This window comes from Micromonospora sp. H33, assembly GCF_052068455.1.
Taxonomy (GTDB): Bacteria; Actinomycetota; Actinomycetes; order Mycobacteriales; family Micromonosporaceae; genus Micromonospora.
The window spans coordinates 114,689-565,644 of the sequence record NZ_JBQHDE010000001.1 but is presented as its reverse complement, the minus strand read 5'-3'; the positions used below and the strand labels follow the sequence as shown (position 1 = coordinate 565,644).

Annotated in this window: 421 protein-coding genes, 4 tRNA genes, 3 pseudogenes and 1 riboswitch (1 of these 429 cut by a window edge); of the genes and pseudogenes, 243 read left to right on the top strand and 185 right to left on the bottom strand. The window is 72.8% G+C overall.

Annotated features, from left to right (window positions below):
• The 5 genes from ACTMS0_RS02675 to ACTMS0_RS02655 form a co-directional block, all read left to right on the top strand.
• Positions 1 to 2,155, top strand: the 3' portion of a protein-coding gene (locus ACTMS0_RS02675; RefSeq protein ID WP_441153463.1) for a sodium-translocating pyrophosphatase. The gene continues 200 nt to the left of window position 1, outside the view; the window shows 2,155 of its 2,355 coding nt (coding positions 201-2,355); its start codon lies beyond the left edge, outside the window; it ends in the stop codon at positions 2,153 to 2,155.
• Between the two features lie 133 nt (positions 2,156 to 2,288).
• Positions 2,289 to 2,831 carry a hypothetical protein gene (locus ACTMS0_RS02670; protein WP_441153462.1) on the top strand — a complete coding sequence of 181 codons (543 nt, stop codon included), beginning with the start codon at positions 2,289 to 2,291 and terminating at the stop codon, positions 2,829 to 2,831.
• Entirely contained in the window at positions 2,822 to 3,646 is an 825-nt protein-coding gene (locus ACTMS0_RS02665) for a hypothetical protein (protein ID WP_441153461.1), read from the top strand. Before ACTMS0_RS02670 ends, ACTMS0_RS02665 begins: the two co-directional genes overlap by 10 nt.
• 348 nt (positions 3,647 to 3,994) lie before the next feature.
• A complete protein-coding gene (topA, locus tag ACTMS0_RS02660) occupies positions 3,995 to 6,817 on the top strand; it encodes a type I DNA topoisomerase (RefSeq protein ID WP_441153460.1) in 2,823 nt (940 codons plus the stop codon).
• Between the two features lie 86 nt (positions 6,818 to 6,903).
• The gene (locus tag ACTMS0_RS02655; RefSeq protein WP_441153459.1) at positions 6,904 to 8,121 is read left to right on the top strand and encodes a CapA family protein; all 1,218 of its coding nucleotides are present in this window, start codon (positions 6,904 to 6,906) and stop codon (positions 8,119 to 8,121) included.
• Here the strand turns inward: ACTMS0_RS02655 and ACTMS0_RS02650 are convergent.
• The gene (locus ACTMS0_RS02650) at positions 8,097 to 9,431 is read right to left on the bottom strand and encodes a D-arabinono-1,4-lactone oxidase (RefSeq protein ID WP_441153458.1); all 1,335 of its coding nucleotides are present in this window, start codon (positions 9,429 to 9,431) and stop codon (positions 8,097 to 8,099) included. The two genes, ACTMS0_RS02655 and ACTMS0_RS02650, sit on opposite strands and share 25 nt — an antisense overlap.
• A 225-nt stretch (positions 9,432 to 9,656) precedes the next feature.
• Between ACTMS0_RS02650 and ACTMS0_RS02645 the strand changes: the two genes are divergently transcribed.
• Complete coding sequence (locus ACTMS0_RS02645) at positions 9,657 to 10,250, top strand: TetR family transcriptional regulator (RefSeq protein WP_441153987.1); 594 nt, start codon at positions 9,657 to 9,659, stop codon at positions 10,248 to 10,250.
• A gap of 82 nt (positions 10,251 to 10,332) precedes the next feature.
• On the opposite strand, the gene ACTMS0_RS02640 is transcribed toward ACTMS0_RS02645, so the two are convergent.
• Complete coding sequence (locus ACTMS0_RS02640; protein WP_441153457.1) at positions 10,333 to 11,559, bottom strand: alanine racemase; 1,227 nt, start codon at positions 11,557 to 11,559, stop codon at positions 10,333 to 10,335.
• A gap of 312 nt (positions 11,560 to 11,871) precedes the next feature.
• Here ACTMS0_RS02640 and tmk point away from each other — a divergent pair, with 312 nt between their 5' ends.
• The 6 genes from tmk (at position 11,872) to ACTMS0_RS02610 (ending at position 17,832) form a co-directional block, all read left to right on the top strand.
• Complete coding sequence (gene tmk, locus ACTMS0_RS02635; RefSeq protein ID WP_441153986.1) at positions 11,872 to 13,971, top strand: dTMP kinase; 2,100 nt, start codon at positions 11,872 to 11,874, stop codon at positions 13,969 to 13,971.
• A complete protein-coding gene (locus ACTMS0_RS02630; RefSeq protein WP_441153456.1) occupies positions 13,971 to 15,242 on the top strand; it encodes a DNA polymerase III subunit delta' in 1,272 nt (423 codons plus the stop codon). The genes tmk and ACTMS0_RS02630 overlap by 1 nt, the downstream gene beginning before the upstream one ends.
• A 129-nt stretch (positions 15,243 to 15,371) precedes the next feature.
• Entirely contained in the window at positions 15,372 to 15,701 is a 330-nt protein-coding gene (locus ACTMS0_RS02625; protein WP_441153455.1) for a YbaB/EbfC family nucleoid-associated protein, read from the top strand.
• Between the two features lies 1 nt (position 15,702).
• Entirely contained in the window at positions 15,703 to 16,008 is a 306-nt protein-coding gene (locus ACTMS0_RS02620; protein WP_441153454.1) for a hypothetical protein, read from the top strand.
• Positions 16,008 to 16,685 carry a hypothetical protein gene (locus ACTMS0_RS02615; RefSeq protein WP_441153453.1) on the top strand — a complete coding sequence of 226 codons (678 nt, stop codon included), beginning with the start codon at positions 16,008 to 16,010 and terminating at the stop codon, positions 16,683 to 16,685. The genes ACTMS0_RS02620 and ACTMS0_RS02615 overlap by 1 nt, the downstream gene beginning before the upstream one ends.
• Before the next feature lie 310 nt (positions 16,686 to 16,995).
• Positions 16,996 to 17,832: a PSP1 domain-containing protein gene (locus tag ACTMS0_RS02610; RefSeq protein WP_441153452.1), complete on the top strand. Its 837-nt coding sequence runs from the start codon at positions 16,996 to 16,998 to the stop codon at positions 17,830 to 17,832.
• Positions 17,833 to 17,927: 95 nt separating this feature from the next.
• Here the strand turns inward: ACTMS0_RS02610 and ACTMS0_RS02605 are convergent, their stop codons facing one another.
• On the bottom strand, positions 17,928 to 19,712 hold the full coding sequence (locus ACTMS0_RS02605) for a metallophosphoesterase family protein (protein ID WP_441153451.1): 1,785 nt from the start codon (positions 19,710 to 19,712) through the stop codon (positions 17,928 to 17,930).
• 134 nt (positions 19,713 to 19,846) lie between these two features.
• Here ACTMS0_RS02605 and ACTMS0_RS02600 point away from each other — a divergent pair.
• A tRNA-Thr gene (locus tag ACTMS0_RS02600) sits at positions 19,847 to 19,920 on the top strand.
• 412 nt (positions 19,921 to 20,332) lie between these two features.
• On the opposite strand, the gene ACTMS0_RS02595 is transcribed toward ACTMS0_RS02600, so the two are convergent.
• Together ACTMS0_RS02595 and ACTMS0_RS02590 are read right to left on the bottom strand one after the other, a co-directional pair.
• A complete protein-coding gene (locus ACTMS0_RS02595) occupies positions 20,333 to 20,968 on the bottom strand; it encodes a hypothetical protein (protein WP_441153450.1) in 636 nt (211 codons plus the stop codon).
• Positions 20,969 to 21,176: 208 nt separating this feature from the next.
• The gene (locus ACTMS0_RS02590) at positions 21,177 to 21,584 is read right to left on the bottom strand and encodes a hypothetical protein (protein WP_441153449.1); all 408 of its coding nucleotides are present in this window, start codon (positions 21,582 to 21,584) and stop codon (positions 21,177 to 21,179) included.
• A 487-nt stretch (positions 21,585 to 22,071) separates the two neighbouring features.
• On the opposite strand from ACTMS0_RS02590, the gene ACTMS0_RS02585 reads away from it, so the two are divergent.
• Positions 22,072 to 22,401 (top strand): hypothetical protein, encoded by a 330-nt coding sequence (locus ACTMS0_RS02585; protein ID WP_441153448.1) that lies wholly within the window; start codon positions 22,072 to 22,074, stop codon positions 22,399 to 22,401.
• A gap of 276 nt (positions 22,402 to 22,677) precedes the next feature.
• On the opposite strand, the gene ACTMS0_RS02580 is transcribed toward ACTMS0_RS02585, so the two are convergent.
• Positions 22,678 to 23,652 (bottom strand): helix-turn-helix transcriptional regulator, encoded by a 975-nt coding sequence (locus ACTMS0_RS02580; protein ID WP_441153447.1) that lies wholly within the window; start codon positions 23,650 to 23,652, stop codon positions 22,678 to 22,680.
• Between the two features lie 61 nt (positions 23,653 to 23,713).
• Here ACTMS0_RS02580 and ACTMS0_RS02575 point away from each other — a divergent pair, with 61 nt between their 5' ends.
• Complete coding sequence (locus tag ACTMS0_RS02575) at positions 23,714 to 24,298, top strand: DinB family protein (protein WP_441153446.1); 585 nt, start codon at positions 23,714 to 23,716, stop codon at positions 24,296 to 24,298.
• Between the two features lies 1 nt (position 24,299).
• Positions 24,300 to 24,737 (top strand): VOC family protein, encoded by a 438-nt coding sequence (locus ACTMS0_RS02570; protein ID WP_441153445.1) that lies wholly within the window; start codon positions 24,300 to 24,302, stop codon positions 24,735 to 24,737.
• Positions 24,738 to 24,807: 70 nt separating this feature from the next.
• Here ACTMS0_RS02570 and ACTMS0_RS02565 read toward each other — a convergent pair whose 3' ends face one another.
• Both ACTMS0_RS02565 and ACTMS0_RS02560 read right to left on the bottom strand, forming a co-directional pair.
• Entirely contained in the window at positions 24,808 to 25,461 is a 654-nt protein-coding gene (locus tag ACTMS0_RS02565; protein WP_441153444.1) for a class I SAM-dependent DNA methyltransferase, read from the bottom strand.
• A complete protein-coding gene (locus ACTMS0_RS02560) occupies positions 25,454 to 28,003 on the bottom strand; it encodes a tetratricopeptide repeat protein (protein WP_441153443.1) in 2,550 nt (849 codons plus the stop codon). Before ACTMS0_RS02560 ends, ACTMS0_RS02565 begins: the two co-directional genes overlap by 8 nt.
• 159 nt (positions 28,004 to 28,162) lie before the next feature.
• Between ACTMS0_RS02560 and ACTMS0_RS02555 the strand changes: the two genes are divergently transcribed.
• From ACTMS0_RS02555 to ACTMS0_RS02545, 3 genes are all read left to right on the top strand, one after another.
• On the top strand, positions 28,163 to 28,762 hold the full coding sequence (locus ACTMS0_RS02555) for a TetR/AcrR family transcriptional regulator (RefSeq protein WP_441153442.1): 600 nt from the start codon (positions 28,163 to 28,165) through the stop codon (positions 28,760 to 28,762).
• Positions 28,759 to 30,387, top strand: coding sequence for an isovaleryl-CoA dehydrogenase (locus ACTMS0_RS02550; RefSeq protein WP_441153441.1), 1,629 nt, complete (start codon positions 28,759 to 28,761; stop codon positions 30,385 to 30,387). Before ACTMS0_RS02555 ends, ACTMS0_RS02550 begins: the two co-directional genes overlap by 4 nt.
• A 102-nt stretch (positions 30,388 to 30,489) precedes the next feature.
• Positions 30,490 to 30,900, top strand: coding sequence for a VOC family protein (locus ACTMS0_RS02545; RefSeq protein ID WP_441153440.1), 411 nt, complete (start codon positions 30,490 to 30,492; stop codon positions 30,898 to 30,900).
• A 318-nt stretch (positions 30,901 to 31,218) separates the two neighbouring features.
• On the opposite strand, the pseudogene ACTMS0_RS02540 reads toward ACTMS0_RS02545, so the two are convergent.
• Both ACTMS0_RS02540 and ACTMS0_RS02535 read right to left on the bottom strand, forming a co-directional pair.
• Positions 31,219 to 31,668 (bottom strand): annotated as a pseudogene (locus ACTMS0_RS02540) (SRPBCC family protein); the annotation flags it as partial.
• Positions 31,669 to 31,952: 284 nt separating this feature from the next.
• Positions 31,953 to 32,570 carry a pyridoxamine 5'-phosphate oxidase family protein gene (locus ACTMS0_RS02535; RefSeq protein WP_441153439.1) on the bottom strand — a complete coding sequence of 206 codons (618 nt, stop codon included), beginning with the start codon at positions 32,568 to 32,570 and terminating at the stop codon, positions 31,953 to 31,955.
• 144 nt (positions 32,571 to 32,714) lie between these two features.
• Here ACTMS0_RS02535 and ACTMS0_RS02530 point away from each other — a divergent pair, with 144 nt between their 5' ends.
• From ACTMS0_RS02530 to ACTMS0_RS02520, 3 genes are all read left to right on the top strand, one after another.
• Positions 32,715 to 33,218: a DUF2231 domain-containing protein gene (locus ACTMS0_RS02530; protein ID WP_441153438.1), complete on the top strand. Its 504-nt coding sequence runs from the start codon at positions 32,715 to 32,717 to the stop codon at positions 33,216 to 33,218.
• A gap of 154 nt (positions 33,219 to 33,372) precedes the next feature.
• Positions 33,373 to 33,915 carry an Hsp20/alpha crystallin family protein gene (locus ACTMS0_RS02525; RefSeq protein ID WP_441153437.1) on the top strand — a complete coding sequence of 181 codons (543 nt, stop codon included), beginning with the start codon at positions 33,373 to 33,375 and terminating at the stop codon, positions 33,913 to 33,915.
• Between the two features lie 6 nt (positions 33,916 to 33,921).
• Positions 33,922 to 35,028, top strand: coding sequence for a glycosyltransferase family 9 protein (locus ACTMS0_RS02520; RefSeq protein ID WP_441153436.1), 1,107 nt, complete (start codon positions 33,922 to 33,924; stop codon positions 35,026 to 35,028).
• A 56-nt stretch (positions 35,029 to 35,084) separates the two neighbouring features.
• Here ACTMS0_RS02520 and ACTMS0_RS02515 read toward each other — a convergent pair whose 3' ends face one another.
• The 3 genes from ACTMS0_RS02515 to ACTMS0_RS02505 all read right to left on the bottom strand — a co-directional run bounded on the left by ACTMS0_RS02515 (position 35,085) and on the right by ACTMS0_RS02505 (position 39,147).
• Positions 35,085 to 35,963, bottom strand: a complete 879-nt coding sequence (locus tag ACTMS0_RS02515) for a glycosyltransferase (RefSeq protein ID WP_441153435.1) — start codon at positions 35,961 to 35,963, stop codon at positions 35,085 to 35,087.
• Positions 35,960 to 37,723, bottom strand: a complete 1,764-nt coding sequence (gene rfaE2, locus ACTMS0_RS02510; protein WP_441153434.1) for a D-glycero-beta-D-manno-heptose 1-phosphate adenylyltransferase — start codon at positions 37,721 to 37,723, stop codon at positions 35,960 to 35,962. Before rfaE2 ends, ACTMS0_RS02515 begins: the two co-directional genes overlap by 4 nt.
• 128 nt (positions 37,724 to 37,851) lie before the next feature.
• A complete protein-coding gene (locus tag ACTMS0_RS02505) occupies positions 37,852 to 39,147 on the bottom strand; it encodes an MFS transporter (RefSeq protein ID WP_441153433.1) in 1,296 nt (431 codons plus the stop codon).
• Positions 39,148 to 39,250: 103 nt separating this feature from the next.
• Here ACTMS0_RS02505 and ACTMS0_RS02500 point away from each other — a divergent pair, with 103 nt between their 5' ends.
• A complete protein-coding gene (locus ACTMS0_RS02500; RefSeq protein WP_441153432.1) occupies positions 39,251 to 40,918 on the top strand; it encodes an MDR family MFS transporter in 1,668 nt (555 codons plus the stop codon).
• 176 nt (positions 40,919 to 41,094) lie between these two features.
• Positions 41,095 to 42,798, top strand: a complete 1,704-nt coding sequence (locus ACTMS0_RS02495; protein ID WP_441153431.1) for a hypothetical protein — start codon at positions 41,095 to 41,097, stop codon at positions 42,796 to 42,798.
• Between the two features lie 52 nt (positions 42,799 to 42,850).
• On the opposite strand, the gene ACTMS0_RS02490 is transcribed toward ACTMS0_RS02495, so the two are convergent.
• On the bottom strand, positions 42,851 to 43,342 hold the full coding sequence (locus tag ACTMS0_RS02490) for an NUDIX domain-containing protein (protein ID WP_441153430.1): 492 nt from the start codon (positions 43,340 to 43,342) through the stop codon (positions 42,851 to 42,853).
• 98 nt (positions 43,343 to 43,440) lie between these two features.
• Between ACTMS0_RS02490 and ACTMS0_RS02485 the strand changes: the two genes are divergently transcribed.
• Entirely contained in the window at positions 43,441 to 45,075 is a 1,635-nt protein-coding gene (locus ACTMS0_RS02485; RefSeq protein WP_441153985.1) for a fatty acid--CoA ligase, read from the top strand.
• Between the two features lie 187 nt (positions 45,076 to 45,262).
• Here ACTMS0_RS02485 and ACTMS0_RS02480 read toward each other — a convergent pair whose 3' ends face one another.
• Positions 45,263 to 46,279 carry an NADPH:quinone reductase gene (locus ACTMS0_RS02480; RefSeq protein ID WP_441153429.1) on the bottom strand — a complete coding sequence of 339 codons (1,017 nt, stop codon included), beginning with the start codon at positions 46,277 to 46,279 and terminating at the stop codon, positions 45,263 to 45,265.
• A gap of 445 nt (positions 46,280 to 46,724) precedes the next feature.
• Between ACTMS0_RS02480 and ACTMS0_RS02475 the strand changes: the two genes are divergently transcribed.
• Positions 46,725 to 47,246 (top strand): SAM-dependent methyltransferase, encoded by a 522-nt coding sequence (locus ACTMS0_RS02475; RefSeq protein ID WP_441153428.1) that lies wholly within the window; start codon positions 46,725 to 46,727, stop codon positions 47,244 to 47,246.
• An 8-nt stretch (positions 47,247 to 47,254) separates the two neighbouring features.
• On the opposite strand, the gene ACTMS0_RS02470 is transcribed toward ACTMS0_RS02475, so the two are convergent.
• From ACTMS0_RS02470 to ACTMS0_RS02460, 3 genes are all read right to left on the bottom strand, one after another.
• Positions 47,255 to 47,908 carry an HAD family hydrolase gene (locus ACTMS0_RS02470; protein WP_441153427.1) on the bottom strand — a complete coding sequence of 218 codons (654 nt, stop codon included), beginning with the start codon at positions 47,906 to 47,908 and terminating at the stop codon, positions 47,255 to 47,257.
• A gap of 31 nt (positions 47,909 to 47,939) precedes the next feature.
• The gene (locus ACTMS0_RS02465; protein WP_441153426.1) at positions 47,940 to 48,797 is read right to left on the bottom strand and encodes an SCO6745 family protein; all 858 of its coding nucleotides are present in this window, start codon (positions 48,795 to 48,797) and stop codon (positions 47,940 to 47,942) included.
• Positions 48,798 to 48,940: 143 nt separating this feature from the next.
• Positions 48,941 to 49,582, bottom strand: coding sequence for an FKBP-type peptidyl-prolyl cis-trans isomerase (locus tag ACTMS0_RS02460; RefSeq protein ID WP_441153425.1), 642 nt, complete (start codon positions 49,580 to 49,582; stop codon positions 48,941 to 48,943).
• Positions 49,583 to 49,735: 153 nt separating this feature from the next.
• Between ACTMS0_RS02460 and ACTMS0_RS02455 the strand changes: the two genes are divergently transcribed.
• Positions 49,736 to 50,128, top strand: a complete 393-nt coding sequence (locus ACTMS0_RS02455; RefSeq protein WP_441153424.1) for a PPOX class F420-dependent oxidoreductase — start codon at positions 49,736 to 49,738, stop codon at positions 50,126 to 50,128.
• Positions 50,129 to 50,141: 13 nt separating this feature from the next.
• On the opposite strand, the gene ku is transcribed toward ACTMS0_RS02455, so the two are convergent.
• Positions 50,142 to 51,155, bottom strand: coding sequence for a non-homologous end joining protein Ku (ku, locus tag ACTMS0_RS02450; RefSeq protein ID WP_441153423.1), 1,014 nt, complete (start codon positions 51,153 to 51,155; stop codon positions 50,142 to 50,144).
• Positions 51,156 to 51,240: 85 nt separating this feature from the next.
• On the opposite strand from ku, the gene ligD (ACTMS0_RS02445) reads away from it, so the two are divergent.
• The 4 genes from ligD (ACTMS0_RS02445) (at position 51,241) to ACTMS0_RS02430 (ending at position 55,179) form a co-directional block, all read left to right on the top strand.
• Entirely contained in the window at positions 51,241 to 52,182 is a 942-nt protein-coding gene (gene ligD, locus ACTMS0_RS02445; protein WP_441153422.1) for a non-homologous end-joining DNA ligase, read from the top strand.
• A complete protein-coding gene (ligD, locus tag ACTMS0_RS02440; protein ID WP_441153421.1) occupies positions 52,172 to 53,083 on the top strand; it encodes a non-homologous end-joining DNA ligase in 912 nt (303 codons plus the stop codon). Before ligD (ACTMS0_RS02445) ends, ligD (ACTMS0_RS02440) begins: the two co-directional genes overlap by 11 nt.
• Positions 53,084 to 53,254: 171 nt before the next feature.
• The gene (locus ACTMS0_RS02435) at positions 53,255 to 54,370 is read left to right on the top strand and encodes a hypothetical protein (RefSeq protein WP_441153420.1); all 1,116 of its coding nucleotides are present in this window, start codon (positions 53,255 to 53,257) and stop codon (positions 54,368 to 54,370) included.
• Between the two features lie 50 nt (positions 54,371 to 54,420).
• Complete coding sequence (locus ACTMS0_RS02430; RefSeq protein ID WP_441153419.1) at positions 54,421 to 55,179, top strand: TIGR03089 family protein; 759 nt, start codon at positions 54,421 to 54,423, stop codon at positions 55,177 to 55,179.
• A gap of 87 nt (positions 55,180 to 55,266) precedes the next feature.
• Here the strand turns inward: ACTMS0_RS02430 and ACTMS0_RS02425 are convergent, their stop codons facing one another.
• Positions 55,267 to 55,392, bottom strand: coding sequence for a hypothetical protein (locus tag ACTMS0_RS02425; protein WP_441153418.1), 126 nt, complete (start codon positions 55,390 to 55,392; stop codon positions 55,267 to 55,269).
• A gap of 255 nt (positions 55,393 to 55,647) precedes the next feature.
• Between ACTMS0_RS02425 and ACTMS0_RS02420 the strand changes: the two genes are divergently transcribed.
• Positions 55,648 to 56,613 carry a zinc metalloprotease gene (locus ACTMS0_RS02420; RefSeq protein ID WP_441153417.1) on the top strand — a complete coding sequence of 322 codons (966 nt, stop codon included), beginning with the start codon at positions 55,648 to 55,650 and terminating at the stop codon, positions 56,611 to 56,613.
• A gap of 76 nt (positions 56,614 to 56,689) precedes the next feature.
• Here ACTMS0_RS02420 and ACTMS0_RS02415 read toward each other — a convergent pair whose 3' ends face one another.
• Together ACTMS0_RS02415 and ACTMS0_RS02410 are read right to left on the bottom strand one after the other, a co-directional pair.
• On the bottom strand, positions 56,690 to 56,956 hold the full coding sequence (locus ACTMS0_RS02415) for a hypothetical protein (protein ID WP_441153416.1): 267 nt from the start codon (positions 56,954 to 56,956) through the stop codon (positions 56,690 to 56,692).
• A complete protein-coding gene (locus ACTMS0_RS02410) occupies positions 56,953 to 57,228 on the bottom strand; it encodes a DivIVA domain-containing protein (protein ID WP_441153984.1) in 276 nt (91 codons plus the stop codon). The genes ACTMS0_RS02415 and ACTMS0_RS02410 overlap by 4 nt, the downstream gene beginning before the upstream one ends.
• Before the next feature lie 370 nt (positions 57,229 to 57,598).
• On the opposite strand from ACTMS0_RS02410, the gene ACTMS0_RS02405 reads away from it, so the two are divergent.
• On the top strand, positions 57,599 to 57,835 hold the full coding sequence (locus ACTMS0_RS02405) for a winged helix-turn-helix domain-containing protein (RefSeq protein ID WP_441153415.1): 237 nt from the start codon (positions 57,599 to 57,601) through the stop codon (positions 57,833 to 57,835).
• Between the two features lie 48 nt (positions 57,836 to 57,883).
• On the top strand, positions 57,884 to 58,159 hold the full coding sequence (locus ACTMS0_RS02400) for a DUF6966 domain-containing protein (RefSeq protein WP_441153414.1): 276 nt from the start codon (positions 57,884 to 57,886) through the stop codon (positions 58,157 to 58,159).
• A 52-nt stretch (positions 58,160 to 58,211) separates the two neighbouring features.
• Here the strand turns inward: ACTMS0_RS02400 and ACTMS0_RS02395 are convergent, their stop codons facing one another.
• Positions 58,212 to 58,394, bottom strand: coding sequence for a hypothetical protein (locus tag ACTMS0_RS02395; RefSeq protein ID WP_441153413.1), 183 nt, complete (start codon positions 58,392 to 58,394; stop codon positions 58,212 to 58,214).
• A gap of 126 nt (positions 58,395 to 58,520) precedes the next feature.
• Between ACTMS0_RS02395 and ACTMS0_RS02390 the strand changes: the two genes are divergently transcribed.
• From ACTMS0_RS02390 to ACTMS0_RS02380, 3 genes are read left to right on the top strand one after another with little or no spacing between them, the layout of a single operon-like run.
• On the top strand, positions 58,521 to 58,766 hold the full coding sequence (locus tag ACTMS0_RS02390; RefSeq protein WP_441153412.1) for a toxin HicA: 246 nt from the start codon (positions 58,521 to 58,523) through the stop codon (positions 58,764 to 58,766).
• Positions 58,766 to 59,107, top strand: coding sequence for a type II toxin-antitoxin system HicB family antitoxin (locus ACTMS0_RS02385; protein WP_441153411.1), 342 nt, complete (start codon positions 58,766 to 58,768; stop codon positions 59,105 to 59,107). The genes ACTMS0_RS02390 and ACTMS0_RS02385 overlap by 1 nt, the downstream gene beginning before the upstream one ends.
• Before the next feature lie 36 nt (positions 59,108 to 59,143).
• Complete coding sequence (locus ACTMS0_RS02380) at positions 59,144 to 59,509, top strand: hypothetical protein (RefSeq protein ID WP_441153410.1); 366 nt, start codon at positions 59,144 to 59,146, stop codon at positions 59,507 to 59,509.
• Between the two features lie 73 nt (positions 59,510 to 59,582).
• On the opposite strand, the gene ACTMS0_RS02375 is transcribed toward ACTMS0_RS02380, so the two are convergent.
• Positions 59,583 to 61,262 carry a DNA repair helicase XPB gene (locus tag ACTMS0_RS02375; protein ID WP_441153409.1) on the bottom strand — a complete coding sequence of 560 codons (1,680 nt, stop codon included), beginning with the start codon at positions 61,260 to 61,262 and terminating at the stop codon, positions 59,583 to 59,585.
• 177 nt (positions 61,263 to 61,439) lie between these two features.
• Here ACTMS0_RS02375 and ACTMS0_RS02370 point away from each other — a divergent pair, with 177 nt between their 5' ends.
• Positions 61,440 to 62,318, top strand: coding sequence for a L,D-transpeptidase family protein (locus ACTMS0_RS02370; RefSeq protein WP_441153408.1), 879 nt, complete (start codon positions 61,440 to 61,442; stop codon positions 62,316 to 62,318).
• A 43-nt stretch (positions 62,319 to 62,361) separates the two neighbouring features.
• Positions 62,362 to 62,598 (top strand): hypothetical protein, encoded by a 237-nt coding sequence (locus ACTMS0_RS02365; RefSeq protein ID WP_441153407.1) that lies wholly within the window; start codon positions 62,362 to 62,364, stop codon positions 62,596 to 62,598.
• Positions 62,599 to 62,628: 30 nt separating this feature from the next.
• Here ACTMS0_RS02365 and ACTMS0_RS02360 read toward each other — a convergent pair whose 3' ends face one another.
• Entirely contained in the window at positions 62,629 to 65,103 is a 2,475-nt protein-coding gene (locus ACTMS0_RS02360; protein WP_441153406.1) for a helicase-associated domain-containing protein, read from the bottom strand.
• Between the two features lie 84 nt (positions 65,104 to 65,187).
• Between ACTMS0_RS02360 and ACTMS0_RS02355 the strand changes: the two genes are divergently transcribed.
• Both ACTMS0_RS02355 and ACTMS0_RS02350 read left to right on the top strand, forming a co-directional pair.
• Positions 65,188 to 65,814: an HAD family hydrolase gene (locus ACTMS0_RS02355; protein ID WP_441153405.1), complete on the top strand. Its 627-nt coding sequence runs from the start codon at positions 65,188 to 65,190 to the stop codon at positions 65,812 to 65,814.
• A gap of 28 nt (positions 65,815 to 65,842) precedes the next feature.
• Positions 65,843 to 66,229, top strand: a complete 387-nt coding sequence (locus tag ACTMS0_RS02350) for a cold-shock protein (protein WP_441153404.1) — start codon at positions 65,843 to 65,845, stop codon at positions 66,227 to 66,229.
• Here the strand turns inward: ACTMS0_RS02350 and ACTMS0_RS02345 are convergent.
• Entirely contained in the window at positions 66,190 to 67,104 is a 915-nt protein-coding gene (locus ACTMS0_RS02345) for a 1,4-dihydroxy-6-naphthoate synthase (RefSeq protein ID WP_441153402.1), read from the bottom strand. The two genes, ACTMS0_RS02350 and ACTMS0_RS02345, sit on opposite strands and share 40 nt — an antisense overlap.
• Positions 67,105 to 67,769: 665 nt before the next feature.
• On the opposite strand from ACTMS0_RS02345, the gene ACTMS0_RS02340 reads away from it, so the two are divergent.
• Entirely contained in the window at positions 67,770 to 68,798 is a 1,029-nt protein-coding gene (locus tag ACTMS0_RS02340; protein WP_441153401.1) for a helix-turn-helix domain-containing protein, read from the top strand.
• Here ACTMS0_RS02340 and ACTMS0_RS02335 read toward each other — a convergent pair.
• Positions 68,755 to 69,558, bottom strand: a complete 804-nt coding sequence (locus ACTMS0_RS02335) for a futalosine hydrolase (protein WP_441153400.1) — start codon at positions 69,556 to 69,558, stop codon at positions 68,755 to 68,757. The two genes, ACTMS0_RS02340 and ACTMS0_RS02335, sit on opposite strands and share 44 nt — an antisense overlap.
• Positions 69,555 to 71,171 carry an MFS transporter gene (locus ACTMS0_RS02330; protein ID WP_441153399.1) on the bottom strand — a complete coding sequence of 539 codons (1,617 nt, stop codon included), beginning with the start codon at positions 71,169 to 71,171 and terminating at the stop codon, positions 69,555 to 69,557. Before ACTMS0_RS02330 ends, ACTMS0_RS02335 begins: the two co-directional genes overlap by 4 nt.
• Positions 71,172 to 71,257: 86 nt before the next feature.
• Between ACTMS0_RS02330 and ACTMS0_RS02325 the strand changes: the two genes are divergently transcribed.
• Positions 71,258 to 72,097 (top strand): DUF3027 domain-containing protein, encoded by an 840-nt coding sequence (locus ACTMS0_RS02325; protein ID WP_441153398.1) that lies wholly within the window; start codon positions 71,258 to 71,260, stop codon positions 72,095 to 72,097.
• Positions 72,098 to 72,116: 19 nt separating this feature from the next.
• Here ACTMS0_RS02325 and ACTMS0_RS02320 read toward each other — a convergent pair whose 3' ends face one another.
• Entirely contained in the window at positions 72,117 to 72,362 is a 246-nt protein-coding gene (locus ACTMS0_RS02320) for a DUF2530 domain-containing protein (protein WP_441153397.1), read from the bottom strand.
• A gap of 88 nt (positions 72,363 to 72,450) precedes the next feature.
• On the opposite strand from ACTMS0_RS02320, the gene ACTMS0_RS02315 reads away from it, so the two are divergent.
• The 5 genes from ACTMS0_RS02315 (at position 72,451) to thpR (ending at position 76,996) form a co-directional block, all read left to right on the top strand.
• Positions 72,451 to 73,923, top strand: a complete 1,473-nt coding sequence (locus ACTMS0_RS02315) for an NCS2 family permease (RefSeq protein WP_441153983.1) — start codon at positions 72,451 to 72,453, stop codon at positions 73,921 to 73,923.
• Positions 73,924 to 74,041: 118 nt separating this feature from the next.
• Positions 74,042 to 74,491, top strand: a complete 450-nt coding sequence (locus ACTMS0_RS02310) for a MarR family winged helix-turn-helix transcriptional regulator (RefSeq protein ID WP_441153396.1) — start codon at positions 74,042 to 74,044, stop codon at positions 74,489 to 74,491.
• Positions 74,492 to 74,560: 69 nt separating this feature from the next.
• A complete protein-coding gene (locus tag ACTMS0_RS02305) occupies positions 74,561 to 75,841 on the top strand; it encodes an MFS transporter (RefSeq protein WP_441153395.1) in 1,281 nt (426 codons plus the stop codon).
• A gap of 57 nt (positions 75,842 to 75,898) precedes the next feature.
• Positions 75,899 to 76,408: a hypothetical protein gene (locus ACTMS0_RS02300; protein WP_441153394.1), complete on the top strand. Its 510-nt coding sequence runs from the start codon at positions 75,899 to 75,901 to the stop codon at positions 76,406 to 76,408.
• 9 nt (positions 76,409 to 76,417) lie between these two features.
• Complete coding sequence (gene thpR / locus ACTMS0_RS02295) at positions 76,418 to 76,996, top strand: RNA 2',3'-cyclic phosphodiesterase (protein ID WP_441153393.1); 579 nt, start codon at positions 76,418 to 76,420, stop codon at positions 76,994 to 76,996.
• A 107-nt stretch (positions 76,997 to 77,103) separates the two neighbouring features.
• Here thpR and ACTMS0_RS02290 read toward each other — a convergent pair whose 3' ends face one another.
• The 4 genes from ACTMS0_RS02290 to ACTMS0_RS02275 form a co-directional block, all read right to left on the bottom strand.
• Positions 77,104 to 78,090, bottom strand: coding sequence for an aldo/keto reductase (locus ACTMS0_RS02290; RefSeq protein WP_441153392.1), 987 nt, complete (start codon positions 78,088 to 78,090; stop codon positions 77,104 to 77,106).
• Positions 78,091 to 78,333: 243 nt separating this feature from the next.
• The gene (gene sepH, locus ACTMS0_RS02285; protein ID WP_441153391.1) at positions 78,334 to 79,416 is read right to left on the bottom strand and encodes a septation protein SepH; all 1,083 of its coding nucleotides are present in this window, start codon (positions 79,414 to 79,416) and stop codon (positions 78,334 to 78,336) included.
• A 176-nt stretch (positions 79,417 to 79,592) separates the two neighbouring features.
• Positions 79,593 to 80,720: a phosphoserine transaminase gene (gene serC / locus ACTMS0_RS02280; RefSeq protein WP_441153390.1), complete on the bottom strand. Its 1,128-nt coding sequence runs from the start codon at positions 80,718 to 80,720 to the stop codon at positions 79,593 to 79,595.
• Positions 80,721 to 81,030: 310 nt separating this feature from the next.
• Positions 81,031 to 82,137 (bottom strand): citrate synthase 2, encoded by a 1,107-nt coding sequence (locus ACTMS0_RS02275; RefSeq protein ID WP_441153389.1) that lies wholly within the window; start codon positions 82,135 to 82,137, stop codon positions 81,031 to 81,033.
• Between the two features lie 285 nt (positions 82,138 to 82,422).
• On the opposite strand from ACTMS0_RS02275, the gene pdxH reads away from it, so the two are divergent.
• The 7 genes from pdxH (at position 82,423) to ACTMS0_RS02240 (ending at position 88,474) form a co-directional block, all read left to right on the top strand.
• The gene (pdxH, locus tag ACTMS0_RS02270) at positions 82,423 to 83,049 is read left to right on the top strand and encodes a pyridoxamine 5'-phosphate oxidase (RefSeq protein WP_441153982.1); all 627 of its coding nucleotides are present in this window, start codon (positions 82,423 to 82,425) and stop codon (positions 83,047 to 83,049) included.
• Positions 83,046 to 84,341 carry an MFS transporter gene (locus ACTMS0_RS02265; protein WP_441153388.1) on the top strand — a complete coding sequence of 432 codons (1,296 nt, stop codon included), beginning with the start codon at positions 83,046 to 83,048 and terminating at the stop codon, positions 84,339 to 84,341. Before pdxH ends, ACTMS0_RS02265 begins: the two co-directional genes overlap by 4 nt.
• 17 nt (positions 84,342 to 84,358) lie before the next feature.
• A complete protein-coding gene (locus tag ACTMS0_RS02260) occupies positions 84,359 to 85,288 on the top strand; it encodes an aldose 1-epimerase family protein (RefSeq protein WP_441153387.1) in 930 nt (309 codons plus the stop codon).
• Between the two features lie 11 nt (positions 85,289 to 85,299).
• Positions 85,300 to 85,929 (top strand): nitroreductase family protein, encoded by a 630-nt coding sequence (locus ACTMS0_RS02255; RefSeq protein WP_441153386.1) that lies wholly within the window; start codon positions 85,300 to 85,302, stop codon positions 85,927 to 85,929.
• 161 nt (positions 85,930 to 86,090) lie between these two features.
• Positions 86,091 to 86,396, top strand: coding sequence for a type II toxin-antitoxin system VapB family antitoxin (locus tag ACTMS0_RS02250; RefSeq protein ID WP_091593012.1), 306 nt, complete (start codon positions 86,091 to 86,093; stop codon positions 86,394 to 86,396).
• A gap of 36 nt (positions 86,397 to 86,432) precedes the next feature.
• Complete coding sequence (locus ACTMS0_RS02245; RefSeq protein WP_441153385.1) at positions 86,433 to 87,593, top strand: acyl-CoA dehydrogenase family protein; 1,161 nt, start codon at positions 86,433 to 86,435, stop codon at positions 87,591 to 87,593.
• 122 nt (positions 87,594 to 87,715) lie between these two features.
• Positions 87,716 to 88,474, top strand: coding sequence for a DUF4230 domain-containing protein (locus tag ACTMS0_RS02240; protein WP_441153384.1), 759 nt, complete (start codon positions 87,716 to 87,718; stop codon positions 88,472 to 88,474).
• A 139-nt stretch (positions 88,475 to 88,613) separates the two neighbouring features.
• Here the strand turns inward: ACTMS0_RS02240 and ACTMS0_RS02235 are convergent, their stop codons facing one another.
• Complete coding sequence (locus ACTMS0_RS02235; protein WP_441153383.1) at positions 88,614 to 88,820, bottom strand: PspC domain-containing protein; 207 nt, start codon at positions 88,818 to 88,820, stop codon at positions 88,614 to 88,616.
• Positions 88,821 to 89,125: 305 nt separating this feature from the next.
• On the opposite strand from ACTMS0_RS02235, the gene ACTMS0_RS02230 reads away from it, so the two are divergent.
• The 10 genes from ACTMS0_RS02230 to ACTMS0_RS02185 all read left to right on the top strand — a co-directional run bounded on the left by ACTMS0_RS02230 (position 89,126) and on the right by ACTMS0_RS02185 (position 102,199).
• Positions 89,126 to 90,532 carry an L-serine ammonia-lyase gene (locus tag ACTMS0_RS02230; RefSeq protein WP_441153382.1) on the top strand — a complete coding sequence of 469 codons (1,407 nt, stop codon included), beginning with the start codon at positions 89,126 to 89,128 and terminating at the stop codon, positions 90,530 to 90,532.
• Positions 90,533 to 90,572: 40 nt separating this feature from the next.
• Complete coding sequence (locus tag ACTMS0_RS02225) at positions 90,573 to 91,400, top strand: ABC transporter permease (RefSeq protein ID WP_441153381.1); 828 nt, start codon at positions 90,573 to 90,575, stop codon at positions 91,398 to 91,400.
• Entirely contained in the window at positions 91,401 to 92,150 is a 750-nt protein-coding gene (locus ACTMS0_RS02220; RefSeq protein WP_441153380.1) for an ABC transporter ATP-binding protein, read from the top strand.
• Positions 92,147 to 94,126, top strand: a complete 1,980-nt coding sequence (locus ACTMS0_RS02215; RefSeq protein WP_441153379.1) for a DUF5941 domain-containing protein — start codon at positions 92,147 to 92,149, stop codon at positions 94,124 to 94,126. The genes ACTMS0_RS02220 and ACTMS0_RS02215 overlap by 4 nt, the downstream gene beginning before the upstream one ends.
• Before the next feature lie 9 nt (positions 94,127 to 94,135).
• Positions 94,136 to 96,334: a bifunctional glycosyltransferase/CDP-glycerol:glycerophosphate glycerophosphotransferase gene (locus ACTMS0_RS02210; RefSeq protein WP_441153378.1), complete on the top strand. Its 2,199-nt coding sequence runs from the start codon at positions 94,136 to 94,138 to the stop codon at positions 96,332 to 96,334.
• A 176-nt stretch (positions 96,335 to 96,510) separates the two neighbouring features.
• Positions 96,511 to 97,824: an ABC transporter ATP-binding protein gene (locus ACTMS0_RS02205; RefSeq protein WP_441153377.1), complete on the top strand. Its 1,314-nt coding sequence runs from the start codon at positions 96,511 to 96,513 to the stop codon at positions 97,822 to 97,824.
• Positions 97,825 to 97,880: 56 nt separating this feature from the next.
• Positions 97,881 to 98,345, top strand: a complete 465-nt coding sequence (locus tag ACTMS0_RS02200) for a DUF4442 domain-containing protein (RefSeq protein WP_441153376.1) — start codon at positions 97,881 to 97,883, stop codon at positions 98,343 to 98,345.
• A 74-nt stretch (positions 98,346 to 98,419) separates the two neighbouring features.
• A complete protein-coding gene (locus ACTMS0_RS02195) occupies positions 98,420 to 98,854 on the top strand; it encodes a VOC family protein (protein ID WP_441153375.1) in 435 nt (144 codons plus the stop codon).
• A gap of 142 nt (positions 98,855 to 98,996) precedes the next feature.
• Positions 98,997 to 99,827 (top strand): beta-phosphoglucomutase family hydrolase, encoded by an 831-nt coding sequence (locus ACTMS0_RS02190; RefSeq protein WP_441153374.1) that lies wholly within the window; start codon positions 98,997 to 98,999, stop codon positions 99,825 to 99,827.
• Positions 99,824 to 102,199: a glycoside hydrolase family 65 protein gene (locus ACTMS0_RS02185; RefSeq protein ID WP_441153373.1), complete on the top strand. Its 2,376-nt coding sequence runs from the start codon at positions 99,824 to 99,826 to the stop codon at positions 102,197 to 102,199. Before ACTMS0_RS02190 ends, ACTMS0_RS02185 begins: the two co-directional genes overlap by 4 nt.
• Before the next feature lie 70 nt (positions 102,200 to 102,269).
• Here the strand turns inward: ACTMS0_RS02185 and ACTMS0_RS02180 are convergent, their stop codons facing one another.
• Entirely contained in the window at positions 102,270 to 102,449 is a 180-nt protein-coding gene (locus ACTMS0_RS02180) for a hypothetical protein (RefSeq protein ID WP_441153981.1), read from the bottom strand.
• Positions 102,450 to 102,675: 226 nt separating this feature from the next.
• Between ACTMS0_RS02180 and ACTMS0_RS02175 the strand changes: the two genes are divergently transcribed.
• Entirely contained in the window at positions 102,676 to 103,326 is a 651-nt protein-coding gene (locus ACTMS0_RS02175; RefSeq protein WP_441153372.1) for a dienelactone hydrolase family protein, read from the top strand.
• On the opposite strand, the gene ACTMS0_RS02170 is transcribed toward ACTMS0_RS02175, so the two are convergent.
• Positions 103,318 to 104,415 carry an AI-2E family transporter gene (locus ACTMS0_RS02170; protein ID WP_441153371.1) on the bottom strand — a complete coding sequence of 366 codons (1,098 nt, stop codon included), beginning with the start codon at positions 104,413 to 104,415 and terminating at the stop codon, positions 103,318 to 103,320. The genes ACTMS0_RS02175 and ACTMS0_RS02170 overlap by 9 nt on opposite strands.
• Positions 104,416 to 104,569: 154 nt before the next feature.
• Between ACTMS0_RS02170 and ACTMS0_RS02165 the strand changes: the two genes are divergently transcribed.
• Positions 104,570 to 104,752 carry an antitoxin gene (locus ACTMS0_RS02165; protein ID WP_441153370.1) on the top strand — a complete coding sequence of 61 codons (183 nt, stop codon included), beginning with the start codon at positions 104,570 to 104,572 and terminating at the stop codon, positions 104,750 to 104,752.
• A gap of 55 nt (positions 104,753 to 104,807) precedes the next feature.
• Here the strand turns inward: ACTMS0_RS02165 and ACTMS0_RS02160 are convergent, their stop codons facing one another.
• From ACTMS0_RS02160 to ACTMS0_RS02150, 3 genes are all read right to left on the bottom strand, one after another.
• Complete coding sequence (locus ACTMS0_RS02160; protein ID WP_441153369.1) at positions 104,808 to 105,410, bottom strand: hemerythrin domain-containing protein; 603 nt, start codon at positions 105,408 to 105,410, stop codon at positions 104,808 to 104,810.
• Between the two features lie 367 nt (positions 105,411 to 105,777).
• Positions 105,778 to 106,455 (bottom strand): C39 family peptidase, encoded by a 678-nt coding sequence (locus ACTMS0_RS02155; protein WP_441153368.1) that lies wholly within the window; start codon positions 106,453 to 106,455, stop codon positions 105,778 to 105,780.
• A gap of 451 nt (positions 106,456 to 106,906) precedes the next feature.
• The gene (locus tag ACTMS0_RS02150) at positions 106,907 to 107,302 is read right to left on the bottom strand and encodes a pyridoxamine 5'-phosphate oxidase family protein (protein WP_441153367.1); all 396 of its coding nucleotides are present in this window, start codon (positions 107,300 to 107,302) and stop codon (positions 106,907 to 106,909) included.
• Positions 107,303 to 107,466: 164 nt separating this feature from the next.
• Between ACTMS0_RS02150 and ACTMS0_RS02145 the strand changes: the two genes are divergently transcribed.
• Entirely contained in the window at positions 107,467 to 107,802 is a 336-nt protein-coding gene (locus ACTMS0_RS02145; RefSeq protein ID WP_441153366.1) for a hypothetical protein, read from the top strand.
• A gap of 185 nt (positions 107,803 to 107,987) precedes the next feature.
• On the opposite strand, the gene ACTMS0_RS02140 is transcribed toward ACTMS0_RS02145, so the two are convergent.
• The 5 genes from ACTMS0_RS02140 to eccB all read right to left on the bottom strand — a co-directional run bounded on the left by ACTMS0_RS02140 (position 107,988) and on the right by eccB (position 113,024).
• On the bottom strand, positions 107,988 to 108,797 hold the full coding sequence (locus ACTMS0_RS02140) for a hypothetical protein (RefSeq protein WP_441153365.1): 810 nt from the start codon (positions 108,795 to 108,797) through the stop codon (positions 107,988 to 107,990).
• A 168-nt stretch (positions 108,798 to 108,965) separates the two neighbouring features.
• Positions 108,966 to 109,571 carry a hypothetical protein gene (locus ACTMS0_RS02135; RefSeq protein ID WP_441153364.1) on the bottom strand — a complete coding sequence of 202 codons (606 nt, stop codon included), beginning with the start codon at positions 109,569 to 109,571 and terminating at the stop codon, positions 108,966 to 108,968.
• Between the two features lie 265 nt (positions 109,572 to 109,836).
• Positions 109,837 to 111,108 (bottom strand): WXG100 family type VII secretion target, encoded by a 1,272-nt coding sequence (locus ACTMS0_RS02130; RefSeq protein ID WP_441153363.1) that lies wholly within the window; start codon positions 111,106 to 111,108, stop codon positions 109,837 to 109,839.
• Positions 111,101 to 111,469 (bottom strand): hypothetical protein, encoded by a 369-nt coding sequence (locus ACTMS0_RS02125; protein ID WP_441153362.1) that lies wholly within the window; start codon positions 111,467 to 111,469, stop codon positions 111,101 to 111,103. Before ACTMS0_RS02125 ends, ACTMS0_RS02130 begins: the two co-directional genes overlap by 8 nt.
• Positions 111,470 to 111,566: 97 nt before the next feature.
• Positions 111,567 to 113,024 (bottom strand): type VII secretion protein EccB, encoded by a 1,458-nt coding sequence (eccB, locus tag ACTMS0_RS02120; RefSeq protein ID WP_441153361.1) that lies wholly within the window; start codon positions 113,022 to 113,024, stop codon positions 111,567 to 111,569.
• Between the two features lie 152 nt (positions 113,025 to 113,176).
• Here eccB and ACTMS0_RS02115 point away from each other — a divergent pair, with 152 nt between their 5' ends.
• Entirely contained in the window at positions 113,177 to 114,361 is a 1,185-nt protein-coding gene (locus ACTMS0_RS02115; RefSeq protein ID WP_441153360.1) for a type VII secretion protein EccE, read from the top strand.
• 790 nt (positions 114,362 to 115,151) lie between these two features.
• On the opposite strand, the gene eccD is transcribed toward ACTMS0_RS02115, so the two are convergent.
• A complete protein-coding gene (gene eccD / locus ACTMS0_RS02110) occupies positions 115,152 to 116,549 on the bottom strand; it encodes a type VII secretion integral membrane protein EccD (protein ID WP_441153359.1) in 1,398 nt (465 codons plus the stop codon).
• 151 nt (positions 116,550 to 116,700) lie between these two features.
• Between eccD and eccCa the strand changes: the two genes are divergently transcribed.
• The 6 genes from eccCa to ACTMS0_RS02080 all read left to right on the top strand — a co-directional run bounded on the left by eccCa (position 116,701) and on the right by ACTMS0_RS02080 (position 125,078).
• The gene (eccCa, locus tag ACTMS0_RS02105) at positions 116,701 to 120,663 is read left to right on the top strand and encodes a type VII secretion protein EccCa (RefSeq protein ID WP_441153358.1); all 3,963 of its coding nucleotides are present in this window, start codon (positions 116,701 to 116,703) and stop codon (positions 120,661 to 120,663) included.
• A 219-nt stretch (positions 120,664 to 120,882) separates the two neighbouring features.
• Positions 120,883 to 121,191, top strand: a complete 309-nt coding sequence (locus ACTMS0_RS02100; RefSeq protein ID WP_441153357.1) for a WXG100 family type VII secretion target — start codon at positions 120,883 to 120,885, stop codon at positions 121,189 to 121,191.
• Between the two features lie 28 nt (positions 121,192 to 121,219).
• Complete coding sequence (locus ACTMS0_RS02095) at positions 121,220 to 121,498, top strand: WXG100 family type VII secretion target (RefSeq protein ID WP_441153356.1); 279 nt, start codon at positions 121,220 to 121,222, stop codon at positions 121,496 to 121,498.
• An 82-nt stretch (positions 121,499 to 121,580) separates the two neighbouring features.
• Positions 121,581 to 123,128 carry a S8 family serine peptidase gene (locus ACTMS0_RS02090; RefSeq protein ID WP_441153355.1) on the top strand — a complete coding sequence of 516 codons (1,548 nt, stop codon included), beginning with the start codon at positions 121,581 to 121,583 and terminating at the stop codon, positions 123,126 to 123,128.
• A 32-nt stretch (positions 123,129 to 123,160) separates the two neighbouring features.
• Positions 123,161 to 123,721: a hypothetical protein gene (locus ACTMS0_RS02085; RefSeq protein ID WP_441153354.1), complete on the top strand. Its 561-nt coding sequence runs from the start codon at positions 123,161 to 123,163 to the stop codon at positions 123,719 to 123,721.
• Between the two features lie 16 nt (positions 123,722 to 123,737).
• On the top strand, positions 123,738 to 125,078 hold the full coding sequence (locus tag ACTMS0_RS02080; RefSeq protein WP_441153353.1) for a WXG100 family type VII secretion target: 1,341 nt from the start codon (positions 123,738 to 123,740) through the stop codon (positions 125,076 to 125,078).
• 218 nt (positions 125,079 to 125,296) lie between these two features.
• Here the strand turns inward: ACTMS0_RS02080 and mycP are convergent, their stop codons facing one another.
• Together mycP and ACTMS0_RS02070 are read right to left on the bottom strand one after the other, a co-directional pair.
• Positions 125,297 to 126,532, bottom strand: coding sequence for a type VII secretion-associated serine protease mycosin (gene mycP, locus ACTMS0_RS02075; RefSeq protein WP_441153352.1), 1,236 nt, complete (start codon positions 126,530 to 126,532; stop codon positions 125,297 to 125,299).
• Positions 126,533 to 126,541: 9 nt separating this feature from the next.
• Positions 126,542 to 126,904: a helix-turn-helix transcriptional regulator gene (locus tag ACTMS0_RS02070; protein ID WP_441153351.1), complete on the bottom strand. Its 363-nt coding sequence runs from the start codon at positions 126,902 to 126,904 to the stop codon at positions 126,542 to 126,544.
• Positions 126,905 to 127,100: 196 nt separating this feature from the next.
• On the opposite strand from ACTMS0_RS02070, the gene ACTMS0_RS02065 reads away from it, so the two are divergent.
• Positions 127,101 to 127,811 carry a carbonic anhydrase gene (locus tag ACTMS0_RS02065; RefSeq protein WP_441153350.1) on the top strand — a complete coding sequence of 237 codons (711 nt, stop codon included), beginning with the start codon at positions 127,101 to 127,103 and terminating at the stop codon, positions 127,809 to 127,811.
• Between the two features lie 143 nt (positions 127,812 to 127,954).
• On the opposite strand, the gene ACTMS0_RS02060 is transcribed toward ACTMS0_RS02065, so the two are convergent.
• The 3 genes from ACTMS0_RS02060 to ACTMS0_RS02050 form a co-directional block, all read right to left on the bottom strand.
• Entirely contained in the window at positions 127,955 to 128,971 is a 1,017-nt protein-coding gene (locus ACTMS0_RS02060; RefSeq protein ID WP_441153349.1) for a coiled-coil domain-containing protein, read from the bottom strand.
• 4 nt (positions 128,972 to 128,975) lie between these two features.
• Positions 128,976 to 129,106: riboswitch (cyclic di-AMP (ydaO/yuaA leader) on the bottom strand.
• Between the two features lie 166 nt (positions 129,107 to 129,272).
• Complete coding sequence (locus ACTMS0_RS02055; protein WP_441153348.1) at positions 129,273 to 130,619, bottom strand: YibE/F family protein; 1,347 nt, start codon at positions 130,617 to 130,619, stop codon at positions 129,273 to 129,275.
• Positions 130,620 to 130,692: 73 nt separating this feature from the next.
• The gene (locus ACTMS0_RS02050; RefSeq protein WP_441153347.1) at positions 130,693 to 130,833 is read right to left on the bottom strand and encodes a hypothetical protein; all 141 of its coding nucleotides are present in this window, start codon (positions 130,831 to 130,833) and stop codon (positions 130,693 to 130,695) included.
• A gap of 112 nt (positions 130,834 to 130,945) precedes the next feature.
• On the opposite strand from ACTMS0_RS02050, the gene ACTMS0_RS02045 reads away from it, so the two are divergent.
• Positions 130,946 to 133,030, top strand: coding sequence for a heavy metal translocating P-type ATPase (locus ACTMS0_RS02045; protein ID WP_441153346.1), 2,085 nt, complete (start codon positions 130,946 to 130,948; stop codon positions 133,028 to 133,030).
• Positions 133,031 to 133,124: 94 nt separating this feature from the next.
• On the opposite strand, the gene ACTMS0_RS02040 is transcribed toward ACTMS0_RS02045, so the two are convergent.
• The gene (locus tag ACTMS0_RS02040; protein ID WP_441153345.1) at positions 133,125 to 133,427 is read right to left on the bottom strand and encodes a metal-sensitive transcriptional regulator; all 303 of its coding nucleotides are present in this window, start codon (positions 133,425 to 133,427) and stop codon (positions 133,125 to 133,127) included.
• 93 nt (positions 133,428 to 133,520) lie between these two features.
• On the opposite strand from ACTMS0_RS02040, the gene ACTMS0_RS02035 reads away from it, so the two are divergent.
• From ACTMS0_RS02035 to ACTMS0_RS02015, 5 genes are all read left to right on the top strand, one after another.
• A complete protein-coding gene (locus ACTMS0_RS02035; RefSeq protein ID WP_441153344.1) occupies positions 133,521 to 133,730 on the top strand; it encodes a heavy-metal-associated domain-containing protein in 210 nt (69 codons plus the stop codon).
• Positions 133,731 to 133,757: 27 nt separating this feature from the next.
• Complete coding sequence (locus ACTMS0_RS02030) at positions 133,758 to 134,753, top strand: hypothetical protein (protein ID WP_441153343.1); 996 nt, start codon at positions 133,758 to 133,760, stop codon at positions 134,751 to 134,753.
• Positions 134,754 to 134,764: 11 nt separating this feature from the next.
• A complete protein-coding gene (locus ACTMS0_RS02025; RefSeq protein ID WP_441153342.1) occupies positions 134,765 to 137,023 on the top strand; it encodes a heavy metal translocating P-type ATPase in 2,259 nt (752 codons plus the stop codon).
• 66 nt (positions 137,024 to 137,089) lie between these two features.
• Entirely contained in the window at positions 137,090 to 137,263 is a 174-nt protein-coding gene (locus tag ACTMS0_RS02020) for a CsbD family protein (RefSeq protein WP_441153341.1), read from the top strand.
• Between the two features lie 152 nt (positions 137,264 to 137,415).
• Positions 137,416 to 137,556 (top strand): hypothetical protein, encoded by a 141-nt coding sequence (locus tag ACTMS0_RS02015; protein WP_441154022.1) that lies wholly within the window; start codon positions 137,416 to 137,418, stop codon positions 137,554 to 137,556.
• A gap of 72 nt (positions 137,557 to 137,628) precedes the next feature.
• Here the strand turns inward: ACTMS0_RS02015 and ACTMS0_RS02010 are convergent, their stop codons facing one another.
• The 4 genes from ACTMS0_RS02010 to ACTMS0_RS01995 all read right to left on the bottom strand — a co-directional run bounded on the left by ACTMS0_RS02010 (position 137,629) and on the right by ACTMS0_RS01995 (position 140,279).
• Entirely contained in the window at positions 137,629 to 138,132 is a 504-nt protein-coding gene (locus ACTMS0_RS02010; RefSeq protein WP_441153340.1) for an N-acetyltransferase family protein, read from the bottom strand.
• Complete coding sequence (locus ACTMS0_RS02005) at positions 138,129 to 138,320, bottom strand: hypothetical protein (protein ID WP_441153339.1); 192 nt, start codon at positions 138,318 to 138,320, stop codon at positions 138,129 to 138,131. The genes ACTMS0_RS02010 and ACTMS0_RS02005 overlap by 4 nt, the downstream gene beginning before the upstream one ends.
• A 61-nt stretch (positions 138,321 to 138,381) precedes the next feature.
• Positions 138,382 to 139,017 carry a dihydrofolate reductase family protein gene (locus tag ACTMS0_RS02000; protein WP_441153338.1) on the bottom strand — a complete coding sequence of 212 codons (636 nt, stop codon included), beginning with the start codon at positions 139,015 to 139,017 and terminating at the stop codon, positions 138,382 to 138,384.
• 29 nt (positions 139,018 to 139,046) lie between these two features.
• Positions 139,047 to 140,279: a DUF2786 domain-containing protein gene (locus ACTMS0_RS01995; RefSeq protein ID WP_441153337.1), complete on the bottom strand. Its 1,233-nt coding sequence runs from the start codon at positions 140,277 to 140,279 to the stop codon at positions 139,047 to 139,049.
• 204 nt (positions 140,280 to 140,483) lie between these two features.
• Between ACTMS0_RS01995 and hflX the strand changes: the two genes are divergently transcribed.
• The gene (hflX, locus tag ACTMS0_RS01990) at positions 140,484 to 141,635 is read left to right on the top strand and encodes a GTPase HflX (RefSeq protein WP_441153336.1); all 1,152 of its coding nucleotides are present in this window, start codon (positions 140,484 to 140,486) and stop codon (positions 141,633 to 141,635) included.
• 100 nt (positions 141,636 to 141,735) lie between these two features.
• Here the strand turns inward: hflX and ACTMS0_RS01985 are convergent, their stop codons facing one another.
• The 7 genes and pseudogenes from ACTMS0_RS01985 to ileS form a co-directional block, all read right to left on the bottom strand.
• The gene (locus tag ACTMS0_RS01985) at positions 141,736 to 142,245 is read right to left on the bottom strand and encodes a hypothetical protein (RefSeq protein WP_441153335.1); all 510 of its coding nucleotides are present in this window, start codon (positions 142,243 to 142,245) and stop codon (positions 141,736 to 141,738) included.
• A 258-nt stretch (positions 142,246 to 142,503) separates the two neighbouring features.
• The gene (locus ACTMS0_RS01980; RefSeq protein WP_441153334.1) at positions 142,504 to 143,013 is read right to left on the bottom strand and encodes an ATP-binding protein; all 510 of its coding nucleotides are present in this window, start codon (positions 143,011 to 143,013) and stop codon (positions 142,504 to 142,506) included.
• A gap of 74 nt (positions 143,014 to 143,087) precedes the next feature.
• Positions 143,088 to 143,378 (bottom strand): annotated as a pseudogene (locus ACTMS0_RS01975) (MEDS domain-containing protein); the annotation flags it as partial.
• An 83-nt stretch (positions 143,379 to 143,461) separates the two neighbouring features.
• On the bottom strand, positions 143,462 to 143,632 hold the full coding sequence (locus tag ACTMS0_RS01970) for a hypothetical protein (protein ID WP_441153333.1): 171 nt from the start codon (positions 143,630 to 143,632) through the stop codon (positions 143,462 to 143,464).
• A 62-nt stretch (positions 143,633 to 143,694) separates the two neighbouring features.
• Positions 143,695 to 144,123 carry an ATP-binding protein gene (locus ACTMS0_RS01965; RefSeq protein ID WP_441153332.1) on the bottom strand — a complete coding sequence of 143 codons (429 nt, stop codon included), beginning with the start codon at positions 144,121 to 144,123 and terminating at the stop codon, positions 143,695 to 143,697.
• Between the two features lie 156 nt (positions 144,124 to 144,279).
• Complete coding sequence (locus tag ACTMS0_RS01960) at positions 144,280 to 145,323, bottom strand: sodium:calcium antiporter (protein ID WP_441153331.1); 1,044 nt, start codon at positions 145,321 to 145,323, stop codon at positions 144,280 to 144,282.
• Between the two features lie 66 nt (positions 145,324 to 145,389).
• Positions 145,390 to 148,512 (bottom strand): isoleucine--tRNA ligase, encoded by a 3,123-nt coding sequence (gene ileS, locus ACTMS0_RS01955; protein WP_441153330.1) that lies wholly within the window; start codon positions 148,510 to 148,512, stop codon positions 145,390 to 145,392.
• 159 nt (positions 148,513 to 148,671) lie between these two features.
• Between ileS and ACTMS0_RS01950 the strand changes: the two genes are divergently transcribed.
• Positions 148,672 to 151,800 carry a BTAD domain-containing putative transcriptional regulator gene (locus tag ACTMS0_RS01950; RefSeq protein ID WP_441153329.1) on the top strand — a complete coding sequence of 1,043 codons (3,129 nt, stop codon included), beginning with the start codon at positions 148,672 to 148,674 and terminating at the stop codon, positions 151,798 to 151,800.
• On the opposite strand, the gene ACTMS0_RS01945 is transcribed toward ACTMS0_RS01950, so the two are convergent.
• The gene (locus ACTMS0_RS01945; RefSeq protein ID WP_441153328.1) at positions 151,772 to 152,320 is read right to left on the bottom strand and encodes a dihydrofolate reductase family protein; all 549 of its coding nucleotides are present in this window, start codon (positions 152,318 to 152,320) and stop codon (positions 151,772 to 151,774) included. The genes ACTMS0_RS01950 and ACTMS0_RS01945 overlap by 29 nt on opposite strands.
• 210 nt (positions 152,321 to 152,530) lie before the next feature.
• Between ACTMS0_RS01945 and ACTMS0_RS01940 the strand changes: the two genes are divergently transcribed.
• The 3 genes from ACTMS0_RS01940 (at position 152,531) to ACTMS0_RS01930 (ending at position 157,130) form a co-directional block, all read left to right on the top strand.
• On the top strand, positions 152,531 to 154,600 hold the full coding sequence (locus ACTMS0_RS01940; RefSeq protein WP_441153327.1) for an amino acid transporter: 2,070 nt from the start codon (positions 152,531 to 152,533) through the stop codon (positions 154,598 to 154,600).
• A 71-nt stretch (positions 154,601 to 154,671) separates the two neighbouring features.
• Positions 154,672 to 155,883, top strand: a complete 1,212-nt coding sequence (locus tag ACTMS0_RS01935) for an FUSC family protein (RefSeq protein WP_441153326.1) — start codon at positions 154,672 to 154,674, stop codon at positions 155,881 to 155,883.
• A gap of 140 nt (positions 155,884 to 156,023) precedes the next feature.
• The gene (locus tag ACTMS0_RS01930) at positions 156,024 to 157,130 is read left to right on the top strand and encodes a magnesium and cobalt transport protein CorA (protein WP_441153325.1); all 1,107 of its coding nucleotides are present in this window, start codon (positions 156,024 to 156,026) and stop codon (positions 157,128 to 157,130) included.
• Between the two features lie 65 nt (positions 157,131 to 157,195).
• Here ACTMS0_RS01930 and ACTMS0_RS01925 read toward each other — a convergent pair whose 3' ends face one another.
• Positions 157,196 to 158,278 (bottom strand): glycoside hydrolase family 19 protein, encoded by a 1,083-nt coding sequence (locus tag ACTMS0_RS01925; RefSeq protein ID WP_441153324.1) that lies wholly within the window; start codon positions 158,276 to 158,278, stop codon positions 157,196 to 157,198.
• 302 nt (positions 158,279 to 158,580) lie between these two features.
• Between ACTMS0_RS01925 and ACTMS0_RS01920 the strand changes: the two genes are divergently transcribed.
• From ACTMS0_RS01920 to ACTMS0_RS01895, 6 genes are all read left to right on the top strand, one after another.
• On the top strand, positions 158,581 to 159,606 hold the full coding sequence (locus ACTMS0_RS01920) for a LacI family DNA-binding transcriptional regulator (protein ID WP_441153323.1): 1,026 nt from the start codon (positions 158,581 to 158,583) through the stop codon (positions 159,604 to 159,606).
• 502 nt (positions 159,607 to 160,108) lie between these two features.
• Entirely contained in the window at positions 160,109 to 161,488 is a 1,380-nt protein-coding gene (locus ACTMS0_RS01915; RefSeq protein ID WP_441153322.1) for an ABC transporter substrate-binding protein, read from the top strand.
• An 81-nt stretch (positions 161,489 to 161,569) separates the two neighbouring features.
• On the top strand, positions 161,570 to 162,526 hold the full coding sequence (locus ACTMS0_RS01910) for a carbohydrate ABC transporter permease (protein WP_441153321.1): 957 nt from the start codon (positions 161,570 to 161,572) through the stop codon (positions 162,524 to 162,526).
• Positions 162,527 to 162,539: 13 nt separating this feature from the next.
• Entirely contained in the window at positions 162,540 to 163,427 is an 888-nt protein-coding gene (locus ACTMS0_RS01905; RefSeq protein WP_441153320.1) for a carbohydrate ABC transporter permease, read from the top strand.
• A 42-nt stretch (positions 163,428 to 163,469) separates the two neighbouring features.
• Positions 163,470 to 165,113, top strand: coding sequence for a glycoside hydrolase family 13 protein (locus ACTMS0_RS01900; RefSeq protein ID WP_441153319.1), 1,644 nt, complete (start codon positions 163,470 to 163,472; stop codon positions 165,111 to 165,113).
• A 165-nt stretch (positions 165,114 to 165,278) separates the two neighbouring features.
• Positions 165,279 to 169,565: a discoidin domain-containing protein gene (locus ACTMS0_RS01895; RefSeq protein ID WP_441153318.1), complete on the top strand. Its 4,287-nt coding sequence runs from the start codon at positions 165,279 to 165,281 to the stop codon at positions 169,563 to 169,565.
• A gap of 77 nt (positions 169,566 to 169,642) precedes the next feature.
• Here the strand turns inward: ACTMS0_RS01895 and ACTMS0_RS01890 are convergent, their stop codons facing one another.
• From ACTMS0_RS01890 to ACTMS0_RS01880, 3 genes are all read right to left on the bottom strand, one after another.
• Complete coding sequence (locus ACTMS0_RS01890; protein WP_441153317.1) at positions 169,643 to 170,899, bottom strand: NAD(P)/FAD-dependent oxidoreductase; 1,257 nt, start codon at positions 170,897 to 170,899, stop codon at positions 169,643 to 169,645.
• A gap of 32 nt (positions 170,900 to 170,931) precedes the next feature.
• Positions 170,932 to 171,570: a GTP cyclohydrolase I FolE gene (folE, locus tag ACTMS0_RS01885; protein ID WP_441153316.1), complete on the bottom strand. Its 639-nt coding sequence runs from the start codon at positions 171,568 to 171,570 to the stop codon at positions 170,932 to 170,934.
• Between the two features lie 74 nt (positions 171,571 to 171,644).
• Entirely contained in the window at positions 171,645 to 172,088 is a 444-nt protein-coding gene (locus ACTMS0_RS01880) for a hypothetical protein (RefSeq protein ID WP_441153315.1), read from the bottom strand.
• A gap of 111 nt (positions 172,089 to 172,199) precedes the next feature.
• Here ACTMS0_RS01880 and ACTMS0_RS01875 point away from each other — a divergent pair, with 111 nt between their 5' ends.
• The 7 genes from ACTMS0_RS01875 to ACTMS0_RS01845 all read left to right on the top strand — a co-directional run bounded on the left by ACTMS0_RS01875 (position 172,200) and on the right by ACTMS0_RS01845 (position 178,902).
• Positions 172,200 to 172,883: a helix-turn-helix transcriptional regulator gene (locus tag ACTMS0_RS01875; RefSeq protein ID WP_441153314.1), complete on the top strand. Its 684-nt coding sequence runs from the start codon at positions 172,200 to 172,202 to the stop codon at positions 172,881 to 172,883.
• 716 nt (positions 172,884 to 173,599) lie between these two features.
• Positions 173,600 to 173,929 (top strand): DUF4193 domain-containing protein, encoded by a 330-nt coding sequence (locus ACTMS0_RS01870; RefSeq protein ID WP_441153313.1) that lies wholly within the window; start codon positions 173,600 to 173,602, stop codon positions 173,927 to 173,929.
• Positions 173,930 to 174,892: 963 nt separating this feature from the next.
• Positions 174,893 to 176,320, top strand: a complete 1,428-nt coding sequence (locus ACTMS0_RS01865) for a DEAD/DEAH box helicase (RefSeq protein WP_441153312.1) — start codon at positions 174,893 to 174,895, stop codon at positions 176,318 to 176,320.
• Between the two features lie 195 nt (positions 176,321 to 176,515).
• Positions 176,516 to 176,719: a cold-shock protein gene (locus tag ACTMS0_RS01860; protein ID WP_210908447.1), complete on the top strand. Its 204-nt coding sequence runs from the start codon at positions 176,516 to 176,518 to the stop codon at positions 176,717 to 176,719.
• 150 nt (positions 176,720 to 176,869) lie between these two features.
• Positions 176,870 to 176,945, top strand: a tRNA-Arg gene (locus ACTMS0_RS01855).
• Positions 176,946 to 177,186: 241 nt separating this feature from the next.
• On the top strand, positions 177,187 to 177,795 hold the full coding sequence (locus tag ACTMS0_RS01850; RefSeq protein WP_441153311.1) for a hypothetical protein: 609 nt from the start codon (positions 177,187 to 177,189) through the stop codon (positions 177,793 to 177,795).
• A gap of 129 nt (positions 177,796 to 177,924) precedes the next feature.
• Positions 177,925 to 178,902: a zinc-binding dehydrogenase gene (locus ACTMS0_RS01845; RefSeq protein WP_441153310.1), complete on the top strand. Its 978-nt coding sequence runs from the start codon at positions 177,925 to 177,927 to the stop codon at positions 178,900 to 178,902.
• 105 nt (positions 178,903 to 179,007) lie between these two features.
• On the opposite strand, the gene ACTMS0_RS01840 is transcribed toward ACTMS0_RS01845, so the two are convergent.
• Complete coding sequence (locus tag ACTMS0_RS01840; protein WP_441153309.1) at positions 179,008 to 179,856, bottom strand: SDR family oxidoreductase; 849 nt, start codon at positions 179,854 to 179,856, stop codon at positions 179,008 to 179,010.
• Between the two features lie 125 nt (positions 179,857 to 179,981).
• On the opposite strand from ACTMS0_RS01840, the gene ACTMS0_RS01835 reads away from it, so the two are divergent.
• Complete coding sequence (locus ACTMS0_RS01835) at positions 179,982 to 180,335, top strand: winged helix-turn-helix transcriptional regulator (RefSeq protein ID WP_441153980.1); 354 nt, start codon at positions 179,982 to 179,984, stop codon at positions 180,333 to 180,335.
• Positions 180,336 to 180,671: 336 nt separating this feature from the next.
• On the opposite strand, the gene ACTMS0_RS01830 is transcribed toward ACTMS0_RS01835, so the two are convergent.
• Together ACTMS0_RS01830 and ACTMS0_RS01825 are read right to left on the bottom strand one after the other, a co-directional pair.
• Positions 180,672 to 181,259, bottom strand: coding sequence for a ClpP family protease (locus ACTMS0_RS01830; protein WP_441153308.1), 588 nt, complete (start codon positions 181,257 to 181,259; stop codon positions 180,672 to 180,674).
• 188 nt (positions 181,260 to 181,447) lie between these two features.
• Positions 181,448 to 182,065, bottom strand: a complete 618-nt coding sequence (locus tag ACTMS0_RS01825; RefSeq protein ID WP_441153307.1) for a helix-turn-helix domain-containing protein — start codon at positions 182,063 to 182,065, stop codon at positions 181,448 to 181,450.
• Positions 182,066 to 182,219: 154 nt separating this feature from the next.
• On the opposite strand from ACTMS0_RS01825, the gene ACTMS0_RS01820 reads away from it, so the two are divergent.
• On the top strand, positions 182,220 to 183,236 hold the full coding sequence (locus ACTMS0_RS01820; RefSeq protein ID WP_441153306.1) for a potassium channel family protein: 1,017 nt from the start codon (positions 182,220 to 182,222) through the stop codon (positions 183,234 to 183,236).
• 12 nt (positions 183,237 to 183,248) lie between these two features.
• On the opposite strand, the gene ACTMS0_RS01815 is transcribed toward ACTMS0_RS01820, so the two are convergent.
• Positions 183,249 to 183,740: a MarR family winged helix-turn-helix transcriptional regulator gene (locus ACTMS0_RS01815; RefSeq protein WP_441153305.1), complete on the bottom strand. Its 492-nt coding sequence runs from the start codon at positions 183,738 to 183,740 to the stop codon at positions 183,249 to 183,251.
• Between the two features lie 83 nt (positions 183,741 to 183,823).
• On the opposite strand from ACTMS0_RS01815, the gene ACTMS0_RS01810 reads away from it, so the two are divergent.
• Entirely contained in the window at positions 183,824 to 184,471 is a 648-nt protein-coding gene (locus tag ACTMS0_RS01810) for an FMN-dependent NADH-azoreductase (protein ID WP_441153304.1), read from the top strand.
• 124 nt (positions 184,472 to 184,595) lie between these two features.
• Here ACTMS0_RS01810 and ACTMS0_RS01805 read toward each other — a convergent pair whose 3' ends face one another.
• Together ACTMS0_RS01805 and ACTMS0_RS01800 are read right to left on the bottom strand one after the other, a co-directional pair.
• Positions 184,596 to 185,630: a 2-oxoacid:ferredoxin oxidoreductase subunit beta gene (locus ACTMS0_RS01805; RefSeq protein ID WP_441153303.1), complete on the bottom strand. Its 1,035-nt coding sequence runs from the start codon at positions 185,628 to 185,630 to the stop codon at positions 184,596 to 184,598.
• The gene (locus ACTMS0_RS01800; RefSeq protein ID WP_441153302.1) at positions 185,623 to 187,470 is read right to left on the bottom strand and encodes a 2-oxoacid:acceptor oxidoreductase subunit alpha; all 1,848 of its coding nucleotides are present in this window, start codon (positions 187,468 to 187,470) and stop codon (positions 185,623 to 185,625) included. The genes ACTMS0_RS01805 and ACTMS0_RS01800 overlap by 8 nt, the downstream gene beginning before the upstream one ends.
• A 677-nt stretch (positions 187,471 to 188,147) precedes the next feature.
• Here ACTMS0_RS01800 and ACTMS0_RS01795 point away from each other — a divergent pair.
• On the top strand, positions 188,148 to 188,801 hold the full coding sequence (locus ACTMS0_RS01795) for a C39 family peptidase (RefSeq protein WP_441153301.1): 654 nt from the start codon (positions 188,148 to 188,150) through the stop codon (positions 188,799 to 188,801).
• A 65-nt stretch (positions 188,802 to 188,866) separates the two neighbouring features.
• Here ACTMS0_RS01795 and ACTMS0_RS01790 read toward each other — a convergent pair whose 3' ends face one another.
• On the bottom strand, positions 188,867 to 190,279 hold the full coding sequence (locus tag ACTMS0_RS01790; protein WP_441153300.1) for a hypothetical protein: 1,413 nt from the start codon (positions 190,277 to 190,279) through the stop codon (positions 188,867 to 188,869).
• A 132-nt stretch (positions 190,280 to 190,411) separates the two neighbouring features.
• Between ACTMS0_RS01790 and ndhC the strand changes: the two genes are divergently transcribed.
• Positions 190,412 to 190,789 (top strand): NADH-quinone oxidoreductase subunit A, encoded by a 378-nt coding sequence (gene ndhC, locus ACTMS0_RS01785; protein ID WP_366602550.1) that lies wholly within the window; start codon positions 190,412 to 190,414, stop codon positions 190,787 to 190,789.
• Positions 190,790 to 190,841: 52 nt separating this feature from the next.
• Here ndhC and folP read toward each other — a convergent pair whose 3' ends face one another.
• Entirely contained in the window at positions 190,842 to 191,711 is an 870-nt protein-coding gene (gene folP / locus ACTMS0_RS01780; RefSeq protein ID WP_441153299.1) for a dihydropteroate synthase, read from the bottom strand.
• 156 nt (positions 191,712 to 191,867) lie between these two features.
• On the opposite strand from folP, the gene ACTMS0_RS01775 reads away from it, so the two are divergent.
• Both ACTMS0_RS01775 and ACTMS0_RS01770 read left to right on the top strand, forming a co-directional pair.
• Positions 191,868 to 192,554, top strand: a complete 687-nt coding sequence (locus ACTMS0_RS01775; protein WP_441153298.1) for a DivIVA domain-containing protein — start codon at positions 191,868 to 191,870, stop codon at positions 192,552 to 192,554.
• Positions 192,551 to 193,048 (top strand): SRPBCC family protein, encoded by a 498-nt coding sequence (locus ACTMS0_RS01770; RefSeq protein ID WP_441153297.1) that lies wholly within the window; start codon positions 192,551 to 192,553, stop codon positions 193,046 to 193,048. Before ACTMS0_RS01775 ends, ACTMS0_RS01770 begins: the two co-directional genes overlap by 4 nt.
• 60 nt (positions 193,049 to 193,108) lie before the next feature.
• Here the strand turns inward: ACTMS0_RS01770 and ACTMS0_RS01765 are convergent, their stop codons facing one another.
• Positions 193,109 to 194,026 carry a sterol desaturase family protein gene (locus tag ACTMS0_RS01765; RefSeq protein ID WP_441153296.1) on the bottom strand — a complete coding sequence of 306 codons (918 nt, stop codon included), beginning with the start codon at positions 194,024 to 194,026 and terminating at the stop codon, positions 193,109 to 193,111.
• Between the two features lie 84 nt (positions 194,027 to 194,110).
• Between ACTMS0_RS01765 and ACTMS0_RS01760 the strand changes: the two genes are divergently transcribed.
• Positions 194,111 to 194,692: a DNA-3-methyladenine glycosylase I gene (locus tag ACTMS0_RS01760; RefSeq protein ID WP_441153295.1), complete on the top strand. Its 582-nt coding sequence runs from the start codon at positions 194,111 to 194,113 to the stop codon at positions 194,690 to 194,692.
• Positions 194,693 to 194,705: 13 nt separating this feature from the next.
• Positions 194,706 to 195,329: a hypothetical protein gene (locus ACTMS0_RS01755; RefSeq protein ID WP_441153294.1), complete on the top strand. Its 624-nt coding sequence runs from the start codon at positions 194,706 to 194,708 to the stop codon at positions 195,327 to 195,329.
• Between the two features lie 43 nt (positions 195,330 to 195,372).
• On the opposite strand, the gene ACTMS0_RS01750 is transcribed toward ACTMS0_RS01755, so the two are convergent.
• Positions 195,373 to 196,164, bottom strand: coding sequence for an enoyl-CoA hydratase-related protein (locus ACTMS0_RS01750; protein WP_441153293.1), 792 nt, complete (start codon positions 196,162 to 196,164; stop codon positions 195,373 to 195,375).
• 4 nt (positions 196,165 to 196,168) lie between these two features.
• On the bottom strand, positions 196,169 to 196,987 hold the full coding sequence (locus tag ACTMS0_RS01745) for a PaaX family transcriptional regulator (protein ID WP_441153292.1): 819 nt from the start codon (positions 196,985 to 196,987) through the stop codon (positions 196,169 to 196,171).
• A 190-nt stretch (positions 196,988 to 197,177) separates the two neighbouring features.
• On the opposite strand from ACTMS0_RS01745, the gene ACTMS0_RS01740 reads away from it, so the two are divergent.
• Positions 197,178 to 197,345: a DUF3117 domain-containing protein gene (locus tag ACTMS0_RS01740; RefSeq protein WP_007455245.1), complete on the top strand. Its 168-nt coding sequence runs from the start codon at positions 197,178 to 197,180 to the stop codon at positions 197,343 to 197,345.
• A 128-nt stretch (positions 197,346 to 197,473) separates the two neighbouring features.
• Entirely contained in the window at positions 197,474 to 198,940 is a 1,467-nt protein-coding gene (locus tag ACTMS0_RS01735) for a leucyl aminopeptidase family protein (protein WP_441153291.1), read from the top strand.
• A 64-nt stretch (positions 198,941 to 199,004) separates the two neighbouring features.
• Here the strand turns inward: ACTMS0_RS01735 and ACTMS0_RS01730 are convergent, their stop codons facing one another.
• Positions 199,005 to 199,592, bottom strand: coding sequence for an O-methyltransferase (locus ACTMS0_RS01730; protein ID WP_168003919.1), 588 nt, complete (start codon positions 199,590 to 199,592; stop codon positions 199,005 to 199,007).
• Between the two features lie 288 nt (positions 199,593 to 199,880).
• Here ACTMS0_RS01730 and ACTMS0_RS01725 point away from each other — a divergent pair, with 288 nt between their 5' ends.
• Together ACTMS0_RS01725 and ACTMS0_RS01720 are read left to right on the top strand one after the other, a co-directional pair.
• The gene (locus tag ACTMS0_RS01725) at positions 199,881 to 201,194 is read left to right on the top strand and encodes a S1C family serine protease (RefSeq protein ID WP_441153290.1); all 1,314 of its coding nucleotides are present in this window, start codon (positions 199,881 to 199,883) and stop codon (positions 201,192 to 201,194) included.
• A 72-nt stretch (positions 201,195 to 201,266) separates the two neighbouring features.
• Positions 201,267 to 201,692, top strand: coding sequence for a preprotein translocase subunit TatB (locus tag ACTMS0_RS01720; RefSeq protein WP_441153289.1), 426 nt, complete (start codon positions 201,267 to 201,269; stop codon positions 201,690 to 201,692).
• Between the two features lie 170 nt (positions 201,693 to 201,862).
• On the opposite strand, the gene ACTMS0_RS01715 is transcribed toward ACTMS0_RS01720, so the two are convergent.
• From ACTMS0_RS01715 to ACTMS0_RS01705, 3 genes are all read right to left on the bottom strand, one after another.
• The gene (locus ACTMS0_RS01715; protein WP_441153288.1) at positions 201,863 to 203,011 is read right to left on the bottom strand and encodes an Mrp/NBP35 family ATP-binding protein; all 1,149 of its coding nucleotides are present in this window, start codon (positions 203,009 to 203,011) and stop codon (positions 201,863 to 201,865) included.
• 234 nt (positions 203,012 to 203,245) lie between these two features.
• The gene (locus ACTMS0_RS01710; protein ID WP_441153287.1) at positions 203,246 to 203,851 is read right to left on the bottom strand and encodes a DUF1003 domain-containing protein; all 606 of its coding nucleotides are present in this window, start codon (positions 203,849 to 203,851) and stop codon (positions 203,246 to 203,248) included.
• Positions 203,844 to 205,133 carry a magnesium transporter MgtE N-terminal domain-containing protein gene (locus ACTMS0_RS01705; protein WP_441153286.1) on the bottom strand — a complete coding sequence of 430 codons (1,290 nt, stop codon included), beginning with the start codon at positions 205,131 to 205,133 and terminating at the stop codon, positions 203,844 to 203,846. Before ACTMS0_RS01705 ends, ACTMS0_RS01710 begins: the two co-directional genes overlap by 8 nt.
• A gap of 198 nt (positions 205,134 to 205,331) precedes the next feature.
• Between ACTMS0_RS01705 and ACTMS0_RS01700 the strand changes: the two genes are divergently transcribed.
• Positions 205,332 to 206,201, top strand: a complete 870-nt coding sequence (locus ACTMS0_RS01700) for a PhzF family phenazine biosynthesis protein (protein ID WP_441153285.1) — start codon at positions 205,332 to 205,334, stop codon at positions 206,199 to 206,201.
• Positions 206,202 to 206,304: 103 nt separating this feature from the next.
• On the top strand, positions 206,305 to 206,814 hold the full coding sequence (locus tag ACTMS0_RS01695; RefSeq protein ID WP_441153284.1) for a hypothetical protein: 510 nt from the start codon (positions 206,305 to 206,307) through the stop codon (positions 206,812 to 206,814).
• 93 nt (positions 206,815 to 206,907) lie between these two features.
• Here the strand turns inward: ACTMS0_RS01695 and ACTMS0_RS01690 are convergent, their stop codons facing one another.
• Entirely contained in the window at positions 206,908 to 207,621 is a 714-nt protein-coding gene (locus ACTMS0_RS01690; RefSeq protein ID WP_441153283.1) for an HAD family hydrolase, read from the bottom strand.
• Between the two features lie 109 nt (positions 207,622 to 207,730).
• Between ACTMS0_RS01690 and ACTMS0_RS01685 the strand changes: the two genes are divergently transcribed.
• Positions 207,731 to 208,696, top strand: coding sequence for a DMT family transporter (locus tag ACTMS0_RS01685; protein WP_441153282.1), 966 nt, complete (start codon positions 207,731 to 207,733; stop codon positions 208,694 to 208,696).
• A gap of 82 nt (positions 208,697 to 208,778) precedes the next feature.
• The gene (locus ACTMS0_RS01680) at positions 208,779 to 210,971 is read left to right on the top strand and encodes an APC family permease (protein WP_441153281.1); all 2,193 of its coding nucleotides are present in this window, start codon (positions 208,779 to 208,781) and stop codon (positions 210,969 to 210,971) included.
• 2 nt (positions 210,972 to 210,973) lie between these two features.
• Here ACTMS0_RS01680 and ACTMS0_RS01675 read toward each other — a convergent pair whose 3' ends face one another.
• Complete coding sequence (locus ACTMS0_RS01675) at positions 210,974 to 211,363, bottom strand: hypothetical protein (protein WP_441153280.1); 390 nt, start codon at positions 211,361 to 211,363, stop codon at positions 210,974 to 210,976.
• A 22-nt stretch (positions 211,364 to 211,385) separates the two neighbouring features.
• Complete coding sequence (locus ACTMS0_RS01670; protein ID WP_441153279.1) at positions 211,386 to 212,210, bottom strand: SDR family NAD(P)-dependent oxidoreductase; 825 nt, start codon at positions 212,208 to 212,210, stop codon at positions 211,386 to 211,388.
• 130 nt (positions 212,211 to 212,340) lie between these two features.
• On the opposite strand from ACTMS0_RS01670, the gene ACTMS0_RS01665 reads away from it, so the two are divergent.
• Positions 212,341 to 213,297 carry an HpcH/HpaI aldolase/citrate lyase family protein gene (locus ACTMS0_RS01665; RefSeq protein WP_441153278.1) on the top strand — a complete coding sequence of 319 codons (957 nt, stop codon included), beginning with the start codon at positions 212,341 to 212,343 and terminating at the stop codon, positions 213,295 to 213,297.
• 63 nt (positions 213,298 to 213,360) lie between these two features.
• On the opposite strand, the gene ACTMS0_RS01660 is transcribed toward ACTMS0_RS01665, so the two are convergent.
• Positions 213,361 to 213,903: a DUF4190 domain-containing protein gene (locus ACTMS0_RS01660; protein WP_441153277.1), complete on the bottom strand. Its 543-nt coding sequence runs from the start codon at positions 213,901 to 213,903 to the stop codon at positions 213,361 to 213,363.
• Positions 213,904 to 214,021: 118 nt separating this feature from the next.
• On the opposite strand from ACTMS0_RS01660, the gene ACTMS0_RS01655 reads away from it, so the two are divergent.
• The gene (locus ACTMS0_RS01655; RefSeq protein WP_441153276.1) at positions 214,022 to 214,897 is read left to right on the top strand and encodes an SDR family NAD(P)-dependent oxidoreductase; all 876 of its coding nucleotides are present in this window, start codon (positions 214,022 to 214,024) and stop codon (positions 214,895 to 214,897) included.
• 32 nt (positions 214,898 to 214,929) lie between these two features.
• On the opposite strand, the gene ACTMS0_RS01650 is transcribed toward ACTMS0_RS01655, so the two are convergent.
• On the bottom strand, positions 214,930 to 215,463 hold the full coding sequence (locus tag ACTMS0_RS01650) for a DUF4190 domain-containing protein (protein ID WP_441153275.1): 534 nt from the start codon (positions 215,461 to 215,463) through the stop codon (positions 214,930 to 214,932).
• Between the two features lie 171 nt (positions 215,464 to 215,634).
• On the opposite strand from ACTMS0_RS01650, the gene ACTMS0_RS01645 reads away from it, so the two are divergent.
• Positions 215,635 to 216,831 carry an acyl-CoA dehydrogenase family protein gene (locus tag ACTMS0_RS01645; RefSeq protein ID WP_441153274.1) on the top strand — a complete coding sequence of 399 codons (1,197 nt, stop codon included), beginning with the start codon at positions 215,635 to 215,637 and terminating at the stop codon, positions 216,829 to 216,831.
• A 52-nt stretch (positions 216,832 to 216,883) separates the two neighbouring features.
• Here the strand turns inward: ACTMS0_RS01645 and ACTMS0_RS01640 are convergent, their stop codons facing one another.
• The gene (locus ACTMS0_RS01640) at positions 216,884 to 217,618 is read right to left on the bottom strand and encodes a hypothetical protein (protein ID WP_441153273.1); all 735 of its coding nucleotides are present in this window, start codon (positions 217,616 to 217,618) and stop codon (positions 216,884 to 216,886) included.
• 368 nt (positions 217,619 to 217,986) lie between these two features.
• Here ACTMS0_RS01640 and ACTMS0_RS01635 point away from each other — a divergent pair, with 368 nt between their 5' ends.
• Positions 217,987 to 218,367 (top strand): hypothetical protein, encoded by a 381-nt coding sequence (locus tag ACTMS0_RS01635; protein WP_441153272.1) that lies wholly within the window; start codon positions 217,987 to 217,989, stop codon positions 218,365 to 218,367.
• Between the two features lie 19 nt (positions 218,368 to 218,386).
• On the opposite strand, the gene ACTMS0_RS01630 is transcribed toward ACTMS0_RS01635, so the two are convergent.
• The 8 genes from ACTMS0_RS01630 to ACTMS0_RS01595 are packed head-to-tail and all read right to left on the bottom strand — an operon-like array spanning position 218,387 to position 228,324.
• Positions 218,387 to 218,794 carry a CoA-binding protein gene (locus ACTMS0_RS01630; RefSeq protein ID WP_441153271.1) on the bottom strand — a complete coding sequence of 136 codons (408 nt, stop codon included), beginning with the start codon at positions 218,792 to 218,794 and terminating at the stop codon, positions 218,387 to 218,389.
• A gap of 22 nt (positions 218,795 to 218,816) precedes the next feature.
• On the bottom strand, positions 218,817 to 219,542 hold the full coding sequence (locus ACTMS0_RS01625; protein WP_441153270.1) for a hypothetical protein: 726 nt from the start codon (positions 219,540 to 219,542) through the stop codon (positions 218,817 to 218,819).
• 23 nt (positions 219,543 to 219,565) lie between these two features.
• Complete coding sequence (locus tag ACTMS0_RS01620; protein ID WP_441153269.1) at positions 219,566 to 221,434, bottom strand: intein-containing Rv2578c family radical SAM protein; 1,869 nt, start codon at positions 221,432 to 221,434, stop codon at positions 219,566 to 219,568.
• Positions 221,435 to 221,481: 47 nt separating this feature from the next.
• Positions 221,482 to 222,204, bottom strand: a complete 723-nt coding sequence (locus ACTMS0_RS01615) for a cellulose binding domain-containing protein (protein WP_441153268.1) — start codon at positions 222,202 to 222,204, stop codon at positions 221,482 to 221,484.
• A gap of 58 nt (positions 222,205 to 222,262) precedes the next feature.
• The gene (locus ACTMS0_RS01610) at positions 222,263 to 222,640 is read right to left on the bottom strand and encodes a DUF742 domain-containing protein (RefSeq protein ID WP_441153267.1); all 378 of its coding nucleotides are present in this window, start codon (positions 222,638 to 222,640) and stop codon (positions 222,263 to 222,265) included.
• Positions 222,618 to 224,510 (bottom strand): nitrate- and nitrite sensing domain-containing protein, encoded by a 1,893-nt coding sequence (locus ACTMS0_RS01605; protein WP_441153266.1) that lies wholly within the window; start codon positions 224,508 to 224,510, stop codon positions 222,618 to 222,620. The genes ACTMS0_RS01610 and ACTMS0_RS01605 overlap by 23 nt, the downstream gene beginning before the upstream one ends.
• Complete coding sequence (locus tag ACTMS0_RS01600) at positions 224,507 to 227,050, bottom strand: LuxR C-terminal-related transcriptional regulator (protein ID WP_441153265.1); 2,544 nt, start codon at positions 227,048 to 227,050, stop codon at positions 224,507 to 224,509. The genes ACTMS0_RS01605 and ACTMS0_RS01600 overlap by 4 nt, the downstream gene beginning before the upstream one ends.
• A gap of 11 nt (positions 227,051 to 227,061) precedes the next feature.
• Positions 227,062 to 228,324, bottom strand: coding sequence for an Hsp70 family protein (locus tag ACTMS0_RS01595; protein ID WP_441153264.1), 1,263 nt, complete (start codon positions 228,322 to 228,324; stop codon positions 227,062 to 227,064).
• Between the two features lie 294 nt (positions 228,325 to 228,618).
• Here ACTMS0_RS01595 and ACTMS0_RS01590 point away from each other — a divergent pair, with 294 nt between their 5' ends.
• The 3 genes from ACTMS0_RS01590 (at position 228,619) to ACTMS0_RS01580 (ending at position 232,955) form a co-directional block, all read left to right on the top strand.
• Positions 228,619 to 229,518, top strand: coding sequence for an IniB N-terminal domain-containing protein (locus tag ACTMS0_RS01590; protein WP_441153263.1), 900 nt, complete (start codon positions 228,619 to 228,621; stop codon positions 229,516 to 229,518).
• A 114-nt stretch (positions 229,519 to 229,632) separates the two neighbouring features.
• Positions 229,633 to 231,489: a dynamin family protein gene (locus ACTMS0_RS01585; protein WP_441153262.1), complete on the top strand. Its 1,857-nt coding sequence runs from the start codon at positions 229,633 to 229,635 to the stop codon at positions 231,487 to 231,489.
• Positions 231,486 to 232,955 carry a hypothetical protein gene (locus tag ACTMS0_RS01580; RefSeq protein WP_441153261.1) on the top strand — a complete coding sequence of 490 codons (1,470 nt, stop codon included), beginning with the start codon at positions 231,486 to 231,488 and terminating at the stop codon, positions 232,953 to 232,955. Before ACTMS0_RS01585 ends, ACTMS0_RS01580 begins: the two co-directional genes overlap by 4 nt.
• Before the next feature lie 82 nt (positions 232,956 to 233,037).
• On the opposite strand, the gene trxA is transcribed toward ACTMS0_RS01580, so the two are convergent.
• A complete protein-coding gene (trxA, locus tag ACTMS0_RS01575) occupies positions 233,038 to 233,400 on the bottom strand; it encodes a thioredoxin (protein ID WP_441153260.1) in 363 nt (120 codons plus the stop codon).
• Between the two features lie 550 nt (positions 233,401 to 233,950).
• On the opposite strand from trxA, the gene ACTMS0_RS01570 reads away from it, so the two are divergent.
• From ACTMS0_RS01570 to ACTMS0_RS01520, 11 genes are all read left to right on the top strand, one after another.
• A complete protein-coding gene (locus ACTMS0_RS01570) occupies positions 233,951 to 234,466 on the top strand; it encodes a MaoC family dehydratase (RefSeq protein WP_155329015.1) in 516 nt (171 codons plus the stop codon).
• A 127-nt stretch (positions 234,467 to 234,593) separates the two neighbouring features.
• Positions 234,594 to 235,148: a hypothetical protein gene (locus ACTMS0_RS01565; RefSeq protein ID WP_441153259.1), complete on the top strand. Its 555-nt coding sequence runs from the start codon at positions 234,594 to 234,596 to the stop codon at positions 235,146 to 235,148.
• 35 nt (positions 235,149 to 235,183) lie between these two features.
• Positions 235,184 to 235,807 carry a TrmH family RNA methyltransferase gene (locus ACTMS0_RS01560; protein ID WP_441153258.1) on the top strand — a complete coding sequence of 208 codons (624 nt, stop codon included), beginning with the start codon at positions 235,184 to 235,186 and terminating at the stop codon, positions 235,805 to 235,807.
• 85 nt (positions 235,808 to 235,892) lie between these two features.
• Entirely contained in the window at positions 235,893 to 236,579 is a 687-nt protein-coding gene (locus ACTMS0_RS01555; RefSeq protein WP_441153979.1) for a DUF6758 family protein, read from the top strand.
• 115 nt (positions 236,580 to 236,694) lie between these two features.
• Positions 236,695 to 236,853: a hypothetical protein gene (locus ACTMS0_RS01550; protein ID WP_168004014.1), complete on the top strand. Its 159-nt coding sequence runs from the start codon at positions 236,695 to 236,697 to the stop codon at positions 236,851 to 236,853.
• Between the two features lie 6 nt (positions 236,854 to 236,859).
• Positions 236,860 to 237,735: a PH domain-containing protein gene (locus tag ACTMS0_RS01545; protein WP_441153257.1), complete on the top strand. Its 876-nt coding sequence runs from the start codon at positions 236,860 to 236,862 to the stop codon at positions 237,733 to 237,735.
• An 82-nt stretch (positions 237,736 to 237,817) separates the two neighbouring features.
• Positions 237,818 to 238,618, top strand: coding sequence for a SigE family RNA polymerase sigma factor (locus tag ACTMS0_RS01540; RefSeq protein WP_441153256.1), 801 nt, complete (start codon positions 237,818 to 237,820; stop codon positions 238,616 to 238,618).
• Positions 238,619 to 238,671: 53 nt separating this feature from the next.
• On the top strand, positions 238,672 to 239,865 hold the full coding sequence (locus tag ACTMS0_RS01535) for a hypothetical protein (protein WP_441153255.1): 1,194 nt from the start codon (positions 238,672 to 238,674) through the stop codon (positions 239,863 to 239,865).
• Positions 239,866 to 239,913: 48 nt separating this feature from the next.
• Entirely contained in the window at positions 239,914 to 240,768 is an 855-nt protein-coding gene (locus tag ACTMS0_RS01530; protein ID WP_441153254.1) for a PHP domain-containing protein, read from the top strand.
• Positions 240,769 to 240,808: 40 nt separating this feature from the next.
• Entirely contained in the window at positions 240,809 to 241,423 is a 615-nt protein-coding gene (locus tag ACTMS0_RS01525; protein WP_441153253.1) for a MarC family protein, read from the top strand.
• Between the two features lie 31 nt (positions 241,424 to 241,454).
• The gene (locus ACTMS0_RS01520; RefSeq protein WP_441153252.1) at positions 241,455 to 242,360 is read left to right on the top strand and encodes a RecB family exonuclease; all 906 of its coding nucleotides are present in this window, start codon (positions 241,455 to 241,457) and stop codon (positions 242,358 to 242,360) included.
• Positions 242,361 to 242,383: 23 nt separating this feature from the next.
• On the opposite strand, the gene ACTMS0_RS01515 is transcribed toward ACTMS0_RS01520, so the two are convergent.
• A complete protein-coding gene (locus tag ACTMS0_RS01515) occupies positions 242,384 to 243,247 on the bottom strand; it encodes an oxygenase MpaB family protein (protein ID WP_441153251.1) in 864 nt (287 codons plus the stop codon).
• Positions 243,248 to 243,290: 43 nt separating this feature from the next.
• Entirely contained in the window at positions 243,291 to 243,719 is a 429-nt protein-coding gene (locus ACTMS0_RS01510) for a Fur family transcriptional regulator (RefSeq protein WP_441153250.1), read from the bottom strand.
• A 197-nt stretch (positions 243,720 to 243,916) separates the two neighbouring features.
• Here ACTMS0_RS01510 and ACTMS0_RS01505 point away from each other — a divergent pair, with 197 nt between their 5' ends.
• Positions 243,917 to 244,399, top strand: coding sequence for a DUF2231 domain-containing protein (locus ACTMS0_RS01505; RefSeq protein ID WP_441153249.1), 483 nt, complete (start codon positions 243,917 to 243,919; stop codon positions 244,397 to 244,399).
• A 61-nt stretch (positions 244,400 to 244,460) separates the two neighbouring features.
• On the opposite strand, the gene ACTMS0_RS01500 is transcribed toward ACTMS0_RS01505, so the two are convergent.
• Positions 244,461 to 244,793, bottom strand: a complete 333-nt coding sequence (locus ACTMS0_RS01500) for a hypothetical protein (RefSeq protein WP_441153248.1) — start codon at positions 244,791 to 244,793, stop codon at positions 244,461 to 244,463.
• A gap of 107 nt (positions 244,794 to 244,900) precedes the next feature.
• Between ACTMS0_RS01500 and ACTMS0_RS01495 the strand changes: the two genes are divergently transcribed.
• Positions 244,901 to 245,077 carry a hypothetical protein gene (locus tag ACTMS0_RS01495; protein WP_441153247.1) on the top strand — a complete coding sequence of 59 codons (177 nt, stop codon included), beginning with the start codon at positions 244,901 to 244,903 and terminating at the stop codon, positions 245,075 to 245,077.
• A gap of 66 nt (positions 245,078 to 245,143) precedes the next feature.
• Here ACTMS0_RS01495 and ACTMS0_RS01490 read toward each other — a convergent pair whose 3' ends face one another.
• Both ACTMS0_RS01490 and ACTMS0_RS01485 read right to left on the bottom strand, forming a co-directional pair.
• The gene (locus tag ACTMS0_RS01490) at positions 245,144 to 245,488 is read right to left on the bottom strand and encodes an FmdB family zinc ribbon protein (RefSeq protein ID WP_441153246.1); all 345 of its coding nucleotides are present in this window, start codon (positions 245,486 to 245,488) and stop codon (positions 245,144 to 245,146) included.
• A gap of 120 nt (positions 245,489 to 245,608) precedes the next feature.
• A complete protein-coding gene (locus ACTMS0_RS01485; RefSeq protein ID WP_441153245.1) occupies positions 245,609 to 246,211 on the bottom strand; it encodes a 5-formyltetrahydrofolate cyclo-ligase in 603 nt (200 codons plus the stop codon).
• A 112-nt stretch (positions 246,212 to 246,323) separates the two neighbouring features.
• Here ACTMS0_RS01485 and ACTMS0_RS01480 point away from each other — a divergent pair, with 112 nt between their 5' ends.
• The 7 genes from ACTMS0_RS01480 to ACTMS0_RS01450 all read left to right on the top strand — a co-directional run bounded on the left by ACTMS0_RS01480 (position 246,324) and on the right by ACTMS0_RS01450 (position 253,515).
• Entirely contained in the window at positions 246,324 to 248,531 is a 2,208-nt protein-coding gene (locus ACTMS0_RS01480) for a diguanylate cyclase (protein WP_441153244.1), read from the top strand.
• A 9-nt stretch (positions 248,532 to 248,540) separates the two neighbouring features.
• Positions 248,541 to 249,497 carry a UTP--glucose-1-phosphate uridylyltransferase gene (locus ACTMS0_RS01475; RefSeq protein ID WP_441153243.1) on the top strand — a complete coding sequence of 319 codons (957 nt, stop codon included), beginning with the start codon at positions 248,541 to 248,543 and terminating at the stop codon, positions 249,495 to 249,497.
• The gene (locus tag ACTMS0_RS01470; protein ID WP_441153242.1) at positions 249,494 to 250,807 is read left to right on the top strand and encodes a molybdopterin molybdotransferase MoeA; all 1,314 of its coding nucleotides are present in this window, start codon (positions 249,494 to 249,496) and stop codon (positions 250,805 to 250,807) included. Before ACTMS0_RS01475 ends, ACTMS0_RS01470 begins: the two co-directional genes overlap by 4 nt.
• 43 nt (positions 250,808 to 250,850) lie before the next feature.
• Complete coding sequence (locus tag ACTMS0_RS01465; protein ID WP_441153241.1) at positions 250,851 to 251,498, top strand: GNAT family N-acetyltransferase; 648 nt, start codon at positions 250,851 to 250,853, stop codon at positions 251,496 to 251,498.
• A gap of 178 nt (positions 251,499 to 251,676) precedes the next feature.
• Positions 251,677 to 252,480: a divisome protein SepX/GlpR gene (sepX, locus tag ACTMS0_RS01460; protein ID WP_441153978.1), complete on the top strand. Its 804-nt coding sequence runs from the start codon at positions 251,677 to 251,679 to the stop codon at positions 252,478 to 252,480.
• A 245-nt stretch (positions 252,481 to 252,725) separates the two neighbouring features.
• Positions 252,726 to 252,799, top strand: a tRNA-Ala gene (locus ACTMS0_RS01455).
• Positions 252,800 to 252,930: 131 nt separating this feature from the next.
• Positions 252,931 to 253,515: a DUF4304 domain-containing protein gene (locus ACTMS0_RS01450; RefSeq protein WP_441153240.1), complete on the top strand. Its 585-nt coding sequence runs from the start codon at positions 252,931 to 252,933 to the stop codon at positions 253,513 to 253,515.
• A 29-nt stretch (positions 253,516 to 253,544) separates the two neighbouring features.
• Here ACTMS0_RS01450 and ACTMS0_RS01445 read toward each other — a convergent pair whose 3' ends face one another.
• From ACTMS0_RS01445 to ACTMS0_RS01430, 4 genes are all read right to left on the bottom strand, one after another.
• Positions 253,545 to 254,765 carry a tyrosine-type recombinase/integrase gene (locus ACTMS0_RS01445; protein ID WP_441153239.1) on the bottom strand — a complete coding sequence of 407 codons (1,221 nt, stop codon included), beginning with the start codon at positions 254,763 to 254,765 and terminating at the stop codon, positions 253,545 to 253,547.
• Positions 254,765 to 254,962, bottom strand: coding sequence for a helix-turn-helix domain-containing protein (locus tag ACTMS0_RS01440; RefSeq protein ID WP_441153238.1), 198 nt, complete (start codon positions 254,960 to 254,962; stop codon positions 254,765 to 254,767). The genes ACTMS0_RS01445 and ACTMS0_RS01440 overlap by 1 nt, the downstream gene beginning before the upstream one ends.
• Positions 254,959 to 256,527 (bottom strand): replication initiator, encoded by a 1,569-nt coding sequence (locus ACTMS0_RS01435; RefSeq protein WP_441153237.1) that lies wholly within the window; start codon positions 256,525 to 256,527, stop codon positions 254,959 to 254,961. Before ACTMS0_RS01435 ends, ACTMS0_RS01440 begins: the two co-directional genes overlap by 4 nt.
• A gap of 982 nt (positions 256,528 to 257,509) precedes the next feature.
• The gene (locus ACTMS0_RS01430) at positions 257,510 to 258,301 is read right to left on the bottom strand and encodes a hypothetical protein (RefSeq protein ID WP_441153236.1); all 792 of its coding nucleotides are present in this window, start codon (positions 258,299 to 258,301) and stop codon (positions 257,510 to 257,512) included.
• A gap of 321 nt (positions 258,302 to 258,622) precedes the next feature.
• Between ACTMS0_RS01430 and ACTMS0_RS01425 the strand changes: the two genes are divergently transcribed.
• The 3 genes from ACTMS0_RS01425 (at position 258,623) to ACTMS0_RS01415 (ending at position 261,155) form a co-directional block, all read left to right on the top strand.
• The gene (locus ACTMS0_RS01425; protein WP_441153235.1) at positions 258,623 to 259,159 is read left to right on the top strand and encodes a hypothetical protein; all 537 of its coding nucleotides are present in this window, start codon (positions 258,623 to 258,625) and stop codon (positions 259,157 to 259,159) included.
• Positions 259,160 to 259,376: 217 nt separating this feature from the next.
• On the top strand, positions 259,377 to 260,075 hold the full coding sequence (locus tag ACTMS0_RS01420; RefSeq protein WP_441153234.1) for a hypothetical protein: 699 nt from the start codon (positions 259,377 to 259,379) through the stop codon (positions 260,073 to 260,075).
• A gap of 591 nt (positions 260,076 to 260,666) precedes the next feature.
• Positions 260,667 to 261,155 carry a hypothetical protein gene (locus tag ACTMS0_RS01415; protein WP_441153233.1) on the top strand — a complete coding sequence of 163 codons (489 nt, stop codon included), beginning with the start codon at positions 260,667 to 260,669 and terminating at the stop codon, positions 261,153 to 261,155.
• A 1,365-nt stretch (positions 261,156 to 262,520) separates the two neighbouring features.
• Here the strand turns inward: ACTMS0_RS01415 and ACTMS0_RS01410 are convergent.
• The 3 genes from ACTMS0_RS01410 to ACTMS0_RS01400 form a co-directional block, all read right to left on the bottom strand.
• Positions 262,521 to 263,483: a DUF6602 domain-containing protein gene (locus ACTMS0_RS01410; protein WP_441153232.1), complete on the bottom strand. Its 963-nt coding sequence runs from the start codon at positions 263,481 to 263,483 to the stop codon at positions 262,521 to 262,523.
• A 272-nt stretch (positions 263,484 to 263,755) separates the two neighbouring features.
• Complete coding sequence (locus tag ACTMS0_RS01405; protein WP_441153231.1) at positions 263,756 to 264,061, bottom strand: DUF7710 domain-containing protein; 306 nt, start codon at positions 264,059 to 264,061, stop codon at positions 263,756 to 263,758.
• A 223-nt stretch (positions 264,062 to 264,284) separates the two neighbouring features.
• Complete coding sequence (locus tag ACTMS0_RS01400) at positions 264,285 to 264,686, bottom strand: GntR family transcriptional regulator (RefSeq protein WP_441153230.1); 402 nt, start codon at positions 264,684 to 264,686, stop codon at positions 264,285 to 264,287.
• A gap of 57 nt (positions 264,687 to 264,743) precedes the next feature.
• On the opposite strand from ACTMS0_RS01400, the gene ACTMS0_RS01395 reads away from it, so the two are divergent.
• Entirely contained in the window at positions 264,744 to 265,193 is a 450-nt protein-coding gene (locus ACTMS0_RS01395; protein ID WP_441153229.1) for a hypothetical protein, read from the top strand.
• Positions 265,190 to 265,498, top strand: a complete 309-nt coding sequence (locus tag ACTMS0_RS01390; RefSeq protein ID WP_441153228.1) for a hypothetical protein — start codon at positions 265,190 to 265,192, stop codon at positions 265,496 to 265,498. Before ACTMS0_RS01395 ends, ACTMS0_RS01390 begins: the two co-directional genes overlap by 4 nt.
• Before the next feature lie 170 nt (positions 265,499 to 265,668).
• Here the strand turns inward: ACTMS0_RS01390 and ACTMS0_RS01385 are convergent, their stop codons facing one another.
• From ACTMS0_RS01385 to ACTMS0_RS01360, 6 genes are all read right to left on the bottom strand, one after another.
• Positions 265,669 to 266,283, bottom strand: a complete 615-nt coding sequence (locus ACTMS0_RS01385; RefSeq protein ID WP_441153227.1) for a DUF6461 domain-containing protein — start codon at positions 266,281 to 266,283, stop codon at positions 265,669 to 265,671.
• A 103-nt stretch (positions 266,284 to 266,386) separates the two neighbouring features.
• Positions 266,387 to 266,617, bottom strand: a complete 231-nt coding sequence (locus tag ACTMS0_RS01380; protein WP_441153226.1) for a DUF2188 domain-containing protein — start codon at positions 266,615 to 266,617, stop codon at positions 266,387 to 266,389.
• Positions 266,618 to 266,714: 97 nt separating this feature from the next.
• Entirely contained in the window at positions 266,715 to 266,843 is a 129-nt protein-coding gene (locus ACTMS0_RS01375) for a hypothetical protein (RefSeq protein ID WP_441153225.1), read from the bottom strand.
• A 73-nt stretch (positions 266,844 to 266,916) separates the two neighbouring features.
• Complete coding sequence (locus ACTMS0_RS01370; RefSeq protein WP_441153224.1) at positions 266,917 to 267,108, bottom strand: general stress protein CsbD; 192 nt, start codon at positions 267,106 to 267,108, stop codon at positions 266,917 to 266,919.
• 89 nt (positions 267,109 to 267,197) lie between these two features.
• A complete protein-coding gene (locus ACTMS0_RS01365; protein WP_441153223.1) occupies positions 267,198 to 267,800 on the bottom strand; it encodes a dihydrofolate reductase family protein in 603 nt (200 codons plus the stop codon).
• 98 nt (positions 267,801 to 267,898) lie between these two features.
• Entirely contained in the window at positions 267,899 to 269,086 is a 1,188-nt protein-coding gene (locus tag ACTMS0_RS01360) for a hypothetical protein (protein WP_441153222.1), read from the bottom strand.
• A gap of 126 nt (positions 269,087 to 269,212) precedes the next feature.
• Between ACTMS0_RS01360 and ACTMS0_RS01355 the strand changes: the two genes are divergently transcribed.
• Positions 269,213 to 269,686: a molybdenum cofactor biosysynthesis protein gene (locus ACTMS0_RS01355; RefSeq protein ID WP_441153221.1), complete on the top strand. Its 474-nt coding sequence runs from the start codon at positions 269,213 to 269,215 to the stop codon at positions 269,684 to 269,686.
• Positions 269,687 to 269,726: 40 nt separating this feature from the next.
• On the opposite strand, the gene ACTMS0_RS01350 is transcribed toward ACTMS0_RS01355, so the two are convergent.
• Together ACTMS0_RS01350 and ACTMS0_RS01345 are read right to left on the bottom strand one after the other, a co-directional pair.
• A complete protein-coding gene (locus ACTMS0_RS01350) occupies positions 269,727 to 271,346 on the bottom strand; it encodes a hypothetical protein (RefSeq protein ID WP_441153220.1) in 1,620 nt (539 codons plus the stop codon).
• Positions 271,347 to 271,413: 67 nt separating this feature from the next.
• Entirely contained in the window at positions 271,414 to 272,070 is a 657-nt protein-coding gene (locus ACTMS0_RS01345; RefSeq protein ID WP_441153219.1) for a 4'-phosphopantetheinyl transferase family protein, read from the bottom strand.
• A gap of 224 nt (positions 272,071 to 272,294) precedes the next feature.
• On the opposite strand from ACTMS0_RS01345, the gene ACTMS0_RS01340 reads away from it, so the two are divergent.
• Positions 272,295 to 272,564 carry a hypothetical protein gene (locus ACTMS0_RS01340; protein ID WP_441153218.1) on the top strand — a complete coding sequence of 90 codons (270 nt, stop codon included), beginning with the start codon at positions 272,295 to 272,297 and terminating at the stop codon, positions 272,562 to 272,564.
• 193 nt (positions 272,565 to 272,757) lie between these two features.
• Here the strand turns inward: ACTMS0_RS01340 and ACTMS0_RS01335 are convergent, their stop codons facing one another.
• A complete protein-coding gene (locus ACTMS0_RS01335) occupies positions 272,758 to 273,411 on the bottom strand; it encodes an HNH endonuclease family protein (RefSeq protein WP_441153217.1) in 654 nt (217 codons plus the stop codon).
• 423 nt (positions 273,412 to 273,834) lie between these two features.
• The gene (locus ACTMS0_RS01330; protein ID WP_441153216.1) at positions 273,835 to 275,523 is read right to left on the bottom strand and encodes a dolichyl-phosphate-mannose--protein mannosyltransferase; all 1,689 of its coding nucleotides are present in this window, start codon (positions 275,521 to 275,523) and stop codon (positions 273,835 to 273,837) included.
• Between the two features lie 66 nt (positions 275,524 to 275,589).
• On the opposite strand from ACTMS0_RS01330, the gene rsmI reads away from it, so the two are divergent.
• Complete coding sequence (gene rsmI / locus ACTMS0_RS01325; protein WP_441153215.1) at positions 275,590 to 276,456, top strand: 16S rRNA (cytidine(1402)-2'-O)-methyltransferase; 867 nt, start codon at positions 275,590 to 275,592, stop codon at positions 276,454 to 276,456.
• A 54-nt stretch (positions 276,457 to 276,510) separates the two neighbouring features.
• Here rsmI and ACTMS0_RS01320 read toward each other — a convergent pair whose 3' ends face one another.
• The gene (locus ACTMS0_RS01320) at positions 276,511 to 277,398 is read right to left on the bottom strand and encodes a hypothetical protein (protein ID WP_441153214.1); all 888 of its coding nucleotides are present in this window, start codon (positions 277,396 to 277,398) and stop codon (positions 276,511 to 276,513) included.
• Positions 277,399 to 277,592: 194 nt separating this feature from the next.
• Here ACTMS0_RS01320 and metG point away from each other — a divergent pair, with 194 nt between their 5' ends.
• The gene (gene metG, locus ACTMS0_RS01315; protein ID WP_441153213.1) at positions 277,593 to 279,395 is read left to right on the top strand and encodes a methionine--tRNA ligase; all 1,803 of its coding nucleotides are present in this window, start codon (positions 277,593 to 277,595) and stop codon (positions 279,393 to 279,395) included.
• Between the two features lie 106 nt (positions 279,396 to 279,501).
• On the opposite strand, the gene ACTMS0_RS01310 is transcribed toward metG, so the two are convergent.
• Positions 279,502 to 280,353, bottom strand: coding sequence for an alpha/beta fold hydrolase (locus ACTMS0_RS01310; RefSeq protein WP_441153212.1), 852 nt, complete (start codon positions 280,351 to 280,353; stop codon positions 279,502 to 279,504).
• Between the two features lie 88 nt (positions 280,354 to 280,441).
• Complete coding sequence (locus tag ACTMS0_RS01305) at positions 280,442 to 281,689, bottom strand: hypothetical protein (protein ID WP_441153211.1); 1,248 nt, start codon at positions 281,687 to 281,689, stop codon at positions 280,442 to 280,444.
• 199 nt (positions 281,690 to 281,888) lie between these two features.
• Here ACTMS0_RS01305 and ACTMS0_RS01300 point away from each other — a divergent pair, with 199 nt between their 5' ends.
• From ACTMS0_RS01300 to ACTMS0_RS01275, 6 genes are all read left to right on the top strand, one after another.
• On the top strand, positions 281,889 to 282,797 hold the full coding sequence (locus ACTMS0_RS01300) for a TatD family hydrolase (RefSeq protein WP_441153210.1): 909 nt from the start codon (positions 281,889 to 281,891) through the stop codon (positions 282,795 to 282,797).
• 82 nt (positions 282,798 to 282,879) lie between these two features.
• The gene (rsmA, locus tag ACTMS0_RS01295) at positions 282,880 to 283,749 is read left to right on the top strand and encodes a 16S rRNA (adenine(1518)-N(6)/adenine(1519)-N(6))-dimethyltransferase RsmA (RefSeq protein ID WP_441153209.1); all 870 of its coding nucleotides are present in this window, start codon (positions 282,880 to 282,882) and stop codon (positions 283,747 to 283,749) included.
• A gap of 121 nt (positions 283,750 to 283,870) precedes the next feature.
• The gene (locus ACTMS0_RS01290) at positions 283,871 to 284,818 is read left to right on the top strand and encodes a 4-(cytidine 5'-diphospho)-2-C-methyl-D-erythritol kinase (RefSeq protein WP_441153208.1); all 948 of its coding nucleotides are present in this window, start codon (positions 283,871 to 283,873) and stop codon (positions 284,816 to 284,818) included.
• Positions 284,819 to 285,079: 261 nt separating this feature from the next.
• Complete coding sequence (locus tag ACTMS0_RS01285; protein WP_441153207.1) at positions 285,080 to 286,882, top strand: ABC-F family ATP-binding cassette domain-containing protein; 1,803 nt, start codon at positions 285,080 to 285,082, stop codon at positions 286,880 to 286,882.
• A gap of 103 nt (positions 286,883 to 286,985) precedes the next feature.
• The gene (locus ACTMS0_RS01280) at positions 286,986 to 287,441 is read left to right on the top strand and encodes a DUF4383 domain-containing protein (protein ID WP_441153206.1); all 456 of its coding nucleotides are present in this window, start codon (positions 286,986 to 286,988) and stop codon (positions 287,439 to 287,441) included.
• Between the two features lie 343 nt (positions 287,442 to 287,784).
• Positions 287,785 to 288,261, top strand: coding sequence for a DUF4383 domain-containing protein (locus tag ACTMS0_RS01275; RefSeq protein ID WP_441153205.1), 477 nt, complete (start codon positions 287,785 to 287,787; stop codon positions 288,259 to 288,261).
• 1 nt (position 288,262) lies between these two features.
• On the opposite strand, the gene ACTMS0_RS01270 is transcribed toward ACTMS0_RS01275, so the two are convergent.
• Positions 288,263 to 288,946, bottom strand: a complete 684-nt coding sequence (locus tag ACTMS0_RS01270) for a TetR family transcriptional regulator (protein WP_441153204.1) — start codon at positions 288,944 to 288,946, stop codon at positions 288,263 to 288,265.
• A gap of 94 nt (positions 288,947 to 289,040) precedes the next feature.
• Positions 289,041 to 289,997: an acyl-CoA desaturase gene (locus ACTMS0_RS01265; RefSeq protein ID WP_441153203.1), complete on the bottom strand. Its 957-nt coding sequence runs from the start codon at positions 289,995 to 289,997 to the stop codon at positions 289,041 to 289,043.
• 283 nt (positions 289,998 to 290,280) lie between these two features.
• Here ACTMS0_RS01265 and ACTMS0_RS01260 point away from each other — a divergent pair, with 283 nt between their 5' ends.
• The 9 genes from ACTMS0_RS01260 to ACTMS0_RS01220 all read left to right on the top strand — a co-directional run bounded on the left by ACTMS0_RS01260 (position 290,281) and on the right by ACTMS0_RS01220 (position 298,307).
• Positions 290,281 to 290,595 (top strand): hypothetical protein, encoded by a 315-nt coding sequence (locus ACTMS0_RS01260; protein WP_441153202.1) that lies wholly within the window; start codon positions 290,281 to 290,283, stop codon positions 290,593 to 290,595.
• 46 nt (positions 290,596 to 290,641) lie between these two features.
• Positions 290,642 to 290,712: transfer RNA gene (locus ACTMS0_RS01255), tRNA-Gln, on the top strand.
• 72 nt (positions 290,713 to 290,784) lie between these two features.
• Positions 290,785 to 292,323 (top strand): bifunctional UDP-N-acetylglucosamine diphosphorylase/glucosamine-1-phosphate N-acetyltransferase GlmU, encoded by a 1,539-nt coding sequence (gene glmU / locus ACTMS0_RS01250; RefSeq protein ID WP_441153977.1) that lies wholly within the window; start codon positions 290,785 to 290,787, stop codon positions 292,321 to 292,323.
• A 56-nt stretch (positions 292,324 to 292,379) separates the two neighbouring features.
• A complete protein-coding gene (locus ACTMS0_RS01245; RefSeq protein ID WP_441153201.1) occupies positions 292,380 to 293,360 on the top strand; it encodes a ribose-phosphate diphosphokinase in 981 nt (326 codons plus the stop codon).
• Positions 293,361 to 293,619: 259 nt separating this feature from the next.
• Positions 293,620 to 294,321, top strand: coding sequence for a 50S ribosomal protein L25/general stress protein Ctc (locus ACTMS0_RS01240; protein WP_441153200.1), 702 nt, complete (start codon positions 293,620 to 293,622; stop codon positions 294,319 to 294,321).
• Between the two features lie 121 nt (positions 294,322 to 294,442).
• Positions 294,443 to 295,033, top strand: a complete 591-nt coding sequence (gene pth / locus ACTMS0_RS01235; RefSeq protein ID WP_441153199.1) for an aminoacyl-tRNA hydrolase — start codon at positions 294,443 to 294,445, stop codon at positions 295,031 to 295,033.
• Between the two features lie 151 nt (positions 295,034 to 295,184).
• On the top strand, positions 295,185 to 296,024 hold the full coding sequence (locus ACTMS0_RS01230; RefSeq protein WP_441153198.1) for an inositol monophosphatase family protein: 840 nt from the start codon (positions 295,185 to 295,187) through the stop codon (positions 296,022 to 296,024).
• A gap of 64 nt (positions 296,025 to 296,088) precedes the next feature.
• Positions 296,089 to 297,000, top strand: coding sequence for a sulfate adenylyltransferase subunit CysD (gene cysD, locus ACTMS0_RS01225; RefSeq protein WP_441153197.1), 912 nt, complete (start codon positions 296,089 to 296,091; stop codon positions 296,998 to 297,000).
• On the top strand, positions 297,000 to 298,307 hold the full coding sequence (locus ACTMS0_RS01220) for a sulfate adenylyltransferase subunit 1 (protein ID WP_441153196.1): 1,308 nt from the start codon (positions 297,000 to 297,002) through the stop codon (positions 298,305 to 298,307). The genes cysD and ACTMS0_RS01220 overlap by 1 nt, the downstream gene beginning before the upstream one ends.
• Positions 298,308 to 298,482: 175 nt before the next feature.
• Here ACTMS0_RS01220 and galK read toward each other — a convergent pair whose 3' ends face one another.
• Complete coding sequence (gene galK, locus ACTMS0_RS01215) at positions 298,483 to 299,664, bottom strand: galactokinase (protein ID WP_441153976.1); 1,182 nt, start codon at positions 299,662 to 299,664, stop codon at positions 298,483 to 298,485.
• 5 nt (positions 299,665 to 299,669) lie between these two features.
• The gene (gene galE, locus ACTMS0_RS01210) at positions 299,670 to 300,653 is read right to left on the bottom strand and encodes a UDP-glucose 4-epimerase GalE (RefSeq protein WP_441153195.1); all 984 of its coding nucleotides are present in this window, start codon (positions 300,651 to 300,653) and stop codon (positions 299,670 to 299,672) included.
• 175 nt (positions 300,654 to 300,828) lie between these two features.
• Between galE and ACTMS0_RS01205 the strand changes: the two genes are divergently transcribed.
• The 7 genes from ACTMS0_RS01205 (at position 300,829) to ACTMS0_RS01175 (ending at position 306,225) form a co-directional block, all read left to right on the top strand.
• Positions 300,829 to 301,851 (top strand): hemolysin family protein, encoded by a 1,023-nt coding sequence (locus ACTMS0_RS01205; protein WP_441153194.1) that lies wholly within the window; start codon positions 300,829 to 300,831, stop codon positions 301,849 to 301,851.
• Positions 301,852 to 301,884: 33 nt separating this feature from the next.
• On the top strand, positions 301,885 to 302,910 hold the full coding sequence (gene trpS / locus ACTMS0_RS01200) for a tryptophan--tRNA ligase (protein WP_441153193.1): 1,026 nt from the start codon (positions 301,885 to 301,887) through the stop codon (positions 302,908 to 302,910).
• 28 nt (positions 302,911 to 302,938) lie between these two features.
• Entirely contained in the window at positions 302,939 to 303,517 is a 579-nt protein-coding gene (locus tag ACTMS0_RS01195) for a 2'-5' RNA ligase family protein (RefSeq protein ID WP_441153192.1), read from the top strand.
• Between the two features lie 53 nt (positions 303,518 to 303,570).
• Positions 303,571 to 304,494 carry a YhjD/YihY/BrkB family envelope integrity protein gene (locus tag ACTMS0_RS01190; protein ID WP_441153191.1) on the top strand — a complete coding sequence of 308 codons (924 nt, stop codon included), beginning with the start codon at positions 303,571 to 303,573 and terminating at the stop codon, positions 304,492 to 304,494.
• Positions 304,495 to 304,514: 20 nt separating this feature from the next.
• Positions 304,515 to 304,880 carry a GntR family transcriptional regulator gene (locus ACTMS0_RS01185; protein WP_441153190.1) on the top strand — a complete coding sequence of 122 codons (366 nt, stop codon included), beginning with the start codon at positions 304,515 to 304,517 and terminating at the stop codon, positions 304,878 to 304,880.
• 30 nt (positions 304,881 to 304,910) lie between these two features.
• A complete protein-coding gene (locus ACTMS0_RS01180; RefSeq protein ID WP_441153189.1) occupies positions 304,911 to 305,564 on the top strand; it encodes an SRPBCC family protein in 654 nt (217 codons plus the stop codon).
• Between the two features lie 217 nt (positions 305,565 to 305,781).
• Positions 305,782 to 306,225 carry a hypothetical protein gene (locus ACTMS0_RS01175; protein WP_441153188.1) on the top strand — a complete coding sequence of 148 codons (444 nt, stop codon included), beginning with the start codon at positions 305,782 to 305,784 and terminating at the stop codon, positions 306,223 to 306,225.
• A gap of 218 nt (positions 306,226 to 306,443) precedes the next feature.
• On the opposite strand, the gene ACTMS0_RS01170 is transcribed toward ACTMS0_RS01175, so the two are convergent.
• Complete coding sequence (locus tag ACTMS0_RS01170; protein ID WP_441153187.1) at positions 306,444 to 308,078, bottom strand: glycoside hydrolase family 13 protein; 1,635 nt, start codon at positions 308,076 to 308,078, stop codon at positions 306,444 to 306,446.
• Positions 308,079 to 308,303: 225 nt separating this feature from the next.
• A complete protein-coding gene (locus ACTMS0_RS01165) occupies positions 308,304 to 309,383 on the bottom strand; it encodes a LacI family DNA-binding transcriptional regulator (RefSeq protein ID WP_441153186.1) in 1,080 nt (359 codons plus the stop codon).
• A 348-nt stretch (positions 309,384 to 309,731) separates the two neighbouring features.
• On the opposite strand from ACTMS0_RS01165, the gene ACTMS0_RS01160 reads away from it, so the two are divergent.
• The 11 genes from ACTMS0_RS01160 to ACTMS0_RS01110 all read left to right on the top strand — a co-directional run bounded on the left by ACTMS0_RS01160 (position 309,732) and on the right by ACTMS0_RS01110 (position 322,190).
• Positions 309,732 to 311,033, top strand: a complete 1,302-nt coding sequence (locus ACTMS0_RS01160) for an extracellular solute-binding protein (RefSeq protein ID WP_441153185.1) — start codon at positions 309,732 to 309,734, stop codon at positions 311,031 to 311,033.
• Positions 311,034 to 311,142: 109 nt separating this feature from the next.
• Complete coding sequence (locus ACTMS0_RS01155) at positions 311,143 to 312,162, top strand: carbohydrate ABC transporter permease (RefSeq protein ID WP_441153184.1); 1,020 nt, start codon at positions 311,143 to 311,145, stop codon at positions 312,160 to 312,162.
• A 1-nt stretch (position 312,163) separates the two neighbouring features.
• Positions 312,164 to 313,078: a sugar ABC transporter permease gene (locus ACTMS0_RS01150; protein ID WP_441153183.1), complete on the top strand. Its 915-nt coding sequence runs from the start codon at positions 312,164 to 312,166 to the stop codon at positions 313,076 to 313,078.
• Positions 313,079 to 313,245: 167 nt separating this feature from the next.
• A complete protein-coding gene (locus ACTMS0_RS01145; protein ID WP_441153182.1) occupies positions 313,246 to 313,587 on the top strand; it encodes a hypothetical protein in 342 nt (113 codons plus the stop codon).
• Between the two features lie 277 nt (positions 313,588 to 313,864).
• Positions 313,865 to 314,929, top strand: a complete 1,065-nt coding sequence (locus tag ACTMS0_RS01140; RefSeq protein WP_441153975.1) for a BMP family lipoprotein — start codon at positions 313,865 to 313,867, stop codon at positions 314,927 to 314,929.
• Positions 314,930 to 315,090: 161 nt separating this feature from the next.
• Complete coding sequence (locus tag ACTMS0_RS01135; protein WP_441153974.1) at positions 315,091 to 316,737, top strand: ABC transporter ATP-binding protein; 1,647 nt, start codon at positions 315,091 to 315,093, stop codon at positions 316,735 to 316,737.
• Positions 316,734 to 318,065, top strand: coding sequence for an ABC transporter permease (locus ACTMS0_RS01130; protein ID WP_441153181.1), 1,332 nt, complete (start codon positions 316,734 to 316,736; stop codon positions 318,063 to 318,065). The genes ACTMS0_RS01135 and ACTMS0_RS01130 overlap by 4 nt, the downstream gene beginning before the upstream one ends.
• A gap of 3 nt (positions 318,066 to 318,068) precedes the next feature.
• Positions 318,069 to 319,349, top strand: coding sequence for an ABC transporter permease (locus ACTMS0_RS01125; protein ID WP_441153180.1), 1,281 nt, complete (start codon positions 318,069 to 318,071; stop codon positions 319,347 to 319,349).
• A 14-nt stretch (positions 319,350 to 319,363) separates the two neighbouring features.
• Positions 319,364 to 320,068, top strand: coding sequence for a cytidine deaminase (locus ACTMS0_RS01120; RefSeq protein ID WP_441153179.1), 705 nt, complete (start codon positions 319,364 to 319,366; stop codon positions 320,066 to 320,068).
• A 58-nt stretch (positions 320,069 to 320,126) separates the two neighbouring features.
• On the top strand, positions 320,127 to 321,407 hold the full coding sequence (locus ACTMS0_RS01115) for a thymidine phosphorylase (protein WP_441153178.1): 1,281 nt from the start codon (positions 320,127 to 320,129) through the stop codon (positions 321,405 to 321,407).
• Between the two features lie 102 nt (positions 321,408 to 321,509).
• The gene (locus ACTMS0_RS01110) at positions 321,510 to 322,190 is read left to right on the top strand and encodes a DUF4272 domain-containing protein (RefSeq protein WP_441153177.1); all 681 of its coding nucleotides are present in this window, start codon (positions 321,510 to 321,512) and stop codon (positions 322,188 to 322,190) included.
• A 12-nt stretch (positions 322,191 to 322,202) separates the two neighbouring features.
• On the opposite strand, the gene ACTMS0_RS01105 is transcribed toward ACTMS0_RS01110, so the two are convergent.
• Together ACTMS0_RS01105 and ACTMS0_RS01100 are read right to left on the bottom strand one after the other, a co-directional pair.
• Positions 322,203 to 323,051, bottom strand: coding sequence for a putative RNA methyltransferase (locus ACTMS0_RS01105; protein ID WP_441153176.1), 849 nt, complete (start codon positions 323,049 to 323,051; stop codon positions 322,203 to 322,205).
• Position 323,052: 1 nt separating this feature from the next.
• Positions 323,053 to 323,523 (bottom strand): MarR family winged helix-turn-helix transcriptional regulator, encoded by a 471-nt coding sequence (locus ACTMS0_RS01100; protein ID WP_441153175.1) that lies wholly within the window; start codon positions 323,521 to 323,523, stop codon positions 323,053 to 323,055.
• Between the two features lie 58 nt (positions 323,524 to 323,581).
• Here ACTMS0_RS01100 and ACTMS0_RS01095 point away from each other — a divergent pair, with 58 nt between their 5' ends.
• On the top strand, positions 323,582 to 324,004 hold the full coding sequence (locus tag ACTMS0_RS01095; protein ID WP_441153174.1) for a PPOX class F420-dependent oxidoreductase: 423 nt from the start codon (positions 323,582 to 323,584) through the stop codon (positions 324,002 to 324,004).
• Between the two features lie 143 nt (positions 324,005 to 324,147).
• The gene (locus ACTMS0_RS01090; protein ID WP_441153173.1) at positions 324,148 to 325,227 is read left to right on the top strand and encodes an adenosine deaminase; all 1,080 of its coding nucleotides are present in this window, start codon (positions 324,148 to 324,150) and stop codon (positions 325,225 to 325,227) included.
• 35 nt (positions 325,228 to 325,262) lie between these two features.
• On the opposite strand, the gene ACTMS0_RS01085 is transcribed toward ACTMS0_RS01090, so the two are convergent.
• On the bottom strand, positions 325,263 to 325,601 hold the full coding sequence (locus ACTMS0_RS01085) for a hypothetical protein (protein ID WP_441153172.1): 339 nt from the start codon (positions 325,599 to 325,601) through the stop codon (positions 325,263 to 325,265).
• A gap of 460 nt (positions 325,602 to 326,061) precedes the next feature.
• Here ACTMS0_RS01085 and ACTMS0_RS01080 point away from each other — a divergent pair, with 460 nt between their 5' ends.
• From ACTMS0_RS01080 to ACTMS0_RS01065, 4 genes are all read left to right on the top strand, one after another.
• Complete coding sequence (locus tag ACTMS0_RS01080; RefSeq protein WP_441153171.1) at positions 326,062 to 329,580, top strand: nitrate- and nitrite sensing domain-containing protein; 3,519 nt, start codon at positions 326,062 to 326,064, stop codon at positions 329,578 to 329,580.
• Positions 329,577 to 329,981, top strand: coding sequence for a roadblock/LC7 domain-containing protein (locus tag ACTMS0_RS01075; RefSeq protein ID WP_155328939.1), 405 nt, complete (start codon positions 329,577 to 329,579; stop codon positions 329,979 to 329,981). Before ACTMS0_RS01080 ends, ACTMS0_RS01075 begins: the two co-directional genes overlap by 4 nt.
• 95 nt (positions 329,982 to 330,076) lie before the next feature.
• On the top strand, positions 330,077 to 330,454 hold the full coding sequence (locus ACTMS0_RS01070; protein WP_130321596.1) for a DUF742 domain-containing protein: 378 nt from the start codon (positions 330,077 to 330,079) through the stop codon (positions 330,452 to 330,454).
• 1 nt (position 330,455) lies between these two features.
• Positions 330,456 to 331,046: a GTP-binding protein gene (locus ACTMS0_RS01065; RefSeq protein WP_441153170.1), complete on the top strand. Its 591-nt coding sequence runs from the start codon at positions 330,456 to 330,458 to the stop codon at positions 331,044 to 331,046.
• A gap of 255 nt (positions 331,047 to 331,301) precedes the next feature.
• Here the strand turns inward: ACTMS0_RS01065 and ACTMS0_RS01060 are convergent, their stop codons facing one another.
• Both ACTMS0_RS01060 and ACTMS0_RS01055 read right to left on the bottom strand, forming a co-directional pair.
• Positions 331,302 to 333,635: a transposase gene (locus ACTMS0_RS01060; protein ID WP_441153169.1), complete on the bottom strand. Its 2,334-nt coding sequence runs from the start codon at positions 333,633 to 333,635 to the stop codon at positions 331,302 to 331,304.
• Between the two features lie 40 nt (positions 333,636 to 333,675).
• Positions 333,676 to 334,608, bottom strand: coding sequence for a DNA primase (locus tag ACTMS0_RS01055; protein ID WP_441153168.1), 933 nt, complete (start codon positions 334,606 to 334,608; stop codon positions 333,676 to 333,678).
• 115 nt (positions 334,609 to 334,723) lie between these two features.
• On the opposite strand from ACTMS0_RS01055, the gene ACTMS0_RS01050 reads away from it, so the two are divergent.
• Positions 334,724 to 335,065: a PadR family transcriptional regulator gene (locus ACTMS0_RS01050; protein ID WP_441153167.1), complete on the top strand. Its 342-nt coding sequence runs from the start codon at positions 334,724 to 334,726 to the stop codon at positions 335,063 to 335,065.
• Positions 335,066 to 335,148: 83 nt separating this feature from the next.
• Here the strand turns inward: ACTMS0_RS01050 and ACTMS0_RS01045 are convergent, their stop codons facing one another.
• The 10 genes and pseudogenes from ACTMS0_RS01045 to deoC form a co-directional block, all read right to left on the bottom strand.
• Positions 335,149 to 335,805, bottom strand: coding sequence for a permease prefix domain 1-containing protein (locus ACTMS0_RS01045; protein WP_441153166.1), 657 nt, complete (start codon positions 335,803 to 335,805; stop codon positions 335,149 to 335,151).
• 81 nt (positions 335,806 to 335,886) lie between these two features.
• Positions 335,887 to 337,644, bottom strand: a pseudogene (gene cydC, locus ACTMS0_RS01040) (thiol reductant ABC exporter subunit CydC); the annotation flags it as partial.
• Complete coding sequence (gene cydD / locus ACTMS0_RS01035; RefSeq protein WP_441153165.1) at positions 337,641 to 339,317, bottom strand: thiol reductant ABC exporter subunit CydD; 1,677 nt, start codon at positions 339,315 to 339,317, stop codon at positions 337,641 to 337,643. The gene cydD and the pseudogene cydC, both read right to left, overlap by 4 nt.
• Positions 339,314 to 340,321, bottom strand: a complete 1,008-nt coding sequence (locus tag ACTMS0_RS01030) for a cytochrome d ubiquinol oxidase subunit II (RefSeq protein WP_441153164.1) — start codon at positions 340,319 to 340,321, stop codon at positions 339,314 to 339,316. Before ACTMS0_RS01030 ends, cydD begins: the two co-directional genes overlap by 4 nt.
• Positions 340,322 to 340,332: 11 nt before the next feature.
• On the bottom strand, positions 340,333 to 341,583 hold the full coding sequence (locus ACTMS0_RS01025; protein ID WP_441153163.1) for a cytochrome ubiquinol oxidase subunit I: 1,251 nt from the start codon (positions 341,581 to 341,583) through the stop codon (positions 340,333 to 340,335).
• A gap of 161 nt (positions 341,584 to 341,744) precedes the next feature.
• The gene (locus tag ACTMS0_RS01020) at positions 341,745 to 342,650 is read right to left on the bottom strand and encodes a M56 family metallopeptidase (protein ID WP_441153162.1); all 906 of its coding nucleotides are present in this window, start codon (positions 342,648 to 342,650) and stop codon (positions 341,745 to 341,747) included.
• Positions 342,651 to 342,660: 10 nt separating this feature from the next.
• Positions 342,661 to 343,155 carry a BlaI/MecI/CopY family transcriptional regulator gene (locus ACTMS0_RS01015; protein WP_441153161.1) on the bottom strand — a complete coding sequence of 165 codons (495 nt, stop codon included), beginning with the start codon at positions 343,153 to 343,155 and terminating at the stop codon, positions 342,661 to 342,663.
• A gap of 160 nt (positions 343,156 to 343,315) precedes the next feature.
• Entirely contained in the window at positions 343,316 to 344,140 is an 825-nt protein-coding gene (locus tag ACTMS0_RS01010) for an aldehyde dehydrogenase family protein (protein ID WP_441153160.1), read from the bottom strand.
• Positions 344,133 to 345,563: an aldehyde dehydrogenase family protein gene (locus ACTMS0_RS01005; RefSeq protein ID WP_441153159.1), complete on the bottom strand. Its 1,431-nt coding sequence runs from the start codon at positions 345,561 to 345,563 to the stop codon at positions 344,133 to 344,135. Before ACTMS0_RS01005 ends, ACTMS0_RS01010 begins: the two co-directional genes overlap by 8 nt.
• Before the next feature lie 5 nt (positions 345,564 to 345,568).
• A complete protein-coding gene (gene deoC, locus ACTMS0_RS01000) occupies positions 345,569 to 346,528 on the bottom strand; it encodes a deoxyribose-phosphate aldolase (protein ID WP_441153158.1) in 960 nt (319 codons plus the stop codon).
• Between the two features lie 189 nt (positions 346,529 to 346,717).
• Between deoC and upp the strand changes: the two genes are divergently transcribed.
• Together upp and ACTMS0_RS00990 are read left to right on the top strand one after the other, a co-directional pair.
• Complete coding sequence (gene upp, locus ACTMS0_RS00995; protein ID WP_441153157.1) at positions 346,718 to 347,350, top strand: uracil phosphoribosyltransferase; 633 nt, start codon at positions 346,718 to 346,720, stop codon at positions 347,348 to 347,350.
• 153 nt (positions 347,351 to 347,503) lie between these two features.
• Positions 347,504 to 348,181: a GOLPH3/VPS74 family protein gene (locus ACTMS0_RS00990; RefSeq protein WP_441153156.1), complete on the top strand. Its 678-nt coding sequence runs from the start codon at positions 347,504 to 347,506 to the stop codon at positions 348,179 to 348,181.
• An 87-nt stretch (positions 348,182 to 348,268) separates the two neighbouring features.
• Here the strand turns inward: ACTMS0_RS00990 and ACTMS0_RS00985 are convergent, their stop codons facing one another.
• Complete coding sequence (locus tag ACTMS0_RS00985) at positions 348,269 to 349,990, bottom strand: phospho-sugar mutase (RefSeq protein ID WP_441153155.1); 1,722 nt, start codon at positions 349,988 to 349,990, stop codon at positions 348,269 to 348,271.
• A 48-nt stretch (positions 349,991 to 350,038) separates the two neighbouring features.
• Positions 350,039 to 352,033, bottom strand: a complete 1,995-nt coding sequence (locus tag ACTMS0_RS00980; protein ID WP_441153154.1) for a protein kinase domain-containing protein — start codon at positions 352,031 to 352,033, stop codon at positions 350,039 to 350,041.
• 205 nt (positions 352,034 to 352,238) lie between these two features.
• Here ACTMS0_RS00980 and ACTMS0_RS00975 point away from each other — a divergent pair, with 205 nt between their 5' ends.
• Positions 352,239 to 353,822, top strand: a complete 1,584-nt coding sequence (locus ACTMS0_RS00975) for an acyl-CoA mutase large subunit family protein (RefSeq protein WP_441153153.1) — start codon at positions 352,239 to 352,241, stop codon at positions 353,820 to 353,822.
• 658 nt (positions 353,823 to 354,480) lie between these two features.
• Positions 354,481 to 355,740, top strand: coding sequence for an amidohydrolase (locus ACTMS0_RS00970; protein ID WP_441153152.1), 1,260 nt, complete (start codon positions 354,481 to 354,483; stop codon positions 355,738 to 355,740).
• Here the strand turns inward: ACTMS0_RS00970 and ACTMS0_RS00965 are convergent.
• Entirely contained in the window at positions 355,697 to 356,710 is a 1,014-nt protein-coding gene (locus ACTMS0_RS00965; protein WP_441153151.1) for a DUF4349 domain-containing protein, read from the bottom strand. The two genes, ACTMS0_RS00970 and ACTMS0_RS00965, sit on opposite strands and share 44 nt — an antisense overlap.
• 153 nt (positions 356,711 to 356,863) lie before the next feature.
• On the opposite strand from ACTMS0_RS00965, the gene ACTMS0_RS00960 reads away from it, so the two are divergent.
• The 4 genes from ACTMS0_RS00960 to ACTMS0_RS00945 all read left to right on the top strand — a co-directional run bounded on the left by ACTMS0_RS00960 (position 356,864) and on the right by ACTMS0_RS00945 (position 360,247).
• Positions 356,864 to 357,493 carry an MBL fold metallo-hydrolase gene (locus ACTMS0_RS00960; protein WP_441153150.1) on the top strand — a complete coding sequence of 210 codons (630 nt, stop codon included), beginning with the start codon at positions 356,864 to 356,866 and terminating at the stop codon, positions 357,491 to 357,493.
• Positions 357,494 to 357,499: 6 nt separating this feature from the next.
• The gene (locus ACTMS0_RS00955) at positions 357,500 to 358,438 is read left to right on the top strand and encodes a hypothetical protein (protein WP_441153149.1); all 939 of its coding nucleotides are present in this window, start codon (positions 357,500 to 357,502) and stop codon (positions 358,436 to 358,438) included.
• Between the two features lie 37 nt (positions 358,439 to 358,475).
• Positions 358,476 to 359,216: an SCO6745 family protein gene (locus ACTMS0_RS00950; RefSeq protein WP_441153148.1), complete on the top strand. Its 741-nt coding sequence runs from the start codon at positions 358,476 to 358,478 to the stop codon at positions 359,214 to 359,216.
• A 68-nt stretch (positions 359,217 to 359,284) separates the two neighbouring features.
• Positions 359,285 to 360,247, top strand: coding sequence for a GNAT family N-acetyltransferase (locus tag ACTMS0_RS00945; RefSeq protein WP_441153147.1), 963 nt, complete (start codon positions 359,285 to 359,287; stop codon positions 360,245 to 360,247).
• Positions 360,248 to 360,341: 94 nt separating this feature from the next.
• Here ACTMS0_RS00945 and ACTMS0_RS00940 read toward each other — a convergent pair whose 3' ends face one another.
• A complete protein-coding gene (locus ACTMS0_RS00940) occupies positions 360,342 to 360,797 on the bottom strand; it encodes a gamma-glutamylcyclotransferase (protein WP_441153146.1) in 456 nt (151 codons plus the stop codon).
• Positions 360,798 to 360,903: 106 nt separating this feature from the next.
• On the opposite strand from ACTMS0_RS00940, the gene ACTMS0_RS00935 reads away from it, so the two are divergent.
• Positions 360,904 to 362,307: an NAD(P)H-quinone dehydrogenase gene (locus tag ACTMS0_RS00935; RefSeq protein WP_441153145.1), complete on the top strand. Its 1,404-nt coding sequence runs from the start codon at positions 360,904 to 360,906 to the stop codon at positions 362,305 to 362,307.
• Here the strand turns inward: ACTMS0_RS00935 and ACTMS0_RS00930 are convergent.
• The gene (locus ACTMS0_RS00930) at positions 362,264 to 362,881 is read right to left on the bottom strand and encodes a DUF998 domain-containing protein (RefSeq protein ID WP_441153144.1); all 618 of its coding nucleotides are present in this window, start codon (positions 362,879 to 362,881) and stop codon (positions 362,264 to 362,266) included. The two genes, ACTMS0_RS00935 and ACTMS0_RS00930, sit on opposite strands and share 44 nt — an antisense overlap.
• A 168-nt stretch (positions 362,882 to 363,049) precedes the next feature.
• Positions 363,050 to 363,688, bottom strand: coding sequence for a DedA family protein (locus ACTMS0_RS00925; RefSeq protein WP_441153143.1), 639 nt, complete (start codon positions 363,686 to 363,688; stop codon positions 363,050 to 363,052).
• Between the two features lie 475 nt (positions 363,689 to 364,163).
• On the opposite strand from ACTMS0_RS00925, the gene thrS reads away from it, so the two are divergent.
• Positions 364,164 to 365,447, top strand: coding sequence for a threonine--tRNA ligase (gene thrS, locus ACTMS0_RS00920; protein ID WP_441153142.1), 1,284 nt, complete (start codon positions 364,164 to 364,166; stop codon positions 365,445 to 365,447).
• A 74-nt stretch (positions 365,448 to 365,521) separates the two neighbouring features.
• On the opposite strand, the gene ACTMS0_RS00915 is transcribed toward thrS, so the two are convergent.
• From ACTMS0_RS00915 to ACTMS0_RS00905, 3 genes are all read right to left on the bottom strand, one after another.
• Positions 365,522 to 367,432: an ABC transporter ATP-binding protein gene (locus ACTMS0_RS00915; RefSeq protein ID WP_441153973.1), complete on the bottom strand. Its 1,911-nt coding sequence runs from the start codon at positions 367,430 to 367,432 to the stop codon at positions 365,522 to 365,524.
• 113 nt (positions 367,433 to 367,545) lie between these two features.
• Positions 367,546 to 369,279, bottom strand: coding sequence for an ABC transporter ATP-binding protein (locus tag ACTMS0_RS00910; RefSeq protein ID WP_441153141.1), 1,734 nt, complete (start codon positions 369,277 to 369,279; stop codon positions 367,546 to 367,548).
• A complete protein-coding gene (locus ACTMS0_RS00905) occupies positions 369,273 to 369,737 on the bottom strand; it encodes a MarR family winged helix-turn-helix transcriptional regulator (RefSeq protein ID WP_441153140.1) in 465 nt (154 codons plus the stop codon). Before ACTMS0_RS00905 ends, ACTMS0_RS00910 begins: the two co-directional genes overlap by 7 nt.
• Before the next feature lie 118 nt (positions 369,738 to 369,855).
• Here ACTMS0_RS00905 and ACTMS0_RS00900 point away from each other — a divergent pair, with 118 nt between their 5' ends.
• Positions 369,856 to 370,428: a TetR/AcrR family transcriptional regulator gene (locus ACTMS0_RS00900; protein ID WP_441153139.1), complete on the top strand. Its 573-nt coding sequence runs from the start codon at positions 369,856 to 369,858 to the stop codon at positions 370,426 to 370,428.
• A 1-nt stretch (position 370,429) separates the two neighbouring features.
• Here the strand turns inward: ACTMS0_RS00900 and ACTMS0_RS00895 are convergent, their stop codons facing one another.
• On the bottom strand, positions 370,430 to 370,957 hold the full coding sequence (locus ACTMS0_RS00895; protein ID WP_441153138.1) for a MarR family winged helix-turn-helix transcriptional regulator: 528 nt from the start codon (positions 370,955 to 370,957) through the stop codon (positions 370,430 to 370,432).
• 53 nt (positions 370,958 to 371,010) lie between these two features.
• Between ACTMS0_RS00895 and ACTMS0_RS00890 the strand changes: the two genes are divergently transcribed.
• Entirely contained in the window at positions 371,011 to 372,636 is a 1,626-nt protein-coding gene (locus ACTMS0_RS00890) for a DHA2 family efflux MFS transporter permease subunit (RefSeq protein WP_441153137.1), read from the top strand.
• A 57-nt stretch (positions 372,637 to 372,693) separates the two neighbouring features.
• On the opposite strand, the gene ACTMS0_RS00885 is transcribed toward ACTMS0_RS00890, so the two are convergent.
• Positions 372,694 to 374,133 (bottom strand): GuaB1 family IMP dehydrogenase-related protein, encoded by a 1,440-nt coding sequence (locus ACTMS0_RS00885; protein ID WP_441153136.1) that lies wholly within the window; start codon positions 374,131 to 374,133, stop codon positions 372,694 to 372,696.
• A 57-nt stretch (positions 374,134 to 374,190) separates the two neighbouring features.
• On the bottom strand, positions 374,191 to 374,787 hold the full coding sequence (locus tag ACTMS0_RS00880) for a LysE/ArgO family amino acid transporter (RefSeq protein ID WP_441153135.1): 597 nt from the start codon (positions 374,785 to 374,787) through the stop codon (positions 374,191 to 374,193).
• Positions 374,788 to 374,855: 68 nt separating this feature from the next.
• Between ACTMS0_RS00880 and ACTMS0_RS00875 the strand changes: the two genes are divergently transcribed.
• Entirely contained in the window at positions 374,856 to 375,746 is an 891-nt protein-coding gene (locus ACTMS0_RS00875) for a LysR family transcriptional regulator ArgP (RefSeq protein ID WP_441153134.1), read from the top strand.
• A 60-nt stretch (positions 375,747 to 375,806) separates the two neighbouring features.
• Here ACTMS0_RS00875 and ACTMS0_RS00870 read toward each other — a convergent pair whose 3' ends face one another.
• Positions 375,807 to 377,558 (bottom strand): acetyl/propionyl/methylcrotonyl-CoA carboxylase subunit alpha, encoded by a 1,752-nt coding sequence (locus ACTMS0_RS00870; RefSeq protein ID WP_441153133.1) that lies wholly within the window; start codon positions 377,556 to 377,558, stop codon positions 375,807 to 375,809.
• Positions 377,559 to 377,745: 187 nt separating this feature from the next.
• Here ACTMS0_RS00870 and ACTMS0_RS00865 point away from each other — a divergent pair, with 187 nt between their 5' ends.
• Entirely contained in the window at positions 377,746 to 378,987 is a 1,242-nt protein-coding gene (locus ACTMS0_RS00865; protein ID WP_441153132.1) for an MFS transporter, read from the top strand.
• On the opposite strand, the gene ACTMS0_RS00860 is transcribed toward ACTMS0_RS00865, so the two are convergent.
• From ACTMS0_RS00860 to ACTMS0_RS00835, 6 genes are all read right to left on the bottom strand, one after another.
• Positions 378,984 to 379,637: an O-methyltransferase gene (locus ACTMS0_RS00860; RefSeq protein WP_441153131.1), complete on the bottom strand. Its 654-nt coding sequence runs from the start codon at positions 379,635 to 379,637 to the stop codon at positions 378,984 to 378,986. The two genes, ACTMS0_RS00865 and ACTMS0_RS00860, sit on opposite strands and share 4 nt — an antisense overlap.
• A 122-nt stretch (positions 379,638 to 379,759) precedes the next feature.
• Positions 379,760 to 380,416 carry a Maf family protein gene (locus ACTMS0_RS00855; RefSeq protein WP_441153130.1) on the bottom strand — a complete coding sequence of 219 codons (657 nt, stop codon included), beginning with the start codon at positions 380,414 to 380,416 and terminating at the stop codon, positions 379,760 to 379,762.
• A gap of 216 nt (positions 380,417 to 380,632) precedes the next feature.
• Positions 380,633 to 381,733: a S8 family serine peptidase gene (locus ACTMS0_RS00850; protein WP_441153129.1), complete on the bottom strand. Its 1,101-nt coding sequence runs from the start codon at positions 381,731 to 381,733 to the stop codon at positions 380,633 to 380,635.
• Between the two features lie 68 nt (positions 381,734 to 381,801).
• Positions 381,802 to 383,196 (bottom strand): hypothetical protein, encoded by a 1,395-nt coding sequence (locus tag ACTMS0_RS00845; protein WP_441153128.1) that lies wholly within the window; start codon positions 383,194 to 383,196, stop codon positions 381,802 to 381,804.
• Positions 383,193 to 383,657 (bottom strand): hypothetical protein, encoded by a 465-nt coding sequence (locus ACTMS0_RS00840; RefSeq protein ID WP_441153127.1) that lies wholly within the window; start codon positions 383,655 to 383,657, stop codon positions 383,193 to 383,195. The genes ACTMS0_RS00845 and ACTMS0_RS00840 overlap by 4 nt, the downstream gene beginning before the upstream one ends.
• A 143-nt stretch (positions 383,658 to 383,800) precedes the next feature.
• Positions 383,801 to 384,013 carry an acyl-CoA carboxylase subunit epsilon gene (locus ACTMS0_RS00835; protein WP_441153126.1) on the bottom strand — a complete coding sequence of 71 codons (213 nt, stop codon included), beginning with the start codon at positions 384,011 to 384,013 and terminating at the stop codon, positions 383,801 to 383,803.
• A gap of 91 nt (positions 384,014 to 384,104) precedes the next feature.
• Here ACTMS0_RS00835 and ACTMS0_RS00830 point away from each other — a divergent pair, with 91 nt between their 5' ends.
• Both ACTMS0_RS00830 and ACTMS0_RS00825 read left to right on the top strand, forming a co-directional pair.
• On the top strand, positions 384,105 to 386,042 hold the full coding sequence (locus ACTMS0_RS00830; protein WP_441153125.1) for a serine/threonine-protein kinase: 1,938 nt from the start codon (positions 384,105 to 384,107) through the stop codon (positions 386,040 to 386,042).
• A gap of 87 nt (positions 386,043 to 386,129) precedes the next feature.
• Positions 386,130 to 386,360, top strand: coding sequence for a hypothetical protein (locus ACTMS0_RS00825; protein ID WP_441153124.1), 231 nt, complete (start codon positions 386,130 to 386,132; stop codon positions 386,358 to 386,360).
• A gap of 103 nt (positions 386,361 to 386,463) precedes the next feature.
• Here ACTMS0_RS00825 and ACTMS0_RS00820 read toward each other — a convergent pair whose 3' ends face one another.
• Positions 386,464 to 387,219, bottom strand: a complete 756-nt coding sequence (locus tag ACTMS0_RS00820; RefSeq protein WP_441153123.1) for a GH25 family lysozyme — start codon at positions 387,217 to 387,219, stop codon at positions 386,464 to 386,466.
• A gap of 183 nt (positions 387,220 to 387,402) precedes the next feature.
• Between ACTMS0_RS00820 and ACTMS0_RS00815 the strand changes: the two genes are divergently transcribed.
• Both ACTMS0_RS00815 and ACTMS0_RS00810 read left to right on the top strand, forming a co-directional pair.
• Positions 387,403 to 388,146, top strand: coding sequence for a M50 family metallopeptidase (locus tag ACTMS0_RS00815; RefSeq protein WP_441153122.1), 744 nt, complete (start codon positions 387,403 to 387,405; stop codon positions 388,144 to 388,146).
• A gap of 61 nt (positions 388,147 to 388,207) precedes the next feature.
• Complete coding sequence (locus tag ACTMS0_RS00810; RefSeq protein WP_441153121.1) at positions 388,208 to 389,191, top strand: ketopantoate reductase family protein; 984 nt, start codon at positions 388,208 to 388,210, stop codon at positions 389,189 to 389,191.
• Between the two features lie 136 nt (positions 389,192 to 389,327).
• Here the strand turns inward: ACTMS0_RS00810 and ACTMS0_RS00805 are convergent, their stop codons facing one another.
• Positions 389,328 to 390,911, bottom strand: a complete 1,584-nt coding sequence (locus tag ACTMS0_RS00805) for an acyl-CoA carboxylase subunit beta (RefSeq protein ID WP_441153120.1) — start codon at positions 390,909 to 390,911, stop codon at positions 389,328 to 389,330.
• A gap of 86 nt (positions 390,912 to 390,997) precedes the next feature.
• On the opposite strand from ACTMS0_RS00805, the gene ACTMS0_RS00800 reads away from it, so the two are divergent.
• Both ACTMS0_RS00800 and ACTMS0_RS00795 read left to right on the top strand, forming a co-directional pair.
• A complete protein-coding gene (locus ACTMS0_RS00800) occupies positions 390,998 to 391,873 on the top strand; it encodes a biotin--[acetyl-CoA-carboxylase] ligase (RefSeq protein ID WP_441153119.1) in 876 nt (291 codons plus the stop codon).
• Between the two features lie 185 nt (positions 391,874 to 392,058).
• Positions 392,059 to 392,628 carry a PH domain-containing protein gene (locus tag ACTMS0_RS00795; protein ID WP_441153118.1) on the top strand — a complete coding sequence of 190 codons (570 nt, stop codon included), beginning with the start codon at positions 392,059 to 392,061 and terminating at the stop codon, positions 392,626 to 392,628.
• Between the two features lie 106 nt (positions 392,629 to 392,734).
• Here ACTMS0_RS00795 and ACTMS0_RS00790 read toward each other — a convergent pair whose 3' ends face one another.
• A complete protein-coding gene (locus tag ACTMS0_RS00790; protein WP_441153117.1) occupies positions 392,735 to 393,430 on the bottom strand; it encodes a GtrA family protein in 696 nt (231 codons plus the stop codon).
• Between the two features lie 63 nt (positions 393,431 to 393,493).
• Complete coding sequence (locus ACTMS0_RS00785) at positions 393,494 to 394,024, bottom strand: GtrA family protein (protein ID WP_441153972.1); 531 nt, start codon at positions 394,022 to 394,024, stop codon at positions 393,494 to 393,496.
• A 421-nt stretch (positions 394,025 to 394,445) separates the two neighbouring features.
• On the opposite strand from ACTMS0_RS00785, the gene ACTMS0_RS00780 reads away from it, so the two are divergent.
• From ACTMS0_RS00780 to ACTMS0_RS00765, 4 genes are all read left to right on the top strand, one after another.
• Positions 394,446 to 396,290, top strand: a complete 1,845-nt coding sequence (locus tag ACTMS0_RS00780) for a phosphoenolpyruvate carboxykinase (GTP) (protein WP_441153116.1) — start codon at positions 394,446 to 394,448, stop codon at positions 396,288 to 396,290.
• A 37-nt stretch (positions 396,291 to 396,327) separates the two neighbouring features.
• A complete protein-coding gene (locus ACTMS0_RS00775) occupies positions 396,328 to 397,194 on the top strand; it encodes a hypothetical protein (RefSeq protein ID WP_441153115.1) in 867 nt (288 codons plus the stop codon).
• 237 nt (positions 397,195 to 397,431) lie between these two features.
• Complete coding sequence (locus ACTMS0_RS00770; RefSeq protein ID WP_441153114.1) at positions 397,432 to 398,634, top strand: geranylgeranyl reductase family protein; 1,203 nt, start codon at positions 397,432 to 397,434, stop codon at positions 398,632 to 398,634.
• 6 nt (positions 398,635 to 398,640) lie between these two features.
• Positions 398,641 to 399,411 carry an isoprenyl transferase gene (locus ACTMS0_RS00765; protein ID WP_441153113.1) on the top strand — a complete coding sequence of 257 codons (771 nt, stop codon included), beginning with the start codon at positions 398,641 to 398,643 and terminating at the stop codon, positions 399,409 to 399,411.
• A gap of 34 nt (positions 399,412 to 399,445) precedes the next feature.
• On the opposite strand, the gene otsB is transcribed toward ACTMS0_RS00765, so the two are convergent.
• The 3 genes from otsB to ACTMS0_RS00750 form a co-directional block, all read right to left on the bottom strand.
• Complete coding sequence (gene otsB, locus ACTMS0_RS00760; protein ID WP_441153112.1) at positions 399,446 to 400,270, bottom strand: trehalose-phosphatase; 825 nt, start codon at positions 400,268 to 400,270, stop codon at positions 399,446 to 399,448.
• 103 nt (positions 400,271 to 400,373) lie between these two features.
• Positions 400,374 to 400,727: a hypothetical protein gene (locus ACTMS0_RS00755; RefSeq protein ID WP_441153111.1), complete on the bottom strand. Its 354-nt coding sequence runs from the start codon at positions 400,725 to 400,727 to the stop codon at positions 400,374 to 400,376.
• 162 nt (positions 400,728 to 400,889) lie between these two features.
• Positions 400,890 to 401,330, bottom strand: a complete 441-nt coding sequence (locus ACTMS0_RS00750; RefSeq protein ID WP_441153110.1) for a helix-turn-helix domain-containing protein — start codon at positions 401,328 to 401,330, stop codon at positions 400,890 to 400,892.
• A gap of 264 nt (positions 401,331 to 401,594) precedes the next feature.
• Here ACTMS0_RS00750 and ACTMS0_RS00745 point away from each other — a divergent pair, with 264 nt between their 5' ends.
• The 7 genes from ACTMS0_RS00745 (at position 401,595) to ACTMS0_RS00715 (ending at position 408,560) form a co-directional block, all read left to right on the top strand.
• Positions 401,595 to 401,939, top strand: coding sequence for a hypothetical protein (locus tag ACTMS0_RS00745; RefSeq protein ID WP_441153109.1), 345 nt, complete (start codon positions 401,595 to 401,597; stop codon positions 401,937 to 401,939).
• Positions 401,940 to 401,970: 31 nt separating this feature from the next.
• On the top strand, positions 401,971 to 402,312 hold the full coding sequence (locus tag ACTMS0_RS00740; RefSeq protein WP_441153108.1) for a hypothetical protein: 342 nt from the start codon (positions 401,971 to 401,973) through the stop codon (positions 402,310 to 402,312).
• Between the two features lie 364 nt (positions 402,313 to 402,676).
• Complete coding sequence (locus ACTMS0_RS00735; protein ID WP_441153107.1) at positions 402,677 to 404,089, top strand: PhoH family protein; 1,413 nt, start codon at positions 402,677 to 402,679, stop codon at positions 404,087 to 404,089.
• Between the two features lie 276 nt (positions 404,090 to 404,365).
• Positions 404,366 to 405,040 (top strand): lytic transglycosylase domain-containing protein, encoded by a 675-nt coding sequence (locus ACTMS0_RS00730; RefSeq protein WP_441153106.1) that lies wholly within the window; start codon positions 404,366 to 404,368, stop codon positions 405,038 to 405,040.
• A 109-nt stretch (positions 405,041 to 405,149) separates the two neighbouring features.
• Positions 405,150 to 405,803 (top strand): rhomboid family intramembrane serine protease, encoded by a 654-nt coding sequence (locus ACTMS0_RS00725; RefSeq protein WP_441153105.1) that lies wholly within the window; start codon positions 405,150 to 405,152, stop codon positions 405,801 to 405,803.
• A gap of 125 nt (positions 405,804 to 405,928) precedes the next feature.
• Positions 405,929 to 406,897: an NAD(P)/FAD-dependent oxidoreductase gene (locus tag ACTMS0_RS00720; RefSeq protein WP_441153971.1), complete on the top strand. Its 969-nt coding sequence runs from the start codon at positions 405,929 to 405,931 to the stop codon at positions 406,895 to 406,897.
• Positions 406,898 to 406,961: 64 nt separating this feature from the next.
• A complete protein-coding gene (locus ACTMS0_RS00715) occupies positions 406,962 to 408,560 on the top strand; it encodes a hypothetical protein (RefSeq protein WP_441153104.1) in 1,599 nt (532 codons plus the stop codon).
• 21 nt (positions 408,561 to 408,581) lie between these two features.
• On the opposite strand, the gene ACTMS0_RS00710 is transcribed toward ACTMS0_RS00715, so the two are convergent.
• Complete coding sequence (locus tag ACTMS0_RS00710; RefSeq protein WP_441153103.1) at positions 408,582 to 409,274, bottom strand: TetR/AcrR family transcriptional regulator; 693 nt, start codon at positions 409,272 to 409,274, stop codon at positions 408,582 to 408,584.
• 142 nt (positions 409,275 to 409,416) lie between these two features.
• Here ACTMS0_RS00710 and ACTMS0_RS00705 point away from each other — a divergent pair, with 142 nt between their 5' ends.
• Entirely contained in the window at positions 409,417 to 410,349 is a 933-nt protein-coding gene (locus ACTMS0_RS00705) for an NAD-dependent epimerase/dehydratase family protein (protein ID WP_441153102.1), read from the top strand.
• Positions 410,350 to 410,394: 45 nt separating this feature from the next.
• Here ACTMS0_RS00705 and ACTMS0_RS00700 read toward each other — a convergent pair whose 3' ends face one another.
• The gene (locus ACTMS0_RS00700) at positions 410,395 to 411,351 is read right to left on the bottom strand and encodes a DMT family transporter (protein ID WP_441153101.1); all 957 of its coding nucleotides are present in this window, start codon (positions 411,349 to 411,351) and stop codon (positions 410,395 to 410,397) included.
• Positions 411,348 to 412,373: a class II fructose-bisphosphatase gene (gene glpX / locus ACTMS0_RS00695; RefSeq protein ID WP_441153100.1), complete on the bottom strand. Its 1,026-nt coding sequence runs from the start codon at positions 412,371 to 412,373 to the stop codon at positions 411,348 to 411,350. The genes ACTMS0_RS00700 and glpX overlap by 4 nt, the downstream gene beginning before the upstream one ends.
• Positions 412,374 to 412,525: 152 nt before the next feature.
• Here glpX and ACTMS0_RS00690 point away from each other — a divergent pair, with 152 nt between their 5' ends.
• The 3 genes from ACTMS0_RS00690 (at position 412,526) to ACTMS0_RS00680 (ending at position 415,227) form a co-directional block, all read left to right on the top strand.
• Positions 412,526 to 413,239: a DUF4245 domain-containing protein gene (locus ACTMS0_RS00690; RefSeq protein ID WP_441153099.1), complete on the top strand. Its 714-nt coding sequence runs from the start codon at positions 412,526 to 412,528 to the stop codon at positions 413,237 to 413,239.
• Between the two features lie 103 nt (positions 413,240 to 413,342).
• Positions 413,343 to 414,143: a hypothetical protein gene (locus tag ACTMS0_RS00685; RefSeq protein ID WP_441153098.1), complete on the top strand. Its 801-nt coding sequence runs from the start codon at positions 413,343 to 413,345 to the stop codon at positions 414,141 to 414,143.
• Between the two features lie 241 nt (positions 414,144 to 414,384).
• Positions 414,385 to 415,227, top strand: a complete 843-nt coding sequence (locus ACTMS0_RS00680) for a hypothetical protein (protein WP_441153097.1) — start codon at positions 414,385 to 414,387, stop codon at positions 415,225 to 415,227.
• Between the two features lie 43 nt (positions 415,228 to 415,270).
• Here ACTMS0_RS00680 and ACTMS0_RS00675 read toward each other — a convergent pair whose 3' ends face one another.
• Positions 415,271 to 415,486, bottom strand: coding sequence for an exodeoxyribonuclease VII small subunit (locus ACTMS0_RS00675; protein ID WP_441153096.1), 216 nt, complete (start codon positions 415,484 to 415,486; stop codon positions 415,271 to 415,273).
• Positions 415,487 to 415,567: 81 nt separating this feature from the next.
• Positions 415,568 to 416,734 carry an exodeoxyribonuclease VII large subunit gene (gene xseA, locus ACTMS0_RS00670; protein WP_441153970.1) on the bottom strand — a complete coding sequence of 389 codons (1,167 nt, stop codon included), beginning with the start codon at positions 416,732 to 416,734 and terminating at the stop codon, positions 415,568 to 415,570.
• 390 nt (positions 416,735 to 417,124) lie between these two features.
• Here xseA and ACTMS0_RS00665 point away from each other — a divergent pair, with 390 nt between their 5' ends.
• Positions 417,125 to 418,114, top strand: coding sequence for a 4-hydroxy-3-methylbut-2-enyl diphosphate reductase (locus ACTMS0_RS00665; protein ID WP_441153095.1), 990 nt, complete (start codon positions 417,125 to 417,127; stop codon positions 418,112 to 418,114).
• A gap of 40 nt (positions 418,115 to 418,154) precedes the next feature.
• Positions 418,155 to 418,595: a hypothetical protein gene (locus ACTMS0_RS00660; RefSeq protein ID WP_441153094.1), complete on the top strand. Its 441-nt coding sequence runs from the start codon at positions 418,155 to 418,157 to the stop codon at positions 418,593 to 418,595.
• A gap of 75 nt (positions 418,596 to 418,670) precedes the next feature.
• Here the strand turns inward: ACTMS0_RS00660 and ACTMS0_RS00655 are convergent, their stop codons facing one another.
• From ACTMS0_RS00655 to ACTMS0_RS00645, 3 genes are all read right to left on the bottom strand, one after another.
• Positions 418,671 to 421,901 (bottom strand): S8 family serine peptidase, encoded by a 3,231-nt coding sequence (locus ACTMS0_RS00655; RefSeq protein WP_441153093.1) that lies wholly within the window; start codon positions 421,899 to 421,901, stop codon positions 418,671 to 418,673.
• A 344-nt stretch (positions 421,902 to 422,245) separates the two neighbouring features.
• A complete protein-coding gene (locus ACTMS0_RS00650; RefSeq protein ID WP_441153092.1) occupies positions 422,246 to 425,506 on the bottom strand; it encodes a S8 family serine peptidase in 3,261 nt (1,086 codons plus the stop codon).
• Positions 425,507 to 425,681: 175 nt separating this feature from the next.
• Positions 425,682 to 426,827 (bottom strand): DNA recombination protein RmuC, encoded by a 1,146-nt coding sequence (locus ACTMS0_RS00645; protein WP_441153091.1) that lies wholly within the window; start codon positions 426,825 to 426,827, stop codon positions 425,682 to 425,684.
• 54 nt (positions 426,828 to 426,881) lie between these two features.
• Between ACTMS0_RS00645 and ACTMS0_RS00640 the strand changes: the two genes are divergently transcribed.
• On the top strand, positions 426,882 to 427,613 hold the full coding sequence (locus ACTMS0_RS00640) for a hypothetical protein (RefSeq protein WP_441153090.1): 732 nt from the start codon (positions 426,882 to 426,884) through the stop codon (positions 427,611 to 427,613).
• Between the two features lie 79 nt (positions 427,614 to 427,692).
• Here the strand turns inward: ACTMS0_RS00640 and ppc are convergent, their stop codons facing one another.
• On the bottom strand, positions 427,693 to 430,479 hold the full coding sequence (ppc, locus tag ACTMS0_RS00635) for a phosphoenolpyruvate carboxylase (protein WP_441153089.1): 2,787 nt from the start codon (positions 430,477 to 430,479) through the stop codon (positions 427,693 to 427,695).
• Positions 430,480 to 430,783: 304 nt separating this feature from the next.
• On the opposite strand from ppc, the gene ACTMS0_RS00630 reads away from it, so the two are divergent.
• Positions 430,784 to 431,824 (top strand): S66 family peptidase, encoded by a 1,041-nt coding sequence (locus ACTMS0_RS00630; RefSeq protein ID WP_441153088.1) that lies wholly within the window; start codon positions 430,784 to 430,786, stop codon positions 431,822 to 431,824.
• Between the two features lie 109 nt (positions 431,825 to 431,933).
• Here ACTMS0_RS00630 and ACTMS0_RS00625 read toward each other — a convergent pair whose 3' ends face one another.
• Together ACTMS0_RS00625 and ACTMS0_RS00620 are read right to left on the bottom strand one after the other, a co-directional pair.
• Positions 431,934 to 432,851, bottom strand: coding sequence for a cyclase family protein (locus ACTMS0_RS00625; protein WP_441153087.1), 918 nt, complete (start codon positions 432,849 to 432,851; stop codon positions 431,934 to 431,936).
• 349 nt (positions 432,852 to 433,200) lie between these two features.
• Positions 433,201 to 434,085, bottom strand: a complete 885-nt coding sequence (locus ACTMS0_RS00620; RefSeq protein WP_441153086.1) for a helix-turn-helix domain-containing protein — start codon at positions 434,083 to 434,085, stop codon at positions 433,201 to 433,203.
• Positions 434,086 to 434,237: 152 nt separating this feature from the next.
• Between ACTMS0_RS00620 and mfd the strand changes: the two genes are divergently transcribed.
• The 4 genes from mfd to ACTMS0_RS00600 all read left to right on the top strand — a co-directional run bounded on the left by mfd (position 434,238) and on the right by ACTMS0_RS00600 (position 441,404).
• Positions 434,238 to 437,870, top strand: coding sequence for a transcription-repair coupling factor (gene mfd / locus ACTMS0_RS00615; RefSeq protein WP_441153085.1), 3,633 nt, complete (start codon positions 434,238 to 434,240; stop codon positions 437,868 to 437,870).
• Positions 437,871 to 437,930: 60 nt separating this feature from the next.
• Entirely contained in the window at positions 437,931 to 438,695 is a 765-nt protein-coding gene (locus ACTMS0_RS00610; RefSeq protein ID WP_441153084.1) for a hypothetical protein, read from the top strand.
• A 2-nt stretch (positions 438,696 to 438,697) separates the two neighbouring features.
• Positions 438,698 to 439,684 (top strand): nucleoside triphosphate pyrophosphohydrolase, encoded by a 987-nt coding sequence (locus ACTMS0_RS00605; RefSeq protein WP_441153083.1) that lies wholly within the window; start codon positions 438,698 to 438,700, stop codon positions 439,682 to 439,684.
• A 100-nt stretch (positions 439,685 to 439,784) separates the two neighbouring features.
• Positions 439,785 to 441,404 (top strand): DUF885 domain-containing protein, encoded by a 1,620-nt coding sequence (locus tag ACTMS0_RS00600; RefSeq protein ID WP_441153082.1) that lies wholly within the window; start codon positions 439,785 to 439,787, stop codon positions 441,402 to 441,404.
• Positions 441,405 to 441,466: 62 nt separating this feature from the next.
• Here the strand turns inward: ACTMS0_RS00600 and nudC are convergent, their stop codons facing one another.
• Together nudC and ACTMS0_RS00590 are read right to left on the bottom strand one after the other, a co-directional pair.
• Positions 441,467 to 442,378 carry an NAD(+) diphosphatase gene (nudC, locus tag ACTMS0_RS00595; RefSeq protein ID WP_441153081.1) on the bottom strand — a complete coding sequence of 304 codons (912 nt, stop codon included), beginning with the start codon at positions 442,376 to 442,378 and terminating at the stop codon, positions 441,467 to 441,469.
• Positions 442,375 to 443,067: a hypothetical protein gene (locus ACTMS0_RS00590; protein ID WP_441153080.1), complete on the bottom strand. Its 693-nt coding sequence runs from the start codon at positions 443,065 to 443,067 to the stop codon at positions 442,375 to 442,377. Before ACTMS0_RS00590 ends, nudC begins: the two co-directional genes overlap by 4 nt.
• A 245-nt stretch (positions 443,068 to 443,312) precedes the next feature.
• Here ACTMS0_RS00590 and eno point away from each other — a divergent pair, with 245 nt between their 5' ends.
• Genes eno through ACTMS0_RS00570 form a run of 4 tightly spaced genes read left to right on the top strand, consistent with a single transcriptional unit; the run spans position 443,313 to position 446,376 of the window.
• Entirely contained in the window at positions 443,313 to 444,596 is a 1,284-nt protein-coding gene (gene eno, locus ACTMS0_RS00585; protein ID WP_441153079.1) for a phosphopyruvate hydratase, read from the top strand.
• 31 nt (positions 444,597 to 444,627) lie between these two features.
• The gene (locus ACTMS0_RS00580) at positions 444,628 to 445,263 is read left to right on the top strand and encodes an FtsB family cell division protein (protein ID WP_441153969.1); all 636 of its coding nucleotides are present in this window, start codon (positions 444,628 to 444,630) and stop codon (positions 445,261 to 445,263) included.
• A gap of 41 nt (positions 445,264 to 445,304) precedes the next feature.
• Positions 445,305 to 445,862: a DUF501 domain-containing protein gene (locus tag ACTMS0_RS00575; protein WP_441153968.1), complete on the top strand. Its 558-nt coding sequence runs from the start codon at positions 445,305 to 445,307 to the stop codon at positions 445,860 to 445,862.
• 1 nt (position 445,863) lies between these two features.
• The gene (locus tag ACTMS0_RS00570; protein WP_441153078.1) at positions 445,864 to 446,376 is read left to right on the top strand and encodes an amino-acid N-acetyltransferase; all 513 of its coding nucleotides are present in this window, start codon (positions 445,864 to 445,866) and stop codon (positions 446,374 to 446,376) included.
• A 24-nt stretch (positions 446,377 to 446,400) separates the two neighbouring features.
• Here the strand turns inward: ACTMS0_RS00570 and ACTMS0_RS00565 are convergent, their stop codons facing one another.
• Positions 446,401 to 447,297, bottom strand: coding sequence for an alpha/beta hydrolase family esterase (locus ACTMS0_RS00565; protein WP_441153077.1), 897 nt, complete (start codon positions 447,295 to 447,297; stop codon positions 446,401 to 446,403).
• Between the two features lie 98 nt (positions 447,298 to 447,395).
• Here ACTMS0_RS00565 and ACTMS0_RS00560 point away from each other — a divergent pair, with 98 nt between their 5' ends.
• Together ACTMS0_RS00560 and ACTMS0_RS00555 are read left to right on the top strand one after the other, a co-directional pair.
• A complete protein-coding gene (locus ACTMS0_RS00560) occupies positions 447,396 to 448,418 on the top strand; it encodes an ArsR/SmtB family transcription factor (RefSeq protein WP_441153076.1) in 1,023 nt (340 codons plus the stop codon).
• A gap of 8 nt (positions 448,419 to 448,426) precedes the next feature.
• On the top strand, positions 448,427 to 449,359 hold the full coding sequence (locus tag ACTMS0_RS00555) for a Ppx/GppA phosphatase family protein (RefSeq protein ID WP_441153967.1): 933 nt from the start codon (positions 448,427 to 448,429) through the stop codon (positions 449,357 to 449,359).
• A 118-nt stretch (positions 449,360 to 449,477) separates the two neighbouring features.
• Here the strand turns inward: ACTMS0_RS00555 and ACTMS0_RS00550 are convergent, their stop codons facing one another.
• Both ACTMS0_RS00550 and ACTMS0_RS00545 read right to left on the bottom strand, forming a co-directional pair.
• Positions 449,478 to 449,681 (bottom strand): DUF397 domain-containing protein, encoded by a 204-nt coding sequence (locus ACTMS0_RS00550; protein ID WP_441153075.1) that lies wholly within the window; start codon positions 449,679 to 449,681, stop codon positions 449,478 to 449,480.
• Entirely contained in the window at positions 449,672 to 450,481 is an 810-nt protein-coding gene (locus ACTMS0_RS00545) for a helix-turn-helix domain-containing protein (RefSeq protein WP_441153074.1), read from the bottom strand. The genes ACTMS0_RS00550 and ACTMS0_RS00545 overlap by 10 nt, the downstream gene beginning before the upstream one ends.
• A gap of 125 nt (positions 450,482 to 450,606) precedes the next feature.
• Here ACTMS0_RS00545 and ACTMS0_RS00540 point away from each other — a divergent pair, with 125 nt between their 5' ends.
• A complete protein-coding gene (locus ACTMS0_RS00540; protein WP_441153073.1) occupies positions 450,607 to 450,936 on the top strand; it encodes a hypothetical protein in 330 nt (109 codons plus the stop codon).
• Positions 450,937 to 450,956: the final 20 nt, after the last annotated feature.

Here is a 450,956-nt window from a genome sequence, read left to right as displayed (position 1 = left end):
CCTGCTCCGGCAGTTCCGCACCCTGGCGATCTTCGTGGTCGTCGCCGTGGTGCTGCTCTTCCTGCTGCCGGTGCACGACACCGACGGCAGCGAGACCGCGGTGAAGATCGGCCGGTCGGCCTTCTTCGTCGTCGGCGCGCTGTTCAGCGCGTTCATCGGTGGCGCCGGCATGTGGCTGGCCACCCGGGCCAACCTGCGGGTCGCCGCCGCCGCCCGCGAGCGTGAGGGCGGCCGCGAGGCGGCGATGAAGATCGCGTTCCGCACCGGCGGCGTGGTCGGCTTCCTCACCGTCGGCCTCGGTCTCCTCGGTGCCGCAATGGTCGTCCTGTTCTTCAAGGGTGACGCCCCGACCGTGCTGGAGGGCTTCGGCTTCGGCGCCGCGCTGCTCGCCATGTTCATGCGGGTCGGCGGCGGCATCTTCACCAAGGCCGCCGACGTCGGCGCCGACCTGGTCGGCAAGGTCGAGCAGGGCATCCCCGAGGACGACCCGCGCAACGCCGCCACCATCGCCGACAACGTGGGCGACAACGTCGGCGACTGCGCCGGCATGGCCGCCGACCTCTTCGAGTCGTACGCGGTCACCCTGGTCGCCGCGCTGATCCTCGGCCGCGCCGCCTTCGGCGAGCAGGGCCTGGTCTTCCCGCTGATCATCTCCACCATCGGTGTGCTCGTCGCGATCATCGGCGTCTTCATCACCCGGCTGCGCGCCTCGGACCGCTCCGGCCTGACCGCGATCAACCGGGCCTTCTACATCTCGGCGCTGCTCTCCGCGGTGCTGGTCGCCGCCGCCACCTGGGCGTACCTGCCGGCGACCTTCGCCGAGCTGGAGGGCGGCCTGACCGACGTCGACGAGAACCCGCGCGTGGTCGCCATCGGCGCGGTCGTCATCGGCATCGTGCTGGCCGCCGCGATCCAGGCGCTCACCGGCTACTTCACCGAGACCAACCGCCGCCCGGTGCAGGACATCGGCAAGAGCAGCCAGACCGGCCCGGCCACCGTCATCCTCGCCGGCATCAGCGTCGGCCTGGAGTCGGCGGTCTACTCGGCGCTGCTGATCGGCGCGGGCGTCTTCGGCGCGTTCCTGCTCGGCGGCAGCTCCATCACGCTGTCGCTGTTCGCGGTCGCGCTGGCCGGCACCGGCCTGCTCACCACGGTCGGCGTGATCGTCGCGATGGACACCTTCGGCCCGATCTCCGACAACGCGCAGGGCGTGGCGGAGATGTCCGGCGACATCGACGAGCACGGCGCCCGCACGCTGACCGAGCTGGACGCGGTCGGCAACACCACCAAGGCGATCACCAAGGGCATCGCGATCGCCACGGCGGTGCTCGCCGCCACCGCGCTGTTCGGCTCGTACACCGACACGCTGCGTTCCGCGTACTCGGACGCGGGCGTCGCCGACGTGGGCAACGAGATCCTCAACTCGCTGAACGTGGCTAACCCGCGCAACCTGGTCGGCCTCATCATCGGCGCCGCGGTGGTCTTCCTCTTCTCCGGGCTGGCCATCAACGCGGTGTCCCGCTCGGCGGGCGCGGTCGTGATGGAGGTCCGCCGGCAGTTCCGCGAGCTGCCCGGGATCATGGACCGCACGCAGCGCCCCGAGTACGGCAAGGTCGTCGACATCTGCACCCGGGACGCGCAGCGCGAGCTGATGACGCCCGGTCTGCTCGCCATCCTCGCGCCGATCGCGGTCGGCTTCGGCCTCGGGCCGGGCGCGCTGGCGTCGTACCTGGCCGGTGCCATCGGGGCCGGCACGCTGATGGCGGTGTTCCTGGCCAACTCCGGCGGCGCCTGGGACAACGCCAAGAAGATGGTCGAGGACGGCGCGTACGGCGGCAAGGGCTCCCAGGCGCACGCCGCGACGGTCATCGGCGACACCGTCGGCGACCCGTTCAAGGACACCGCCGGTCCGGCGATCAACCCGCTGATCAAGGTGATGAACCTGGTCTCGCTGCTGATCGCCCCGGCCGTGGTGGCCTGGAGCGTGGGCGACGAGCGCAACACCGGCCTGCGCATCACCATCGCGGTGGTGGCGACGCTGATCGTCGTCGCGGCGGTGGTGTTCAGCAAGCGCAAGGGCGTGGCCATGTCCGACTCCGACACCGGCACCGGCGCGGGCAGCCCGGACCAGCGGCCGGAGACGGTCAACGCGTGAACCCGACCCGGTCCCCGGTCGGCCGCGCCGACCGGGGACCGGCCCCTCGGGACCATGACCTGACCGGGTCGGGACCGCGGGCGGACCAACCTGACCGGTGTGCGGCGGGACGCGACGCCGTACGCTGCAACGCATGCGTACGTGCCGGGCGGCAGCCGCCGGAAAGCTGACGGCGCTGCTGGCCACGGTCGTCCTGCTGGCCGCGGGCTGCGGCGGCGGGCCGAGCCCCCGGGCCTGGGCGGCGGCGGTCTGTTCGGCCCTGACGCCGTGGCGGGCCGAGATCAGCAAGCTCACCAGCAGCACCGACCAGCAGATGACCGCCCAGACCACCCCGGCACAGGCCAAGGAGAACCTCGTGCGGCTCTTCGGCGGCGCGGAGCAGGCCAGTGAGACCGCGCGGCGCAAGGTCGAGCAGGCCGGCATCCCGGACGCCGAGAAGGGCGTCGAGGTGTCGGAGGGCTTCCGCACGTCGCTGGCGCGGATGCGCGACGCGTACGGCAAGGCGCGCGACGCCATCGACGGCCTGAGCACCAGCCAACCCACCGTCTTCTACGACGGGGTGCGGTCGGCGGTGGAGACGCTGAACCGGGAGTACGACGCCTCCGCGCTGGACACCACCCGGCTCAACTCCGAGGAGTTGAAGCGCGCCTTCGCCGAGGTCCCCGAGTGCCGTTGAGCGGTGCCGCCGGGCCGTCGGACGCGGAGTCGCTGCCGACGCTCTTCCCGGTGCCCGAGCCGGCCCCCGCACGGCCCCCTCGCCGGCGGCGTCCGGCCCCGCCGGTCGATCCCTCGACCGTCGTCGCGGACGACGCGGGTGCCGAAGCGGCTCCCGGGACCGCCGACGCGGACGGAGAACCGGGGCCGGCCCTCGGCGCCCGGTCCGGGCCCGGCGGCGATCCGCAGCGCCCGGACGATCCCCGCCGGCAGCTCGCCTTCTTCGGCGCCGAGGCCACCGATCCGTCCGTCGCCGACCTGGCCGGCCTGCTCGCCGGGCCCGCCGAGGTGTCGGTCATGGGCGGTACGGCCCGCCTGTCGGTGGTGGTCGACGCCGCGTGGCGGGTGCACGTGCTCGTCGCCGAGCTGGCCGGGCGGGGGCTGCGGGCGAGCTGGGAGGAGACCGGGGACGGGCGGCACGCGGTGCGGACGTCGTACACCCGGCTCCTGAAGCCGCTCGCGGCGGCGTGGCTGCAAGGTCCGGCGAAGCGCCCGCCGGACGGCTTCCACCTGAACGGCCGGCGACTGCGGCTGTGGCTGGCGGCCGCCGGGTGGGTGGAGCCGCCCGACGTCGTGCTGCACCTCGGCTCCGCCGACGACGCGCACGTGGCGGCCGTCGGCGCCGCCCTGGCCGCCGCCGGCGTGCCCAACGCCCTCCTCGACCCGGACGTCCCCGCCTACCGCGTCACCGGCCGCCGCGACCTGACCCGCCTGACCGAGCTGATCGGCGACCCGCCACCGCGAACCCCGCCGGCCGCCTGGCCCACGCGTCCCTGACCGCGGCGATCATGGAGTCGTGGTGCCTCACCAAAGGGGCGAAACGCTACACTCCGCCCACCGCCACCCCATGATCGACGGGACGAGGGGCGGGTCGGCGAACGGTTGGGGGGCGGGTCGGCTACAGGGCTTGTTCGTCACGGGGAACCACTCGGCGGGCCACGGGCGGTGTACGGTGGCGCCGTCCGGCCCCGCCGGCCGCGAAAGGGAGTGGTTTGTCGCCCGCGAAACCCGAATCGCGGACGACGCGTTACGTTGGACATCCGGACCGCCCGGCCCGGAGGGGTCGAGTGCGGCCTGAACCGGGCGCCGGAGCGGTCACGAGCAGGAGTGAGGTCGGAGAGAGACGTGCCGAGCAACGCTGGAACCACCCGTCTGGTCATCGTCGAGTCACCGGCGAAGGCCAAGACGATCTCGGGCTACCTCGGCCCGGGGTACATCGTGGAGGCCAGCTTCGGGCACGTCCGCGACCTGCCGCGCAACGCCGCCGACGTGCCGGCGAAGTACAAGGGCGAGCCGTGGGCGCGGCTCGGCGTCGACGTCGACAACGGCTTCCACGCCCTCTACGTGGTCTCACCGGACCGCAAGCAGCAGATCAGCAAGCTGACCAAGCTGGCCAAGGAGGTCGACGAGATCTTCCTGGCGACGGACGAGGACCGCGAGGGCGAGGCGATCGCCTGGCACCTGGTGGAGACGCTCAAGCCCAAGGTGCCGGTCAAGCGGATGGTCTTCCACGAGATCACCAAGCCGGCCATCCAGGCCGCGGTGGCCAACCCGCGCGAGATCGACCGGGACCTGGTCGACGCGCAGGAGGCTCGGCGCATCCTCGACCGCCTCTACGGCTACGAGGTCTCGCCCGTGCTGTGGAAGAAGGTCATGCCGAAGCTCTCGGCGGGCCGGGTGCAGTCGGTGGCGACCCGCATCGTCGTCGAGCGGGAGCGCCAGCGGATGGCGTTCCGCACCGCCGAGTACTGGGACATCCTCGCCACCCTCGCGGTCGGGCAGGCCGGCGAGGGGCCGCGCACGTTCAACGCCACGCTGGTCGCGCTGAACGGCGACCGGATCGCCACCGGCAAGGACTTCGAGCCCACCACCGGCCGGGTGAAGGCCGGCGCCGGCGTCGTCCACCTCGACGAGGGCGGGGCGCGCGGGCTGGCGGCCCGGCTGGAGGGCCGGCCGTTCAGGGTCACCCGGGTCGAGGAGAAGCCCTACCGCCGGCGGCCGTACGCGCCGTTCATCACCTCCACCCTCCAGCAGGAGGCGGCCCGCAAGCTGCGGTTCTCGTCGCAGCAGACGATGCGCACCGCGCAGCGGCTCTACGAGAACGGCTACATCACCTACATGCGTACCGACTCGGTGAACCTGTCGGAGACCGCCATCGCGGCGGCCCGCCGGCAGATCGTCGAGCTGTACGGCGAGCGCAGCGTGCCGCCGGAGCCGCGCCGCTACACCGGCAAGGTGAAGAACGCGCAGGAGGCGCACGAGGCGATCCGCCCGGCGGGGGACAACTTCCGCACCCCGGGCGAGGTGGCCAAGGAGCTGTCCGCCGAGGAGTTCAAGCTCTACGAGCTGATCTGGCGGCGCACGATCGCCTCGCAGATGACGGACGCGGTGGGCTCGAGCGTCTCGGTGCGCATCCGCGCGGTCTCCGCGGCGAGCGAGGAGGCCGACTTCGGCGCCACCGGCAAGACCATCACCGACCCGGGCTTCCTGCGGGCGTACGTCGAGTCCAGCGACGACGAGAACGCCGAGGCGGAGGACGCCGAGCGCCGCCTGCCGACGCTGGTGAAGGACCAGCCGCTCACCGCCGAGGAGCTGGCCGCGCAGGGCCACCACACTCAGCCGCCGGCCCGCTACACGGAGGCGTCGCTGGTGAAGGCCCTGGAGGAGCTGGGCATCGGCCGTCCGTCGACCTACGCGTCGATCATGCAGACCATCCAGGACCGGGGGTACGTCTCCAAGCGTGGCCAGGCGATGATCCCGTCGTTCCTGGCGTTCGCGGTGGTCGGGCTGATGGAGCAGCACTACCCGCGCCTGATCGACTACGACTTCACCGCCAGCATGGAGAACGAGCTGGACGAGATCGCCGGTGGCGACCACGCCGCGGTCGACTTCCTCACCGCGTTCTACTTCGGCAGCACCAACGGCGTCGGTGACCAGGACATCGCCCGTTCCGGCGGCCTGAAGAAGCTGGTCACGGAGAACCTGAGCGACATCGACGCCCGCAGCGTCAACTCCATCCCGCTCTTCACCGACGACGAGGGGCGCGAGGTCGTCGTGCGGGTCGGCCGGTTCGGGCCGTACCTCCAGCGGGCGCTCCCCGGCGCGGTGCCGCCGCCGAAGGCGGAGGGCGAGGAGGGCGGCGCCCCGGGCGACCGCGCGCCGATCCCGGAGGGGCTGGCACCCGACGAGCTGACCCCGGAGAAGGTGCACGAGCTGTTCCTCGGCGGTGGGGGCGAGCGCAAGCTCGGCGACGACCCGGCCACCGGCGAGCCGATCCTGCTCAAGTCCGGCCGGTACGGCCCGTACGTGGCCAGCGGCGAGCGCAAGTCGTCGCTGCTGCGCTCCCAGTCGCCGGACTCGCTGACCTTCGAGGACGCGCTGAAGCTGCTCAGCCTGCCCCGGCTGGTCGGCGTCGACCCGGAGGGCAACGAGGTCCTCGCCAACAACGGCCGCTACGGCCCGTACGTCAAGCGGGGCGAGGAGTTCCGGTCGCTGGACTCCGAGGACAAGATGTTCACCGTCACGCTCGACGAGGCGCTGGCCCTGCTCGCCGCTCCGAAGGCCCGGCAGCGCCGGGCGGCCGCGCCCCCGCTGCGGGAGATGGGCGCCGACCCGGTGACCGAGAAGCCGCTGGTCATCAAGGACGGGCGGTTCGGGCCGTACGTGACCGACGGGGAGACCAACGCGTCGCTGCGGCGCGGTCAGACCCCGGAGGAGCTGAGCCTCCAGGAGGCGTCGGAGATGCTCGCCGAGAAGCGGGCGAAGGGTCCGGCGCCGCGCAAGAAGGCGGCGAAGAAGGCCGCGCCCGCAAAGAAGGCCACCGCGGCGAAGAAGACCGCCGCGGCGACCAAGGCGACGGCGGCGAAGAAGGCGACGACCGCGAAGGCCACCACGGTCAAGAAGGCCGCCCCGAAGAAGGCGGCGGCTAGCAGCCACGGCGAGGAGTAGTCCCGCTTTCCGCCGGAGACGCCCGAAAAGGGGGAAGCTGACCGTACGGTCAGTGCTCCGGCCCGCCGGCGATCTAGCCTCACCGCATGCCGGTGCTCGCGGGGCTTCCGTACGGCCGCCGTGGCGCCCTGGTCGCCGCGGTGGCGGTCAGCGTGTCGCTGACCGCCGTGGCGGTCGGTGTGGCCTCGTTCGGTGCGGCGGATCCGCTGCCGCCGAACGCCGCCGCGCCGTCGGCATCGTCGGTCACCCCGACGGCGGCGCCCGAGGCGTCCACCGGTCCCCGCACCCTGCGGCTGGTCGCCGCCGGCGACATCCTGGTCCATCCGGCGGTCACCGAGCAGGCGCGCCGGGACGCGCGCCGGGCCGGCGGTCTCGACTTCGCCCCGATGTTCGCCGGGATCGCCCCGGCGATCAGCGCCGCCGACCTCGCGCTGTGCCACCTGGAGACGCCGCTGGCGCCACCGGACGGTCCGTTCGCCGGTTTTCCCGCCTTCAGCGCGCCCCCGCAGGTGCTGGACGGGATCCGGGCGGCGGGTTTCGACGGGTGCTCGACGGCGTCGAACCACACCCTGGACCAGGGTGCCGAGGGGGTGGTCCGGACGCTCGACGCGCTGGACGCGGCGGGGCTGGCCCACGCCGGCAGCGCCCGCAGCGCCGCCGAGGCCGGGAAGCCCCGGATCTACTCCGTCGGCGGGGTACGGCTCGGCCATCTGTCGTACACGCTGAACTTCAACGGTCTGACCCGGCCGCCCGGCAAACCGTGGCTGGCCAACCTCATCGACCCGCCGGAGGTCCTCGCCGCCGCGGCCCGGGCCCGGGCCGCGGGCGCAGAGATCGTCGTGCTGAGCCTGCACTGGGGCACCGAGTACCAGCACCGGCCCGACGCCGACCAGGAGGCGTGGGCGCGGCAGCTGATCGCCTCGCCGGACGTGGACCTCATCCTCGGGCACCACGCGCACGCGGTGCAGCCGTTCCGGCGGGTCGGCGACGAGTGGGTGGTCTTCGGGATGGGCAACCACCTGGCCCGGCACGCGGAGCCGATCGACGCCAACCGCGAGGGCGTGCTGGCCCGGGCCACCTTCACCGAGGTGGGGCCCGGCCGGTGGCGGGTGACCCGGATGGAGGCCCTGCCCACCTGGACGGAGCTCACACCGGATCTGCGTCTGGTCGACCTGTCGACGTCACTCGCCGACCCGGCGACGCCGGCCGCCGTCCGGCGCGCGCACCGGGCCGCGTACGAGCGGGTGATGGGTCACGTGCGGTCCGGTGGCGGCGCGGATCAGGTGGTGCTGCCGGCCGGGTGACCGAGCACCCGGTCGAGGTGGGGGCTGGTGAACACCCGGTGCGGGTCGAGCCGCGCCCGGACGGCCTGGAAGTCGGCCCAGCGGGGGTACGCGGGCGCCAGCGACGCCGCGTCACGCCAGTGCAGCTTGCCCCAGTGCGGCCGGCCGCCCAGCCCCGCCGCCACCTCCTCGAAGGCCCGGAAGTACGGCTCGTACGGCATGCCCACGTACTGGTGGACGGCGATGTACGCGCAGTCCCGCCCGTGACCGTGGGACAGCCAGATGTCGTCGCCGGCGGTGAACCGCACCTCTACCGGGAAGAGCACCTTGAACGGCAGCCCGTCGACGATGCCGCGCAGGGCTTCCAGGGCCGGTGCGAGGGCGTCGCGCGGCAGCCCGTACTCCATCTCCACGAAGCGGACCCGGCGCGGGGTGCAGAAGACCGCGTCGGAGCGGCCGGTGTAGCGGCGCTCGGTGAGTGCCCGCGCGGAGACCGCGCTGATGGTCGGGGCGAGCGCCGGCACGGCACGGCCCAGCCGGCAGGCGCCGGCGAAGACGGTGTTGGAGAGGAACTCGTCGTCCAGCCAGCCGCGCCAGCGCGGCAGCGGCCGGTCGTCCACGGGCACCCGGTCGTTGGTCTTGACCTGCAGCCGGTCGGTGTACGGGAACCAGTAGAACTCCACGTGGTCGTGCCGTTCCAGCAGGGCCGGCAGGTCGGCCAGCACGCCGGCCAGGTGCGCCGGCCGCTCGTGCGCGAGCAGCACGAACGCGTCCACGCAGCGCAGCGTCACGTCGACCAGCACGCCGAGCGCGCCGAGCGAGACCCGGGCGGCGGCGAACACGTCGGGGTGCTCGTCGGCGGAGCAGTGCAGCACCTCGCCGGTGCCGGTGACCAGGGTGAGCGCCTCGACGAACGTCGACAGGCAGCCGTACCCGGCGCCGGTGCCGTGCGTGCCGGTCGAGATCGCGCCGGCGACGGTCTGCGCGTCGATGTCGCCGAGGTTGGGCAGGGCCAGGCCGTGCCCGGCGAGCAACCGGTTGAGCGCGCGCAGCGTGGTCCCGGCGGGTACGGTGACCAGTCGGCGATCGACGTCGACGCGTACGCCGGTATCCAGGTCGGACAGCTCCATCCGGTGCCCGTCGGCCAGCGCGACGGCGGTGAAGGAGTGGCCACTGCCGACCGCGCGGATCCGCTCGCCGGCCGCTGCGGCGGTCCGGACCGCGTCGGCGACGTCGTCGACGGACGTGGGACGCAGGACGGCGGTGGCGGTGCCACGCTGATTGCCGGCCCAGTTGGCCCAGGCGGTTACGGAGGGTGCGGTGGCGACCATGGGACACTCCTCTATGTGAATATGAAGTGACTTCATATCAGGAACGTTGTACCTGGTAAATACCGCAATCAAGGTCCGCTCGTTGTACCGGTAGTCACGGACTCGTGACGTGCAGATATTTCAACCGTCGAAGGGGGGTGGCGCCGAGTGTCCACACCAGCCGCCACGACCGGGCCGCTGCGCCGCGTACCGGTGCAGGGTCGAAGTGTCGCGCGGGTCCAGCGGATGCTGGACGCCTGTGCCGAGCTCGTCGACGAGGTGGGGTACGAGGGGCTGACCACGACTCTGCTCGCCGAGCGTGCCGAGGTGGCGATCGGGTCGGTCTACCAGTTCTTTCCGGACAAGCGGGCGATCGTGCAGGCGCTGACCCTGCGCACGATGGAGTCCTACCTCCAGCGGCTCGACGAGAGGTTCGCCTCGGACGACCTGACCCACTGGTGGGACGGGGTCGACGCGGCAATCGACGAGTACATCTCGATGCACCGTACTGTCCCGGGCTTCCGTACCCTGCACTTCGGCGACGTGGTCGACCTGCACCTGCTCGATGAGCAGCGGGACAACAACGGGGTGATCGCGGACCAGCTCGCCCGCGTGCTCGGCGAACGCTTCGGGCTGACCGACGTACCGGACCTCCGGTTCCACCTGGAGATCGCGGTCGAGGCCTCCGACGCGCTCATCAAGCTGGCGTTCCGTCGGCAGCCGGAGGGCGACGCCCGGGTGCTGGCCGAGGCCAAGGCGCTCATCCGGGAGTACCTGCACCGCCAGGTCGACGCCCGGGAGGGCGCGAACCAGCCGGCTGAGGTGGCGCAGCCGGCCTGACCGCCGTCCGACCTGCCCGGACCGCCCGCAATCGGCCCGGTCGGCGGCGGCGCGACCAGCTCAGGCCCGGTCGCGTCGCGGCTCAGAGGAACGCCCGGCCCTCGCCGCGGTACGTCGGGACGGTCGCCACCACGGTGTCGCCGTCGACCAGGTGCAGCTCGTTGACGTGCTCGGCGAGCTCGCCGGCCTTGGCATGCCGGAACCACACCCGGTCGCCGACCCGCAACGTCCCGGCGGCCGTGCCGGTCAGCGGGGTCTGGACCTCGCCGGCCCCCTCGGTGCCGACGAGCTCCAGCCCGGCCGGCAGGACCGGCCGGGGGAGCCGGCTGCGCTCGGCGGGACCGGAGGCGATCCAGCCGCCGCCGAGCACGGTGGCGTAGCCGGGGGCCGGGCGGCGGACCACCGCGCAGGCGAAGAACGCCGCCGGGGTGGGGCGCCAGGCCCGGTAGGCGTCGAACAGTGTCGGCCCGTACAGGCCCGATCCCGCGGTCACCTCGGTGACCGCGGGATCGGCGCTGGTGGCGGCCACGCTGCCGGTGCCACCGCCGTTGACGAACTCCAGGTCGGCGTGTTCACGGACGGCGGCCACCGCCGCGCCCCGGCGGGCCAGCAGCTCACGGTACGACCCGCGCTGGGCCAGCCGGATCGCCGCGCCGAGCACCGCCCGCCCCGGCGGCGCGTCGCCCAGGCCGGCGATCTGCGCCTCGTACGCCATGAGCCCGACCAGCCGGAAGCCGGGGCGGGCGGCGACGGTGGCGGCGAGCGCGCCGGCCGCCCGGGCGCTGTGCACCGGTGAGCGGCGGACGCCGACGTGCACCCGCCCGCGCAGCGGTCGCCACGACGCGTCCAGGTCGAGGCAGACCCGCAGCTCGGGCCGCCGGTCGGGCGCGGACACCGAGTCCACCAGGTCGAGCTGGTCGGAGCCGTCGACCATCAGCGTCACCGCGGCGGCGAGCGCCGGGTCGCCGGCCAGTTCGGCGAGCGCGGTCCGGTCGGCCGTGGGGTACGCCACCAGCGCGTCGTCGGTCACGCCGGAGCGGACCAGCCAGAGCGCCTCGGGCAGGGTGAACGCCATCACGCCCCGCCAGCCGGGGGTGGCCAGGGCCCGGGAGATCAGGTCCCGGCTGCGGACGGACTTGCTGGCGACGCGGACCGGTTTGGAGACTGTCGGGCTCTTACCGGCGGCGAGATCGGCGAGCGCGGCGGCGTTCGCGTCGAACGCCGCGAGGTCGACGACCGCGTACGGCGGGTCGAGGTGCGCGGTTGCCCGGTCGAGTCGACCGCGAAGGTCGTGCCTGTCGGTGGCCACGTGGTGCACGCTAACCGTCCAGGGGGTCAATGCGAAATACCCTCGCGTCTGTCCGGGCTGCGATGGGTGGTCGCGGCGGCCTAGGCTCGGCGAGCAGGGGAATGTCGCGGCGGGGAGGGTCCCCGCCGGGTCTAGAGTGTTGCACCGGGACCGCCCAGCGATGGGCCGCCACGTGGAGGTACGGCCATCGAAAGCCAGCAGAACGGCGAGTCGCCCGGCGTGTCGCCGTCCGGAGCACAGCCGGGCCCGTCCACGTCCGGAGCCAAGGCCGCCGCGCAGCCCGACCACTCGGGCTACGCCGCGATCCGCTCGGTGCTGCGCATCCGCCCGTTCCGGCGGCTCTGGGTCGTGCTCGGCGCCGCCTCGTTCGGCGACTGGTTCGGCCTGCTCGCCACGTCCGTCTTCGCCGCCGCCCAGGTGGAGGGGAGCACCGCGAAGGGTGCCGCCTTCGGCGGCGTGATCGCCGTCCGCCTGCTGCCCGCCCTCGTGCTCGGGCCGATCGCCGGCGTGCTCGCCGACCGGTTCGACCGACGGTGGACGATGGTCATCTGCGACGTGCTGCGGTTCCTCCTGTTCGCCTCGATCCCGCTGGTCGCGCTGCTCGGGGCGAGCGGCCCGGTGGTGGTCGGCTGGGCGGCGGTCGCCACCTTCCTGATCGAGTCGGTCACCCTGCTCTGGATCCCGGCCAAGGAGGCCGCGGTCCCCAACCTGATCCCCCGGGCGCGACTCGAGGCCGCCAACCAGCTCACCCTCATCACCACGTACGGCATCACGCCGGTGCTCGCCGCGGTCGCCGCGGCGGTGCTGGACCGCAGCGTGCGGACCATCACCGGCGGCGACCTTCCGTCCTGGGCGGAGCCGGCCCAGCTCGCGCTCTGGATCAACGCGTTCTCCCGGCTGGCGACCGCCCTGGTCGTCGCGTTCGGCATCCGCGAGATCAGCCAGGGGCAGGCTGGCGAGCGGGAGCGCACCGAGCAGAGCGTGCTCCGCCAGTTCACCGAGGGCTGGCGGTACATCGGCAAGACCCCGCTGGTCCGGGGCCTGGTGCTCGGCATCTTCGGCGCCTTCGCCGGCGGCGGCATCGTGATCGGCACCGCCCAGTTCTTCGCCACCTCGCTGAACGCCGGTGACGCGGCCTTCTTCCTGCTCTTCGGTGCCATCTTCATCGGTCTGGCGGTCGGCATCGGCCTCGGGCCGATGATCGTCAAGGACATGTCCCGCCGCCGCTGGTTCGGCATGAGCATCGTGCTGGCCAGCGCGGCGGTGATGACGCTGGCCTTCGCCATCCACCTGTCCATGGCGATGGTCGGCGCGATCCTGGTCGGCGCGGGAGCCGGCATGGCCTTCCTCTCCGGCGTCACCCTCCTCGGCGGCGAGATCGCCGACGAGGTTCGCGGCCGGGTGTTCGCCGTCGTGCAGATCGGCACCCGGCTGGTGCTGATCCTCGCCATCGCGCTGGGCAGTCTCCTCGCCGGTCTGGGCGGCTCCCGCACCCTCGACGTCGCGGGCGCCGAGTTCTCGATCTCGTCGACCCGGCTGCTGCTGCTCGTCGCCGGCGCCGCCGGCATCTTCGCCGGGATCAGCGCGTTCGGGCAGATGGACGACAAGAAGGGCGTCCCGGTCCTGGCCGACCTGTGGGGCTCGGTACGCGGGCGCCCGCTGATGCCGGCCGAGCCGTTCGTCTCCACCGGGCTGTTCGTGGTGTTCGAGGGCGGCGAGGGGGCCGGCAAGTCCACCCAGCTCGCCCTGCTCGCCGACCGGCTGCGTGACCGGGGACGCGACGTGGTGGTGACCCGCGAGCCCGGCGCCACCCCGGTCGGCGAGCGGATCCGGTCCCTCCTGCTCGGCCAGCCCGGCTCCGACGTGCCGTCGCCGCGCGCCGAGGCGCTGCTCTACGCCGCCGACCGGGCCCACCACGTGGCCACCGTGGTCCGGCCGGCACTGGCCCGGGGCGCCGTCGTGATCAGCGACCGCTACGTCGACTCGTCGCTCGCGTACCAGGGTGCGGGGCGGACGCTTCCGGTCGACGAGGTCTCCTGGCTCTCCTCCTGGGCCACCGGCGGGCTCAAGCCCGACCTGGTGGTGCTCCTCGACGTCGACCCGCGCACCGGCCTGTCCCGGGTGGCCAGCCGCGGCGAGGACCGCGACCACCTGGAGGCGGAGTCGGTGAGCTTCCACGAGCGGGTCCGGTACGCGTTCCTCGACCTCGCCGCCACCGACCCGAAGCGCTACCTGGTGCTGGACGCCTCCCGCCCGGCCAAGGAGATCGCCGAGGCGGTGGCCCGGCGGATCGACGAGATGCTGGGAGCGCCGGGCGGCATCGTGCACCCGCGCCCCGCACACGGCCCGGACACCTCGGTGCAGCCGGAGTTATCCGACACGGAGCTGGTGACGATGGAACACCGGACCTGATGCCGGACGTCTTCGCCGACCTGGTCGGCCAGGACGAGGCGGTCGACACACTGCGCCGGGCCGCCGCGGCGGCCGCCGCCGTGCTGCGCGCCGCGCACCGGCCGGGCGAGGACGAACTGGCCGCCCTGGAGACTGTCGACACCGGCGTGGCGCCCGGCGCGGGTGGCGTGGCGCCGGGCGACCCCGGGGCGGGCATGACACACGCCTGGATCTTCACCGGGCCGCCCGGCTCCGGCCGCTCGGTCGCCGCGCGGGCCTTCGCCGCCGCGTTGCAGTGTGTGCACGGCACCGGCTGCGGCGTCTGCCCCGGCTGCCACACGACGCTGGCCGGCACCCACGCCGACGTCCGGCTGGTGGTGCCGGAGGGGCTCTCCATCGGCGTCGGCGAGATGCGGGCCCTCGTGCTGCGCGCCGCCAGCACCCCGTCCGGCGGGCGATGGCAGGTGGTGGTCATCGAGGACGCGGACCGGCTCACCGAGGCGGCCGGCAACGCGCTGCTCAAGGCCATCGAGGAACCCCCGCCGCGCACCGTCTTCCTGCTCTGCGCCCCGTCCACGCACCCGGACGACATCTCCGTGACGATCCGGTCGCGCTGCCGTCTCGTACCACTGCGGCAGCCGCCGCCCGACGCGGTGGCCGAGGTGCTGGCCCGGCGGGACGGGATCGCGCCCGACGTGGCGCGGTGGGCCGCGGCGGCCGCGCAGGGGCACGTCGGGCGGGCCCGGCGACTGGCCCGCGACCCGGAGGCGCGCAAGCGCCGGGACGCGGTGCTGGCGGTGCCCCGCCGGCTGACCGGGGTGGGCGCCGCCTTCGACGCGGCCTCGGCGCTGATCGAGGCGGCCGAGGCGGAGGCCGAGGCGTCGGTGGCGGAGACGGACGCGACCGAGCGGGCCGCGCTGGAGACCGCGCTCGGCGCGGGCGGCACCGGCCGGGGCGCGGCCGGCGCGATCCGGGGTGCCGCCGGGCAGCTCAAGGAGCTGGAGAAGCGGCAGAAGTCCCGGGCCACCCGGGCACAGCGGGACGCGCTGGACCGGGCCCTGGTCGACCTGGCCGGCTTCTACCGGGACGCGCTCACCATGGCGCTGCGGGCCTCCGTCGCGCCCGTGCACACCGACACCGCGCCCCTCGCCGAGGCCGGAGCGCGGAAGTGGGACGCCGAGGGCGCACTGCGCCGCCTGGAGGCCGTGCTGGCCTGCCGCGCGGCGATCGAGGCGAACGTGAAGCCCCGCATCGCCGTCGAGGCGATGATGCTCGCCCTCTGGAAGGGCTGACGAATCCCAGCCGCCGGATCGGCGGTCCACGGGCATCGACAGGCGCGATTGCTGTGCGGTACGGTCCGGTGTGCCATGCACGGTGACCATGACGCCACGCTGAGTGAGGTCCGTCCGGGAGGAGCGCGGATGCCGCGGGGGGAGATCGACGAGGCCTGGATCGAGGAGGCGGTGCGGCGCTACCGCCGCGTCGAGTCCCTCCAGGCCGAGTTCGACCAGGCGGTCACGACGGTCGAGGTCACCGTCCGCTCGCCGGACGGGCTGGTCGAGGTGGTGGTCACCGCCGGCGGGCGGATCACCGACGTGCGTTTCCTCGGCCCGCTGCACAACCGCCACCCGCGCGACGTCGCCGGTTCCGTCCAGGCCGCGGTCACCGCGGCCGCCGACGCCGCGCAGTGGGCCCGGGAGAAGCTGCACAACGAGACGTTCGCCGCCTACCGTCCGCTCGCGGGGGCCTGAGATGGACGCGCTGCGCGCCCTCGCCGCCCGGCTGGACGCGGCGAGCGAGACGCTGGCCGGCCTGTCCCGCGCGGTCACCGCCGGCGATCCGGCGCAGGTCGCCTTCGGCGGCGACGCGGCGGGCCGGCCCGGCGAGATCGGGCGGGCCCTGCACCGGCAGTGGACGGCCGCCACCGGTGACCGGGCCCGCGAGGCCCACGCCGCCGCCCTGCGCTTCGCCGCCGCCGCGTCTGCCGTCCGGGACGCCGCCGACCGGTACGCCGACGTCGACCGGGCCGCCGGCCGCCGGCTCGCCGGGGAGGCGTGATGGATCCGCTGGACCGGCTCGCCGAGCCCGGCCTCGACCTGCTGCGCCGCGTCGACACGCTGCTCGCCGCCGGCGCGCCGGAGGGGCACCGGGTCTGGCCGCTTCTGCGCCGCATGCAGGTGCTCCCCGGCGAGGCCGTCCGCAGCTTCCTGGACCTGCACCCCGCGCCGCTGGCCGGCGCCGGCCGGTCGGTGCGCCGGCTCGTCCCGGCGTACGACGAGGTCTCCGCCGCGCTCACCGACCCGGTGCTCTGGTCCGGCGCCGCCGCCAGCGCGTACGGCGAGTCCCGCGCGGCGCTGCTGCACCACCTCGACGAGGGACCGGAGAGCCTGGTGGGGCGGCTGGAGTCGACCGCCGGGTACGCCGACGCCCTCGCCGACTGGGTGGAGGGCAGTCGCCTGGCGCTCGCCCGGGCCCTGGCCGACGTGCTGCGGTCGACCGAGGCGGTGGCTGTCGTCGCCGCGACGTCGGTGCCGCTCGCCGTGTCCGCCCCGCGCGTCTCGGCCGGGATGGAGGCCGCCGAGATCGCCGCGCGGGTGCTCGCGGTGCTCTGCGTCGCGTACGACGGTGCGGAGACGCTCCTGCGGCAGTGGGGGCCGAGCCTGGCCGAGTCCCGGTGGCGGGCACCGGTCAGCGGCCGCCCCCGCTACGACGCCACGACCCGGGTGGGCTGGTGAAACCCTGCGGCCTCGACCCTGACGGTGCCTCGACATGGCGCACGGCGTCGCGCTCGCGAGCCGGTCTCCGGCTCCCGGCGCCGACGCCGTGGCCTTCCCCCTGCACCCCCCGCAGGTCTGTCTCCACTCAACGCCCCCGGTCGGCGTTTGTCCCGCCGCTTGCGGCGGAATCAGCCGTCCGGGCGAGGATCATCGGCCCGGCGGGACGGCCCGTGGGTCGGCCGATTCGATCGACATGGATGGCTGCACGGTGTAATCGTCCTGCGACGCCCGCCGGGCCGGGACGGTCCGGGCGACGTAGGGTGAGGGCATGGGCATGCTGTGCGCGGTCAGTTTCCACCGGTACGGGCGCCTCTACTACCTGGATCCGGGCGACCTCCGCCCGCAGGTCGGCGACAAGGTGCTGGTGCCGACCGACGACGGGCCCGAGGTGGCCGAGTGCGTCTGGGCCGCCCAGTGGGTGTCCGACGACACCGACGGGTTCCCGAAGCTGGCCGGGCTGGCGAAGGAGGAGGACCTGCGCCGGGACGAGGCGCTGCGCCGGCGCAAGGCCGAGGCCAAGGTTGCCGCGAAGCGCCTGATCCGGGAGCACGGCCTACCGATGAAGGTGGTCGCCGTGGACTATGTGCTCGGCGGCGGGGAGGGCGGCGAGCGCAGCACGATCTACTTCACCGCCCCGCACCGGGTGGACTTCCGGTCGCTGGTCCGGGACCTCGGCGCGACCCTGCACTGCCGGGTCGAGTTGCGCCAGCTCTCCGCCCGCGACTCCGCCCGCGTGCAGGGCGGCATCGGCTCCTGCGGTCGGGACCTGTGCTGCGCCACGTTCCTCACCGACTTCGAGCCGGTGACCATCCGGATGGCCAAGGACCAGGACCTGCCGCTCAACCCGCTGCGCATCTCCGGTGCGTGCGGCCGGCTGATGTGCTGCCTGAAGTACGAACACCCGCTCTACCAGCGCTTCCAGGAGTCCGCCCCGGCAATCGGCGCCCGGGTGAGCACCCCGGAGGGGGAGGGCCGGGTGGTCGGCCACAGCGTCCCCCGCGACGCGGTGACGGTCCGCATGGACGCCGACGGCTCCCGCTGCTCCTGCAGCCGCGCCTCGGTCTGCGCCCCCCGCCAGGCCCACGACGCCCACTACAACTCCTGACCAGCCCGCCCCTGCTGAACCCCGTTGATCATGAGGTTAGCGGCAGTTGTCGCGATCAACTTCGCCGCTAACCTCATGATCAACGCGGTGTGGTGTCAAGTGAGGACGATCGGGGGTTCGGCCAGGCGGGGGGTTAGGGGAGAACTCGGGGTGAGCCAGGAGGATTCGGGGGACTGGTCGGGGTTGATCTGCCAGTCGCGGGCCACCCGGTCGACGCCGATCGCGTAGATCGTCAGCGTGCCCTCCGGGGTGATGTGGAGGCGGAGGAAGGCCTTCGAGTCCTCGATGCCCTGGCCGGCGAAGAGTTCGTTGACGTTGACCCCGAACGCGCCGGCCACCAGCAGGTACGCGGCCACCAGTTGGCTCGCCACCAGGCCGCTCACCGGGCCGTACAGCACCACGGCGGCCACCGCCGGTAGCGGCCAGGGCCAGTCGTGCAACGGCAGCGCCAGCCACGCCCACGTGCCGGCCGCCGCCAGCCCGAGGTGGGCCACACCATGTCCCACGCCGAGGATCCAGTGCCGGACGTGCCGCTTGCCGCCGGCGCTGGGGGGCTTGGCGAAGAACGCCGCTCCGAGCAGCGCCACCAGCAGCATCGCCACCAGCGGCACGCTGAACAGCCGCTGCTCGGTCCCGCCACGATTCGTGGCGACGCCGGCCATCGCCAGCATCAGCAGCGTGTGCAGGGTGCCGAGCAGTGTGGTGAAGCCCGGGTTGCGCAGCGGCAGCCGGGGGAAGATGCCCCAGGCGTACCGCCGGGACCGCGCCCCGCCCGGGTAGCGGGCCGCCAACTCGTACGTCTGCGAAGCGCTCGCCCGGCGGGCCAGGGTGTCCCGCGGCGGGACCTCGATCCGCTCCGGCAGCTTGTGGGTGGGATACAGGTACGCGCCACCGCTGCCGCAGGTGATGAGCTGACGATCCGGGCCGGCGTACCGGGCGTAGTGGTGCATGTCGCCGGAGATGAGCAGCCGCACCTGCGCCCCCGTCGGCGCGACGATGGTGCGGATGAAGTAGTCGATCGAGTCGTACGCCGTGGGGTGGTCGACGGCCTTGACCCACGTTGGCGCCGGCACGGCCAGGATCACCCGGCTCTCCGGCCCCAGCCGCTCCGCCACCGCGTCGAAGTACGTGAGCTGCGGGTCGTCCAGGTACGAACCGGACTGGTCGTCGAGGCCGAGCAGCCACCAGTCGGCCGGCAGTTCGACTGCGAAGTACGACCGGGACTGCCCGGTGCCCCAGCCGCCGAAGTGCCGGTCCCGGGACCGGACGAACAGGCGCAGGAAGGCGGTGAGGCCGTCGTACCAGTCGTGGTTGCCGGGGACCGCGAACAGCGTCGGCCGCTCGGGCGGGGTCACCGGCAGCGCCGCCTGGTACGGGCCCTTGCACCGGTCCTCGTACGCCTCGAAGGCCGCCGACGGGTAGACCTGGTCGCCGCCCATCACGAGGGTCTGCGCGCGGGGCAGGCGGTGCCCGTCCACGACCAGCTCACGCTGGGCGAGCAGGTACGCGACCGAGTACGTGGCGTTGAAGCCGTCGCCCAGGTCGGCGACGTAGTCCAGCCACAGCCCGCCGTCCGGCCCGACCTGCTTGGCGATCTTCGCGTCGAGGGCGTTCTGCAACTCACGCTTGTCCAGGTACGCCCCGAAGAGCATCGCCAGCAGCGTACGGATGCCGGTGCTGATCAGCAGGAACGGCGCGAGCCACGGCACCGGCCTGCGCGGGGTGAAGCCCAGCTCGAGCGGGTCGGTGCTGGCCGGCCGGCGCGCGGGCCGACCACCGGCCGCCTCGCTGGCGTGCGGGCCGTCGGGTGACGGGGCGGCTGCGGGTCCGTGCGGCGCGGTCTGGTCGTCCGGCGATCCAGAGGGGTGATCGTCCGTCATCCGCCGGAGCGTAGTGCGGGTCGGCGTGCGGCGCTGTCCGGTGGACGTCCGAACGCGCCGCGTGTCCGGGTCGGGGGTGTGGCAGGGATCCCGTTCGGCGGTCCCGGAGGGGTGGCGTACACTTTACGCTCGTTGCCGCCTTAGCTCAGTCGGCTAGAGCGACGCACTCGTAATGCGTAGGTCGACGGTTCGATTCCGTCAGGCGGCTCGGAACAGAAGCCCAGGTCAACGGCCTGGGCTTCGCCGTTTCTCAAGGTCGATCACGTCGCCGCTGGCCCGTCGAGTCCTTGAATAGTCCTTGTCCCGTGCCGCAACCGCCTCGTCAAGGCGGCCCGCAAGCGGGCCGCGCCGGCCCGGCCCCGGCCTGCTGGCGACCTCCGGCCGGCATCGGCCGGGCCGGCCGGCACACTGACGGACGCAGCCCTTTGAAGACCTCGGGGCTCCGCCCCGAACCCCGACCCTCCTCAGAGATGCCGCCGCGGATCACCTCGCCGGCACCACAAGGGCTACCAGCCTCCCCGGACGGGGCCAAGGTCGTTCGGCTGGTGAGGCGCTCCACCTTGTCCCCGTCCGGGGAGGCTGGACGGTCCTGGCGACTGCCCGACGAGGAGATCCGCTACCTAGCCTTGGAGCCGCTGCGCCCAGTACACCTGCCCATCGGACCCCATGTAGACCAGGGCCAGGAGCAGGTCCGATATCGCAACCGGTGCAGTGGCTCCCCTGGCCGCTTCCCGTTGCGCCCCCTCCAGATACCGGAAGGGCGCGACGAACGTTAGCGGTGAAGCGTCCCCGTCGAACACGGCCAGTCTGGAGCCGTGGGTCCACCAGGTGTCCCCAACTTTGATGTCGCCTGCGCCCTTTAGCCAGGGATAGCGCTCGGGGATCTTGTTCTCCACTCCGGCGCTCCCGGCGCTGATGGCGTCCGGCCGTGGCGAAGACGCGCTGAAGCTTCCCGCCTTGCGGTTGGTGCGCTTGTCAATGAGGAAGATCGCGAAGTAACCGCCATCGAGTGGCTTGGGCGGGGTCTGCCAAGAAACTTGGCCGAGCACTAGTTGGTCGCGTCCGTTGGACACCGGCGCGGGCACGTTCTCGCCGAGCGCAGCCTGAGCCTCCTCGTGGCTGACGAACGTGAGTGAGGACTTGATGGCCAGCGTTTCCGGACCGTACGGCGGGTGGTTATGCCACCAGCGCCAACCAACGACGGCTACCACCGCCAAGATGACTGCCACCACCGGCCCGGTCTTTCGCCACGTCATGCGCGACAGTGAACCACGCGATCACCAGATCTCCGGGGTCGTCCAAGCTGATAGTTGGGGCCGACCGTACAGCCATCCGTACAGCCAAGACCGCCCGCCAACACCGACCCTGTCCGACAACGGCGGACGGGCTGATCAGGCGTGCAGCTACCTGACCAGCCTTCCGCAATCTTCTTCTAATCCCAAGGCCACTCCCGGCGCTCGGCGGTCAGCGCGGGACATAGCCGTTTGCAGAGTGAACCAACAAGCGGAAGCCCATCGGCACCCGCTGGTGACGAGGCAGGCCGAGCACTTCGTAGTCGACCGCGAGATCATCGAAGAAGAGCCCTGATCCGGGAGCCATCTCCACGTCCGGGATCGTGATCGTGACGAAGACCGGCAGCTCCATGCCCGCCGCCACCCTGATCGAGCGGAACGGTGCCGCCGCAGCCGGGTCGAACACGACGCCGGTGGCCTCATCGGCAGGGTGTACCGCCAGGCGGTCAATCTTGAACACGTGCTTATCCGCCGGACCGCCATCGCCCGCAATGCCGGTGATCGTCACCGGCCACGGACCGGGATTGCGGATGGACGCGCCGAACGTGGCCTGGCCTCCGGGATTGAAGGCGAACCGCACCTCCGTCCTCGGCCCTTCCGTGCGGGACTCCGCATCAGGCCCGTGCCACCACGACCTGCCATGATCGAGGCGATGGCCGGTGGTGGCCGACAGATACCCGGCGCACAGTGCGACAGCCAGCGCCGCGGCGACCAGGAGCCGTCGACGGCGCGTCACAGGGGCCTCCGCGTGGGACCGAGCACCGACGTCAACGTCATGACAGCGCACGCTACAACCCGCATACGCGCGGCGCTGCCCGCCCCAGACGGGGTTCTGCTGGTGCTTCGGCCGTGCCCGTTGCATGCCCGTTGGCACGGGAGCCAAGGGGCAACGGCGGTCAGTTCCTGGACGTGGCCGCCGGCATAGCGACGCAGGTCAAGCCAGGTCACCGCCGTTCGACTTCCGGCCGTATCCACACTTCCTAACCCGTGTGTCGACCGGTTCCGTTGGCACGTTTGGTGCTGCCTGCCACGATGATCCGGTGCCGTGGCCCTGAGGAGCGACAGACATGACAGAAGCCGAGGAGGCGGTCGACCGAATCCGGGCGACTCCGGCGTACCGACTGCTTGTCATCGGGTACCGCTGTCTGCCTCTCGGGCTACTCATGTGGGGCGTTGGCGTCGCCGTGGTGGCCCTGTGGTCCCTGAAGCCGCCGCTGGTGTTCATCCCGTTCGTCGTTGCGATCGGGACGGTGCTTGCTGGGGTGGTCGCGGTATGGGCTGGCCTGCTAACCCTGTACGCCCGTCGGCTCATGCCACGTGGCGGCACCAATCGGCACAGGGCCTTGATGAAGGTGCTGTGGCGGGACGTGATAGCACCAGTTAGGCCCGGTAGGTAGCGGAGCGAGTGCAGCACCGGACCGGCGCGGGGCAGCCCACACGGCATGGCTGGGTCAGTCCTCATCTAGTCCTCAAGAGGCCGGACCGCGACCACCGGCGCTGAGAGATGTCGAGAGGCATTTCCGCACGTCAGGCCGGTAGAGGCCAGGTAGGCGTAGGTAGGCAACTTGATCTCGTAATGCGTAGGTCGACGGTTCGATTCCGTCAGGCGGCTCGGTGCAGAAGCCCAGGTCAGCGACCTGGGCTTCGCCGTTTCTCGAGGTGATATCCCTCGATCATCTCGGGTTACGACCCACGGTCCCGGCCATCGCCGCGAGGCGGCGGGCGAGCAGGGCGGCGGCCTCCCGCAGCTCCGGAGGTTCCAGCACCTCCGTCTCGAAGCCCAGCCGCGCCACGTGCATGGCGAGCCAGTCCAGGTTCTCCCCGCCGACGACGAGCACGCACCACCCGTCGCGATCGTCCTCGACACGCCCCACCTGGGGCGGCACCAGCTCCCGCACCCGGTCGGGCCGGGCGTGCACCCGCACCCGGGCGAGATACCGGTACGGCGCCTCCGTCACGGACCGCTGCACGTAGGCGACCGGGTCCGGATGCTCCCTCGCCCGGAAACGCCAGGTCGTCGCCACCACCTCGCGCATCCGGTCCAGCCGGAAGGTGCGCCAGTCGTCGCGGTCGACGTCCCGGGCCATCAGGTACCAGCGGCGGCCGGTGGTGACCATCCGCACCGGCTCGACCGTGCGCTCGCGCTCCCCGCCGTCGCGGCCGGCGTACCGGAACCGCACCCGTACGGCGTCGCGACAGGCCCGCGCGAGCGTCACCAGCAGCTCCGCGTCGATCTCGACCCCGGGGCCGACAAGGGTCTCGGTGGCGCCGTGCACCGCCCGCACCTCGGCACGCAGGCGGGACGGCATCACCTGGTCGAGCTTCGCGAGCGCCCGCAGTGCCGCCTCGCCCGCCCCGGCGACCGTGCCGCCCGACGCCAGCCGCAGGGAAACCGCCGTCGCGATCGCCTCCTCGTCGTCGAGGAGCAGCGGCGGCAGCCGGGTGCCCGCGCCGAGCTGGTAGCCGCCGCCGACGCCCGCAGTTGCGTGCACGGGGTAGCCGACCGCGCGCAGCCGCTCCACGTCGCGGCGCACCGAGCGGTCGGTGACCCCCAGCTCGGCGGCGAGCTCGGCTGCGGTCCAGGACGGCCGCCGCTGCAGCAGCGCCAGCAACCGCAGCACCCGCTCGGTCGTCGCCTCGACGGTCACGCGCTCATCGTTCCACAGATCACGGAACGATCCTGTCCGCTATCTGCGGGAGGGTTAAACCATGACCGACCAGACCTGGAACCCCCTGCTCCGAGAGCAGCTCGCGTGGCAGTGGACCAACCAGCTGCGCGATCGCCTCGACGGGCTCACCGACGACGAGTACTTCTGGGAGCCGGTGCCGGGCTGCTGGAGCGTGCGCCCGCGTGGCACCGGCGCCACACCGGTGCAGGCCGGGTCCGGCGCGATGACCATCGACTTCGCGATGCCGGAGCCCGACCCGCCACCGTTCACGACGATCGCCTGGCGACTCGGGCACGTGATCGTCGGCGTGCTCGCGGTGCGCAACGCCGCGCACTTCGGTCGCGCGCCCACCGACTACCAGTCGTTCGAGTACGCCCCGACCGCGGCCGCGGCGCTGGCCCAGCTCGACACGGAGTACGCCACCTGGCTGGCCGGGGTCGAGTCCCTCGGCGAGACCGGCCTCGCCCGCCCATGCGGGGAGGCGGAGGGACCGCACGCCGAGCGTCCTCTGGCAGCGCTGGTGCTGCACATCAACCGCGAGCTGATCCACCATCTGGCCGAGGTGTGCCTGCTCCGCGACCTCCACCTGCACACTTACCAGCAGACCCGACGGGAGGCGAGCTGAGATGGCCCGCGACGTTCAGATCACCTTCGACTGCGCCGACCCGGCCGGGTTGGCGGCGTTCTGGGCCGAGGCCCTCGGCTATCGGTTGCAGGACCCGCCCGGGGGCTTCGAGTCGTGGGAGCAGGCGCTGGAGGCGATGGGCGTGCCACCCGAGAACCGCAACGACGCCTCGGCGGTGGTCGACCCCGAGGGGTCCGGGCCGCGGCTGTTCTTCCAGCGGGTGCCGGAGCGCAAGCAGACCAAGAACCGGGTGCACCTCGACGTGCGAGCCGCCCCCGGGCTCGAGGGCGACGCGCGGATGGCGGCCCTGGAGGCGGAGGCCGAGCGGCTCGTCTCCCACGGCGCCACCCGGCTTCGACGCCACGAGCCCGCTCCCCCGCTCGGCGCCGGCCACATCGTGATGGCCGACCCCGAGGGCAACGAGTTCTGCCTCGACTGATCGGCCGTACGGCGGGGCCGGCGACATCAGCGTCGTCGGGCAGGAGTGAGGGCGTCCGCTCCGGACCGCGTCACGACCGCTCGGGCTTGCGCGCCAACAGGCAGGCCTGCTGCCTCTTCAGCCCCTCGCCGGGCTCCTGGATCAACCGAGCGGCAACGTTCAATCCGGCGCGGTTCAGCAACTCGGCGACGCCATCGGGCAGCAACAGGTGGGTGTCGTAGGACACCGGGTGGCCGTACGCGCGCTCCGGGCGCAGATGCTCGTCGCCGACGTGGAACCCCACCAGCACATGGCCGCCCGGGGCGAGCACCCGGTGGAACTCCGCGAACACCGCCGGCAGCTCCTCCGGAGGCAGGTGCAGGATCGACCACCAGGCGACGATGCCGCCGAGTTCGCCGTCGGGGAGGTCCAGGGCGGTCATCGAGCCCACCTCGACGCGCAGGTTCGGGTACGTCCGTCGGGCGATCTCCACCATCTTCGGCGACAGGTCGACACCGAACACGGGCACGCCGAGCGACTCCAGGTGGGCGGCGACATGGCCCGGACCGCACCCGAGATCGGCGACGGGCTGCCCGCCGTCGGCCCGTACGAGCTCGGCGAACGCGGCCAGCATCCCGCGTCCCAACGGATCTGTCGCGAACCGTGGCGGCACGAGCTTGGCGTAGTCCTCGGCGACGGTGTCGTACGACTTTCGGACGGCGGCCAGGAAGGAGGGCTCAGTCATGCGGCGACCCGGAAGGGGGCACGTCGGTCTCCTCACGTATGTCGCTCATGACGAGCGCGAGGTTGCTCATGGAGACGAGCGTGTCGGGGTGCTCTTCGCCCAGCAGCCGGCGGCGCAGGTGCAGGGTCTGCTCGTGCAGTCGGCGGGCTTCGGTGAGTTCACCTGTGCCGCTCATGACGGCGGCGAGGTTGTTCATGGAGATGAGGGTGTCGGGGTGCTCTTCGCCCAGCACCCGGCTGCGCAGGTGCAGGGCCTGCTCGTGCAGTCGGCGGGCTTCGGTGAGTTCACCTGTGCCGCTCATGACGACGGCGAGGTTGTTCATGGAGATGAGGGTGTCGGGGTGCTCTTCGCCCAGCACCCGGCTGCGCAGGTGCAGGACCTCCTCGTGCAGTCGGCGGGCTTCCGTCAGGTCGCCGGTGTCGCTCATGACGACCGCGAGGTTGTTCATGGAGATGAGCGTCTCGGGATGCTCCTCGCCCAGCATCCGGCGGCGTACCTGCAGGACCTGCTCGTGCAGGCGGCGGGCGTCGGCCAGCTCGCCCATGTCGCTCACGACGACCGCGAGGTTGTTCATCGAGATGAGCGTGTCGGCGTGCTCCTCGCCCAGCATCCGGCGGCGTACCTGCAGGACCTGCTCGTGCAGCCGGCGGGCGTCGGCCAGCTCACCCATGTCCCTCATGACGAGCGCGAGGTTGTTCATCGAGATGAGCGTGTCGAGGTGGTCCTCGCCCAGCATCCGGCGGCGTACCTGCAGGACCTGCTCGTGCAGCCGGCGGGCTCCGGCCAGGTCGCCCGACTGGCCGAGGACGACCGCGAGGTTGTTCATCGAGATGAGCGTGTCGGGGTGCTCATCGCCCAGCACCCGGCGACGCAGTTCCAGGACCTGCTGGTGCAGGCGGCGGCCCTCGGTCAGCTCACCCATCTCGCTCAGCACGCGCGCCAGGTTGTTCATCGAGGCGAGCGTCGAGGCATGCTCCCCACCGAGCACCCGACGGTGCTCGGCCGTGGCCCGTTCCAGCCGCTGCCGGCCGGCACCGTATTCGCCGCGACGGGCAAGGTACGTGCCCAGCCAGTCACTGAGGTCAGCGGTCGGCGCGGAGGCGACGTCGTCCTGGTCGGCGTGATCGAGCACGGCCACGGCATGCGGCAGCAGTTCCACGCACCGATCCCAGACCGCCGGATCTTCGGCATTCGCGGGAAGAGCGCTCGAGATCGATGCCGCCGCCAGGGCGATCCACCGGCTGCTTGGCCAGCCGGCGGTCCGATCCCGTCCGGGTACGGGCAACCAACCGGCCGCTGTTCGCAGTGCCAGCCGTGCCCGGGGGGCCTTGCCCACCCGCGTACGGAGCACGTCCTGGACGAGCGGGTGCAGCCTTAGCAGCTCCCGGTCGGCCTCTATCAACGACATCCGCAGGAGGACCGCGATCGTCGTGTCCAGCTTGATCGGGTCGGCCGCCGCGGCGGCGAGTGGCGACGGCAGGTCCCGGACGCCGGACACGAACACCTGACGGGGGATGCCGGTGGCCGGCGCGAAGTACGCCGCGACGGTGAGCAGTTGCACCGCCGCCCTGCTGCGCTTCGCCGCCGCGGCGAACGCCAACTCGAAGGTCCGCATCACCGGGGGCCGGTCCACCGGTGCCTGCTGTCGCCACAGCCACGCCTGATTCCCGGCGCGGTACCGCTGCACGTAGCCGCCCAGGTTAACCCCGGTCTGCACGCAATAGGCCGCTGCCTGCTCCAGCGCCAAGGGCAGCCCGCCCATCTCCTGTGCCAGCCACCGCGCCGCCTCGTCGTCACGATCCCCCGTACGGTCCTGCAGGAACCGCGCCGACACCGCCACGTCGAACGGGCGCACCACGAACACCTGCGCCAGCCTCGCCAGCCCGGGGTCACGTGAGGTGATGAGGACCTGGCCGCGCCCCGACGGCACCAGGCCGGCCAGGTCGCTCTCACCGCCCACGTTGTCGAAGACCAGCAGCCACCGCGACCGGGCACCCAGCTCCTGCACCACGCGTCGCGCCGCGACCTCCTGGTCGGTGTCACCCACTCCCAGCCGGTCAGCCAGCTGCGCCAACGATGCCACCACCGCCAGCCGATCGTCGGCCACCAACCACCAGCCCAACTCGAACTGGCCGCGATGCGTACTCGCGTACGCCTCGGCGAGCTGGGTCTTGCCGACCCCGGGCGGTCCCACCAACGCCACGGCACCACCGTTGCGGCCGCTCAACGTCTGCGCGAGCTCCCGCAGCTCGGCCGAGCGGCCCACGAACGTGCGCACCGCCGTCGGGACGTTCCACACGACGCCGCCCAGCGTCGACCCGCTCCCGCCCAGGTGGTCACGGCTGACCTTCACGGAGCGACTGCGACGCACCTCCGCCAGCACGACCGGTGCCGCCAGCAACGCCGCGAGCGGCCATGCCAGCCAGAGGTACGGATCCCACGACGACGGCAGCGCACCCGTGGCGACGTTCGTCAACGCGGGGAGCACCACCAACGCGATGACCGGCGACAGCGCCAACGTGATCCAAGACGGTCGACGCACCTGTCCACCTCCGACGCCTTGGAATCACCAGCGGCCCCACGGTAGCGCCGGATCCCCACCAGAGGTCTGTCCCGTCCTTGACTGCGGAGACGACGCCTATGTGGAAGGACCCGCAACAGGGCCTTGCCGGCAAGAACTGAACGGTGGTTCAATTCTTGCGTGGCGTACCGGACCACCGAGCGGGTGAAGGCTCGGCTCAGCGCGTCGCGCGAGCGGACGATCGCGGCGGCGCTGGAGATCATGGCCGAGCACGGGTACGCCGGCTGCGCCGTCGCCGCCGTCGCCGAACGCGCCGGCATCGCCACCGGCAGCGTCTACCGCCACTTCCCGACAAAGGCCGACCTGTTCGCCGAGGTTTTCCGGACGGCGTCGCAACGCGAGATCGACGCGGTCGCCCGTGCGGCGGCGCGGGAGCGCACGGCGGCGGCGCGGCTGGCGGCCGTCGTGGCCACGTTCGCCGGGCGGGCGTTGCAGGCGCCGCGCCTGGCGTACGCGCTGCTGGCCGAGCCCGTGAACCCGGCGGTCGACGCGCAGCGGCTCGTCTTCCGCCGCGCTCACGCCGACCTGATCGCCGGGTACGTGGCGGAGGGCGTGGCCTCCGGCGAGCTGCCCCCGCAGGATCCGGAGCTGACCGCGACCGCGCTGGTCGGCGCGCTCGCCGAGGCCATGGTCGGCCCGCTTGCCGCCGGGGTCGCCGGCCCGGACACGATCCCCGGACTGACCCGATTCATCCACCGCGCGCTGGGAGTGTCACCGTGACGACTCACGAGGTGTTCAACCAGGTACCACCGCTGGCCGGCTACGACGCGGCGGACGACCCGGCGCTGCTGGAGGGCCTCGACCGGGAGGGCGCCGGCTGGGCGGCCGCCGAGCTGCACGACCTCGGCCGGCTCGGCGGCGGCGCGGAGGCGATCGAGCACGGTCGGCTGGCCAACGAGTACCCGCCGGTGCTGCGTACCCACGACCGCTACGGCCACCGGGTCGACGAGGTGGAGTTCCACCCGTCCTGGCACGAACTGATGCGGACGGCGGTGACCCACGGCCTGCACGCCGCGCCGTGGGCCGACGGCCGGCCGGGCGCGCACGTCGCCCGCGCCGCGAAGTTCTACACCTGGCGGCCCGACGCCGGGCACGGCTGCCCCATCTCGATGACGTACGCGGCGGTGCCGGCGCTGCGGCACGCCCCGGAGCTGGCCGCGCGGTACGAGCCGCTGCTGACCGCCTCGACGTACGACCCGGGGCTGCGACCGGCGCTGGGCAAGCGGGGACTGCTGGCGGGCATGTCGATGACCGAGAAGCAGGGCGGGTCGGACGTACGCGCCAACACCACCACCGCCCGGCCCGAGCCGGACGGCAGCTACCGGCTCGTCGGGCACAAGTGGTTCACCTCCGCGCCCATGTGCGACCTGTTCCTCACCCTCGCCCAGGCTCCCGGCGGGCTCACCTGCTTCCTGGTGCCCCGGGTGCTGCCCGACGGCACGCGCAACCCGATGAGCCTGATGCGGCTCAAGGAGAAGCTCGGCAACCGGTCCAACGCGTCGTCCGAGATCGAGTACGAGCACGCGGTGGCCTGGCGGGTCGGGGACGAGGGCCGGGGCGTCCGCACGATCATCGACATGGTCAACCTGACCCGGCTCGACTGCCTCATCGGCGCGGCGGCCGGGATGCGCCAGGGAGTGATCACGGCGGCCCACCACGCGGCGCACCGGCGGGCCTTCGGGCGCTACCTGGTCGACCAGCCGTTGATGCGCAACGTGCTGGCCGACCTGGCGGTGGAGTCCGAGGCGGCGACCGTACTCATGCTGCGGCTGGCGGGCGCGACGGACCGTTCGGCGCGCGGCGACGCCGGTGAGACCGCCTTCAAGCGGCTGGCCGTCGCGGTCGGCAAGTACTGGGTGTGCAAGCGCTGGCCCGGGCACGCCGCCGAGGCCCTCGAATGCCTGGGCGGCAACGGGTACGTGGAGGAGTCGGGGATGCCGCGGCTGTTCCGCGAGTCACCGCTGAACGGGATCTGGGAGGGGTCGGGCAACGTGGCCGCGTTGGACGTGCTGCGCGCCCTGACCCGGGAGGCGCAGGTGCTGGCCGCGTTCGAGGCGGAGGTGGACGCGGCGGCCGGCGCGGACGCCCGGCTCGACGCGGCGGTACGCCGGCTGCGGGCCGACCTCGCCGACCCGGCCGAGGTGGAACTGCGGGCCCGGCACCTGGTGGAGCGGCTCGCGCTCGTCCTGCAGGGCTCGCTGCTGGTCCGGCACGGCCACCCGGCCGTCGCCGACGCCTTCTGCGCGTCCCGGCTCGGCGGCGAGCACGGCTACGCGTACGGCACCCTGCCGGCCGGCGTCGACCACGCCGCGATCATCGACCGCGCCACGCCGAAGGTGGGCTGAGGACGCCCTCGTCGCCGCCGTGTCGAGACGTCGGGCGATGAGTTTCGCGGCGACGAACGGTCCATCCTGAGGTAGCCCTGTCCGAGCCCGGAGGTCAGTCACGTGCCGTACGCGCCCGTCATCGTCAGCCTGCCGATCGCCGATCGTGCCGTCTCGTACCGCTTCTACACCGAGGCCCTCGGTCTGACCGCGGTCGGCGAGCCGGCCGACGACGGCATCCCCGAGCCGCTGCAGTTCGTCGTCACCGAGGGCCTCCGCCTCATGCTCATACCCACCGGCGGCTTCGGCTGGGTGACCAGTCCGAATCAGGTCGCCGACCGGGGGACGAGCGAGTGTCTGCTCAGCGTCACCACCGCCAGCGAAGCCGAGGTGGACGCGGCCGTCGAGCGGGCCCGGGCCGCCGGGGCGGAGGTCACGCTCGCGCCCGGTCCGCAGCCCTGGGGGTACGCGGGCACGTTCGCCGACCCCGACGGTCACCTGTGGATGGTGACGGTGCAGCCGCAGGCGGCCTGACGCTATGGGCTGACCGGGCCCGGCAGGCCGGGCCCGGTCAGGAAACGACGGTCAGAGGCCGCGGCGCGGCTCGGGCGGGTAGGTGGCGACGCCGCTCTCCGGGACGTCGGTCACCACGTACTCCGTCTCGGTGGTGGGCGTCGGCTCGTCGTCCTCGCCCGAGCGGTGCTTCGCCGCGGCCGCCGCGGCCCCGGCGGCTGCCGCGCCGGCCACCGCCGCTCCGGCGGCCACGGCCGTGCCGGAGACGCCGGCCTTGCCGCTGTCGCCCCGCGTGCCCGCCGCGTACTGGACGCCCGGCGTGCCGACGCCGGCACCGGTGTCGACGGTGCCACGCCAGCCGCCGGTCTCGGCGCCGCGGCCCTCGATGAACGACTTGAACTTCTCCAGGTCGGACTCGGCCTGCCGCTCGACGACGTTCAGCTTGTCGCCGGCCTTCTCGACCAGCCCCTCGGGCTCGTACTCCAGGTGCAGCCGGACCATCGTGCGGTCCGTAGCCACCGGCTGGAAGTAGACCGCGCCGGCGTTGGTCGCACCTTCGGTCGCCGCCCAGGCCACCTTGCGGTCCGGCACCTGCTCCAGGATCGTCGCGTCCCACTCGCGCCGGACCCCGGCGATCTCGGCGACCCAGTGCAGCCGCCGGTCGTCGAGCTGGCGGACCTCGCGCACGCCGCCCATGAACTTCGGGAACTCCTCGAACTGGGTCCACTGGTTGTAGGCCATGCGGACCGGCACCTGCACCTCGATGGACTTCTCGACCTTCGTGGTCATGGTGAATCCTCCTCGTCAGGTCGAACCGCTCTCCACGATCGACGGACCGGGGAGAGCCGTCCTGTCCCAGAAACTCCTACCCACAGGGCGGGAGACAAACCCGAAACCGCAGGTCGGCAGCATGAAGGCCCGCAGCCGGCCGGTCGCCGGTCGCGGGCCTTCCTCGCGTACGCGGTCAGCCGTCCTCGCGATCCGGGCTCTCCAGCCGGAAGAAGTTGCTCTGCTTCCCGTCAAACCGCTCCTCCTGGTAGATGAAGTTGAGCCGCCCGTCGACGTGACGCCGGTCAGACGTACAGGCGGCGGGCGTAGTCCGGGCCGTAGTGGCGCTCCAGGTCGGCCAGCGTCTCCGCCGGCGCCTCGACCTCCTTGACGAGGCGGGCCCGGGACGGCAGCACCTCCGGCGACCAGGTCTCCGGCCGCCACAGCTCCGACCGGAGGAACGCCTTCGCGCAGTGGTAGAAGATCTGCTCGATCTCCACCACGACGGCGAGCACCGGGCGGTGCCCGTCGACCACCATCGAGTCGAAGAACGGTGCGTCGCGCAGCAGCCGGGCCCGCCCGTTGATCCGCAACGTGTCGGTGCGCCCGGGGATCAGGAAGATCAGCCCGACGTGCGGGTTGTCGAGGATGTTGCGGTAGCCGTCGGCCCGCTTGTTGCCCGGCCGCTCGGGGATGGCGATGGTCGTGTCGTCGAGCACCAGGGCGAAGCCGGGCGGGTCACCCTTCGGCGAGACGTCGCAGGTGCCGTCCGCGCCCGCCGTGGCGACCAGGCAGAACGGGGACGCGGCCAGCCACTGGCGGTCCCGCTCGTGCAGGCGCGTCCGCTCCTTCGCGGCGGCCCGGGGCCCCGGACTGCCCAGCAGCTCCCGCAACTCCTCGTGTGTGGTGATCTCCACCGTCACGTGACCCTCCCCCGTCCGTTGACCATCGTGGCGACGTACCGCCCCCGACAGCGTAGGCGGCCCCACCAGGGCGAGGTTTGCTCACCGGAGGCAGGGGTACCGCCTCACCCGACCCGCCGGCAGGATCGAGCAGGAGGCCCGGTCATGGAGAGCCGACTCAAGGTGCTGGGCCACCCCGTCCACCCGATGCTGGTGATGTTCCCCGTCGCCCTGCTCGTGACCGCGGTGCTCTTCGACATCGTCGACACCGTGGGCGGTCCGGACTTCCTCGGCGAGGTCGCGTACTGGAACATCACCGTCGGACTGGTCGGCGGCCTGCTGGCCGCGGCGGCCGGGACGTTCGACCTGCTCGCCATCCCCACCGGCACCCGCGCCAAGCGGGTGGCGCTCACCCATGCCGCCGCGAACGTGGCGGTGATCCTGCTCTTCGCCGCGGTCTGGGCGGTCCGGCTCAACGCCGAGTCCCGGGCCGCCGGCGGCGCGCTCATCGCGATCGAGGTCGTCGCCCTGGCCATCCTCGGCATCAGCGCCTGGCTCGGTGGGGAACTGGTCGACCGGCTCGGCGTCGGCGTCGACCGCGACGCCAACCTGGACGCGCCCAGCTCGCTGCGGTCCCCGGCGGCCACCCAGCGGATCGGAGAGGTGTGATGAACGAGCGCAGCGAGCGAATCATCAGGCTCTGTGCCGTGGTGTCTCATGGCGGCCCTGCTCACAGTCCGACCCCCGGCCGGGGTCGTGGCGATGCTGCGGGATGCACCGACGCGGCCGGGGCTCGGACCGTTCGGCGGAGCGGAGGGCCGGCATGAGTGAACAGAGTGGCGGATTCGGGCGGGGCTGGCGCGGCCGGCAGCAGGGGTGGGACCCGATGGGCGAGTTGCAGTCGCTGCGCGCCGAGCTGAGCCGGCTGGTCGGCGGCCGCTCCGGCTCGCCCGACCTGGAGCTGAACGAGACCGGCGACGGCTGGGAGGTCGTCGTAAGGCTGCCCGGCGTGGCGCCCGAGGAGGTGGCGGTCGAGCTGGACGACCGCGAGCTGTGCGTACGGGCCCGGTCGGAGGCCGAGGTGAACGCCGACCACGGCATCCCGGGCGGCTTCGAGACCCGCGGCTTCGAGTACCGGGTCGACCTGCCCTCGCGGGTGGACCCGGACGCGATCGACGCGGTGATGGACCACGGTCTCCTCCGCGTCCGGCTGCCCCGAGCGGCGCGACCCACGCCGCGCACCATCACCGTCGGGCGCACGGGACGGCGCGACGTCTCCGGGGGTACGCCGAGACCGGTCGACCCGGCCGCGGACCGGGAACTCCACCACCCGGACACCGCCGCCGGCGGGATCGACCGGCCGTAGGTTCACGTGGTCGCCCTGAACCTGCTCGGCCCGGTCGCCGAGCGCGTGCCCGACGTCGAACGGATCGCCGTGCTGCGCGCCAACGCGCTCGGCGACTTCATCTTCGTCCTGCCGACGCTGGACGCGCTGCGGGCCGCGTACCCCGGGGCGGAGATCGTGCTGCTCGGCGCGCCGTGGCACGCGAAGCTCTGGCGCGACCGGCCCGGCCCGGTCGACCGCGTCCTGGTGGTCCCGCCGGCGCCCGGGATCCGCTCCCCGGATACCGGCGAGCCGGAGTCCGCGATGGAGGACTTCGTCGCGGCGGCCCGCAAGGAGCGCTTCGACCTGGCGTTGCAGGTGCACGGTGGTGGCGCCAACTCCAACCCGGTCGTCGCCGGTCTCGGCGCGCGGGTGACCGCGGGCCTGCGTGCGGAGGGCGCCCCGCCGCTGGACCGCTGGCTCCGGTACGTCTACTACCAGCACGAGGTGATCCGCTACCTGGAGGTGGCCGCGCTGGTCGGCGCCCCGGCCACCACGATCGTGCCGACGCTGACGGTGACCGACGCGGACCGGGCCGAGGCGGCCGGGGTGCTCGGCCCGCCGGAGCGGCCCCGGGTCGCGCTGCACCCGGGCGCCACCGACACTCGGCGGCGCTGGCCCCCGGAGCGCTTCGCGGAGGTGGCCCGCGAGCTGCACGGCGACGGGTACGAGGTGCTGGTCACCGGCACCGCCGCCGAACAGGACGTGGTGGACCGGGTGGTCGCGGCGGCCGGGGTGCCGGTACGGCCGCAGGTCGGCACGCTCAGCCTGGGCGGGCTGGCCGGCTGCTACGCCGACTGCGCCCTGGTCGTCTCCAACGACACCGGCCCCCTGCACCTGGCCGCGGCGGTCGGCGCCGCCACGGTGGGCGTCTTCTGGGTCGGCAACCTCATCAACACCGCGAACCCGCTGCGCGCCCGGCACCGACCGATCAGCTCCTGGACGGTGCACTGCCCGGTCTGCGGCGTCGACTGCACCCCCGGCATCTACCCGCACCGCCCCGGCGACGGCGATTGCCCGCACCGCGACTCCTTCGTGACCGACGTCCCGGCGATCGAGGTGCTGGAGGCCGCCCGCGAGCTGCTGGCGGTGTAAGGAAGGGCCCCTTCCTAACGCCTGCGGTAGAGCAGGGGCCCCTTGTCAACACAGGCTCAGGCCGGCTGCGGGGCGTCCTCCTCGGCGACCACCACCTCCCACGCCTCCACCTCGCGCTCGGTGACCGTGGTCGGGGACTCCAGGTGGTACGCCCCGCTGGGCAGGACTCCGGCGCCGCCGTGGCGGGCCAGCACGGCGAGCTGGGCGGCCACGTCCTCGCCCTGGTGCTTCTCCTGCACCCGCCGCCAGAATTCGAAGCCGCCCGCGTCGACCAGCTTCGCCCGGTCGTACAGCACGCAGCCGCCGATCCAGGACACTTTGTACGCCCGCCACGCTCCCGGCGGCAGGTTCAGCTTCTCCGTCACGTGCAGCAGGTTCGCCGCCGGGTGGATCGACGCGCGCTGCCACTCCGGGGTGTCCGGGCGGATCCGCTCCGGCACCGGCGGCCCGTTCCACTCCTCGTAGTGCCGGTGCGTCTCCGGGCGCACGTCGTCGACGTACGACAGGCCGTGCACCGCGTTGCCCACGAAGCCGCAGCGCAGCTCCTCCATCGCGGTGACCAGCCGGCGCAGCGCACCGGGTTCCAGCCACACGTCGTCGTCGAGGCAGAGCACGTACCGGGCGTCCGAGGCGGCCAGCAGCGACGCCCGGTGCTCCGCCAGACCGCGGCGCGGCAGCCGGCGGGTGAGCAGCACGGGGTGCCCTCGGTGGCGCAGCGCCCGGACCATCGTGGCCGCCGCCGGGTGCGCGTACGCGGGCTCCCCGTCGGACTGGTCGCTGACCACCACCCCGAAGCCGGGCACGCCCTCCTGCGCGGCCAGCCCGGACAGGGTGACCGCCAGTTCGGCCGGCCGGTTCCGGGTGGGGATCAGCACGTCGAGGTGCCGCGCGGCGCGGAAACGGTCGGGAGCGCCGAGGTCGAGCGGTCGGTTCACGCCGGACCCGCCGCCGCGTCGGTGGTCACATCCTGCCCGTGCGCCCGGATCCGGTCGATGATCGCCGAGGTGGACCGGTCCGGCACGTACCCGAGGGTGCGGACCTGCCCGCCGAGCCGGCGTACCAGCGGTGCCTCCGGCACCATCTCCGGCGGGTAGTCGCCACCCTTGACGTACACGTCCGGCCGGACGGTCTCGATGAGCCGGGCCGGCGAGTCCTCCTCGAAGACGACCACGTGGTCCACACAGGCCAGTGCGGCGAGCAGGGTCACTCGATCCTCGACCGGGTTCACCGGCCGGTCCGCGCCCTTGAGCCGGCGGACGCTGTCGTCTGAGTTGACCGCCACCACCAGCAGGTCGCCGAGCGCGCGGGCCTGCTCCAGGTACCGGACGTGACCCGGGTGCAGCACGTCGAAGCAGCCGTTGGTGAAGACCACCGAGCGGCCGGCGCGCCGGTGCTCGTCGGCGATCGCCTCCAGTTCGTCGGCGTCCACCAGGGTCGGCCGCCCGGCCGCTTCGGCCGGATGGTCGAGCGCGGCGAGCAGGTCTTCCCGCCGGCACACGCAGGTGCCGGTGTCCGACACCGTGATGGTGGCCGCGAGCTGGGCCAGCTGTGCGGCGGTGGGCAGCGGCGCGTCGGCGGCCAACGCGAGCGTCATGGCCGCGAGGTACGCGTCCCCCGCCCCGACCGCGTGGCTGGCCGGCACCGGGGTGCTGTGGCTGCGCCGGCGCTCCCCGTCCGGGCCGCCGACCACCGCACCGTCGGTGTCCAGGGTCACCGCCACGACGTCGGCGCCGGTGTGCGCCCGGAGTTCGGCCAGGCGGGACTCGGCGAGCACCGCCCGGTCCACGCCCTCGCCCGCCGCCGCGTTCACGGTGACGCCGCTTCCGGTGACGCTGAGACCGTCTCCGGTCATCGCCACCCGGTCCTCGCCGGGGCCGGGCTCGCCGGTCGGCCCGAGCCGGGCGGGGGAGCCGTCACCGGGCGCCACGCCCACGGTCAGCTCGGAGGGGCCGTCGGACGGGTCGCCGTCGGGGTGGTCCAGGTGCAGGTCGTTGGTGTTGGGTCGGGTGGCCGCGCGGGCGAGCAGCCGGCTCGCCTCGGCGAAGCTCGGGGTCACCACGGTCGGGGCGAGGCCCTGCCAGTCGGCGAGGTCGTGCGCGTCCAGCGCGACCGTCGCGTACCGCTCCTGGTTGGCCATCAGCCAGGCGCGGACCGGCGCGGGCAGCGCGCCCAGCGCGTAGTCGCAGACCACCAGGGTGGGCGCCTCGCCGCCGGCGACCGCCCGCAACTCCTCCGTGGCGCAGTCGAGCGCGGTGAGCAGCCGGGCCACGCCGTCGTCGTCGAGGGCGTCCTCGGGGTCGCCGGAGTCCTCCCGGAGCAGGATCTGGTTGCCGGCCAGCATCCGCCGCTTGACCGGCGTCGGGCGGCCCGGCTGGTTGACCGTCCGGTCCCAGACGGCGGCCCGGTCGAGGCAGTCGTGCAACTCGTCGCCGGCCACGTCCGCGCCGACCGGCGCGACCAGTGCGGCCCGGCCGCCGAGCGCGGCGACGTTCACGGCGGTGTTCGCCGCGCCACCGGCGGCGGAGATCCGCCGCCGCAGCGTGAGGACGGGGGCGGGTGCCTCCCGGCAGAGCCGTTCGGACTCGGCGAACCGCCACTCGTCGAGCATCGCGTCCCCGACGACCAGGACGGGGCGCCCGAGCCAGCTCTGCACCACGGCGGCGAGCCGGCGCTGTTCCGCTGCTGCTCCTGCCATGCCCTCCGGTCTCCCCCCGGTCCGCCGGGTCAAACCTGCGTCCCCGCCGGGAGCCGACCACCGTTGATCATGAGGTTGGCGGCAGTGGAGGAGATCCACAGCGCCGCCAACCTCATGATCAACGCGGGTCAGGCGGGGGTGCGGGTGGGTGCGGAGGCTGCCCAGGCAGCGTCTTCGGCTTCCTTGCGGGAGCGGCCTTCGCGGCCGTCGTATCTCAGGAAGGCGGGTAGGGCCGCGGAGAGGGCGATCGTGCCGACGACGCAGAGGATGCCGCCGGAGACGATCGAGCCCTGTACGCCCAGCGGCGTGCGCGCCATGAGGCCGGAGCGGAGTTGCCCGAGCAGCGGCCCGGTCGAGTAGGAGAGCATCTCGATCCCGGCGACCCGGCCCCGCAGGTGGTCGGGGATGGTCTGGTTCCAGATGATCATCCGGAACAGGCCGGAGATCATGTCGGCCGCGCCGGCCAGGGCGAGGAAGAACAGCGCCCACCAGAGCGACGCCACCAGCCCGAAGCCGATGATCGCGAGCCCCCAGGCGCCCGCGGCGAGGACCACCATCAGCCCGTGCCGGTGCACCCGCGCCGTCCAGCCGGAACCCACCGTGGCCAGCAGCGACCCGGCCGCCGGGGCGGCGTAGAGCAGGCCGAGCACCGCCGGGCCGCCCAGCCGGTCGGCCATGAACGGGTAGAGCGCCTGCGGCATGCCGAAGAACATCGCGTTGATGTCGACCAGGTAGGTGCCGAGCAGTTCGGGACGGCTGCGCGCGTACCGGATGCCGGTCACCACCGACCGCAGCGACGGCCGGTCGGCCGCCGGCGGTGGCGGCACCGCGCGCACCAGCGCCAGACAGAGCAGCGAGACCGCGAAGGTGGCCAGGTCGATCGCGTACACCCAGGCCAGGTCGACGCTCGCGATCAGCACGCCGGCCACGGCCGGGCCGCCGAGCTGCGCGATCTGCATGCGCAGCGAGTTCAGCGCGCTCGCCGCCGGGATCTCGTCCGCCGCCACGATGCGCGGGGTCAGGCCCTCCATCGCCGGGCGTTGCAGGCCGTCCAGCGCCGCCGTCACGGCCGCCACCAGGTAGAGCAGCCACAGCTGCGGCGCCGTCCCCAGCGAGTTCACCAGGAGTACGCCGCAGAGCACCGTGAAGCCGACCTCCGCGCCGAGCACCAGCAGCCGGCGGTCGAGGAAGTCGGCGAGTGCCCCGCCGACGAAGGCCATGAACAGCAGGGGTACGAGCTCACAGACGCCGAGCAGGCCGACCAGCAGGGGATCGCCGGTGAGCTGGTACACCTGGTACGGGATCGTCACGTACGTGATGAAGGATCCGAAGCCGGACACACCCGCCGCCGTGAAGACGAGCCGGAAGTCCCGCGACGTGCGGAGCGGGGTGAGGTCCAGCGCGAGCCGGCGGAGCAGTGCCACGAGCCAGGATGCTCACCCGCCGCCACGGCTGTCGAGGCGTTTTCCGCCTGGGAAAGGGGCGCTGTCCGGCGCATGTTCCGGACCGGCCGGGAAATGAGGCGGAATGACGACGCAGACCCCGGTGGTGAGCGCGCGCCAGATCCGACTGCTGATGGTCGGGCTGATGACCGGCATGCTGCTGGCCGCTCTCGACCAGACGATCGTTGGTACCGCCCTGCCGACGATCGTCGGGGAGCTGGGCGGGATCAACCACTACTCGTGGGTGGTGACCGCGTACCTGCTCGCGTCGACCGCCTCGACCCCGCTGTACGGAAAGATGGCCGACCTGTACGGCCGGCGGCCGGTCTTCCTCTTCTCGATCGGGGCCTTCCTGGTCGGCTCGCTGCTCGCCGGCCTGTCCCAGGACATGACCCAGCTGATCGTCACCCGGGGTGTGCAGGGACTGGGCGCGGGCGGTCTGATGACGCTCGCGTTCACGATCATCTCGGACGTCGTGCCACCGCGGGAGCGGGGCCGCTACCAGGGCGTCTTCGGGGCGGTCTTCGGGCTCTCCTCGGTGGCCGGCCCGCTGGTGGGCGGCTACTTCGCCGAGACCGACTGGCGGTGGATCTTCTACATCAACGTGCCGTTGGGGATCCTCGCCATCGTGGTCTGCTCCCGGGTGCTGCGCCTGGTGCCGTTCACGCGTCGGCAGCACGCGATCGACTGGCTGGGCGCGGCGCTGCTGGTCGCCGGCGTGAGCTGCCTGCTGCTCGCGTTGAGCTGGGGCGGCAACGAGTACGCCTGGGGCTCCGGCGTCATCGTCGGCCTGTTCGCCGCCGGGGCGGTGCTGGGTGTGCTCTTCGTGGTCCAGGAGGCCCGGGTCGCGGAGCCGATCCTGCCGTTGCGGCTGTTCCGCAGCGCCACCTTCGCCCTGGCGAACGCGGCGGGCTTCGTGCTCGGTCTGGTGATGTTCGGCTCGATCATCTTCATCCCGCTCTACCTGCAGATCGTCAAGGGAGCCTCGCCGACCCGCAGCGGTCTGCTGATGCTGCCGATGATGGCCGGCATCATCGTCACCTCCGTGCTCACCGGGCGGGCGATGAGCCGGATCGGCCGGTACAAGTGGTTCCCGGTGGCGGGCTCGGCGGTGCTGCTGGTCGGGATGCTGCTCTTCACCCGGCTGGAGGTCCACACCTCACTGTGGCTGGCCTTCGTCTTCATGGTGGTGATCGGCATCGGGCTCGGCCTGTGCATGCAGTCGCTGATCCTCGGCGTGCAGAACGCCGTGTCGACGCGGGACCTGGGCGCCGGCACCTCCTCGGCCACCTTCTTCCGGTCGCTGGGCGGGTCGTTCGGTGTGGCCATCCTCGGCGCGGTGCTGTCGTCCCGGCTCACGTCCGAGTTGGCCGGCCGGCTGCCCGGCGCGATCGCCCTGCTACCGCCCGAGCAGCAGGCCGCTGTCGCGGCCAGCGGCGGTGCCGACGTGTCGGTCAACGACCCGGCGACGGTCCTCGCCCTGCCCGGGCCGGTCCGGGTGGCCGTGCAGACGTCGTTCGTGGAGGCGCTGGACCTGGTGTTCCTCACCGCCGGTCTGATCGCGATCGTGGCGGTGCTGGTCACCCTGGCGCTGCCCGACGAGAAGCTGCGCGGGGCGGGCCCGGAGGGCGCGACCGGCGGCACGGACGGCCTCGGCGGGGAGGCCCCGGCGCCGGGCGGCAAGCCGCTGGCGAAGGAGTCGAAGGAGGAGGCCGCCGCCGAGATGGAGGCCAAGTCCCAGACGCTCCTCTGACCCCGGGCGGCTCCGGACCGGGCTGTGGATCATGTAACGGAATCACCTGCGTCGACGTCCATATGGGAGGAGCCGTCACGGGGTGGCTCCCGGCCGGCCGCTGCACGGAGTCGGCCGACGCCGTCCAGGGGCGCGGCAGACGCGTCCCGACGGCTTCCTGCTAACAAGGGACGTGCATGCGTCAGCAATCCCTACGCCGGTCGGTCCGGGCCGGCGTCGCCCTGCTCACCCTCTCCACGGCGGCCCTCGCCGGCCTGCCGGCCGGCTCGGCTGTCGCCGCGCCCGCGCCGCGGCCCGACCTGAAGCTCGACCTCGTCCCCCTCACCACCGCCGCCATGATCCAGGACGATCGGGCCGCGGTGGCCGTCCAGGCAAACGTCACCAACGTCGGCACGGCCGCGGTGGAGGATGTCAAGATCGCCTTCAAGCTTCCCGCCGGGAGCGCGATCTCCGGCGACCCGTCCTGGCAGTGCGACTACGCGACCTTCGTCTGCACGAACATCCACGGAACGGTGCCGGCCGGCGGCGCGGCCGAGCCGCTGCGCATCTACTTCTCACTGCCCCCGGCCCCCGCCGGCACGGTCGCGGCCATCGGAGCCACGGTCGTCACCACCGTTCGGGAGTCGGCGACCAACAACAACACGGACCAGCTGAAGACCACGTACGCGAATGTCGCGGACCTCCAGCTGCTGCCGGGCCCGGACACCGGGGTCTGGACCGAGACCGACGTGCCGGTCGAGGGCGGCCAGCTGCTCCCGACGTTCACCGCCAAGAACATCGGGACGGGCACCGCGCAGGACCTGAAGCTGGTCGTCGACCTGCCGGCGGGCGTGACGGTCGACGGTGATCCCGACAGCAACGCCGGTGCCTGGGACTGTGCGACCGGGACGGACCAGGTGATCTGCACGGCGGGGCCGCTCGCACCGGACGCGGTTTCCTCCGTCACGCTCGCACTGCGGGCCGGCCCGGGTACGGCCGACCAGCGCTTCGTCATCCCCGGCACCCTGACCAGCTCGAGCCCGGTCTGGCGACTCGACCCCGCCCGGACCGAGGTGCTGTACCGCTACGTCGGTCCGGCCCCGGTGGCACCGGCTGACATCGCCGTCACCAACGTCGTCCTCCTCGATGAGGAGGTCGGTCCGGGCGAGGCCGTGGAGATCGGCGTGGTGGTGGAGAACCTCGTGGACGAGCCGGCCCGGGACGTCCGGGTGCGGCTCGCCCTCGCGCCCACCGTCCGCCCCACCGAGGGCGGAGCGGGCGGCACGGACTGGGCCTGCGAACCCGGGCAGGACGCGGAGACCGGTGCCTGGTACTGGGAGTGCGCCTACGCATCGGTGGAGCGGTACCAGTACCACTACCTGCCGCTCTCGGTCACCTTCGGCGCGGGCACCCCGGAGGGACAGTTCGTCGCCACCGCCACGGTCCGGTCCGCCAACGACGACCTGAACCTGGCGAACAACTCCCGCCAGGCGTCCACCACCTACCGCCCGCAGGGCACGATCAAGGGCACCGCCTGGTACGACGAGGACCGCGACGGCCAGCGCGACGCCGGAGAGCGGCCGGTCACCTACGACCCGGAGGTGAACCGGCTCACGTTCATCCCGGAGGGCGGGGACTGGATCGGAGCCCCGACTGCCAGCGTCTCGACGTACGACGGCACGTACGCGCGCGCTCTCGCGCCGGGCCGGTACGTCGTCCGGGCCGACCTGACCTACGGCTGGACGGTCACCACGCCCGATGTCGGGGACGATGCCACCGACTCGGACTTCACCCTGGTGCCGTCCTCCCCGTACAACGCCCCCTACGCGGAGAGCGTGGTGGTGGAGGTGACCGACGGCGGCACGGTGACCCTCGACGTCGGCGTGGTCCCGACGTCGTAGCCGCACGACGGTGACGCGGGCCCCGGATGTCCCAGGACACCCGGGGCCCGTGTCACTTGAGGATCAGGCGGTTCGTCTGCTCGAAGACGTCCAGGTCGGCCAGGGTCTCGGGGACGCTGGGCGACAACGGGCTCGGCAGGTGGGTGCGGTCGAAGAAGCCGGCGTCGGTGGTCTCGTCGGTGAGCCGCGCCAGTTCGCCGTCCCACTCCTCCACCCGGAACGCCGTGGTGAAGATCTGGTACGTGTGCCCGTACATGTTGGTGTGGGTGCGGTCCGGGCCGGTGTAGAGGGCGAACGCGCTGACCCGAAGCGCCCGGAGCCCGGTCTCCTCACGGACCTCACGGACGGCGCAGTCGGCGATCGACTCGCCCAGCTCCATCGCCCCGGCCGGCATGGCCCACTGGCCGTTGTCGGAGCGCTGGATCAGCAGGACGCGGCCGGCGTTGTTCCGGACCACCGCGCGGGCGCCGACGAACATCAGCGTGCGGTCGCCGGCGAGGGCGCGCAGTTGCCCGACGTATGAGTCTGCCCAGGAGATGCTCACCCGGACAATCTACGCAGCAACACCGGAGCGGTCCGGAGATCCGGGGTTCCCAAGCTGTGAGCGCCGACACTAGCTTGTTACTCATGCGTAGCACGATGATGGATGCCCCCCTCCAGATCTCCCGGATCCTCGACCACGGCTCCACCGTGCACGGCACGGCCGAGGTGGTCACGTGGACCGGCGCCGAACCCCGCCGGATGACGTACGCCGAGGTGGGCCGCGCGGCTGCCCGGCTGGCCCACGCCCTGCGCGACGAGTGCGGCGTGACCGGCGACGAGCGCGTGGCCACCTTCATGTGGAACAACGCCGAGCACCTCGTGGCGTACTTCGCCGTGCCGAGCATGGGCGCGGTGCTGCACACCCTCAACATCCGCCTCTTCCCCGACCAGGTGGCGTACATCGCCAACCACGCCGAGGACCGGGTGGTGCTGGTCGACTCGACGCTGATCCCGCTGCTGGCCAAGGTCATCGGTGACATGACCACGGTCCGACACGTCGTGGTGGCCGGTGGCGGCGACCCGGCGCCGCTGGTGGCGGCGGCCGGCGACCGGATCTCCGTACACCACTGGGACGCCCTGCTGGAAGGCCGGCCGGACACCTACGACTGGCCCGAGGTGGACGAGCGCGACGCGGCCGCCCTCTGCTACACCTCCGGGACCACCGGCAACCCCAAGGGCGTCGCCTACTCGCACCGCTCGATCTACCTGCACTCGCTCCAGGTCTGCACGCCCGAGGGGTTCGGTCTCGGCCCGACCGACCGGACGCTGGCGATCGTGCCGATGTTCCACGCGATGTCCTGGGGCCTGCCGTACGCGGCTCTGTTCTCCGGCGCGTCGCTGATCATGCCGGACCGGTTCCTCCAGGCCGCGCCGATCGCCGAGATGATCACCGCCGAGCAGCCCACCCTGGCGGGCGCCGTGCCGACCATCTGGAACGACCTGCTGGCGTACCTGGACAGCCACGAGGTGGACACCTCCTCGCTGGCGGAGGTGATCGTCGGCGGTTCGGCGTGCCCGCCGGCGCTGATGCACGCGTTCGAGGAGCGCCACGGCATCCGGGTCATCCACGCCTGGGGGATGACCGAGACGTCGCCGCTCGGCTCGGTGGCCCGCCCGCCGGCCGGGGCGAGTGGCGAGGACGCGTGGCGGTACCGCTACACCCAGGGCCGGGTCCCCGCCGGGGTCGAGGCACGGATCGTCGGCCCGCTGGGCGAGCCGCTGCCCGCCGACGGGACGTCCGTGGGCGAGTTGGAGGTCCGCGGGCCGTGGGTGACCGGGCAGTACGTCGGCGACGAGACCCCGGACGAGGAGAAGTTTCGCGACGGCTGGCTGCGGACGGGTGACGTCGGCACCCTCTCGCCGGACGGCTTCATCACCCTGACCGACCGCGCGAAGGACGTCATCAAGTCCGGCGGCGAGTGGATCTCCTCGGTGGAGCTGGAGAACGCGCTGATGGCCCACCCGGACGTGATCGAGGCCTGTGTGGTGGGCGTACCGGACGAGCGTTGGGGCGAGCGCCCGCTGGCCACGGTGGTGCTCCGCGAGGGCGCGACCGCCGGCGCTCAGGAGCTGCGGGACTTCCTCGCCGGGTCGGTGGCCCGCTGGCAGTTGCCGGAGCGGTGGGCCGTGATCGACGCCGTGCCGAAGACCAGCGTGGGGAAGTTCGACAAGAAGGTCGTCCGGTCCCGGTACGCCGAGGGCGGCCTGGAGGTCCGGGAACTGACGGCGCCGTAACGTTTTCCGGCGCGCTGTCGCCTCTTGGGGCAGGGGCTCTCCGAGACATCCCTCCCCCCAAGGGCGGCCCCGGCGTTCGCACCGCGCCGGGGCCGCCCGTCCATGCGGGGCGACCCGCATCGTCATTCTCGCGAAACTTGTTCGCCTCTGTCCCCGCTATGGGGAAATACGCCCAGCTCAGCCGGGTTCACCGGTCGCCGGCGGCGCTGATCAGCACCTTGCCGACGGCACCGTCCTCCACCGCCTTGTGCGCCGCCGCGGCCGCGCCCAGTGAGTAGTGGTGCAGGGGAAGCCCCGCCTCCTCGCCCACCCGGATGCCGCCCTGCGCGACCGCCGCCGCGACGTCCGTGACCGCCTGCGCCTTCGCCGCCTTCGGCTCGGTGTAGACCAGCACGAACTGCCAGCGGGCGTTCGGCACCATGAGCGGCCGGATCGGCAGGGTCACCTCGTCGCCGCCGTCGTCCGCGTACACGCAGACGGCTCCGCCGGGCCGCAGCAGCTGGACGTCGGCCGCGGCGTTGCGCGCGGCGGAGACCTCGACGATCGTGTGCACCCCGTCGGGCGCGATCTTGCGGACCTCCTCGACCACGTCCTGCTCGCGGTAGTTGACCACGAAGTCCGCTCCGGCGGCCGCCGCGAGCTGCGCCTTCTCCGCGCTGCTCACCGTCGCGACCACGCACGCGTCGGCCCAGCGCGCGAGTTGGATCGCGGCGTTGCCGACCGCGCCGGCCCCGCCCTGCACCAGCACGGTGTGGCCGCTCAGCGCGCCCGCGTGCAGCCTGTCCGGCATGTACTCGCCGGCGGTCAGGCAGCGGTGCGCGGTCAGGAACGGGATGCCCAGGCAGGCGCCGAGGTCGAAGGACGCGGAGCCGAGACGTACCGCGTGGCGGACCGGGACCACCGTGTACTCGGCGGCCGTACCCCACGGTCGCTGCCAGGCCGCCTCCCACAGCCAGACGCGCGCGCCGATCAGGATCTGGTCGACGCCCTCGCCGACCGCCTCGACCACTCCCGCGCCGTCCTGCCCGGGCGTCTGCCAGCCGGCGGGCAGCGGCCACTGCCGCCGCGCCTTCCAGTCCGTCGGGTTCACCCCGGAGACCGCCACCCGGACCAGCACCTCACCGGGGCCGGGCTCCGGCACCGGCCGGTCGACCAGTTGCAGCACCGAGGCGTCGCCGGTGCGCTCGTACACGATCGCCTTCATCCCCGTCTCCTCACCCGCGCCGCGCGGCCCGCCGTCGGCTGCCGTACCCGGCCGCTCCCCGCTCATGCCGGACGTCGCAGGCCGCGGGTGACCCGGCGGCGATCGACGGGTCGGTCCGCAGGACACCGATCCCGGCGGCCACGGAAACCGTACAACGAGGTAGTAGGCGGGAGGGATGGGGCCATGCGACACACGGTGGTGGAGACGGACGCGGATCCCAGCTGTACCGGGTACCCGGCCGACGGGGTCCGCGGCCCGGGCGAGGACCCGGCGAGCCACCGGACACCGCCGGCCGCGACGAGGGGCCGGCTCGGCGGCTTCCAGGACCAACGGTGGCGCCCGGACGACACAACGTGCCGGTTCCTGCCGAGGTCGAGCCGGAGCCGGTCGTTCTGACCCCGCCCAGGGCAGGGACGTACGAATCACCCGTAGCTACGCTGACCGGGTGACGGCGACCTCGGTACCCGAGCGGTTGCTCTGGGCGGTGCACCGGCTCGACCTGCGACCGGGACACCGCGTCCTGGAGATCGGCTGCGGCCGGGGCGTCGCGGTCGGACTCCTCTGCGCGGTGCCGCAGGTCCAGGTGGTGGCGGTGGACCGGTCCGCGGTCGCCCTGCGGGCCGCCGCCGCGCGCAACGCCGACCAGGTTGCCGCCGGGCGCGTGCTTCTGCGCGAGGGCGAACTGGCCACGGTCGACCTCGGCGGCGAACGCTTCGACCGGATCCTGGCGGTCAACGTCAATCTCTTCTGGACCGGGCCGGCCACCCTGGAGCTCACCCGGCTCGCCGCGTCACTCGCGCCCGGCGGGCGGCTCCACCTGGTCTACGAGCCGCCGGACGCCGCCCGCGCGGCCGATCTCTCGACACGGCTGGTGGCCAGACTGGCCGCCGCCGGCTGGGCCGTGGTCGACGAAACCCGGGCGGACACGCCGCTGCCGCTGGTCGGCGTAGCCGCCCATCCGGCGTGAGCTCACAGTCAGCCGATCCCGTTCACGGTCTCGGGCGTCAGCTCCCCGACCGATCCCAGCACCACCGCCGCGAGCCGCTCGGCGTCCGGGTCCAGCGGGTATGCCCCGTGCGGCACCGCCACCACCGCCATGCCGGCGGCGGCCGCGGAGCGTACGCCGTTGGACGAGTCCTCCACGGCGACGCAGCGGACCGGATCGACGCCCAACCGCTCGGCGACCGCGAGGTACACGTCCGGCGCCGGCTTCCCCTGCGCGGTCTCCTCGGTCGACAGCGTCGCGCCGAACACGTCGGTGAGGCCCGTCGCGGCGAGCGCCGCCGCGATCAGCCGGGTCGGGGACGAGCTGGCCAGGCCCAGCGGCCACCGCCCGGCCATCCGGCGCACGACCTGGTCGGCCCCGTCGATCAGGGGTACGCGCTCCGCGTACCGCCGGGTCATCTCCTCCACCACCTCGGTGGCGACCTGCTCGGGCGTCCGGTCGACGCCCAGCTCCCCGCTGAGGTAGCGGGACCACTCCCCGGTGCTCATGCCCATCAGCCGGCGCTGCGTGTCCGGCTGCCAGGTGCCGCCGTGCGCCGCCACGTACGCCCGCCGGACCTCCTCCCAGACCGGCTCCGAGTCCACGATCACGCCGTCCAGGTCGAAGATCACCGCATCCGCCACGTCCCCATCCTGCCGGACGGGCGGCGCCGGGTCAGGTCTGGAGCGCGGGCAGGCCGATCGGGTTGCCCGCCGGGATGACGGCGTGCCCGGCGCGGGCGATCGGGTCGAGCAGCTCGCGCAGCCGCTCGGTGCAGTCCGGGCCGAGCGCCCGCCACGGGCGGGCGGCGGCGTCGTCGGTGGCGTCCTCGACGGCGCGGAAGCCCGCCCGGCCGTGCTCGGTCGGCTCGCCGTCCGGCGTCAGCCAGCCCCGCTCGGCCAGCCGGCCGCGCGCCGCCGCCCACTGCTCCTCGGTCCAGCCCCGGCCCAGCAGGTTGACCGGGGACATGTCCACGGCGACCCGCCAGGCCAGCGTCTCCACCGGGTCGAGGTCGGCGGCGACCAGCGCAGCGATGTGCCCGTCGCCCCGGTGCTCGCGGAGCGTGGTGGCGGCCTGCCAGAGCCGGGCGAGCGGGTACTCGCCGCGGGGCAGCGCCGCGTTGGCCGCCCCCAGCACACGGCCGGCCACCTCGACCTCGGCCGCGGCGGCCTCCAGCAGGTCGGCGGCCTCGGCGAGGTGCGACTCGGGCAGCTCGTACGTCAGCTCGGCGAGCGCCTGGACGGCGCCGGTGAGCCGGGCCCGCAGCGCCTCCGCTGGGCCGGCCAGCTTCCACACGGCCGGCAGGGCGCGCCGCACCATGTGCGGGGCGAAGTTGTAGAACGCGGCGATCACCGGCGCCGCCTCGGTGGGGCCGAGCGGGGCGGCCCGCCCGGCGAAGTAGCCCCGCCAGTAGCCCCGCAGCCCGACCGCCTCGTACGCCGCGCGGGCGCGCGGATGGAAGTAGGTGACGGCGTGCACCGGCTCGAAGTGGGTCCACATCAAGCGGGCGGTCCGCCTCGCGTCGTCCGTCACGTGCACCTCCGCGGTCCGGTGGTCACCCCGGGACGACGGGCGCCCCAGGGTGACGCTGAACCTACTGCCGGGGGGTGACGGGCCGGAAGCCCTCTGTGGGCAACTGCATCACGCCGGGACGACATCCCGGACGATCCGCCCGGTCACTGGGCGGCCAGCACGTCCACGACGAAGCGCAGCGGGCCGGTCGGCGCGCCGGCCGGCGGGTTGGCGCCGTACGCCAGCTCGGCGGGGATGTCCAGCTGCACCCGGCTGCCCACGGTCACGCCGACCAGGCCTTGGTCCCAGCCGGGGATGACCTGCCCGACGCCGATCGGGAAGCTCGCCGGCTCGCCCCGCTTCCACGAGGAGTCGAACTCCTTGCCGTCGGCGTAGAAGACGCCCACGTAGTTGGTGGTGATCGTCTGGCCGGTCTTCACCTCGGGCCCGGTGCCCTTGATCAGCGGGGTGACGACGAGCTTCTTGAGGTCGCCCTTGCCCGCCTCCACGGCCGGCCTGGTGTTCAGTGCCGGGTCGGCCCCGGCCGGCAGCGGGGCGCCCGCACCGCCGGCGGCGGCCGGCGCGGAGGCGCTCGCCGACGGGGTGCCGGCCGCCTGGTCCGCCTCGTCCCCGCCGCGGCCGACCAGCACGAACACGGTGATCAGCACCGCCACCACGGCGACACCGGCGAGACCGCCGGCCCAGGCCTGCCGGCGGCGCTTCGCCTCGGCCGCCTTCTGCGCGGCGAGCTGGGCGGCCAGCCGCCGCTCCGACTTCTGGGACCGGTTCTGCGTACGCTCGCTCACGGCGTCGACTCCCTGCTCGAAGTGGTGGCCGGCACCGCGTGCCGGGGGGAAGGCCGACGCACACGGTACCCGCCCGGATCCCCGCTGTGCAGGCGTCGGTTGCGCGGGGCGATCTCCGGGCCGCTGTCGTCGGACGCCGGTAACGTCACGGATATGGCGATCCTCACCGACGACGACGTTGCCCTGCTCGCCGAGCCGCAACTCGCCCACGTCGCGACCATCGAGGTCGACGGCACCCCGCACGTCACACCCGTGTGGGTCGACACGGACGGGGAGCACATCATCTTCAACACCGCCAAGGGCCGGGTGAAGTACGACAACATCCGGCGCAACCCGATGGTCGCGGTGTCGGTGGCCGACAAGGAGAACGACTTCCGGACCCTCTGGGTGAAGGGCACCGCCGAGCTGGTCGACGAGGGCGCCGAGGAGCACATCGACCGGATGGCGCAGAAGTACCTGGGGCAGGACACGTACCCGTTCCGCCAGCCCGGCGAGGAGCGGGTGATCGTGAAGATCCGCCCGACGCACAAGCTCGGCCGCGGCTGACGTCGCGCGCGCCTCAGGCGGTCTTGCGGGCGGCCTTCTTCGGGGCGGCCTTCTTGGCCGGCGCCTTCTTCGCCGGTTCGGCTTTCTTTTCCGCCGTCTTCTTGGCGGCGGCCTTCTTCGGGGCCGCCTTCTTCTCGGCGGCCTTCTTCGCCGGGGCCTTCGCGGCCTTCTTCTCGGCCGCCTTCTTCTGCGCCGAGCGCGCCGCCGAGATCGGGGTCGGCTCGCCCGCGCCACGGGCCGGCGCCTCACCGCGGGCCGCCTTGGCCCGCTCGACGGACGCCTTCAGCGCGGCCATCAGGTCCACCGCCGCCGCCGGGGCCTCCTCGACCTCCTCCGGCTGGACGACCTCCCGGCCCTCCACCTTCGCGTCGATGACCTCCTGCAACGCGGCCCGGTAGTCGTCGGTGAAGGCGTCCGGCTGGAAGTCGCCGGCCATCGAGTCGATCAGTGAGCTGGCCATCGCCAGCTCCGGCGGCCGGACCTTCAGGTCCTCGTCGAGGAAGCCGAAGTCCGGCGTCCGGATCTCGTCCGGCCACAGCATGGTGTTGAGCAGCAGCACGCCCTGATGGACCCGGAGTGTCGCGAGCTGCTCCCGCTGGCGGATCGCCACCTTGACGATGGCCACCCGCTCCGAGTCGGTGAGCGCGTCACGCAGCAGCACGTACGGCTTGGTGGCCGAGCCCTCCGGCTCCAGGAAGTACGACTTGGCGTAGAGGATCGGGTCGACCTGCTCGGCGGGGACGAACTCCAGCACGTCGATCGCGCGCGAGGTGCTCAGCGGCAGCTCGGCGAAGTCCTCGTCGGTGAGGATCACCATCTCGCCGCCGCCGATGTCGTACCCCTTGGCGATGTCGTCGTAGCTGACCTCCTCGCCGCAGACCTGGCAGGTGCGCTTGTAGCGGATCCGGCCACCGTCATCCCGGTGGACCTGGTGGAAACGGATGTCCTTCTCCTCGGTGGCGGAGTACAGCTTCACCCCGATCGAGACCAGGCCGAACGACACGGCTCCCTTCCAGATGGCCCGCATCCTGCACTCCCTTCCCCGGTATCGACCATGCTCCCATCCGATCGAAGCGGGCGCGAGGCGTTCCGCGTGCCACTACAGTCGGGTCGTGCCCGGCGCGCCGATCAAGCCGATGCTCGCGATGACCGGGCAGCTCCCGGCGGGTGCCGGCTGGGCGTACGAGTTCAAGTGGGACGGGGTCCGGGCCCTCGCCGACATCTCCGGCGGCGGGCAGCACCTGTACGCCCGCTCCGGTGTCGAGATCACCGCCGCGTACCCGGAACTCGCCACCCTGCACCGGCAGGTCGACGACGCGCTGCTCGACGGCGAGGTGGTGCTGCTCGGTGAGACCGGGCAACCGTCGTTCACCGCCCTCGCCGAGCGGATGCACGTCCGGGACCGGAACAAGGCCGCCCGGTTGGCGGCGGTCATGCCCGTCACGTACATGATCTTCGACCTGTTGCGGCTCGACGGCGTCGACCTGACCGGCCGGCCCTGGGAGGAGCGGCGCGCAGCCCTCGACGGGCTCGGCCTGGGCGGCGCGCGCTGGGCCGTACCCCCGGTCTTTCCCGACGGCCCGGCCACCTACCAGGCCGCGGGGGAGCACGGCCTGGAGGGGGTGATGGCCAAGCGGGCCGACTCGGCCTACCGGCCGGGCGTGCGCTCGCCGGACTGGGTGAAGGTCAAGCTGGAGGTCACCGGCGACTTCGTCGTCGGCGGCTGGCGGCCGGGGGCGCGGAAGATCGGCGGGTTGCTGGTCGGGGTGCCCCGGCCGGACGGCCGCCTCACCTTCCGTGGCCGGGTCGGCGGCGGGATCGGGGCGGCCCTGGAGCGCGAGCTGCTGCGCGAGCTGGAGCCGCTGCGCAGCGGCGGGTCGCCGTTCGCCGATGATGTCCCGCGCGAGGATGCCCGGGGCGCGATCTGGGTAACACCCCGGGTCGTGGTGGAGGTCAAGTACGGTCAGCGCACCCCCGACGGGCGGCTGCGCTTCCCCCGGGTGCTGCGGCTGCGGCCGGACAAGCCCGCCGAGGAGGTCGAGGATGCCGGCTGAGCGGTTCCGGGTCGAGGTCGAGGGGCGCACGCTAGAGGTGTCCAACCTGGACAAGGTGCTCTACCCGGCGGCCGGGTTCACCAAGGGCGAGGTGATCGACTACTACACCCGGATCGCGCCGGTGCTGCTGCCGCACCTGCGGGACCGGGCGCTCACCCGCATCCGCTATCCCAACGGCGTCGACGGCGGCTCCTTCTTCGAGAAGAACGCCCCGGCGGCCACGCCCGGCTGGGTACGCACCGAGACGCTGCCCGCCCCCGGGTCCAGCAAGGGGCGGGAGACCATCGACTACGTGGTCGCCGACGACCTGCCCACCCTGGTCTGGCTGGCCAACCTCGCCGCGCTCGAGCTGCACACGCCGCAGTGGAAGGTCGGCGAGCACCCGGACATGATGGTCGTCGACCTGGACCCGGGCGCGCCGGCGGCGCTGAAGCAGTGCTGCCAAGTGGCGCTGCTGATGCGCGACCGGCTCGCCGACGACGGGATCGAGTCGTATCCGAAGACGTCGGGCAAGAAGGGCATGCAGCTCTGCTGCCCGATCGCCGGCACCCAGGACTCCGATCTGGTTTCGGGTTACGCCAAGCGGATCGCGCAGGAGTTGGAGAAGGCGCACCCCAAGCTGATCGTGTCGAAGATGGCGAAGAACCTGCGGCCGGGCAAGGTCTTCATCGACTGGAGCCAGAACAACGCGGCGAAGACGACGGTCGCGCCGTACTCGCTGCGGGCCCAGGCGGTGCCGTCGGTGTCGACGCCGCTGACCTGGGACGAGGTCTCCGCCGGAGCGGCCGGCAAGCGGCCGTCGACCAAGCCGTACACGGCGACCGAGGTGCTCAAGCGGGTGGACAAGTCCGGCGACCTGCTCGCCCCGCTCCTTGACGGCGGCCCGGAGCTGCCCGGGTGATCCGTCCCGCGGCCGGTCGCCGTCGGCTGTGAACGTCGTGTTTCCGCAGGTGGGAGCCCCTCCGCCGCGCTCGTTCGTCCGGTAGCTTCGGCCCTGGACCTGGGGCTGTCCATCGGATCGGTTCGCGCCGAGAAGCTTTCGGTCGAGCACGTCAGGCTAGGGGCCCCGACGATGAATCCAGCACCTCCCGGCGCCCCCGTGGCCGCCGCCTACCAGGGCGTCCACTCGGGCGGAAATCAGCTCGACACCTTCTTCGTCGGAAACGACGGCGGACTGTACGTGTCGTGGGTGGTGGGCCTCGGAGCCTGGAACCGGCCCGTGCGCATCAGTCCCGGCTCCATGGCACCGGCCGGGGCGGAGGTCGCCACCGGGGCAGGCGGTCTGGTTCCCCTGGGGGTCTACCCGGACGCACCGGCAGGCGTCGACGCGGTCGGATACATGGCGCGACTCGACGTCTTCTTCGTGGGACACGACGGTGCCCTCTACGTCACGTCGACGGTGGGGCTCAATCCGTGGGACGCTCCCGAGCGGATCGGCGACGTCGGCCTTGCCCCGCCCGGCGCGAGCGTGGCCACGGCCCACCAACGCTCCGACCAGTTGGACGTGTTCTTCATCGGCAACGACGGAGGGCTCTACGTCTCGTGGAAGGTCGACCGTGAGGTGTGGCGGGGACCTCTCCGGATCTCGCCCGAGGGAGTGGCGCCGCCCGGCGCCAGCGTGATCGCCGCTAAGCAGACACCGGATCAGCTCGACGTGTTGTTCATCGGCAACGACGGTGCGCTGCAGGTCGTGTGGGTGATCGGGGTGGGCAACTGGGCCGGGCCGGTCGGGATCAGCCCACCGGGCATCGCACCACCGGGCGCCAAGCTCGGTGTGGGCATGCAGTCGCGGGACCAGTTGGACGTGTTCTTCGTCGGCAACGACGGCACGTTGTACGTCTCGTGGGTGGTGGGCCCGGCCAACTGGGACGGGCCCGTCGGCATCACCCCTCCGGGCGTCGCACCCCCGGGCGCCGGTCTGGTCGCCACCCCGCAGACGGCGAACCAGTTGGACGTGTTCTTCGTCGGCAACGACGGCGCCTTGAACGTCTCCTGGGTGGCAGGGCTGGGCACCTGGGCGGGGCCGGTCGGCATCACCAACCCCGGACACGCTCCCCCTGGGACGCGTCCGGCCGCCGCCTTCCAGTCCAACACCCAGCTCGACGTGTTCGTGAACGGTCAGGAGCGCTGGGTGTCGTGGGCGGACGGGGGCGGCCCGTGGCAGGGCCCGTACGCCATCCCCAACTAGAAGATGCGGGCTCCGTAGGGTGGGCGGGAGCCTGTCGAGGGGAGTCTGCGGTGACACCGATTGACGCGACGCTGCCCGTGCCGGCCGTCGGGGTGCCGGCCGGCACCGACGCGCCCGCGCTGCTCACCTGGCTCGACGGCGCGACCGGTGAGCGCGTTGACCTGACCGCGCCGGAGCTGGGTCGGTGGGCGGCCCGGTCCGCCGGCCTGCTGCGCGACGGGTGCGGGCTGGCCCCGGGCAGCCGGGTCGCGGTGCTACTGCCGCCGCACTGGCGTACCGCCGCCGTGCTGCTGGGCGCCTGGGCCGTCGGGATGGCGGTGTCGTTCCGGCCGCGGGCCACCGCCGGGCTGCCGGTGCTCGAGCCGGGCAGCGACCGGCCGTACGACGCGGTCTTCGTCTCCCCGGAACGCCTCGACGACTGGCTGGAGGACGTGCCCGAGGGGCTCCACCGGTACGTCGTCGGAACCGGGCAGCTGGTCGACGTGCCCGCCGGCTGGCTCGACTGGTCGGTCGAGTTGCTCCGCCACACCGATGCTCCGCCGGACCACGCGACGATCCGTGGGACGGATCCGGCCAGCGCGGACGGCACCAGCTACGGGGAGTGGGGCGCGATCGCGAAGGCCGTGGCCGACCAGCTCGACCTCCGCGCCGGCGACCGGCTGCTGGTCGACGTCGCCGAGCACGAGCAGCCGCTGAAGTGGCTGCTCGCCCCGCTGTCAGCCGGCGCCTCGGTCGTGCTCTGCGCCAATCTCGACCCGGCCCGCCGGGACGCCCTGATCAGCGCCGAGGGCGTCACGCGGGTGCTCTGAATAAGCGCCGGCACCGCCGCCGGCCCGGCGGAGGATCGGTGGGCGAGCACACCGTGCGCCGCCGGCCGGCGGCCGGGCGCGGAAGGCTCACTGGAACAGCCTGCCCGGCCGCTTGGAGCGGCTCGGCTTGGTGATCGTGGCATCCCTGCGCCGCCGGCGAATCATGATCGTGTTGGTGCTCTTTTTCAGCCCTTTGAGGATTCTGTCCTTCATCGGATGCCTCTCTTCTCGGGTACGCCAGATCGGAGATGGCGATTCCTGTGTCGCCGCTCGCGTACCCCCGGAGGCGGCGGTCATGCGCCGGCCTCGGCCCGGCCGCTCACCGTGTCGGTCGGGCGTTTCGTCTGCTCAGGGTCTGTTGCCGGACGGCAACCGCGTGTTCTTATACCGGGACGACGACGTCATCGACCTGGTCATGGCAACCCCGCGTCGATTCCGCACCGGATACATCCCCTGAAAGGTGCAACGATGCACAGGAGACCAACTTTCCGAGCGGCGGTCCTCGCCGCTACCGCGGCCACCTTCCTGGCGGGCGGTGGCGCCTCCGGGGCGGTGGCCTCGGCAGCGCCGACGACCGCCTCCCCGGGTGTCGAGGCGTGCGAGCCGGGCACCGACGAGCACAGCACCGCGCGCGTGGCGGAGGGCGCCACTGCCAAAGAGCCGGAGCTGTACTCGAAGAACGAGGCGAACGCATACGGCGTGATCAAGGACTCGCCGCGGCTGGCCAACGGCAGCGTCACCATCCCCACGGTCTTCCACATGGTCTCCGACCACCCGCTCACCGCAACTGAGACGGCGCGTTGGAACACCATGATCGCGGACCAGATGGAGGTTCTGAACGACTCCTTCTCGGGCAGCACGGCGCCGGACGCCTCCGACACGCCGTTCCGGTTCGACCTCGTCGACACGACGTGGACGGTGAACAGCGACTGGTACACGGTCGTGCCGGGCAAGAACGAGCGGGACATGAAGAAGGCGCTGTACACCGGCGACGCCCGCACCCTGAACGTGTACGCGGCGAACATCGGCGGCGGGCTCCTCGGCTGGGCGTACTTCCCGAAGGGCTACAACAACGGCCGGGACTACATCGACGGCGTGGTGATCCTCGACGAGTCGATGCCCGGCGGAACGGCGGGCAAGTACGCCCTGGGTGACACGCTGACCCACGAAGTGGGGCACTGGCTGATGCTGGAGCACACCTTCGCGCACGGCTGCTCCGCCTCCGGCGACTTCGTCGCGGACACGCCGCGCGAGGCGCACCCGCAGTTCAACTGCCCGGTCGGCGCGGACACCTGCACCGCACCCGGGATCGACCCGATCCACAACTTCATGGACTACACGCAGGACTCCTGCATGAACATGTTCACCGCGGGCCAGGCGGACCGGATGAGCGACGCCTGGGTGGCGTTCCGAGCCGGTGGGGTCAAGAACTAACCGCCACGCGTCGGGGTTGACGGGCCAGCGGCTCGTCAACCCCGTTCGTGTCTCTGGACCAAGGCGCCGGCCGCCGTCACCGGCGGTCGAGCCACGGTGCGCGTCGCGAGCAGGGCGCGGTGTGGTCGACCGGCAGCGCACACCGCGCGCCGCCGGGCAGTGGCCGGTCACAGAAGACCCAATGGCGTACGTTCTGCTGGTCCTCGGCCGAGACGGTCACCCCGCCCGGCTCGACCCGGGCGCTGAGCCGGGCCAGCACCCGGGCGGCGGTACGGGCGAAGATCCGGGCCCGGTGCAGATCGGGCGCGGTGACCGGCAGGTGGATCACCCAGCGCTCGGTCATCGGTAGCGGTGGTTCGCCGACTGGGCGCTCTGCCACGCGCGCAGGGCATTCTTGATCCGTACGTTCTCCTCCTGCACCGCGACCAGGGCGGTCTGCGCGACGGTGAGTTCGTCGGCTACCTGGTGCAGGAAGGCGCGGATCTCAACGGGGTCGAGGCCGCGTCGGCGGACGTTGAAGCACCGCTCGCGGATCTGCCAGGGCCGTAGTCGCTGGGGTGGACGGACTTCTGCCGGACGTGGTTTCTCGCGCCGGCCCGTCAGCCGACGGATCAGGTTGCGCACGGTGCCCGCCCTTCGTCGGATCGAGTCAGAGTGGAGGGGGCGGTCTCCGCCGGTTGGGACGGCGGAGACCGCCCCGCCCTGCCACCGCAGCCTCGATCGGCGGTACGGCGGCAGGGCCGCGCCGGGGGAGCGCGGAGGGTGAGGTCTCGGCGGCGATGCGAGACCGGTACGAGAGGCGCCAACCGACCGCAGCGGAACCGCATCACCGAGAGCGACGCTACCGATACCTCTCACCTCTGTCGACGCTCTCTTACCTGTCGGATCTGGCTAGCGCCTGCCTGCTGCACCTCCTTCAGTTATTGCCGCTCTTTCACCTGGTGCTCGATACTGGGAGGGCCAACCGACTGCAAGGGGCCTTCACGTGCCAATTCCGCCGACCATGGACGAGTTGATCAAGGATCTGCTGAGGCGGATCGAGGTGGGCGAGTTCCAACCCGGGTCGCAGATACCGTCCACCCAGGAACTCTCCGACCACTACGACGTGTCGGTGTCGACCATTCACCGGGCGGTGGCGAAGCTGCGGGGGCAGGGTGTGCTGGTCGGCCGTCCGGGTCGCGGCGTCTTCGTCGCGGAGTCGTCGCGGGGCCGTCGACCGTGACGGAGGGATAATGGTTTCGACGTGGCCGCTGAAGCAGGCAGTGTGAGGGTGCGGAAGATCCTGCGGGAGATGTCCGCCCTGGCCGCCGTGGCTCCCTTCGGAGAATCCGTGTCGCAGCACTTGGCCGACCTCGCCGTGCGGCTTGAGCAAGCGGATGGGGCTTCGCGGGTGGCGGTGCTGCGGGACATCCGTGCCCTGTACCGAGGGGGGATGGGCAGCTTTCAGGATCTCGTACTGCAGGACCGGAACGGGGTCCTGCCGGAGCATCCGGCCTTCGACCGACTACGCCATCAGCTGTACGAGGAAGTCTGGCGGCTGGTGTGACGACCGGCTCCCTGCCTGAACCTTGCCCGTGCACCGCCGACGATGTGGAACGCTAACTGCGAGACGCGCTGTGGCCCTTGTGGGCGCGGGGTACCTCTTGCGGCAGGTCGGGCTGCACGTCGATGTCGAAGCTGTTCGGGTCGATGTCGAGCATGAGGGCGACGGCTTCACGTGCCATCTCTTCGACCTGGTCGAGACGACGAGCCTGAGAGAACAGGCCCTTGATCTCCGGCACGCTGATCGCCCACCAGGTGCCCGAGCGTACGCATCTGGCGGTGTACTTCTTCGCCTCAAGCCCACGCTGCGCAGGATAACCGGCACGTGAGTTGTAGGCTGGTACCGCCGGTAGTACCATTTCCGAGTGTCGTCCATAGCCAAGCTCGTTGAAGCGATGCGGAAGAACCAGCAGAACATCGCATACAACGATCTTTATCGGGTGTGTGAGCACTACTTCGGGAAGCCGCGCCAGACCGGCACCTCCCATGCGGTGTTCAAGATGCCCTGGGCCGGCGACCCGCGGGTCAACATCCAGGACGACAAGGGCAAGGCGAAGGCCTATCAGGTGCGACAGGTGCTCAAGGCGATCGACAAGAAGGAGGCTATGTGATGTCGGAAACCCACCCGGATATCTCCCACTACACCTACCGTGTCACGTGGTCGGCCGAGGATCGCGAGTTCGTCGCCACCTGCGCCGAGTTTCCGTCCCTCTCCTGGCTGGCGCCCTCGCAGATCGAGGCGCTGCAGGGCCTCCAGGAGCTGCTGCGTGACGTGATCGCGGACATGACGGCGCAGGGCGAACAGGTGCCCCAGCCGCTTTCCGAGCGCAGCTACTCCGGCAAGTTCAACCTCCGTGTCGGCGAGAGCCTGCACCGCGAGCTGGCCATCCACGCCGCCGAGGAGGGCATCAGCCTCAACCAGTACGTGCTGCGGAAGCTCAGCGCCGCCTGAGCCGTGGGCGGCGACACCGCTCGCTATCCTGCTGCGATGCAGACCACCGTGGACAGTCCGGTACTCGGCAGCCGGTTGGTATCGGCGCTGGTGTGGACGCAGCTGCTCGTCGTCCTGGCGTACGGCTACGGCGTAGTCGCGTACCTGCTCACCGACGCGCCCTACTTCTCCGAGCAGGCTCCGCCCGGGTGGTCGTGGCCGGCGGTCGTGGCGGTGGGCATCGGCTTCGCCCCGGCCCTCCTGTGCCTGCTGGTGGCCGTGCCGGCGCTGGCTTCGGCCGACTTCCGGGCCGAGCGGCGTCAGTGGCGTCCGCTGGCGGTGGTCAGCGCCGCGAGCATCCTGATGCTGCTGGTCATGGCGACGCCACCGGGCTGGGAGCTGTTCGACTGGTACGTCGGATAGCCGGCGGGCGTCGCCCGTCGAGTCGCTTCTGACATCAGCTCGACAGCCGGCGCGGGCGGCCGTCTCGGCTGGGTTAATCGACGGTCGGGAGCTTCGGGCCGAGGACGTCGTCGGCGTCGACGATGGTGTACGCGTACCCCTGCTCGGCGAGGAAGCGCTGCCGGTGGGCCGCGTACTCGGTGTCGATGGTGTCCCGGGAGACCACCGTGTAGAAGTGCGCCTGCCGGCCGTCGGCCTTCGGCCGGAGCACCCGGCCGAGGCGCTGCGCCTCCTCCTGCCGTGACCCGAACGTGCCGGACACCTGGATCGCCACCGCCGCCTCCGGCAGGTCGATCGAGAAGTTCCCGACCTTGGAGATGACCAGCGTGCGCAGCTCACCGGAGCGGAACGCGTCGAACAGTCGCTCCCGCTCCTTGTTGGTCGTGGACCCCTGCACGATCGGCGCGTCCAGGTACTCCCCGAGCTGGTGCAACTGGTCGATGTACGCGCCGATGACCAGCGTCTGCTCGCCCGGGTGCCGGTCGACCAGAGCCTTGACCACCGGCAGCTTCGTGCGCGCGGTCGCCGCCATCCGGTAGCGCTCCTCGGCCTCCGCGGTCGCGTACGCCATCCGCTCCGCGTCGGTCAGCGTCACCCGTACCTCGGTGCAGTCGGCCGGGGCGATCCAGCCCTGCGACTCGATGTCCTTCCACGGCGCGTCGTACCGCTTGGGGCCGATCAGGCTGAACACGTCGCCCTCCCGGCCGTCCTCCCGTACCAGGGTCGCCGTCAGCCCGAGCCGGCGGCGGGCCTGGAGATCCGCCGTGAAGCGGAAGATCGGCGCGGGCAGCAGGTGCACCTCGTCGTAGATGACCAGACCCCAGTCGCGGGCCCCGAACAGGTCGAGGTGGGTGAACGCGCCGCCGCGTCGCGAGGTGAGCACCTGGTACGTGGCGATGGTGACCGGGCGGATCTCCTTGCGCTCGCCCGAGTACTCGCCGATCTCCTCCTCGGTCAGCGACGTGCGGGCGATCAGCTCCCGCTTCCACTGCCGCCCGGCCACCGTGTTGGTGACCAGGATCAGCGTGGTCGCCTTCGCCTCGGCCATCGCCGCCGCCCCGACCAGCGTCTTGCCTGCGCCGCAGGGCAGCACCACCACGCCCGAGCCGCCGGCCCAGAACGCCTCCACGGCCTCCCGCTGGTACGACCGCAGCGTCCACGGCTTGCGGCCCTCCTTGCCGGCCTCGGCTAGCTCGATCGCGTGCGCCTCGCCGTCCACGTACCCGGCCAGGTCCTCGGCCGGCCAGCCCAGCTTGAGCAGCGCCTGCTTGAGCCGGCCCCGCTCGGACGGGTGCACCGCGATCGTGTCGTCGTCGATCTTCGCGCCGAGCATGCCGGCAAGCTTCTTGCTCTTGGCGACCTCGACCAGCACCACCCGGTCCAGAGCCCGCAGGACCAAACCGTGCACCGGGTCGTTGGCGAGCTGGAGCCGGCCGTACCGGTCCATCGTCTCGGCCACGTCGACCAGCAGCGCGTGCGGCACCGGGTAGCGGCTGTACTTGATCAGCGCGTCCACCACGCCCTCGGCGTCGTGGCCGGCGGCCCGCGCGTTCCACAGGCCGAGCGGCGTCAGCCGGTACGTGTGCACGTGCTCGGGGGAGCGCTCCAACTCGGCGAAGGGGGCGATCGCCATCCGGCAGGCCTGCGCGTCGGGGTGGTCGATCTCCAGCAGCAGGGTCTTGTCCGACTGCACGATCAGGGGTCCACCACTCACGGAAGCGCCTCTCCTCGATCTCGGGTCGCCGGCCGCCGGGTGCGGGCGTGACCTGCCGCGGGCCGACCATCCAGTGTTGCACGCATTCACCGGCCGTCAGGAAAACGTGCACCGGGTGCAACCGTTGCGCCCGTGTCGTACGTCTGTAGGGCAGACAACCGTCCCAGGGGAGGCGCCATGATCAGGTTCCGGCTCGCCACCCGGCTCCTCGCCGTGGCGGTGGTCACGCTGGTCGGCGCCGGTGCGTGCGCGTTCGATCCGCAGGCCGAGGGCGGTGGGGGCGGAGGGCCCGTGCCGGCCGGGGCGGCGGAGCAGCCAACGGGGGCGAGCGGTACGCCCGGGCCGGACCGGCCGGCCCCGGCGACGTCATCGCCGAAGCCGAAGCCGAAGCCCACGACGCCTCGGTCCAGTCCGGCGGCCGAGCCGAAGCCCAGCCGCACCTCGCCCCGGCCGAGCAGTTCGCCCGCCGGCTGCCCACAGGGCGAGCACCAGCGCCAGGTCGAGACGTACCTCGCCCGGCTGGGCGGTTTCGGTGCGGTGACCGTGGACGGCCGCCAGTCCGCCGCCGACTGCGCCGCCATCAAGCGGTTCCAGCGGCGGTACGACATCCGCCCCGCCATCGGCCGGGCCGGCCCGACGACGTACGACGTGGCGAAGCGACTCGCCACCACCGACACCGACGTGTGCGGCGACCGCCCCGGGCTCACCTTCTGCGTCGACCTGACCCGGCAGACCACCTGGGTGATGCGCGACAGCCGGGTGATCGTCAAGCCGACGGTGACCCGCACCGGCATGGCCGGCTTCCGCACCCCGGCCGGAACGTTCACCATCGACCGCCGCAACCTGAAGGAGTGGTCCAACCCGTACGAGGTGTGGCTGCCGTACTGGCAGCACTTCACGCGGGGCATGGGCTTCCACGAGACCACGACCTACCTGCACGACGGCTCGATCGGTTCACACGGCTGCGTCAACCTGCTGCACTCCGACGCCGTCCGCTACTGGGAGCTCGGCCGGATCGGCAGCCGCGTGGTGCTGGTCGGCAGCCGTTCCGGGTGACACTCTGGACTCCCGGGTTCGCTGACGGACGGGGAGGACGGGGATGACCGTCGACCAGGACGTGCTAACCGAAACGCGGCCGGTGCCGACCGAGCCGGTGTCCACCGCCACCGTGGTCGCGTACGCGGCCGCCGGGGTGCTCCTCTTCGCCTGGTTCCTCTTCGGTTGGCTCGTGCAGCGCCAGGGCTTCGTCGCCTCGGTCGGGGAGACGGCCGGCACCGGGTTCGGGCTGCTGCTGCTCATCGCCATCGTCGGCACGGTGCGCCAGAACCGCCGCTGACCGGGCGCGGGCCATGCCCGGCGCGGCCGGTCAGTCCTCCAGCACCGCCGCCGTGATCCGGTGCAGGGCGAACGTGTGCAGCATCTCCGTCCGCTCGTCCTCGGCCCGGAGGTAGCCCGCTCCGATCGATACCGGCCGCACCAGCCGGGACGCGGTTGCCCCGTGTGCGTCGACATATCCCACCCAGACCAGCGCCTTGTCCCGCACCGCCTGCTGGAGCACCGCCAGCGCGTCGGTGTGACTGTGCACCGGCACCGGGCCGGCGGGGACCTGGCCGCGCACCACCGCCGGTGCCCGCCGGGCCGCCCGGGCGGCGGCGTCGCCACGCCGGATCTGCTCGACCACCCCGAGCAGGCGGGGCATCGGCAGCTTCGGGGCGGTGAGCGGGTCGACCGTACGCGCGGCGACCGACACCCGCGTCGGCGCCCGGCGCGCCTTCGGCCGGGTGAGCACGGCAGCGCCCGTGGCGTCCTCCGGCACCGGCGCGTACCCCGCCTCGCGCAACGTCGTGAGCATCCGGCCCACCTGGTACGGGGTGGCCAGCACGGTCGGCGCGAGCCGGCGCAGCGCCAGCGCCTCCAGCCGCTTGTCCGCCAGTACTTCGGTGAGCAGCGCCTCGTCGTCGCTGCGCACGTACGCCCCGGCCGAGCCGACCCGCAGGCCGCCGTGCCGGCGGGCGATATCGTCCACCAGGTACGTGAGCCCCTGCGGCACCGGCGTGCGGGAGCGCCGCCGGAACAGCCCGTGCAGGTCGTCGGCGGAGTAGCCGGCGTCCAGCGCCCGGCGCACGCTCGCCGGGGTGACCCGGTGCACGCTGGCCCCACCGGCCGACTCGTGCTCGGCCACCACGTCGAGTTCGGCCGCGAGCGCCGGGTCGGGCGGGCCGGGCACCACCACGGTCAGGTCGGCCTGCACCAGGAAGTGGTCGACCGGGGCGGGCAGCAGCGCGTCCAGGGCACGGACGGCCGTGGACGGCTCGCCCTCGGTGTCGGCCCGCAGCCCCAGCGGGTCGTCCGTCCCCCGCTCGTCGCTCGACGTCACGTCGGCGAGCAGCAGCCGCCCGTACGAGGTGAGCGCCCCCAGCCCGGTCACACCCAGCGTGGCCGCCTCGGCCAGCACCTCCCGGTGCGCCGCCTCGCGGCCCCGGCTGCGCCGCGGCGCCCGCCAGTCGAGCAGCTCCAGCACCTCCTCGGAGGTGGGTGCGGTGGCCGGCTCCAGATCCGCGAGTACCTGGAGCACCGCCCGCCGGACGGCCGGCGCCCCGGCCCGCTCCGCCTCCGGGGAGAGCACCGTGATCGGCCGGTCGCGGTCGTCGCGCTGACCGACCAGCCCCGGCTGCCGGGTCATCGTCAGCCATGCCCGGGCCAGCTGCTCCCACCGCTGGGCCAGCGATCCGGCGCGCCACACCTCGTACCCGGCGCTCGGCACCACCTGCTGGTCGGCGCCGTGGCGGGTCGTCACCGCCCCGGGCAGCTCCAGCTCGCCGGTCAGCCCCGCCGCGTACGACGTTTCAAGCAGCAGGGCGGCCGTCGACTCGTCCAGCCCGACGGCGCGGGCCAGCCGGCGCAGGTCACGGACGCCGAGACCGCCGGAACGCAGCACCGGGGCCGGCTCGGCGGCGAGCTGCTCGAGCAGTGACTCGGCCTGGCGTACCACCTCCATGGTCTGCCCGGCCCCCGCGGAGTCGACCGCCTTCGGCTCGCGCGGCGCCGCCGACACCGGCGGTGGGCTGGTGCGCAGCGGGCCGAGCGGGCCGGTGTCCCGGCGCAGCAGCAGCCCGATCTCCCGGGGCAGCTCCACCGTGCCGGCCCCGCCGCTGCGGCCCGTCGTGACCGGCACCAGCAGCCGGTGGTCGACCAGCCAGCGCACCGGCGAACCGGTCGGCGCGCCGCCGTTCGTCTGGTCGGGCGGCAGGTCGTCCTCCGCGCCGACCGGTGGCGCCTGCAGGGCCCCTGGCGGGACGGTGCCCACCGGCGGGCCGGCGGCCAGCCGGTCCAGGATCGCCCGGGCCGAAGGGGGCGCGGCCAGCAGTGTGCGCCGGAGCTTCGCCGGGTCCGCGCACAGCGCCGCCGTCCGCAGGTCCAGCTCCGCGGCCGGCCGGCCCAGGCCCGCCGGGTACGGGGAGATCTCGTCGATGCCGCCGACGAGCTGGAGACGGTCGTCCGGGCCGTACAGCAGCAGGAGGGACCGGAGCCGCTCCACCGCCGCCCGTACGGTGGCCGGGGCGGGCGGGGTCGCGCCGGCGGTCGCCATGGCGAGCATCGCGTCGATGCTGGTGGTGCCGTCCGACGGGTCCCGGGTCAGCCGGGCGGCGTCCAGGATCTGGAGCGTGAACTGGTCCAGGCCGTCCAGGGCACGGGCCACCGACACCCGGGACTGGGCCCGGATGGCGAGCGCGGAGATGTCGGCCGGCACGGGCACGACGAGGTCGGGCCGCTGCTGGAGCAGGGCGGCGAGGGACTCGTCGGGCAGCGCGCGCAGGTGGTCGGCGAGTGAGGTGGTCATCGTCGTTCCACGCTAGCCCGGCGGGAGGCCCTCCCGCCCCTCGGACGTCCGGCTCGTCGGGCCGAAACGGGTACGGTCTTCGGCATGCCTTCGCCCCCGACGGTCGGCTTCGACCTCGACATGACCCTGGTCGACTCCCGCCCCGGGATCGCCGCCGCGTACCGGGCGCTGACCGCCCGGACCGGTGTGCACGTGGACGCCGAGGCGGCCGTGTCCCGGCTCGGGCCGCCGCTGCGGACCGAGATCGCCCGGTGGTTCCCGCCGGAGCAGGTCGAGGGCGCGGTCCGCACCTACCGCGAGCTCTACCCGGCGTACGCGATCACACCGACCGTCCCGCTGCCCGGCGCGCGGGCGGCGATCGAGGCGGTCCGTGCCCGCGGGGGGCGGGTGCTCGTCGTCACCTCGAAGCTGGGCCGCCTCGCCCGGCTGCACCTGGACCACCTGGGCCTCGTGGTCGACGAGGTGGCCGGCGACCTGTTCGCCGAGGAGAAGGCGACCGCCCTGCGGGAGCACGGCGCCACCCACTACGTCGGCGACCATGTGGCGGACATGGCCGCCGCCCGGACGGCCGGGGTGCCCGGGATCGCGGTGGCCACCGGGCCCTGCACCCCTGAGGAGCTGGGCGCGGCCGGGGCCGAGCTGGTGCTGGATGATCTCACCGGATTCCCGGCGGCGCTGGACCGCATGATCCGGCTAGCCTTGAAGCAGTAGACGTCTTGAGCGAAGCAGAGGTTCTCAGGTGCCGACGGGCCGAGTGAAGTGGTACGACGCGACCAAGGGATACGGGTTCGTCACCAGTGACGAGGGTGGCGACGTGTTCCTGCCCAAGGCCGCGCTACCGGCGGGTGTCACCGACCTCAAGGGCGGGCAGCGCGTCGACTTCAGCGTGGTCGACAGCCGCCGGGGAGCCCAGGCGATGGGGGTCAAGCTGCTGGAGGCCCCGCCCTCGGTGGCGGAGCTGCGCCGCCGGCCGGCCGAGGAGCTGCACGGCCTCGTCGAGGACATGATCAAGGTGCTCGAGGCGAAGGTCCAGCCGGACCTGCGCCGGGGCCGCTTCCCGGACCGGAAGACCGCGCAGAAGGTCGCTCAGCTGGTCCACGCGGTCGCCCGCGAGCTGGAGGTCTGAGGCACCAGCCCGGCGTCGGCGGCCCGGCCCAGCAGCGCCTCGACGGCGGCGAATCCGGCCTCACCCAGGTCGGCGGTGAACTCGTTGACGTAGAGGCCGATGTGCCGGTCCACCACGTCGGGCTCCATCTCCTGCGCGTGCGCCAGCACGTACTCCCGGCTGGCCGCCGGGTCCGCCCAGGCCCGGCGGACCGACTCCCGGATCCACTCCGCGGCGGCCTCCGGGTCCACCGCCCCGCGCCGCGCCAGGATCGCGCCGAGCGGGATCGGAAGGCCGGTGTCGGCCTCCCACCACTCACCGAGGTCGACCAGGGCGGTCAGACCGTGCCGCGGATAGGTGAACCGCGCCTCGTGGATCACCAGACCCGCGTCGTACCGCCCGGCCGCGACCCCCGGCATGATCTCGTGGAACGGCACCACCTCGATCCGGGCCGGCGGCCGCCCGGCAGACCAGAGGCGGAACAGCAGGTACGCCGTGGTCCGGTCGCCGGGCACGGCGACGGTCGCACCGGTCAGGTCCGCGCGATCGGCGCGTGCCCCATCCGCGCGACCACCGTCGTCATGGTCGGCCTGCTCGCGGTCGGCATGGTCGCGGTCGGGCCGGTAGCGGTCGGGCTGGGTCAGCACCAGCGGGCCGCAGCCCCGGCCGAGCGCGCCGCCGCAGGGCAGCAGGTGGTAGTCGTCGAGCAGCCACGGCAACGCCGCGTAGCTCACCTTGACCAGGTCGAACGCCCCGCGTTCGGCGGCGGTGTTGGTGACGTCGACGTCCGCGTAGGTCACCTCGACCGGCGGCGCCCCCGGCACCTGCCCGTGCACGAGGGCGTGGAAGACGAACGTGTCGTTGGGACAGGGCGAGATCGCCAGCGAGAGCGCCACGCCCCCACCGTAGCCCCGCTGTGGATCTGTCCGCCCACCCCGACCCTGGCGACTGTGAGCCCCACCGCCTGAAGGCTCGGGACGTGAAGTGCCAGGACACGTATTCGCACGGACGTGTATGGGACGGACGGGGTCGGAAGCGGAAGCGGAAGCCCGACGGCCACGTCGTCACCAGCTCGCTGTCGAGCTGCCCTCATTGGTGGGGCAACGGTTCGGGGTGTGGTGGTCGGTTGTGCTGTCGAGCTGCCCTCATGGGCGGGGCAGTGGGTCGCAGTGGGTCGGAATGTGCTCGACAGCGTCGCTGTCGAGCTGCCCCTACAGATGGGGCAGCGTCTCTCACGGTCCCTCCCCTGGCCCCGCCGCGGCGGCGTGCGCCCGCCGCCACGCCGTCCGTCGTTCACGGTCCCCCCCGGCCCCGTCCGTCCGCCGCCACGCGCGCCGCCACGCCGCCCGCCGCCACGCCGCCCGCCGCCACGCCGCCACGCCGCCCCGTCCGCCCGCCGTCACGCGCGCCGCCACGCCGTCCGCCGTCACGCGCGCGCCGTCACGCGCGCGCCGTCACGCCGTCCGCCGCCCCACGCACGCCGCCGCGCGCGCCGCCACGCCGTCCGCCGCGCAGGGGCGGGCGGACGTTACGAGGTCCGGCGCGGACCGTGGTCTCACTGATGGGGCAGCTCGACAGCGGCCGAAACAGGCATCGCACCCCGCGTCGGGTTGGCGTGTCCACAGGTTTGTCCACAGGTTTCGCCGCCCTGTTGAAGTTCTGCCCCTGGTCGCGGAACCATCGACGCATGTCTGAGGAGACCAGGCTCGACGTCGGTGCCGCCCTGCGAGCGGCGCGGCATCGGGCTGATCTGAGTCAGCGCGAGCTTGCCGAGCGATCAGGCGTGCCGAAGAGCACCCTGGCGCGACTCGAGTCGAGGGCTGAGTCGGATCCGCGCCTGCGGACGGTGGAGCGGCTGCTCCAGGCGGCCGGCTACGAACTCGTCGTGCGCGTCCGTGACTCCGTCGAGGGACCGGATGGCGTGCGGCTGGGTGGCGAGGAGTTGGGTGGCGAGCCGCACGGGGAGGCGCGCGACGAGGCCGGCCGCCGCTACCCCGCCCATCTCGACGTGCGGAAGGTCCGCACGCTGCACGACTGGCCCGGGGCATGGTGGGCACACTGGTACACGTTGCCGCCGGAGCGTTGGCCGCTCCGGGTGCCCGAGTTCACCTACGACCTCGATCGTGAGCGTCGGGACGACCGGCGACTGCGGCAGTGGCTTCCGGGCGCACTGAGCGTGCGTCGCTGCCGGGAGGGGCTGCCGGACGGCTCCTGGCGATTGGTGGCCGAGCTGCCCGACGGGCGCCGGGTTGGCGAGCTGCGGGCCCACGAACAGAGCGACGACCTCTTGCTCGGATACGACCTGGATGACCGGAATTCGCTGGTCCTGGACGGGATCGTCGTCGCCCCGCAGCTGCGCATGATGGGAATCGGCCGGCGGCTGGTGACACTCCTCGGCGACGAGATGAGTCGGGCGGGGCTGTGGACCGTGCACGCGGTGGCCTCGGGGGACGGCGTCGGTTTCCTCCTCGCGTGCGGTTACCGAAAGCAGTGGGGTGGTTCGCCGGTGGCGCTACGGTTCGACCTCGCGGGAACAAGCGGTTCAGTCACGGCCGTCGCAACGCCAGGAGGGCCGGGGCGGCCTCGGTGAGGGCGGCGAGCGCCTCGCGCAGGCGCCAGGCGTCGCGGTCGCGGGGGCCGACCGGGTTGGAGACGGTACGCAGTTCCACGAAGGGAAGGCCTGCGTGTGCGGCGGCGACGGCCACCCCGTACCCCTCCATGGCCTCGGCCATCGCGTCGGGGTGCCGGCGGCGTAGCGCGTCGGTGCTGGCAGCGGTGCCGGTGACCGTGCTGACGGTCAGCACCGGGCCCACCGCGGCGGCCGGGAGCGCGGTCCGGAGGGCGGCCACCAGGGCCGGGTCGGCGGTGACGGTGGTGCCGCCGCCGAGCAGCTCCGCCGGCATGCCGAGCTGGTCGACCGGGATGAAGCCCTCTGGGGACTCGGCGCCCAGGTCGGCGGCGATCGCGCTGGTGCCGACGACCGTGCCGCCGACCTCGACCCGACCGGGGAAGCCGCCCGCGACGCCGGCGCTGACGACCGCCCGGTACGGCTGCCCGGCGGCCTCCGCCAGCGCCAGCAGCCGGGCCGTGGCCGCCGCCGCGACCGCGGAACCGACGCCGACCGGCACCACGGTGGCAACCTGATCGGAACCGCCCGGCACACCTGGCACACCCGGCCCGCCCGGCCCGCCCGGCGGCCCGGAGACGCCCGGCAAGCCCGGCCCGACCGGCCCGACCGGCCCGACCGGCGGCACGGAGACGGCCGGCGGGCCCGCGAGGGCTGCCGCAATACCCGCCCGGACCGCGTCGGCCTCCGCGGGCACCGCGGTGACCACCAGCAGACGCGTCACGTGAGCGGCCCCCGGGGCCCCCGCCGGGTCTCCTCGTCGGTGCCGCCGGGGCCGGCGACCGCCGACGACGGGCGGTAGATGTGGTAGCCCGGCGGCGCCAGGCCGTCGTCGTCCATCGGCCCGCTCCGCGCGGGGGCGGGGGAGGTGGGGGTGGGGTCCTCGACGGTGCGGCCGAGGTGGCCGGGCTCGTCGGGGGCCGACTCGTCCTCGGTGAGCTCGTCGTCCGCGAGCGGCCGCCCGATCAGCTTCTCGGCGCGCAGCCGGCCCGCGACCACGATGCCGCGTGCGGTGGCGAGCGCCGCCACGCCGGCGGCGACGGCGATGCCGAGGCGACCGTCGAACGGGACGAGCCCCAGGCCTCCGCCGGCGACGAAGGCGAGCATGAGCACGGTCTCGGAGTGGGCGAAGGAACTGGCCCGCAGCCGCTCCGGGATGCGTTCCTGGATCGAGGCGTCGACCGCGAGCTTCGCGATGCCGCTCATCATGGCGGCGACCAGGCAGAGCAGCGCGACCATCGGGAGCGAGAACTTCAGCGCCGCGAGGACGGCTACCCCGCCGACGATGACCATGCCGCTGGATTGGATTGCCGCCGGCCGGTGGATGCGCAGCCGGGTGCCGATCGCGGTGGCGAGGAAGCTGCCGACCGCGAGCGCCCCGCCGATCAGGCCCAGCGCGGCCTCATCGCTGAGGTTGCGGCCGAAGAAGGTCGTGGTCAGGTCGCCGGCCTTGATCGCGAAGGCGAGGAAGAGCAGGAGGAAGCCGTAGACGGCGCGCAGGGTGGCGGCTCCGATGAGGGTGGCGATCACCAGTCGGCCGTGCGGGCGGCCCCGGCCCAGCGGCCGGTCGCCGGTACGCCGTCCGAGTGTCCGCAGCGGGCGCGGCACCCGCTCCGGCGGCTCCGAGTCGGCCTTCGGCGGCAGGCGCAGGGCGATGACCATGCCGACCAGGAAGATCACCGAGGCGACCCGCAGCGGCCACTGCGGCCCGAACCAGAAGGCGGCCAGGCCGATCGGCGCGACCAGGGCCCCGGCCACGGTGCCGTAGACGCTGGCCCGGGCACCGGCCTGGGACAGGCCGAGCCCCTCCGGGAGCAGCCGGGGCACGGCCGCCGAGCGGGCCACCCCGTACGCGCGGGAGAGCGCCAGCACGCCGAAGGCCGCCGGGTAGAGGCCGAAGCCGTGGATGTAGTCGGAGATCAGCCAGGCCAGGAAGGCCCGCCCGAGCATGGTGGCGGCCAGCGCGTAGCGGCGGCCGTGCCGGAAGTGGTCGAGCAGCGGGCCGACCACCGGCGCGAGCATGGCGAACGGCACCATGGTCACCAGCAGGTAGAGCGCGACCTTGCTGCGCGCCTCGCCGAGCGGGACGTTGAAGAAGATCGTCCCGGCGAGGCCGATCGCGATGAGCGTGTCCCCGGCGCAGGAGATCGCGTGCATGTCGAACAGGCGGACCATGCCGACCTCGCCGCCGGCGCCCCGGGCCCGGGCGCGCCCCGCCGAGCGGGTCATCCAGCGGCTGCTGCTGACCGAGCCGCGGAACAGCAGGCGGATGGCCTTGACGCCCGTGCCGACGGTCCGCCCGAGGACGGAACGCTCGGAGCGGGAGAACAGCGGCATGAGCACCATCCTCGCCCATCGGCCGGACGTACGTGCCACCACCGCCGCAGATGGTTCCGGGGAGTGCCTGTCAGGCGGCCGTCCGCATGGGGAACAATGGTCGGGTGACCAGGCCCGCCTCCGCTCGTGCCGCCCGTCTCGACCAGGTCTGCGCCGCCGCCGTCGAGCTGGCGCGCGAAGCCATCACCGAGGTCGACCCGTCGGACGTCGGCGACCACATCCACGCCGTCGCCGAGGGCGACCGCCTCGTCACGCACTACTTCGAGTGCCGGTTGGCCGGTTACCGCGGCTGGCGCTGGGCGGTCACCGTCACCCGGGTGCCCCGCAGCCGCAACGTGACGATCTGCGAGACGGTCCTGCTGCCCGGTCCGGACGCGCTGCTCGCCCCCGGCTGGCTGCCCTGGCAGGAGCGGCTCAAGCCGGGCGACCTCGGCCCCGGCGACCTGCTGCCGACCCCGCCGGAGGACGAGCGGCTCCAGCCGGGCTACGTGCTCTCCGACGACCCGGCGGTCGAGGAGACGGCGTGGGAGCTGGGCCTCGGCCGGGCGCGGGTGATGTCCCGGGAGGGGCGCAGTGAGGCCGCCCAGCGGTGGTACGAGGGCGACCACGGCCCGGCCGCGCCGATCTCCGCCGCGGCCCCCGCCGCCGCCCGCTGCGGCACGTGCGGCTTCTACCTGCCGCTGGCCGGTTCCCTGCGGCCGGCCTTCGGGGCCTGCGGCAACTTCTTCGCGCCAGACGACGGCCGGGTGGTGAGCGTCGACCACGGCTGCGGCGCGCACTCGGAGATCCTGGTCGAGACGCCGGAGACCCCGGTCGAGGAGATGCCGACCGTCTACGACGACAGCGCGGTCGAGGCCGTCTCGGTCAGCCGGGCGCACGGGTCGGTGGAGGCCTCCGAGCCGGCGGAGCCGTACGGGCACCCGTGAGGTGACCGGCCGGCCCGGGTCAGTGGCCGGCGCGGCGGCGGCGACGGTTCGTGTCGTGCCGCATCATCACGGCGAGACCGGGGAACCCCCACAGAAAGCCGGCCAGGCATGTCCAGAGCCAGTTCTCGTGCCCGTTCTCGACCAGCCGGTCGCGGAAGAGCAGCAGCACGAGCCCGGCGACCGCCCAGGCGGCCATCCCGGCGAGGGCGAACGGCACCATCGGCGGGTCGAGCGGCTCGGGGCGCGGTGGCTGCTCCTTCGGCACGCGGCAAGCGTACGGGATGAACTTTCCCGCCCGGCCGGTGATCTGGGACGATGCGGCGCGACAACGGAAGATCACCTGCGAGGACCTGATGGCAGTAGCCCCGCCCGACAACGGCACACCGTCCGCAGAGCCGCGGAACGGTTTCGACCGCTACTTCGAGATCTCCGCCCGTGGCTCGACGATGAGTCGCGAGGTCCGTGGTGGCCTGGCCACCTTCTTCACGATGGCGTACATCGTCGTGCTCAACCCGCTCATCCTCGGCGCCGCCGTCGACGGTGACGGCCAGAAGCTGCCGATCCCCGCCCTCGCCGCGGCGACCGCCCTGGTCGCCGGGCTGATGACGATCCTCATGGGCGTGGTCGGCCGGTTCCCGCTGGCGCTCGCCGCCGGCCTCGGCGTCAACGCGCTGGTCGCGTACGAGATCGCACCGGAGATGACCTGGGCGGACGCGATGGGTCTGGTGGTGATCGAGGGTGTGATCATCGCGGTGCTGGTGCTCACCGGTCTGCGTACGGCGGTGTTCCGCTCGGTGCCCACGCAGATGAAGACCGCGATCGGCGTCGGCATCGGCCTCTTCCTGACCATCATCGGCCTGGTCGACGCGGGCTTCGTGCGGCGGATCCCGGACGCGGCGAACACGACCGTGCCGGTCGGCCTGGGCATCGGCGGCAAGCTGGTCAGCTGGCCGATGCTGGTCTTCGTGGTGGGTCTGCTGCTGACCCTGGTGCTGGTGGTACGCCGGGTCAAGGGCGCGATCCTGATCGGCATCCTGGCCTCGACCGCGCTGGCGATGGTGGTCGAGGCGTTGGGGAACATCGGCCCGTCCTTCGTGAACGGCGTGTCGAACCCCAAGGGCTGGGCGCTGAACGTGCCGGAGCTGCCGAGCAGGATCGTGGACGCGCCGGACCTGTCGCTGCTCGGCAATTTCAACGTGCTCGACTCGTGGAGCCGCGCCGGCTGGCTGGTCGTGCTGATGTTCGTCTTCACCCTGCTCATCACCGACTTCTTCGACACGATGGGCACGATGGTCGCGGTCGGCCAGGAGGGGAGCATGCTCGACGAGCGGGGCACCCCGCCGCGGGCCAAGGAGATCCTGCTGGTCGACTCGATCGCCGCGGCCGGTGGTGGTGCGGCGAGCGTGTCCAGCAACACGTCGTACATCGAGAGCGCCGCGGGTGTCGCGGAGGGCGCCCGGACGGGCGCGGCCAACCTGGTCACCGGCGTGTTGTTCCTGCTGGCGATGTTCCTCGCGCCGCTGGTGGTGGTCGTGCCGTTCGAGGCGGCGTCGACCGCGCTCGTGGTGGTCGGCTTCCTGATGATGACGGCGGTCCGGACGATCGACTGGACGGACTACGAGATCGCGATCCCCGCGTTCCTCACGATCGTGCTGATGCCGTTCACGTACTCGATCTCCAACGGCATCGGCGCCGGCCTGATCACGTACGTGGTGGTGAAGCTCGCCAAGGGCAAGGCGCGGGAGCTTCACCCGCTGCTCTACGGCGTCGCGGCCCTGTTCGTGCTGTACTTCCTGCGCGGGCCCATCGAGTCCGTGCTGCTGTGACGTCTCGCTCCGGGCCGGGCCTCCGAACTGGATTCCCGGCCCGGAGCAGGACAAACCTCCCCGTGAGCATGGTCATATCGCATGTCGTTAGCCAGGCTCATTAGTTAGGCTAACTATCGTGACGGAGCGGACGGTGACGGCGAAGAGCATGCCACCGGCGCAACTGGCGGTTCAGTTGCGTGATGCGATCACCCGGCTCAACCGGCGGGTCCGCCAGGCCCGGCCGGTCGGCGACCTCACGGTCACCCAGCTCTCCGCGCTCACCAGCCTCCGGCTGGCGGGCGCGCTGACGCCCCGGGAGCTGGCCGACGTCGAGCGGGTCCAGCCACCGACGATGACGAAGATCGTCGCGAAGCTGGAGGAGCGTGGCCTCGTGCAGCGCACCCCTCACCCGACCGACGGCCGGCAGGTGATCCTTGCGGCGACCGAGGGGGGCCGGGCGGTGCTCGACCAGTTCGAGCGCGCCCGGGACGAGTGGCTGGCCCACCGGCTGGCCGAACTGGGCGAGGAGGAACGGGACACGCTGCGCCAGGCGGCGGAGATCCTGCACCAGCTTGCCCGCGCCTGAGGCTTTCGAGCCACCCGCGACCGCGCCGTCCGACGGTGATGACGCGTACGCGAGGGAGGCGCACCTAGAGTGCAGTCGAAGCTGAGCACGATGTTCCAGTCCCTACAGGTCCGCAACTACCGGCTCTTCACATCCGGGCAGCTGATCAAGCTGATCGGCGTCTGGATGATGTTCATCGCCCAGGACTGGCTCGTCCTCGAGCTCTCCGACAACTCGGCCACCGCCCTCGGCATCGTCACGGCCCTCCAGTTCACCCCGGTCCTGCTGCTCACGCTTCTCTCCGGCCGGCTCGCCGACCGGTACGACAAGCGCGTGCTGCTCTTCGTCGCCAACGCGTTCTGGACCGTGCTCTCGCTGGCGATGAGCCTGCTGGTGCTCACGGGGTTGGTGGAACTCTGGCACGTCTTCGCCTTCGCCGCCGCGCTCGGCGTCGCCAACGCGGTGGAGACGCCGGTCCGGCAGGCCTTCGTGTCCGAGCTCGTTGGAACGCGGCTGCTGCCGAACGCACTCTCGCTCAACGCGGCGACCTTCAACTCCGCGAGGATCGTCGGCCCGGCCCTCGCCGGTCTGGCCATCGCCGCCTTCGACGTCGGACCGGTCTTCCTTGTCACTGCCCTCAGCTCGATCGCCCCGCTGGTGAACGTGGTCCGGATGCGTCCGGCCGAGCTGCACCGCGAGGCACTACTGCCCCGCGAGGAGCGGGCGTCGGCCAAGGTCGTCGACGGGCTGCGCTATGTCTGGGGCCGCCCCGACCTGCTCCTGCCGATGGTGATGATCCTGGTGATCGCCACCTCGATGTTCAACTTCCAGCTCACCCTCGCCGCGCTGGCCAAGACCGTCTTCAACACCGGCGCCGCGTCGTTCGGCCTGTTCAGCAGCGCCCTCGCGGTGGGCGCGCTGATCGGGGCGCTGGCCGGCACCGGGCGGCGCAGCCGCCCGTCGGTGTGGCTGGTGCTGGGCGCCGCCGTGGGTTGCGGCTCCTTCGGCACGCTGGTCGGGCTCGCTCCCACGTACTGGCTGGTGGTCGTGCTGCTCCTGCCGACCGGGTTCTTCATGGTCTTCTTCGCGCAAGCCTGCAACCAGCGGATCCAGCTCGGCACCGACGCCGCCTTCCGGGGCCGCGTCATGGCGCTGTGGGTGCTGGTGTTCCTCGGCACCAACCCGGTGGGCGCGCCGGTCATCGGCTGGATCGCCGAGACGTACGGCGCCGGCGCGAGCATCTGGATCGGCGGTCTCGTCACCCTGGCCACCGCCCTGCTCGCGCTGGCGTGGCAGCTGCGCCGTTCCGGGGCCCGGCTGCGGTTCCGGATCCTGCCGATGCCCCGCTTCTACGTCACCGAGCGGCTGTGACGGTGCGGATCGGCGAATCCGGTGGCGGGGCGGCAGCGGTCGGCTTAGCGTCGATTCGTGGAACTGGGACGCGCGCTGCTGCTGACCCTGATGGTCGGTGCCGTGGTGTGTCTGCCCGTGGTGATCGCGCTGCTCTTCTGTGCTGACGAGCTGGTCGACCGGCTGGTCTGCGGCTTCGGGGAGTGGCGGGAGCGGCAGCGGGAAAGACGCACCATCGCCCGGCTGGACCGGGCGGTCGAGGCCGACGCGCTCACCCGGGACCTGGACCTGAGCGGGTTCGACCGGCCGGACCGGCGTCCGCTGGAGCAGCTCGCCGCCGACCTGCGCCGCCTCGGCGGCCAGCGGATCGGCGCGGGCGGACGGTCGGCGGTCTGGCACGGCGCGGTGCTCCAGGCGTACGACGAGCGGCTCCGCCGGGCCTGCGCCGCCCTCGGCATCACCGAACACCTCGACGAGCTCACCGGGGTCGACCGTGAGATCGAGCGGGTGCGGGTCGAGGGCGTGCTGCACCGGGCCGGGCTGATCCTGCCCGCCGCCCGGGCCGAGCACCGCCAGCGCCACCGTTGAGAGGCCGGGTTGAGGCTCTTCGCCGCCGTCTACCCGCCGCCCATCGTCGTGGAGCACCTCAGCGCGCAGGTCGCCCTCCTGCGCGTCGGTGCGGCGGCCGCCGGCGGGATCAACGTCCGCCTCGCCGATCCGGCCCACACGCACGTCACGGTCGCCTTCCTCGGTGAGGTGGAGGCGGACCGGCTGACGGCGGTGGAGAGCGCCCTCGGGCTGGCCGCCGAGTGGTCCCGGGACGGGCGGGAGGCCGCACCCCGGCTCCGGCTCGGCGGGGGCGGGAAGTTCGGGCGGGGCCGCTTCACGGTCCTCTGGGTGGACCTGCGCGGCGAGGTCGAAGCGTTGACCGTGCTGGCCCGGCTCATCCGTTCCCGCCTGCGGCACGGCCGCCTCCCGTACGACGAGAGGCCGTTCCGCCCGCACCTGACGATCGCCCGCCCCGGTGACCGGGTGCCCGCGGCCGACGTGGCGGCCGACGTCGAGGCGCTGCACGCGTACGAGGGCCCGGAGTGGCCGGCCAGCGAACTGGTACTGATGCGCAGCAACCCGGGCCCCCGCCCCACCTACGACCGCGTCGCCGCCTGGCCCCTCTGACCGGCGTGGCGCCCTGCGCGCACTTTCACGGAAAGAGGCCCCATCCGTCGCCGGATGGCCACTCTTTCCGTGAAAGTGCGGCGGAATACGTCACCGGGGCCAAGCGCTCACCAGGCCCAGGCCTCGGGGCCGGGGCCGCCGTTGCCCAGCGGCGGGAACAGCTCGTCGAGACGGGTCAGTGTCGCGTCGTCGAGCGCCACGTCGAGGGCGCCGAGGGACCGGTCGAGCTGCTCGACGGTGCGCGGCCCGATGATCGGGGCGGTCACCCCGGGCCGGGTGAGCAGCCAGCCGAGCGCCACGTCCGCCGGGTCGTGCCCCAGGTCGGCGCAGAGCTTCTCGTACGCCTCGATGGTCGGCCGGTGCTCGGCGAGCGCGTCGGCGGCGCGGCCGCTGGTGCCGCGGGCCGCCCCGCCCTCGGCCATCTTGCGCAGCACACCGGCGAGCAGCCCGCCGTGCAGCGGCGACCACGGGATGATGCCGAGGCCGTGGTGCTGTGCGGCCGGGACGACCTCCAGCTCGACGTGCCGGGTGAGGAGGTTGTAGATGCACTGCTCGGAGACGAGGCCGAGGAAGTTCCGCCGGGCGGCCGCCTCCTGCGCGACGGAGATGTGCCAACCGGCGAAGTTGGACGATCCGACGTAGACCACCTTGCCCTGGGCGACCAGGGTCTCCATGGCCTGCCAGATCTCCTCCCACGGCGTGGTCCGGGAGATGTGGTGCATCTGGTAGAGGTCGATGGTGTCGGTCCGCAGCCGGCGCAGCGAGTCCTCACAGGCGCGGATGATGTGCCGGGCGGAGAGGCCCTGCTCGTTGGGCCAGTCGCCCATCTTGCCGTACACCTTGGTGGCCAGCACGACCTTGTCCCGCCGGCCGCCGCCCTGCGCCAGCCAGCGGCCGATGATCTGCTCGGTGACCCCCTCGCCGAGCTTCCAGCCGTACACGTTGGCGGTGTCGAAGAAGTTGATCCCGTGCTCCAGGGCGCGGTCCATGATGGCGAAGCTGTCGGGCTCGTCCGTCTGCGGGCCGAAGTTCATCGTCCCGAGGCAGAGACGGCTGACCGACAGGCCGGTGCGACCCAGGTTCGTGTACTCCATGGAACCCACCCTGCCACGGCCACCGAAGGGTCGCCGCCCCTCGACTGCGGCGGAAGCACCGCCGCAGCCGAGCCGGGTGCAGGGCTTGCTTCACGCATGCTGGCCGGCCTGCGCCGGACCCAGGCGTCGCCCGGCGGCGTTGTCGGGATGTCCGGATACAACACCGGTATCCGGACATCCCTCCGCCTTGCCGGACGACGCCTGGGCCTCGTCTCGGCTCGACCGTCACGCGTGAAGCAAGCCCTAGGAGGACTCGCGGGCCGCCGGGCCGCTGCCGAAGAGCACGTCGTCCCAGCTTGGGAGCCGCTTGCGCGGCTTGCCGGTGTCGGTCGACTCGCCGCCGCCGGTGGCCGCCGACGCGGCCGTCCGGCGCGGCCGCAGCACGGCCAGCGACGGGACGGCCGGGATCTCCTTCGGCGCGTCCGAGTCGTCGTCGAACGCGGAACCGGGGCCGCCGCCGAGCAGTGCCGCCGCCCCGCCGCCGACCGCACGCTGACGCGGCGCGTCCGACCCGGCCAGGGCGGCCGGGGTACGCGGCTCGAGACCGCGGCCGGACGTCCCGCCCAGCGGCCGGTCGAGGGAGGCGAGCAGGGCGTCCCGGCCGGCGCGGATCGGGTCGCGGCCCGGGCGGGCGTGCTCGGCCGGTGCCGGCAGGCCGTGCCCGCCCCGGCTCGGCTCGCCGCGCGACGGGCCGGGCAGCGCGTGGCCGCCGCGCTCGGGCGCCGGCTCCTGGCCGAGGATCGGCGTCGGGCGCTCGGCGCACAGGTACTGCGCCATGTCGTCGTGCGGCGTGACCGCCTGGCGGGTCTTGTCCAGATCCCAGACGGCCTGGGCGGTGGCCTTGCCGGACGGCCAGGTGGCCACGATCCGCCAGGTGCCGTCGTCGCGACGCCACGCGTCCCACGAGATCTTCTCGGTGTCGATCCCGTGCTGGGCCAGGCGACCGTTGACCACCTCGGCGAGCGGGGTGGGCTTGTCCGCGCCCTTGAGGCGGGTGCGGCGGGCGTGCTGCGCGAGCATCGCCCGCTCCTGGAGCACCGGGCCGGCGTAGCGCAGCACCCGGTCGACCGGGACGCCGGCGATGCGGGCCACGTCCTCAGCGGACTCACCCGAGCGGATCCGTGCCTGGATGTCGCGCGGGGACAGGGAGGGCGCCGGTTCGGCGGCGGGGGCCGGGGCCACCGCGAGCGGCGGGGCACCGGGCTCGGTGTGCAGCACGGTGGCGACTCGCTCGTCGATGGGCAGGGCGAGCAGTCGCCCCACCTCGTCGGCGAGCACCAGGGCCTGGCCGTCCTCGGAGAGGGCGACGAAGCGTACTGGGCGCATAGCGTTGCCTCCGTCCCGCTTCGCTGGCCGCACGCCACAGGATCGGCCACCCGGGCGTCTCGCACTACCGTACGCTCATCTGCCCGGAGGTTGGGGATGCGACACTCGCATGTCGTGATTGAGCTGCGGTGATGGTCACGGTGGGTGGCTGACGTGGCCACCCACCGTGACGATCGTCAGAGTCGCTCGGCGACGTAGTCGATGGACGCGGTCAGCGCCTCGACGTCGGCCGGCTCGACGGCCGGGAAGAGCGCGATCCGCAGCTGGTTGCGGCCGAGCTTCCGGTAGGGCTCGGTGTCCACGATGCCGTTGGCGCGCAGCGCCTTCGCGATCGCGGTGGCGTCCACCTCGTCGGCGAAGTCGATCGTGGCGACCACGTTGGACCGCAGCGCCGGGTCGGCGACGAACGGGGTCGCCACCGCCGAGCGCTCCGCCCAGCCGTACACGATGCTCGCGCTCTCCGCGGTGCGCTTGGCCGCCCAGGCCAGACCGCCCTGCGAGTTCATCCAGTCGGTCTGCTCCGCGGCCAGGAAGATCGTCGCCAGGGCCGGCGTGTTGTACGTCTGCTCCAGCCGCGAGTTGTCGATCGCGGTCACCAGGTCGAGGAAGGCCGGGATGTAACGCCCGGACGCCTTGATCTCGGCGGCCCGGTTCAGCGCGGCCGGTGACATCAGGGCGAGCCAGAGGCCGCCGTCGGAGCCGAAGCACTTCTGCGGGGCGAAGTAGTAGACGTCGGTCTCGCCGACGTTGACCTCCAGCCCGCCGGCGCCGGAGGTGGCGTCGACCAGGAGCAGCGAACCCTCGTCCGCGCCCGGGACCCGGCTGATCGGCACCGCGACGCCGGTCGAGGTCTCGTTGTGCGGGGTGGCGTAGACATCGACCCCGGCCTCGGCCACCAGCGTGGGGGCGGTGCCCGCCTCCGACTTGCGGATCGTGGGCTCCCCGAGGAACGGCGCGTCCTTGACGGCCTTGGCGAACTTGGCGCCGAACTCGCCGAAGCTCGCGAACTGGGCCCGCTCCCGGATCAGGCCGAACGTCGCGACCTCCCAGAACGCGGTGGTGCCGCCGTTGCCGAGGACGACCTCGTAGCCCTCCGGCAGGGAGAAGAACTCGGCGATGCCCCGGCGCAGCCGCGCGACCTGGTCGCGGACCGTCTTCTGCCGGTGCGAGGTGCCGAGGTAGCTGGTCGCCACGTCGGCGAGGGCGGAGACCGCCGCCGGACGGACCTTGGACGGCCCGCAGCCGAACCGCCCGTCGGCGGGCTTGATGTCGTCGGGAATCCGGATGGTCGGTGCGTCAGCCACGGTGTTGGAGATCCTTCCGCATGGGCGTGGGCGGGCCCGTTCTACGCCGGGCGCGGATCGACGGCGGACGCGCGCTCGGGCGCACGGCGCGGCCGGGTTCCGAGCCCGGTCCGGCGACACTGCCGGCCCCCATCCTTCCACCCGCCGCCGGTCGGCCGGCGGCCGGTCCCACCAGCGGTGTTGAGGCGTACGCCACAGCGCGCACCGGGTACCCCGAAGGCCCCGACCGCGTGGGCGGTCGGGGCCTTCGTAGACGTGTTAACAGGGGACCCTTCCTATACCGGAGGCGTTAAGAAGGGGCCCTTCCTTCTCAGACGCCGTGGGGGACCAGGTCCCAGCCCTCGACCTCGTGCGGCTTGCGCGGGCTGGGGCCCACGTAGCGGGCGGAGGGGCGGACGAGCCGCTGGAGCTTCTTCTGCTCCAGGATGTGGGCGCTCCAGCCACCCATCCGGGCGCAGGTGAACATCGAGGTGAACATGTGCGCGGGCACCTCGGCGAAGTCCAGCACGACGGCCGACCAGAACTCGACGTTGGTGGCGAGCACCCGGTCCGGGCGGCGGGCCTGGAGCTCCGCCAGGGCGGCCTTCTCCAGCGCCTCGGCGATCTCGAAGCGGGGCGCGCCCAGCTCCTTCGCCGTACGGCGGAGCACGCGGGCGCGCGGGTCCTCGGCGCGGTAGACGCGGTGGCCGAAGCCCATCAGCCGCTCGCCCCGGTCGAGGACGCCCTTGACGTACCCCTCGGCGTCGCCGCTGCGCTCGACGGCCTCCAGCATGCTGAGCACCCGCGACGGGGCGCCGCCGTGCAGCGGCCCGGAGAGCGCGCCGATGCCGGAGGAGATGCAGGCCGCCGCGTCGGCGCCGGTGGAGGCGACGATCCGGGCGGTGAAGGTGGAGGCGTTCAGGCCGTGCTCGGCGGCCGAGATGAAGTACGCGTCGACGGCCTTGACGTGCCGCGGGTCGGGCTCACCCCGCCAGCGCTTCATGAACCGCTCGACGATGGTGGACGCCTTGTCGATCTCCTTCTGCGGCACCGCCGGCAGCCCGAGGCCACGGGCGGACTGGGCGACGAAGGAGAGCGCGGTCACCGACACCCGGGCCAGGTCCTCGCGGGCCTGCTCGTCGGAGATGTCGAGAAGCTGGTTGAGCCCCCAGTACGGGGCGAGCATCGCCACCGCGGACTGCACGTCGACGCGGATGTCACCGGAGTGCACCGGCACCGGGAACGGCTCGGCCGGCGGCAGGCCCGGGCCGAAGCGCCCGTCCACCAGCAGCGCCCACACGTTGCCGAACGAGATCTGGCCGATGAGATCCTCGATGTCGACACCGCGATAGCGCAGCGCGCCGCCCTCACGGTCGGGTTCGGCGATCTCGGTCTCGAAGGCTACGACGCCCTCCAGTCCGGGTTTGAAATCGGCCATGTCGCTCTCCTGGATCTGCTCGGTGCGCCAGCCCGGGGCTCCGGTCCCGGCCCAGCCGGGCGAGCGCCTTAGGCGACCCTCAGGGATGTGTTCGTGTCATCTTGCCTGCTGGTTACGGAAGTGCGCGACCCGCGACCGCTGTGCTACACGCGACATCCTCCCAAGGGTGCGGAGCGGGCGCGTCGGTGAGACTGTCCCATGGGCGCTGGCCTGCGCGGCCGGGCGGTGACCGGCCGGACGGGGAGGGGAGACGACGTGACGGGCGACACAGTGCCGCCGGCGGGCATGCGTAACGAGTACACGGCGGACCTGGGCCTGATCGAGGCGGACCTGGCCGGTGACTGGCACACGCAGTTCGACCGGTGGTTCGCCGACGCGGTCGCGGCCGGGCTGCCCGAGCCGAACGCGATGGTGCTCGGCACGGCCGACGCCGAGGGCCGGCCGAGCGGCCGGACGGTGTTGCTCAAGGGGTACGACCCGGACGGCTTCGTCCTGTTCACCAACTACGGGTCGCGCAAGGGCGCCGAACTGACCGCGAACCCGTACGCCAGCCTGGTCTTCCCGTGGTTCGCGATGCAGCGCCAGGTGGTCGTGACGGGCCGGGCGGAGCTGCTCGACCGGGCGGAGACCGAGGCGTACTTCGCCAGCCGGCCGCGCGGCTCCCAGCTCGGCGCGTGGGCCAGCGACCAGTCCCGGGTGCTTCCCGACCGGGCGGCGCTGGACGACGCGTACCGGGCGGTGGCGGAGCGGTTCGCCGACGTCGAGCCGATCCCTGCCCCGCCGCACTGGGGCGGGCTGCGGATCCGCCCGGACGGCGTGGAGTTCTGGCAGGGGCGGGCGAGCCGGCTGCACGACCGGCTGCGGTTCCGGCGTACCGACGCCGGCTGGGTCGTCGAGCGGCTGGCACCGTGACCGGGGTGCGGGAGGCCCGGCCGCGCGGAGCGCGCCGCTGGGCGATCGACCTGCGCCCGCTGGGGGTGCCGGCGTTCCGCCGGATGTGGCTCGGCAACACGATGGCGATGTTCGGCTTCCAGTTCACGGCGGTCGCCGTCCCGGTCGAGATGTTCGCGCTGACCCAGGACTCGCTCTGGGTCGGCCTGCTCGGCGTCGCGGGTTTCGTACCCCTGCTGATCTTCGGGCTCTGGGGCGGCGCGGTGGCCGACGCCCGCGACCGGCGGCGCGTGCTGCTGGGCGGCTCGGCGCTGCTCTGGGCGTCGATGCTCGGCCTGCTGGCGCACGCGCTGTCCGGGGCCGGCAGCCCGGTGCTGCTGCTGGCGCTGGTCACCGTCCACTCGATCGCGTTCGCGATCAGCTCGCCCGCGCGTACCGCGACCCTGCCCCGGCTGCTGCCGGGGGAGCTGGTACCGGCGGGCACCACGCTGAACTACACCACCTTCACGGTGGCCTCGGTGGTCGGCCCGCTCGCCGCCGGCCTGATCTTCGCGGCGTTCGGCACGGAACGCGGGCTGCCGGTCGCGTACGCGGTGGACGCCGTCCTCTTCACCGGCCTGGTCGTCGCGACCCTGCGGCTGCCCGCGATGCCCCCGGAGCCGCCGGCCGACGGCGAGGTCCGGCGGGGCGGGCTGGCCGGCATCGTCGACGGTTTCCGGTACCTCGCCACCACGCCGGTGCTGTTGCTGTCGTTCGCCATCGACCTGATCGCGATGATCCTGGCGATGCCCCGGGCGCTGTTCCCAGAGGTGGCGGAGGAGCGGTTCGGCGGCGGCGCGGCGGTCGGCTGGCTCTTCAGCGCCATCGCGATCGGCGCGATGGTGGGCGGGCTCACCTCGGGCTGGATCGGCCGGATGCGCCGGCAGGGGCTCGGCCTGGTGGTGGCGGTGGTGGGCTGGGGGCTGGCGATCGCGGCGGCCGGGCTGGCGCGGCAGCTCTGGCTGATGGTCCTGCTGCTCGCGGTCGCCGGCGCGGCCGACCTGGTGAGCGCGGTGCTGCGCCAGTCGATGCTGCTGATCTACGCGCCGGACCGGATGCGGGGGCGGCTCCAGGGCGTCAACACGGTGGTCGTCGCGGGCGGCCCGCGCCTGGGCGACCTGCGCGCGGGTGCGACGGCGGCCGGCTTCGGCACCGGAGTGGCCTGGGTCGGCGGCGGCCTGCTCTCCGCCGTTCTCGCGCTCGGACTGGCGCTCGCGTTCCCGGCCCTGGTCCGCTACCGGGCGGCGGCCGCGTCGAGCGGCGAGCGCGGTTGAGCGGTTAAGGTCCCGGCATGGACACCCCCGAGCAGCGTCCGCCCTCGGGCGCACAGTGGACCATCGCCGCCGCCGGCCACGAGGCCGTCATCGTCGAGGTGGGCGGCGGGATCCGGACGTACCGGCACGACGGCGTGGACTACCTCGACGGGTACGCGGCCGACGAGCTCTGCCCCGGCTGCGCCGGGCAGGTGCTCGCGCCCTGGCCGAACCGGATCCGGGACGGGCGGTACACCTTCGGCGACCGGCACCTCCAGCTGTCGATCAGCGAGCCCGAGCGGGACGTGGCCATCCACGGGCTGGTCAACTGGGCGCCATGGCGGCTGCTGGAGCAGTCGGCCGACGCGGTGACGGTCGGGTACGAGCTGCCGCCGACCCCCGGCTACCCCTGGCCCCTCCGGCTGCGCAGCCGGTGGAGCGTCGGCCCCGACGGGCTGCGCGCGGAGCACGAGGTCACCAACACCGGGGCCGAGCCGGCGCCGTTCGGTTTCGCGGTGCACCCGTACCTGCAACTGCCCGGCGTGGCGGTCGACGACCTGACGATGCGGCTGCCGGCCCGGAGCCGCCTGCAGGTGGACGGTCGGCTGCTGCCGATCGCCGTCACGTCGGTGAGCGGCACCGAGTGCGACTGGACCGGGCGGCGCCGCATCGGGCGGGCGACGCTCGACCACACGTTCGGCGACGTGATCCGGGACGACGACGGTGGCTCGGCGGTCGACCTCACCGCTCCGGACGGCGCGGCCGGCGTACGCATCTGGGCCGATCACCAGTTCGGCTGGTGGCAGGTCTTCACCGGCGACTCGCTGACCGGGGAGCGGCACCGGCGGTCGGTGGCGGTGGAGCCGATGACCTGCCCGCCGGACGCGTTCCGCTCCGGCCGGGACCTGATCACACTGAAGCCCGGCGACACCTGGCGGGGTGTCTGGGGCGTCCGGCCAGGGGTCTGAGAGGCGACGGCATGGATTTCGGCGAGGTGGTCCGGCGCCGCCGGATGGTCCGCAACTACGACCCGGACCGGCCGGTCCCGCCGGAGGTGGTGGAGCGCCTGCTCGACCACGCGATCCGGGCGCCCTCGGCCGGGTTCTCCCAGGGCTGGGGCTTCCTGGTGCTGGAGAGCGCCGAGGACCGGGAGCGGTTCTGGACGGCGGCCACCCCGGGCAGCGGCGGCCGGGACCGCTGGCTGAGCGGCATGCGGCGGGCGCCGCTGATCATCGTCCCGCACGCGAACCGGTCGGCGTACCTGGACCGGTACGCGGAGCCGGACAAGGGCTGGGCGGACCGGGCGACCGAGCGCTGGCCGGTGCCGTACTGGTACATCGACACCGGCTTCGCCGCACTGCTGATGCTGCTGACCGCCGTCGACGAGGGTCTGGGGGCGTGTTTCTTCGGCATCCCCCCGCACCGCCTCGACGACTTCCGGTCGGCGTTCGGGGTGCCGGCGGAGTACGAACCGGTCGGCGCCATCACGGTCGGTTACCGCGCCCCGGACCATCGGTCACCGTCCCTGCGTCGTGGACGCCGTCCGGTCGAGGAAGTCGTCCACCGTGGCCGGTGGGGGCTGACCGACTCGGCCGAATCATCCGGTTGAGAAGCGGACGGCCGGTAGCGAAACTGACATCAGGGAGCAGAACGCGGCGTGACGTGGCGGGCTAGGCTGGCACGGTCATCGGCGCCGCTGGTCGCGGCGCCACGCCGCGACCCGGCCCGGTGTCGCGGGTCGGCCCGGTACGGGGAGGGGAGCGTGCCGTCGTGATCTTCAGAGCGGTCCGGGACGGGCGTCCCTACCCCGAGCACAACCTGACGCTCAAGCAGTGGGCCGAGATCCCCCCGCGCCCGCTGCGCCTGGATCAGTTGATCACCACCAAGCGTGAGCTGGCACTGGACAAGCTGCTCGCCGAGGACTCGACCTTCTACGGGGACCTCTTCCCGCACGTGGTGCAGTGGAACGGCGGCCTCTACCTGGAGGACGGCCTGCACCGCGCGCTGCGGGCCGCGTTGCAGCAGCGCAACCAGATCCATGCCCGGGTGCTCGTGCTCTCCGAGGCGGTGGAGTGAGCGGCCCGTCCTGAGCCTTGATTTAAGGTGGCCACCATGAGTCCTCTCGACCTGCTGGACATCGACTCGTCGCTCAGCGAGGAGGAGCGGCAGATCCGCGCTGTCGTGCGCCAGCTCGTCGACGACCGGGTCCGCCCGCACGTCGCCGGCTGGTACGAGGAGGGCCACGTGCCCGCCCGCGAGCTGGCCCGCGAGTTCGGCAAGCTCGGCCTGCTCGGCATGCACCTGACCGGGTACGGCTGCGCCGGCTCGTCGGCCGTCGCGTACGGGCTCGCCTGCCTGGAGCTGGAGGCCGGCGACTCCGGCGTCCGGTCCATGGTGTCGGTGCAGGGATCGCTCGCCATGTACGCCATCTGGCGCTACGGGAGCGAGGAGCAGAAGCAGCGCTGGCTGCCGGCGATGGCCGCCGGCGAGGCGATCGGGTGCTTCGGGCTGACCGAGCCGGACCACGGCTCCGACCCGGCGTCGATGACCACCCGGGCCCGCCGGGACGGCGACGACTGGGTGCTGCACGGCACCAAGATGTGGATCACCAACGCGCCGGTCGCGGACGTCGCGGTGATCTGGGCGCGCACCGACGAGGGGGTACGCGGCTTCGCCGTACCCATGGACACGCCCGGGGTGACGGCGCGGGAGATCCGGCGGAAGATGTCGCTGCGCGCGTCGGTGACCGGGGAGGTCTCCCTCGACGACGTGCGGCTCCCGGCGGACGCGCAACTGCCCGGGGCGACCGGGCTGAAGGCCCCGCTGAGCTGCCTCACCGAGGCCCGGCACGGCATCGTCTGGGGCGCGCTCGGCGCGGCCCGCGAGTGCCTGGAGACGGCCCTGGGGTACGCGACCACCCGCACCCAGTTCGGCCGGCCGCTCGCCGCGTTCCAGCTCACCCAGGCCAAGCTCGCCGACATGGCCGTCGAGTGGAACAAGGGGTACCTGCTCGCACTGCACCTGGGCCGGCTCGCCGACGCCGGCAGGCTGCGCCCCGAGCAGGTTAGTGTCGGCAAGCTGAACAACGTCCGGGAGGCGCTCGCGATCGCCCGGCAGTGCCGCACGATCCTCGGCGCGAACGGCGTGTCGGGGGAGTACCCGGTGATGCGGCACGCCAACAACCTGGAGAGCGTGCTGACCTACGAGGGCACGTCGGAGATCCACCAACTGGTCGTCGGGCAGAAGCTGACCGGCATCTCCGCGTTCGCCTGACCTAAGAGGCTGTCGGGACACCCTCCAGGCCGTCACCCGATCGGGTCGCTCGCCGAGCGGGTGTCGTACGAGGGCCGTAACGTTTTCGGCAGACGACGTGTCTGACGAGGACGGTGAGGGCGATGGCCCGCGACGGTGACATCAACCAGCCCACCCGGGAGTTCCCGGGCTACCCGACCACCGACACGCTGAAGCACCGGTCCGAGGACGCACCGGAGCCGTCAGCGCCCACCCCGGGCGGCGGTCAGGTCCACCGCCTGCTGCTGGTGCTCGGTGCGGCGGCACTGGCGGTGGTGGTGCTGCTCGGTGTGCAGGCCACCGGACTCCTGCCCGAGTTCCGCAACCCGTTCGCCAAGGAGCAGACCGATCGCAGCCAGCCCGCGCTGCTCAAGTCGATCCAGGATCTGAGCCGCTACGTGGCCGCCGAGGGCAACTTCCAGGTCGTGGTCGACCTCCAGAACGACCGGCGCAACGTCCCGGACTGGCTGCTCAACCAGCGCACACTCTTCGTGGGCGCGGGCAGCGTCGAGGCGTACGTCGACTTCGCGAGGATCTCGGAGGGTGCGATCGTCGAGTCCGCCGACGGGAAGTCAGTCGAGATCACGCTGCCCGCGCCGCAGCTCGCGAAGACCAACCTCGACCTCGAGAGGAGTTACGTCTTCGCCGAGAAGCGCGGGCTGCTCAACCGGATCGGCGACCTGGTCGAGGGCGATCCCAACCGGCAGCAGCAGGTCTACCAACTCGCCGAGGAGCGGATCACCGCCGCCGCCCGGGACAGCGGCCTGACCCAGCGCGCCGAGGAGAACACCCGCAAGATGCTGGAGGGCCTGCTCCGCTCCCTCGGCTACGAGCGGGTCACCGTCACGTACACGGCCCCCTGACCCGGTGGAAACGTCGCCACCCGGACCCCCCGGCCCACCCGAGGCCACTCTTTCAGCGAAAGAGTGGCCTCGATCGCCCGAATAGCCACTCTTTCCCCGAAAGTGCGGTCAGGTGGGCCGGGGGGTCCGGAGGGCGGGGTCAGTAGCGGGTGGTGGCGTAGCGGTCCTCGTTCGGCATCAGGATCCAGAGGATCGCGTAGATGATCACCTGGGTGCCGGGCAGCAGCAGGGACAGGATGAACAGCAGCCGGACGAACCCGGCCGACCAACCGAACCGCTGCGCCAGGCCGGCGCACACGCCGGCGATCATGCGCCCCTGACGGGGCCGGACCAGTCTGCGACTCATCGTCGTACTCCCACTCCGCGGCGTTCCGCCGCCGCTGACTCAACGGTAGGAAGGGGGCACCACCCCGCCCTCGGTCCAGAGGAGGATCGGCGACCCGTTGACCCGTAGGTGCTTACCCGTGGGTTCGGGCGGGAAGCCTCCGACGGTGATCGATCCGGAACCGGAGCCGGGCACGGGGTGAGCTGGGCGGGTAGGCTGGCCGGTCGGGCACCCACCGCGGGTGCCCGCCGACGGCCACCCCGACCGGGCGGCCACCACCGGACCGGGAGCCCGCACGACGGGTACGGCGGCGAGGAAGTGCAGCCATGATCAGCGTCTTCGACCTCTTCAGTGTCGGCATCGGGCCGTCCAGCTCGCACACGGTCGGCCCGATGCGCGCCGCCCGGACCTTCGTCAGCGGGCTGAAGGCCGACGGGCTGCTCGCCGACACCGCGCGGATCCGCGCGGAGCTGTTCGGCTCGCTGGGCGCCACCGGGCACGGCCACGGCAGCGACCGGGCGGTGCTGCTCGGGCTGGCCGGCGAGGCCCCCGAGACGGTGGACACCGACGGCGTGGAACCGCTGGTCGCCCGCATCCGTGCCGAGCGGCGGATCGCGCTGCTCGACGCCCACGAGATCGACTTCGACCCGGACCGGGACCTGGTGCTGCACCGCCGCCGGTCGCTGCCGTACCACCCGAACGGGATGACGTTCGCCGCGTACGACGCGGCCGGGAAGCAGGTCCGGAGCCGCACCTACTACTCGGTCGGCGGCGGGTTCGTGGTCGACGAGGCGGCCGCCGGGGCGGACCGGATCAAGCCGGACACCACGGCCGTGCGGTACCCGTTCTCCACGGGTGCGGAGCTGCTCGCGGTGACCCGGGCGACCGGGCTGTCGATCAGCGAGGTGATGCTCGCCAACGAGCTGTCCTGGCGCAGCGAGCGGGAGGTGCGGGCCGGCCTGCTGGAGATCTGGCGGGTGATGCGCGAGTGCGTGGCGCGCGGCTGCGAGCGGGACGGCGTACTCCCGGGTGGGTTGAAGGTCCGGCGGCGGGCGGCCGAGCTGTACCGCGGCCTCATGGCCGACGCGGACCCGGTGCGGTCCGCGGCGGGCGCGGCGGGCCGGGGGGCCGCGGACCCACTGCGGGCGATGGACTGGGTGACCCTGTTCGCCCTCGCGGTCAACGAGGAGAACGCGGCCGGCGGCCGGGTCGTCACCGCCCCGACCAACGGCGCGGCCGGCATCATCCCGGCGGTGCTGCACTACTACGACCGGTTCGTGCCGGGCGCCTCCGAGGACGGGGTGGTGCGGTTCCTGCTGGCGGCGGGCGCGATCGGCGTGCTGTTCAAGGAGAACGCCTCGATCTCCGGTGCCGAGGTGGGCTGCCAGGGCGAGGTGGGCTCGGCCTGCTCGATGGCGGCGGCCGGGCTGGCGGAGGCCCAGGGTGGCACCCCGGAGCAGGTGGAGAACGCGGCCGAGATCGGCATGGAGCACAACCTCGGCCTGACCTGCGACCCGGTCGGCGGCCTGGTGCAGATCCCGTGCATCGAGCGGAACGCGGTGGCTAGCATCAAGGCGATCACTGCCGCCCGGCTCGCGCTGCGGGGCGACGGGGTGCACCACGTCTCGCTCGACAAGGTCATCAAGACCATGCGCGAGACCGGGGCCGACATGAAGATCAAGTACAAGGAGACGGCACGGGGCGGCCTGGCCGTCAACGTGATCGAGTGCTGAGCCCGGTCACCGCCGTCCGTCTTCGGGGCGGGAGGCGGCGGTGACCTCTGGCGTGGGCGCGCTCTGGTCGCACCGCGACGCGCTGCGCATCCTGGTCCGCCGTGACCTCGCGGTGAAGTACCAGCAGTCCGTGCTCGGGTACCTCTGGTCGCTGATCGAGCCGCTGGGCACCGGCGCCATCTACTGGTTCGTCTTCGGCGTGCTGTACGCCCGGGACACCACCCGCCACCTGGGCGAGGCGGCCGACTCGTACCCGCTGTTCCTGATCACCGGGGTCTTCGCCTGGAGCTGGACCAGCTCGGCGATCAGCGAGGCCACCAACGCGCTGACCGGCCAGTCCCGGCTGATCACCACGATGAACATCCCCCGCCAGGTCTTCCCGATCGGCCGGGTCGTCGGCCGGGTCGCCGAGTACGCCGCCGGCCTGCCCATCCTGATCGGGGTGGCGGTGGCGTACGCGGTGGCGGACCGGATCGACCTCGGCTGGTCGGTGCTCGTCCTGCCGCTGGCCGTGACCGTCCAGGGCGTCCTGCTCGTCGGGCTGGCGTTGCTGCTCTCCGCGGCCAACGTGCTGATGCGCGACGTCGAGCGGTTCATGCGGCTGGCCGTCCGGCTGCTCTTCTACGCCACGCCGATCATCTACCCGCTCAGCCTCGTCCGCGACTCCGGCCTGCCCGGCTGGGTGACGGTCGCGTACGAGCTGAACCCGCTGGTCGGCATCTTCCAGCTGCACCACGCGGTGTGGTACCCGGACGAGTTCCCCGACGCCCGGCTGCTCGCCACGACCGTCGCCGGCAGCCTGCTGGTGCTCGCCGCCGGGTGGTGGACGTTCCGCCGCCTCGAACCGGCCGTGCTGAAGGAACTGTGAATGGCCGACCCGATCATCGAGGCGGACGGGCTGGGCATCCGGTTCGTCCGCAACCGTCGGCGCCAGCTGCGGCTCCGGGAACTCGTCATCCACCGGGGCCGGCGCGGCGGCATCGCCGACGGGCGGTTCTGGCCGCTGCGCGACCTGTCCTTCTCGATCGCGGCCGGCGACACGGTCGGCGTGATCGGCCGCAACGGCACCGGCAAGAGCACCCTGCTGCGGCTGATCGCCGGCGTGCTCATCCCCGACGAGGGGCGGATCACCGTCCGGGGTGACGTCGCGCCGCTGCTGGAACTGTCCGCCGGCTTCTCCAACGAACTGACCGGCCGGGAGAACCTGTACCTGGTCGGCGGCCTGCACGGCCTGTCGTCCGGCTACCTGCGCCGACACTTCGACGAGATCGTGTCGTTCGCGGGCGAACAGGTGGAGAAGGCCATCGACACGTCGGTGCGGCACTACTCGTCCGGCATGAAGGTACGGCTCGGTTTCGCGATCATCTCCCACCTGCCGCACCCGGTCCTGCTCATGGACGAGGTGACCGCGGTCGGGGACGCTGAGTTCCGCCGGAAGTGCTATGCGACGATCGATCGTCTGCTCGGGGAGGGGCGCACTCTGGTGCTGGTGTCACACAACGAACAGGATCTGACCCGGTTCTGCCGTCGGGGGTTCTACCTCGACGCCGGCCGGATGACCGTCGACGGGACGATCGACGAGGCGCTGGCCGCGTACCACCGGGCGGTGCCGCGGTGACGCTCGCGATCGTGCTGACCGCCGACGCGCCGGCCGGCGGGGTTCTCGGCGAACGCCTGGCGGCGCAGTGCCGCGACGCCGGGGCCGACGACGTGCGGATCGTCGCCGACCTGCGCCAGTTGGCGGACCTGGTCGACACCGCCACCGGGCCGATGCTGGTCACCGGCGCCGACCTGGTCGCGCACACGGCCGTCCTGCGGCACCTCGCCACCAGCCCGGTCGGGCCGACGGTGTCGCTGGTGCTCACCGACCCGCCCACGCACGGCCGTACCGCCGTCCGCGAGGACCGCGGCCAAGTCGTCGCCGCCGGGTCGCCGGAGCAACTGGACGGCCATGTCAGCGGGACGTTCGGCGCAGCGCTGCGGGTCGGCACCGCCGACCTGCCGGCCCTCGCCGCCGCCGCGCGGTCGGTCGCCGCCGGGGTGGTGCCGGTCGGTCCCGCGCCAGCCGGCGGCACCGTGGTCGGCGGGCCCGCCGTGGACCGGCTCTTCGCCGACCTCGCCGCCCGCGGCACGCTGGCCTTCGCCCATCGGGTACGCCTGCTCGTCGCGCACCGGATCGCCGACGCCGCCGAACTGGCCGCCGCCGAGGCGGCCGTCGCCGCCGTGGACGAGGACCGGGCCGAGCTGCGGCTGTCCGTGAAGGAGCGGGACGACTTCTTCACCACGTACTTCGTCAGCACCTGGTCCCCGTACGTCACGAAGGCCGCCGCGCGGCTGGGCCTGAGCCCGACCACCGTCACGATGATCTCGGTGGCGTTCGCGGTGGCCGCGGCGCTGCTCTTCGGTGCCGTCGGCCGGCCGGCGCTGGTCACCGGCGCGGTGCTGCTCTACCTCGGCTTCGTGCTGGACTGTGTGGACGGCCAGCTCGCCCGCTACACCCGCACGTTCAGCGCCTGGGGCGGCTGGCTCGACACGATGGCCGACCGGGCCAAGGAGTACGTGGTGTACGCGGGCCTCGGCTACGGGGCGACCCTGGCCGGGTTCCGCTACGGCTGGGCCCTCGCCATCGCCGCGATGACCCTCCAGACCGTCCGGCACATGACGGACACCTGGTACGGCGCGCTGCACGACGAGGCGGCCCGCCGACCGAAGGCCGCCGCCGGGGGCGGTGGCGGGATCGGCGACCGACTCAGCGCCGCCTCGAACCGGGTGCAGGCGGACACCGGCTCGGTCACGTACTGGCTCAAGCGGACGGTCGTCTTCCCGATCGGGGAGCGGTGGGCGCTGATCGCGCTGACCGTGGCGCTGTTCGACCAGCGGATCGCCCTGATCGCGGTGCTGGCGTGGGGGGTGCTGGCGTTCGCGTACACCGGTGCGCTGCGGACGCTGCGTGCCCGCTCGATGCGGGTGGGGGTGCTGGACACGGTGGATGCCGCGCTGCACCGCGACGACGGCCTGTTGGCCCGCGTCCGGCCGGCGGCGGCCCGCCGGCCGGGGCCGCTGGAACTGGCCGTGCTGGCTGCGCTGGCTGCGGCGGTGCTGCTCGTGCTCGCGCTGGTCGGGGGCGAGGCCGTCCCGCAGTGGACGGCGGTGGTCGCCCTCGCCCTGCTGTTGCCCGCGGGGGGCAGGGCGCGGGCGCCGCACGGTGGTGCGCTGGACTGGCTGGTGCCGGCGGCGCTGCGCGCGGCGGAGTACCTCTTCGCCATCGCGGTCGGCGTGCTCGGCGACGTGCCGCCATGGGTGATCTTCGGGTACGTCTTCGTGCTCACCCTGCACCACTACGACCTGACCGCCCGGCTGGAGAAGCGCAAGGTCGCGCCGCCGCTGCACGCCGCCACGCTGGGCTGGGAGGGGCGCTCCGTGCTGCTGACCCTGGCAGCGATCGCCGGAATTGCCGGTATCGGCATGGTTACACTCGGCGCGTACCTTCTCGTGGTTTTCGTGGGGAGCGTCGCCCTCGCCTGGGTGGTCCTGCCCGCCCGTGCCGCGCGGGCGGCGGGCCCGGTCGGAGCAGGAGGCCGCTCACCGGGTTAGGGCGGCCGGGTGACACTGATCAGTTTCGTGGTCCCGGCCTACCGGGTGCAGGGCTACCTGCGCGAATGCCTGGACTCGATCCTCGGGCAGCCGGAGACCGGCATCGAGGTGATCGGCGTCGACGACTGCTCCCCGGACGGCAGCGGAGAGATCCTCGCCGAGTACGCCGCCCGCGACCCGCGGACGCACGCGCTCCGGCTGCCGGAGAACGTCGGGCTCGGTCCGGCCCGCAACGCAGGGCTGGACCGGGCCACCGGCGAGTACGTGTGGTTCGTCGACGGCGACGACTGGCTCGCGCCGGACTGCCTCACCGAAGTGGCCGAGCGGCTGCGCGCCGCCCGCCCCGACGTGCTCGTGGTCGACCACGTCCGGGCCTGGTGGAGCGGGAGCGCCACCCGCAGCGGGATGCTCGACGTGTTCCCGGAGCCGCCCGGCGCGGAGACGTTCCGGCTGCGCGAGCGGCCGGAGACGGTCCACCTGCTGCACACCGCGTGGAACAAGGTGCTGCGGCGGGGGTTCCTGCTCGACCACGGGCTGCGCTTCGCGCCCGGCTGGTACGAGGACGTCTCGTTCACCTATCCCGCGCTCGTGCTCGCCGAGCGGATCGGCGTCCTGGACCGGGTCTGCGTGAACTACCGCCAGCGCCGCGCCGGGGCGATCACCCGGACCCGGGGCGACCGGCACTTCGAGGTCTTCACGCAGTGGCACCGAGTGTTCCAGCGGCTGGACGAGTGGGGGCCGGCGGTCGACCACGTGCGACCGGTGCTCTTCGAGCGGATGATCTGGCACTACCTGACGGTGCTCGGCAACGGGGAGCGGATCGCCCCGGAGCTGCGTCCGCGCTTCTTCGCCCAGATCACCGCCGACCATGCCCGCTGGCGGCCACCGCAGGGTTACCCGGTCCCCGGTGGGGTGGAGGGGCTCAAGCACCGGCTGGTCGCCGAGGGCCGGTGGCGGACGTTCAGCGCGCTGCGCACCGCGTACCAGGCTCGGGAGGTGGCCGAGCGGCGGGCCCGGCGCGCCGCCCCGGTGGTGCGCCGGAGCGCCCGGCTGGCCCGGAACACCGCGCTGCGCGGGTACTACCAGGCCGAGCTGCGCCGGCCGGTCGACCCGACGCTCGCCGTGTACGCCGCCTACTGGTACCGGGGCTACGCCTGCAACCCGGCGGCGATCCACGAGGCCGCCCGCCGGCTCGCCCCGGACGTGCGCGGGGTGTGGATCGTCCGGCGGGACCGGGCTTCGGCCATGCCCGACGGGGTCGAGTACGTGGTGGCCGGCACGCCCGCCGAGTACCGGGTGCTGGCGCGGGCACGCTGGCTGGTCAACAACGTCAACTTTCCCGACTACGTCCGCAAGCGCCCCGGCACGGTCCACGTGCAGACCCACCACGGCACCCCGGTCAAGGTGATGGGGCTGGACCAGCAGCGGTACCCGCTCGGCGCGGTGGGGATGGACTTCACCGGGCTGCTGCGGCGGGTGGACCGGTGGGACTACAGCATCACCTCGAACAGCTTCTCGACGCAGATGTGGGAGCGGGCGTACCCGGCCGCGTACACGACGCTGGAGGTCGGCTACCCGCGCAACGACCGGCTGGTGACCGCCACCGCCGGCGACGTGCTGCGGATCCGCGCCGAGCTGGGCTTCGGCATCGGCGAACAGGTGGTCCTGTACGCGCCGACGCACCGCGAGCACCTGCCGGGCTTCCGGCCACCGTTCGACCCGGACCGGCTCCTCGCCGCGCTCGGCCCGACCGGCCGCCTGCTCATGCGCAGCCACTACTTCCAGGACCGGGAGCGGCGGGGGCTGCGCGCGGTGACCCGCGAGCGGGTACGCGACGTCAGCGCCCACCCGCGCGTCGAGGATCTCTATCTCGCCGCCGACGTGCTGGTCACCGACTACTCGTCGGCCATGTTCGACTACGCCGTCCTGGACCGGCCGATCGTCGTCTACGCGCCTGACTGGGAGGCGTACCGCCTGGCGCGCGGCGTCTACTTCGACGTCACCGCCGAGCCGCCCGGGGCGGTGGCGACGGACTTCACCGCCCTGCTCGACGTGTTCCGCTCCGGCGCCGTACGCAGCCCCGAGGCGGAGGAGGCACGGCGGCGGTTCCGCGACCGCTTCTGCCGGCTCGACGACGGGAACGCGGCCGAGCGGGTGGTCCGCCGGGTGTTCCTCGGCGAGCCGCCGGAGCCCGTCCCGGCCTGCTGATCCGGCCCGTCGCGCCCGCTGACGTGCCGGGTGTCCGGATTGTCACATTGTCTTGGCTCGATGGCACGTAATAGGACTGTCACGGGTGAAACATGGCACGTTCACCCGATGCGCGACCGGCGTGCTCCTCGTCACAGTCATTCCCGGGTTCGGCCGACGAGCTGGGGGAGGAGACGGTGACCACCGTCGCGCTCAAGGATGTGACCAAGGTCTTCAAGGACGGCACGATCGCCGTCGACAGCGTGAACCTGGACGTCAGCGACGGCGAGTTCATGGTCCTGCTGGGGCCGTCGGGCTGCGGCAAGTCGACCGTCCTCCGGATGATCGCCGGGCTCGAGGGCCCGACCTCCGGCGCTGTGCTGCTCGGCGGCGAACTGGCCAACGACCTGCCACCGCGCGAGCGCGGAGTGGCGATGGTCTTCCAGGACTTCGCCCTCTACCCGCACATGACGGTCGGCGACAACATCGCCTTCCCGCTCCGGCTGGCCGGCCTGGAACCGGACCGGCGGGGTGAGCGGGTCGCCGACGTGGCCGGCGCTCTGGGGATCGGCGACGTCCTCGCCCGCCGGCCCGGCCAGCTCTCCGGCGGCCAGCGCCAGCGGGTGGCGATGGGCCGCGCGATCGTGCGCCGGCCCGGCCTGTTCCTCATGGACGAGCCGCTGTCCAACCTCGACAGCGGCCTGCGGGCCGAACTGCGCGCGGAGATCTCCGGCCTGACCCGCGAGCTGGGCGTCACCACCATCTACGTCACCCACGACCAGGCCGAGGCGCTGACCATGGCCGACCGGGTCGCCATCATGCGCAAGGGCGTCCTCCAGGACGTCGGCACCCCCACCCAGGTGTACGGCCGCCCCGCCACCCTCTACGTCGCCGCCTTCCTCGGCAGCCCCCGGATGAACCTGCTGGAGGCCTCGGTCTACGTGCACCTCGACCGGTACGTCACGCTCACCCTCGGGGAGCAGGCGCTCTACCTGCCGTGGGACGACATCCGCACCCGGGCGGTCGCCCACTACCACGGCGAGCGGATCGTGGTCGGGATGCGGGCCGAGGCGCTGACCCCGGTCACCCCGGACACCCAGGGCGACGTGCTGTACGGCCGCATCCGCTACCTGGAGCACCACGGCCACGAGTCGCTCGCCTTCCTCGACATCGGCGCGACGGCCGTGGTGGTGGACGAGATGGGTACCCCGGTCGACCGGCCCGCTCCCGGCGAGCGCGGCCTGCGCCGGTTCAACCAGGTGGTGCAGCGCATCACCGGCCGCGCCGGGGAGTCGGGGTCGGAGGACGAGGTCACCACCCCGACGGCCGGCACCCGCACCAGCGTGCTCCCCGACCCGGGCCGGCACCACCGCCGCCCGGCCGAGCTGGCGGTCCGGCTGGCCCCGTACCCGGCCGTGTCGCCGGGGCACCCGTTGGCGGTGTCGGTCCGGATGGACGCGTTGCACTTCTTCGACGAGCGCGGCGACCGCATCGACGTCGGCTGGCGCTGAATACGCCTCGCCCCGTGGTCCTTGCCGTGGAAGTTACCCACGGGTAACGTACGGGCATGAGCATCGACTCTCGCCAGGTGGCGGCCGGCATGCTGGAGGCCGTGCCCTTCGCCCGCACGCTGGGCTTCGAATTCGTCGAGGTGGCCCCCGAGACCGACGGCGGGGTGCGAGCGGTGGTCCGGCTGCCCGACTCGCCGGCCACCCACAACCACGTCGGCGGGCCGCATGCTGGCGCCATGTTCACCCTCGGCGAGACCGCTTCCGGCGCCGTCGTCATGGCCGCGTTCGGGCACCTGCTCGACCGGGCCACGCCGCTCGCCGTGAGCGCCGATATCGCGTACCGCAAGCTCGCCATGGGGGCGGTGCGCGCGACCGCGCGGCTCGGCCGCCCGGCCGCCGAGGTGCTCGCGGAGCTGGAGGCCGGCCAGCGACCGGAGTTCCCGGTCCACGTCGAGATCGCCACCGAGGAGGGCAAGCCCACCTCCGAGATGACCGTCGTCTGGACGCTCCGCCCGCACTGAGTCCCGGTTGGACGACCCGCAGTCCGCCAGCGCGTGGTGCGGGTGGCGGCCGGGCGAGGCGTTACGGTGCGGGAATGCAGCAGCGGATCAGTCTGGTCACCCTCGGCGTCGCCGACGTCGCCCGTGCCCGCGCGTTCTACGAGCGCCTCGGCTGGCGTGGCCAGGAGGTCGAGGAGACCGTCTTCTTCCAGGCCGGCGGTTCGGCGCTGGTGCTGTGGGGGCGGGACAAGCTCGCTGACGACGCGGGCGTGACCGACCCGGGCGACGACGGGTTCGGTGGGCTGAGCCTGGCGCAGAACGTCCACTCCCGCGCCGAGGTCGACGCCGTCCTCGCCGATGCGGTGGCGGCCGGGGCCACCCTGACCCGGCCGGCTCGGGTGACGTTCTACGGCGGGTACGCGGGCTGCTTCACCGACCCGGACGGCCACGTCTGGGAGATCGCGTACAACCCGGGCCTCCCGCTGGCGGAGGACGGCTCGTTGATCGTCCCCGACTTCGGCAGCGCCTAGAACGGCGGCGACCAGCCGGCGGCCTGCGCCGGGTCACTCGCAGAGTCGGTCCGGGGGGCAGTTCGGACCGGACGCGTAGCCGACGCTGCCGGCTTCGGCGGAACCGGGTTTGCCGCCACCACGGTCTGGATAGATTCGTACCGTGCTGGGCCTGCCTGCTCACGTGACCGCCTGTCTCTTCGATCTGGACGGTGTGCTCACGCAGACCGCCCGCGTCCACAACGCCGCCTGGACCGCCACGTTCGACGAGTTCCTGCGCCGCCGCGCGGCGGTCACCGGGGACCCGTTCCGGCCGTTCGACCCGGGCGACGACTACAACCGGTACGTCGACGGCCGGCCCCGCGCCGACGGGGTCCGCACGTTTCTCGCCTCGCGCGGCATCGTGCTGCCCGAGGGGCGGCCGGACGACCCGCCCGAGGCCGACACGGTCAACGGCGTCGGCAATCGCAAGAACGTCCGGCTGCTGGAGCGTCTGCGTACCTCCGGCGTGGACGTCTATCCCGGCTCGGTGGCGTACCTGAAGGCGGCGGCCGCGGCCGGCCTGCGCCGCGCGGTGGTCACCGCGAGCGCCAACGGCCGCGAGGTCGTCGCGGCGGCCGGCCTGGAACCGCTGCTGGAGGTACGGGTCGACGGCCTCGTCGCCCGGGCCGAAGGGCTGCGGGGGAAACCGGCGCCGGACACGTTCCTCGCGGCCGCCCGGCTGCTCGGGGTGGACCCGGCGCAGGCCGCCGTCTTCGAGGACGCGCTCGCCGGGGTCGCCGCCGGGCGGGCCGGCGGATTCGGGTACGTGGTGGGCGTCGACCGGGTCGGCCAGGCCGAGGAACTGCTGGCGAACGGTGCCGACGTGGTGGTCCGCGACCTCGCCGAACTGCTCGACCGTGATCCGGCCGGTCCGGGGCGCCAGTCGGCGGCACGCGAGTCGAGCCGGATCGACCGCGGTCCGGTCGTGCGGGACCGGGAGCCCGGCGCATGATCCGGGAACGGGCGTATCCCGTGGAGCCGTGGCACGTCCGGGAGACCCGCCTCGACATGGACGTGCTGGCCCAGTCCGAATCGGTCTTCGCGCTGTCCAACGGGCATGTCGGGTTGCGCGGCAACCTGGACGAGGGGGAGCCGCACGGCCTGCCCGGGACGTACCTGAACTCGTTCTACGAGCTGCGCCCGCTGCCGTACGCGGAGGCCGGGTTCGGCTTCCCCGAGTCCGGCCAGACGGTCGTCAACGTCACCAACGGCAAGCTTCTCCGCCTGCTCGTCGACGACGAGCCGCTCGACGTGCGCTACGGCGAACTCCTCTCCCACGAGCGGGTGCTCGACCTGCGGGAGGGCACGCTGCACCGGTCCGTGCACTGGCGCTCGCCGGCCGGCCGGGAGGTGCGGGTCCGCAGCACCCGGCTGGTGTCCTTCCGGCAGCGGGCGGCCGCCGCCATCAACTACGAGGTGGAGGTCGCCGACGACAAGCCGCTGCGCCTGATCATCCAGTCGGAGCTGGTGGCGAACGAGACGCTGCCCCCGCAGAGCAAGGACCCGCGCGTCGCGGCGGTGCTGGAGTCCCCGCTGCTCGCCGAGGAGGAGCTGACCACCGACGACGGCGGCCTGCTCATCCACCGCACCAAGGTCTCCGGGCTGCGGGTCGCCGCCGCCATGGAGCACGAGGTGCAGACCGAGGCGCGGACGACCGTCGAGTCCGAGGGGTACCAGGACTGGGTGCGTACCACCATCGCCTGCGTGCTCAAGCCCGGCGAGACGTTGCGGGTCGTCAAGTACCTGGTGTACGGGTGGTCGAGCCGCCGCTCGTTGCCGGCGCTGCGCGACCAGGTCGGCGCGGCGCTCGCCGCCGCCCGGCTCGACGGCTGGGAGGGGCTGCTGCGCGAGCAGCGCGAGTACCTGGACGAGTTCTGGGACGCCGCCGACGTGCTGGTGGAGGGCGACCCGGAGGTGCAGCAGGCGGTCCGCTTCGGGCTCTTCCACGTGCTCCAGGCCGGTGCCCGCGCGGAACGCCGGCCGATCGCCGCCAAGGGCCTGACCGGCCCGGGGTACGACGGACACGCCTTCTGGGACACCGAGATGTTCGTGCTGCCGGTGCTCACGTACACCCATCCGGCCGCAGTGCGGAACGCCCTGCACTGGCGGCACACCACCCTGGCGGCCGCCCACGAGCGAGCCCGGACGCTCAACCTGAAGGGGGCGGCCTTCCCGTGGCGGACGATCCAGGGGCCGGAGTCGTCCGGGTACTGGCCGGCCGGCACCGCCGCGTTCCACATCGCCGCCGACGTCGCCGACGCGGTACGCCGGTACGTGCTCGCCACCTGCGACACCGACCTGGAGCGGGAGATCGGCTTGGAGCTGCTGGTGGAGACCGCGCGACTGTGGCGGTCGCTGGGCCACCACGACCGGCACGGCCAGTTCCACATCGACGGGGTGACCGGCCCGGACGAGTACACCGCCGTCAAGAACGACAACATCTACACGAACCTGATGGCCCAGCGGAACCTGATCAGCGCGGCGGACGCGGTGATGCGGTACCGCGACGAGGCGTTCCACCTCGGCGTCACCGACGAGGAGGCGGCCGCCTGGCGGGACGCGGCGGCCGCCATGCACATCCCGTACGACGAGGAGATCGACGTCCACGAGCAGGTGGAGGGCTTCACCCGGCTCCAGGAGTGGGACTTCGCGCACACGCCCGCGGAGAAGTACCCGCTGCTGCTGCACTACCCGTACTTCGACCTGTACCGGAAGCAGGTGGTCAAGCAGTCCGACCTGGTGCTCGCGATGCACTGGCGGGGGGACGCGTTCACGCCGGACCAGAAGCTGCGCAACTTCCTGTACTACGAGCGCCGTACGGTCCGGGACTCGTCGCTGTCGGCGTGCACCCAGGCGGTGCTCGCCGCCGAGGTGGGTCACCCCGAACTGGCGCACCTCTACCTGCGCGAGGCCGCGCTCATGGACCTGCACGACCTGAACGAGAACACCCGCGACGGCGTGCACATGGCGTCCCTGGCGGGTGCGTGGATAGCCCTGGTCGCCGGGTTCGGGGGGCTGCGCGACCACGACGGCATGCTTTCGTTCACGCCCCGGCTCTCCAGCCGGTTGAGCCGACTGGAATTCTCGCTCCAGTGGCGGGGGATGCGGCTGCGAGTCGATGTGCGGCCGCAGCAGACCACGTACGCGCTGCGCGACGGCGACTCGGCCGAGACGGTGGAGCTGCGCCACCACGGCGAGCGGATCCGGGTCTCCTGCGCCGAGCCGGTGACCGTGCCGATCCCCCCGCCCGAGGTGTCCGGTCCAGCCCCGGAGCAGCCGCCCCGCCGCGGTCCCCTGCTGCGCCTGCCCGAGCGCGAGCCGTAGCGGGTGCAAGGAAGGGGCCCTTGTCAACGCCTCCGGTGGAGGAAGGGCCCCTTCTCAACACTCGAGCGGGTCAGACCGGTCGGCCCTGCGACGGGCGGCCGCCGGCGTCGCGGGGGGCCATCGCCCGCGGATCGTCGGCCGTACGCGCCTGCGCCGCCTCGTCCGCCCAGTCCCGGTTGCGTTCGGCGTCCTGTTCCCGTCGGTCCCGCTCGGCGGTCTGCTGTCGGGACCCTCGCTGCTGCTGCGCCATGGCGATCCTCGCGATCCGTCGGGGGCGCTGGTGCGCGCCGGTACGGTCTGCGGTCACCCGCCGCCTACCCGACGCCCCGGCGGGCAAACGCGGAGGGCCGGGCGCCCGGGGCCGGCGTGCCCACCGGGGCCGGGGTGTTAACAAGGGACCCTTCCGCTACCGGAGGCGTTAACAAGGGCCCCTCCTTGCACGCATGGGGTGGAGGTGGGCGGGAACGAGCGGGGGTATGGACGTACGGAGCAGCGAGGTGACGATCCCGGCGGGGGAGCCCCGTCTCACGGCCGACCTGCTGGTGCCGGCGGAACCGGTGGGCGTGGTGGCCTTCGCGCACGGCAGCGGCAGTTCCCGGCACAGTCCGCGCAACGTCGCGGTGGCGCACGTGCTCAACGACAGTGCCCTCGGCACCGTCCTGGTGGACCTGCTGACGCCGGCCGAGGACGCGGTCGACGCCCGTACCGCCGAACTGCGCTTCGACATCGGCCTGCTCGCCGGCCGGCTGGCGGCGATCGTCGACTGGCTCGCCGCCGAGCGGCCGTTCGGTCCGGTGCCGATCGGGCTGTTCGGGGCCAGCACGGGTGCCGCCGCCGCGCTCGTGGCCGCCGCCGAGCGACCCGACCTCGTCGGGGCGGTGGTGTCCCGGGGCGGCCGGCCGGACCTGGCCGGCCCGGCGCTCGGCAAGGTCCGCGCCCCGACGCTGCTGCTGGTGGGTGGCCTCGACGAGCAGGTGATCACGCTGAACGAGCAGGCCCAGGACGCCCTTCCGGAGACAGCCGAGCTGACGGTCGTCCCCGGCGCCACTCACCTCTTCGAGGAGCCCGGCACGCTGGAACAGGTCGCCCACGAGGCGGCCACCTGGTTCACCACCCACCTACGCTGACGGGGCGGTGCGGTGCCGTTGGACGGTGTCGACCACGCGCCAGACCACCGCGGTGATCGGCACGGCCACGAAGGCGCCGGCGATACCGGCGATCAGTGTGCCGGCGGTGACCACGATCAGGATGACGGCCGGGTGCAGGTTCACCTGCCGCTTCATGATCAGCGGTTCCAGCAGATTGCCCTCGATCTGCTGCACCGCGATCACGGCGGCCAGGACCAGCAGGGCGGTGACCGGGCCGTTGGCCGCGAGCGCCACCAGGACGGCCACCACGCCGGCCACCGTCGCCCCGATGATCGGGATGAACGCGCCGAAGAAGGTGATCAGCGCGAGCGGGAACGCCAGCGGCACCCGGAGCACCACCAGCGCCAGGCCGATGCCGATGGCGTCGATCGCCGCGATCATCAGGGTGCCCCGGCTGTACGCGCCGAGCGTGTGCCAGCCGTTCCGGCCCGCCTCGGCGGTGACCGCCCGGTTCGGCCCGGTCATCCGGTCGAGCACCCACCGCCACATCGTCCGGCCGTCCTTGAGCAGGAAGAAGAGCAGCACCAGTGCGAGCAGGGCGGAGCCGAACACCTCGGCGGCGGTCCGCGCGCCCGACACCGGGTCGAGCCCGCCGCCCTGGCTGAGGCCCTGCCGGGCCTGGTCGATCAGTCGGTCGAGTTGCTGGTCGGTCACCGGCAAGGTGGAGGTGACGAAGTCGCGGGTCTGCTCCACGCCCCGGGTCAGCTCGCCGCTCAGCTTGTCGAACTGGCCCGCCGTCAGGTTCCACACCAGCGTCCCGACGCCGACGAACACGCCGAGCAGCAGCACCACGGTCAGCAGCGCGGCCAGCGCGGCCGGCAGCCGCAGCCGGCGCAGCAGCCGCTGCACCGGGTCCAGCATCGCGGTCAGGAAGACCGTCGCGGCGAGCGCGATGGCCAGCGGCGCCAGCAGCACCGCGACCCTGCCCAGCAGGTACAGCCCCGCGACCACCACCACCAGGCACGCGCTCCACAGCACCGCGGAGCGAACCAACCAGGGCAGGTCGGCCCAGGCTGCCCGAGGCCCACGCTCCCTCGGCTCCTCAGTCGTCCGTCCGTCGTCGACCACGTCGGCCCTCCTCGATCTCCGGGCGACTGGTACCCGAAGCGCGCTTCCGCGACACCCACGCTAGGGCCAGATCGGCCGGGTGACGGTCCGTCCGCGTTTGTGCCATCCGCCCAGGGAACGCAGAAGGCCCAACCCCGAACAGAGGAGGATGGCCGTGAGCGAGTTCATGGACAAGGCCAAGGACTTCGCGGACAAGCACGACAAGCAGGTCGACCAGGGGCTGGACAAGGCGGGCGACCAGGCCGACAAGCGCACCGAGGGCAAGTACGACGAGCAGATCGACAAGGGCGTGGACATGGCCCAGGCGCGTACCGGCGAGGGCGACCAGGGCCGCTGACCGGCGTACGCGATCCCGGGCCGCCCCACACGGGGCGGCCCGGGATCGTCCTGTGTCAGCTCTCCTTCTCGCGCAGTTCCGTCATCGTGGTCGGGCGGCCGCTCAGCGCGTCCCGCACCCGGTCCACGAGACCGGTGCCCGGAGCGAGCAGCTTGTTCGCCGGTGGCCGGTCCGGAGCGGACGGGTGCGGGCGGGTCGGCGCCGCCTTCTTGGCCGCCTCCACCCTGTCGGCCAGCTCGACCAGCTCCTCATGGGCCACCGCGGCCCGCAGCCGGGGGAAGAGGTCGCACTCCTCGTCCTGCACGTGGTGCCGGATCGTCCTGGTGAGGTGAGCGAGCAGCTCGTCGAAACGGGGGTCGGTCGGGTCCACCGACTCCAGGTCCTTCATGGTCCGCTCGGCGTCGGCGTGTTCCGAGATCTCGTGTTCGGCGATCTGGTCGCCGTCCGGCAGCGCCTTGCGGGCGGTCGGGTAGACGTACATCTCCTCGGCGACCGAGTGGCGGACCAGCTCGGCGATCACCACGTCGGCCAGGTGCCGGCGGTGCTCGGGGGTGCCCTGCCGGTTCTCCAGCTCGACGAAGAGGACCTCGACCTCGCGATGGTCGGTGATGAGGACGTCGAGGACGTCCCGTCCCGTGGTGGCCTGTGGATTGGTCATGTCGTGCCCCTTACCGGTTGCGGAATCGGTGCGGGCCCTCCTACCCCTGAACCGCCGGTCGAACCCACCGCCGTCGTCCTCGCCGGGCCGTGAAACCCGCGCTCCCGGAGGCCGTTCGCAGCCCTCATGGTCCGCGAGGATCGCGGCCAAGGTGTGGCGGGCGGTCGAGGCCATCCGCGAGCCCGACCACGCCCGGGAACTGGCGCTGGCGGCGGCCGAGCTGGCCGGTCGGGCCTCGGCGCGGGGAGTGCGCGCGTGCGGCGGCGGGCGGCCGCCGACCGGCGGGCGGCGCCTACCGCTCGACGGGCCGGCCCCGGAGACGCGGACGGGCCGGCCACCCCGGCGGGGGAGGCCGGCCCGTGACCGGTCAGGAGGAGTAGCCGCGCTCCGCGATCCAGTTCGCGACCTTCTCCAGAGTCATCCAGTACTCGCCCTGCGGCGCGGCCGGATCGGCGATCCGGATGAGGTCACCACCGTCGCGGTAGCCCACCAGGGTCAGGTAGTGGCCACCCTCGTACGAGTGCGGCGCGCCGTCGGTGTCGACGGCCGTGCCCTTGATGTTGGCCACCACCGGACGCCCCTCGTCCAGCGCGTCGAGGACGTTCTCCCGCAGCCGCTCGACCTCCGCCGGCTTGGCCACCGGGCCCCGGATCTCGGTGGTCTTGTACTTCCCACCGGTCAGCTTGTTGAGCACCCGGGTCGTGTCCAGGGCCGAGTCGGTGCCGGCCTCGGTGGTGCCCAGCATCTTCGCGACCTCGTCCTGCGACAGCGCCTTGCCCTGCGCCGACAGAGCCATCCGGGTCGCGGCCGGGCCACAGTAGTAGAAGTTGGGCTGCGCCTCATACTCGATGCCCAACACGCGCTCGGCCCGCTTGTCCCGGCCCGGCTTGTCCGCCTTGTCGGCGAGCTTGTCGCCGCGGACCGACGTGACGGGGTCGGTGAGGGTCGGGGCGGCGTGAGCGGCGGCCGCCGGGCCGACGACGCAGCCGCCGGCAACCAGCAGGCTGGCCACGGACAGGCTGCTCTTCTTCACAATCGGGTTCATGGGTCGGGCTCCATTCGGGGGTCTGACGCCTTCGGTCGAAGACGGCAAGCACCAGGAAAGGCGCTCGGCTCACGGACTGGAGAGCCCCGGGCGCGACGGCCCGCGGGCGTACAGGTCCTGCAACGGGCCGCACCCGGACGGGCATTCCGCGCCGGGTTCGACCACCGGGGAATGCAACAGCAGGGGAAGGGCGGGGATTCCGCGGTACGCGTGGCGCCGGTCACCGCGGTATGGCTGGCATGGGTGCGGTGACCGGCTGCGGATGGGGCCGGCGCGGGCGGGGCTCATCCGCCCGGCGTGGGCGGGCGGGGCTCATCCGCCCGGCGTGGGCGGGCGGGGCTCATCCGCCCGGCGTGGGCCGGCAGGGCTCATCCGCCCAGCTTGGGCTGGGTTGCATCCGCCCGACGTGGGCCGGCGGCGGGGGCACCCGACCCGGGAATCGGTCAGGTGATCACAGACCGCCCAGGAGGCGCGTGACGGCTATCTCGATGACGACCCGGGCCGGATTCGGGCGCGGGGTGCGGTAGCGCTCGGCGTACCGGCGTACGGCCTCGGCGACCGACTCCGGATCGGACCGCACAACCGCCCGCCCCTCGATGGTCAGCCAGCGCCGGCCGTCGACCTGGCACACCGCCACCGGAGCGCCTTCGGCGCCGGCGGCGGCCACGTGGCGGGCCTTGCTGGACGTTCCGCTGGTGATGACCCGGGCCAGGCCGGCGGCCGGGTCGAGGGTGACCCCCACCGGTACGACGTGCGGGGTGCCGTCGGCGCGCAGCGTGGTCAACGTGGCGAGGTGCCGCTCCCGGCAGAACTGGACGACCCGCTCATCCTGCAGTTCCACCCGCATCCCTCCACCCGTTGCCAGCCCGCCCCGATCCTTCCACGCTCCTACGTTCCTCGATCGTGCAGTGGTGGTGCGCGGTGTTCCTCGCCCTTCCCGAGGCACCGCGACTGTGCGACCGGAACGCGCACACCCGGCGGGGGTGGTCGGGTTGGGCTAGCGTGACGGGTGTGTCGTGGGAGGCCTGGCTGATCCTCGGCGTCGTGGCGGTGGTCACGCTCGTCGGTGCCGTGCTGCTGGCGATCCGGGTGTTCCGCATGCGTCGGATGCTCGGCAGCCTCGGCGTCGGAGGCCGGGTCGCCTTCTACGGCGCGCTGGTCTACACGATCCTGCCGGTCGACGTGCTGCCCGACCCGATCTACCTGGACGACATGGCCGTGCTGGCCGGCACCCTGCTTTACCTGGGCCGCCTCGTCCGCCAACGCCGGACCGCCCACCGCGCCGACCCCGGGCTCCCCGGCCAGCCGACCCCACCAGCGGTCACCCGCCGGCCCGGCGGTCAGTAGGGCCGCTACGACCTGCCCGGTCAATAGACCGCACGTGCCCGGCGGTCGGTTGGCCGCTCCGGCCGTGCCCGGCGGTCGGTAGGCCGCTCCGGCCGTGCCCGGCCGTCGGTAGACCCCACGGCCGTGCCCGGCCTCAGTAAGCCGCTGCGGTCGCGCCGGTCAGTAGGCCGGGACGGCGGCGCCGGTCAGTAGGCCGGGACGGCCGCGCGACCCCGGGCGACCGCCCCCTTCGGCGCCACCGCCGGGATCTCCCGGGTCTGCTCCGGCTCGGGGCCGCCGATCAACGCGAGCACCGACGACTGCTCCTCCGGGCGGCGGCGGGTCGCCGCGTACGCCTCCTCGCGCAGGGCACGTGCCGCCTCGGCGGCGCGCTCGGCGGCCCGCCACGCCGACTGCTCCCGCTCCCGGGCCGCGCGGTGGCGGGCGGCGAGGTTGTCGCGGACCGCCCGGCGCAGCACGAGCTCCTGCTCGACCGGGTGCAGCCGCGGGTCCCACCCGTCCTGATGGGCGAAGACCGCGCTGAGCTGCTCCACCGACAGCTCACGCCGCCAGTACGCGGCCAGCGCGGCCCGGTGCAGGAACCGCTCCCGCTCGGCGTACTCCGCCGGGGTGCGAACTGTTCGTGGCGGTGGCAGCGCCGCCGCCGCGGTCAGCCGGCGCACGTCCGCCTCCGCCTCCTCGTACGCCGTCCAGGCCGACTCGACCGCCTCCTGGGCGGTCAACCACTCGGTACGCAGCCGGTGGGCGGTGGCGGCCGCCCGATCCGCGGCCACCGCCACCTCCCCGGCGTACCGACTCAGCTCCCGTACCTCGGCCGCCCGTTCCAGCTCGCTCGGCATCGCGGCCCGGTGGATGCGCGCGCCCGCGTCGAAGCGCAGCCGGCCGGGGCGCAGCAGCAGGGCGGCGATGGTGACGGCGACCACCGCGAGCAGGCTGAGCCAGATCGCGGCGGCGCGGGGGACGTCGGGGAGGACGGCGGAGAGCACGGTCTGCATCAGGTGACACCTTGCGGTCGAAGGACGGGCTCGACTGTGGTGGCCCGGTGACGGGCGAAGCGGGTTCACGAGATCTTGGAAGTCTGGTGCCCCTGGAGGGGCCGAAATCTTCCAAGATCTGAAGGCCGAGGAGCGGGCGGCTGGCGCTGCTCCTCGCGTGGGGCCGGGTCAGGCGGAGGGAGGGCCCCGGCGTGTGGCTGCGCCCCTGGTCGACTCACCGACCGGCCGGACGTCGCCCTCGCCGATCGGCGCGCCGGCCACGGCGTCCCGGACGTGCCGGAGCACGGCGGCCACGGCACCCGCGGCGGCCTGCGGCGCGCCCACCGGAGCGTCGCGAACGAGCAACTGCACACTGACCGTGGCCCCGTAGGTGCCTGTCGCGGCGTCGTTAACGGACAGTGGGGCCAGCACGGCCGACGGGGGCGTGCCCGCAGCCTCGCCGGACGTCGGCAGCGGCGCGACCGCCAGGGCGAGCAGGTGGGCGCGAGGTGCGGCCTCGGTGGCCCAGGTGGCCGCCGCCGCGTCCCGTGCGGCGGGGGCGGCGCTCCACATCGCAAGCGAGCGGTCGGGCCGGAGTGCGGCCAGGGAATGGGAAGCGGCCGGGACGATCGGGCGGGCCGCTTCGCTGATCGCCGCCAGGGGAGCGGCGCTGGCGGCCGTGGCGCCACCGACCCCGCTGGCCAGCGCCAGCGCGACCACCGCCAGTCGTGTCATCTCGCGCAGCGATCGCAGCACGGCGCCCCACAGCGGGTGGGTGGACGCGACGGACGGCACCCGACCAACCTATCGCCGGTTTCCGTTCGATGCAGCGGGCCAGGGCCGAAGACACGGGTGACCACCGCCACGTGTGCGATGTGGACCGTTCTCCGGCTGGACGCCCGCGAGCGGGCATGCAGCGTCCCAGGAACGTCGAGGCGGTCGACCACGGCCACGTGTGCGACATGACCCTGTCCCGGCGAGGACGCCCCTGAGCGGCGTACCGTTTCTCAAGACAGCGGAAGGGGCCACCGATCGGTGGCCCCTTCCGTCTGTGGTCGAGTCAGTTGCCGAGCACCGGCGGCGCGCCCTCCGGGCCGTCCTGCCAGACCATCTCGTCCTCGGTCAGCCAGGTCAGCCGGCCGTCGGACGGCTCGTCGTCGCTGCCGTGGCCGGCGCCGAGCAGGCCCGGACGGGTCCCGGCGGCGGTGCGGCTGGCGGCCGTGCCCTGGCGGGTGGCGGCGTCCCGGCCGGAGCCCTCGCCGCGGCGGCCGTCGACGCTGCGCCCGATCCCGGTCGCCGACCGGCTGTCCGGCGTGGCCGTGCCGCCGGCGGGCCGGGCCGAGGTGGGCGCCGCGCCGCTGGAGCCGGCCAGCGCGCCGGTGCCGACGATTCCGCCGGCCGGAGTGCCGCCCGGCATGCCGAACGTCAGGCCGGGACCGGTGCCCGGGGTCGCCGTCGTGCCGCCTCCCCGGCCCAGCGTGGCCAGGCCGGCGACGGCGCCGCCGACCAGCGCGCCGCCGAGCAGCGGGTCGGCGCCGGCGAGCGAGGTGCCGCCGACGGGCGCGGCGCCGAGCGTCCCGGTGCCCGGGACGCCGGCCCCGGGCGCGGTCGCGGTTCCCCCGTTTCCGGACGTGGGCCCGCCCGACGCCCGGTCGGGCGTTGACGCCGTCTCCCCGCCCGAGCGCGCGGAGAGCCCGCTGGCGGTGGGCGCGGCCGTCGGCGTGCCGACTGCCGGGCCGCTGCGCGGGGCCGTGGCGTCACGGTTGACCGAGCCCGGCGTGTCCGGTGGTGGGGGCGGCGGGGGCACCAGCCGCCCGTACGCGGACAGGTCGTAACCGGCGGCCAGCTCCGAGACCACGTTGACCATCCGCTGGTGCGCCTTCTCCTGCTCGGCCTTGTCCTGCTGGTGGCCGAGCAGGCCGCCGACGACCATGCCGGGCACACCGAAGACCGCGCCCTTGGCCGCGCCGGACATCGCCTGGTCGTGGTCGTCGGTCTCGGCCGGGCTCTCCGCCTGCTCCTTGGCGGTCCGCAGATGGTCGGCCATCAGGGTCAGCCCGCGGCTCACGTCGGCCATGCCCTCGCCAAGGGACTCGGCGTACGAAGCGACGAAGCCCAGCCGCCGCTGGAACTCCTGACCCGCGTCGCCCGTCCAGGTGTTGGCCAGCTTCTCCAGGTCGCCCTTGAGCTCACGGCGGAGGTCGTCGACGATGCCCTTCAGCGTCGTCCACTGTGCCGCGACGCCCTCGATCTGACCGGGCTGGCCGGCCATCACGCCGTCGTAGAGCGCCTGGTGGCTCTCGGCCTGGTAGCGCTGGGTGTACTCAGACACGCGGCTGCTCCTCCCGAGTGATCGCCTCGTCGACCCCGACGAGGGCGGCGGCGATGTCGGCAGAGTTGGCGGCGTTGCGGGCCTCGGCCGTGCGGTAGCGGGCCAGGATCGTGGCGGTCGCGCTCTGCGCGGCCTCGACGGCGGTGCGCAGACGCGCGACGTGCTGCGAGTAGGCCAGGTGGATGTCGCTGTACCGTCGGGCGTTGTCGGTCGCATCGGTGAACGTGCCCAGCGCCGGCGGCCGGCACTGCATCTCGGTGTCGAGCTTCCGCACGGCCCGCTCCGCCTCGGCCAGCCGGTCGGCGAGCTTCCGGTGGAAGTCCTCAAGGGACATCAGGTCGACTGTCGTGCGCCCGGTCATGGCAGCTTCCCCGTACGTCGTGAGTCGATAACCGTTGGCGACGCTCAGGTTAGTCGACCGATGCGACACCGGGCGACCCGCCGGCCGTCCGATCCCGTCATTCGGCAGTCGGCGTTCCGCTTGCACCCGACGTGGCGGGCGGGGACGGGTCGGCCGGTGCGTACCGCGTCAGCGCGTCCTCCCGGTCGAGGGTGGGGCCGGTGGGGATGAGAGCCAGCAGCGAGGCCGGTACGACCAGCGGGGTCACTCCCTCGTAGCCGAGCGCGGTCTGCGCGCCGGGGCCGAGCGGATGCCGGAGCCCCTGGGGGGTGACCAGGTGCACGGTGGCACCGGGCGCGGCCGCGCCGCTCTCCCCGGAGCCCGTCGCGGCTTGGACCAGCAGACCCTTGCCGCCGGGCAGCAGCACGGCCTCGGCCGTGCGTACCCCGTCCCGGTTGGACTGCCGGACCGGCAGCGGACCCTCCGGCCCGGGCGACAGCTCGGCCGGGGCCCGGTCGAACACCTCGAGCGTGGTGGTGGGCGGCCCGCCGTCCGCGCCCGCGCGGTACGTCGCGCAGAGCACCGACCGGCCCGGTGCGACGGGATGCAGCGCGGGCAGGGTCTGCGGGAGGCCCTCCGCCTCCACGGGCTGATCGGTCAGCAACCGGCCCGCCTCGTCGGGAGTGATGTCGGTCACTGTGCCGCCGGCGCGCAGCAGCAGCAGCGCACTCACCTCACCGATCGAGGCCAGTCCCTCCCGGGTGAGGACGTAGTGCCGGCCCGCCGCCCGGAAGACCTGACCGATCCGGGCCTCGGCGCCGCCGACGCGGACCTGACCCGGCTCGTCGTCCCCGGGGATGGACGGCTCGCGCAGGGCCGGGCCGGCGGGCACCGCGTTGAGCAGCTGCTGGCCGACGGCGAGCGTGGGCGCCCCGGCCATCCGCAGGGCGGCGGTCGCCTGGTCACCGCCGAGCACCCGCAGCCGGGCGTCGCCGGTGAGCAGGTGACGCTGGCCGTCGACCTGGACCAGCACCGCCCGGTCGCCGAGCGGGGTGCCGCCGGGCAGCGTGCGGTCGATCACCAGACGGGTGGTCGAGCGGCCGGCGCCGGCCGGGTCCGGCACGTCGCAGACCGACCACGGCAGGCCGGTGAGGGACTTGCGGTCCGGGAGGGCGTCGGGGGCGCCGACGATGCCGACGGTACGGCCGCGCGGCCGGTCCCGGATCGACGCCTGCGACATCGTGCGGACCGCGGGGTCGGCCTCGCCGAGGATCAGGCGGGCGGAGGCGTAGTTGAGCGTGGGGTGCAGCTGGCCGTCCAGGAAGACGTACGTCGCGCCGGTCTCCCGCTCGATCACCAGCGTGTTCTGCTCCAGCGGGGCGGTGTTGCCGGTGAGCTGCCCGTACGCGCCGGCGCCGCCGAGCACCACCGCCGCGGCGATCACGCTGCCGAAGACCGCCATGCCGAGCCGCCGCATCGGCAGGTTGTTCGTCTCCGGATCGCCCGACAGCAGCGCCGAGACGATGCGACGGGTGACGAAGCGGTACGCCTGCACCTGGTCGCGGCGGGTCCGCATGGCTAACCTCCGGCGGGGGTGGGTCCGCGACGATCGGGTCCGTATCGGCGCCGCGGGCTTCCCTACGATAAGGGGCCGTCGGCGGGCCACCGGGACCGCCGCCCGCGCCGGTGATGATGCCGCCGCGGTCCGTCCAGGAAGGACTGCCACCGATGACGCAGGTTCAGGCGCCTCCGGGCCGCCCCCCGCAGACCGGCGCACCGGCCCGGGCGGAGCGGCCGACCACCGCCCCGGCCGGCCCAGCTCCGCGACGTGGTCGGCTCGGCTCCGTCGCGGTGGGGCAGCTCGTCGTCCTGGAGCTGTGCGCCCTCGCGGTCGCGGCGGCGCTGGGCGGGCCGACCTGGCTCAGCCCGCTCGTCGGCGTCGTCGCCGCCCTGGTCGTGGTCGCCGTGCTCGCCCGCCGGGGCGGCCGCTGGTGGTACGAGGACCTGCTGCTGCGCCGGCGCCTGCGGCGACGCGCAGAGCGGGCACGGAGCAGCGTCAAGGCGGGCACCGCGGCCGACCCCCGGCTCGCTCCGCTGGCGCCCGAACTGACGGTCGTCGAGCTGACCGACCGGGGAACCCGGCTGGGCGTCGGGCAGGACGCCCAGGGCTGGTTCGCCGCGGTGGCGGTGCAGGGCCGGCCCGGGCCCGGCCCCGTCGAGGCCTCCGTGGTGGACCGGGCGGTCCGTGTCCTCACCGAGTTCAGCGGCCCGGTGACCCGGGCCCAGGTGGTGTCGCACACCCTGGTCTGGTACCCGGCGCCCGGCGCGCCGCCGGCCGCCCACCGTACGGTCTGGGTGGCGCTGCGGCTGTCGGTGCGCGACGCCCGGGTGGAGTCGGTCAGCCGCGGTGGCGGGATGCCCGGGGTGCACCGCACTCTGTCGGCCGGTGTCGGCCGGCTGGGCAAGGCGCTGACCGCGGCCGGCCTCGCCCACCGTCCGCTCGGCCGCGACGAGTTGCGCGCCGCCGTGGTCTCGGCGGCCGGGCTGGACCTGGCGCCCGCCCCGCCCACCGAGACCTGGACCGGGCTGCGCGGCGGCGGCTGGACGCAGCGTTGCCTCACCCTCCGGCCACGCGCCGAGGCGTCGTTCGCCACGCTGGTGGACGCGGTCACCGCGACCTCCGCGCCGTCGCACACGCTCGCCGTCGGGGTGCTGCCCGGCGGCCGGCCGGAGGCTCCGCTGCTGCGCGTCGCGGCGCTCGACAACCACGTCGAGGCGCTGGTGAAGGTCGTCCGTGACGTCGCCCGCAAGTGCGGCGCGCCGTCCCGCCCGGTGGACGGCCAGCACGCGCCCGGCGTCTATGCGACCGCACCGGTAGCCGCCGGCGTCGACACCCTGGCACCGACCGCCTGACCGACCGCCTGACCGTTCGCCCCGACAGGCCCGACACGCCCCGACACGCCCCGACCGTCTAACCTGGCACGTCCGGCCTGGCCTGGCACGTCCGGCGTGGCCTGGACGTCGGCTGGCCTGCAGGTCAATCTGGGCCGCCACACCCGCCTAGCCGGCCAGGTCAGGCTGGGCCACCACACCCGCCTGGCATTGCCATGCCCGCCGGACCCCGTTCGCCCGGGTCCGGTCAGGGGGCAAGCCCAAGCTCGACTTCGGGCGCTGTCGAGCTGCCCCGTTCATGAGACCACCGGCTCCACGGACGGCTGCCCCGTCTGTGAGGGCAGCTCGACAGCGCCGCGAGCAGAGGTGTCCGGCGAGCCGCGGCCCGCAGCACGGGGCGCGCCGACGGCACCCCGCGGCCTGTCCGGCAGGCCTCGGCCCGCGGCACGGGGCGCGCCGACGGCACCCCGCGGCCTGTCCGGCAGGCCTCGGCCCGCGGCACGGGGCGCGCCGACGGCACCCCGCGGCCTGTCCGGCAGGCCTCGGCCCGCGGCACGGGGCGCGCCGACGGCACCCCGCGGCCTGTCCGGCAGGCCTCGGCCCGCGGCACGGGGCGCGCCGACGGCACCCCGCGGCCTGTCCGGCAGGCCTCGGCCCGCGGCACGGGGCGCGCCGACGGCACCCTGCGGCCTGTCCGGCAGGCCTCGGCCCGCGGCATGGGGCTGAGCCGGCCATATGCGGGCGGTCCGGCGAGCCCGCGTCAATCGACGTCGTCCCGGTTCCGGAGTGGGGTCGGGACGCGAGCCCAGGGTCAGGGCCGGAGGTTGACGATCCAGCCGTAGAGGCCGACGACCCAGACGGCCAGCGGCACCAGGGCGATGATGAGCAGGATCTCCACGATGTCGAGCACCCGGCCCCACACCGGGGAGATCCGCTTGCCGGCCACGGTGAGGCCGTAGATCAGGCTCACCACGGCGGCGAGCAGCAGGCCGCCGAGGATGAGGCCGAGGCGCAGCGTCGTGGAACCGTCCGCGAAGGCGGCCGCGGCGGCCAGGCCGAGCCCGGCGGTCCCGGCGAACAGCACCGGTGTGCGCTGTGCCCGGCCGAGGAACGGCCGCGCCCGCAGCAGGGAGAGCAGGGCCAGGACGAGGCAGAGCAGGACGGCCGGCAGTCGCCCGTCCAGCGCGAGCACCAGCTCCGCGCCCAGCACGAGCAGCGAGACCGTCCACACCAGGCCGGTCAGGAACTCGTCGGCGCGTTCGCTGAGCTGGAGCACCCGCCGCCCGTCCACCGACTCGCTGTCGGTCTTCAGGTCCTCCGGGCCGGTGGGGATGGACGGGACGGGCAGCCGGGCCAGCCGGTACGCGACCATGGGCAGCGCCGGGACGGCTCCGAACGCCACGGCGGCAACCACCGCGGCGGCCGCTGCCGGGCCGATGCCGAACGCGAGGCAGAGCAGCGCGCCGACCGCGGTGGCGGCGCCGCCCGCGACCGCGCCGAAGAAGACCGGCAGCCGGTCACCGACGGCCAGCGCCGCCACGGCCGCGCCGAGCACGACCGCGGTGGCGGCGAGCAGCACGTGCGGGGCGGCCAGCTCGGACAGCGTACGGTCGCCGGCGAGCAGCAGCAGGCCACCGACGGCCGCGTACCCGAGACCGGCCAGCGCGAGGGCCGACCCGGTGGCGCTGTCGGCGGCGGCCCGGGACAGCACCGCGGCACCGACCAGCAGGGCGACCGTTACGAGCAGCGCGGCCAGCGCGCCGGGAAGCTGCGGTGGGCCGCTGAACAGCGCGGCCAGCGCCCCGCCGCCGAGCGCCGCCGCCGCGAAGAGCACCGCGAAGGCGCGCGTGGTGCCGGCCTGCCAGGCACCCGGACGCTGGTTGGTGGCGGTCGCCACCGCGTCGACCACGTCATCGAAGACGATCTCCGGCGTGGCCGCCGCGCGCGGGTTGAAGTACAGGATCTCCCCGTCCCGGATGCCGAGCTGCGCGGCCGTCCGTCCCCCGTCCAGCGGCGGACCGCCGAGCCGCGCCAGGCTCCAGCCGCCGTGCCGGACGCCCTCGTCCGCCAGGTCTTCGCCGGCGTAACGGAGCAGCGTGGGCAGCAGGTCCGCCAGGGGTACGTCGGACGGCAGCGCCAGGTCCATCCGGGTGCGTGGCGCCACGATGGTGATCCGGCTCAGCCCACCGGTCGCCGTCTTCGTCGCCACAGTGGCCTCCTCGCTCGTCGTCCGGCCGGCCGGGCCCGCGCCGTACGGGTCCGTGACGCCCACGGGAGATTACCTACGATGGCGGGCGCGTACGATGCCCACCCGACGACCCGGGCCGCCCGCGCGATCGTCTCAGGGGGAGGAGACAGCCGTGAGCACGGTGGTGTTCCGCCGACCGCCACGCCAGCCGGGCCCGGCCCTGCCGCGGGGCGAGGTCCTGCTGGAGTCGCCGCCGGAGCTGCCGGAGCCGACGCCACGCGGGATGGGTCAGCTGCTGATGATCCTGCCGATGGTCTGCGGCGTCGGGGCGATGGCGTTCCTCTACGCCGGGCGTGGCGGCGGCACGATGACGTACGTCGCCGGTGGTCTCTTCGGCATCTCGATGCTGGGCATGGCGATCGGCTCGCTGAGTCACGGCAACAACGACAAGGCGGAGATCAACGCGGATCGCCGCGACTACATGCGGTACCTGGCGCAGATGCGCAAGCGCACCCGGCGCGCGGCCGAGCAGCAGCGGGCCGCGATGGCGTGGCGCCACCCGGAGCCGGACGCCCTCTGGTCGATCGCCGCGTCGCGCCGGCTGTGGGAGCGGCGGATCACCGAGGACGACTTCGGCGAGACCCGGATCGCCACCGGCCCGCAGCGTCTCGCGGTGGAGATCGTGCCGCCCGAGACCAAGCCGGTCGAGGACCTGGAACCGATGAGCGCGATCGCGCTGCGCCGCTTCGTCCGCGCCCACTCGACCGTGCCCGACCTGCCGACCGCGCTCTCGGTGCGCGCGTTCAGCCGGGTGGTGCTGCGCGGCGACCGGGAGCCGATGCTGGACCTGACCCGTGCCGCCCTCGGCCAGCTGGCGACCTTCCACGCGCCGGACGACCTGGTCGTCGCGGTGGTGGCCGCCCCCGACCGGCAGGGTGTCTGGGACTGGGTGAAGTGGCTTCCGCACGCCCACCACAGTGGACGCAGCGACGCGGCGGGTGCGCGCCGGCTGGTGTTCCCCAGTCTGGCCGAGGCGGAGGAGTCGCTCGCCGGCGAGCTGGCCGGTCGGCCCCGATTCGCCCCGGAGGCGAAGCCGCTGACGACGGCGCCGCACCTGGTCGTGGTGATCGACGGCGGCGAGGTCTCGGCGACCTGCCAGCTGATGGGGCCGGGACTGCTCGGTGCCACCGTCATCGACCTGTCCGGCGCCGTCCCGCGCGACGCCGGCCGCTGGCTGCTCTGTCTCGACGTGGGCGACGGCACCTCGCTGGAGCTGGTCCGCGGCACCACGTCGTCCCGGCTCGGCACGCCCGACCGGCTGAGCGCCTCCGCGGCCGAGGGGCTGGCCCGGCAGCTGGCGCCGTTGCGGCTCTCCCAGCAGCAGACCACCGCCGACGAGCCGCTGGCCCGCAGCATGGAGCTGCCCGACCTGCTCGGCGTCGGAGACGCCGCCACACTGGACGTCCGGCAGACCTGGCGGCCGCGCAGCCACCGCGACCGACTGCGCATCCCGCTCGGCGTCGGGCCCGACGGCAACGTGGTCGAGCTGGACTTCAAGGAATCCGCGCACGAGGGCATGGGCCCGCACGGCCTGGTCATCGGCGCCACCGGTTCCGGCAAGAGCGAGCTGCTGCGGACGATCGTCGGCGCGCTCGCGGTCACCCACTCCTCGGAGGAGCTGAACTTCGTCCTGGTCGACTTCAAGGGCGGCGCGACCTTCGCCTCCCTGGAGGCGCTGCCCCACACCAGCGCGGTGATCACCAACCTCGCCGACGAGCTGCCGCTGGTCGACCGTATGCGGGACGCGCTCGCCGGCGAGATGACCCGGCGGCAGGAGGTGCTGCGCGCGGCCGGCAACTACGTCTCGCGGTACGACTACGAGAAGGCCCGGGCGGCCGGCGAGCCGCTGGAGCCGATGCCGAGCCTGCTCATCATCTGCGACGAGTTCAGCGAACTGCTCGCCGCGAAGCCGGACTTCATCGACCTCTTCGTGATGATCGGCCGGCTGGGCCGCTCGCTCGGGGTGCACCTGCTGCTGGCCAGCCAGCGCCTGGAGGAGGGCAAGCTGCGCGGTCTGGACACGCACCTGTCGTACCGGATCGGTCTGCGCACCTTCTCCGCCGTGGAGAGCCGGATCGTGCTCGGCGTGCCGGACGCGTACGAGCTGCCCAACGCCCCCGGCCACGGGTACCTGAAGACCGACACGAGCACGATGCTCCGGTTCCGGGCCGCGTACGTCTCCGGGCCGTACCGGGCGCCGGGGCAGGCGGCCGCCGCCTCCCAGGCGTTGGTCCAGCGGCGGATCGTGCCGTACGGCGTGGACTATCTCCCGGCGCGGGACCCGCAGGTGCCGGTGCCGGCCATCCCGGAGCCGGAGCAGCCGGCCGAGGGCAAGGCCGTGGCGATGCTCGACGTGCTGATCGACCGGATCACGGGGCAGGGCCGCCCGGCGCACCAGGTCTGGCTGCCGCCACTGGCTGACCCGCCCGGCCTCGGCGAACTGCTGCCGGCGCTCAGCGCCCACCCGACGTACGGGCTCTGCACCGCGAACTGGGCGGGTCGCGGGCAGCTCACCGTCCCGGTGGGCGTGGTGGACCGCCCGTACGAGCAGCGTCGCGACCCGTTGCTGGTGGAGCTGGGCGGCGCCGGCGGCAACGTGGTGATCGTGGGTGCTTCGCTCAGCGGCAAGAGCACGATGCTGCGGACGCTGCTGGCTTCGCTCGCGCTCACCCACACCCCGCGCGAGGTGCAGTTCTTCTGCCTCGACTTCGGTGGTGGCGCGCTGCGCAGCCTGGACGGGCTGCCGCACACGGCTGGCGTCGCCGGTCGGCGGGACACCGAGGCGGTGCGGCGGACCGTGGCCGAGGTGGTGGCGGTCCTGGACGACCGGGAGACCCGGTTCGCCCAGCACGGCATCGACTCCGTGGCGAGCTACCGCCGGCGACGGGCCGCAGGTGAGTTCGCCGACGACCCGTTCGGCGACGTCTTCCTCGTGGTCGACGGCTGGAACACGCTGCGCCAGGAGTACGAGGAGCTGGAGCAGACCATCACCAACCTGGCCAACCGGGGGCTGGGCTTCGGCGTACACGTGATTCTGACCGCCGTCCGGTGGGCGGAGATCCGGATCAACATGCGCGATCTGCTCGGCACCAAGCTGGAACTTCGCCTCGGCGACGCGAACGAGTCGGAGATCGACCGGCGGGCCGCCGCGAACGTCCCGACCGGCTCGCCCGGCCGCGGCCTCACCCGCGACAAGCTGCACTTCCTCACCGCGGTCTCGCGGATCGACGGCCGCCGCAGCATCGAGGACCTGACCGAGGCGTCGGTCGCCCTCGCCCGGCACGTCGCGGCCGCCTGGCCCGGCCGGCCGGCGCCGAAGGTACGCCTGCTGCCGCGCAAGCTGCCCGTCACGGAGCTGGCCCGGATCATCGACCGCTCGGCGCCCGGTCTGCCGATCGGTGTCAACGAGTCCGCGCTCGCCCCCGTCTACCTGGACCTGGCCAACGAGCCGCACCTGACGGTGTTCGGCGACGCGGAGTGCGGCAAGACGAACCTGCTGCGGCTGATCGCCCGGGGGATCACCGAGCGGTACACCCCGGCCCAGGCCCGGCTCGTCATCGCCGACTACCGGCGCGGGTTGCTCGGCGCGGTCGAGGGGGACCACCTGCTCGACTACGCGCCGTCCAACCAGGTCTTCGCCCAGGGGCTGGCCTCGATCCGCAGCGCGCTGTCGAACCGGCTGCCCGGCCCGGACGTCACCACGGCGCAGCTGCGCGACCGCAGCTGGTGGAAGGGGCCGGACCTCTACATCCTGGTGGACGACTACGACCTGGTCGCGTCGGGCGGGAGCAATCCGCTCAGCGCGTTGCATGAGCTGCTGCCGCAGGCCCGCGACATCGGTCTGCACCTGATCGTCACGCGGCGGGTCGGCGGTGTGGCCCGGGCCCTGTACGAGCCGGTGCTGCAACGCCTCCGGGAGCTGGACTCCCCAGGCCTGCTCATGTCCGGCAATCGGGAGGAGGGCGCGGTCTTCGGCACCCTGCGGCCGAGTCCGCAGCCACCCGGGCGGGGCACGCTGGTCCGCCGGCGGGACGGCCAGCAGCTCATCCAGACCGCCTGGTCAGAGCCGGCCTGACCGAGGGTCCGATGTGGAGTGCGGCACCGGGGGGGGTGGGAGCGTTGCCGGCAACGATCGGGTCACGGTCGGTCACATTCGGGGCCGGGTGGGGCTGCGCGCCGTTGCGCCGGTCCGCTACGGTCTCCTGAGGAGTGTCCGTCGGTGGGGTTGCGTGCCTTGCCGCGGGGGAGGGGCGCGGCAGATTCGCCGCCACAAGAAGACGGAAGGGTGTGAAGCATGGCGTTCGAGGTCGAAGCAGCGACTCTGCATACCGCCGCGAGTGACGTGCGGTCCACGCGCAGCGAGGTCGACGGCGAGCTGAAGAAGCTGTGGAACGTGGTCGACGACCTGGCGATCGCGTGGAAGGGCCAGGCGTCCACCGGGTTCCAGACGCTCATGCAGAACTGGAACGAGAACACCACCAAGCTGCTGACGGCGATGGACAACATCGCCGACCTGCTCGACAAGTCGGGCACGACGCACCAGGTCAACGACGAAGAGCAGCAGCAGATGCTGGACAAGTTCCACTCTGCTCTCAACCCGTGATCCGACGAGACGAGCAGGGGAGGAATTCATGAGCATCAAGGTCGATTACGCGGTCCTCGAGAACGCGAACCAGCAGATGCAGACCATCTCGCGGACCATCGACGAGAAGCTGGACACGCTGCGCTCGATGCTGTCGAAGCTCGAGTGGGACGGCCAGGACCGGGCCGCCTACGAGCAGCACCAGGCCCAGTGGGATTCGGCCGTGCGCGACATCAACCGCATCCTGAACGAGATCGGTGGCGCCGTGGGCATCGCCCGCGAGAACTACGTCAACACCGAGATGAGCAACGCCAAGGTGTGGGGCTGATCCGAACGTCGACGCGGCTCCGGTCCGGTCAGACCGGGCCGGAGCCGCGCCGTGTTCGCGCCCGAGTGGTCCTGGGGGAATCATGCGTACGGGGAATCGTTTCCGGCGGCCGCTGGCGCTGACCGCCGCCGCCGTGGCCCTGGCCGTCGGTGCCGGTCCGCTGGCCGCGCCCGCCCCGGCTCGGGCCGCCGACACGGTCCGCGGCCTCCAGTGGTATCTCGACACCCTCGAGATCTCGCAGGCGCACCAGATCACCAAGGGGCGCGGCGTGACGGTGGCCGTCCTCGACAGCGGCGTCGACCCGAGCGTCCCCGAGCTGCGCGGCCAGGTGCTTCCGGGGACCGGCCTCGGGAGCGCCAGCGCCTCCGACGGCCGCCGCGACGACGACAAGGAGAAGGCGCACGGCACCTCCATGTCGGGCATCATCGCGTCCCGGGGCGGTGGCGAGATGCGGCACCTGGGCATCGCACCCGAGGCTAAGATCCTGCCGGTCGGGCTGGGTACGACATTCGACCTGGAGGACGTCGCCGAGGGGATCCGCTGGGCCGCCGACGCCGGGGCGGACGTGATCAACGTCTCTCTCGGCGAGAAGGACGGAGCCCTGCCGGTGACCGCGGGCCCGGAGCGCGTCCGACTGGAGCAGGCCGTCCGCCACGCCCTCGACAAGGACGCGGTCGTCGTCGCCAGCGCGGGTAACCGGAAGCAGGGCGCGACGCGGGTGAGCAGTCCCGCCAACATCCCCGGCGTCATCGCCGTGACCGGCCTGACCAAGCGGGGCACGGCCTTCGCCGAGAGCGTGCACGGGCCGGAGGCGGTGCTGGCCGGGCCGATGGAGGACATCATCTCCCCGCGACCGCGGTCGGTGTCGCCGAACGGGTACGGCGTCGCCAGCGGCACCAGCGACGCCGGTGCGATCGTCTCCGGCGTGACGGCCCTGGTCCGGGCCCGCTACCCGGACCTCGACGCGGCCAATGTGATCAACCGGATGATCCGCACCGCCCGTGACGGTGGCGGGCCCGGGCGGGACGACCAGTACGGCTTCGGCGCCGTCGACCCGGTCGCCGCGCTCACCCGTTCGGTGCCGGCGGTGCCGTCCAACCCGTTGCTGACGTCCGCGGCCAACGCCTCTGCCGCCCCGACCCGTGCGGGGGCGGTCCCTGAGGACGACGGGCCGGCCGTGGCGATCACTCTGAAGAAGGGCCCGGGCGCCTGGATCACCGGCGCGTTCTGTCTGGCCGTTCCGATCGGCCTCGTGGTTCTCGTCGTGGTGCTGATCCGGCGCTCCCGCCGCCGGCCGCCCGCGGGTCCGCCCGGTCTCCGGCCACCGGGCTTCCCGCCGCCCGGCGCCGGACACCCGGGGCGGCCTGGCCAGCCGGGCTTCCCCTCAGGCCCGCCTGGGTTCCCGCCCGGCCAGCCCGGCTTCGCGCCGGGCCAACAGGGCCAGCCGGGCATTGCGCCGGGGCAGCCGGGCTTCGCGCCCGGCCAGCCCGTCCGGTCGGCCGGCCAGCCGGGTGTTCCGCCGACCGGCCAGTCCGGGTTCGCGCCAGGTCCCGCGCCGTCCGGCCCGACGTCGGCGGTGCCGGGCGGGCCCACGCCGCCTCCGCCCGCACCCGGTGGGCACCAGCAGTAAGTCAAGACCGAGTCGGCTAGGGGGAGGAACCGATGACGGAGGACCGGACGACACCGGTGGACCGGACGGAGCAGCCGGAGGAGATCCGGCTGGACAATCCGATACCGGTGCCCATCACGCCGTTGGCGCCCACGGTGCACCTCGACGGCATCACGATGGACAACGTCAACCGGGCGGAGCGGCCGACGGCGCTGATGCCGGGGGCGAACGAGGCCGGTGCGCGGACGGAGTGGGACGCCACCAGCCTGGAGGAGGCCATCCGGTGGCTGGAGTCGCACGCCGACTTCCTGCACAAGCAGTCGTACCAGATGGTGGAGATCCAGGACCGGATGGGCGGCAGCGCCACCGCGGGAATGCCGACCGGCACGAGTCCACTCGGCACGTTCCCGCGGGCGCAGGACCTGGCGACGAAGCACTCCTCGCTCTTCACCACCACTCAGCAGAGCGTCCGCAAGCTGGCCGAGGACCTGTACCAGGCGGCGAACGCGCTGCGGGAGGTCAAGGAGAACTACGAGACGGCCGAGCGGGCCAACGCGATGTCCGCCGCCGAGATGGAGCGCGTCTTCACCGACGCCTCCAAGCAGAAGGCCTGAACGGGGAGGGTGAGCGGTGCCCAGCTGGGAAGAGATGTGCCAGCAGTTGGTGGTGGCGGGCCGGCCGGGTGACGTGGCCACCGCCGCCTCGCTCTGGGAGCAGCTGCTGAAGAACGTGACGGCGGTCAAGGAGAGCCTGGAGACCAACGTCAAGGATCTGGGTGAGGTCTGGAAGGGCGAAGCGTACGAGGCCTTCAAGACGAAGGTCACGACGATCGCGACGAACGCCGGGAAGGTCGTCGAGGACGCCGAGGGTCAGGAGGGCATCGTCCAGTCGCTGCGGAGCGCGGCGGACCGGCTGACCGCCGCCCAGTCCTCGTTCCCGGTTCCCGCGAGCTGCGTCAACGACGTTCTGGAAGCGCGTAACGGCCGGCTCGTCATCGACACCGGGCTGTTCGAGATGCGGGTGAAGCCGGACTTCATGGGCCTGCTCGACCCGTTGACCGGCCTCTACGACTGGATCAACGACAAGTCGGAGGAAGCTGCCCAGGTCTACGGCGACGTCAGTGGCGAGTATCTGGCGATTGACCAGCGGACACCGGGGTCGACCACTCCGGGCGCCAGTGCCGCGCCGGACATGCGTACGCCGGACCTCGGCACCGGCCCGGGCGGCGGGGGCGGGCTCGGCGGGGCGCCGAGCATGGGCGGGATGCCCTCCACCGGCGGCATCGGTGGCGGCGGGCCGTCGGTCGGCGCGGGCGGTATGCCCGGCACCGGCTCCCCGGGGATCGGCTCCGGCGCCCACCCCGACCTGGCCGGCGGCGGTTACGGCTCCGGCACCGGGTACACGCCGGGCACCGGCAGCCTCGCCGACGACTACGGCAGTGGCCTGGCCGGTGCCGGCACCGCCACCGCGCCCGGCCTAGCCGGCGGCCTGCCCGGCACCACCGGTCTCGGTGCGGGCGGCGGCGCCGGTGGTGGCGCCGGGCTTGGCGGCGGCATGATCCCGGGTGGCGGTGCGCTGGGTCGCCCGGTGACCCCGGGCATGGCCCCCATGATGGGCGGCGGGGCCGGCGCGGGTCGGGGCGGCGGCCGCGGTGGCGGCGGGCGGCTCGGCGCGGGCGGCAAGCTGGGCGCGGGTGCCGGCATGGCGCCGATGATGGGCGGCGGCGCGGCCGGCGCCGGTCGGGGCGCCGGCGGCCGGGGTGCCGGCCGGGGAGTGCCGGGCGCGGGCGCTGCCGGTGCCGCCGGCCGGGGTGCCGGGGGCGCACGCGGTGGCGCGGCCGGCGTCGCCGGGATGGGTGGCCACGGCGGGGCGGGGTACGGCGACGAGGAGGTCCCCCGCAACACCTGGCTGGAGGAGGACGAGGACGTCTGGGGCGCGGACGGCGGCGGCACGCCCGGCGTGCTGCGCTGATCCGACGTCACGCCACCGCCCGCACCGCGCCCGATCAGGGAGCGGGTGCGGGCGGTGTCGCGTCCGGTGGCGGCTCGTCCGCCTCCGCGTGGCGGAGAGCCGGTGTCGTGCGTGCATGGTCGATTCGATGCCGGGGGCATCGCGGTGTTTCAGGCCGGGAATGCCGCCATGCCGCCGGCATCGCGGGCCGGTGAGGTGAAGCCGGGCCGAGGGTGCGGTCAGGTGGTCGCGGTGGGGTCGGCCGGGCGGCGGCCCGGTCGCCAGGCGCGTCGGCGTCCCCGGTCCAGGATCGGCTTGACGGCGAGGAGCAGCACGGCCACCAGTGTGCCGGTGGCGGCCACCCAGAGCGCCACGTCGCGTTGCCAGGCCAGCGGGTCCTCGGGTGGGGCCGGTGCGGCCAGCGCGTCGGGCGGCGGGTCGGTCCGGTGGCCGAGCAGGGTGGACACCGCCCGGTACGGGCTCACCACACCGTGACCGACCTCGGCGTTGTGGCCGTCGGGTGGGCTGTCCGCCGTCCGGGCGAGCCGGTCGGCCACCTGCTCCGGGTTGAGGTCGGGGTACGCGGAGCGCACCAGCGCGACCACCCCGGACACGTACGCGGCGGCGAAGCTGGTGCCGCCCTGCGGTTCGGCCAGGTACCCGTCGCCGCCCGGGGCGGGGCCCACGATGTTCAGGCCCGGGGCGGCGATGTCGATGTACTCGCCGCTCACCGAGCTGCCCACGTGGCCGCCCTGCTCGTCCACCCCGGCGACCGCGATGACGCCCGGGTACGCGGCCGGGTACGCGGGCAGGTCCTGCTGGTTCTCCTGCCGGTTGCCGGCCGCCGCGACCACCACCACGCCCTCGTCCAGCGCGTAGCGCACCGCGTCGGCGAGTTCCGGCCGGTCCAGGGTGACCAGCGACATGTTGACCACGTCGGCGTCGTTGTCCACCGCCCACCGGATCGCCCGGGCGATCTCGCCCGGCAGGCCTTCGTCCACTGTGGTGCGGGTGTCGGGCAGGACGCGTACCGGAAGGATCCGGGCCTGCGGCGCGATGCCGCTGAACGGCACCCCGGTGCCCTCCCGGCCGGCGATGATCCCCGCCACGATCGTGCCGTGCCCGGCGAGATCGCACTGGCCCTGCTGCTGCGGCAGGCTGTTGAAGTCGCGCCCCTCGAGGACCTGGCCCCGCAGCGTGGGATGGGTGGCCGAGACCCCGGAGTCGATGACCGCGACGGTGACCCCGGCGCCCCGGGAGAGCCGCCACGCCGACGCCGGTTCCAGTCGTCGCAACGGCCAGGGCGTCTCGGCGGGCGCCGCCGTGCCCGCCGGCCCGCAGCGGGGTGCCGCCGCGGCCGGGGCGGGCGCGATGACGACGGTGCCGAGCAGGAGGACAACCGCTCCACTCAGGAGGATTCGTGCCCCGGCTCGGCGGGCGGGAGCGGGCCGGCCCGGTCGGAAGCTCTCGCGCACGCGCTGAGACTACCGCCGCCCGTCACCGGCGCGGGCGCCGCCCGCCACGGCGTCGCCTGCCGGCTCCTCGGTGAAGAGCGCCAGGAGGGCGCCGACCTGGCGGTCGGCCTCGGCGGGGTGCCGGAAGCGGCCGGAGGGGTTCAGCGTGTACTCGTTGCGGCGGCCCACCCGGGTGCGTCGGAGGTAGCCACCCGCCTCGAGATCGGCGACGATCGCCTGTGCGGCCCGCTCGGTGACGCCGACCTCGTCGGCCACGTCCCGCAGCCGGGCGGTGGGGTTGCGGGCGATGGCGAGCAGCACGTGCGCGTGATTGGTGAGGAACGTCCAGTTCCGGGTGCTCCCCTGCTCTCCTGCTGTCGCCATGTCCGACATCGTATGACCCGCCGTTCCGGTTTCCCGCCACCCCGAGAGCGCCCGTCCGGTACCCCGCAAGGGGCCAGCGACATATGAAGTGCATATCACGCATGCCTTGACGTGTGTTTTGCTGCGTGTGACGGTGGGTGGCAGCCCGAGTCCAGCGCCGGTCCGGGTCCCACCAGGTTCGTCACCGCAGGGACGAGGTGAGGGCATGAGTCGTCGCGGAACGCCCGGCACGCAGCCGGGCCCGGATCGGAAGCCCGTCGGGGCCGCCGTCGGTGGTCCGACCGGCCCAGAACAGGCGCTCGCCGAGCTGTACGCCGGCAACCGGCGGTTCGTGACCGGCGAACCGCGCCACCCCAACCAGGACGCGGGCCGTCGGGCGGCGGTGGCGGACGGGCAGCAGCCGTTCGCCGTGATCGTCGGCTGCTCCGACTCCCGCCTCGCCGCCGAGATCATCTTCGACCGCGGCCTGGGTGACCTGTTCGTGGTGCGGACCGCGGGGCACACCCTCGGCTCGGAGGTGCTCGGCAGCGTCGAGTACGCGGTCGACGTGCTCGGCACGCCGCTGGTGGTCGTGCTCGGCCACGACTCCTGCGGGGCGGTCCAGGCGGCCCGTGAGGCGGACGCGACCGGCACGCAGCCACCCGGGCACCTGCGGGCCGTGGTGGACGCCGTGGTGCCCAGCCTGCGCCGGGCCGACGCCGAGGGCGTCACCGACCTCGGCGGGATCGTCGACATCCACATCGCGCAGACCGTCGAGGCGATGCTGGACGAATCGGAGGCGCTCGCCGCCGCCGTGGCCGCCGGCCGGTGTGCGGTCATCGGCATGTCGTACCGCCTCGCCGCCGGTGAGGTGCGGACGGTGGCCGGCCCCGACGACCTGTCCGGCGCGGACCCGGCCGCCCGCGCCGCCGCCTGATCCGACGTCGCACGCCCCCGGGCCGCTGCCGAACATACGCCGGGCCGCTGCCGGACGACCGCCAACGCCACGACGCACGCCCCGCCGGGCCTACGCGAAAGGGCCGCCCCGCACGTCGCGGGGCGGCCCTTTTCAGTCGTCGGCTACAGCATTGACACGTGGACGTGGTCGGTGTGGGCGGACGGCCCGCTGTACGACTTCCAGCCGGTCGCCGGGAACCAGATCTGCCGGTTCCAGATCACGTAGTAGATGCCGAGCCGGTCGGCGTTGCGGACGAGGAACGCGGTGAGGTCGTTGCCGTACCGGCGCATGTCGTTGTTGTACCAGGCGCGGAACCCGCTGTTCTGGAGCGACCAGTCGCAGGCCCGGCCCTTGGGGTGCTCGAACGGACCGCCGGACCGGTGGCAGCCGACGAACCGCTTGAACCCGGCCCGCCGCACCTCGTTGTGCATGTGCAGCGTGCGGGGGGTGACACAGCCGCTGGTGGTCGGGTCGTTCTCGCTGCACGACTCGGACCGCCAGTCGCCGTCGGCGGTGCGGCCCGGGGCGATCCGGGCGACCGGCGACTCGGCGCTGACCAGGCCGCCGGTGAGCCCCCGTCCGCCGACCAGGCGGAGGGCCTTCTCGGCCTCGGTCTTGCCGCGCTTGAGGTCGTTGGTCAGCTTCTGCTGCTCGCGGACCTCCGCGTCGAGGGCCAGCTTGGCCTGCTCGGCGCGGTTCTTCGCCGCGTTGACCACGGCGAGGCGCTTGTCGTTGACGAGGTTCAGCTCGTCCAGCGCCGACGCGCGGGCGATGAACGAGTCGGGGGTGTTCGCGCCCAGGAGCATCGACATCGCGCCGATCCGCCCGGTCCGGTACGACTGGGCGGCGATCTCGTTCACCTGTGGGGCCAGGGCGTCGAGGTCGGCCTGCGCGCGCCGGAGTTCCAGTTCGAGGACGAGCCGGCGCTTGTTCGACTTGTCCAGCTGAGCCTTGGCCTTGACGAACTCGCGGTTCCGGGACTCGATGAGGTCGCCGAGCAGCTTCGGCTCCCCGTCGTGCCCCGAGGGCTTGGGGGGTGTGGTGGGGGCGGCCGACGCCGGGGCGGGCCCGGCGAAGACGGCCAGCGCGGCGAGCACGGCCACCACGGGTGTCAACCAGCGGCGTAGGGGTGCCGTCACAGTGTTCCCTTCCGTCGACCGCCGACCGGGTTAGCTGACGGGTTCGGGACGGAAGCGGCCCCTACCGCTGGCGCGGATTCACCCCACGTACCTGGTTCCCCGGCTCGCCTCGCGGCGATTGGGCGGTGGCCCCGCTGGCGCCTGTGCGCGCCTTCGGCGGTGACCGGCAGCGAGGTTACCTGACAGGAGTGCTGGGGATCTACGTCCCGAAGCCGACCAAATGCGCGATTCCGTAAGCGCGCTGCGTAATCAGTGACGCATCTATCAGGCGGGTGGCACCGCGTCGTCACCGTGCGGAGTCTCACCATCCGGTGTCCGTGCTCCTGTCTCGGTCGGGCCACCCACCCGGGGTGGCGGGGGCGGTGGTGCCGGCGCGCGGCGCGCTCAGCGCCTCCAGCGCGTCCGTCCGTTCGGATGCCGGCCGGGGGGCCGGAGCGGGGACGTCCGCGTCCGCCGTTCCGCCGCCGCGCCGCCCGGCGGTGGTGACCAGGGCGGCGAGCGCGGTGGTGAGCGGGACCGCGGCGATCAGGCCGAGCGTCGCGACCGCGCTGCGGACGATCTCCTGGGCGAGGAACTCGGTGGTGAGGATCTGGGTCGCGGCCCGCGAGTCGGCGGTCAGCAGGAGCAGGACGGGCAGCGAGGCGCCCGCGTACGCCAGCACGATGGTGTTCACCGTGGAGGCGATGTGTGCCCGGCCGACGCGGGTCGCGGACCGGTAGAGCTGGCCCCGGGTCAGTCCCGGGTTGGCGTGGGCCAGCTCGGTGACCGTGGCCGCCTGGGTCACCGTGACGTCGTCCAGTACGCCCAGGGAACCGATGATGATGCCGGCCAGCAGGAGGCCGTGCAGGTCGACGTCGGCCTGGAACATCGACAGCGTGGTGGCCTCCTCGCTGCCGTACCCGGTCAGGTGGGTGGCCGCGGTGGCGAGCGTGCCGAGCACCCCCGTGAGCACCAGGCTGCCCAGCGTGCCGAGGACCGCCACCGACGTCTGCGCGGTGACGCCGTGCGTGAGGTACAGCACCACGAACATGATCAGCGCGGCGCCGACCACCGCGACCAGCAGCGGCGGTCGGCCGGCGCTGATCCCGGGCAGGACGAACGTCAGCAGGATGGCGAAGCTCGCGGCCAGGCCGGCGAGCGCGGCGAGGCCGCGCCACCGGCCGAACGCGACGATCGCGGCGGCGAAGAGCGCCACCAGCCAGATCAGCGGCTTGCCGCGCTGGTGCTCCGCGATGTTGTACGCGCTGGCCGACGGGTCGGCCGGGTCGGTCAGCTCGACCAGGATGATCTCGTCGCCGACGGCGACCTCGGGCGCGCCGGGACCGGCCGGCACCGGCGTCTCGACCTGTTGCCCGGCGTCCGGCCCCTGGTCGACCCGCACCGTCACCGTGCCGCACGGGCCGTCACCGGTGGCCGGACCACCCTGCGGCGCCTCCGGGGTGGGCGGGCACGGCTCGGTCACCACCTTCGTCACCGTGCCGTGGTAGCGGGGCGGCTCGGTGCCCGCGTCGGCCTCCCGGGCGTCGCGCGGCCAGAGCACCAGGGCGGCGACCAGGGTGGCGAGGAAGAGGGGGACCACCGTCGCGATGAGGATCCGCCGCACCCCGGGCGGGGCGGACGGAGCGGGACGGGTGTGGTCGGCGCCCATCGAATGTCTCCCAACGAATCCAGGGCGGGGTACGGCCCGGCGGGTCGGTCGGTTCAGCGTTTCCCGGAACTCCTCACGAGGGGTGCTCGGAGGTGGCGGTGCGGCCACGTACCGTGACGGTCGTGCCGGGGCGGGCGCGGCCGCGCGAGGCCGGCGGCAGCGTCGGCGACCCGGCGCGGAGGCGGGCCGGGTGGTGCGGAATCCGAAGGGCCATCGGCCGAATGGTAGCCAGCGTGACCCGCCGACGCAGGTCGCGCGGTGCGGTGTCGGCGGCCGGACCTGACGGTTGTGCCCCACGGGCGGGTGCGGGAAGGCATGTTGAGGGCATGGTTCGGCACCCGAAGCCCAGCGGCGACCATCCGCACGGGGGGCACTCGCCCGGCGGCGGGCACGACCGGCATGCGGGGCACGACCCGGAGATGTTCCGCCGCCGGTTCTGGGTCTGCCTGGTGCTCACCCTGCCGGTGGTGGCGACCAGCCACCTGGTCATGGAGTGGTTCGGCTACCGGCTGGAGTTCCCGGGCCGCTCGCTGGTGGGGCCGGTGCTCGGCTCGGTGGTGTTCTGGTGGGGCGGCTGGCCGTTCCTGGTGGGTGCCGTCCGGGAGGTCCGCGACCGCGCCCCGGGGATGATGCTGCTCGTCGCCATGGCGATCACCGTCGCGTACGGCGCGTCCCTGGCCACCAGCCTCGGTGCCTTCGACCTGGACTTCTGGTGGGAACTGGCCGCTCTGGTCACCATCATGCTGCTCGGCCACTGGCAGGAGATGAAGGCGATCGGGCAGGCGCGCGGCGCGCTCGCGGCGCTGGCCGCGTTGCTGCCGGACGACGCCGAGCGGGTGGGCCCCGACGGGAGCGTCACCCGGGTGCCGGTGAGCGAGCTGCGGGTCGGTGACGTGGTGCTGGTGCGGCCGGGCGGGCGGGTGCCGGCGGACGGACGCATCACCGACGGCAGCGCCGAGCTGGACGAGTCGATGATCACCGGGGAGTCCCGGCCGGTCACCCGGTCGGTGGGGGACCGGGTGGTCGCCGGCACCGTCGCCACCGACTCCGCGATCCGGGTCCGCGTGGAGGCGCTCGGCGAGGAGACCACACTCGCGGGCATCCAGCGGATGGTGGCTCAGGCGCAGCGGTCCAGCGGGCGGGCCCAGGTCCTGGCGGACCGCTTCGCCGCCGGCCTGTTCTACGTCGCCACCGTCACCGCCGTGGTGACCGTGCTGGCCTGGACCGCGCTCGACAACGCCGACGAGGCGGCGGTCCGGACGGTCACCGTGCTGGTCATCGCGTGCCCGCACGCGCTGGGCCTGGCGATTCCGCTGGTGATCGCCCTCTCCACCGCGCTCGCGGCCCGCTGCGGGATCCTGGTCAAGGACCGGCTGGCGCTGGAACGGATGCGGACCGTCGACGCGGTGCTCTTCGACAAGACCGGCACGCTGACGCGGGGGGAGCACGTCGTCACCGACGTGGCCGCCGCACCGGACGTGGACGAGGGTGAGGTGCTGCGCATCGCCGCCGGCGTCGAGTCCGACAGCGAGCACCCGCTGGCCCGGGCGATCGTCGCCGCCGTCGACAGGCGGGGCGGGCCCGCCGCCGCGAGCGGCTTCCGCTCCCTGCCGGGCCGCGGGGTGCAGGCCACGATCGAGGGCCGGGAGTACGCGGTGGGCGGCCCCGCGCTGCTGCGGGAGCTCGGCGTACGGCTCCCCGGTGCGCTCGCGGCGGCGAGCGACCGCTGGTCGGAACGGGGTGCGGCCGTGCTGCACCTGATCCGCCTGCCGGACACCGTGCTCGGCGCGCTGGCCCTGACCGACGAGGTACGCCCCGAGGCGCGCCAGGCCATCGCCGAGCTGCGGGCGGAGGGCGTGCACACCATCGCCATGATCACCGGGGACGCCCGGCCGGTCGCCGAGGCGGTCGCCGCCGACCTCGGGTTCCGCCCGGGCGTCGACGAGGTGTTCGCCGAGGTGCTGCCGGCGGACAAGGACGGCAAGGTCACCGAGCTGCAACGGCGGGGCCTGACCGTCGCCATGGTCGGTGACGGCGTCAACGACGCGCCCGCCCTGGCCCGGGCGGACGTCGGCATCGCCATCGGCGCGGGTACGGACGTCGCGATCGAGTCGGCCGGCGTGGTGCTCGCCTCGTCCGATCCGCGCGGCGTGAGCGCCGTGCTCCGGCTGTCCCGGGCCTCGTACCGGAAGATGCGGCAGAACCTGGGCTGGGCGGCCGGCTACAACGTGGTGGCCCTGCCGCTGGCCGCCGGTGTGTTCGCGTGGGCCGGCCTGGCGTTGAGCCCGGCCCTGGCGGCGGTGCTGATGTCCGCCTCGACGATCGTGGTGGCGCTCAACGCCCAGCTGCTGCGCCGGGTGCGGCTCGACCCGGCCGCTTCCGACCGGGGTTCCGCCGGGCCGGCGCGTTGATCCACTCGTTGCGGGATGTGTTCGGCGTCGCGGACCCCGCGAACTGCGGCGGAACGCCGGCGGGTCGAGCCGGGGAAGGCCGAGCCAGGGACGGTCAGCCGCGCTTCATCAGCCGGCCGACGGCGGCCATCATCTCGCTGGCCATCTCGTCGGCGCGGCCCTCGGCGGCCCCCTCGTGCATGCAGTGCCGCGCGTGCCCGTCGAGCAGGCCGAGGGCGACCTTGTCCAGCGCGGCCTGGATCGCGGAGATCTGGGTGAGGACGTCGATGCAGTACCGGTCCTCGTCGACCATCTTCTCGATGCCCCGGACCTGCCCCTCGACGCGGCGCAGCCGCGCGACCAGCTGGTCCTTGGTGGCGGTGTAGCCCCGGGTCGGGGCGGGCGTTGGTGTGGTCATGCCGACAAGGATAGCGTACCCGTGGGGGGTATGTTAGTGTCCTGAGCAGCTACCCCCCAGGGGTATTGTGGGTGCCGGAGAAGGAGAGGTTCCATGGTCACCACCACGTACCAGGTGCAGGGCATGACCTGCGGGCACTGCGTGAGCTCGGTCAGCGCCGAGGTCGGCGCGATCAAGGGCGTCAGCGAGGTCCGGGTGGATCTGGCCTCCGGCCAGGTCACCGTCACCAGCGAGAGCCCGTTGGACATCGAGACCGTGCGTGCCGCGGTCGACGAGGCCGGCTACGACCTCGTCGGCGCCTGACGGCCGCACGGGGAAACCGAGGTAACCATGAACACGGCGACGAAGCTGAGCGGCTTCGCGCTCGGGCTCGCGGCGGTGTTCGGCGCGGCGTACGGGGTCGGCCAGGTGACCGGCCCCGGCGCCCCGGCCGCCGAGACCCGCCACGACGACACCGGACACGCCGGCGAGACCCCGCACGGCGACGGGACGGGGCACGGCGACACCGGCGGGGCCGACCTGCCCGGCGGCCTGCTCGTCTCCGAGCGCGGCCACACCCTCCGGCCGGTCGCGGCGCCCGCCGGGCAGTTCGCCTTCCAGATCACCGGGCCGGACGGCGCGCCGGTGACCGCGTACGAGGTGGCGCACGACAAGCGGATGCACCTGATCGTCGCCCGCCGCGACCTCAGCGGTTTCCGGCACGTGCACCCGGAGATGTCCTCGGACGGGACCTGGCGGGTCGACTCGCCGCTGGCCGGGCCGGGCGTGTGGCGGGTCTTCGCCGACTTCACGCCGGGCGGCGGGGAGCCGCTGACCCTCGGCGTGGACGTGACCGTCCCCGGCGCGCTGGCCGAGCGGCCGCTTCCGGCGCCCGCGACCAGCACCACCGTCGACGGCTACACGGTCACCCTGGCCGGAACACCGCAGCCGGGCCGGACGAGCGAGCTGACGCTGACCGTGAGCCGGGACGGCGTACCGGTCACCGACCTGGAGCCCTACCTGGGCGCGTACGGGCACCTGGTCGCGCTGCGCCAGGGCGACCTCGCGTACCTGCACGTCCACCCGGACGGCGCGCCGGGCGACGGGCGGACGAAACCCGGCCCCGAGGTGACCTTCCTCGCCGAGGTACCCTCCGCCGGCGCCTACCGGCTCTACCTGGACTTCCAGCACGGCGGCGTGGTCCGCACCGCCGAGTTCACCATCGTCGCCGGAGCAGCCGGCGGGACGGTCACCGCCGTCCCGGCCGCACCGACGCCGACCAGCACGAGCGCACCCGCCCCGACCGGCGGCGCCGACCACGGCGTCCCCGGTCACGGGCACGACTGACGGGACGCGTGATGACCACCACGAGCAAGCCCCTGCCGATGGCGCCGAACCAGATCGAGCTGGCGATCGGCGGCATGACCTGCGCCTCCTGCGCCGCCCGCATCGAGAAGAAGCTCAACCGGATGCCCGGCGTCACCGCCACGGTCAACTACGCCACGGAGAAGGCGAGCGTCGCGTACGCCGACGACGTGACCCCGGACGACCTCATCGCCACGGTCGAGAAGACCGGTTACACGGCGGTCCTGCCGCCCCCACCGGTCCCGGCCGGTGGGCAGCAGCCGGCCGCCGAGCCGGTGGACGAGCTGCGCGGTCTGCGTACCCGGTTGTGGGCGTCGATCGTGCTGACCGTGCCGGTGATCGTGCTGGCGATGGTGCCGGCCTGGCAGTTCACCTACTGGCAGTGGCTGTCGTTGACGCTGGCCGCCCCGGTGGTGGTCTGGGGTGGCCTGCCGTTCCACCGGGCCGCCTGGGTCAACCTGCGGCACGGCGCGGCGACCATGGACACGCTGGTGTCGCTGGGCACCCTCGCCGCCTTCGGCTGGTCGGTGTGGGCGCTGTTCCTGGGCACCGCCGGCACGCCGGGGATGACCCACCCGTTCAGCTTCGACATCGTGCGCGGCGACGGCGCGGGCAACATCTACCTGGAGGCGGCGGCCGGCGTCACCACCTTCATCCTCGCCGGCCGGTACTTCGAGGCGCGGTCCAAGCGCACCGCCGGAGCGGCCCTGCGGGCCCTGCTGGAGCTGGGCGCGAAAGATGTGGCGGTGCTGCGGAACGGCACCGAGACCCGGGTCCCGGTCGACCAGCTCGCGGTGGGGGACCGGTTCGTCGTCCGCCCGGGCGAGAAGGTCGCCACCGACGGCGTCGTCGAGGAGGGCACCTCGGCCGTCGACGCGAGCATGCTCACCGGGGAGTCGGTCCCGGTCGAGGTCGCGCCCGGCGACACGGTGGCCGGCGCCACCGTCAACGCGGGCGGGCGGCTGGTCGTGCGGGCCACCCGGGTCGGCGGCGACACGCAGCTCGCCCAGATGGCCCGCCTGGTGGAGGCCGCGCAGACCGGCAAGGCGGCCGTGCAGCGGCTCGCCGACCGCATCTCCGGGGTCTTCGTCCCGATCGTGATCGCGCTCGCCGTCGGCACGCTGGGGTGGTGGCTGGGCAGTGGGGCGGGACCGACCGCAGCGTTCACCGCCGCCGTGGCCGTGCTCATCATCGCGTGCCCGTGCGCCCTCGGTCTGGCCACGCCGACCGCCCTGCTGGTCGGCACCGGCCGGGGTGCCCAGCTCGGCGTCCTGATCAAGGGGCCCGAGATGCTGGAGTCGACGCGGACGGTCGACACGGTCGTGCTGGACAAGACCGGCACCGTCACCACCGGCCGGATGACCCTGGTCGACGTGCTCCCGGCGTCCGGAGCGGACCGGGCGGAGGTGCTGCGGGTCGCCGGGGCGCTCGAAGCCGCCTCCGAGCACCCGATCGCCCGGGCCATCGCCGCGGGCGCGGCCGAGGCCGGCACGCTGCCGCCGGTGACCGACTTCGCCAACCTGGAAGGGCTGGGCGTCAGCGGTGCGGTGGCCGGCCGTACGGTGCTGGTCGGCCGGCCCCGGCTGCTGCGGGAGCGGGGTGTCGACGTACCCGGGGAGGTCTCGGCGGCCGTCACCGCCGCGGAGGCTGCCGGGCGGACGGCGGTCCTGGTCGGCTGGGACGGGCGGGCCCGGGGTGTGCTGGCGGTGGCCGACGTGGTCAAGCCGACCAGTGCGACGGCGGTCGCGCGCCTCCGCGACCTCGGCCTCACCCCGGTCCTGCTGACCGGCGACAACGAGACCGTGGCCCGGGCGGTGGCCGCCGAGGTCGGTATCGACGAGGTGATCGCCGAGGTGCTACCGGCGGACAAGGTGGACGTGGTCCGGCGGCTCCAGGGCGAGGGCAGGGTCGTGGCGATGGTCGGCGACGGGATCAACGACGCCGCCGCGCTCGCCCAGGCCGACCTGGGGCTGGCCATGGGCACCGGGACGGACGCGGCGATCGAGGCCTCCGACCTGACCCTGGTCCGGGGTGACCTGACAGCCGCCGTGGACGCGATCCGGCTCTCCCGGCGCACCCTCGCGATCATCAAGGGCAACCTGTTCTGGGCCTTCGCCTACAACGTCGCGGCCCTGCCGCTGGCCGCGGCCGGGCTGCTCAACCCGATGATCGCCGGTGCCGCGATGGCCTTCTCGTCGGTCTTCGTGGTCGCCAACAGCCTCCGCCTCCGGGGTTTCCGTCCGGTGGCGTGACGGTTGGACGCGGGTTCCCGGGGTACATCGGGGAGCGACCGGCACCCCCGGATTCTGGAGGTTGACATGGGTATCGAGGACAAGGTCAACAACACCGCCGAGAACACCGCCGGCAAGATCAAGGAGAGCGCCGGGCGCGCCACCGACGACGAGCGGCTCGAGGCAGAGGGCCGGAACGACCAGGCCAGCGCCAACCTCAAGCAGGCCGGCGAGAAGATCAAGGACGCCTTCAAGAGCTGATCACGGCGTACGCGTCACCGCCGGGCCGGCCCCCCGTGCCGCCCCGGCGGTGACGTGTCCCGCCGACGAGTCCACTCGTTGCCAGGACGACGCCGCTCGCGGCGTCACCGGCGTCCACAGGGGACGTCGTGGTGCAGAACGGGGGTGAACCGGTGTCCCGGTCCGTCGTGATCGCGCGGCGTGCCGCCGCCATCACGGCCCTGGCCGTGCTGGTCTTCGGAGCGCACGACGAGCGCCGGGGCGAAGCCGGCCCCCCGCCGAGCCCGCCGGCTTCCGTCAGCACCGCCCCCTGACGGGTCGGTTTCTGGAGATCTTGGAAGATTTCGGCCCTTGGAGGGGCCGTTTCCTTCCAAGATCTGCGCTGCTCAGGTGATCGCCGGGCTGCGGCGTTCGATGAGGGTGACGTCTCGCCAGAGTCCGTGGTGGCGGCCGACCCGTTCGCGGGTGCCGACGGTACGGAAGCCGCAGGCGGCGTGGAGGGCCAGGCTGGCGGTGTTCTCCGGGAAGACGCCGGACTGGATGGTCCAGATCCCGGCCCGCTCGGTCGAGGTGATCAGCGCATCGAGCAGGGCGCGGCCGACGCCTCGGCCGCGAGCTTCGGGGTGGACGTAGACGGAGTGCTCGACGACCCCGGCGTAGACGCACCGGTCGGACACCGCCGAGCAGGCGACCCAGCCCAGGACGTGGTTGGCCGCGTCGACGGCGACCCACCGGTGGTCGGGCAGCCGGGCGGCGGTGAAGACCGCCCAGGTGGGCGGCTCGGTCTCGAAGGTGGCCTGGCCGGTGGCGATGCCCAGTCGGTAGATGTCCAGGACCGCGTCGGCGTGCTGGTCGTCCATGGCGGTGATCGTGATGCCGGCCGGGTTCATCGGGTTTCCTTGGACACGACGGCGGCCTCGGCGGTCGCGGGAAGCTCCAGCAGCGCGCCGAGCTGGCGGAACGTCTCCGGCCGGACCCGGTACCAGACCCACGTGCCCCGACGCTCGGAGTCGACCAGGCCCACCGCCAGCGGAGGACAGCAGGCCACGGTTTGCAGATCCACCGACTGTTTCGACATGCCTCGAGGTTGACAGACATCAAAACAGGGTGCAACGGCGTCCGGCGCCCGGGCCCCCCGGTCAGCGCGGGACGCGGTACGTCACGTGGGTGACGGTCGGCCCGGCGACCACCCGAACCTGCTCCAGCCGCAGGTCGCCGAGGCCGTCGAAGAGCCGCTCGCCCGCGCCGAGCACGATCGGCACCATGTGCAGCTGGAGGGTGTCGACGAGGCCGGCGGCCAGGTACTGCCGGACGGTGCTCGCACCGCCCGCGACCGCCACCTCCCGGTCACCCGCCGCCTTCCGGGCCTGCTCCAGCGCCGAGTGGATCCCGTCGGTGACGAAGTGGAACTCGGTGCCGCCGGCCATCGACAGCGACGGCCGGGGATGGTGGGTCAGCACGAAGACCGGCGTGCGGAACGGGGCATCCTCGCCCCACCAGCCACGCCAGGTCTCGTCCCACCGGCCGACACCGCCGCCGAACATCCCCCGGCCCATCACGTACGCACCGACGTCCCGGGTCATCTCGTCGACGACCTGGGAGTCCACACCGGACTCACCACCGACCTCACCGTGCTGCTCCCGCCACCGGTCGGCGGCGAACAGCCACTCGTGCAGGCGCAGACCGCCCCGGCCGAGCGGGTCCTGGAGGCTCTGGTCCGGCCCCGCCACGTACCCGTCCAGTGAGATCGAGATCTGACACGTCACCGTACTCATGCGGGGTGGACGACCGGAGACACCCGAACTCATCGGTCGCGGCGTCGGCCGCCGCGTACCGGCCGGGCCGGACGGCCCGGGGTGGCTCCCAGCGACGCCCGGTCGGCGGCGGCGGTCCCCGACGTCCAGCCCTCGGCGTCGCGGACGGTGAGCCGGGCCCGGGTGACGCCCGGGAACAGGGTGTCGAGGCGTTCCCGCACGGCCGCGGAGCGGGCGGCGAGCACCGGCAGCAGCCGGTCGGGGCCGGCCGCCTCGGTGGCGGCGTCGGTCGCCGCGCGCAGGCGTTCCCCGACACGCAGGGCGAACGCGTTGAGGAACGACTCGTCGTAGCCGCGGGTCCGCCGGCCGCCCGACTGCCGCCGCTCGCCGCGCCCGCGCAGCATGGCCGCGGTGGCCTGTACGAGCAGCGACGTGTAGAGCAGCTCGACCGCCTCCAGGTCGGTCGACCACCCCAGCACCGTGCTGAACCCCAGGTCGTCGGACCACACCGCCTCGCACCGGTTGGCCGCCGCGACCTCCTGCACCAGCAGCGCCTTCGCGCCCGCGTACGGGGAATCGGTGTCCAGGCGCACCCCCGTGGGCACGTCGGCCGGGTCGGGCGCGGCCAGCAGGGCGGCCTCGATGCTGTGTCGCGCCATCAGCTCCTGAGCCTTGGCGGTGAGGGCCTCCGCCTCGGCGGGGAAGGTGGTCGACTCGGCCTTGGCCAGCAGCGCCCGGACGCGGTCGAGCATCCGGGACCCGCCGGGCGCCGCCCGGGTCGCGCCGGCGGCCGGTGCGCCGGGCGGCGGGCGGAGCACCGCGATCGGCGGCAACCCGTCGACCAGCGCCAGCGCGTCGACGGCCGCACGGAGGGCGGTGAAGCGGTCCGACCCGGTGCGGGCCGACCAGCCGGCGAGATGGCGGTCGTCCGCGCCCCACCACACCGTCGCGTCCAGCTCGCGCAGCTGCTCGTCCCACCAGTCGGGTACCGGATCGGTCAGGTCCCGGCGGTGCGCCGCGAGCGCGTCCACCACCAGCCCGGCGTCGCGCGGCCCCAGCCGGCGGGTCGCGACCCGGGCCAGGTCGACCGGCTGCCAGCCGCGCGGCACGAGACGCCCGACGGTCCGCGCCAGCCGCCGGAAGAGAGCGGCGTCCACCGCCCGGGCGCCGTCCGCGCCGCCGGTGCCGATCATCAGCCGGTCCAGCTGCCGCTCCGCGAGGCGTACGTCGGTGCCGCGCACCGCCGCCAGCGCGTCGCTCACCAGTTCCTCGGCGTCCGGCACGGCCGCTTCCTCCTCGACAGATGTGCGCCCCGTGAAGCCGGCCGCCCGCCCCGACCGTACCTTCGGTCGTCGGTGCGGCTCAGCCGCTCGTGACCGCTGCCACGACCGCCCCTTCCCAGGTGGCTGCCCGGCCGCCCCGCGCCGGTATGCACCGCCCGTTTCCGGGTAGGTCGGGGGCCGACGCGAGTGAGACGAGGTTCGCGGATGGCGGGACAGTGGCTGTTGGGCAACGGTGGTGCTCCCCGGGGCGAGCGCCCCACCGCGGTGCTCCTCGCCGTGCACCAGGAGGACGAGGCGGGCGACACCGGCCCGGGTACCGACGTGTCGCTGGCGGAGCTGCGCCGGCTCGCCGACACCGACGGGCTGGCCGTGGTCGACGAGGTGGTGCAGAACCGGCCCCGTCCCGACCCCGCCACCTTCGTCGGATCGGGCAAGGTCGACGAACTCGCGGCGCTGGCCGAGCGGACGGGTGCCGACCTGGTCATCGCCGACGGTGAGCTGAGCCCGGGTCAGGTGCGCAACCTGGAGGAGCGGGTGGGCGTCCGGGTGGTCGACCGCACCGCGCTGATCCTCGACATCTTCGCCGAGCACGCGCGCACGAGTGAGGGCCGGCTACAGGTGGAACTGGCGCAGATCGCGTACCAACTGCCGCGGCTGCGGGGCGACGGGCGGTCGATGTCCCGCGTGGGTGGCGGCCGGATGGCCGGCGGTGCCGGTATGGGTGTCCGCGGTCCGGGTGAGATGCGCCTGGAGACCCAGCGCCGACGGCTGCGGCAGCGGGCCACCAGGCTGCGCCGCAACGCGGGCGAGCTGGCTCGACGGCGGGAGCGGAACCGGGAACGGCGGGCCCGCAACCAGGTGCCGTCGGTGTCGATCACCGGCTACACCAACGCCGGCAAGTCGGCCCTGCTCAACCGGCTGACCGGAGCGGACGCGCAGGTCCAGGACGTGCTCTTCGCAACGCTCGACCCGACGGTACGCCGGGTCCGCGTCGACGAGGTGCTGTGCACGGTCACCGACACGGTCGGGTTCGTCCGGCACCTGCCGCACCAACTGGTCGACGCGTTCCGGTCCACGCTCGAGGAGGTCAGCCGGAGCGACCTGGCGCTGCACGTGGTGGACGCCTCCGCGCCCGACGCGCTCGACCAGATCACCACCGTGCACGGGGTACTGCACGAGATCGGCGCCGGCGACGTACCGGAACTGCTGGTGCTCAACAAGATCGACACGACGCCCCCCGAGTGGGTCGAGGCGCTGCGGCGGGCGTACCCGGATGCGGTGGCGGTCTCGGCGCTGACCGGCGAGGGCGTGAACGACCTTCGCGTCGCCCTCGCGGCACGGCTCCGGCGGCGGTGACCCCGGCCCGCTGCCGCCGTCTCCACCGTGCCGGACCTGGACCCGCCGCTGCCCGGCGGAGGCACCCGGGAGCCCGGGCGGTGACGACGGGGTGCGCGCGTCAACCGCCACGGGGCGGCTCGACGTCGCTGTGCCGGCCGGGACGGACGGCGGCGTGCCGCTGACCCGGCCCGGGGCCCCGCCGCGCGGCCAGCGCGTCGGCCACCGCCCCGGTCGTGTACGCGTAGATCGCCTTGTGGAGGACGTCGATGACGAGTTCGCGGCGCGGCCAGGTCTGCGGGGGCGCGCCGACACCGGTGGCGTTCTCGAGAATCTGGTCGTTGGCCAGCCGGATCACGGTGAACATGCCGGACGCGAGCGGCCCGCGCATCCCGGTGTGCGCCATCGTCGACCGCAGCACGCCCATGAGCACGCCCTGGCCGTAGTGCATCGCCAGGTTCGTCCCGCGTGACCGTCGCTCGGGACGGTGGGCCAGGCGCTGGAGGGTCTGCGCGGGGACGTACGAGTCAGGCCGCCTGGTGATCCGCTGCTCCAGCTTCTCGCCGAGCGTCATGACCGCCGCGCCCGCCAGGCCGGCGAGCAGGCCCTCCGGGACCGCACGAAACAGCATTCCCGCCCCTACCCGTCCCGCCCGGACCTACACCCGCCCATGATCCGGGGTTTCACCCGGATCCGGGCAGGGACACCCATCGGCACAGTGCATCGACCGCGGACAACTGGCTGCACCTCTTCCTCGGTGTCGGCATGATCGGCCTCGGGCTGGCCCTTACCCGCCGGCCTGCCCGGCGCTGACCCGGGGAGGGACCCGATCCGGCGCCGTGCCTGCGGGAGGCCACGGCGTCATAGCGAGCCTGCGGCGCGGACGCGCTCAGCGCGCGGTGTACGGGGCCCCGCCGATCAGCCGGAGGGTGAAGCCGTCCGGGCCGTGGAGCCGGCTGACGTGGTTGCACGACTGGTACGTGATCCACAGGCCCAGGCCGCCCGGAATGCCGTTGCCGGCGGGCAGCAGCCCGGCGAACGGGTCCGCCGGCCCGGTGCCGGCGTCGCTGACCGTGACGACGATGCGGTCGGGGCCGGCCCACAGGCGCAGCCGGACCGGCGGCCGCCCGTGGCGCAGCGCGTTGGTGACGGTCTCGCTGACCGCGAGGACCAGTTCCTCGACCTCGTCGACGGGCAGCCGGCCCTGGTCGACCCGGTAGACGGCGGCGCGAGCCTCCCCAGCCGTGGGGTCGTACAGGTCGACGGCCGGCGGGGTCGCCTGGATCGGGTCAGGGGTGATCGACCGCTCCTGCCGCAGGAAGGTCTCCGGTGGGGTCCAGGTCGGGCAGGGCACGTGCCCGCCGTCGGGGGTGGCGAACCGGGGATGGGTCCGGGCCACGTCCGACAGCACCCCGGCGGCGTGATGCGGGTGTCGTACGCGCACATGCTCCAGAGCGGGAAGTCGTCGTACGCGTGGTTGATCGCCGACTCGTAGCAGGCCCACCAGTCCCACATGGCGCCGAGCGCCACCTCGGGAATCTCGCCGATGATCCGGATCTGGTGCGCGCCCGCGGCCACCTGCTCGGCGAGGAGCCGCCGGTAGGAACGGATGGCGGCGGCGGGGCGCGCGTACACGTCGCCGCCGGGGAGGAACTCCACCCCCGTTCCGCCGGGCAGCGCCGCCCGCACCAGCTTCCCGGTGCGCTCGCCCAGCGACACGAACGTCGGCTCACCCGCCTCGACGCCGTCGAGCAGGAACGGCACCACGACCGCGAGCAGCTCGTCGTCGGTGTCGTACCGGATCGCCTCGTGGTAGTAGCCCTTGTGCCCCGCTGCCGCCCCCGTCCTCACCGGACCACCTCCGCCCGGACGCGGGTCAGGCCCAGCAGCACGGACCGGTCATCGGCGCACATGGCGGCGAGCCCCGCCGCGACGTGGTGCTCCGCCTGGTCGGCGAACACCTCCTGGTCGTCGTAGGACCAGCAGAGGTGGCCGTGCGGCGGCATCGCGTCCGTCACGTTGGCTGCCTCACGGCAACAGTCTATTCCGGGTCCCGTGACCGGCCATCCGCCCAGCCTGGTCACTTCCGCGGGAACGTCGCCCAGATGTTCTTCGTGGTGTCGGTGGCGTACCAGCCCACGTCGGCGGAGAGTTCCTGCGCGATCTGGAGGCCGCGCCCGCCGGCGCCGACCGGCCGAATGTCGGCGAGTTCCGGGACGCTGCTCAGGTCGTGGTCGGCCACGTCGAGGACGAGACAGTCGTCGGTGGCGAGGAGGCGCACGATGGTCGGCGGGATGCCGTGGCGCAGCGCGTTGGTGGCGAGTTCCGTCGCGATCAGCACGATCAGCTCGGGCACCTCGTCCAGGGCCGCGCCCTCGGGGAGCACGCTGCCGGTCAGCTCCTCGTGCAGGGACGCGCGGAGCCCGCGCAGGTCCGTGGCGTCGGACAGCGTCCACCGCCGCAGCTCGGTGGCCTGGGGCGGTGGCGGCGAGGTGCTGAGTCGGCCCATGGCCCCTGTTCTACCCGGGCACCGCCACCATCACGCCCGGCTCTACCCGGGAACCACCGCCACGCCCGGCTCTACCGCCACGCCCGGCCGCGACGCCTCGACGGCTGAGCCCGCTCACGGCGGCGCCGGGCGCGACGCGGCGCCGCCCACCGCCGGTCACACCGCGAGGACGATCGTCATCGCGGCGTAGCTGGACAGCAGCACGATGCCCTCGAAGCCCAGCCGCCCCCAGCCGCAGGCCTGCCGGACGAGCAGGCCGCCGAGCAGGATCGCCGTCATGAACAGCGCGCTCGCGGTGACGAACAGCTCCTCGGGACCGGCGGCGTGGTAGATCGAGCCGCCACGGAAGGCGATGTCGCCGATCACGAGGTTGAGGGCGTCCAGGCTGTTGCCGCCGAGGACGGCGGCGATGGCCAGGGTGGGCGCGCCCCGGCGGACCGCGGCCACCGCGGTGACCGTCTCCGGCAGGGCGTTGACCGCACCCATGAGGATCGCCCCGACGAAGCCGGCGCTGAGGCCGGTGACCAGGACCAGGCTCTCGGCGGCCCGCGCGATGGCCCAGCCGCCGACCGAGACGAGCAGGCCGATCGCCGCGAACCGGACCCAGAGCGAGGCGAGGCTGGTCCGGTCGAGGCGCCCGTGGTCGTGCGGGACGTCCGGGAGCGTCTCGGTGGTGGCGACGGCCTGCCACAGCGGGCTCGTCCCGGACCGGCGGATCAGGTGCAGACCGCCGAGGTAGGCGCCGACCATGGCGAGCGAGGCCGGATGCACGCCGCCGACCAGCACCTCCGGGGAGTACGTGCCGAGCAGGGCCAGCGCGAGCAGCGCGATCAGCAGCGCCCCGAACAGCACGTTCGACAGGGACGCCGCGGCGTGCTCCAGGTTGACCCGGCGCTGGAAGGCGTCCGCCACGGCGACCGCGGTGGTCTGCGCGGCGATACCGCCGACCGCGTTGCCATACCCGAGCTGGGGCTGGTCGGCCGCCGCCGCCACGGCGGTCATCACGATGCCGGACAGCGAGGTCGCCAGCCCGAAGAAGACGGCGCCGAAGAACGCCTCGCCCCAACCGGTCCGGTCGGCGAGGGTGTCGCCCAGGGTGACCAGGCGGATGCTCCCGACCACCGTGAGTACGCCGGCGACGCCGAACACCGCGACGCTGAGCCCCGGCGACCAGGGCAGGGTGGTCAGAACCTCCGGCACCGGCCCGGGGTTCCCACAACTCCCCGGCTGAATCCGGTTGACCTGAAATGTCCGGCCCGACAAGCCTCAGGCCCGGCGGAGCCAGAACGTCAGGCCGAGCGTGTCGTCGGTGAACGGCACGTCGTCCGGCCAGGTCGGGTCGCCCTCGGCGCAGTCGGTCGCCAGCACCTCCTCGGCGACCAGGTCGCGGTGCTCGGCGAGGGCCAGCGCCGTCTCCTCCCGGCTGGCCCGGTAACGCAGCCGGATCCGGTCGGTCACCTCCAGGCCGCTGCTCTTGCGGGCCTCCTGGATCAGCCGGACGGCCTCGCGGGCCACCCCCGCCCGGCGCAGCTCGGGCGTGAGGTGCAGGTCCAGGGCCAGGATCGCCCCCGCGTCGCCGGCCACCGCCCAGCCGGCCCGGGGAGTCTCGGTCACCACGACCTCGTCGGGACCCAGCGTCACCGGCTCGCCACCCACCAGGACCGTGGCCGCGCCGGTCTCCCGGAGGGAGTTCCGGAGCGCCGCCGCGTCGGTCGCGGCGATGGCCGCGGCCACCTGCTGCACCGCCTTGCCGAACCGCCGGCCGAGCATACGGAAGTTCGCCTTCGCGGTCGTGTCCACCAGCGAGTCGCCCGCCCCGCCGAGCGCGGCGACCGACCCGACGTTCAGCTCGGCGGCGATCTCCGCCAGCAGGTCCGGCGGCAGCTCCCCGAAGCCGGGGGCCGAGGCGAGGGCCCGGGACAGCGGCTGCCGGACCTTCATCCCGGAGTCGGCCCGGGCCGCCCGACCCAGCTCCACCAGCCGCCGGGCCAGGGCCGTCCGTGCCGACAGCACCGGATCGACCAGCGCCTCGTCGACCACCGGGTACGCGGCCAGGTGCACCGACGGTGCGGCGCCGGGGGTGACCGGGACCACCAGGTCCTGCCAGACCCGCTCGGCGATGAACGGGGTGAGCGGCGCCAGCAGCAGCGTGAGGGTGGACAGCGCCTCGTGCAGGGTGGCGAGGGCCGCCGGGTCGCCCCGCCAGAAGCGCCGCCGGCTGCGCCGGACGTACCAGTTCGACAGATCGTCGATGAAGGCCGCCAGCAGCCGGCCGGCGTGGTGGGTGTCGAACCCGGCCAGCGCGGCGTCGACCTGCCGGACCAGGGTGTTCAGCTCGGAGAGCAGCCACCGGTCCAGGACCGGCCGGTCGGCGGGCACCGGGTCGGCCGCCGACGGGGACCACCCGGCGGTACGGCCGTACAGGGCCTGGAAGGCGACCGTGTTCCAGTAGGTCAGCAGGACCTTGCGGACCACCTCCTGGAGGGCGGTGTGCCCGACCCGGCGGGCCGACCACGGCGACCCGACCGACGCCATGAACCAGCGCACGGCGTCGGCGCCGTGCCGGTCCAGCAGCGGGATCGGCTCCAGGATGTTGCCGAGGTGCTTGGACATCTTCCGACCGTCCTCGGCCAGGATGTGGCCCAGGCAGACCACCGTCTCGTACGGCGAGCGGTCGAAGACCAGCGTGCCCACCGCCATGAGGGTGTAGAACCAGCCGCGCGTCTGGTCGATGGCCTCGGAGATGAACTGTGCCGGGTACCGCTCGGCGAACAGTCCGGCCCCGCGGTACGGGTAGCCGAACTGCGCGAACGGCATGGCGCCCGAGTCGTACCAGGCGTCGATGACCTCCTCCACCCGGCGGGCGGTCGCCCCGCACCGGCAGGCGAAGGTCACCTCGTCGATGTACGGCCGGTGCGGGTCCAGCCCGGTCCGGTCGGTGCCGGTCAGCTCACCCAGCTCCGCCAGCGAGCCGACGCAGGTCAGGTGCCCCTCCGGGCACCGCCAGATCGGCAGCGGCGTGCCCCAGTAGCGCCGCCGGGACAGCGCCCAGTCGACGTTGTTGGCCAACCAGTCGCCGTACCGGCCGTGCTTCACCGTCGCCGGGTGCCAGGTGGTCCGCTCGTTCTCCCGCAGCAGGGTGTCCCGGACCGCCGTGGTCCGGATGTACCAGGACGGCTGGGCGTAGTAGATGAGCGCGGTGTGGCAGCGCCAGCAGTGCGGGTAGCTGTGCTCGTACGGGACCTCGCGGAACAGTAGCCCCCGGGCCGCGAGGTCCTCGACCAGCGGCCGGTCGGCCGCCTTGAAGAACAGCCCGCCGACCAGCGGCAGGTCCGGCTCGAAGCGGCCGTCGGGGCGGACCGGGTTGACCATCGGCAGGCCGTACGCGCGGCTGGTGGCGAGGTCGTCCGCCCCGAAGGCGGGCGCCTGGTGGACCAGCCCGGTACCGCTGTCCGTCGTCACGTACGACGCCAGGACGACGATGTGCGCTCCCGCGACGTCGACGAGCGCGAACGGCGGCCGGTAGGTCCACCGGTCCAGCTCCTTGCCCCGGAACGACTCCCCGGTCAGGTCCCACCCGTCGCCGAGCGCGGACGCGAGCAGCGGCTCGGCGACGACGAGCTGCTCGTTCCCGTCGGTCGCGACGACGTAGCGGACGTCGGGGTGCACCGCCACCGCGACGTTCGACGGGAGGGTCCACGGGGTGGTGGTCCACACCAGCAGCGAGGCGCGGTCGGCCAGCGGACCGGAGGTCAGTGGGAAGCGGACGAAGACCGACGGGTCGACGACCGTCTCGTACCCCTGGGCCAGCTCGTGGTCCGACAGGCCGGTCTCGTCGCGCGGACACCACGGCGCGACCCGGAAGTCCTCGACCAGCAGGCCCTTGTCGAAGATCTGCTTGAGCGACCACCAGACCGACTCGATGTACTCCGGGTCCATGGTCCGGTACGCGTCGGCCATGTCGACCCAGTAGCCCATCCGCTCGGTGAGCTCGGCGAAGGCGTCCGTGTGCCGGGTGACCGACTCCCGGCAGCGGGCGTTGAACTCGGCGACCCCGTACGTCTCGATGTCCCGCTTGCCGGAGAAGCCCAGCTCCCGCTCGACGGCCAGCTCGACCGGGAGCCCGTGGCAGTCCCAGCCCGCCTTGCGGGCGACGTGGTAGCCCTTCATCGTGCGGTAGCGGGGGAAGACGTCCTTGAAGACCCGCGCCTCGATGTGGTGGGCGCCCGGCATCCCGTTGGCGGTCGGCGGACCCTCGTAGAACACCCACTCCGGGCGGCCCCGCGACTGCTCCAGGCTGCGCGCGAAGATGTCGTTCTCCCGCCAGAAGCGCAGGATCTCGTGGTCGAGCGCGGGCAGGTCGACCTGGCTCGGGACACTGCGGTACATGGCTCCTCCGTCGGGCGCGTGCGTGCTGCTCCGGCGGAGGGACGAGGCCATGGGCCCCCGTCCCATCGACGCCTCGCGCCCCGCATGCTATCGCCGGGGATCGTTCCCCGCGCCGGTAATTCCGGGGCCGGTCCGGGCACCCCCGGTAGGGTGGCCGGCATGCGGTTCGGCGTCCTCGGGCCGGTCGCCGTCACCACCGACGCGGGCGACCCCGTGACCGTGCCGGGCGCCAAGGTCCGGGCGCTCCTGGCCGACCTGCTCGCCAACCGCAACCGGGTGGTCTCGACCGACCGGCTGATCGACGACGTCTGGGGCGACGCGCCACCGGCGAACCCGGCCGGGGCGCTGCAGGTACGCGTCTCGCAGCTGCGCAAGGCGCTCGACGACGCCGAGCCCGGCGCGCGGGACCTGGTCGAGTCGCGGGCGCCGGGGTACGTGCTGCGCACCGACGCGGTCGACGCCGACCGGTTCGTTGAGTTGGCCGCCGCCGACGACGCGGCGAGTCTCACCGAGGCGCTGCGGCTGTGGCGGGGTGAGCCGTACGCGGACGTCGCCGACGAGGAGTGGGTACGGGCCGAGGCCACCCGCCTCGCCGAGGCCCGGCTGGTGGTGCGGGAGAAGCTGGCGGCGGCCCGGCTGGCCGGCGGTGAGCACGCGCTGGTGGTCGCCGACCTGGCGGAGCTGGTCGCCCGGCACCCGCTGCGCGAGGGCCTGCGGGCACTGCACATCCGGGCTCTGTACGCGGCCGGCCGCCAGTCGGAGGCCCTGGACAGCTACGCCGACCTGCGCCGCCGCCTCGCCGACGAGCTGGGCCTCGATCCGGGGCCGGAGCTGGTGGCGCTGCACCGGCGGATCCTCGACCAGGACGCGACGCTGACCACCGCACCGGCCCGCACCGACGTGCCCACGCCGGGCCGGGACGGCGTGCCGCAAACCCGCGCCGACCTGCCCGCGCCGACCGGTTCCGGTCTGCCCGCGCCGCTGGACGAGCTAGTCGGCCGCACCGAGGCGCTCGCCGAGCTGCGGGCGCTGGTACCGCGGCGGCGGCTCGTCACGCTGGTCGGGCCGGGCGGGGTAGGCAAGACCCGGCTGGCCACCGAGGTCGCCCGGGGACAGCCGTTCCCCGACGGCACGCACCTGGTCGACCTGACCGCGCTGCGGCCCGGCGGGCCCGGTGTCGCGGAGCTGGTGCGCGCCGCGCTCGACGTGCGCGAGGTCGCCGGCACGAGCGTCGCGGCCGACGACCACGTGGTGGCGGCCCTGCGGCACCGGCGGGTGCTGCTGGTGCTCGACAACTGCGAGCACGTGATCGAGCCGGCCGCCGCGCTGGTGGCCCGCCTGCTGCGGGAGGCCACCGGCGTGAGCGTGCTGGCGACCAGCCGGGAACCGCTGGGGCTGGCCGGGGAGACGCTCTGGGAGGTGCGCCCGCTGCCGGTCCCCGCCGAGGACACCGACGTCGAGGCGGTCCGGCGGTCGGAGGCGGCCCGGCTGTTCGCCGCCCGCGCCGCCGCGCGGCAGCGCGACTTCCGGCTGGACGAGCGGACCGCGCCCGCCGTCGCGCAGCTGTGCCGCCGCCTCGACGGGCTGCCGCTGGCGCTGGAGCTGGCGGCGACGCGGGTACGCGCGCTCGGCGTGGACGGCCTGGTGGCGCGGCTGGACGACCGCTTCCGGCTGCTCAGCACCGGCCAGCGGGACGTGCCGGAGCGGCAGCGCACCCTCACCGCGGTGATCGGCTGGAGCTGGGACCTGCTGGCCGACGACGAGCGGACGGTGCTCGCGCGACTCGCCGTCCACCACGACGGGTGCACGCCGGCGGCGGCCGAGGCGGTGTGCGGCGCCGACGTCGACGTGCTTGCCCGGCTGGTCGACCGCTCGCTCGTGGTGCTCGACGAGTCCGGCGTCGAGCCGCGCTACCGGCTGCTGGAGTCGGTCGCCGCGTTCGCGCTGGCCCGCCTCGAGGACGCCGACGCCGTCCGGGCGCGGCACGCCGCGTACCACACCGAGCTGGCCGAGCGCGCCGACCCGCTGCTGCGCGGCGCCGGCCAGCGGGAGTGGCTGGCCCGCCTCGACGCCGACGCCGCCAACCTGCGGGCGGCGCTGGCGCACGGTGGCGGCCTGCGCCTCGCCAACGCCCTGACCTGGTACTGGTTCCTACGCGGCCGGCTGTCCGAGGCGCGCCGGGCGCTGACGCTGGACGGTGACGCCGCCGCGCGCGCGGAGGCGGCGGTGTGGCGGGTGGGGTTCGCGCTGCTCCAGGGCGACCCGGTCCCGCCCGCCGACGTCGAGGCCGCCCTCGACGGGTACGCCGACGGCCGCGCCACCTGGTTCGTGGCGGCCGCCCTGGTCGAGCGCAGCGAGCTGGCCGCCGCCGAGACGCTGCTGGACCGGGCCCTCGCCGCCGGCGACGACCCGTGGGTCGAGGCGGCCGTCCACGTGACGCGCGCCCGGCTGGCCCACGTCGCGAGCGACCTCGTCGCGCTGGAGCGTGAGGGCAGCCGCGCCGCGGCCCTCTTCGCCGAACTGGGTGACGCGTGGGGCCGGCTGCAGGCCACCGACTGGGTGGGCGGCCGGGCCGAACTGCTCGGGGAGTACGAGCGCGCCGCTGCGCTGCACCGCGAGGGCCTGCGGTGGGCCGAGGAACTGGCGCTGTGGCCGGAGGTCGGCAGCAAGCTGTCCTGGCTGGCCTGGATCGCGACGCAGACCCGCGACCACCCGCAGGCGCGGGAGTTGGCCGAGCGCGCCCTCCGGCTCGCCGTCGAGCAGGGGTCGCCGGCGGCCCGGGTCTTCGCCGAGCTGTGCCTCGGCATCGCCGCGCGCCGCGACGGCAAGCTCGACCTGGCCGTCACGCACCTGGAGCGCCTGGTCGAGGAGGGCGGCGACGACGCCGTGTTCCTGCCGATGGTGCTGACCGAGCTGGGGCGCGCCGTCGCCGACGACGATCCGGAGCGGGCGTTCGCGCTGCACGCCCGCGCGTACGACATCGGCGTGGCGATCGCCGCGCCGCTCGACGTGGTCGGCGCCCTGGACGGGCTGGCCTCGGCGGTGCCGGACCCGGCGGTGGCGGCGCGGATCCTCGGGGCGGCGGCCGCCGCGAGGGCGGCCTCGGGCGTGCCGGTCGCGCCCGCGGAGCGGGACGACATCGACCGGCTTACCGCCCGCCTCGTCGGGGCAGTCGGTGCGGACGGCTTCGCGGCCGCGTACCGGGCCGGGCACGACCTGAGCCCGGGCGAGGCCCGGGCCCTGGTCTCGCTGCCGGCTGTCAGCCGACCGGCCGGTACGAGGCGATGATGACGCCGCTCTTCATGACCCGGCTGTCGGCCAGGGTGAACGTCGTCGGCAACTGACCGAGCGGGGCGCTCACTGACGGGCCGCCCTGGAGCACCGGGTGGATCCAGAACCGGACCTCGTCGACCAGGCCCGCCTGGACCAGGGCGTGGGTGACCACGCCGTAGCCGTACATCAGGATGTCCTTGCCCTCGGTGGCCTTCAGCTTGGTGACCGCCTCGATCAGGTCCCCCTCCAGCACCTCGGTGTTGTTCCACTCCGGGTTGGTGAGGGTGGTCGACGCCACGTACTTCTTCACGCTGTTGAAGTACTTCGCGCCGGTGGTGGGGTCGCTCTCGTCCATGTTCGGCCAGGCGGCGGCGAAGCCGTCGTACGTGCGACGGCCCATCAGCAGCGCGTCGGCCGCGTCGGTCTGCTCCCCGGCGAAGGCGGAGGCCTCGTCGTCGAAGTACGGCATGGTCCATGCCGGGTTCTCGATGACGCCGTCGAGGGTGAGGTAGGTCGAGTTGATGATCCGGCGCATGGTGTCCTCCTGGCTTCGGTGGCCTTCTCTCTCGTGACACCCGGAACACTGCCAGAGCCCGCTTACGATCCGCTTCAGGTGCGCTTTCGGCGCCGCACCGGGCGGCCGGCGCGCGAGTGGCCGCCGACCTCCTGGGTACGCGGTCGCTGCTCACGTACCGGACCGGGTGAGCCGGGAGCCGACAGCAGGCGGGACGAGACGGAGGCGCGGATGACCCGCGGTGGCGAGCCGACAGGGCGACCGTCGGGCGACCGGGCCGGGGACGGGCCGGTGGTTCCGGTGGAGGGTAGCGGCCGGCGCTCCTCCGCCCTGCTGCTGCCGGACTGCGTGGACACGCCCCGGGTCGCGGCACCGGGCGCTGGTCGGCTCGGCCGGTGGCTGCTGGAACACCAGGTCCAGCCGGCGGGTCCGGAGACGGGCGAGTCACACGCCAGGCCCCACGCCTGGTGGAAGGTCATGTGCCTGACCGGCGTCGACTACTACTCCACGCTGTCGTACCTGCCGGGCATCGCCGCCCTCGCGGCGGGAGCGCTGTCCCCGCTGGCGACCCTGTTGATCGTGGCGTTGACGCTGTTCGGCGTCCTGCCGATGTACCGGCGGGTGGCGCAGGAGAGCCCGCACGGGCAGGGGTCCGTGGCGATGCTGGAACGGCTGCTGCCGTTCTGGAAGGGCAAGATCTTCGTCCTGGCGCTGCTCGGCTTCGTGGCCACGTCGTGGATCATCACGATCACCCTGTCCTCGGCGGACGCGACGGTGCATCTGCTGGAGAATCCGATCCTCCCCGACGGGTTCCCGCACGGCGCCACCGCCGCGGTGCTGGTCACGGTGGTGCTCCTGCTGATCCTGGGTGGCGTGTTCCTGCTCGGGTTCAGCGAGGCCGTCGGCGTGGCCATCCCGCTGGTGGCGGTCTTCCTGCTGCTGAACGCGATCATCGTGGGCGTGGGGTTGGCGGAGGTGATCGGGGATCCCACGACGCTGACCGGCTGGACCGGCACGCTCACCGCCGGCACCGGCGGGATCGGCGACGTGCTCGGTCCGGCGGTGCTGGCGTTCCCGCTGCTCGTGCTCGGCCTGTCCGGCTTCGAGACCGGGGTGAGCATGATGCCCCTGGTGCGGGGGGACGGCCCGGACGAGAAGGCGCGGCTCGCGGCGCGGACCCGCAACACCCGCCGGCTGTTGACCACCGCCGCGCTGATCATGAGTGCCTACCTGGTCACGACCACGTTCGTCACCACGGTGCTCATCCCCGCCGACGAGTTCCAGCCGGGCGGGGAGGCCAGCGGCCGGGCTCTGGCGTACGTGGCGCACGAGCACGTGGGCGAGGCGTTCGGAACCATCTACGACGTCAGCAGCGTGCTGATCCTGTGGTTCGCCGGAGCGTCGGCCATGGCGGGCCTGATCAACATCGTGCCCCGCTACCTGCCCTCGTACGGCATGGCGCCGGAGTGGGGCCGGGCCGTGCGACCGGTGGTGACCGTCTACACCCTGATCAGCATCGCGATCACGGTCGCGTTCCGCGCGGACGTCAACGCGCAGGCCGGCGCGTACGCCACCGGCATCCTGGCGATGATGGTCTCCGGCGCCGTCGCGGTGAGCATCTCCGCCGCCCGCCGGCGCCAGCGCGCCGCCACCGCCGGGTTCGGGTTGCTCACCCTCGTCCTGCTGTACGCGCTCGTCGAGAACGTGATCGAGAAGCCGGACGGCATCACCATCTCCGCCATGTTCATCGCCGGGATCGTCGTGGTGTCCCTGATCTCTCGGGTGTCCCGGACCACCGAGCTGCGGGCCGAGCGGATCGAGTTCGACGAGCTGGCCCGCCGCTTCATCACCGAGTCGATCGAGTTCGACGGTCGGCTCGACCTGATCGCCCACCGGCCCGACGTCATCAGCGGAGCGGAGTACCACAGCAAGGAACGGTCCCAGCGTCTCATCAACCCGGTCCCCGGCGCCGCCGACGTCCTGTTCCTCGAGGTCGAGGTCATCGACCCGTCGGAGTTCAGCGACGTCCTGCGGGTGCACGGCGTGACGGTCGACGCGCACCGGGTGCTCCGCGTGCAGAGCCCCGCCGTACCCAACGCCATCGCGGCGATCCTGCTGGCCCTGCGCGACGCCACCGGCGTCCGACCGCACGCGCACTTCGAGTGGTCCGAGGGCAGCCCCGTCGCTCACCTGCTGCGGTACCTGATCCTCGGGCGCGGTGACACCCCGCCGGTGGTCCGGGAGATCCTTCGCAAGGCGGAGCCCGTCCCGGCCCGCCGTCCCGGCATCCACGTCGGGTGACCCTGTCGCCGGCGGACGGCGAAACAGCCACCGTGGGGGATTGGGCGGCCGGTGACGGGGTAGGTGCGGCCATGGCCCACGCCGGTCCGCCGAGAGGAGACAGCGGTCCGGAGTCCGCCGACCGCGACGCCTCGGCGGTGTCCCGCGCGTTCCACCGGTCGGCCGCGGTGCTCCACGGGCGGCTGCGTCGCGTCCGGGCCGGCCTCGGCCTGGCTACCCAGGCCGGGTTGGCCGCCGGCCTGTCCTGGTGGGTCGCCGACGGCCTCCTGCACATCCCGCAGCCGCTGTTCGCGCCGGTCTCCGCGGTGGTCGCGCTGGCCGCGTCGGTGGGCCAGCGGCTGCGCCGCACGATCGAGCTGGTCCTCGCGGTGGCCCTCGGCATCCTCGTCGGCGATGCCTTGCTCTACGTGGTCGGCACGGGACCGTGGCAGCTCGCCCTGATCGTCGTCCTGGCCATCCTGGTCGCCGGCTTCCTCGGCCGGAGCCCGGCATTCGTGGTGCAGGCGGCGGCGACGGCGGTGCTGATCGGCACCCTCACCCCGTCGGTGCCGAACCTGGAACTGCCCCGCTTCTTCGCCGCACTGATCGGCGGCGCCGTGGCGCTGGTGGTCACCACCGTGCTGCTGCCGCTGAACCCGTTGCGGGTGATAAACCGCGCCGCCGGGCCGGCCCTGGACCTGCTCGCGGAGCAGCTCGATGCCACCACGACCGCGCTTCGCGAACGGGACGCCGACCGCGCCCAGTCCGCGCTCGACCGGCTGCGCGACAACAAGAAGGAGATCGGCGCCTTCGTCGAGGCGGCGCAGGCGGCGCGCGAGGCGGGCACCCTCTCGCCGGTGTACTGGGGCAGCCGCGACGGTCCGATCGACCGGTACGCCGACGCCGTGGATCTGGTCGACCGGGCGATGCGCAACAGCGGCACCCTGATCCGGCGCAGCGTGACCCTGATCGAGGACGGGGAGCAGGTCCCGGAGGCCATGCCGGCCGCCGTCGCCTCGCTGGCCGGGGCCGTGCGCGTGCTGCGCCGCGAGTTCACCCGCGGTGCGGAGCCCCAGCGGGCCAGGGAGCAGTCGTTGCGGGCGGTCTGCGAGGCGGGCAAGGCGTACCGGGCCGGCGTGGGCTTCTCCGGAGCCGTCGTGGTGGCCCAGGTCCGTACCGCGGTGAGCGACCTGCTGGTCGCCACCGGTCTGGAGCAGGAGGAGGCGAACCGGCTGGTCCGCCGCGCCTTCGGACCGATGCGGCCGTCGGCCGGGTCCGGGCAGCCGTCCCGCGCCGCGCGCTGAGGACCCGGCGGCGGTTACCGCCGCGTCACCGAACCCGGCATCGGCTACCCGTTCCCGCCCTGACCGCGCGTCACGCCCCGGTTTGACTGGTCCGGGAGCGGGGATCCCCGGCCGGTCGGTGCGGGACATCCGGGAGGGGCATGGGCGGGGACGGATGGTCCCATTCGACCGGGGGGTTCGGGCGGCGCCTCGACGAGCACGAGCACGCCCGTGAGGCACCCGGCCGGGGCGGCGTCGTCGACAGCGCCGTCTACGTCCGGGGTCGCCGCCACGCCACACCGGCGACCCTCGCCGACACGTACCGCTGCCTGCAGGAGCTCGACGACGCGATGGCCTGGATCGGGCTCTACCGGCCCGGCCGGGGGCAGATCCACTCGCTGGCCCGCGAGTTCCAACTCCACGACCTGGCCGTGGAGGACGCCATCAACGCGCACCAGCGGCCCAAGCTGGAGCGCTACGGCGAGACCCTGTTCGTCGTGCTCCGCGCCGCCCGCTACGTCGACGACCGGGAGGAGGTCGAGTTCAGTGAGCTGCACCTGTTCATCGGGCCGGGCTTCGTCATCACCGTCCGGCACGGCGAGGCGCCCGATCTGGTGGCGGTCCGCCGGCGGATGGAGGCCGAGCCGCAGGTCCTCACGCTCGGGCCGGAAGCGGTCCTCTACGCCGTCCTCGACCAGACGGTCGACGGGTACGCCCCGGTCGTCGCCGGACTGGAGAACGACATCGACGAGATCGAGACCCAGGTGTTCGGCGGCGACCCCAACGCCAGCCGCCGCATCTACGGGCTGAGCCGCGAGGTCGTCGTGTTCCAGCGGGCAGCCCGGCCGTTGCTCGGTGTCCTCGACGCGCTCACCGTCGGGTTCGACCAGTACGGCACCGACGAGGAACTGCGCCGGCGGCTGCGCGACGTCACCGACCATCTCACGCAGGTCGTCGAGCGCGTCGACGGCTTCCGGCACCTGTTGCAGAACATCCTCACCGTCAACTCCACCCTGGTCACGCAGGCGCAGAACGAGGAGATGCGGAGCCTGACCGCCGCCAGCTACGAGCAGAACGAGGAACTGAAGCGGGTGTCCGCCTGGGCGGCGATCCTGTTCGCGCCGACCCTCATCGGCACCGTCTACGGCATGAACTTCGCGCAGATGCCCGAACTGGAGTGGCGGTACGGCTACCCGTTCGCCCTCGGCCTGATGGTGCTGGTCTGCGTCGTCCTGTACCGGGCCTTCAAGAGCCGCAACTGGCTGTGACCCGTCGTGGCGGACGCCGATCGTGCCCCGCCGCCGGCCGGGGCGACGGGGCACAGTCGGTGAGGTCAGCAGTACAGGTTCGCTCCGGCGGGTACGCCGAGGATGCCGACGAACTGCTGGTACCGGCTGACGCGGCTCTGCACCTGGGCGGGGTTGCCGCCGTTGCACTCGATCGAGCCGTTGATGCTGCGGATGGTCTCGCCGAACCCGGCGCCGGTGACCATGGCGGTGTGGGCGGTCATCCGGCCGGGCCCGTTCTGGGTCATCCAGTACCAGATGGCGGTCTTCCAGGCCACCGCGGCGTCGTTCTGCACCAGCCACGGGTTGGTCAGCAGGGGCAGCCCGAGAGCGTTGCCGGCGGCGTTGTAGTTGAAGTTCCAGCTGAGCTGGATCGGCCCGCGGCCGTAGTAGGCGGCCTGGCCGGCGGGGCAGCCGTAGGGCTGGCTGCGGTCGCAGTAGTGCGGGTAGTTGTCGGTGTTCTGCTCGACGATGTGGACGAGCCCGCCGGTCTCGTGGTGCACGTTCGCCAGGAACGCCGCGGCCTCCTGCCGTTGCACCGTGGCGCTGCCGGTCTTCGTGAACGCCGGGTAGGCGCTCAGGGCGGCGACGAGCCCGGAGTAGGTGTAGAAGGAGTTTCGGCCCGGGAACATCTGGTTGAACTGGGCCTCGGTGACCACGAAGCCGCCGGGGTTGGTGGGCGGCGGGCTGCTGGTGGGCGGCTGGCTGCCGCAGGTGTACGGGTTCCAGTACCAGGTGCTGATGGTGGGGTCGTAGCCCGGGTTGTCGTGCTCGGCGATGTAGTACAGGCCGTTGGTGTACCGGACGATGCTGCCGGCGGTGTACCAGGTGCCGGCGACCCAGTTCGGGTGGTTGCAGCTCCCGCCGGGCGGTGGCGTGGACCCGCCCCCGCAGGCGCCGAGGTCCTGCCAAACGCCGGTGGTGCCCGGCGGCGTCTCGTTCTGGGTCCACCACTTCGCCTGGTAGTTGCGCCCGCTGTGGGAGACCTGCATGCCGCCCGTGTAGACGGCCGAGGACTGCCAGGGGGTCGCGCAGGCGGCGGCGGACGCCGCGGTCGACGGGACGATCGCCGCCAGTCCACCTGCGACGGTGAGCGCCGCCACCGCGAGCAGGGCGCGCAGTCTCGACATGTGATCACTCCTTCCTGAGGATCCACGGGTCGATGCGCGGTGCCACGCATCGACAGCGCTCACTGTAGCACTACTGTTCACAAACTTTTCTATTAAGTGAATCGGGTGCCGCCCCCGGAGATCGGCCGCAACCGCACCCTGACGGGTGGCCGGACCTCGGCGGGGGAACCGGCGCCCCCGCCGCTCCTGGCTGCGCCGCCGCTGACCCGGCCCGGATCCGACGCTGCCGTCACGTCACGACCGTGGCGAGGTGCGCGCACCCACGTTCGATTCTTTCAGCCCCTTGCCGTAGCCTTGCAGCAATGACGAAGCGGCTGACCGAGGTGGCCCGGAAGGCGGGCGTGAGCGAGGCGACCGTCAGCCGGGTGCTGAACGGTCGCGGAGGCGTGTCCGAGGCGACCCGTACGGCGGTGCTGACCGCCCTCGACGTGCTCGGCTACGAGCGCCCCACCAAGCTGCGCGGGGAGCGGGCCCGCCTCGTGGGGTTGGTGCTCCCCGAACTGCAGAACCCGATCTTCCCGGCGCTGGCCGAGGTGGTCACCGGCTCGCTCGCCCAGCGCGGCTTCACCCCGGCACTGTGCGCGCGCACCATCGGCGGCGTCTCGGAGTCCGACTACGTCGACATGCTGCTGGACCACCAGGTCTCCGGGGTCATCTTCGCCGGCGGGTCGTACGCGCTGGGCGGCGCGTCGCACGAGCACTACCGGCGGCTGACCGACCGAAAGCTGCCGGTCGTGCTGGTGAACGCGGGCGTGGACGACCTCAACTTCCCCCGGGTCTCCACGGACGACGCGGTGGCGGTGGAGCAGGCGTACGGCCACCTGCGGTCGCTGGGCCACGAGCGGATCGGGATGGTGCTGGGCCCCGAGGACCACGTCCCGTCGCAGCGCAAACTGGCGGCCATGGCGCGGATCGCCGGCTGGACCGACGCGGACCAGGACGTGGAACGCACCAGCTTCTCCATGGAGGGCGCCCGGGTCGCGGCCACGAAGCTGGTGCGCCGGGGGGTCACCGGGGTGATCTGCGCCAGCGACGTGCTGGCGTTGGGCACCGTCCGTGCCGTACGCCGGCTCGGCTGCTCGGTCCCCGCCGACGTGTCCGTGGTGGGCTTCGACGACTCGGCGTTCATGACCTGCACGGATCCGCCGTTGACCACGGTGCGGCAGCCCATCGAGACGATGGGGCAGGCGGCTGTCGACCTGCTGGTCACCCAGATCGAGGGTGGCGGAGTGCTCGCCGACGAACTGCTCTTCGAGCCGGAGCTGGTGGTGCGCGGCTCCACCGCGCCCGCCCCCGGCGACCCGGGCCGGGCCCGGTCGGGCCGCTGACCGCGCTTCCCGATGACCACCGTCGCGGCCGCTGGTCGCCGCGCTGAAACCCTGACCGGCCACCGGGAGAGGGACCGCCTCCCGGGCCGCTGAGAACGACGCTCCGGCCGTCGACCGCTGCTCGCGGTCGGCGGCCGTTTCTGTCGTTGTCGGACCCGTGGCGTCGTGCCGCAGGAGCCGCGCGGTTGCCCGCGGTCCGCCCATCAGCGTGGCCGCCCAGAGCTACCGTGGTCAAAGCGCCCGAACATGGGACATATCAATCCCCCTTCAGGCCGTCGTCGGGATCTGCCAGTAACAAGTTCTGTCCTTTCAACATGGGATCGATGTCTTGCTGAAATGAGTCCGCCTCGCTACAGTGACTCCACTCACACCTGGCCTCCGGGCAGTTACAGCGAGTCAGAACGCGTGGCGCACAGCGATCAGTAGCAGGGCGTCGCGGCAGTGGCGCTCACCGCGGATCAGCGAACTTCACGGAGACACTCGTTCCCGAAGGGATGGACACATGTCCGTACCGCAGTACCGGAAGGCTGCGGCGTTGGCGCTCGTGGCCGGCCTGGGGCTCAGCCTTGCGGCTTGCTCCACGAAGAGCGACGACGCGAACAACGATGCGAGCGGCAAGGTCACCATCACCGTCGACTGCCAGCCGGTCGGCGCCCAGAAAGAGCTGCTGCAGAACTGGAACGAGGATGTCGCCGAGTTCCAGCGGCAGAACACCGACATCGTCATCAAGAGCGTCAGCGTCGGCGAGCAGTGCAACAACCCGCCGGACTTCACCGCCCGCCTGGCTGGCGGCACGGTGACCGACGTGTTCTACGGGTACATGACCGACCTCCAGCAGGTGCTGGACTCCGGTCAGGCGATGGACATCACCGAGTACGCCAACAAGGACACGATCCCGACCTGGGACAGCGTCGACCCGGCGCTCAAGGAGGTGTTCAGCGACGGCGGCAAGCTCTACGGCGTCCCGGTGAAGAACTACTCGATGGGCCTGGTCTACAACAAGGTCCTGTTCCAGCAGGCGGGGCTCGACGTGAACAACCCGCCCAAGACGTGGCCCGAGGTCCGGGAGGCCGCCAAGAAGATCTCCGCGCTCGGCAACGGCATCGCCGGCTACGCGGAGTACAGCGCCGGCAACACCGGAGGCTGGCACTTCACCTCCCTGCTCTACTCGCAGGGCGGCCAGGTGCTGACCGCCGACGGCACGAAGGCCGACTTCAACAACGCGATGGGCAGGCAGGTCCTGCAGAACCTCAAGGACATGCGGTACGGCGACAACAGCATGGGCAGCCGCCAGCTGCTGCAGTGGGGCGACCTGCTGACCAACGCCGCCGCGGGCAAGGTGGGCATGTTCATCGGCGCACCGGACACCACCCAGGCGATCGTCAGCCAGTTCCAGGGCAAGTTCCAGGACTGGGCGATGGGACCGCTGCCCGGCCAGGACGGCAAGGCGTTGGGGACGCTCGGTGGTGGCGAGGGCTACTTCTTCAAGAAGGGCCTCTCCCCGGAGCAGGTCAAGGCCGGTCTGAAGTGGATCGCCTACCAGAAGCTGACGCCGGGCAAGGGCCAGCTCGACTACGTCCGGGCCAAGCCGCAGAACTACCCCGTCGGCCTGCCCCAGCCACTGCTCTTCGCCAACGGCAGCGACGCGCAGAAGCAGGAACTCGAGTTGCGCAAGGCCAACGCGAACGTCGACACCGCGAACTTCGCGATCTTCGAGGCGAACCCGGTGCCGATCAAGGGTGAGCCGCGCAACGCGCAGGCGGTCTACGCGGTGCTCGACGCGGCGATGTCCGGGGTGCTGACGAACCCGAACGCGAACATCGACGCGTTGCTCAAGACGGCCGAAGGCAAGGTCAACCAGCTCCTCGCCGCCGAGAGCTGATCCGTTCGGGTGGGGGCCGGCACGCCGGCCCCCACACCGTCCGCGCCGCACCGTCCGGTCACTGACTCACCAGGAGTTGCCTTGGCGATCACCTCTGCCCCGGGGACCATCAGAGCAACCGGTCGCCCCGTGTCGCCGTCCCCGGCCGGGCCGCGGCGTACGAGCGTCGCCCGCAAGGTACGGGACAACCTCACCGGGCACACGTTCCTGATCGGTGCGGTGCTCTGCTTCGTGGTCTTCTCCTGGTACCCGATGGTCCGCGGCATCGTCATGAGCTTCCAGCGCACCCGGCGCGGCGAGACCACCTGGGTCGGCTGGGACAACTACGTACGGATCCTCGACGACCCCAGCTTCTGGACCGCCTGGAAGAACACCTTCTACTTCACGGTCCTCGCGCTCGTCCTCGGGTACGCGGTGCCGTTCTTCGTGGCGATCCTGCTGAACGAGTTCCGCCACGCCAAGGGGTATCTGCGGATCCTGGTCTACCTGCCGGTGATGCTGCCGCCGGCCTCGGCACTCTTCCTCTTCAAGTTCTACGCGTACGACCCCAGCGAGGCGGGGCTCTTCAACGCGATCCTCAAGGCCCTGCACCTGCCGACATCGCAGTGGATGCAGTCCCCTGAGATGACCATGCCGGCGATGGTGATCGCGTCGACCTGGATGAACATGGGCAGCGCCGTGCTGATCTACCTGGCGGCGCTGCAGAACATCCCCGGTGAGCTCTACGAGGCGGCCGAGCTCGACGGTGCGGGGATCTGGCGGCGGATCCTGCACGTGACCATCCCGCAGACCCGGCTGATCCTCGCGCTCCTGGCGATGCTGCAGATCGTCGCCACCATGCAGCTCTTCATCGAGCCTCTGATCCTCGCCAACGGCGCGGGCGCGGAGGACTCGGCGACCTCGGTGGCGTACCTCATCTACCAGCACGGGTTCTTCCAGAACGACCTCAACGGCGCCGCGGCGCTCGGCGTGATCATGCTCGTGGTGCTGGCCGGCTTCTCCGCCGTCTACGTGCGGCTGACCGCGAAACAGGACTAGGACGGGACAACCCATGGCACAGGACTCCGGGACCCGGACCCTCATCTCCCAGGCCCAGCTCAGGCGGGGGCGCGGCAGGGCGATCTACTGGATGGTGCTGGCGATCGTGATCATCGGGTTCACGCTCGTCTTCCTCGGCCCGCTCTACTGGATGGTCACCGGCGCGCTCAAGTCCGGCCAGGAGATCGCGCAGACGCCACCGTCGCTGTTCCCGCAGGACCCGCAGTGGCAGAACTACGTCGACGCGTGGAACAACCTGGACCTCGCCAAGCTGCTGTTCAACACGTTCTACTACGCGGCCGGCGCGGTGCTGTTCCAACTCGTCCTCGACACCGCCGCGGCGTACTCCCTGTCGAAGCTTCGACCGATCTTCGGCAACGTGATCCTCGGCCTGATGCTGGCGACGCTGATGATCCCGGCGATGGTCCTCATCGTCCCGCAGTACGTGACGGTGATCGACCTGCCGATCCTGCACATCAGCCTGCTCGACTCACCGTTCGCGATCTGGCTGCCGCTGGTCGCCAACGCGTTCAACATCTTCCTGCTGAAGCGCTTCTTCGACTCGATCCCGGACGATCTGATGGCGGCGGCCCTCATGGACGGGGCGACGCCGCTGCGCACGCTCTGGTCGATCATCCTGCCCATGTCGCGCCCGATCCTCGGCGTGGTCTCGATCTTCGCCGTGACCGCGGTCTGGAAGGACTTCCTCTGGCCGAAGCTGGTCATGCCGTCGCCCGAGACCCGGACCGTCAGCGTCGGCATTTACGCCTTCGCCGGTGGTACGCCGATGAACGTGGTGATCGCCGCGTCGGTGATCGCCGCGATACCGACCGTCATCATCTTCCTGATCTTCCAACGCAACATCATGTCCGGGCTGACCACCGGAAGCCTCAAGGGATAGCCCGGACGGGGCCCGACGTATCGACGCAGAAAGCAGGTGCTCGTGTCCACAGCAGACGATCGTCCGTGGTGGCGTGGAGCGGTGATCTACCAGGTGTACCCACGTAGCTTCGGCGACGGCAACGGTGACGGCATCGGCGACATCGCCGGTATCCGGTCCCGGCTGGGCTACCTGTCCGCGCTCGGCATCGACGCGATCTGGTTCAGCCCCTGGTACCCCTCCCCGATGGCTGACGCAGGCTACGACGTGGCCGACTACCGCGACATCGACCCGGTCTTCGGCACGCTGGCGGAGGCGGAGTCGCTGATCGCGGAGGCACACGCGTTCGGCATCAGGACCATCGTCGACGTGGTGCCGAACCACTGCTCCGACGCGCACCCCTGGTTCCAGGCGGCCCTCGCCGGCGGGCCGGGCGCGCCCGAGCGGGACCTCTTCTGGTTCCGCCCGGGCCGGGGTCCGGACGGCGACCAGCCCCCCACCGACTGGGTCGGCGAGTTCGGCGGTCCGACCTGGACCCGGACCACCAATCCGGACGGCACCCCCGGCGACTGGTACCTGCACCTCTTCGCCCCGGAACAGCCGGACTTCAACTGGGACCATCCGCGGGTGCGCGCCGAGTTCGAGGACATCCTGCGGTTCTGGTTCGACCGCGGGGTGGACGGCATCCGGATCGACTCGGCCGGGCTGCTGGTCAAGGACTCGACGCTGCCCGAGATCCTGCCGGAGCAGCCGCACCCGTTCCACGACCTCGACGGGGTGCACGAGATCTACCGGGACTGGCGGCGGGTCGCCGACGCGTACCCCGGCGACCGGGCCCTGATCGGTGAGGTGTGGCTGCCGGACCGGCAGCGGTTCGCCAACTACCTGCGCCCGGACGAGCTGCACGCGGCGTTCAACTTCGACTTCCTCGGCTGCGCCTGGGACGCCGCCGCGCTGCGCGAGAGCATCGACGGCACGCTGACGGCCCACGCGCCGGTCGAAGCGCCCGCCACCTGGGTGCTCTCCAACCACGACGTCACCCGGCACGTCACCCGGTACGGCCGCGCGGACACCACGTTCAGCTTCGCGGCGAAGCGGGAGGGGATCCCGACCGACCTGGAGCTGGGCACCCGCCGGGCCCGGGCCGCCGCGCTGCTGTCACTGTCACTGCCCGGTGCCGCCTACGTCTACCAGGGCGAGGAGTTGGGTCTCTGGGAGGTCGAGGACATTCCGTACGAGCTGCGCCAGGATCCGATGTGGGAACGCTCGGGTCGGATCGACCCGGGTCGGGACGGCTGCCGCGTCCCGCTGCCCTGGTCCGGCGAGACGCCCCCGTTCGGCTTCAGCCCGGACGGCGCGACCACGACGCCCTGGCTGCCCCAGCCGGCGGACTGGAAGGACCGGACCGCCGCCGCACAGGCCGGCGACGGGCGTTCGATGCTGGAGCTGTACCGGGCCGCCATCGCCGTCCGTCGGGCCGACCCGGCGCTCGGCGACGGCGGGATGACCTGGCTGCCCGCCCCGGACGGAGTGCTCGCGTTCCGGCGTGATCCCGGCTTCACCTGCCTGGTCAACCTCTCCACGACGGCGGTGCCGCTGCCGCCGTACACCGAGCGGCTGCTCGCCAGCGGGCCGCTCGACGACGACCTGCTGCCGCCGGACACCGCCGTCTGGCTGCGTACCCCCGAAACAGCGCTGGCGACCTGACCCGCCCCGCGACTGATTCCACCGCGGCGCACGCCCACCCGAGGAAACAGGAGGTACGACACCGTCGCGCCGGACCGCGTGGGGCGGTCCGTTCCACCATCCGCACGGAACCCACCACACCCCGCACACGCTTCTCCACGTCCCGGAAGAAGGTGTAACCCCACCATGTCCAGATTCCGTACCCGACTGGTCGCGATGCTCGCCGCGCTCGGCCTGGCCGTCACGGCGGCGCCCGCACCCCCGGCGCTCGCCGCCGGCGGCCCGAACCTCGCCGCCGGCCGCCCCACCACGGCCAGCAGTGTCAACGGCCCGTACGCCGCGGCCAACGTCACCGACGGCAACGCCGGTACCTACTGGGAGAGCAGTGGCGCCTTCCCGCAGTGGGTGCAGGTCGACCTGGGCTCCGCCATCTCGGTCGACGAGGTCCGGCTCAAGCTGCCCGCCGGCTGGGAGGCACGGACCCAGACGCTCGCGGTGCAGGGCAGCAGCGACGGCAGCGGCTTCAGCACCATCGTCTCCTCCGCCGGACGGTCGTTCAGCCCGGCCGGCGGCAACACCGTCACCATCGGCTTCCCGGCCACCAGCACCCGATTCGTCCGGGTGGCGGTGACCGCGAACACCGGCTGGCCGGCCGCCCAGCTCGCCGAGCTGGAGGTGTACGGCGCCGCCACCTCCTCGACCAACCTCGCGCTCGGTCGGACGATGGCCGCCAGCGGCCACGCCGACGTCTACGCCCCGGCCAACGCCAACGACGGCAACCCGGGCACGTACTGGGAGAGCCGGAACAACGCCTTCCCGCAGTGGCTCCAGGTCGACCTGGGCGCCGCGGTGAGCGTCAACCGGCTGGTGTTGAAGCTGCCCAGCGGTTGGGAGGCACGGACCCAGACCCTCACCGTGCAGGGCAGCACCACCGGCTCGACCTTCGGCACCCTGGTCGCCTCCGCCGGGTACGCCTTCACCCCGGGCGCGAACAACACCGTCACGATCTCCTTCACCGCGGCGACCACCCGCTACCTGCGCCTGCTCTTCACCGCCAACACCGCCTGGCCCGCCGGACAGATCAGCGAGTTCGAGGTGTACGGCCCGGCCACCGGCGACACCCAGCCGCCGTCCGCGCCGACCAACCTCGCCTATACCGAGCCCGCCGGCGGGCAGATCCGGCTGACCTGGTCGGCGTCGACGGACAACGTCGGAGTGACCGGGTACGACGTCTACGCCAACGGCGTCCTGCGTACCAGCGTCGGCGGCGGCACGCTGACCTTCACCGACACCCAGCCGGCCGGCGCCACCGTCACCTACCACGTCCGGGCGCGCGACGCCGCGGGCAACGAGTCCGCCAACAGCAACACGGTGACCCGGACCGGCAGCACCGGCGACACCATGGCGCCCACCGCGCCCGGCAACCTCGCCCACACCCAACCGGCGGCCGGCCAGATCCGGCTGACCTGGACGGCGTCCACGGACAACGTCGGGGTCACCGGCTACGACGTCTACGCCAACAACGCCCTGCGTGGCAGCGTGAACGGGTCCACCCTGGCGTACACCGACACGCAGCCGGACACGGCCACCGTCTCGTACTTCGTCCGGGCACGGGACGCCGCCGGGAACGTCTCGGCCACCAGCAACACGGTGACCCGCACCGGCAGCACGCCGGGCGGCAGCAACCTGGCCGTCGGCAAGCCGGCCACCGCCTCCTCGACGGTGCACGTGTTCACCGCCGCCAACGCCGTCGACGACGACGTGACCACCTACTGGGAGGGCGCGCCGGGCGCGTACCCGAGCACCCTCACCGTCGCGCTCGGCGCCAACGCGACCGTCAGCGCCGTCGTCGTCAAACTGAACCCGGACCCGGCCTGGGGCCCGCGCACCCAGACCTTCCAGGTGCTCGGCCGGGAGCAGTCGGCGAGCGGCTTCACCACGCTGGTCGGCTCGGCGACCTACTCGTTCAGCCCGGCCAGCAGCAACAGCGTGACCATCCCGGTCTCCGCGACCGCGGCGGACGTCCGGCTCCAGTTCAGCGCCAACACGGGCGCGCCCAACGGGCAGGTCGCCGAACTCCAGGTCATCGGCACCCCGGCACCCAACCCCGACCTGGTCGTCACCGGCGTCACCCACGCCCCGGCCGCGCCGGTGGAGACCGACCAGATCACCCTGTCCGCCACCGTGCGCAACGCGGGCACCGCGCCCTCGGCCGCCACCACCGTCGGCTTCCACCTGGGTACGACCACCGTCGGCACGGCGCCGGTCGGTGTCCTGGCGGCCGGCGCCTCCGCGACCGTCTCCACCACCATCGGCCCCCGCAACGCCGGCAGCTACGAACTCGCCGCCACGGTGGACCCGGGGAACACGGTGATCGAGCAGGACGAGGCGAACAACCGGCACACCAGCTCCTCCGCCCTGACCGTCAGCCCGGTGGCCAGCTCCGACCTGGTCGCCTCCGCGGTGACCTGGTCGCCCGGCACACCGAGCGCCGGCGCGACGGTCAGCTTCGCCGTCACCCTGCGCAACCAGGGCACCGTCGCCTCGGCGGGCGGAGCCCACGGCATCACCCTGACCGTGCTCAACGACGCGGGCAGCGTGGTCCGGACCCTGACCGGTTCGTACACCGGCACCATCGCCGCCGGCGCCATCGCCGGCCCGGTCAACCTGGGTACGTGGACCGCGGCCAACGGCCGGTACACGGTCCGGGTGGTGCTCGCCGACGACGCCAACGAACTGCCGGTGAAGCGGGCGAACAACACCAGCGAGCGACCGCTGTTCGTCGGCCGCGGCGCGAACCTGCCGTACGACATGTACGAGGCGGAGGAAGGCACCCTCGGCGGCGGGGCGCAGGTGGTCGGGCCGAACCGCACCATCGGTGACCTCGCCGGCGAAGCGTCCGGGCGGCGGGCGGTGACGCTCAACGGCACCGGCGCGTACGTCGAGTGGACCACCAAGGCGGACGCCAACGCCCTGGTCACCCGCTTCTCCATCCCGGACGCCCCGGGCGGCGGCGGCATCGACGCCACGCTGAACATCTACGTCAACGGTGTCCTGCACAAGCCGATCAACCTGACCAGCCGGCACATCTGGCTCTACGGCGCCGAGGCCAGCCCCAGCGACTCGCCGAGCGCCGGCCCGCCCCGGCACATCTACGACGAGGCGAACGTGCTGCTGAACTCGACCATCCCCGCCGGCAGCCGGATCCGGTTGCAGAAGGACCCGGCCAACACCACCACGTACGCCATCGACTTCGTCAACCTGGAGCAGGTCGCACCCCGGGCCAACCCCGACCCGGCCCGGTACGTGGAGCCGACCGGCTTCAGCCACGCCGACATGCAGAACGCGTTCGACCGGGTCCGGATGGACACGAGCGGCACCCTGGTCGGCGTCTACCTGCCCGCCGGCACGTACGAGACCGCCCAGAAGTTCCAGGTGTACGGCAAGCCGGTGCAGGTCGTCGGCGCGGGCATGTGGTTCACCCGCTTCCGGACACCGACCAGCCAGCGGAACACCGATGCCGGCTTCCGGGTGGAGCCCTCGGCGAGCGGGTCGTCCTTCTCCCACCTGGCCTTCTTCGGCAACTACACCGTCCGCCAGGACGGGCCGGGCAAGGTCTGGGGCGAGCTGAAGGACGTGGACAACCTGACCCTCGACAACGTCTGGGTCGAGCACACGGTCTGCGCGTACTGGGGGGTGAGCGTCAGCGGGCTGACGATCACCAACAGCCGGTTCCGCAACACGTTCGCCGACGCGGTGAACATGACCAACGGCAGCACCAACAACCGCGTCGCCAACTCGGAGGGGCGATCCAACGGCGACGACGCGTTCGCGCTGTTCTCGGCGACCGACCAGGGAGCCACCACCGGCAACCACGGCAACGTCTTCGAGAACCTCACCGCCACGCTGACCTGGCGGGCGGCGGGAATCGCGGTGTACGGGGGCCACGACAACGTGTTCCGCAACCTGTACATCGCGGACATGCTCACGTACTCCGGCATCACGATCAGCTCGCTGGACTTCGGCTACCCGTTCATCGGGTTCGGGGCCAGCCCGCCCACCCGGTTCGAGAACATCTCGCTCGTCCGGGCCGGCGGCCACTTCTGGGGCGCGCAGACCTTCCCGGCGATCTGGGTCTTCTCGGCGTCGAAGGAGTTCCGCGGCATCCGCGTCTCGGACGTGGACATCGTCGACCCCACGTACTCCGGGATCATGTTCCAGACCAAGTACACCGGGAGCCAGCCGGAGAACCCGATCACCGACACCGTCTTCACGAACGTGTCGATCACCGGTGCGCGCCGCAGCGGTGACGCCTTCGACGCCAAGTCGGGCTTCGGCATCTGGGTCAACGAGATGCCGGAGGCGGGTCAGGGGCCGGCGGTCGGGTCGGCCACCTTCACGAACCTGCGGTTGAGCGACAACTGGCAGGACATCCGCAACACCACGACAACCTTCACCATCCACCGCAACTGACCGTGGCTGAGGGGCGCCGTCGGGAAGCCGCTTCCCGACGGCACCCCTCTCTGGTGAAAGCGGGCTCCTCCACGTGCCTACTGCGTTGCCGCTCCGGCGGCCCGCGTTGCTTCGGCGACTAGTTCGGTGAGCGGCACCTCGCGGTCGGTCAGCCGGTCCGGCGAGATCCGTGCCCGCTGCCGGACCAGCGTCTGGAGGTCGTCGTTGACGTCCCAGACGTTGGCGTTCATCGCCGCGCAGACGACCTGATCGCGTAGCCAGAACGCGAGGAACTCTCCCGAGGCGGGGTCGCCGCGGAACACGACCGCGTCCCAGTCCGGGCAGTGGCCGGCGTACTCCATGCCGAGGTCGTACTGGTCCGAGAAGAAGTACGGGATGCGGGCGTAGGGCTGGTTCACACCGAGCATGTTGGCTGCGGCGGTCGCGCCCTGGTTGAGGGCGTTCGCCCAGTGCTCGACGCGCAGCCGGGCCTCGAACAGCGGGTGCCAGGCGCGGGCGATGTCCCCGGCTGCGTACACGTCGGGGTGACTGGTCTGGAGGAACTCGTCGGTGAGGACTCCGTTGTCGACGGCGAGCCCGGCGTCGGCGGCGAGCGCGGTGCGCGGCGTGGCTCCGATGCCCACGACCACCAGGTCGGCGGCGAGGCGCTGGCCGCTGGTCGTGACGACCGCTTCGACGTGACGGTCTCCGTGCAGTGCCACCACACTGTCACCGAGGTGCAGTGCGACTCCGTTACGGGCGTGCAGTGCCCGATAGACCTCGCCGACCTCGCGACCCAGGACCTGCTCCAGTGGCACGGTGGCGGTATCGAGCAACGCGACGGGCAGCCCCCGGCGGCGCAGTGAGGCGCCGACCTCGGCACCGATCCATCCGGCGCCGATGATGACCACCGACGTTGCGGTGTCGGCCGCCGCGGACAGGGCGTCGGCGTCGGCCAGGGTGCGCAGGTAGTGCACCCCGGGCAGCTTCGCGCCGGGTACGGTCAAGCGCCGCGGTTCGGAGCCGGTCGCCAGGAGCGCCTTGTCGTAGCGGAGGGTCGTGCCGTCGCTCAGGGTCATGGTGTGAGCAGCCGGGTCGAGGCCGGTCACCGTCGTGGCGGTGCGCAGCTCGATGGCGTGTCGGGCGTAGAAGCCGTCTTCGTGCACGAACACCGAGTCCACGCCGGCTTCACGCGTGAGGTAGTTCTTGGACAGCGGTGGCCGTTCGTACGGGCGCACCGGCTCCGCGCCGATGATCAGGATCCGCCCGTCGAACCCGCGGTCGCGCAGTGCCTCGGCCGCCTTGGCACCGGCGAGCCCTCCACCGACGATGACGAATGTCTGCGTGCTGGTCATGGCTCTCCTTCCCGAGATTCGATCGATGATGGTCAGCACCGTACGCCGGTGAGGGCGAAGAATTCAGCCCGCGTGGCGGCGTGATCGCGGTGCAGACCGAGCAACGCCGAGGTGACCGTCCGGGCTCCGGTGGAGCGGACGCCGCGCAGCGACATGCAGAGATGTTCGGCTTCCAGCACCACGGCAACGCCCTTGGCGCGCAGGTTCTGCTGGAGGCAGTTGGCGATCTGCTGGGTCAGGCGTTCCTGCACCTGCAGGCCGCAGGCGAAGTGCTCGACGACGCGTGCCAGCTTGGACAACCCCACGATCCGCTCGCCTGGCAGGTAGCCGATGTGCGCGGATCCGTGGAAGGGCAGCAGGTGGTGCTCGCACAACGAGCGGAACGGGACCGCCCGGACCAGCACGAGTTCGTCGTAGCGGTCGTCGTTGGGGAACGTTGTGAGGTTGAACGGCTCGGGGCTGAGCAGTTCGGCGTAGGCGGCAGCCACCCGGCGTGGAGTGCCGAGCAGGTGTTCCGATTCGATGTCCTGTCCGAGGGCTCGCAACAGGTCTCGGACGGCGTCGGCGGCGGCGTCCACGTCGATGGCAGTGACGTCACGGGCAAGCCGAAGATGCGGCGCCCGGAACGCCACGTCGTCGTCGTGTTCCCTCGTCGAGGCGGTGCTGGTCATGACGTCTCCCGACGGCTTGGTGACCGCTGGCCGCGCCGATCCGCGGCCAGCGGTGAACCGGTGGTGAGCTGAGGTCATCGGCGGCCGAGGAACCTGGTGGCATCGACCGCGGTGGCGAGGCGGGCGAGGGTGAGGGCACCGAGCAGCAGACCGAAGTCGCGCAGGGCAACGTCGTAGAAGTTGCCCAGCAGCAGCAGATTGACGATGATGCCGCCGAGCCACGCGGCCACGAGATAACCGCCGAAGCGCGGGAGCACCGCTACCGCGATGCCGGCGACGATTTCGATGACGCCGACCGCGAGCATCGCCTGGTGCGCCGAGCCGGGCACTAGGCGGTCGATCGCGGGAGCGAGGTAGCCGTCCCAGTCGGTCAGCAGACCGGCGAACTTGTCCAGGCCGAACAGGATCGGCGCGACGGTGAACCCGATTCGCAGCAGCCAGAAGGCCTGGACCACCGGGTCTGTCCGCACCTGCCTGGCGATGTCGGAGGAACCCTGTCGTGCGGCGGTGTTGGTCATGGCGAACCCCTTCTAACGGGTAGTTGGTTAGACGTTAGAGGGCGAAATCTTCTTACGTCAATAGCCGTGTCTGTTAGAGTGGTGGATGATGAGGGCCGGGGGAGGTGAGGGATGTCCGAGGACTTCGCGGCCGACGTGGCCAGCGTCGCGGCGTTGAGCGAGCCGGTGCGCCGTCAGCTGTACAGCTACGTCGTCTCGCAGGCCGAGCCGGTCAACCGGGAACAGGCCGCGGCAGCGGTTGGCGTGGCCCATCACGTAGCCAAGTTCAACCTCGACCGGCTCGTCGCCGACGGATTGCTCGACGTGGAGTACCGGCGGCCGCCCGGCCGCGGCGGCCCTGGAGCGGGCCGGCCCGCCAAGCTCTACCGCCGAGCGGACCGCGAGATCTCGGTGACGCTGCCCGAGCGCCGGTACGACCTTGCGAGCCGCGTCATGGCCGAGACGATCACCATCGCCGTCCGGGACCGCCTCGCCGTCGATGAAGCCCTTCGGCGGGCGGCCACAGCCATCGGCCGCCGCCTCGGCCAAACCCCAGACGACCTGGACGGCATGCCGCCGGTTGAGGCGGTCAACACGGTACTGGCGCGCAACGGGTACGAACCGCACTGCGTCGCCGACCGCACCCTCCTCGCCAACTGCCCCTTCCACAGCCTCGCCAAGGACTACACCCAGCTGGTCTGCGGCATGAACCTGGACCTGATAACCGGACTGCTCGACGAACTCGGCCCCGGCGACCGGTGCGCCCGGCTGGACCCCGGACCCGGCAGATGCTGCGTCACCATCGACGCCGCATGACGTTGCCACCCGCGGGCCCACGGACCGTCGATCGGACGGGCTCGGCGTTGCGATACCGTCAAGGCGCCCACACCGGCGTCGAGCAGTCCGCGTCCGCCGGCTGGCGATGGTCCATAGGGCGCCCCACGAATCCAGGGAGATACCGATGCCGGAGCTTGAGCCCGATCCCGACCGCCACGCCGAGGACGCCGACACGCCAACCACGGCCGAGACCGAGACCGACGAGCCTGCCGTTTACGCAAATCGGGCTGCCCGACGCGCGAAGGGCAAGGTCGCCTCGCCTCAACCGTATGCAAAGGGTCAGCACCTCGGCGGCCGAGGCTCGGTCCAGAGCCCGCGCCAGTGGGGTAACCGCCGAAGCGGCTGATCCGTTGGTGGAGCCTTCGTCGGCACACGACTCCCGGTGGTCCGCAGCGATGGTGGCGGGGGAGCAGCGCGTTGTAGTGCATGACGTATTCGGCCAGGGTCGTCAGTAGTGCCGGGGGTAGTAGATCAGGAGCCCGCCGAGGCACTCGTGCCGTACCGTGCGCACCCGTCTCTCGCGTACGCCCGGGGCGCTTGGGGCATGCACGATGTCGATGCGGAGTGCGAAGTCATACTCCGCCGGGATGGCGATCACTGCCGATGGCGCCCCTCGCCTCGTAGGGCGAGCGCTACCCTTCCACCGCTCTCTTGAGCGCCACGACATGACCCCGCGGTCTACCGTCGCGACACCCATGAACCAAGCCGGAGAGGCCATCACGATGAGCAAGCCGATCGATTACGACGCACCGCGCCGACCCGCCGCTGAGGTTGAAGACGACAGCCTGGAGGAACTCAAGGCGCGCGGCGCGGCGTCGCAGTCAGCGAGAGTCGACCTCGACGAGGCCGAGGCTGCCGAGAACTTCGAGTTGCCCGGCGCGGACCTGTCCGGCGAGGAACTGACCGTGGCGGTCGTGCCGATACGGCCGGACGAGTTTCGATGCGTGCGCTGCTTCCTGGTGCACCACCGCAGTCAGCTCGCCGCGCAGCCCGACGGCCGGGAGGTCTGCCAGGAGTGCTCCTGACGTCCCACTGTCAGGGCGTCAGTTCCCGCCACTCCGGGCGACCACCCAGCCATGCGTCGGCGAGGATCGCCGCAGAGGCCCGACTCGGACAGGCATGTAGCTTCGACCGGCCTGCGATGCCGCCGGTCTGCGCCTCTACTTCCCATCGCTGGCCGTCGGTGCGGATGTAGACGTCGCGACGCCCCCGCGAACTCCGGTCCCCGTTCCACCAGTGACGCTCGATTCTCACCTGCTGACCGTATAACACGACTGCGGAAAGACGAACCATAATGATCTTGGGAAGACGGTCGGTGTGATCGGGAAACCACGAATTGTGGGCCGACGCGACGATGTATGCGGGGCAAGGCCGAGTGGCGGTCCACCGCCGCCGCCCCATCCGGTGGTCCGGTCGTGGAGACGTGCATCCACCTGCACAGGACGTCGGTACCTGTGAGGCGTCGAACCGACACGCGTGGTAGCCCTTACCGGCTGGGCTCCGTGTCGTCGTGATGCCTAACGAGCGGCGATGGGCGCGGTCGTCGGCTTCCGATCGGCGTCACCCTCGACACGGAACGGGGTGCGCAGGCGGGTCATCGCGGCCGAACCTACGTCGACGGCAGGTGTGTGGTCGAAAGGCGCATCTGCTCCCGGTACTTCACGGAACAAATTCGAGTCACGCCCGGTTACATCAGTCAACAGCTGCTCCAAGTTTGCGCGCCAACGCGCGACTCACCCGCTCGCACATGCAAGCCGGGTGCGGAAATGAGCGGGGCGGGCACGCCGGGGGCGTTGGATCCGTCTCGCTCGGTCCGCCGAACCCTAACCCAAAAAGCCATCGTGTACGGCTTGGGCCCGGGGTGCGGGTAGATTGATCAACCAGTCCGCCGGTTCCGACCACGGCCTGCATCTGATGTCGACCACCACGCGCCGCGACCAATCGGTCAGCGCCGTGCAGGGCGGCCCCTTCCACGTTCGGAGACTCCCATGGCGGCACGCCGCCCCAGCAAGACACCCCTTGTCACACCCACCTCCTTCGCCGACCTCGGCGTGCCCGGCCGCCTGGTCGCCGCGCTCGAGCAGGCGGGCATCAGCGCGCCATTCCCGATCCAGGCCGCGACCCTCCCGGATTCACTCGCCGGACGCGACGTGCTGGGTCGTGGCAGGACGGGATCGGGCAAGACATACGCCTTCGCTCTCCCGGTCCTCGCCCGGCTCTCGGCCGCCACGTCTCCGCGGCTGCCCGGCCGCCCGCGCTCGCTCATCCTGGCGCCCACTCGCGAGCTGGCGACCCAGATCGAAGCGACGATCGCACCGCTGGCCACCGCGCTGTCGCTGCGGACCTTGACGATCTTCGGTGGGGTGAGCGCCCGGCCACAGGTCGGTGCACTGCGTGCCGGGGTCGATATCCTCATCGCCTGTCCCGGCCGGCTCGCCGACCACGTGTCGACCGGCCACGCGATCCTCGACGCCGTCGAGGTCACGGTGCTCGACGAGGCGGACCACATGGCCGACCTGGGCTTCCTGCCGGTCGTACGGCGACTCCTCGACAAGACGCCGCCCCGCTCCCAGCGGCTGCTGTTCTCGGCGACGCTCGACGCGGGCGTCGACGTCCTCGTGCGGCGGTACCTGTCCAACCCAGTCACCCACAGCGTCGACTCGGCGATGTCCCCGGTCGCCGCGATGACCCACCACGTGCTCCGGGTGCGTCACGATGACCGGCTCCCCGTCCTGATCGACCTGACGGCCGCCCCGGGGCGCACGCTCGTATTCACCCGCACCAAGCGGGGCGCCAAGAAGCTGACCAGTCAACTGGTCGCCTCGGGCGTGCCCGCCGTGGAGCTGCACGGCAACCTGGCGCAGAACGCCCGTACCCGCAATCTGGCGGCGTTCTCCGCCGGCGACGCCCGCACGCTTGTCGCGACCGACATCGCGGCGCGCGGTATCCACGTCGACGACGTTGCTCTCGTGATCCACGCCGACCCGCCCGCCGAGCACAAGGCATACCTGCACCGCTCGGGGCGGACCGCGCGTGCCGGAGCGAGCGGCACCGTCGTCACCCTGATGACCGACGACCAGGTCACCGACGTGCGCGACCTCACCCGCCAGGCCGGCATCAACCCGACGATCACCCGGCTTGGGCCCGGTGACTCGCTGCTCACCGAACTCGCCCCGGGTGAGCGCCGCTTCGTGACGCCTCCCGTAGCGACGGCGGCGCCGCATCACGGACGAGGGCACACCGCCACGCGGCGCCCGGATCCCCGCACAGCGACGGGCGGATCGACCGCCAGCGCAGTGCGCGGGAGAGGCTCGGAAAGTCGTCGGGCGGGTGCCGCGGGAACCACGTCCGCGCCACGGGGCGCGGCGGCGTTCTCATCCGGCACGCGGATTGGTAGCCGGCGCGGTCAGCGCTGACAGCGAAGACACCGCACTGGCGGCGCGCCCGTGCTAGCCTCACCGGGTTGTAACCTTCGGTTTGTCGCATACTTTGCCAGCGCCTGGTGGGTATCTAACCCGCCAGGCGCTTTTTGTTCTGCCGGTTCTTCCAGACCAGCAGCGGCGACGACCGAGGGCCCGTACCTGCTCCATCAGCTACTCAGAGGAGAAGACATGGCTTTCGGCACAGTCAAGTGGTTCAACGCGGACAAGGGCTTCGGCTTCATCGCGCAGGATGGTGGGGGCGCTGACGTCTTCGCCCACTTCTCCGCCATCTCATCGAGCGGGTTCCGCAGCCTGGACGAGAACCAGCGGGTCGAGTTCGACGTCGAGCAGGGCCAGAAGGGCCTTCAGGCCGCCAACATCCGTTTGGTCTGACGTTGACTCCGCCATACCGTGGCGACGAGGCTTCGCCCGTCGCCACGGCGGTGGCTGAGACCCGGAGCAGCGGGCGGCTGGCACCGGTGAGCACACGCGGTACTCCTGGGTACTCGTGGGCACCCGGTGGCAGGTAGGCTGGGCCCTCGCGCCCTCGTAGCTCAGGGGATAGAGCATCGGTTTCCTAAACCGTGTGTCGCAGGTTCGAATCCTGCCGGGGGCACCAGGTCCCATCCTTGATCACCAATCATCTGCCCCCTCCGGGGGCTTCCGTGCCCGTTGCATGCCGGGTCGTGCCCGTCCAAGCTCATCCGGCGGCCTGGACCGAAGCGCGAAGCGCCTCGCCGTCGTTACGGGCATAGAGGTCGTGGGCATCCAGCCGCCCGTTCGCTCCTCGCGCTCCCTTTGCCGCTGGCCGGGAGACGTTGAACTGCCATGGCTGGGCGGCGAGCACGATAGGCAGGGGCATGAACGGAGAAGGTTCGGCCAAACGAGTCGCCGACAAGTCGCGAAAGCTTACCGAGGGGGATGACCTCTTACGGGGGACGGCGGAGCAGAAGCTGGGGGGCTTCTACGCGATCGCGTTTGGCGCCACACTGTTGGCCTGGGATGTTGCGTTCGCCTTCGGCACGCACCGGACCATCTTCTACTACCGGCGGCAGGACCTGTTCGTGCTGTCCCTCGTCGTGCTCCTGAGCGCTCTCCTCCTACGCCGCCGGGTGCACACCCACTCTTGGGTGCTGCTCTTCTTCCTGCCCCCGATTGGGCTCTGGCTGCTACGCCTCGCCGTGCCGCGCCCCTTCGGGGCCGTGGCTCAGACCGCTGATCACGTGCTGAGCGTCGCTACCGTCGCGGTGGTGCCGTTCGTCGCGGCCATCGTCGTCCGGTTACTCGCACCCAACTACTTCACCCTCCCGGGCCGCCGCCTCAAGGTCATCCTGGCGGCGATCGTCACCACCGTGGCGCTGATCGGCTTCCTCGTCGGCCACTTCAATGACCGCTTCCTCACGTGTGAAGAGTTCATCGTGGCCGGTGCAGATCCTGCCCCGCGCTGCGCGCACCGCGCGGAGCGGTAGGTCGTCCCACGACGCGACGGCGAGGAGGCGCCCGGGGCTGCGGGATCTGTTGGAGACCGCGGTCAGGGTGAGGGAGCCGACCCCCTGAACCCTTGACCTCAACCGTGGTTCAGGTTGTCGGATCGGATCATGCACGCGATCCGGCTCCACGAATTCGGTCCCGCCGAGAATCTCGTCCTGGACGAACTGCCCGACCTCACGCCCGGCCCGGGCGAGGTACGCCTCGCCGTCGAGGCGAGCGGCGTACACCTGCTCGACACCACCCTGCGGCGCGGCGAGGCCGGCGGTCCGCTCCCGCTGCCCGAGCTGCCCACCATCCCCGGCCGTGAGGTCGCCGGGATCGTCGACGCCCTCGGGCCCGGCGCTGACGACAACTGGTTGGGTCGACGGGTGGTGGCCCACCTCGGCATGGTCCCCGGCGGGTACGCCGAGCAGGCGGTGACCGCCGTCGGGACGCTGTTCCCTGTACCCGAGGGGCTGACCTTCGCCGAGGCGGTGGCCGCGGTCGGCACGGGCCGGACCGCTCTCGGCATCGTCGAGCTGGAACGGCCGGCGGCGGACGACGTGGTCCTCGTCCCGTCGGCCGCCGGCGGTGTCGGGTGGTTGCTGGTCCAGGCCGCGCGGCACGCCGGGGCCACGGTGGTGGCGGCCGCACGCGGCGCGGAGCGGACGGCGGCGCTGGACGGCCTCGGCGCACACCTCGTGGTGGACTACGGGCGCCCGGACTGGGCGGACCGCGTACGCGAGCGGTTCGGCGGCGTGACCCTGGTGTACGACGGGGTCGGCGGCGCGGTCGGCCGGGCGGCCCTGGAGCTGCTGAATCCGGGTGGGCGGTTCATGATGTTCGGCTGGTCGGCCGGCGAGGCGACCCGGATCGAGACCGCCGACCTGATCGGGCGCGGTCTCACCGCCGGGTGGCTGGGGCAGCGGATGCGCGCCCTGCCCGGCGGGATCCCCGGTCTGGCCGCCCGATCACTGGAGCTGGCCGGCCGTGGCTGGTGGCGGCCGCTGGTCACGACGTACCCCCTGGCGGACGCGGCCCGGGCGCACGCGGACCTGGAGGGGCGCCGGGCGCTCGGCAAGGTGGTGCTGACCGTGCCGCGGTGACCCGGCTGGCGGTTGCGACGTGGACCTCTCCTGAGCCGGCCGAGGCCTCCCGCCGCCCGGGTCAGCACGACCGGGCGGCGGGACGACGCGTCGTACGGACGGCCGTCAGAGTGCCGCGCGGAGCGCCTCGGCCAGGGTGGTCGGGCGACGGCCGATCAGCCGCTCCAGGTCGTCGCCGGCGACCTCCAGCTCACCGGCGGCGGCACCCCGGTCGCCGTCGGCGAGCACCTCCGCGTACGGCTGGGGGAGACCCGCGCCGACCAGGACCTCCGTGTACTTCTCCACCGGCAGGTCGGTGTAGCCGACCTGCCGGCCCGTCTGCCGGGACAGATTCTCGGCGAACTCGGTCATGGTGAATGGCGCGCCGCCCAGCTCGTACGTCCGGCCGGCGTGCCCCTCGGTGGTGAGCACCGCGGCGGCGGCCTCCGCGTAGTCGGCGCGGGCGGCGGCGCTGATCCGGCCGTCACCGGCTGCGCCGGTCACCCCGTACTCCAGGTACGTGGGGATCTGCGGCAGGTAGTTCTCGAAGTACCAGCTGTTGCGCAGGAAGACGTACGGCAGGCCGGACGCGGCGATCTCCTGCTCGGTGCCCCGGTGGTCCACGGCCAGGATGAGGCTGGAGGTGTCCGCCTTGGGGATGCTGGTGTAGGCGATGAGCTCGACGCCGGCCTCCTCGGCGGCGGCGACCACGTTGCGCGCCTGCTCGACCCGACGGCCGATTTCGTTGCCGGAGACGAACATCAGCTTCGTCGCCCCGGCGAAGGCGGTGCGCAGCGAGTCGGGGTCGTTGTAGTCGGCCTGCTGGACGGTGACGCCGCGCGCGGCCAGGTCGGCGAGGCGGCTGGTGTCCCGGCCGAGCGCCACGACCTGGTCGGCCGGTACGCCCCGGTCCAGCAGCGAGGTGACGATGAGGCGGCCCAGGTGGCCGGTGGCCCCGGTGACGACGATCGACATCTGAGGAACTCCAGTGTTGTGAGGCGGGGTCTGACGTACGTCTCCAACCGGAACAACCTGCCGTCACTTCCCGTTGGAGAGTAGGCACCTTGAAGTGCGTGACGCACCTGCGGGAGAGTGTGGAGATGGAGTCGGACGTCTACAGCCGGAAATGTGGCAGTCGCCAGGTGCTCGACCGCATCGGCGACCGGTGGAGCGTGCTGGTGGTGCTCACTCTTGCCGAGGGCACGAAGCGGTACGGCGAGTTGGCCCAGCGGATCGAGGGGGTGAGCCAGAAGATGCTCACCCAGACCCTGCGCGCGCTGGAACGCGACGGCCTGGTCACCCGTACCGTGTACGCCAGCGTGCCGCCCCGGGTCGACTACGCACTCACCGACCTGGGCCGGAGCCTGCTCGACCTGGTCGCTGGGCTGGGGTCCTGGGCCACCACGCACCTCGCGGAGGTGGAGGCGGCCCGCGCCCGCTACGACGCCCGCTGAGGACGGCCTCCGGGCTGGACAGAGCACCGATGTAACGAAATTCGGCCCGAAGGCGCTGCGCCCGCCGTCCGCGCGATTCCTGTCCCCCCGGGAATAGGCTTCCTTCTAACGACGGCGTGGCCGCAACGGCTCAGGCCGTCACATGTGCCGGAGGTCGGACGCGATCGAGGGGGCGCGTCCGGCATCGGTACGCATCCTGCTTCTCCCTCGCGTCGGTTCAGGGGCCGGCGCAGGCCGCCGGTCCACCGGACCGGCCACAGGGACGCGGTGGCGGCCGGCGGGACCATCGCCGGCCGCCGCCGCGCGTCCAGGGTGGGCGAGCCGCCCCGTGCCGGCTCAGCCCGCCGAGAGCTGCTCGGCTCGGCTGATCACGTGGTCGATGAGGCCGTACGCGCGGGCCTGGTCGGCGGTGAACCACCGGTCCCGGTCCCAGTCCTGCTGGATCTCGTCGACGCTGTGCCCGCTGTGCCGGGCGATCAGCTCCTGCATCGTCCGCTTCACGTGCAGCATGTTCTGCGCCTGGATGGTGATGTCGGCGGCGGTGCCGCCCATGCCGCCGGACGGCTGGTGCATCATGATCCGCGCGTGCGGCAGCGCGTACCGCTTGCCCGCCGTCCCCGCGCAGAGCAGGAACTGCCCCATCGAGCCGGCCATGCCCAGCGCCAGGGTGGCCACGTCGTTGCGGACGAACCGCATCGTGTCGTACACGGCCATCCCCGCGCTCACCGAGCCGCCCGGCGAGTTGATGTAGAGGCTGATGTCCCGGTCCGGGTCCTCGGCGGCCAGCAGCAGGATCTGCGCGCAGATCCGGTTGGCCGATTCGTCGGTCACCTCGGTGCCGAGGAACACGATCCGCTCCTTCAGCAGCCGCTCGAACACCTGGTCGCCGAAGCTCCGCTGCCCCTCGTCGAACATCCTGATCATCACATGCGACCTCCACCGTGCCGGCGGGCGACCGCACCGCCCGGGGGACCGGCGCTTCCAGCCTGCGCGGGCCGGTGAGCGAACCCCAGCGTTTCTGCCGGCGGCAGATCGGCCCAGAGCAGAAGCGACCCGGCCACGGGCCCGTGTCGACGTCACAGCCCGGCTTCGCCGGGACTTCGACACAGGCCCTATCGCGCGGCGAGCCGGCGCCGGCCCGTCCGGGCCCGCCGTCGCGCCAGCATCCTGGCGGTACGCGCACCGGGGCGGCCGGTCGGCGCGGAGGGGATCAACCGGACCCGCAGCCCGGACGTGGTGAGCGGTGTGCCGGCCCAGCCGGCCAGCCCGCCGGTGAGGTCGGGCCCGATCGTGCCCGGTGTGCCGGCGACGTGGAGCAGCCGCTCGGGGGACCTCGTCGGGAGGGGGAGCGCGCCGCCGACCGGCACCGGACGGGCCGTGTACGCGGTCGGGCCGTCGGCGTGGAACCCGATCCGCACGCGCGGGCCGGCGGACTCGGCGCGCGAGAGCGGCACCCGGTCGAACCGGGCCGGCGCGGAACCCACCGGCTCGTGCCGCTCCACGCGACGCAGGTCGTCGCGCGCCTCCTCTAGCAGGTCGGACAGGCGGATGCCCAGCGCCCGGCAGATCGCCGCCAGCACCTCGGACGACGCCTCCTTGCGCCCGCGCTCGATCTCCGACAGGTACGGCATGGAGACCCCGGCGGCCTGGGCCACGTCGCGCAGCGTGCGGCCCTGCCGCTGGCGCAGCCGGCGCAGCACGCCGCCGATCACTCGTCGCAGCAAGGACATGCTCCGCCTCGCTCTCGCGGTCGTCGTCCGAGGACACTCCCATCATGCCTGGCCGGCCGCCGCCGCGACGTCCCACCGCCCCGGCGTGCGGATCACCGCTCACCCGCTATGTTGTGGGCGTGCAGGCGACAGCGGAGTCCGGGCAGGGCGAACGGTGATCCACTTTCCGGCGCAACGGCGCGACCCGCTGAGCGCGCTGAGCCTGCGGCTGGCCGGGGCCCTCGGCCTGGTCCTCGGGACCGTGGCGGTGGTCTGGTTCGACCGGGACGGGTACCGCGACGTCAACGAGGACGGTCTGACCCTCCTCGACTGCTTCTACTACGTGGTGGTCTCCCTCTCCACCACCGGGTACGGCGACATCACCCCCGTCAGCCCGTCCGCCCGACTGGTCAACGTCCTCTACATCACGCCCGCCCGGGTGATCTTCCTGATCATCCTGGTCGGCACCACCCTGGAAGTCCTGACCGAGCAGTACCGGACCGGCCGTCGCCTGTCGCGGTGGAGGAGAACCGTGAAGGACCACGTCATCATCTGCGGCTACGGCACCAAGGGCCGCAGCGCGGTCTCCGCCCTGCTGGAGAACGGGTTCGACAAGTCCCGGATCGTCGTGGTCGAGCGCAGCGGTGGCGCGCTCCGGCAGGCCACGGCGGCCGGCCTGGTGGCGATCGAGGGGTCGGCGACCCGTTCGGCGATCCTGAACGAGGCGCACGTCCGCACCGCCAAGGCGGTGATCATCGCGACCGACAGCGACGACGCGTCGGTCCTGGTGGCGCTGACCGTCCGGCAGCTCACCGCGGGGCAGGTGCGGATCATCGCCGCCGCCCGCGAGGCGGAGAACGCCCCGCTGCTGAAGCAGAGCGGCGCCCACCACGTGATCGTGTCGTCGGCGACGGCGGGCCGGCTGCTGGGCCTGTCCACGTCGGCGCCGCCGCTGATCGACGTCGTGGAGGACCTGCTCACCCCCGGTCAGGGCATGGCGCTGGCGATGCGCTCGGCGGAGCGGCACGAGGTCGGCAAGTCCCCGCGCGAGCTGGACACCCTGGTCATCGCCCTGGTCCGGCGGGGCAAGGTGGTCACCCTGGCCGACAAGGCGGGCGCGGTGATCGAGACCGGCGACATGCTCGTGCACGTCCGCGACGACCGCCCGACGTCCACCACGCCGGTCCCCTGACCAGGTCGCCGGTCAGCAACCGTCCGCGGCCCCGGTCTGCTCGCTGATCGCTTCGCTGCACGTGGCCGGCGCCGTCCCGGTGGCCGCACGCCGGAGCAACTCGTAGAGCGTGTCGCGCTCGGCCGGGTCCAGTGCGCCGAGGACCTCGGCCTCGGCGCTGGCCAGCGCACACTCGGCCTCGCGAAGGCGTGCCTCCCCGGTCGTGGTGAGCTCCACGACGTGCCGCCGACGGTCCTCGGGTGAACGCCGCCGCTCGACCAGGCCCGCCGACTCCAACTCGTTGAGCAACCCGACGACGTTCGTCCCGTCCATCTCCAGGGTCCCGGCGAGGGCCTGCTGGCTGGTGCCGCCGCCCTCCCGCAGCACGGTGAGTGCCACCAGGTGACGGGGACGTAGACCGAGCGGGGACAGGGCCGACTCCGCCCGCAGCCGGATCCGCCGGGACAGATGGGCGAGGAGCGCTCCGGAACGGCGCTCCGAGCGGTCCACCGGCGGGGCAGGCATGTGATCCAGTTTACCCCGACCACTGACGATCTGCCTGCTATAAATGGTTGGTCTCTCACAAACGATCTGTGGAGGATTAACCAATGCCGCACCTGTTGCACATCGACTCGAGCATCCGTGGGGAGCACTCCGTGAGCCGGCGGCTCACCGCTCGCGCCGCCGCCGCCTGGCGAGCCGCCAACCCCGACGGCACCGTCACCTACCGCGACCTCGGCCGGGAGCCGCTGCCGCACCTGGACGAGGCCGGCGGCCTGGCCCGGATGGTGCCGGTCGAGCAGCACACCCCGGAGCAGCGCGCCTCGTGGGCGCTCAGCGAGCACCTGGTGGACGAGGTGAAGCGCGCCGACGCGATCCTGCTCGGGCTCCCGCTCTACAACTACGGCGCGCCCAGCAGCGTCAAGACCTGGGTCGACCACCTCATCGCGCCGGGCATCGCGTACGACCCGAGCAACGGCAGCGGCCTGCTGGGCGGCCGGGAGTTCATCGTGCTGGCCAGCCGGGGCGGCGGTTACGGCGCCGGCACCCCGCGGGAGGGCTGGGACCACGCCGAGCCCTGGCTCCCGCACGGCCTCTCGATGACCGGCCTGGAGCCGCGAATCATCACCGCCGAGCTCACCCTCGCCCCCGTGAACCCGGCGATGGCCGAGCTGCTCCCGCTGCACGAGCAGAGCCTCGCGGCGGCCGAGCGCACGATCGACGAGCTCTGGGTGCCGGCGTCCGCCGGCGTCTGACCGTCGCCTTTCCGTCCCCGCCGAGGGGCCTCGAACAGGGAAAGAGTGGCCATTCCACGGGGAATGGCCACTCTTTCCGTGAAAGTGCGCGCACCGGGGCGGGTGAGCGTGCGCGGTTCAGGGGTCAGACGATCGTCCAGGTGTCGCCACTGCCCAGGAGACCGGCGAGCTGCTGCTCCGGCGTCTCGGTGACCTTCGCCCGCGCGGCCTCGAGCTGGCCCTGCACGACGCTGTCGTACGACGGGCGCCCGACCGAGCGGAACACACCGATCGGGGTGTTCCGCAGGTCCAGGCCGGGCAGCCGGGACAGCGCGAACGCGTACGCCGGGTCGGCGACCGCCGCGTCGTGCACGACGATCTCCTCGGCCGGGGTGGCCGCCGTCTCGCGGACCTCCAGGCCGAAGCCGCCGGGCGGGTGGACGACGCAGAACTGCCCGTCCTTGCCGAACGTGATCGGCTGGCCGTGCTCCAGCCGGATCAGGTAGTCGTCCCGGGTGGCCGGCTCCTTGAGCTGGTCGAACGCGCCGTCGTTGAAGATGTTGCAGTTCTGGTAGATCTCCACGAACGCGGAGCCCTGGTGCTCGGCGGCCGCCCGCAGCACCGACTGGAGGTGCTTGCGGTCCGAGTCGATCGTGCGGGCGACGAAGGTCGCCTCGGCGCCGAGCGCCAGCGAGATCGGGTTGAACGGCGCGTCGGCCGAGCCGACCGGGGTCGACTTGGTGATCTTGCCGACCTCGGACGTCGGAGAATACTGCCCCTTCGTCAGGCCGTAGATCCGGTTGTTGAACAGCAGGATCTTGAGGTTGACGTTGCGGCGCAGGGCGTGGATCAGGTGGTTGCCGCCGATCGACAGCGCGTCGCCGTCGCCGGTCACCACCCAGACCGACAGGTCGGGACGCGTCGCGGACAGGCCGGTGGCGATCGCCGGGGCGCGGCCGTGGATCGAGTGCATCCCATACGTGTTCATGTAGTACGGGAAGCGCGACGAGCAGCCGATCCCGGAGATGAAGACGATCCGCTCCCGGGGGATGTTCAGCTCCGGCATGAAGCCCTGAACGGCCGCGAGGATCGCGTAGTCACCGCAGCCGGGGCACCAGCGCACCTCCTGGTCGGACTTGAAGTCCTTCGCGGTGAGCTTGAGGGCGACGGGCTCAGACATTCTTCAGGACCTCTTCCAGCGTCGTCTCCAGCTCGTTGGCCGTGAACGGCAGGCCGCGCACCTGGTTGTAGCCGATCGCGTCGACCAGGTACTTGGCGCGGATCACGTGCGCGAGCTGGCCGAGATTCATCTCGGGGATGACCACCCGGTCGTAGGAGCGCAGCACCTCACCGAGGTTCGCCGGCATCGGGGCGAGGTGACGCAGGTGCGCCTGGGCGATGGAGTGACCCCGCTGGCGCAGGCCCCGGCAGGCCGCGCCGATCGGGCCGTACGTCGAGCCCCAGCCGAGCACCAGCACCCGGGCGTCGCCGTCCGGGTCCTCGACCTCGAGGTCCGGCACCGGGATGGTCTCGATCCGGGCGGCCCGGGTGCGCACCATGAAGTCGTGGTTCGCCGGGTCGTACGAGATGTCGCCGGTCTTGTCGGCCTTCTCCAGACCACCAATCCGGTGCTCCAGGCCCGGGGTGCCCGGAATGGCCCACGGGCGGGCCAGGGTCTCCGGGTCCCGCAGGTACGGCAGGAAGGTGCTGCCGTCCTCGCCGTTGGCCTGCGTCGCGAACTCCACCCGCAGGTCCGGCAGGGACTCGACGTCGGGCAGCAGCCACGGCTCGGAGCCGTTGGCGACGTAGTTGTCCGACAGCAGGATCACCGGGGTGCGGTAGGTCAGCGCGATCCGCGCCGCCTCCAGGGCGGCGTGGAAGCAGTCCGCGGGGGACTTCGGCGCGATCACCGCGATCGGGGCCTCGCCGTGCCGGCCGTAGAGCGCCATGTTGAGGTCGGCCTGCTCGGTCTTGGTCGGCATGCCGGTCGACGGCCCGGCCCGCTGCACGTCGACGATGACCAGCGGCAGCTCGAGCGCCACGGCGAGGGAGATGGTCTCGCTCTTCAGCGCCACGCCGGGGCCGCTGGTGGTGGTGACGCCGAGCGCCCCGCCGTACGACGCACCCAGCGCCGCACCGATCGCGGCGATCTCGTCCTCGGCCTGCATGGTGAGAACGCCGAAACGCTTGTGCTTGCTCAGCTCGTGCAGGATGTCCGACGCCGGCGTGATCGGGTACGCCCCGAGGAACACCGGCAGCCCGGAGCGGACGCCGGCGGCCACCAGCCCGAGCGACAGGGCCATGTTGCCGGTGATGTTCCGGTAGGTGCCGGGCTGCATCTTCGCCGGCTTGACCTCGTACCGGACCGCGAAATCCTCGGTGGTCTCGCCGAAGTTCCAGCCGGCCTTGAACGCGGCGACGTTGGCCGCGACCAGCTCCGGCCGGGCCGCGAACTTGCGCTCCAGGAACCGCAGCGTCGACTCGTACGGTCGCGAGTACATCCAGCTCAGCAGGCCGAGGGCGAACATGTTCTTGGCGCGCTCGGCGTCCTTCTTGGACACCTCGTGCTCGGCGAGCGCGCCGACGGTCATCGAGGTCAGCGCCACCGGGTGGACCACGTACCCGGCGAGCGAGTCGTCCTCGAGCGGGTTCGTCTGGTAGCCGACCTTGGTCAGGTTGCGCTTGGTGAACTCGTCGGTGTTGACGATGATGTCGGCACCGCGCGGCAGGTCGGCCAGGTTGGCCTTGAGCGCCGCCGGATTCATCGCGACCAGCACGTTCGGCGAGTCGCCCGGGGTCAGGATGTCGTAGTCGGCGAAGTGCACCTGGAAGCTCGACACGCCCGGGAGGGTGCCGGCGGGGGCGCGGATCTCCGCCGGGAAGTTGGGCAACGTGGAGATGTCGTTGCCGAGCTGGGCCGTTTCCGAGGTGAACCGGTCGCCGGTCAGCTGCATGCCGTCGCCGGAGTCCCCGGCGAACCGGATGACCACCCGGTCCAGTTGACGGATCTGCTTGGTCACGCCCGCACCTCGCCTCGGTCGGCGCGGTCACCCGGGCCGCCAAACCTGATCATGACCTCGACCTGCCCGGCCACGTGACCTCCTCGGCGCACCGCCGTACCCCACCGTCGTGGTTGTCCGGCCGCTGTCGTTTCTCACTTGAGAGCCTACGTCGGAACACCTCGTCAACCTCTCGAGAGGTCCGCCGTCTGGGACCGGGAAAGGCGGGCTTTCGACCGGAATAGTGGCGTTTTGCCCCGCACGCCGTAATCCAGATCACCGCACGGCGGGGGCTGGGCGCCAGCGGTTGGCGAGGTGACGGCCCTGCCCCGACTCTTGAAAAGTTTCGGCCGCTCCGGACGCCACTTCCTTCGAGATGTCCCGGGTGTCCGGTATGCGGTCCGCCGTCCCCGTGGTCGGGGCCACTCCGGTCGTGGAATGGCCGGGTGGGACGGGCCGTTGTACATGCGGTAACCGCAGGGCGTCCCCAGAGGCGCCCGGCCGGGATCCCCGAGCCGCCCCTTTCTGCGGGGTGGTGGTGAGCCGGAATGGCCGTGGGCCCGGATCGGTTACATCCCCGGACCCCCGAGCAGCACCCCGCCGGGCTGGTCCTGCGAACACCTTTTGTATGCGTGCGGCGCCTTCCCCCCTTTTGCGTGCCGGCGCGTTTTCCCCCGAGCGAAAGGCTTCGACCAATCATGCGTACCGACATTCTGCGTAAGACCGTTCTGACCGCTGCTGGTGCCGCGTTCGTCGGCGGTGCCCTCGCCGGCCCGGCGACCGCGTTCGCCGCCCCGGCGGACAAGCCGGGCGCCCAGGCCGACCGTAAGGGCCACGGCGAGAAGAAGCGGGAACTGGGCGTGCGCTACCAGGCGCAGCCGAACTTCTACTACTGCGGCCCCGCCGCCGCCCGCAACGCCCTGTCCGTGCAGGGCAAGGACATCGACGTCGACTCGATGGCCGAGCGGATGGGCACCACCGAGGCCGGCACCGACTCCATCAACGACATCACCCCGGTGCTGAACAAGGAGACCGGCCGGGACGTCTACCGCAGCGTCGAGATCACCGACGCCAAGGCCGACGCCAAGCAGACCGACAAGCTGCGCGAGGACGTCGTGCGCACCGTCGACGATGGCCGCGCGCTGGTGGCGAACATCGCCGGCACCGCCACCGACACCGACGGCGGGGTGCACTCCTTCGAGGGCGGTCACTACATCTCCGTCACCGGCTACCGCGACGGCGGCGAGCAGGTGAAGATCGCCGACAGCGCCGACCCCAACCAGGCCGAGTACTGGATGACCACCGAGGCGCTCGCCGACTGGATCGCCACCCGCGGCTACAGCACCTCCTGACACACCGACACAGCCGAAAGGGCCGGCCCCACCCAGGGGCCGGCCCTTTCGTCGTCCCCGAAGGGCTACTCCGGCGGGGCGGGCGGCGTCGGACCGGTGACCGGCTCGGTCATCCGGCGTCGCAGCGAGGTGGTCGCGAGGGCGAGGGCCAGCACCACAAGCAGGGTGGAGGCCGTGATCAGGATGACGGCGGTGCGCTGCACCGAACTCCCGCCGGCGTTGTCGTGCGGTGCGCCGGCGGCCAGGACACCCTGGGAGCCGGCCGGCTCGGGCAGCGACGCCACCGGCGTCGCCAGGGCCGCGGCGGCGACGATCCGGAAACTCATCTGGACCTTCCGGGCCTTGCCGCTGCGCGGGTCGAGCTCACCGACGACCGCGCCGGCGAGCGGCGCGTCCCGCTGGGCCTCCGGCGTGGCCGTCACCGGCAGCCGGAGGTCGGCCCTGCGGCCGGCGCGGACGGTGCCGACCGCGCACCGCGTACGGGTGGGATCGACGGCGACGCAGCCCGGCGGTGGTGTCGGTACGGTCACCCCCGCCGGGAGGACCACCTCGACACGGCCGTTGGCGTCCACCGAGCCGGTGTTGCCCAGCCGTACCTGGAGCCCGCTCGCCGCGCCGCTGTTGTCGAAGGCGACCTCGCCCGCCTCCAGCTTGATGCCGGCGGCCGGCGGGCCGGGCGGGAAGAGGACGGCGAAGCCCTGGTTGTCGCTCACCGGAGCGGCACCCGGCGCGGTCGCGGTGGCCCGCACCGAACCGCTCAGCGGCATCCGCCGCCAGGCGTCGCCACTCACCCGCAGCCGCAGTTCGGTGCTGAACCGGGAGCCCGGAGCGCTGGTCCACTGGCCGCACCGGTGCCCGCCGCCGCCCGTGGCGGCGCATCCCTTCGTGCCGGCGTCGGTGATCCCGGCCGGCAGGGTGTACGCGAGGCGGATCCGCTCGGCGACCCCGCCGGTGTTGGTGATGGTCACCCGGAGGGTGGTCACGGTGGACCGGGCGTTCCAGTAGGCGGAGGTGAGCACCACGTCGCCGGTGCTGACGGTCACGCCGAGCGGGGCGGTCCCGGCCGGGGCGGTGGGCTTGACCGGCGGGGGCGGGGGTGGCGGAGCGGCGGTCGTCGGCGCGGCCGCGGTGGGCGCGGTGGTGACCGGGGCGGGATCCGGGGGCCGGGTGGTGGTCGGCGCGGGACCGCCGGTCGGGGCGGTGGACGTCGGCTCCGCCGTGGTGGGCGGCGGGCTGGTCGGTGCCGGCTCGGTCGAGGTCGGTTCGCCGGTCGGCGTCTCCCCGCCCGGCTCGATCGCACCTCCTCCGGGCTCGGTCGGCTCGGTGGTCGCGACGGCGACGCGGTCGACGACCGGGGCGGCGGTGGCCAACCCCGGCATCGCGGCGACGGTCAGCGCGACCGCCAACGAGGCGGCCAGCCGGCTCGCCGTACGCGGGTTGCGCGTACGGCGTCCGGCCGGTTGGTCCACGCGGGCCATCAGTCCTCCGTGACGTTGAGTCAAGAGTCAATATTCGGTAGTCGTTGCCTGGAGGCACTAGTCCCGCGGGGGAAACAAATCCGTAACGTGTTCGGTGCGGGCTCCGGGGTCGGACCGGTAGGCTGACCCACCGTGACCGGTTACCTGGGCTCGTACGCGACGCTCGGGCTGCTGCTCCTCGCCAGCCTCCTCTTTTTTGTTACTGCGTTCTCAGCCAATCGGGTGTTACGTCCCGCCCGTCCGGCTGAGCCGGCGGGCAAGCGGGCCACCTACGAGTGCGGGCTGGATCCGGTCGGCGCCGACTGGGCGCAGGTGCAGATCCGTTACTACGTGTACGCGTACCTCTATGTGTTGTTCGCCGTGGAGGCCGTGTTCCTCTTCCCCTGGGCGGTCGTGTTCGACCGGCCCGGCTTCGGCCTGGTCACCGTCGTCGAGATGGCGGTGTTCGTGGCGGTGCTGGCGCTGGGCATCCTCTACGCCTGGCGGAAGAACATCCTGCGCTGGACCTGACGGCGACCCAGCCACGCCGCGGCGAGCGCGGGGGTGTGGTGGAGGGTGACGGTCAGGCCAGCCCGCGCCGCGTCAGCGTCGGCGGGCGGTCACCCCGGATCGAGGCCACCATGTCGAGTACGCGGCGGGTCGGCCGGACCTGGTGCGCGCGGAACACCCGGGCGCCGAGCCAGGCCGAGATCGCGGTGGCGGCCAGGGTGCCCTCCAGCCGCTCGGCGACCGGCAGATCCAGCGTCTCGCCGACGAAGTCCTTGTTCGACAGGGCGACCAGGAGCGGCCAGCCCGTCCCGGCCAGCTCGTCCAGCCGGCGGGTGATCTCCAGCGAGTGACGGGTGTTCTTGCCGAAGTCGTGCGCGGGGTCGATGAGGATGCCGTCCCGCCGTACGCCCAGCCCGACCGCACGCTCGGCGAGCCCGGTCACCGTCGCGACCACGTCGGCCACCACGTCGTCGAAGGCGGCCCGGTGCGGCCGGGTTCGGGGCGTCAGCCCGCCCGCGTGCGAGCAGACCAGTCCCGCGCCGGTCTCGGCCGCCACCCGGGCCAGCGCCGGGTCGGCGCCTGACCACGTGTCGTTCAGCAGGTCCGCGCCCGCGGCGACCGCCTCCACCGCCACGTCGGCGCGCCAGGTGTCGATCGAGATGACCACGTCGGGGAAGGCGGCCCGCACGGCGGCGATGGTGTCGACGGTGCGGCGGATCTCCTCCGTCACGTCCACCTCGGCCCCCGGACCGGCCTTGACCCCGCCGATGTCGATGATCTCGGCGCCGTCGGTGACCGCGCGCTCCACCGCGCGCAAGGCGCTGTCCTGGGCGAAGGTCGCCCCCCGGTCGAAGAACGAGTCCGGCGTGCGGTTGACGATCGCCATGACCACCAGCTCGCCGGGGCCGAACGTCCGCCCGCCGAGCCGAAGCACGCCCGCCATCCCGCCTCCCGAGGATCTCCGCCGCCGGCCGTCCGGCCGTCCACGACGCTAGCCGGTCCCCGGGCGGCCGGACCGACCGGTCGCCCGTCCCGGCAGGTGACGGGTCGCTGGGGTGGTGGGGTCGCCCCGGCCCGTTCGACATGCCACGATCTGTGCATGGGTCAGGTTCTGCTCCTGCTGGTCGTGGCGCTGACCGTCGCGGCGGTCGTGTTCGGGGTGACGGTGCTGGTCACCGGTCGGGATCCGGGCCTCGCGCCGGCCGAGCCGGACGGGAAGGCGGTCCCCCTGCCCGGCACCCGCCCCCTGCGTGAGTCCGACGTCGGGGAGGTCCGGTTCGACACGGCCCTGCGCGGGTACCGGATGGCCCAGGTCGACCAGGCGATGCGCCGGGCGGCGTACGACATCGGCTACAAGTCGGAGCTGATCGGCGTGCTGGAGGCGGAGGTCGCGGCGTTGCGCGAGGGGCGCACCGCCGACGCCGACGCGCTGCGCAGCGCCCGCGAGAAGGCGGCCGGTCCGCAGCCGGCGGCGCCCGATGCCACGGCGCCTCCGTCCGCCGGCGCGGACGACGGCACGCCGACCGTGAGCTCGGCCGACACCCCGTCCCCGGCGGCCGACCGGTCCGGCATCCCGGCCGGCACCGCCGACCGCACGACCAGGCCTGCCGACGCGACGGACCGCACCGGTGCTCCGGCCGGCGCGGCCGGTGCCAACGGCGCCACCTCCACCGACCGTGCCGCCGGGTCCGAGCCGGACGCCGCCGGGTCCGAGCCGGACGCCGACGCGGCCGGGACGGGCCAGGTCGGCGAGCACGGCCCGGTGGTGCGCTCGGAGTCGGCGTGACGGCGGCGGACGGCGCGGACAACCTTCGCGAGGCGGCGCAGCCCGGCGCGGCCGAGGTCACCGCCACCGTGATCGTCAAGGCACCCGCGGAACGGGTCTTCGCGGCCCTGACCGCCTGGGAACGGCAGTCGGACTGGATCCCCTTCACCCGGGTACGGGTGGTCGAGGGGGACGGCGGCGAGGGCAGCCTGGTCGAGGCGGTCACCGCGGTCGGGCCGGCCGCGGTGCGCGACGAGATGCGGGTCGTCCGGGTGGACGCGCCGTACGAGGTCGGCGTGGTGCACTGCGGGAAGCTGCTCCGCGGCCCCGGCGTGCTGCGTTGCACGCCGCTGGCCGGGGACCGGACGCAGGTCGTCTGGCACGAGTGGTTCCACCTGCCCGGCGGGGCCGCCGGACGGGTCGTCTGGCCGCTGCTGTGGCCCGGGTCGAAGGTCGGGCTCACCCAGGCACTCAAGCGCTTCGGCCGGATGGTGGAGCAGGGCCGCCTCCCCTGACCGGCGGGGCCGGGATCCGCTCGGCGGAAGGGCTGCGCCGGCCTCGACGGCGGGTTGCGGTCAGGAGGTCACGGCGGGGGCGGGCGCGGTCACCTCGGCCGGCGCCGCCGGCTCCGGCTGCCAGCCCGGGGTACGGAACAGGTGCCCGGCCCGCTGCCGCCAGTTCGTCGCCGCGCGCACGTCCCGGGCGATCGCGGCGTACTCGTGGAAGGCCACCCGGACCGGGTTGTAGGTGGCGATGTTCTTGGTCAGGCCGTAGAGGCAGCGCTCCCGCTCGGGCGCGAACGTGCCGAAGAGCCGGTCCCAGACGATCAGGATGCCGCCGAAGTTGCGGTCCAGGTAGCCGCCCTGGGACGCGTGATGGACCCGGTGGTGCGACGGGGTGTTGAAGACGAACTCGTACCAGCGGGGCAGCCGGTCGATCCGCTCGGTGTGGATCCAGAACTGGTAGAGCAGGTTGACCGAACCGCAGAAGGCCAGCACGGCCGGGTGGACGCCGGCGAGGATCAGCGGGATGTAGAAGATCCAGCTGGTGAGGCCGGTCCAGGGCTGGCGCAGCGCGGTGGAGAGGTTGAACCGCTGCGACGAGTGGTGCACCACGTGCGAGGCCCACAGGATGCGGATGACGTGGTGGCCGCGGTGCGACCAGTAGTAGCAGAAGTCCTGTGCCAGCAGGATCAGCGGCCACGTCCACCACACCTCAGTGATCCGTAGCGGGGTGAGCGTGTAGAGCAGCGCGTACGCGGCTGCGATCGGGACCTTCCAGAGCAGGTCGGTGAAGACGCTGCCCAGCCCCATGGCGAGGCTGGTCGCCGTGTCGGCGGCGCCGTAGCCCACCTCGTCGTCGTCGCGGTGGATCAGGTACGAGATCCGCTCCAGCACGATGAGCAGCAGGAAGGCCGGGATCGACCAGGTGATGACGTCCGGGAAATCCTTCATCTCGGCGGCCTCCCGTACCGTTCCTGTGCCGACCGCCACAGCTACCGCATGGTAACGAGCACCATAGGCAGCGGCGGGCCTCCAGGCAATGGGTGTGTCGGTGGGCTGGCCTAGCGTTGACGCGTGACTGACCTGGTGATCGGCGCCGACGGGCTGCCGCGCTGCGCCTGGGGGGCGAGCACTCCCGACTATGCCGCCTACCACGACACCGAGTGGGGCCGGCCGCTGCGCGGCGACGACGCGCTCTACGAGCGGATGACGCTGGAGGGGTTCCAGTCCGGCCTGTCCTGGCTCACCATCCTGCGGAAGCGGCCGGCGTTCCGGCAGGCGTTCGACGGGTTCCGGATCGAGTCGGTGGCCGCCTTCGCCGAGGCGGACGTCGCCCGCCTGCTCGCCGACGTGGGCATCGTCCGCAACCGTGCCAAGATCGAGGCGGCGATCGCGAACGCGCGCGCAGCGCTGGACCTGCCGGACGGGCTCTCCGCGCTGCTCTGGTCCTTCGCCCCGCCGCCCCGGCCGGCACGCCCGACCTCGTTCGCCGAGGTTCCGGCGCTGACCGCCGAGTCCACCGCGATGGCCAAGGCGCTCAAGAAGCGGGGCTTCCGCTTCGTCGGCCCGACCACGGCGTACGCGCTGATGCAGGCCACCGGCATGGTCGACGACCACCTCGCCGGCTGCCACGTGTCGGCTCCGGAGGCGACGTGATGGGATGGGGAGCATGACGACCGACACCGCGTACCGGACAGACCGGACGACCCGCGCCGACGGCACGGACACCTGGGCCGTACTGCTGCCGACCGGTCGGTACGAGGCCGAGCGGCTCGTCCACCACGACACGCTGGAGTTGACCGGCCTCTCCGACGGGCCCCGGCCGCGCCCCGGCGACCGGGTCGCGGTGCTCGTCGACGAGCCACCGCGGCTGGTCGCGCTGGGCCGGGTCACCGACGCCGGCGACCGCCGCCCGGAGGTGCCGGAGGACGCCCTGTCCGACCGGGTCGAGCCGCGGCTCGTGGTCGCGTACACCCGGCGGGCCTTCGACGAGCCGGTGCTCGCCGACGCGCTGGCGCTGGACGGGCCGGTCACCGCGCTGGACCCGGCGGCGTTCCGGGAGCTGGCCGACCGGCTCGGCCCGCCCCCGCCGCGGCGGACCTGGCTGGTCAGCCTGGATCTGCCGATCGAGGCCGCGTCGCCGGCGGAGGCGGTCCGGCTGTTCTGGTCGTACGTGCAGGAGCTGGGCCCCCGCGAGCTGCCCGCGTTCGTCTCGCCGTCCGGCGACGAGCTGGCGATGCAGGCGTTCGTCCTCGGCGAGGAGGCCAACCAGGATCCGGAGGAGGACGACTGACCGCGCCCGGGCCGGTCCGGCCGGACCGGCCCCGGGCCCTGCGTCAGTGGCCCTCGAACACCGGCTTCTGCTTGTTGACGAACGCCATGGTGGCCGAGCGGTGGTCGTCGGTCGCACCGCAGATCGACTGCGCCTGCGCCTCGGCGGCGAGGGCGTCGGCGAGGGTGCCCGCGTCGGCGATGGAGAGCTGCCGCTTGATGGCCCCGTACGCGACGGTCGGGCCGGCGGCGAGCCGGGCGGCCAGCTCCTGGGCGGCCGGCAGCACCTCCTCGTCGTCGGCGACCAGCCGGTTGAGCAGGCCCAGCTGGCAGGCCGCCTCGGCGCGCACCGGCTCGGCGAGCATCAGCAGCTCGACGGCCTTGGCGTGGCCGACCAGCCGGGGCAGCGTCCAGGAGGCGCCGGTGTCGGCGGCGAGCCCCACCTTGGCGAACGCCATCAGGAAGCTGGTCGAGGGCCCGCCGATGCGGATGTCGGCGAGGAAGGCCAGCGACGCGCCCGCGCCGGCGGCCATGCCCCGCACGGCGGCGACGACCGGCTTGGGCAGGTTCGCCAGCCGGGCGGCGATCGGGTTGTAGTGCGCCCGGACGGTGTCGAGCGGCTTGCCGTCGGTCGACTCCAGGGTCTTCACGTGCTCGCGCAGGTCCTGCCCGGCGGAGAACGACCCGCCCGCCCCGGCCAGCACCACCGCCCGGCAGGTCCGGTCCGTCTCCAGCTCGGCCAGGGTGTCCCGCAGGGCCTCCTTGAGCGCCACGTCGAGCGCGTTCATGGCCGTCGGCCGGTTCAGCGTCAGGGTGACGACGGCGTCGGTGCGGTCGACGAGCAGCGGCTCGGTCACGGTGTCAACGACCCTTCTGTCGCGCGATGCGGTTGCCGGAGTCGAGGCAGTGCTCGACGTACCGGTCGGCGGCCGGCCGCAGCCGGGCCGCGTGCCGGTCGAAGAAGCTGGCCGCGGCGGTGCCGGGCCAGCGCTCCGGAAGCAGCGCCGGCGGCAGCTGCGGGTCCCGGAACAGGAACGTACGCCACGCGTGCACGAGCCGGAACCGGGCCGCGTACGCCTCCTCGTCCGGACTGCGGACGGTGACCCCGGACAGCAGCGGGCGCTGCTCGGCGACGAACTGCTCGTACGCCCGGCCGATCTCGGCCAGGTCCCACGCCCGGCGGACGACGCCCATGGCGCCCGGCGTGCCAGCGGAGTGCGCGGCGGTGAACCGCTCGTAGCGCACCCCCGCCTCCTCCAGCAGCAGGTCCACGTCCTCACCGGGACGGGTCGCCACCCAGGTGCACTCGTCGAGGGTGCCGTAGCCGAGGAAGCTCAGGTTGGCGGCGAGGCGCTGCCGCTCCCGCCGGGAGGTCGGCGCCTCCAGGACGAGCAGGTCGAATCGCCCGTCCCAGGTGATTCGGCCGGTGCGGTAGATTCGCGCCGCCGCCTCGTCCAGCCGACGGGCGGCTTTCGGTGTGATGGCGTAGCCCGGCCCGGACGTCATCCGGAGCGGCTCGAGCCAGCCCTGGCGCACCATGCGCGAGACCGCCGTCCGCACCGCGGGCGGCGCGATGCCGAGCGGCGCCAGCAGCTTGACCAGGGCGGCGACCGGCGCCCGACCGCCCCGGGGCCGGAGGTAGTCACCGTACAGGTCGAAGAGTGCCGACCGTGCCTGCATGACCGCACATTGTGACAGGCCTTCTCAAGATAAGCTAGATGCTGTTACATCAATGCTGCCTCGGTTTGGGTCCGGCGGTGTTCATCAGGGAAAATCGTTGGTCGACACCCCCGCACAGGTTGCGGGAGGTCGTGGCGAAGTGGCTGTGGGGCAACCCACCGACCCTGGTTCAGGTCTGAGGGGAGACAACATGGCGGCGATGAAGCCGCGGACGGGCGACGGTCCGCTGGAAGTCACCAAGGAGGGCCGGGGCATCGTCATGCGGGTCCCGCTGGAGGGCGGTGGCCGGCTCGTCGTCGAGATGACTCCCGACGAGGCCAACGCGCTCGGTGACGCGCTGAAGGCAGCCGCCGGCTGACCGTGGAGGGTCCGCGCGCCCGCGCGGATGATTCCGTCCACCCCTGAGCCACCGGCCCCGCCGGTGGCTCAGGGTCTTCATCTCCGCGGAGTGCCGCTCCGCACGCTCTTCGGGAGGTACGGCGCCGCGTGCTCGCCATCCGTCTGCTCGCCCAACCCGACCGGCTCGACGTCCTGGCCCTGCCCGTCCGACCGGTCACCGGGGCGGAGTCGCCGGCGGAGCCGGTGCCCGTAGCCGCGGCCCTGCCCGACGGCGTGGCCGACGAGGCGGTCGCGCTCGCACCGGCGGCCCGGCTGGCCGGCACCCCCGGCGAGGTCTGGACGCAGGTCCGGCCCGGAGGCGTCCCGGGCCGACTGCTGCTGCTCGGTGTCGGGGCGGGCGACGAGACCGCCTGGCGGAAGGCCGGCGCCGCCCTCGCCCGCACGGCGAAGGACGAGAGCCACGTCACGCTCGCGCTGCCGGCCGACGCACCGGCGGCGGCGGTCCGCGGGCTCGTCGAGGGGCTGCTGCTGGCGTCGTACCGGTTCCGTCTCGGAGCCGACGAGAAAGCGCCCGCGCTGGCCGCGGTCGACGTGCTGGTGGCCGACCCGGCCGCGTACGCCGACGCGGTCGACGTGGCCCGCACCACCGCCGCCATGACCCGGCTCGCCCGCGACCTGGTCAACATGCCGTCGTCGGTGAAGAACCCGGAGTGGTTCGCCGGGCAGGTGGCCGACGCGACCGCCGAGCTGCCCGACCTGCACCTGCGGGTCCGGGCACCACACGACCTGGCCGCCGAGGGCTTCGGCGGGATCCTCGCCGTGGGCTCCGGCTCGGCCAGCGGTCCCCGCCTGGTCGAGCTGGACTGGCGCCCGGCCGACGCGCGGACCCACGTGGTGCTGGTCGGCAAGGGCATCACCTTCGACACCGGCGGCATCTCGATCAAGCCGGTGCCGGCCATGAAGCTCATGCGCAAGGACATGGCCGGCGCGGCGGCGGTGGTCGCGGCGACGCTGGGCGCGGCCGCCCTGCGGCTCCCGGTGCGGGTCACCACGCTCGCCCCGCTGGCCGAGAACATGGTCAGCGGCAGCGCGTTCCGGCCCGGCGACATCGTCCGCCACTACGGCGGTGTGACCAGTGAGACCACCAACTCCGACGCCGAGGGGCGGCTGGTCCTCGCCGACGCGCTCGCGTACGCGGTCCGCGAGCTGCGCCCCGACGTGCTGATCGACCTGGCCACGCTGACCGGGGCGAACGCGGTGGCGCTGGGCAAGCGGACCGGGGCCCTCTACAGCGAGAACGACCGGCTCGCCGGGGACGTGCTGGCGGCGGTCGAGGCGGCCGGCGAGGCAGCGTGGCGGATGCCGCTGCCCGCCGACTACGTCGAGTACCTGGGCAGCGACCTCGCCGACCTGTACAGCGCGCCGACCCAGGGCGCCGGGTCGGTGGTGGCGGCCCTGTACCTGCGCGAGTTCACCGGTGAGCTGCGCGACCGGTGGGTGCACGTCGACATGTCGGCGCCGTCCTGGTCCGACGGCGACGACGCCGAGCTGACGCGCGGCGCGACCGGCTGGGGCGTACGGTCGCTGCTGCGCTGGCTGGCCACGCTGGCCTGAGCCGCCCGGCGGCGGCCGTCCGGGCCCCGGCCAACACGGCCCGCGCGACCGCCGTGCGGCCCGATCAGCAGCGGACGGCGGCCAGCAGACCGTGACCGACCGGCAGCAGGGCCGGGATCCAGTGCTCCGACTCGCGGATCGCCTTGACCGTCTCCCGGATGGTCACCGTCTCCACGTCCCGGGCCGCCGGGTCGCCGATCCGGCCGCCGGCCAGCGTGCCGTTGAGCGCGAGCACCCCGCCCGGGCGCAGCAGCCGCTGGGCGGCGTCCACGCACGCGGCGAAGCCCGTCGACTCGGCGTCGACGAAGACCAGGTCGTACGCCCCGTCGGCGAGGCGGGGGAGCACGTCCAGCGCCCGACCGGTGATGATCCGCGTCCGGCCGGCGGGGAAACCCGCCTCGACGAAGATTCGCCGGGCGATGCGCTGATGCTCCACCTCGACGTCGATGGTGGTGAGCACGCCGTCGGGGCGCATCCCGCGCAATAGCCAGAGGCCGCTGACCCCGGTTCCGGTGCCGATCTCCACGACCGCGCGCGCGTTCCCGGCGGCGGCCAGCAGCCGCAGCGCCGCGCCCGCGCCGGGCGTCACCGCGTCGAGGCCGACCTCGCGGGCGAGACTGCGGGCCGTGCGGAGCACGAGATCCTCGGTCACGTACGACTCGGCGAACTGCAGGGACTGGGTCGTCGAGGGGCCGGAACCGGCGACCGTGGCGATGGGACACCTCCGGGCGGCACATGTGGTACGGGGCGAGTGGGCACTGTGAGCCTAGATGTGAGCTGGAGCGGGCGCAGCCGCGCATCCCGGCATCGACGATCACGCCCGGCAACCGCTGACTCCACCGGCGGCATCCGTGCAATCCTGGAAGCGGCGTCCGTCCGATCGGACCGGGCGGCCCGAGGGCCGCGCGGACGGGGCCGGGGACGAGTGGGAGGAAACGACGTGACCGACGGCTGGGACTGGCGCCAGCCCGGGACGAGCCCTGGACAGGCGGGCCCGCCACCGCCCGCGCACCCTCCGGCGGTGTCGCCGCCGGGCGGCCCCGGTGGCACGGCCTCCCCTTGGTGGTCCGACGCGCTCGCCGACCCGTGGCGTGACCCGGCCGCCCCCGCAGCCGTGGTGGTGCCCGCCGCACCGGCCTTCGCCGCGGAGCCGGAGCCGGTGGCCGACCCGGACGCCCCCGGTCGGCCCGCGCTGCGGCACCTGCTGCTCATCCCGCTGATCACCGCCCTGCTCGCGGGAGCGCTGGGCGGTGCCCTCGGGTACGCGTTCGCCGTCCGCGGCGGCGGTGGCGCCGGCCCCGTGCTCGGTGCCGGCCCGGCGCATCCGCCGGAGCTGGCGCAGCGTAAGCCGGAGTCCCTGGCCGGGGTGGCGGAGCGGGTGCTGCCGAGCGTGGTGACGGTCCGCGTGGCCAGCCTCGGCGGGACGAGCGAGGGCTCCGGGTTCATCGCCACGGCCGACGGCCACGTGATCACCAACGACCACGTGGTGTCGGGTGCGACCGGCCGGGCCTCGGTCGTCTTCAACGACGGCAGTTCGGCCCCGGCCACCGTCGTCGGGCAGGACCCGGAATCCGACATCGCGGTCATCAAGGTCGCGAAGAGCGGCCTGCGCCCGGTGGAGTTCGGCGACTCCGACGCGCTGGCCGTGGGCGACCCGGTGCTCGCCATCGGCTCGCCGCTCTCGCTGGCCAACACCGTCACCGCCGGCATCATCAGCGCGCTCGACCGCACCATGCAGGCGGGTGAGCCGGGCGGGCCGACCCGCTACTACGCGGCGATCCAGACCGACGCCGCGGTCAACCACGGCAACTCCGGCGGCCCCCTGGTCGACGGTGCCGGTCGGGTGATCGGGGTCAACTCCACGATCAAGTCGCTCGTCGGTGAGGGGCAGGAGGCCGGCAACATCGGGCTCGCCTTCGCGATTCCGATCAACCAGGCCAAACGGATCACCCAGGACATCATCGGCACCGGGAAGGCCCGGCGTACGGTGATCGGCGCCCAGGTCGGTGGCCCCGGGCTGGGAGCCGGCGCCGGCGTACGGCTGAACTCGGTGGAGCCGTCGGGCCCCGCGGCGGGCGCCGGGCTGAAGGCCGGCGACGTGATCCTCAAGCTGAACGGGCGCCCGATGACCGAGCCCATCGACCTGATCGCCCTGGTCCGCAAGTTCGCCCCCGGGTCCGTGGTGACCGTCGAGTACCGGCGGGGCTCGTCCCGGCAGAACACCTCGGTGACGCTCGCCGCAGATGCGAAGTGACGCCCTCACCCCCTCCCCGGGTGGCGTACGACGTGCGTAGGCTTGCGGTGACGCCGAGAGGAGGCCCGCGCAGTGTTCGACAACCTGAACTGGTGGGAGATCGGTGCGCTGCTGCTCCTGGCGCTGCTGATCTTCGGTGACCGGCTGCCCGCCGTCATCAACGACGGCCTCCGGATGGTGCGCAACCTACGCCGGATGGCGACCAACGCCACCAGCGACCTGAGCCGCGAGCTGGGCACCGACATCCAGCTGGAGGATCTGCACCCCAAGGCGTTCATCCGCAAGCACCTGCTCAGCGAGGAGGACGAGGCGGCCATCCGGAAGCCGTTGCAGGGCGTCTACGACAACCTGCGCGCCGACGTCACCGGCGTGCACGACGAGCTGAAGGACGTTGCCGCCGCCGCGGACGTGCGGCCGAAGGGTGCCCGCCCGGCCACCGCCACCGGCGGCGCCCCCACCGCCCCGGCCCCGCGCGTCAGCTACGACGACGCCACCTGAGCACCCGGCGGCGGCCGTCCCGCCGCCACTTCTGGCCGCACATACAGCGAAAGAGTGGCCTTCCAGAGCCGGAAGGCCACTCTTTCCGTGAATCTGCGCGGATCCGGGCGCCGGGCGGCGCGGGCGCCGGGCGGGCGCAGGCGCGCGGGCGCAGGCGGGGCGGCGTGGTGTCAGCGGCCGGCGGGCTTGAGGCCCAGCGGCTTGCCGAGCAGGGACTCACGCCGGACGGCGAGCCGGTCGGCGACCTGGCCCAGCGCCTTCGCGGCCGGCGACTCCGGCTCGGCCAGCACGATCGGCGTGCCGTCGTCGCCGGCCTCGCGGACCCGGGTGTCGAGCGGGATCTGACCCAGCAGCGGCACCTGCGCGCCGATCGTCCGGGTCAGGGAGTCGGCGACCGTCTGGCCGCCGCCGGCCCCGAAGACCTCCATCCGGGAGCCGTCCGGCAGCTCCAGCCACGACATGTTCTCGATGACGCCGACCACCCGCTGGTGGGTCTGCAGCGCGATCGCGCCGGCCCGCTCCGCCACCTCGGCGGCGGCGGCCTGCGGGGTGGTGACCAGCAGGATCTCGGAGTTGGGCAGCAGCTGGGCCAGGGAGATGGCCACGTCGCCGGTGCCCGGCGGCAGGTCGAGCAGGAGCACGTCCAGGTCGCCCCAGTACACGTCGGCGAGGAACTGCTGCAGCGCCCGGTGCAGCATCGGGCCGCGCCAGACGACGGCGGCGTTGCCGGCGGTGAACATGCCGATCGAGATGACCTTCACGCCGTGCGACTGCGGCGGCATGATCATGTCCTCGACGCGGGTGGGCCGGCCGTCTGCGCCGAGCATCCGGGGCACCGAGTGGCCGTAGATGTCGGCGTCGACCACACCGACGGAGAGCCCGCGGGCGGCCAGCGCCGCCGCCAGGTTGACCGTCACGCTGGACTTGCCGACGCCGCCCTTGCCGCTGGCGACCGCGTACACCCGGGTGCGGGACCCGGGCTGGGCGAACGGGATCACCGGCTCCTCGGTGGCGGCACCGCCGCGCAGCTTCGCCTGGAGCTCCTGCCGCTGCTCGGGGTTCATCACCCCGAACTCGATCTCCACGCCCGTCACGCCGGGCACTGCGGCGACGGCGGCGGTGATGTCGTTCCGCAGCTTGTCCTTCAGCGGGCAACCGGCCACGGTGAGCAGCAGCTCGACCCGTACGACGCCGTCGTCGCCGACCGTGGCGGAGCGGACCATGCCCAGCTCCGTGATGGGCCGGCGGATCTCCGGGTCGTTGACGGTGGCCAGCGCGGCCTGGATCGCGTCGGAGACGGTGCTGACGGGTGCTGACATGCCCGCAATGCTACGTCGGCGGTGATCCGTCACCGCCGCTGGCGGGGGCCGGTGTGAGCGATTCGATGCAGGCCCTGTCTCGACGTCACAGCCCGTCCGCACCGTACCGGAACGTCGCCTGGGCCTCGCCGCGGCTCACGGCGGGACTTCGAGACACGGCCTGGACGGGATCCGGCGGAAATGCGACGATCCGAGGCGAACGCCGCTCGCCTAGCCCCTTGAGGCAAGCGGCGTTCAACTCGTCCCAGGCTCGGGGCGGCCCTCGTGGGCGTAGTCGGTGTCCCGGTCGTCCCAGGGCTCGTCCAGCCCGTCCCCGCCGCTCGGCCGCTCCCGCCCGCGGCGCTCCAGCCGCCGGCGGCGCTCGGCGGCGTCGTCCAACTCCTCGGCGAGCCGGGCCAGCTCGGAGCGGAGGAAGTCCCGCGTCGCCACCTCGCCCATCGCGTTGCGCAGCGCGGCGATCTCCCGGGCCAGGTACTCGGTGTCCGCCTTCTGCATCGTCGCCCGGCGCCGGTCCTCCTCCAACGCCAGCCGGTCCCGGTCCGCCAGCCGGTTCTGGGCCAGCAGGATCAGCGGCGCCGCGTAGCTGGCCTGCAACGACAGCATCAGGGTCAGGAACGTGAACGTGTACGGGTCGAACCGCAGGTGCGCCGGAGCGAGCGTGTTCCAGGCGAACCACGCCAGGATGAACACCGTCATGTAGACGATGAAGTTCGCCGTACCCATGCCCCGGGCGATCCCCTCCGACCAGCGGCCGAAGGCCTCCGGGTCGAAGCGCGGCAGGGACAGCCGCCGGGGCTCGCGGGGCTGGTCCAGCCGCTGCGGCCGTCGCTGCTCAACCATCCGTGCCGTCCCGTGCCTGGTCGTCGGCGGCGGCCGGGCCGGACGGGACGCCGTCCCGCTCCCGCCAGTCCGGGGGCAGCAGGTGGTCCAGCACGTCGTCGACCGTGACCGCGCCCACCAGCCGGTTGTTCCGGTCGATCACCGGCATGGCGACCAGGTCGTACGTGGCCATCCGACGGGTGATCTCGGGCAGCGGGGTGGTCGGGCGCAGCGGGTCGATGTCGTTGACCACCACGCCGCCGAGCATGTCGGCGGGGGGTTCGCGGAGCAGCCGCTGGAAGTGGACCATGCCGAGGTAGCGGCCGGTCGGCGTGGTCATCGGCGCCCGGGCCACGAAGACCTGGGCGGCCACGGCGGGGGAGAGCTGCGGCTCGCGGACCCGGGCCAGCGCCTCGGCGACCGTGGCGTCCGGCGGCAGGATCACCGGCTCCGACGTCATCACGCTGCCCGCCGTGCCCGGCGTGTACTTGAGCAGCTGGCGCACCGGGTCGGCCTCGTCCGGCTCCATCAGGTCGAGCAGCACGTCCTGCTCCGGCGGCGGCAGCTCGCCCAGCAGGTCGGCGGCGTCGTCCGGGTCCATCTGCTCCAGCACGTCCGCGGCGCGTTCCCGGTCCAGCGCGGCCAGGATCTCCACCTGGTCGTGCTCCGGCAGCTCGCTCAGCACGTCGGCGAGCCGCTCGTCGTCCAGCGCCGCAGCGACCTCGTTGCGCCGCGCGTCCGGCAGGTCCTGGAGGGCGTTGGCCAGGTCGGCCGGGCGCATGTCCTCGAGGACCGCGAGCAGGTTGGCGGTGCCCCGGGTGTCGGCGATCCCGCTCAGCCCGCGGACCCGGTCCCACTCGACCTGGTGCAGGTGGCCCCGGCGGGTGAGCCGGCCGGTCTGCTCGCGTACGGCGACCCGGGTGAGCGTCCACTCGCCGCGGGTCGACTCCATCGCCACGTCCACCACGGTGCCTGCCTGGCCGCCCGGGTCGATCTGCACCCGCCGGTCCAGCAGCTCCTGGAGCACGAGCAGCTCGTTGGGGCGCTTCTCGAAGCGGCGCAGGTTGAGCGTGCCGGAGCCCAGCACCACCGCGTCGGCGTCGATCGAGGTGATCCGGTTGATGGAGAGGAAGATCCGCCGGCGCATCGGCATCTCGGCGACCAGGCCGACCACCTCCGGCGGGCGCTTCGTGGCCCGCAGCCGGGCCACCGCGTCGCGTACGCGGCCGACCTGGTCGCCGTTGGGGTCGTAGACGGCGACCCCGGCGAGACGGGCGATGTAGACCCGGGTCGGCGTGCTCACGCGCACCAGCCTAGGGCCTGGGCCGACGTCCCGGCGCGAGCCGGGGTGAGGCCGGGGCGGCGATCGGGCGGGGCGGGGACGGGTCCGGTCACCGGGGTCGGGTCCGGACCGGCTTTCGACGCCGCCGGTCGTGGTCCCGGCCCGGCACGCCCGGGCTGCGACGTCGAGACCGGCCCCGAGCGCCTAGTGTCTATCACCATGTCGACCCTGGCCTACGAGATCGTGGACGTGTTCACGGACCGCCCCTTCGCCGGCAACCCGCTGGCGGTGGTGTTCAATGCCGACGGGCTGGCCACCGAGCAGATGCAGGCGCTCGCGCTCGAGTTCAACCTCTCCGAGACCGTGTTCGTGCTCCCGCCCACCCAGGCCGGCGCCGCCTACCGGGCGCGGATCTTCACGCCCGTCGACGAGCTGCCGTTCGCCGGGCATCCGAGCGTCGGCGCGGCGGTCACCGCGAGCCGGCGCGGGCTGTTCGGCGCCGGCCAGGTGATGCAGGAGTGCGGTGCCGGCGTGCTGCCGATCGAGGTGACCGCGACGGGTGCGACGTTGACCGGTGGCACGCCCACCCTCGGCCCCGAGCTGGACCCGGACCCGCTGCTGGAGATGGCGGGGCTCACCGCCGACGACCATGCCGGCCCGGCGCCCCGGGTGGCCGGTTGCGGCCTCGAGTTCCCGTACCTTCCGGTGCGTCCGGACGCGGTGGCCCGAGCCCGCGTCAACGCGGCGGCGGCACAGCGGTACGGGGTGGAGCACGTCAGCGTCTTCTCCTGGGACGCCGACTCGCAAACCGCCCACGCCCGGGTGTTCGTTCCCGGGCTCGGTGTACCGGAGGACCCGGCGACCGGCTCCGCCGCCCTCGGGCTGGGGGTGTGGCTGGTGGCGAGCGGCCTGCTGCCCGGGGAGGGCCGGTCGAGCTACGCCGTACGCCAGGGGGTCGAGATCAACCGCCCGTCGTCGCTGGCCTGCACGGTGACCGCGGCCGGCGGCACGGCGGTCGGCGCCACCGTCTCCGGCCAGGTGATGCCGGTGGCTCGCGGCGAGATCCTGGTCCCACCCTTCGTCGGCTGAGGTGCAAGGAGGGGCCCCTTCTCAACGCCTCCGGTGAGGAAGAGTCCCCTGTTGACGCCCCGCTGACCGCGCGGGCCGGGGACGGGTACGGGAGGATGCGGGAGTGACGGACGCAGAGCGGACCACCACGCCCCTCGTCGAGGAGGCGATGAAGAAGGCCGCCGTGGCCTGGGTCGCCGTGCCCGGCGGCCCGGCGCTCGCCCTCTGGTGCGTCCCCCTGGAGGGGGCGCTCTTCGTGGTGACCGGGCCGGGCGAGCAGGCCGCACCGGGGCTCGCCGACGCGACCCGGGCGCAGGTCACCCTGCGGGGCGACCACGGGGGCCGGATCGTCACCTGGCCGGCCGAGGTGTCCCGGGTGGCACCGGACAGCGAGCACTGGGAGAGCGTCGCGCCGCTCGTCGCCGCCAAGCGGCTGAACGCGCCCGGCGCGGCCGCCGATCTGACGGCGCGCTGGGCGGCCGACGGCTGCGCCCTCAATCGCCTCGCCCCCGCCGGGGAACCGCTGGCGGGTGCCGCGCTGCCCGCCGACTCGTTGGCCGAGCCGCCCCGGGACGCGCCGGTCGTCCGGGCCACCCGCAAGCCGTTCCGCCTGCACCGCGTCCGCCGCCGCTGAGGGCCCGCCGCACGGTTGCGCCGGCATCTGCGCGCCGAGGCGTTAACAGGGGGCCCTTGCTCTACCGCAGGCGTTAAGAAGGGGCCCTTCCTTTCAGGTGGGGCCCGCCGCGCCGACCGGTAGGGCCGCGTCCACCAGGTCGACCACCTCGGTGAGGGAGAGCAGTTCCGGGCCGGTCCAGGCGTCGTCGCGGTTGAACACCATGTGGTCGGCGAGGTCGGGGGCGGCCAGGCGGACGGCGGTCAGCCCGGCCCGCTCCGCACCGGTCAGCTCCTGGCTGCCGCCGTCGCCGACGTAGAGGCACGCGGCCGGTGCCAGGCGCAGCCGGCGGCACGCGGCCCGGTAGAGCTCCGGGTCCGGCTTGCACCGGCCGACCTGCACGGAGAACACCCGGACGTCGAGCAGCGGGTCGATCGGCAGGTGCGGCAGGAAGGCCGGCAGCTCGTGGGTGCAGTCGCTGACCAGCCCGGTACGCACACCGCGCCGGTGCAGCGCGGCCAGAGTCGGTACCGCCTCCTCGCGGAGCCGTGTGTCGGCACGGACGGCCCGGTGCCGGGCGGCCACGGCGGACCGTACCGCCTCGTCGGAGGGGCGGACGCCGGCCTGCTCGCAGACCCAGCGCAGGGTCGCCTCGGCGGTGCCCAGGCGGCCGGTGGCGCGCTGGTAGTAGGTGCGGTCGAGCACGTCGACGAGGACGTCGGGCGGGCATCCGAGCAGGTCGGCGGTCGTCCGGTGCGCCGCGCCACGCTGCACCGAACGGGTCAGCGTGCCGAAGAAGTCGAACAGCACCGCCTGGAAGATGGGCATGGGGGAGGGCCTCCGGGCGGTCGAGAGGGGGGTCGCCGACGGATCGGCATGGATCGTAACCGAGCGCTGACGTTCGGTTGTTACCGGAATCGTGTGAGTATTGCTCCCCGTGTCCTCCACACCGCACCGTCCGGCAGCGGACCCGCTGACGCTCGGCGCGCTCGCGCTCGCCGTGGTGGCCGTGTCGTCGTCCGCGCCCCTGGTCGCCTTCGCCGCCGCGCCGGCCCTCGCGATCGCCTTCTGGCGCAACGTGCTCTCGGCCGCCGTGCTCGGTCCGGTCGCGCTGGTACGGCGGCGGGCGGAGTTCCGGGCGTTGACCGCGCGCGCCGGCCGGCGGGAGGGCTGGTACTGCGTGCTCTCCGGTGTCGCGCTCGCCGCGCACTTCGCCACCTGGATGCCGAGTGCGCAGCTCACCACGGTCGCGGCGGCCACCGCGCTGGTCGCGACCCAGCCCGTGTGGCAGGGGCTGATCGCCCGGGCCCAGGGGCGCCGGCTGCCGCTGACGGTGTGGATCGGTATCGGCGTGTCGGCCGCCGGCGCCGCGCTGGCCACCGGGGCGGACTTCGCCGTGTCCGGTCCCGCCTTCGCCGGTGACCTGCTCGCCGTGGTGGGCGGCATGTTCGCGGCGGTCTACACCGCGCTCGGTGAGCGGGCCCGTACGGCGGTGAGCACCACCACGTACACCACCATCTGTTACGGGGTGTGCGCGGCGCTGCTGCTCGTGGTGTGCATGGTCGGCGGCGTGCCGGTGACCGGCTTCGACACCGACACCTGGCTCGTGGTGCTCGCCCTGGTGGCCGGTGCCCAGCTGCTCGGGCACTCGATGTTCAACTACGCCCTTCGCCGCGTCTCCGCGACAACGGTCAGCGTGCTGATCCTGCTGGAGGCGCCCGGCGCCGCGCTCATCGGCTGGGTCTGGCTGGACCAGCTGCCGCGTACCCTCGCGCTGCCCGGCCTGGGCCTGCTCCTGGCCGGCGTGGCGGTGGTGATCCTCGGTGGCGCCCGAACCCGCCGCGGCAGAGCCGCCCCGGCCGTGCCGACCGTCCCCGCCGACGTCGCCCCGGTCCGCGACTGACACACCCCTCGGCGGCGCCTTTCCCGCCGTTTCGCCTGCCCGGGCTCCGCTGGTCCGTGACAGTGCGGGGGAGGGGGTGCGGATGGCGGGCGGGGACGCGGACGACGAGCGGGGGACGCTCGTCACACCGTCGGCCGAGTTCCCGCCGCTCGACCCGGACGAGATGCGGGCGCTGCGCCGGATCGGGGAGGCGTGGCGGGCCGCGCGCCGGGGCCGGCCGGAGGTCGACGCGCTGCCGGTGGACCCGACCCTGCGTCCCGCCGGGGGCCGGCCCGCACCAACCCGGTACGGGCGCCTCGCGCCGATCAGCATGTTCCGGGTCGGCGAGCCCGGCGAACTGGTCGCCACCGAACCGGCCAACCTTCCCGGCACCCGCGCCGGGCGGGCGGTCACCCGGCTCCGGCGGGTGCTGTTCGGGCCACCGCTGAGCAGCGCGGCCGTGCTGTACGAGCGGATGCGCAAGCTCGTCGCGCTTCCGGTGTTGTCGTCCGACCTGCTCAGCTCCGTCGCGTACGGGCCGGAGGCGATGCTGGCCGTCCTGCTGCTCGCCGGCAGCGGTGCCCTCGGGCTGTCCCTGCCGCTGGCCGCCGGCCTGGTGCTGCTGATGATCGCGGTCGGGGTGTCCTACCGGCAGACCGTCCGCGCCTACCCGCACGGCGCCGGCTCCTACATCGTGGCCGGCGACAATCTGGGCGCCGGCCCGGGACTGGCCGCCGCCGCCGGGCTGATGTTGGACTACGTCCTCACCGTCGCGGTGTCCGTGTCGGCCGGCGTCAAGGCGGTCACCTCGGCCGTACCCGAGCTGACCGCGTGGACCGTCCCCCTCGGGGTGGCGGTCGTCGGCCTCCTGCTCGCCGGGAACCTGCGCGGCGTACGGACCGCCGGCAACCTCTTCGTGCTGCCCACGTACGCCTTCGTCGTGGCCCTGCTGGCGCTGCTCGCCGTCGGTTACGCGCGGGCCGCTGGTCGGGGTTTCGTCCCGGAGCCATCCCCGCCGGTGCCCGCGGTCGAGGGGCTCACCCTCCTGCTCGTGCTGCGGGCGTTCGCGTCCGGGGCGGTGTCGATGACCGGCATCGAGGCGGTGTCCACCGCGGTCCCGGCGTTCCGCCCGCCGGAGTGGCGCAACGCGCGCACCACCCTGACCTGGATGGTGACGTTGCTGGTGGTGCTGTTCGTCGGCCTCGTCGGCCTGATGCACCTGAGCGGTGTGGTGCCCAGCCCCGAGGAGTCGGTCCTGTCCCAGCTGGCCCGCCAGACCTTCCCCACGGGCCCCTGGTACGGCCTGCTCCAGGCCGCCACCGTGCTGATCCTGCTGCTGGCCGCGAACACGGCCTTCAACGCCTTTCCCCGGTTGCTCTTCTTCATGGCCCGCGACGGGTACGCGCCCCGGCGGTTCCTGCACATGGGCGACCGGCTCGCGTTCAGCAACGGCCTGGTCGCCCTCGCCGCGGCCGCCGCGCTGATCCTGGTGGCGTTCCGCGGGAACACCGAGTCGTTGATCCCGCTCTACGCCGTCGGTGTGTTCCTCGCCTTCACCCTGTCCCAGGCCGGCATGGTGGTCCACTGGCGACGCCGCCGCGAGTGGCGCCGCCGGGCCGTGAACGCCGTCGGCGCCGTACTGTCCGGCCTGGTGCTGCTGACCGCGGCGGTCAGCAAGTTCACCGAGGGCGCCTGGGTGGTGGTGGTCGCCGTACCGCTGCTGGTGCTGCTCTTCCGGGCCGTCCACCGGCACTACCGGATCCTGCACCGGTCCCTCGCGCTGCACCCGCCGCCGGCCGGCGCGCCCGCGCCGTCCATGGTGCCGGCCCCCGGTCCGCCGGGCGCCGCATCCCCGGGCGGGCCGCCGGAGGAGGAGGAGCTTCCCCAGCAGGTACGCCACCTGGTCGTCGTGCCGGTCGCCCGGCTCAACCGGGCGTCGCTGCGGGCCCTGGCGTACGCGGCCTCGCTCGGCCAGCCGACCCTCGCCGTGCACATCGCGCCGGAGGAGCCGGAGGCGGACCGGTTCCGGGACCAGTGGCGGGAGTGGGGCGACCACCTGCGGCTGGAGACGATCGTGTCGCCGTACCGGGCGATCATCGGGCCGCTGGCGCACTACCTGGAGGCCCTGCACGCCTCCCGGGCCGACCTCGTGCTGACCGTGATCGTGCCGGAGGTGGTGGTCCGCCGCCGGTGGCACCGCCCGCTGCACAGCCGCACCGAGCACCGGCTGCGCACCGCCCTGCGTCCGCTGCCCGGGGTGGTGGTCACCAGCGTCCCGGTCCACCTCGGCGAGTGAGTTCAGACCTCCTGGACCTCGAGGACCCGGCTCGTCGGGGCGGCGTCGCCGAGATCGGCACGCAGTGCGACCCGCTCCGGGTCGGCGAGGAACGAGTCGTAGCCCGCCCTCGTGTCGAACCGGATGACGTGCACCTCGCTACGCCCGTCGCCGGTGCGCAGCCGGCGTTCCACCCGGCCGCCGTGCCGCGCGAGCAGACCGAGCACGCGGTCCTCGTACGCCCGACCGGCCTCGACCGCGTCGGCGGTCAGCTCCACCAGCGCCACCAGGCGCACCGCGGCGGCCGGTTCGGTGACCAGCGACTTCGAGGTGGTCAGTTCCGCGCTGAGCCGCTCCTCCAGGTCCCTGTCGGCGCCGAGCACCCGCAGCGTGTCGTTCCCGGTGGAGGTCATGCGGCGGAGTATGGCAGTGCCGCTATTCGCCGACCCCGACCGCCTTGGCGCTGGCCGTCCAGAGCCGGGCGGCGAGCTGCCGGTCGGCCGCCTTGGGCAGCGGCCGGCGCAACCGGCGGTCCATGTAGTACGCGCCGTTGCGCAGCCGGTCCGGGTCCTGGTTGGCGAGCCAGACCAGCGTCTCCGCGCCCTTCTCCGGGCTGCGGAACGGCAGCAGGCGCATGCCGAGCGCGACCAGGCGGCTGTCGTTGCCGAACCGCGTCCGCACCACCCCGGGGTGGAAGCAGTACGCCGGGATGTCCGGCCAGCGGCGCGCCGCCTCGGCGGTGAACAGGATGTTCGCCTGCTTGCTCGTGCCGTACGCGTTCATCGGGCGGTACCGGCGCAGCGGCCGGTTGAGGTCGTCCGGGTCGAGCGAGCCGCTGCGGTGCGCGCCCGAGGCGGTCACCACGATCCGGCCGACCCGGTCACGCAGGAGGTTGGTCAGCAGGAACGGCGCGAGGTGGTTCGCCTGGATCGACAGCTCGAACCCGTCGACGGTGGTGATCGGCTGGAGCACGATCGCCCCGGCGTTGTTCGCCAGCACGTCGATCCGGTCGTACGCCGCGCGCAGCCGCTCGGCCAGCCCCCGGACGTCGTCGAGGACCGCGAAGTCGGCCCGGAACAGCTCGGGACGCTCGCCGGTGGCCTCCCGCACCTGCTCGGCGGCGGCCTGGAGGCGAGCCGGGTCGCGCCCGACCAGTACCACCTGGTCACCGCGGCAGGCCAGGTCGACGGCGGCTGCGAGGCCGATGCCGGAGCTGGCCCCGGTCACCACCACCAGCCGACGCCCAGTGAGATCTTCCACAGGTCCATTCACCCCGGTCACGGCACGAGGTTACCGTGTCGTCACAACGCCCTTTGGGATCGTTAAGTTCTCGGAATCTCACGTTCAGGTGGCGTCGGCATGCCCGCCGGACGCTGGAAGGAGCGCATCCATGGCCGCAGTCGGTCGCCCCCGCCGGTCCTGCCTCGCGGTACCGGGTTCCAGCGTCAAGATGCTGGACAAGGCCCAGGGCCTCCCCGCCGACCAGGTCTTCCTCGACCTGGAGGACGCGGTCGCCCCGCTCGCGAAGCCGGACGCCCGCAAGAACATCGTCGCCGCGCTCAACGAGGGTGACTGGGCCGGCAAGACCCGCGTGGTCCGGGTGAACGACCTGACCACCCCGTGGACGTACCGGGACGTCATCGACATCGTCGAGGGCGCCGGCGCCAACCTGGACTGCATCATGCTGCCGAAGGTGCAGAACGCCGCCCAGGTGCAGTGGCTGGACCTGACGCTCACCCAGCTGGAGAAGACGCTCGGCCTCGAGGTCGGCCGGATCGGCATCGAGGCGCAGATCGAGAACGCCGCCGGGCTGGTGAACGTCGACGCGATCGCCGCCGCGTCACCCCGGGTGGAGACGATCATCTTCGGCCCCGCCGACTTCATGGCCTCGATCAACATGAAGTCGCTGGTGGTTGGCGCGCTGATCCCGGACTACCCGGGCGACCCCTACCACTACATCCTGATGCGCATCCTGATGGCCGCCCGGATGCACGACAAGCAGGCCATCGACGGCCCGTTCCTGCAGATCCGGGACGTCGACGCCTTCCGCGAGGTGGCCAAGCGTTCGGCCGCGCTGGGCTTCGACGGCAAGTGGGTGCTGCACCCGGGCCAGATCGACGCCGCCAACGAGGTCTACTCGCCGGCCCAGGCCGACTACGACCACGCGGAGCTGATCCTCGACGCGTACGAGCACTACACCTCGGAGGCGGGCGGCAAGCTCGGCGCCGTGATGCTCGGCGACGAGATGATCGACGAGGCGTCCCGCAAGATGGCGCTGGTGGTCGCGGCCAAGGGCCGCGCGGCCGGGATGACCCGCACCTCGACGTTCACCCCGCCGTCGGAGTAGTCGCTCCCGCCCGCGTGCCGCCCCGTTGCTCACCGGGGCGGCACGCGGCTTTTCCGCCGCCGTTCAGAAGCTGCTGCTACTGCTGCCGCCCTCGGAGGCGATGGCAAAGATGATCACCACCACGTAGAAGGCGATCAGCAGCACCAGGAGACCGGTCAGGATCCAGCCGACGATGATGGCGGCCTTCGCCATGCCCTCGCCGCCCTCGCCGGTCTGCCGGATCTGCTTCTGCGCCACGTGGCCGAGGATGGCGCCGATCGGCGCGGTGATGCAGGACGCGATGCCAACCAGCGACAGCACCAGGGCCACGATGGCCATGCTGTTCGTTCGCTGTGGCGCGTAGCCGTAGCCGGGGTACGCCGGCGGCGGGTAGCCGGCCGCCGCGTACGGGTCCGGCGCGGGCTGACCCGAGGCGTGCTTGAGGCCCGCGTACGGGTCGCCGGGCGCGCCCGCGTACGGGTTGGTCGGCGCGTACGGGTCGCCGCCGGTGGGCTGCGTGGGAATGGGCTGACCGCTCACCGGGAGGGTCGGGTCGGCCGGAGGCGTCGACTGCTGACCGGACCACGCCGGGTCCTGCCAGCCGCCGGACGGCGGGGGATAGCTCATCGTCTGCTCTCCATCGAGTACGGGTGAGCCGTCAGGGTAGTCACCCGGAGGCAAACCCGGGGACGCCGCCACCGGGTGCCGCGTTGCCCGGACCCCGGTGACCGGGCAGGATCCTGGCATGGCGATTGACGCGAGAGCCGACAGCCGACCGAGACGGGACGCGAGTCGTCCCGGTCTGGCCCGCCGCGGCCGGCCGGCCGATCACGACGAGCCGGCTCCCCTGCCGGAGCCGGTCACCATGCGGCTCGACGGCAAGGTCGCCCTGGTCACCGGGGCCGGCAGCGCGGACGGCATCGGGTACGCGACCGCCCGCCGCCTCGCCGACCTCGGCGCCCGGGTCGCCATCGTCTCCACCACGCGCCGCATCCACGAGCGGGCCGGCGAGCTGGGGATCACCGGCTTCGTCGCGGACCTCACCGACGAGTCGGAGGTCGGCGCGCTGGCCGACGCCGTCGCCGAGCAGCTCGGTGACGTGGAGGTGCTGGTCAACAACGCCGGCCTGGCCAGCCGGGCGAGCCCGGAGGTGCTGCGGCCGGTCGCCCAGCTCAGCTACGACGAGTGGCGCGGCGAGATCGACCGCAACCTGACCACGGCCTTCCTGTGCAGCCGGGCTTTCATCGGCGGGATGGCGGAGCGGGGCTGGGGCCGGATCGTCAACCTGGCGGCGACCGCCGGCCCGGTCAACGCGCTGCCGACCGAGGCCGCGTACGCGGCGGCGAAGGCGGGCGTCGTCGGGCTGACCCGGGCGCTGGCGATGGAGATGATCGCCGACGGGGTGACCGTCAACGCGGTCGCCCCGGGCACCATCCACACCGCCGCCTCGACGATGGCGGAGATCAAGCAGGGCCTGGGCACCCCGGTCGGGCGTCCCGGCACACCGGACGAGGTGGCGGCGGCGATCGCCTTCCTCTGCTCACCGGCCGCGTCGTACATCACCGGGCAGATGCTGGTGGTGGACGGCGGCAACAGCGTCCGCGAGGCGCAGTTCCGCTGACCGTGCCGGAGCCGTCGTCGGCGGCTCCGGCGTCAGTACGTCGTTCCGTTGTTGCCGGCGATCGCGAACAGCGCGATCCATCCGCAGCAGACGAGCACGCCGAGCACGGTGAAGATGTAGCTGAGGATCAGCCCCCAGGTGGCGAGCTGGTCGCCCTCCTCGCCGCTGGTGCGGATCTGCCGCTTGGCCAGGTGCCCGAGCACGATTCCGGCGGGCGCGAAGACGAAGGCGAACACCAGCGAGAGGATCGCCAGGACGTTCATCCCCCGGCCCCCGCCGGGGGGCGGCCCGTACCCGCCGTGCGGCGCGCCCCACTGCTGCCCGTACGGCTGGCCGCCGGGCGGGGGGCCGTACCCCGGTGGCGGCTGGGTGGGGTCGTAGCCCGGTGGGGGCGGCGGCTGGTTGGGGTCGTAGCCCGGTGGGGGCGGCGGCTGGGTGGGGTCGTAGCCCGGTGGGGGCGGCGGCTGGGTGGGGTCGTACCCCTGGGGCTGCGGCTCCGGGCCCGGCGCGGGCTGCTCCCAGGGCGACGGCGGCCGGTCGGGATCCGGTGGCGGTGATTGGCTCACGGTCTCCTCCTCCTGCCGGATCACGTCCCTATTGCCGGACGCTACCCCCAGCGGTGAACCTTTTCACAGCGGTTGTGTGGACTGGTCACCTTGGCGGCGCCGCCCGCGCGGCCGATACTGACCCAGCGTTCAGTTACCCATGAGTAATGCGCCGATCCCCCGGAGGCTGAGATGGCCCGACTCGCCCAGACGCCCGGCCTGACCGACGTGCAGCGGTCGATCCTGGAAACCGTCCGGGAGTTCGCCGACAAGGAGATCATCCCGAACGCCCAGCGGCTGGAGCACGCCGACGAGTACCCGACCGACATCCTCGACGGGATGCGGGAGATGGGGCTGTTCGGCCTGACCATCGCCGAGGAGTACGGCGGCCTGGGCGAGTCCCTGCTGACCTACGCCCTGGTGGTCGAGGAGTTGTCGCGGGGCTGGATGTCGATCTCCGGCATCGTCAACACCCACTTCATCGTGGCGTACCTGATCTCGCAGCACGGTTCCGCCGAGCAGAAGGCCCGGCTGCTGCCGAAGATGGCGACGGGCGAGGTGCGGGGCGCCTTCTCGATGTCGGAGCCGGAGTGCGGCTCCGACGTCTCGGCGATCAAGTCCAAGGCGGTCCGCGACGGCGACAACTACGTCATCAACGGCCAGAAGATGTGGCTGACCAACGGGGCGTACTCCTCGGTGGTGGCCACGCTGGTCAAGACCGACACCGGGGCCGACTCGGTCTACGGCAACATGAGCACCTTCCTGCTGGAGAAGGAGCCCGGCTTCGGCGAGACCGCCCCCGGCCTCACCATCCCCGGCAAGATCGACAAGATGGGCTACAAGGGCGTCGAGACCACCGAGATGGTGCTCGACGGGGTCACCGTGCCGGAGTCGGCGATCCTCGGTGGTGCCGACAATCTCGGCCGCGGTTTCTACCAGATGATGGACGGCATCGAGGTCGGCCGGGTCAACGTCGCCGCCCGCGCCTGCGGCATCTCCATCCGGGCCTTCGAGCTGGCTGTCGCGTACGCCCAGCAGCGCCGCACCTTCGGCCAGGCGCTCGCGAAGCACCAGGCCGTCGCGTTCAAGCTCGCCGAGATGGGTACGAAGATCGAGGCGGCGCACGCCCTGATGGTCAACGCCGCCCGGCTCAAGGACGCCGGCCAGCGCAACGACGTCGAGGCCGGCATGGCCAAGCTGCTCGCCTCCGAATACTGCGCCGAGGTCGTCCAGGAGGCGTTCCGCATCCACGGCGGCTACGGCTACTCCAAGGAGTACGAGATCGAGCGCCTGATGCGGGAAGCGCCGTTCCTGCTCATCGGCGAGGGCACCTCGGAGATCCAGAAGACGATCATCTCCCGCGGTCTCCTCAAGGAGTACAAGCTCTGACGTGAAAGGAAGGGCCCCTTCTTAACGCCTCCGGTAGAGGAGGGGTCCCTTCTTAACCAGGCGGCTGGGCTGCGGGCTCGGGCGCCTCCACCGGCAGCCCGACCGCCAGCATCTCGGGCCGCCCCCGGTAGTGGTCGATGGCGGCCCGCAGCCGCTCGTCCGGCACGGCGACCGTACGACCGCCGACGGTGTGCGAGCGCGGGACCCGCCGCCCCGATACTGTCCGCAGGTACACGCCGTCGACGTGACCATGGCTCCGGCGCAGCAGGGTCTGGTCGACGGTCACCCACGCGACCTGCCGGCGGCCTTGCCGGATACCGCTCGCCGTCAACGCCACCGCGCCGGTGAACCGGGCCACGTCGTACGCCATCCGTCCGACGAGCACGCCCACGCCCACCGCGACCACGATGCGCGCCCACCCGCTCCACTCTTGGCCGGGCAGCCACGCCACCAGCATCAGGGCCAGCAGGATGGGCAGCAGCATCTCGCGCGCGACCTCGGCCCACCCGGCCACCGACCGCCGTCCGACCAGTCCCGGCTCGACGCCGTGCAGACCCGCGACCCGGGCCCGCCACACCAGCCGGGCCCGGCGCCGCGGCCGCCGCTCCCGCGACAGCAGCAGAAGGGCGCCCGTGAGCAGCCAGACGACGAGGCCGACCGCCTCGTCGTCGGTCGTGTCCACCGGCATCCGCGCCACGACGACCGCCGCCACCCCACTCGCCCCGGCGCCGACCAGCCCGGCGACGACCCGCCGCCCCCAGAGCCCCGCCGCGCCCGACCCCTGCATGCCCGGAAGAGTACGACCACCGCCCCACCGCTGATCTACTCCCGGCTGTGGGCGGGCAGCGGTGGCGGTGGCGGGGCGCTACCGTGCGGCCGTGCCCTACGCCGCGCGCCGCTCGCTGCTCCTGTCGCTGGTGCTCGTCCTCGTACCGTTGTCGCTGCTCCAGACGGTGTGGCCGCTCCTCGTGCACGGAGAACAGTCCCGTGTGGTCAACGGGCTTCTCGTCCTCGCCCCCACCGATCCGGTCAGCGCCGGATTCACCGCGTTGGGCTGGACCTGGGCGGTGACCGTGGCACTCGTCGTCATCGGCGAGGGCGGGGGTGTGCGGCACGCGATGCGCCGGGCTTGGCCGGCGTACCCGGCTCCCCGGCATGCCGACCGACGAGGACCTGGCCCTGCTGCACGCCGAGGAGATCGTCGGCTGTCCCGGAGAGCTGTGCGTCGGCGAGCCGGTGACGACGATCGACCGACCAGCGGGCGGGACCTACGGCCTCGGCATCGAGGAGATGCCCCCGAGCGGCGTACGACTCCAGGTGGGCGCGCCGGCCCCCGCACCCCGGCGTGCGGTCCTGCTGGTCTGCGGGGACCTCCGCTGCGACCGGCCACGGCGGATCCCGCTGGTCGAGCTGCCCCCGGTTTACGGCCCGCCCGGCCGCCCCGTCACCGAGGGGTGGTTGCTGGCGGCCAATCCCGACGGTCGGGTGGTGCTGGCACCGCGCTACCCGGAGACGAACATCACCGTACGGCCCTGACCCCCAGCCGTACGGCGCGTCAGCCCAGGCGGGTCAGGCCGGCGGCGGCGCGTTCCACGATCAGGCAGCGGTCCTCGACGTAGTCGATGCCCGCCTCGGTCGCGATCCGGCGGGCCTCCGGCGAGACGATGCCCAGCTGCAACCAGACCGCCGGAGCGCCGATCGCCACCGCCTCGCGGACGACCTCCACCGCGTCCTCGGCCGGCCGGAACACGTCGACCAGGTCGACCGGGTGCGGGATGTCGGACAACGAACGGTAGACGGGCTCACCGAACAGCTCGTCGGCGGTCGGGTTCACCGGGATGATCCGCCAGCCGTACCGCTGCATCTGCGACGGCACGCTGTGCGCGGCCTTTCGGGGGTCGCGGGACGCGCCCACGACGGCGATCACGGCGGAATCGGCGAGGATCTGCTGAGGTGAGCGCACCCGTCGACTCTAACCCCGACGGTCAGGGCGCGCCGCCGAGCGCGCGACGCAGCCGCGCGTACTCCTCCGGCGTCCCGATCGCCGCGCGGTGCTCGGGGTGGCGCAGGTAGTGGTTGATCGCGCCGGCCAGGAGCGGCGGCGCCACGTCGAGGTCACGCAGCCACACCCGCTCCTCGGTCCGGCGGCGGAGGCGCCGGGTGACCTGCTCGGTGCGGGCGAGGGGCAGGCGGAGCTCGCTGTCGTGCTCCCTCGCCGGCGGCGGCCCGAGAGGGTCCAGCGCCGACCAGGGTACGACCATGGCGCGCTGCGGCCCGTCGGAGGCGACGCCGTCGGGGGTGATCCGGAGCAGCGGGAGCCGCGTCCATTGCCGGTGCCCGACCACGGCGACGGCGGCCACCGAGCCCAGCAGGAGCATCCACCAGAGGGAGTCCCGCTCCCACCGGCCGCCGTACCAGACGAGTTGGAAAGGCAGCCACGCGAGGAACACGGACAGGAACGTCACAGCACCGCGCGGCGGCGCGTAGAACGCGGAGCGGTCGGGTGCCTGTCGTAGCCCGGCCCGGCTCGGTCGACGGAAAAATCCGTAGTAGGCGAACAGGGCGCCCAGCGGGGCGGCCGTCGCCAGGAGCCCGGCCACGTCGTCGTCCTTCCACCGCAGGGCGAGAAGCCCGAGGAGGGCGCCGAGGAGCACGGCACCGGTGGCGGCCTGGCGCTGTCGCCGCAGGGCGGCGTCGATGATCTCCCGCACGGCGGCAGCGTAGCGGCGGTCGGCTAGAGCAGCGACAGTTGCTCGGCGGCCGGGGGCGCGGGCTTCGGGTCGGGCAGTTCGCGATTGTCGCCGCGCTCGCCCCGGTGCAGGCCGTGCCGGCGCGCCGCGATCCGCACCCGCGCGGTGAGCTCGCGCTGGTACGACTGCGGGGCGTACACCCCCGAGCGGTAGAGCTCCCGGTAGCGGGGGACGAGGTGGGGAAACTCGCGGCCGAGCCAGCGCGCATACCACTCCCGGGCGCCGGGGCGCAGGTGCAGTGCCAGCGGTGTCACGCTGACGGCGCCGGCGGCGGCGATCGCCGCCACCGTGGCGTCGATCGACTCGCCGTCGTCGCTGAGCCCCGGGAGGATCGGCGCCATCAGCACCCCGACGGCGAACCCGGCGTCGGTGAGCTGGCGGACCGCGTCCAGTCGGCGGCGGGGGCTCGGGGTGCCCGGCTCGACCGCCCGCCACAGCCGCTCGTCGACGAAACCGACCGAGTACGAGAGACCGACCCGCGTCACCTCGGAGGCCTGGCGCAGCAGGGGCAGGTCGCGCAGGATCAGCGTGCCCTTGGTGAGGATCGAGAACGGGTTCGCGAAGTCCCGCAGAGCACCGATGATCTGCGGCATGAGCCGGTAGCGGCCCTCGGCGCGCTGGTAGCAGTCCACGTTGGTGCCCATGGCGATGTGCGCGCCACGCCAGCGGGGCGCGGCCAGCTCGCGACGTACCAGCTCACCCGCGTTGACCTTGACGATCACCTTGCGATCGAAGTCCGCCCCCGCGTCCAGGTCCAGGTACGTGTGGGTGTTGCGGGCGAAGCAGTTGTGGCTGACCACGCCGTTGGCGATGAAGTCCCCGGTGCCGGTGGTGATGTCGATCAGTGGCAGCTCGACCCCGAGCGGCTCGACGCTGGTGACGCGCGGTGCCGCGACGCGGGGCACCGGTGCCCCCTCGACGAGCCGCCCCGACGAGGTCCCCGTCAGGTGCAGGAACCGCAGGCGCTCACGGAGCCCGCCGGTCAGCCGGACCTGTCGCGGCCCGCCGGGGAGGTTGTGGTCCTCCCGGACGAACGTGAAGCCGAAGTGCTCGAGTGCCGCGGAAACCTCGTGGAACAGGTCGCCGTCCGACAGGCCGATGCGCAGCGCGCCACTGTTGGACCGGCCGGCCTGGTCGTACGCCCCGGCCAGAAGCCCCAGCAGCCATTCGTCGGTCGGCGCGTCCGGCTTGTCTCCCCGCTCTCCGGCCGGGCCCGACCGAGGCGGTCGGTCGACCGAGGTCGCCCAGCGGTATCCGCGGTGGTGGTCGGCGGAGTCCTTGTGACCGTCGGCGAACGAGCCGGTGCCGAGCAGCCGCTCGCCCGGCATCAGCCGCCGCCGGCGGCCCGCGCCCGGGGCGACGTATCGCCAGCCCTCGTCGGACAGGAACCGGTGGTCACCGCTCGCCACCAGGGTCGTGCCGTCGTCCAACGTCAACCGGTACGCCGGTTTGACCGTGGACCACTTGGCGCGCACGGTCGTGACGACGTAGCGGCGGCGCCCGCCCCGGCGCTCGGTGCCGAAGATCCGGTCACCGATCTCCACGTCGCGGAGCTCCCGCGTCCGGCCGTCGGCCATGAGGATCGGCGTGTCGCCCGAGACGCAGTAGACGCACGCGTGGCTGCAGCCGCGGTACGGATTGATCGTCCACTCGAAGGGGACGCGGGAGGCGCCGGGCACCCGGTTGATGATCGACTTGGCGCGCACCTCGTAGAAGATCATCCCCGCGAAGCCGGGCGTGTCGAAGGTGCGGGCGATCGCGCCGGGCAGCGCCAGCGGCAGGGGTGGCGTCGCTGGCGCTGGCCCGTCGGGACGACCCTCGTCCGGGGGAGCGGAGAGGTTGTCCCAGCGCATGACCCATATTCGAACACGTGTACGAGCCGAACGCAAGGACCGCCCGGTCAGTCGGAGAGTCCGGTGCAGGCCGCACCGTCGATCGCGCAGGCCGTCGGCAACGAGCTGATCGAGGAGTCGGCGACCCGGAACGACACGCGTACGGAGCCCTGGCCGGGCACCTGCCCGGCGGGACCGTCCGGGACGAACGTCCACGTCGCGCCGTCGCGGCTCACCCGCGCGCCCTCGACGGCGGTGACGTCGGTGGACTCCTCCGGCAGCGTGATCACCAACGTCCAGCTCGGCACCGGACCGCTGCCCGGATTGCCGATCGTCACCGCGGCCCGGTAGCTGAGCAGGGCGGTGTCCGTGACGGCGAACGCGGCGGTCAGCGCGGGGCGTGTCGGGGCCGCGGCCGAGGACGGCGCGGGGGTGGCCGAGGGGCGCGTCGACGGTGTCGTTCGGGAGGGGTCGCTGCGGGCCGGTGCGGGCCGGGTCGAGGCCGGGCTCGCCTCCCGTCCGGGCGTTCCGGCCAGCGGCGGCTCCACGACGGCCACGTCCGGTGGCGGATCGAGTGCCACCGGCGCCAGCCGCTCCGGTGCGCGCAGCACCAGGACGACCGAGACCGCCGTCGCCGCCACGACGCCCAGCGACGCGGCGACGGCCACCCACACGGCGCGGGAGCCGTCCCGGCCGCCCAGGGCGCGCGCGACGGAACCGGCCGCGGCCACGAGCCAGTCGAGAATGATGATGGCCACGGTCCGCCGTGGCTCGCGCGGTGATGCCGGCACGTCCTTACCCTTCAGTTCTCCGCCGGAGGCGTCCCCGGGTCCGTCGTCGTCCGACCGGTCACAGGGAGCGAAGTCCGGCGAGCAGCGCGGTGAGCAGTTCCATGGACGGCCGCTCGCCGAGCGAGGACGGTTCCCGCGTCTCGACCAGCCCGGCCTCCACCAGGTCACCCAGCAGCACCCGGACGGTGCCCACCGGCAGATCGAGCACCGCGCCGACCTCCGCCACCGAGAGTGGCTGCCGGCAGCGCCGCACGATCTCCCGGTGCTCGGGGAAGAGGCCTTCCGGCACGACCGCACCGGGCCGGGCCACGACCAGGGCGATCAGGTCGAACCGTCCAGCGGGGACCGTCCGGCCGCGGGTCACCGTGTACGCGCGCGCCATCGGACCGGCGTCCTCGTCGTACCAGGCCTCCTCACGGTCTCCGGAGCGGTCCACCGGCGTCTCCGTTCGTGGCCGTGGGAGCCGGTGTGGCGTACACCGGGTCGGTCGGTCCGCCCGCCGTCGCGGCGGGCATCTCGACGGTCGCGGGCCCGACGGACGGCTGCGCCGACGGCTGGGCCCGACCCGGCGGCTGATCCGGCGGCTGATCCGGCGCGCCGCTCCGGTCGGTCGGCTGCGGCACGCGCCCGTTCGACCGGGCGGGTGCGCCGACCGGGGTCACCAGGGACGCGGGGAGGTCCACGACGGCCTCGGTACCCCCACGCCGGCCGGGGCACAGGGAGATCGTGGCGCCGCAGCGGGCGGCGAGGTGCGCGGCGGCGTACAGACCCGCCCGTCCGGGTGGCACGTCCGGCGGGGGATCGGCCAGCAGGCCCTCCAGTTCCGCGCGCAGGTCGGCCGGCAGGCCCGGTCCGTCGTCGGTGACGACGACCCGGCAGCTCTCGCCGGCGGGGACGCCGGTGACCCGTACGGTGGTGTTCGCCGGCGAGAACGCGAGGGCGTTCTCGATCAGTTCGGCGAGCAGGTGCACGACGTCGGTGGCGGCCGGTCCCGCCAGCTCCCACGGCCAGTGCGGCGCGACCAGCACCCGCTCGTAGTCGGGCACCTCGGCCATCGCGCCCCGCGCCACGTCCAGCAGCGGTACCGGCCGGCGCCACCGCCGAGCCGGAGTCCCGCCGGCGAGGGTGACCAGCTTCTCCACGTTCCGCCGGATCCGGGTCGTGAGGTGATCCAGGCGGAAGAGGTCGGCCGCGTCCTCCGGGGCGCGATCGCGTCGCTCCATCTCGTCCAGCAGGTCGAGCTGCGCCCGCAACAGGCCCTGGTTGCGCCGGGTGAGCTGGAGGAACAGCTCCCGCGGGGCCGACGTCGCGCCGGACGCGGTCCCGGTCAGCGGCCGTACGGCCCGCGCCCAGCCCCAGAGCACCCCGAGCACGGTGATCAGCCCGAGGCCCACGACGGCACCGGCCCACCCGAGCGCGATCGCGGCGTCCACGCCCGCCCGCTCGACGCTGCGCCGGGCGGCGCTGCGGACCACCTCGTCGAGCCCGCCGAGAGCCGGCTCGACGCCGGAGCGCCAGGCCTCCTCGGTGGGCGTGGCGTCGGTGCCGGTCAGCCGGTCCTCGGCCAGGAGCAGACCGCTGAACCGTGGGCTCTCCACCAGCCGCCGGTAGTCGTCCCGCCCGTCGGCGGGCAGTTGTGCGGCGGCCTCGGCACGGGCGTGCCGCTGGATGGCCACCAGCCCGGCCAGGTGCCGGCGGTCCTCGGGGGCGAGTCCGCCGGCCAGCGCGCCGGTAAGCACGGTGTCCTGCCGAGCGAGCAGCTCGCGGGCACGGGCGAGGGCCACCACGGCACGGGTCTCGGTCGCCAGCTCGCTCTCCCGCGTGCTCCACGCCGGCCCGTAGACCGCGAAGGCGGCGTCGACCAGGCCGTCGTAGCGGGCGGCCGCGTCGGCCCAGTCGACCTGCCCGTCATCGATCCGGGACCGGAGACCGCCCAGCTCGCGCAGCCGGGCGGCGAGTTCGTCGGCCCGGTTCCGGGCCTCGCCGCCGCCGAGCAGGCGGAGGCTGAGCGCGTCCCGACCGGTCTCCACCCCGGCGACCGCCCGGTCCGTGCCGGCGCGGACGCCGGCGAGCGTGATCGGTGGCTCCGCGCGAGCGATCGCGCCGATGGTGAGCCGGCGCTCGGCCTGCAGGGCGAGGATCAGCCGGTCGGCCGGTTGCCCCAGGCCCCCGGCGACAGCCCGGACCCGGAGCATGTCGGCGGTGTCCCGGCTGGTCAGGTAGGCGGCGTACGACCAGAGCACGAGCAGCAGGGCCGCCAGGGCGAGCAGGCGCGTCCGGATATCGCGGTCGTGGGTCGGGTTCACGGTGTCCTCCGCTCCGGCCAGACTCCACCGCCGGCGCCGCTCGAACGGTCCGCCACGGCGGTCCGCAGCAGCGCCAGCAGTTCGGCGCGGGTCGCGCAGTTCAGCCGGGACCGCATCCGGGCCACGTGGTGCTCCACCGTCTTGGCCGAGATGAAGAGCCGGTCCCCGATCTCGCGGTAGGTCAACCCGGCGACCACGAGCTCCGCCACCTCCTGTTCGCGTTCGCTGAGGCGGTGCCGCGGGCCGGCGGTGCCGGTCTCCGCGTTCGCCCCGCCGGCCGCCGCCGGCCGCTGGCCGCCCCGTTGGGTGAGCGGCCGTTCCTGGAACATCCGGGCGCAGTCCAGCAGCGTCGTCATCGCCCTCCGGTCGGCCGTACGGATCGCGGCCTGGCCGGCCAGCCGGGCCGCGTCCCAGCGGAGCCCCACGTCGTGCAACCCGCGGGCGGCCGCCTCCACGCGCGCCGGATCGACCGATCCGCGTAGCACCTCGACCCAGCTCGCCCCGGCGGCGGCGACCACCGCGGCGTACCGGCTCCGGTCCGCCGTGGCGAGCAGCGCGGCCACGTGCTCGTCGGCGACCGTGGGCTGGTCGGCGAGGATCGCGGCGTGCAGCCCGCTCCAGTGCAGCGGCGTGCTCCACAGAGGCGGGTCACCGAGCCGGCCGAGCAGCTCGCGCGCCTCCCGCAGGTACGGCGCCAGCCGGGGCAGGTCCCCGAGCCGGGCCGCGACCACGGCCAGCTCGCCGAGGGGCAGGAGGGTGAACAGGTCGACCGGGTGCCGCACGACCGCCTCCAGCGCGCGCCCCCAGCCGCGTTGCAGCCCGGCGAGGTCGCTGTTGCGCCGCGCGACGCCGAGTTCCAGGGCGGTGGCGAAGAGCAGGTCCCTCGACTCCAGCGCCCGGCCGGCCCCGATCTCGGCGAGCGCGCCGGCGGCGACGACCGTACGGCCCCGGATCATCGCGATCCAGGCCTGCAGGAGCCGGTGCCGGGGGACCATCAGCGGCCCGCCGACGCCGCTGGCCACCGCACGGTGCAGGACGCCCTCGGCGATGTCCAGCTCACCGCAGTGCATCCCGGTCAACGCGGCGAGGGCCGCCGGGCTGTCCGGCAGGAGGACCGCCCGGCCGCCGGGTTCCAGCAGCGCCGCGGCCTGCACGAGCGTGGAGAGGGCGGCGGTGGGCGGGCCGTCGATGCTGGCGCGTACCCCCTCGGCCATCAGCCGGGCGGCGCTGCCGTGCAGGGTGGGTGGCGCGCCGGTGTCGTCGGTCGCGGGCGCGTCCGCCTCGGGCCGCCCGGTGGCGAGCGCACCGACGGCGGCGAACGCGACCGACGACGGGCTTCCCGACCAGCGGTACAGCTCGACGCTGCGGCGCGCCTGGCCCCGATGGGCCAGCGCGGTGGCGGCGACCAGTGCCGCCTCCGCCCGCTCGGTCGGGGCGGTCGCCAGCAGCCGGTCGGCCAGCCGGAGGGCGGCGTCCAGGTCGCCGGCGAGAGCGGCGGCGAGAGCTTGCCGGGCGCCGGCCGGGTGCCCGGCCGCCGTGGCCGACGCGAGCAGTTGGGCCGCGAGCGCGGGCTCCTCGGCGAGGGCCTCCTCCGCGGCGGCGGTCAGCACCGGTGCCGGGCACGCGTCGGTGCCGCCGACGGGCGCGATGGCGCGGACCAGGGGAAGCAGCGGACCGCCCCGCGCGAGCTGCGACTCGGCCAGCCGGCGCCACACCGCCGTCCGGTCGGCGGCGGGGGAGAGCGCGACGGCCGCCCGCCGGACGAGGGGTGTGATCTGCTGGTCCGCGCCGAGGAGCCCGGCGGCCACGGTCTCGGCGACCAGGTCGTCCACCGCCTCCGGCCCACAACCGAGCAGCTCGCCCAGCAGGTCCACCGACAGGGTGACGCCCGCGGCGGCGGCGAGCAGGAGCCGGCGGGCGTCCGGGCTCACGCCGGCCAGGTCGGGGCCGAGTTCCAGGAGGGCGGACCGCGGCGGCTGGCTCGGGACCTCCGGTTCCCGGTCCCCTTCACTCAGGGCGCGGCGCAGCCGCAGCACGTCCCGGGGAACCCCGCCGGTCTGCCGGTGCACGAAGTCGACGAGGTCGGGTCGCCGGTCCAGCCCGGGCACGGCCGCGAGGCAGGCGGCGGTCTGCTCGCGCGTGAAGGGCAGCAGCGGGGGCACCTGCCGCCGGAGCGTGCCGGTGAGTTGGAGCAGGTCCGCGCGGCGTGGCCAGGGCCGGTGGGTGACGACTACGCGGTGGCCCGCCGCGGCGAGGTCCCGCAGCGCGTGCAGCCGCGGCTCGTCGAGCAGGTGAGCGTCGTCGACCAGGACCACCGCCTCCGGCTCGATCGGCGTGCCCGCGTCCGGTACGGAGGTCAGCACCGGGATCCCGGCCTCCCGGTGGATCCGGGTCAGCTCCTGGAGGAGAAAGGTCTTGCCGTAACCGCCCGGGGCGGTCAGCACGAGCGCAAGCGGCGCGTGGGGATCCGCCACGACCGCCTCGAGCAGGGCGTGCGGGGCGGTACCCGGCACCGGCCGCGAGGGGCGTGTGCTGCTCATGATCATCATGGTCATCCTTCGCGTCCGCGTGCCCTGATCCGGGTGAGCCGGGACGCCTTTGGCAGTTCCAGCGGGGCGGTCCGGACCGGGGGGCGGGGTGGTGGTTCGTCCGGCACCGCCGGGTGGCGATCACCGCGTAGGGGCCCGAGCGCCTCTGCGACGTACCGGGTGTCGGCGGGAGGGGCCTCCCGTGGCGGGCCGGGCCGGGGCGACGGCGAGATCACCTGGCACGCGGCGTGCGCAGCCCCGACGGCGGCCGTGTGGTGCGGGTCCGGTTCCATCTCGACCGGGATCCCGAGGGCGGCGGTGAGCAGGTCGGCGACCAGCGGGATCCGGCTGGACCCCCCGGCGAGCAGGACACCGTCGAGCTGGGCCGGGGTCAGCCCGGCGGTGTGGACGGCGTGGACCAGCAGGTCGACCGTCGCCCGGACGGCCGGCCGGATCATGGTCTCGAACTGCGGGCGGGTCACCGGCACCCGGACGGTGCCGGCCGGCAGGGCCAGCAGCACGTCCACCTCGTCACCCAGGCTGAGCTCACGTCTGCTCAACTCGCACTGCGGCAGGAGGGTGCGCAGGACCGTCGGTGCGTCGAGCGGGTCGACGGCGGCGAGGTCCCGGGCGAGCACGGTCCGTACGTGCTCGGCGAGCGCCTCGTCGAAGTCGACGCCGCCGACCGTGTCCAGCGCCTGCGGGCGGCCGAACGTCTCGTACGTGCCGTACGGCGTCCGCCGCACGAGCGCCGCTTCGAACGTCTCGCCGCCGAGGGCGTAGACGGCCGCCGTTCCGTCCGCGACACCCCGGGCGGCGTGGCTCTCCGCCACGGTCACGGCGCGGGGCAGCAAGGTTACGTGGGGCAGGCCGAGATCCCGCAGCGCCCGGTGCAGCAGGTCCCGCCGGTACGGCCCCCAGCTCGACGGATGGCTGACCACCAGCGCCTCCGCCGGGCCGCCCTCGGTACCGGCCACCCGCTCGACCACCCACGCCGTCAGTACGGCGGTCAGCGTGTGCGGGGGCCACGCCTCGCCGCCGAGGAGCAGGGGCACCTCGTCGCCGACCCGGCGGAGGAAACAGCGTGCGGTGCGGGTCGGGTCCGCCCGGTCGGGCTCACCGACCGTGAGCGACCCGTCGCCCGACAGGTGCAGCACCGACGGCATGGTCGTCGACCGGCCGTCCAGGGCGATCACCTCCGGACGGGCCCACGTCGCGCCCTGCCGCCGGGCGACCGCGGCGACCGTGTTCGTGTTTCCGATATCTATCCCCAGGACGTACGACATTCGCTTCTTTCCGGCGCGAGCTGGCCGGGCCGACAGCGACGGTGCCCTCGCACCCGACGGCCCACCCCGGTGACCTCCCGGGGGCTCCTACGTTCGTACCAGAGATCACTCCGGCGTCGAGACCCTAACTCTGGCCGTCCCGGATCCCCCATCCCCCCTAACGGAGGATCCCCGGGACCCCCGGCGCCGCGGGCCGGGTTGCGGGCGCGTCCCCGATGTCCCGCGCCGCCTCTTGTCCATATCGTCGCTTCCGGCGAACGATCGCTGGAACGCTACGTCGAGGAGAACGGGCACATGGACTCGCACCAGACGCTGCACGACTTCGTACTCAACCTGCTCACCGACCCCGACGCCCGGGCGGCCTTCGACCTGGACCCGGAGGGTGCGCTGCAGGCCGCGGGCCTCACCGACATCACCGCCGCCGACGTCCAGGACGTGGTGCCGCTGGTGGTGGACTACGCCCCGGTGCAGGGTCTGGTGCCGCTCGCGTCGACGACCGAGCAGGTCGGGGTCGACCCGCTGGTGACCGACGCGACCGACGTGGTGGGCCAGTTGCAGGCGGTGACGCAGCAGATCAGCGTCGGCACCTCGTACAGCGGCGTGGACGTCAAGGCCGGTGTCCTCGGGGCCATCGCGGTCGACCCGGGCACCGTCTCCGCCGGCGCGACCGTGCTGCCGGGGATCGGCCTGGGCGTGGGGCCGACCGGCCTCTCCACCGACCTGACCGGGGTGCACGACGTCACGCACACCCTGGACGCCGACGTCGTCGGCGCCGTCGACACGGTCGCGGACCCGGTCGTCGGGGACGTCACGGGCACGGTGGGCGCGGTCGACGGCACGCTCGGCTCCGACTACGGGCAGTACGGTGACGGCCTGCTCGGCGGCAACCTGGGCGTCCTCCCCGGCACCCAGGCCCAGGTCGACGGCGTCGTCGGGTCGCTCGGCGTCGGCGACACCCTGGAGGGGCTCGGCGTGGACCGCACGGTCACCGGTGCGGTGTCGTCGGTCGACGTGCAGTCCACGGTGGGCGGTGTCACGCAGCAGGTGGACGGTGTCCTGTCCGGTGTCACCGGCACGGTCGGCGGCGTGGACGCCGGTCTCGGCGCCAACGTGCGGGGTGACGAGGGCGTGACCGGCGGGGCCAGCGCCTCCACCGACGGCGGTCTGCTGGACATCACCGGTGGGCTGCTCTGACCGCACCTGCGGGAGGGGAACGGAGGGCCGGGTCACCCATCCCGATCCGGCCCTCCACCCGGTCCTTTTCTGATCCCTCTTGAAAATTCCGTGTAAACCAGCACACTTGTTGCGGTGATCGCGGGGATCTGGCTGGACGTCCTGGACGAGATCGGCCGTACGTGTCAGGCGTACGGCCGGGGAGACCTGCTCCAGGCCGTGCGCCGGAAGCGGGTCCAGCTGCTGGACCCGACGCTTCGCGTACTGGTCGTCGGTGAGCCGAAGCAGGGCAAGAGCCAACTCGTCAACGCCATCGTCAACGCTCCGGTGTGTCCCGTCGGCGACGGCGTCACGACCGTCCTGCCGACCGTCGTCGGGTACGCGGAGGCGCCGGTGGCGACCGTCGTCGAGGACCCCGCCGCCGCCGTACGGCCTGCGGTCGGCGCCGTACCGGCGAATGCCGAGCGGACCCCGGTGCCGCTGGACCGCATCGCCGCCGGGGTCGCCGGCACGCTCGGCCGGCACGCCGGAGGCGGTCCCGCGTATGTCGAGATCGGACTGCCGCGCGCCCTGCTCAAGGCGGGGCTGGTGCTGGTGGACACGCCCGGCACCGACGAGGTGACCGGGATCGGGGCGGGCGTCCCGGCCGCCGCGCTGGCCCGGGCGGATACCGTGCTCCTGGTCTCCGACTCGACCCGGGAGCTCTCCGTCGCCGAGCTCAACATGCTGCTGCACGTCACCCGGTCGCATCCGAACGTGGTGGTGATCCAGACCCGGACGGATCTGGTGCCGGACTGGCGCGCGGTCGCCGAGCGGAACCGGAAGCACCTGGCCGAGGCCGGCATCCCGGCTCCGTTGATCCCTGTCTCGGCCGCGTTGCGCCTGCGGGCAGCCGCCACCGACGACCGCGCCCTCAACGCCGAGTCCGGATTCCCGGCGCTGATCGCCCGGCTGCGACGGGATCTGGCCGGCAAGCCGGACCTGCTGGCCCGTGCGGCGGTCGGCCTGACCGCGCGTACGGTCCTGGAACAGCTCGCCGCGCCGCTGCGCGCCGAACTGGAGAGCCGGGAGGCCGAGAAGGATTCCGGCCCGATCTCCCGGCTGCACGCCGCCCAGCGGGAGGTCGACGAGCTGCGCCGGTGCTCCACCCGATGGCAGAACACGCTCGCCGACGAGATGACCGATCTCATCTCGGACCTCGAGTACGACCTGCGTGACCGCATCCGGGAGATCCTGCGTACGGTCGACGAGGCGTTCGACTCCGCCGACCCCCTGACCGCCTGGGACACCTTCCAGGAGTGGCTGGACAGCAGCCTCGTCGAGGCGGCGGAGGCGAACCGGGAGTGGCTGGTCCAGCGTTGCGACTGGGTCGCCCGCCGCGTGGCCGCCCAGTTCGCCAGGTACGGCCACGACGTCCTGCCGCCGTGGTCCGCCGTGGTGCCGGAGCACCTGGCGGAACAGCTTCCGGAGATGGAGCGCCCCCGGGTCGACCGGTTCACCGCCACGCAGAAGGTCATGACGGGGATGAAGGGTTCGTACGGCGGCCTGCTGATGTTCGGCCTGGCGTTGACGCTGGCCGGCATGCCGATGATCAACCCGGTGTCGATCGGTGCCGGTGCGCTGTTCGGTGGCAAGAGCATCCACGACGAGAGCAGGCAGCTGCTCCGCCGCCGCCAGTCCACCGTCAAGGCCGCCGTGCAGCGGCACGTCGACGATTTCTTCGTCCGCGCGACCCGGGACCGCCGCGACACCGCCCGACAGGTGCAGCGGATGCTGCGGGACCACTTCGCCGCGCTGACCGAGGAGCTTCAGGAGGGGATCATCCGCTCGCTGCGCAGCGCCAAGGCGGCGGCCGACACCGACGCGGCCGTCCGCGACCAGCGGCACCGGGAGATCCGGCTGAAGATGACCCGGCTGGCCACGCTCTACGAGCAGGCCCAGCAGCTCGCCGTGGGACGGCCGGCCTCCGCACCGCTGGAACGCCTGACGTGACGGTCGGAACCACCCTGGCGGAGGAGGTGTGGGCCCTGCTGCACCGCGCGCTCCAGCTCTACCGCGACGACCCCCGGGCCACCGCTCGCCTGCGGGGGGAACTGGCCCGGCTGGAGCAGCCGCTGCGCGTGGCGATCGCCGGGCCGTGGCGGTCCGGCCGGTCCACGCTCCTCAACGCGATCATGGGCGAGGAGGTCGCGCCGGTCGAGGGAGCGGACGGGGACACGTTCTTCACCTGGTACGAGGACGGCGATCGCCCGCACGCCACGGCCTACTCGAATGGCCACCCGCCGCAGGACCTGACCGTCGCCAAGTCCCCGACCGGGATGCGGGTGGACCTGGCCGGGTGGCGAGCGGGGGAGCTGCGCGACATCGTGGTCCGGTGGCCCACCCGGGCGCTGCGGCAGCTCACCCTGATCGACACGCCGCCGGTCACCGGGCCGGACGAGCACGGTCGGGCGACGGTTCTGGACCGGGTGCTGCGCGAGGCGGACGCGGTGCTCTACCTGACCCGCGACGGTCGCGGCTCCGACCTGCGGGTGCTGAGTGCCGCCCGGGACAGCGCCACCGGGCAGTCGGCCCCGGTGAACACGATGCTGGTGCTGTCCCGTGCCGACGAGGTCGGCGGCGGACGCGTCGACGCGTTGCTGACCGCCCGCCAGGTCGCCCGGCGGCTGCACCGTGACCCGGCGATCGGGGCGCTGTCCCTGAACGTGCTGGCCGTCAGCGGTCTGGTGGGGCTGGCCGGGCGGCTGCTCACCGGGTCCGAGTTCGCCGCGCTGGCGGAGCTGGCCCGCGTTCCCCGGACGGAGCTGGAGGCGTACCTGCTCTCCGCCGAGCGCTTCCTCCGCGGCGAGCCGCCCGTACGCGTGGACGCCGCACAGCGCGCCGCCCTGCTGGACCGGCTGGGGCTCTTCGGGGTCCGGCTGGCGACGACCCTGGTGCGTACGGGCTGCGACAGCCGGGTGAAGCTCTCCGCGGAGCTGATCCGACGTAGCGGCCTGACCGAGCTGCGGGAGTCCGTCAGCCGGCTCTTCATCGACCGGCAGGAGACGCTGAAGGCGCGCTCGGCACTGGTCGCGTTGGAGGAGCTGCTGCGGACCGAGCCGGGCCCCGGCACCGGCGAGCTGCTCGGCTCGACCGAGCGGATCCTCGCCGGGGCGCACGAGTTCCAGGAGCTGCGCCTGCTCGCCGCACTGCGCGGTACCGGGGTCGGCTTCGACGCGGAGCTGACCGCGGAGGCGCGTCGACTGGTCGGCGGGGACGGTGTGGGCCTCGCCGCCCGGCTCGGTTTCGAGCACGACGCCCCGGCGCACCAGCTCTGGCAGGTCGCGGCCGACGCGCAGTGGCGATGGCGGGAGCGGGCGGAGGATCCGCTGCTCCGCCTCGCCCAACGGCGCGGCGCCCAGGTGGTCGTGCGCAGCTGCGAGGGGATCCTGGCCACCCTGGCCGCCGGCGGCCGGTGACGGCCGCGGCGCTGATTCCCCGTCCGTCGGGAAACGAGCAACGGCCGGGCCCGTCGGGCCCGGCCGTCGTCCGTGTGCCGGATCAGTGCTTGTGCTCGGCGAGCTTCTTGCGGACGTCCTCCATGTCGAGCGCCTCGACCTGCTCGATCAGGTTCTCCAGGGCCGACTCGGGGAGCGCGCCCGGCTGCGCGAACACGATGACGCCGTCGCGGATCGCCATGATGGTCGGGATGGAGCGGATGTCGAACTTCGCGGCCAGCTCCTGCTGCGCCTCGGTGTCGACCTTGCCGAAGACGATGTCCGGGTGCTTCTCCGAGGAGCGCTCGTAGACCGGGGCGAACCGCTTGCAGGGGCCGCACCAGTCGGCCCAGAAGTCGACCAGCACCGTGCCGTCGCGGCCGGTCGTCTCGTCGAAGTTTGCCGTGGTCAGCTCAACGGTTGCCATGGGAATCTCTCCGATCACCGCGGAATAGCTACGTCTGGTGGAACCAGGGCGTACCTCGTCGAATTCCCGTCCCGGTAGGGCTGAAACGCTCCGGGTACGTGGCCCGCGCGCCGATCATCGTCATCGATGGTCGTCGGTGGCGGGTGGGATGCGGGACGCAAGTGCAGGTCGCACTTGCGTGACCACCCGTAATGGGAGCGTTCCCATAGAGATCGAATGCATTGGCCGTTACGAATCGGTAACTTCATGCTTGACATGCGGCTACCCCTCACCGGAGATCGCGGACGGAAGTGATCTCAGTGACCCAGGGTAGTGTTACAAAAGGATAAATGTGATCCCCGTCTCTGTCCGGCGAAGGCCGGGTGGGGCAGAATCTTCCGCATCAGAGCGTGGGCGGCGGGTGCCGGGGAGGGCCCCGCCGCTCATTGCGTCTCCCCCCGGGTCGACGCCGGTGTGACATTTCCCGGCCGCCACCGCCCCGCGCATCGCCTTAACACTTCATAAGGCATGCTGTGCCGAACTCCATCGCCGCCCGTCGAAGGGGACAAGGATGCAGTTCGGCCGCTACTACGAGGAGTTCGAGGTCGGCGCGGTCTACCGGCACTGGCCGGGCAAGACGGTCACCGAGTACGACGACCACCTCTTCTGCCTGCTCACCATGAACCACCACCCGCTGCACATGGACGCCCACTACGCCGAGACGTCCAGCCAGTTCAAGCGGAACGTGGTGGTCGGCAACTACATCTACTCGCTCCTCCTCGGCATGTCGGTGCCGGACGTCAGCGGCAAGGCGATCGCGAACCTGGAGATCGAGTCCCTGCGCCACGTCGCTCCCACGTTCCACGGCGACACGATCTACGGCGAGACCACCGTGCTGGACAAGCGGGAGTCCTCCTCGAAGCCGGACCGCGGCGTGGTGGCCGTCGAGACCCGCGGCTACAACCAGGACGGCACGCTGGTGTGCGTCTTCCGGCGCAAGGTCATGGTGCCGAAGAAGGAGTACGCGGCGGCCGCGGTCCCCGAGGGCGTCGACCCGGAGCGGCCGAGCTTCCCCGAGCCGCGCTGAGGCGCGCGTACCTGGTCGGGCCGGGCGCGCGCGGCGCTGCCCGGTCCGGCGGGGCCCATTCCGGCGTTTGCGGATGGAAGGGGCCCTGTCCGGTGAACCGGGGCATATGCTGACGCCGGAGGTCCCCATGAGCCACTCCGTCGCCGGAGAGCCGTCCTCTGCCGGCCGTCGTGCCGCACCGCTGACCACCGCCGTCTACTCCGCCGCCGAGTGGGAACTACTCACCACCCTGCCCGGCCGCGTCGTGGTGGCCGCCGCCGCCGCGGGCCCGGGGCGTCCGGGGCGCGGGATCACCGCCGGTCTGGCCGGGCTCGACGCCGTCGCGGCCGGTCGGGCGTTCGACAGCGACCTGGTCCGCGCCGTGGTGGCCGCGATCTACGCCCGCCACGACGGCGCGCCGCTGCCGGCCGTCCGGTTCACGGATCCAGGGCCGGTGTCGACGTCACAACCCGGTCGCGCCGGGCCGTCGACACAGGCCCTGCTGGACCTGCTCGCCGCCGCCCGGGCCGCGGTCCGGGTGCTCGATCGGCGCGCCGACCCGGCCGACTCCGCCGCGTACCGGCAGTGGGTGCAGTCGGTCGCGGCCCGGGTGTGCCGGGCGGAGCCGGGCGGGGACGGGTTCCCGGATCCCGCCGACCGCCGGTTCCTCGACCGGCTCGGCGGCGCGCTGGGCCTGCGCTGACCGGTCGCGGTTCCTGGTCGTACGCTCTTGTGTCCGTGACGGATGACCAGTTCGACGTCGGTGTGGGCCCGTGGGAGGGCGACCCGCCGGACGATCCGCGGTACGACCCGGAGTTGCTCGCCGCCGGTGACCGGCGCAACGTGGTCGACCGGTACCGCTACTGGCGGCGCGAGGCCGTCGTGGCGGATCTGGACCGGCGCCGGCACGACTTCCACGTGGCTATCGAGAACTGGCAGCACGACCTCAACATCGGCACGGTGGTCCGCAACGCCAACGCGTTCCTCGCCGCCGAGGTCCACATCGTCGGCCGGCGTCGGTGGAACCGGCGGGGCGCGATGGTGACCGACCGCTACCAGCACGTCCGGCACCACGAGACGATCGGGGACTTCGTCGCCTGGGCGGCCGGCGAGGGGCTGCCCGTGGTGGGCATCGACAACCTGCCCGGCTCCCGGCCGCTGGAGACCACGACGCTGCCCCGGCGCTGCGTGCTGCTGTTCGGGCAGGAGGGGCCGGGCCTCTCCGACGTCGCCCGCGCGGCCTGCGACCAGCTCTTCTCGATCGCCCAGTACGGCTCCACCCGGTCGATCAACGCCGGCGTGGCCAGCGGCATCGCCATGCACGCCTGGATCCGCGCGTACGCCGGACCGCCGCCGGCATGAGCCGATCAGCATCAGGTGAACCGAAACGGGCGCTCCGCTTGACGGCGTGGCTCTACGGGGTGACCGTGGGGTGGTGAGCGTCGCGATGAGTTGTCCCCGGTGCGGCGGCGAGGTCCGGCCGCCGGACCTCATGCACTCCGAGTCGCGGTGCCTCCTGTGCGGGCCCGTCCCGCCGCTGCACGTGCCAGAGCACATCGGGGCGGAGATCGTCGCCAGCGTCGTCGACCGCATCACCGCCGCCGCCGAGCCGCCGCACCGGCCGGCGGTCCCGCTCTGGTGCCCGTGGCCGCTGCCACCGGGCTGGACGATGACCGGCGTCGCGTACGCCGGTGACGACCGGACCGGGGTGCGCGCCACCGCGGTCGCCTGCGCGGGGCCGGAGCCCCTCGGCGGCGGCCCGGCCGACCTGGTCTTCGTCGCCGAGGAGCCGGGCGTCGGGCTGGGTACGCGCTTCGCCGGCATCAGCGGGCCGGACCCGGGGCCACAGCTCGCGGAGGCGTTGACCGACCCGGGGCCGGGACATCCGGAGCACCACGGCCAGGCCAAGATCCGGGTGGGCGGCCACCCGACTCCACTGTGGCTCGTGACCTCGCCGACAGATCGAAGCGCGTACGCCGGCGAAGCTCGGGGAATGTGGCTGCATGCGATAGCCTGGCCGGCGAGTGCGGGTCATCTGCTCGCCGAGGACGTCGTGCTGTGCGACCTCACCGAGTGGATGCCGCCCGAACTCGTCTACGGCGCACCGTCTCCGTATCTGCACGGGAAGGCTTGACAAGTCACCCGGAATGTCGGAGAACGGACGCAGGAATAACAGTACGACACGACGCTGATACTCTGAGTGCCGCTTCGGTAGACGGACCCGGCGCCGCGCGAGAGGATGGCCCGCCATGGTCAAGAAGGTCCTCACCTGGGCTGGTATCGCATTCTTGATCTTCTTCATCGCCTACCGGCCGAACTCCGCCGCCGACGTCTTCAAGTCTCTCGGCGGCGGCATCGTGGACATCGCCCAGGGGTTCGGTGACTTCTTCACCAACCTCGTCGCCTAGCCGCCCATGGGCAGCCCCTCCGGTCCCCCCTTCGACCCCGACGACCCTGACCGGGAGCGCCGGGAGCGAGACACGGAGCCCATCCCCCGCGTCGGCCCGGACGACGGGCCGGGCTACGGCTCCGGTCCGGGCCTGTCCGACGGCCCTTCCCTCTCCGGCGAGGCCGGCTTCGGCGACGGTCCGGGCTACGCGGGCGAGGGCCGGTCGGGTCGGGCGTGGATCCGCGATCCCGAAGCCGGCTACCAGCCGCCCCAGATCTCCGAGGACGAGCTGGCCGGCCTGCGGGCCGACGCGTCCGGCATGGCGCCGCGCCGGGTGCTGCCCCTGGAGGACGAGCCGAGCTCCCTCGTCGCGCGCTACCTGTTCCCCACCGAGCGCTACCGGGGCGAGTGGAAGCGGCACTGGATCCACCTCGCGACACCGCTGCTCATCGGCATCGCCGCCACCTTCGTGCTCGGCTACCTCTCCGGCTTCCTCGCCGGGCAGGACGTGGGCGCCCTCACCACCGTCGCGGTGCTGCTCTGGTTCGCGGTGATGGGCTGGGTGGCGTGGAAGGTCGCCGACTGGTGGTACGACCGCTTCATCCTGACCAACAAGCGGGTGATGGTGGTCAACGGCATCATCACCCGGCGGGTGGCCATGATGCCCCTGGTCCGGGTCACCGACATGAAGTACGAGCAGACGCCGGCCGGGCGGGCGCTCAACTACGGCACGTTCGTGCTGGAGTCCGCCGGCCAGGAGCAGGCGCTGCGCGAGATCAAGAACCTGCCCAACCCGAACGAGCTCTACCTGCGTGTCGTCGAGGAGATGTACGAGCCGCAGGCGGTCGAGGCCCGGCTGGGCAAGGAAGCGGACGAGGCCAAGGCCGACGACGGCGCCTGAAACTTTTTGTCCGAACATCGGATGAACGCCGCACCATTTTCCGTGGGAGCCTGCCAGGCAGGACGGGGTACGGAGGTGGACGGTGGCGAGCAGGGACCCTCGGGAGGAGGAGTTCCGCGAGTTCGTCGCGGCCCGCTCGGGCGCGCTGCTGCGGACCGCGTACCTGCTCGCCGGCGACTGGGCCACCGCCGAGGACCTGCTCCAGACCGCGCTGACCAAGACGTACCTGGCCTGGAAGCGGCTGGGTGGGATCGAGGCCGTCGAGCCGTACGCCCGACGCGTCATGATCAACACGTCGACCAGCTGGTGGCGGCGGCGCTGGCACGGGGAACGGCCGACCGAGGTGCTGCCCGAACGCGCGGGCGTGGACGAGATCGAGCAGCAGCTCGACCGGGACCTGCTGTGGCGGCACCTGAACGCGCTCCCGGCGCGCCAGCGCGCGGTGCTGGTGCTGCGGTTCTACGAGGACATGTCCGAGGCCCAGACCGCCGCCCTGCTCGACATCTCGCCCGGCACGGTCAAGAGCCAGACGTCCCGCGCCCTGACCACCCTGCGCCGCCGGATGGGGGTCACGGCCGCCGACCTCCCCGCCGAGCCGGCGTCGCTGCGGCAGCGGTCTCTGCGTACCCCCGATGCGGCGGTGGCCGCCGACGCACCGCACGGTGGCGTGCCGGCTCCGCGCACCGGCGTGCGGGCCCCGCAGGCCGGCGTGCCGGCCCTTCCGGTCGACGGGCGGCCGGGTGAGCCGACGGTCATCGGCGCGACGGCGCCCGTCCCGCCGGCGGCGCGGCCCGCCGCTTCCGAGGAGACACCGGAGCCGGTGGGAGCACGGGTCGGCCGCCGGGGTGGCCGCGCCGCCGCGCCGCCCCCGGAGGACCGGTGAAGGGCGTCCGTCCTCGTGACAACCGGACCGCGCCCCCGGCGCGTCCAACAGGCGTGACGCGGGACGAGCTGGAGCAGGCGGTGCGGGAGACCCTCACCCGGCAGGTCGCCGAGCCGCGCCTGCTCGCCGCCGACCACGCCGACGTCGCCATCCGGCGGGCCCAGCGGGCGCAGCGCCGCCGTACGGTCGTCGGCCTGGCCCTGGCCGCGGTCACCACGGTGACCGTCAGCACGGGGATGATGCAGCTCCTCGGCGATCCCTCCGTCCCCGGTCCCGCCGTCGTCGTCCTGGGCGACCCCGAGGACTCCGGACTGCCCGCTCCGACCCCGGCGCTCCCGCTTCCCGCGCCGGCCGAGCCGACGGTGGTCGACCTGATCGTCGGCGACGTGCTCGTCACCACCGCCGAGCGGCAGGTGAGGCTGACCGGCATGGGAGCCGTCGAGCGCGCCCAGCGGTCGCCCGACGCCGCCGGCTGGCTGCTCGTCGGGACCCCGACGCCGGCCGGCCGCTCGCTGTGGGTCGTGCGGCCGAACGGGGTCGCGCAGGTGCTGCTGGCCGGTGCGGCCGAGATCGCGCTGTCCCGCGACGGGCGCCTTGTCGCCTGGCGGGAGGGCGGCCAGCTGGTCAAGGGAAGCATCGTCAACAACCAGGTCATGACCGTTGCCCGGCACTCCGTGCCGGCCGGGGCGGCGCCGGTCGGCTTCGTCGGCGACGAGGTGCTGCTGCGGCTGCACCCGGAGCGGGGTGGTCACGGCCTGTGGGACCCGGTGACGGGCGAGACGACGACGGAGGGCGGCGCGGGCACGCGCCACGTCTACGGCGTACGCCCGGACGGGCTGGTCGTCGGGCAGGTCCTCGCCGGTACGCCCCGCCGGCCCTGCCTCGCGCTGCTCGACCCGGCGAAGGCGCTGACGGTGGTGCGGACCGGCTGCGGTCCCGCGCTCGCCGACGACGGTCGTGGTGCGGTGTCACCCGACGGGCGCTGGTTGCTGGTGAACGGCGCGGGCACCGCCCTTCTGGTGGACCTGGACCGGCTGGGAGACGCGCCGGTGACCCGTCCGGCCGGGCGGCCTCTGACCGGGCCCGCCGCCTGGACCCCGGACGCGGCCGTCCACGTGGTCGACGGCAACCGCCTCGCGCGGGTCGACCCCGAGCGGGTCCTGGCCGGGCAGGCGGTGCCGAGCGAGCCGCTGGCCGGCGTACCCGCCGACGTCCGCCCGCTGCCGGTCGCCGGCACCGGCTTCTGACCCCCCCGGCCGCACCCTCCGCTGCCGCCCGCTCGGTAACGTCGGGCGATGAGCCCGCGGATCGACCTGCACGCCCACTCCACCGCCAGTGACGGCACCCTCACTCCGGCCGAGCTGGTCCGGGCGGCGGCGGAGGCCGGTCTCGACGTCCTCGCGATCACCGACCACGACACCACCGCCGGCTGGGAGCCCGCGGTCCGCGCGCTGCCGTCCGGGCTGCGGCTGGTCCGTGGCGCCGAGCTGTCCTGCCGGTGGTACGGCGAGGAGCCCGCCGTGCCGCTGCATCTGCTCGCGTACCTCTTCGACCCGGACGACCCGGACCTGGTCGCGGAGCTGGCCCGGGTGCGCCTCGCGCGGGAGGAGCGCGGCGAGCGGATCGTCCGGTTGCTCCAGGCCGACGGCATCGACGTGAGCTGGTCGGAGATCCTCACCGGGGCCGGCGGCGGGACGGTCGGCCGGCCGCACATCGCCCAGGCGCTCCTCCGGGCCGGGCTGGTGGCGACCACGACCGAGGCGTTCGGCCCGGACTGGCTGGGCGAGCGGTACCGGCTGCCGAAGGAGGACATCGAGGTCTTCCGCGCGGTCCGGCTGGTCCGCGTGGCCGGGGGTGTCCCGGTCTTCGCCCACCCCCGCGCCACGCGCCGGGGGCGGATCGTGCCCGACGAGCTGATCGCGGACCTCGCCGCGGCGGGACTGGTGGGGCTGGAGGCCGACCACGAGGACCACTCGCCGGCGGAGCGGGCCCACGTCCGCGCCCTCGCCGCCGACCTGGACCTGCTGGTGACCGGATCGTCCGACTTCCACGGCACGCACAAGACGGTCCGCCTGGGGGCGTTCCTCACCGACGTCGAGGCGTACGAGCGGATCGTCGCCGCCGGGGTGACCGAGGTCGCTTCCGGCTGATCCAGGTTGCGGGCCGGAACGGTCCGACTAGGTTGATCCGGTGGATTTCAAGCTCTTCGGCGAGGTCTTCGTGACCCTGCTGGTGATCGTCGACCCGCCGGGCATGATGCCCATCTTCCTGGCGCTGACCGGCCCGTTGTCGGCCCGGGACCGGAACCGGGCGGCGTGGCAGGCCGTGGCGCTGGCGCTCGGCGTGATCGTGATCTTCGCGGTGGCCGGGCAGACCCTGCTCGACTACCTGCACGTTGACCTGCCCGCGCTCCAGGCCGCCGGCGGCCTGCTGCTCGTGCTGGTCGCCCTGGAGCTGCTGACCGGCAAGGCGGACGACCCCAGCCAGCAGGTCACTTCCAACATCGCCCTGGTGCCGCTGGGCACCCCGCTGCTCGCCGGTCCCGGTGCCATCGTCGCCACGATGCTCTTCGTCCAGCAGGCCGACGGTGCGGCCGACCACACCGCCATCGCGGCCGCCATCGTCGCGGTGATGCTCGCCGTCTGGGTGGTGCTGCGCTTCTCCGGCGGAATCGTCAAGATCCTGCGCCCCGGCGGCATCGAGGTGCTGACCCGGATCGCCGGTCTGCTGCTGGCCGCCATCGCGGTGCAGCTCATCGCCGACGCGGTGGCCGCGTTCGTGACCCAGTACACGGCCATGGGCTGATCCTGTCGGGGTCGGATGGCAGGATCGCGGTGTGCGACGACCCAGCCGACCTTCCACCTCCCCGCCGCGACCCCGGGGCGCCGAGCCCGAGCAGCTCGGCTTCGAGGGCATGCCCGAGCGGCTGTTCGTCTGCACCCCCAGCAAGCTCGGGGCGTTCGTCGACTGCCCCCGGCGCTACCGCTACTCCTACGTGGACCGGCCGGCCCCGCCGAAGGGGCCACCCTGGGCGCACAACTCGCTCGGCGCCAGTGTCCACACCGCACTGAAGAACTGGTACGCGCTGCCCGCCGAGCGCCGCCGCCCGGAGGCACTGGCCACGCTGCTCAAGGGCACCTGGGTCCGCGAGGGCTACCGGGACGACGAGCAGGAGCGGGCCGCCTACCGGCGGGCGCTGGGCTGGCTCGAGGCGTACGTGGCGACGCTCGACCCCGACACCGAACCGGTGGGCGTGGAGCGGGTGGTCGCGGTGAAGACCGGGGTGCTGGCGTTCAACGGCCGCGCCGACCGCATCGACTCCCGTCCCGGGCCGGCCGGTCCGGAGCTGGTCATCGTGGACTACAAGACCGGCCGCGCCGGGCTGGACGCCGATGACGCGCGCGGCTCGCAGGCGCTGGCGCTCTACGCGTACGCGGCCGAGCGGACGTTCCGCCGTCCCTGCCACCGGGTGGAGCTGCACCACCTGCCGACCGGCACGGTCGCCGCGCACGAGCACACCGCCGAGTCCCTCGCCCGGCAGCTCGGCCGTGCCGAGGAGACCGCCCGGGACATCATGACCGCCGAGCGCTCGGTTGCCGACGGCGGCGACCCGGACGAGGCCTTCCCGGCCACGCCGGGGCCGCGCTGCGGCTGGTGCGACTACCGGCGTACCTGCCCGGCGGGCGCGGAGATGCCGGGAAAGCAGCCGTGGGCCGCCGTCGAGGGCCGCACCGAGTCCTAGCGGCCACCATCCGGCGGGGCGGGTCAGCCCGACAGCGGCGCGCCGGCCAGGCGGGCCGCCCGCTCCTTGGCGGCCTGCTGCATCGGCCCCTCCCGCCACCGGCGGGGCACCGCCGCCAGCGTGAGCCGCAGCGCGCGTACGGTCAGGTCGGCGGAGAGCGCGGTGGTCGGCAGGCCCAGCCCGCCGTACATCCGCCGGGCCCAGGCGGGCAGGAGCGCGAGCGCCGTCCCGGCGATGCCGAGGTACGCCCAACGGGGTGGCCCGAGGGTGAGCCCGACCCGGGCCGGCAGGCTGAGCTTCCACGGCACCGGCGGAGCAGTGAGGAACAGCGCGGTCTCGGCCGCCTCGCGGGTCATCCGCAGCTCGGGCCGGATCGCCCGGTAGTACGCGGCCACGTCGGCCGCCGTCCCCGGGACGGTCTCCGGATCCAGGCCGACCAGGGCGGCGGCCCGCCGCTGCTCGGTGTAGTAGCCGTCGACCTCCTCGGCGGTCAACGGCACCCCGGCCCGCCGTGCGGTGTCGAGGAACGACTCCACCTCGGTGACGTGCACCCACCGCAGCAGGTCGGGGTCGTCGATCCGGAACTCCTCGCCGGTGGACGGGTCGATGGCGCGCATCCGCCCGTGCAGGCGGCGCAGCCGTCGCCCGGCCTCCTCCGCCTCGGCGGTCGTGCCGTAGATCGTGGTCCCCACGTACGTGGCGGTGCGGACCAGGCGGCCCCAGGCGTCCGAGCGGTAGTTGCTGTTCTGCGCCACCCCGGCCATCGCCCTCGAGTGCAGGGCCTGCAGGTAGAGCGAGCGCAGGCCGGCGACGATCAGGACCGGCTCCTCGTGCACCTTCCAGGTGACCGAGCCGGGGCCGAAGAGGCCTACGTCGTCGGAGTCCACCGATCAAGAGTGCCATGACGGGAGCGCCCGGCGGGGCCTGCGGTCACTCGTCGGCGGAGCGTCGGGCCTGGCAGGTGGGGCAGAGGCCCCAGAAGGTCACTTCCGCCTCGTCGACCTCGAAGCCGTGGGCGGTGTGCGGGTCGAGGCAGGGTTTGCTGCCGACGGTGCAGTCGATGTCGGCGATCTCGCCGCAGCCCCGGCAGACCACGTGGTGGTGGTTGTCGCCGACGCGCGCCTCGTAGCGGGCGGGACTGCCGGCGGGCTCGATCCGCCGGGACAGCCCGGCCCGGGACAGCGCACCGAGCACGTCGTAGACCGCCTGGGTGGAGACGGAGTCGAGGCGCTCCCGGACCCGCCGGGTGATCTCGTCCACCTCGAGGTGGCCGCCGGCGGCGAGCACGTCGAGGACGGCGAGGCGCGGCCGGGTGACCCGAAGGCCCTTCGACCGGAGCAGCTCCTCACCACTGGACATGTGCCAATGACAGCACGCAGGTGGCGGGTCGACAACCGGGCCCGGAACCGGGTGGCCGCGACCACAGCCTGTACGTTTCCGGAAACATTGTGAACCGCCCTGACGAGGGGTGCGTGTAGCCCCGGTGAGAGTCCTGGGCGGGTGGGTCGGCGCACCGTAGGCTGACCTCCCGCGATCGCTCCCTGCCGGAGGTGTCGATGTTCAAGGAGATCATGGGGTTACCGGCGCATGCGTTGGTGGTGCACGCGGTGGTCGTGTTCGTACCCCTGCTCGCGGTGCTGTCGATCGCGTACGTGGCGCTGCCCCGGTTCCGGTCCCGCATCGACTGGGCGATCGTGCTGCTGGCCGTGGTGGCGCCCGTCACGGCGTGGGTCGCGGTGCAGTCCGGCGAGGAGCTGACCGACGTGTTCGTCGCCCGCGGGCTCCAGGGGCCGATCGTCGAACAGATCTTCGAGCACTCCCGGTACGGCGACCTCACCTTCCGGTACGTGCTGCCGCTGGCGATCGCCGCCGTCGTGCTGCTCGTGGTGACGAGCGGCCACCCCCGCGTCCCGAAGCTGCCGTTCTGGGTGACGCCGGCACTGTCGGTGGTGGTGGTCGTGCTGGCGGGTGCGAGCCTCGTGTACGTCTATCTCACCGGGCACAGCGGCGCCGAGGCGGTCTGGGGCAACACCCTCTGACGCGGCACCGTCTGACGGCTACCGTTTGGCTACGGTCTGACGGCTACCGTCGGACGCCGCGTCAGAAGATCAGCCGCGAGCAGAGCAGGCACATCAGCACCAGGAGCACCGCCCCGGCCACGGCGCCCACCGTCCAGGTGAGTCGCTGCGCCCGCTGCTCGGCGAGGTCGAGTTCGGCCATGCCCTGCGGGGGCAGCCGCCGGGGCGGTGGTGGCTGCACGTGCAGGGGCGGGCGCCAGCCGGTCGGGGGCGGCGTGGTCGGCGGGGGACCGGCGTACCCGCCGGTCGACGCCGGCTGCTGCGGTGGCGTACCGGTCTGGTCCGGGGGCGGACCGTCGGCGCCCGGGCCGGGCCGTCGCCAGTAGTCGTCCGGGGAACTGCCGGGGGTCGTCACGCCGTCCGACGCTACCAACGGGACGGTCGTCCGGCGCCCGGCGCGCGCCGTCGCCCCCGGATCGACGCACCGGCGCGGACCCCCCCGCTGCGCTAGTCTTGCCGCTCGTGAGCACCGAGGACCCTGGCGTACGCGGCGACGACGACCGGCCCGTCGACCTGAGCGACGACGACTTCGTGGTGCTGCCCGAGCAGACCACCGACGACACCGACCGGGGCTGGGGCGAGCGCTCCAGCGGCAACGACGACTGGCTGCTGGAGCAGCGTCCGCCGCACTGGGACTGACCGTCAGGCGTTAAGAAGGGCCCCCTGTACAACGCGAGGCATTAACAGGGGGCCCTTCCTTGTACGTCAGGAGGAGCTGGCGCCGCTCGCGGCCGGGGCCTTGGTGGAGCCACCGGAGGAGCCGTTCGACGACGACGAGGAGGACGAGGACGCGGGCGTCGTCGAGCTGGACGACGAGCCGGAGTCGCCGCTCGCGGCGGGCTTGCTGGCGGCGGTGCCGTTGCCGGAGTCGGAGCCGCGGGAGTCGGTGCGGTAGAAGCCCGAGCCCTTGAACACGATGCCGACGGAGTTGAACAGCTTCCGCAGCCGCCCCTCACACGCCGGGCACTCGGTCAGCGGCTCGTCAGAGAAGGACTGCACCGCCTCGAGCTGGTGGCCGCACGCGGTGCAGGCGTACTGGTACGTGGGCACGTTCTCCTCCGGTTTCTGGCACGGCCGGTTGGCACTCGACGTCTTCGAGTGCCAATGGTGCGTCATCGCCCCGGATTCGTCCAGCGGAAGTGTGGGGCGCGACACCTGCCCGCGCCCGGGTCAGGCCGGCGGGGCGGCGTCCAGCGTACGCAGACCGTCGGCCGGAGTGACCACCGCGCGGACCGGCCGGTCGTGCGCCTCGGCGGGCAGCTCGTCGACCAGTTCGCCGTCGTGCAGCGGCACCACGGTCAGCACGGTCGACGGGACGCGGGCGAGCGCGCGGTCGTACGAGCCGCCGCCCCGGCCCAGCCGCACGCCCAAGAGGTCCACCGCCAGCGCCGGCACCACCACCAGCTCGGCCTCGGCCACGGCGGCCACGCCGAGCGGGGGCCAGGTGGGCTCCCGCATCCCCCGCCCGGCGGCCACCAGGGCGTCCGGCCCGGTCCAGGGCGCCCAGTCCAGGTCGAGGTCGTCGCGCAGCACCGGCAGCAGCAGCTCGGCGCCCGTCGGCAGCGCCGCCTGCAGCACCGCCGGCAGGTCCGGGCCGCCCGGTTCGGAGGCCACCGGCACGTACGCGGTCATCCGGCGCGGGCGCAGCCGGCGTACCAGGGCCACCAGCTCGGCCTGGACGCGCCCGGCGGCGTCGACCAGCTGCGGAGCGGTCAGCGCCCGACGGCGGGCGAGCATCGCGGCCCGCGTCTTCAACTTCGCACCAGTGGTCACTTCCGCTCCATCAGAAAAATTCGGCACGCAACACTCCTGACGCAACGCTGGTCCTGTGGTGGCTCTGTGTCAGCATCGCAAGCATCGGCCGGCGAAGTTCCGGGGGGACCGAGTGACACTGCGCGGGCGCCTGACCGCAGCCTTCCTGACGGTGGTGCTCGGCCCGGTCCTGGTCGGGGCGTTCTTCGTGGGGTCCGCCGTGGCGGCGGTCGACCGCAGCCGGTCCACCGAACGGCTCGCGGTGGCCGCCGCGGCCGTACGCACGTCGGTCGACGCCCTCTGCCAGCAGCTCCGGGCCGCCGCCGACGCGGTGGCCCTCACCGAGGACCGCGCCGCCGCGGCCGGGCAGGTGGTCAGCCGCGGGCTGGCCGCCGCCGTGCTGGTCACCGACGTCGCCGGCGGTGTCGTCCACGCCACCCCGGGCGCGCCGCCGACCCCCTGGCGGGACTGCTCGGCCGGCGTCCCGGACGCCGGGCCGCTGCGGGCCCTCGCCGCCCGGGTGGACCTACGGGACGCCGCCGGGACGCCGCTGGGCACGGTCACCGCCGCGCAGCCGGTCGACCCGGCGTTCGTGGCGCGGCTCGCGGCGGTCACCGGGGTGGCGGTCACGCTGCTCGACGGGCCCGAGACGCCCGTCCGGCTCCGTCACACCACCGAGTCGGACGGGGTACGCGACGCGGTGCTCGCCGCCGCCGGCGAGCTGGACGGGGAGCGGGTGGTCGGCACCCCCGACGGCCGGTACGTCCGCCGCGTCGGCCCGTCGGAGGGGCAGCCGCTGCCGCTGGTGCTGTCGGTCCCCAGCGACCAGCCGCCCGGCCTGTACGCCGTCCTGGTCGCCGCCGTGCTGCTGGCCGCCCTGCTGGCGGTGGCCGCCGCGTGGCGGCTGGCCCGCGTCACCACCCGGCCGCTGGTCGAGCTGGCCGGGGCGGTCGACCGGGTGGCCCGGGGCGACCTGACCGCGCGGGTGCCGGTGCGCAGCCGAGACGAACTCGGGCGCCTGGCCGGCGCGTTCAACCGGATGACCCGGGAGACCGGGACGTACGTGGCGGCCCTGACCAGCAGCCGGGACCAGCTGCGCGGGCACTTGGCGGTGCTGGGCGACACGCTGGCCAGCACCCACGACCTGCAACGCATCCTGCGGGTGATCCTGCACAGCGCGATCGCGGCCACCGGCGCGCGGGCCGGGGCGGTGCTGCTGGTGGACGCGGGTGGGACGCTGGTCGCCCAGGCCACCGAGGGGTTGGCCGGCCCCGACGACCGGCCGGGGCCGGTGCGGGTGCCGCTGGGCAGTGGTGTGGTGGGTGCGGTCGCGGTGACCGGGGAGCCGCGACGCGGCCGGGTGGAGCCGTCCGCCGTACCGCCGGGGGAGCCGCGCTGCCGCACGTACATCGCGGTGCCGTTCGCGGCCCCGGGCGACGGTGCCGCCGCGCGTGCCGACGGCCCGGCCGCCCGACCTGTCGGCGTGGTGGACGCCCCCGCGACCGCCCTCGGTGTGCTAGCCCTCTACGACCGGCTCGGGGGCGACGAGTTCGACGACGACGACCTGGTCACGCTGCGCACCTTCGCCGGCCACGCGGCCGTGGCGGTGGACAACGTGCGGGTGCACGAGGAGGCCCAGCGACTGTCGCTGACCGACCCGCTCACCGGCCTGTGGAACTACCGGTACCTGCGGGAGTCGATCCGCCGGGAGGTGGAGCGGGCCAGCCGGTTCGGCCGGATGCTCAGCGTCCTCGCCCTCGACCTGGACCTCTTCAAGGCCGTCAACGACACGTACGGGCACACCGCCGGGGACACCGTGCTGGCCGAGTTCGCGCGCCGCGTCCGGGGCGAGATCCGCGAGGTGGACCTCGCGTTCCGGCAGGGCGGCGAGGAGTTCGTGGTGCTGCTGCCGGAGACCGACGCCCGGGGCGCCGCCATCGTGGCGGAACGGCTCGGTACCGCGATCCGGGGCACGCCGATCACGGTGGACGGGCCGGGTGCGCCGGTCCTGGTGCAGGTGACGGTCTCCATCGGCATCGCCGTGTACCCCGACCACGGCAGCACCGGGCAGCAGGTGCTCGACGCCGCCGACGAGGCGCTGTACGCGGCGAAGGCCGGCGGCCGGGACACCTGGCGGGTCGCCGCCGTGGCGCGCGTCGCCCCACCGGTCCGGGAGATCCCGGTGCCGGCGGGCGCGGTCAGCCCGGACGACGGCCTGCCCCGGGCGGGAGCCCACCGCGAACTGCCCGCCCTCGACGGTGCGCCCGAGCCGGGGTTGGCCGCCCCCGGCGGCGGCGCGTCTTCCGGTCCTCACCCGCCACGGCAGAGCCGTGGCCGATAGTCTCGCGACATGTCGGAGCACTCAGCGAACTCCTCAACGACGGCCGCCGCGACCGGTCGTCCCCGCGCGGTCAAGGCCGTCATCCCGGCCGCCGGACTCGCCACCCGGTTCCTGCCGGCCACCAAGGCCGTGCCCAAGGAACTGCTCCCGGTGGTCGACCGGCCGGTGCTGCAGTACATCGTCGAGGAGGCCACCCAAGCCGGCCTCAACGACGTCCTGCTGATCACCGGGCGGGGCAAGACGTCGATGGTGGACCACTTCGACCGCCGCCCCGACCTGGAGGAGCGGCTCGCGAAGAAGCCCGAACTGCTCGCCGCCGTCAAGCGGACCGAAGAGCTGGCCGCCATCTACACCTGCCGGCAGCCGGAGCAGCTGGGTCTCGGCCACGCCGTCGGGTACGCCGAGTCCCACGTCGGCGACCAGCCCTTCGCGGTGCTGCTCGGCGACGAGTTCGTCAAGCAGTCCGAGCCGCTGCTGCCGGCCATGCTGGAGCTTCAGGCCCGCACCGGCGGCGTCGTGCTGGCCTTCTTCGAGGTCGACCCGGCCGAGACCAAGCGGTACGGCATCGCGTCGGTCGAACCGGCCGAGGCGGAGCTGACGGACATTGGCGAGGTCGTCAAGGTGACCGGCATGGTGGAGAAGCCGCAGCCGGAGGACGCCCCCAGCAACCTCGCCGTGCTCGGGCGCTATGTCCTGCCCGGCCGCATCTTCGAGGCGATCCGCCGCACCGAGCCAGGCAGCGGCGGCGAGATCCAGCTGACCGACGCGATGGAGCTGCTGCGCACCGAGGGGGTGCCGGTCCACGCCATCGTCTACCGGGGCACCCGCTACGACACCGGCATGCCGCTCGGCTACCTCCAGACCGTCGTGCAGATCGCCGTCGAGCGCGACGACCTGGGCGCCGAGTTCCGCAAGTGGCTCGCCGAGTTCGTCAACTCCGACGCGTCGGGCGGTCCGAATACATGACCGCGACGGCCGACGCCGAGGCGGCCGCGAACGGGTTGACGCCGCTCGCCGACTACCTGGGCAGCGTGCTGCGCAGGTTACGCGCGCTGCCTCCGCTCGACCTCGACCTCACCCAGGCGTACGGCAACGTCCTCGCAGAGGACGTCGTCGCGCCGCACTCGTTCCCCGCCTTCGACCAGGCGGCGGTGGACGGGTACGCGGCGCGCTGGGAGGACATCGCCGGTGGCGGCCGGGGCATGGGATACGTCCCGGCCCAGGCCGGTTCGTCGGGCGGGCGCGCCGTCCGGCTCAACGTGGTCGGTGACCTGGGCGCCGCGAGCTGGCGCCCGGTCCGGCTCACCCCCGGGGCCTGCTTCTCCGTCGCGGCCGGGGCGCCCCTGCCGATCGGCGCGGACGTGGTGGTCCCGGTGGAGTGGACCGACCAGGGCATGGCCGCGGTGGAGATCCACCGCGTCCCCAAACGGGGGTACGGCGTCCGCAAGGCCGGTGAGGAACTGCCCGCCGGCACGTCGCTCGCCCGCGCCGGCACGTACGTCTCCCCGGCGCTGGTGGCGGTGCTCGCCGCCACCGGAATCGGGCACGTGGTGGTCCGCCCCAGCCCCCGGGTGGTCATCGTGGCGACCGGTGACGAACTCGTCGAGGTGGGCCGGGGCAGCCAGCCCGGCCAGGTGGTCGACGTCAACTCGCACGCGCTGACCGCCGCGGCGGCCGAGGTGGGGGCACTCGCGTACCGGGTGGGCATCTGCGACGACGACCCGGAGGGGCTGCGCGGCCTGCTGGAGGACCAGACCCTGCGCGCCGACCTCATCATCACCACCGGCGGCACCGGCACGGGGCCGGGCGACATGGTCCGGCGGATCCTGTCCCGGCGGGAGGGCAGCCGGGCCGGGCCGGTGACGTTCACCGAGGTGGCGCTCTACCCGGGCACCGCGCTCGGCTTCGGCACGGTCGGCCCCGAGGAGGTGCCGGTGGTCTGCTTACCCGGCGAGCCGGGCGCCGCGCTGATCGGCTTCGAGGTGCTGGCCCGGCCGGCCATCAACCTGCTCGCCGGGGCGGAGCCGGTGTTCCGGCCCAGCGTCCGCGCGCACCTGCTGGAGACCATCTCCTCCCCGGCCGGGCTGCGCGAGTTCCGCCCGGCGAACGTCGCCGAGCGGCGCGGCGGCGGCTACACCGTCCAACCGCTGCGCGGTGGCCCGCTGACCCTCTCCGGGCTGGCCGAGGCGAACGGGCTGATGGTGCTCGGGGAGCGGGTCACCACCGTCGCGGCGGGATCCACCGTGGACGTGCTCCTGCTGGATCGGCGCCGGTGAGTGTGCTTGCCGCGGGCGGGTCCTCCGGCGGAGGATCGGCCGGGTGAGCCTTCTGCGACGTCGTACGCCCGGCTGGCCGGTCGTCCTCGCGGACGGTCCGGTGCTGCTGCGGCCGTACCGGCGCTCGGACGCCGCGGCCTGGTCCGAGGTGCGTCGCGCCAACCGGGCCTGGCTCGCGCCCTGGGAGTCGTCCCTGCCGGGCACCTGGGACGAGCTGAACTCGCCCGGCGCCTTCCGCTGGGTCCACCGCGACCAGCGCCGCTCCGCCCGGCTGGGCGAGGGCATGCCGTTCGCGGTCTGCCTGCGCGAGGGTGACCGGGAACGCCTGGTCGGGCACCTCAACATCGGCAGCATCGTGCGCCGGGCGTTCTGCTCCGGCTACGTCGGCTACTGGGTGGACTCCCGAGCGGCCGGCCGTGGCGTCATCCCGACCGCGCTGGCGCTCGCCGTCGACCACGCCTTCGGCCCCGGTGGGCTGCACCGCGTCGAGGTCAACATCCGCCCGGAGAACCGGCCGTCCCGCCGGGTGGTGGAGAAGCTGGGCTTCCGCGAGGAGGCGTACCACGTGCGCTACATGCACATCGACGGTGCGTGGCGTGACCACATCGGGTACGCGATGACCAGCGAGGAGGTCGCCGCCGAGGGCGGGTTGCTGGCCCGCTGGCACCGGCTGCGCGCCACAACCGGGTGAACCGTCCCACCCGTGACGATCGGCGCGGCGTGTCACTATCGGGCACGACCGCCCGTAACCTCAGGTAACTGCAAGCTGCGGCAAGCGCGGCCCGCCCGTACGATCCTCGCCCCCGAGGCTGATCGGTGAAAGATCCTGCGGTCGGGTGGCGGTTGCTCCGAACTCGGTGACGGGAGGGGTGAGGGTGCCGACCTCGGTGCTCCTCGCCGTCCTCGCCGCCGCCGGCCTGCTCGCCCTCGCACCGGCCCTGGTCCGTCGGTACGACGCCACCGAGCGGCTGGCGGCGGAGCGGGCGCAGTCGACGGCGCGGGTGCTCCAGCGCCGCCGACGGCGCCGTACTGTCCCGGGGCGCCGCCCGCTGAACCCGCCGCGTGCCCTGGTCGTCACTTTGAGTGAGGGCGCCGCGTCGGGACGCCTCGCCGCGCCGATCTCCGCGCCGCCCGCCCCGTCCCGTCGATCGGACCGGCTGCGTACGGTTCCGCCGGCCGGCCGTGGCTCCGGGTCCGCCCGCCGTCGCCCGCCGCGCCACCGCCACCACACCCCGGCCGTCTACCGGCGCCGCCGCGTGCTCGCCGCGCTGCTGCTGCTCAACACGGTCGAGCTGGTCGGCGTGCTGGTGGTGGGCCCCGGCTTCTGGATCGGCTTCGCGGTCACCGGCACCCTGCTCATCGTGTACGTCGTACACCTGCGCTCCCGCGCGCTCGCCGACCAGCGCCGCCGGCGCGCGCAGGCCCGCGAGGCAGCCTGGCTGGCCGCCCGCCAGGCCGAGGTGCGTCGCGAGCAGGCCCGCCGCGCCGCCGCTCGCCGGGAGGCGCAGCGCCGGCTGGCGGCCCAGCGGGAGGCCGTCCGGCGCAACGCCATGGGCCTGGACCGGCCGGCCGACCTGCCGGCGGCGGCGAACGGGGGCTCGGTCTCCTACCGGCGTACGGGCGGCCTCCGGGGCCGCCCCTACCAGTCCGGCCGAGGCACCCATTCGGCCTGATCCTGCTGGCCTGTCGGTGTGGTCGCGATTTCCGGGCGTTGCGGTATCCCGGGCCCGGACGAGCGCGCGACTTCCGGGAAGTTGGGGCGTCCGTGTCCGCTGGACACCGCGACTTCCCGGAAGTCGTGTGGATCTTGACCGCGGCGCGCCGGGGGTGATTCGCGGGGAGGGCCGCGGACCTGTTAGCCTTGTCGCCGGCCCGCCCGGTGCACGCCGGGTGGGACCGACGCCGGCACGCCGGCGGAGGGGCTGTGGCGCAGACCGGTAGCGCACCTCGTTCGCATCGAGGGGGTCAGGGGTTCAAATCCCCTCAGCTCCACCCAGCTCAAAGGCCGTTTCCCGTGGTGGGAGACGGCCTTTTTCGATCTTGTACAGCAGTGAAGTACAGCAGCCTGAACTGGGCCCTTACGGCTCGGCTCCAATGTCGTACCTATCAATAGGATCTTGCGCATGGAGCGTCCAGTGCGGCAGGCATACCTTGGCATGATCTCCAAGCAAGTCGCGCCGGTGCTTCGGGGACACGGGTTCAAACGGTCGGGAGGTACCTTCCGCCGGATTTCCGCTGCCGGCCACGCGGCGGTGATCGAGTTTCAGGGTTCGAGGGCCGGCGGAGGGGACTTTTCCCTCTTCTACGTCAACCTCGGCGTCGCCACGGCTTCCTGGCTGGATTGGCGTCAGGAGCGGTTCGGTGGAGACCACCGTGGCCGGCCTACGGCATCCGACGGTCAGTGGTGGACGCGACTCGGGGCAGCTTCGCGCCATTACGCGGAGCCCTTCGGCTGTTGGGTGATCGGGTCGGTGACAGATGCGCCCGACTGCGGGGTGGCCCTAGGCCGGGAGTTGACTGAGCGAGTCATGCCGACCTTCGATGCCTGGCTCGCGCACTACGTCGAACTTGACGAGGCTCTTGCCGACGGGCGCGAAAGTGACCTACTGGTGCTCTTCGCCGCCCAACCGGCCGGGTCGGTCGATGGCATCCAAAACTTCAGTCGTCCTAGCCACCCGTACGTGGAGTGGATGGGCTCCCGGCGATGACTGCGTTCGTGCCACAGCGTTCCCAACGTCTAGCTTCGTAGCTGCTGGCCGAGGCGCTTGAGCGCCTTCTCGGTGGCCTCCGCAGCGACCTCGCTGTAGATGTTCATGGTCACGGCGATTTGGCTGTGCCGGAGGATCTGCATGGTCACCCGGGGGTGGACGTCGAGGGCTACCAGCAGGGAGGCGCATGTCCGCCGGGTGGTGTGCACGGAAATTTCCCGCACGCCCGCCTTGCGGCAGCGGGTCTTGAACTCCCGGTGAAAGTTCCTTGGCTCGATCGGCGTGCCGAGGCGGGTGGTGAAGACTAGGCCGTTGTCCTGCCATGCCCGGCCGGCATGCTCCTGATGCCGCTTCTGATCTTCCCGACGGGCGCGCAGGGCCGTAGCGCAGATGGCCGGCAGGGGCAGGGTCGCGTCTGACGACTCGGTCTTGGTCTCCCGGTGAAGGAGCCGTCGGCGGATGCGCTGGAGCTGGTAGGCCACCGACAGCTCGTTGGCGGCCAGGTCGACGTCCTCCCACCGCAGGCCCAACACCTCACCCCGGCGCAGCCCAAGAACCAGGATCAGCACGTACGCGGCGTAGAGCGGGTCGCCGTCGGCACGGGCCGCCTCCAGGAACTGGCGAACCTCGTCGACGGACCACGGCTTGGCCTTGCGCGGGCGGGGCTTGGCGACCCGAAGCAGCGCTGCCGGGTTGCGGGTCAGCAGTTCATCGCGAACGGCGTTGTTCAGCGCGGCACGAAGAGTCGTCCAGGCGTCGCGGGCGGTGCGTTCGGAGACGGTCCGCTGGCAGCAGCGGCCGATGGCGCAACACTTCCGCTTGCCTGCCGGCCGCGCGGCGTCCTTGCCCTGCAGGCAGCACTGGCATGCAGACCGAAGCTGGTTGAGCCAGGTCTGCACGTGCCGAACCGTCAGCTTGTCGAGGCGGCGGGAGCCCAGCTCCGGCGCGATGTAGAGGCGGACGAACATGTCGTAGTTGGCCGCCGTGGCGGGGGCCAGGTTCGGCTCGACGACTTCACGGAGCCACGAGTCGAGGTAGGCGGCGAGCGTGGGCAGGCGCGTGACGACTGGCCCGGCCTTGGCCTGCTGGTGCAGTTTGATCCACTTGTCGTGGACGGCCTCGCGGGTCTTGCCGTAGACGTACTTGCGGTCACGCCGGCCGTCGGGTTTGGTGACCCAGACGTAGGCGGCGAAGCCGTTGCGGTAGGGGAAGATTGAGCCTTCGCCGTTGGCTCGGGTGCGGGCGGGCATCAGGCGGCCTCCTGGCGTTCGACCTGTTCGCGGATGTAGTCGTCGACCCATTCGGGGAGGATGCGGCGGTACTTGCCGTCCTTGATGGAGCGCAGCTCGCCGGTGGCGATCTTCGTCTTGACCTTGGAGATGCCGAAGCCGAGCAGGACGGCGACCTCAGCGGGGGAGTACCAGCGCGGGGTGAGGTCTCGGCTCATGCAGCGGCTCCGGTGAGCCAGGCTTCGTGGGCAAGTTCTTCCCGTCCGATGCGCCGGCTTTCCCGTCGCTGTCGGGCGGCGGTGTTGGCGAGCAGGGCGTCACCTTCGGAGAGCCAGCCGGACCCGATGTAGGTGAGGGTGCCCACGGTGATGGTGTCTGTGGGTTCGTCGTCTTCGGTGCGGCGGTGGGTGGCGCGGGTGTCGCGGAGCTGGCTGAAGGTGACGGAGTAGCGGCGGGCTTTGGTGAGGAAGTGGCCGCCGAAGCCGAGCATGTGCGCCCATCGGCGCAGCCCGGCGTAGGCGTTCGGTTTGGTGTCAAGGCTGGCTTGACGGTCGTCGGCGGTTGTGGCGCCGCTGGCGGTGCCGGTGTGGGTGGGGCGTCCGAGGTGCCAGCAGGCGTCGATGAGGCGGGCGAGGTGATCGCCTTCGGGGTCGGCGTAGTCGTCGATGGTGGCGGGGGTGAGTCGGGTGGATTGGTGGCCGGTGGATTCGGTCGCTTTGGTGGCGTACTTGGCGAGGTAGGCGGCGACCTTGCCGTCGGTCAGTTCGCCGCCAGCGGTGTTGATGCGTCGGACGTCGACCTGTGTGCCCCAGGCGACCAGCCAGCCCTGCGGCCGGTCGGGGTGCGGGGGTGTGGTGACGGTGATTTGGCGGGCGGCGGCGTGGACAGCTGCCTCCAGGTCATCGACGGTGATGCCGGCTGGCGGCGGCACGAGGGCGTCCGGGTCGTCGGGGTCGACGCCGTCGAGGCGCAGCAGAACGTGGAAGTGCACGGCTGCCCGGCGCTGCATCTCGGCGACCTTGCCGTGGGAGACCCGCACGGGCGGCACCCAGCGGATCTTGCCCGAGGCGCTGACGACCCGGACGAGGGGGATGCCGCGTCGGCGGCAGAGGGCGGCAAGGTGGCGTTCGATGGCCTGCTTGGTGCGTCGCCACAGCTCGCCGGAGAAGTAGTTCCAGACCACCTGGTGGTGGTGGTCGTAGCAGTCCAGGCACAACGGTTGTCCAAGCTGCGGATCGTCGGCGTCGTGGCGGGCGAAGCACGCCGCGGGCTGCCCGTGCTGGCAGGTGCCGGCGGTGTGGCGGGGCCGGCAGGGAGCGGGGCGGCAGTCGCAGCGCTGGCGGGTCGCGCAGGTGTGGCGGGGGATGTGCCGGTGGTGGACCGCGCCGAAGGATGGGGCGGTGAAGGTGGCGAAGACAACCGGGTGCCGGCCCACCGAGTCGGGGACTCCCTTGCCGCCGGTCAAGCCGCAGCGGACCACTTGGTAGGCGTCACCGGCGTAGACCCAGGCACAGTCCGGGCAGTGCGATTCGCGGCGGTTGCCGCACGCCTTGTAGAGCGCCCCGTCGGGCAGCTCGTCGGTGTGCTGCTTGCCCAGGACCCGGCCGGTGTCGCGCTCGACAGCGGCGAGGGTGCCGGTAAGGCGGATGGGGCGGGCGCAGCCGCCGGCGGTGGCGGTGTGCTCCAGCCAACCGGAGAACTCCGGCATGGCGGCCCGGTGCAGGGCTTGGGCGTCACGGCCGACGGCGAGGCCGGGCCGGTACAGGTCGAGCGGGGTGGACACGACTTCCTCCTCAGGGGGTGGCAGGGACGGGAGACGAAGCACCACCAGCCGTGGACGCATGTCCGCTGGTGGTGTTCGTCGTATCTCCTGGCACCGCCGAGAGGGCGGTTGACGCCGGAGGGCGGATTCGTGGTGGTGCCACGTTCCGCCGATGGGTCGTGTCCTTTCGCACTCGTGGACGTCACGGGGCCGGCACGGGTGGGGAGCCTGGGATGTCGGCATCCGGCAGGTTGCCGCAGGCTGCACCCACCCGTGGAGATAGGCGAATCCGGGCCATCGTGGACGGCGGGAAAGGCCGTGCTGGGCCGCTCAGCGGATTCCGGGGACCGGCATGGCGGCCGGTGCGATTGGAGGCCGGCGGGACGTGGCCCGCATCAGCGGCAGGAAGGCCGCCCGGCATCTCCGAAGTCGAGTCCAGCGATCCGGCAGGAAGGCCGCACTGGCGTCCTCGATGAGCGTCAGAGTAGCACCGGGTGCCGACACGTCAACCCGCCGTTACCCCTCGGGCCGGGGCGGGACGGCCCGGCTGCCGGCCAGTGCGGGAGGACTTTCTGTACATCTATCAAGGCGGCCCGCAACGGGCCGCACGCGCCGCCGCCTGGGCGCGCGCCGGCCGCTGCCGCTGTCGCTCTGCGGCCGTCACGCCTGACGCCCGGCGGCTGGCGCGAAGGGGCGGGGAGCCCGGAGGGCCGCCGCAGAACGACAGACCGTTGATTGGTGGTGTGGTGGGCCGGCAGCCGGCCGGGCCGCGCGGGCACGAGCCCGCGCGGCGTAGGGAAGGGCACGCCGGCCGCGTCGGCGAGCTGGTGGTGGTCGCGGGGTTGCGGTTACTGCGCCTCCGGCGGGGGCGCTCGGGCTCCGAGATGGTTGCAACCCGTCGGCGGGTTGCGGTCCGTGGGTGGTTGCGCGGGCCATCCCGCCAGCCGACGACCCGGGCGAGCCGAGCAGACCACCGACCGACCCGCCAGCGTCCGACCGTGCGTCAAGGCCGTCTTGACGTGGCGGGCCGGTCGGTGGCCCGCTCCCCAGGAGGGCGGGTCGACGGCAGACGGGATGGCGAAGGGTTGGGTGATCCTGGTTGCTGCGCCACACCGGAGCTTTCCTCTGGTGAGCGTTTAATTAGTGAGCGGCCCGCATTCTTAAAGTACAAGTCTAGAGACTTCCAATAGAAGTCCATCAAATCCATAGTTTGATTCGGCTCGCTTAATTCATAATTCGCTGTAGCGCAGAACGCCGATTCAAAAAGCTCAAGCTCCTTAGTGTCTGCACCTCTGTTCCGAGCATCGACCCAGAGCCGGCCTGCTCGTTGCATCGCAGGCGATCCAACGAAAATAATCGAAGTCATGGCTGATATTTGGCGGTCGATCAAATCCCTGAAGGCTTCGGACTCCTCGGCGAAGGTCTTGAGCGACTCCGCTAATTCTTCCGACTGTTCCGTGCCGCCAGGCTCCGCCACCAGCGCGTCGATTCGTTCGTGGATTTCTTGCACCCTTACCTCTTGAAGCTTCAGCTCACGTGAGAGCGTCCAGAACTCCACATACGAGGACTTGCGTTCTTCGTGAGTCCTGGCCTCGCGAGCCTTGCGGAGTTCCTCAACGCGGATCGCCTTGTCGTGCTCGATTTGAACTTGTCGAGCCTTTTCGTTCTCCTCAGCCTGGAGTCGTAAGAGACGCTCTCCGTTCCTTTTCTGAAACGACGCTGTAATCCAACCCGTCGAGATCGCTGCCGCCAGGGTGCTACCTGCCGGGATCGCCAGCTCCCACCATTGCGCCATAGGTGCAACATAGTGGCGGCCTGCAACGGCAGCGAACGCTCTCCTTAGGGCCTGCCAGCAGTGACCCCGCGAGGGGTCGCAGGGGATGCCATAGTCGGGCTGTGCGCCGTGCCCGCTGCGTGCCCGGAAGGCCGGTCAACAACGGTCATCAACGGCCTCTGCCAGCCCCACGACGGCAGCCGGTGGGGCCTAGAACCGCCCGACTTCCAGCACGATGGCGGGATCGCGTCCGTGAGCCAAGGCACCTTCCAAACTGATTCCCAAGCTGAGAGTTGGCGACCCGAGCGTGACACCGGCCGCGAGCTAAGTCAGCATGGGCGGGTGGCCGCGACCGATGTATCCCTCTGGGTACCTCTCGCCTCCGGCGCTCTTGGCATCGTGGGAGCCCTGGCGGGCGCTGGGATCACTCAACGAGCCACCAGGAAGCGCGAGGATCGGCGATGGGTACGTGAGCGCGAGTTAGACAGGATTCGGCACGAACAGGACCGCCTTGTGCGACAACGCGAACGACGGGCCGCCCTCTACGTCGACCTGGCCGAGTACACGCAGAACGAGCAATCAATGTTGGCAGCCGCGACCGATGAGTACAGCAGCCGTCCCGTCGAGGTACCAGACCTTCAGCACCCGGACCGCCTGGCAGCACGCGTGATGTTGTACGCCTCGCCTCAAGTAGGCGAAAGCTGGGCCGCGTTGGTTCGGGCTATAGATCGCGACCGGTGGGAGTGGACCGAAGGCGACGTGAACCACAACGGACACCAACAGTGGCTTGACTCGGATAACTCCGCCGTAGGGGAGCTGGACAAGGCGATCAACGAGATGCAATCGGTGTTGAGGGCAGCCGTCGATGAAGACCGCTGAGTGTGGAGGCTAACTAATCCGGGCCACACATGGGGCACAAGGCAGCGTGAACGTCGGCACCGAGCCGGCAACGATGTGAGCCCCGGAGCGAGCGTGGCCAGCACGTCGACCGAGCCGCTGCAGGTCAGGGGAGAGGTCGTCTAAGTTCCGCTTCAACTCGCCGAGCCACCCGGGTCACCCAGGCATACACTGGCGGGCCGTTGACATGATGGGCACCGTGAAGATCGACCGAACGACGGCCATCGTCCTCGTGGGAGCTGCGACGGGTAGCGTCGCCGCCTTGGTCCTGTCGCTGGCCGCTATCTCGGCAGCAACGTACGACCCTCCGGTAGGGCAGGAACGTCCGAAGATCACCGACTGGATGCAGGCATGGGGCAGCATCGGGGGCGTCATTGCCGGCTTGGCCGCTGCGGGCGCCGCGGCATTCCTGCTGCTACACGAGCGGCAGCGAGCTGCGGAGGCCGAGCGACAACTCGCAGAGGAACGGGCTGAGGCTGCACTGAACGTGCCTCGCGCGGTGGTCGTGTCCCCGGCTGGCTTCGGCGGTCACGGACATCCCGGTGACCAGTACATCGACGAGGTAGTGCTCACCATCGCCAACTACGGCGGGAACGCGATCCGCAATGTGGCGACCGTCGCCGCTCTGCCTGATGACGGACCCCGCATAGTTCTTCGACGCATCCCGGTGATCGGGCCAGGTGGAGAACAGCGAATTCGTGAGCGTTCTAGGCCGGCAGTTCCTCTCCCCCCAGGCCCATGGACGCTCCCCGAAGTGCCAGCAACCGTCACGGTTTGCTTCATCGACCACACGAACCAGGCGTGGCAGACGTCAAACGATGGCGAGATATCCCGGACAACAGTCCCCTACCCCGCAATTGAGGAGGCGCTCAAGTTTGGTGCCGCGACATCGTCCTGATCCGCTAAGCCCTCGTCGTGCGCTCATGGGTAGGGATGCCGGGCGACGAAGCGCCGGCTGGCTGTCGACAGCAACGGTGACAGCAACCGGCTAGGACGAGGGCAGCCCGCGATGGCCAGCAGCGGACGAATGCCCGACGTCACGGATGCGGACGGACCTCACCGGACGATGCGCCTAGAACTTACAAGGGAGGGCTCGCAGGTTCGAGACCTGCCGCGCCCACCACCTTCGTCAGCACACGAACGGGCCGCCGGACGACCGGCGGCCCGCTGTCGTCTCAGTTTGGAGGGTATTTGTGGCTGAAACGCGCCGGGGCATGTAAGACCAACTTGGCTCGGCTATCGGCTACCGGTAAGCACCGAGCCAAGCCTCGGAGCCGTCGTTCTTGGTGTGGCAGGCGCAGCGTAATCTGACTTTGTGCCTCTAAGGAGAACCCCGCCGACTCCCGCTGGCCGTAACCGCGTCCTGCTCCTGGGTCGCGTGAGGCTATATCTAGATGATATTGACGACCTCATGGCGCTACTGCAAGCGCACTGCGAGGAGGTGCAGCTGCGCGCGGGTAGTCGTGCCCAAGCAACGTCGGCTGACGACTTGCGCGATGCCACCCGCGACGAGTTGCGTTGGATTTGGGTCAATGGTCGCAATCCGGATATTTCGGTTGACCTCAGTTTCTTTCGGGCGGAAGTCAGGTATTTTGGTGACAGTCAGGACGTAGTCCGGCTGGCGGAAGGCGCTGCGGCGCTTGTTAATGAACGGGCCATGAGCAAATTTCAGCGGCGGCTAATAAATGCGTGGCTTTATAGCAACTTCCCTCTGGCTGTGGTCCTTCCCATTCCTGCATTTTGGCAACTAGCCCCGACTTGGTTTTCTGTGGCGGCTGTAACGTCCGTCGCGGCATTCGTTGGCTCGGGTATCTTTGTTGCCGCTGGTTGGATGGTGCCGATGTCGCGAAGTGCGGCCGTGATCCTGCCAGTGCGTCGCCGCGATCGCCGCTGGACATCTCGTCCGGAGCTTGTAATAGGGTCTATCGGGGCGTTGGCAGGGTCGCTCGCGTTAATTCGCGATCTGCTTGCTGGCTGACTCCCACGTTGCGAAGAATCCAACGGAACTTTAGCTCGCGTCGACGTTAACAGGATGCCTCAGCGGAGTTGGCTTCGTTGAATCGGAAGCGGATTGTGCTCCGTCTCAGTAGTCGTCTCGTTCGCCTGCGTTGGGCAAGTTCGGAATGACTCCCAGGCTCGGCCATCGCTGCTGGCGCACCTTGGCGGATTGATACGGACCGAGCAACATGGACCTTACAAGCGAGGGGTCGACCTAGGCCGTCTTCGGGCCGACTGGGCCACCGCCCGGCCGTCGAACGCCGAACAACCATGGCTGACGCGGCCACAAACACCCCAAGAAACAGCAGCTCAGCAGCCAAGGGAGGCTGCTGGCCTGGTCGCCGTGCGGTGCGCACCCACTAGGTCGAGGAGGAACAGGACCAGGCGGTCGCCAGCCCGTCGGAGGCGGATCGTGGGGGACCAGCGACGGCTGCTGGTAGACGACGCCTGCCCAGGTGATAAGGCGTGACCGACCGGCCCCTCAGGCCGTCAAGGGCGCCTAGACTAATAGGAAGAGGTCCCATCGAACATTCGGGGCATTCCTTGTTTCTTGTCTAAGTTGTTCGATGGCCCTGTTCATCGAGCGATCGTTGGAATTTTGTCGCAAGCGCCGTCTAATTGGATGCCAGAGGGAATCTGTGATCATCTCAACCGCTTCTTGCACCGCCCCTTCCAAGGGCGCATCGATCGGGTCGGCGTAGCTCTCCTCGTTCCCGCCTTTGCTTCGGTGACTCGCCCAACTGGCATATCTAGCAACTCGTGCGAGACCCAAATAGTGCCTGATCATCCGGCGGGAAAGCCCTGCACTTAGCGCTGAGCCGTGAAAGGTATAGAGGGCCTTACGGAACTCCGAATAGCTCACGTTTCCCCATCTGGCCTGCTCTACAGCGAAGAGCGCATTTGAGGCATCCGCTCGTGCTTGACGCCGTTCGCGGGCCTGGGTGACGTGAGGGGCAACTATGCCACCGATGACGGCTGCTCCTAGGGGGACAAGCACGTCCTGGATGATGGGCACTGCTGGCTCCCTTCCCTGCGCTCTCCGACAACGGTCACATGTCGGCGCAACTAAGCCGTACGGGCGGCGACGCGGCGACGGATCTCACCGGAGGTAGAGCCCGAGCGAGTCGAGCAAGGCGAGCAGCCAGGAGGCAGCGAAAGCCGCACCAACAACTGGCGGCAGGCAACACACGACGGCAGAACCACCATGGTTGGCGCCACAGAGCAGTGTTCGACGACACCCGTCGGTGTTGCCCATCCGCGTTCACACCGAAGGGGTCAACCTCCGTCAGCTGTTGGCCCGCGGAGGCCCCATAGGAGTGAGCATCGGGATGGGAACCCGTCGGGATCAGGCCATTGCGCCCCAAGGATTCCAGGGATCGCCTTGTGCGATACCGTCGCCGTTCAGTTTTTGCCGGACGTAGTCGGTAAATACATCGTAAGACCATAGCCGGGAGCCGGAACCCATCCCCATGCCCGCGCCGGCGACCTTGGCTAGCTGCCAGTATGTTGCGAGCGGCCGAAGGTCTGTCAAATCCCAAGCAAGGTTGTTGATTATGTGACCAATCAGAGCATGCAGGGGATTCGGGGTGGCATCGTCGGTGGGTGAAACAGTTCGGTGATACTGCCCCTGGACCGTCCCGGCGTGCGGGATTAGATGTCGCACCTCTGAGTTGATGAAATGTGGCGGCGGGAGGGTGAATCTAGCGCCGTACCAAAACCCGAGGTCGGCAACGCACACGGAGTCCAGCATCTCACTCGGGTGGCTATCCCGGACTAGCTCTTCGTTGAGGAGTCTCTCTACTCGATCGGCAGGCTCTGTCTTCCACACATGGCTATGGGCAAGGATGCCATAAGAGATTGGTGAGCGAAGGTCGCGCCTCGGGTTACTGACAGGGGCAGTGTGAGTGGCGCGGGCCATGCGAGAAATCAAGCGAGCATTCTCGGCCGCCTTCTCAATGTGCTCCCCTTTGAGAGTCAGTTTGCATTCAAAGGCGGCCATGACTCCGCCCGCCAGGTACACCTTTTTCTCGCTAAGCTTCTCTGGATACGACGGAGTTAAGATGACCAAATCAACCTGACGTGAAAGGCTCCCATCGATTCCGAGTATTCGACCCTTCGTCTGGATATTTAGAGTAGGCGGAAGCCATTCAGCCAGCAGATGTCGCCAGTTCTCCTCACCCTCATCTCCGGCGGTTCCCGGATCGCTCACGGCACGATCCCGAATGCGAGAGTACTCAGCCGCAAGTTCAGCTGAGACTTGCGCCATGAAGGTTTCTAGCTCGTGAGTAACTGCCCTATCCTCGGCCACCTCTACAGGCTAGGTTAGAAGTCGAATGACTTCCACCATCGATGCTTCGCGTGCCCGTGACAAGGCCATCCAGGAGAGGCAGTCGGGCCGAGGGTAGCCACCGACGAGGAGTGCCGAGTTGGGCCGAGCTGGGCGACCACCTCGCAGGCAGGCACGGCAAGATCCGCTACCTACGCGGAATGATCAATGTGCGAGACGGATCAAGTGTCTGCCCTGGTGAGAGGCCCGGCCGCCCGGCAACCACAATTGCCTTCCTAAACCGTATGCCCTAGCTAGTCCGGCACGCCATCGGTCAGATGAAGGTGGCTGAGGCTAGGTGAGAAGGCAGCAACATGGTCAGGGGTTCCGTGGTGCGGCTTGCTTGGTCGGAAGCGACCGGCCGCCACGGCCTGGTCGTAGCAGCCAACGCCTACGGGGTACTCGCTCAGAATGCCCGACAGCCGATGCTGCGCTGCCCATGCGAGTCCGTCAGTCTGAGACTGAAACACGCCGGAAGCGAATCGCGCATTCGAGCCGTGAAAGACCCATACCGTGGAGGTCGCTGCGCCACGCGGGTCAGGGCTGGCAGGTGTCTGCACGGCCAGAGTATGCCGGGCAGAGCCAGCCGGCGTGCGGCCCGTACCAGCCGACCGGATCGCAGCGGGGGTGGCTGCGACAGCAACGCCGACAGCAACCGGCCGGGACGAGAACAGCCGGCAGCGGCCGGGCACGGACAGTCGCCCGAGGTCGCAGACGCGGACGGACTCCGCCGGACAGCGCGCCCAGAACTTACAAACGAGGGCTCATCGGCCGGCGGCTGTCCTAGCGCCCGACCCGGATGCGGTCGGCGGGGTACAGCTCGCGAGAGCCGTCGGCGCGGAAGACCACCAGGACGGGGACGCCTTCGCTGATGTCCAACTCTCGCCGCTCGGCAGGGGTCGGCATGCGGGCTGAGGCGGTGTCGCCCTTGCGTAAGGTGACCGTCTCGGTCGGCTCCATGCTGCGGACGAAGGTGCCGCGCGGGGGTTCCACGATCACGAGCCCTTCCGACCGGAGTAGCGAAATGGCCTGCCGGACGGATGTCCGGCTCAGCCCATACTCCTGAGCCAGCCGCAGCTCGCTCGGCAGCGACGCGCCGGGCGCGAGGTCGCCGGACATGATCCGGTCACGCAGGAGGTCGGCGAGCTGCCGGAACACTGCCCGATCCGCGCTGGGGTCGATCACAAATGTGACGCTACGTGTCCACCATCTCTACAGGTTATTGTATCTACAGCCCTACGTATGTACGGTGACTGGCGGGTGTGGCGGTCGGATGACCAGCAGCAGGCCCGGCCGCCGCGCCGTCGACCATGCCCCGAGGGGAGAACCGGTGCGGCGTGTCTCGTACGAGGAGTACCTGCTCGCCGCGGCGATGACCCTCGCGAGGCGCCATCGGCCGGTCTGGTGTTGGCGGCGATGGCGGCGGGTCTGCCGCTGCGGAGCCGAGCTGCCTTGCCGGGCTCGGCACCGCATCCCGATCAATCGTCGCCACTGGCCGGGGGAGGGGGAGCCGTGAACGACCGGCAGGAGCAGGCCATCATTGCGATACACGTCCGAGGGCTCGATGGGATGTGTGTCGGTTGCCGAGTGTGGTGGTCGCGGCTGGTGCCGTACCCGTGCTGGCAGGTGGATTGGGCAACCAGGCGGCAGGCCCGGACGATCACCGGCCGGTTCCTGGCTGGTGTGCAGTGACCACCCACGGCCCGGTCATGCCGATCTGGAGCTGCGGAGGCTGCGACCTTCCCTGGCCCTGCCCGACGCGGAGGCGGGAGCTTCGCGCGGAGTATGCGGATGCTCCCGTGTCACTGGCCCTCTATCTGGGCTCCTACCTCGTCCAGGCCGCCGAGGACATGCCCTGGACGCCGGCCGGCGTATTGCACCGCCGCTTCCTTGAATGGGTCAGGGAGGCCGAGCGGTCGACGCCAGCAGTACAGCAACGAAGTACAGCAACCGTGCCAGCCCCACCCACCCGAGACCGCCATCAGCAGAGCCGGTGACCTCGGAAGCAGCCTGACCAGACCGCGACGCAGCCAGTTCGCATCGAGGGGGTCAGGGGTTCAAATCCCCTCAGCTCCACCCAGCTCAAAGGCCGTTTCCCGTAGTGGGAGACGGCCTTTTTCGATCTTGTGCGGCAAGTACAGCAGCCCGGCCGAGCAAGCCCCGCTTATCACCTGCCCGGTACCGGAGCAGAACCGCACACGTACGTCGCTGACTCAAGGAGTTCCGGAGTCAGCCGGATCCGGGTGAGGTGTTCCGCCAGGGCGAACGTCGCCTCGGTATGGAGTTCGTAGCTGGCGTCATCGTCCTCGCTGAGGTCGAAACCGATCTGCCGCATCACCTCCACCAGGCCGTCGGGGTCGCTGCCGTCCCGGCCAGTAGGGAACAGCGGCTCGAAATGCAGGCGAAGGTCCCCGTCATCCAGCCAGAAGAAGTGATCGACGGCGTTGACGTTGCGGAAGTGGGACACGAGCCGGGTGCCCTTCGAGAGCGGAATGATCACCTCGTCGAGGGTGCCGAGGTAGCCGTTGGGCTCGACGGCGAGGGCCCAGTCACCGACAGCGGTCGCGCCGACGAACAACCGGTCACCATGGTGTTCCTGCCATGCCTGGTGCGCGGGCTCAAGCAACTCTTCGGCGCCGGTCACACGACACTCTTGCGTCGCGCCCAGCCGGTCCAGCAGCCCACCAGGCGTCAGCCCCTTGACCAACGTCAGGCAGTAGGCCTCCATCAGGCCGGGAAAGCGGTCCGGGAACCACGTGTAGTCCGAGGCGGTCGTGCTCATGCCCGGATCTTCGCAGGCCCCACCGACACGCAGAATCCTGCTCCACCCGTACGAAAAAGGCCGTCTCCCGCACGGGAAGACGGCCTTTTCCGGCGCAGGCGGCTCAGCCGGGGATTTCGCGGGGGTCGCTGCTGCGGGGGTACGTGTTCTTCTCGCCGATGGTGCCGTCCTGCTTCTTGATCACGTGCTCGACGTCGCGCTGCTTGGCCATGTCCCGGCCGGTAGCCTCCGCTTCCGCCTTGGTGTCGTGCACGCTGCTCGCGCGCTGGTTGCCCTCCGGACGGTTCTTCCACTGACCGTCCTGGTGGTACGTATCCACGTCGCCCTTAGCCATGGTCGTGGCCTCCCTGGTCTGCATGGTCGGTCACGAATATCTGCCCCGGCCGGGCGATCCCTGAAACCTCCAGCACGTCGATGGGCGGAGGCCACGGTCAAAGTGGAGCTCCGCCGAAGCCGATCTCGTTGCCGTCGGGATCGACGTACGTGGTCTTCCGTACGCCGTTGCCGTACGTCTCCCGCTTCGCCGGCTCCAACCCCCCGGCGAACAGATCGACGGCCATGCCGCCGCCCTAGTCCGAGAACGGAAGGCCGCCCCCGGGTCACCGGGGGCGGCCTTCCGAGCGACGAAAGCGATCAGGTGGTGAAGTTGTCCGGGGTGTCCCGGGCGTCCTCCTGGACGTGCTCGCCGGGCCGCTGGCCGCGAATCTCGTCGTGCTTCCGTACCCGCTCCGCCTCGGACCGCTCGTTCCGGTTCATATCGCCCATCCGGGCCCGGGCCGGGCCGGCGAGCTGCTCGATGTTGTCGGTCGCCCGCTCCACGCTCATGTCGCCTCCCCTGTCGTCGCGGCGAACAGGGCGGTTCCCCCGCCCCGCATGACGCGTCCCCGTCAGCGGAGAGGTGAAACGGACCTACCTCATCCGTCCCGGCGGACCCGGTACGCGAGGTGTGTGACGCCGGTGCCCTCGACGACCCGGATGGGGCCTTCCAGCTGGACCGGCGCGATCTTCAGGTCGGCGAAGAGGGGGATGCCGCTGCCCAGCAGGACCGGCACCAGGTCGACGTGGACCTCGTCGAGCAGGCCCGCCTCCATGACCTGCGTGGCGATCGTGCCGCCGTTGACGCCGACCTGCTTCTCCCCGGCGAGGGATTTGGCCGTCGCGATGGCGCTCTCGATGCCGTCGGTGACGAACACGAAGGACTCGCCTTCGCGCTCCCAGCCCTCGGGTACGCGGTGCGTGACGACGACAACCGGCACGTCCATCGGGTGCCGGCCGCCCCAGCCGCCGGTCATGTCGAACAGTCGCCGGCCGACCACCAGCGCGCCGATCTTCTCGTTGAGTTCGCGCAGGTGGGCGGCGCTCGCCGCCGAGGTGCGCATCGTCAGGTCGGGGTTGGCCGTCGGAGTCTCCACATCGCCGTTGCCGTACCACTGGAAGAGGTACTCGAATCCACCGTGCGACTCGTCCGCGATGTAGCCGTCCAGCGACATCGTCGCCCCGGTCATCACCGTCGTCATCGATCTGCCTCCTGGTCTCGGTCGGCCCGCGGCTGCCGCGGGCCCGTCACCCAGGAGTCGAAGCCGCGGTCACCCGTCTCGACACCGTCCCGGAAGGATTATCCGGCCGACGCCGGGTGCCCGTCGCCGATCGGGGTCGGCGCGGTCTCGTTGTCGAGTCGGCTGGCCAGCTCCGCCCGCAGCGGCCACGACGCCGAGTGCCGGTCCTCTTCGGGCAGCATGTCCAGCGGGCGGGTCGGATCCCAGGTCGGCCACGGTGCGAGCGTGACGCCCCTGACCTCGGCGACGTAGGGACGTTCGGTGCGCCGGACCCTCCGGTCGAGGGCCTGGTCGCAGGTGAGGTCGAGCAGGGTGACGGCACAGAACTCGGGCATGGCGCCCCGGCTGATCCACCGCCCGTGGCCGAGGATGTCCGACGCGACGATCTCCTGGGGCCTCAGGTTGCACTCTTCCCGCAGTTCGCGTTCGGCCCCGGCGCGGATGCTGTCCTGCACCGTCCCGCCGCTCGGGAGGTCTGCCGGCTCCAGCGCTCCCGAGCCGGACGGGGCGATCAGCCCCGGGCTGCCGACGTTGTCCCGGGTCTGCGCCACGAGCAGCAGGAGACCGTCGGTCGTGAAGGCGAGCGTCGAGATGCCGACGACATTCGCGAGTCGGCTGCGCCGCAGGGTCCTCAGCCGACCGTGACGGTCGAGGATGAGGTCCCGGCCGCGTAGGGTCGGCAGCTTGCGCCCGACCTCCCACACGTCGAAGGGCGCCAGCAGATTGCTGCACAGGAAGTCGAAGTACCGGGCGGGGCGCATCGTGACGGTGGCGTCCTCGTCGTCCCCGGGCAGGTCGGTGGCGAGGCCGAGCACCGCGCCGTTGAACATGGCCGCGTTCCGGGCGCGGCGGGCCACGAAGTCGAACGACCAGGTCCGCAGATCCCGGGGGAGCCGGTACGGCGTGCGATCCGCTGTTGCCCGCACCGGCCGGTGCCGCAGCCGTCTGCTCTCCCGGCTCAGCAGGACCCCGACGTCGTGCGCGCTCACCACGACCGGCCCGAGACTCGCCGCCTGATCGGCCACGTCGCGGTAGGTGTCGCCGTCGCGCGGTTGGAACCGGATCATCCGGGCGCGACGGCGGTTCGCCGCGATCTCCGTGGCCGACACCAGGCAGCCGGCGACGGCCGCGACGACGCTGACGAGCCTGGGAGGATTGTTCACGGCCGTGGCGGCACCGAAGGCGGTGAGCGCGGCGCCGGCGGTGGTGACGCGGTAACGCCAGAGGGTTCGCCGCCAGATCGTCACGGCCGCCCTGGCTCTCCTGGCGGTCCCGAACATCCGCGTCCCTCCCCGATGCGACTCGACGTCGGCAGACGCATGGTATTGCCGAACGCCAAGGACGCGCCGAGATCCCTTCGTAGACTCGGCGGCGTGCCCGAGATCGTCCAGTTGCTGGCATCGCCCGTGCACCGCTTCGTGGGCCGGCCCGCGGACGGTCCGGCGCCCGCGCCGCCCGGCGAGCTCGTCGACGAGGTGCACCTCCGGGCCGGTCTGGGCATCGTCGGCGACCGCTACTTCGGCAAGCCGGCGCACCGCAACGCGAGCGTCACCGTCATCGCCCGGGAATCGCTGCCGCCGGGCGCGGACCTGGTGCAGGTACGCCGGAACATCCTCACCGCCGGCATAGCGGTGGACGACCTGGTCGGCTCGGTGCTCACCCTCGACTCGGGTGACGGGCCGGTCCGGCTCCAGGTGAACCGTCCGGCGAATCCCTGTGCCTGGATGGACGTCACGGTCGGCCCGGGCGCATTCCGGGCGCTGCGCCGCAAGGGCGGCGTCCGCTGCACGCCCCTGGACGACGGAGTCCTCCGGGTCGGCCCGGTCGCCGTCACCATCGACACGTAGTCGTGGGCGCCGGCGCTGATCAGGCGGGCGGCAGCCCGGGCTACCAGACGAAGATCCGAGGTACCGGGCGGACGGGACGCGGCGGTTGCACGGTGCGCGGCGGGAGCCGGTACGTCTCGGGCGGTCGATACGTGTATGGCGGTTGCCCGTAACCGAACCGGGGCGTGTCGTAGTAGGGCGTCAACAGGGGCCACGGGCGCAGCAGTTCGGGCAGGGCCAGGGGCGTACGCGGGCGGGTCCGCGTTCGGCTGGCCAGCGCCTCACCCACCTTCTGGTCGATGAGGTTGTTCCCGTTGTGCAGCAGGGACACCGTCAGCCGGTGGCTCTCCGCCAGCCGCTCCGCCCGCGGTGTGGCGCGGGCGACGGGCGCTCTGACGTCCGTCTGGCCGACGATGGTCCGGGCTTCCCGCCCGACGGCCGCGTCGAGGTCCTGCGGGTTCCGGACCGCCACGTCGACCAGGCGGTCGTACGCCTGGCCCAGGCGGTCCTGCAGGGTCCTGTCGGCCGCCTCGGCGAACGCCTGCAGCACGGGCTCCAGGATCGGAACCGCTTCCGTCAGCGGCTTGGTGAGCGCCAGGATGCGCTCGCTGACGAGCTTCTCCAGGTGCAGCGTCATCGTCCGGCGGCCGTCGGTGACGAGGTCGATGCCCTGGCCGCCCGGCTCGTTGACCCGAGCCGACCGGGCGCTCTCGACCTGTTCCGGGGTGGCGTCACCCGGCGTGTCCGCCCGCCCGGTCGCCTCGACCCGCAGGTCGGCGGGGAGGGCGTCGATCCGCGCGCGCCGGGCCAGCTCGTCCCGGACGACCGTGTCCACCGAGGGGACGCTGACGTTGTAGCGGGACCTCGCCTGCTCGGCGTGTGCGCGAACGCCGTCGACCAGCCCGCCGACCGCAACCTGCTGGGTCAGCGTGTGCCGGTACGACGCGGGTAGTCCGTTGTAGACCTTGGCGTAGAGGCCGCTCGCGACGCGCCCGGACAGGTCCGCCTCGACCTTCCTGGTGAGCTCCGCGTACCCCTCCTGGGCGACCTTCAGCCGGAGCTCGAGGTCCGTGGCGGGCACGCCGAGCTGCATGCCGAAGAGCGAGAAGGACGCGAGCGTCGCCAGGCCGGCCGCGACCGGACCGCTGTACCGGGTGTAGAACTCCGTACCGCGGTTGAGCGTGTGCGCGGCCCGGAACCGCCACCCGTGGCCGGCGTCCGGCGTCCCCCGGCCCTTGCGCCGGGCCAGGAGGATGCAGGTCAGCAGGTAGACGACGACCAGGACGCCGAGCACCGCGGACTCGCTCAACTTCAGGTTGCCGGAGAAGAACGTCGAGATCCGTTCGAACGTCCGCTGCATGGACATGAGCCGGCCGACGCTCGTCGAGTCGCTGAACAGGTCGAGGTAGACCGCGAGAAGGCAGTAGAAGGTGGTGGCGGCGCCGATGGGGACGAGGTAGAGGACTCCGAACGCGCACAGGTGGTAGCGCAGACCGGGACGTTGCCGGAGCCGTTCCGGCCCCAGCTCCCGCTTCACGCGTCGGGTGTGGTCGGTGCACAGGGCGACCAGACCCCAGATCGCAGCGGCGAGCAGGGCGAACGGGGTGATCGCGGCAAGCGCGAGGACCAGCGCCAGGAGCGCGATCGCGACCGTTGCCCTCTTCAGCTCGCCCGTCGTCATCCGGTGCTCCCGTCCCGCGACGACCTGTCCCTCCCGATCCAGGAAACCACACCGGGTGAAGAGACGGTTACCGCGGAAGCAGCGCGGCGGCGGTGCGGACCAGCGCCGGCTCGACGGCGAAGCGGCCGCGGATGACGGTCGGCGGATCGGCCACGGGCGCGGCGGCCACCCGGGCGGGGGCGATCCGGGCGGTGAACGTCCCGGCCTCCGGGTCCAGCTCCACGTGCGCGTCGTGGAAATCCAGCCAGGTGCCGACCAGCGGGTGCCAGATCTTGTAGACCGTCTCCTTGGCACTGAACACCACCGCCGGCCAGGACACGCCCACCGGCAGCCGCGCCAGGCGATCCTCCTCCTCGCCCAGCAGGATCGCCCGGCGTACCCCCGGGTTGAGGTCCTTGTGCTGCTCGGCGTCGAGGCCGACCGACCGGACCTCGTCGACGTGGGCCGCGGCGGCGGCGCAGTAGCCGCGCGTGTGGGTGATCGCGCCGACCACCCCGGCCGGCCAGACCGGCGCGCGGTCGGCGGCGGCCGGTACCGCGACCGGCGACAGGCCGAGCGCCGCGATGGCGCGCCGCGCGCAGACGCGGCCGGCGGTGAAGTCGCGGCGCCGGCTCTCCACCGCCCGTCCGCCGAGGCAGGCCAGCTCGGCGGGCAGCAACTCGCCTACCCAGTCCGCGGACTCGGCCACCACGACCGCGACCGCCGGTGGCAGCAGGTCACGCATCGGGTTTCCCCGAGAGGTACGACGTGACGCGCGCCCGCCAGGCCAGCACCTGGTGCACGGTCAGCTTCGCGACGGCCATGGCTGATCAACGTACCGCAACCGTGTAACGCCGGAGGGTCTCGTAGCGCTGAAGGCGTCGCCGGGGGGACGACAGGTCTGTTGTCGACCGTCTCTGGTCTGAGCGCGAAGCAGGAACCAGAGTGAGGACCAGGAGAGGGAGCGCGATGACCGGTGCTGCGGAATCCTCGGTGTCCATGGCGGACGGACATGCACCATCGTCGCCGGACTGGACCTGTGGGACCTGCGGCGACGACTGGCCGTGCGAAACGAAGCGCGCTTTCCTGTTGAATGAGTACCGGTCCGATCGCGCCATGCTCACCGTCTACCTGGGATCCTGTCTCGCCGCCGCCACCCAGGATCTGGCGTCGCCGGTCGGTGCGTCGCTGCAGGACCGGTTCATCGGTTGGCTGCCCCGGCAGCCGAGGCACAGCTGACCGCGTCTCGACGAACATCCGGAATGCCCGATACGCCGGGAACAGCGCGCCCTAAACGACGCGGACGGCCCAGCAAGGGATATACGACGCGACAGGGCGCTTACCGCCGGTCGGTTCCGTCGCCGTCGGGCAGGGCGAGGCAGATGGCGCGTACGTGCACCAGCAGCGTCATCCGCCTCGCCCCGTCCCCGGGTCAGTACGCGTGGGTCACGGTGACCGTCACGTTCGAGCAGGAGTTGGCCCAACTGGTCAGCGTGCTCTTCTCGGCGCTGTCCACGCTCAGCCGCCAGCGGGTCTTCACCGCCGCCCACTCCCGGACGTAGCGGCACTTCTCGTACGTCGGCAGCCAGGTCGCCGGGTCCTGGTCGCCCTTGGCCTGGTTGACGTTGTCGGTCACCGCCACGAGGGAGCGCGCGTCGCCCAGGTCGTTGGCGAACGACTGCCGGCGGGAGGTCGTCCAGTTCCGGGCACCCGAGTCCCAGGACTCGGCGAGCGGTACCAGGTGGTCGATGTCGAGATCGGACGGATTGGTCCAGTAGACGGCGTCGTAGTAGGAGTACCAGCGACCGCCGGAGAGGTAGCAGCCGGAGCCGATCGACGGCGTGGTGGTGGCCTCGGCGATCAGCACCTCGTACCGGGTGTTGCAGCTGTCGCCGTCGGCGTCGATCCAGTGCGGGAACAGGTCGCGGGAGTAGCCGGTGCGCACCTCGGACGCGACGGGCAGGTCGGCGACGAGCGTGCGCAGCGGCACCGAGATCGTCGCCGCGCGCGCCGGAGCGGCGAGGCCGAGGGTCGAGAGCGTGACGGCGGCCAAGAGGCCACCGAGCCAGCGGAGAGTGCGGGTCATCGCGTACTCCATCCGATCGGTCGGGGGTCGGCCGACAGTGCAGTCGTGCCGGGTGCCGGCGGACCCCACAGGGGATGACGAGGATGTTAAATCAATCGATACGCTGCGGGAATCCGTAGCCGGTTCCGCCGATCGGTCCGATTCGCGCCGGTCTCGCGTTAACCGTGTCGCCACGTTCCGGTCAGCTGACGGACCGTCACATGTCGCGTGTAAACCATCTGTCCGGCGTGGCGCCGGTCGGAAATCTGACCGGAGTCGACCCGTTGTGCCGCTGCTCCGGGCTGGTTAAGCTCTCCCTGCGCGCTCCAATCGCCCGCTTCCCCCGTGGCAGGCGATCGGGGCGCGCGTCTACGTCAAAGGGCCCGCACGCAGCGCGCGTGCGGGCCCTTTCCCGTTGTCCGACCGCCGGGATATCGCCGTCGGTCAGATCCAGCGGCCGTCCAACCACATCCGGTTCGACCAGTCGGCGTACGGGATCGTCTCCCCGACGAAGATCGGATAGAAGTACGCGAAGCAGAGCGCGACCAGCAGCACGTACGCCCCGACGATGACACCGCCGACGAGCCGGCGGTCGTGGCCGGCCTCCCGCGCCGCGGCGTCGCCGGCCGGGTCCGGCGGGCCGACGATCGCCCCCAGCACGTACGTCACCGCCAGCACCAGGAACGGCAGCGCGGGCGCGGTGTAGAAGGAGAACATCGTTCGCCCGCCGTCGACGGCGAACCAGAACCACGGGAGCAGGCCGGCGGCCGCGCACAGCAGGATCGCCCCGGCGCGCCAGTCCCGCCGGGCGAGGCCCAGCCAGGCCAGCGAGACCAGGGCCGGCAGGAACGACCACCAGAGCAGGGGAGTGCCGAGCAGCAGGACCTCGGAGGCGCAGCTCGCCGCCCCGCAGGACCCGTCACCGGACCAGTAGAAGGCGACCGGCCGGCCCAGCAGCAGCCACTGCCACGGCCACGACTGGTACTTGTGCGGGTCGTCCAGCTGCGCGTGGAAGCCGTACGCGGCCTTGTGGTACTCGATCAGGTTGGCGAGCGCCCCGACCACCGGGGTGTCGCTCAGCGGGGCGCTCGGCCACCGCTGCGCGTCGATCACCCGGTAGTAGCCCTCGTCGCCCAGCAGCCAGCCGGACCAGGTGGCCACATAGGTGGCCACCATCAGCAGCCCGGCCAGCACGAGCCAGGGCGCCTCGTCCAACAGGGTGTCCCGCCAGGGCCGGCGTGCCCCGGCGGAGCGGCGGACGCCGACCTCCCAGAGGATCACCAGCAGCGCGAACACCGGCAGGAAGTACAGGGCGCTCCACTTCACGGCGCAGGCGCAGCCGAACAGCACCCCGGCGGCCAGCCGCCACCACGGCCAGTTCCGCCAGCCGCCGGCCGGCCGGCCGGCACGACCGGGCCGGGTCGGGTCCAGGCCGGCCTCCAGTGCCCGGGTCCAGCGGCGCCGCCGGGCGTCCCGGTCGAGCACCAGCGCCCCGAAGGCGGCCAGCACGAAGAAGAGCAGGAAGATGTCGAGCAGCGCGGTGCGCGACAGCACCAGGTGGAACCCGTCGAGGGCGAGCAGCAGGCCGGCGGCGCAGCCCAGCACGGTCGACCGGAACAGCCGCCGCGCGATCCGCACCAGCAGCAGCACGGACAGCGTGCCGACGACCGCCGCCGAGAACCGCCAGGCGAACTCCGGGGCGGTGGTGACCAGGTGCCCGGCGGCCGAGACGCCGTGCTCGGCGTCGGAGTACCCGAAGGCCCACTCGCCGAGGCCGATCAGCCACTTGCCCAGCGGCGGGTGGACCACGTACGACGGGCCGCCGTCCTTGTAGTTCCACTCGACGCCCTTGTCGACCAGCCCCCACGCGTCGCGGGCGTAGTAGACCTCGTCGAAGACCTTGCCCGGCGGGTGACTGAGGTTGACGAAGCGCAGGATCGCCGCGATCGCGACGACCACCGCGGTCGCCAGCCAGGACCGCCCGTCGAGGTGGGCGTCGACGGTGGCCAGCCGGCGCCGGACCACACCGGGGACGCCGCCGCCCCGGTCGGCGGGTGCCGGGTCCCGACCCTCGGGAAGCGCCTGCTCCGGCTCGGGCTGGCCGGCGGGGCGCGCTGTCGACGCCTGAGTCACCCCGCGATCGTAGGCTGCGATGGTGGCCGGTGGTGGTCGCCGCCCCAAGAATCCCTACCGCTGTCGATGAAGGAGCGCCGTCTCGTGGGTGAAATGTCCGAACCCGGACGCCTGATCCTCCTCGGTGCGCCGCTCGGGAACCCGGCCGACGCGTCCGCCCGCTTCCGCGAGGTGCTCGCCACCGCCGATGTGGTGGCCGCCGAGGACACCCGGCGGCTCACCCGCCTCGCCCGGGACCTCGACGTGACCGTGCCCGGGCGGATCGTGTCGTACTTCGAGGGCAACGAGGAACGGCGTACGCCGGAACTCGTCGACGTGCTCGCCGCCGGCTACGTGGTCGCCATCGTCACCGACGGCGGCATGCCGAGCGTCTCCGACCCCGGCTACCGGCTGGTCCGGGCGGCGCTGGACGCCGGGGTGCCGGTCACCGCCGCACCCGGTCCCAGCGCCGTCACCACCGCGCTGGCCCTCTCCGGGCTGCCCAGCGACCGGTTCTGCTTCGAGGGCTTCCTTCCGCGTACCCCCGGTGCCCGCCGATCCCGGCTCCGCGCGCTCGCCACCGAGGAGCGCACGCTGATCTTCTTCGAGGCGCCGCACCGGATCGCCGCCGCCCTCGCCGACCTGGCCGCCGCGTTCGGCGCCGACCGGCCGGCCGCGCTGTGCCGCGAACTGACCAAGACGTACGAGGAGGTGCTCCGCCGCCCGCTCGGACAGTTGGCGGAGTGGGCCGCCGAGGGGGAGCCGCGCGGCGAGATCACCCTGGTGGTGGCCGGCGCGCCGGCGGTCGCCGCCGAGCGGCCGGACGACGACACGCTCCGCGCGGCGGTCGCCGAGCGGGAGGCGGCCGGCAGATCCCGCCGCGACGCGGTCACCGAGGTCGCCGCCGAGTACGGCCTGCGTCGCCGCGAGGTCTACGACGTCGTCCACCGCTGACGAGTGTGAGGAAGGGACCCTTTTACTACGCCAGGCGTTAACGGGGGCCCTTCCTTACCAGGCGGCGGCGAGGAAGCCGATCGTGATGAGCAACGGGCCGGCGGCCGAGGCGGCGATCGCCCAGCGGCGGGCGCGGCGGTCGGCCAGCCCGGTCGCCCCGGTCCAGCGGGCGATCCCCGCGCCGCAGCCCGCCACCGTAAGCAGGCCGAGCAGCCAGCGCAGGTGCCCGGCGGCCCCCGTGTCGACGTAGGCGGTGCGGGCATCCGGGCCGGTCATCCGGGCCGCCACCCAGCTGCCGGGCGTCGCGCGGTGCGCGGGCACCCCGCTCACCGTCACCCCGTGCGCGACCCACCGGGCCTCGGTGGCGAGAAAGTTGCCCCGGCAGCGCTGGGTGAGCCCGCCACCGGTGCAGTCGTCGATCACCACCCGGCCGGACGTGGAGTGGCCGACCGCGAGCCACAGCGGGGCCGCGCTCACCCAGGCGAAGAACGCGGCCACCAGGCTGAGGGCCACGAGTGTGGCCAGGCCGGGCAGCGGGTCGGGCGGGTGCGCGGGCCGGCGGACTTGACGCCGCCACCACTCGAACCGGGGCGACCGGGTGCGCTCGGGCTTCGGTTCCGGCTTGACCGGCGTGCCGTCCCAGTGCACCTCCTCGATCGGCGCCCAGGCCTCGTCACCGTCCGGCGTACCCCCGGCTCGGGAGCGGCCACGGCGGAGTCGGCGCGGCTGGCGGACCGGGACCCGGCGCGGCAGCGCGTCGAGAGGCGCGCCGGTGGTCGGCTCGACCTCGACGGCGGGCTCGGCCTCCGGCGCCGCGGCCGGCACCGGCCGGGGGTGCGGCGCCACGGCGCCCCCGCGCGGCGGTCCGGCGGGGTCGTGGCGCCCGCCGGCCGGCGGACCGGACGGACGCTCGTCGGCTCGTCTGCCACTCACGGTGTCCATTGCACACCGCTACGTGCATCCCGCCGGGTACGTCGGGCCGCGTGTCGGGGGTAAATCGGACAAGTTGCCGTTAACGGAACACCGACCCACTTACGCAGGGGTCAGCCGCCGCCGAGACGCTGCCGGACCCCGGTGACCGACTCGCGCCCTATTGGTTCGCAGCCGTCCCGCGCGGGTCACTAGGCTTGGTGGTCATGAGTCACGTTCTCGCGGCGGTTGCCTGGCCCTACGCCAACGGCCCGCGCCACATCGGCCATGTCTCCGGTTTCGGCGTTCCCTCCGACGTCTTCGCCCGGTACATGCGCATGGCCGGCCACGACGTGCTCATGGTTTCCGGCACCGACGAGCACGGCACGCCGATCCAGGTGCAGGCCGACGCGGAGGGGGTCACCCCGCGCGAGCTCGCGGACCGCTACAACCGGGTGATCGTCGAGGACCTGCACGGCCTCGGGCTGTCGTACGACCTGTTCACCCGCACCACCACCCGCAACCACTACGCGGTGGTGCAGGCGTTGTTCGAGGGGATGCACCGCAACGGCTACATCGTGCCGAAGACCACCATGGGCGCGATCTCGCCGTCCACCGGCCGGACGCTGCCCGACCGCTACATCGAGGGCACCTGCCCGATCTGCGGCTACGAGAGCGCCCGCGGCGACCAGTGCGACAACTGCGGCAACCAGCTCGACCCGATCGACCTGATCGACCCGAAGTCGAAGATCAACGGGGAGACGCCGAAGTTCGTCGAGACCGAGCACTTCTTCCTGGACCTGCCGGCCCTGGCCGACGTGCTGCGGCAGTGGCTGGACACCCGCGAGGGCTGGCGGCCCAACGTGCTGCGCTTCTCGAAGAACCTGCTCGACGACCTCCAGCCCCGGGCCATCACCCGGGACCTGGAATGGGGCGTCCCGATCCCGCTCGACGGCTGGCGGGACCGGCCGGACAAGCGCATCTACGTCTGGTTCGACGCGGTGATCGGCTACCTGTCCGCCTCCATCGAGTGGGCCCGCCGCTCCGGCGACCCGGAGGCGTGGCGCAGGTGGTGGTCCGCCGACGGGGAGGGGAAGGACGCCCGCGGCTACTACTTCATGGGCAAGGACAACATCGTCTTCCACTCGGTGATCTGGCCCGCCCTGCTGTCCGGCTACTCCGGCGAGGGCGCGCGCGACGGGCAGCCCGGCGAGCTGGGCCGGCTGAACCTGCCGACCGAGGTGGTCTCCAGCGAGTTCCTGACCATGGAGGGGCGCAAGTTCTCGTCGTCCCGCAAGGTGGTCATCTACGTCCGGGACTTCCTCGACCGGTACGACGCCGACGCGCTGCGCTACTTCATCGCCGTCGCCGGCCCGGAGAGCAACGACACCGACTTCACCTGGGCGGAGTTCCTGCGGCGCAACAATGACGAGCTGGTCGCCGGCTGGGGGAACCTGGTCAACCGGTCCATCTCGATGGCCGCGAAGAACTTCGGCGCGATCCCGCCGGTCGACCCGGCCGGGCTCACCGAGGCCGACGAGGCGCTGCTGGCGGTGGCCCGCGCCGGCTTCGCGACGGTCGGTGAGCTGATCGGCAAGCACCGGCAGAAGCAGGCCATCGGCGAGGCCATGAAGGTGGTCGCCGAGGCCAACCGCTACCTGTCCGAGCAGGCCCCGTGGAAGCTCAAGGACGAGGCGGACAAGCCCCGCATGGGCACCATCCTGCACGTCGCCCTCCAGGTGGTCAGCGACGCGAACACGCTGCTCACCCCGTTCCTGCCGCACTCCGCGCAGAAGGTCCACGAGTTGCTCGGCGGCACCGGCGTCCACGCGCCGATGCCGGTGATCGAGGAGATCGAGGACCTCGACGGCGGGCCCGCGTACCCGGTGCTGACCGGGGACTACACGGTCGGGGCGCGCTGGGAGTCGGTGCCGCTGGAGGTGGGCCGGCCGCTCGCCGCGCCCAAGCCGGTGTTCCGCAAGCTCGACCCGTCGATCGTGGACGAGGAGCTGGCCCGGCTGGCCGGCTGACAACGGCACGGCCCCGGGGCCTCGTGAGCCCCGGGGCCGCACCGTGTCACGGTGGCCGCGGTCCGGCGCGATGGCGTGGTGGCCGCGGCCCGGCGCGTGGTCGCGCTCAGGCGCGGGCCATCGTCGGCGCGCCGATGAACTCCATGATCGCCCGGTTCACCTCTGGTGCGTTGGTCCAGGGGGTGCCGTGCGGGGCGCCCTTCAGCGTGATCAACTGGCTGCCCGGCAGCATCGGCTGGAGTCGCGCACCGGTCTTCGGGTACGGCAGGACCGCGTCCTTGTCACCCTGCACGATCAGCACCGGCACGTCGATGTTCGGCAGGTCGCCGCGGAAGTCGGTCTGCCAGGCGTCCACACAGTCGTGGGTGCCCTTCGCCGAGGCCCGCGCGCCGATTTCCCAGTGCGCCCGGAACGCCTCCTCGCTGACCAGCTTCCCCTTGTTCTCCTGGTAGTTGAAGAACGCGTTGCAGAACTGGGTCAGGTACGCGAACCGGTCCTCGACGATCGCCTTCTGGAAGCCCTCGAACAGGCTCTTCTCGACGCCCTCCGGGTTGTCCGCCGTCTGCAAGAGGAACGGCGCCAGTGGTGCGAGCAGCACCGCCCGCTGCACCCGGTCCGAGCCGTACGCGCCCAGGTAGCGGGTCACCTCGCCGGTGCCCATCGAGTGGCCCACCAGGATCGCGTCCCGCAGGTCCAACTCCGTCATCAGCACGTCCAGGTCGGCGGCGAACGTGTCGTAGTCGTACCCGAACGCCGGCTGCGCCGAGTTGCCGAAACCGCGCCGGTCGTACGTGATCGTCCGGTATCCGGCGGCCAGCAGCGGACCGGTCTGTTTCTCCCACGTCGCCCCGTTGAACGGGAACCCGTGGATCAGCACGATCGGCTGACCGGAGCCGTGGTCCTCGTAGTACAGGTCGATGGGGGCGGAGTTCTCCATCCCCACGGTGATGAACGGCATGCTCTCTCCCCGAGGTCGTGCTCCCGCATCGGTCCCCGGGCGCATTCCCGTGCCGCGAACCGGTATGCGCCGACGGTCGACCGCGACCTCAGAGCACGTACGGGTGGTCCACCACCTGATCGTCGGTCACCTCGGTGCCCGGCGCCCACGCCTCGTAGACGCCCCGCTCGTGGCACTGCGCGCCGGTCGTCACCACCGCGTCGGGGTTCGGCCGGCACAGCCGCAGCCGCAACCAGCCGGCCTCCTCCCGCAGCACCAGGCACGGCACGCCCCGCCACCGCGCGAACCGCACCCGGCGGGCCGCCGAGTCGACCGGGTACCGGGCCGCCCGGGTCATCGCCAGTACCCGGAAGCCGCCGGGCATGTCGGAGACCGCCTCGTAGTCGCCCCCGGCATAGCTGCCGATCAACTGCGTGGAGCGGGGCGCCTCCCCGGTCGGGACGTACTCCTGGTCCGGCGACACACCCGGCACCGCCGCCAGCAGGTGCCGCCACTGCGGGCCCACCATCCGCAGCCACCCGCGCTGCTCGGCCTGGTACGTGTACAGCACCACCTCGGTCCCGTCCGCCGGGTACGCGAGCAGGGTGGCGTTCGCCGGCATCGGCAGGTCCGCGAAGTCCCGGGTGATGAACTCCGGCACCAACTGGTTGCTGCTGGGGACGAAACCGGTGCCGAGCACCGCCGCGCCCAGCCGGTCCCGGGGCGCCAGGGCGGTCAGCCCCCGGTGCTCCGCGCCCACCGGCACGTCGTAGTCGGCCGGGTCGGCGGCCCGCCAGCGCAGCGCGAACGTCACGTCGGCGCCGTCCTGCGTCTCCGCACCGTCGCCGCGCAGCACCGCCGTCGCCGCCGGGGTGCGCAGGTGCGCGACGTCGTACTCCCGGTAGCAGAAGCCGTGCGGCAGCCAGCCCCGCACGTACCCGGTGAGCTGCCGGGCCGACAGGATCTTCACCATGCGGGTGCCCCGCCGGATGGCCGCCGACCGCCGGACCGCCGCGAGCAGCGGGTCGTCGGCCGCCTGCGGCTGCTGGGAGAGGTGGTGCACCGACGCCCACCCCCGCTCGCGGTGCAGCGGGACCAGCAGCGGAACCTCCGGCTCCTCGGCCGGCTCCGGGGCTCCGTGGACCGCCACGACCTCGGTGGCGTGCACGAACCGGTGCCACGGCAGCGCCGACCCCGGGCGGGGCGCCCAATCGAAGCCGGCCACCTCGTCCGCGCTGAACAGCTCGTACGCCGCGCCGCGGGCGATCTCCTCGGCGGGATACACCGCACCCCCGTACGCGACGCGCAGTCCGGTCCGCTCGCCGGCGGCACCGCTGGCCTGGGGGGTGATGCTCACGCCGTCACCTCGCTCCGCTCGGCTAGGACCAGCGGCGCCACGCTGCCGACGCCTCGGGTTCGCTCGACCGGATCGCTCACCGTGTCACCTCCCGTACGCGGCGCTCACTCACCCGGCGACGCTAAGCGCGTACGGCGTAGTCGAGGTGAACATCCGGTGGCGGTCGGGTGTACCAGTTCAGTGTGTGATCCTTTGGTTGATGAACGAGCCGACCGAACAGACGACCGAGCCGACCGAGTCGCGAAGGAAACGCGCCGCCCGGCGCGCTGGCGAGTTCCCGCCGCCGCCCGAGCCGCTGCCCCGCCCGGTGCCGGACAGCCACACCCACCTCGACATCACGGTCAGCGAGGCCGGCGTGCCCGGCGGCGGCCCGGTCGACGACCCGGTCAGACGGGCGGTCGAGGTGGCCGCGGCCGTCGGCGTCGACCGGCTGGTGCAGGTGGGCGTCGACGTCGACTCGTCCCGGTGGGGCGCGGACGTCGCCCAGAAGTACCCGGCGGTCGTTGCCACCGTCGCACTGCACCCCAACGAGGCGCCCCGCCTCACCGACCTGGACGAGGCGCTGCGCGCGATCGAGGCCCTCGCGGCCCAGGACCGGGTACGCGGCATCGGCGAGACCGGCATGGACTTCTACCGCACCGGCGACGAGGGCCGCGCCGCGCAGGAGGAGAGCTTCCGCGCCCACATCGCCATCGCCAAGCGGTACGGCAAGACCCTGGTCATCCACGACCGGGAGGCACACGCCGACGTGCTGCGCATCCTCGACGACGAGGGCGCCCCGGACACAGTGGTGCTGCACTGCTTCTCCGGCGACGCCGACTTCGCCCGCGAGTGCGTCCGGCGCGGCTACCTGCTCAGCTTCGCCGGCACGGTCACCTTCGGCAGCGCCGGGGCGCTCCGCGAGGCCGCCGCGCTGACCCCGCTGGACCAGATCCTCGTGGAGACCGACGCGCCGTACCTCACCCCGATGCCGCACCGCGGCCGGCCGAACGCGTCGTACCTGATCCCGCTCACCGTCCGCTCCCTCGCCACGACCACCGGCGCGGACCTGGACGAGCTGTGCGCCGCCATCTCCACAACCGGTGACCGCGCCTTCGGCCCCTGGTGAAAGGAAGGGCCCCCGGTTAACGCCTGCGGTAGGTGAAGGGTCCCTTCCAAGCACCGTGCCCGCCCCGCATACGCTACGGGGCGTGACCGGTCTCCTCGGCCCGGCGGAGATCCGGGACCTCGCCGCCCGCCTCGGCGTCGCGCCCACCAAGAAGCTCGGGCAGAACTTCGTGCACGACCCCAACACGGTCCGGCGGATCGTCGCCGCCGCCGGGCTGGCACCGGACGACGTGGTGCTGGAGGTCGGGCCCGGGCTCGGCTCGCTCACCCTGGCGCTGCTCCCGGTCGCCGCGCACGTGCACGCCGTCGAGATCGACCGGACGCTGGCCGGCGCGCTGCCGGAGACCGCCGCCCGGCACGCCGGCCCGGCCGCGGAGCGGCTCACCGTGCACCACGCCGACGCGCTGCGGGTCACCGCCGCCGACCTCGCCGACCCGGCACCGACCACGCTGGTGGCCAACCTGCCGTACAACGTCGCCGTGCCGGTGGTGCTGCACCTGCTCGCCGAGCTGCCCAGCCTGCGGCACGGCCTCGTCATGGTGCAGAAGGAGGTCGCCGACCGGCTGGTCGCCGGTCCCGGCTCCAAGGTGTACGGCGTCCCGTCGGTCAAGCTCGCCTGGTACACACGCGCCCGCGCCGCCGGGAAGGTCCCACCCAACGTGTTCTGGCCGGTGCCGAACGTCGACTCCGGACTCGTCGCCTTCACCCGCCGCGAGCCGCCCCGCCCCGACGTACCCCGGGGGCGGGTCTTCGCCGTGGTGGACGCGGCGTTCGCGCAGCGCCGCAAGACCCTCCGCGCGGCCCTCGCCAGCTGGGCCGGCGGCGCCGACCGTGCCACCGAGGCCCTCACCGCCGCCGGTGTGGACCCGGGCGCACGCGGGGAGTCACTCACCGTCGAGCAGTTCGCCGCCATCGCCGCGTCGGCCCCGGCCGCCGCACCCGCCGCCCGCTAGGCTGGCGCCGTGCCCGCCCCCTCCGTGTACACGTACGCCGCCCCCAGCCGGCCGACTCCGCCGAGGAGCTGATCGTGACCAAGCCGTTCGACATCCGGCCGCACGTCCGGGGTCTGACCCCGTGACCGAGGCCTGGCGACCGGACGACGACGAGCCGCGCGGTGCCATCGGGCCGGTACGCGTGAAGGTGCCCGCCAAGGTCAACCTGCACCTCGGGGTGGGACCGTTGCGCCGCGACGGCTACCACGAGCTGAACACCGTCTACCACGCGATCTCCATCTACGACGAGGTGACCGCCCGTCGCGGCGACACCCTGACCCTGACCATGGAGGGCGAGGGCACCGGCGAGCTGGCCCTGGACGACACCAACCTGGTCATCCGGGCCGCGCACGCCCTCGCCGGCTACGCGGGCGTCCTCCCGCACGCCCGGCTGCACCTGCGCAAGCACATCCCGCTCGCCGGCGGCCTGGCCGGGGGCAGCGCCGACGCCGCCGCCGCGCTGGTCGCCTGCGACGCGCTGTGGGGCACCGGGCTGTCCCGCGACGAGCTGGCCGGCATCGCCGCCGACCTCGGCTCCGACGTGCCGTTCCTGATCTACGGCGGCACCGCGCTCGGCACCGGCCGGGGCGAGGCGGTCAGCCCCGTGCTGGCCCGCCCCACCTCCTGGCACTGGGTCGTCGCGATCGCCGACGGGGGCCTGTCCACCCCGGCCGCGTACCGGGAACTCGACCGGCTCCGCGACGCCGGGACCGCCGGCCCGCCGCTCGGCAGCACCGACGCGCTGCTCGCCGCGCTGCGCCAGCGCGACCCCCGGGTGCTGGCCGCCGCCCTCGGCAACGACCTCCAGGACGCCGCCCTGTCCCTGCGCCCGTCCCTGACCGCCACGCTCAAGGCGGGCGAGGCGGCCGGCGCCCTCGCCGGCGTCGTCTCCGGGTCCGGGCCCACCTGCGTCTTCCTCGCCGCCGACGAGGCCGACGCCGTCCGCATCGCCGCCGAGCTGAACGCCGCCGGCGTGTGCCGGGAGGCCCGCACCGCACACGGCCCGGTCGTCGGCGCCCGGATCGTCTGACCCGGGCTCCCGGGACCACTCGATGTCACGGACATCGGGGCGTCCCGGGGACGACCCGGACAGCCCGGTGCCACCGAACCGATCGAGGGAAGAGGACGGCCCGCAGGGCCGTTGACCAGCGTCGGGGACCGCGGCGGAGCCGGTCGACGGGGACGACGCCACGGCGCGGCAGCCGGCGAGGCGGGTCCGCGTACCCTGAAAGGCCAGGCGTCCCGAGGTGCCCACCGGCACCGGGACGCCTTGATCATGAGAGGTGGGATAGTGGCCAACATCGTCAACCTGGACCGGGTGTCCAAGGGCTACGGCGCCGCCGGGCCGCTGCTCACCGACGTCTCGCTCGGCCTCGACGACGCCGACCGGATCGGTGTCGTCGGCCTCAACGGCGCCGGCAAGTCCACCCTGTTGCGGCTGCTCACCCGGCAGGAGGAGCCGGACGACGGCCGCGTCACCCACCGCCGCGACCTGCGGGTGGCCTGGCTCCCGCAGACCCTCCAGCTCGCGCCGGCCGCCACCGTCCGCGACGTCGTCCTCGGCACCGCCTGGCTCGACGAGAGCATGGGCGCCGAGCACGAGTGGGCCGGCGACGCCGGCGTCCGCGCCATCCTCGACGGCCTCGGCATGCCGCACCTCGGCCTCGACCAGCCGGTCGGCCCGATGTCCGGCGGCGAGCGCCGCCGGGTGGCCCTCGCGGCGCTGCTCGTCCGCGACTCCGACCTGCTCGTCCTCGACGAGCCCACCAACCACCTCGACGTCGGCGGCGTCGACTGGCTGGCCCGGCACCTCCTCGGCCGCAAGGGCGCGCTCGTCGTGGTCACCCACGACCGGTGGTTCCTCGACGCCGTCTGCACCACCACGTGGGAGGTCGCCGACCAGGCCGTCCGCACGTACGAGGGCGGCTTCGCCGCCTGGACCCTCGCCCGCGTCGAACGCGAGCGGGTCGCCGCCGCCACCGAGGCCCGCCGGCAGAACCTGCTCCGCAAGGAGATCGCCTGGCTGCGCCGGGGTCCCCCGGCCCGCACCTCCAAGCCCAAGTTCCGCATCGACGCGGCCAACGCGCTCATCGCCGACGTCCCGCCGCCGCGCGACACCACGTCGCTGCAACGCCTCGCCACCGCCCGGCTCGGCAAGCAGGTGTACGACCTCGAGCGCGTCCGCCTGCACGCCGGCCCCAAGGAGATCCTCCACGACCTCACCTGGCAGGTCGGCCCCGGCGACCGCATCGCCATCCTCGGCCGCAACGGCGCCGGCAAGACCACCCTGCTGCGGATGCTCGCCGGCGTCACCGGCCCCGACGACGGCCGGTTCGCCGTCGGCTCCACCGTGCGCCCGGCGTTCCTCTCCCAGGAACTCGCCGAACTCCCCGGCCACCTGCGCGTCCTCGAAGCCGTCGAGGAGGTCGCCCGGCGCGTCCGCCTCGGCGACCGGGAGATCTCCGCCGCCCAGCTCGCCGAGGTCTTCGGCTTCGACGACCGGCGGCTCTGGACCCCGGTCTCCGACCTCTCCGGAGGCGAACGACGCCGCCTCCAGATGCTCCGGCTGCTCGCCGGCGAGCCGAACGTCCTCCTGCTCGACGAGCCCACCAACGACCTCGACACCGACACCCTCGCCGCCCTCGAGGACCTGCTCGACTCGTGGCCCGGCACGATCGTCGTGGCCAGCCACGACCGGTACCTCATCGAACGGGTCACCGACTCCGCGTACGGGATGTTCGGCGACGGCCGGCTGGTGCACCTGCCCGGCGGCGTCGACGAGTACCTCGACCGGGCCGCGGAGGGGACAGGTCTGGCACCCGCCCCCGGCTCGGACGGGGCGCCCTCGGCGCCGGCGACGGAGGGCATGTCCGCCGCCGAGGTACGCCAGGCCCGCAAGGAGCTCGCGAAACTGGAGCGGCAGATCGGCAAGCTGGAGCAGAAGGAGGCGGACCTGCTCGACAAGCTCGCCGTCAACGCCACCGACTACGCCAAGGTCGCCGATCTCGACGCCCAGCTCAAGGACGTACGCGCCGAACGGGAGCAGGTCGAGGAGGCCTGGCTGACCCTGGCCGACCAGATCCCCGCCGCCTGACCGGCGACTCGGCCACGACCGGCGGGGCCGTGTGCGGCGTCACACCGGCACATGCGCGAGAATCACCGGCGACCCTCTTCCGTTCGTCGTTGGAGACTCAGAGATGGCCCACACCCCCGTCAACCACCCCGCGCGGCCGATCTACCGGGCGATCGGCGGGCTGACCGGTCTGTACCTGGTCGCCTTCGGCCTGCTCGGCATCATCGCCAGCGCCGGCAACGAGGTCCTCGCCCAGGACGACACCACCGCCCTCGGCCAGGGGACCAACCTCGGGTTCTCGCTGCTCAGCGCCCTGCTCGGCGGTGCCGTACTCGCCGGCACCGCGATCGGACGCAACCTCGACGTCGTGATCAACCAGTGGCTGGCGTACATCATCATGGCTCTCAGCCTCGCCGGGCTCGCCTTCATCCGGACCGAGGCCAACATCTTCAACTTCAGCGTCGCCACCGTCATCGTGCTGATGGTGGTCGGCCTCGTCCTCCTCATGGTCGGCATGTACGGCAAGGTCGGCACCGACGAGGAGAAGGAGGCGTGGCAGAAGGCTCGGCTGGTGCTCTGAGCTGTTCTGTCTGCTTTCTTTGGTTGTGCCTTCGGCTCTCGCCGGAGACCTGGTTGCGGTTGGGGTTCTCGCCGGAGCCCGACCCGCTCCGGGCGGTCAGGCTTGATCCCTCCGCGGGTCGGGCTCCGGCGAGAACCTGTCGTGGTGCCGGTCCGCACGCACCCGCCGGGTGGGTTGGGGACCTGGCGTGGTTGCGGTCCGCGCTTCTGTGCCGGCTTCCCGCTGTGGTTGCGGTCCGCGGGTCGGTGCCGGGTTGGGCGGCCTCGGCTGGGTGATTTGGGGTACGCGCGAGCCTTGAGCGGGTGACAATCCTCCTGAATGTCGTCATTCGGGTGGAGGGGTCATGGCGCACTTTCCGGTGAACCATCCGGCGCGGCCGATCTACCGGGTCCTCTCCGGGCTGATCGGTCTCTACATCCTGATCTTCGGGGTGTGGGGCGTCGTGGAGTCGGTCGGCGAGCCGCTCTTCGGCCGCGGCAGCCACTGGGTGCTCGGGCTCCGCACCAACCTCGCGTTCTCACTGGCCTCGGTCGTCTTCGGTGCCTTCCTGCTGGTCGGGGCATCCCGCCGCGGCAACCTCGGCCACTACATGAACCTGACCGCCGGGATCGTCTTCCTCGTCACCAGCATCCTCATGATGTCGGTGCTGCAGACCCCCGCCAACTTCCTCAACTTCTCGATGTCGACCGTGATCATCTCGATGATCTTCGGGCTGATCCTGCTCGGGACCGGCCTCTACGACAAGGTCGGCACCCCGGAGCACGCCGAGGAGGAGCGGCGCAACCGCAGCCACCCGATAGCCGGCGCCAACCGGCCCTGACTCACCGCCCCCGTACGGTGATCAGACCCGGCTTCGCCTCCAGGTGCGACAGGCCGTTCCAGGCCAGGTTCACCAGGTGCGCCGCCACCGTCTCCTTGCGCGGCTTGCGTACCTCCAGCCACCACCGGCCGGTCAGCGCCACCATCCCCACCAGTGCCTGCGAGTAGAGCTCGGCGAGCTTCGGGTCGTACCCCCGGCTGGAGAACTCGGCGCCCAGGATGTGCTCCACCTGGTGCGCGACGTCGTTCATCACGCTGCTGAAGTTTCCCGTCGCCGACATCAGCGGCGACTCGCGGACCAGCACCCGGAACCCGCTGGTCTCCTCCTCGATGTACGTGAGCAGGGTCAGCGCCGCCTGCTCCAGCAGCTCGCGCGGGTGGCCGGCGGTCAACGCGGTCGTGATCCGGTCCAGCAGACTGCGGACCTCCCGGTCCACCACCACCGCGTACAGCCCCTCCTTGCCGCCGAAGTGCTCGTACACCACCGGCTTGGAGACCTTGGCCCGCGACGCCACCTCCTCGATCGACGTGGCGTCGAACCCGCGCTCGGCGAAGATCTGCCGGGCGATCGAGATCAGCTGCTCGCGCCGCTGCGCCGCAGACATGCGTACGCGGGAGGTCTTGCCGGGCGCCGGCACCGCCCGGCGGCGGCCGGCGGTGCCGTCACCGCCCGCGGCGTCCGTCATCTCGTCACCTCGTCGGCGCTCGGTGACGCCCTGTCGTGGGATGGAGCCGGTCACTCGGCCATACTGCCAGGTAACCTGGCCCGCTACCGCCCGGTTACCGCTCGGCGTCCGCCTTCACCAGCTTGGCCGCGATCCGCTCGGGCTTCGGCCAGCGCACGTCCCGGGCCGCGCCCAACTTCTCGAACAGCCAGATCACCCGGGCCGAGATGTCCACCTGGCCCGGCAGGACACCGTGCCGGGCGCTGGTCGGGTCGGCGTGGTGCAGGTTGTGCCAGCTCTCGCCGAACGACAGGATCGCCAGCGGCCAGAAGTTCGCCGCCCGGTCGCCCTGCCGCATCGCGAACGGGCGTTCGCCGTACACGTGACAGACCGAGTTGATCGACCAGGTCACGTGGTGCAGCAGCGCGATGCGCACCAGACCGCCCCAGAAGAACGCGGTCAGCGCGCCCTGCCACGACCAGGTGATCAGCCCGCCCATGACCGCGGGACCCAGCACCGACACCGCCACCAGCGCCGGGAAGAGCCGGTCGACCCGGTTGATGTCGCGGTCGGCGATCAGATCGGGGGCGAACCGCTTCCGGTTGGACAACTCCCGTTTGAACAGCCAGCCGACGTGGGCGTGGAACAGGCCCTTCGTCAACCCGCGGACCGTCGCGCCGAACCGCCACGGCGAGTGCGGGTCGCCCTCCAGGTCGGAGAAGGCGTGGTGGCGCCGGTGGTCGGCCACCCACTGGATGATCTCGCCCTGCACGGCCAGCGAGCCGGCGGCGGCGAGACCGACCCGCAGCCCTCGGGTGGCCTTGAAGGAGCCGTGGGTGAAGTAGCGGTGGTAGCCGACCGTGATGCCGAGCCCGGACACCACGTACCAGAATCCGGCGATCGCCACGTCCGTCCAGGTCAGCCAGCCGCCCCAGGCGACCGGGACGGCGGCGACCAGGGCCAGGAACGGGACGACCACGAAGACCCAGAGGGCGATGAGGATGCCGCGGGACTGGGTGCCCTGGGTGAGGGGCTTCGGGTCGGTCGGGGCGGGTTCGACGAGAGTCGGCATGGCACCTCGCAGAGGGAATGGAGATCACGAGCTACGCCTACGTCACCGTAACTTGAGCGGCTCGGGAACGCACGGGACAGAGTCGCGAATGAATGTGCGGAACTGTCGTACGCCCGTTCTAACCTCCTGACCATGACCGATTCGCTCGCCGCGCAGCCGCCGACCGGGCCGCGGGCCGCCGCCTCACCGCTCTACCAGGAGGCGGCGCGACTGCGACGCGCCGGTTGCACGGTCCCGGAGATCGCCCGCCGGGTCGGCGTGGCGCGGTCGATGCGACCCGATGTTGATAACGCTGTTCTTGCGCTTCCTGGAGGAGATGGGCGTCCGCCGCGAGACGCTGCGGTACCGGGTGAGCATCCACGAGAGTGCGGACGCCGGGGCCGCGGTCGTCTGGTGGGCCGAGGTGGTGGGCGTCCCACCGGATCGCTTCCAGCCCACGTCGCTCAAGCGTCACCGCCCGGCCACCGTCCGGCGGAACACGGGAGAGGGCTATCGGGGCTGTCTGAGTGTCGAGGTGCCGGAGTCGCGGCACCTGTACTGGAAGATCGAAGGGATCATGAAGGGAATGACCGATGAGGATCCGCTGCGCGACCGGTAAGGTGTAGGCAACGCCAAGCAGGTTCCTGTTTGCCCGTTTTAGACCGTCCCGGGTCGTCTAATGGCAGGACGTCAGGTTTTGGTCCTGATTGTAGGGGTTCGAATCCTCTCCCGGGAGCTTCTACTCATCCGCGGATGATGTCTGGTTAGCATGACCGCGAGACTGTCGCCGTCCGACTGGAGCCACGTCGTGTCCCAGCAGCCCCACCTCCGCACCGTCGTCGTGCTCGCCGCCGGTGAGGGCAAGCGGATGAAGTCCGCGCTGCCGAAGGTGCTGCACCCGCTGCTCGGCCGTACGCTCGTCGGCCACGTGCTGAGCGCGGCCGCACCGCTCGCCGCGGACCGCACGGTGGTCGTGGTGGGCCACGGCGCCGACCAGGTCCGTGCGCACCTCGCCGAGATCGCCCCGCAGGCCACGCCGGTGCTCCAGGCCGAACAGCTCGGCACCGGGCACGCGGTCCGGATCGCGCTGGACGCGGTCCCGGACGCCACCGGCACCGTGGTGGTGATCAACGGTGACGTGCCGCTGCTGCGTCCGGAGACGGTCGGCGCGCTCGTCGAGGCGCACGAGCGGGAGGGTGCCGCGGCGACCGTGCTCGCCGCGGAGGTGCCCGACCCCACCGGCCTCGGCCGGATCGTGCGCGACGCCGACGGCCGGCTCCAGCAGATCGTGGAGCAGCGGGACGCGACCCCCGCCCAGCGGGAGATCCGGGAGATCAACGCGGGCATCTACGCGTTCGACGCGGTGCGGCTGCGGGACGCGCTGGGCAAGCTCTCCACCGACAACGAGCAGGGCGAGGAGTACCTGACCGACGTCTTCGGCCTGCTGCGGTCGGCCGGGGAGCCGGTGGCCGTGCACGTGGCGGCGGACCACGTGGAGACGCTCGGCTGCAACGACCGGGTCGAGCTGGCCGCGCTGCGGCGGCTGCTGCGCGACCGGGTCAACGAGGCCTGGATGCGCAGCGGCGTCAGCCTGCTCGACCCGGAGACCACGTGGATCGACGTGACGGTGGCGCTGGACCGGGACGCGGTGGTCGACCAGAACACGCAGCTGCAGGGCGCGACGGTGGTCGGCTCCGGCGCGGTGGTCGGGCCGGACGTCACGCTGGTGGACACGGTGGTCGGGGCGGGTGCCACGGTGATCCGCAGCCACGCGGTGGGGGCGGAGATCGGCCCGAGGGCCAGCGTCGGCCCGTACGCGTACCTGCGGCCGGCGGCGCGGCTGGCGGAGAAGGCCAAGGTCGGCACGTTCGTCGAGGTGAAGAACTCGGAGATCGGCAGCGGGTCGAAGGTGCCGCACCTGACGTACGTCGGGGACGCGTCGATCGGCGAGCAGAGCAACATCGGCGCGGCGACGGTGTTCGTCAACTACGACGGGGTGAACAAGCACCGCACGGTCATCGGCAGTCACGCCCGCACCGGCGCGGACAACATGTTCGTCGCGCCGGTCGTGGTGGGCGACGGCGCGTACACGGCGGCGGGCTCGGTGATCGTCGACGACGTGCCCGCCGGCGCGATGGGCGTGGCCCGGGCGCGGCAGCGCAACATCGAGGGCTGGGTGCTCAAGCGGCGGGCCGGCACCGCGGCCGCGGAGGCCGCCGAGCGTGCCCGGCGGGGCGGTGAGGGTGCGGTGGCACCCGGCTTGCCGGCAAGTGAAGGTGAGGCAACCCACGGGGATGCCGACGCGGTGGGCGGGGCGTCCGGCGCGGGAGATACTGCAACCGAATAGTCCCCGGCCCACCATCACCGTGCCGGGTACCACCGACCTACGGGAGCAGACGGGCCATGGGCAGCATCGTCGCCGAAAATCGCAAGAGCCTGATGCTCTTTTCCGGGCGTGGCTTTCCGGAGTTGGCGAAGGAGATCGGTGAGGTGCTCGGCGTCGCGCCGACGCCGGCCGACGCGTACGACTTCGCCAACGGTGAGATCTTCGTCCGTTACAAGGACTCGGTACGCGGTTCGGACGCCTTCGTGGTGCAGTCCGTGACGCACGGGGTCAACACGTGGGTCATGGAGACCCTGATCATGGTCGACGCGTTGAAGCGTGGTTCGGCCAAGCGGATCACCGTGGTCCTGCCGTTCTACCCGTACTCGCGGCAGGACAAGAAGCACCGGGGTCGGGAGCCGATCTCGGCCCGGCTCATCGCGGACCTGCTGAAGACGGCCGGTGCGAACCGGATCCTCACCGTCGACCTGCACACCGCCCAGATCCAGGGCTTCTTCGACGGGCCGGTGGACCACCTGTTCGCGATGGACGTCCTGGCGGAGTACGTGGAGCGCCGGTACGCGGGCCGCCCGATGACCGTGGTGGCGCCGGACTCGGGCCGGGTGCGGGTCGCCGAGCGGTGGACCGACCGGCTGGGTGGCTGCCCGCTGGCGTTCATCCACAAGACCCGGGATCCGCTGAAGCCGAACCAGGTGGTGGCGAACCGGGTGGTCGGTGAGGTCGAGGGTCGGGTCTGCCTGATCGTCGACGACATGATCGACACGGGTGGCACGATCTGCCGGGCGGCGGACATCCTCAAGCAGTCCGGCGCGGCGGACGTGATCGTCGCCTCGACCCACGCGCTGCTCTCCGACCCGGCGACCGAGCGGCTGAAGAACAGCCCGATCAGCGAGGTCGTGGTGACCAACACGCTGCCGCTGCCGCCGGAGAAGCAGCTCGACAAGATCACCGTGCTGTCGATCGCGCCGCTGCTGGCGCGGGCGATCCGTGAGGTGTTCGACGACGGCTCGGTGACCACCCTTTTCGGTGGTTTGAGCTGACCGACGACGGTTTTCCCGCCGCCGTGCGCGGCGGCGGGAACGCTGACGAGGGGACTGCCGGAGAGCGCCGAATCCGCTCGGGTAGACTGGTCCGGTTGCCACGGCGAGGGTGCCCTGCGGGCCGCTGACCACGACCGCACGGAGCGCCGTCATCGACGCGGTGCTCCGGGCTGTCGTTCATGACGCATGAGCCCCAGCGAGCCCCTCGCCCAGCACCGCCAGACGACAAGCGCCGCTGCGAAGCATCAGGAGTTTCCCCGTGTCCGAGGTAAAGATCAGCGCCGAGCCCCGTACCGAGTTCGGCAAGGGTGGTGCCCGTCGTACCCGCCGGGCCGGCAAGGTGCCCGCCGTGCTGTACGGCCACGGCGAGAAGCCCAAGCACATCGCGCTCCCGGCGCGTGAGTTCGCGGCCGCGATCCGCAAGGGCGGCGCGAACCAGCTCTTCGCCATCGAGGTGAGCGACGGCACCCAGGTGCTGGCGCTGCCGAAGGCGATCCAGCGTGACCCGATCAAGGACACGTTCGAGCACGTCGACCTGTTGCTCGTCCGCCGGGGCGAGAAGGTGACCGTCGAGGTCCCGGTCCAGCTGATCGGCGAGGCCGCGAAGGACACCCTGATCGTGCACGACCACGACACCCTGTCGGTGACCGCCGAGGCCACCAAGGTGCCGGACCACCTCGAGGCGTCCATCGAGGGCCTGGAGGCGGGCAGCCAGGTGACCGCCTCCGACGTCAAGCTGCCGGCCGGCGTCGAGCTGGCCGCCGACCCGGAGCTGCCGGTCGCCGCGGTGACCGCCGCCCCGACCGCCGAGCAGCTCGAGGCCACCCTGCCGGAGGTCGAGGAGGCCGCCGAGGAGGCCGAGGCCGAGGTCGGCGAGGTGACCGAGTCCTCCGAGGGCGCCGAGGGCGGTGCTCCGGCCGCCGCGGGCGAGGAGAACGCCGAGGCGAAGACCGAGGCCTGATCGGTCCACTGCGCAGCGACAGGCGTCCCCGTTCCTCGGGGGCGCCTGTCGGCGTATCGGGGGGGCCGGGACGGCGACGAGCGGCGGTGGTCCGCCGGACGAGAGCGGGAAGGGACGGACGGTGACGGACGAGACGGGGCCGTGGCTGGTGGTCGGCCTGGGCAACCCCGGTCGGGAGTACGCCGGCAACCGGCACAACGTCGGTTTCCTGGTGGCCGACCTGCTCGCGGGTCGGGTGGGGGCGAAGTTCGGGCGGCACAAGCGGGCGGTGGCGGAGGTCGCCGAGGGGCGGCTGGGCTTCGGCGGTCCGCGGCTGGTGCTGGTGAAGCCGTTGACGTACATGAACCTGTCGGGCGGGCCGGTGGCGAGCCTGGCGCAGTTCTACAAGGTGCCGCCGGCGCAGGTGGTCGCCGTCCACGACGAGCTGGACATCCCGTACGGCCAGGTGCGGGTGAAGTGCGGCGGTGGCGAGGGCGGGCACAACGGCCTGCGGTCGATGACGAAGTCGCTGGGCACGAAGGAGTACGTCCGGGTGCGGTTCGGGATCGGCCGGCCGCCGGGGCGGCAGGATCCGGCGGACTTCGTCCTGTCGGATTTCGGCGCGGTCGAGCGCAAGGAGCTGGATTTCCTGGTGGACCGGGCCGCCGACGTGGTGGAGTCGGTCATCACCCGGGGCGTGGAGCCAACACAGAACCTGTACCACGGGGCCTGAGCCGCGACACCGCGGGCGGGTTCTCGACAGCGGGGCGTGCCGGCGCCGGCGGCGGAGGGCGGTAGTCTGCGCCTTTTGGGGCGTGGCGCGGCCGGCGACGGGTCGTCGGGGCGGCCGACGCGGATCGTGGTGCGGCGACGGGAGCACGGTGATGGGCAGTCCTCCGATGATCGACGGGGCGTTCGCCCGCTGGCTGGCCGCCCGGGCCGGTCAGGCGCTGCTCGGTCTGCGGGCGGAGATGGGCTTCGCCGACGCGGGCGCCTTGAAGTCGTCCGGGGACAAGGTCTCGCACGACCTGATCCGTACCGAGTTGGCGAAGTGGCGGCCCGGTGACGCGGTCCTGTCGGAGGAGGACGAGGGCTCGCGGCTGGCGTGGGCTGCGGAGGTCAGCGAGGGGGCGGTGTCCCGGCTGACCGCCGACCGGGTGTGGATCATCGATCCGCTGGACGGCACCCGCGAGTTCGCCGAGGAGGGGCGCTCGGACTGGGCCGTGCACGTGGCGCTCTGGGCGCGGAACGCGCCCACTCCGCACGGGCTGGTGGCGGGCGCGGTCGGGCTGCCGGCGCAGCACCGGGTGCTGGGGACGGACTATCCGCCGGCGTACCCGCCGATGACGCTGGAGGCGGCGACCGCCGGCGGCGCGCGGGCGATCCGGCTGGCGGCGAGCCGGAGCCGGCCCCCGGTGTTCCTCACCGACCTGGCCGAGGAGGTCGGCGCGCACCTGGTGCCGATGGGTTCGGCGGGCGCGAAGATCGCGGCGGTGATCACCGGTGAGGTGGACGCGTACATCCACGCGGGCGGCCAGTACGAGTGGGATTCGGCCGCGCCGGTGGCTGTGGCGACGGCCACCGGGCTGCACGCTTCCCGGATCGACGGATCTGCGCTGAAATACAACGAGGCGGATCCGCGCCTGCCGGACCTGCTGGTCTGCCGCAAGGATCTCGCCAGTCGGTTGCTTGCGGCGCTGCAGCGGCATGCCGGGGTAGCCTGAGCGCTGTTTTTGACATGCCCGACCGGAAAGGTCTGGAAATGAGCGTGCGAATCGAGCCGGTGTCATGACCACCACGGCCGCGTACCAGGTGTCCCACCTCGACGCGCTGGAGGCCGAGAGCATCTTCGTGATGCGCGAGGTGGTCGCCGAGATGGAGCGGCCGGTGCTGCTCTTTTCCGGCGGCAAGGACTCGATCGTCATGCTCCGGTTGGCGCAGAAGGCGTTCGCGCCGGCCAACATCCCGTTCCCGGTCATGCACGTCGACACCGGGCACAACTTCCCCGAGGTCCTGGACTACCGGGACCGGCGCGTCGACGAGCTGGGCCTGCAGCTGGTCGTGGCGAGCGTGCCGGAGGCCCTGGCCAGCGGCCTGGTACGCGAGTCGGCCGACGGGATGCGCAACCGGATCCAGACGCCGGTGCTGCTGGACGCGGTCGAGAAGCACCGCTTCGACGCGCTGTTCGGCGGGGCCCGCCGGGACGAGGAGAAGGCGCGGGCCAAGGAGCGGGTGTTCAGCTTCCGCGACGAGTTCGGCCAGTGGGACCCGAAGAACCAGCGTCCCGAGCTGTGGGCGCTCTACAACGGCCGGCACCACCCCGGCGAGTCGATCCGGGTGTTCCCGTTGTCCAACTGGACCGAGCTGGACGTGTGGCACTACATCGCCCGCGAGCGGATCGAGCTGCCGTCGATCTACTACGCGCACGAGCGCGAGGTGATCGAGCGCGACGGGATGCTGTACGCGGTCAACGAGTTCTTCCGCCCCCGCGCGGGGGAGGAGCGGTTCAAGGCGCGGGTGCGCTACCGGACGGTGGGCGACGCGTCCTGCACGGCGGCGGTCCGCTCGGACGCCGACACGGTGGAGAAGGTCATCGAGGAGGTGGCGGCCACCCGGATCACCGAGCGCGGCGCGACCCGCGGTGACGACCGGGTCAGCGAGGCCGCGATGGAGGACCGCAAGCGGGAGGGCTACTTCTGATGACCACCGAGACGATCGCGCCCGTCGGGTCCGACGCGGCAGCGGCCCGCCCGATGGACCTGCTCCGGTTCGCCACCGCCGGCAGCGTGGACGACGGCAAGTCGACCCTGATCGGTCGGCTGCTGTACGACACGAAGTCGCTCTTCACCGACCAGCTCGCCGCGGTGGAGGCGGTCAGCGCGGCCCGGGGCGACGAGTACACGAACCTCGCGCTGCTCACCGACGGCCTGCGGGCCGAGCGGGAGCAGGGCATCACCATCGACGTGGCGTACCGCTACTTCGCCACCCCGCGGCGGAAGTTCATCATCGCCGACACCCCGGGGCACATCCAGTACACGCGGAACATGGTCACCGGGGCCTCGACGGCCGACCTGGCGCTGATCCTCGTGGACGCCCGCAAGGGCCTGGTCGAGCAGTCCCGCCGGCACGCGTTCCTCTGCTCGCTGCTGCGGGTGCCGCACCTGGTCCTCTGCGTCAACAAGATGGACCTGGTCGACTGGTCGCAGGAGGTCTTCGAGCGGATCGCCGACGAGTTCACCGCGTTCGCCGCGAAGCTCGAGGTGCCCGACCTGACCGTGGTGCCGATCTCCGCGCTGAGGGGCGACAACATCGTCTCCCGCTCGGAGAACATGCCCTGGTACGAGGGGCCGTCGCTGCTGCACCACCTGGAGCGGGTGCACATCGCCAGCGACCGCAACCTGGTCGACGTGCGCTTCCCGGTGCAGTACGTGATCCGCCCGCAGTCGACCACCGTCACCGACTACCGGGGCTACGCCGGCCAGGTGGCCTCGGGCGTGCTGAAGCCGGGTGACGAGGTGATGGTGCTGCCGTCGGGCTTCACCAGCCGGATCGCCGCGGTGGAGACTGCCGACGGGCCGGTCGCGGAGGCGTTCCCGCCGATGTCGGTGACCGTACGCCTGACCGACGAGATCGACATCTCCCGGGGCGACATGATCTGCCGGCCGAACAATGCCCCGGCGGTCGCGCAGGACATCGAGGCGATGGTCTGCTGGATGGACGAGACCCGGCCGCTCCAGGTCGGCGGCAAGTACGCGATCAAGCACACGACCCGCTCGGCGCGGGCGATCGTCCGCGGCCTGCATTACCGGCTGGACATCAACTCGCTGCATCGGGACGAGTCGGCCGGTGAGCTGAAGCTCAACGAGATCGGCCGGGTCCGGCTGCGGACGACGGTCCCGTTGCTCGCCGACGAGTACCGCCGCAACCGCACCACCGGCGGTTTCGTGATCATCGATGAGTCGACGAACCGGACGGTCGGCGCCGGCATGATCGTCGAGGCCGGCTGACCGCCCTCATCCACGGCGCACTTACCGAGAAGGAGTGGCTTTCCCGGCGCGGATAGCCACTCTTTCTCTGTAAGTGCGGGCTCGGCCGCGGTGAGGTGGGCTCGGCTGCGGCGGGGTGGGGGCTCGGCCGCGGCGGGGTGGGCTCGGCCGCGGTGGCGGCCGGGGTGCGGTGTGTTCAGTCCAGGCGCGTGGCGCCGGCGGCGGGGAGGACGGTGACCGTGCCGGGGGCGGTGAAGCCCCGCTCGGCGTACGCGCCCCGGACGGCGTCCGCGACCGCGTCGGCGCGGTCGGCGTCGACCAGGGCGAGGACGCAGCCGCCGAAGCCGCCGCCGGTCATCCGGGCGCCCAGCGCCCCGGCGGCGAGCGCGGTCTCCACCGCGGTGTCGATCTCCGGGACGGTGATCTCGAAGTCGTCCCGCATGGACGCGTGCGAGGCGGTGAGCAGCGGCCCGATCTCGCGGACCCGGCCGGCGCGCAGCAGCGCGACCGTGTCGAGCACCCGCTGGTCCTCGGTGACGACGTGGCGTACCCGGCGGCGGGTCTCGTCGTCGGGCAGCCGGTCGAGTGCGGCGTCGAGGTCGGCGACGGCCACGTCGCGCAGGGCGGGCACCCCGAGCGCCGAGGCGGCCCGCTCGCACGAGCGTCGGCGGGAGGCGTACTCGCCGTCGGCGTGCCGGTGCGGTGCCCGACTGTCGACGACGAGCACGGCGAGCCCGGCGTCGTCGAGGTCGAACGGGATGTGCTCGACCGACTCGTCGCGGCAGTCGAGGAAGAGCGCGTGCCCGGCCCGGCAGCGGATCGCCGCCGACTGGTCCATGATCCCGGTCGGTGCGCCGACGTAGCGGTTCTCGGCGCGCTGCGCGAGCCGGGGCTGCTTCTCGGCGGGCAGGTCGAGGCCGCCCAGGTCGACCAGGGCCGCCAGCACGGTGGCTTCGAGGGCCGCCGAGGAGGAGAGCCCGGAGCCGAGCGGAACGTCGGAGGCGATCGCCAGCCGGGCACCGGGGACGGCGTACCCGGCGTCGCGCAGCGCCCACACCACCCCGGCGACGTACGCGGCCCAGCCGGTCACCCGGCCCGGCTCGTCGACCGCCTCGGGGCCGAACTCCACCGGGTCGTCGGCGAGCTCCGACCAGACCGTCCAGCCCTCGTCGTCGCGCGGCGCGGCGGCGACCACGGTACGCAGTGGCAGCGCGAAGGGGAGCACGTAGCCGTCGTTGTAGTCGGTGTGCTCGCCGATCAGGTTGACCCGGCCGGGAGCCGCCCAGCGGCCCGCCGGCTCGGCGCCGTACCGCGAGCGGAAGCCGGCGGTGGCGCGGGCCGTGACGTCGGTGGCGGCCCGGGCCCCGAGGTCCGACACAGCGGTCACGCCTCCTCCAGCACGTGGGTGCGGTAGAACGTCCAGGCGTCGCGCACCATGTCGTGCAGCGTCGGCTTGGCGGGCACCCAGCCCAGCTCCGCCCGGGCCAGGTCGGAGGAGGCGACCAGCTCGGCGGGGTCGCCCTCGCGGCGCGGCGCGACCTCGACCGGGAGCGGGTGGCCGGTGACCTCGCGGACCACCTCGACCACCTGCCGGTTGGTGAAGCCGTTGCCGTTGCCCAGGTTGTAGACGCGGTGCTGGCCGGCCACGGCCGCGTCGAGCGCGAGCAGGTGGGCTCGGGCCAGGTCGGCGACGTGGATGTAGTCGCGGACGCAGGTGCCGTCGACGGTGGGGTAGTCGTCGCCGAAGAGCTGGAGCTTCTCCCGCCGGCCGGCGGCCACGTCGAGGGCGATGGGGATGAGGTGCGTCTCCGGGTCGTGCCGCTCGCCGAGGGCGACCTCGCCGTCGAGGTGGGCGCCGGCGACGTTGAAGTAGCGCAGCGAGACGGCGGCCAGTCCGTGGCCGACCGCCTCGGAGGTGAGCGCCATGTCGACGGTGAGCTTGGTGGCCCCGTACGTGTTGGTGGGGGCGGTGACCGCGGTCTCCGGGATGGGCAGCTCGGTGGGGTTGCCGTAGACGGCGGCGGTGGACGAGAAGACCAGCTTCGGCACCCCGGCGGCGCGTACGGCGTCGATCAGGGCGAGCGAGCCGATGACGTTGTTGTGCCAGTACAGCTCGGGCTTGACCATCGACTCGCCGGCGGCGATCAGGGCGGCGAAGTGCAGCACCCCGTCGAAGCCCGCGTCCGGGGTGAGCACCCGTGCCACGTCGTGGAGCGGGACCTCGACGTGCGTGGCCTCGGGGGCGAGCGCCACCCGGTGGCCCGTCCGCAGGTCGTCCAGGACGACGACCTCGTGGCCGGCGTCGAGCAGCATCCGGGTCACCACGCTGCCGATGAAGCCGGCGCCGCCGGTGACGAGCAGTTTCACGTCGGTCTCCTCCTGCCTGGCCGCCGCGCCGACGGCCGTTCGGTGATCACCCTACGGCTGCCGGCGACGGGTGCGCTGCACCCTCGGCCCTCCCTCATTCCATCATAAACTCCCATGATTGAACAGAGTCGAACATAGGCCGTCTCCTGAGGCAGTGGTGTCTACCATCCTTCTCATGCGGGAAGCGGGCGGTCCCGGGCTCCGGCGTCGAGCGCGGGGGCGGCCCCGCCGCGAACCCGGGCCGGTCGCCCGGGCGGTCGCCCGCGTCGTGGTCCGCGCCGCCGCCGGCGCGACCCGGCTGGTCACCGACCTGCTCGGCGCCAGCCCCGCGTCCGGTCGGGAACGGATCAGCGAGGACGAGCTGCGCGACCTGGTCGCCGCGGCCACCGTGCTGGACCCGGTCGAGCGGCGGATCATCGACGAGGTGCTGGTGGCCGGCGCGAGCCTGGTCCGCGAGGTGATGATGCCGCGCACCGAGGTGGTCTTCCTCTCCGCCGCGCTGACCATCACCGAGGCGGAGCGGCTGGTGCGGCTCGAGACCCACACCCGCTACCCCGTGGTCGACGGCACCCACGACGACGTGGTCGGCTTCGTGCACCTGCGCGACGTGCTGCTGCGGCCCGACCAGGACCCGTGCACCACCGTCGGCGAGCTGACCCGCGAGGTCAAACGACTGCCCGGCAGCAAACGTGTCCTCGCGGCACTGACCGAGATGCGCCGGGAGGGGCACCACCTCGCGGTGGTGGTCGACGAGTACGGCGGCACCGCCGGCATCGTCACCTTCGAGGACCTGATCGAGGAGCTGGTCGGCGAACTCCACGACGAGTACGACGCCCCGCCCGAGCCGACCACCTCGGGGGTCCCCGCCATGGTGGACGGCCGGTTGAACCTCGCCGACTTCGCCGAGCGCACCGGGGTGACCCTGCCGGCCGGCCCGTACGAGACGGTCGGCGGGTACGTGATGGCGTCGTTGGGCCGGCTGCCCGTCGTCGGCGACGAGGTGCCGGTGGCCGCCGAGCCGGCCGGCGGTGGGCCCCCACGGGACGAGCCGACCGCGGGCTGGTCGTTGCGGGTGCTCGCGCTCGACGGGCGCCGGGTCGCCCGCGTCGCCGTCTCCACCGCGCGCCTGCCCGAGCCCCGGCGCGGGTCCACCGCCCCCATGCCGGCCGGCCGGGGGCGACCCGCCGGCCCGTCATGACGTACGCCGGGTGTTGCTGACAGAATTGCCGGCATGTCCGACGTACCCGCCCGCCCGCGTGTCTTCTCCGGCATCCAGCCGACGGCCGAGTCGTTCCACCTCGGCAACTACCTGGGCGCGGTACGGCACTGGGTGGCCCTGCAGGACACCCACGACGCGTTCTACTGCGTGGTGGACCTGCACGCGATCACCGCCGGGCACGACCCCAAGGTGCTCACGCAGCGGTCCCGGGTGGCCGCCGCGCAGCTCCTCGCGGTCGGCCTCGAGCCGGAGCGCTGCACCCTCTTCGTGCAGTCCCAGGTGCCCGAGCACGCGCAGCTGGCCTGGGTGCTGGGCTGCATCACCGGGTTCGGTGAGGCGAGCCGCATGACCCAGTTCAAGGACAAGTCGCAGAAGCAGGGCAACGAGCGGGCCAGCGTCGGCCTGTTCACCTACCCGATCCTCCAGGCCGCCGACATCCTGCTCTACCAGGCCAACGCGGTGCCGGTCGGCGAGGACCAGCGCCAGCACCTGGAGCTCTCCCGCGACCTGGCCCAGCGCTTCAACTCGCTGTTCGGCCCGACCTTCACGGTGCCCGCGCCGCACATCGTCAAGGACACCGCGAAGATCACCGACCTGCAGGACCCGACGGCCAAGATGTCGAAGTCGTCGTCCTCCCCGGCCGGCATCGTCGACCTCCTGGAGGACCCGGCCCGCTCGGCCAAGAAGATCCGTTCCGCGGTCACCGACACCGGCCGGGAGATCGTCTTCGACGCCGAGACCAAGCCGGGCGTCTCCAACCTGCTCACCATCTACTCGGCGCTGTCCGGCCAGAGCATCGACGACCTGGTCGCCGCGTACGCCGGCAAGGGCTACGGCGACCTCAAGAAGGACCTCGGCGAGGTGGTGCGCGAGTTCGTCGTGCCCATCCAGGAGCGCACCCGGGGCTACCTCGACGACCCGGCCCAGCTGGACAAGCTGCTCGCCGCCGGCGCCGAGAAGGCGCGGGCGGTGGCCGCGCCGACGCTGCGGACCGCGTACGAGCGGGTGGGCTTCTTCCCGCCGGTGCGCGGCGAGTAGCGTCGCGGCGCGACGGTACGGGTGGGTCGTGGAGTCGGTGGCCGGAGGGGTGACGCGGAGCGTGGACCAACGGGACGGGGCGCCGACGTCCGGTGACACCATCCAGATCGGCATCGCCGTGGACATCCCCGAGCCCTGGGGCAGCATGCTCACCCGGCGCCGCGTGGAGGCCGGTGACCCGCAGGCCGTCCCGGCACACGTGACGCTGCTCGGGCCGACCGAGATCCCGGTCGCCACGCTCCCGGCCGTCGAGCGGCATCTCGGTGCGGTCGCCGCCGCCCACCTGCCGTTCACCCTGCACCTGCGGGGCACCGGCACGTTCCGTCCGGTCACCCAGGTGGTGTTCGTGGCGGTGGCCGCGGGGATCAGCGAGTGCGAGCTGCTCGCCGGCGCGATCCGCGCCGCGCCCGAGCTGCACCGCGAGGCGCGCTTCCCGTACCACCCGCACGTCACGGTCGCGCAGGACGTCGCGCCGGAGGCGCTGGACAAGGTGTACGAGGACCTGGCCGACTTCTCGGCGATGTTCGAGGTGGAGGCGTTCACCCTCTTCTCGCACAGCGGGCAGGCGCGGTGGCAGCCGCGCCGGGACTTCCGGCTCGGCGGCTGACACGGCGGCGACCGTTCACCCCACGCGGGCCGGGGATCGGCGAGGATGACGGCGTGAACGTGTTCGGCCGCATCGAGGCGACCATCGGCGGACGGATCGAGGCCGCCCGCCGTCGCTCCGAAGCCTTCGACCACGTGTGGCGGGCCGGCGTGCTCTACACCGACATGCTGGGCGGGCGGCTGGCCGCCGCGATCGCGTACTACGGCTTCTTCGCGGTCTTCGCCCTCGCGCTGGTCGCGTACTCCGTCTTCGGGGCGATCCTCGAGGACAACCGCGAGGTCAGCGTGGCGGCGGCCGACTTCCTCCGGGAGAACCTGCCGTTCCTCGACCCGGTGCAGATCGCCGACAGCAGCGGGACCGTCGGGGTGGTCGGCCTGGTCATCCTCGCCTTCACCGGGATCGGCTGGGTGGAGGCCATCCGCTCCTCCCAGCGGCTGATGTACGGCCTCAACCAGCAGCCGGGCAACCTGGTCGTCCGCCGGCTGGTCGACATCGGCGTGCTGTTGGTCGTCTTCGTGCTGCTCGGCGTCTCGGTGGCCGCCGTCGACGCGCTGGAGGCCCTCCTGCGGTTCCTGCTGCGCAGTACCGGCTCGCTCGGCCTGACCACGGTCAGCGCCGTGCTCAGCGTGCTGGTGAACGCGGTGCTGGCGGCCCTGCTGCTGGTGGCCGTGCCGAGGCTGCGGATGAGCCGGGCCCGGCTGCGCCCGGTGGTGCTGCTGGTCGCGGTCGGCATCACGCTGCTCAACACCGTGGGACGCTACTACGTGGTGCGGACCGAGCGGAATCCCGCGTACACCGTGGTGGCCGGCGCCGTGGGCCTGCTGCTCTACCTCTACCTGCTCAACCAGCTCGTGCTGTTCGGGGCGGCCCTGGCCGCGACCAGCCGGCGGGGGCGGGTGGTGGACCTGGCGGAGGGGCCGGCGCCGGCCGACCTGGACGAGGCGACCGAACCGGGTACACCGGGCGGGGCCGGCTGAACGGGGGAAAGGAGACACAGGTGCGGATCCTGATCGACCCGCGCTCGTCGGTGCCGCCGTACGAGCAGGTGCGCGCCCGCATCGCGGAGCAGGTGGGGGACGGTCGGCTGCCGGTCGGCACGCGGCTGCCGACCGTACGCCAGCTCGCTGCGGACCTCGGCCTGGCGGTCAACACGGTGGCCCGGGCGTACCGGGAGCTGGAGGCGGCCGGGCTGGTGGAGACCCGGGGGCGGCACGGCACGGTTGTCGCACCCGGTCGCGATGATGCGACGGACCGGTTGCAGGGGGCCGCGGGCGAGTACGCGGCGGAGGCGGTCCGGCTGGGGGTGGCGCCGGAGGCGGCGCTCGCCCTGGTGCGGGCCGCACTCGAGGCGCGGTCCGGCTGACCGGGCCCACGAGGAGGCAGGAGGACACCGATGACCGACTCGGACGGCACCGTGGTCGAGACGATCGTGCAGGCACCACCGGAGCGGGTCTGGTCGGCCCTGACCGTGCCCGAGGAGATCCGGCAGTGGTTCGGCTGGGAGTACGACGGGCTCGACGAGGAGATCCGGTTCATCTTCGTCGACCACGCGGAGCCCGCACCGCCGGACCGGATCGCGATGGCGGACGGCTCCGAGCTGCGGCTCGTGCCCGACGGCGACGGGACGCGCTTGCGGGCGGTGCTGCCGGCGCCGGCCGACGCCGCCGCGGCCGCCGAGCACCGGGCCGTCGCGGAGGGCTGGCGCACCTTCTTCGCCCAGCTGCGCTTCCTGCTGGAACGCCGACCGGCGGGTGACCGCCGGACGGTGTACCTGACCGGCACGGGGACCGGCCGGGACCTGCTCGTGGCGCTGGGCACGGCCGGGTCGACCGACGAGTGGGACGCCGGCCCGCACCAGCGGATCGTGGTCGACCCCGACGGGCGGCTGCTGGCGGTGACCGCCGAGCGGCCGCTGGAGGATCCGGAGCCGGGCACGGTCAGCCTCACGGTGAGCGCATTCGGCATCGACGACGCCGAGGCCGCCCACCTCGAGCGGGTCTGGGCCGCCCGGTGGGCGCCGCTCGCCTCCGGCGAAGCGTCCGCGTGACCGACCGGCGGTCCCGGCCGCAGGGTGCCGCTCGCCTCCGGCATGGCGTCCGCCTGACCGGCCGGCCGTCCCGCCGGAGCGGATCGACTCCCTGCCGACGGCATGGCGGTGTCCGCGCGACGGGGACGCCCGCGCCGCCGATCAGGTGACACCCGAACAAGCGACGAGGCCGGCGAACCGGGCACGCCGCGCCCCCTGCCGGGACGATGATGGGCGGGTGGGCGCTCTCGTGACACTCGACCTGCCGGACGACTCGCCGATGCTCGGCCTGCCGTGGATCATCACCTTCGGTCCGCTCGGGGACGCCGACGAGTGGGAGCCGGTGGTCTGCGGGCCGTACGAGCGGGCCCACGCGCTGGCCCTCGCCGAGGCGGTCGTCGCGGAGGAGCAGCTGATGGGCGTGGTCGAGCCGCTGCTGCCCGCGGTCTCGATCGACGAGATCCGTGGCGAGATCGCCGCCGCCCAGATCGCCGCCGAGGACGAGGCCGTACAGGTCGACACCGCCGACCTGTACGGCGACTACGAGGACACGGTCGACGAGGAACTGGAGGCGGCGGCCGAGCGGGACCTGCGTACCGGCCCGGCGACCCCGCCGAGCGAGGCGGAGCTGCGGGCCGGCTTCGGCCGCATCGCCGCCCGTCTCCCCGGGGCCGGCGCCTGACCGCCAGCCGGCGGCGCCGGGACCACCCCCGATAACCATCCGGCGGTCGTACCCGCTCGACGCGGCACCGACACGTGTCGTGGATGGACACCGGCGCCCCGGGAACGAAGTCCCCGAGGCGCCGGTGCCACCTCACCCCCCACCACAAGGGGTCGGTTGCCCAGTCGCCCGGCGGCGCGGAGCACGACGGACGACCAGGTCGATGAGGGCTTACCCGCTCAGCGCCGTTCGAACCAGGCGGCGGCGTCGACCGGGAGCACGTGGGCGGAACCCTGGCGGGCGAGGGTCTCGCTGGCGACGATCGGGTCGCCGTACCCGTCGATCAGGGCCGGTGCGCCGCTGATGTTGACCACGCAGGTCAGCACGGTGTCGCCGGCGGTGCGGGTGAAGGCGAGCACACCCGGCTCGGTCTCCAGCCAGGTGATCTCGGACGCCGTGGCGGACAGCGCCGGGTGGGTCCGGCGGATCCGCAGCGCCGCGCGGTACAGCTCCAGCGTCGAGCCGGGCACGCCGGTCTGGGCGGCCACCGACAGCTCCCGCCAGGTGGTGGGGGCCGGCAGCCAGCTCAGCTCGCAGCCCTCGGGCCCGAAGCCGTACGGGGCCAGCTCGCCGCTCCACGGGATCGGCACCCGGCAGCCGTCCCGGCTCTCCCCGGTCCGCAGGAACGCGGGATCCTGGCGCAGCTCGTCCGGCAGGTCGAGCACCTCCGGCAGGCCCAGCTCCTCGCCCTGGTAGAGGTAGGCGCAGCCGGGCAGCGCGAGCATCAGCAGCGTCGCGGCGCGGGCGCGGCGCAGCCCCTCGGGGCCGTCCCCGTAGCGGGTGACGTGCCGCTGCTTGTCGTGGTTGGAGAGGACCCAGGTGGTCGGAGCGCCGACGATGGCCGACTCGGCGAGCGCGGTGTCGACGACCTTGCGGAACGAGTCGGCCGACCAGGTGGCGTCGAGGAAGTCGAAGCTGAACGCCTGGTGCAGCTCGTCCGGGCCGATGTAGCGGGCCAGCCGCTGCGGCGTCTCGGCCCAGGCCTCGGCGACCGCCATCCGGCCGCCCGGGTAGCTGTCCAGGATCGGGCGCCACGAGCGGTAGATGTCGTGGACCTCGTCCTGGTCGAAGTAGGGGAGGCGGCCCTTGCCGAGCAGCTCGACCTGGCGCTGGCCGGTCGTCATGCTGCTGAAGCCGACGTCCGGCAGCCCCTCGGCCTTGATCATCCCGTGCGCCACGTCGATCCGGAAGCCGTCGACCCCGCGGTCCAGCCAGAACCGGAGCACGTCCTCGAACTCGGCGCGTACCTCCGGGTGGCGCCAGTTCAGGTCGGGCTGGGCCGGGTCGAACAGGTGCAGGTACCACTGGCCGTCCGCGACCCGCGTCCACGCGGAGCCGCCGAAGATGCTCTCCCAGTCGTTCGGGGGCAGCTCGCCGTTCTCGCCCTTGCCCTCGGCGAACAGGTAGCGCTCGCGCTCCGGGGAACCGGGGCCGGCGGCCAGGGCGGCCTGGAACCAGGCGTGCTGGCTGGAGGTGTGGTTGGGGACCAGGTCGACGATGATCCGCAGGCCCAGCGCGTGGGCGTCGGTGATCATCTCGTCGAAGTCGGTGAGGGTGCCGAACATCCGGTCGACGTCCCGGTAGTCGGCGACGTCGTACCCGCCGTCGATCATCGGCGACGTGTAGAAGGGCGTCAGCCAGAGCGCGTCCACCCCGAGGTCGCGCAGGTACGGGAGACGCTGCCGGATGCCCTGCAGGTCTCCGATGCCGTCGCCGTTGGAGTCGGCGAAGCTGCGGACGTAGACCTGGTAGACGACCGCGGAGCGCCACCAGTCGTCGTCGGAGGTCAGTGGCGTGGGGTTGCTGGGGGTCATCGAGGCGTTCCCCGTTCTGTGGCGCGGGACGGCGGGCTCCGCGCGGCTGGGCCATGGGAGCGCGGACGTCTGTAAAGGGTGCCGCTCCCGGACTGCAAGAGTCAAGCATTCCTTGCGCAAGAAATGACGGCCATCACGCCGTACCCGATCGGGGGATGGACCGGCGGTGGCCGGACGGAACGGCGACGGCCGGACCGCGGGGAGCGGTCCGGCCGGGGGGGCGCGTCAGGCCGACACGGCGAGGGCGGACGGCGTCGGGCGCTGCCGCTTGGGGCCGCCGTCGGCGGGGGCGGTTCGGGCGACCGCGGTCGAGCCCCGCACCACCAGCTCGGGGCGGAACAAATACTCCGAGTGGGGAGCGCCGTGCCCGTTGATCTCGTCGACCAGGGCGCGCACGGCGGCCACCGCCATCGCGGCCACCGGCTGGCGCATCGTGGTCAGCGGCGGGTCGGTGAAGGCCATCAGGGGGGAGTCGTCGTACCCGACGACGGACAGGTCCGCCGGCACGGAAAGGCCCCGCTGCCGGGCGGCCCGGATCGCGCCGAGCGCCATGAGGTCGGAGCCGCAGACGATGCCGGTGACGCCGCGGTCGAGCAGCCGCCCGGCGGCGGCCTCGCCGCCCTCCACCCCGAAGAGGGAGAGCTCGGTCAGCTCCGCCAGTTCGGTGTCGGAGACGTCGGTGAGACGGTTCATCGCCGCCTTGTAGCCGGTGACCTTGCGCTGCACCGGGACGAAGCGGTCCGGACCGGTGATCAGGCCGATCCGGCCGTGCCCCAGGGCGACCAGGTGTGCGACGGCCAGCTCCGCGGCCTCCCGGTCGTCGCACGAGACGAAGGGCGCCGGGATGCCGGAGGCGTACCCGTTGATCATGACGACCGGCAGCGGCCGGGCGGTCAGTGTGCGGTACCGGTCGTGGTCGGCGGCGGTGTCGGCGTGCAGGCCGGAGACGAAGATGATGCCGGAGACCTGGCGGTCCAACAGCATCTCCACGTACTCGTCCTCGCGGACGCCGCCAGGGGTCTGCGTGCACAGCACCGGGGTGTAGCCGGTGGGGGCCAGCGCGGACTCGATGATCTGCGCGAAGGCCGGGAAGATCGGGTTGTCGAGCTCCGGGACGACCAGGCCGACGAGGCCGGCGCTGCGCTTGCGCAGCCGGGCCGGGCGCTCGTAGCCGAGCACGTCGAGGGCGGTCAGGACGGCCTGCCGGGTCTCGGGAGCCACCCCGGGGCGGTCGTTGAGCACCCGCGACACCGTGGCCTCGCTGACTTCGGCCTGTTGGGCGATGTCGGACAGTCGAGCGCGCATGGCGGCACTGTAGCTCACTGAGCGGTTCTTGCGCAGTGGCCCGCAAGTTCTTGCAGGTTCGAGCAGGAGTGATCTCCCGTCCGGTGCCGTGGCGCGCGCGAGGCCCTCGCCCGTGCCCTCGCGCGGCACGGGATTGAGGACTGGCAGGTGACGCACGGTCCCGTCGCGGTCACCGAGGTGGGATGTCGACCACTTCGAGGCACCCTTGTTTGTCCCGAACGCCCCGTCGAGGGATCGTCAGATGACAAGACGGGATCGGTTGTTGCAAGGGTGTTCGCAAGGGGTTTCTAATCCGGAAACTTCTTGCTACTGTCCCGCCGATACCCGGCAGGCAATCTAGGAGCGAACATGCGTCGCACAGCCAAGGGGATCGCCGTTCTCGCCTCCACCACCCTTGCTCTCGCCCTCGCCGCCTGCGGCGGGGAGGACAAGAAGGCGGAGGAGCAGCCGAAGGCGGATCCCGCAGCCCTCAAGGCCGAACTGACCTGGTGGGACACGTCCGACCCGAAGAACGAGGGTCCGGCGTTCCAGGAGCTGATCGCCAAGTTCAACCAGACCTACCCGAACGTCAAGATCAACTACCAGTCGGTCCCGTTCGGTGAGGCGCAGAACAAGTTCAAGACCGCCGCGCAGGCCAAGACGGGCGCGCCGGACATCCTGCGGGCCGAGGTGGCCTGGGTGCCGGAGTTCGCCTCCCTCGGTTACCTCTACGCACTGGACGGCTCCGAGCTTCTCGCCGACGAGTCGGACTTCCTGGAGACCCCGCTCGCGTCGAACAAGTTCGACGGCAAGACCTACGGCGTCCCGCAGGTGACCGACACGCTGTCGCTCATGTACAACAAGGAACTGCTGACCAAGGCCGGCATCTCCACCCCGCCGAAGACCTGGGCCGAGCTGAAGACCGCCGCCCAGACCATCAAGCAGAAGACCGGCGCCGAGGGCCTGTACATCAACCCGGCCGGTTACTTCATGCTGCCGTTCATGTACGGCGAGGGCGGCGACCTGGTCGACGTCCAGTCCAAGAAGATCACCGTCAGCTCCGACCAGAACGTCGCCGGGCTGAAGATCGCCAAGGACCTCATCGACAGCGGCGCGGCCGCCAAGCCGTCCGCCAACGACTCCTACGGCACCATGATGACCCTCTTCAAGGAGAAGAAGGTCGCCATGATCATCAACGGCCCGTGGGAGGTCAACAACGTCAAGTCGGCGCCGGCCTTCGGCGGCCTGGAGAACCTGGGCATCGCCGCGGTGCCGGGCGGCTCGGCCAAGGCCGGTGGCCCGGTCGGCGGTCACAACTACACGATCTGGTCCGGCATGCCGCAGGAGAAGATCGACGCGGCCGTCGCGTTCGTGAAGTTCATGAGCTCCGCCGAGTCGCAGGCCTTCCTCTCCGAGAAGCTCGGCCTGCTGCCGACCCGCAAGTCGGCGTACAACCTCGACGCGGTGAAGAACAACCCGATCGTGGCCGCGTACCAGCCGGCCGTCGAGGCCGCCGTCGGTCGCCCGTGGATCCCCGAGGCCGGCCAGTTCTTCGGCCCGCTGGACCAGATGGCCACCGAGGTCCTGATCCAGAAGAAGGACCCGAAGGCCGCGCTCGACACCGTCGCCAAGAAGTACAAGGCAGAGGTCGTCACCTCGTACGGTCTCTGACCAGACCGTTGGCGCTGGCAGCGGCCGGCGACCACTTCGGCACCCGGCAGGGCCGCGCGACCGTGACCGGTCGCCGGCCCTGCCGGCTCACTCCACTGGAGCACAGCTGATGAGCACTGTGACAGCCGAGCCGGCACCAACCTCCGCGCCGTCCGGCCGCCGCTCCGCACCACCGTCCCGGCTGCGTCGGAGCTGGGACAAGCACTGGTACGCCTGGGCGATGGTCCTGCCCGTCGTCATCGTCCTGGCGGTTCTGATCTTCTACCCGCTCTTCCGCGGGGTCTGGCTCTCCTTCACCAACGTCACCGAGGCCAACCAGGTGGCGGAGATCTGCACCAAGTCGATCACCGGCAGCGAGGTCTGCAAGGACAACCCCAACAAGTGGGAGGTCGTCGGCCTCGACAACTACGTCAACGTCCTCGGCGGACAGGTCGGCCAGTTCTGGGAGTGGACCGGCATCACGCTGATCTGGACCTTCGTCGGTGTCGCCTTCCACTACGGCCTCGGGCTCGGCCTGGCCGTGATGCTCAACCGCCCGATGTGGGGCCGTGGCCTCTACCGGGTGCTGCTGGTGCTGCCGTGGGCCGTGCCGGCGTTCGTCAGCGCGTTCGCCTGGAAGTTCATCTTCAACGAGCGCTTCGGCCTGGCGAACTCGCTGCTGTCGGCGGTCGGCATCGACCCGGTGGCCTGGTTCTCCGACCGCTGGACGTCGCTGCTCACCGCGATCGTCACCAACATCTGGCTCGGCGTGCCGTTCATGATGGTGGCCCTGCTCGGCGGCATGCAGACGATCCCCGGCGAGCTCTACGAGGCGGCCGAGATCGACGGCGCGTCGCCGTGGCAGCGGTTCCGCAACATCACCCTGCCGGGCCTGCGCTCGGTCAGCATGACGGTGATCCTGCTCGGCACCATCTGGACCTTCAACATGTTCCCGATCATCTTCCTGGTGACCGAGGGACAGCCGGCCGGGCAGACCGAGATCCTGGTGACCGGTGCCTACCGGGCCGCGTTCGAGGGCATCCGCAACTACTCGCTCGCGTCCACGTACGGCGTGCTGATCCTGTCGATCCTGCTGGTCTTCTCGGTGTTCTACCGGCGGGTCCTGCGCAAGCAAGGCGAGGTGTGGTGACATGAGCCAGCTGACCACTCCCGCGGCGGCGACTCCCGCGGTGGCCGCCCCGGTCGCCCGTACCCGGGACCCGAAGCGGGCCGGCCGCAGCCGGCGCAGCCCGATGAAGTCGGTGCTGCTGCACGGCACGCTGATCCTCGCGTCGCTGATCGCGATCGGCCCGATCGCGTGGGTGCTGCTGTCGTCGTTCAAGCCCGGGTACGCGGTGCAGAGCAGCGACCTGACGCTGGTCAAGGATCCGACCCTGGCCAACTACAGCTACGTGCTGACCGACACGAACTTCCCGACGTGGCTGCTCAACTCGGTGATCGTCGCGGCGCTCACCATGCTGATCGGCATCTTCTTCTCGGCCACCACCGGCTACGCGGTGTCCCGGTTCAACTTCCCGGGTCGCCGGCCGCTGATGATGGTCTTCCTGATCACCCAGATGTTTCCGGTGGCCATCCTGATCGTGCCGATCTACACGATCATGGCGCGGCTGGGTCTGATCAACACGTTGCCGTCGCTGGTCATCGCGTACCTGACCATCGCGGTGCCGTTCTGCGCCTGGATGCTCAAGGGCTACTTCGACTCCATCCCCACCTCGCTCGACGAGGCGGCGGCGCTGGACGGCGCCGGGCCGTTCGGCATCTTCTGGAAGGTCGTGCTGCCGTTGGCCCGCCCGGCCATCGCGGTCACCGCCTTCTACACCTTTCTCACGGCGTGGGGTGAGGTGGCGTACGCGTCGGCCTTCATCCAGACCGACAACAAGTTCACCCTGGCGTACGGGCTCCAGCAGTTCGTGCCGCAGTTCAACCCGCAGTGGGAGTACCTCACCGCGGCGGCGGTCCTGGTGACCGTGCCGGCGGGCCTGGTGTTCCTCTTCGCCCAGCGCCACCTGGTGTCGGGGCTGACCGCGGGCGGCACGAAGGGCTGACGCTCCTCCACACGACCGACGGGCGGGCACCGGTGGGTGCCCGCCCGGCGCGGCGGCGGGCGGCGCCACCCCGCCCGTGGCGGATGGAGCCCTCTCCGCCACGCGCTGACGCGCCGACCCGCTCACCCTCTACTACAAACCGTCGTTGATGCGGGAGGATGGGCGACGTGGAAGCTCTTCGACTCATCCTTCGGTACGTCCACCTCATCGGCTTCGCGCTGCTGCTCGGCGGTGCGATCGTGCAGTACGTAAGCGGTCGGATCCGGATCAACGCGCCCATGCTCTGGGGCGCGGTGATCATGCTGTTGACCGGTATCGCCCTGTCCGCTCCGCTGCGCGACGGGGACGAGCCGGCGCCCGCGAAACTTGTTACCAAACTGGTGCTCGCGCTGCTGATCTTTGTCATGGTCTTCTTTTCCCGTAAGCGGGACGTGGTCAACCGCGGCCACTTCCTCGCGATCATCGGGTTGACCCTGGTCAACGCAGCGGTGGCGGTCTTCTGGCGGTAACGTCCGACAGGGGAGAGCCACCCGGAGTACGGACGTTCGCGCGCCCGAAACGCCCACTTACCGACACTGAGCGTGATCTGGCCCACCCAAGGGTTACGTCGGGGTAACAGGCGCTCAACAGTCGTGCACGATTGTCGGCCGGTGGAGGGGCGTGGGCGTACGCTCTGCGTCCGTAACGTGGGACGCCGGCGGCACAGCGCAGGCCGGTTGACAAAGGGCTGCCACCGCGGAAGAGCGGTGAGCAATGGAAGGAGACGTCTTGCGCTCGGTGCGTGGGATGCGGATCGCCTCGGTCTTCGCGGTGGGTGGCCTCGTGCTGGCCGCCGCCGCGTGTGGTGAGGCTCCCGAGGAGAACAACGGCGCCGGTGACGGCGACAAGAAGTACAGCGCCTGCATGGTGACCGACGTCGGTGGCATCGACGACAAGTCGTTCAACACCTCCGCCTGGAAGGGTCTGCAGGAGGCCAAGGCCGAGAACGACAACATCGACATCAAGTACGTCGCGTCGAAGGCCGAGGCGGACTACGAGGTCAACCTGACCCAGTACGTCAACCAGAAGTGCGACTTCATCCTGGCCGTCGGTGGCCTGATGGGTGACGCCACCTCCAAGATCGCCAAGGCGAACCCGAACCAGCAGTTCGGCATCGTCGACGCGAAGCTGCCGGAGAGCAACGTCTACCCGATGCAGTTCGACACCGCCCAGGCCGCCTTCCTCGCCGGTTACCTGGCCGCCGGCCTGACCAAGTCCGGCGCGGTGGGCACCTACGGCGGCCTGCCGATCCCGCCGGTGACCATCTTCATGGACGGCTACGCCGACGGCGTCGCGCACTACAACAAGACCAAGAACAAGAACGTCCGCGTCCTCGGTTGGGACAAGGCGACCCAGAAGGGCTCCTTCACCAACGACTTCGTCAAGCAGGACGAGGGCAAGAAGGTCAGCGACGCGCTGGTCGCGCAGGGCGCCGACATCGTCATGCCGGTCGCCGGCGGCGCCGGCCTCGGCACCACCGGTGCCGCGAAGGCCTCGGGCGGCAAGTACAACACCATCTGGGTGGACGTCGACGGCTGCGAGAGCACCCCGGACTGCCCGGTGATCATCACCACCGTGGTGAAGAACATCCCGGACGCCGTCAAGGAGGCCGTGCTCAAGGCCGCCGGTGGCGAGAAGCTCGAGGCGAACCCGGGCTTCCTGGGCACGCTGGCCAACAACGGCGTGTCGCTCGCCCCGTACCACGACTTCGACAGCAAGATCCCGGCCGACCTCAAGGCCGAGGTCGACAAGCTGAAGGCGGACATCGCCGCCGGCACCGTCAAGGTCGAGTCGAAGGCCCAGCCGAAGTGACGCGTCGCCGGCCGCCGACGGTGGGATGATCACCGCAGGGGGCCGGCGAGCGGCAAGCACGACGATCGGCCGCTCCGGCGCCACGGGGACCCGTCCCCCGGCGCCGGGGCGGCCGATCGGTTCCACCCGTCCGAGCCCCGGCGGGCGGCCCGGCAGCTACGCTGCACCATCGCTTCGCACTCCAGGAGGTTGCGCTGAGACTCGAACTGCGCGGCATCACCAAGCGGTTCGGTGACCTGGTCGCCAACGACCACATCGACCTGACGGTGGAGCCTGGAGAGATCCACGCCCTGCTCGGCGAGAACGGTGCCGGCAAGTCGACCCTGATGAACGTGCTCTACGGGCTGTACCAGCCCGACGAGGGCGAGATCCTGGTCGACGGCGAGCCGTTGAAGCTGCGGGGCCCGTCCGACGCGATCGCGGCCGGGATCGGCATGGTGCACCAGCACTTCATGCTGGTGCCGGTCTTCACCGTCGCGGAGAACATCATGCTCGGCGCCGAGCAGGTCCGGGGCGGCATCGCCGGCTTCCTGGACCGCCGGCGTGCCCGGCGCGAGGTCGCCGAGGTCTCCGCCCGCTACAACCTCCGGGTCGACCCGGACGCGATCGTCGAGGACCTGCCGGTCGGCATCCAGCAGCGGGTCGAGATCGTCAAGGCGCTCACCCGCGACGTCGACCTGCTGATCCTGGACGAGCCGACCGCGGTGCTCACCCCCCAGGAGACCGAGGAACTGCTCACGGTCATGCGGTCGCTCAAGGCCGCCGGCAAGTCGATCGTCTTCATCACCCACAAGCTCGGCGAGGTCAAGGCCATCGCCGACCGGATCACCGTGATCCGGCGCGGGAAGACCGTCGGCACCGCGTCGCCGTCGGCGAGCCGCGACGAACTGGCCGCGCTGATGGTCGGTCGCAGCGTCCGCCTCACCGTGGACAAGAAGCCCGCCACGCCGGGCAAGCCGGTCCTGGAGGTCGCCGGCCTGGTCGTCGACGACGACCGGCAGGTACGCGCGGTCGACGGCGTCGACCTGACGGTGCACGCCGGTGAGGTGCTCGGCGTCGCGGGCGTGCAGGGCAACGGCCAGACCGAGCTGATCGAGGCGATCATGGGCCTGCGCCCGATGCTCGCCGGCTCGGTGAGCCTCGACGGCGAGCGGGTCGACGGCTGGTCCACCAAGAAGGTGCTCCGGGCGGGCGTCGGCTACGTCCCCGAGGACCGCAGCGTCGACGGGCTGGTCAAGGAGTTCAGCGTCGCGGAGAACCTGGTGCTGGACATCTACGACCGGCCGCCGTTCGGCAGGGGCCTCGCGCTGAAGCCGGACGAGATCACGAAGTCGGCGAAGGAGCGGATCGCCCAGTTCGACGTCCGTACCTCGTCCGCCGAGGCGCCGGTGGGCACGCTGTCCGGGGGCAACCAGCAGAAGGTGATCGTGGCCCGGGAGCTGTCCCGGCCGCTGAAGCTGTTCATCGCGGCCCAGCCCACGCGCGGCGTCGACGTCGGCTCCATCGAGTTCATCCACAGCCGGGTCATCCGGGAGCGGGACATCGGCACCGCCGTCCTGGTGGTCTCCAGCGAACTCGACGAGGTGATCGGGCTGGCCGACCGGATCGCGGTGATGTACCGCGGCCGGGTCATCGGCATCGTCGGCCCGGACACCCCGCGCAAGGAGATCGGCCTGCTGATGGCCGGCGTCACCCCCGACGCGGCCGCCGCCGGTGACGCCACCACCGGCTCCCCCGGCTCGGCGGCGACCGACGGCGGCGCGGCGGCCCCGACCGCCGAGCGCCCTGGTAGCGAGGACGAGGCATGACCATCCCCACTCCGCAGTCGGGCTCGCCGGACAAGGAGCCGGCGACCGAGGCGCAGGCGGCGCAGAACGCGCTCGGCAACGCCGAGCGGGCCGAGGCGGCGACCACCCCGAAGCATTCGGCGCCCGAGGGGCGCCCGTCGCTCGGGCGACTCTTCCTGGACAACCTCTGGGCCGCCAACACCTTCACCGTGACGGTGCTGTCGCTGGTGCTGGCGATGGTCGTGGGCGCGATCCTGATGATCGTCTCCGACCCGGAGGTCCTCGCCACCTACAGCTACATCACCGCCCGCCCGTCGGACGCGATCAACTCCAGCTGGACGCTGGTGAGCGAGGCGTACGGGAACCTGTTCAAGGGCGCGATCTTCGACCCGGACGCGGTCGGCTTCACGGCGGCGCTGAGCCCCATCTCGGAGACGCTGACCTACACCGCACCGCTGGTGTTCACCGGCCTGTCCGTGGCGCTCGCCTTCCGCGGCGGCCTGTTCAACATCGGCGCCCAGGGCCAGGCCACCATGGGCGTCATCCTGGCCGCGCTGGCCGGCTTCCTGCTGCCGCTGCCGCCGGGGCTGCACCTGCTCGTCGCGGTGCTCGCCGGCGCGCTCGGCGGTGCGATCTGGGGCTTCATCCCGGGCATCCTCAAGGCGCGTACCGGCGCCCACGAGGTGATCAACACGATCATGCTCAACTACATCGCGACGTACTTCCTGACCTGGATCATCGTGCAGAACGGCGTCCAGGACCCGAACCGGACCGACGCGATCAGCAAGCCGGTCGACGCGTCCGCGCAGCTGCCCCGCCTGCTCGGCGACAACCTGCGGGTGCACGCCGGCATCCTCGTCGCCGTGCTGGCCACCTGGGCGGTCGCCTGGCTGCTCAACCGCTCCACGCTCGGCTTCGAGCTGCGCGCCGTGGGCGCCAACCCGGATGCCGCCCGCACCGCCGGCATCAGCGTCACCCGCACGTACGTCCTGATCATGGTCTTCGCCGGGGTCCTGGCCGGCCTGGGCGGGTCGCAGATGGTGCTCGGCACCACCGCCGCCGCGCTGACCCCGCTGGTGGTCGCCCAGATCGGCTTCGACGGCATCCTGGTGGCGCTGCTCGGGCGGGTCAAGCCGTGGGGCGTGGCGCTCGCGGCGCTGCTCTTCGGCGCGCTCCAGGCCGGCGGCAACCGGATGCAGTCGTACTCGGGGATCTCCCTGGAGCTGGTCACCGTGCTCCAGGCCCTGATCGTCATCTTCATCGCCGCGCCGGCCCTGGTGAAGGCGATCTTCCAGCTCCGGGCCGCGCGGGCCGCCCGGCTCCAGACGAGCCTCGCGAAGGGCTGGTGACGCGTGTCCACCATGGCTGTCGAGAACGTCGCGGTCGCCCCGGTCGACGTGGGGTTCTGGACGCGTACCCGCAAGGTCGGCCTGGTGCTGACCGCGCTCGGCCTGCTGGCGGCGGTGCTCTTCGGGGCGCTCGCCACCGACCAGCGGGCGCGGTTCACGCTCAGCGAGGACGCGGCCGGTGCCGCCCTGGCGGTCAACGGCACCTTCGGCGCGATCCTGTTCGGGGTGGTCGCGCTCGCCGCCGGCGTGGCGATGCTCGCCGGGCTCCCGAAGCGCTGGTTCACGCTGGTGCTCGCCGCCGGCCTGGTCGGGTTCGTGCTGAGCTTCCTCTGCTGGCAGGTCTCCGCCGCCCCGGCCGGGCAGAACTTCATGCCGCTGGTCAACGTCGTGCGGGGCACGTTCATCCTGGCCCTGCCGCTGATCTTCGGCGCGCTGGCCGGCGTGCTCTGCGAGCGTTCCGGCGTGGTCAACGTGGCCATCGAGGGTCAGCTGCTGATGGGCGCGTTCAGCGGTGCCCTGTTCGGCAGCATCACCGGCAACGTCTGGGTGGGTCTGGTGGCCGCGGCGATCGGCGGGGCGTTCATCTCGCTGCTGCTCGCCGTCTTCGCCATCCGGTACCTGGTCGACCAGGTGGTCATGGGCATCGTGCTGAACCTGCTCGCGGTCGGCGTCACCGGCTTCATCTACGAGCGGCTGATGCAGACCGACGCGGAGCGGTACAACAGCGCGCCGCGCTTCAGCAGCTGGGAGATCCCGCTGCTGTCGGACATCCCGCTGATCGGGCCGGCGCTGTTCCGCGGCAACATCTTCCTCTACCTCGGCCTGCTGCTGGTCCTGGTGATCCACATCGCGCTGTTCCGCACCCGGTGGGGCCTGCGGACCCGCTCGGTCGGCGAGCATCCGACGGCCGCCGACACGCTGGGCGTCAAGGTGCTGCGGCTGCGCTACCGCAACGTGCTGCTGGCCGGCGTGGTCGCCGGCATCGGCGGCGCGTCGTACACGCTGGCGCTCTTCTCGTTCACCAAGAACATGATCGGTGGCAAGGGCTTCATCGCCCTGGCGGCGCTGATTTTCGGGCGGTGGAGCCCGACCGGCGCACTGCTCGCGGCGCTGTTCTTCGGCTTCGCCGACCAGCTCGCCACCTACCTGGGCGCGATCAACAGCACGATCCCGAGCCAGTTCCTGGCCATGCTGCCGTACCTGGCGACGATCCTGGCGGTGGCCGGCCTGGTCGGGAAGGTCCGGGCGCCGGCCGCCGACGGCAAGCCGTACATCAAGGGCTGACGGGGGAGCACCGCATGGAGATCGACTGGGGGCGGCTGCGCGCCGCCGCGACCGAGGTGATGCGGCACGCGTACGTGCCGTACTCGAAGTTCCCGGTGGGGGCGGCCGCCCTGGTCGACGACGGCCGCGTCGTGGTCGGCTGCAACGTGGAGAACGCCGCGTACGGCGTGGTGCTCTGCGCCGAGTGCGGCGTGGTCTCCTCGCTGCACGCCACCGGCGGCGGGCGGATCGTGGCGCTGTCGTGCGTCGACGCCACCGGCGAGCCGCTGATGCCGTGCGGACGCTGCCGGCAGCTGCTCTGGGAGCAGGGCGGCCCGGAGTGCCTCATCGAGGCGAAGGGCGGCCCGCTGCGGATGGCCGAGCTGCTGCCGCACGCCTTCGGCGTGGAGGACCTGGAGGCGGTGACCGGGGAAACCCCGTTGCCGGTGGTGCCGGAGCGGCTCGCCGCCTGGCGCGGGCGGGGCACGGTGTTCGTGCACCCCGACCTGTCCGCCGGGCAGCAGGTGTGGACGGCCTACTGGGAGCGGTCGGCCGGGGACACCGAGAGCGCCGAGACCGGCGTGCTGGAGGAGGCCCCGAGCTGGGACGACCCGGCCGAGGCGATTACCTGGGGGCTGGCGCGGACGCCCCGGGTCGTCGTGGTGGACGCGAGCGGCACCATCTTCTGGGCGGGCGAGGGGGAGCCGCCGATGGAGATACCGATCCGCTGGGGTGGCTGAGCTTGGGAGATCGGGCCCGGGCCGGTATCCGCCATTTCGACAGGGAAAGATCTATCTCATGAGTGCTTTTGCGGCGGTTGATGTAATTCGCGTGAAGCGGGACGGGGGTGTGCTCTCCGACGCGCAGATCGACTGGGTCGTCGACGCGTACACCAAGGGCGTGGTCGCCGACGAGCAGATGTCGGCGCTGGCCATGGCGATCCTGCTCAACGGGATGACCGCCCCGGAGATCGCGCGGTGGACGGCCGCGATGATCGCCAGCGGCGAGCGGCTGGACCTGTCCGCGGTCGACCGGCCGACCGTCGACAAGCACTCGACCGGCGGCGTCGGTGACAAGATCACCCTGCCGCTCACCCCGCTGGTGGCCGCCTGTGGCGCCGCCGTGCCGCAGCTGTCCGGGCGCGGCCTGGGGCACACCGGCGGCACGCTCGACAAGCTGGAGTCGGTCCCGGGCTGGCGGGCGGCGCTGAGCAACGCGGAGTTCATCGCCCAGCTCCGCGATGTCGGCGCGGTGATCTGTGCGGCGGGGCCGGGCCTCGCGCCGGCCGACCGCAAGCTGTACGCGCTGCGCGACGTGACCGGCACCGTCGAGGCGATCCCGCTGATCGCCAGCTCGATCATGAGCAAGAAGATCGCCGAGGGGACCGGTGCCCTGGTGCTGGACGTCAAGGTCGGCTCGGGCGCGTTCATGAAGTCCGTCGACCAGGCCCGCGAGCTGGCCCGCACCATGGTCGAGCTCGGCGGCGCGCACGGTGTCCGTACGGTCGCCCTGCTCACCGACATGTCCACCCCGCTGGGGCTGGCCATCGGCAACGCGGTCGAGGTGACCGAGTCGGTCGAGGTGCTGGCCGGCGGTGGTCCGGCCGACGTGGTCGAGCTGACCCTGGCCCTGGCCCGGGAAATGCTCGACGCGGCCGGCCTGCCGGACGCCGACCCCGAGGCCGCGCTGCGCGACGGCCGGGCGATGGACGTCTGGCGGTCGATGATCCGGGCGCAGGGCGGTGACCCGGACGCCCCGATGCCCACCGCGCCCGAGGTCGAGGTGGTCCGCGCCGACGCCGACGGCTTCGTCGCCGAGGTCGACGCGTACGCGATGGGGGTGGCCGCGTGGCGGCTCGGCGCGGGGCGCGCCCGCAAGGAGGATCCGGTGTCGGTGCCCGCGGGCGTGGTGCTGCACAAGCGCCCGGGCGACCCGGTCCGGGCCGGTGAACCCCTCTACGAGCTGCGCGCCGAGGATTCCGGCCGGATCCCCGCGGCGCGCGACGAGGCCGCCCGGGCGGTGCGGATCGCGCCGGCCGCGCCCGGCGCGACGCCGCTGGTGATCGAGCGGATCGGCTGATCGCCCCCGCCGTTCCGACAGTCGGGACGGTGGGGCTATCCTCCCTGGCCAGGGGGGACGACCCGGCGTCGAGCCGGCACGAACAGACGAGGATGATCCGTCGTGGCCGTATCTGCCCCCGATCCCCGTGCGGTACGTGAGGCGAGCCTGGACGAGCTGGCCCGGCTGGGCCTGCCGTTGCCGCCGCGGCAGTTCCCCCTCGTGTGGGAGCCCGGGGACGAGATCGAGCTGCGGCCGACCGGCGAGATCGAGGCGCGGATCGCGGTGCTGCACCTCATCCTGGCCCGCTGCTTCGGCATGCCGCCGCAGGCGGCCATGAGCTGGCTGCTCACCTCGCACCTGATGGAGTTGGTCACGCCGCCGGAGTGGCAGTTCGTCACCGGGGGCAAGGGCGACCACCGCTCGTTCGTGCTGCACCACGACGCGCTGTTCGCCCTGGCCTGGGTGCTCGGCCTGACCAAGCAGCTCGACCCCACGCTGCCGGTGGACGAGCGGCTGGTGGAGCGGATGCCGAACATCGCCGCGGGCGAGACGTTCGGGCTCTGGCGGTCCCGGATCCTCGCCGCGCCGCAGCATCCCGCCGACGCGGCGGCCCTGCTCGACCTCCACTACTGCCTGGACTGGGCGTACCTGGAGGTGGAGCAGTCCGGCCGGATGCCGCCCGGGCTGGTCGACGCGAACGCGATCGGGCAGCGCCGGTGGGCGCTGGAGTGGGCGGTGATCCTGCGGGGGCCGTACCACGACGAGCCGCCGGGCTGGGAAGAGGTGGACCTCTCCACCTGAGGCCGCGCCGGCTCAGCGCGGTCGGTGGACGCCGAGCCGGACGGCCACGGTCACCGGGACCGGCTCGGGCAGGGTGGTGATCCGGGCGGCGAGCCCGGCGGGGTCGGTGTGCCACGCGCTGGGGCCCATGCCGACCAGCGTGGCCACCTCGGTGCGGGTCAGCGCCAACCGGGCCCGGTGCTCGGTGCCCGACTCCTCGACGAAGTGCCCGCCGAGGCTGTCGGCGACGCGCTCCGCCTTGGCCGGATCCACGCGGAGCAGGTCCAGCGCGTCGACCAGCTCGGCGAGGTGGTCGGCGGCCGGGGTGACGACCAGCAGCGCGCCGGCCGGGTGGAGGACCCGGCGGAACTCGGCGCCGTTGCGCGGGGCGAACACGTTCAGCAGCACAGCGGCGGACGCGTCGGCCAGCGGCAGCCGCTGCCAGGTGTCGGTGAGGGCCGCCGTCGCCCGCTCGTGGGCGCGCGCCGCGCGACGCAGCGCCGGCTTCGACACGTCCAGCGCCAGGCCGACGGCGTCCGGCAGCGCCGCCAGCACCGCCGCGAGGTGGCGGCCGGTCCCGGCACCGGCATCGACGACCAGGGGGTACGCCCCGGAGGCGGCCTCGGTGGCGGCGTCGGTAAGGGCGTCGGAGATCAGGTCGTAGTGACCGGCGGCGAGGAAGTCGGCCCGGGCGGCCACCATCTCGGCGGTGTCCCCGGCGTGCGGGGCGCGGCCGGCGAGCAGGTTCACGTACCCCTGGCGGGCCACGTCGAAGCTGTGCCGGCGCGGGCAGCGCAGCGCGCGGGCCGTGCCGGCGGCGACCTCGGCCAGCGGCTCGCCGCAGACCGGGCAGCGCAGGCGGGCGACGATGCGGGGGTCCATTTCAGACGGCCGTCCGGTCGACGGCGAGCCGGGTGATCACCCGGTGGGTCAGCGCGTCCAGCGCGGCGATCTCGTCGGGGGTGAGCAGGTCGATCAGGTGGCGACGGACGGCCGCGACATGGCCCGGGGCGGCCGCCTCGATCGCCCGCCGGCCCTCCGGGGTGAGGACGATGACGGAGCCCCGCCCGTCGGCGGCGCACTCCTGGCGGGCGACCAGGCCGCGCTGCTGCATGCGGGTCAGGTGGTGGGAGAGCCGGCTGCGGGACCAGAGCATGCGGTCGGCCAGCTCGCTGAGGCGGAGCCGCTGGTCGGGGGTCTCGGAGAGGTCGGAGAGGACGTCGTAGTCCGGCTCGGAGAGCCCGGCGTCCCGCATCAGCTCGCGGGACAGCTCGAGGTCGAGCAGGCGGCGCATGCGCCGGTAGCCCCGCCAGGCGCGCTGCTCGCGCTCGTCCAGCCACCGAGGTCCGACCATGCCGCCGATCCTAACGCCCTGGTTGACATGTCAATCACCGGCAACCTAGGTTAATGACATGTCAACTAAATCGGATCGCCTCTGGGAGCTGTTCGGGCGGCGAGGCCGAGGCGTGCTGGTCACCCTGCGCCCCGACGGCCGCCCGCAGCTGTCCAACGTCGACTACCTCGCCGAGCCCCGGTTGATCCGCTGCTCCACGACGGCCGACCGGGCGAAGGTGCGCAACCTGTCCCGCGACCCGCGGGCCAGCTTCCACGTCACCACGCCGGACGGCGGCGCGTACGCGGTCGCCGAGGGGCTGGTCTCGCTCACGCCCCCGGCCGGAGCCCCGGACGACCCCACGGTCGACGAGCTCGTCGAGGTCTACCGGGAGATCCGGGGCGAGCACCCCGACTGGGCCGACTACCGGGCGGCGATGGTGGCCGACCGGCGGGTCGTGCTCCGGCTCGCCGTCGAGCGGGTCTACGGCTGGCGGCCGTGATCCGCCCGACGCCACACCGTCGCGGTCCGGCGCGCGCCAGGTCGAGCGGCGCGGCCGGTCGCGACGACCGGCCGCGCCGCCGGTCGTCGCCCGGGTCCGGCGTGGCCGGGCTGTGCCTCCGACACATGCCCTAGGGTCTGACCATGGTCGCGACTATCCGGTACGAGGACATCGTCAAGGTCCCGAAGGCGCTGCTGCACGACCACCTCGACGGTGGCCTGCGGCCGGCGACGATCGTCGAGTTGGCCGCCGAGGTGGGGCACGAACTGCCCACCACGGACCCGGAGGCGCTCGGCCGCTGGTTCGTCGAGGCGGCCGACTCCGGTTCGCTGGAGCGGTACCTGGAGACGTTCGCGCACACCGTCGCGGTCATGCAGACGGCCTCGTCGCTGCGGCGGGTGGCCCGGGAGTGCGCGCTCGACCTGGCCGCCGACGGCGTGGTCTACGCGGAGGTCCGTTTCGCACCTGAGCAGCACCTGGAGCGGAACCTCACGCTGGACGAGGTGGTGGAGGCGGTCATCGCCGGCTTCGAGGAGGGGAGCGCCCTCGCCGCCGAGGCGGGTACGCCCATCCGCGTCGGCACCCTGCTCACCGCCATGCGGCACGCCGCGCGGTCGCAGGAGATCGCCGAGCTGGCCGTGCGGCACCGGGACACCGGCGTGGTGGGCTTCGACATCGCGGGCGCCGAGGCGGGCTTCCCGCCCACCCGGCACCTGGACGCGTTCGAGTACCTCCAGCGGGAGAACTTCCACTTCACCATCCACGCCGGCGAGGCGTTCGGCCTGCCGTCGATCTGGCAGGCCATCCAGTGGTGCGGTGCCGACCGGCTCGGCCACGGCGTACGGATCGTGGACGACATCACGCCCGGCCCGGAGCCGGTGCTCGGCCGGCTGGCCGCGTACGTGCGGGACAAGCGGATCCCGTTGGAACTGTGCCCGTCGTCGAACGTCCAGACCGGCGCGGCCGCGTCGATCGTCGACCACCCGATCGGGCTCCTGCGGGACCTGCGCTTCCGGGTCACCGTCAACACCGACAACCGGCTGATGAGCGGCACGTCCATGTCGCGGGAGATGACCCTGCTGGTCGACGCCTTCGGCTACGGCTGGCGCGAGATCCAGTGGTTCACGATCAACGCGATGAAGAGCGCCTTCATCCCGTTCGACGAGCGACTGCGGATCATCGACGAGGTGATCAAGCCGGCGTACGCGAAGTTGATCGGCTGACCGCGGCGCCCGACCGGGCGTGCGCGCCGGCGGCGTCAGGAGCGGTGGGAGTGGCCGGCGAGCAGACCGGCCACCCGGCGCAGCACCTCGCCCGCGCGGGCGGCCTCCGCGCCGAGACCGGTCTGCCGGCGCAGCACCGCCGGCTCGGCGCGCAGCAGGGCCACCCCGCGCCGGACCAGGACTTTGGGCGCCTTGCGCTGCTCGGCGAGGTCGCGGGCCAGTCGGCGGACGAAGGTCGCGCCCCGCGGCCGGCGGAGGGCGTACGCCCCGGCGAGCACCCCGCGGCGGCGGCACTCCGCGACGATCTCGGCGGCGAAAATCCCTTCGGCGACGAAAAGTGGCGAACCGGCTAGATCGAATGGCCGTGTGGCCACCTTGCGGTCCTCCCCGATGGCATAGATCGGCACGTCCGCCCGACCCTCCCGGGCCAGGCGGACAATCGTTTCCACGGCCGCCCCGGCGTCCCACGAAGCGGGCGATTCCCAGTCGACCTGGCCGCTCTGTCGTGGCAACGTAGGGTCATCGCCATCCTTGTAAAAGTCGTCCAAACAGAGGACGGGAAGCCCGGTTCGCCGGGCTATGTACGACTTTCCGGAGCCCGAAGGGCCGGCGAGCAGGACGACACGGTAGGGGTGTTCCATTGCTTTGAGTAACTCCGGCCAGACGGACTGCTATCAGAACCCAAGAACATCTCATCACACCCTCCGCGACGGCCAACCTGGGCTTTCTCTTTCCGGGGCGGCGTGATGGAATCTCGGATGGTCCGACCCGCCGGGTCGGCCGCTGGGCGTTGCCCGAGGGTAACGCGGACGCTGCAATCGCGAGGGCGGTGACGTGAGCAAACGGCCGAAGACGGCAGGCTCTTTCCTGTCGCGTCTGCGCCGGCCGGCCGGTCGGCTCCGCGACATGCCGATCTGGTCCAAGCTCGGTCTCATCATGATCGTGCCGACCATCGCCACGGTCGTCGTGGGTACCAGTGGTCTGGTCGACCACCTGCAGACGCTCAACAACGCCAGCCGAGCGGGCGACCTCACCAGCCTGGTCAGCTACTCGGGCGAGCTGGTCAACCAGCTGCAGGACGAGCGGAACAGCGCGATCCGGCTGGTGGGCTCGCCGAGGGACGCCGCCGACGGGTTCCGGAAGACGTACGAGCAGGCTTCCGCCGGCGTCGACGAGGCCAAGGGGCCGTACTCCCGGCAACGATCCGAGGTCGACGACCTGCCGAGCGCCTTCGAGAACCAGCTGCGGTACCTCGACCGGACGCTGACCGACCTGCCCGGCATCCGGAGCCAGGTCCTCAACCGCCGGCTCGACACCGCCCAGACGCAGCAGCAGTACGACGATCTGATCGCCAATTTGCTCAACGTGCGGGACTCGGCCACCCAGCTGGCCGGGGACATCGAGCTGAGCGACCAGATGCGCGCAGCGACGGCCCTCGCCCGGCACAAGGAGTTCCACGCGCAGGAACGCTACGTGGTGCACATCTCGCTGAACCAGCGCCAGCTCACGCCGAACCTGCGCGACATCTACATCTCCACCTTCACCGGTCAGCGCCAGTGGCTGGAGACCTTCAACACCGTCGCCGACCGGTCCGAGCAGGAGCTCTACCAGCAGACCGTGGCGGGTGCCGACCTGCGCGAGGCGCAGGGCTACCGGAGCACCCTGCGCGGCCTCTCCAGCGCGCGCGACCTCAGCCAGGCAGGGTTCAACGCCAACCAGTGGGACAGCGCGTTGGTGTCCGAGGCCGGGCTGATCCGGAAGGTCGAGGCGAAGCTCGACGCCGACGCGGTCGGGCTCGCCGACGACATCCGGTCGGACGTGCAGCGCCAGGTGTTCCTGGAGACCGGCCTGCTGCTCAGCATGCTGCTGCTGGCCATCCTCTTCGCGTACCTGGTCGCCCGCTCGATGGCCCGGTCGCTGCGCGACCTGCGCCAGGGCGCCCTCTCCATCGCCCAGTACGGGCTGCCCCAGGCGGTCGCCCGGCTGCGTGACCCGCAGGTGACCGGTCAGCTCACCCCGGTGCAGCTGGCCAACCAGATCGCCGAGCCGCTGCCGGTGCGCAGCAAGGACGAGTTCGGCCAGGTGACCGAGGCGTTCAACGCCGTCCACCTCGAGGCCGTCCGCACCGCCGCCGAGCAGGCCGCCCTGCGGGCGTCCGTCGCGACCATGTTCGTCAACCTGGCCCGCCGGTCGCAGATCCTGGTCGACCGGCTGATCGGCCACCTCGACCGGCTGGAGCGCGGCGAGGAGGACCCGGACCGGCTGGCCGAGCTGTTCCAGCTCGACCACCTGGCCACCCGGATGCGCCGAAACGACGAGAACCTGCTGGTGCTCGCCGGTGCGGACTCCACCCGTGTGCAGCGGGAGCCGGCCGCCCTGATCGACGTGCTCCGGGCCGCCCAGTCCGAGGTCGAGCACTACACGCGGATCGAGTTCGGGATCATCGACCGGGACATCGAGGTCGCGGCGCACGCCGTCAACGACCTGGTGCACCTCGTCGCCGAGCTGTTCGACAACGCCACGGCGTTCTCCCCGCCGGACTCGCAGATCGTCGTCGAGGCCCGCCGGGTCGGCGACCGCGCCTCGCTCTACGTCGAGGACCGCGGCATCGGCATCAGCCCGGAGCAGCTCCGCGAGCTGAACGACAAGCTCGCCACGCCGCCGCAGGTGGACGTGGCGGTCTCCCGGATGATGGGTCTCGTCGTGGTCGCCCGGCTGGCGTCCCGGCACGGCGTCAGGGTGGAGCTGCGGCCCGGTGCCGAGCGGGGGACCGTCGCGGACGTGACCCTGCCGACCGGGGTGCTGGTGCCCCGGGCGCTGTCCGGCCGGATGTCGTCCGCGCTGCCGCCGGTCGCCACCGGCCCGGCCCCGGCCTTCGGAGCCCTGCCCGCGCTCGGGAACGCCCCGGCCGCGCCGGTTCCTGGCCCGCGCCCCGGCGAGTCCGGCAACCAGGTGACGCTCGGCGGTCGCCCGTTCGACCCGGCGCACCGCAACGGCGCCGGCACGCCCGCCGCGGCGGGCCCGGCCCGCGGGATGCCGGCCTGGTCGGACCTCACCGGCGCCACCCCCGTCGCCAACGGTGTCAACGGCGGTGACGGGTTCGCCCCGCGCACCTCCAACGGTCAGCAGATCGACCCGCTGCCGCAGCGCCGCGCCCAGGGGGACCCCGGCACCACCGGGCAGCAGCCGGCGATCCCGCGGCAGCTGCCCAGCAGCCCGGAGACCCGCCCGTACTCCGCGCCGCCGGTCCCGCCGGTGTCGGCCCCGCCGGTCCCGTACGCCGGGCCGCCGGTCTCCAGCCCACCGACCTCGGGTATGCCGATCTCCGCCGCTCCGGTGTCGGCCTCGCCGGTCTCCGGGCACCCGATCTCGGCGGCCCCGGCGTCCGGTCAGCCGTACCCCACGCCGCTGCCGCAGCGTCCGGTCTCGTCGACGCCGGCCCCGAACGCCCCCGCTCCGCCGGCCTGGCCGCCGGTGCCGGGCGCGGCCCGGGACGCCGCCACCCCGGCGGTGCCGGAACGGCTCGCCGCGGCGCTGGACATGACCACCGAGCTGCCCCGGGTGGCGCGCCCGGCCGCCGAGCCCTCGGCGAACCCGACGCCGCACCAGGCGGCTCCGGTGCCGTCGCAGTCCGGTCCGGCCGGCGCGCCGGTCGCCCGGCCGACGCCGCCCGCTGTGGCGCGGCCGACCACGCCGCAGCCGGCTCAGAACCGGCAGCGGTACGCGGACGAGACGATGGAGCTGCCGATCTTCCGGGAGCTGGAATCGGCCTGGTTCCGTACCCGCCGGCCGGGGTCGGAGGAGGCCCCCAAGGCGGCCGGAACGAGCGGCGGCGCCGTGACCCAGCAGTTCGCCAGGGTCGAGGCGCCCGCGCAGCAGACACGACCCGCAACGACAGGTAACGCACCGATGGCAGAGACCCCGACGTCCGGCGGCGCTCCGCGCCAGAACCGCTCGACGGCGAACGGGAACGGCACTCCCGCCGAGGGGCTCGCCCAGCGGCGTACGCCGCCCAGCGGCGGTTGGCAGACCGCCGCGGACGACGGTTGGCGGGCGGCCTCGGCGGCCAGCGAGGTGCCGGTGGAGGCCACCACCCCCACCGGGCTGCCGAAGCGCACCCCGATGGCGCAGCTCGTGCCCGGCGCGGTGGAGAAGCCCACGACTTCGGTGCAGCGACGTACGCCCGAGTCCGTCCGCGGCCTGCTGTCGGCCTACCACCGCGGTGTCCAGCGTGGGCGCAGCAACCCCTCCGACAGCAACCCGACCAGCCCGGAGGAGACTCCGGGTGGGCAGTCCTCGCAGTCTGGCTCAGGCCCGGTGGCCGGGAGCGGGCAGAAGGAGCAAGAAGGATGACAACTACGCAGGATCTCGGTTGGTTGCTCGCCAACTTCGCCGACCGGGTGCCCGGAGTCGCGCACGCGGTCGCCGTGTCGGCGGACGGCCTGCTCCTTGCGGCCTCGCGGGACCTCCCGCGGGACCGGGCCGACCAGCTGGCCGCCATCTCGTCCGGCCTGGTCAGCCTCACCCAGGGTGCGGCCCGCTGCTTCGAGGGCGGTGCCGTGCTCCAGACGGTGGTCGAGATGGACAACGGCTTCCTGTTCCTGATGTCCATCTCGGACGGCTCGTCGTTCGCCGTGCTGGCCGCCCGTAGCTGCGACGTCGGGCAGGTGGGTTACGAGATGGCCCTGCTGGTCGACCGGGTGGGCGACGCGTTGACCCCGCAGCCGCGCGCGGCCGCGGGCATGCTGGGCTGACGTTCCGCTGACCGTGCGGTCGGCGGTGCAACGACGACAACGAGGGGTTCGACCGGCGCCAGCCGGTCCGGGGTGCGAAGGAGGTGAGCGGCGACATGGCCGATCGTGACGAACCGACCGGCGCGTTGGTCCGTCCATACGCCGTGACCCGCGGTCGCACCCGCCCCCGACTCGACATCGCGATGGAAGCGCTCGTCGAGACGACGGTGCGCGGCCGGGCCGCTGCCAACGGCAACGGCGGTCAAGGCCGCGAGCACCAGTACATCGCCGCGCTGTGTGACGGACGCGTGCAGTCGCTAGCCGAGATCGCGGCGCGGATGCAGCTTCCGCTCGGCGTGGCCCGGGTGCTCATCGCCGACATGGCGACGGACGGCCTGGTCGCGGTCCACGAGCCGACCATCCTGGACGACTCGGACGACGCGGTGGGCACTGAACTGCTGGAGAGGGTGCTGAGTGGACTTCGCAGGCTCTGACATGTCGCGCCCGCCGAGCCCGAGTGGGCGCGTGACGTCGGCGAAGATCGTTATCGCCGGTGGATTCGGCGTCGGCAAGACGACGCTGGTCGGCTCGGTCTCGGAGATCACGCCGCTGACGACGGAGGCGATCATGACCTCCGCGAGTGTGGGCGTCGACGACAACCGGCAGGTGCCGGGGAAGACGACGACCACGGTGGCCATGGACTTCGGGCGTATCACGATCGACCGGGACCTGATCCTGTACCTGTTCGGTACGCCGGGTCAGACCCGGTTCTGGTTCATGTGGGACGAACTGGTCCGGGGTGCCATCGGCGCGGTCGTGCTGGTCGACACCCGCCGGCTCGCCGACTGCTTCGCGGCGATCGACTTCTTCGAGCACCGGCGGCTGCCGTACCTGATCGCGATCAACTGCTTCGACGGCATGCAGTACCACGATCCGCAGGACGTCCGGGACGCGCTGGCGATCTCGAGCGACGTGCCGGTGGTGGCGTGCGACGCCCGGAACCGGGAGTCGACCAAGCACGTGCTGATCTCGCTGGTCGAGTACGTGCTCACCATGCGTCGGACGCGGGCCGTAGCCCGGGCCTGACGCCCGCCCGTCCGCGCCCGGTGATGGCCTCGGCCGCCACCGGGCGCGTCGTGCTGTCCGGAAACGGCTCGGGCGACGCGCGGGATGGCCGACGGCGCAGCGGAGAACGCGCACTGTCCGGCGCGCGGATGCTCACATCCCGGGCTGGCGGCGGGAGGGGCGCTCTGCGCCCCGGTGTGAGGCTTGTGGACGCACGAAGCGGCCCCCCGGGCAACCCCGGGGGCCGCGGTGTCGTCAGGGCCGGTACGCGTCCGCTCAGGACCGGTAGCCGGCGGAACGGTACTCGTACTCCCGGTCGTCGTCGCGGTCGCCGGTGTCGCGGCTGAAGTCCCAGCCGCCGGCGGCCTCCCGGCCCGGACGCCCGCCCACGGCGAAGCCGCCGATCTCCTGGCCGCGACGCCAGCCCCGGAAGTACCCGGTGGTGTTCTCGGCGAGGCTGGCGGCGTCCCGCACGATCCGCAGTGGACGCTCGTCACGCAGCGGCGAGCCGGGGACGAGGTTGGCCTGCGGCACCCGCTTCGGCAGTCCGGCGGTGGTCTCGGCGCCGACGGCGGGCTTGGCCGCCTGCTCCGCCGCCTGCCAGCCGGTGTCGTCCAGAGAGGACCAGTTCAGGTCGGTGGTCTCAGTGTGGCCCACGAACCACGCCGATCTCGCCTGGGCGAAGATCAGCAGGTCGCCGTCCCCGTCGTCGGAGACCGGCGGGGGCCGGTGCTCCACCGGGGGCGGTGGCCGGTGCTCCGCCGCGGGTCGCTCCGGATGCGGAGCGGACCGGCCCTTGCGGGGCTCTTCGCGGTCGACGAGCCGCAGCGGCGGTGTCTCCAGGCCCGGGTCGGTCGCCGGGCCCGGTCCGTTGCGCAGAGCCCGGTCGGCCATCGGCGGCGGCTCGACCAGGCGCAGCATCGGCGGCTCCGGCGGCAGGTCGTCGGCGAGCCAGGGCGGCGTGACCCGACGCTCCTTGCCCGGGTCGGTCGGTGCGTCGACGCCGCCACCGCCGTACGAGCCGACCACCGGGTTCCGCCCCGAGCTGTCGGCCGGGTCCTGCGGGTTGTTGACCAGCGGCCAGTTGGCCCGGGAGCCCGGTGCGGCCGGTTCCTGACCCGGGCGCGGGGTGGGGACCGGCACGCTGAGGTCGGTGGCGCTGAAGCCACCGGCGGGAGCGGGCGGCTCGGCGGTGGTCTTGGGCCTTGGCGGGATCACCGTGCGCTGCCGCTCGGCGCGGGCGCTCTGGATCGCCGCCGTGGTCAGCGTCGGCCGGAACGGTTCGCCGGCCTCGGCGGGAGGAACCGCACCCCGCTGCGTCGGGGCGATGGGCGTGATGCCGGGCGGCGGGGGCGGCGGGGACGAGATCGGCCGGTTCGTCGGGCCGTCGATGCGGCTCGGCGTCGCCTCCGGGCGGGCCGGCGGTGCGGAGACGGGCGGGCCGGCGAACGCGGCGGGGGCGACCGGGGCGGGGGCCACCGGCGGCGGCGCCACCGGCGCCGGCGCGACGGGAGGCGGACCGAGCGGGCGGGGAGACGGGGGCGGGGTCGCGCCGGAGACCGGCTCCGGGCGGGCCCGGCGGGCACCGGGCGCCGGTCGGGCGGGCTCGGCCGGGCGTACCGCGCGCAGCGCGGCGCCGTTGGCGGCGGGGCTCAGGTCGCCGACCGACTCGCCGCGGCGGGCGGCGGCGCGACGGCCGGGCGCCGGAGCGTTCACCCGGTCGTTGAGCGCGCCGACCAGCGCGTCGCAGCCGGCGTCACAGGCCCGCACGGAGGCGACGGCCTGCCGGACCGTCTCGGACACCGCCGCGGTGAGGGCCCGGTTGACCGTCGCCCGACGGGGCGACTCGGAGATGGCGACGCGCAGGGCGGTCACCGCCGCCTCGATCTCGTCGGTGTCGCCGACACCGTCGGCGGCGAGGTCCGCCATGACGCGGTCGGCCGTGTCGTCCCGGCCACGGCCCGCGCCGCCCACCATTCCGGGCTCGGGGAGGGCGTCCAGGACCGCCAGCGCGACCGGCTCGGCCGGGTCGGGGTACGCGCGCAGGGCGGCCGGATACAGCTCGCGCAGCACCTCCCGCAGGGCGACCGCGGCGGAGTGCCGGCCGTTGGCGAGCGCGGCGTGCGCCGCGAGCACCTGCTTGTAGCCGGCGAGGTCCCGGGGAGCGGGCAACGTGACGGCGGAGAGCGCACCGGCCTGGAGGGCGCGGGCCAGACCGACGGCCCGACGCTCGACCGGGGGTGACTGCATCTCCTCCAGGGAGTCGTCGTCGGCGAACCGCTCGGCGAAGTCGTCCACCGAGTCGTCGTCGGCGATGGCGAGGGGACGACCCGCCGCGCTGAGCAGCGACGTGACCGTGTGGTCGTCGCTGTCGGCGGCGATCGCCGCACCACTCGGCCCGCCCGACCGCTCCACGAGCAGCGTGACCAGCTGGGCGTAGCCAGCGGGGTCGTCGCTGATCTCGCAGACATGCAGCAGACGGCCTGCGTCGTCGACCACAGCGGACGTCAGCGTCGAGCCGGCCGAAGCCGGTCGGTCGGCCGGATCCGCCGAGGCCAGACCGCAGTACACGCGCACGAGCGCCACGGCGTCGTCCTCCTCCCGGGACACAAGGTCTTCTCTGCCAGAGACTGATGCTCCCTGGTACGGGTCAGTCGCGCCAGTCCACGACAGCAGAGATCTTGCCGACAATGGTGCGCCAACCCAAACTTGCGGTTTGTGCCCCGATTCTCTTCAACCGACGCCGGCCGAGGAATCCGCCGATCCCCCCGTTGACAGAGGCCCGCAGCGCCTCGTCCAGATCGTCGAGGCTGGACCCCGCGGAGAGCATGTCCAGCACGGCCGGTAGCCGCAGCGCGTACGAGATGTCACGGGCGATCTCGCCGGCTTCGATGAGCAGCGTGGGATCCCACGCGTCATGCCCGCCGCGCAGGTTCTCCACGACCAGGTCGAGTTCGTAGATGTCCTCGTCGAGCGGCGCGATGTCGGCCGGTTCCACCCGTTCGGACAGTTCATCCCAACTGTCCAGTTGAGACAGGTCGTTGGGCGCACCGGACCGGACGAAACTGACCAGCGACTCCGGGGTCTTGAAGAGCAGCAGCCGGCCCTTGTGGCTGAGGAAGACCGGCACCTCCTCGTCGTCCGCCTCCTCCTCGGCCGCCTCGGCCTCGTCCTCCGCCTCGCCCTTCGCGCCGCGGCGGGCCCCCCGGGCCTCCTCCTCGTCGCTCTCGGCGAACTCCTGGGCGACCTCCTCGTCGAGGATGACGACGCTCTCGTCGTCCTCGACCTCCTCGGTCACCACCTGGCGGCGGGCGAGGAAGGGGTCGTCCTGGTCCCGCTCCTCGACGTCGGTCGGGGTCAGCTCCCGCGCCGGGCGGTACGCGCGCAGCGTGTAGCCGGTGCCGGCGGGCAGGGCGATCTCGACCGGGTCGACCCGCAGCTCCTCCCAGAGCGCGCGGGTGGCCTCGGCGGACGCGGATGCGGTGCCGGACTCGGCCGGGCCGTCGAGATCGGGCTCGTCGGCGTCGGGCCGGTGAGGCGACTGGCGGGCCACGCTGACCTCCGTGTGCTTCGGGCTGCCCACCCGCCGGGCTCCTCCGGCGAGTGACTACGCGCACATACCCTAGTGGGCGACCCGGGGGTCCCGGTGTCCGCACCCCGGTGGCGCTCCGGCCGGACGACAAGTAGCGTTGCTACGTATGAAGGCCCAGGCGCTGCACGGACACCTCGACGCACTGCTGCTGGCGGTGCTGGAACAGGGACCACTGCACGGCTACGCCATCATCGAGGCGCTCCGCAGCCGGAGCGACGGCCACCTCGATCTGCCGACCGGCACCATCTATCCCGCGCTGCGCCGGCTGGAACGGGCCGGCCACGTGGCGAGCACCTGGAGCACCGTCAACGGCCGGGAGCGGCGGACCTACCAGTTGACCGACGCGGGCCGCCGGGCCCTGGCCGGCGAGCGGTCCGGGTGGCGGGAGTTCAGCTCCACCGTCGGGCGGTTCCTCGACGCGGACACGCCGCCCACCACGCCCGCCTGAACAGCGTCGCACCGGCCGCGCGAGCGCGGCGGGCCGTTCGCCGACGGTGACGGCGGCGGCCGATCGGCCTTTCCGGCGGCGCGTCAGCGGACGGCGTGCACCCAACCCCGGGCGGCGCGACCCAGCCAGAGGAAGCCGGCGGCCACCAGCACCGCGCCGATGATCATCGGCGGCCAGGTGAGCGCACCGTCCCAGAGCCCCACCGACCAGCCGAAGAGGGCCGCGCCGGCGAGCGCGCCCAGGGCGAGCAGACCGGTCAGACCGGCACCGACCAGCCGGTCGACGAGCGGGCTGCGCCGCCCGGCCCCGGCCACCAGGACGCCCAGCCCACCGAGCACCGCGGCGATCAACCAGAGCCAGTCCATCGAGGCCGACAGCAGCAGGTAGCCCGCCGGGGGCCGGGCACCGTCGCTCCAGCTGGCGCCGCGCCAGGTGAGGTCGCCGGCCGCGATGCCGGCGGCGGCCACCGCGAGCACCCGCCAGGCCAGCCCGCGCAGTGCGCCCACGGCCAGTTCGGCCTGGTAGGCCGGGACGAGCTGCGCCGGCGTGCCGAACTCCGCCACCGCCCGGCGGCGGGCCTCCGCCGCCGGCAGCCCGCCCTCCCGGTACGCCTCGACGGCGTCCAGCAGACCGTGCCGCGCCTCGGTCAACAGGTCGGCCTTCAGCCTGCTCGGCCCGCGCAGCCGCTCCTCCAGCGCCCGCAGCCGCTCCTCCACCAGCACGTCGTCGCCGCCCCGCATGGCACCACCCTGCCACGACCGGCCGCCTCGTGCCGTCCGGGACATCCCTGGGCCGACCCGGATCCGCCGGCACCGGGAGGGTCAGGGGAGGGGGCCGAGGGCGAGGTACCCGCGCTCGGCGGCCTCCTGGAGGAGCCACTGGTCCCGGTACCAGCCGGGCGTCGCGACCAGGTCGGCGTGCCGGCCGCGCTGGGTCACCCGGCCGGAGTCCAGCACCAGGATCTCGTCGAACCCGTCCAGTCCGCGCAGGCGGTGGCTGATCAGCAGCACGGAGTGCCCCGCCGGGGTGGCGGCCAGGACGGAGTCGAGCACCGCGTCCGCCGCCGTCGGGTCGAGCCCCTCGGTCGGCTCGTCGAGCACCAGCACCGGGGGTGCGGCGAGCAGTGCCCGCGCCAGGGCCAGGCGCTGTCGCTGGCCGCCGGAGAGCTGGCCGCCCTCCTCGCCCACCACGGTGTCCCAGCCGTCGGGCTGTGCGCGTACCCAGTCCAGGAGGCCGGCCGCGGCGGTGGCCGCGACCAGGTCGTCCTCGCTCGCGCCCGGCCGCCCGAGCAGCAGGTTCTCCCGAACGGTGGCGTGGAAGACGTACGCCTCGGCGAGCAGGCCCCCGACGAGGCGGGGCAGCGTCTCGGCGGGGTAGGCCGACAGGTCACGCCCGTCCAGGACGACCCGACCCGAGGTGGGCCGGACCGAGCCGGTCAGGACGGCGGCCAGCGTGCTCTTGCCCGCGCCGCTCGGCCCGACGACGGCGATCCGCCGACCGGCCGGCAGGCGCAGGTGGAAGTCGTGCAGGGCGGGCGCGGCCTCCGCGCGGTACCGGACGGTCACGTCCTCGAACCGGACGTCCGGGGCGACGATGGCCGGGGCCGGGGCCGGCGCGCTCGCCGTCGGCGACTCCGCCTCGTCGCCCTCGTCGAGCAGGGTGGCGACGCGGGTCAGGCCGGCACGCAGGCCGGTCCACTGCCGCGCCGCGCCGACCAGCGCCAGCGCGATCTCGACGGCGGCGAGCGTGCCGACGGCCAGCACGCCGACCAGTACGCCGTCCACGCCGGCCGCCAGGGCCACCAGCACGACCGCCCCGGCGGTCAGCCCGGCCACCAGCACACCCGCCGCGTCGATGGCGAACCCGGTCGCGGCCAGCCGTCGCTCGAGCCGGGCCAGCCGCCGGGCGCGGTCCGCGGCCACCCCCAGCGCCTGACCGGTGGCGCCGAAGGCGGCGAGGTCGGCGGCGCCGTGGGTCAGGTCGACCGCGTCGGCGGCCAGGGCGCCGCGCAGCGGCGCCAGTTCGGCGGCGGCGTGCCGGGTGAGCAGGGTGGCCAGGGCCGGCAACGCGACACCGGCGATCAGCAGGCCGACCGCGAGCGCCCCGGCGGCGACGGGGGAGATCCATGCCGCCGCACCGACGGCGACCACGCTCACCAGGGCCGCGGCGGCGGCCGGTACGAGGACCCGCAACAGCAGGTCCTGCACCGCCTCGACGTCGGAGACCAGCCGGCTCAGCGCGTCGCCGGAACGCTGCCCGGCGCTGTCCCGCCGGGCGGCCAGGGCGGCGAACACCCGGGCGCGGATGTCGGTGACCAGCCGCAGCACCGCGTCGTGCCCGGCCAGGCGTTCGGTGTAGCGGAGCACGCCGCGCCCGATCGCCAGCGCCCGTACGGCGACGATCGCGACGGTCAGCCGGTCCAGCGGTGGCCGCCCGGCGGCGGTCATCAGCAGCCATGTCGCCGTGGCCATCAGGGCCAGGGCGGCGAACTCGGTGGCGGCGGCGAGCAGGCCCGCGCCGAGCAGCCGGGTCAGGTACGGGCGGGCCAGGCGCAGCACGGTGCGCTCCGGCGCGCTCACGGTGTCGCCTTTCCGGCGGGGGTCGGGGTGAGTTCGGTGACCCGCCCGTCGGCGATCCGCAGGATGCGGTCGGCGTCGGCGAGCAGCGCCGGGCGGTGGGCGACCAGCAGCGCCGTCCGGTCGGCGACGAGGGCACGGGTGGCGTCGAGGACGGCCGCCTCGCTGGCCGAGTCCAGTCGTGCGGTGGGTTCGTCGAGCAGCACCACCGGCGCGTCCCGCAGGAACGCGCGGGCCAGCGCCACCCGCTGGCGCTGGCCGCTGGAGAGGCCGTGCCCGCGCTCGCCGAGCATGGTGGCCAGCCCGTCCGGCAGCGCGGCGACGACGTCGTCCAGCGCGGCGTCGCGGACCGCGCCGGCCAGCGCGGCGTCCGGGACGTCGGGGGAGCCGAGCCGGATGTTGTCGGCCAGTGAGGCGGCGAAGAGGTGGGCCCGCTGCGGCACCCAGGCCAGTTGCCGGCGCCAGGCGTCCAGGTCGACGTCGGCCAGGTCCACCCCACCCACGGTGACCCGCCCTGCGGTCGGCGTCACGAAGCCGAGCAGCAGGCTCAGCAGGGTGCTCTTGCCGGCGCCGCTCGGCCCGACGACGGCGATCCGTTCGCCCGGCCGGATGGTCAGCGTGACGTCGCGCAGGGCGATCGTGCGGTCGTACGCGACGGTCACCCCCTCGAACCGGATCTCGCCGCGGCCGTCCGGCACGGCCGCGCCCGCCCGGGTGCCGGCGGCCGGCGCGCCTTCGGAGAGCGTGAGCGCCTCGTCCAGCGCGGTGAGTCCTTCCATGCTGGCGTGGAAGCGGCTGCCGGCGGCGCGCAGCGGCAGGTAGGCCTCGGGGGTGAGCAGCAGCACCAGCAGCGCGGTCTGGAGGGCGAGCCCGCCACCGAGCAGCCGGACGCCCACCGGCACCGCGACCAGCGCCACCGACAGGGTGGCCACCAGTTCCAGGACCAGCGCGGAGAGGAACGCGATGCGCAGGGTCTTCATGGTCGCCACCCGGTGCCCGTCGGCCATCCGGCGGACCACGTCGGTCTGCGCCCGCGCCCGCCCGAAGGCCCGCAGGGTGGGCAGCCCGGCCACCATGTCCAGGAAGTGCCCGCCGAGCAGCGACAGTCGCCGCCACTGCCGCTCGGTCGCCGCCTGCGCCTGCCAGCCGAGCAGCGCACCGAAGATCGGGATGAGCGGCAGCGTGGCCGCGATGATGAGAGCGGAACTCCAGTCGGCGACGAAGATCCGGGCCAACACCGCCACCGGCACCGTCACGCTCAGGACGAGCTGGGGCAGGTACCCGGTGAAGTAGGCGTCCAGGGCGTCCAGGCCCCGGCCGGCGAGGGTGGCGAGCTGCCCGGCCCGCTGCCCGGCGACCCAGGCCGGGCCGTGCCGCCCGACCGCGTCGAGCAGCTCGACCCGCAGCGCCGCCTTGACCGTGGCCGCGACCCGCGCCGACACCGTGCCCTGCGCCCAGACCAGCAGCGACCGGGCGGCGACCGCCGCGACGAACCCGGCCAGCGCCGGCCGGTCCAGCCGTCCGTCGAAGGCGGTAGCGAGCAGTGCCGCGAGCGCGGTCGCCTGCGCCACCACCAGACCCGCGGCGAGCACGCCGAGCACCGCGAGCACGGCGAGGTCGCGCCGGGCCGCGGGGACCCGGCGCAGCAGACGCGGGTCGAAGGGACGGCGGTTCACCAGTACACCGGTGCCCTGCCGTCGGTCCGTCCCCGGAACACCCACCAGCACATCGCCTGAAAGCCTAGTAGGGCCGGCACGAGCGGCACCGTCAGCCAGCCCAGCAGGCGCAGGGTCGGCCCGCTCGCCGCCGCGTCCGCCACGGTCAGTGACGCGCCGGGATCGACGGTGGAGACCAGCGCGTACGGCCAGAGGGTCGCGCCGACCAGCGCCACCGGCACCGCGAGGGCCGTTGCGGTGGCGGCGAACGCCAGCCCGGGCCGTGGCCGGGCGAGCGCCACCCGCGCCGCCAGCAGCGCCGCGACCAGCAGCCCCAGCAGGAGTACGCCGACCACTGGGCGCTGCGCGGCGGCGCGTACCCGGTCGGAGAGGACGCCCACGACGGCGGCCGTGCCGACCGCGGCGAGGGCCACCGGGACCAGCCGGCCGGCCGTCCGGGCCGTGGGCTCGGCCTCGGCGGCCGGCAGGCGGAGGGCGAGGAAGGTCGCGCCGTGCACCGCGACCAGCGCGACCACCGCGAGCCCGGCGGCGGCCACGAACGGGGTGAAGAGGTGGGCCACCCCGGCGACGTGGCCGTCGGCGTGCAGGGGTACGCCCTGGAGCAGCCCGGCGAGCACGGCGCCCCAGCCCAGCGCGGCGAGCAGGCTACCGACGACCACCACCCGGTCCCACGTGGCGCGGGCGCGGGCGGCGGCCGGCCGGCTGCGCAGCTGCACCCCGGCGGTCACCAGGATCACCCCGGCCAGCGCGCCGACCACGGCGGGGTAGAGCCCCGACAGCAGCTCCCCCTCCAGCAGGGGGAACGCGCCGAACAGGAGGCCGACGGCCGCGACCAGCCAGACCTCGTTGCCGAGGAAGAACGGACCGACGGCGTTGAGGGCGGCGCGCCGGCGGGCCGGATCGGTGCGGCGGGCGAGCAGCAGGCCGACGCCGTAGTCGTAGCCGCCGAGCACGAGGTAGGTGGCGAAGAAGGCGCCGAGCAGCGCGTACCAGGCGAGTTCCACGGTCGTCTCCCTCAGGCGAAGGCGGGTTCGGGGCGGGGGTCGGCCGGTGGATGCTCCGGACGGCGGCCGAGGGCGGGATCGACGGCCCCCCGGGCGGCGTGCCGGGCGAGCAGCACCCAGTTGGTGACGGCGAGCGTGCCGAGCAGCAGGGTGAAGCCGACGAGGGAGGCGAGCATCACGCCGGGGCCGACACCGGAGACGGCCTGGTCGGTGGGGAGCAGCCCGTACGCCACCCAGGGCTGGCGGCCGACCTCACGGGCGATCCAGCCGAGGATCGCCGCGACGAAGGGCAGCGGCAGGGCGAGCAGCAGCAGCCAGAGCGGGAAGCGGAGCCGGATGATCCAGTCCCGCCAGAGCAGCGGCAGCAGCAGCCAGAGTGTGCCGAGGCTGAAGCCGATGAGGATCATGAACCCGAGCCCGACGTCGGCCAGCACCGGCGGGGTGTAGTCGCCGGGGCCGAACGTGGCCGTCCACTCGGCCACCAGCGCGTCCGCGGCCGGGCTGCCGCCGAACTTGGTGGGCTGCACGTCGCCGATCGGCCCGAACTGGGCGAACCCGAAGCCCTGCACCAGGGTGATCGACAGCGTCGCGGTGACCAGGCCGATCCGCAGGGCGGTGCGGTGGAGCGCGAAGTCCGGCGTACGCCGCAGGAGGTGCCCGGCGCTCACCGCGGCCATCAGCATCCCGCCGACCAGCAGGGCCGCCGCGACCACGTGCCCGAGCGCCATGCCGAGGCTCGGGTTGGTCAGCAGGGCGGTGAAGTCGGTGAGGTGCGCGATGCCGTCGCGGACCTCGTACCCGACCGGGTTCTGCAGCCAGGAGTTCGCCACCATGATCCAGAACGCGGACGCGTACGCGGTGATCGCCACCCCGTAGAGCAGCGCCAGGTGGACACCCCGGCGGAGCCGGTGCCAGCCGAAGATCCACATGCCGAGGAAGGTCGACTCCAGGAAGAAGGCGACCAGGGTCTCGATGGCGAGGGGCGCGCCGAAGACGTTGCCGACGTAGCGCGACAGCCCGCTCCAGTTCAGCCCGAACTGGAACTCCATCACGATGCCGGTGGCGATGCCGAGCACGTAGTTGATCACGTAAAGCTGGCCCCAGAAGCGGGTCAGTCGTTCGTAGACCGGCTTGTCGGTGAGCACCCAGGCGGTCTGGAGGCCGACCAGCAGGGTGACCAGCCCGAGTGTCACCACCACGAAGAGGAAGTGGATCGACGTCGTGGTGGCGAACTGGAGACGGGCGAGGAGCAGCGTGTCCAAGGGGCGGCCCTCCGGATGGTCGGCGGATCTTCGTAGTGACCCTACACGTAGGGAGCCTACCTATAGCGTCTACTACGCGCCGTCGTAGGAAACTGTACGACGTTTCGTAGTAGTCGTGGGGGCGAGGGTAAGCGCGGTGCGGACCGCCAGGCGCGCCCGGGTCAGCTCAGGAAGAGGGAGATGGGCAGGGCGGCCAGCGTCGTCGCCACGCTGAGCGCGGCGGCCCCGATCAGCCGGGGCGGCGGGCCCGAGTCCAGCAGGCGCTGCACCCGGACGTCCAGGTCCCGGTCGCCCATGCCGAGCGTGCCGGCCGGCGTGATCCGGTTGCCGGCGGCGGCGAAGCGGCGCAGCGCCCCCGCCAGGGGCCCCTCGGCGTGCAGCTCACGCGCCTTGTCGTCGGCGCGCATCTCGACCAGCAGGGCGACCCGCTCGTGCGCGTCGCGCACCCACCGGAACCAGGGCAGCGCGCGGCAGAGCGCGGTGAACGGCAGCAGCACGAGGTCGTGCCGCTCCTGGGCGTGCGCCCGTTCGTGGGTGAGCACGGCCGCCAGCTCGGCCCGGTCCAGCAGGTCGAGCGTGCCCGCGCTCACCACCACGCGGGGCTTCACCCCGGGCAGGCAGTACGCCGCCGCGCTGGGGTGGTCGAGCACGAGCGCCCCGGGCACCGTCGGGTCCCGGCGGGCGACCAGCGTGAGCAGGTCGCGGTGGCGGCGCTGCGCGCGGACGGCGGCGTGCAGGCTGCGTACGGTCGTGGTCAGCAGCACCGCCCCGATGCCGAAGCCGACGCCGACCAGACCGAGGTGGATCGCGCCCACCCCGACCGGCAGGGTGCCGTGGCCGAGATCCGTGGCGAGCGCCCACAGGGCGCTGCCGGTCGGCCGGTCGTACGCCGCCAGGCCCAGGGCGATCGGCAGGCCCATGGCCGAGAGTCCGACGGCCAGCCCGATCGCCTGCCAGCAGAGGATCGCGACCCGTGGGCTGCGCCACGTCCATCTCGATCCGGCCAGCACCTGCGCGGTGAGCCAGCAGGCCAGCACCGAGACGCCGAAGTGCACCGCGTAGGCCATGGCCGCCGCCCTACCGGTCCGCCGCCTCGTCGGCCAGGCGTACCCGCCCGGCCCGGTCCGTCGCGGGCGGCTCGACCTGGTCGGTCAGAGGCCCGGCGTCGGCCGGCCTGGTGCGGTCCGCCGGGGTGGCGGTGTCGTTCCGGCCGGCCTCGGCGCTGAGCGCCGCGCGCAGCACGTCCGCCTCGGTGCCGGTGACCGAGCGGGCGAAGCGCACCAGCGCGGCGTCCCGGCTTCCACCGAGGTCGAGCGCGTCGAGCATGAGCTGGGCGATGTGCGCCTCGCGGCTCGCGGCGGCCCGGTACCGCCAGGCCCGCCCCTCGCGCTCGCGCTGCACCATGCCCTTGCCCGCGAGCCGGTCCAGCACCGTCATCACGGTCGTGTACGCCAGCTCACGCCCGGCCAGGGCGTCGGCCACCTCGCGCACGGTGACGCCGTTCGACGTGGCGGGGACCGAGTCCCACAGCACGTCCATCACCGCACGTTCGAGATCACCAAGCCGAGTCACAAGGCAATCCTACCCCCGGTAGTAGACGCCGCCGCTGGCTCCCCGCGCCGGTCGCGCAGCTCAGCGGGGCCTCTTTCACGGAAAGAGTGGCCATCCGGCACGCGGAGGCCACTCTTTCCGTGAATTTGTGCGGATCTTGAAGGGCGACAACCCAGCCGGGTCAGACCCCCTTCGGGTGCCAGACGGTCTTCGTCTCCAGGAGGGTCGTCATTCGGGTGAGGCCCGGGTCGGCGAACCAGTCGTGGTCGGCCGGGGCCGGCCGCAGCACCCGCTTGAGGTTCTCCGCGGCCTTGACCTCCAGGTCGGCGGCGAGGCCGGCGTCGGCCACCCCGGTCAGGTCGATCGCGTTGACGTCCATGTGGCTCGCCAGCGTCGGCACCGTCTCGGCGAGGCGACCGGTGAGGATGTTCACCACGCCGCCGGGCAGGTCCGAGGTGGCCAGCACCTCGGCCAGGGTCACCGCCGCGAGCGGCGCCGACGGCGAGGCCACCGCCACCACCGTGTTGCCGGTGACGATCGCCGGGGCGATCACGCTGACCAGGCCGAGCAGCGCCGGCGCCTCCGGCGCCACCACGGCGACCACGCCGGTCGGCTCGGGCGCCGACAGGTTGAAGTACGGGCCGGCGACCGGGTTCGCGCCCCCGTACACCTGGGGGAGCTTGTCGGACCAGCCGGCGTACCAGACCCAGCGGTCGATCGCGGCGTCCACCTCGTCGCCCGGCACGCCGAGGGCGACGAACTGCTCGCGGCGACCCTCCAGCATCTCGGCGACCCGGTAGAGGATCTGACCCCGGTTGTACGCGGTCGCCCCGGCCCACCCCTTCACGGCGGCGCGGGCGGCGACCACCGCGTCCCGCGCGTCCTTGCGGGAGGAGAGGGCGACGTTGGCGTCCTGCACGATGTACGACCGTCCCGACTCGCTGCGGGGGAACTTCCCGCCGATGAAGAGCTTGTACGTCTTGCGTACCGCGACCCGCTCAGACATTGAGGTAGCCCTCCAGCCCGTGCCGGCCGCCCTCGCGACCGTAGCCCGACTCCTTGTAGCCGCCGAACGGCGAGGTGGGGTCGAACTTGTTGAACGTGTTGGCCCAGACGACGCCGGCGCGGAGCCGGTCGGCCATCCACAGGATCCGGGAGCCCTTGTCGGTCCAGATCCCGGCCGACAGCCCGTACGGCGTGTTGTTGGCCTTCTCGACGGCCTCGGCCGGGGTGCGGAAGGTCAGCACGGACAGCACCGGGCCGAAGATCTCCTCCCGGGCGATCCGGTGGGCCTGGGTGACCCCGGTGAAGATCGTGGGCGCGAACCAGAAGCCGCGGTCGGGCAGCTCGCACGGCGGCGACCAGCGCTCGGCGCCCTCGGCCGAGCCCGCGTCGGAGAGCTCCTTGATGCGGGCCAGCTGCGCGGCCGAGTTGATCGCGCCGATGTCGGTGTTCTTGTCCAGTGGGTCGCCGACCCGCAGCTGGGCCATCCGGCGCTTCAGCGACTCCAGCACCCGGTCGGCGACGGACTCCTGGATCAGCAGCCGGGAGCCGGCGCAGCAGACGTGCCCCTGGTTGAAGAAGATGCCGTTGACGATCCCCTCGACGGCCTGGTCGACCGGGGCGTCGTCGAAGACGATGTTGGCGGCCTTGCCACCCAGCTCCAGCGTGACCTTCTTGCGGGTGCCGGCCACCGTGCGGGCGATGGCCTTGCCCACCTCGGTCGAGCCGGTGAAGGCGACCTTGTCCACGCCCGGGTGCTCGACCAGCGCCCGGCCGGTGTCGCCGGCGCCGGTGACGATGTTGACCACGCCGGCCGGCAGGTCCGCCTGCTGGCAGATCTCGGCGAAGAGCAGCGCGGTGAGCGGGGTGGTCTCGGCGGGCTTGAGCACGACCGTGTTGCCGGCCGCGAGCGCCGGGGCGATCTTCCAGGCCAGCATGAGCAGCGGGAAGTTCCACGGGATGACCTGCGCGGCCACGCCGAGCGGCTTCGGGTCGGGGCCGAAGCCCGCGTACGGCAGCTTGTCGGCCCAGCCCGCGTAGTAGAAGAAGTGTGCGGCGACCAGCGGCACGTCGACGTCGCGGGACTCCTTGATCGGCTTGCCGTTGTCCAGGGACTCCAGGACGGCCAGCTCACGCGAGCGCTCCTGGATGATCCGGGCGATGCGGAACAGGTACTTGGCCCGGTCCCGGCCCGGCATCGGGCCCCAGACCTTCTCGTACGCCGCCCGGGCCGCGCGGACCGCGCGGTCGACGTCGCCGGCGCCGCCCTCGGCGACCTCGGCGAGGACCTCCTCGGAGGCCGGGTTGATCGACTTGAACGTGCCGCCGTCGGTGGGGTCGACGAACTGGCCGTCGATGAAGAGCCCGTACGAGGGCTTGATGTCCACCACCGAGCGCGACTCGGGGGCGGGTGCGTATTCGAACATCGCGCTCAGTCCAGGGTGAAGTAGTCGGGACCGGAGTAGACGCCGGTCGTCAGCTTGGTGCGCTGCATCAGCAGGTCGTTCAGGAGGGTGGAGGCGCCGAAGCGGAACCAGTCCGGGTCGAGCCAGTCCGGTCCGACGGTTTCGTTGACCATCACCAGGTACTTCACTGCGTCCTTGGTGGTCCTGATGCCGCCGGCCGGCTTCACGCCGACCTGCCGGCCGGTGGCGGCGCGGAAGTCGCGGACCGCCTCCAGCATCACCAGGGTCACCGGCGGGGTGGCCGCCACCGGGACCTTGCCGGTGGAGGTCTTGATGAAGTCGCCGCCGGCCAGCATCGCCAGCCAGGAGGCGCGGCGCACGTTGTCGTACGTGGCCAGTTCGCCGGTCTCCAGGATCACCTTGAGGTGGGCGTCTCCGCAGGCCTCCTTGGTGGCCACGATCTCGTCGTAGACCTCCTTGTAGCGGCCGGCGAGGAACGCGCCCCGGTTGATCACCATGTCGATCTCGTCGGCGCCGGCCGCGACGGCCGCCCGGGTGTCGGCGAGCTTGACCTCGAGCGGCGCCTGGCCCGACGGGAACGCCGTCGCCACGCTCGCCAGGTGCACGCCGCTGCCCTGGAGCACCTCGGCGACGTGCGGGACCATCGACGGGTAGACGCAGACCGCGCCGACGTGCGGGCAGGACGGGTCGGCCGGGTCGGGGCGCAGCGCCTTGGCCGCGAGCGCCCGCACCTTGCCCGGGGTGTCGGCCCCTTCGAGCGTGGTCAGGTCGACCATCCGGATCGCCAGGTCGATCGCCTGGGCCTTGGCCGTGGTCTTGATGGAGCGGGTGCCGAGCTGTGCCGCCCGCTGCTCCGCGCCGACCTGGTCCACGCCGGGCAGGCCGTGCAGGAAGGTCCGCAGAGCGGTCTCGGATCGTCCCAGCTCGGAGAGGTCCGACCGGGCCGACGTCGCTGTCGCCGTCATGTCCCGAAGTCTACGCACGCCACCGCCGCGTGATCTTGGTCACCGCCGTGCCGGAACGGCGGTCGCGGGTGCCCCGCGCGTCGTGGTGCCGGCGGCCCGATCGGGTTCCCGCGCCGAGGGCGTGAGCGGTATCGCGGGTCCGGCCACACCGGCGGTGTCCGTCGCGGCGGGCGGGTAGGTTGAGCGACCGTGGACGTACTCGTCATTGACCACCCGCTCGCCCAGTCGCGGCTGACCGCGATGCGCGACGCCCGGACCGACTCCGCGTCGTTCCGCGCCTCGCTGCACGAACTCACCACCATGCTGGTGTACGAGGCCGCGCGCTCCTTCCCCGTCGAGCGGTACCCGGTGCAGACTCCGGTCACCGCCACCGAGGGCACCCGGCTGGCCAACCCGCCGCTGCTGGTGCCGGTGCTGCGGGCGGGTCTCGGCATGGCCGACGCGGCGCTCGGCCTGCTGCCGGAGTCGTCGATGGGCTTCGTCGGCCTGGCCCGGGACGAGGAGACCTTCGAGCCGCGCGCGTACATGGAGTCGCTGCCGCGGGACCTCAGCGGCCTGCCGGTGCTGGTGCTCGACCCGATGCTCGCCACCGGCGGTTCGCTGGAGCACTGCTGCCGGCTGCTCGCCGACCGCGGCTGCACCGACATCACCGTGCTCTGCGTGCTCGCGGCGCCGGCCGGCATCGAGCGGCTCGAGCGCTCCGGCCTGCCGCTGCGCCTCGTCACGGCCTCGATCGACGAGGGCCTGAACGACCGCAAGTTCATCGTGCCGGGCCTCGGCGACGCTGGCGACCGCCAGTTCGGCGGGATGCCCCGCTTCTGACCCCGCCCGTTTCTGCCCGCGGCGGCGCAGATTCACGGAAAGAGGTCTCATTCCGCTCCGAATGGGCCCTCTTTCCCTGAATCAGGCGGCTCGGAGGGGTGGTCGGGCGCGTCCGTCGGCGCGAGGTGCGCGCAGGCGCTAGCGTTCCGGGCCATGACTGGTGTTGCGCTCGCCGAGGAGCTGCTCCTCCTCGCGTACGACGACGAGACCGGCAAGGCGACCATGCCGCGGATCAGCCTCGACCTGGGCATGGCCGCGGCCGTGCTCATCGAGCTGGCCCTGGCCGGGCGGATCGCGTACGCCGAGGGCTCGCTCGCGGTGGTCGATCCGACGCCGACCGGTGAGCCGGTCGCCGACCAGGTGCTCGCCAAGATCGCCGCGGACACCCCGCACACCCCCTCGTCCTGGGTGCAGCGGCTGCGGCACGGCCTGCGCGACCGGATCCTCGGCGACCTGTGCCGCCAGGGCGTCGTCCGCGACGTCGACGAGACCGAGCTGGGCTTCATCCACGTGCACCGTTACCCGGTGGTCGACCCGAGCGTGGAGGCGGACACCCGCCGCCGGCTCGCCGAGGCGCTGACCGGCTCGGCGGCCCCCGACGAGCGGACCGCCGCCCTCGCCACGCTCGTGGCGGTGCTCCGGATGGAGCCGGCGCTCGGGGTGAGCGGCGAGGCCGCCGCCGACGCCCGGCGGCGGCTCGCGGAGATCGCCAGCGGCGCCGGCTTCTCCGGCGAGGTGAGTCTGGAGGACTCGGTGGTCCGCCCGTCCGTGGCGCTCGTCGTCACCGCGCTCGGCCACGCCGTCGACGCGGCCCTCGGCCCCCGCCGCTGACCGCCGTGCAAGGAAGGGCCCCTTGTTAACACCCGCTGTTAACAAGGGGCCCTTCCTCTACCGCAGCCGTTAAGAAGGTGCCCTTCCTTACACGCCCAGCGCGGCCGCCACCTCCGTCCGCAGCGTCGCGACGGCGGCCGCCGCGCGGGTCCGGGCCGCGGCGACGTCGCCGTCCGCGACCGGCTCCACCACCTCCAGGTACGCCTTGAGCTTCGGTTCGGTCCCGGAGGGGCGGATCACCACCCGGGCGGCGGCGCTGCGCAGGATCACCACGTCGGCCTCGGGCAACAGGTCCCGGGATTCGGTGACCGGCTGCCCGAGCAGGGTGGTCGGGGTGGCGGCCCGGATCCGGGCCATCGCGTCGGCGATCACCCGCAGGTCGTCGACGCGTACCGACAGCTGGTCGGTGTGGTGCACGCCGAACTCGGCGGCCAGCTCGTCCAGCCGGTCGGTGAGCGTCCGCCCCTGCGCCTTGAGGCCGGCGGCCAGCTCCGCCACCGTCAGGGCGGCGGTGATGCCGTCCTTGTCGCGGACCATGTCCGGCGCGACGCAGTAGCCGAGCGCCTCCTCGTAGCCGAAGACCAGCGGAGCGGATCCGGCCCCGGCCCGTACGATCCACTTGAACCCGGTCAGCGTCTCGTCGTACGGCAGGTTCCGGGCGGCGCACATCGCGCGCAGCAGCGACGACGACACGATGGTGGTGGCGTAGAGACCGGTGACACCGCGCCGCATCAGGTGGTCGGCGAGGAGCACGCCCACCTCGTCACCTCGCAGCATCCGCCAGCCCGGCGCGCCTCCGCCCGCCTGCGGGCCGGCCACCTCGCCGCGGGCGCTCGCCCCCGGGTCGGTCTCGCGGACCACCACCGCGCAGCGGTCCGCGTCCGGGTCGTTGGCGATGGCGAGGTCGGCACCCGTCGACTCGGCCAGGGCGGTCAGCCGGTCGACCGCACCGGGCTCCTCGGGGTTCGGAAACGAGACGGTGGGGAACGCCGGGTCCGGTTCGGCCTGGTCGGGCACCACGCCGGGGACGGCGAACCCGGCCCGCGCGAACGCCGCCGTGAGCACCGCCGCCCCGACCCCGTGCAGCGGCGTGTACGCCACCGTCAGGTCCCGGGGCCCGTCAGGCGCCACCACGTCGGCGGCCCGCTCGACGTACGACGTCACCAGGTCGTCGCCGAGCACCTGCCCGGGCGGGCCCAGCGGGACCTCGGCCAGCGGGCCGACCGCCCGGATGGCCGCCTCGATGCCGGCGTCCGCCGGTGGGACGATCTGCGCGCCGACGCCCAGCTCACCGCCCAGATCCGCACCGAGGTAGACCTTGTAACCGTTGTCCTGCGGGGGGTTGTGGCTGGCCGTCACCATCACCCCGGCGACCGCGCCGAGCCGGCGCACCGCGTACGCGAGGACCGGCGTGGGCAGCGGGCGGGAGAGCAGCAGCGCCGGGCGGCCCGCGCCGGTGGCGACCTGGGCGGTCCGCTCGGCGAAGGCGCGGGAGCCGTGCCGGGCGTCGTACCCGATCACCAGCGGGCCGGACCCGCCCTGGGCCGCGAGCCAGGTGACCAGCCCGGCGGCGGCCTGCGTGACCACCGCGAGGTTCATCCCGTTCGGGCCGGCGCGCAGCGGGCCGCGCAGGCCGGCGGTGCCGAAGGTCAGCGGGCCGGCGAAGCGGTCGGTCAGGTCCGGGGCGCTGGCCGGCAGCCGGTCGAGCACCGCCTGCAGCTCCGCCCGGCTGGTCGGGTCCGGGTCGTCGTCGAGCCAGCGCCGGGCTTGCTCGCGAATGTCGTCGATGTCAGTCGTGTCCGCCGGCATGCCTCTTGATAGCACGCCGGCGGATCACCACGTGGGCTCGCCCTCGGCTCAGCCGGCGGTGGTGAGCTGGAACGAGTTCGCCATCGCGTCGAAGATCGGCCGGCTCTCCTCGAACTTCGCGTCCGTCGAGGTGAGGTAGAACGAGTACGCCTTGCCGTCGTGCACCACGCCGCGCCACTTGCCGTGCCGCTTGGTGTCGCCCTCGCCGCAGGTGTACTCGAATTCCGCCGCCTGCCGGCCGACCCAGTCGAGCTCCGTCATGGAGATCTGGGCGTACGGCGCGACGCAGGACTTCGAGCGGGTGCGGAGCCCCTCCTCGGCGACCTCCGCCCAGCGGATCGAGCTGGTGGAGAACTTCTCCACGAGGATCCGCACCTTGCGGCCGTCGTCCTCCGGATCCACGTAGTCCACCCAGTCGCCGGCGCTCCTGCGCTGCCAGCCCTGCGGCACCATGACCCGCACACCCTTGGCGGAGTGCTCCTTCATCTCGGGCACCCCGGCCGCCGGGGCGGCCGAGGTCGGCGCCGCCTGCGGCGTGCCCGGCGGCGTGTCGTCGCCGCCGGAGAGGGCCACCACGCCGAGCAGGAGCACCACGGCGAGCCCACCGGCGGCGGCCAGCTGGACCTTGCGCGGCCAGCCCTTGACCCGGCGGACGAGCTGGTCACCGGTGCCGCGGGCCCGGGTGAGGAACCCGCCGCCGGCCGGGGTGGACGGCGTCGCCCACGCCTGGCCGGTGCCCGGCACCGACCACCGGGCGCCGCCGAGCTGCTGGGTGGCGTGCGGCGGGCCGCCGTAGCCGCCGGCAGCGATGTGCTGGGTGGCGTCGCCGCCGTACCCGCCGACCCGTTGGGTGGTGTCGGCGCCGTAGGTGCGGCCCGGAGGCGGCATCGCGCCGGTCGGCGTGTGCAGCGGCCCGGCGAGCGCGTCGGCACTGGTGTCGTCCAGCGCGGCGGCCTTGCCGGCACCGGCCGCCGGGCGCTCGCCCCGGCGCAGTGCCGCGAGCCGGTCGGTGAGCGACTCGCCCGGCGCGAGCATCGCCGGCCCGCCGATCTGGCCGGCCGGCTTCGGCTGCTCCGGCTGGACGGCCGGCGCGCTCGGCAGCGGGCGCTGCTGGACCGGCACCACCGAGTACGGGTCGGTCACCGAGTTGACCGCGGCGGCGGTGCTGGTCAGCGGGCCGGCGAGCAGCTCACGCAGCATGGCCCGGGCGGTGTGCACGTCCAGCCGGCGGGCCGGATCCTTCTCCAGCAGGCCCATCAGCACGGGGACCAGCGGGCCGCTGCGCTGCGGCGGGGCGGGCGGGTCCTCGACGACGGCGTGCATCGTCTCGATCGGGTCGCCCTTGTCGAACGGCGGCCGCCCCTCGACCGCGGTGTAGAGCGTCACCCCGAGGGAGAACAGGTCGCTGGGCGGGCCGAACTCCTGGCCCATGGCCCGCTCCGGCGAGATGAAGTGCGGCGAGCCGAGCACCATGCCGGGTGTGGTGAGCTGCACGTCGGTGGGCATCCGGGCCACACCGAAGTCGGTCAGCACGCAGCGGCCGTCCGAGCAGATCAGCACGTTGGCCGGCTTGACGTCGCGGTGCAGCACGCCGATCGCGTGCGCCACCTCCAGCGCGCCGAGCAGCGCGATGCCGATCTTCGCGACGACCCGCTGCGCGACCGGCCCGTCCTCGATCACCATGTCCGCGAGGCTGCGCGCGTCCAGCAGCTCCATCACGATCCACGGCCGGCCGCCCTCGGTGACCACGTCGTACACCTGGACCACGGCCGGGTGCTGGATCGCGGCGGCGGCGCGCGCCTCCCGCAGGGTGCGTTCGTACATGGCGTCACGGTCGCTGGGGGCCAGCCCCGGGGGCAGGACGACCTCCTTGACGGCCACGTCCCGGCGCAGCAGCGTGTCTGTCGCACGCCAGACCGTGCCCATGCCGCCGTTGCCCACCGCCGAGCGCAACGAATAGCGCCCGCCGATGGTGGTGCCGGATGTCGCGCGGCCGCTCGGCGGACTGGCTGGTCCACCGCTCCACGTCGGGATCTGAGTCACTGAAGAGCCACCGGGGGGATATCGAGGGGGCTGGGACACAACCCCCCTATCTTGCTGGGTCGGAGGCCCGATGCGAAAGCCGACGCGGCGGAGTTTGGTGAACTCGACGGTATGTGCCCGACCGTTCACCTCTCGGCGACGGTCACGGACGCAGTGTGCGGAATCCCTCACCCGGCACCCGGCCGGCTCGTCCTACCATCCGGGGATGAACGAACGGCGGTCAAGCGAGTCCGGTTTCCCGATCAAGGGCGTCTACACGGCGGCCGACCTCCCCGAGGATCTGGACTCCCGGCTGGGCGGCCCGGGCGAGTACCCGTACACCCGCGGGGTCTATCCCACCATGTACACGTCGCGTCCCTGGACGATGCGCCAGTACGCCGGCTTCGGCACCGCCACCGAGTCCAACGCGCGGTACCACCAGCTGCTGCGGGCCGGCACGATGGGCCTGTCCGTCGCGTTCGACCTGCCGACCCAGATGGGGTACGACTCGGACGACCCGATCGCGCACGGCGAGGTCGGCAAGGTCGGTGTCGCCATCGACTCCATCGAGGACATGCGGCTGCTCTTCGACGGCATCCCGCTGGACAAGGTCTCCACCTCGATGACCATCAACGCGCCCGGCTCGGTGCTGCTGCTGCTCTACCAGCTGGTCGCCGAGGAGAACGGCGTGCCCGGCTCGGCGCTGAACGGCACGATCCAGAACGACATCCTCAAGGAGTACATCGCCCGGGGCACGTACATCTTCCCGCCGAAGCCCTCGCTGCGCCTGGTCGCGGACACCTTCGCGTACTGCCGCAAGGAGGTGCCGAAGTGGAACACCATCTCCATCTCCGGCTACCACATGGCCGAGGCCGGCGCGTCGCCCGTGCAGGAGATCGCGTTCACCCTGGCCAACGGCGTCGAGTACGTGCGCGCCGCGGTGGCCGCCGGGCTCGCCGTCGACGACTTCGCGCCGCGGTTGTCGTTCTTCTTCGTCGCCCGTACGACGCTGCTGGAGGAGGTGGCGAAGTTCCGCGCCGCCCGGCGGATCTGGGCCCGGCTCATGCGGGACGAGTTCGGCGCGAAGGACCCGAAGTCGATGATGCTGCGGTTCCACACCCAGACCGCGGGGGTGCAGCTCACCGCCCAGCAGCCGGAGGTCAACCTGGTCCGGGTGGCGGTGCAGGGGCTCGGCGCGGTGCTCGGCGGGACCCAGTCGCTGCACACCAACAGCTTCGACGAGGCGATCGCGCTGCCGACCGAGAAGGCGGCCCGGCTCGCGCTGCGGACGCAGCAGGTGCTCGCGTACGAGACGGACCTGACCGCCACTGTCGATCCGTTCGCCGGGTCGTACGTGGTGGAGGCGATGACCGCCGAGATCGAGGCCGCGGCCGACGCGCTGATGCAGCGGGTCTTCGAGCACGGGTCGGCGGTCGACGCCATCGAGGCCGGCTTCCAGAAGCGCGAGATCGAGCAGTCCGCGTACCGGATCGCGCAGGAGATCGACTCCGGCGAGCGGGTCGTGGTGGGCCTCAACCGGTTCGCGATCGACGAGGAGGAGCCGTACGAGCCGCTGCGGGTCGACCCGGCGATCGAGGCGGCGCAGGCGGAGCGCCTGGCGAAGCTCCGTGCGGAGCGCGACAACGACGCGGTGGAGCGGGCCCTGGCGGAGCTGCGTGCCGCCGCGGAGGGCAGTGACAACGTGCTCTACCCGATGAAGGAGGCGCTGCGGGCGCGCGCCACGGTGGGGGAGGTCTGCGGCACGCTGCGCGGGGTGTGGGGGCTCTACCGGCCGTCCGACCGCTTCTAGGAGCCCGCTGATCGTCGGCTCACCGGGGCGTACGCGGCGCCATCCGGCGGCTCGTCCGGGCGGCGCCCGCGTCGTTGTGCCGCTGCTCGCGCAGGTCGGCGGTGAGGTGATCGGCAGCGTACAGTTGTCGCCAGTTCCCCGCCGCCGATCGGCGGCGCAGACGCGGAGCGGGGCCCGTGCGACGACGCCGGCGCCCGCTCCCGCCCCCGGGGCGGCGCGGCCCACCGGTCGCGGCGTGTGCCGGAGACTTTTTCCGGGTAACCCGGCCGGGTGATCGGGGACGCACACGGTGTGCGGTCGGGCACGACCCGAACGTGTGAACGTCTGCGGGGCCTCGTCGCCGAGCGTGGTCGGGTAATTGTCGGAGTGTCAGTTAACACATCTGACTAATGCCACAATTCGGAAAGACGGCTCGGAGCCGGTGACGATTTCGTGACGCACGAATCGGTTACGCGTTGTAGGAGGTGTGGGGCAGATGACGGCGTTCGACCGCGATCTACCTGCTGTCCCGCTGATATACGACCGCCCCGAGCAGGGCGTTCGTGACGCAGCGCGCTCCGACCGCTACCGGAACGAGGTTGCGCAGCGTCACCGCCGGAGGTCTAGGCTGTCTGCTGTTCCCGAAGATCCATCCATTTCTAGTGATCGAGAATTCGACGTGACGAGTGCGTTGACGCTGCCGACCGGCAGCCAGCTGGCGTCGTCCTGGATTGAGGCGCCGACCGGGTCCCAGCCCCTGCCCTTCGAGTTGGACCACCTGCTCGCCCTCCGGGTACCCGGGTTGATCGCCACCCGCCGTCACATCCACTCGCACCCGGAGCTCTCCGGCGAGGAGTTCGAGACCGCCGCCCTGATCGCCCGCGAGCTGTCCCTCGCCGGGCTGCGCCCGCGGCTGCTGCCGAAGGGCAACGGCGTCATCTGCGACATCGACGGCCGCCCCGACGGCCCGGTGATCGCGCTCCGCGCCGACATCGACGCGCTGCCGCTGACCGACCCCAAGGACGTGCCGTACCGGTCCACGGTCGACGGGGTCTGCCACGCCTGCGGCCACGACGTGCACACCACGATCCTGCTCGGTGTGGGCATGCTCCTCGCTCAGCTCGCCGACCTCGGGGAGCTGCCCGGCCGGGTGCGCCTGATCTTCCAGCCGGCCGAGGAGATCCTGCCCTGCGGCTCGCTCGAGGTCATCGAGGCCGGTGGTCTCGACGACGTGGCGCAGATCTTCGCGCTGCACTGCGACCCGAATCTGCCGGTGGGCAAGGTCGGCCTGCGCGTCGGGCCGATCACCGCGGCCGCCGACAACGTGACCGTCCGCCTCACCGGCCCGGGCGGGCACACCGCCCGACCGCACCTCACCGTGGACCTGGTGGACGCGCTGGGCCGGCTCGTCACCGAGGTCCCGGCTCTGGTCGCCCGCCGGGTGCCGGCCAACAGCGGACTGCTGCTGGTGTTCGGCCACGCCTCGGCCGGCACCCGGTACAACGTCATCCCGTCGGAGGCCTGCGCGGCCGGCACGCTGCGGGTGATGGACCGGGACACCTGGGAGCTGGCCCCGAAGGTCGTCGGTCAGGTCGTGCGGGACGTGATCGCTCCGACCGGGGCGACGGTGGACCTGGAGTACCTGCGCGGTCGGCCCCCGGTCAGCAACGACTCCCGGGCCATCCAGATCCTCACCGCCGCCACCGCGGCGGCGCTCGGGCCGGAGGGCATCGCCGAGACCCCGCAGAGCATGGGCGGCGAGGACTTCTCCTGGTACCTGGAGTACGTCCCCGGCGCCCTCGCCCGCCTCGGCGTCGGCCGCTCCGGCCCGAATGTCGACCTGCACCGCGCGTCCTTCGACGTGGACGAGCGGGCCATCCCGGCCGGCGTCCGGGTCATGGTGCAGACCGCGCTCCGGGCACTGGCGGTTGCGAGCTGACACCGGCCGGGTTGCCGGCCGCCGGAGTCACGGCGGCCGGGGCCGCGGTGGCCGGCGTCGCGGCGACCAGCGCCGGCCGCGGCCGGCGGCGCAGCAGCCACACCAGCAGCGCCACCGGTACGCCCACCGTCACCAGCCACGGAAGCAGCGCCCCGAGTACGGTCAGCAGCACGGTCAGCGAGGCCAGGAAGACCTTCCAACCGGCGTCGAGCCCGGCCAGGAAGCCCACCTGCTCCTCCTCCTCGACCGGGCGGGCCTCCGGCCCGACCAGCGACACCGTGATCGTGGAGAGCGCGGTGAGGTCGGCGAGCCGGCGCTTCTTCGCCTCCAGCGAGGCGAGGTCGGCCTCGCGGCGGGCCAGCTCGTTCTCCAGCGACACCAGGTCCGTGATCGAGGTGGCCCGGGCGAGCAGCCGCCGGCCGTTCTCCACCCGGGCCCGCTGGGTGGTGATCCGGGCGTCCAGGTCGACCGTCTCCTCGGTCACGTCCTCGGTGCTGATCTCCTGGCGTTGCCGCGTGCCCAGCTTGGCGATCTCGTCCACCACCGTGGTGAACTTCCCGGCCGGCACCCGCAGCGTCAGCTCTGCGGTGGCGTCCCCGTCGGCGCTGCGCCGCTGGTCGCCGCCGACGAAACCACCGGCCGTCGTGGTCAGGGCGATCGCGTCCCGGGCCGCCCGGTCCACGTCCTGCACCTGCACCCGCATCGAGCCGGTGTAGATGATGGCGCGCTGGTCGACCCGCAGGTCCGTCGGAGCGCCGCCCTCCGCCTTCCCGGGCTGCCCGGCGCCGGCCTGCGCGTCCGCGGCCCCCGCCGGCCCGGCCCGGTCCGCGCCGCCCTCCGCGCCGGCGGCCGGCTGCTCCGCCGCCGTGTCGCTCCCACCGCTCCCACCGCCGCAGCCGGCGGCGGCGAGCACCGCCACCAACGCCGCCGCGAGCACCATGCCCCGCCGGCGTGGTCCGATTCCGCCCATCCCCGCTCCGATCGTCCGTGGCCGGCCTCCGGGCCGGCCCGTGCCTGTCTGTGGCCCCGAGACCGGGGCGATCGGTCAGACGGGACGCGGTGTCGCGTCCGTTCCGGCAGACTGCGCTGAGGACGTCACGATTCGATAATCGAGGAGTCACGAATGCGGCTGACCAAGTACGGCCACTCCTGCGTACGCGTCGAGCACGACGGCGGAGTCCTGGTCGTCGACCCGGGGGTCTTCAGCGAGCGGGCCGCGCTGGACGGGGCGGACGCCGTACTGATCACCCACGAGCATCCCGACCACGTCGACGTGGCGGCCCTCGTCGAGCAGCACGACCGCCGCCCGTTCGCCCTGTACGGCCCCACCTCGCTGGCCGCCACACTGGACGGTCTGGCCGACGTGCTCTCCCCGGTCGAGGTGGGCCGGCGGTTCACCGCCGCGGGCGTACCGGTCCGCGCCTACGGCGGGCGGCACGCCGTGATCCACCCCGACATCCCGGTCATCGACAACCTGGCGTACCTGATCGACGACCGGGTCTACCACCCGGGCGACTCCCTCGTCGTCCCCGACGACGTCCAGGTGGACACGCTCTTCCTGCCGATCCACGCCCCGTGGACCAAGTTCTCCGAATCGCTGGACTTCCTCCGCGCGGTGGCGCCGCGCCGGGCGTACGCGCTGCACGACGGGCTGCTCAACGACAACGGGTTGACCGTGTTGAACAACAACTTCACCCGACTCTCCGACGTGGACTACCGGCGGCTCGAACCGGGCACCCGGGTCGACGCCTGAGCGGCGATGCCGGATCCGCCCCGGGAGCTGGTGCGACAGCTCTACCGCACGCCCCCCGACCGGTTCGTGGCCGCCCGGGACGCGGCGGTCGCCGAGGCCCGCCGTGCCGGCGACGCGCGGACCGCCCGGGAGATCGCCCGGCTGCGCCGTCCCACGGTGGCCGCCTGGCTGGTCAACCTCCTCGCGCTGGAGCGGCCGGAGCTGGTGGCCGACCTGGGCCAGCTCGCCGAGTCGCTGCGGTCCGCCCAACGCGAGCTGCGAGGGGCGAAGCTCCGCGAGCTGTCGGCCCAGCGCCGGGCCGTCGTCGGTGCGCTGGTCGGCGAGGTACGCAAGCTGGCGGCGGGTGTCGAGGGCGCCCCGTCGGCCGCGAAGCTCCCGCTGGGCGAGGTGGAGGCGACCCTCAACGCCGCGCTCTCCGACACCGAGGTCGCCGAGCAGGTGCGCTCCGGCCGCCTGCTGCGGGCCGCCACCTACGCCGGTTTCGGTGAGGTGCCCCGGCCGCAGCTGCGGCTGGTCACCGGGGGCGGCGACGAGGAGATCGCCGAGCCACCGCCCCGGCCCCGGGGGGCGGACCGGTCGACGCTCCGCGCCGAGCAGGCGGAACGGGCCGCCCGGGCCGAGCGGGCGCGCCGCCGTCGCGCGTTGGAGAAGGAGCTGGCGAAGGCGCGTACCGACCAGGAGCGGGCCGAGGCGGAGCTGACCGGCGCGACGGAGGCCGAGCGCGACGGCGCGACCGCCCTCGACGCGATCGAAGCGGAACTGGCCGAGCTGGAACGGAGGCGTGCCGTCGTCGAGCAGGACCTGAGCCGTGCCAAGCTGGCCCGGCGGGCGGCCGAGCGGACGCTGACCGCAGCCCGCCGCCGCACCGGCGAGGTCGAGGCGGCGGTGGAGGCACTCGACGCCGAGGAGGAGGATGCCGGCGCCGGCGGCGGCACGGCAGACTGACCCCTGTGGACGGACCGGTCGTGCGGGGGGCGGGGGCGTGACGCCGGAGCAGGTGGCGGTTGGGTGCAAGCCGGCGGTGCTGGAGCTCGGGGACGCGTTCACCCGCTGCCCGGTCACCCTGCGCCAGGCCCGGCTGCTCGGCATCTCGGGTTGGGCGTTCTACATCGCCGGGCGGGCCGGCGCGCTCGGTGACGTACGCGCGGAGACAGTGTCCGCCGCCCTCGGATTCATCGCACCGGAGGCGGTCGCCGACGGCTGGGACGCCGCCCTGCGGACCGTCCGGCCGATGCAGGTGGCCACCGCGACGCTGGCCGAGTGCTGCCGGTGGGGCGACGAGAACCTCGACTCCGTGCCCGGTGCCGGGCGGCTCGCCGTGCTGCTCGGCCGGGCGGTCGACGCCGCGGACGCCGCCGGGATGCCGCTGTTCGCCGCGTGGCGGGCGATGCCGGTGCCGGAGCGGGCGGCGGGAGCCCGGGTGGCGGTGAGCCTGCGCCTGCTGCGGGAGCACTTCACCGGGGCGCACCTGCTCGCGGTGCGTGCCGCCGGCATGACCCCGCTGGAGGCGGTGCTGGCCGGGCCGGAGGGCGAGGCCGGTGCCGTGGCGTGCGGCTGGCCGCCCCCGTACCCCCCGGTGGGACCGCTGGTCCGGCGGCGGCTGTGGGCGGAGGCGGTGACCGACCGGTTGACCGCGCCGGCGTTCGCCGCGCTCGGCCCGGCCGACGGCGCCGAACTGGTGGACCTCCTGGCCGCCTTCCGCGCCCATCGGCGCCGCCCCTGACCAGCCGACCTGTGCCGTCCCGAAAAATTCGGCGGCGCCGCAGTCGGCGGCCTGCCAGGATCGGCGCCGTGACCCTCCCCGCCGGTTGGACCGCCCGCCGACCCACCCTCGACGACGTCCCCGCGATCCTCGCCGTCGTCCACGCCGCCGACATCTTCGCGGTCGGCTACCCCGACTTCGACGCCGAGGACGTCAAGGCCGCCCTCACCGCGCCCTTCACCGACCCGGCGCGGGACTCCTGGGTGGTCAGCGATCCGGAGGGGACGCTCGTCGCCTGGGCGACCGTGGACAACCCCACCGGCGTGGGCCGGGAGTTCGTGGAGGTTTACGTCGACCCGGAGCAGGGGGACGACCTGCGCGCCCCGCTCCTGGCCCGGATGCTCGACCGCGTCGGCGAGCGGGCCGCCGAGCGCGGCGTGCCGGCGCTGACCGCCCGCGTGTCGGTCTTCGCTCCGGAGACCCGGTGGGCCGCGGAGGTCGCCGAGGCCGGCTTCACCCTCGCCAAGCGGTACGTGGGGATGCGCCGGAGCCTGGCCGACCTGCCCGCCGAGCCGCCGCCCCCGCCCGGCGTCACCGTCCGCCCGCTGCGCGGCGACGACGAGACCGACCTGCGGGAGTTCTACCGGATCTTCGACATCGCCTTCCGCGACACCCCGGACTACGAGCCGGTCGGCTTCGACCGGTGGCGCGAGCAGCTCCGCGTGTACGGCACCAGCTGGGACGAATGGTTCGTCGCCGAGGTCGACGGGGTGCCGGCCGGGGCGCTGCAATCCTCCGACCAGGGGTTGGAGCAGAACGAGGGGTGGGTCCGGAGCCTGTCGGTGCTGCCCGCGTACCGGCGGCGCGGGGTCGGCGCGGCGCTGCTGTGGCGGGCCTTCTCGGTCTACGCCGCGAAGGGACGCGGGTCGGCCGGGCTGGGCGTCGACCTCACCAACCCGACGGTCCCGGTCACCCTCTACCAGTCGGTGGGGCTGCGCGAGGTGCGCTGGACCGACATGTACGAGCTGGTCGTGCCGGCCACGGGTGTGTGATTGACGACCTCCGCCGGGCCCGGCTCGTGGTGGCGACGCGGCCGGGAGCAGACTGGAGGCCGTGCGACAGCCTCTAGGCGGACTGCGACAGCCTCTAGGCGGACGCGGTGCCGGTGGGGCGGGACCGCAGTTCCGTGACGTAGTCGTCCGGCGCGCCCGCCTTCTCGGCGGCGTTCGCGATCTCCGACACGTACCACGAGGTCGGGAGGCCGCCCTCGTACCCGTCGAAGACGTAGATCCACGCCGTGACGTCGCCGTCCAGGGTCGAGACCCGTACGTGCAGCTTCCGGTACGTGCCGGCGGTGACGCCCTCGATCTCGTCGAGCTGCGCCGCGTCGTACGGATGGATGTCGTAGAGCGCCACGAACACCCGGTCGCCGGGGGACTCGACGACCGTGCTGACCGCCCCCTCCCAGCCGATCACGCCCTCGCCCGCGAAGGTGAGCCGCCAGCCCTCGAGCCAGCCGGTGCCGACCATCGGCGAATGCGGACAGTAGGCGCGCATCCGGGCAGGGTCGAGGTTTGAGCCGTAGGCGGCGTAGTGACGCACGGCGATGACGATAGCCGGGCCGACCGGTGGGGGAGAATACGACGGTGCGTGTCGGACACGTTCGGGAGAAGAAAGTCACTGTGAGCATGGACGAGGGGCGAGCGCTGTGAGCCGGATCGTGATCATCGGCGGGGGGCCGGCCGGCTACGAGGCGGCCCTGGTCGCCGCCCAGTTGGACGCCGACGTCACCGTCGTGGAGGCCGAGGGCGCCGGCGGCGCGTGCGTGCTGTCCGACTGCGTTCCCTCGAAGACCTTCATCGCCAGCTCACAGGTGGTGACCGGGTACCGGGACACCGAGGAGTTCGGGGTGCACTCCGACGGGCTCGAGGCGGTCACCGTCGACGCGCCGGCCGTCAACGGGCGGGTCAAGCGGCTCGCGCTCGCCCAGTCCGCCGACATCCACGCCAAGCTGGTGAAGGCCGGCGTGACCTTCGTGGCCGGCAGCGCCCGGCTCGGCGAGGACACGCTCGGTCACACCCACCGGGTGATCGTCACACCGGGCGACGGGGCGGCGGCGTACTCGATCGACGCCTCCACCGTCCTGGTCGCCACCGGCGCCACCCCGCGCCAGCTCCCCACCGCCGTGCCCGACGGCGAGCGCATCCTGACCTGGCGGCAGGTGTACGACCTCACCGAGCTGCCCCGACACCTGATCGTGGTCGGCTCCGGCGTCACCGGCGCGGAGTTCGCCAGCGCGTACCTGGCGATGGGCGTCGAGGTCACCCTGGTCTCCAGCCGCGACCGGGTGATGCCGCACGAGGACGCCGACGCGGCGATGGCCATCGAGCGGGTGTTCCGCAGCCGGGGCATGAGCATCCTCAACAACTCCCGCGCCGACGCGGTCCGCCGTACCGGGGACGGCGTCGAGGTCGAGCTCTCCGACGGCCGCAAGGTGTACGGCTCGCACGCGCTGATCGCGGTCGGCTCGATCCCCAACACGGCGGACCTGGGGCTGGCCGAGTACGGCGTCGAGCTGGCCCGCGGCGGGTACGTCACGGTCGACCGGGTCTCCCGCACCAACGTGCCGGGCATCTACGCCGCCGGCGACTGCACCGGGGTGCTGCCCCTGGCCAGCGTCGCCGCCATGCAGGGCCGCATCGCGATGTGGCACGCGCTCGGCGAGGCGGTCCGGCCGCTTCGCCTGCGGACCGTCGCGGCGAACGCCTTCACCGACCCGGAGCTGGCCACCGTCGGCGTCTCGCAGGACGAGGTCGACGCCGGCAAGGTCCCCGCCCGCCAGGTGATGCTGCCGCTCGCCGGTAACGCCCGGGCGAAGATGGACGAGGTCTCCGACGGCTTCGTCAAGCTCTTCTGCCGCCCGGCCAGCGGCCAGGTGATCGGCGGCGTGGTGGTGGCACCGAAGGCGAGCGAGCTGATCCTGCCGATCACGATCGCCGTGGAGAACAACCTGACGGTCAACGAGCTGGCCCAGACCATCACGATCTACCCGAGCCTCTCCGGCTCGGTCACCGAAGCGGCCCGCCAGCTGATGCTCCACGAGCTGGAGTGACCGTCGTCAGGGTGGCGGCGACGGTGCCCAGGAGGGCGACCTCGGCGAGGATCAGCAGGCGTTCCACCAGGCCGAGCAGCACCCGGTCGCCGGGGTAGGCCGACCAGACCATCGCGGCGGCGAGCAGGAGGCTGACGACGGCGAACCGGCGTACCCAGCGGGCGGTGCCGGCGGGCAGCCGGTCGGCGAGGAGCCAGCCGCCGACCGGCAGCGCCAGGAACGCCGCGACCGAGGCGTACCGGTGCACGTACGCGGCGGCGTCCATCGGCAGGCCCGGCTCGTTCGTCGGCACGACCGCGGCCAGCAGCAGACCGCCGATCCAGGCGGCCAGGAGCACCTCCACCGCCCGGGCCCGCCGCAGCCGGCGGAGGGCGGGGAGCAGGACGGCCGTGGCCACGGCGAGGACGACCATGGCGGAGTCGATGGCGCCGCCCCGATCCGAGACGGCGTAGTCGCTGACCGTCAGCGACCAGGGGTCGAGGCCGTCCACGCCGAGGTGGCCGACCACGGCGAGCAGCGCCGCGAGGGCGATCCCGCCGAGCGCGAGCAGTCCACTGTTCCGGCTTGCAGCCATGCCTCAGCCTGCCGCCGGATCCGCCCGAAACGGATCCGGGCCACCCACCGACATCGATCCCGGGGTCAGCCCCTAGGGCGGACGCGGAAGCGCGGCGAGATCTTGGAGGATCTGGCCCCTCCAGGGGCCGGTTCCTTCCAGGATCTGCGAAGAGAGGTGGTCCCGGAGTCAGTCGGTGGGGAGGTCGGCGGCGCGGGCGGTGCGGGCGGTCAGGAGGGTCATCGCCCAGCCTGCCGCCGCGAATCCCACCGCCGCCGCCCCGGCGATGATCGCCAGGCGCCAGGCCGACCCGGTCAGGGCGGTGCCGCCCAGGTGCCCGACCAGTGCCCCGTACGACGCCCAGCCCAGGGCGGCCAGCGACTCGTACAGCAGGAACAGCCGGTACGGATAGCGGCGGCGGCCCGCGGAGAAGCAGGCCGCCATCCGGCCGCCGGGTACGAACCGGCACACCATGATCACGAGTGGTCCCGGTCGACCCAACCCGCGGGCGACCCGGCCGGCGACCCGACGGGTCGCTCCCGGCTGCCGCGACCGGCGCCCCACGCGGCCCGCCCGCAGGGTGGCGGCGAGCCGGGAGGCCGGCGTGCCCCGGCCGAGCAGGTAGCAGGCCAGGTCGCCGGCGAAGACACCGGCCGCCCCGACCGCGATGGTGACGGGCAGGCTCAGGCCGCCGTAGACGGTCAGCGCGCCGGACGTGATCATGATGGCCTGGGTCGGGATCACCGGGACGAAGGCGTCGGCGATCAGCAGGCCGAGCAGTGCGACGTACGCCAGGGTCGGCGACGCGACCTCAGTCAGTTCGGGCACGGCTGCCACCTCGCCGGACGGGCCGATCGGATGTCGGTGAGCCTGACGGAACGTCCGGCGTCACGGGGAACGGGCCTCCTCGGTCGTGATCGCCGACACGACGGGCCCATAGGGGTACAACGACCCGACGGATGCGGCGGTGACGGTCCGCGCGGGAAATCCGGAGACCCCGGGCGGTCGCGGGATCGGCGTCCGTCGGCGTACCGTTGTCGGCGCGCGGCCCCGTCGGGTCCCCCGTTCTCGACGAGCAGGCCGCCGCGGGCCGCCGGCAGGTCCCGTGCCGGCGGCCCGCCCCTCTCCCACCGCCGCCCGCGCCCACCCCGACCGCGTCGGAAAAGCACGTGCCGCCCCGCCACGGGTCCACGTACCCTTGCCGCATGAATCGTGCGGTGCTCACCACGACGCCGGGAGACCCCGGCGTGCCGCACTGACACATCCGTCGACGAGGCCCCGGGGCGATCCGCCCCGGGGCCTCGTGGCGTTCCGGGCACCGGTCGCCTCCGGGTCGTACCCGAACCAGGAGCGCGACATGATCGACCACCGCAGGCTCGGCCGTGAGCTGGGCCTCTTCGTCTCCGACCCGCTGGCCGGCGCCGGGCTGCCGCTCTGGCTGCCGGCCGGCGCCGCCGCCCGGCACGCCGTCGAGGAGTACGTCCGCGACCTCGAACGCCGGGCCGGTTACCGGCACGTCGTCACCCCGCCGCTGGGCAAGCGGGAACTCTTCGAGCTCTCCGGGCACCTCGGCCACTTCGCCGACGACATGTTCCCGCCGATGCGGCTGTCCGCCGACGACGAGTTCGTGCTGCGGCCGGCACTCTGCCCGCACCACGCGCTGGTGTACCGGGCGCGGGGCCGCTCCTGGCGGGACCTGCCGCTGCGGATCGCCGAGTTGGGGGGCATGTATCGGGCCGAGCGCTCCGGTGTGCTCGGCGGGCTGGCCCGGGTACGCGCCATCTCGCTGAACGACGCGCACAACTTCTGCGCGCTGGAGCAGGTCGGCGAGGAGGTGGCGGAGATCCTGCGGTTGATCCGCGAGGCGCACGCCGCGCTCGGCGTCCGGCCGGCGGGCTTCCGGCTGTCGCTGCGGGGGCCGGGGGAGAAGTACGTCGGCGACGACGCCCAGTGGGCGCGGGCCGAGGACCTGCTGCGTGCCGCGCTCGACGGGGTGGAGTACGCGGAGGGCCCGGGGGAGGCCGCCTTCTACGGCCCGAAGATCGACATCCAGGTGGTCGACGCGGCCGGCCGGGAGTCGACCATCTCCACCGTCCAGCTCGATTTCGACAAGCCGGAGCGCTTCGACCTGTCGTACACCGACTCGGGTGGGGCGCGCCGCCGGCCGGTGATGGTGCATCGCAGTCTGGTCGGGAGCATGGAGCGGCTGTTCGCGTACCTGATCGAGGTGCATCAGGGTGCCTTCCCGCCCTGGTACGCCCCGGTGCAGCTGGTCGTCCTGCCGGTCGACGCCGGGCAGGACGCGGCGGCCGACCACCTCGCCGCCGACGCGCTCGCCGCCGGGCTGCGCGTCGAGGTGGACCGTGCCGGCTCGCTGGGCGCCCGGATCCGGGACGCCGCCCGCGCCCGCGTCCCGTACGCCGCGGTGATCGGCCCGCGCGAGGCGGCCGACCGACGGGTCTCGCTGCGCCTGCGCGACGGCCGGAACCTGGACCCGATGCCCGCCGCCGACGCCCTCGCGCTGGTCGGACGGGTGGTCGCCGCCCGCACCCACGCTCTCCTTCCGCCGGCTGTCCCCTCCGCCTGACCGCGCCGCCGCACGACGGCCCTCCCGCACCCCCGACCGCGTCGATCCGGGAAGTGTCGTCAGTGGATCTCCATTCATGACGACACCCGCTGAATCGACGGGGCGGGGGTCGGGGCGGCGCTGAACTGGGACCGGTAGAGGCGCGCGTACGCCCCGTCCGCGGCGAGCAGCTCGTCGTGGGTGCCCTGCTCGACGATGCGGCCGTCCTCCATCATCAGGATCAGGTCGGCGTCGCGGATCGTGGACAGCCGGTGCGCGATGACGAAGCTCGTGCGGTCCGACCGCAGCGCCGCCATCGCCCGCTGGAGCAGCACCTCGGTCCTCGTGTCCACCGAGCTGGTCGCCTCGTCGAGGATCAGCAGGGACGGCTCGGCGAGGAACGCGCGGGCGATGGTGACGAGCTGCTTCTCGCCGGCGCTGACGTTGCTCCCCTCCTCGTCGATGACCGTGTCGTAGCCGTCGGGGAGGCTGCGGACGAAGCGGTCGACGAACGTCGCCCGCGCCGCCGTCAGGATCTCCTCCTCCGTGGCGTCCGGCCGCCCGTACGCGATGTTGTCGCGGATCGTGCCACCGAACAGCCAGGTGTCCTGGAGCACCATGCCGACGCGGCCGCGCAGGTCGTCGCGGCTCAGCCGGGTGATGTCCACGCCGTCGAGGGTGATCCGCCCCGCGTCCAGTTCGTAGAAGCGCATGATCAGGTTGACCAGGGTGGTCTTGCCGGCCCCGGTGGGCCCCACGATGGCCACGGTCTGGCCGGGCTCGGCGACCAGCGACAGGTCCTCGATCAGCGGCTTCTCCGGGGCGTACCGGAAGGAGACGTGGCGGAACTCGACCCGCCCGCGCGGGTCGGCCACCCGGGCCGGCGCGGCCGGGTCCGGGCTCTGCTCCTCGGCGTCGAGCACCGCGAACACCCGCTCGGCGGAGGCCACCCCGGACTGGAGCAGGTTCGCCATCGACGCGACCTGGGTGAGCGGCTGGGTGAACTGGCGGGAGTACTGGATGAACGCCTGCACGTCGCCCAGCGTCATCGCGCCCGACGCCACCCGGAGACCGCCGACGACGGCGATCGCCACGTAGCTGAGGTTCCCGATGAACATCATCGCCGGCATGATGATCCCGGAGATGAACTGGGCGCCGAAGCTGGCCTGGAACAGCTCCTCGTTCTTCGCGGCGAAGGCGGCCTGCACCTCGCGCTGCCGGCCGAAGACCTTCACCAGCTCGTGGCCGGTGAACGCCTCCTCGACCTGCCCGTTCAGCTCGCCGGTGTGCGCCCACTGGGCGATGAACTGACGTTGCGACCGCTTCGCGATCCGCTGGGTGACCATGACCGACAGCGGCACCGCGACCAGCGCGACCAGGGCCAGCAGCGGCGAGATCCAGAACATCATGGCGAGCACACCGACGACGGTGAGCAGTGAGGTGAGCAGCTGGCTCAGGGTCTGCTGGAGGCTGAGGGAGATGTTGTCGATGTCGTTGGTGACCCGGCTGAGCAGCTCTCCCCGGGGCTGTCGGTCGAAGTAGGGCAGCGGCAGCCGGTTGAGCTTGGCCTCCACGTCCTCGCGGAGCCGGTGGACGGTCCGCTGCACCACCCCGGTGAGCAGCCACCCCTGCCACCAGGTCAACGCGGCCGCCGCGACGTAGAGGCCGAGGGCCAGCAGCAGCACCCGGGCCAGTGCGGACGTGTCGATCCCCGCACCGGGCACCACGCCCATCCGGGTGATCAGGTCCGCGAAGCTGTCGTCACCCGCCGCCCGGGCAGCCGCCGCGGCCTGCTCGGTCGTCGTGCCGGCCGGCAGTTGCCGGCCCAGCACCCCGGCGAAGATCAGGTCGGTGGCGTGCCCGAGCACCTTCGGCCCGACCACGCCGAGCCCGACGGCGAGCACCGCCAGCCCGACCACCCCGACCAGCTGGGGGCGGTGCGGGCGCAACCGCCCGAGCAGCCGCCGGGCCGACGGCCCGAAGCTCATCGACCGCTCGGCCGGCATCCCGGCCCCCATCCACGGCGGACCGCCGCGCTGGCCGCCGGGCGGCAGCCGCTTGGGCGTCAGCCCGTCGGGGGCCGGCCTTCCCTTCGGTACGACCGGAGCCGGTCCGCCGCTCACGCTGCCACCCCCGTGGTCTGCTGGGACGCGACGATCTCGGCGTACGTGGGGCAGGTGTCCAGCAGCTCCGCGTGCCGCCCGACCCCGACCACCGCCCCGCCCTCCAGGACGACGATCTGGTCGGCGTCGACGATCGTGGAGACCCGTTGTGCCACGATGACCACCGCCGCGTCGGCGGTGACCGGCCGCAACGCCGCCCGCAGCCGCGCGTCGGTGCCGAGGTCGAGCGCCGAGAACGAGTCGTCGAACAGGTAGATCTCCGGCCGGCGCACCAGCGCCCGGGCGATCGCCAGTCGCTGCCGCTGGCCGCCGGAGACGTTGGTGCCGCCCTGCGCGATCGCCGCGTCCAGCCCTTCGGGCATCGCCTCGACGAAGTCGCGCGCCTGTGCCACCTCCAGCGCCGCCCACAGCTCGGCGTCGGTCGCGTCCGGGTTGCCGAGGCGCAGGTTGCTCGCCACGGTGCCGGTGAACAGGTAGGGGCGCTGCGGCACCAGGCCGATCCGCCGCCACAGCTCGTCGGGCGCCAGGTCCCGCACGTCGACACCGTCTACCAGCACTGCACCGGAGGTCACGTCGACCAGACGCGGGACCAGGGAGAGCAGCGTGGTCTTGCCGGCGCCGGTGCCGCCGACGACCGCCGTGGTCGTGCCCGGCGCCACCCGGAACGAGACGTTGCGCAGCACCGGCTCGGCCGCGCCCGGGTACTGGAACCGCACGTCCCGCAGCTCAAGCTCGGCCTGCCGCGGCACCTCCGTGACCGGTCGCGCCGGGGGCACCACGGAGGAGTCGGTGTCCAGCACCTCGACGACGCGCTCGGCGCAGACCGCCGCCCGGGGCACCATCATCAGCATGAAGGTGGCCATCATGACGGCCATCAGGATCTGCATCAGGTACTGCAGGAAGGCGGTCAGCGCGCCGACCTCGATCGCCCCGGCGCCCACCCGCTGGGCGCCGAACCACAGCACGGCGACGCTGGAGACGTTGAGCACCAGCATCACGACGGGGAAGATCAGGGCACCCAGCCGGCCGGTCCGCAGGGCGGTCGCGGTCAGGTCGGCGTTGGCGGCGGCGAAGCGGTCCGTCTCGTACGGCTCCCGGACGAACGCCCGGACGACGCGGATTCCGGTGATCTGCTCGCGCAGCACCCGGTTCACCGTGTCGATGCGCGTCTGCATGAGCCGGAAGCCGGGCACCATCCGCCGGATGACCAGGCCCAGGCCGACCGCCAGCACCGGCACGCTGACGACCATCAGCCAGGAGAGCCCGACGTCCTCGCGCAGCGCCATCACCACGCCGCCGACGCTCATGATCGGTGCGGCGACCAGCGCGGTGGCGCCCATCAGCACGAGCATCTGCACCTGCTGCACGTCGTTGGTGTTGCGGGTGATCAGCGACGGGGCGCCGAACCGGGCGACCTCGCGGGCGGAGAAGCGGTTCACGTGCGCGAAGATCGCCGCGCGGACGTCCCGCCCGTAGGCCGTCGCGGTGCGGGCGCCCAGGTAGACGGCGGCTACGGAGCAGACGATCTGGACCAGGCTGACCGCGAGCATCCAGCCCCCGGTCCGCAGGATGTAGCCGGTGTCGCCGTGCGCCACGCCGAGGTCGATGATGTCGGCGTTGAGGCTCGGCAGGTAGAGCGACGCCATCGTGCCGACGAACTGGAGGATCACCACCGCGGCCAACGGCCGGCGGTACGGGTGCAGGTACGTCCGCAGCAGCCGGATCAGCACGTCGGACCTCCCGCGGGCGTCGGCTCGTCCGCGCCGCCGATCACCGCCAGCAGGAATTCGCGGACCACCGCCGCCTTCGCCGGGTCGGCGTCGACCGGGGTGAGCGGACGGTCGGAGCGCATCATCGCCCGGAGCGCGTCGGCGCGGGCCCGCCCGGCGGGGGTGAGCGTCAGCTTGACGCTGCGCCGGTCGGTGTCGTGCCGCTGCCGCTCGACCAGGCCGTCACGTTCGAGGGTGTCGACGATGCCGGTCAGGGTGGCCGGTTTGACGAAGCACCGCTCGGCCACCGCGCGGTGCGGCAGCTCGCCGTGCTCGGCCAGGGTCAGCAGGGTGACCATGCCGGCCTGGGTGAGGCCGTGCTCCTCGGCGAGCCAGCGGTTCCATCGTTGGCCGGTGAGGTGCCCGGCCACCACCAGCAGGCGCCCGAGCGGTACGTCGTCGAGGCGGATCAGGTCCACGGGGTTCAGGTTAGCGACCTGATAGTCAGGGGCCAAACGAAATAGCCTGACCCTGACGGTGGGCCCCCGGGCAGCACCCGGCACCGGGATCTTGTCGCTGGAAAGATAGGATTCCCGCATGGCCGGTACCCGTGGCTACCATCACGGCGACCTCCGTCGGGCGCTGCTCACGGCGGCGGCGGAAGTGATCGAGGAATCCGGACCGGCCGCGCTGAGCCTGCGTGACCTCGCCCGCCGGGCGGGGGTGTCGCACGCGGCGCCGGCGCACCACTTCGGCGACAAGGCCGGCCTGCTCGCCGCGCTCGCAGCCGAGGGCTTCGACCTGCTCGCCGAGGCGTTGCACGAGGCCCACGGCGGCGGCCTGCTGGAGGCCGGCGTGTCCTACGTGGACTTCGCGGTCCGGCACCGGGCCCACTTCGAGGTGATGTTCCGACCCGATCTCTACCGCGCGGACGCGCCGGAGGTCGTGGCCGCACGCGAACGGTCGGGAGCGGCTCTGCACGCGGCGGTCGCCGCCCTGCCGGCGGGGCGCGGTACGTCCGGCGACCCTCAGGGGGACGCGCTGGCCGCCTGGTCGATCGTCCACGGCTTCGCCACGCTCTGGAACGCGGGCGCCCTGCCGGCCGACGTGGGCGACGATCCGCGGGCGGCGGCGCGGGACGTCATCCACCGCCTCTTCAAACTCCGCTGACTCAGCGCGCCGTCGACCGTCCGGCCGGGTCGTCCGGCGCCGTCGCGACGTACTCCCGCATCACCGCCGCCACCTCCCTCAGGAAGGCCGTGGTCGCCGCCGCCTGCTCGGGCGTGAGCCGGGCGACCGCCTGTTCGATGCCGGCCAGCATCGGCCGCAGCGCCTCCAGCACCTCGTCGTACGCCTGATCGGTGACCTGGAGCGCCACCCGGCGCCGGTCCTGCGGGTGGGGCGTGCGCTCGACGTGGCCCGCCCGCACCAGCCGGTCCACGAGGGTGGTGGCCGAGGCCGAGCGGATCCCGAGCCGGTTGCCCAGCTCCACCGGCCCCAGCGCCTCCGGGCTGGAGACGAGGTGGTCGATGGCGGCGGCGTCGGTCACCCCGATCCCCAGGCGGCGGGCCAGGGCGCCGCGGGTGTCGCCGGCGGCCCGGATCACCTCGCGCAGCGCCCGGGCGGTCCCGCTCGTCGACGGCGCCTCGCTGTACGGCCCGCGGCGCGAGCCGTCGGTGGTTGACGGAGGGCGTTCCATCGGTGAAAGCTAGCATCTCGAGTAGCTAGAAAAACTAGCGATCGGAGGCGGGCATGCCGGAGCGCGGACGCGGACGCTGGTGGGGACTCCTCGCGATCAGCCTCGGGGTGGCCACGATCATCGTCGACGCCACCATCGTCAACGTCGCGGTGCCCGCGATCATCCGGGACCTCGGCATCACCGCCACGGACGCGCAGTGGGTCCAGGAGGCGTACACGCTGGTCTTCGCCGCCCTGCTCCTGGTCGCCGGCCGCTTCGCCGACCGCGTCGGCCGGCGGCGGATGTTCGTCACCGGCGTGGTGGTGTTCGTCGCGGCCAGCGTGCTCGCCGCGGTGGCCGGGTCCGGCGAGGCGCTGATCGGCGCGCGGGTGCTCCAGGGGCTCGGCGGCGCGATGATGCTGCCGACCTCGCTGTCCCTGTTGAACGCCACGTTCACCGGACGGGAGAAGGGGATCGCGTTCGCGATCTGGGGCTCCACCATCGGCGGCGCCGCCGCCCTGGGCCCACTCCTCGGCGGCTGGCTGACCACCGAGTTGTCCTGGCGGTGGGCGTTCGGCGTCAACGTGCCGGTCGGCGCGCTGGTCGTGGCCGCCACGCTCGCGCTGGTACGCGAGTCGCGGGACGAGCGCGCGGAGCGGGGGATCGACTGGCTCGGTGCCCTGCTCTCGGTGGTCGGCCTGACCGGTGTCGTCTTCGCGCTCATCGAGGGGCGCACCTACGGCTGGTGGGAGCGGGAGAAGCCGTTCGTCCTGTTCGGGTCGGACTGGACCGCCGCGGTCTCGCCGGTGCCGGTCGCCGGCCTGGTCGGGCTGGTCGCCCTCACCGTCCTCGTCGCCCACCAGGTCCACCGCAACCGGGCCGGCCGGGCGGCCCTGCTCGACCTGTCGCTGTTCCGGATCGGCTCGTTCCGCAACGCCGTCGTCGCCGCCGCGATCGTCAGCCTGGGCGAGTTCGGCCTGCTCTTCGCCCTCCCGCTGTGGTACCAGAACGTCCTGGGCTACAGCGCGTTCGACACCGGCCTGGCCCTGCTGCCCCTCGCGGTCGGCAGCTTCCTGGCCAGCGGTCTCGGCGCGCCCCTCGTCCAGCGGTGGGGCGCCACCCGGGTCGTGCGGCTCGGTGTCGCCGCCGAACTCGTCGGCATCGCCGGCCTCGGCGCGGTCGTCGCCCCGGACACCGCCTGGTGGTCACCGCTCGGCTTCCTCTTCCTCTACGGCGTCGGCGTCGGCCTCGCCACCGCCCAGCTCACCGGAGTGTCGCTGCGGGAGGTGCCGGTCCGGCAGAGCGGCCAGGGCTCCGGCGTGCAGAGCACCGCGCGGCAGGTGGGGTCGGCGCTCGGCATCGCCGTGCTCGGCACGGTGCTCTTCGCCGGCCTGGGCGGGATCCTCGGCGACCGGCTCGCCGACCAGCCCGGTCTCGACCCCGCCCAGCGTGCGCAGATCGTGGCCGCCGTCCGGGAGAGCGCCGGCGCGGCGATCGGGGATCTGGCCGCCGATCCGCGTACCGCCCGGATCGCCGAGGAGGCCAAGGCCGCCTTCTCCGACGCCACCCGGTACGCGGCCTTCTGCGCCGCCGGCTTCCTCCTGGTCGGCCTGCTCGCCTGCGCCCGGCTGCCCCGGGACCGCCCCGAGCCGTCCGATCCCGCCCGCCAGCCGGAGCCGGCGACGACGTCGGCCGGCTGAGCGGTCACCGACGTCAGCCGGCTGAGGCCCGTCACCGACGTCGGCCGGCTGAGCCGGTCACCAGCTCGTCGGTAGCGGCATCCCCTCGGTGTAGCCGGCCGCGCTCTGCACGCCGACCAGCGCCCGCTCGTGGAACTCCGCGAGGTTGTGCGCCCCGGCGTACGTGAAGGCGCTGCGTACCCCCGAGATGATCTCGTCGATCAGGTCCTCGACGCCCGGTCGGTTCGGGTCGAGGTACATCCGTGCCGAGGAGATGCCCTCCTCGAAGATCGCCTTCCGGGCGCGGTCGTACGCGGAGTCCTCCGCGGTCCGGGCGCTGACCGCGCGGGCCGAGGCCATGCCGAAGCTCTCCTTGTAGCGTCGGCCGTCCGCCTCGACGTAGAGGTCGCCGGGCGACTCGTACGTGCCGGCGAACCACGAGCCGATCATCACGTTCGACGCGCCCGCCGCCAGCGCCAGCGCCACGTCGCGCGGATGCCGGACGCCACCGTCGGCCCACACGTGCCGGCCCAGATTCCGCGCCGCCGCGGCGCAGTCCAGCACGGCCGAGAACTGGGGCCGGCCCACCCCGGTCATCATCCGGGTCGTGCACATGGCGCCCGGACCGACGCCGACCTTCACGATGTCGGCGCCCGCCTCGACGAGGTCGCGTACCCCCTCGGCGGTGACCACGTTGCCGGCCGCCACCGGGACGGCCGGGTCGACCGTGCGTACCGCCCGCAACGCCGAGATCATCCGCTCCTGGTGGCCGTGCGCGGTGTCCACGACCAGCGTGTCCACCCCCGCCTCCAGCAGCGCCGCCGCCTTGCCGGTGACGTCGCCGTTGATGCCGACCGCCGCGGCGATCCGCAGCCGGCCGCGGTCGTCCACCGCCGGCTTGTACAGCGTCGCGCGCAGCGCACCCTGCCGCGTCAGCACCCCGACCAGCCGCCCCTCCGCGTCCACCACCGGGGCGAGCCGGCGGCGGCCCGCCGAGAGCCGGTCGAAGCCGGTACGCGGGTCCGCGTCCGCCGGCACGGTGTGCAGTTCGGTCGACATCACGTGCCGCAACTGCGCGAACCGGTCCACGCCCACCGTGTCCGCCTCGGTCACCACGCCGATCGGCCGGCCCGCCTCGTCGATCACGATCACCGCGCCGTGCGCCCGCTTCGGCAGCAGGTGGATCGCGTCGCCGACGGTGTCGGTCGGGCCGAGCGTGATCGCGGTGTCGTGCACCAGGTGCCGCTGCTTGACCCAGGCGACGACGTTCGCGACCACCTCGATCGGGATGTCCTGGGGGATCACCGCGATGGCGCCGCGCCGGGCGACCGTCTCGGCCATCCGCCGGCCGGACACCGCGGTCATGTTCGACACCACCAGCGGGATGGTCGTGCCCGTCCCGTCGTTGGTCGCGAGGTCGACGTCGAGGCGGGACGCGACCTCGGAGCGGGCCGGTGCCATGAAGACGTCGTTGTAGGTCAGGTCGTGCGCGGGAACCGCGCCGTGAAGGAACCGCACCTGGCAATCATGACCGTCCGCCGGCGGTCGCGCCGCCGGTGGTCGTACAAAACACGCCTAGGCCAGGAGCAGCGCCGCCGCCAGCGCGGCCATCACCACGGCGATCACGCCGTCGAGGACCCGCCAGACCGCCGTACGCGCGAGCAGTGGCCCGAGCCGGTACGCGCCCGCCCCGAGCGCCGTGAACCAGGCGAGGCTGGCCGTGGCGGCTCCCGCCCCGAACACCCACCGGTGCGGGTGCTGCTGGGCGATGCCGCCGAGGAGCAGAACGGTGTCCAGGTAGACGTGCGGGTTGAGGTACGTGAAGGCGAGGCACGCCAGCAGGGTGGTCCGCAGCCGGGCCGGCGGGCGGTCCGCGGGCCGAAGCGTGTCCGGACGCCACGCGCGGCGGGCGGCGAGCACCGCGTAGCACAGCAGGAACGCGGCGCCGCCCCACCGTACGCCGGTGAGCAGGCCCGGTCGGTCCGCCACCAGGGCGCCGACCCCCGCAATGCCGGCGCCGATCAGCAGGGCGTCGGAGACCGCGCAGGTGAGCACGACCGGTACGAGGTGCTCCCGGCGCAACCCCTGGCGCAGCACGAACGCGTTCTGCGCGCCGATGGCGACGATCAGGGCGACGGAGAGGGAGAACCCGGCGACGGCGGAAGCGACCATGCCCCGACGCTAAGTGGGGGACTTCCTGCGGTCCAGCTAAAGATTCTGATGTTCCGTAAGATTCTCTCATGCTTGACGCTGCCCAGCTCCGGACGCTCGCCGCCGTGGTCGCCGAGGGGAGCTTCGACGCGGCCGCCCGGCTGCTCCACGTGACGCCGTCCGCGGTCAGCCAGCGGATCAAGACCCTGGAGGAGACGGTCGGCCAGGTCCTGGTGCGACGGCACCGCCCGTGCCGGCCCACCGAGGCGGGGGAGCCGCTGCTGCGCCTCGCCGGCCAGCTCGCCCTCCTCGAGCAGGAGGCACTGGCCGAGGCGCGGGGTCCGCTGGGCGGCGGCCGAGGGCGTACGCGGGTCGCCGTGGTGGTGAACGCCGACTCCCTGGGCACCTGGTTCCCCGCCGCGCTGGCCCGGGTGCCGGAGCAGCTCGACCTCTCCTTCGACATCCGGCAGGACGACCAGGAACACACCGCCGAGCTGCTTCGCGACGGTTCCGTGACGGCGGCGGTGACCGCCCAGCGGGAGCCGGTGCAGGGGTGCCGGGTGCAGCGGCTCGGCGCGATGCGCTACCGCGCGCTGGCTGCCCCCGGGTACGCCGAGCGGTGGTTCCCCGACGGCGCCACCCCGGCCGCGCTCGCCGAGGCGCCGGTGATGGTGTTCGACCGCAAGGACCGGGTGCAGCACCGCTTCCTCCGCGCGCTGACCGGCCGGGAGCTGGACCCGCCGGTCCACTACCTGCCGTCGGTGCCGGCGTTCAGCGAGGCGATCCGGCGCGGGCTCGGCTGGGCGCTGGTTCCCGAGCAGATCGCCGACGCCGACCTGGCGGCCGGGCACTGCGTCGACCTCGCCCCCGGCCGTCACCTGGACGTGCCGCTGTACTGGCAGCACTGGCGGCTGGAGTCGGCTGCCCTGACGGCGCTGACCGCCGCGGTCCGTGGCGTCGCCGCCGAAACCCTCCGCTGACGCGGAAGGAAGGGTCCCTTCTTAACGCCTGCGGTAGTAGAAGGGCCCCTTCTTAACGCCTCAGGCGATCGTGCAGATCGGTGCGCCGGCGGTGATGACCGCGCCGACCTCGGCGGAGAGGCCGCTGACCGTGCCCGCCTTGTGGGCGTGCAGCGGCTGCTCCATCTTCATCGCCTCCAGCACCACGACCAGGTCGCCCTCGGCCACCGTGTCGCCGTCGGCGACCGCGATCTTCACGATCGTGCCCTGCATCGGCGAGGTGAGCGCGTCGCCGCTGACCGCGGCACCGGCCTTGGCGCCACCGCCCCGGCGGGCCGGCTTCTTCGCGGCGGGCGACGCGCTGGTCGTACCCCCGGCGAGGCCGGCCGGGAGGCTGACCTCCAGCCGCTTGCCGCCCACCTCGACCACGACGGTCTCGCGCTCGGCCGGGCCCTCGACGGCGCCGGCGGGCGCGGTGAAGGCCGGGACGGTGTTGTCGAACTCGGTCTCGATCCAGCGGGTGTGCACGGTGAACGGCTCGGCGGTGAACGCCTCGTCCCGGACCACCAGGCGGTGGAACGGCAGCGCGGTGGCCATGCCCTCGACGACCATCTCGTCCAGCGCGCGGCGGGCCCGCTCGATCGCCTCGGTACGCGTCTCACCGGTGATGATGACCTTGGCGAGCAGCGAGTCGAAGTTGCCGCCGATCACGTCACCGGCGGAGATGCCGGTGTCCACCCGGACGCCCGGGCCGGTGGGCAGGCGCAGCGCGGTGATGGTGCCCGGCGCGGGCAGGAAGTTGCGGCCCGGGTCCTCACCGTTGATCCGGAACTCGATGGAGTGCCCGCGCGGCGTCGGGTCCTCCGTGAAGCGCAGCTTCTCGCCGTCAGCGATGCGGAACTGCTCGCGGACCAGGTCGATGCCGGCGGTCTCCTCGGTCACCGGGTGCTCGACCTGGAGCCGGGTGTTGACCTCCAGGAAGGAGATGGTGCCGTCGGCGCCGACCAGGTACTCGACGGTGCCGGCGCCGTGGTAGCCGGCCTCGTGGCAGATCGCCTTGGCCGACTCGTGGATCTGCGTGCGCTGGGCCGCGGTGAGGAACGGCGCCGGGGCCTCCTCGACCAGCTTCTGGTGCCGGCGCTGGAGCGAGCAGTCCCGGGTGCCGACCACGATCACGTTGCCGTGCTGGTCGGCGAGGACCTGAGCCTCGACGTGGCGCGGCTTGTCCAGGTACCGCTCGACGAAGCACTCACCCCGGCCGAACGCGGCGACGGCCTCCCGGGTGGCCGACTCGAACAGGTGCGGGATCTCCTCCATCGTGCGGGCCACCTTGAGACCGCGCCCGCCGCCGCCGAAGGCCGCCTTGATGGCGACCGGCAGGCCGTGGTCGACGGCGAAGGCCATCACCTCGTCGGCGCTGCCCACCGGGTCCGGCGTGCCGGGGACCAGGGGCGCGCCGGCACGCTGGGCGATGTGCCGGGCGGTGACCTTGTCACCGAGGTCGCGGATCGCCTGCGGGGTGGGACCGATCCAGGTCAGCCCGGCGTCGATGACCGCCTGGGCGAAGTCGGCGTTCTCAGAGAGGAAGCCGTAACCGGGGTGCACCGCGTCGGCGCCCGACTTGCCGGCGATGTCGATCAGCTTGTCGATCCGCAGGTAGCTGTCGGCCGCGGTGTCACCGCCGAGGGCGTACGCCTCGTCGGCCAGAGTGGCGTGCAGGGCGTCCCGGTCCGAGTCCGCGTAGACGGCGACGCTGCCCAGGCCGGCGTCGCGGCAGGCGCGGATGACGCGGACGGCGATCTCGCCGCGGTTGGCGATGAGTACCTTGCGCACCTTTGTGGCTCCTCCCGGGAGGTCGTTGACCGGGAGTGTATCGGCCACTCTGACGCCCCTAACGATCGCTCAGTGTGGGATGCCGCACTGTCCGCTCGCTTTCCTGCCCACCCGCAGCGTCCGCTGAAACGAGACCTGGCTCTCATCCGCGGCGGGGCAACGGTCGAGCGCTTGTAGCGTGAGGCCAGTGCCCCGCCTCACCCGTGACCGGATCACCTGGCTCGCCTACGCCCAGCTCGGCCTGTGGGGCTTCTTCCTCTACGGCTTCGGCCCGGTCATCCCGCTGCTCCGTGACGAACAGGGCACCTCGGCCGCCGTCGCCGGCCTGCACAGCACCGGCATCGCCGTCGGCGCGCTGCTCGGAGGGGCCCTCTTCGCACCGCTGGCCCGCCGCATCGGCCGCGGCCCGGCGATCTGGACCGGCCTGGCCGGGGTCGCATTCGGCGTCATCGCCTTCGGCACCCTCCGGGCCCTGCCCGCCACCATCACCGCCATGGCGGTGATCGCCACCTTCGGCATGATGGTGATCAGCGGCGTCACGGTGGTGCTCACCGCCCGGCACGGCGTCGCCGCGCCGGGCGCGCTGAGCGAGGCCAACGCCGCCTGCGCCGGCATGGGCATCCTGGCCCCGCTGGTCATCGGCGCCAGCGTGGACGCGGGGTGGGGCTGGCGGCCGGCGATGGCCGTCGAGGTCGGCCTGATCGCGCTGGTCGCGCTCGCCGCCCTGACCTTCCGGGTACGCGGTCCGCTGACCGACCCCGCTGCCGCGGCTCCCGGTGCCCGGCCGGCGGTGCCCACCCCCGGGACGCCAGGTGTCGCTGGCAGCGTGGCTCAGCGGCTGCCGCAGGCGTACTGGGTCGCCTGGGTCCTCATGGCGGTGACCGGTTCGATCGAGGTGTGCCTGTCGCTCTGGACCGCCGACGTGCTCCGTACGCACGCGGGGCTGAGCGCGGGCGGCGCCTCGGCCGCCGTGGCCGCGATCGTCGGCGGCATGTTCGCCGGGCGGCTGGTCGGGGGCCGGATCGCCCTCCGGTACCGGCCCGTCCCGCTGCTGGTCGCCGCGCTCGGGCTCTCCCTGGTCGGCTTCGCGCTGTTCTGGGCCGCCCCGATCGGTTGGCTCGCGGTCGCCGGGCTGGTCGTGCTCGGCCTCGGCAACGCGCTGCACTACCCGCTGGCCATCTCCATCGCGCTCGCCGTCGCCGGGCCCGCCGCGGACAAGGCGGCCGGATGGGCGTCGTACTCCATGGGGGTGGGCTTCGGGATCGCGCCGGTCGCGCTCGGCCGGGTGGCCGACGAGGTCGGACCGCACCTGGCTTTCCTGCTCCTGCCCGCCTTCATCGCGGTGGCCGCGCTGCTCGCCGTCCGCCTCGGCCGCGTCCTCCGCGCCCCGACCGCGGAGACCGTCCCGACCCCGGTCGGCGCTGTCTAGAGCACCCGGGCCAGCGTGAGTCCGTCAGCGACGGGGAGCATCACCGCGTCGACCCGAACGTCGGCCAGGACCTCGTCGTTGAACGCCGCGATCGCCCGGTCGTCCGCGTTCTGCGGCGCGATCACCCGGCCGCCGCGCAGCACGTTGTCGACCGCGATCACCCCACCGGGGCGCATCCGCGGCACCAGCTCCGACCAGTAGACCGGGTAGCCGGTCTTGTCCGCGTCGATGAAGGCGAAGTCGATGTGGCGTTCGTACGGCAGCTCGTGCAGCGTGTCGGCGGCGGGCCCGATCCGCAGGTCGATCCGGTCCGCCACCCCGGCGCGCGCCCAGTACCGCCGGGCGATGCTCGTGTACTCCTCCGAGATGTCCAGGCACGTCAGCCGCCCGCCCTCGGCCAGGCCCCGGGCGATCGCCAGCGCGGAGAGCCCGGTGAACGTGCCCACCTCGACCGCCTGCCGTACGTTCAGGAGCCGGGTCAGGAAGGTCAGGAACGCGGCCTGCTCCGGAGCGACCTGCATCTGCGCGTCGCCCGGCAACGCCGCGCGGGTCTCGTCGATCAGGTCCCGCATGACGTCGTCCGGCGGCGAGCCGTGCGCCACGAGGTACGCGTGCAGCTCCGGCGTGAGCGGGATGGATTTCGTGGTCATCGGTGCTTGTCCTCCTGGCGGCGTCAGCTGCTACCTGGCGGTGTCAGCCACTACCTGGCGGTGTCAGCTGCTGCCTGGCGGTGCCAGCTGCTCCTGGGTGGTGTCAGCTGCTCCGGTTGGGGTCAGGTGAGGGGCTCGACCGACTGGTTGCCCGGCGCGACCTTTGTCCACAGGTCGGTGATCCGCAGGTCCAGCTCGGCCAGGAGACGGCGCAGGAGCGGCAGGGAGAGGCCCACCACCGTGCCCGGGTCGCCCTCGATCCGCTCCACGAACGGCCCGCCCAGACCGTCGATCGTGAACGCGCCGGCCACCGCCAGCGGCTCGCCCGTGGCGACGTACGCGGCGATCTCGTCGTCACTGACGTCGGCGAAGTGCACCGTCGTCGAGGCGACCGCCTCGGCCCGGCTTTCCGCCACGATGTCGATGAGGCAGTGCCCGCTGTGCAGGACGCCGCTGCGCCCCCGCATCCGCTCCCACCTGCGTACGGCCTCTGCCGGTTCGGCCGGCTTGCCGAAGATCTCGCCGTCGAACTCCAGCACCGAGTCGCACCCGATCACCAGCGTGCGCTGGTCGTCGGACGGCCGCAGCCGGGTCAGGACGGCCTGCGCCTTGAGCCGCGCCAGCTCCAGGCAGAGGTCCTCGGCCCGGTCCGTCACCACCAACGATTCATCGACGCCGCTGACCAGCACGTCCGGCTCGATGCCGGCGGCCTGGAGGGTCTTGCGGCGGGCAGGGCTCGCCGAGGCGAGTACGAGACGGAGCGGCAGAGATCCGGACACCCCGCCGACGTTACCGGGCGACGTAGCGGTCTGTGCGGCCCGCCGCGCAGACAGCTACGGCGTGCGTAAGACGGCAACGGGGGAATGTCGCACCACAGGTCGCTGCGCCCGCGAGATCTTGGAAGATTTGGGCCCCTCCAGGGGCCATTTCCTTCCAAGATCTCGAAGCTGCCTTCCCGGTGCCGCCGCATATGGGTTGTTTTGGAAGTTGCTGTGTCACCGGCTGATGCGGGGAGGTGGATCGTCGCTGCGTCGGCGGCGCCTGGCGATGAAGGCCCACGCACCTCCGGCTGCCACGATGACTCCCAACGTGACGAGGCCACGAGTTGTCGCTGCCCTGTCGTCGCCAGACGGCTCCGCCTGGGCTTGCGTCGGTCGGGCGACTGGCGCGGTAGCGGTTGCGGATTCGAAGCCGAGCGGCGGAACGTCCGCGGTCAGTGCGGCGACAATGTCGATCACCCCGTAGCCGTACTGGTCGTCCCGCCCCGGCGGTCCCTTGTCGACAGCCGTAGCGGTCAACCGATGCACCACCTCGTCCGCCGGCAGATGCGGATACTTCGCCCTGATCAAGGCAACTGCACCGGCTGTGATCGCGGTAGCCCCAGAAGTGCCAGTACCTTTTCGATAGGCTCCGTTCGTGCTGGTGCTGTAGATATCGACTGCTGGAGCGGAAACGTCAACCTCTGGTCCTGTTACTGACATTGCAGCGTGGTTGCCTGCGCGGTCTACACCGCCAACGGCAAGCACGCCTGGTTCGCTTGCCGGATAGGCTGCATGTTGAGTAACGGGAAGGTTCCCAATGCCTGCGACCACGACGATGTCGGAGGCTAAGGCTTGTTTCATAGCTTGGGTGAGACGAGAGCTTGTGCCGCCGGTACTGGAAACGCTGATGACCTGCGCGCCGCGCGATATGGCGATCTCGATGCCTAAGGCGAGGTCGTCCGGATCTGCAACGTTCTCCGCCGTCGAAGAGATGATCGGCAGAATCTTTGCTTGCGGTGCGATGCCAAGCGCTCCACGGTTGTCTGCTTGGCCGTGAGCGGCAATCAGTCCCCCCATCCCGGTGCCATGACCATTGCCGTCTGAACGGCCATCTGCGCTGCCTTCAGCGAGGGTGTTGACGCCAGGAAGCAAATTCTTGCCCAGGTCGGGGTGGGGATATACTCCTGTGTCAGGTACAGCAACGGTTATCCCTGCGCCTTGTGATAAGCGATGCGCTTCAGCCGCCTTAAGAAATTGCAGATGCCACTGGTCGGCGCGGATCCGATCTACTCCTGCTGGCTGGATCGAAGTGTCGAGATCGTTGGCCGGCATCATGGGTTGACCGGGAAGCGTCGTGATCAATGTGGCCGCGAGCGCTAGGGAAGCGCGAATTAATGGGCACATTACCTGTTCATGCCGATGATGGGGCCAGGGTCGATCGGTCCGTCGTCATCGGGGTGCCGCATGACCGGCGTAACGCCCTCGGACGTCTCCCACGGATGGTCAGGGTCCCACTGACGTCGCTCCTCGACGCATCGATCACGGTGGTCGACGCCCCTAGGTTGACTGGCCGTGCCGCCAAAAGCTGGCGGACTTGGGGAGGGAGCTCCGCCGATTGGGGCCATCCCGTGAGTGGCGCCGAAGCCTCGGCCGGCGCCCGGGCGGGAGCCAGCGCCGCCGGTTGGTGCTGTGCCGGCGCCACCGCCACCGATTACGCCGCCAATCGGATTTATCCGTCTTGGCTGGCTGCTAGGGCTGGGCTGCCCAAGTCCTGCACCTGGTACGCCGCCGATCAGTCCACCCGGTGGCATCGGGTGTCGGTTGGTGGGCGGAGTCGGCTGCGCCTGTCCGCCAGTAGTTCCCGCAACCGGTTTGCTGAACTGGCCTGGAGTACCCGTTACTCGCCCCGAGTCCTTCGGCCGGCCCGTTCCTCGCGGGATATGCGGTGGCGTGGCGATTCCGGAGGCCGGATTGGCTGGCGTTGATGGTATCGGAGCTGGGCTTGGCGAGTTGGCTGGCAATGGCGACAGCGCCGTGCCTGTTCCTCCCAGGATTGGACCAACGCCCGTCGAGGCAGGAGACGAGACAGGGCGCAGAGTGTGTTCCCGGGTCTTATGTGGAGCCTTGTTGCTGGATGTCGCGAGGGGAACCGCCACTACGGGCGGGATGGAGGGTGGCGTACTAGCGCCGTAGACGTCTGCGATGTCCGGGTCAATCCCGGTCCGCTGCACGGGTGGGGGTTGGCGTAGGGCTACTTGGGCTTGTTGGAGTTCGCTGCTGAGGCCGTACATGATGCCGCGCGCCTGGACGTTCAACCGTTCCAGGTCCGCGTCGGTCACCGGCGGTTCGGAGACGCGGCTGCCGGCGACCGCCTTCGGGTCTGCCGCCGTCGCCTCGTACGACCGCTTCTGTTGGAGTTTCACCGCGTACTCGTCGTGGATCTTCTCGAGCGCGGTGCGGGTGTTGCCGATGGCCTGGGTGGCGGCGGCGAGCGCGGTGTAGTTGGCGGCCGCCGCGTCGTGGGTGTGCTGCACCTTGTCGATGAGCTGGTCGAGCTCGGCGAGGTACGTGCGGGCGGCGGCGTTGGTCTCCGGCGGCCACGCCTCGGCGAGGCCCCGGCGGTACGCGTGCAACCGGCCGAGGTGGGCCTGGGCCAGGTCGCAGACCTTGCGCCAGCCGGCGACCTGCCGCCACTGGTTGGTGGTGTCCTGGTCCTTGAGGCAGGCCCACATGTTGGCCACATCCATCAGGTGCCAGTCGGTGAGGCCGCCCGAGCGGCCGACTCCGGGTTCGTTCACGGCAGCACCACCGGCCCGGGCGGGGTCCCCTCCGGCCCGGTCGGGTCGCGCAGCACCACGGAGGGCCCGGTCGGCGCGACGGCGGTCGGGGCGGCGAGAGCCCGTTCGACGTCGACCACGCGGGCGGACGAGAAGGCGTCGGAGTCCCGGTAGTGGTCGGCGACGGTGCCGGCCGCGGCGGCCAGGTGCCCGGTCGCCCCGCCGACGCTCCAGACCATGGCGGTGGTGGCCTGCTGAATCTCCCAGTGCGCGTGCAGGAACTGCACCAGCTCGATGAACGCGTCCGCCGGGTTGGGCACCGCGGCGGTCATGTCCTCGGCGATGTACGACAGGTGCGGCGCGTAGTGGCGCTCCACCTCGGCCTGAAGTTTCTCGGCGAACTCGCGTAACTGGCGGATGTCGGCCTCGATGCCGCCGTAGCCGCGGAGCCAGGCCGCTGGGCGGTCCTCCTCGGGGATCATCGTCCCTCCCTAACCGTCACCGCACCGTTTCCGAGAGTGAGGTTAACGGGTGGCGGCTGGGAGTTGCAGCCCCAGAGTGGTGCACACCGGGCGACTCGCCGTCGACGCAGCGGCAAAGAGCTGCGCCGATGCGTACGAAAAAGTCAGCGCGGCAGGCCGGACGCGCGCCACGCGCCGGGACCGGCCGTGGGGGCGGCGCCGGCGGGGCGGGCGCTGCACGCCCAGGCGGACACCGGGGTCGGGGCGGGCGCGGCGGCCCGCCGGGACCGGACGACGATCGCGCCCACGAGGGCGGCCAGCTCCTCGGCGGTCGGTACGCCGCGGACGACCCGGAACAGCGGCTCTTCGGCAGACATGGCGTCAGGGTACGCGGTCCGAACTTGACCTTCGCCGCACAGTGGCGTGCCGCCGGTGTGAGTGTCGTGGTCGCCGGGTACCGTCTCAGCGATGTCGAACGCGCTCCCCCAACTCGTCGCTGACCGATACCGGCTGATTTCGCCGCTCGGTCAGGGTGGCATGGGTCGGGTGTGGAAGGCGCGCGACGAGGTGCTGCACCGCGACGTGGCGATCAAGGAGTTGGTGCCGCCGCCCAGCCTCACCGACGAGGAGCGCCGCGAGATGCGCGAGCGCTCGCTGCGGGAGGCGCGGGCCATCGCCCGGCTCAACCACATCAACGTCGTCCGCATCTTCGACGTGCTCCGCACGGACGGCGATCCGTGGATCGTGATGGAGTACGTGCCGTCGAAGTCCCTCCAGGACACCATCGCCGAGGATGGGCCGGTGTCGCCGGCCCGGGCGGTGGAGATCGGGCTCGGGGTGCTCGGCGCGCTGAAGGCGGCGCACAAGGCCGGCGTCATGCACCGCGACATCAAGCCCGGCAACGTGCTGCTCGGCAATGACGGCCGCGTCGTGCTGACCGATTTCGGCCTCGCCACGATCCCGGGCGACCCCAACGTCACCCGCACCGGCATGGTGCTGGGCTCGCCGGCGTACATCGCTCCCGAGCGGGCCCGGGACGGCACCGCCGGTCCGGAGGCGGATCTCTGGTCGCTGGGCGCGACCCTGTACGCGGCGGTCGAGGGCAAGTCCCCGTACGCGCGGCCGTCGGCGATCGCCACCCTGGCGGCGCTCGCCACCGAGCCGCTGCCGCCGTCGAAGAACGCCGGCCCGCTCCGGCCGGTGCTCAACGGTCTCCTCCGCAAGGATCCGAACGACCGGATCACCGCCGAGGTGGCGGAGAAGCTGCTGCGCCGTGCCGGCGGGAAGCGGTCACGCACGATCCCGCTGCTGGACGGCGTACGCCGGCCGGGGCCGAACGGCCGGCGCGAGCCCCGCCCGCCGGTCGTGCCGTCGCAGCGCCCCGCCGAGCGGGAGTCCGACAAGCCCGTCGCCCCGCCCGCTCCCCGCCAACCGGCGGCCGGTGCCGCGGCTGCGGCGGCGACCGGCCAACCGGCGGCCGGTGCGGACGCGACCGCGAAGGTGACCCCGACCGCCTCGGACGCCGCGCCGACCGCCAAGGTCACACCGCCGTCCACCCCGGACGCGGGCCCGACGACGAAGGCCGCCGAACCAGCGCCGAAGGCAGCGCCGCAGCCCGCGCCCGACGACACGAAGGTCGAGCCGGCCGCGACGTCCGTCCTGCCCCGTCCGGCTCCCGCGCCGGCCGGGCGCGCACCGGTCCCGCCGCCCGACGGTACGAAGCGCGACACCACCCGCCGCAACCTGCTGATCGGGACCGTGGTGGCCGTGCTGCTGCTCGGTCTCGCCGTGGTCGTGCCGCTGCTCGCCAACGACGACGACGGTGGCGACACCCCGGGAGCCGGTGCGACGAGTGCCGCGCCTACCTCGGCGGCGGCGCCGACGTCGGCTCCGGCCAGCTCCGCGCCGAGCAGCGCCCCGCCCACCTCCGCTCCGGCCAGCCCCACCGCCGACCCGAACGCCCTGCCGGCCGGCTGGCGGCTCCACCGCGACCCGGAGGGTTTCGCCTTGCCCATTCCCGAGGACTGGGTACGCCGGAACGCCGGCACCAACACGGTCGTCTTCGACGAGCCCAACGGCGTGCGTGAGCTGCTGGTCCAGTGGACCGACCGGCCGAAGGCGGACGCGTACCAGGACTGGCAGGCGCTGGAACCGGCCCGCAAGAACTATGTGCGCGACTACGAGTTGTTGGGCATCAAGCGCTGCGACTACGGGCGCACCTGCGCGGACTGGGAGTGGCTGGAGACCCGGGACAACACGCGGATCCACGTCCGCAACCGGGGGTTCGCCACGGCACGCAACCGGGGGTACGCGCTGCGCTGGGAAGTCGCCGACAAGGACTGGGCAGCGGGCCAGCGGGACTTCAACGTGATCATGCAGGGCTTCGTCCCGGACCGCCAGGACTGACGCGGGATTCGCGCCGGTGCGAAGCTGAGTCGCATGACCTTCCGTCGTACGGGGTATCTGACTGCCCACGACGGAAGGAGGTACGAGATGAGTTACCGACGGAAGGACACCCGGCCCCGGGTGGCACTGTGGATGCTCGTCGCGCTCGGCGACGCCGTCCTGCTGCTCGCCAGCGCCGGCCTGCCGGTCCTGGTCGCAATGCTCACCGTCGTCACCGTCACCGTCGCCGGGGTGGTGGTCTGGCGGCTGTCCCGCCGTGGCGCCCTCACCCGGGCCGATGCGGCGGCCGTTCCGGTGGCGGCACGACGGCGGGCCTGACGACCCGCCGCGAGAGTGGCGTGGCGGCAGCCGGACCAGTTGTCGACCGTACGGTGACAACCGATCCCGCTGCCGCCAACTACCTCCCCAGGATGGTGCGGATTCAGGCGGTGTTGTTGGCCAGGGCGATCAGCCGCGTGCGGTCACCGTTCCAGTAGTTGCGGTCCACGTTGCCGCTGATACCGGGGACGCTGCCGGTGCTGGTGTACTGCCAGAAGCTCCAGAACGGCGCACCGGCCGGCAGGGTGCCGGGCGAACTGGCCCACCGGGCGATCCAGAGCGGGTGGTTGCCCCAGGGGCCGCTCCAGCTGCCGGTGCAGGTGTTCCACCAACTGGTGGTGGTGTAGATGACCGCGTAGCGGCCGGTGCGCGAGCGGTAGGTGCTCAGGAAGTCCTGGACCCAGCTGCGCATCCCGGTGGTGCTGAGGCCGTAGCAGTAGCCGCCGCTGTACGGGTTCGCTTCCAGGTCGAGCGCAGCAGGCAGGGTGCGGCTGTCCGCGGACCACGCGCCGCCGTTGGAGGCCAGGAAGTTCGCCTGCGTCGCGCCGGAGGAGATGTTCGGCCGCGCGAAGTGGTACGCGCCGCGGATCACCCCGGCGTAGTACGCGTTGGTGTAGTTTGCGCCGAACCTGGGGTCTTTGTAGGTCGTACCCTCGGTCGCCTTGATGAAGGCGAACTGGATCCCGGCGTTGCGGACGCTCGTCCAGTTGATGCTGCCCTGGTAGTGGGACACGTCGATGCCGGGGACGGTGGCCGCGGCCGCGGGGGTGGCGGTCGCGACGAGGGCCGCGGCCGCGGTGGCGACCGTGGTGAGAGCGGCGGCGAGCAGCCGGCGCAGCGGTGATCTGGTACGGGCCATGGATGCCTCCAAAGACGCCGATCGATTGATTGACATCATTGAAGACGAGTGCCGTCGGAGGCAACACCTATTGAGGAAAAGTTTCAGCGTTTACGTGGTGAACGCCGGCCGTCGCCGGCTTTCACACCATGCTGGCCGCCGGCCGGTGATCGACACGGGACGAGGGCGGTAGGCTCCCCGCCCATGGTGGCGATCGACGGTGTGACCGACCTGTGGGAGACGCTGCTCAGCGCGCAGCCGGACCCGCCCCCGCTGCTGGTGCTGCTCACCGGCCTCGTCGCGCTGGTGGTGGTGTCGACCCGGGTGCCCTGGCGGGTCGCCCGCAACGCGATCACCATCGCCCACGAGGGTGGGCACGCCCTCGCCGCACTGCTCACCGGCCGCCGGCTGCACGGCATCCGGCTGCACTCGGACACCTCGGGGCTCACCCTGTCCGCCGGCCGGCCCACCGGCCCGGGCATGGTCCTGACCCTGCTCGCCGGGTACGTCGCCCCGCCGCTGGTCGGCCTGGCCGGCGCGTGGATCCTCGGCGGCAACCGGATCACGCTGCTGCTCTGGATCGCCGTGGCGCTGCTGCTCGCCATGCTGATCATGATCCGCAACGTCTTCGGCATACTGTCGCTGCTGGTCACCGGCGGGATCGTGCTCGCCGTCTCCTGGTACGCGAGCCCCCAGGTGCAGGCGGCGTTCGCGTACACCGGGGTGTGGTTCCTGCTGCTCGGCGGGATCCGTCCGGTGGTGGAGCTGCAACGGCTGCGCGCCCGGGGCCGGATGCCCGCCTCCGACGCCGACCAGCTCGCCGGGATCACCCCGTTCCCGCCGTTCTTCTGGGTCACCCTGTTCGCTCTGGTCAACCTGGTGGTCCTGGTCACCGGCGCGGTGCTGCTGGCCGGCCCGATCCTCACCGAGGCCGGAATCACCGTCTGAGCACCGTGCCGCCGACCCCTCACGTCGGCCGGACATCGCCGTCGCGGGGCAGAATGGGGCCGTGCGGTACGTGATCATCGGTGCGGGGGCGGTCGGGGGAACCATCGGCGTGCAGCTCGGGGCGGCGGGGCGCGACGTGACCCTGGTCGCCCGGGGCGCGCACCTGACGGCCATCCGGGAACGCGGCCTGACACTGCGCCGGCCGGACGGGGACACGACGTCGCACGGGCCGGCCGTCGACGGGCCGGGGGAGCGGCCGCTGCCGGCCGACACCGTCCTCGTCCTCACCGTGAAGTCGCAGGACACCGCGTCCGCACTCGCCGTCTGGGCGGACGCCCCGGTCGCCGGGGGTGGAACGGCGGCCGAGCGCCTCCCGCTGTTCACCGCGCAGAACGGAGTCGCCAACGAGCCCGCCGCGCTGCGGCTCTTCGCCGACGTGCACGCCGTCTGTGTCTGGCTGCCCGCGACCCATCTCGAACCCGGCATCGTAATCGCCAACGGCCACCCCCACCCGGGCATGTTGCACCTCGGACGGTATCCGTCCGGTTCGGACGGCACCGACCGGGCCGTGGCCGCCGACCTGACCGCCGCCGGCTTCGTCGCGCCGGTCCGCGACGACGTGATGCGGTGGAAGTACGGCAAGCTGCTCGCCAACCTCGGCAACGGGCTCCAGGCGCTGCTCGGGGCGGACGTCCCCGGCGACCTGTCGGAGCGCGTACGCGCCGAGGGCGAGGCCGTGCTCGCGGCGGCCGGCATCCCGCACACCGACCGGGCGGAGGAGGTGGCCGAACGGGGTGACCTCGTCGGGCACCGGCCGGTCGGCGGCGAGGCGCGGTCCGGCAGCTCCACCTGGCAGAGCCTCGCCCGGGGCGCCGGGTCGGCCGAGGCCGACCACCTCAACGGCGAGATCGTCCTCCTCGGCCGGCTGCACGGCGTACCCACCCCGGCGAACGCCGCCGTGCAACTCGCCATGCGGCGAGCGGTGCGGGAACGGATCCCGGCCGGGAAGTTCCCGCGCGCGGACCTGGAGCGGCTGCTGGGCTGAGCGCCGCCCGCGCAACTTCAGCGAAGGAGTGGCCTCCCGTCGCGGAGAGGGGCCACTTTCCCTGAAGTTGCGCGGATGACGCCGCTAGCGGCGAGCCCGGCGCGCTGCGCCGCGGTGCGGCGCAGCGCGTACGGCGTCAGAGCGGGATGTTGCCGTGCTTCTTCGGGGGCAGGGTCTCGCGCTTGGTGCGCAGCACCCGCAGGGCCCGGACGATCTGCGCCCGGGTCTCGTGCGGCGGGATGACCGAGTCGACGTAGCCGCGCTCGGCGGCGATGTACGGGTTGGCAAGGGTGTCCTCGTACTCGGTGATCTTCTCGGCCCGGACGGCGGCCGGGTCCTCGGCGCCGGCCAGCTCCTGCCGGTAGAGGATGTTCACCGCGCCCTGCGCGCCCATCACCGCGATCTGGGCGGTCGGCCAGGCGAAGTTCAGGTCCGCGCCGAGGTGCTTCGAGCCCATGACGTCGTACGCCCCGCCGTACGCCTTGCGGGTGATGACGGTGACCTTCGGGACGGTCGCCTCGGCGTACGCGTAGATGAGCTTCGCGCCACGGCGGATGATGCCGTCCCACTCCTGCCCGGTGCCGGGGAGGAACCCGGGAACGTCGACGAAGGTCAGCACCGGGATGTTGAACGCGTCGCAGGTGCGCACGAACCGGGCGGCCTTCTCACTGGCGGCGATGTCCAGGGTGCCGGCGAAGTGCATCGGCTGGTTGGCGACCACACCGACCGGGCGCCCCTCGACGCGCCCGTAGCCGATGATGAGGTTCTGCGCGTACAGCGGCTGCACCTCGAGGAACTCGCCGTCGTCGAGGACGTGCTCGATGACGCGGTGCATGTCGTACGGCTGGTTGGCCGAGTCCGGGATGAGGGTGTCCAGTTCTCGGTCCTCGTCGCTGATCGCCAGGTCCGCGGGGGCCTCGTAGACCACCGGCTCGTCCAGGTTGTTCGACGGCAGGTACGACAGCAGCGCCTTCACGTACTCGATCGCGTCCTCCTCGTCGGTGGCGAGGTAGTGCGCGTTGCCGCTGCGCGAGTTGTGGGTCCGCGCGCCGCCCAGTTCCTCCATCGCCACGTCCTCACCGGTGACCGTCTTGATGACGTCCGGGCCGGTGATGAACATGTGGGAGGTCTGGTCGACCATCACGGTGAAGTCGGTGACGGCCGGCGAGTAGACCGCGCCGCCCGCGCACGGGCCCATGATGAGCGAGATCTGCGGGATGACGCCGCTGGCCCGCACGTTGCGGAAGAAGATCTCGCCGTAGAGGCCGAGCGAGGCGACGCCCTCCTGGATCCGCGCGCCGCCGGAGTCGTTGATGCCGACGACCGGGCAGCCGATCTTCATGGCCAGGTCCATCACCTTGACGATCTTCTCGCCGAAGACCTCGCCGAGCGAGCCGCCGAAGACGGTGAAGTCCTGGGCGAAGACGCAGACCTGGCGGCCGTCGATGGTGCCGTAGCCGGTGATCACACCGTCGCCGTACGGGCGGCTCTTCTCCAGCCCGAAGTTGGTCGACCGGTGCCGGGCCAGCTCGTCCAGTTCGACGAAGGAGCCCTCGTCGAGCAGCATCTCGATCCGCTCGCGCGCGGTCTTCTTGCCCCTCGCGTGCTGCTTCTCCACGGCGCGCGCCGACCCGGCGTGCACCGCCTCGTCGACCCGGCGCTCCAGGTCCGCCAGCTTGCCCGCGGTGCTGTGGATGTTGATCCCGGTCTCGGTAGTCACCCAGGGAATATAACGATGGTTCAGGCCGGCGCCGCTGTGCAGTACACCTCAATACCGTTCGTCGGCGTGACCCGTAGGCTGGCGGGATGCCGGGCTCCCCGTACACGGATCTGGACCGCCCGCCGCTGTCGGCGGCGCGGCTGCGGCGTGCGCTGGTCGCGCCGCACGGCCCGTGGGCGCGGCTGGAGCTGCGCACCGAGACCGGCTCGACCAACGCGGACGTGGCCGAGGCGGCCCGCAGCGGCGAACCGGAGGGCCTGGTGGTGGTCGCGGAGCGGCAGACCGCCGGCCGTGGGCGGCGGGGCCGCGCCTGGCAGTCGCCGGCCCGGGCGGGCATCGCGACGAGCGTCCTGCTCCGGCCGGGCGAGGCCGTCGCCGACCGCGGCTGGCCGCCGGCACCTCCGTCGGCGTACGGGTGGCTGCCGCTGCTCGCCGGTGTCGCGCTGGTCGAGGCGGTGGCCCGGCTGGCCGAGCTGGACGCCACCCTGAAGTGGCCGAACGACCTGCTCCTCGGCGACGCGAAGTGTGCCGGGATCCTCGCCGAGGCGGTGCCCGGAGCGACCCCGGCGACGCCGCCCGCGGTCGTCCTCGGCGTCGGCCTGAACGTCACCCTCCGCGCCGACGAGCTGCCGGAGAACCCCACCGGCCTGCCGGCCACCTCGCTGCAACTGGCCGGTGCCGCCGCGACCGACCGGGATCCGCTGCTGCGTGCCCTGCTCCGCTCGCTCGCCGAGTGGTACGGCCGCTGGCGGACCGCCGGTGGCAGCGCCGTCGACAGTGGGCTGCACGAGGCGTACCTCGACTCGTGCGCCACGGTCGGCCGCCAGGTGCGGGTGCTGCTCCCCGGCGGCGGCGAGCTGACCGGCACCGCAACCGGCGTGGACCCCGACGGCCACCTGGTGGTGACCAGCCCGGACGGCGACCACCGCCTCTCCGCGGGCGACGTCCTCCACCTCCGCTGAGCCGCTCCGCCCGCCACCCGCCCGCGATCTTGCAGTTCCTGCCCCGGCGAAAGCGGCAAACGGTGCGAAAGAGGGGCCGAAAGTGCAAGATCGCGGGAGTTGGGCGGGGACGTCCGCGCGGCTGATCCCCGGGCGGCGTCCGAGCGGTTAGCGTCTGCGCGTCCCGTTCTGTCATGGAGGTGTCTGTGGCGTTTCCCGAGGACGTGCTCACCGACGACGAGCACGTCGTGCTGCACCTGCACCCGCACTGGAGGGCCCTGGTCCGGCCGGTCGTGGTGCTGGTGCTCGCCGTTGCCGCGGTGGTGGCGGCCCTGGTCCTGCTGCCGTCGGGCGGAGGCGGGTCGGTCGCGCTGGCCGTGATCGGCGGGCTCGCGCTGCTGGCGGTGCTGTGGTTCGCGCTCTGGCCGTTCCTGGTCTGGCGGACCACCCACTACCTGTTCACCGACGAGCGAGTGCTGATCCAGCAGGGCGTGCTCTCCCGGGACCGCCGGGACATCCCCCTGACCCGCGTGAACGACCACGCGATGAACCAGCGGTTCAGCGAGCGCCTCTTCGGCTGCGGCACCCTCACCATCGAGTCCGCGGGCGAACGCGGCCAGTCGGTGCTGCACGACGTGCCGCAGGTCGAACGCGTCCAGACCACGCTGTACGAGCTGGTGGAGGCCCACCACGACAAGCACTCGCTGGGCGACGCCGAGATGCGCGACATCCTCGCCGACGCCCAGGACGGCAAGCCGCTCCGCGAACCGAACTGACCGCCAGGGCCGGTGTCGAAGTCCGGGCGCGGCCCGGGCGGTGACGGCGATACAGCTGAGCAGACGGCCGCCTCACCCGAAGGGGGTGAGGCGGCCGTTCGTGGCGTCAGGGTCGGCGGCCGCGGCGGGTGCTGCCCTGGAGTTCGGCGGCGAGTTCCGCCTCCAGCTCCCGGTCCAGGGTGAGCCCGACGTCCTGCGGAACCGTCCGCCCCTGGAGCGGTGTCCCGGCAGCCGGCCGGGTACCCGGTGGGGGCTCGGCCTCCTCCAACTCGGAGATCGACTCCGCCAGCTCGGCGACCGGGTCCATCTCGGCCATCGTGTCCCACTCGTCGCGGGGGATGGTGTGCCAGGTCTCCGCCGCGTGCGCGGGAGCCGGTTGGAAGACGAACGTCCGGTACGACCAGAACCGGAAGAGGGTGGCGAGCCCGACGCCGCAGGTCTTGGCGACGTTCAGGGCCAGGAGGCTGGTCACTCCGAAGCCGTACTTCGCGGCGGCGAGCACGCCGAGTTCGATCAGGAGACCGACGCCGTTGAAAAGGAAGAAGAGGGCGTATTCGCGACGCATCGCCGATTTCGGGCGGTCGCGGTACGTCCAGTGACGATTCATCAGATACGACGTGATCGTCGCCACCACGGTCGCGATGACCGTCGCCTTCAACTGACCGTTCCGGAAAACGGTGAGTGCCAGGGCATTGAACACCGCGTAATTGATGACGGTGTTGACGCCCCCGACGAGGCCGAATTTGAGCGCCTCGCGGACGAACTTCTGCCAGCGCTCAGGCAGGAGACGGACAAGACGCATGCGGAACACCTTAGGGCAGTCGACAGGGCCGGAACGTTCCGGCCGGACGGGATGGGCGCCAGGTCACGCCGCGTGTCGGTCGTGCGTCACTTCCGGAACGGACGGGATTCCCGCTTCCGGGAAGACGAATCGCCGGTAGGACCAGAAGCGGAAGAGCGTTCCCAGTCCCGTGCCGACGATGTAACCGGCGATGTTGTCGGCGAGCGGCGTCCGGAAGATCTCCGGCCAGACGCTGCCCAGCCCGTAGCGGCTGATCGCCATGCAGGACACCGCGATCGCCAGCCCCACCGCGTTGAAGAGGAAGAAGAGCGCGTACTCGCGGGCCGGGTTGGAGCGCTGGCGGTGCCGCCACGTCCAGAAGCGGTTGCCGAGGAAGGCGACGGTGGCGGCGATGACGGTGGAGATGATCCGCGCGGTCACCGGCTCGACGCCCATGGCGAGCGTCAGGTAGTTGAAGATGGCGAGGTCGATGAGGAACGCGACCCCACCCACGGTGGCGAACTTGCTCAGCTCCCGGACGAGGTGACCGAACCGGTCGAGCAGGGAGCGGAACAGACCCGGGTCGGTCTGCCGGGAGCCGGGCTCCCCGATCATTGTCGCGGCCACCCCGCGAGCCTACCGGCTGTATGCCCGCCGTACGGGTAGCAACGGCGAGCAGGGCGGCTGGTGGCGGCGTCGATGAGCGGAGCGTAACCGGCCTGGTGCCGGCGCGGAGGTCGTTCCGCGAAGCCCGACGGCGACCCTCGGGATCGGACGGCGGTTGGTGTCCGTCGGGCCCACGTTCCGAGGTTCGCCGCAGGATTTGCGTGAAACTGCGCGTGAAAGCGGGTATCAGCTCGTGATGCCGCAGCGTGGCCGTACCTTGTGCAGTTCTTCACAACCAGTCCCACTGACTGGCGACGCAACCCGGTTTACGCTGAGGCCAATCCCAGGTTTCCACGAAGGCGACGCATAGCGCCGTCAAGACTCGTGCATCCCATAGACCGGTCAGCGTCGACCACCAAGGAGATGTGTCATGGTTGCTCCGGCCACTGTTCGGGGTATCGATCAGGCCCCGACGTCCCACCCCAAACTGCTCGCCTGGGTCCGTGAGGTCGCGGAACTGACCACCCCCGACCGGGTCGTCTGGGTGGACGGGTCCGACGAGGAGTGGCGTCGTCTCACCGATGAGCTCGTCGAGGCCGGCACCCTGATCCGGCTCAACCCGGAGAAGAAGCCCAACTCGTTCTACGCGCGGACGGACCCGACGGACGTCGCCCGGGTCGAGGAGCGCACCTTCATCTGCTCCGTCGACGAGGCGGACGCCGGCCCCACCAACAACTGGATGGCGCCGGCCGAGATGAAGCGCGTCATGACCGACCTCTACCGGGGTTCGATGCGCGGCCGGACGATGTACGTCATCCCGTTCGTCATGGGCCCGGTCGAGGCCGAGAACCCCATGTTCGGTGTGGAGATCACCGACAGCCCGTACGTGGTCGCCTCCATGCGGATCATGACCAGGATGGGCGCCAAGGTCCTCGAGGCCATGGGCAACGACAGGGATTTCGTCCACGCGCTGCACTCCATCGGCGCCCCGCTCGCGCCCGGTCAGCAGGACGTGCCGTGGCCCTGCAACGAGACGAAGTACATCTCGCACTTCCCGGAGACCCGGGAGATCTGGTCGTTCGGCTCCGGCTACGGCGGTAACTCGCTGCTCGGCAAGAAGTGCTACTCGCTGCGCATCGCCAGCGTGATGGGCCGCGACGAGGGCTGGCTCGCCGAGCACATGCTCATCCTCAAGATCACCTCGCCGGAGGGCAAGGTCTACCACATCGCCGGCGCGTTCCCGTCGGCCTGCGGCAAGACCAACCTGGCGATGCTGGAGCCGACCGTCCCGGGCTGGAAGGTCGAGACCATCGGCGACGACATCGCCTGGATGCGGTTCGGCCCGGACGGCCGGCTCTACGCGGTCAACCCGGAGTACGGCCTCTTCGGCGTCGCTCCGGGCACCGGCTGGAAGAGCAACGCCAACGCCATGCGGACGCTGGACCGCGGCAACTCCATCTTCACCAACGTGGGCCTGACCGACGACGGAGACGTCTGGTGGGAGGGCATGGGTGAGCCGCCGGCGCACCTCATCGACTGGAAGGGCAACGACTGGACGCCGGAGAGCGACTCGCTCTCCTCGCACGCGAACAGCCGCTTCTGCACCCCGATCACACAGTGCCCGATCCTCGCCGAGGACTACTACGACCCGAACGGCGTGCCGATCGACGCGATCCTGTTCGGTGGCCGCCGCCGGGACACCGTCCCGCTGGTCACCGAGGCGCGTGACTGGGTGCACGGCGTCTACATGGGCGCCACGCTCTCCTCGGAGACCACCGCCGCCGCGTCCGGCGCGGTCGGCGTCGTCCGCCGCGACCCGATGGCCATGCTGCCGTTCATCGGCTACCACGGCGGTGACTACTTCCGACACTGGATCGAGATGGGCAAGGGCGTGGACGGCGACGAGTCCAAGCTGCCCAAGATCTACTACGTCAACTGGTTCCGCAAGGACCCGGAGGGCAACTTCCTCTGGCCCGGTTTCGGCGAGAACTCGCGCGTCCTGAAGTGGATCGTCGAGCGGCTCGAGGGTCGCGCCGACGCCGTCGAGACCCCGATCGGCATGGTCCCCGCCCAGGACGCGCTGGACGTCGAGGGCCTGGACATGACTCCGGAGGACGTCCGGATCGCCCTGAAGGTCGACCCCGACGAGTGGCGCAACGAGCTGCCGCTGGTCACCGAGTGGTTCGAGAAGTTCGGTGACAAGCTGCCCGGCGTGCTCTGGGCCGAGCTGGACGCGCTGCGCGCCCGGCTCGACGCGGCACAGCCGCAGAAGTAGGTGTGATCCCCGCGCCCGCGGGGCACCACCGGATCCCATGAGGACGGCCGCCGAGACCAGCGAGGTCCGGCGGCCGTCCGCCGTCCGGGCGCTCACCACGTTGCTCGCCGTGACGGCGGCGGCGACCGTCGTGGTCGAGCTGCTCAATTTCTGGTACGCCCCGGAGCAGGGTTTCGGCCTCGCGGTCCGGACCGGCTGGGCGCTGCTGCGTTCGCTCGGCTTCCTGCTACTCATCGGGCACGTCCGGCGCGGCCGTACCGTCGCCCGGCCGTTCGGGCTGATCCTCGCGGTGACCACCGTCTTCGCCGTCGGCCGGCTGATCGTGCCCCGGCAGGGCGTGCCGCCGCTGCCCGGTCTGCTCGGCTTCGCGCTGCTCACGACTCTCTGTGCGGCGGTCGTGTGGCTGCTGTACCGCTCGCCGGCGCTGGCCGGGCACCTGGTGCGGCACCGGCCACGGCTGGTCGTCGACCGGCGTGGCGTCCGGATGCAGGAGGTCCCGCCGCGCCGGCCGGAGGTCAGCGGCTGGCTGCTCACCGGGCGGGTGGCCGCATTCACCTACAGCCCACTCATGCTCGTCCCCGCCCTGGTCGCCGGTGGCGCGGTGCTCGACGGTCGGCTGGCCGCGGTGCCCGGCGTGCTGTTCTGGTTCGCCGCGGGGATCGTCACCAGCTACGCGGTGCTGTTCTGCACCGCGTTCCTGCTGCGCGGCAAGCGCTGGGCCCGCACCCTGCTCGTCGTGGTCACGTTCGCCGTCCTCGCCGTCGACCTGCCGCTGTGCTGGTGGCTGCTGGGCGTCGACGGCCTGGTCCGGGACGGCGGCCCGCTGGTCGCCGCCGCCCTCCTGACCCTGTACGCCCTCCACCGCGCCACCCGCGCGGAGGCCGCCGACCGCCGCCAAGGCTGATGCGGTACCCCAGAACCGGAACGCTGAGCCGTCCGGCGGGCGCGGCATGGCCGCCCCATCCATGAGGGCAGCTCGACAGCCTGGGAGCTGCCGACCCCCGTCGCGCCGGCGGCGGCGGGCTGGCGCATCAGCCGCTAGCCCGCCGATCCTCAGCAGCACGGCCGGCCGGCACGGATCGGTGTCCCGTGCCGTCCGGTGCGGTGCGGCATCGACGGTGGTGCCCTGCCTCCGGGCAGGATGGCGGGTGGGAGGCCCGCTCAGGGGAGGGACGCCGTGGACGACGAGTTCGACGTGGTGGTGGTCGGGGCGGGGCCGGCCGGGTCGGCCGCCGCCCTCGCGGCCCGGCGCGCGGGAGCGCGGGTGCTCCTGGTGGACAAGTCCGACTTTCCCCGGGACAAGCCCTGCGGGGACGGCATCGCCGCCCACGCGCTGAACGTCCTCGACGAGCTGGGCGTACCGGACGCGGTGGCCGGTTTCGCCCCGCTGCCCGCGCTGCGCCTGGTCGGCCCCGGCGGCGGAGCGGTGGCGCGGGCGCTGCCCCGGCCGGCGTACACCGTGCCCCGGACGGTCTTCGACGCCCGGCTGGTCGCGGCGGCGGTGGCGGCCGGCGCCCGGCTGTGCCGGCACGCGGTGCGCCGGGTCGAGGTGCGCGCCGACCGGGTGGTGCTCGACGGGCAGATCGCCGGGCGCGCCGTGGTGGGCGCGGACGGCGCCGGCTCCGTCGTGCGCCGGGCCCTCGGGCACCGTCCGAACCCGGACCGCCACCTGGCCCTGGCCCTCCGGGGGTACGCGCCCGCGCTGCCCGGCCCGCCCGAGCAGCTCATCGTCACGTCGGCACCGCGCTGGCCGGCGTACGCCTGGTCGTTCCCCATCGGCGACGGGCGCGCGAACGTCGGGTACGGGGAGGTTCTGCGGGGCGAGCCGCTGACCCGCGCGCACCTCGTCGACCGGCTCGGCGCGCTGCTGCCCGACACCGACACGGCGGCGGTGACCGACCTGCGCGCCCACCACCTGCCGCTCTCCACCCGTCGACCCGCACCGGGACGGGGACGGGTGGTGCTGGCGGGGGACGCGCTCTCGCTGATCAACCCGTTCACCGGGGAAGGGATCTTCTACGCCCTGCTCTCCGGGGCGCTGGCGGGTGCGGCGGCCGCCCGGGCGCCCGAGCACGCGGCCCGGCGGTACACCGAGGCGCTGCGTCGCCGGCTGGGCGTACACCTGCGGCACAGCTCGGTGGCGGCCTGGCTCGCACGGCGGCGGCCGGTGGTGGACGCGGCGGTCCGGGCGGCGAACCGGGACGACCGGGTCTACCGGACGGTGGTCGAGCTGGGGCTCGGCGACGGTCGGCTCGACGCCCGCACGCTCGGCATGATCGGCCGCGGTCTCGTGACCCGGAACGCCATCCCGTCACCTGATCCGTCGCCCCGGTCGCTACCCTGACAGGTGATGACTCTGCGGGATCTTGTCTATTCGGTGTACGAGCGCCGGCTCACCGCCAAGCTCGCGGGCAAGCCGGTGCCCCGACACGTCGGTGTCATGTGCGACGGCAACCGCAGGTGGGCCAGGGAGATGGGCTTCGTCGACCCGAACGACGGCCACCGGGTCGGTGCCGAGCGCATCAAGGAGCTGCTGCGCTGGTGCGACGCCGCCGGCGTCGGGCACGTGACGCTCTGGCTGCTCTCGACCGACAATCTCTCCCGGCCGGCCGCCCAGCTCGACCCGCTGCTCCAGATCATCGAGGACCTGACGACCGAGCTGGCCGAGGAGGGCAACCCCTGGCGGCTGCGCATGGTCGGCGCGCTCGACGTGCTGCCGGCGCACCACGCCGCGGCGCTCAAGGCGGCCGAGGAGCGCACCCGGGAGCGCACCGGCGGGGCGCAGGTCAACATCGCGGTGGGGTACGGCGGCCGGCGGGAGATCGCCGACGCGGTGCGCTCGCTGCTCCACGAGCACGCCAAGGCCGGCACCAGCATCGAGCAGCTGGCCGAGGCGCTCGACGTCGAGCACATCGCCGAGCACCTCTACACCCGGGGGCTGCCCGACCCGGATCTGATCATCCGGACCAGCGGCGAGCAGCGCCTGTCGGGCTTCATGCTCTGGCAGTCCGTCCACTCGGAGTTCTACTTCTGCGAACTCAACTGGCCGGACTTCCGCCGGGTCGACTTCCTCCGCGCGCTGCGCTCGTACGCCAACCGCCAGCGGCGCTTCGGCACCTGAGCCGGCCGGCGCCGGGCGCTCGGACGGCGGGACGTCAGGTGAGCCGGCGGGCGGCGTCGGTGAGGAAGTCGCCGAGGGCGGCGGGGGAGTCGATCGTCAGGTCGGCGGCGTCGGCGACCTCCTGGCCGGTCTCCGGGTTCGCCACGGCGACGCAGACGCCGAAGAAGTGGGGATCGGCGGCGGCGCGGGCGCGCAGCGCCGCGAAGGCCTTGATGTCGGAGACGTCGTCGCCGAAGTACCAGGCGCCCTCCGCGTCCCGGACCACCTCGTCGATGACCATCCCCTTGTCGCGGTCGACCGGGGGCTTCAGCTCCAGGACCATCCGCCCGGCCTGCACCCGCAGGCCCAGCTGCTCGGCTTGGGCGCGGCCCCACCCCTCCACCGCCGCTCCGAGATTCGGGGCGGTACGCCAGTGCAGCGCCACGGACAGCCGCTTGTACTCCACGAGCGCGCCGGCGGGCAGCTCGGCGCGGGCTTGATCGGCGAGGTCCGCCATGGTGGGCACCCAGGGCAGCGCGGCCGGCTCGGTCACCGTCTCCCCGCCCGAGTGGCTGTGCTCCAGCCCGTACAGGCCGTAGAGGTCGACCCCGGCGAGCCCGCCGAGGTGGTCACGGAGGAACTCGACCGGGCGCGCGGAGACGATCGCCACCCGGCGTACCACCGGGGCGAGCGCCTCGATGGCGGCCAGCACCTTCGGCGCCGGCTGGACAGCGGTCGGATCGTTGTCGACGGGCGCCAGCGTGCCGTCGAAGTCGAAGAAGAGAACGGTTCCGGCCGCCCGGGCGGCGGTCGTGCGCCAGGCCAGGTCGGCGTTCAACGGAGTCTTCGGCTGCTGCTTGCCCAGATTCAACGGCGGCACGCGCGACAGCGTACCCCGGGTGTGGCGGCTCATTCCCGGCCGTGACGCACCCCTCCGCCCGGCCTCTTTGGTGGGCGGCCGCGTGGGGCCGGCGGGTGCGCGGTCAGCGTTCGGCGGCTCCCCGTCCCCGTCGCCCGAACGGGACGACGGCCGCCTCCTGACTGTGGCTGAGCAGGTACCCCTCCACGAATCCGGTGTTCCGGTCGCCGGCGCTGGTTTCGATCTCGTTGAGCCGGGCCACCAGGAACTCGGTGAGCGCGCTGACCCGGTCGTTGAGCCGGTCGTTCAGTTCGGCGATTACGGCCAGGACGACGCCGGTGCCGGCGGCGGTGAGCGTGAGGAGGTTGACGAGCAGGGGAAGCTGCCCGCCGTTCACCGCCAGGATCACCGCGTTCCCGGTCAGGCACAGTGTCAGCGACACGGTGGTGACCATGACTGCCAACCACTTCAGGGTCATGGACAGACCCCTCCTTCTGTCCCGCAGGGCTGGGTTCGGCCTTGTCCCGTCCCCCCGCCGACGACGAGCCCAAGCAGTACGAATACGGACGCTAGCGCGCCGAATCCGGCCCCGGAGCGAAACGAATGAGTCTGACCAGCCGTTCTTTCGCCATCTGAGGAACTACCCGGCCTGTTTACCTCGTTTTCGCACGTCGACCGGGAGAGTCGGGCGATATGCGAGGTAGCGGATGGTCTCCCGGATGTGGAACTTCTCCGCGTCCGACACGTTGGGGTCGACCAGGCGGCGCAGCAGCGCCTCGACGTCGGGGTCCATCGGGGGCGGTGTCGGCGCGGTCCGGGGGGTGGCCCGCCGGTCCCAGCCCAGCGCGGCGAACGCGGTCGCCGGGTTGAGGCCCAGACCCTCACAGAAGGCCACGACCCGTTCGGCCTCCGGGTCGCTGGCCCAGTCGCCCCGGACCCACCGGTTGATCGTCTGCCGGGAGACGCCGGTGCGCCGGGAGACCTCGGTGCCGCTCCAGGCCCGGGTGGCGCGTGCCTCTTCGAGGGCGCGCCGGACGAAGGTGGCGAAGGCGATCTTCCGTGCGTTGGCGGTCTCGGTCATCCCGTGACCGTACGACCAGCCGGCCGTGGCCGCCTCGCCCGGCACGCGCCTGTCACGCGAACGTGACGGGGTTTTCGGTTTCCCGGTAAACGATCCGGGACCGCTTCGGAGGGGTGTCACCTGGGCAGAATAGATAACCATAGGTGCGGGGGTAATCAGACGAAAAGCTGATACTGTCACGCCCATGGGACAGCCTACCGTGTGTCACGTGCAGGAGACGATGAGTGCTCACATGCGTGACATCTCCGGCACGAGGGGGACACGGTGACCGAACTCGCCACCCGTGCGCAGGCCTTCGGTCTGATCGCCGAGGGCGTCGCCGCCGGCCTGAGCGCACCCTGGCGCCTCTACCTGGCCCGGGGCTGCCGCTACCTCTCCCTCAGTGTCGGTGACCGTGGAGAGTGGAACGCCTGGCGTACCCACCTCGGCTGCCCCGAACTCAGCGTCCGGGTCTACGACGCCGGCGGCGAGATCCGTCGCGCGTCGGTGGCCGAGGTCGTGCTGGACGGGTGCCGGATCAGCGTCGAGCTGGTCGAGGAGGTCAGCACCGACGACCTCGACCGGCTCCTGGTCGTCGATCCCACCGCGGCCGAGCCGGAGGAGCGATGAGCACACAGGTACGGCACGCCGGAGCGGCCGGATGAGTCCATTCCTCGCCGTCTTCCTCGTCCTCGTCCTCGCGGCCACCAGTTACGCCGCGGGGCGCCTGCACGGCCAGCTCAGCTACCGGATCGGCTACCGCTTCGGATACCGGCAGGGCTACTTCGACGGTGACCGGGGCGCCTGGAACCGGCGCCGGCGGGACGCCCAGGCGGCCATCGCGTCCGCGCTCGCCGGGCCGCCGCCGGCCGACAACGCCGCCCGGGTCACCGGAACGGTGGTCCGCCCGGGCACCACGTACACCGGCTCCTCGTTCACCACGCCGGCCGCCCCGGTCACCGGGCGGCACCCGACCGGCACGCTGGTACGACGGACCGGCTGAGCCCGGCCGACGGGGACCCGAGACCCGTCGGCCGGTACCTGAGGCGCGGTGCGTCGTCCGCGGCGGACACGCACCGTCGGGGTCAGGTCAGACCGGTGACGCTGGCCCCGCCGGCCGGGATGCGCGCAGGGGGCATGCATCCCGGCCGGTTCCGCCGTGCCGGTCGGATGGAAGATCCACGTGCGCCCTCTAGCCGGGACGCTCCGGCGCCGCTAGCGTCTAGGCATGGCGCGGGGTTGTCCCGGGCCAGCCGGCAAGCCCGGATCTGCGACCTCGCGCACGGGGCCCGCATCCGACCCCGTGTCCCCGGGCACCGGAGGAGGCGGAACGCGGGTGGCGGGTGCCCATCTGCCGGAGCAGGCCTGTGACGACTCGCCGTACGACCGCCGGTGCCGACCAGACCCCGGCCGCGACTGCCACGACCCGCCGCGCCACCCGGAGCCGCCGCCCCGCGGCCGCCCCGGCCGGCAACGAGGAGCCCCGACCATCCGGCCAGGCGTTCGTCCTGGACACCTCGGTGCTGCTCTCCGACCCGGCGGCGTTCCACCGGTTCGACGAGCACGAGGTGGTGCTCCCGCTGGTGGTCATCTCCGAACTCGAGGGCAAGCGACACCACCCGGAGCTGGGCTGGTTCGCGCGCCAGTCGCTGCGGCTGCTGGACGAGCTGCGGGTGCGGCACGGCCGGCTGGACCGGCCGGTGCCGGCCAACGACCACGGGGGCACGCTGCGCGTCGAGCTGAACCATACCGACGACGGGGTGCTGCCTCCGGGCTTCCGCACCGAGTCCAATGACGCCCGCATCCTCTCCGTGGCGCTGAACCTCGCCGCCGAGGGGCGTGCGGTCACGCTGGTCAGCAAGGACATGCCCCTGCGCGTCAAGGCGGCCTCGGTGGGTCTGCGGGCCGACGAGTACCGGCACGGCCAGGCCAGCGACCCCACCTGGACCGGGATGTCCGAACTGGAGCTGACCGAGGACCAGATCAGCCGCCTGTACGCGGGTGAGTCGCTGGACGTGGACGAGGCAGCCGGGCTGCCCTGCCACACCGGGCTGGTGCTGCACTCGACGCGCGGCTCGGCACTCGGCCGGGTGCTGCCCGACAAGACCGTGCGGCTGGTCCGGGGCGATCGCGAGGCGTTCGGCGTGCATGGCCGCTCCGCGGAGCAGCGGATCGCGCTGGACCTGCTGCTGGACGACTCGGTGGGCATCGTCTCGCTCGGCGGCCGGGCCGGCACCGGCAAGTCCGCCCTGGCGCTCTGCGCCGGCCTAGAGGCGGTGATGGAGCGCCGCCGGCACAAGAAGGTGGTGGTGTTCCGGCCGCTGTACGCCGTCGGCGGCCAGGAGCTCGGCTACCTGCCGGGTTCGGAGTCGGAGAAGATGTCGCCGTGGGCGCAGGCGGTGTTCGACACCCTCGGCGCCGTGATCCACGAGAACGTCCTCGACGAGGTCACCTCCCGCGGGCTGCTCGAGGTGCTGCCGCTGACCCACATCCGGGGGCGCAGCCTGCACGACGCCTTCGTCATCGTGGACGAGGCGCAGTCGCTGGAGCGCGGCGTGCTGTTGACGGTGCTGTCCCGCATCGGCCAGGGCTCGCGTGTCGTGCTCACCCATGACGTCGCCCAACGGGACAACCTCCGGGTCGGACGGCACGACGGGGTGACCGCGGTGATCGAGGCGCTGAAGGGGCATCCGCTCTTCGCGCACGTCACGCTCAGCCGATCGGAGCGGTCGCCGATCGCCGCCATGGTGACGGATCTTCTGGAGGACAGCCCACACTGACGCCTCTTTGGGCGTGTTCGTCCACATAATTCGTGTGGCGCAAGTCACAATAGGGCCTTGTGGTTTCCCATCGGCCTCACCGTGCGCGATGGTGTCCCACGAGCGCTCACGCACCACGAAGATCGTCGGTGATCGTTCGCCCGCTCCGGCGGGACGACGTCGACGGCGCCGGGGTGGGTCGGCTGCGACCGTTCGGTCGGGGCGCTCGCCGGCGCGGATCCCCGCCCATCGGTGCGGTCCGCGTCGTGTCCTTGCACCCGACGAAGGGACCACTTCGTGAGTCGGCTGTGGAGCCGGTTGGGCGCCCGTACGGCCGCTGTCGCGCTGCTCTCCGTGGGCGTCGCCGGTGGCTTCTACCTGGGCGGCGACCGGGATCAGGGCCAGAACGCGCAGGTCGGCGTCGCGGTCGAGCAGGCTGCGCTGGCGCAGACCCGCCAGGTGCACTCCGCGAAGGAGCGGACCGCCGAGTACCAGGCGAAGCTGCGTGCGGCCGCGGTCGCCGAGGCGGCCGCCGAGCGGAAGCGCCGGGCCGAGGCCGCCGCGGCGTCGCGGAAGAAGGCCCGCGAGGCCGCCGCCAAGGCCGCCGCCGAGACGAAGGCCGCCGAGAGCAAGCCGTACGACGGGCCGATCCCGTCCTCCTGCGAGGAGTACAGCGGCAACCGGAAGATCGGCTGCGCGCTCATGATCGACGCGGGCTTCGGGATCGACCAGTTCCCCTGTCTGGACAAGCTCTGGACCAAGGAGAGCGGCTGGAACCACAAGGCCCGCAACTCGTCCTCCGGGGCGTACGGCATCCCTCAGGCGCTGCCCGGCAGCAAGATGGGCTCGGTGGCGGACGACTGGGAGACCAACCCGGCCACCCAGATCACGTGGGGCCTCGGGTACATCAAGGGCCGGTACGACACACCGTGTGGGGCCTGGGCCCACTCCCAGGACGTGGGCTGGTACTGATCGGCCGCCGGTGGCGGGGTGTGGTGGACCACACCCCGCCACCGGTGTTTCCACCGCCCGACACCTCCTCGGGTGGCGGCGGTGGCCGTCACCTGATAGCTGTTGACAGGTGACCCTGCTCCCGGGAAGCGGCGACCCGCACCGGTTCGGCACCGAGGCGTTCTACGCCGCACTCGGCCGGGCCTTCGTCGCCATGTGCGCGGTGGTGCCGTTCCTGTTCCTCATCGAGGCCGTCGACCAGGGCCTGGCGTTCGGGCTCGACCCGACGGCCGGCATCATCCCGAAGCGGATCGAGGGCCTCGACGGGGTCTTCTTCTCACCGTTCCTGCACCACGGCTTCGACCACCTCTACAGCAACAGCATCCCGTTGATCCTGCTCGGCACCTTCGTGCTCGCCGCCGGTGCCCGCCGCTTCCTCTGGTCCACACTGATCATCGTGTTGGTCAGCGGCCTCGGCGTCTGGTTCACGGGCTCGTCCAACTCGGTGGTGGTCGGCGCGAGCGGCGTCATCTTCGGCTACCTCGGCATCCTGCTCACCCGTGGCATCGTCGAGCGGAGCTGGTGGAACTTCGCGGTCTTCCTTCTCGTCGGCCTCCTCTACGGCTGGCAGCTCGTCGGCATCCTCCCCACCGACGAACGCATCTCCTGGCAGGGCCACCTCTTCGGGCTGCTTGGCGGGATCATCGCCGCGATCATCTTCCGGCGTCGCCGGCCGGACCTCGGCGGCCCGTACCACTCGGAATCGACACTCACGCTGCCCTGAGCTGCGCCGGCACGTTCGGCGCCGGTCGTGCGACACCCGTGGGAGACCCTTGCCTGACCGGCGCACCGCCTCTACCGTCAAAGATCAGCACCCGTTGATCCGTGAGCGGAAAGCGACGGTACGCCATGCGCGAGGTCGATGTCGCGGTGATCGGAGCCGGGCCCACCGGCCTCTTCGCGGCGTACTACGCCGGGTTCCGCGGGCTCTCGGTCGCGGTGATCGACGCGCTGCCGGAGCCCGGCGGCCAGATCACCGCGATGTACCCGGAGAAGCTGATCCTCGACGTCGCCGGGTTCCCGGCGATCAAGGGGCGGGACCTGGTGGCCAACCTGGTCGCCCAGGCCGCCCCCTTCGATCCGCTCTACCTGCTCGGCACCCGGGCGGAGAAGCTCTCGTACGCCGACGACCGGCCGGTGCTCGGTCTCGCCGGGGGCGAGCAGCTGGCCTGCGGAGCCGTGCTGATCACCGGTGGCCTGGGCAGCTTCACGCCCCGCCCGCTGCCGGTCGCGGAGCAGTTCGTCGGCGACGGCATCGTCTACTTCGTGCCGCAGCCGGCCGACCTCGCCGACCGGGACGTCCTCATCGTCGGCGGCGGCGACTCCGCCTTCGACTGGGCGCTGACCCTCCAGCCGCTGGCCCGCTCGGTGACCCTCGTCCACCGCCGGGAGAAGTTCCGGGCGCACGCCGCCACCGTCGCCCGCGTGCTCGGCCTGCCGGTGCGGGTGGTGGTGAACGCCGAGGTGACGAAACTGCACGGCGACGGCACGGTGACCGGTGCCGAGGTCACCGTCCGGGGCGGCGCGGCGGAGCTGCTGCCGGTCGACACCGTCGTCGCGGCGCTCGGTTTCACCGCCGACCTCGGCCCGCTGGCCGAGTGGGGGCTGCGGCTGGACCGCCGGCACGTCGTGGTCGACAGCACGATGGCCACCAACCTGCCCCGGGTGTTCGCCGCGGGCGACATCACCGAGTACCCGGGCAAGGTCCGCCTGATCGCCACCGGCTTCGGCGAGGCCGCCACGGCGGTGAACAACGCGGCCGTGGTGATCGACCCGTCCGCCCACCTCTTCCCCGGGCATTCCTCCGACGGCACCTGATCCCGGGACCTGATCTTCGTCGGGTCGTGGCCGGAACGAGACCCGCCACTGCGACCGTACGGCGATGGACGCCCGCGTACCGCCGCGTGACGGCGCCTCCGTCGCCCTCGCCTGGCTGGGTCATCCGGCGACGGTTCTCGCGCTGGTCGTCCTCGTGGTCAACGACCACGTGCTCAAGGCGGCGTTCCCGGGGCCGTTGACCGGCAAGCTCAGCGACGTCGCCGGCCTGGTGCTCGCGCCGCCGCTGGTCGCGGTGCTGCTCACGCTGGCGGTGCCCCGGCTGCCGGTGCACACCGCCGTCGTGGTCGGGCTGGTGTCGGTCGGCGCCGGCTTCGCGGTCGTCAAGTCCAGCGGGTACGCCGCCGAGGTGGCCTCCGCGGGGTGGACCGCCCTCGCCGGGCCGTCCGTGGTCCGGGCCGACCGTACCGACCTGCTCACGCTGCCGGCCCTCGTCCTGTCGGCGTGGAGCTGGTCCCGGGCCCGGCGCCACCCGGCCCAGGTGCGTACGGTCCGCCTGGTGCGGCTGGTCGTCCTGCTGCCGTCGGCGCTGCTGGCGGTCGCCGCCACCAGCGCGGTGGCCAACTTCCCCTACGCCGTGGGAACGTCGACGGTGGATGGTCGGCCCGCGATCGCGACGGGGAGCGGATCCTCCGGCTTCTGGCCCGAGACGGCGGCCGAAGCGCAGTGGTGGGTCAGCGACGATGCGGGCGGCACCTGGCGCCCGGCCTCGGTGAGTGAGGGTGCGCGCCTGACGGGTGCCGCCACGACCCCGCGCCAGCGCGGGTGCACGCCGGCAGGTGACCGGTGCTACCGGGTGGTGGCCGGCCATCTCCGGGTGGAGGAGAGCGACGACGGCGGCCGGTCGTGGCGGACGGGGTGGGAGATCTCGGACGCGCAGCGCGAGCCGTTGGCCCGCCGGTACACCGAACCCGGGGATGTGGGCCAGCACTTCTCCGCGCGGGAACTGGTCGTGTTCACCACACCGGGTGACGGGCACGGTGTGGTCGTCGCCAACGGTCGGGACGGTTTCGTTGTCCGGCATCCGGACGGCCGGTGGGAGCGTGCCGGATGGCTCGACCTCGGCGGCCGCGACGAGTTCGTCGGGCGCGACGACGATGAACTGCCTGCTCTCGGCGCGAGCGACCCGACCCAGCGGGGCAGCGACAACCTGCTCGTCGTCGTCCTGGCGTTGACGCTGGGCCTCGGGGTGCTGGCCGTGGCCGCCCATCTCGCGGTGGTGCGTTCCGGCGGCAGCGGACTCTGGGGTGCGGTGGCGGTGGTGGCCGGGGCGACCGCGGCCTTCCTGCTCGCCGGCATCTGGGACCGCTCCAACGAACTGGTCCTGCCCGGGACTGTCGTGCTGCTGGTGCTGCCGCTGGGTGCGCTGACGGCGGGCGGCATGCTGATCGTGGCCGCCACCCGTGGCCGGGCCTGGGACGGATGGTGGGGCGAGGTCTTCCGGGCGTTCCTGGTCACGGTGCTGCTGGCCGGCCTGCCGCTGACGGGCTGGCTGTTCGCCGTACCGCCTCGGACGTGGACCGCCGTGGTGCTGGCGGTACTCGCCACCCTGCCGGGCCTGTGGCTGGCTCGCCGGGCGGCCCGGTTGGCCGATCCGGCGCAGGCACGGCAGGGGGATCCGCCGTACCCGCCCGTGCCGGCCTGAGGAGGGGACGTCCGGCTGGGCTCAGCGCGGCAGGCCGATCAGGTCGGCCATCAGGGCGGTCTGGTGGTCGAAGTACTCGTCCCGGTGCGGCAGCGTGCGGTTGATCCGGCCGAACAGTTCGAAGCTGATCAGGCCGAAGAGCTGTGTCCAGCCGGCCATGCCCCGGGCGAGCAGCGCCTCCGGCAGCCCCGGGAAGTACGCCGCCGCGATGTCGGCCAGGTCGGCGCGGACCGGCTCGGGCAGCTCGTCGGCCGGTGGCGGAGTGAGCTGCCCGGCGGCCAGCCCGTCCCGCAGGATGCCGACCAGCGTCACCGGGGGCCGCTGGGCCGGCTCGACCGTGGCGTCGGGCGCCGCGTAGCCGGGGACCGGGCTGCCGTAGAGCAGCGCGTACTCGGCCGGGTGGGCGAGCGCCCAGCCCCGGGCCGCCCGGCACGCCGCGTGCCAGCGGCCGCGCAGGTCGGTCCGGTCGACGGCGGCGTCCGCCGCCTCCACCGCGTCGCCGAGGGCGTCGTACGCCTCCAGGATGAGCGCGGTGAGCAGGTCGTCGCGGCTGGGGAAGTAGCGGTAGATCGCGGACGAGACCATGCCGAGGTCCCGGGCGACCGCGCGCAGCGACAGGTTCGCCCCGTCAGTGGCCAGGTGGCGGCGGGCGACGGCCTTGATCTCCTCGATCATCCCGGCGCGCACCCGGGCACGGAAGGTGTTGGCGGCCATGGGCCCACTCTGCCACGTGTGAGAGCGCCAATCAAAACCGAGAGCACTGCTCTTGACGTGGCGCTGCCGGATGGGTCATGCTGGACGCGTTGCCGAGAGCAGTGCTCTCGGAACGGATCCCCGATTCGAAAGGTGACCCCTGATGTCGCTCCATGTGATCGTCGGCGCCGGACCCGTCGGCACCGCCACCGCCCGCCTGCTCGCCGAGCGGGGTGAGCGGGTGCGGGTGGTGAGCCGCCGGGGCGCCGGCCCCGAGCACCCGGCCGTCGAGCGGGTCGCCGCCGACGCCACCGACGCCCACCGCCTCACCACCCTGACCACGGGCGCCGTCGCCCTCTACAACTGCGCGAACCCCGCGTACCACCGGTGGCCGATCGACTGGCCGCCGCTCGCCACCGCCCTGCTCACCGCCGCCGAGCACAGCGGCGCCGTGCTCGCCACGGTCGGCAACCTCTACGGGTACGGCCCGGTCGACGGCCCGATGACCGAAACCACCCGGCTGGCGGCGACCGGCACCAAGGGACGGGTACGCAACCGCATGTGGACCGACGCGCTGGCCGCGCACGAGGCGGGCCGGGTGCGGGTGACCGAGGTGCGCGGCTCGGACTACCTCGGAGCCGGCACCACCTCCCTCACCACGATGATGCTGCCGAGCGTGCTCGCCGGCCGCCGGGTGGTCGTACCGGCCGACCTCGACGTGCCGCACACGTTCACCTACGTGGGGGACGTGGCCCGCACCGTCGTCGCCGCCGCCACGGACGAGCGGGCCTGGGGACGCGCGTGGCACGTACCGAGCCCGCCCGCGGTCACCGTGCGGGAGCTGACCACCCGTGCCGCGGCCCTGGCCGGCGTACGCGCACCGAGGCTGACCCGCCTGCCGTACGCGGCGGTCTGGCTGGGCGGACTGGTCAACCCGTTCGCCCGTGAGCTGCGGGAGACGGCGTACCAGTTCGATCGCCCGTACGTGATGGACTCGACGGCCGCCGAGCGGACGTTCGGCATCACGCCGACCCCGCTCGACGAGGCGCTCGCCGAGACCCTCGGCGCGCTGCGGGCGAGCGTCGTCAAGCGTTAGGAAGGGTCCCTTCCACAACGCGAGGCGTTAAGAAGGGGCCCTTCCTTACCGTTTGGCGGCGATGAGGACGGCGACCAGGGTCAGCGCCGCGCCGAGCAGGGTGGTCGGGCCCGGGTGCGAGGCCGCGGTCGGCAGGATCAGGTCCACCGCGACCGCACCGACCACCTGGCCGGCGATGGTGGCCAGACCGAGCAGCAGGACCCCCGTGAAGCGGACGATGGCGGCGGCGACCGCGATGAAGACCACCCCGATCGGGCCGCCGACGTAGAGCCACGGCTCGGCGGGCAGCCCGCCGGCGGGACGGCCGCGGACCGCCACGTCGACCGCGAACACGGCCAGCAGGGCCAGCGTGCCGACGGCGAAGTTGACCAGCGTGGCGGTCAGCGCGCTGCCGGCCGCCCGGCTGACCCGCCCGTTGACCGCCTGCTGCCAGGCGATTCCCACGCCGGCGAGCAGCGGTAGCAGGGCCAGCGCCAGGGCGCCCGGGTCGCCGAGCCGGTCGCCGACCGCCAGCACGACCGCGACCACGGTGAGCACCGCCCCGGCCAGGCGCCGGGGCGTCACCGGCTGCCGCCCGGTCGGGCCGAGGCCGGCCCGGTCGACCGCGAGGCTGCTGCCGGACTGGCCGGCGACCACCGCCACGGTGAACACGGCGACGCCGAGGGTGCCGATCGTGAGACCCTGCGTCGCCACCAGGAACGCCCCGCACACCCCACCGAGGCACTGCCACGGACGCAGCGTCCCGGCCGCGAGCGCCCCGCGCAGGGCGGCCAGGCCCCGCCGCCCGCGCGGGGTGGCGGGGACCAGCGCCAGCAGCACCAGCAGGCCCACGCCGAAGGAGACCACCGCCGCGGCGATCCCGTCGGCCAGGCGTACGCCCAACTCGCCGTTGATCCGGGACTGCACGGCCACGGCGACCCCGCAGGCGGTCGCGAGGCCCACGCCGGTGATCCGGCGGGCCGCCAACGGGGTCGGCCGGACCAGAGTCCCGGCGGCGCTCACTCCTGCTCGGCCAGGGGGCGGCCGTCGAAGTCCACCGCCGAGTACAGCGCCAGCTTCTCCAGCCGGTGGTACGAGTCGATGACCCGGATCGTGCCGCTCTTGGACCGCATCACGATCGACTGGGTGTACGCGCCGCCGGCCTTGTACCGCACGCCGCGCAGCAGGTCACCCGAGGTGACCCCGGTGGCGACGAAGAAGCAGTTGTCGCCGGTCACCAGGTCGTCGGTGCTGAGCACCCGGTCCAGGTCGTGCCCGGCCGCGAGGGCCTTCTCCCGCTCCTCGTCGTCCCGCGGCCACAGCTTGGCCTGCATCACGCCGCCCATGCACTTGAGCGCGCAGGCGGCGGTGATCCCCTCGGGCGTGCCGCCGATGCCCATCAGCACGTCGACGTCGGACTCGCCCCGGGCGGCGGCGATGGCGCCCGCGATGTCACCGTCGGAGATGAAGCGGATGCCCGCCCCGGTGCGCCGGATCTTGGCGACGAGGTCGTCGTGGCGGGGCCGGTCCAGGACGCAGACGGTGACCTCGGACACGTCCGTGCCCTTGACCTTGGCGATGCGCCGCAGGTTGTCCGCGACGCCGGCGTTGATGTCCACCACATCGGCGTAGGCCGGGCCGACCGCGAGCTTCTCCATGTAGAAGACGGCGCTGGGGTCGAACATCGCCCCGCGCTCGGCCACCGCCAGCACGGCCAGGGCGTTCGGCATGCCCTTGCTCATCAGTGTGGTGCCGTCGATCGGGTCGACCGCGACGTCGACCTCCGGGCCGGTGCCGTCACCGACCTCCTCGCCGTTGAAGAGCATCGGAGCGTTGTCCTTCTCGCCCTCGCCGATCACCACGACGCCACGCATCGGGATCGAGTTGATCAGCTTGCGCATGGCGTCGACGGCGGCCCCGTCGCCGCCCTCCTTGTCGCCCCGGCCGACCCAGCGGCCGGCGGCCATCGCCGCGGCCTCGGTGACCCGGACCAGGTCGAGGGCGAGGTTGCGGTCGAGGTTCTGTGGGGTCCGCGTGTTCGTCATGACGGCTCCTCCTCGCGACGGTGCGGGGTGGACCGGCAGGGTGTCGCCGCTGCCGGCTTTGTGGCTGATCCTCACACGATCGCGGGTGCCGTGTGGTGGCGGGGCGGTGATGGGTCGGATACGTCTCGTCGGGCGGCTGCGAAGATGTCGGGGTGGAACCCGCACAGCCTGCCGACCGCGTACCCGCCGACCGGACCCCGCCGGAGGGCCGGCCGCCGGTCGACCCCACGCCCGCCGGATCCGTACCCCCGGGGGAGCCGGCCCTGGTCGAGCCCGCCGGCGGCCCGGCGACGTCGCCCACGACGGGGGCGGCGGAGACCGGCGAGCTTCCGGCCCCGCCACCCGCCGCCGACGCGCGTCGCTCGGACCGCTCGCCGAAGGACATGGCGATCTCGCTGCTCGTGCTCCTGATCCCCATCGCCCTGCTGCTGGCCTTCTACCGGGGCTTCCTCGGCGGCGACCAGCCCACCGTGGTCGACCCGGCGCCCGCGCTCGACTCGGCGCGGGCGGCGAACGCCTTCCCGGTCAGCCAGCCGGAGGGCCTGGGTGAGGGGTGGCGCACGGTCAACGCCTCCTTCCGGACGGTCGAGGGCGGGGCGACGCTGCGCCTGGGTTACCTGACGCCGGAGGGGCGGGGCGCCCAGGTGGTGCAGAGCAACGTGCCGGCGGAGCGGCTGCTGCCCGCCGAGCTGACCGACCAGGGCCAGCCCCAGGGGCAGACCGACCTCGGGGGGCGCACCTGGCAGCGGTACACGGCCCGGGGCAACGAGCAGGCGCTGGTGCTGCTGGAACCGGCCCGTACGGTGATCGTCGTCGGTGACGCGCGGGACAACGAGCTGCGGGCGCTGGCCGGGTCGCTGGGCTGAGCCGCGCCCCCCACGTGTCGGCGGGATCGGCTAGTCTGCCCCGGCTCGATACCCGGCGGGATTCGTCACGCCGGGTGACGTCCTGTTTCGAAGAGAGAAGCCTGTGAACATTCGACGGTGGAGCGTCGGCGTCCTCGCCGCCACCCTGTTCGTCCCCGGCCTGGCCGCCTGCAACTCCGGCTCCACTGAGCCGACCGCCGCCGCCAGCCAGGCCGTGCCGGCCGACCCGAAGGAGGCGCTCCGCGCCTCGACCAAGGAGATCGAGAAGGGCAACTTCACCTTCACGATCGCCGGGGACGGGCTGACCGGTGAGGGCCTGGTGCACAAGCCCAGCAACAGCGCCACGATGAAGATCAAGTTCGACGACGGCTCCGGCAACTCCTTCAACATGGACCTGATCCACATCGCGCCGGAGAGCTGGGTGAAGGCCGACTTCGGCGCCCTGGCCGACAGCGTGCCCGCCCTGGCGAAGATGAAGGACAAGTACCAGCACCTCGACCAGTCCAAGGTCAAGGACTCGGACTCGCTCGGCATCAACCTGGAGGAGGACGTCGACCCGGCCGGCGCGGACGCGCTGGTCAAGGCCATCACCGACGTCCAGAAGACCGGTGAGGGCGCGTACTCCGGCAAGCTGGACGCCTCCGCCGTCAGCGACGCGGACGCCCTGGACGCCGACCTGGTCAAGGCCCTGGGCGACAAGGCCAAGGCGCTTCCCTTCACCGCGAAGCTGGACGCGGAAGGCCGGCTGACCGAGCTGGTGATCTCCGTGCCGGCCGCCGGTGAGTCCAAGGCGCACGACATGAAGGTCACCTACGCCGACTACGGCTCGGCCAGCGCGGCCCAGAAGCCGCCGGCGGACCAGGTCATCGAGGCCAGCGACGAGACCTACCAGATGTTCCAGTAGGACGGTCCGGCGTACGAGGGGCGGCTGCGGCCGCCCCTCGTCGCGTTCTCCGGCCGGGTCGTCCGTCCGGGCGATCCGGAGACACCGGTGATTGCGTGACGCGACAGCAGGGAACAGACAGGGGTGCGACCTGACCGGCTCCGGCAGCCGGACGTGGCTCGCGCGGCGCGGCCGATGGTGGCGCGCGCCGCCCGGTACCGGCCGCCGAGAGGCGTGCCGGGTGACCCACCTGGGAGACACGATGACTGTTCGACGCCTGAGCGCCGGCCTGGTGGCCGCCGCGTTGTTCGCACCCGGTCTCGCCGCCTGCAACGCCGACGGCACCCCGCAGGCCGGCTCGTCCGCCACCCCGACGACCACCGCGTCCGGCTCGGCGCCCGCGACCGGCGTCCCCGGGGACGCCAAGCAGGCACTGCTGGACTCGACGCGGGAGATCAGCAACGGCAACTTCCGCTTCACCATGTCCGGCGGCGGCTCCACCGCCGAGGGGCAGGTGCACGAGCCCAGCCAGAGCGCGCAGATGAAGGTGGTGCTCGGCAAGCCGACCGACGACCTGTCGATGACCCTCGATCTGATCCACATCAAGCCGGACAGCTGGGTGAAGCTGGACCTGGGCGGCCGTACCGCCAGCAGCGTGCCCGGCGTGCAGAAGCTCAACCTCGGCAAGTACCAGCACCTCGACCAGACCCGGATCCAGGGGAACCGGAACCTGGGCTTCGACTTCGACCAGGTCGACCCGGCCGGCAGCGCGGTGCTCACCCAGGGCGTCACCGAGGTACGGAAGACCGGCGAGGGCGCGTACGCCGGCACGCTGGACGTGTCGAAGGCCGCGGACGCCGGGTCGGTCGACCCCGCCGTGATCACGGCGCTCGGTCCGCAGGCGCGGACCGTGCCCTTCACCGCCAAGCTGGACCCGCAGGGCCGGCTGAGTGAACTGGTCCTCCAGATCCCGGCCGCCGGCCAGTCGGCCGCGCAGGAGATCCGGATCACCTACTCCGACTACGGCAGCGCCACGCCGGCGCAGCAGCCGCCGGCCGGCCAGGTGGTCGAGGCGCCCGCCGAGTTCTACAACCTCTTCAGGTGACGGGCGGTGCGGGGCGGCTTCCGGCCGCCCCGCCGCACGCCGGTCAGGAGTCCCCGGGCGCCTGGCGGGCGGCGTCGAGCCGGGCGCGGGCGCCGTCCAACCATGCCTGGCAGATCCCGGCCAGCTTCTCACCGCGCTCCCAGAGCGCGAGCGACTCCTCCAGCGTGGTGCCGCCGGCCTCCAGTCGCTCGACCACCGACGCCAGCTCGGCGCGGGCCTGCTCGTAGCTGAGCCGCTCGTCCTTCGTCTCGTCCGTCATCGGCCCCATCCCACCACACCGGGCGGACACCTCCGCCGACCGCCACCGGATGTCGCCGGCCGGCTCCTCCGTCCTCGTCGGTCAGCCGTCCACCGTCGCGGCCAGTTCACCGTCGGCGAGGCGTACCCGCAGCGGATCGCCCTTGGCGACCTCGGACGCCGCGCGGACGACGTGGCCGTCGGTGCGCTGCACGATGGCGTACCCGCGGTCGAGGGTGGCGGCCGGGGAGAGGGCACGCAGGCGGGCCAGCGTGTGCCGCAGATCGTCGTCGGCGGCGGCCAGCCGGTGGTCGAGGCAGCGGAGCGCACGCTGGCGCAGCCCGGTCACGTCGGTCGCGCGCTGGTCGACCATCACCTGCGGCCGGGCCAGCACCGGCCGCGACCGGAACAGGTCGAGGCGGTGCGACTCCCGGTCGACCAGGTTGCGTACCGCCCGCTCGAGCCGGGACCGGGCCTGCCCGATGAGGCGTACCTCCTCGGCGAGGTCGGGAACCACCCGCTTGGCCGCGTCGGTCGGCGTGGAGGCGCGGACGTCGGCGACGTAGTCGAGCAGCGGCGTGTCGGTCTCGTGGCCGATCGCGCTGACAACCGGCGTCCGGCAGGCGAACACCGCCCGGCACAGCGCCTCGTCGGAGAAGGGCAGCAGGTCCTCGATGCCGCCACCGCCCCGGGCGATGACGATCACGTCGATGCTCGGGTCGGCGTCCAGCACCTTGAGCGCGTCGACGATCTGCGGCACGGCGCTCGGCCCCTGCACCGCCACGTTGACCGTGCGGAACGCCACCGCCGGCCAGCGCCGGCGGGCGTTGGTGAGCACGTCCCGCTCGGCGGCGCTCGCCCGCCCGGTGATCAGTCCGATCCGGTTGGGCAGGAACGGCGGGCGGCGCTTGCGCGCCCGGTCGAAGAGCCCCTCGGCGGCCAGCAGCTTCTTCAGCTTCTCCAGTCGGGCCAGCAGCTCCCCGAGCCCCACCTGGCGGATCTCGTCGGCGCGCAGGCTCAGCGTGCCCCGGGCCGCGTAGAACTCGGGCTTGGCGTGCAGCACCACGCGGGCGCCCTCGTGCAGCTCCGGCGCGCCGGAGTCCAGCACGTCCCGATTGGTGGTGACGGTCAGGCTGAGGTCGGCGGACGGGTCGCGCAGCGTGAGGAAGACGGTGCTGGCGCCGGGCCGGCGGCTGATCTGCGCGACCTGCCCGTCCACCCACACCCAGCCCAGCCGGGCGATCCAGGCGCCGATCTTCTGGCTGACCACCCGGACCGGCCACGGCTCCTCGGAGCTGCTCCGCGGAATCTCGGCTCCCGTACTCACGCGCCCACCCTAGTTCCCCGCCCCGCCCCCGCCTGCGTTGATCATGAGGTTGACGGCGGTGTCGATCTCCGCGACTGCCGCCAACCTCATGATCAACGGGATTAGGCGTCAGCGGCGAGGGGAAGGGTGGTCAGGACCGCACCGGCCCGGGCCATCAGCTCGATTGCGTCGGGGGACTTCTGGATGACCATGCGCGCGTCCTCTCGTGCCCGGAAAAATGGGCTGCGGTGGCCCTGCGCGCTGCCGGTCCGCCCATTCTGCCAGGCGCGTGCCGCGGCTGTGGTACGGGTCGCAGCCGCTGCCGGTGGAGAAGCCGGCACGTACGATGGGCGGGTGACTGAGGTTGAAGCGACGTCCCGGACCGGCAAGCGCGTGATCCTGGCGAAGCCCCGCGGCTACTGCGCGGGCGTCGACCGGGCGGTGCAGACCGTCGAGGAGGCGCTCAAGCTCTACGGCGCGCCGATCTACGTGCGCAAGCAGATCGTGCACAACAAGCACGTGGTGCGCACGCTGGAGGCCCAGGGCGCGATCTTCGTGGAGGAGAACGAGGAGGTGCCGGAGGGCGCCACCGTCATCTTCTCCGCGCACGGCGTCGCCCCCGAGGTGTACGAGCAGGCGAAGGCGCGCTCGCTGAAGGCGATCGACGCGACGTGCCCGCTGGTCACGAAGGTGCACCAGGAGGCGAAGCGGTTCGCCGCCGAGGACTACGACATCCTGCTGATCGGCCACGAGGGGCACGAGGAGGTCATCGGCACCTCTGGCGAGGCCCCCGAGCACATCCAGTTGGTCGACGGGCCCGAGGGCGCCGACCGGATCACCGTCCGCGACCCGAACAAGGTCGTGTGGCTCTCGCAGACCACCCTGTCGGTGGACGAGACGATGGAGACGGTGGCCCGCCTGAAGAAGCGGCTGCCGATGCTCCAGTCCCCGCCGAGCGACGACATCTGCTACGCCACCAGCAACCGGCAGTACGTGGTCAAGGAGATCGCGCCGGACTGCGACGTCGTGATCGTCGTCGGCTCGAAGAACTCGTCCAACTCGGTCCGCTTGGTCGAGGTGGCCCTCGACGCCGGCGCCCGCGCCGGTCACCTGGTCGACTTCGCCGACGAGATCGACGACGCGTGGCTGGAGGGCGCGACGACGGTCGGCCTGACTTCGGGCGCCAGCGTCCCCGAGGAGCTGGTCCAGGACGTGCTGGCCCACCTCGCCGCGCGCGGCTTCGCCGACGTCGAGGAGGTCGTGACCGCCAACGAGCGGCTGACCTTCTCGCTGCCGCAGGAGCTCAAGCGGGAAATGAAGGCCGCCGCGGCGGCACAGGGCTGACCGTGGAACGCCGGCGGTCGCCGGTGCGTCAGAGACCGGTATGAGGACTTCTCGGCTCGCCCTCCCGGCGCTCGCCGTCTGCCTGGCGCTCGGCGCCTGCGGCGGCCAGGGCACGGGCGACGGCACCCCGACCCCGACGGGAGCAGCCCCGGTGACCACCCCGCCCGACCCGACGACCCCCGGCGCCACTCCGGCCGATCCGGCCCCGACGACGGTTCCGGTGCCCACCGTGAGCCCCAAGCGACCGGGCGGGCCGACCAAGCCCCCGCCGGTCGGGGCCGCCACGTTGACCGGGACGGTCGAGTCCGGTGTCGAGCCCGGCTGCCTGCTGCTCGACGGGTATCTGCTGATCGGCGGGCCGCGGGACGTGATCGCCGCCGGCGCGACCGTGACGGTGACCGGCAAGATCCAGCCCGACCTGATGACCACCTGCCAGCAGGGCATCCCGTTCCTGGTGGAGACCGCGGCCCGCAAGGGCTGACCGGCCCGTCAACGCATTGACGCAGGAGGCCCGCTCCCCGTGGGGGGAGCGGGCCTCCGCGTCGTGCGGGGGTTGTCAGCCGACCGACTGGACCACCACGTCGCCGCTACCGATCAGGATGTTCGTGTCGGTGCGGACCTGGATGTTGCCGTAGAGCACCCGGCCGCTCGTCGGAGCGAGCTTCGCCGTGACCGTGCCCGGCACCGTCCACGTGGCGCCGCTGGCCCGCGGGGCGTCGGCGTCCGTCACCGCCACCGAGCCGAAGGCGGGGTTGGTGAAGACGTCGACGTACTTGTACGACGTCGAGCCGGACGGAACCGCGTAGCCGTCGACCCGCACCTTCCAGGCACCCGCCGCCGGGTTGTTCACGGTCACCGACTCCTCCGAGTCGCCGTCCGCGCTCTGCCCGGCCGCCACGCAGGTGCCCGACGTGCAGTTGAACAGGAACAGGTCGAGGTCGGCGCCCGGGTCGGAGGTGCCGCCGATGGTCGCCCGAAGCTGGGTCGAGCCCGGGGTGACCGTCAGGTCGTACTCCTGCACCTGCTGGTCGGCGATGGTGAACGGGCCCTGCCGGGCGCTGCCCAGTGTGGTGCCGGTGGCTCGCCCGGTGAACGAGCCGAGCGTGCTGGTCAGCGTGTACGACCGGGACACCGGCGCGTTCGCCGTCGCCGACGCGATGACGTCGGGGTTCGGCGTGACGGTCGCCCCGAGGACCGAGGCGGTCAGCGTGAACGGCGTCAACTCGGCGTCCGACGTGCGCCGCGCGTCGACCGTGATCTCCCAGACCCCGGCCATCGGGTCCGACGCCGTGCGGCTGTTCGGCGAGCCGGTGGCGCAGGCGCCGGCGGCCGGGACGTAGCACGAGGTCGACGCGTTGTTGTCGACCGCCAGGCCGTACGGGTGGTAGCGGAGGAAGCGGGCCTGGCCCGTGCCCGCCGCACCGGTCGGGCCGGCGAAGTCCACCTTCAGCGCCGGGGTGCCGGCCGGCACCCGGACGAAGTAGTGCAGGGACTGGTTGCGCCCGACCTTGCCCTCGATGCTCACCTGGTAGTTGGCCGACGCCTCGAAGGTGTACGGGGCGATGACCGTGTTCATCGTCTGGTGGTCGATGCCGGTGGTGGCCGGGTCGTCGAGCCGCAGGACCGCCGAGTGGGCGCCCGGACTCGCCGGGTTGACCTGGACCGTCAGGGTGACCGGCTTGTTCAGCGGCAGCGAGATCGACGACGGCGAGGAGAACGTGCCGTCGTTGCCCACCCAGGACAGGTTGTAGGCGATCGTCTTCGACCCGCCGCTGGTGCGGGTGAAGGTGTAGGTGCGGGTGTAGGCCTTGCCGACCGTCACACCCTCGCGGTCGTAGATGCCGACACCCACGCCCGGCTTGGCGAGGAATCCGGACAGGACGGTGTTGACCGCCACGGCCGAGGTGATGTCCACCGTCTTGATGTTGGCGCGCAGCAGGTCGTACGCGGCCGGCACGTCGATCAGGCCGGCGCCCTGCTCGTACGTCCCGGTGTTGTCGATGAACCGTGCCGAAGACATGAGGGCCTGGCGGAGCTGCGCCGGCTGCGTCTGGACGCCGTCCGCCTTGGCGGCGCCGACGAGCAGCGCACCGGCCCCGGCGGCCTGCGGAGCGGCCATCGAGGTGCCGTTGAACATGGCGTACCCCGGCGGCAGCGCGTACGTGCCGGGGACCGGCCCGCCGAGCTGCCAGGTCGGCACGGTCGAGATCGCCGAACCCGGAGCGATCAGGTTCGGCTTGAATCCGCCGTCCTCACGCGGGCCGCGCGAGCTGTAGTAGTGCAGGCTCTCCGCGTACGGGGACTTCGAGCCGTAGTTCGACAGCCAGGTGTCGTCGGTGATGTAGGAGCCGACGCTGACGACGTTCTCGGCCACGGACGGGTCGCCGACGGTGTTGGTGCCGGGCCCGCTGTTGCCGGCGGAGAAGAACATCTGCACGCCGTACTGCTCGATCAGACGGTTGTAGAGCGCGGCGCGGGTGTTGTTGCCGTCGTTGAGGGCGGGGAGCCCACCGATCGACATGTTGATGACGTCCACGTCGGCCTGCTTGGCCGCGTAGATCATGCCCTCGATCATGGCGTGCGAGGTGCAGCCGGCCACGAAGAGGCAAACGCGGACCGAGATCAGCTCGGCGCCGGGAGCGGCACCGGTCATCGCGCCGCCGAACATGCCGTTGGCGGCCACGATGCCCGCCACGTGCGAGCCGTGGGCACCGGAGACGATGCCGATGTTGACGAACTTGCCCTTGCCGTCGACCTGCACCACGAACGGCATCGACTCGGCCACGGCGGTCGCCGGGTTGTCGGTGCCGAAGGTGCCCACGTCGTTGCGAACCTTGTAGTCGGTCATCGCCGTCTGGTCGGCGAACGAGCCGTCCTGGTCGGTGTCGACCCAGACCGTGGATTCGCCGTCCCACAGCACGCCGAAGACGCCGCTGCTGCCCGCCGGGTTGCCGTCGCGGTTGACGTCGTTGCCGAGCTCGCCGCCCAGGTTGGGGTTGCGCTCGTCGAAGGTGCCGAAGCGGTATGACCCGGTACCGGGGGCGGTCCAGCTCCGCCCGCCCGCGGTGAAGGTCGAACCCGAGACGTTCGTGGCCATGCTGACCCAGGTGGGGTCACCGTCGTCGGTCGGGTGCGTCGCGGTGACCCAGTCGACGATCTTGCGCTGTCCGGTGGTGGTCTTCTGGAGCGCCGGGTGGGCGAGGTCGACGCCCGTGTCGACGATCGCCACGGTCGCCCCGCGGCCGTCCCGGGTGGGGTTCGCCGCCGTGAAGCTCGCCGCGCCGGTGTCGCGGATCGGCATGTACGGGTTGTCGGTGGACGTGCCGGCACCCGGGGCGGGCTGCGGCGCGGGCGCCTCGGCGCCGTCCGGCCGTGGGTCGGGCAGCTCGACGACCGCGTCGACCTCCGCCGTCTGCACGCCCGCCAGCGTGGCGACGCGCTCGGCGCGGTCGATCGCGACGCGCGCCCGCAGGTACCCGAGGTCGTCGTCGCGGTAGCCGATCTGCGCGCCGAGACCGGCGAGACCGTCGGCGACGGTCCGCGCCTCGCCGGCCTTCGCGGCGACGAGCACGGTGACTGTCTTGTCGCCCTTGGTCCTGGCCTCCGCCAGGCGCTCCAGGTCGGTGGGGCTCCAGCCGGCGGAGGCGGCTTTCAGCACGCCGGCATCGGTGGGCTGGCCGGCCGTGGCCGGGTTGGCCACCGCGGTCAGGGCCAGGGCGCCGGCGGTGACCGCCGACGCCAGGAGCGCGGCGGTGGTGCGGCCGCGCCGACTGTGGGGGATCTTCACGTCTCTTCCTCCGGGGGAGAGCAAAGGGGGCCCTGGGGGTTGCAGGGGCATGCCCAGTGACGGCCGTGAGCCAGCTCACGCCGCCACTCCTCCAGCGACGGCTGTGACGCTGGCGTTACGTGTGACCAGCGCCGCAGTAACAGTGACCCGAATGCTTGCTCCACGGCAACGACAACCGGCTATAACGATGCGTCGATCGGTTGATTGCGGCGGCCCGGACGGACGGTGACCAGTGTGGACATGCCTGCGGCGCGGGTCCCGTCGCTGGCGCGGCCACGTTGGCCGGCCCTACGGCAGGAGCCCGCCCCCGGACGGGGACGGGCTCCTGCGGGTACTACGGAAGGTCAGTTCACCGCGCCGATGGAGACCGCGCCGCGGCCGACGACCGCGCCCTCCGACGTCACCACGGCCAGCTCACCGTAGAGCGCCCGGCCGGCGGCCGGGGTGGACTGGGCGGTCACCGAACCCGTGAGGGAACCGGTGGCGCCGTGCGCCAGGGTGAGCGGGGTGGTCGACGCCGACAGGGTGCCGAGCGCCGGGGCCGAGAACGAGTCCCGGTAGTCGTAGGCGGTGCTGCCACCGGCCCCGTCGACCGCGTACCCGTCAACGACCACCCGGTAGGTGCCCGCCACCGGGTTGGTGATGGTCACCGCCTCCTCCGAGTCGCCGTCCGCGGCCCGGCCGACCTCGGTGGTGCCCCGGAAGACGAACAGGTCGAGGTCGGCGGCGGCGTTGGCCGGGTTGCCGATCCGGGCGGTGAAGCTGGTCGCGCCCGCCGGCACCTCGACGGTGAACTCCTGGGTGGTGTGTTCGGTGATGGTCGGCCGCTCCGCGTGGACGCTGGAGAGCGGGCCGCCCTGGCCGGTCACCGTGACCGGGCCGAACGTGTTGGTCAGATCCCAGGTGACCGGGGCCGCCTCACCGGCGTTGACCGCCGGCAGCTCGACCACGGCCGGCTCGACCTTCACACCCTGGACCCGCGCCTGGATCTGGTACGGGTTGTTCAGCGACGGCGAGGTACGCCGCGACTCCACCTCGATCTCCCAGACCCCGGGGATCGGGTTCTGGTAGTCCCGCTCGTATGCGTTGCAGGTGCTGGCGAAGTTGGTGTAGCAGGCCAGGCTGGAGGTGCTCTCCACCGGAACGCCGTACGGGTTGAAGGCGATGAACCGGGTCTGCGAGCCGGTGGCGATGCCGGACAGGTTCACCTGCAGCGCACCGGCACCCGGCGGCACCGTCAGGAAGTACGACGTGGAGCTGTTCCGGTCCACCGAGCCCTCGGCGGAGTAGGAGAAGGCCGGCTTCCGGACGTCGTTCGAGACCACCACCACGGCGGAGACCTCGAAGTCGATCCCGGTGGTCGCCGGGTCGTCGACCGTCACGATCGTGCCGTGCGCCCCCACGGCCTTCGGCTTGGCGGTGACGGTGATGGTGACGGTCTTGTTCAGCGGCAGCGTGACGGTCTTCGGTGCCGAGAAGGTGCCGTTGTTGCCGCGCAGGCCGACGTTGTGCTTGATGTTGCCGGCCGGGCCGCTGGTGCGGGTCAGCTTGACCTGGTAGGTCTTCGACTGCCCGACCTTGTGGCCGCCGTCGGCGGAGCCGCAGCGGTTGTAGACGCCGGTGCCCCGGTTCGGGGTGGCGAGCTGGCCGGAGAGCACCGTGCAGACCGGGGCGTCGGAGGTGTAGGAGCGGGTCTCCACACCCTTGCGCAGCAGCTTCCAGGCACCCCGCACGTCGAACATTCCGTAGCCCTGGGCGTACGTCGGGACGCCGTCGATCGGCTTGGCGGAGCTGTAGATCGCCCGCCGCAGCATGGCCGGCGTGATGCCCTTGTCGGTCGCCTTGGCGGCCGACAGCAGCAGCGCGGCGGCGCCGGCGGCCTGCGGGGAGGCCATCGAGGTGCCGTTGAACATCCCGTAGCCCGGCGGGAGGGCGTAGCCGGCCTCGGGGACCGGGCCGCCGGCCTGCCAGACCGGGGTGGTGGAGATGGCCGAGCCCGGCGCGGCGACGTTCGGCTTGGCGCCGCCGTCCTCGCGCGGGCCCCGGGAGGAGAAGTTGAACAGCGCGTTCTTCTTCTTCACCACCGAGCCGTAGTTCGCCAGCCAGGTGTCCTTGCTGACGCTGGCGGCAACGCTGACCACGTTGGACGAGACGGACGGGTCGCCGATGGTGTTGACGCCGGGGCCACTGTTGCCGGCGGAGATGAACATCTGCACGCCGTAGGTGGTGATCAGGTTGTTGTACAGCTCGGCGCGGGCGTTGTTGCCGTCGTTCAGCGCCGGCAGGCCACCGATCGACATGTTGATGACGTCGACCCGGCGGTTGATCACCAGGTCGGCCATGCCGGTGGTGAGGGCGGCGAACGTGCAGCCGCCGCCCCACGAGCAGGCCCGGGCGGAGACGATCTTGGCGCCGGGGGCCGCGCCGTCGAACGCGTCGTTGCCCAGCATGTCGTTGGCGGCGGTGATGCCGGCGACGTGGGTGCCGTGCGCGCTCTCGATGATGCCGATGTTGACGTAGTCGACCAGGCCGGGGCCGCCGACCGGGGCGGTGTCCACGCCCTTGCGGTACTCGACCACGAACGGCATCCGCTCCCTGACCGGCGTCGCCGGGTTGTCGGTGCCGAAGTAGCCGATGTCGAACTTCTCCTTGTACGGCCGCATGACGGCCTCGTCGGTGAAGTCGTTGTCCTGGTCCGTGTCGACCCGGACATTGTTGGTGGTCGGGTCGAAGAGGATGCCGAAGGCGTCGGTCTTGTCGCCGTCGCGGTTGACGTCACCGCCCGGCTCGCTGTTGTTGGTGACGGACTCGCTGAAGCGGTTGAACCGGTAGGTGCCCGCCGGGGCGGTCCAGGTCGCACCGGCCGCGCTGAACGACGGGCCGGCGACCTCGGTGATCATTGCGCGCCAGGTGGCGTCCTCGAACGGGTCGGTTGCGGTCACCCAGTCGACGATCTTCCGCTCACCGGTCGTGGTCGTCTGCAGCGCCGGGTGCTCCAGGTCCACGCCGGAGTCCATGATGCCGATGGTGACGCCGCGGCCGTCCCACTCCGGGTGCTCGTCGACGAACCCCACCGCGCCGGTCTCGTTGGTCGGCATGTACGGGTTGGCGGCGCGGGTGTCGGCACCCGGACCGCTCAGCGTCTCACCCTGCCGGGCCGCCTTCTGGCCCGACGGCGCGGCCTCCGGCTTCGGGTCCGGGAGCTGGATCTTCTCGTCAAGGTCGACCGCCGAGACGCCGGGCAGCGTGGCGGCCTTGACCACCTTGTCGGTGGGCACCTTAGCCAGGACGTAGCCGATGGTGTCGTACCGTTCGGTGACTGCCGCGCCGAGCCCCTTCAGGTCGTCGGCGACGTCCTTCGCCTGGCCCTTCTCGGTTGCGACGATCAGGGTGACGGTCGGGGCCTTCTTCGCCTCCGCCTCGGCGAGCAGCTTGGCGTCGTGGGCACCCAGCGCCTCGACGGGGGTGGCCGGTGCGGTGCTGGGTGTGGCGGGTGCGGCGCTCGCGGTGGCGGCACCGCCCGCGACGGTCACGGCACTCGCGGCCAGGACCGACGCGAAGAGCGCGGCGGAGGTACGCCGGCTCAGGTTTCGGGGTTTGCTCACGTTCTCTTTCCTCCAGAGAACAGGGCCCTCAGATGCAGGGCACGCGTGAGCGAAATCCTTCGCGGTATCGATGTCCGGTGTCACTACCGGCGAGTTCGTTGTGACCATCTCGTGACATGCGCGGACACGCATTGTCACATCCACCGCCCGGTGAGGACGGACGGTGATCGTCCACTCAGGCCCCCGGCTCCAGCAGCTCCGGGGCCTGGGGCTGGCGCGGAGTGATCTCGACCTGCGCCGGCGTCGGCAGCTCGTCGCCGGAGACGCCCAGCTCGGCGAGCTTGCGGGCGCTGACCAGCACGCGCGCCTCCAGCGAGCCCACCGCCCGGTTGTACGCGGTGACCGCCCCGCCGAGCGACGCGCCCAGCTTGCCGACGTGGTCGCCCAGGGTGGACAGCCGCCCGTACAGCTCGCGGGCGAGGGAGTGCACCGCCACCGCGTTGCGGGCCAGCGCCTCCTGCCGCCACGAGTAGGCGACCGTGCGCAGCAACGCGACCAGAGTGGCCGGGGTCGCGAGCACCACATTGCGGGCGAACGCGTGCTCCAGCAGCGTCGGGTCACGCTGCAACGCGACGTCGAGGAACGGGTCGGCCGGCACGAACAGCACCACGAACTCGGGCGCCTGGTCGAAGGCGGCCCAGTACGACTTGGCGGCCAGCGCGTCCACGTGGGCGCGCAGGTGTTTCGCGTGCGCGTCGAGGTGGCCGTCCCGGCCGCGCTCGTCGCGCGCCTCCATCGCCGTCAGGTACGCCTCGAACGGCGCCTTCGCGTCGACCACCACCGAGCGGCCGCCGTGCAGGCGCACCACCAGGTCGGGTCGGACCCCCTGGTGGTCGGTCGCGGCGGTGACCTGCTCGGCGAAGTCGCAGTGTTCCAGCATGCCGGCCGCCTCGACGATGCGACGCAGCTGGTGCTCGCCCCACCGGCCCCGCACCTGGGGCGCCCGCAGTGCCGCCACGAGCTGCTTGGTCTCCGTGCGCAGCTCACCGGAGACCGCGCTCATCGTGCGGACCTGTTCGCGCAGCTCGGCGTACGCGTCGACCCGGTCGCGTTCCAGCTCGGCGACCCGCAGCTCGTACCGCCGCAGGGTCTCGTGCAGCGGTGCCACCGCGCGGGCCACCGCCTCCTGGGACTGCGCGGTGGCCTCGTAGCTGAGCGCGCGCATGGACTGCTCCAGGCGGCCCTCGCCCTCCCGGGTGGCCGCGAGGGTGGCCTCCAGCCGGGCGACGTCGGTGGCCGACCGGACGCGGGCGGCGTACCAGCCCGCCGCGCCGCCCGCCGCGAGGCAGACGACCACCACGGCCAGCGTCGAGAAGTCCATGCCGCCGAGCTTGCCAAACGGGTACGACGGGGCGCGCGTGGGTACGTACCCGTCATGGAACTTCTGCTGTGTCTCGGCATCGTGGCCCTCGGCGCGGTGATCGCCTTCGCGGTCGCCCGCGCCCAGGCCGGTGCCCGTCGGGGCGACGAGCTGGCCGACGCGCGGGCGGAGGCGCAGCGCTGGTACGAGCGCCTCGGCGGCCAGTTGCTGACCCTCCAGGGGGAGGAGCCCGCGGTGCGGCAGGCCCTGGCCGACGCGGGGGAGCGGTACAACGCGGCCGGCTCCCAGCTGGAGCAGGCGCGGACGCCGCACCAGTTCGCGCTCGCCCGGGAGACCGCGCTGGAGGGGTTGGCGTACATCCGGGCGGCCCGTACCGCGATGGGCATCGACCCGGGGCCCGAGCTGCCGCCGCTCGCCGCGGCCCGGGGCGCCGGGCAGCTCACCCGGGAGCGCGAGGTGGACGTGCAGGGACAGACCTTCAAGGCCGGCCCGCAGCCGGGCCGGGACACGCCCTACTACTACCCCGGTGGGCGGTTCCAGGGCCGGCCCGTGCCGGCCGGCTGGTACTCGACGCCATGGTGGAAGACGGCGCTGGGCGCCGGCGCCGGCGTGGTCGGCGGCCTGCTGATCGCCGACGCGCTCTTCTCCCCGATGTGGGGCGATCCCGGGTACGGCGCCGGCTACGAGGAGGGCTTCCAGGACGGGGCCGACCAGGGCGCCGGCGATGTTGGTGGCGAGGGCGCCGGGGACTTCGGCGGCGGTGATGTCGGCGGCGGCGACTTCTGAGCGGCCGCCGTCCCGCCGGACGTGCAAGGAAGGGGCCTTGTTAACAGACGTCTGTTAACAAGGGCCCCTTCCTTGCACGTCAGCCGGTGTTGCGCATGCCGGCGGCGATGCCGTTGACCGTGGTGAGCAGCGCCCGTTCCAGCGCCGTGCCGTCACTGGGTGCGCGCCGGCCACCCGGCGCGGTGGCCACCGCCCGGCCCGCAGCGCCGGACTCCCGGTACTGCCGCAGCAGCGCCACCTGGAGGTGGTGCAGCGGCTCCAGGTAGGTGTCCCGCACGGCGAGGGTCCGCTGGAGCACCGGCGAGTTCTCCAGCAGCGCCGGCGAGGCGGTCACCGCGAGAACCTCACGCTTGGTCAGCTCGTACTCCTGCTCGATCTTCTGGAAGATCGGGTGCAGCTTCTTCGGCACCAGCGTCTCCACGTACCGGCGGGCGATCGTCAGGTCGGTCTTGGTCAGCATCATCTCGACGTTCGACAGGAACGTCCGGAAGAAGTGCCAGCTGCGGTGCATCTCCGCGAGCACGTCGGCGTGGCCGGCCTCCCGGGCGGCGGCCAGGCCAGAGCCCACCCCGAACCAGCCGGGGACGATCTGCCGGGTCTGGGTCCAGCCGAACACCCACGGGATGGCCCGCAGGCCGGCGAGCCCGGCGCCGGTGTTCGGCCGCTTCGCCGGCCGGGAGCCGATGTTCAGGGCGCCGAGCAGTTCGGTGGGGGTGGACGCCCAGAAGTACGCGGCCAGGTCCGGGTCCTCCACGAGCGAGCGGTACGACCGGTACGCCGACTCGCTGACCACGTCCATCGTCGCGTCCCAACGCTCCAGCATCTCGGCGGGCTGCCGGGGCGCGGTGTGCAGCAGCGTCGCCTGGAGCACGGCGGCCATGGTCAGCTCCAGGTTCTCCCGGGCCAGCGCGGGAAGCGTGTACTTGTCCGAGATCACCTCGCCCTGCTCGGTCACCTTGATCGCGCCGTCGAGCGTCCCGTACGGCTGGGCCAGAATCGCCTCGTGCGTGGGCCCGCCGCCCCGGCCGACCGTGCCGCCGCGGCCGTGGAAGAGCCGCAGGTGCACGCCGTGCCGGGCGGCGACGTCGCGCAGCGCGCGCTGCGCCCGGTGGATGGACCACTGGCTGGTGGTGATGCCGGCCTCCTTGTTGGAGTCGGAGTAACCCAGCATCACCTCCTGCACGTCACCGCGGGCCGCGACCAGCGCCCGGTACGCCGGCAGCGACAGCAGCTCGTCCAGCAGGTCGCCGCCGGCGTTCAGCTCGGCGGGCGTCTCCAGCAGCGGCACGAAGCCGATCCGCGCCCGGCCGCTGTGCACGTCGATCAGGCCGGCCTCGCGTGCCAGCACGACCGCGGCGAGCACGTCGTCCACGCCGAGGGTCATCGAGATGATGTACGACTCGATCACCTCGGGGCCGAACCGGTCCTGCGCCTCCCGGATCGTGCCGAACACGTCGAACGTCTTGCGGGCCGACTCGGTGAGCGGCGTGTCGAGGGTGGACAGCGGCCGGCGGCCGGTCAGCTCGTCGGCGAGCAGCTTGCTGCGCTCCAGCCGGCTCAACGACGGGTAGTCCTCCACCTCGCCCACCGCGCCGTAGAGCTGGGCCAGCACCTCGTGGTGCTTCTCGGCGTGCTCGCGGACGTCCATCGTGGCGAGGTGCAGGCCGAAGGCGGACACCGTACGGATGGTCGAGGCGAGCCGGCCCACGGCGGTGAGCTGGCCGGAGTTGCGGGCCAGCGAGGCGCGCAGCAGCTCCAGGTCGGCGATCAGCTCGCCGGACCCCCGGTAGTCCCGCCCCGGCACGTGGGCGGTGCCCTGCCGCAGCCGCTGCCGGGTGTTGGCGAGCTTCGCCTTCACACAGCGGGCCTTGAGCCGGTACGGCTCCTCGGCGTTGACCCGGCGGAACCGGGGCGCCACCTCGGGCAGCGCGTCGAGGTCGGCGGCGAGGCTGGCCGAGAGGTCCAGCGAGACGCCGCGGAGCCGCCGGGAGACCGACACCTCGTTGATGAGCTGGTCCATCGCCTTCTCGGTGGCCGCGATGCCGTGCTCGTGCTGGATGATCAGCACCTCGCGGGTCACCGTGGGCGTGACGAACGGGTTGCCGTCCCGGTCGCCGCCGATCCAGGTGCCGAACGTCAGCGGCCGCGCGGTCGGCGAGGTCTCCACCCCGAGCGTCCGCAGCGTGTCGGCGAGGTCGTCGAGCACCTGCGGCGCCGCCTCGGCGTACAGGTCGCGCAGGTAGTAGATGGCGTTGCGCGCCTCGTCGGTCGGATCCGGCCGGTCCAGCCGCAGCTCGTCGGTCTGCCACATGAGGTCGAGCAACTCGGCGAGGCGGCGGTTGGCCGGGCCCTCGTCGCTCGCCCCGTACAGGATCGCGTTGGACGTCTCGGTGTCCAGCTCGTCGGCGATCGCGCGGAGCTTCGACAGGATCGACCGGCGGGCGGCCTCGGTGGGGTGGGCGGTGAAGACCGGGCGGACCGCGAGGCGGCGCGCCACCGCGGCGATCTCCTCGGCCGGCACACCGCGCTCGGCGATCATCTTGGCCGCCTGGTCCAGCCAGCCGCCCTGGATCGCACGGCGGCGGCGCAGGTCGCGGGCGCGGTGGACCTGCTCGGTGATGTTGGCCAGGTGGAAGTACGTGGAGAACGCGCGGGCCAGCTTGGTGCCCGTGGTGACGTCGAGCCCGGCGAGCCGCTGCGCGGCGGCCGGGGCGTCGGTGCGGACCTGGGCGCGGATGTCCTCGACGAGGTCGAGCAGGGGGCGGCCCTCCTGGCGGGCGAGGGTCTGCCCGAGCAGGGTGCCGAGGCGGCGGATGTCGGCGCGCAGCGCCGCGTCGGGCCCGTCGTGGTCGTGCTGGTCGGTCACGGTGCGCTCCTTACGTGAGTACGAAGGACAGCGCTGTCCGACTCCCTGGATCGTATCCGCGTGGACCGGGGTGTAAGGAGGGGCCCCTTGTTAACACCTTCTGTTGTGGAAGGGTCCCTTCCTGACGTCTCAGGCATTCGCGCTGCTCCGGGCCGGTGCGACGGCACGGACGGCTCGGCCGTGGCGGTGGCGGAGGGTGTCGGCGATCACCCCGCCAGCCTAGGGTCCGGTTCGAACGTGTCATGCCGTTTCAGCCCGTCGCCGGCGCGGATATGCACTGGCGTACGTCGGTAGCGTGCGGATCATGCCCACGTTGCGTTATCCGCCGAAGCCGCGCCCCGGCGACCGGGTCGCGGTCGTGTCACCCTCCGCCGGCCTGCCGGGTCTCTTCCCCGAGGTGTACGAGCTGGGTCTGCGCCGGCTGCGCGAGGAGTTCGGCCTGGAGCCGGTGGAGTACCCGACCACGCGCGTCATGGGCGCCGACCCGCGGGACCGGGCGCGGGACCTGACCGCCGCCTTCGCCGACCCGACGGTCACCGCGGTGCTCGCCACCGTCGGCGGGGAGGACCTGATCACGGTCACGCCGCACCTCGACGACGCGGTGCTGCGGGCGAACCCGAAGCCGTACGTCGGCTACTCGGACAACACCAACCTGCTCAACCACCTGCACCGGCTCGGCGTGGTCTCGTACCACGGCGGATCGGTGCTGGTGCACCTCGGCCGACCGGGCGCGCTGCACCCGCTGACCGTCGACTCGCTGCGTGCCGCGCTCTTCACCTCCGGGTGGTACGACCTGACCCCGGCCACCGAGTGGGGCGACCAGCCGAACGACTGGAACGACGCCGCCACGTTGGCCCAGGAGCCGGTGATGTTCCCGGGGACGGGCTGGACCTGGGCCGGGCCGGCGCGGATGGTCGAGGGCCGGATCTGGGGCGGCAACCTGGAGGTGCTGCACTGGCTGCTCGCCGCCGACCGGGTCGCGCCGGTGGCGGACCTGGCCGGGTCGGTCTTCGTGCTGGAGACCTCCGAGGAACTGCCGTCGGCCACCGAGGTCTTCCGAATGCTGCGCAACCTGGGGGAGCGGGGGCTGCTCGGCACGTTCCCGGCGGTGCTGGTCGGGCGGCCGAAGGCGTGGGAGTTCTCCCGGCCGCTGAGTCCGGCCGAGAAGGTGGCGTACGCGGAGGAGCAGCGGGCCGCGGTGACCCGGGCGCTGGCGGCGTACAACCCGGACGCGGTCGTCGTGTTCGACCTGGACATCGGGCACACCGATCCGCAGCTGATCCTCCCGTACGGCGGCGACGTCCGCGTCGACGCGGTGACCCGCCGCGTCTCGGTGCGCTACTGACCGCCCCGGCCAGGGAAGATCCACTCGGTGCCCCCGGCATGGCGGTATCCGGCACGGTGGGATGCCGCGATGCCCAGGATCTCGTGCGGATCTTGGCGGGTCACTCCGGTCAGGCGGCTACGACGGCGAAGGCGCGGACCGGGAAGGTGCCCATGCCGGCCACCCGTGGTGGCGCGGCGGTGAACCGGAACCCGGACGGGGGCACGGCGTCGAGCCCGGTCAGGTGCTCCACGATCGGGATCCCGGCCGCCAGCAGGGTGCTGTGCGCGGGGCGCTCGCCGGCCGCGGCCGGGCCCATGTCGTCGATGTTGATCGAGTCGATGCCGACCAGGGTGGCGCCCGCCTCCACGAGCGCGCGGGCAGCGTCGCCGGTGAGGTACGGGGCGTCCGGTGCGCCGTACCGCTCCGTGCCGAAGTGCGCCGACCAGCCGGTGTGCAGGAGCACCGCCCGGCCGGCCACGTCGTACGGGGCCAGGAGCAGCCGGTCCACGGCGCGGGTGCCGGCCGGAACCCGGACCACGATCCCCGCCAGGTCGGCGAGCCGGTCCAGCGGGATGCCGGTGAGGTCGGGGCCGTCGGCGTAGCGGTGGGCGGGGGTGTCCACGTACGTGCCCGTGTTGGCGATCATGTCGATGCGGGCGACGTGGAACTCGGTGCCCGGCGCGTAGTTCGCGCGGGACGCCTCCCGGGTCAACCAGTCGGTGATCCGCGGTGCCGGCCAGCTCGGCAGCGTGACCATCCCGTCGGAGATCGGGTGGCTCAGCTCGATCAGCCGGCGGCCCGGCTCACCGCCGCCGGCCCTGGTCACGCCGCGCCCGCCCTTGTGCGGTTCCTCGATGATCGTCTTGTTCGTGACCCGTACCTCGGCGACCATCAGCAGCCCCAGGTGCCGGACGAAGAGTGCGGCCAGGTCCGCGTCGTCGATCTCCCGGCCGGGGATGTCCAGCCGGAACCCCTCGGCGCGGAGCCCACCGCCGTTGGCGAAGGTGACCTCCGCGTCGAACTGCACGCGCCACTGTCCGCTCATCCCGCCAGCCGATCATCATCGCGGGGCCGGGTCAAGATCCGTCCGGCGGCCGGAGGCGCCGCGCTGGGGATGCGGCACCTCCGGGGATCGGCGTCGGGTCGCCGCCGGCGACCCGCCCGAAGCGGAGTGGCGGGCCCCCGAAGGTGACCCGCCCGGACGGGAGCTGCGGGCCTCCCCGAACAGGCCCGCCCACCCCCGACCGTCCCGGGCGACGTGTCCATCCTCGGGTCCGGCTGGGGGTGCGGTCTTGAAGATCCTTGCTCGGTTGGCGCTGGGAGAGCGCGGCGAGGTGTTAACCGGGGGCCCGTGCTCTACCGCAGGCGTTAACAAGGGGCCCTTCCTTACAACCTCAGGCGGCGAGGAGTGCGCGGAGGCGGGCGGGTGGGTGGCCCACGTGGTCCCGGACCACGCGGGTGAGGTGTGCCTGGTCGGCGAAGCCGTACTCGGAGGCCACCTCCCGCAGTGGCGGGCCGTCCGCCTCGGCGAGGGTGTCGAGCACCGCCCGCACCCGCAGCCGGTTGCGGTACGCCGTCAGGCTGCTCCCGGTGACCCGCTGGAAGACCCGGCTGAGGTGGTGCGGCGAGGCACCCACCTCGCGGGCGACCTCGTCGAGGGTGAGCGAGAAGTCCGCCGCGGCCAGCACCTCGCGCGCCCGGTCGGCCAACTGCCGGTGCGCCGCCAGCGTCGCCGCGCGTCGGCCGACCGCCCGGTCGAGGTCGGTCCCGGGTCGGACGCCCGTGACGTGGCCGAGCAGCCGGTCGAGGAACCCGTGCAGCCGCTCGCCCATCTCGAACGGGTCCAGCCCGCGCCGGAACTCCGCGACCAGCAGCCGGTGCGCCAGGTCCAGCGACCCGTCGGACGAGCCCTCCCAGCCGGCCTCGTGCAGCCACCGGGCGGCGTCGGACCGTTCGGCCAGCACCTCGGGGTCGATCTCCAGGCAGGTGTACGAGTCACCGCAGCCGAGCGGGTGGGCCACCGCCATCTCGTCGCCGGGCCGGGTGAGCAGCACGGAAGTGGCGTCGGAGAACGCCGTGCGGCCGTTCACCCGGCGCCGGTATACGCCCGACCGGCCGAGCATGACCTTGTGCGTCGTCTCCGCCGCCGGCTCCGACCAGCCGTGATGCTCGACGATGCACCGCACCTGATAGGCCAGGATCCCCTGGGGGTGGCCCAGCACCCGCCAGCGTGCCGGCGACGTCCGTCGCCGTGGATCACTGCCAATTCCGTCCGGCATGCGTCCTCCCCAGGTCGTGGCCGCCGGTGCAGAGCGCGATCCACGCCACGCGGGCGTCGATCGTCTCCCCGGAGAGATAGTGTCGACTGGTGTACCCCCCGTCCAGCCCGGACGAGGGGTGATCGTCGTGCCGTCGCACTGGAAGTGATCACATGCTCACCGGACTCTTCGCCGCCGCCCTGGCCGACCCGGCCCTCGCCCGGGCCCGTGACCTGGCGCGATCCGGTGCGGCTCAGGTCGACGGGCTCGACCTGACCGCCCCGCCGGCGCTGCGGCCGTTCGCCGTCGCCGCCGTCGCGGCCGACGAGCCCGCCGGAGGCGCCGGCCGGCCGGTGCTGGCGGTCACCGCCACCAGCCGGGAGGCCGACGACCTCGCCTCGGCGCTGGGCAGCCTGCTCCCGCCGGAGCAGGTGGCGGTCTTCCCCTCGTGGGAGACGCTCCCGCACGAGCGGCTCTCGCCGCGCTCGGACACGGTGGGCCGGCGGCTGGCCGTGCTCCGCCGGCTGGCCCACCCCGACTCGGCCGACGCGCACGGCCGCACCGGCCCGCTGCGGGTGGTCGTCGCCCCGGTCCGCTCCCTGCTGCAACCGCAGCTCAAGGGCCTCGGCGACCTGGAACCGGTGCGGCTGGCCGCCGGCGACGAGGCCGACCTCGAGGAGGTCGCGCGCCGGCTCACCGACATGGCGTACGCGCGGGTCGACCTGGTCACCAAGCGGGGCGAGTTCGCCGTGCGCGGCGGCATCCTCGACGTCTTCCCGCCGACCGACGAGCACCCGTCCCGGGTCGAGTTCTGGGGCGACGAGGTCGAGGAGATCCGCACCTTCGCCGTGGCCGACCAGCGGACCATCGAGCAGGTCCCCCGGCTCTGGGCCCCGCCCTGCCGGGAACTGCTGCTCACCCCGTCGGTGCGGAAGCGGGCCGCCGCCCTGGCCGAGGAGCACCCCGAGCTGGCCGAGATCCTCGACAAGCTGGCCGAGGGCATCCCGGTCGAGGGCATGGAGTCCCTCGCCCCGGCGCTGATCGGCGCCGACGCGATGGAACTGCTGCTCGACACCATGCCGACCGGCACCCACGTGCTGCTCTGCGACCCGGAGCGCATCCGCACCCGGGCGCACGACCTCGTCCGTACCTCCGAGGAGTTCCTCCAGGCGAGCTGGATGGCGGCCGCGACCGGCGGGCAGGCCCCGATCGACGTCGGCGCCGCCGCCTTCAAGACCCTCGCCGACGTCCGCGCGACCGCCCGCGTCCTGGGCCAGCCCTGGTGGACGGTGTCGCCGTTCGGCCTCGCCGAGCCGGCCGCCGTCCCGGCGCGACAGCCCTGGGAGGACGAGCCGGTCGAGGTCGACGTCACCCCCGACGACGCGATCGCGGTGACCCTGGCCGCCCAGCCCGCTCCGCTCTACCACGGCGAGACCGCCCGCGTGGTCGACGACCTCAAGCGCTGGGCGGGCGAGGGCTGGTCGATCGCGCTGGTCTTCGCGGGGCACGGCCCCGCCCAGCGGGCCGTCGAGGTGCTGCGCGACGCCGGCCTGGGCGCCCGGATGACCGAGGAGGTGCCCACCGCCCCCGCCCCCGGGGAGCTGCTGGTCACCTGCGGGTCGCTGACCGGCGGCTTCGTCGACGAGGCGTCCCGGTTCGTGCTGCTCACCGGGGACGACCTCACCGGCGGCCGCGGCACCTCCACCCGGGACATGCGCAGGATGCCGAGCCGGCGGCGCAACACCATCGACCCGCTGGAGCTGAAGGCCGGCGACCACGTGGTGCACGAGCAGCACGGCATCGGCCGGTACGTCGAGCTGGTGCAGCGCACGGTCAACGGCGCCAGCCGGGAGTACCTGGTCATCGAGTACGCCCCGAGCAAGCGCGGCCAGCCCGGCGACCGGCTGTTCGTCCCCACCGACCAGCTCGACCAGCTCTCCCGTTACGTCGGCGGTGAGCAGCCCACCCTGCACAAGATGGGCGGCTCGGACTGGCAGAAGTCGAAGGCCCGCGCCCGCAAGGCGGTCAGGGAGATCGCCGCCCAGCTGATCCAGCTCTACGCCGCCCGCAAGGCCTCCAAGGGGCACAACTTCGGCCCGGACACCCCGTGGCAGCGGGAGCTGGAGGACGCCTTCCCCTGGCAGGAGACGCCCGACCAGCTCGCCGCGATCGAGGAGGTCAAGCGGGACATGGAGCAGACGGTCCCGATGGACCGGCTGATCTGCGGCGACGTCGGCTACGGCAAGACCGAGATCGCGGTGCGCGCGGCGTTCAAGGCGGTGCAGGACGGCAAGCAGGTGGCGGTGCTGGTGCCCACCACGCTGCTGGTGCAGCAGCACTACAACACGTTCGCCGAGCGGATGAGCCAGTTCCCGGTGACGATCCGGCAGCTGTCCCGCTTCCAGACGCCGAAGGAGGCCGAGCAGACCCTCGCCATGGCCGCCGACGGCACCGCCGACATCGTCATCGGCACCCACCGGCTGCTCCAGGCGTCCACCCGGTTCAAGTCCCTCGGCCTGGTCATCGTCGACGAGGAGCAGCGCTTCGGCGTCGAGCACAAGGAGCACCTGAAGGCCATGCGGGCCGCGGTGGACGTGCTCAGCATGTCGGCCACCCCGATCCCGCGGACGCTGGAGATGGCGATCACCGGCATCCGGGAGATGTCCACCATCGCCACGCCGCCGGAGGAGCGGCACCCGGTGCTCACCGCCGTCGGGGCGTACGACGAGCGGCAGGTGGCCGCCGCGGTCCACCGTGAGCTGCTACGCGACGGTCAGGTCTTCTACCTGCACAACCGGGTCGAGTCGATCGAGCGGGCGGCGCGGCGGCTGCGCGAGCTGGTGCCCGAGGCGCGGGTCGCGGTGGCGCACGGCCAGATGGGCGAGGATGCCCTGGAGAAGGTCATGGTCGGCTTCTGGGAGAAGGAGTTCGACGTCCTGGTCTGCACCACGATCGTGGAGTCCGGCATCGACATCCCGAACGCCAACACCCTGATCGTCGAACGCGCCGACCTGCTCGGCCTGGCCCAGCTGCACCAGATCCGCGGCCGGGTCGGCCGGGGCCGGGAGCGGGCGTACGCGTACTTCCTCTACCCGCCGGACAAGCCGCTCACCGAGCACGCCCACGAGCGCCTGGCCACCATCGCGCAGCACACCGAGCTGGGAGCCGGGATGTACGTCGCGATGAAGGACCTGGAGATCCGCGGCGCCGGCAACCTGCTCGGCGGCGAGCAGTCCGGCCACATCGAGGGCGTCGGCTTCGACCTGTACGTGCGGATGGTCGGCGAGGCGGTGCAGGCGTTCAAGGGCGAGCGTCCGGAGGAGGAGGTCGAGGTCAAGGTCGACCTTCCGGTGGACGCGCACCTGCCGCACGACTACGTCGGCGTGGAGCGGCTGCGTCTGGAGATGTACCGGAAGCTCGCCGAGGCCCGCGACGAGGAGCGGCTGCGCGAGGTGGTCGCCGAGATGACCGACCGGTACGGCGAGCCGCCGGCCCCGGTGCAGAACCTGGTGGCGGTGGCGCGGTTCCGGCTGCTCGCCCGCCGCTACGGCCTCGCCGACGTGTCGATGCAGGGCAAGCACATCCGGTTCGGCCCGCTGCCGCTGCCCGACTCGAGGCAGCTGCGGCTCAAGCGGTACCACCCGGACGCGGTCTACAAGGCCGCGCTGGACCAGGTCAGCGTGCCGCGGCCGAGCACCCGCCGGGTCGGCGGCGAGCCGCTGCGCGACCAGGCGCTGCTGGAGTGGTGCGCCCAGCTCCTCTCCGACGTGCTCGGGGAGCCGGCCCTCGCCGGGGCGACCCGGTGAGCCCCGGTGAGGCGTGGGGGCCGTCACACCGCGACGGGACGGCGTGAGAGAGTGGCCGTCATGCGTGCTCGCCGTCTTGTCGCCGTCGCCAGCGTGGCGGTCGGCCTCGTCGCCCTCGCCGGATGCCGTACCGAGCCCGGGGTCGCCGCGTACGTCGGCGACCTGCGGATCACCGAGGTTGCCGTGAACGGCATCCTGGACGACCTGCGGGCGAAGACCGTCACGCCGACGGCCGCGCCGGAAACCAGCCTGCCGGCGCCGGCGCTGCCCGGCCGGGCCCAGATCGTCGGCACGCTCGTGCTCGGGGAGGTGTGCGAGCGGGTGTCCGCCGACAAGGGCTACCGCCCGCAGGGCCAGGCGGAGCCGGCCCAGGTCGCCCGCCAGCTCGGCCTCGCCCCGGAGACGGAGTACGTGCGGGAGGTGGCCACCCTCTACACCTGCCTGTCCGGCATCCCCACCGGCACGCCGGTCGCGCCGACCGAGCAGGAGCTGGCCGATCTGATCGCCGCCGGCCGGAAGGCGGGCGTGATCCCGGCGGACGTTCCGGACGACGCCGCCGCCGGGCAGCTCGACGGCGACCAGCTGCGCGTCGCCCTCGCCACCCGCCGGTCGCTGGCCGAGGCCGTCGAGGGGTACGACGTGACCGTCAACCCCCGCTACCGGCCGCTGGAGTTTCCGGTGCTCAGCTTCGCCGGCGACGCGCCCGCGGTGAGCGTGCCGCTGGGCGAGCCGGGCTCGGACGCCGTCACCGACATCTCCACCCCGGAGCCGCTCCGGTCGGTCGCGCCGACCGACGCCGAGGCGACCGAGCCGGTCGCCAGCTGAGCATGTCGGCGCGGATCGTCCTGCTGGTCACCTCGCCCCGGCTGCCGGCCGGGCTGCTCACGGCGGCCGCCTGGGACGTCGTACGCCGGCACCCGGTGCTGGCCGGGGCGGAGAGCGAGGTGACGGCGGCGCTGCGCGCGGCGGGCGCCGAGGTGACCGTGGTCGACGGCCCGGCCACCCAGGCGCTGCTGGACACGGTCGCCGCCCACGGCACGGCGGTCTGGCTCGCCGGCCCGGCCGGCGACGAGTCCCTCGCCCGGGAGCTCGGCCTGCGCGTGGCCCGTGAGCCGGGGCTCGCCGAGCTGGAGCTGATGTACGGCTCGTGGGACCCGCCGGGCGCCCGCCTGCTCGACGCGGTGGCCGTGATGGACCGCCTCGCCTCGCCCGGCGGTGACCCGTGGAAGCGGGCGCAGACCCACCGCAGCCTCGCCGGTTTCCTGCTGGAGGAGTGCTACGAGGCGTACGACGCGATCAGCGCCGGGGACACCGACGCGCTGCGCGAGGAGCTGGGTGACGTGCTGCTCCAGGTGGTGCTGCACGCCCGGCTCGCCGAGGAGCTGCCCGAGGACGAGCGGTGGACCGTCGACGACGTGGCCGGCGGCCTGGTCGACAAGATGGTCCGGCGCAACCCGCACGTCTTCGCCGACGGTCAGGCCGCGTCGATCGAGGAGATCGAGGCGAGCTGGGAGCGCATCAAGCGGGCCGAGAAGGCGCGCGACTCGGTGCTGGACGGCATCGCCATGAGCCAGCCCGCCCTGGCGCTGGCGGCGAAGATCCTCGACCGCGCCGCCCGCATCGGCCTCGCGGTCCCACCGCCGCTCGCGGACACCCAGGTGGACCCGGAAGCCCGCCTCGGCGCCAGCCTCCTGACCACGGTCGCGGCGGCCCGGGAAGCCGGACTGGACCCGGAGGCCGCCCTCCGCCGCGCCACCCTGGCCTACGCCGACGCCGTCCGCGCCGCCGAACGCGCTGCCCCCTCCGAGAGTTGATCATGAGGTTAGCGGCAGTTTCGGAGATCAGGAACGCCGCTAACCTCATGATCAACGGTGTGGGCCGTCGGCGTCGGTGGTGATCGGTAGGGTTCTTCCCATGCAGGAGTTCGCACCGCTGGCTGAGCGGATCGTCGACGCGTTGCTGGAGAGCCGGCCGGGACTGGCCGCCACGGCCGGGGATCACCGGTACGACGACCGGTTGCCGGACTACTCCGCCGACGCCGTCGCGGCGGATCGGGCGATGTTGCGGGACGCGGCCGACGCGCTGTCCGAGGTGGACGGTGACGCGCTCGACGTCGACGACCGGGTGGACCACGCCCTGCTGACCGCCCTGGTCGACCGCGAGCTGTTCGAGCGGGACGAGATCCGCGCGCACGAGTGGGATCCGCTGCGGCACAACCCCGGCATGTTGCTGCACGCGCTCGCCGCCCGCCCGTACGCCCCGGTCGACGTCCGGCTGGACAGCCTGGCCGGCCGGCTGGAGGCCGTACCCGACGCCCTCGCCACCGCGCGCACGACGCTGCGCGACATGCCGCGGATCCACGCCGAGACGGCGGTCGGGCAGTTCACCGGCACCGCCGCGCTGATCCGCGACGAGGTGCCGGTTCTGCTCGACGCGGCGCCCGCACTGCACGACCGGGTCGCGCCCGCCGCGGCCACGGCCATCGCGGCGATCGAGGAGTTCGTCGCGTGGCTGCGCATCGGCCTCGCCGCCGACGCCGGCCCGGGCCGCGACCCGCGCCTGGGACGCCGCCGGTGGGAGGCGCGGCTCTGGCATACGCTCGACACCGAGCTGGGCGCCGCCGAGATCCAGCGCCGGGCCTGGGCGAACCTGGACCGGGTCACCGAGGAGATCCGCGAGGCGGCCGTCGAGCTGGTCGGGGGGCCGGCCGACGACCAGACGGTACGCCGGGCGCTGGACCTGCTCGCCGCCGAGCACCCGGACGACCACACCATCGTCGACCTCGCCTCGATCACGCTCGACGAGGCGAGCGACTTCGTCCGCGCCCACGACCTGGTGACCCTGCTCGACGACCCGTGCGTGATCCAGGTGATGCCGGAGTTCGCGCGCGGTGTGGCGGTCGCGTACTGCGACTCGCCCGGGCCGCTGGAGACGGCCGAGGTGCCGACGTTCTACTGCATCGCGCCCACCCCGGCGGACTGGCCGGCGCAGCGGGTCGAGTCGTTCTACCGCGAGTACAACGACCACATGATCCGCAACCTCACGGTGCACGAGGCGATGCCCGGGCACTTCCTCCAGCTCGCGCACGCCCGCCGGCACGCCGGCGGCACCCGGGTGCGGGCGCTCGCCCGGTCCGGGCCGTTCATCGAGGGCTGGGCGGTCTACGCCGAGGAGGTGATGGCCGGGCACGGCTTCGGCGGCGTGCCGGTGCGGTTGCAGCAGCTCAAGATGCAGCTGCGGATGACGATCAACGCCCTGCTCGACCAACTCGTGCACTGCGAGGGGATGACCGAGGCGGACGCGATGGCCCTGATGACCAGTCGCGGCTTCCAGGAGGAGGGCGAGGCCGCCGGCAAGTGGCGGCGGGCGCTGCTCACCTCGACGCAGCTGTCCACGTACTTCGTCGGGTACAGCGAGGTCGCCGAGATCGCCGCCGCCCGCCCCGACGGGGTGTCCGTCCGCGACTGGCACGACGCGATGCTCGCCCACGACTGCCCACCCCCGCGCCACCTGCGCACCCTGCTGGGGGTGTAAGGAAGGGCCCCCTGTTAACGCCTGCGGTAGAGGAAGGGCCCCTTCTTAACGCCCGGTGGGCGTCAGCGCCGCCCGCCGGTCGCGGCCGCATCGATCAGCCAGCGGGAGATCGAGTACGCGGGCGGCAGCTCGGCCGGCAGCCCGTCGAGCGGGAACCAGCGCGCCTCGGCCAGCTCCTTCCCGTCGACCACCGGCTCGGCCAGCGGGTCGGCGGCACGGGCGGTGAAGCCGGTCAGCAGCGTCCCCGGCCCGGACATCGCCCACGGCTGGCTGCCGAAGTACGTCACCTGCCCGACGGCCAGCCCGACCTCCTCGCCGACCTCCCGGCGGACGGCCGCCTCCAGCGTCTCGCCGGCCTCCACGAAGCCCGCGACCAGCGCCCACAGCCCGGTCGGCCCGTACGTGTGCCGCACGAGCAGCAACTCATCAGGGCCACCGGAGGGGCCGGGCCGCGTGATCGCCACCAGCACGGCGGCGGAGAGCCGCATCGGCACGTACAGCTCGCATCCGGGGCAGCGCCGCGCGGTCTCGCCGGGCACGTCGGCCAGCTCCTCGCGGCAGGCCCCGCACCAGCGGTGCGTCCGCCGCCAGGTCACCACGGCGAGGGCCCGCCCGGCGAGGGTGGCGTACGGCTCGGGCGCCTCGGCCGCGAGGGACCGCCAGCTCCGCCACCGGCCGGGCAGGCTCTCCTCCGCCGGCACCTCGACGGCCCACACCGGGCGACCGTCGAGCGTGCCGAGCGGCACCCACGGGCTGTCGGCGGGCAGGTCGGCGACCCGAAGGAAGGTGCCGTCCGGGCCGGTGTGCAGCTTCCACCCGGCCACCGGCAGCGCCAGGTCCCCGGCGTCGGGGGTCGCGGCGGCAGCGGCCCCGGGGAGGAACCCCGTGGGCGAGGCGTCGGCAGCACGCGGGAACGGCGGCGCCCCGGAGACGGGCGGATGGGTCGCGTCGGGTGCGGCGGCCGGGTCGGTCACGAACCGGCCGGCCGGCGGTCCACCACGCCGGCGCCGGGTGGCAGCTCGAACGCCGTGCTGTCGACCGCCTCCCGGTAGCGGGTGAGGGCCAGGTCGACCGGCTTGCCGTCGACCTGGCCGGTGAAGCTGGCCAGCGCCCCCTCCGTGGTCACGCAGGCGCTGAAGTCGTCGGCCGTCTGCCGGACCTCGACGCAGGTGGCGTGCCGCCCGGCGAGGGTGGTGTCACCGCTGGTGATGACCGCGTCCGGGTCGAGGGCGGCGGCGGTCAGCAGCCCCACCACCACCGGCGGCGTGACCAGGCCCTGCCGCTTGGCCTCGGTGAACACGGTGACCGACGGCTTGGCGGTGGCGGCCGGCGGCGGCTCCAGCGTGCAGACCGTCCGCCCGCCGGAGCTCTCGCACCGCGTGGTCGCCTCCTCGGTGACCGTCAGCTTGCCCCCGGGCCACGTGTACGCCGACCGGGCCGGCTCCTGCTCCTGGGCGATGGTGGCCGTCTTCCCGGCCGGGAGTTGGTAGTCGGCCGAGTAGGTCAGGGTCAGCGCCCGGTCCAGCCGGCTCGCGAGATCGTTGACCAGGTCGGAGTGGCCGATGGCCCGGCCGGCGTCGTCGAGGGTCTGACAGCCGGTGACCGTGAGCGACGCGATGACCGAGACGGCGAGCAGGCGGAGCGGGGTCGAGGCGGCGGGCATGGCGACCAGCCTCGCCGATCGGGTCGAGCGCGCGCAAACCCGTTGCCGGTTGACGCCCGAGAATACGGGAATGTCCGTCGTGCGGGCGGCACCCGGACACAGGGCGTGACCGGTGGGGCCGTCCGCCGCGATCCGGGCGACGCGGTGCGGTACGGCGACGCCCGATACGCTGCCTGGCAACACCTGCCTCAGCCGCACCGTCGCGGCCCATACCGGACCGGCACACACAAACGAGGAGCGACTCAGTGGCAACCATCGAGGGAATCGTCGCCCGGGAAATCCTTGACTCGCGGGGCAACCCGACGGTCGAGGTAGAGGTCGGGCTCGACGACGGCACGATCGCCCGCGCCGCGGTGCCGTCCGGCGCCTCGACCGGCGCCTTCGAGGCGATCGAGCTGCGCGACGGTGACAAGGACCGCTACCAGGGCAAGGGCGTCGAGAACGCGGTCTCGAACATCGAGGACAAGATCGTCGACGAGCTGATCGGGTACGAGGCCAGCGAGCAGCGGCTCATCGACCAGAAGATGCTCGACATCGACGGCACCGACAACAAGAGCGAGCTGGGCGCGAACGCGATCCTGGGCGTCTCCCTGGCGGTGGCGAAGGCGGCCGCCGGCAGCGCCGAGCTGAGCCTGTTCCGCTACCTCGGCGGGCCGAACGCGCACCTGCTGCCCGTCCCGATGATGAACATCCTCAACGGTGGCGCCCACGCGGACTCCAACGTCGACATCCAGGAGTTCATGATCGCGCCGATCGGCGCGCCCAGCTTCCGCGAGGCGCTGCGCTCCGGCGCGGAGGTCTACCACGCGCTCAAGTCGGTGCTGAAGAAGAAGGACCTGTCCACCGGCCTCGGCGACGAGGGCGGCTTCGCGCCGAACCTGCCGACCAACGCCGCCGCCCTGGACCTGATCGCGGAGGCCGTCGAGAAGGCCGGCTACCGGCTCGGCACCGACATCGTCTTCGCGCTCGACGTGGCGGCCACGGAGTTCTTCGAGAACGGCACGTACACGTTCGAGGGCGCAGCGAAGACCGCCGAGGAGATGAGCACCTACTACACCAAGCTCGCCGACCAGTACCCGATCGTGTCCATCGAGGACCCGCTGGCGGAGGACGACTGGTCCGGCTGGCAGACGCTGACCGCGTCCATCGGCGACCGCGTCCAGATCGTCGGCGATGACCTGTTCGTCACCAACCCGCAGCGGATCGCCCGCGGCATCGCCGAGAACGCCGCCAACGCCGTCCTGGTGAAGGTCAACCAGATCGGGTCGCTCACCGAGACCCTCGACGCGGTGGACCTGGCCCACCGCGCCGGTTTCAAGTGCATGATGAGCCACCGCTCCGGCGAGACCGAGGACACCACCATCGCCGACCTGGCGGTCGCCACCGGCTGCGGCCAGATCAAGACCGGTGCTCCGGCCCGCTCCGACCGCGTCGCCAAGTACAACCAGCTGCTGCGGATCGAGGAGGAGCTGGCCGACGCGGCGCGGTACGCCGGGGCGGGCGCCTTCCCGCGTTACCGTTCGGCCTGAGGGACGCGACCTCGGGGGAGGGGGTGTGACGATGCAGCAGCGCCGCACGCCGGGTGGTCAGCGTCCCGCCCGCCGGCCGGGTCAGACCGGTCGGCCGGGCGGGGCACGCGGTGCCCGGCCGGTCCGGGAGAGCGGCGTCCGCGCCGAGCCGCGGGCGACCGCCGGTCGCGCGCCCGGCGCCGCCCGGGCCACCGACGGCGTACGCTCCGCGAACCGGCCCGCCGCCCGGCGGACGGCTAGCGGTGGCAACGTCAAGCGGCTCGCCGCACCCCACCCCCGACGTTTCACCGGGCGGGCCACCGTGCTGTTCGCGGTGCTGATCGCGCTCGCCCTCGGCTACACCTACCCGGTGCGGGTCTACCTGGACCAGCAGGCCGACATCGCCCGCATGGAGGCCGCCCAGACGGCCCAGCGGAAGGAGATCGAGCGACTCTCCGCCGAGGCCGCGAAGTGGCAGGATCCGAAGTACATCGAGACCAAGGCCCGGGAACGGTTCTTCATGGTCCGCCCGGACGAGAACATCATGGTGGTGCTGCGCGACCCGGAGGGCGCCGCCCGGGACGCGGGCCGGCCGTCCGCTCCGGCCGAGCCGGCAGAGCCCGACGCCTGGTACGACACGCTCTGGTCGAGCGTGGCGGCGGCCAACGGCGACCGGCCGGACGCCTGAGCGCCGGATCAGCACACCGCACCGAACGAGGAATGAGCAGCGTGACAGTCGTACCACCGCAGGAGCCGGCGGCTGCCTCCGTACCCCTGCCGCAGCGGGAACCGGCCACGGAGGCCGACCTGGCGGCGGTGGCCGCGCAGCTCGGCCGCCCGCCGCGCGGGACCCAGGCGGTGGCCCACCGGTGCCCGTGCGGCCTGCCCGACGTGGTGGAGACGACGCCGCGCCTGTCCGACGGCACGCCCTTCCCGACGCTGTTCTACCTGACCTGCCCCCGCGCGACGGCCGCGTGCAGCCGCCTCGAGTCGGCCGGGCTGATGAAGGAGATGGCCGACCGGCTCGCGGAGGACCCGGAGCTGGCCGCGCACTACCGGGCGGCGCACGAGGACTACCTGGCCCGCCGGGAGGCGATCGGCCACGTGCCGGAGATCGCCGGCATCTCGGCCGGCGGGATGCCGGGCCGGGTGAAGTGCCTGCACGTGCACCTCGGGCACGCGCTCGGCGCCGGTCCCGGCGTCAACCCGTTCGGCGACGAGACGCTGGGCCTGATCGAGCCGTGGTGGGCCGCCGGGCCGTGCGTGGACGTGCCGGCGGACGAGTGAGATGACCGCCGCCGACGAGATCGTGGTGCGGCGTGCCCGGACGACCGACGTCCGGCGCATCCGCCGCCTGATCGACACGTACACGGACGACCGGCGGCTGCTCAGCAAGGCGACGGTCACCCTCTACGAGGACGTGCAGGAGTTCCGGGTCGCGGTGGCGCCGGACGGCACGGTGGTCGGCTGCGGGGCGCTGCACGTCATGTGGGAGGACCTCGCCGAGATCCGCACGGTGGCGGTCGACCCGGCGTACCGCGGGCGCAAGATCGGCCACCGGATCGTCGGCGAGCTGATCGACGCGGCCCGGGAGCTGGGCGTGGCGCGGATCTTCGTGCTGACCTTCGAGACCCGGTTCTTCGGCTCGTTCGGCTTCACCGAGATCGACGGCGCGCCGGTGCCGCACCCGGTGTACGAGCAGCTGCTGCGCTCGTACGACGAGGGTGTCGCCGAGTTCCTCGACCTGGAGCGGGTCAAGCCGAACACCCTCGGCAACACCCGGATGCTGCTGCGCCTCTGACCGGCCGACCAGGGTCACCACCCGTCACGACCGGCGTGGGTGCTTCGCGAAGAAGTCCCAGATCAGGTCGGTGGCGACCACACCGGCGGTCGGGTCGGCGAGCTGCCCGTCCGGCGCACCCGGCCAGGAGTGGCTCATCTCCGCCAGCCGGTAGACGGTGACGTCGCTGCCGTCGGAACAGCGGGCGTCGGTCCGGGTGACCTTGGGTGCCGGTGCGGCGGCGGGACGGGCGCGGCAGCCGAGCCGTCGCTGCCAGGTGCGCAGGCCGTCCTCGAAGTCGCCGGCGTAGACGTCCTGGCCGCCGACGAACGTGATCACCGACACCGGCCGCTTCGGCACGTAGTCCTCCGCCTCGGTCCGGGGACCGATGTAGCCGCCGCTGACCACGCCGATCGCGGCGAACAGCCCGTCGCTCTCGACGGCGGCCCGGAAGCTCATGTCGCCACCGTTGGAGATCCCGGTGAGGTAGATCCGCTCCGGGTCGGCGCCCCACGCGTCGACCAGGTGGCCGGCGAGGGTCTTGAGGAACCCGACGTCGTCGGCCGATCCGCAGCAGATCAGGGCGTTGAAGGCGCGATGCTGCCCGTCCGGGTAGGCGACCAGGAAGTTCTCCCGGTCCGCCTTCGCGTCCAGGGCCACCATCTCGCGCAGCTCCTCCCCGCTGCCCGGGTAGAAATGCAGCGCGATCACCAGCGGCACCGGCCGGCCGGGGTCGTAGCCGGGCGGGGCGTGCAACAGGTAGGTCCGGTCCGTCCCGCCGTGCCGTACGGTCAGCCGGTGGTCGCCCGGCGCCGGCCGCTCCGCGGCTGCCGAGGCCGAGGCCGAAGCCGACGGGGGCGCCGCCGGCGAGGGCGGATCCCCGCCGCACGCCGCTCCGGTCGTCAGAACCGCTGCCAGCACCAGTGCAGTCGCCCGCCGCATACCCCGTCCCCTCGTGGTCCGTCGTGCCCACCCTGGGATCGCGGCCGCCGCCGGAACAACCCTTTCGGCGTACGCCGAAGAGCTGACAGGCTGCTCGCATGCTTCGCCTGCGGCTACGACCGGCGGACCTGGGTCGGGTGTTCTTCTCCGACCGCCCGCACCCTGTCGGCACGACCGTGCTGGCGAGCCAGGCGCTGCGCGGGTCCACCGTGGCGCCGACGGCGCCGGCGCTGCTCGACCGGGCCGCCGTGGTCGCCCGGGTCGGTGCGGTCCGGGCGGCCAGCGCCGCCCTTCGGCACCTGTTGCCCGCCCGGGGCCGGCTACCGGACTTCCTGACGCCGTTCGACGGCCTCGACTCGCTGGACGCCGGCCTCGACGCCATCCGGGCGACCCCGGTCCCGCGGGTCCGTTCCGAGGTGGCCGGCGCGTACGCCGACCTGCCGGGCACGCCGCTGCGGCGCCGCTTCGCGGCGGCCGACCCCGAGGTGTTCGACCTGCTCGTCCAGGCGACCCGCACGTACTACGAGGGGGTGCTGGCCCCGCACTGGCCGGCCCTGGCGCTCGCCCACCGACACCAGGTCGCCATCGCGGCGCAGCGCTACGCGACGTCCGGTCTGGACGGCCTGCTCCGCGGCCTGCACCCGGCGATCCGGTGGCGCCCGCCGGTGCTCGAGGTCGACACGTGGTGGAGCGGGGACCTGCCCGGTACCGGCCACGGCCTGCTCCTGGTGCCCACCCCGCTGGCCGGTACGCGGCCCCGGGTGCTGGTCGAGCCGGGCCGGCCGGTGCTGCTGGCGTATCCCGCGCCGATGCTGCTGCCGGCCGCCGCCGCACCCGGCCGGGACCCACTCGTCGGACTGCTCGGCCGGACCCGGGCGGCGGTGCTGCGCCGGCTCGCCGAGCCGGGTCCGCACACCACCAGCGCCCTCGCCCGCGGCGCGGACATCAGCCTCGCCTCCGCCTCCGAGCACGCCGCGAGGCTCCGCGCCGCCGGACTGGTCGGCAGCCACCGCGTCGGCGGGTCCGTGCTGCACCGGTTGACGCCGCTCGGGCTGCACCTGCTGAGCCAGTGCGACATCCCGCCGACCGACGGGCCGGCTGCCGTAGGGTTGCGGGCGTGACGACGCGCGTGGCCGCCATCGACTGCGGGACCAACTCGATCCGCCTGCTGATCGCCGACCTGCCCGACCCGGCGGCGGGCCCCGCCGCGCCGCTGGTCGACGTGAGCCGCCGGATGGAGATCGTCCGGCTGGGCCAGGGCGTCGACCGCACCGGCCGGCTGGCCCCGGAGGCGATCGAGCGCACCCGGGTGGCGCTCGCCGACTACGCCGCCGAGATCGAGAAGTTCGGTGCCGAGCGGGTGCGGATGTGCGCCACCTCGGCCACGCGGGACGCCCAGAACGCCGCCGACTTCCGGGCCATGGTGGAGGAGACCCTCGGCGTGCCCCCCGAGGTGGTGACCGGGGACGAGGAGGCGCGACTGTCGTTCACCGGCGCGGTCCGCGGGCTGCCCGCCGACGCGCGGGAGCCGTACCTGGTGGTCGACATCGGCGGCGGCTCGACCGAGTTCGTCGTCGGCACCCGCGCCGGCGGCGTCGACGCGGCGATCTCCATGGACATCGGCTGCGTCCGGATGACCGAGCGGCACCTGCACGGCGACCCGCCCGGCCTGGACGAGATCGCCCCCGCGCAGGCCGACATCGCGGTCGCGGTCGACCGGGCGCTCGACGCGGTGCCGGGCCGGGAGGCCGCCACGCTGGTCGGGCTCGCCGGGTCGGTCACGACCGTCGTCGCGATCGCCCAGGGCCTGACGGAGTACGACCCGGAGCGCATCCACCACGCCCGGGTGTCGTACGACCAGGTCGCCGACGTGACCACCGACCTGCTGGCGAAGACCCGGGACGAGCGACTGGCGATCCCGGTGATGCACCCGGGCCGGGCCGACGTGATCGGCGCCGGCGCCCTGGTGCTGCGCGTGATCATGGAACGCGCCGGCATGGACTCCGTGGTCGCCTCCGAGCACGACATCCTCGACGGCATCGCCTGGTCCCTACAGGGGTAGTGGAGTGAGCGACATGGACGCGCCATCCCGGTTGCCAGACCGTCAGGCTCGCTTCAGGGACCTGGCCCGTGAGGTGGCCGAGCGTGACGCTGAGCCGCTCCGTCGTCTGGCCGGCTGATCAACTCGGCTCGAAGGCTCCGCGCCGAGCGGTGGTGACGAAGTCGGACCACGAGGCCGGGTCGAAGGTGAGGACAGGTCCCGACCGGTCCTTGCTGTCGCGGACCAGCACCACACCGGGCAGGTTGTCAGCGACCTCCACGCAGGAGGCGCCGCCGTTTCCGCTGCGGGTCGACTTGCGCCACCGGGCGCCGGTCAGCTCCATGTCTTCGCCACTTCCTGCATGAGGGCCAGCGACTGTCGCCGGGAGAGGGCCTCTGCCCGGACACTCTCCCACCGGCGGTGCAGGCTGGCAATCTCCTCGGAGCGATCGAGCACCTGCGCTCGCAACGGGCTGTCCAGGTGGGCGACCCAGGTCCCGTCGGCGAATCCGGCGAGGATGAACGGTCCGGCCACCCCGGCGTGAACGCCCACCTCGGCGGGAATCACATGTAGGTGGACCTGCGGTCGCGCGGCCAGCGCAATCAGATGATCGAGTTGCTCGCGCATGACGCCGAAATGATCGGCCACCGCGCGGCGCAGGATGCTCTCGTCGATGACCGCGACGAGTTGCGGTGGCTGTGACCGGACGAGGATCTGCTGCCGCTGTAGCCGGGCCTCCAGCCGCCGCTCCATCTCCTCCTCCGGCACCAGGCCGCCGTCCCCGAGGACCACGCGGGCGTACGCCTCGGTCTGGAGGAGGCCTGGCAGCACCGACATCTCGAACCACCAGAGGGTCGCCGCCTCCTGCTCCACCGCTACCCAGGGCCGAAACCAGGCCGGGGCGGTCTCCAGGCTGACCAGGGGCAGGATCCGTCCCAGCAGCCCGCCGCTCTCCAGCACCTCGTCCGCCCGACGGATGAAGTCGAGCGACGGCGTACGCCGACCGATCTCCACCATGCCGACCAGCGAGCCGGAGTAGTTGATCCGCCGGGCCAAGTCCTCCTGGCTCAGCCCGCGCTCGGTGCGCAGTCGCCGTAGCTCACCGGCCAGGAGATCAAGCGTCGAAGGTTGTGGCTTGGTCATCACACCTCGCTCACCGGGTTCCACACGACTTCACCGGGATGGTCACCGCCGAACACGTGGCCGCGGTGCGACTTCCCACCGTAGTCGTCCGATCACCAGGATGTGAATGACGCTGGGCTCACAACGTGCCCACATCGGAGGCGAGGAGCGGTGAAGTGGCGATTCGACGCAGCCACCCGGCGTGGTGCGAGTCTGAGAACGAGTGCGGGACGACCGCGCTGCATCTGTCCGGCCTGTGGTCGGTCGCGCCTCGCGGCGACGAGGTGATCCAGGTTCGTGCCGGCCTCTGGAGGATGGACGTGGGACCGGCGGGCGCCGAGGGTGTGGCAGTCGAACTCTCCGTCGGTGAGGACGTCGAGTGGTGGCCGATCGACCTCGCGCAGGCTCGCGCGTTGGTGCGCGTACTCAACGATCTGCTGCGGAACGCGGACCGGGCGTCGTCGCGCGCGGCCTGATGGCGGTCAGGCGCGTGCGG

Bases quoted from the DNA above. Each gene is read 5' to 3' on its own strand.
- ACTMS0_RS01470 (WP_441153242.1), top strand. From the start codon at position 249,494: ATGACCGCGACGGCCGACGCCGAGGCGGCCGCGAACGGGTTGACGCCG.
- ACTMS0_RS00625 (WP_441153087.1), bottom strand. From the start codon at position 432,851: ATGAGCGGACAGTGGCGCGTGCAGTTCGACGCGGAGGTCACCTTCGCC.
- ACTMS0_RS00975 (WP_441153153.1), top strand. From the start codon at position 352,239: ATGAACGAACGGCGGTCAAGCGAGTCCGGTTTCCCGATCAAGGGCGTC.
- ACTMS0_RS02630 (WP_441153456.1), top strand. From the start codon at position 13,971: ATGCCGGACGTCTTCGCCGACCTGGTCGGCCAGGACGAGGCGGTCGAC.
- ACTMS0_RS02500 (WP_441153432.1), top strand. From the start codon at position 39,251: ATGACGACGCAGACCCCGGTGGTGAGCGCGCGCCAGATCCGACTGCTG.
- ACTMS0_RS02200 (WP_441153376.1), top strand. From the start codon at position 97,881: ATGAGCATCGACTCTCGCCAGGTGGCGGCCGGCATGCTGGAGGCCGTG.
- ACTMS0_RS01920 (WP_441153323.1), top strand. From the start codon at position 158,581: ATGACGAAGCGGCTGACCGAGGTGGCCCGGAAGGCGGGCGTGAGCGAG.
- ACTMS0_RS00800 (WP_441153119.1), top strand. From the start codon at position 390,998: ATGCCGGGCTCCCCGTACACGGATCTGGACCGCCCGCCGCTGTCGGCG.
- ACTMS0_RS02435 (WP_441153420.1), top strand. From the start codon at position 53,255: ATGAATCCAGCACCTCCCGGCGCCCCCGTGGCCGCCGCCTACCAGGGC.
- ACTMS0_RS02000 (WP_441153338.1), bottom strand. From the start codon at position 139,017: ATGAGTACGGTGACGTGTCAGATCTCGATCTCACTGGACGGGTACGTG.
- cysD (WP_441153197.1), top strand. From the start codon at position 296,089: ATGACCACCACGGCCGCGTACCAGGTGTCCCACCTCGACGCGCTGGAG.
- ACTMS0_RS01505 (WP_441153249.1), top strand. From the start codon at position 243,917: ATGTTCAAGGAGATCATGGGGTTACCGGCGCATGCGTTGGTGGTGCAC.
- ACTMS0_RS02655 (WP_441153459.1), top strand. From the start codon at position 6,904: ATGCCGGTGCTCGCGGGGCTTCCGTACGGCCGCCGTGGCGCCCTGGTC.
- ACTMS0_RS02365 (WP_441153407.1), top strand. From the start codon at position 62,362: ATGACCGTCGACCAGGACGTGCTAACCGAAACGCGGCCGGTGCCGACC.
- ACTMS0_RS01095 (WP_441153174.1), top strand. From the start codon at position 323,582: ATGTCAACTAAATCGGATCGCCTCTGGGAGCTGTTCGGGCGGCGAGGC.
- ACTMS0_RS02530 (WP_441153438.1), top strand. From the start codon at position 32,715: ATGGAGAGCCGACTCAAGGTGCTGGGCCACCCCGTCCACCCGATGCTG.
- sepH (WP_441153391.1), bottom strand. From the start codon at position 79,416: ATGCGCCCAGTACGCTTCGTCGCCCTCTCCGAGGACGGCCAGGCCCTG.
- ACTMS0_RS01020 (WP_441153162.1), bottom strand. From the start codon at position 342,650: ATGGCCTACGCGGTGCACTTCGGCGTCTCGGTGCTGGCCTGCTGGCTC.
- ACTMS0_RS00895 (WP_441153138.1), bottom strand. From the start codon at position 370,957: ATGGAACGCCCTCCGTCAACCACCGACGGCTCGCGCCGCGGGCCGTAC.
- ACTMS0_RS00780 (WP_441153116.1), top strand. From the start codon at position 394,446: ATGGTTGCTCCGGCCACTGTTCGGGGTATCGATCAGGCCCCGACGTCC.
- ACTMS0_RS01680 (WP_441153281.1), top strand. From the start codon at position 208,779: ATGGCGGGCGGGGACGCGGACGACGAGCGGGGGACGCTCGTCACACCG.
- ACTMS0_RS01805 (WP_441153303.1), bottom strand. From the start codon at position 185,630: ATGTCTGAGCCCGTCGCCCTCAAGCTCACCGCGAAGGACTTCAAGTCC.
- ACTMS0_RS01795 (WP_441153301.1), top strand. From the start codon at position 188,148: ATGCGTACCGACATTCTGCGTAAGACCGTTCTGACCGCTGCTGGTGCC.
- ACTMS0_RS00835 (WP_441153126.1), bottom strand. From the start codon at position 384,013: ATGTCTGCCGAAGAGCCGCTGTTCCGGGTCGTCCGCGGCGTACCGACC.
- ACTMS0_RS01850 (WP_441153311.1), top strand. From the start codon at position 177,187: ATGAACGGAGAAGGTTCGGCCAAACGAGTCGCCGACAAGTCGCGAAAG.
- ACTMS0_RS01430 (WP_441153236.1), bottom strand. From the start codon at position 258,301: ATGGCGCAATGGTGGGAGCTGGCGATCCCGGCAGGTAGCACCCTGGCG.
- ACTMS0_RS02150 (WP_441153367.1), bottom strand. From the start codon at position 107,302: ATGCGGGTGGAACTGCAGGATGAGCGGGTCGTCCAGTTCTGCCGGGAG.
- ACTMS0_RS01895 (WP_441153318.1), top strand. From the start codon at position 165,279: ATGTCCAGATTCCGTACCCGACTGGTCGCGATGCTCGCCGCGCTCGGC.
- ACTMS0_RS00890 (WP_441153137.1), top strand. From the start codon at position 371,011: ATGCCGGAGCGCGGACGCGGACGCTGGTGGGGACTCCTCGCGATCAGC.
- ACTMS0_RS02245 (WP_441153385.1), top strand. From the start codon at position 86,433: ATGAGTCCTCTCGACCTGCTGGACATCGACTCGTCGCTCAGCGAGGAG.
- ACTMS0_RS02565 (WP_441153444.1), bottom strand. From the start codon at position 25,461: ATGACTGAGCCCTCCTTCCTGGCCGCCGTCCGAAAGTCGTACGACACC.
- ACTMS0_RS01310 (WP_441153212.1), bottom strand. From the start codon at position 280,353: ATGCCGTTCATCACCGTGGGGATGGAGAACTCCGCCCCCATCGACCTG.
- ACTMS0_RS02155 (WP_441153368.1), bottom strand. From the start codon at position 106,455: ATGAACCCGATTGTGAAGAAGAGCAGCCTGTCCGTGGCCAGCCTGCTG.
- ACTMS0_RS02290 (WP_441153392.1), bottom strand. From the start codon at position 78,090: ATGGAGTACACGAACCTGGGTCGCACCGGCCTGTCGGTCAGCCGTCTC.
- ACTMS0_RS02495 (WP_441153431.1), top strand. From the start codon at position 41,095: ATGCGTCAGCAATCCCTACGCCGGTCGGTCCGGGCCGGCGTCGCCCTG.
- ACTMS0_RS02050 (WP_441153347.1), bottom strand. From the start codon at position 130,833: ATGGCCCTTCGGATTCCGCACCACCCGGCCCGCCTCCGCGCCGGGTCG.
- ACTMS0_RS01845 (WP_441153310.1), top strand. From the start codon at position 177,925: ATGCACGCGATCCGGCTCCACGAATTCGGTCCCGCCGAGAATCTCGTC.
- ACTMS0_RS00545 (WP_441153074.1), bottom strand. From the start codon at position 450,481: ATGACCAAGCCACAACCTTCGACGCTTGATCTCCTGGCCGGTGAGCTA.
- ACTMS0_RS02420 (WP_441153417.1), top strand. From the start codon at position 55,648: ATGCACAGGAGACCAACTTTCCGAGCGGCGGTCCTCGCCGCTACCGCG.
- ACTMS0_RS01640 (WP_441153273.1), bottom strand. From the start codon at position 217,618: ATGCAGGGGTCGGGCGCGGCGGGGCTCTGGGGGCGGCGGGTCGTCGCC.
- ACTMS0_RS01050 (WP_441153167.1), top strand. From the start codon at position 334,724: ATGAAGGCCCAGGCGCTGCACGGACACCTCGACGCACTGCTGCTGGCG.
- ACTMS0_RS01865 (WP_441153312.1), top strand. From the start codon at position 174,893: ATGGCGGCACGCCGCCCCAGCAAGACACCCCTTGTCACACCCACCTCC.
- ACTMS0_RS01350 (WP_441153220.1), bottom strand. From the start codon at position 271,346: ATGACGACGGGCGAGCTGAAGAGGGCAACGGTCGCGATCGCGCTCCTG.
- ACTMS0_RS01825 (WP_441153307.1), bottom strand. From the start codon at position 182,065: ATGTCCTTGCTGCGACGAGTGATCGGCGGCGTGCTGCGCCGGCTGCGC.
- ACTMS0_RS01280 (WP_441153206.1), top strand. From the start codon at position 286,986: ATGGCCCACACCCCCGTCAACCACCCCGCGCGGCCGATCTACCGGGCG.
- ACTMS0_RS01815 (WP_441153305.1), bottom strand. From the start codon at position 183,740: ATGCCTGCCCCGCCGGTGGACCGCTCGGAGCGCCGTTCCGGAGCGCTC.
- deoC (WP_441153158.1), bottom strand. From the start codon at position 346,528: ATGACGGCGACAGCGACGTCGGCCCGGTCGGACCTCTCCGAGCTGGGA.
- ACTMS0_RS00840 (WP_441153127.1), bottom strand. From the start codon at position 383,657: ATGATCCCCGAGGAGGACCGCCCAGCGGCCTGGCTCCGCGGCTACGGC.
- ACTMS0_RS01100 (WP_441153175.1), bottom strand. From the start codon at position 323,523: ATGGTCGGACCTCGGTGGCTGGACGAGCGCGAGCAGCGCGCCTGGCGG.
- ACTMS0_RS02065 (WP_441153350.1), top strand. From the start codon at position 127,101: ATGAGTCGTCGCGGAACGCCCGGCACGCAGCCGGGCCCGGATCGGAAG.
- ACTMS0_RS02325 (WP_441153398.1), top strand. From the start codon at position 71,258: ATGGGGAACAATGGTCGGGTGACCAGGCCCGCCTCCGCTCGTGCCGCC.
- ACTMS0_RS02415 (WP_441153416.1), bottom strand. From the start codon at position 56,956: ATGACCGAGCGCTGGGTGATCCACCTGCCGGTCACCGCGCCCGATCTG.
- ACTMS0_RS00680 (WP_441153097.1), top strand. From the start codon at position 414,385: ATGACTGTTCGACGCCTGAGCGCCGGCCTGGTGGCCGCCGCGTTGTTC.
- ACTMS0_RS02340 (WP_441153401.1), top strand. From the start codon at position 67,770: ATGGGGCAGCTCGACAGCGGCCGAAACAGGCATCGCACCCCGCGTCGG.
- ACTMS0_RS00600 (WP_441153082.1), top strand. From the start codon at position 439,785: ATGCAGGAGTTCGCACCGCTGGCTGAGCGGATCGTCGACGCGTTGCTG.
- ACTMS0_RS01380 (WP_441153226.1), bottom strand. From the start codon at position 266,617: ATGGCTAAGGGCGACGTGGATACGTACCACCAGGACGGTCAGTGGAAG.
- ACTMS0_RS01790 (WP_441153300.1), bottom strand. From the start codon at position 190,279: ATGGCCCGCGTGGACCAACCGGCCGGACGCCGTACGCGCAACCCGCGT.
- ACTMS0_RS01555 (WP_441153979.1), top strand. From the start codon at position 235,893: ATGAGTTGTCCCCGGTGCGGCGGCGAGGTCCGGCCGCCGGACCTCATG.
- ACTMS0_RS02455 (WP_441153424.1), top strand. From the start codon at position 49,736: ATGGCGATCCTCACCGACGACGACGTTGCCCTGCTCGCCGAGCCGCAA.
- ACTMS0_RS02525 (WP_441153437.1), top strand. From the start codon at position 33,373: ATGAGTGAACAGAGTGGCGGATTCGGGCGGGGCTGGCGCGGCCGGCAG.
- ACTMS0_RS01660 (WP_441153277.1), bottom strand. From the start codon at position 213,903: ATGAGCTATCCCCCGCCGTCCGGCGGCTGGCAGGACCCGGCGTGGTCC.
- ACTMS0_RS01065 (WP_441153170.1), top strand. From the start codon at position 330,456: ATGTCGCGCCCGCCGAGCCCGAGTGGGCGCGTGACGTCGGCGAAGATC.
- ACTMS0_RS02260 (WP_441153387.1), top strand. From the start codon at position 84,359: ATGGACACCCCCGAGCAGCGTCCGCCCTCGGGCGCACAGTGGACCATC.
- ACTMS0_RS01045 (WP_441153166.1), bottom strand. From the start codon at position 335,805: ATGCGGGGCGGCGACGACGTGCTGGTGGAGGAGCGGCTGCGGGCGCTG.
- ACTMS0_RS01165 (WP_441153186.1), bottom strand. From the start codon at position 309,383: ATGCGCGCTCGACTGTCCGACATCGCCCAACAGGCCGAAGTCAGCGAG.
- ACTMS0_RS01655 (WP_441153276.1), top strand. From the start codon at position 214,022: ATGGCGATTGACGCGAGAGCCGACAGCCGACCGAGACGGGACGCGAGT.
- ACTMS0_RS00860 (WP_441153131.1), bottom strand. From the start codon at position 379,637: ATGACCACGAAATCCATCCCGCTCACGCCGGAGCTGCACGCGTACCTC.
- ACTMS0_RS01270 (WP_441153204.1), bottom strand. From the start codon at position 288,946: ATGACGGACGCCGCGGGCGGTGACGGCACCGCCGGCCGCCGCCGGGCG.
- ACTMS0_RS02595 (WP_441153450.1), bottom strand. From the start codon at position 20,968: ATGACGTGGCGAAAGACCGGGCCGGTGGTGGCAGTCATCTTGGCGGTG.
- ACTMS0_RS01010 (WP_441153160.1), bottom strand. From the start codon at position 344,140: ATGTCTGAGCGGGTCGCGGTACGCAAGACGTACAAGCTCTTCATCGGC.
- glpX (WP_441153100.1), bottom strand. From the start codon at position 412,373: ATGACGAACACGCGGACCCCACAGAACCTCGACCGCAACCTCGCCCTC.
- ACTMS0_RS00620 (WP_441153086.1), bottom strand. From the start codon at position 434,085: ATGCCGGACGGAATTGGCAGTGATCCACGGCGACGGACGTCGCCGGCA.
- ACTMS0_RS00580 (WP_441153969.1), top strand. From the start codon at position 444,628: ATGCAGCAGCGCCGCACGCCGGGTGGTCAGCGTCCCGCCCGCCGGCCG.
- ACTMS0_RS01700 (WP_441153285.1), top strand. From the start codon at position 205,332: ATGTCGACCCTGGCCTACGAGATCGTGGACGTGTTCACGGACCGCCCC.
- ACTMS0_RS01120 (WP_441153179.1), top strand. From the start codon at position 319,364: ATGGAGATCGACTGGGGGCGGCTGCGCGCCGCCGCGACCGAGGTGATG.
- ACTMS0_RS00965 (WP_441153151.1), bottom strand. From the start codon at position 356,710: ATGGGCGGAATCGGACCACGCCGGCGGGGCATGGTGCTCGCGGCGGCG.
- ACTMS0_RS02570 (WP_441153445.1), top strand. From the start codon at position 24,300: ATGGCCCGCGACGTTCAGATCACCTTCGACTGCGCCGACCCGGCCGGG.
- ACTMS0_RS01370 (WP_441153224.1), bottom strand. From the start codon at position 267,108: ATGAGCGTGGAGCGGGCGACCGACAACATCGAGCAGCTCGCCGGCCCG.
- ACTMS0_RS01875 (WP_441153314.1), top strand. From the start codon at position 172,200: ATGTCCGAGGACTTCGCGGCCGACGTGGCCAGCGTCGCGGCGTTGAGC.
- ACTMS0_RS01005 (WP_441153159.1), bottom strand. From the start codon at position 345,563: ATGTTCGAATACGCACCCGCCCCCGAGTCGCGCTCGGTGGTGGACATC.
- ACTMS0_RS00770 (WP_441153114.1), top strand. From the start codon at position 397,432: ATGGCGGGTGGGAGGCCCGCTCAGGGGAGGGACGCCGTGGACGACGAG.
- ACTMS0_RS02275 (WP_441153389.1), bottom strand. From the start codon at position 82,137: ATGGCCGATTTCAAACCCGGACTGGAGGGCGTCGTAGCCTTCGAGACC.
- ACTMS0_RS01530 (WP_441153254.1), top strand. From the start codon at position 239,914: ATGAGCCCGCGGATCGACCTGCACGCCCACTCCACCGCCAGTGACGGC.
- ACTMS0_RS01070 (WP_130321596.1), top strand. From the start codon at position 330,077: ATGGCCGATCGTGACGAACCGACCGGCGCGTTGGTCCGTCCATACGCC.
- ACTMS0_RS02040 (WP_441153345.1), bottom strand. From the start codon at position 133,427: ATGACCACACCAACGCCCGCCCCGACCCGGGGCTACACCGCCACCAAG.
- eccB (WP_441153361.1), bottom strand. From the start codon at position 113,024: ATGCGGACCCGCCGCGACCAGGTGCAGGCGTACCGCTTCGTCACCCGT.
- ACTMS0_RS02425 (WP_441153418.1), bottom strand. From the start codon at position 55,392: ATGAAGGACAGAATCCTCAAAGGGCTGAAAAAGAGCACCAACACGATC.
- ACTMS0_RS01715 (WP_441153288.1), bottom strand. From the start codon at position 203,011: ATGTCAGCACCCGTCAGCACCGTCTCCGACGCGATCCAGGCCGCGCTG.
- ACTMS0_RS01340 (WP_441153218.1), top strand. From the start codon at position 272,295: ATGACCGGTGCTGCGGAATCCTCGGTGTCCATGGCGGACGGACATGCA.
- mfd (WP_441153085.1), top strand. From the start codon at position 434,238: ATGCTCACCGGACTCTTCGCCGCCGCCCTGGCCGACCCGGCCCTCGCC.
- ACTMS0_RS02485 (WP_441153985.1), top strand. From the start codon at position 43,441: ATGGATGCCCCCCTCCAGATCTCCCGGATCCTCGACCACGGCTCCACC.
- ACTMS0_RS01090 (WP_441153173.1), top strand. From the start codon at position 324,148: ATGGTCGCGACTATCCGGTACGAGGACATCGTCAAGGTCCCGAAGGCG.
- ACTMS0_RS02230 (WP_441153382.1), top strand. From the start codon at position 89,126: ATGATCAGCGTCTTCGACCTCTTCAGTGTCGGCATCGGGCCGTCCAGC.
- ACTMS0_RS02030 (WP_441153343.1), top strand. From the start codon at position 133,758: ATGAACACGGCGACGAAGCTGAGCGGCTTCGCGCTCGGGCTCGCGGCG.
- ACTMS0_RS00660 (WP_441153094.1), top strand. From the start codon at position 418,155: ATGAGGACTTCTCGGCTCGCCCTCCCGGCGCTCGCCGTCTGCCTGGCG.
- ACTMS0_RS00850 (WP_441153129.1), bottom strand. From the start codon at position 381,733: ATGATGCCGGCCAACGATCTCGACACTTCGATCCAGCCAGCAGGAGTA.
- ACTMS0_RS00880 (WP_441153135.1), bottom strand. From the start codon at position 374,787: ATGGTCGCTTCCGCCGTCGCCGGGTTCTCCCTCTCCGTCGCCCTGATC.
- ACTMS0_RS01170 (WP_441153187.1), bottom strand. From the start codon at position 308,078: ATGACCCCCAGCAACCCCACGCCACTGACCTCCGACGACGACTGGTGG.
- rsmI (WP_441153215.1), top strand. From the start codon at position 275,590: ATGAAGGAGCGCCGTCTCGTGGGTGAAATGTCCGAACCCGGACGCCTG.
- ACTMS0_RS01275 (WP_441153205.1), top strand. From the start codon at position 287,785: ATGGCGCACTTTCCGGTGAACCATCCGGCGCGGCCGATCTACCGGGTC.
- ACTMS0_RS00755 (WP_441153111.1), bottom strand. From the start codon at position 400,727: ATGACCCTGAAGTGGTTGGCAGTCATGGTCACCACCGTGTCGCTGACA.
- ACTMS0_RS01595 (WP_441153264.1), bottom strand. From the start codon at position 228,324: ATGTCGTACGTCCTGGGGATAGATATCGGAAACACGAACACGGTCGCC.
- ACTMS0_RS01905 (WP_441153320.1), top strand. From the start codon at position 162,540: ATGGCACAGGACTCCGGGACCCGGACCCTCATCTCCCAGGCCCAGCTC.
- ACTMS0_RS01940 (WP_441153327.1), top strand. From the start codon at position 152,531: ATGACCCGCGGTGGCGAGCCGACAGGGCGACCGTCGGGCGACCGGGCC.
- ACTMS0_RS01320 (WP_441153214.1), bottom strand. From the start codon at position 277,398: ATGGACACCGTGAGTGGCAGACGAGCCGACGAGCGTCCGTCCGGTCCG.
- ACTMS0_RS01220 (WP_441153196.1), top strand. From the start codon at position 297,000: ATGACCACCGAGACGATCGCGCCCGTCGGGTCCGACGCGGCAGCGGCC.
- ACTMS0_RS00560 (WP_441153076.1), top strand. From the start codon at position 447,396: ATGCTTCGCCTGCGGCTACGACCGGCGGACCTGGGTCGGGTGTTCTTC.
- ACTMS0_RS01345 (WP_441153219.1), bottom strand. From the start codon at position 272,070: ATGCGTGACCTGCTGCCACCGGCGGTCGCGGTCGTGGTGGCCGAGTCC.
- ACTMS0_RS00640 (WP_441153090.1), top strand. From the start codon at position 426,882: ATGGAACTTCTGCTGTGTCTCGGCATCGTGGCCCTCGGCGCGGTGATC.
- ACTMS0_RS02020 (WP_441153341.1), top strand. From the start codon at position 137,090: ATGGGTATCGAGGACAAGGTCAACAACACCGCCGAGAACACCGCCGGC.
- ACTMS0_RS00815 (WP_441153122.1), top strand. From the start codon at position 387,403: ATGGTGGCGATCGACGGTGTGACCGACCTGTGGGAGACGCTGCTCAGC.
- ACTMS0_RS02575 (WP_441153446.1), top strand. From the start codon at position 23,714: ATGACCGACCAGACCTGGAACCCCCTGCTCCGAGAGCAGCTCGCGTGG.
- ACTMS0_RS00750 (WP_441153110.1), bottom strand. From the start codon at position 401,330: ATGACCGAGACCGCCAACGCACGGAAGATCGCCTTCGCCACCTTCGTC.
- ACTMS0_RS01245 (WP_441153201.1), top strand. From the start codon at position 292,380: ATGGGCAGCATCGTCGCCGAAAATCGCAAGAGCCTGATGCTCTTTTCC.
- ACTMS0_RS01545 (WP_441153257.1), top strand. From the start codon at position 236,860: ATGGGCAGCCCCTCCGGTCCCCCCTTCGACCCCGACGACCCTGACCGG.
- ACTMS0_RS02025 (WP_441153342.1), top strand. From the start codon at position 134,765: ATGACCACCACGAGCAAGCCCCTGCCGATGGCGCCGAACCAGATCGAG.
- ACTMS0_RS00675 (WP_441153096.1), bottom strand. From the start codon at position 415,486: ATGACGGACGAGACGAAGGACGAGCGGCTCAGCTACGAGCAGGCCCGC.
- ileS (WP_441153330.1), bottom strand. From the start codon at position 148,512: ATGTACCGCAGTGTCCCGAGCCAGGTCGACCTGCCCGCGCTCGACCAC.
- ACTMS0_RS00785 (WP_441153972.1), bottom strand. From the start codon at position 394,024: ATGATCGGGGAGCCCGGCTCCCGGCAGACCGACCCGGGTCTGTTCCGC.
- ACTMS0_RS01570 (WP_155329015.1), top strand. From the start codon at position 233,951: ATGCAGTTCGGCCGCTACTACGAGGAGTTCGAGGTCGGCGCGGTCTAC.
- hflX (WP_441153336.1), top strand. From the start codon at position 140,484: ATGGCGGGACAGTGGCTGTTGGGCAACGGTGGTGCTCCCCGGGGCGAG.
- ACTMS0_RS01450 (WP_441153240.1), top strand. From the start codon at position 252,931: ATGGAGCGTCCAGTGCGGCAGGCATACCTTGGCATGATCTCCAAGCAA.
- ACTMS0_RS01835 (WP_441153980.1), top strand. From the start codon at position 179,982: ATGGAGTCGGACGTCTACAGCCGGAAATGTGGCAGTCGCCAGGTGCTC.
- ACTMS0_RS00630 (WP_441153088.1), top strand. From the start codon at position 430,784: ATGCCCACGTTGCGTTATCCGCCGAAGCCGCGCCCCGGCGACCGGGTC.
- ACTMS0_RS02235 (WP_441153383.1), bottom strand. From the start codon at position 88,820: ATGAGTCGCAGACTGGTCCGGCCCCGTCAGGGGCGCATGATCGCCGGC.
- ACTMS0_RS01130 (WP_441153181.1), top strand. From the start codon at position 316,734: ATGACCATCCCCACTCCGCAGTCGGGCTCGCCGGACAAGGAGCCGGCG.
- ACTMS0_RS01075 (WP_155328939.1), top strand. From the start codon at position 329,577: ATGACAACTACGCAGGATCTCGGTTGGTTGCTCGCCAACTTCGCCGAC.
- ACTMS0_RS01140 (WP_441153975.1), top strand. From the start codon at position 313,865: ATGCGGATCGCCTCGGTCTTCGCGGTGGGTGGCCTCGTGCTGGCCGCC.
- ACTMS0_RS01620 (WP_441153269.1), bottom strand. From the start codon at position 221,434: ATGCGCTGGGACAACCTCTCCGCTCCCCCGGACGAGGGTCGTCCCGAC.
- ACTMS0_RS01840 (WP_441153309.1), bottom strand. From the start codon at position 179,856: ATGTCGATCGTCGTCACCGGGGCCACCGGCCACCTGGGCCGCCTCATC.
- ACTMS0_RS02255 (WP_441153386.1), top strand. From the start codon at position 85,300: ATGGATTTCGGCGAGGTGGTCCGGCGCCGCCGGATGGTCCGCAACTAC.
- ACTMS0_RS00985 (WP_441153155.1), bottom strand. From the start codon at position 349,990: ATGCCGGCGGACACGACTGACATCGACGACATTCGCGAGCAAGCCCGG.
- ACTMS0_RS00720 (WP_441153971.1), top strand. From the start codon at position 405,929: ATGCGCGAGGTCGATGTCGCGGTGATCGGAGCCGGGCCCACCGGCCTC.
- ACTMS0_RS00915 (WP_441153973.1), bottom strand. From the start codon at position 367,432: ATGCCGGCCGAGCGGTCGATGAGCTTCGGGCCGTCGGCCCGGCGGCTG.
- ACTMS0_RS02645 (WP_441153987.1), top strand. From the start codon at position 9,657: ATGCTGGACGCCTGTGCCGAGCTCGTCGACGAGGTGGGGTACGAGGGG.
- ACTMS0_RS01830 (WP_441153308.1), bottom strand. From the start codon at position 181,259: ATGATCAGGATGTTCGACGAGGGGCAGCGGAGCTTCGGCGACCAGGTG.
- ACTMS0_RS00765 (WP_441153113.1), top strand. From the start codon at position 398,641: ATGACTCTGCGGGATCTTGTCTATTCGGTGTACGAGCGCCGGCTCACC.
- ACTMS0_RS01810 (WP_441153304.1), top strand. From the start codon at position 183,824: ATGCCGCACCTGTTGCACATCGACTCGAGCATCCGTGGGGAGCACTCC.
- ACTMS0_RS02585 (WP_441153448.1), top strand. From the start codon at position 22,072: ATGACAGAAGCCGAGGAGGCGGTCGACCGAATCCGGGCGACTCCGGCG.
- ACTMS0_RS01935 (WP_441153326.1), top strand. From the start codon at position 154,672: ATGGCCCACGCCGGTCCGCCGAGAGGAGACAGCGGTCCGGAGTCCGCC.
- ACTMS0_RS01915 (WP_441153322.1), top strand. From the start codon at position 160,109: ATGTCCGTACCGCAGTACCGGAAGGCTGCGGCGTTGGCGCTCGTGGCC.
- ACTMS0_RS00955 (WP_441153149.1), top strand. From the start codon at position 357,500: ATGCCGGATCCGCCCCGGGAGCTGGTGCGACAGCTCTACCGCACGCCC.
- ACTMS0_RS02370 (WP_441153408.1), top strand. From the start codon at position 61,440: ATGATCAGGTTCCGGCTCGCCACCCGGCTCCTCGCCGTGGCGGTGGTC.
- ACTMS0_RS01115 (WP_441153178.1), top strand. From the start codon at position 320,127: ATGAGTGCTTTTGCGGCGGTTGATGTAATTCGCGTGAAGCGGGACGGG.
- ACTMS0_RS00875 (WP_441153134.1), top strand. From the start codon at position 374,856: ATGCTTGACGCTGCCCAGCTCCGGACGCTCGCCGCCGTGGTCGCCGAG.
- ACTMS0_RS00740 (WP_441153108.1), top strand. From the start codon at position 401,971: ATGAGTCCATTCCTCGCCGTCTTCCTCGTCCTCGTCCTCGCGGCCACC.
- ligD (WP_441153421.1), top strand. From the start codon at position 52,172: ATGCCGGCTGAGCGGTTCCGGGTCGAGGTCGAGGGGCGCACGCTAGAG.
- ACTMS0_RS01745 (WP_441153292.1), bottom strand. From the start codon at position 196,987: ATGCAGGCACGGTCGGCACTCTTCGACCTGTACGGTGACTACCTCCGG.
- ACTMS0_RS02185 (WP_441153373.1), top strand. From the start codon at position 99,824: ATGATCCGGGAACGGGCGTATCCCGTGGAGCCGTGGCACGTCCGGGAG.
- folE (WP_441153316.1), bottom strand. From the start codon at position 171,570: ATGACCAGCACCGCCTCGACGAGGGAACACGACGACGACGTGGCGTTC.
- metG (WP_441153213.1), top strand. From the start codon at position 277,593: ATGAGTCACGTTCTCGCGGCGGTTGCCTGGCCCTACGCCAACGGCCCG.
- ACTMS0_RS01600 (WP_441153265.1), bottom strand. From the start codon at position 227,050: ATGAGCAGCACACGCCCCTCGCGGCCGGTGCCGGGTACCGCCCCGCAC.
- ACTMS0_RS01590 (WP_441153263.1), top strand. From the start codon at position 228,619: ATGGACTCGCACCAGACGCTGCACGACTTCGTACTCAACCTGCTCACC.
- ACTMS0_RS00590 (WP_441153080.1), bottom strand. From the start codon at position 443,067: ATGCCCGCCGCCTCGACCCCGCTCCGCCTGCTCGCCGTCTCGGTCATC.
- ACTMS0_RS00715 (WP_441153104.1), top strand. From the start codon at position 406,962: ATGGACGCCCGCGTACCGCCGCGTGACGGCGCCTCCGTCGCCCTCGCC.
- ACTMS0_RS01155 (WP_441153184.1), top strand. From the start codon at position 311,143: ATGAGCACTGTGACAGCCGAGCCGGCACCAACCTCCGCGCCGTCCGGC.
- ACTMS0_RS02605 (WP_441153451.1), bottom strand. From the start codon at position 19,712: ATGACGGACGATCACCCCTCTGGATCGCCGGACGACCAGACCGCGCCG.
- ACTMS0_RS01445 (WP_441153239.1), bottom strand. From the start codon at position 254,765: ATGCCCGCCCGCACCCGAGCCAACGGCGAAGGCTCAATCTTCCCCTAC.
- ACTMS0_RS01645 (WP_441153274.1), top strand. From the start codon at position 215,635: ATGGCCCGACTCGCCCAGACGCCCGGCCTGACCGACGTGCAGCGGTCG.
- ACTMS0_RS00570 (WP_441153078.1), top strand. From the start codon at position 445,864: ATGACCGCCGCCGACGAGATCGTGGTGCGGCGTGCCCGGACGACCGAC.
- ACTMS0_RS01690 (WP_441153283.1), bottom strand. From the start codon at position 207,621: ATGCCCATCTTCCAGGCGGTGCTGTTCGACTTCTTCGGCACGCTGACC.
- trxA (WP_441153260.1), bottom strand. From the start codon at position 233,400: ATGGCAACCGTTGAGCTGACCACGGCAAACTTCGACGAGACGACCGGC.
- ACTMS0_RS02240 (WP_441153384.1), top strand. From the start codon at position 87,716: ATGGCCCGCGACGGTGACATCAACCAGCCCACCCGGGAGTTCCCGGGC.
- ACTMS0_RS01710 (WP_441153287.1), bottom strand. From the start codon at position 203,851: ATGGTTGAGCAGCGACGGCCGCAGCGGCTGGACCAGCCCCGCGAGCCC.
- ACTMS0_RS01375 (WP_441153225.1), bottom strand. From the start codon at position 266,843: ATGGCCGTCGATCTGTTCGCCGGGGGGTTGGAGCCGGCGAAGCGGGAG.
- ACTMS0_RS02045 (WP_441153346.1), top strand. From the start codon at position 130,946: ATGGTTCGGCACCCGAAGCCCAGCGGCGACCATCCGCACGGGGGGCAC.
- ACTMS0_RS01265 (WP_441153203.1), bottom strand. From the start codon at position 289,997: ATGCCGACTCTCGTCGAACCCGCCCCGACCGACCCGAAGCCCCTCACC.
- ACTMS0_RS00960 (WP_441153150.1), top strand. From the start codon at position 356,864: ATGCGGCTGACCAAGTACGGCCACTCCTGCGTACGCGTCGAGCACGAC.
- ACTMS0_RS02175 (WP_441153372.1), top strand. From the start codon at position 102,676: ATGGACGTACGGAGCAGCGAGGTGACGATCCCGGCGGGGGAGCCCCGT.
- ACTMS0_RS01930 (WP_441153325.1), top strand. From the start codon at position 156,024: ATGGGCGGGGACGGATGGTCCCATTCGACCGGGGGGTTCGGGCGGCGC.
- ACTMS0_RS02650 (WP_441153458.1), bottom strand. From the start codon at position 9,431: ATGGTCGCCACCGCACCCTCCGTAACCGCCTGGGCCAACTGGGCCGGC.
- ACTMS0_RS02355 (WP_441153405.1), top strand. From the start codon at position 65,188: ATGCCTTCGCCCCCGACGGTCGGCTTCGACCTCGACATGACCCTGGTC.
- ACTMS0_RS01550 (WP_168004014.1), top strand. From the start codon at position 236,695: ATGGTCAAGAAGGTCCTCACCTGGGCTGGTATCGCATTCTTGATCTTC.
- ACTMS0_RS02005 (WP_441153339.1), bottom strand. From the start codon at position 138,320: ATGTCGAAACAGTCGGTGGATCTGCAAACCGTGGCCTGCTGTCCTCCG.
- ACTMS0_RS02115 (WP_441153360.1), top strand. From the start codon at position 113,177: ATGACGCAGGTTCAGGCGCCTCCGGGCCGCCCCCCGCAGACCGGCGCA.
- ACTMS0_RS01160 (WP_441153185.1), top strand. From the start codon at position 309,732: ATGCGTCGCACAGCCAAGGGGATCGCCGTTCTCGCCTCCACCACCCTT.
- ACTMS0_RS01510 (WP_441153250.1), bottom strand. From the start codon at position 243,719: ATGTCCAGTGGTGAGGAGCTGCTCCGGTCGAAGGGCCTTCGGGTCACC.
- ACTMS0_RS02160 (WP_441153369.1), bottom strand. From the start codon at position 105,410: ATGACCAATCCACAGGCCACCACGGGACGGGACGTCCTCGACGTCCTC.
- ACTMS0_RS01860 (WP_210908447.1), top strand. From the start codon at position 176,516: ATGGCTTTCGGCACAGTCAAGTGGTTCAACGCGGACAAGGGCTTCGGC.
- folP (WP_441153299.1), bottom strand. From the start codon at position 191,711: ATGGCGGGCGTGCTTCGGCTCGGCGGGCGGACGTTCGGCCCCGGCGAG.
- ACTMS0_RS01775 (WP_441153298.1), top strand. From the start codon at position 191,868: ATGGGTCAGGTTCTGCTCCTGCTGGTCGTGGCGCTGACCGTCGCGGCG.
- ACTMS0_RS02330 (WP_441153399.1), bottom strand. From the start codon at position 71,171: ATGCCGCTGTTCTCCCGCTCCGAGCGTTCCGTCCTCGGGCGGACCGTC.
- ACTMS0_RS01365 (WP_441153223.1), bottom strand. From the start codon at position 267,800: ATGACGACGGTGATGACCGGGGCGACGATGTCGCTGGACGGCTACATC.
- ACTMS0_RS02220 (WP_441153380.1), top strand. From the start codon at position 91,401: ATGGCCGACCCGATCATCGAGGCGGACGGGCTGGGCATCCGGTTCGTC.
- ACTMS0_RS01635 (WP_441153272.1), top strand. From the start codon at position 217,987: ATGCCGACCGACGAGGACCTGGCCCTGCTGCACGCCGAGGAGATCGTC.
- ACTMS0_RS00775 (WP_441153115.1), top strand. From the start codon at position 396,328: ATGAGGACGGCCGCCGAGACCAGCGAGGTCCGGCGGCCGTCCGCCGTC.
- ACTMS0_RS02615 (WP_441153453.1), top strand. From the start codon at position 16,008: ATGGATCCGCTGGACCGGCTCGCCGAGCCCGGCCTCGACCTGCTGCGC.
- ACTMS0_RS00790 (WP_441153117.1), bottom strand. From the start codon at position 393,430: ATGCGTCTTGTCCGTCTCCTGCCTGAGCGCTGGCAGAAGTTCGTCCGC.
- ACTMS0_RS02180 (WP_441153981.1), bottom strand. From the start codon at position 102,449: ATGGCGCAGCAGCAGCGAGGGTCCCGACAGCAGACCGCCGAGCGGGAC.
- ACTMS0_RS02055 (WP_441153348.1), bottom strand. From the start codon at position 130,619: ATGGGCGCCGACCACACCCGTCCCGCTCCGTCCGCCCCGCCCGGGGTG.
- ACTMS0_RS01440 (WP_441153238.1), bottom strand. From the start codon at position 254,962: ATGAGCCGAGACCTCACCCCGCGCTGGTACTCCCCCGCTGAGGTCGCC.
- ACTMS0_RS01740 (WP_007455245.1), top strand. From the start codon at position 197,178: ATGGCGGCGATGAAGCCGCGGACGGGCGACGGTCCGCTGGAAGTCACC.
- ACTMS0_RS02010 (WP_441153340.1), bottom strand. From the start codon at position 138,132: ATGAACCCGGCCGGCATCACGATCACCGCCATGGACGACCAGCACGCC.
- ACTMS0_RS01180 (WP_441153189.1), top strand. From the start codon at position 304,911: ATGACCGACTCGGACGGCACCGTGGTCGAGACGATCGTGCAGGCACCA.
- ACTMS0_RS02125 (WP_441153362.1), bottom strand. From the start codon at position 111,469: ATGACCGGGCGCACGACAGTCGACCTGATGTCCCTTGAGGACTTCCAC.
- ACTMS0_RS02315 (WP_441153983.1), top strand. From the start codon at position 72,451: ATGGCAGTAGCCCCGCCCGACAACGGCACACCGTCCGCAGAGCCGCGG.
- ACTMS0_RS00900 (WP_441153139.1), top strand. From the start codon at position 369,856: ATGGCCGGTACCCGTGGCTACCATCACGGCGACCTCCGTCGGGCGCTG.
- ACTMS0_RS00645 (WP_441153091.1), bottom strand. From the start codon at position 426,827: ATGGACTTCTCGACGCTGGCCGTGGTGGTCGTCTGCCTCGCGGCGGGC.
- ACTMS0_RS01890 (WP_441153317.1), bottom strand. From the start codon at position 170,899: ATGACCAGCACGCAGACATTCGTCATCGTCGGTGGAGGGCTCGCCGGT.
- ACTMS0_RS00605 (WP_441153083.1), top strand. From the start codon at position 438,698: ATGTCGGCGCGGATCGTCCTGCTGGTCACCTCGCCCCGGCTGCCGGCC.
- ACTMS0_RS01565 (WP_441153259.1), top strand. From the start codon at position 234,594: ATGAGCCACTCCGTCGCCGGAGAGCCGTCCTCTGCCGGCCGTCGTGCC.
- ACTMS0_RS01385 (WP_441153227.1), bottom strand. From the start codon at position 266,283: ATGAGCACGACCGCCTCGGACTACACGTGGTTCCCGGACCGCTTTCCC.
- ACTMS0_RS01105 (WP_441153176.1), bottom strand. From the start codon at position 323,051: ATGGACCCCCGCATCGTCGCCCGCCTGCGCTGCCCGGTCTGCGGCGAG.
- rfaE2 (WP_441153434.1), bottom strand. From the start codon at position 37,723: ATGGCAGGAGCAGCAGCGGAACAGCGCCGGCTCGCCGCCGTGGTGCAG.
- trpS (WP_441153193.1), top strand. From the start codon at position 301,885: ATGTCCGACGTACCCGCCCGCCCGCGTGTCTTCTCCGGCATCCAGCCG.
- ACTMS0_RS02140 (WP_441153365.1), bottom strand. From the start codon at position 108,797: ATGCAGACCGTGCTCTCCGCCGTCCTCCCCGACGTCCCCCGCGCCGCC.
- ACTMS0_RS00830 (WP_441153125.1), top strand. From the start codon at position 384,105: ATGTCGAACGCGCTCCCCCAACTCGTCGCTGACCGATACCGGCTGATT.
- ACTMS0_RS02090 (WP_441153355.1), top strand. From the start codon at position 121,581: ATGCGTACGGGGAATCGTTTCCGGCGGCCGCTGGCGCTGACCGCCGCC.
- ACTMS0_RS01880 (WP_441153315.1), bottom strand. From the start codon at position 172,088: ATGACCAACACCGCCGCACGACAGGGTTCCTCCGACATCGCCAGGCAG.
- ACTMS0_RS00565 (WP_441153077.1), bottom strand. From the start codon at position 447,297: ATGCGGCGGGCGACTGCACTGGTGCTGGCAGCGGTTCTGACGACCGGA.
- pdxH (WP_441153982.1), top strand. From the start codon at position 82,423: ATGCGTAACGAGTACACGGCGGACCTGGGCCTGATCGAGGCGGACCTG.
- ACTMS0_RS02610 (WP_441153452.1), top strand. From the start codon at position 16,996: ATGGGCATGCTGTGCGCGGTCAGTTTCCACCGGTACGGGCGCCTCTAC.
- ACTMS0_RS00705 (WP_441153102.1), top strand. From the start codon at position 409,417: ATGTCGCTCCATGTGATCGTCGGCGCCGGACCCGTCGGCACCGCCACC.
- ACTMS0_RS02100 (WP_441153357.1), top strand. From the start codon at position 120,883: ATGGCGTTCGAGGTCGAAGCAGCGACTCTGCATACCGCCGCGAGTGAC.
- ACTMS0_RS01675 (WP_441153280.1), bottom strand. From the start codon at position 211,363: ATGACCTCCACCGGGAACGACACGCTGCGGGTGCTCGGCGCCGACAGG.
- ACTMS0_RS02035 (WP_441153344.1), top strand. From the start codon at position 133,521: ATGGTCACCACCACGTACCAGGTGCAGGGCATGACCTGCGGGCACTGC.
- ACTMS0_RS02380 (WP_441153410.1), top strand. From the start codon at position 59,144: ATGCAGACCACCGTGGACAGTCCGGTACTCGGCAGCCGGTTGGTATCG.
- ACTMS0_RS02360 (WP_441153406.1), bottom strand. From the start codon at position 65,103: ATGACCACCTCACTCGCCGACCACCTGCGCGCGCTGCCCGACGAGTCC.
- ACTMS0_RS02480 (WP_441153429.1), bottom strand. From the start codon at position 46,279: ATGAAGGCGATCGTGTACGAGCGCACCGGCGACGCCTCGGTGCTGCAA.
- ACTMS0_RS02620 (WP_441153454.1), top strand. From the start codon at position 15,703: ATGGACGCGCTGCGCGCCCTCGCCGCCCGGCTGGACGCGGCGAGCGAG.
- ACTMS0_RS02095 (WP_441153356.1), top strand. From the start codon at position 121,220: ATGAGCATCAAGGTCGATTACGCGGTCCTCGAGAACGCGAACCAGCAG.
- ACTMS0_RS01985 (WP_441153335.1), bottom strand. From the start codon at position 142,245: ATGCTGTTTCGTGCGGTCCCGGAGGGCCTGCTCGCCGGCCTGGCGGGC.
- ACTMS0_RS01755 (WP_441153294.1), top strand. From the start codon at position 194,706: ATGACGACCGACACCGCGTACCGGACAGACCGGACGACCCGCGCCGAC.
- ACTMS0_RS02385 (WP_441153411.1), top strand. From the start codon at position 58,766: ATGTCGGAAACCCACCCGGATATCTCCCACTACACCTACCGTGTCACG.
- ACTMS0_RS01665 (WP_441153278.1), top strand. From the start codon at position 212,341: ATGGCCGCAGTCGGTCGCCCCCGCCGGTCCTGCCTCGCGGTACCGGGT.
- ACTMS0_RS00930 (WP_441153144.1), bottom strand. From the start codon at position 362,881: ATGGCTGCAAGCCGGAACAGTGGACTGCTCGCGCTCGGCGGGATCGCC.
- ACTMS0_RS02085 (WP_441153354.1), top strand. From the start codon at position 123,161: ATGACGGAGGACCGGACGACACCGGTGGACCGGACGGAGCAGCCGGAG.
- ACTMS0_RS00825 (WP_441153124.1), top strand. From the start codon at position 386,130: ATGAGTTACCGACGGAAGGACACCCGGCCCCGGGTGGCACTGTGGATG.
- ACTMS0_RS02070 (WP_441153351.1), bottom strand. From the start codon at position 126,904: ATGTCGGACATGGCGACAGCAGGAGAGCAGGGGAGCACCCGGAACTGG.
- ACTMS0_RS01205 (WP_441153194.1), top strand. From the start codon at position 300,829: ATGCGGGAAGCGGGCGGTCCCGGGCTCCGGCGTCGAGCGCGGGGGCGG.
- ACTMS0_RS00610 (WP_441153084.1), top strand. From the start codon at position 437,931: ATGCGTGCTCGCCGTCTTGTCGCCGTCGCCAGCGTGGCGGTCGGCCTC.
- ACTMS0_RS00820 (WP_441153123.1), bottom strand. From the start codon at position 387,219: ATGGCCCGTACCAGATCACCGCTGCGCCGGCTGCTCGCCGCCGCTCTC.
- ACTMS0_RS01335 (WP_441153217.1), bottom strand. From the start codon at position 273,411: ATGACCCGCACTCTCCGCTGGCTCGGTGGCCTCTTGGCCGCCGTCACG.
- ACTMS0_RS01950 (WP_441153329.1), top strand. From the start codon at position 148,672: ATGCGGTTCGGCGTCCTCGGGCCGGTCGCCGTCACCACCGACGCGGGC.
- ACTMS0_RS01475 (WP_441153243.1), top strand. From the start codon at position 248,541: ATGTCGGAGCACTCAGCGAACTCCTCAACGACGGCCGCCGCGACCGGT.
- ACTMS0_RS01230 (WP_441153198.1), top strand. From the start codon at position 295,185: ATGGGCAGTCCTCCGATGATCGACGGGGCGTTCGCCCGCTGGCTGGCC.
- ACTMS0_RS02195 (WP_441153375.1), top strand. From the start codon at position 98,420: ATGCAGCAGCGGATCAGTCTGGTCACCCTCGGCGTCGCCGACGTCGCC.
- ACTMS0_RS02670 (WP_441153462.1), top strand. From the start codon at position 2,289: ATGCGTACGTGCCGGGCGGCAGCCGCCGGAAAGCTGACGGCGCTGCTG.
- ACTMS0_RS01300 (WP_441153210.1), top strand. From the start codon at position 281,889: ATGAACGAGCCGACCGAACAGACGACCGAGCCGACCGAGTCGCGAAGG.
- ACTMS0_RS01150 (WP_441153183.1), top strand. From the start codon at position 312,164: ATGAGCCAGCTGACCACTCCCGCGGCGGCGACTCCCGCGGTGGCCGCC.
- ACTMS0_RS00710 (WP_441153103.1), bottom strand. From the start codon at position 409,274: ATGGCCGCCAACACCTTCCGTGCCCGGGTGCGCGCCGGGATGATCGAG.
- ACTMS0_RS00550 (WP_441153075.1), bottom strand. From the start codon at position 449,681: ATGGAGCTGACCGGCGCCCGGTGGCGCAAGTCGACCCGCAGCGGAAAC.
- ACTMS0_RS01945 (WP_441153328.1), bottom strand. From the start codon at position 152,320: ATGCGCCGGATCATCAACTCGACCTACCTCACCCTCGACGGCGTCATC.
- ACTMS0_RS01925 (WP_441153324.1), bottom strand. From the start codon at position 158,278: ATGTCGAGACTGCGCGCCCTGCTCGCGGTGGCGGCGCTCACCGTCGCA.
- ACTMS0_RS01965 (WP_441153332.1), bottom strand. From the start codon at position 144,123: ATGGGCCGACTCAGCACCTCGCCGCCACCGCCCCAGGCCACCGAGCTG.
- ACTMS0_RS00990 (WP_441153156.1), top strand. From the start codon at position 347,504: ATGACTGGTGTTGCGCTCGCCGAGGAGCTGCTCCTCCTCGCGTACGAC.
- ACTMS0_RS01870 (WP_441153313.1), top strand. From the start codon at position 173,600: ATGAACCAAGCCGGAGAGGCCATCACGATGAGCAAGCCGATCGATTAC.
- ACTMS0_RS01395 (WP_441153229.1), top strand. From the start codon at position 264,744: ATGTACGGTGACTGGCGGGTGTGGCGGTCGGATGACCAGCAGCAGGCC.
- ku (WP_441153423.1), bottom strand. From the start codon at position 51,155: ATGCGGGCCATCTGGAAGGGAGCCGTGTCGTTCGGCCTGGTCTCGATC.
- ACTMS0_RS02625 (WP_441153455.1), top strand. From the start codon at position 15,372: ATGCCGCGGGGGGAGATCGACGAGGCCTGGATCGAGGAGGCGGTGCGG.